Genomic DNA, 461,373 nt, shown 5'->3' on the forward strand with positions numbered 1-461,373 from the left:
CCCCCAGGGCTGGCTTGCCCGATGAGTAAGCCGCCTTCACCATCCCCGGGCCACCAGTGGCGAGAATCAAGCTAATATCTTTGTGCGTCATCAAGGCATTCGACAATTCGAGCGATGGTTGGTCTACCCAGCCAATAATCCCCTCAGGTGCTCCCGCCGCTACCGCTGCTTCGAGCACCACGCGCGCCGCACGATTGGTCGACTCTTTTGCTCTTGGGTGGGGTGAAAAGATGATGCCATTACGCGTTTTTAGAGAAATGAGTGACTTAAAGATGGCGGTTGAGGTTGGGTTGGTGGTTGGGATCACGCCACAAATCACCCCGACAGGATCGGCAATAGTCATCGAGTTGTGAAGCTTGTTCTCTTCGATGATGTCACAGGTTTTTTCATTCTTGTACTGATCGTACACGTACTCAGATGCAAACTGATTCTTAATGATCTTGTCATGGACGATGCCCATTCCAGACTCTTCAACTGCTTGCTCGGCCAAATGTGCACTGGCTTGATACGCTGCTAGCGCCGCAGCGCGAAAAATTTCGTCAACTTGCTGTTGTGTATAGGTAGCGAATTGCTCTTGTGCATGTTTGACCTGTGATACTAGAGCATCGAGCTCTGGAAACTGTGACTGTTGCATAATGACACCTTAAATATACAAAATACCAAACGGTAATACTGATACATTACCAAAATGTAAGGCTATGAAATTAAAGCGAATTTATTGCAAATAAAAGATCTAGATCTCATTTTTTATCGACCATTCACTACACTGAGATGTTGATTCCAAGTTTACGTGATAGATCAAAATATTTTTAATTTTTTAGTAATTACTTAATACTAAAAACATCATCAAAACAAAGATTTATGCTGAGCCTTCAAATTAAATTGCCTTTATCAATCTCGCAAACGCAACGTGTTCATTGGCATGCTGATCAGCTCAAGATTTTAGCATTGGGCGTAACTTGTGCGCCTTCGTTAACCACTTAAAGAGTATAAAATTCATTTACGCCAGAAGCTTACATAGTGGTACTCTAGCCTTGTGATCAATGATACGGGGTACGGGTACGATGTGGATAACGGTGTTTTCAACCACGTTGGGGGCGTTAATCGGCAAAGTGAGCGGCCTTCCTATGGGAAGCTTGTTTGGCTCTATTCTCTTCGTTGGCTTGGTCGCTCAACTGATAAACACCCTAAATAGTAAACGGTTAGAACAAGGCAGACCTAAACTAGTCCAACCAATGACATTGCCAAAGGGCTCGATTATCGTTATCCAATTGATTCTCGGACTTGGTGTCGGCTCAATTGCTAGCCTCTCTACCATAGTCGACACCATCAGTGTTCCCGTCTTCCTTGGATTGCTAGTGTGCCTATCGATACAAATTAGCCTAGGATTCTTTTGGCTGTATCGCGCTGAAAAATGGTCTCTCGGTGACAGCTTGATGGGCGCTATTCCCGGCGCACTGTCGGCGCTACTCTCCCTATCTGGGCGCTACCACACCCCCTCACCGAAAGTCATCTTTGCGCATTCTGTCCGTTTAGTGCTTTTGGTTTGCCTTGCGGCGGTGATTTCACTCAATGTCGTGCCGCAAGGGGTTGCCACTGAACCACAGTTAGCCACTGAGTTGCCTGTCGATTGGGCTTGGCTTTGCCTAGTCACTGTCGTTGCCTTGCTCTGTGGATGGGCCGCAGACAAGCTGAATATTCCAGCGCCATTCTTGGTTTGTTCACTCACCGTCGCAATCGGTTTTGGCTCGATGTTTGACCACGCTCAATTGGTCGTACCTGGCTTTTTGCTTGAGGTATCAACCGCCATTTTAGGTGCAGTGATCGGTATAAAACTAACCGCAGTAAAGATAGCTGAGGCATGGCGTTACGCCAGAGCAGGACTTATTGTCACGAGCTTAAGTGTCTCGGTAACGATTTTAACTGCCTTCGTCGCTAGCTATCTGTTGGGTATCGATTGGCCAGTACTTATTCTTGCCTGGGTGCCTGGAAACGTCGAGGCCATGACCACTATAGCCTTGACGTTTGCTATGTCACCGGCCTTTGTAATGATTAACCACGTTATTCGGCTTTTCATACTCAATCTCGCACCACTCGCAATCGGCTTTATCTTGCCTGCCAAGGGAGTCAGCCAAAACCACGAAGCCTAACGCCCTACCTTTGTCGATTGATTTCTAGTGATAATGAAAACAAAGCGATCTGTGCTGATTGTCGCTAGTGGCCGACTCCGTAGCAACGGGACAGGGTTTTTAAGTGATGCCAAATCCACTTCAGCTTTTCATTTCTCTTGAGATAGATCGCGTTTTTTAGCTGTTTATCTGATATAGAAAAAGGCTTTCACCCGACAAAACTGATCAGTTGCTCTTTTAAACCGACCAAAAGTCAGTTAACTTCTGGCTCATGTTCATACAGCACAAAGGTCTGACTTTGGAAAAACACGAAGAGGTCCTAGTCTCGGTGAGACAAATTATTCGAGCCATCGATCTGCACTCAAAAAAACTCAGTAAAGAAGCAGGATTGACAGGGCCACAACTGATCCTAATGCGCGCGATTAGAGAGTTAGGAGACGTCAATCTTCGTCAGTTGGCAGAGCACACCAACATGAGCTCTGCGACGACGACAATTATCTTAGACCGACTAGAGCGCAACCAATTAGTGGTCCGCATGCGCAGTACCACCGATAAACGTAAAGTCCACGCTAGCCTCACGGACAAAGGCCTACAACTGCTCGACTCAGCACCAATGCCGCTGCAAGATCACTTCATCAATGAATTCCAAAACCTCCAAGAATGGGAGCAAACTTTGCTGCTCTCGTCTGTACAACGCTTGGCCAGCATGATGAATGCAGAGCGTTACGATGCGGCGCCGGTGTTGGAGCTCGGTAACATCACCGATCCAAACCATACCTCACAGTAAAACCCTATCTCATAGTAAACCCTGCCTCTGAGTAAATTAGTGCTAGCTTAAGCTCTCTATCAAGAGGGCTTACAACTCAAATATACACTTTAGTCACAACCCTAGCTCGGCAACCACTCGCCTCTGGCAAATTTAACACTCAGCTTTTTTTGCTGTGTATACAAACCACTCTCGGTCGATGGTTTTGTAGCCCATACAAAGTGCGCAAAACTATGCCAAACAATTAATTTAGAGTTAAAACGAATTTCATGCCTTTGATTGGAGTTTACTTCGCTTATAACACGCCCTTTCCAACTAACTTAGTTCATTATTATCAGTAACTTAAGTCAGCACTCGCTAATTAAAAGTGTGATATAACTCAAGACTGATTTCAAATACTATCGAAGGCGTGGTTAATAACTAGTTTGAGGTCTAAGTAAATATTTTGTATGCTTTAGTTAGCAATCAATTATTAATCTTAGGAAGAAATGTAATATGAAATGGAATTTGGCACTTCTCGCTCTTGCAGCGACCACCACGGCGCACGCCAATGAATGTGGCTCTGTGACCATCGCCGATATGAACTGGAACTCAGCCAGCGTTATCGCCAACCTTGACCGATTTATCCTTGAACACGGCTATGGCTGTGACTCTGAATTAGTCCCTGGTGATACCATGCCAACAGCAACCTCAATGGTTGAAAAAGGACAACCTGATATTGCTCCGGAAATGTGGACCAATGCGGTGCCAGACCTAATTGAAGCCGGCGTTGAAGAAGGACGAATTGCCTATGTCGGTGAGTCGCTCTCTGATGGGGGGGAAGAGGCATTCTGGGTTCCGGCCTACATGGTCGAGCAATACCCTGAGCTGAGCACAATTGAAGGGGTGAAAAAACACGCCAAACTGTTCCGTCACCCCGAAAATCCCTCTCTCTCTGCATTCTACGGTTGTCCTGCAGGCTGGGGATGCCAGATCTCATCAAGCAATCTCTTTGAAGCGCTTGAGCTTGAGCAAGCTGGCTTTGAGCTGATTGACCCAGGCTCAGCAGCGGGACAATCGGGTATCATTGCCAAGGCCTATGAGCGCGAAGAGGGCTGGTTTGGTTATTACTGGGCACCAACCGCCATCTTGGGAAAATATGAGATGGTCAAAGTGGACTTCGGCACGGGAGTGGACGAGCAAGCGTTCCTGGATTGTATCAGCAACGAAGATTGTGCTGAGCCTACCGTAAGCATGTACCCAGCCTCCCCAGTGAAAACCTATGTCGTCACTGACTTCTCAACTCAAAACCCGATGGTCATGGAGTACCTAGCCAAGCGTAGCTTCACTAATGCGCAGATGAATAGCCTGTTGGCTTGGATGGAAGACGAGCAAGCTGATTCTGAAGATGCGATGTACCATGTGCTTGAAAACTATCCGTCAATCTGGAAAGCCTGGCTGCCAGAAGCGGTTGCACAAAAAGTAGCTGATCAGCTTTAACCTACCCTTTTAAATTATTTTCCCAAGCCTCACCTAGCTGTGGCTTGGGATTACCATAGGATTTTATAATGGCCAGTAGTAGTTGGTTAACGAGTTTTCCCGAGATGGAACGCTCGACGTTGCGTGGGATACGCAAGACCTTAGATGGTGCCTATAAAGAATTTTCTCGTGAGTATGGCGACTTTATCGAGTCCCTATTCGACCCGCTTCTTACCTTTTTGGTTTGGTTTGAAAAAACGCTCCTCAGTACACCTTGGTGGCTTGTCTTGATTGCCTGTACTGGCCTTGTTTACGTCGCTAGTCGCTCTATCAAGCTCTCGATAGCCTGCGTGGTATCACTGCTGCTCATTGGATACTTCGGCATGTGGGATGACACGATGCGTACCCTGAGCATCATTACTGTCTGTACCTTACTTGCGATTGTCATCGGTATTCCGATCGGTGTTGCGATGGCGCGTTCAGATCGTGTCCAAGCTTTCGTCACCCCAATCCTAGATATTATGCAAACCATGCCTGCGTTCGTCTACCTGATCCCAGTGGTGATGCTGTTGGGGATTGGTAAGATCCCCGGTCTTATCGCCGTTATCATCTACGCGATTCCACCCGTAATTCGTCTCACTAATCTTGGGATCAGACTGGTTGATAAAGAAGTTATGGAGGCGGCAACCGCCTTTGGTGCGAGTAAGTGGCAGCGACTGACGGGGGTTCAGTTACCCTTGGCGATGCCTACCATCATGGCAGGTATTAACCAGACCATTATGATGTCGCTATCCATGGTGGTTATTGCCTCCATGATTGGCGTCAAGGGACTGGGGCAGCCAGTACTGCGTTCAATTACCAACCAATACTTTACTCTTGGGCTGCTCAATGGCTTTGCTATTGTTGCACTGGCAATACTCTTTGATCGCGCCTCTCAGGCGTATGCGAAACGAACTCAAGCGTATTTAGGGAATCAGCACCATGACTAAGCCACTGATCAAGATTACCGGGTTGTACAAGATCTTTGGCCCAACGCCACAAAAGATCTTGCCGCTAGTCAAAACAGGCAAAACCAAAGACCAAGTCCTAGAGGAAACCGCTCATACGGTAGGCTTGAAGGACATTAACTTGGAGATTTTCAAAGGGGAGATCTTCGTGATTATGGGGCTATCTGGCTCTGGAAAGTCGACCCTAATTCGCCATTTTAACCGCTTGATTGACCCGACAGCCGGTCAAATTGATGTTGAAGGCAATGATATCATGCACCTCTCGGCAAAAGAGCTAGAGAAGTTTCGCCAACAAAAAATGTCGATGGTTTTTCAACGCTTTGGCCTACTGCCGCATCGTAAAGTTCTCGATAATGTCGCCTACGGGTTAGAGATCCAAAAGGTCGACAAAACTAAACGCTTAGGTATCGCTCAAGAGTGGATGGACACGGTAGGACTCAAAGGCTATGAGCAACAATACCCCTCGCAGCTGTCGGGCGGACAACAACAGCGTGTCGGATTGGCGCGCGCTTTATGCACTAACGCAGAAATCTTGCTGATGGATGAGGCCTTCTCGGCCCTCGACCCTCTTATCCGCAGTGAAATGCAAGATCAGCTGATTGAGCTGCAAGAAAAGCTGCACAAAACCATTATTTTTATTACCCATGACCTTGATGAAGCACTGCGCCTTGGCGATCGAATCGCTATCCTCAAAGATGGAGAAATGGTGCAGCAGGGCACGCCAGACAGCATCCTACTCAATCCAGCCACCGAGTATGTTGAAGCATTCATTAAGGACGTCAACCGGGCCCGTGCGCTGACGGTGGAAAATGTGATGAAAAAGCCTTCTATGCGTATCACGACCACCAGCATCGCCGAAGCTCAAGCACAAATGAAGCGCACTAAGCACGATTATGCTTATCACGTGACTGAAGAGGGCTATCAAGGCGTGATCACTGAAGAGAGCCTCAATGAAGCGGCCGAGAACACCGCTATTGAGACGATTGAGCCGAGCTTATATGAAGAGGTGCCAACCATTTCGCCAGACTCTGTTATCGAAGAGGTGCTGACCGATACGATTTCTTCTGATTACTCGCTACCTGTCGTCGACGAAGAAGGCAACTTAAAAGGTGCACTAGAAAAAGAGTGTGTCGCCGATCTTTTTACCGAAAAAAATTACCATTAATCCTATCTATAAAAGGGAAGTTTGCTACTTCCCTTTTTTCTTACCGAATGCCAAATCAAATTCCCATGACTGATATTTCCTTGTCTTGAGTTCACGGATTGAAGTCATACCGAGCATCGAATTTGCTCAATGAGCTCTATCCTAACACGTTAATTTTACTAAGTATTGTCACCCACATCGTGACGTAAATTGTTAGTCACACCTGATCAAGATCAAACTTCACTTAAGTCGATTTAATTGACATCAATTTGAAATAAAGCGCAATTACCATTTCTATTTGTTACATTTACTTACATAATATGGACATTAGAAATGAAAAAATATCTTCTAGGCGCAGCGCTGATTATTGCAACACAAACGGGTACATCGATGGCTCAGGAAACTCTATCGGTTGTTGGCTCAAGCTCAGTATCACCACTGATGGAAGTATTTGGTGAAACCTATCAAAAAGCGCACCCAGAACTGTTTATCGAAGTACAAGGCCCTGGCTCATCGGCTGGCGTGCGCGCGGCGAAAAGCCAAACTGCAGACCTTGGTATGGCCTCACGTGAACTCAAGTCTTCAGAACAAGAAGCTGACTTGCATACAGAAGTGATTGCACGCGATGGTATTGCGATTGTTGTTAACCCAGCAAACAACGTTCAGTCTCTAACGGCAAAACAAATCCACGACATCTACGCCGGCGAGATCAAAAACTGGAAAGAAGTCGGTGGCGCAGACAAACCTATCGTCGCCGTAACCCGCGATACCGCATCCGGCACACGAGGCGCGTTTGAGGAGATCATGAGCCTGACGAAGAAAATCAATGGTCAGAAAGTCTCTGCCATTTCGCAGCACGCTCAAGTAACCAATGGTAATGGCCATTCAAAAACCATGGCAGCACAAAACCCTTATGCGATCAGCTACATCTCACTTGGTAGCGTCGACTCGTCCGTGCATGCAGTCAGCGTAGACGGCGCGACTGCGACCGTTGAAAACGTAAAAAATGGCACCTACAAAGTTGCTCGCCCGTTCCAAGTTCTGTACAAGGGTAAGCCTGCAGCGAACACCCAGCAGTTTCTCGACTGGATGCTGTCTGACGAGGCTCAAGCAATCGTTGAACAGCAAGGCTACATCGCGGTTAACTAATTTCACTACACTAGTATTTGTCTAGAATGAAATTGAGAGGAAGCCTTGGCTTCCTCTCTGCCTTTTTGTAACCCTTCACCTTCTCCACCGTACTATCACCTTTATCACTGCTGTAAAACAACGCCTCTCCCCCTCCTCCATCAAGCATCAAAATCACTGCTGATATTGTTATCAAGATTCCTGTCTATACTTGAATTTAGTCGCTAAGGGGGGCCTATGAGCACCAAACCAGTTTTTCAGCTAGTACTCGCATCGTTGATATTCCTCTTTGGATGCGATGGTCATCAATCCCAATCCCCTGCCGCCGCTCCCCCAGCTCCCGCTATTGGTTACACCGTCGTCAACGCACAGCCGCTTGAGTTAACCAACAATATGCCGGGGCGAACCTTGGCTTCATTTAAAGCCGAAGTCCGCCCCCAAGTTGGAGGGATCCTGGTCAGTCAATTGTTTCAAGAAGGGGCGTTTATCGACAAAGGTCAGCCGCTTTACCAGATTGACTCCGACTCTTTCCAAGTCACGCTAAACAGTGCCAAGGCAGACCTAAAGCGCGCCAGAGCAAATCTCGCCACCGCCAGTAACCGCGCCAAACGTTATGAAAGGTTAGTACGTGAAAATGCGGTATCTCGCCAGGACTACGACGATGCAGTTGCCAGCCTGCAGCAAGCGCAATCGGATGTGGCCACAGCTCAAGCCTCTATCGATGCAGCGCAGATCAATCTTGATTACACCAAGGTTATCTCCCCTATTTCTGGGCGCATTGGTCGCTCAAGTGTAACGGAAGGAGCTTTGGTCACCGCCAACCAAGCTGAGCCGCTTGCCACGGTTCAAACCTATGATCCGATGTACGTGGATCTCACCGCATCAAGCAACGAGCTGTTGGCCTTTCGACGCGCGCTACAAGCAGGTGACTTTTCTCGCTCAGAGCAAGATTTAACCAATATTCAACTAACCCTTGAAGATGGCTCTTACTATGAACACAAAGGCACCATCTTGTTCTCTGACGTCAATATCAGTGAATCAACTGGGGCTTTTGTTCTGCGCGTTTCCTTCCCCAATCCAGACAACATTCTGCTGCCGGGTATGTTTGTCCGTGCGACCCTGCCCAAAGGTGTCACCAATGATGCGATCTTGGTACCAGCGAAAGCCGTGTCACGCACGCCGCAAGGCAGTGCACAGGTGTGGGTCATTGACGACAATGATGTGGTCAATATTCGCACCGTTTCAGCCGACAAGCTTATCAACAATCAATGGCTGATCACCGAAGGGTTGAACTCCGGTGATAAAGTCGTCGCAGTCGGTCTACAGTTTATACGGCCAGACATGACCCTGACCAACACCTATGACATCTCCCAACAAGACCAATAACAGGTAACTCACTATGGCGCTCTTTTTTATTAATCGCCCAGTTTTCGCTTGGGTGTTGGCGATCATGGTTATGCTGGCAGGACTGCTGGCGTTGCTCAATCTGCCGGTAGCGCAATACCCAACCATTGCCCCGCCTTCGATTCAGATAACCGCTTTCTACCCTGGCGCGTCAGCCAAAACCGCTGAGGACTCAGTCACCCAAGTCATTGAACAACAAATGACTGGCTTGGATAATTTGCTGTATTTTAAATCCACTTCTGACTCGTTTGGTAACATCTCAATTACCCTCACCTTTTCTGCAGAGACTGACCCAGATATCGCCCAAGTACAGGTGCAAAACAAGCTCCAGGCGGCCACTCCGCTGCTACCTACGGAAGTTCAAGCACAAGGCGTCAATGTCGAGAAAGCCAGTAGCTCATTTTTGATGGTACTGGCGTTTGTTTCCGAGGATGGCAGCATGACAGATATCGATCTCGGAGATTATATCTCAAGCAACATTCTTGACCCACTGAGCCGGGTCGACGGTGTCGGTCAGACCCAACTGTTCGGCGCAGAGTATGCGATGCGTATCTGGCTCGATCCTTACAAGCTTGAGAGTTACAAACTTATGCCGGCAGATGTGATTGCCGCTGTGCAAGAGCAAAATGCGCAGGTTTCCGCCGGTCAAATGGGCGCTGCGCCAGCGACTTTGGGCGCTCAACTCACCGCAACCATCACAGCGCAGTCGCGCTTACAAACCGTGACCGAATTTCGACAAATCCTGCTCAAAGTCGACAGTGATGGCTCGCAAGTTCTTCTGGAGGATGTAGCGAATGTGGAGCTTGGCGCATCCAGCTATAGCTCCGTGTCGGCGTATAATCAACTCGCCGCCGCCGGGATGTCTGTCAGCCTTGCTACCGGGAAAAACGCCCTCGATACTGCCGAGGCGGTGCGAGCAAAAATCAATGAACTTGAGCCCTTTTTCCCCCCTGGTCTCAAGGTCGCTTATCCCTATGACACCACGCCATTTATCGAGATCTCAATCGAGGGTGTGGTACATACGCTGATCGAAGCAGTAGTGTTGGTTTTCTTGGTCATGCTGCTGTTTTTGCAAAACCTGCGCGCCACCTTTATTCCCACAATCGCAGTGCCTATCGTGATCTTGGGCACCTTTGCGGTGCTGCTCTCGCTTGGCTATTCGATTAATACCTTAACGATGTTTGCCATGGTGCTGGCCATCGGCCTATTGGTGGATGATGCCATTGTAGTAGTCGAGAATGTTGAGCGGATCATGGCAGAGGAGCACCTTGATGCTAGGGCCGCCACCATCAAGTCCATGGAGGAGATCACACCAGTGCTTTGATTGGTATCGGTATGGTGTTGTGCGCAGTATTTATCCCAATGGCGTTCTTTGCCGGGTCAGTCGGTGCCATCTATCGTCAGTTCTCGATCACCATAGTAACCGCAGTTGCACTGTCGGTATTGGTGGCTATTATTCTCACCCCAACACTATGTATCAGTCTGCTTACTCATAATGAAGAGGCGAAAAACAGAGGCTTCGCCGGTTGGTTTAACCGCCATTTTCACCGCTTAACCGACCGTTATGTGGCAATGGTGGATTTTATTTCCCACCGCGCGGTGCGCTTTATGCTGATCTATGTTGCCATCATTGCCATTGTCGGCATTCTGTTTGTCCGCCTGCCGACCGGCTTTTTACCCGATGAAGATCAGGGTTCGATGATGACCATGGTCCAGTTGCCGAGTGGGGCTACCCAAGAGCAGACCTTGGCGGTGCTCGAGAAAGTCGAGAGCTTCTATCTGAATCAAGAGCAAGACAATATCGAATCCGTCTTTTCGGTCGCTGGTTTTAGCTTTGCTGGCTCTGGCGCCAATACCGGGATGATGTTTATCAACCTAAAGGACTGGGACGACCGACAAACCCCACAGTCGCATGTCACAGCGATCATCGGCCGTGCGATGGGCTATTTTCAGCAGATCACCGAGGCGGCGGTGTTTGCCTTCGCACCACCTGCGATCATGGAGCTGGGTAATGCCACCGGTTTCAACTTCTTTATGCAAGACCGCGCGGGTGTGGGGCATGAGCAGTTGATGGCGATCCAAGGTCAGTTGCTCGGCACAGCGAATCAAAGCCCACTACTCACCGCGGTGCGGCCTAATGGTCTTAGCGATACGCCGCTCTATCACTTAGAAATCGATCAGCTCAAAGCGCGGGCTTTAGGCGTAGCGATTGGTGATATCAACGCCACCATAGGCACGGCATTTGGTAGTAGTTATATCAATGATTTTGTCGATCGTGGCCGGATCAAAAAAGTCTATGCTCAAGCACTGACACCGTATCGGATGACACCTGAGAACATTATGGAGTGGAAAGTGCGTAATGACGCTGGTGAGATGGTCGCAATGCGGGTCTTTGCTGAGGGCGAGTGGCAATACGGCTCACCACGTCTTGAGCGTTACAACGGGGTATCGGCGGTCGAAATCGTCGGTGAGCCAGTCGCTGGTGTGAGTACCGGGGATGCAATGGCCGAGGTGGAGCGCATTATTGGCGAGCTGCCACCGGGGGTCGGCATAGAGTGGACTGGGATGTCTTATCAAGAGCGGGTTTCCGGCGGACAAGCGCCCCTCCTCTATGCCCTCTCTATTTTGATTGTTTTTCTTTGTCTCGCTGCTCTCTACGAAGACTGGGCAGTGCCCTTCTCGGTGATCCTGATCATTCCACTCGGAATCTTAGGCGCAGTGAGTGCCACTGAGCTATTTGGCTTAGAAAACGACGTCTACTTTCAAGTTGGCTTGCTTACCACCATTGGACTTGGCTCTAAGAACGCCATTATGATTGTCGAGTTTGCTAAGAGCTACTATGAAGCAGGAGAAGATCTCATCCAAGCGGCGCTCAAGGCTGCGCGTATCCGCTTGCGGCCAATTTTAATGACCTCACTCGCCTTTGGTATGGGAGTTGTCCCTTTAGCCATTAGCTCGGGTGCTGGCTCCGGCGCACAAAATGCGGTCGGTACCGGTGTCGTTGGTGGGGTGATCACCGCAACCTTGCTCGGGGTGTTATTTGTGCCTTTATTTTTTGTTGTGGTCGAGCGCTTATTTGCAGGCAAGACCAAGCATCAAGTGGAGAGCGCTCGGCAAGAGGAGTCAGTCTAATGAAGACATCGGTTAAAGTTGTTTCCCTGACACTCGCGCTCTCTGGATGCACCAATTTTATCCCTGAGTATTCCCAGCCTGAGTTTCCGGTAAGTAATAACTGGCCAGTTAACGAGCTCGGCTACGAAGAAGCTCAGCCCTTAAACTGGCGTGCGTTTGTGAATAATACCGATCTGCAAACGCTGGTTGAGATGTCGCTCGAAAACAATAAAGACCTCAACGAAGCACTGCTTAATATCGTCCGTGCAGAGGCTCAACTTGGTTTAAGCCGAGCCACGCGCTATCCATCGATTGGGCTAGACGCATCAAGCGCCAACCAGCGGCTATCGGAAAACTTTACTGGCGGTGATTCTTCCATCTCACGCACGCAAAATCTTAATATTGGCCTCAGTAGTTATGAGCTGGATTTTTGGGGACGAGTTTACAGCCTTGAGCAACAAGCACTCGAAGATTACCTGGCCACTATCGAAGGACGTAGGAACACCCAAATAACCTTAATTAGCAATGTTATCCAAGCCTATTTAACGCTTGAATCTGACCGGCGGTTACTTGCACTCGCCAAAGAGACCCTGATCTCACAGCAAAATTCGCTCAAACTAACCCAAACCAGTTTCGAAAACGGCGTGGCCTCGGGCCTTGATGTGGCACAGGCCAAGACCACTGTCGCCACCTCTAGAGTCGATGTGGCGAGATTTACCAGTCAGGTGAATGTTGATATAAACGCACTAAATCTCTTGGTCGGCGCACCTATCCCCGATGAGCTGCTGCCAAACAGTGAGCAAGGCACAGAGTTTCGCAGCTTATCGGTTGGTTTGCCCTCACAAATCTTACTTAACCGACCTGACGTGCTGCAGGCAGAACATCAGCTCAAGGCAGCCAATGCAAATATTGGCGCGGCAAGAGCGGCGTATTTTCCAACTATTTCTTTGACTACCAGCGGCGGATTACTCAGCGCTGACCTCGACGATCTTTTCTCTGGGGATAGCCGCTCATGGATCTTTACCCCAAGCATTTCCTTGCCCATTTTTGATTGGGACGCTCGAGCGAGAAACTCTGATATCGCTGCGACCGATCAGAAAATCGCGGTTAACAACTACCAAAGGGCCATCCAAACCGCCTTCCAAGAGGTCGCCGATGCACTCAGCAACCAAGCCACTTTTGATGATCAGATTGAGGGGCAGCAAATGTTGGTCGATGCCTACGAAGAAAGTTTTCGCCTGTCTGAGCTAAGATTTAACGAAGGGGTGGATGACTATTTTAACGTGCTCGACTCTCAGCGCTCGTATTACAGCGCACAGCAAACCTTGATCACGACCGAGCTCAGCGCCCAACTTAACACCGTCAGCCTCTACAAGGCACTGGGGGCCGGCTGGGATCCCGAGGATGTTCCCGTCCCTTTAACGGAGGATATGTATCAAGGTCTAGATAACTAAATTGACCCAATCTGTTCTCATATTATCCTGAGTACTTAATCCGAAAAGTGACGATTGCTCAGCCCCAGAAAGCGACTTAGGCCATATCTGCCACTGGCTGCTGCGATTGTGCCCATTGCTTCGGTGATTGACCATATAGACGCTTAAACTCACGGCTAAATTGAGAAGAGCTGACATAACCGACGCTCAGAGCGGCTGCACTCACTGTCATGCCACCCACAATCTTGATGGCAGCATGGTTAAGGCGCATTGATTTTATAAATTGGATCGGCGACATCATGGTTGCCTGTTTAAATTTACGGTGGAACACCGCTCGACTCATACTCACTTGTGATGCCAATTGCTCTATTGTGACATTGTCACCAATGTGGGATGAGAGATACTCAATCGAGCGGGCGATTTCATTACCGATCCCAAATGCTCGCCTAAACGTTGCCCCACCCTCGCCTTTAAGGATTGCATAATACAACTCTCGTAAACGACTCTGTGCCAAAATGGCACTGTCGAGTGGAGCGTCAACCAGCTCTAATACACGCAACAGCGCATCAGTAAAACAAGTATCCCAGCTCGCTAAAGCGAGCCCTTCGGGGAGTTCACCCTTTGTGTCTGATTTTGTAACTCCAGCATGGCGCTCGAACTCGACGACCAGCTCCCTCATCACATTAGTCTCTATCGCGATTGACACACCAAGCAAAGGCGATTCAGGGCATGCCTGTGGCGTTCCTGCCTCGACCGGCATCGATACCGAGCAGGACAAATACTGTCGGCGATCATAGAAGTGCCGTTTACCATCGACGATGGCCTCTTTGCTTCCATTGACTATCGCAATTACCATCGGCTCATAAACCGCAGGAACACAAGGAATGGGCTGCGTCACACGAAATAGCCGCACCCCGTGAATGCCAGTCTCTACCCACCCATCCTGTTCCATTTTGCTTTCAATCAACTGCTTTATCATCGGTTGTGCCATTGTCATATCTTGGTTCAAATTCTAGTATTGATACAAATAGGCAAAAATTAGCGACAAATACGCCTACTTTCCACCCACCCCGAGCGTTATAGTACATCCCGTCAACGATACTCCCCCTGAGAGTGGCTGGCAAGTGAACGTGCGCCAGCCTTAGCAGTAGCATGATGAAAGAGGTTTAAACTATGACAACTAAGCAAGTCGCCATCACAGGTTGGACACCAGAACGCATCGATTCCCTTGAGGGTAAGACCTACCTTATCACGGGAGCAAATAGTGGTGCGGGCTTTGAGGCCTCACGTATCCTGCTATCAAAAGGCGCTAAAGTGGTTATGCTTAACCGCAACCCAAGCAAATCAGCCGCCGCTATCGATAGTCTAAGAGAGCAATTGGGTGACGCCATCGATGTGAGTTTTATCGCAATCGACTTGGCTGATTTAGACTCTGTGCGCAGCGCAGCGAAGCAAATCCTAGCTCACGTATCGCACATCGATGCCCTGCTATGTAATGGTGCCATCGCCCAAGTTGCCAAACAGGAACTGACCAAAGACGGTTTTGAAAGCCAGTTAGGGGTTAATCATCTCGGCCATTTTCTGCTCTGTGGCCTCTTGTTTGAACGCATAGAGGCATCGCAGGGTCGTATCGTTGTCGTGGGCAGTAATGCCTACAAGATGGGACTGAAAAAGATTCAGTTTAATGACCTAAACTTTGACCATCATTACACCGCTTGGAACGCGTATGCCCAAAGCAAACTTGCACAAATGATGTTTGCTTATGAGTTGCAGCGCCGAATCCAAGCGGCGGGAAAACCGGTTCAGGTGCACGTCTGTCACCCTGGCGCCTCAAGAACCAATCTGTTGAAGGATACGGCCAGTCGCTTTAATAAAGCGCTCTGGTTAGTGCTTTCACGCGTTATCGCGCAATCAGCAGAAAAAGGCGCATGGCCAGAGATCATGTGTGCAACCGAGCAAGGCTTGAGCTTGAACACCCTTTATGGTCCAACTAAGCGCGCCGATACGGTAGGTCCGGTAGGAGAATGTAAACTTGATAGGATCGCATTAGACCAAAGCATGGCGCGCGAACTTTGGACACTATCTGAGCAAAAAACGTCTCTAAACTGGTCGTTTTGAGGAGCCAAACGGATGATAGAATCAAGCCTACTACTCAAGTTGACCGGGATATTGCTATTGATTGTCGGCGTGGTACTAGTCGTCAATCCAGAACTAATTAGCAGCAAACCGATTCCCGATAACACCTTTGCAGCCATCGAGCGTCGGATATGGTGGGGCCTGATCATTGGCTTAGGTACACTGCTGTTGTTTCACCATGAGCTGACACCATGGTTACCAACGCTCGCCGCTACAGGAGCCTCAATGATGTTTGGCCTATTAGTCGCTCGGCTTATCGGTATCATGCTGGACGGCTCTCTAATCAAGCAATGGCTTTATGTCGGCATCGAACTGGCCCTGCTCGCCCCTTTGTTATGGTGGTATCTGAGCCTACGTAACTAAACACGTTGACAATATCTGCCTGAACTACTCGCCAATATCCATATCGGTTGCTGGCGAATAAAACCCCGTCGCCGATTAGGCGTTTCGAGTCGTCATCTGTTAAGCAATAACTTGCTCAATTATCTCGCTGATTACAGGGACGATAGACAACACCAACAAGCTCGCCATACAAAGATTAAAGAGCAAACGGCGTCGTGGTGTATTAAGTACATTCTTAAGCAGCGAGCCAAAGCCAAGCCATATCGCCACACAAGGAAACGAAACCAGCAAAAAAGTCGCCGCAATCATCATATTCTGCATCAGCAAATCGGTGCCTGTAGTGGTGAAAGCCGCTATCGCTCCCATCGCCACGACCCAAGCCTTGCCGTTTACCCACTGAAACAACGCACCATTCATAAAGGTCAATGGCTTGCTCTGGCTGTCAGATTGAATTGCACCACTTGAGGTAGCGATTAAGTAGGCAAGGTAGAGTAAGTAAAGGACGCCAAAACACTTGATCACAAAATGGAGGTTAGGGAACAACTCAAACACCGTGGAAAAGCCCGCTCCCAAAATTAACAGCATGATGGTAAAACCCATGCAGATCCCTGCCAGTAGTGGTAAGGTCTTCTTTACACCAAAATTGACCCCAGAAGTCATGACCATAATATTATTCGGTCCGGGGGTAATCGAAGACGAAACAGCGAACAGAATCACTGCTGACAAGTAATCCATTGAATCTTCCTCCATGGCGCAAATACAAAGTATTTAAAATAAAACTTGTTGCATAAACAAGCAATAGGTTACGAGTCAATCGGTATATTATCGCGCATAGTTGTCCAGAAGGGCTTAGACACCCAGCCATCAGGGTCTCCCATAAGCATTCTGTCACGTTCAAGATGAGGTAGTGACACGCCAATAACCTCATCAATCATAGTCACCAGTGCCTATTCCACCCTAAAGGGTGATCTTCTTAGGTTCAAAATCGAATAAAAAGGCATCAAACTCTGGATTTTCGACATCAGAGTGGTTAAATAGCGTCTGTTTCACCTCTTGAATGTGATCAAACATCGCTTGGTAGGCCCGATCAGCATCTTTCATGATCAGAGCCTGAAGTATCACCTCATGATGCTGCAACCATTTTTGCCGATACTGGTAATTTGATATGTATTTTTCTAGCTGTCTCCACATTTGGCTCTTTGAACGCTGCTCCCACATCATTTCCATCATGTTCACCAAGACACTATTTTTGGTTGCTTGGGCAAGCATATAATGAAACTGCTTATCTGAAGAGACCGACGTTCCAGCTAGGTTGGCAGGCTGACTTAACTCGCGTTTTTCCTGTTCAATAATTTTTTTTAAACTTACGACGTCTTGTTTGGTGATCGACGCTGCTGCTGCACGCGCTATGGTACTTTCAACCAACTGTCTTGCATGCAAAAGCTCAAAAGGTCCTACATCGCTATTATCATCGATAGACCCGCAGCCCTGAATTGCCTTTACATACACACCAGAACCTTTACGAACGTCCACAAAACCAAAAAGTTCCAACATAATCACGGCTTCGCGAACTACTGCCCGACTAACACCCATGCTGGCTGCAATATCTCGCTCTCCTGGGAGCTTATCTCCAGCCAAGTACTCTCTTGCATTGATTTTGTCGATAAGCAGATTGCCGATTCTCTGATAAGGTCGAATTGTCATGTCAGTCTTATCTCAATAATCGTTTTTGTATGCTAAACACGGCGGTTTGGGAGCCGTCAAGGCTCCCAAACAAGCCTTAGCCTTGTGATAGATTAATCGCATCCACGCGTTTGAAAAACTCTTCAGCCCACGGATTTCTCTCGATGTATGACTGTTTCATTTTCTTCACAGAGTCAAGGTTATACTGCGTCATCTCCTCAGAAGGAACGATAATTTGAGTTCCTGCTGCGCGGATTTTTTCTTTCGTCACTTCAACCGCGTCCGTGGTCATTTGCCAACTGATCTTAGAGTAGTTGTCTGCCGCTTTTTGAATCAAATCTTGATGTTGTTGAGATAAGTTGTCCCATTTCTTACCCGCATATATCAAGTTGAGATTTGTAAACATATGGCCTGTCTCTACGATGTAGTCTTGAACTTCATAGAACCCTTGGGCTTCAATCAGGGCATAGGGGTTCTCCTGCCCATCAACGACGCCCTGCTCTAGCGCGGTATACACCTCTGGAAGCGGCAATGCCTGTACGTTCCATCCCAACGCATCTGCCATATCAATAAACATTGAATTGTTCGGGACTCTAACACGAAGTCCGCTGTAATCTTTCGGTGAAGTTACCGGTTTATTCGATGTTAAATGTCGAAAGCCCGAAATAGAATAGGCTAAGTGCTTGACCCCAAACTCATCGTACTTATTTTTCACTTCCATGCCTGGATCACCACTTAAAACCGCTAAAGCACTGTCAGCATCTTTCATTAAGAACGGAAATTCGAATACTCCTAACATTGGGTGGTTTTGCTGCATCAATGACCCTATCAGCGCCATCTCGATCGTACCGTTACGCACACCATTGATTGCCTGCTCTTCACCTCCTAAAGTCGCATTGGGAAAGATTTTTACCTCTAACTCTCCACCTGACGCCTCTTCTATCTCTTCGGCCATCTTGGTCAGCGCAATATGATGCGGATTTGACTCTGAAAAGTAATGCGACACCTTAATTGTCGTGGCACGTTTTCCAAAAAAAGCGTGCGCATTAGCTGACAACAAGATTGATGCAGCAAAAATAGCAATATATTTACTTGTTTTCATATAGCCTTCCTTATGCAAATAACATCTTTGGCTTATCAACCAAGCCATTTCACTGGTATCGTGACGATCTCTGGGAACAACACGAGTAGAAACAGTACGATAACGTGGGTTAAGAAAAAGGGGGATATACCTCGAGCTAATTCAGATATGTTCATTTGATTCGATTTTGCTACTCCCCGATTCACGACACTGAGACCCACATAAAGTACCGTACCAATCGGGGGAGTAATTAGACCAATACTGAGATTGATCACCATTAGCACACCGAAATAGATCGGATCGATGTTGTAATTGGCGACCACCGGCATAAGGACTGGAGTAAAAATCAAGATAGCCGGTATCAAGTCCATTACACAGCCAACTAATAGCAAAAACAACATGATGTACAATAGGATCATGGTTGGACTCTCCGTGACCCCACTTAGGACAGCAACTATTTCATTAGGTATTTGTGCTACGGTGATCGCATACGCTGAGACCATGGCAGCAGCAGCAACAAACATAACAATACCTGTTGTCTTGATAGTACTAACAAACACCTGACTTAAATTGTCAAAACTCAGTTCTCTGTAGACTAAACTGATGATCGATGCATACATGGCCGCGACAACACCCGCCTCGGTTGGCGTAAAAATCCCACCTCTTAACCCAACAATTATGATCACAGGTAACATCAACGCCCAAAACGCATCTTTAAATGCTATCCAGCGCTGTTTAGCCGATTGCTTAATATATGTTTCAATTTGGGTATGTCTAAAGCGAAATTTCCAAGCTAGCCACAACCCAGTTGACATCAAGATTCCCGGTAAGGCCCCGCCAATAAATAACTTGGTAATTGAAGAGCCACTAATTACACCAAAAACAATCATCGGAATGCTTGGCGGGATGACCAGAGCGACAATACCCACCGCACAAATGATGCCGACCGTATCTTTGCGATCGTAATTTTTACCCAACATCATAGGTATCAAGATCGCACCTAACGCCGCGGTATCGGCGATAGCACTACCGGATAGACCTGCAAAGATAAGGCCAGAGATAATGACGACATAACCCAACCCACCTTTTATATGTCCAACAAGCGACATGGCGAAGGTGACGATGCGATTCGAAATCCCCCCTTTTTCCATAATTGCGCCAGTGAGCATAAAAAAGGGAATAGCCATCAAAGGAAAGTTATTCGCGCCATTAATAAAGTATTCGGCAATAATCTGGTGATCGTAAATACCCATAACAAAGATCATTATCGCAGCGCTACCGAGCATCGCAATAGCGACAGGCAGACCGATAAATAACATACTAAACAGGCTAATTAAGAATAACCAAAGCATACACTCTCCTCACCTATTAGACATAGGCAAATTACATAGTGTCATAATCAATAGACACCCAGCACCGAATACACCAGCGAAATATATAAGTGCAGCGGGTAGTCCTGTCGCAGGCAAGGGTTGCTCCAAGGTCATTAGCATTATTTTTACGCCACCAATAACAACTGCATACATCACAAATAGCGTGATAATGCTAACTAAAACATCTAGTAACTTTGCTATTTTTGGCGTTGCCTTTGCACTTAAAACATCAACAATTAAGTGTTCATTGTCACGTGCTGCCAAGATAACACCGAGAAAGACAACCCACACAAAGCAGATCCTTGCCCCTTCTTCTGACCAGGCTATCCCAGAACTAAAAATATAACGAAGTAAAACATTACCTAACACTAAAAAAATCATTATTGATAAGCAGGTCATGGCTAACCAACGGATCACCGTATCAAAGTAAAATAATATTTTTTTCACTTGTTCGCCCCCTAAGTGTTTATAATGATATTTAGATAACTAGCTGACGAGATACGAATACACCTCTTGCGCTACTGGTATCTGATCTAGCTGTTCACATTTGCGGCGGAATTTGTGCTGTGGCTCACCTGGATACATCACTGAATCAAACCCTTTCGCCGGGGGTTGATCATGAATATCACTTACCATCTGTGCCATTACATCAGAAAAATCAAGATTGCCAAACGCCTTAGGGTCAATGGCCAATACCATAGAGCCCAACTTACGCATTTTTTCATAGTCACTATACATACCATTGACATTCGGCCCGTAGTTACCACCAGCCAGTACACCGGTCAGCGCGTCAATCGCAAGTCCTATCGCATAACCTTTGGCGCCAGCAAAGGGTAAAAGAGTGCATGCTGCATTGGCGTCAGATGTTGGTGCGCCAGTCTTATCTAACGCCCAGTTAGTTGGTATATCATCTCCGGTTTCTCTGGCGTGAAGTATTTTTCCTAGCGCAACCTCACTGGTTGCCATATCAATAATCACGTTATCTTTGCCTTTCACTGGAAAGCCAAAAGCGAGTGGGTTGGTACCAAAGAACGGCATAGTCCCGCCATAGGGAGCGACGCATTTGTCCGTTTGTGTCATCACAATAGAGCACATCCCGGCATTAGCAGCCTGATTGACATAATAGGATAATGCACCACAGTGTGAGGCATTTTTCACCAATACAAAGCCGATACCGTTCTGTTTTGCCATTGTGATCGCTTCATCCGTCGCTTCAATCATCGCAGCATGCCCCATACCATCATCAGCATTAAAAAGTGCAGCTGAAGGCGAAATGGATTCACAACTAAAATTAGCATCCGGGTTCATCCCACCTGACAATATCCGTTTACAGTAGTGCTCTACCCTAAGCACGCCATGAGAATTAACACCCGTTTTATCGGCAAAAACTAATACCTCAGCAACAAGTTGTGCCGTGTCTTTTCGCACCCCTACCGAACACAATTTTTTAATCGCGAGGTCTTTAAGTTCTTGTTCTGGGACTAAGTTATTCGTCATGTAATTCTCCTTATCTTTAAGTTCAACGACACAAAATCATTATAAAAAGAGACAGTTGGATTATCAGACTTCGTATAGCTTGGGATCAAAAACCTTTGCATTTTATATACAGCAGCTTCAAAACAAATAATGCTTACTCCTCACTAATTAAAGAGGAGTACACCACATAAACATTGATATTATCAAGATAATCTGAACTAAAATCCTCACACGCAATAAGTTCACTAATAAATTTATTACGTGCGATAACTCACATCAGCATACAGATATATTTATGGAAGAAATAATAATGTTCAACTAGATTACGCGTATCTATAAAGCAGCAAAACTTTGCGTCAACACCGAATGGAAAATGCGTCATAATCCTTCACCCTTTGGCAGTCTTATTATTCATTTGCTTTTAATCATAACCTTTGGGCGCCCAAAAACCGATTGCGGACGCCCAAAATGCAACATTTCAGGAAATTACCTGAATATTTGCGAAGACTATCACTCGAATTGCTATTGGAAAATGCTAAAGCAGCATAAATAAAATAGTGAACATCGTATGAAGTAGGAGTGTAGAAGGTTGAAACACCTTGGAGGGCTAATATCTATCACCAGTTAACCCAAGATGCAGGCTTGAGAGCCTGCATCTTGGGTTACTAAAGTGTTCGGGGGTTTAATAATGGCGAATCGCTCGCCAAAGAAGGTTCATCCACTACTGCTGTGTCTTGTAACCCAGCATATAGGTAACTTTACCCTTGTCACGGAACAATTTGTCGAGGCCTTTTTGATTAAACTCGTCAAATTGCCCCATCTCTTTTACTGATTTGCCCGAACCACCAACATTATCGGTCTCCATCGCCAGCAAATACTCACTCACTCGCGTGATCGCCTCACGGTAGCCGTCAGCCGTCACTAGATCAAATTCTGCGACATCAATATCTTGACGCACTTCTTTAGACCAGTAGAACTCAAGAAATGGCACTGGTGATTTCGGCTTGTTCCATCCTACATCGCGAGAAAAATACATCATTGAACGGTATTGGTCGTTTTGGAAGTTCTCAATACCCAGTGACGATGGTAAGTCTTGGTGAGTAATCGCGTCACCCTGACTGTCGTACAGCCAAGTATTGCCATCGGCGATCATCGCATCCCAAAACTGCTCCATGTTATCAAGATGACGGTAGTCTTTATCGACAACGACGTTAACACTAAAGTCCTCACCACCACGAGCCATGTGCCAGAAAACATTAAACGTGTGGTGACCATCGGTGAGATAGTATTGACCGTTTGGCGCAATCACGATCGTCTTCATGTCTTTGTGACGCGAACCAATCTCTTCTTTACACTCAAAGCTAGTCAGATCTTTTGGGTTAGACTGCTCGTCAAAGCTAACCAGACCTTTTTGGCCATTAGCTTCACATACTTCGTCAAACATCTTCTTGGTGTCTTTCTCAAAGCGACCAAGTTTGTAAAATACCTGATCGTAACCCACTGAAGGTTGCGTGGGGTGCACTTCATTAAGCGCTACCGCTGTTACCTCGCCTTCCACCAGTTGTGCCGCACTAAGCGACCAAGAGCAGCACGTAAGTGCCAGAGCCATCATCGTCTTATTCATAACTTATCCAAGATATCGAAATATTTTCGGCGTACATTAATTGGATACTATTTCAAATTGATTAAGGCTTGTTTACAGTAATGTTGCTCTTGGTAATCCAGCGCCCTACGCACGAATGTTGAATATTGCCTCTTTGGTTACACTTCGACGCTGGAGACTTTAAATTGCTTAATGTAACTGTTCAGCCTGACACTCGACTCCCTTAGTGCTTCACTTGTGATGGCTGTTGTGTCCGTTGATTGATACATTTGCTTAGTTTCGTCCTTGATCTCATGTATCTGACGACGTATCTCCTTAGAGGACAATGTTTGCTCCTCAGCTGCGGCTGCAATTTGCTGTGACATTACCGCCACACTATCAAGCTCTTTGCGAAAATAGACAAAAGTATCTACGTTACTCAGGACCACATTCGCGACGCTGGTACCACTTTTCTGCAGCTCTGATAAGTGTCGAACCGCATGCTTGGCCGTCGACTGCAGCATACTGATCTGTTTTTCGATCTTCTCAGTTGCATCACGAGTCATCCCTGCAAGATTTCGTACTTCATCAGCAACAACTGAGAAACTGCGACCATGCTCACCTGCACGGGCGGCCTCAATAGCGGCATTCAGCGCCAGAAGGTTGGTCTGCTCTGCGATACCGTGAATGACTTTGAGAATATCAACAATTTCATCACTATCTGTATCAAGCCGGCTTACCTGCAACTGTGTTTCTTTCATTGTACCGACCAAGCTGTCCATTAGCTCTTGACTGTTTAACACTACCTGCTCACTCTCGAGTGATTTTTGATAAACAGACTGAATCGATACGGCAGTCTCATTAATAATGCTAGCCACCTCACCGCTTGCTGTGGCCATTTCATCGATAGATAGCGACAGTACACTGGTCGAGCTATCTTGCCGACTCGCACTTGCAAGGTTGTCTTTCATTGATACACCCACCGAATCAATGCAATGGTTGTTACTTTCCAGCTCACTGAATATTCGGATCAAGGTATCATTAAAGCTTGTCTGTATCTGATTGAATGCCTTTACTAGCTGCGTCAGCTCATCGGAGCCTTGCAATTGAACCTGTTTATCTACTCGCTTGTTCACTGCGATATCCGATAATTCTTTCACTAGGTGGGTCAATGGCTGGGTAATAGATTTTATGATCAGCAGCGAAATAGTCAAAATTACGATCAAGCTGACAATGCCAAATAAAATGCTTATTGCTAAGGTTCGATTTGCACTCGCAATATCATCACTCGACCGCTGAGCCAGCTTTTGAACCACATAGTCAGAAACATCTCGTAAGTTGCTAATGTTCTTCGTCGCATCTTCAAACCAAACATGAGGAGAGTGACTGATTGTCTCGCCACCCATTTGCAATAACTCAAATCTTAGCTTGTGGATAGACTTATTGGTCTCGGAATTTTCATGATGCTGCTCGAAATAGCGAATAATATCATTTGGCGCATAAGATCGTAGCCTGGGCACAAGATCCTGCAATAATCGCCAGTCGGTCTTATTATTACTGTGTGAGGTGTAGTCTACCTTATTGAAACGAAACATCCGTAACTTCATTGAACGCTCAAAAGAATAGACACGCTCAATCTGCATTAGCGTGGCGTAGCTGGCCGCCAGCATAAATAGCTCTGGCTCATGGGAGGCAACTTTGACCAGGCTGTTCATCGTATCGATGGCGAGTAGGTTGGTATCTGCATATTTGTTGGTGATCCAGTCCCCTTGTTCATCTTGCAGTTTTCCTTGATCTATACCCTGCCTAGACGATGGCAGAAAGCTTAATGCGGAGAGAAACTCCTCGGCACTCGCATAGACATCTTTCAGCTCATCAGTCACTTTATCCACACTACGTATATAATCTCGATAACGGTTTATCTCTAAATCCACCGCGTTTCTTTGAGCAGCCAACTTTTGTTTATAGGTTGTACCATCTGCAGTTTTATGTTCGGGGAAGGCGATAACAGTGAACGTATAGTCCCTTTCATCTTGGAGCGATTTGAGTAACTCCCCGGTTCTTTCAGTCAACTCCATGACTGAATGCAGCTTGTCAGCGCGTTGTTGTTTTTCTAGTGACTCAGATAGTGTTAGGAAGATAAATACACACACCAATACGGTAGGGATGAAAGTAAGTAGAAAAATCCTTGTTCTTATCTTTATTTTATTTAAAAACATACAACCACCAATGCTTTGCCCATTTAATAACGATGCTTAAATCAAGTTGACCTTAAACCCACCCTTGATTTCAGGCGAACTCCATTAACAAATAAAGGTCGAATAGGAATAAACCAACCCCCTTGCAGACACAATAACTCAAGGCTATTTCAGCAAGAAAAATAGCGATCTAAATATGTTAATTTGTGCCTTGACCATTAATATTTAAAGTAACGATTATTAAATGACATTAATGTGATAAGTAGCGCCTTATTAAATCTAGTATTTAGAATCCCATTGTGTGGAATATATTCCCCAAATATGCTCAAGACCAATGCTGATAGCCAAAACGCGCGAGATAATGCCATACCTTTTTCACGTCCTGCGCCTCATACGCATCATTTTGCAGCGCAAACCCAAGCAAGTCTGGCGTGAGGATCTGGTTTTGTGCAATTTCCTTTGCCAAGTCAACGTATTTTTCACCACGATAATCAGTCCGTTCGCTAAGCTCAGCAACAGAGAGTTTAAACCCAGAATGCCACTCAAGCTTAACCGGCAAGCGACGCGCTAATACCTCCACTTGCGTATCTCGAAAAACGGGATCGAGCACTAGGGCTTCCACATCAATGGCTAAATCAATATCACCATGAAAATGCGCCTCAATATAGGCATCCAGTGCATCGTGTTGGTCCTGTTGCGCGCGATCGATCAGAGGCTGAATATACTCACTAGAAGCAAAATGCTCTGGCTCAAAATAACTATCCGGATAGCAAAACGTCGCTCGCTGATGCATATGCGACCTCAAGCGAAAATGTGCTGAGCCAAATCGTGGGGATGCCCCTACATCCAAACATTGATAATTCAGTGCGCCATATTTCGGCCGCTGAGTGTTGAGGGCATGATCGTAAACCCCACCGAACACGCGTTTCTCCCAACGCCACCTTGCCCCACCGTTTGCGCTTAAACCCCCATTACTGGTCCCAGTTTCAAATTGGGATTTTATTCTGAGATCCTCTGCCATTGCCGCAAGAAGAGGGGTAGAGTGAGCGGTCAAGCGGTCGGGATGAAAATTGATGGTGAGGTCGTAAAGAGGCTGTGATGCCAGCCCCTGCGAGCGCGAACGAATATTCTCAATTGCCTCTTGATAAAGGCTGGCGTTATTATGCACTTCTCTAAATGCTCCTATCTATCGTCTTTCGCATCGATTAAACCACAGATTAGAGTCAATTTCGGCTAGCAACACAAAAAACTAGGCAGAACGCTTAGCTTAGGGGGACAAGCTGCTAGACAAACGACTGTCTAGAAGAGTAAGGACAATTGAGGAAAGACTTCCCCCTACCACGGAACTCGATAAGCGCCTGATCCAGATCAAGCGGCATTGCCTGTGATTAATCAACGCCGTTAGCGTCGACCAGTGGCCCGATTTTGACCTCTGAACACTCAGAGCGCTGCTCTAGCCAGTCTGTGATCGCCTGGCGATCGTCTTCGGTGACAGAGTCATAGCGTCCATCGGCCAAGACAAAACAGTCAAAGCTGTGTTGATTCGCACCCCCGCCCATGATTAAGTCTCGGCTTTCAATAAAATCTATGAAATCATCGATTAAAGTCGAATAGTCCATCACATCATTAACTGCAACTTGGCATGAGAACTCGAACCCATGTACGGCAAACTCATCCACATACAATTTTTTGCGTAGACGTTTACTTCTATTCTTGGCCATGATCGCTCCACTGTTTGATAACTGCATCTAGTGTAGCCTACTATCCTGTTGAAAAACCAAACCTGCTTAAAATCTGCAGGCTTTGCAATAAATTCATCGTACGCATTATACGTCAGTAAAGACCATTGCTTGTTGGGTGAGAATACGACGGGACTTATCAGCAAATCGGTAGCCCAGATGAGTTTTCACTAATATCTCTTCATCGATTAACGCAGTGCAAATCTTACCCACAGAGTTACGTGAAATCTTGAGTAAAGCAGCCAACGCACCAATATTGAGAGCAATGGTGCCTGTTGCACTCGCGTCCGCGATAGCTTTTAGTGCCTGTAGCAGTTTCTCACGCTGATCGGACTCCATTCGAATATCAAATAGAGTTTGGAAAAAGCGCTGCTTTATCGCCAAAGAGCGATTGAGCATCAAACTAAAATCGAATTGGTTCAAAAGTTGCTCCGCTTCCTTAAATGGCAACATGATCAAGCGGCACTCAGTTGCTGCCTTGACATCCAGATAGTTGTCAGTAGACAGGACAAAATTGTCATCATTAATGATCACGCCCGGCGTGATCAAGTTATAAAATGGTCCGGTGTAGCTACTGGCGGGTGGATGAAAGCCGAGAATGCCACTGAGTATAAATGTAATATACTCTTTGTTCTCATTTTGGTAATGCAAGAACTCACCTTTTTTCAGGCGTTTGACTTTACCCACACTCACCAGCTCCTCAGCAAGTAAGTCTGACATCTCGTAGCTACGCTTGAGTAATTGCAAAACGCCATTGTCGCATTCGCCACGAAGCGTACGTGTTGTCATTAGTGTCATTATGTTGCTCTTTGTTTGTCTAATTGCATACCTATGGCAAAGCGGCAGGAAATAATGCCATTCATGCACAGCGATAGCGCTTAGCTTTGTTTCCTGTGCCCTGAGCCGTGTATTAAGGTTGTTCAATCAGAGGCTCACCAACGCAGTAAGACAGGGGTATCTCGCACTAGACTTCTTGTTTGGCAATTGCGAATATAGCTCTGATTAAACTCAACCGTCACTGGAGCTCCACGTCACGCAATGGTTTCGTGGCACATCCAGCCATAGGGCAAATTTACCAAATTGAGCAATCGACAAAGTTGCAAAATACAACTTTGCCAAATGGCCCGAGGTAAAACAGGCGACGTGTACACATCATGCATGGGATGAAAAAAGAGTAACCAGATAAATCTGAAAAGCAGGACAAAGCGTCAATACTAAGCAAAAGATGTAAGGAGTTTGAAAACTAAAGGCAGTTCATGGTTTGAATACCTTTACCGTACCATAAGCATTTTCTATCCGCCCCTCTCTCTAACTCCTTGAGTGCTCGATGCACTTTGTGCTTGCTCACAACAAGGTGAGTGGCAAGCTTCTCGGCCGTGATAGCCACCGAGTCATTGTCGTCTTGTAAGCGAATCAGCCATTGAATGACCTGCTCTTTTAACGATAAAAGCAATGCACTAGTCAATAGGCGTTCACAAAGGCGATATAAGTTGACCGCACACATACCCGCTAATCGGGTTGCTTCCCTATCTAGTTGGGGATCGGCCTTGAGTTTTTTGTACGACACAAACAAAACTTCGCAACGCTGCTTAGCCACCAACGTAACTGGCGAGCGCTGACCATCAAGGTAAGCCGGTGCATTGAGCATGCAGCCTTGTGAGATGATCCCTGCCGCAAGTAACCCTCCATCAGCAGAAACCACCTCGACTTCGGCTTCTCCCCTAACCAAATACCCCATACGCGTCAGGGGCTCTTGCTGATAGATCAATTGCTCGCCAGGTTCAAAGACCTTGCGTGTCACTTCAGTCTCAAACTGACGATGCAGTAATGGGTATTCATCCGCGGAGAATAACTGACTAAACTCGTCGAAGTAAGCATCACTGGTTTTAGACATAAATATAAAGACCTTGTGGGAAGCGAGCGCGGCGCTCTGTTGGCCGTGAAATCCAATCGGGTATTTGAAGAAAACCTATCGATTACACAAATACTTGCATTAATTGACCATCATATCAATTAAGCATGCCTTTTCAATATTTTCGCTCTGTTGATGTATGCAGCTAGATCAACATTTAACAGCAAGATCGCACATCCGCTACCTTATCAACCAAGATTTTACCACTGCTCTCATATCGAGCAGGCTTTTGTGATATTTATCACACTGGAAACACTAACCAATATCTGGTAAATTCCTCCTTTTTTTGCACCAAGCCAATCCATCTGAGGGCACTCTTCACCATGATTACAACGGCAAATATTACACAGCAGTTTGGCGCTAAGCCTCTGTTTGAAAACATCTCAGTTAAGTTTGGTGGCGGTAATCGCTACGGCTTAATTGGCGCAAACGGCTGTGGTAAGTCGACGTTCATGAAAATTCTATCCGGTGAACTAGAGCCGACATCAGGTAACGTTTCTTACGACCCGAACGAGCGCATTGCCAAACTGAACCAGGATCAGTTTGCCTATGAGGAATACACGGTTATCGATACTGTGATCATGGGATACAAAGAGCTGTGGGAAGTAAAACAAGAGCGTGACCGCATCTACTCTCTCGCGGAAATGTCTGAAGAAGACGGCATGAAAGTGGCCGACCTTGAAGTTCAGTTCGCTGAAATGGACGGTTACATGGCTGATGCGAAGGCGGGTGAACTTCTTTTAGCGGTAGGTATCCCGGAAGAGCAACACTACGGTTTGATGAGTGAGGTTGCGCCTGGTTGGAAGCTACGTGTGCTACTGGCTCAGGTTCTGTTTGCTGACCCGCACGTCATGCTGCTCGATGAACCAACCAACAACTTGGATATGGATACCATTCGCTGGCTAGAGGAAACACTGAACCAGCGCAACTGTACCATGATCATCATCTCGCACGACCGCCACTTCCTAAACTCTGTGTGTACCCACATGGCGGATCTGGATTACGGTGAGCTACGCCTATTTACTGGTAACTACGATGAATACATGGTTGCCGCTACCCAAGCGCGCGAGCGTCTACTTGCTGATAACGCGAAGAAAAAGGCACAAATTGCTGAGCTGAATACCTTCGTTGCACGCTTCTCTGCCAATGCTTCCAAAGCAAAACAAGCCACGTCTCGTGCTAAGCAGATTGACAAAATTCAGCTTGAAGAGGTTAAGCCCTCTAGTCGTCAGAACCCGTTTATCCGTTTTGATCAGGAGAAAGAGCTGTTCCGTAATGCGCTTATCGTAGAGAACCTCAGCCAAGGTTTCGAGGATGACTTGTACTCTGACTTCAACGCTATCTTTGAAGTGGGCGAGCGCGTTGCCATCATTGGTGAAAATGGCGTGGGTAAAACCACCCTACTGAACACCCTAGCTGGTGTGCTTGAACCTCGCACTGGTGACTATAAGTGGTCTGAAAACTCCAACATTGGCTACTACGCTCAGGATCACGCGCACGACTTCGCTGAAGATATGAACCTAATGGATTGGATGGGTCAGTGGCGTCAAGAAGGTGATGACGAACAGGTAGTGCGCAGCTTCTTGGGTCGCATGCTGTTTGGCCAAGACGACATTAAGAAATCCGTTCAGGTGCTCTCTGGTGGTGAACAAGGTCGTATGCTTCTGGGTAAAATCATGATGCATAAGCCAAACATGCTGCTGATGGATGAACCAACCAACCACATGGATATGGAATCGATCGAGTCACTTAACAACGCGCTTGAGCAGTACAAAGGTACTTTGTTCTTCGTTTCACACGACCGTGTGTTTGTTGACTCCCTAGCAACCCGTATCCTTGAGATTAAAGACGGTAAGATCAATGATTTCCGTGGCACCTATGCCGAGTACCTTAAATCAAAGGGCATCGACGGCTAATCAAAGCTAGATGTAAAAAAGAAGTGGCTTTCGGGCCACTTCTTTTTTTTGTCACTTGGTTAGACTAACTGGCTGGCTGAGATGCCCGCTGTTGGCGCAGATTCCAAGCCATCAGCCCCAACAGAACAAGCATACCCAACAGTTCCACCGTTACAGACCCAAACACCATACACAGCGCGGTGAGCAGCCAAAACAGACGCTCAATATGTGATAGCCTGCCAAACATATAGCCCTCAATACTGCCAGCAAAAGCAATAATCAGCGCAACAGTACTCAATGTCGCAATGGCAAAACTAGCCAGTTGACCATCTACCCAAATTAGCCCTGAAAATGCCATCATCATCGGAATAAGGAAAAAGCCCTGAGCCAACTTAAAAGCTTGGACGGCCGAGCGCATTGGCGATGACTTGGCGATACCAGCCCCTGCAAAAGCGGCAAGCGCTATAGGTGGAGTCACGTTCGAGGTTTGAGACAGCCAAAAGACAATCATATGTGCAGCCAGTAAGCTAACACCAAAGTCCAATAAGGTTGGTACCGCCATAATCGACAATACGATATAAGCCGCCGTCACGGGTAAACCCATGCCTAAAATTACGGCTGCCACAGCGATAAGCGCGAGTGCGCTAAACAGATAGCCTCCAGATAATGCGATCAAGAACTGAGTGAATTGCAATCCAATTCCAGTTTGACCAACCACACCGACGACAATCCCTGCAGTTGCACACGCTACAGAAATCGGCAATGCCAGCAGTGCCCCTTGCTTCATTCCCTCTAAGAACAACCCCAAGCTTATTCGGCTGTGCTTGCGCAGCATTGCAGCGACTAAGATAGCCGCACAACCACTAATCCCAACCAATACCGGTGAATAACTCATCATCAACAGTGCCGTAATGAGCACGAGCGGCACCAAAAAATGCCAACCACGCTGCATCACTAACGCGAGTTTTTCGTAGCTATCCATCCCGCGTAATCCAAGCTTGCAGGCCATAATGTGGACATACAGCAAGGTACAAGCAAAGTACAATATCGCGGGCATAATCGACACCACAAGGATCTCACTGTAGGGAATACCGGTAAACTGAGCCATAACAAATGCCCCTGCTCCCATGACCGGCGGCATAATTTGCCCGCCAGTTGACGCTGCTGCCTCAATACCGGCGGCCTGCTCCGGCTTGTAACCGAGTTTTTTCATCATGGGTATGGTCAAAGAACCGGTTGTCACGGTATTGGCTATCGCGGAGCCTGAGATAGAGCCGAGTGCAGCCGACGAGATAACGCTTGCCTTAGCCGGACCACCACGATATTTGCCCGCAATAGCAAATGCCGCATCGATAAAGAAATTCCCCGCACCAGTGACCTGCAAAAAAGCGCCAAACAGTACAAAGATAAACACCACGCCAGCAGCAATAGCGAGTGGCGCGCCGTATACGCCGTTGGTGGAGAAGATATGGAAACGAATGATATCCTCAAGTGGGAATCCACTGCTGGCAATTTGGGTCGGTAAGTAATTGCCAAACATCGCGTAGGCGAGGAATAAGGCCGCGATAGCCACCATCACCATGCCAACCGTACGCCTGGTTGCTTCAAGCAACAAAACTATCGTTATGCAACCCGCAAGTTTGTCCAGATCACCAATCCCCTCGAGCAAAAAGGTAATATCATCGTAGTCAAACCTTGCGATGCGCCACGTGGCCCAAATGACTGCTACGGCAAAAAAACTATCAAATAACCGTCCTAACTTAAAACCCCAACTCTCTGGCTTAGCTGCGAAGAGTGGCTGGGTTAAAAACACCAACACGATGACCCAACTTAGGTGAATAGGACGAAAAACCGGTGCCGATATCTCAGCGGTAACCCCTTGCCAAATTTGGAACACTGACAAAGCAATAGCCGCAACAGCGGCTATTTTGAGTGGTATATCGACCAGAATAGACGACTTAGTATCTGGCATGCATCACTCCCCTACTTCATTTCATCGAGATATTTTTGTGCACCAGGATGAAGTGGGACGCCTGAGAGCCTTTGCATATTGTCTAACGTGGTATAGCTTGTCACCGTAATGCTTTGACGAACTTGGTCAATGTTCTCGAACATCGACTTGGTCATGGCGTAAATTAGCTCAGGGTCCGCGTTCTTGTTCACCACCAACACATTCCACACCGCTGGTGTGTTGAATGCGGGAACGCCTCGATAACTCTCTGCTGGTACCTCTAAAGGCTGAAATGAAGGCATCGCCTCGCTTACTTTGGCCAGCTCATCGGCAGTGAATGATAAAATGCGAATATCACGGGTTAACGCCAGCTCAGTCACCGCCCCCACGCCAAGGCTACCTACAATCACCCCGGCATCAATCTGACCATTGGCCAGGGCTGAAGTCGTAGCGGTATAGTTGAGGCTTTGTGACTTCAAATCACTCTCCTCAATCCCGAGTGATGCCAGAATACTCAAGGCACTGGTACGCGTGCCAGAGCCCGGAGCGCCAAGCGACACGCGCTTGCCTTTTAAGTCCTCAATAGATTGAATCTTTGAGTTTGCAGGCACCATAAAGTGGACAACATTAGGGTAAAGAGCGGAGATCACCGCAACATCCATTTTGTTCGGAAATGGCTTTTCACCGTTATAGGCTTTTAACACCACGCTGCCCATTGCCACACCGGCTAATTGCTTGTTCGTGGCCACCTTAATACTATTCTCAACCGAGCCCGCCGTGACCTCAGCGCGCATCGAAAAGTCGTCAATCGTCTCACCCCAAATCTTGGCCAGTGTCCCGCCCAATGGATAGTAGGTCCCGCTCTGACTCCCCGTACCTATCGTATAGTTCTGCGCTGCCGCAGAGAGCGAAAGTGTCGCCGTGGCTAACGCTGTGACTAGTCCCTTTACACCAATATTCATAATCATCCGTCCTTATGATGCGGTTTACAATCCGATAATCGGTCTACAATTCACTTAGTTAGCCTAGCGACGGGCGAGATTGGCGGGCATTAGACTTTAGTCGAATAGCCACTCAGGTCACATGATTGGATTAATTATGATGTATTTTGATGCAGTGGGAGTTTACTTATCAAAGTCGTCTTTCTAACTAAGGTACGTCACCTAAATACTAAATCAGCTTAAATAGCGCGCAATCCATTACGTTATCTATCCTCAAAAGACTGTGCTTTGTGTTGACTAAGCCAACCACCTTTTGCAAGAGAATGTTAGAGTGTGAACCTTTTCCAAAAATTGATTTTTAATTGTCATCTTATTTCGCAAGTTATTGCGACATTCATCCTGTATCTGACTTGATACTTTGTAGCGATTAGTGAACCCCGTCCAACAAATTATTCTTGCTGATATTCCAAGGTTATTTTTAGTCACACGTTTTCACCCCAGCGTTAATGACGTGTCACTGAATCATTAAATCCATGAATATCAAGTATATTTTCAGACTTTCCGTCCCATCTAACAACCGGCCAATAAATGTCGTTAACATTAGATAGCTCAATTATAGAGTGATAATAAATCGAATCGCTGCCGTTTATGGGTAGTTAAATTAAGTGGAGATGTTTCAATGTGGAAGTTAAATAGCCTGGTTGCCGTGAGTCTGGCATCAGCGTTCAGTGTATCTGCCGTGGCAGAGGAGAGGGAAGTATTAGAAGTTTTTGTCACTCCGTATAATGTCACCATCGACTCTGGTGTTTCTAAGCCTATGTCAGCTCGCGTGCTATATAGCGATGGTTATGAGCTTCATCCAGAGGGTGTCGAGTGGAAAAGCAGCAACCCTGAGGTAGCGCCAATTTCAGATAACGGCGTTGTCTTTGGCGTAAAAACTGGCCTGAGCCTGGTAACTGCAACTTATAAGGGCGTTAACTCTTCGGATCATGCGACAGTTAAAGTTGGCGAAGCAGCGATTGATGAACTCACTGTCGAGTTCCCGATTCGTAACATGGTTGCCGGTGAGTCTCTGCAAGCAGAAGCTTATGCGACCTATTCAGATGGTACCCAAGGAGAAGTCACCAACTCTGTTCAATGGCATGTGGTCACCTCTTCCAAAGAACTGACCGTTGATGATGCTGGCCTTGTGACAGCTCACCATGAGGGCTATGGCCTTTTAATCGCACGCGCCGATGGCGTGCGCTCTCAAGAAATCCGCATCGACGTCTCAGAAGAACAATCAGATTTTCAATGGGTAATGCCATTCCCAAGCAGCACAACGATGGCGGTAGGCTCTCAGTTCACACCTTCAATCCGCGGATTGCATAACAATGGCAGTATTGTCGATGTTGATACGATTGACGGTTGGGTCATCGAGAATCAAAGCATTGCTCGTCCAACCCCAGATAACCAGGCAATCGTGGCTATTAGCACAGGTACAGTCAATGTGTACCCAATCGCAGCCGGTTTGCAATCTATCGAACCTGTAGTCGTGACGGTTGAATAACGAGTTACGATTTTACGCTAAGAAGCCTCGCGGTAGGCTTCTTTTTGACTAGCTAACCTTTTCCGACCAACAAATCACTACAACACGATACCGACGTGACCAACTTATGCTCGCGGCTACTCATTAGTTTCCGTTTTGGCTATGAATCATCGATAGCCCTTAGTACTAACAACAGTGGCACTTCAATTAGTCTCAGATACTAACAAACAAGCCTTATTGGTCACTAAGTTACAGCAACTATTAATCGCTTTTTCTGAACTTACGCATCAATTTGCTAAGCCCTTGGGGTAACGCAGACTTTACGACTGCGGGAGCGAGCTTTTTACTACTTTTGCTTAACCGAGAAAATTGCTTACCCAACCCAACACCACGTGATTTAGCTTCGTGGCGTTGCCGATTACGCTGAACGTTTAGTGCCTGGTTTATGTGGCTGTAAATCAGCCCCTTAAGCTCTTCAACACCCAGATGGGCACTATTCGGGCCTATCGACAGAGGCATCATTGTCTCGATGGCCAGTAGCTTTTGATTATAAGCAATCGCCTGAGCCATCGTCTTGGCCTTACCATCAATAGCCTCAGTTAGATCATAAGGCGGCATCCAGTCATCAATCGGTGATAACTGATCCACTTGATTTAGCACACCAATCACCACTGGCTTTTGCCGAGAAATATTGGAGGAGTCTGCATAGAAGCGTTCGATATGTTGCTTGAGCTGATTGTCTGGCTCACGCGCCGACTGATTGGCTCTAAGGACCCACAATACGATATCAGCTTGCACTACTTGCTCTAAACACGCTTGGCTTCGTTTTTCACTGCCATCGAGCCCTGGCAAATCAATAATTCGTAGCTCCTGCCCTTGTAACAGTGCACGATAAACATTCGCATCGCTGGCACTTGGCAACACATCGACCTCGGCTTGAAGGTGCTCAGAGAACTGATTAACCAGTGAAGAGCGCCCAGCTCCTGCCTGCCCAACTATAACGATCCTCACTGGTTCGAGAGGTACAGCCTGGCGAGATAAATCATCAACCGCGGCTTGTGAGGGCACCACTTGCTCCTGCTCAAATAGAAATCGTCCACTATACAGCTCGATCGCAACGTAACTTACTTCATCCAATAGGGCCTGTTTCGCGCTAAGCTGCAGATCATCTACCAAGCCACGTGTCATGTTGGCACTGAACTGCTGAGTACCTATATCCGAGATAGCCTTTACCGGATTAATATAGAGATTCTTCGCATGATTAAGCCAAATAGCAGCTTTGACACCGTATCTACCAGCCTCTCCATATTGCTCATAAAAGTCATAGCCCGACTTTAAATGTGACACCTTAATTGCTTCAAGAGCAAAGCCATACTCATCGAGCAATTTACGGTAGCGACGGCTGACCTCTTCGGCAAGCTTAAGCCCCTCTGGTAGAGTGAAATCCAGTGCTTTCTTGTCATAGGCCTCGGCAATAAAGCTTAGCAACTCGAGTGCCGCCGCGTCTAAATCCGACCAAAGCGTTTCTCCGCTGATCAGAGAGCGCGAAAAGGCTTGGCTGCGTTGCCAAATTGCCAGCTCTGCCTGTGACCAATCCTCATTAGGCTCGACGAGACTCTCTTCTTGCCCTTGAGTGAGCGGTATTGAGCCAGAGTTGTCACTTGGAGGCACAGGTTTCGCTCTCTGGCGCATCAAATACAGAGGGAGACTCACAACTAAGGTCGAGATGGCAATAGACAGAGACAAAGGCAACAGATAGCCATGTTTAAACGCCAGAGTCACACCAAATCCCGCCATAATCACCATGGGTAACACAGCTGACGCTACTGCGATCCCCCAACGACCACCACTCAGTTGATAGAGTAAGATAAACAGTTGCTTAATTTTTCTCATGACCTGCCGCCGATTGCCCCCGTTTTAATGCACGCTGATACACCTCGCGCAGTGTTGTTTCAGAAACCGGCTTGCCTTCGCGCAGATGGTAGAAGTAGTAACACGCTGCCCTGCCTAAGCCGTAGGTTGTGGCAAAACTCATCACTGCAGCACTGACGGCGCCAACCGTTTGACCGTAACCTGGGATCAATTTGATCACCTGACGGCTGGCCAATTTGATTGAGTACTGCAGTGCGACGCTAGTTCCAAGCGCAGCGATGAACTCACTAAACATTCGTTTGCTCCACTCGAGCCCATATTGACTGGCCAAGCTGTGCAGCATCTTTGCTTGAATAGCAGGTACTGAGACAAGACCAATTGCAGGAACAAGATCAGAGCCTGATGCCCCGCCAGCGTACCAAAGAACCTCTTTTTCTAGATGGGCAAAGTTTTGCTCTTCTAGGTTGCGGTGGTTTTGCTCACTGGCTAGCAGCGCCACCATAGGCAATACCTCACTCAACTTATCAATCAAAGGCTCGAGATTATAAGGACCTTGATGATCACCGACAAAATCGACAGTCTGTGAGACGATTGGCTCACCCCATGCCATCTCAACCTGTGCGTGTTGGAACTGATTTAGCCGCTCACGTTGCTTATCACCGACTAACAGGCAATGGCTGGTCACCAATATTAAGTGACGTATTTTACCCTGGCGTTTGGCAATCTTAAGGGCATTGAGCAGCGCCCCCTGCTCAGTCTCATCAAGCCGGACCAAGGCGATAATCGCGTGACACGACTCTCTCAATATCGCGAGATCATCCTTCGCATCGTAGTCAACCTCCCCCAACCCACGTGAGTCGTAAAAACGCAATAGTGGCTTTTGCAGCGGAAACTGGTACTCCTGAGCATGTTGGGTGCAGGGAGCGAAACCATTACCGACCTCTACCGACGACTGCCGTGTCATCGCTTGAATAAATGATGATTTCCCTGCCCCGGTTTTCCCCAGTAGCCATAATGTCGGTAAGGGTTGTTCAGCAAGCGCTTCGCCGATAACAAGCTCTGGGTTTTCACTCGGGTTAATGTACGCTTTAATCTTGTCAAACATATCGATGATAACTTTCTCGGGGGTTACTTGCGCTAGTCCTAATTTAGATTCTAGCTGACCCTGCCTATCCACTAACAAACCAAAAGGCGGTTTCGCGTCTAACTAGACTTTGGTTACCTTTGCATCTTACACAAGCGCTTAGAATAAAGGTAAAATATCTGTCTCCCTCGACTCTAAATCACCGTGATAACATGCTAAACTCTACATCACTTGGGTATATCGCCCTACTTTATTCAATAGAGAACCACCATGCCTTTCGCACAACTTGGCCTAAGCCAACCACTGAACTCTGCTCTTGAGCAACTTGGCTACCGCAAGCCCACCACTATCCAAAACCAGGCGATCCCTGTCATTCTTCGAGGCGATGACTTGATTGCTGCGGCGCAAACCGGCACGGGTAAAACCGCTAGCTTTGTCCTCCCTATGCTTGAAAAGCTCAGCCAAGGTCAAACACAACGCAAAAAGCGAATTCGTGGTCTTATTCTTGCCCCCACTCGCGAGTTAGCTATCCAAGTTGAAAGTAAGATCCGAGACTATGGTCAGCAGCTATCCCTGACATCACTGGCGATGTACGGTGGTGTTGATGAGCAGCAACAAAAGCAGGCACTGATTTCGGGCGTGGATATTTTGGTTGCAACACCTGGTCGTCTTTTGGATATGTATGGCAAGCGTGCGGTGTATTTTGAAGAAGTTGAAATGCTAGTTCTTGACGAAGCGGATCGTATGCTCGACATGGGCTTTATTGAAGACATCAATAAAATCCTCGACCGCCTGCCGGTTGACATTCAGCACCTACTCTTCTCAGCGACTCTATCCAATAAGGTACGCGATCTAGCAAAAACGGCGGTTCATGACCCTTATGAGATAAGTATTGCTGCTAATCAAGCCTCGAAAGCGAATATTGAGCAGTGGCTGATCACGGTCGACAAAGACAAGAAATCAGCACTGTTAAGCCACTTAATTCAAGAAAATAAATGGGATCAAGCGCTTATCTTCATTGAGACCAAACACGGCGCAGCCAAGCTAGCTACCCAGTTAGAGAAGCGTGGTATTCACGCCGAGGCTTTTCACAGTGGTCGCAGCCAAGCTGTTCGCACTCAGCTCCTGGCAGATTTCAAAGCGGGCAAGATCCAATATATGATTGCCACTGGAGTCGGCGCGCGTGGTATCGATATCGAAGGGCTCACCCGAGTAATCAACTACGATCTGCCTTTCCCTGCCGATGAGTATGTCCACCGCATTGGCCGTACTGGCCGCGCTGACGCGCAAGGTGAAGCCATCTCGTTCGTATCAAAGGACAACTTCAAGAACTTGTGTATGATAGAAAGTCGCTTGGGCCACCTTATTGAGCGACGCGAGGTCGAAGGCTTTGCCCCACGCAAACCAGTGCCGATTTCGATTCTAAACTACGTACCTAAACACAAGCGCGAAGCAAAAGAATCCTAATCGCATCAGCGGCAACCTAAATTGTGCCTCACTCTTTTTGCCCCGTTGGTTACAGCGGGGTGAAAGAAAACTAGATTTTAGTCTCACTATCCGGCTAGTTGAATGTTATTTGCTTGCGCAACACACCTAAATTTCGCCTCGATTTCAAAACCTTGTTGGACTTCATTCTCCACCTGTGACTCAGTAAATATCCATATTTCCTTAGTGGTCTTCTTGGTTTCAAAAACCGTGACTTCCCCTGTTTGAGTTTGCTTAATCTCAATCACCTCAAAGTTGGGCCGCTGCTCAACCTCACACCTTGATTTCATAATCCCTAGCAACATGTTGAATGTTTTGGTCTTAGTTGATCCCTCAACAATAGTCAGAAACTCATTTTCTCCTATCGGGATCGCCCTGTCAGACATATAAATATTGGTGCAGCCTGCCAATGATAACATTAACACCACAAGTAGTACCTTCACTGTTAGTCCCTTATTCGAACGTACATCAACACATCGGTTATATACCCATTCGACACAATCTACTTGCTGTAAGATCAACAAAAGCTCGGAAAACAAGATTTGCCGAGCTTTATTGCTGACTAATTATTGAACACTATTAGTAACCCACCTGTTCGCTATGACAGGGTTACCAGTTAGAGCATTCACAACTTTCGAATTGCATCAACATAGTCTTTACTCCAAGCGTATTTCTCAAATACGTCTTCATAGATTGGCGCTACAGCTGACACATTCCAATTGTAAAACTCATCACTCGGTTGAATGATCTCTAATCCTTGTGCCTCAAAGTATGCCAGTGTTGAATCATTCTCTTCGATGGTCATTTTCGATGCGAGCTGACCAAATTGCTTAGACTCCTCATCTATGATTGTTTTGTGATCCTCACTGAGCGACTGGTAAAAATCTTTGTTCATTCCCAGATTTAGAGACGTAAACATGTGATTGGTGACAACGATATATTTTTGTACTTCATGAAAGCCTTGCGATTTGATCGAACTTAGCGGGTTTTCTTGCGCATCAACCACCCCTTGCTCAAGGGCAGTAAACACTTCTGTGTAGGCCATAGTCTGCGCGTTTACACCTAAATTGTTTGACATAGCGACAAAGGTTGAGGCATTAGGAATTCTTAAACGAACCCCTTTGTAGTCATCAGGTGAAGCGATAGGCTTGTTGGAACTTATGACGCGAAAACCAAGAATAATGTTGGCTAGATGCTTAACGTTGTACTCTTCAAATGTATTTTCGATATCGTGAGAGATGTCTGAGTCATAAAACTTTTGTACATGCTCGTAATCTCGAAACAAGAACGGCATTTCAACAAAACCAAGCTTGTAGTCAAGATCTTGCATCAAAGAGCCAAAGATAGCCGCTTGGATCGTTCCGTTTCGGATACTATTGATCATCTGCTTCTCGTTGCCAAGAGTAGCATTGGGGAAGATGGATACAGTAAGCTCGCCGTCTGTCCGCTCCTCAACATTCGCCTTAAATTTCTCTAAAGCAATATGATGGGGATGAGTCTCCGGCCAATAATGGGCAATTTTTATCTCTTTGCTATCACTGCCAAACAAACCGAGAAACGCATGGCTTTGGAATGCTAACAAAGCGGTGACGCACAGTAGTATTATCCGTTTAAAACCTAACATACAAACTCCTCGCTATCCTAATAGCTGTATTGGGTACAGAATGATTTGGGGGAAGGCCACAACGAGCATGAGTATCGCGATGTGGACGATTAAGAACGGTAAGACGCCACGGGCAACGGCGCCAATACCGATTTTCGAAATACTCGAGCCAACGTACAATACCGTGCCGATTGGCGGTGTGATTAACCCAATGCTGAGGTTGATCACCATTAAGACACCAAAGTACACCGGGTCGATACCGTAACCAGTCACCACTGGTAGCAGCACAGGGGCAAAAATCAGAATCGCAGGCACCAAGTCCATCACACAACCGATAAATAACAAAAACACCATTATGATCAATAGTATAATCGTTGGGTCAGATGAGATTGAGTTGAGTAAACTCGCGAGCTCATTCGGAATACGAGCCACAGTAATCGCATAGGCAGAGACCATAGCAGAGGCCGCGATAAACATTACAATCCCTGTGGTTTTGATGCTCGATAGAAAAATCTCATACATATCGTTCAGTTTGAGCTCACGATAAGCCACCGAGATAATGGTGACATAAGCGGCAGCAATTACCCCAGCCTCTGTGGGAGTGAACACCCCACCACGCAAACCTACAATAATGATGATCGGCAGCATCAATGCCCAGATGGCATCCTTGAACAGCGTCCACACCTCTGCTCTGGTGCGTTTTGGATAGGTAGGCGTCTCACTGTTTCGATAAATAAACTTCCAGCACAGCCATAAGCCGACACACATTAATAGTGCGACGGGTGCTCCGCCGATAAAGAGCTTAGTAATACTCACTCCACCTATAACACCAAAGACAATCATAGGGATGGACGGAGGCATAACCAGAGCAATAATGCCGACTGCACAGATTATCCCGGTGGAGGATTTTTTCGAGTAGCCTTTCGACAGCATCATTGGGATTAAGATCGCTCCAAGAGCAGCAGTATCGGCGACCGCTGAGCCAGATAAACCTGCAAATATTAACCCAGAGATAATCGCCACATAGCCAAGTCCACCGCGAATATGTCCCACCAGCGACATGGCAAACTCCACTATCCGCGTCGATACGCCGCCACGCTTCATTATTTCACCGGTCAAGATAAAAAACGGGATAGCCATCAATGAGAAGTTATTCGCCCCATTGATAAAATACTCCGCCATGATTTGATGATCATAAATACCCAACACTGCGAGCATCATGGCACCGGATGCCAACATGGCAAAGCCCACAGGAACGCCGATAAAGAGCATGATGAACAAAGAGATCAAGAAAAAGTAAATCATGCCTTGCCCCCACGCTTGAACAGAAGTGAGTAAAGATTACCGGTAGTAATGACAATGATCAGAATCGATGCAAATACCCCCGCGAGATAAATGACAGAACTCGGTAAACCCGTCGAAGGAAGGCCTTGATTATGTGTTAGGGCAGCGAGTTTACTCCCACCGATAAGCACACTCATACTGACCAAAATGACAACGACTAAGGAGAGGGTTTGTAGACCCTTTTTCAGTTTTGGCCTACAGCGCTCTACAATCACATCCACCATCAAATGCGAGCCTTCTTTACAGCCAACTATAATGCCAAGAAAGACAACCCAGACAAAAAATACGCGAGATAACTCTTCAGACCAAGGAATGCCTGAGTTAAACAAATAACGCAACAGTACATTGGCTAGAACAAAGCACACCATACAAAGTAAAGAAGCAATCGCAAGATAATTGATTAACTTATATAAATACTGGCTAAAACGATTCCCCATCTGACCTCCTATTCAACCAAACCAACAGCCAACTCGACCTAATTGGTAGTACCAATATAATTTCATCCCTCACTAAAAAACTGTGACTAGCGCCAGTTTATGTCTTGTGGATAACAACCCAGACCAGCATTTGTGACTTATCACCAGTTTTCTACATCGGAGCAAGTTTTATTCGTTAATTATCAAAAATTGGTAATACCAATTTACTCAAATAGTTTAAATCTGGTAGTCTTGTTTGCGACTGTTCAAGGACAGCAATGGGAAAGGTGCTTCAAACTTAGGAGTATTGAGAAAGGGATAGCTTTGACAATCTTATGAAAAATAACAACAATGCTTGAAACAGGTGTAAGTTAACCGGAAAATTTCTGTTCACCATGACAATCACAGAAGATATTATTGATACTCTAGGTCAGCAAATCGTTGATGGAAAATATGTGCCGAATGAAAAACTACCCAACGAGCGAGATTTGGCGATGCAGTTTGGTGTGGCTCGGGGACGTATTCGTGAAGCACTGCGTGGCCTCTCCATGGCAGGCTTAGTCGAGATAAAAAGAGGTAATGGTACCTTTGTCAAACACCCGGATTTATGGGTCAATTCTTCCTCTGTTCGTTGGGCATTCTGTGAGACCAGTGCCTCAGTCGAAGAGCTATTAGTGGTTCGTGATGTGCTAGAAAAAGGCATTTATGAGCAGGCGTATAATCACTGCAACAATTTAGATTTAGACACCATCCACCACCGTCTTACCCAACTTAAACACACCCTGTCACGAGATATCAAGGAGTTCGCCGACGCGCTCGACGCTTTTGATTTGGAGATGGCAAGAATATCGCGCAACATCCTTTTTCTTAGACTCTTCCAAGCGTTATTAATCTTGCGAAGAGACAAGGTTGAGTTGATCCTTTCAATTGAGGGTAGCCGTGCACAAAGCTTACTCTTGAGGGAGCGCATCTACACCAGCTTTAAAGAGCGAGATAAACAGCAAGCGTTGGAGGCGATTGATGACTTTTTTATCAAAACTCGCCATTTTCTAAAGGACATGCCCCATCGTTAGAGTCAATACGCCATGAGTCTTTTCATAGCGTATTGACTGTCATTCTAGCTGTTCGCCGGATATCGTATCCAAGTATTCACTAAGTCAACCTCTGTCTGACCCTTGGTTTGATCGCCCGCCTAAGTTACCTGTTAACTTTATTTTGGGTAATTGGATGGGAAGAGTGCACGCTTGGCTTGCTCGTCAAGATCGGACTTAAAGGCAATACCCTCGCCAGTTTGCCTCGCCCTAGCAACAGCAGGACGTTGATTGACTGAATTAAACCAGCGCTCGATATTGGGATACTGCATCAACGCCCCCTCGCCTAATACACGCTCGACGCGATCGATCCAGCCCCAGGCGGCCATATCCACAATACTGTAGTCATCACCAACAATATACTGTCGCCCGTTTAACTGTTGATCAAGTACCTCATAATGACGCTGCGCTTCTCTGAAATAGCGGTTTGCCGCATAATCGAGTCCCTCTGGCGCAGCGGAACGAAAATGCACCGACTGACCAGAGAAAGGACCAAGACCCGAGGCGATGAACATCAGCCAAGACAGGATTTCTCCGCGATCACTCGGCCGTCCACCGAACCGTCCGGTTTTATCTGCAAGGTAGAGTAGAATCGCGTTTGAATCGAACACGCACTGATCACCGTCGATGATAGCGGGTGTCTTGCCGTTAGGGTTGATAGCTCGGTATTCTGGAGTGTGCTGTTCCCCTTTCCTAGTATCGACTGGGATCAGCTCAAACTCCAGATCAGCTTCATTAAGAAACAAAGCCACCTTCATCGGGTTGGGTGTTGGATGAAAATAGAACTTAATCATGACGCCACTCTCCTTTATTTGAACAGTCATTCAATTATTGTAAAAACGATCGCCTAGATATCAATATAATGCAAGTAAAAGACTTATAAATCACTATCCTGTCCACAATGTTCAACTACACTTTGATCAAAAACAGGGTTAAGAACATATGACGATACCAACGCTTCATCAAACCATCATCGATGACGCCTTCAAGGCGTTTCTTCTTGCGCTAGACGAGGGTGCTGACTGTAACCAGCTCGATCCGTTAATGGGTAATGCACCACTGCATATTGCAGCACAGCAATCCTCGGCCAAATGGGTACGACGACTGCTCGAGGCTGGTGCTTTGGTCAATCTTCAAACCCCCAAACACGGTGTCACGCCTCTGATGATTGCCGTTTGGCATCGGAACCCCGAAGTGGTCAAAATACTGCTTCAAGAACCGGACATTAATATCGAGATCATCTCAACCTTTGGCCTTAGAGCCGAGCAGTTAATTGATTTTGGCGCGAGTGAAGCAGATGCCTTTGGCGCACAACAAAGCACAGAAATGGCGGGCTACTTTGCCCGCTATAAACAGAAATTGAGTGCGCTGAACCAACAGCTCTCTGCCTATGCTATCGTGACCGACACCGAGTTAAGCGATAATGAAAAGGCACAGAAGCTGCGCAGTCTCTCTGACCTGTCGACACTCAACACCACCACTGCCGTCACCTGCTCCGGGAACGATGAACATACCGCGGTAATGGTGGCCGCAAGGGATGGCCTAGCCGAGACTTTAAAAGCGCTAATGGATTTAGGCGGTGATCAGACCATTCCTGATCACTATATGAAAGCCATCCCTCTGCACAAGGCAGCCTACAATGGCCATGCCGAGTGCATCCGGGTTCTATCTCACTATCCCGGGTTTGCTGAAACAATTAACTCCCAAGGACCGAACAATGGCTATACACCTTTGCACGATGCCATCTGGCATGGTCACCTTGAGGCTGCATCACTGCTCATTAGAGCGGGTGCAAATACCGAATTGAAAGGGTTTGATAGCAAAACGCCGATTGAGTTAGCAAAAGAGTTTCACTATCAAGCCATCGTCGATTTGCTTGTATAGACACGCGTGGCAGGCACTACTGTCGCGTAGCGCCTGCCTGTTTTTTTGCCATACCAATTAGCGGCCAAGCACCCGCTCTATTTCACCAAGGCTCGTAGGATCATCAATGGTTGACGGCACGGTATAATGCTCGCCATCGGCGATTTGTCGAATGGTGCGACGCAGGATTTTACCCGAGCGCGTCTTAGGCAAACGATCGACAACTAAAGCATGTTTAAAGCACGCTACCGCACCAATCTGGTCTCTTACTTGATTTACCAACTCATCCTCAAGCTCAGTCACATCGACATTAATACCATCCTTTAGCACCACCAGCCCAAGCGGCAACTGACCTTTGAGATCATCATGCACACCAACCACAGCGCACTCTGCAATGGCCGGATGTCCGCCGACAATCTCCTCCATTTCCCCTGTCGACAAGCGATGCCCAGCCACGTTAATCACATCATCAATGCGCCCCATGATAAACAAATACCCATCTTGATCGAGATATCCGCCATCCCCCGACACATAGTAACCAGGGAACTGGCTCAGATAACCACTGGCAAAACGATCATGATTGCGCCAAACAGTTGGTAGGCAACCCGGTGGCAGCGGACGCTTTAATGCCACAAAGCCCTGCTTATTAGCCTCTTGAGGCTGGCCGCTTTCATCCAAGATCACCACATCGTAGCCAGGGGTCGGCTTGGTAGAAGAACCCGCTTTGACTAACATGGGTTCAATCCCCATCGGGTTGGCGGCAATCGCCCAGCCCGTCTCAGTCTGCCACCAATGGTCAATCACAGGCTTGGTGGTTTTGCTCTCTACCCACTCCAAAGTCGGCGGGTCAAGACGCTCCCCGGCCATAAAGATACTTTTGAGCCCACTGAGATCGTATCGACCAATCAACTGCCCATCGGGATCTTCTTTTTTAATCGCGCGAAACGCCGTTGGAGCTGAGAACAGCACATCCACTTGATACTGCTCACACACGCGCCAAAACGCCCCGGGATCCGGAGTTCTCACCGGCTTACCCTCATAAAGAATCGTGCTACAACCATGGATAAGTGGGCCGTAAACAATATAAGAGTGCCCCACCACCCAGCCTACGTCTGACGCAGCCCAGTAAACACCATCTTGCGGCATAGCATAAATGGCACTCATTGAATACTTCATCGCAACCGCATGCCCTCCATTGTCACGCACGACCCCCTTCGGCTTACCGGTTGTTCCCGAGGTGTAGAGAATGTACAGCGGGTCAGTTGAGCGCAGCGGCACACATGGGTGCGCTTTGGCGTGCTCAACCTGTGCCTGCCAATCAAGATCACGCGGCGCAATCAATGGTGCTTGGCACTGGGGCCTTTGATAAACAATAACTTTTTCCGGCTTCCAACGACTCTCCATCAAGGCACGGTCAATCAGTGGCTTGTACTCAATGACCTTATTTATCTCGATACCACATGAAGCAGTGAGCACCAGCTTGGGCTCAGCATCTTCAATTCTCACCGCTAACTCACTGGCCGCAAAACCACCGAACACCACCGAATGAATGGCACCAATGCGCGCACAAGCTAGCATCGCCATTGCCGCCTCAGGGATCATTGGCATATAGATCACCACGCGATCTCCGCGTGTTACCCCTTGATCCGCCAACATGCCTGCAACTTTGGCCACCTTGTCGCGCAACTGTTGATAGGTGTAGGTTTGTTGACTCCCTGTCACTGGGGAGTCATAGATCAACGCTACCTTGTCGCCGCGCCCCTGCTGACAATGCACATCCAACGCCAACCAAGCGGTATTGAGCTCGCCATCTGGAAACCAGCGCTCGATGCCATTGTCATCGGCTTCAAAGGCAACCGATGGCGGTGTGAACCAGTCGAGGTGCTTGGCTTGCTCGAGCCAAAATTGCTTAGGGTGCGATTGAGCTAACTGATATTGCTTGTGATATTCAGACATAACATTCCCTCCAGCGCGATTGGCGCTGTCTAATGCTTTCACGCAAGCCGAGAAAGCAAAAATTCCACTTTCGATTAAAACGCTATTTGGTAAGGTGTTGCGGCACTCGCACCGCCCCCTCCATCAACACCCTAGCGCTGCGGCTCATTGTCACTGCCTTGATCTGCCAAGTGCCATTTTCTTGACTACTTTGTGCTCCCACCGCTAACGTTCCCGATGGGTGGCCAAACACAATCCGCTGTCGCGACTCACCACCAGCAGCGCGGTTGACCACAGTACCCGGAATCGCCGCTGCACTCGCGATGGCCACAGCAGCGGTGCCCATCATTGCATGGTGCAGCTTACCCATCGACAGCGCTCTTACCGACAGTTGATAGTCTTGCTTCATTACCGTTTTGCCACTCGACGAGACATAGTCCTGCGCCGGACTGACAAAGGCGACTTTCGGAGTGTGTTGACGCTGTTTCGCCTCCTCAAGATCTGTGATCAGCCCCATTTGGCATGCCCCATAGGCGCGGATGCGCTCAAACCTGTCGAGCAGCTCCGTATCAGAATTAACCTGTGCCTGACTCTCTATGCCCGAAAGTCCCATTGACTCAGCATCTATAAATATCGTCGGGATCCCTGCGCTAATTAGCGTTGCGTTAAAAGTCCCTACACCCGGTACTTCGAGCTCATCGATAAGCTGGCCAGTGGGAAACAGCTTTTCATCATCATCGTTTGGCGCGACAAAACTAACCTTAAGCTCTGCAGCTGCAAAGGTGACACCATCGAGGAAAAAATCACCCAACTCCTTGACTTGACTATCACAAACCGGAACATCGACTAAGATTGTTTTGCCTATATTTGCCTGCCAAATTCGCACCTGCACATGGCCGTCATCAGGCACAAGCTGGGGATCAATCAAACCAGCATGCAAGGCAAAAGGCCCTACTGCAGCGGACAAATTACCACAGTTACCACTCCAATCGATCATGGGTTGGTCAATGGACACCTGACCAAATAGGTAGTCTACATCGTGACCCTCACGCTCGCTCCGGCTGACAATCACCACTTTACTGGTGCTCGAGGTAGCGCCTCCCATACCATCAATTTGGGCCTTATAGGGATCAGGGCCGCCAATCACGCGCTGGAGCAACTGATCCCGTACAATGCCGGGCTCACGCGCTGCAGCCGGCAGGTCATCCAAACTAAAGAAGACGCCTTTGCTGGTTCCCCCACGCATATAAGTCGCCGGTATCGCAATCTGCTTGTTCATAACACTGTCCTTAGCTGAGAAACTCTTGGGCAAAGCGTTGCAATACCCCTCCGGCTTGATAAACCCGCACCTCATCCTCGGTATCAAGGCGGCAAGTCACTGCGACATCAAGCTTTTCGCCATTTGCCCTGGTAATGACGAGGGCCAATTGCGCACCCGGTGTGATATCGCCGGTGACATCGAAGGTTTCCGTGCCATCAAGCTCTAAGGTATGGCGATTCATTGGCGACTGAAACTCAAGCGGTAACACGCCCATCCCGACTAGGTTAGTGCGATGAATACGCTCAAACCCTTGCGCGACTATCGCTTCGACACCCGCAAGACGTACCCCTTTTGCTGCCCAGTCGCGCGAAGAGCCTTGACCATAATCAGTACCTGCGACCACAATCAATGGCTGTCGGCGCGCCATATAGGTTTCAATCGCTTCCCACATCCGAGTCACTTTGCCTTCCGGCTCTACTCGCGCCAGCGAGCCTTGGACAACACTTCCCTGCTCGGTGATCATCTCGTTAAGCAGTTTGGGATTGGCAAAAGTGGCGCGCTGCGCGGTTAAGTGATCACCTCGATGCGTGGCATAGGAATTAAAATCCTCCGGTGCGAGCCCCATCTTAGCTAGGTACTCGCCAGCAGCACTCGTGGGCAAGATAGCGTTGGAAGGTGACAAGTGGTCGGTGGTAATATTGTCCCCTAATATCGCCAACGGTCTCATCCCACTGAGCGTGCGCGGCACAGCAAGCGCCCCTTGCCAGTATGGGGGACGGCGGATATAGGTGCTTTGCTCACGCCATGCGTACAGGGGAGCAATAAGCTTGGCTTGAGACTCGGGTTTGAACATCTGGATATAGACTTGTTGAAACTGCTCGGGTCTCACGCACTCACTGACGACCGCATCAATTTCTGCATCCGAAGGCCATAAATCTTTGAGATAAATCGGCTCTCCATTGGAGTGATAGCCGAGCGGGTCTCGCTCGATATCAAAGCGAATGCTACCCGCAATCGCATAAGCCACCACGAGTGGAGGCGAAGCAAGGAAAGCTTGTTTGGCGTGGGGATGAATACGACCATCAAAGTTGCGATTACCCGATAACACCGCGGTGGTATACAGGTCACGCTCAAGGATCTGCTGCTCAATTTTTGCGTCGAGCGCACCACTCATGCCATTGCAAGTGGTACACGCATAGGCCACGATACCAAAGCCCAACTTTTCCATCTCAGCGAGCAAACCTGCCTGCTGCAAATAGAGCTTGGCGACTTTTGAGCCAGGCGCAAACGATGACTTAACCCAAGGTTTGCGTATTAAGCCTAGCTGGTTGGCTTTTTTCGCGACCAAGCCCGCGGCAACCACATTGCGCGGATTACTGGTATTAGTGCAAGAGGTAATCGCCGCAATGATCACTGCGCCATCTGGCAGATTGTCACTGTCTGCAGCCTTAGCTGCTTCAAGTGAGTGAGCCGTAGCAATACCCCGTTCTGATAACTGGGTGGTTGCCACGCGTCGGTGCGGATTTGAAGGGCCGGCCATATTGCGCGTAACCTTGCTAAGGTCAAAGGTCAGCACCCGCTCATACTGCGCATCTTGTAACTCATCGGCCCACAAACCCGCTTGTTTTGCATAGGTCTCGACTAAGGCTACTTGCTGCGGATCACGTCCGGTAAGTTTGAGGTAATCGATGGTTTGCTCATCGATATAGAACATACCCGCCGTAGCGCCATATTCTGGGGTCATATTGGAGAGGGTGGCTCTATCACCAATCGTTAAAGACCGGGCTCCCTCACCAAAGAACTCGAGATAACTCGACACCACGCGCTGCTCGCGCAAAAACTCAGTGAGAGCTAGGACAATGTCTGTTGCAGTGATCCCCTCTTGGCGAGTACCCACAAGTTCGACACCAACAATATCGGGCAAACGCATCATAGAGGGTTGGCCGAGCATCACTGTTTCCGCCTCGAGTCCCCCAACACCGATGGCAAGCACCCCCAAACAGTCGACATGTGGCGTGTGACTGTCGGTGCCAACACAGGTATCAGGAAAAGCGATGCCATTTTTTGCTTGTATGACTGGTGACATCTTCTCGAGATTGATCTGATGCATGATGCCATTACCGGCTGGCACGACACTGACATTGTCAAATGCATGCTTGCACCAATCAATAAAGTGGAATCTATCCGCGTTGCGTCGATCTTCAATCGCTCGGTTTTGCTCAAACGCGTCAGGCTCAAAGCCTGCATGCTCAACCGCAAGCGAATGGTCGACAATCAGCTGCGTTTCCACCACTGGGTTGACCTTGGCTGGATCGCCGCCCTGCTCTGCGATGGCATCGCGCAGCCCTGCCAAGTCCACCAGCGCAGTCTGACCTAAGATGTCGTGACACACCACTCGTGCTGGGTACCATGGAAAATCGATTTCACGCTTGCGCTCAATCAGTTGCAGCAAGCTGGCACTCAAGTGTTCAGGTGAGCAGCGCCGCACCAACTGCTCAGCCAGCACACGACTGGTATAGGGTAGTGTTTGATAGCTGTTGGGTTTGAGTGCCTCGACTGCCTCCCTAGCATCAAAATAATCTAGGTTCGAATTGAGTAACCGCCGACGATAACGACTATTAACCTCTTGATTCATATTAGCCTCCTTTATCCTCGATCAGCGATCGTCAATTGCAACCCAAGTTTGATGCTCAGGCCCTGTATAGTCGGCGCTCGGGCGAATAATTCGATTATTCTCACGCTGCTCGAAGACATGCGCTGCCCAGCCGGTTAATCGACTCATAACAAAGATTGGCGTGAACAATTTGGTCGGGATATCCATAAAGTGGTACGCCGATGCATGAAAGAAGTCAGCGTTGCAGAACAAGTCTTTTTCTCGCTTCATTACCGCTTCCACTCGCTCAGAGACCGCGTACAAGTGGGTATCCCCCACATCTGCAGAGAGTTGCTTCGACCAATGTTTGATCAATGCATTGCGTGGATCACTCTCGCGATAAACGGCATGACCAAAGCCCATGATCTTATCTTTGTTAGCCAGCATCTGCATGATTTTGGCCTCGGCCTCATCGGGCGTTTGCCAGTGCTCAATCATCGCCATCGCTGCCTCGTTGGCACCGCCGTGTAGCGGCCCGCGCAGAGTACCAATCGCTGCAGTCACACAAGAGTGGATATCCGATAGCGTCGACGCGCACACACGAGCGGCAAAGGTCGAGGCGTTGAACTCATGCTCTGCGTATAAAATCAATGAACAGTGCATCACTTGGCAATGAAGCGCTGAGGGCTCTTTATCTGTCAACATGGATAGAAAGTCACCGCCAATACTATCTTGACCACTACCTTTGGTATCAATACGCACGCCATCATGGCTAAAACGGTACCAATAGCAAATGATTGCTGGAAACAGAGCCAGCATTCGCTCGGTCGCTAGCAGCTGGTCATCAAAGCTCTGCTCTTGTTCGAGATTACCGAGAACAGAGCACCCAGTGCGCATCACATCCATTGGATGCGCATCGGCTGGGATAAGCTCTAACGCCTGTTTAAGCTCTTGAGGAAGACCGCGTAAACTGATCAAATGCGTCTTGTAAGCATCTAACTCAGCGCGATTGGGTAAGCGGCCGCGCAGCAGCAAGTGTGCGACTTCTTCAAACTCTGCGTGGTTAGCAAGGTCAGTGATATCATAACCACGATAGGTCAGGCCGGTGCCGGTTTGACCGACTGTACATAGTGCCGTGCTGCCTGCGCTTTGGCCGCGCAGACCCGCACCACCGATTTGAGAGTGTGGCATAGTCAACTCCTTTTGTACCCGAACCGTTACTCTAGTGGCATGCTTGTATTCGGGCTGTTCACGTTATTGGATTAAACTGAAGTGGGTTATCTAACGGATGCTGAGCTACTGCTTTTCAGCAAATAGTTTGTCTAACTTGTCCTCATAAGCATGATAATCAAGGTGCTGATAGAGCTCGCTGCGAGTCTGCATCGACTCAATCAATGCCTCTTGGTTACCAGCGGATAATAGATGCTGATAAACCTGCTCTGCTGCGCGATTCATCGCCCTAAAGGCGCTCAGTGGATACAACACCATGTCCACATTTGCTTGTGCGAGTTGATTGCAGCTGTAGAGGGGGGTTTGACCAAACTCGGTGATGTTCGCCAGTATCGACACTGATCTGCCTGTCGCCTGTGATAAACGCTCTGAGAAGGTTTTATACTGATCAAGCTCAGTCATTGCCTCAGGAAAAATCATATCGGCACCGGCCTCAACGCACGCCACCGCGCGCTCGATGGCCCGGTCCATACCCTCGACCGCCAATGCATCGGTACGCGCCATAATCACAAACTGTTCATCCTGACGCGCATCAACGGCTGCTTTAACTCTATCGATCATCTCTGGCTGCGATACAATCGCTTTATTAGGCCGGTGTCCACAACGCTTTTGCGCCACTTGATCTTCGATATGCACGGCAGCGGCACCCGCTTTTTCCATCGAGCGTATAGTGCGAGCGATATTGAAGGCACCACCAAACCCTGTATCAATGTCAACTAGCAAGGGCAGATCGCAGGCGTTGGTCACACGTTCGACATCCACCAGGACATCATTCAGGCTGGTGATACCTAAATCAGGTAGCCCGTAGGAAGCATTGGCAATACCGCCGCCAGACAAATAGATAGCTTGGTGGCCAACATTCTTTGCCATCATCGCGCAGTAGGGATTAATGGTGCCTACAATTTGCAGTGGTTTGCTTTGCTCAACGGCAAGACGGAACTTGGCTCCGGGTGATTTTGTCATGTCTCAATTCCTTTTCGCATTTGTTGCTCTATCAAGTGTCTACTGCCAGAGATATGCCTTCTCATTAGCATCTCTGCCAACTCTTCATCGTGATTCTTGATCGCCTCGAGAATAATCCTGTGCTCACTCAAGGCCTTTTTTGGCCGGCGCTCAACGCGTGGTGCTTGATAGCGGTACATACGCAGCAAGTGATACAACTCATCGCACAAGGTGCTGATGAGTTTGCTGTTTCCGCTCGCTTGGATAATTCGGTAGTGAAAATCAAAATCACCGGTTTGATGAAAATAGGCCGTGCCATCCACTCGCTCGATATAATTTGAATGTGTCGACAATAGTTGCTCAAGTGCGTCGATTTGCTCGTCGGTAATATGTCTTGCAGCTAAACGCGCCGCCATCCCCTCAAGAGCCTCACGCACACAATACAACTCAAGGAGGTTAGCAATCGACAGACTGATCACACGGGCACCAATATGTGGAATGCGTTCAACTAACCCAAGCCCCTCCAGGCGCATGATGGCCTCACGCAGTGGACCGCGACTGACTTGATAGAGCCTCGCCAGCTCAGGCTCGGAAATTTTGCTTCCGGAAGGAATTTCCCCATTAACGATCGCCTCTACCAAACACTCGGTCAGTGACCCAGATTTGGTGTTGTCCTTGTTAATCAAAGTCGGTTGTTCAAAGTCATGGGTGGTACGCACGCGATTACATCCAAAGTGTCTACAGTTTTAACAATTGAGTTAAAAATAGACCACCAAATTGGATATCATCAAGCTAATTGTCGACAATTTAGACCAAGGTATAATGTCACACGACAAACTGGCAATGGCTTGTAGCTTGAGTTCAGGTTGCACTTTTGTACTCGCCAAGCATCGGAAATACAGGCTTAGAGATGAATAACAAAGGAATAAAACGACATGAAAGCGCACGGTGACACGTGAGCACGCATACGACCGGTATTATCGGTACGGGTGTTAGGTACACCCGTATATAACCGACTGTGGATTATTGAAAGCTCTACTTATCAAGGTGTTGGATATCAGTAATGATTTCACCAATAGAATAGAGAACTAACTCTTTTGGGGTCGAGGGATCGGCTAGTGAGTGAATATCTTCACCCTCACTGCGCAGTTGCTCGATGATCTTTAGGCTTAATTGCTGGTCAACACCGATTATCATCGGCATCTCGGCAGCAGATACTCCGAATTTGGTCGCGAGCAGAAGCTCACGAACTTTCTCTTTCTCATTATGCATCATGACATCCTCTCTACCATGACCTAAAAGCGAATCAGTATCTATAGTAATTGCGCTTTATTTAACAATAATAGCTACCAGAGCAACCTCAAGGTGCGGAATTGGTCAGGTTAGAACCAATAATGCTTCAATTTATCCAAGCCGGAGGAGTAATTTTGGCTGCTACAAGCGACAAATCTGCCACTCGTTCAGTATCAACAACCACGTACTGAGTATCTTTGCGCTCACCGACTTGCACTCGAACCTCAAGATCTCCCTTAAAGCCAAGTCGCATCAGCCGAGCACACAGCTCATTGGGTGCTTGTTCAAAAACACAGTCTAGAAAGGGGAAATGATCACTGGTTACCACACCATATTGGTTACAGCGCTGCATTGCCGTTTCCAGCAGATCACTATCAGTGAACTCAATTATTTCTAATACTTGTTCCAGTTGCATTAATTGCATAATTCCGTTTGTTTCTATGAGTAACGTCGATCCTATCTTATTCCACCAGGAAACGAAATGTTCAACCTCGAATATCGCCTAGGATTAGTAGTAAATCTCGGCCTTCACCTCAGGTTGTTGTTCTTAATCATCTTTCACAAGCAAGTTAGTTACATCGACTATACTGTTGCGTGATGAGTTACTAAAAAATCGCACATTCAACCAACATCGATTCCAGCAAGTTCACGAACAGATTTCACGGACGATAGGGAAATAACTAAGCATGAGATTACGTAATAGAGTTGCCTTTTTAGGCGTTGGTTTGTTTATCGCTGCAATTGTTTATCGAGCGTATGACGCCCATGGGGGCGATGCTCTGACCGGACAGCAGAAGTATGTGGCAAATTGTCAAAGCTGTCATGGTGTCAAAGGGTTAGGTGATGGTGAGCAGGCCAGCGATCTAGCCAACATACCTCGTGATCTAGAGAAAGAGATCAATCGCTTGCTTGCCTACGACTCAATCGTTATTCCCCGCTTGGTGCTCGATGGCAATACCGCCAAAGGAATGCCTGCCTTTAGAGGTCAACTCAGCGAACAAGATGTTAAAGATATTTTTGCCTATATTCGACAAGTGAACAAAAGCTACTAGCCTTAAGCTTTGATGCTATCCCGCACCACATTTGCATAACGCAGTTGCATTTTGCAAATAAACACCATCAAGCGTGGCCAAAATGCAATAGCATGCAGTAAAACTTGGCTCAAAGTCCCATTTATTGGTAAATCAATTATTGGCACACTGTTTGCTTATATATCAGTGACCCTTATTAAGCCGAGGGTCACCTAGCCAACTGACGTTGTTAGTGAACCTATTTTGTTCACATACTTTTCAGCCAGATGCCTCGCATCTGGCTTTTTTTATTGCCGAATAATCTCCACACTTGTTCAACTCTGTATCATTATTACTCTACAAGCTTGACCTTAGACTTTTGTGATTCTTTGCTACAAATGGTGTTATCTATGGCTAATCCCTCTTCTCACCGTAAGTCCACTCAGCTCGCGTTGGTGTGTCTGCTAGCAGGATGCTCGACGGCTAATCACTACGATAATTTGCAACCCGTTGAGGTCATCACTCCAAGCACTACTGATCCACTTACTCACAGTCAAACGCATAGTCAGGCTGCTATCTCTAACGAGCAATTAACAGAACCAGCTCTTTACAGTGTCAAGCCCTCCGGCAAGCCTAAACTGGCCATCGCTTTTGGTGGTGGAGCGTCGAGGGGCGTGATGCACTTGGGGGTAATTAAAGCGCTTGAGGAGGCAGGCATTGAAGCTGACATCGTCACTGGCACGTCAGTTGGCTCAATTGCTGCGGCGTTGTATAGCAGCCATGACTATCAAAAGGTCGAGCAGATCATCCTCGAATTTGCCGAGCATGAGATCGTAGATTTCAGTCTGCCAACTAAGGGCGTGATAAGAGGCAAGGCGCTGGCGAATTGGATCAATTCACATGTCGACTTCGACACCATTGAGGCGCTGCCAAAAACCACTGGTATAGTGGCAACCAATCTTACTCAGAAAAAAACCGTAGTGTTTACCTCTGGTGATATCGGTCAAGCTGTCCAGGCTTCTTCCAGCGTCCCTGGCGTGTTCATGCCGGTCTATTACCAAGATGACATCATCGTTGACGGTGGGGTGACCTCACTGGTACCCGTCTACGCAGCCCGTCAGCTTGGCGCTGATATCGTCTTAGGTATCGACGTCTTTTGTGGTGCCCCGCCTCCACTCAAATACTCGGCCGTGCATACCCTTGCCAATGCCTTCTGGCTCCAAAGCTGTCTTGTCACCGAAACAGAAACCCACAGTGCCGATGTGGTCCTAACACCCAAACCCTATCACCCTAGCCTGAAACATTTTGGTGATCTTTATGAGCGCGAGCAAGCGATGCAAGTCGGCTATCAGGCAATGCAAGCTGCTCTGCCTGAGTTGCTCGAACTATTGGGCGAGAGAGACGAATAAATCATCTTTCATCACTGGATACAAGCAACACCTCAAACCTCTCTCTTAACCACTGGATTTTCGGATTGTAGGCATTGCGTTTGTGCCACATCAGTGTAAAGGGAACCATGAGTTTTTCTGCTTCCCCTTTGGGCAGTGGGATTGGCATACTCACCAGATCGAGACTCAGCCGCTCAAGGTAGCGACTGCAATATCCCGGCGCAGTGGTCAACATCTCGTGCCCTGGCTCGGCGGCCATAAACAACGCTTGCTCAAAATTAGACACAGTCAGGGCGATATTTCGTTGGCGACCAAGGTCCCGTAAAATTTCATCCAAAGCCCAAGTGTCGCTTTTTTCCCAACGTACATTGATGTGTGCGTAGCGCAAAAACGCTTCGATATCCCACTGCTTCGATTGCAGTGCCGGATGATCCCGGCGCATAAACACCCTCGGCATATCTGAGAACAGCACCTGATAGTCGATATAATACGGCAGTTGCTGCAGGGACTCTCGCGAACGAGGATGACTCTCACGACCAGAAAAGCCCACATCGACCTCCCCTTTGATGATCGCATCAATAGAATCGTAGTCCCACTGGGTGGTAATCACTCGAGCACTCGGGTAGCGCTGACGAATCTGGATGTTAAGTTGATTGAGTATGGTCAATACCAAGGGGGATTCTATTGCAAGATGAAACTCGATCTCCTGCCCCGACTCATCGCTATTACTCTCTGCTATTCGACTACCAAGCAATAGCCATTGCTGCAGATCCTCACTGAGTGCTTCAACCAAAGGGGTCGCTACCAAGCCAGTTGGCGTGCGAATAAATAGGGGGTCATCAAACCAATCACGCAACTTAGCAAGAGACTTACTGACACTCGAGGGCGTCAGGTTAAGTTGCTTGGCGACTTTCGACACGCTGCGCTCTTGGCAAAGCAGCTGCAGCGTTAAAAGTAAATTAAGATCAAGGCGTAACAGCGACTTCTTCATCAAGTACCCTTTCTTTAGTCGACCATTTGATTAACCCTAGACTTAATAGCCCGGTAACAGCAAGAATCGTAACGAGCATAGATAAAGCGCTCATACCCAACCGCCCCATTAACCAAATGTACACAGCACCACAGCAAACCTGCGCCAGTCCAAGCATCGAACTTGCCACACCCGCTCGCACTTTAAATGGACTCAGCGCTCGACTCATCGCAACACCAAAGCCCAATGAAAAACCGCAACACACTAAGGCAAAACCCAATAAATATCCCAACTCATTGAGCGCAAAATAGTGAGTAATAAACAGCACCGCCGCCGCGAAAATAAACACACATTGGGCGCTAATCATGAGTTTAATAGTACCAACCCGATTGAGCAGTAGCGGCGCGGTAAACGACACCATCATGCTGAACAGTGCCGTCATTGCCATAACACTCGAGTACCCTCCTCGCTCAAAGCCAAGGACACCCATGATCAACATTGGCGACACATTGACATAAGTCAGGATGACGGCGACACCCAGTGAGGTGATCAGCAAAGGAGCAATAAAGTTTCGCTGCAATAGTGACTCATTTTCACCGTGCGCTTCTTCACTGGTGCTACTCCCTGAACTGACGCTTCTGACAACGGATTCTTGCATCACTAATAACATCAATACGGCAACCAACCCACCCATTGCTGCCATCACAGTAAATAGGCTTTGCCACGGAAATCTTAGCATGATCAGATGACCGACTACCGGCGCCAACACAGGGACGATACAGGTGACACCATTAACCATCGAAAGCACCTTGGCACGCATAGTGTCATCAAGTCGGTCACGTAATGCTGCAAACGCCACCACATAGCAAGCGCCTGCACCGATACCCTGCATAAAGCGAGCCCCGATAAACATCGCGCTGTTCTCAGCGTACCCTCCAAGCAGCGATGCGATGGTGAATACAATCGCACCGATGATGGCAACGGGTCTACGACCTATCGAGTCCGACAGCTTACCTGCCACCACCATGGTTGCTGCCATTCCTGCAAGGTAACCAGAAAAGGCCATATGTAATTGGCCCTCATTCACCCCAAGATCTACTGCAATTTAAGGTAAACCGACCAGATATAGGTCAATCGCTGTTGGATACAACAACACCAACGAAAAACAACATAGAATAAATCGATACATAACTATCTCCACTATTGACGGAGACATATTAGGTTTCGAGACAGTCCATTACCTAGTGAGTTTAGTGACAAGTCACCTTTCCCCTCGCGACATTCGTACAAAATATCAACAGCTCACTCCGTAAGTGAAAGAGACTTGTAAAAATTAACCGCCCACCCAGTGTGACATTGATCACATTTTATTGAATATCCTAAATTTAATTCTCAAACTCATATGTGATAACGATCACAGCAAACGTTACACTTTACTTATACATGTGAATCAATTGTGCAAATGAAAAGGATTACAACCAGCGTTATTACCGATACACAACATTCTCATGTCGACTTGTTGCAAACCTATATTTTTTCCGACTTTTTACTGAAATTTGGATGTCATATATCATTTTTAGCATTGCAGCGTTTGCAATTACATAACTAAATGAGAAGTCAGATGAAAATTTGCTCAAAAAAAGCACTGCTTGCAGCAAGTGTTACAGTGGCACTTGCTGGTTGTAACAGCAGCAGTGATGATAGTGCTAAACAGATATCAATGGATCTACGCTTGTTGGAAACTACCGATATCCATGCCAACGTTATGCCATACAACTATCTTGAAGGTACGGGTCAAAAACTACCGCAGTGGGGCCTAGCACGTACATCTGTAGTGATCGAGCAGGCTCGCTCAGAAGTCGATAACCACCTTCTAATTGATAACGGTGACCTTATCCAGGGTAGCCCTATGGGTGATTACATCGCTAGTCTTGATGAATCCTATCTTGAAGAAGCTCGTCACCCTGTCTTTAAGGCAATGAACTACCTTAACTTTGATGCTGGTAACGTTGGTAACCATGAATTTAACTATGGTCTTAAGTTTCTTGACGACGCCATCAAAGGTGCTGACTTCCCTTACGTCGGCTCTAATGTATGGAAAATGGCTAAGGATCCACACCTTGCTCAACTAACTGATGACAGTTGCCAAATCTACCTTGCTCGCGACGAAAACGATGAGCCTATTTTCGATTACATTGACACGCTATATGACCCATATGTGATCTTAGAGCGTGATTTCCTAGCTGATGATGGTAAATACTACCCTCTTAACGTTGGCGTCATTGGTTTTACACCACCTGATATCATGGCATGGGATGCAAAACACCTTGAGTGCTCAGTTGTCGTGTCAGACATAATTGAAACTGCCGAGCACTTTGTTCCTCAAATGAAGGCAGAAGGTGCTGACATCATCATTGCTGTACCGCACTCTGGCTTAGATAAAGAAAGCTCTCTACACGCTGAAAATGCTACTTATCAACTTGCACTAGTTGAAGGTATTGATGCGATTATGTTCGGTCATGATCACAAACGATTCCCTAACTTTGAAGGCCACTATGATGACTTTGAAGGTATCGATGCTGAAGCTGGTCTGATTCATGGAGTTCCTGCAGTCATGCCTGGTGCGTGGGGTGAAGCTATTGGTGTTATTGACCTAGGCTTAACCTCTCAAGATGGTGGTAAGTCGTGGCAGATCGTTAATAAAGAAGTAGAGCTTCGTGACTTGATTCAATACGAATCAGACCCAATTATCGAGGCCTTGGTTGCAGAAGAGCACCGTGGCACGATGGAATACATGAATACCGAGATTGCCTCAACTGATCAATACATTAACAGCTTCTTCACTCAAGTAGTGCCGGACCTATCTGTACAGATCGTGAACCAAGCTCAGCTTCATACTTTGATGGAGTGGGTAGAAACTGAGGATGAGTTCGAAGGTATTGAAGAAGACGCTATCTTCCTATCGCTTTCTGCACCTTTCAAAAATGGTCGCAACGGGAACAATGACTACACCAATATCTATACTGGTAAGCTAACCAATGGTGCGGTTGCTGACCTATATGTGTTTGACAACAATACTCCTGCCGCAATTAAAATGACTGGTGCAGCTGTTAAAGAGTGGATTGAATGGGATGCTTCTCAGCAATACAATCAGCTGACACAAGGTGATAACAATCAAGAACTACTGACCAGCTATGTTGGCTATGCTTTTGATATTTTCTTTGGTGGATTTACAGAGTCTGGTGAGAGCCGTTTGACCTATGTGGTCGATGTGACCAAAGCACCTCGCTATGCTGAAGACTCTTATGAGCCGACTGAAGAAAACCATCGTCTGGTTGAGATTCTTTTTGATGGAGAAGAGCTAAAAGACGATGCGGTCGTTTATGCAATGACTAACGACTACCGTGCTTCAGAAGGTCAACGTGAACAGAACCCTCTACCAGGAGTTCGTGACTCAGAGATCGTTCGTGCTGACGCAGCATACACCAACCGTGAACTAGTTCAGCAATACTTTGAGTACATGCTTGAGCAAAATGACAGTGGTGACTTCATCGAGTTCAAGAACGCTGAAAACTTCCGCCTGCAAGCAGACGGTGACTATAAGGCACGCTTTAAGTCTTCGAGCGATAGTCAGTCAACTGAGTGTGCCAACCAAATCGATGGTTTGAGCGACACTGGTGAAACTGATGATGATGGCTTTAAGATTTTTGAAGTCGATTTCGCTGAATATCAATACGCTAGCTTTGAATGTAAGTTAGCTGACTAAAATACAAGTCACAAAACTAAAATTGAGCCAGCTCCTAGAGCTGGCTTTGTTGTATCTATAATAGACAAGAAGTTCTAGTATTGTTTACCTGTATTTGACGCAATTTGGGACAGAAATATTTGAGGATAATTACATTCCCAAGTTACCTTAAGAGGCAGGGTTTACAGTCAAGGTACAGGCTCAAATCAAAGTGACTGGCGGTAGAAATGGTCATCCCTTTCAAAGTCACTCGATGCGGAGATGAGCCTGTATTTTGACACCCTTCAGGTGGCTTGGCTTCATAGAATAAATCAAGAGTAGAGGTTTGATACTACAATTAACCTGTGGTTGAATTTTCAGAGCAGAAATTCCGGGGGTAATATGAAACTACTACATTTCTTGCTTGTTTTCTTCGCGGCCTTAGCTCTTGCGAGCTGTACTGGCAACCCATATGGTGATGCGTACAATACGTCTTCAACAAGAACCATTCAGCAGGTGAGAACGGGTGTTATTCAACAAACTGAACCCGTCACAATTGATGGCGATAGCAATGTCATTGGCACCGTTGCCGGTGCCGCAATTGGAGGTATCTTAGGCTCAAGCATTGGAGGCGGGAAAGGCTCAGATATTGCTGCTGTGGGGGGCGGTGTTGTCGGTGCTGCCGCCGGTAATAAGGCATCACAAGCTATCAGTCGTAAAAATGGTGTAAACCTCACCATCAAAATGGATGATACGGGTGAGGTGATTGCGATAGTCCAAGAAGCCAACCCGAACATGATATTCTCAGTGGGCCAAAGGGTTCGGGTAAATATTGATGGAAGGACTGCAAGAGTCGTTCCTGAGTAAAAGTTAAGCAAGGTAATTAAACACAGAAAGCGGCAAAGTACGGGTTAGATAATTTACAGGTGAACCCATTGTGCCCATAAGACCCCAGTCAAACTCAACCCTAGGTCCGCTTATCTGTGCGCCTTCCACGTTTTACGCTGCTCTTCATTCATAAATGTCCAAGCCATAAAACGACTCTTTTTCTGCCCCTGCGACATCTCGACCACACGAGCCTCTACTGCTCCGGCTTTTTCAGCGCATTTACGCAGCCAACGAACGTTATCTTTCTTGGAAATCAGGCTGGAAAACCACAGCACTTGCTCAGCATAAAAGCGGCTCTCGATAGCCATGGTTTTCAAAAATGCTGCTTCACCTCCAGGGCACCACAGCTCCGCTTTTTGCCCGCCAAAATTCAATGCCGAACTGGGCTTTGCCTTGGACGGAGCGCTTGCGCCTTGACGCTTGGCCTTGTTGGCATTGAGATTAGCGATTTTTCGCTCGGTTCCCTTACTTGCCTCAGCCAACGATTTATGAAACGGTGGATTACACATGGTTACGTGGTAGAGCTCGCCCTCGGCAATAATATGTTTGAAGATATGCTTGGATTCTTTCTGCAAGCGCAGTTTAATCTTATCGTGCAATGAATCATTGCTCGCGACGATCCCGTTTGCGCACTCTATCGACTTGGGGTCGATATCTGAAGCGACAAATTGCCAGCCATACTCAACCGTGCCGACGATCGGATAAACCATATTGGCCCCTGTGCCAATATCGAGTGCCGTTACTTGACTACTCTTATCAAACCCATCTTTAGCCAGTAACTCTGCCAAGCGATGAACATAGTCCGCTCGACCAGGAAGAGGTGGGCACAAGTACCCCTCCGGGATATCCCACTCGGTTACCCTATAGTGATGGGCTAATAGAGCTTTATTCAATAACTTAACCGCCTTATCCGAAGAAAAGTCAATCGACTGTGTCCCCCTCGGGGTCTTGATCATATGCGCTTTAAGCGCAGGGACGACTTGGCAAAGCTTCACCAGATCATAGTTACCCTGATGCTGGTTGTTGACGTGTAAGCCCGGCTTGGGAGTGATCTTGATAAATTTCATTGGTTGGCTCACTGTGCCCTCTTTAATTCTTCACAGATCAAAAACAATCGTGCATCAAACTCTAACTGATGATAGTCCGGCACCATGTGGCAGCACAGTTGGTAAAACGCTTTGTTGTGTTGCTTCTCTTTAAAATGAGCCAGCTCATGTACCACCAGCATACGCAGGAGAGGCTCGGGTGCCTGTTTGAATAAACTGGCGATACGAATCTCGTTCTTAGAGACGACTCGATTACCATGAACCTTTGCCACATAGGTATGTAAACCTAAGGCATTGTTGACCAAGTGGATCTTGGGGTCATACACCGTTTTACTCAGTGGTGCAGCTTTTTTCATGTAACGCTGTTTGATCTCGTTTACATACTGAAAAAGCGCTTTTTCACTCTGGATAGAGTGAGCTTTTGGATAGCGGAGCTCAAAGCTTGTGATCAGCGTATTATCATCAATCAACTGCTGTATTTGAGCAACGATATGCTGGGGATACCCCTGAATGTAACGAATTGGCGAAGTCATAGTGATATGTGTTCAGTACTTTCGCGCGAGTTTAACCTATTCATGGCTAGTTTTCAGCTTTGATTCCGATTACACTGCGTCGGCAAAAATCTTAGGCTCGTTTAAGCGCCCTGATAAAAGCTGAATTGGGTTGCAAAGAGTAAGGCCTGCTCGAGTGGATTTGACTTGAAACTCATCTGGCCCCGCCTTGAGCCCCACGACATCATCGGAGAAGTTGAATGAAAAGACTCGTCTTGTACGTCAAAGATAAGTGTCCTCATTGTAAAGATGCTCAGCGCTACCTTGACTCTAAAGGTTACAAATACCGACTGACCAACGCTAAAATGCAACGTGGAAGAAAGGAGCTCGACGCCCTTGGCGCTCGCTCTCTGCCCGTTCTCAAAATTGGTGACCGCATTATGATCGGTTGGAATCCACAGAACTTTGAGCGGATGTATAAGGGAGGCTAATCGCCTCTCATAATCATCATTTAATGTTTGTAAAATCTCAAAGCCAGTGGGCCAACATACTCACCAGTTTGTCAGAATTGGCCGGTTTAACGATAACGTCAGACATCCCTGAATAGTCTATTCGTCTGCGTGTTGATGAGGAGCTGTCTCCGGTGTGAGCAATAATAGGTATATTGGCAAACGCCGCTCCTGAGTGGCGGATGGTATAGGCAGCCTCAATGCCATCCATGACTGGCATTTCAATATCCATCAGCACGAGATCAACAGGCTTTTCAGCAAGTATATCTATCGCATGCTGACCGTTGTCACTCTCAACCACATCAAAGCCCTGTTTCTTCAACAGCATCGACGTCAAAGTGCGCAGCGATGCGTTATCATCCACCACCATAATCGTGCGCTGCCTTGGCTCGATCGCCACTGATTGAAGCTCTCTTATCGGCTGATAACCAGGCTCAAATAACAGCCTTTTCAGCACCTGTACTCCGTCTTTAAACCAATGCTTAGCAAGCAAGTGAGTCGCGCCAGAAAGCAATGCCTTACTCTGACCAAGGGCAAGGTCGTCGGTTAAGCACACCAGCTGAGCTTGCGTAAAATCAAACCTCCACTGAAGTTCTTCTTGCAGGTGTCCATCACCAATAAAACCCCGAGTATCAAGTAGAATCAGGTCATACTCAAACTCATGCGGTTGTCTTTTCAGCGCAGCGCGCATATCAATGATGTCACCCTGATAACCCATTTCGCGCGCGAGCCGTGCCGCCTTATCGAAGGTATCTTTACAATCTGTAATAGTTAATACCCGTTTGAGCTGAGTCAGCTTTGCCATAAGTTTTGCTGTCTCGGGTGAAGATAGCGAAGGAAACGTGAGCGTAAACTCGCTTCCCTTACCCTCTATCGATTGACACTTGATCCCTCCGCCAAATGAGCGCATCACGCGCTGACAAAATGGCAACCCCAAACCATAACTACTCGATTTCCCCGTGGTATAAAAATCCTGATAAATGTTCTCCAGGACTCCAGACGCAATACCTCTGCCATTATCACTCACCGCAACATGTTGACCTTGATCATCGCAATAGAGTGTCACCTCAATCTTAAAATGATTATCACTACGATGGTAGAAGGCATTTTTTAACAGGTTAAACATCACGTATTTAAGCAGTGTGTTGCTACCAAGGAAGTAAAAATCATCCGCAACGATTAACTCAATCACTTGCCTATTTGCAACGCTACTATAGCCAAAGCTATGAATCGCGTTTTCACTTACCTGCTTGGCCGAATAGACTTGAAAACTCGAGCGACTGACTCGATTCTCATCGATCGAGGTCAAAAGCAGATCGATGGTCTCATTTCCCGAGAGGATGGTATTGTGCGCCTCTTCAGTTAAGTTGTGCAGTGTATTGAGTTGCTCTTTGGTTAGGACAAATTGGTCTACGCCCGATTGCACCCGAGGCAGGGTTGCCTGAGCCAGCTCGATAGAGGCAGATAGACAACTCAGTGGATTACGCATCTCGTGCGCGATCCCTGCGCCAAAGGTTTTGGCCAATGAAATCCGCGACTCGTGCTCGAACTGGTTACGCGAATAACACCAGTTGCCGAACAAATAAACAAAAAGAAACACAGGTATATGTGCCCAGTTGATATCACATTCCAGTCTAAATCCTTGTGCGATCCAGGCAATGAAGATGGCAAGACTCACTGCGACTATTGCTTGGACTAACACCACTCGGGTGATGTGTACCAGAAGGATGTGCAAGAAGCTGGCCGACAGAAAGGACAGTACCCATACTTGCGACCAATCATTCATCAGCATCATGAAGAAGAAGAAAAACGGCAGCCCAAGCGTAATCGCCAACTGATAAAAATGAGGCCCATACTTTTGCACCTCTTGAGGCAGATGATTACGCAGTAAAACGGGTAAGAAGGCAAGTGAACACGCGAGGCGCAGAGCTAAGTTCTCATAAGCTTGGGAGAATAAGAACTCCCAAATGACGTAGTAAAGGGGGTAACCAAGGACGCCCATCAAACCTATCGCATCAAGGTTTGGTTCGGCGTATTGATAAACTTTGCGGATATGATTCATGTTGACTACTGTGCGAGGTTGGACTTTGTTAGCGTCCTTTAGGCGCGCTTTATATCAACAAATAGGTCATTTATCAATTTGCTAGAACGACGTACTGAAAATTTGATGTGCGTTTTCCCTAAATTGCTTTTCTTTACACTGATAATTAACACAGCGAGAGTATCCGTCACACTTCATTAATCTTGCTATTAGCCCCATAACAACCACCTATTTAACTGTATAGTGCACGTCGGCCATGAGAGCATATACTTATTGAAACATATTCAATCCGGTTATCGTATGAGGGTTTGATGGATACAGAGGTGGAAGAGCAAATTTGGGCTTGGGTGGACAATGTTGTGATTGGGTTGAACCTTTGCCCCTTCGCGATAAAACCACGTAAATACCGTCAGATTGGGCTGAAAATCAGTGATGCCTCAGAACCTGAACAGCTCCTTGAAGATATCTTGATGGAGTTTTTCAAGCTTGAGCAGAGTGACCCTACACAATTGGACACCACCTTGGTTGTTGTATCAAACATGCTACACGACTTTGCCCACTACAATAACTTCATCGATTGGCTTGACCAGATGATAGAGCAACAAGGTTGGCAAGGTGTTTTTCAAGTTGCCACCTTCCATCCAAACTATCGTTTTGCTGGTACCACAGCAGATGATCCACAAAATCTGACCAATTGTGCGCCCTATCCCATCTTTCATTTGCTGCGTGAAGCCAGTATCGAGCGAGTACTTGCCAGCACACCCAAACCCGAGAACATCCCGGTTAACAATATTGCTCAGGTTCGCTCTCTCTCCTACGCGCAAAAACAGGAATTATTTCCCTACCTTTTCAAGTTGTGAACACCTAACCTAGGACTCAGAGCTGACACATGACTTGCAAAGCAGACCCTGAGTCATCTTTCGGTCAAAACACGATCTGCCCTATCGACACCGACCATAAAGTTGCTAGACTGCTCCCATGGCAGTGAGTTGGTAGGGAACTATTTACCGGTAAGAGACTCTATTGAGTGTACCTAAAGTTCTCGGCATTATGGTGGTGTGACCCAGTGCACACGTCGAAACAAAACTACCATCGAGGGATTGGTTTTTAGCGCGGCTCCCCCATTTACTAATTAGCGCTCGCAGTTAAGCGGCTATTTTGTTGAACTCGACCCTTTTATTGGCACCGTTTTTTGAGTCATCACAAAATAGGAGAGCGAATGAGCTTATTCTTACGTGCTGCTGCACTGACACTATTAGTGCTAACCCGCACCCCGGCGTTTGCCGCGTTGCCTACTGCTCCAAGTAATGACACCTCGAAAGCCAACAACAGCCAAGGCGAGGTATGTTCTAAAAAGTTCAAACACAGCTTAAGTGGTTTGTATGGTATCCCTAACCACGACGTTACTGCGCTGCAACCTTACGCCGATTTTGCTGTGCTTTACACCAAGGCGCACCAAGCACAAGCCGAACTTGAAACCCTGTGCCAAAGCACAGCGCTATTAACCAACTCAGAAGCCTACTTTGCAGGCGTTAAATCACAACACCGTGCTCAAGAAAAAATCGAACACGAACTAGGCGGTAAAGTCGAACGTATCACTGACCTGGCACGCGCCACTATCGTTGCGAATGACATTGCCAGTCTTATGGACGTCTATGAAGTGCTAGAGCGTGAAGCAACCGTAGTGAAGGTCAAAAACCGCTTTAAGAAACCGACAGCCTCAGGCTATCGTGACCTTAACATTTTGGTGCAACTCCCAAAAACCAATATCATCGCAGAAGTACAGCTGCACCTAAAAGCCATTGCCGATGTGAAAAATGGCCCAGAGCATGACATTTATGAGAACGTACAAAAGATTGAGCGTTTGGCCGCAAGTGAACACCGTGCATTCAATGATATCGAGGCCGAACAGATCAAACGCTACCGCAACCTATCAAAGGATCTATATCAGAACGCATGGCAACCCTATGTCACAACCAACATAGAGGCCGCTTGAAAACCGCGACAGCAATGGGGCGATGTCGTCGTCAATACGCTTAACGTAACAACGCGCACGCCCTCGCACCTTGGAGCGAAGCGAAACCCACTCTTCACCCCTAAAAAAAGCTCACCAAAATTGATGAGCTTTTTCTGTTTTTTTGCTTGGGGGACAAGCCATTAACCTTAAGCACTAATCGGGTAAGCCTGATCAAAGTTCTTGCGAATGAACAGTGCATGGCAGTAACTTTGAAAACCAAAGCTACAGTAAATCGGTAGTTGAAACTCTTCACACCAACGGATCCAGACGTTTGTCTCTGAGCCATCTTTACCCACAACACCATCCCAAAGTAGGGCTACGCCCTTATCTTGATCGGCGGTGCATGCCATGCCCAACTGCTCTAATGCTGTAAAAAATTTTTCCACCAATTCACCCTTTCTGTTTCTTAGATTTCACCTAGCAAACGATTGCTTTTTAAAAGTGTATGCACTTTGGTTGTCTAACAAGACCAATCAACGTTAAAACCGATGATTGCCTATGATAGGACTGGATATTTTAACGTGACGTTGCCACCGGGTCTGCCCAGTTGCACATATATTTTTGTATTATTTAATGACAAAAGCAACAACTATTTTGGTTTTGTTGTTGAAAAGGGCAATGGTCAATCTGATTTGCGCATCACAAAGTTTGTCAGAGAGTGCCCTCTAACATGAATCAGCTGTTGAGTTTCAACCTCAAACCCCATGTGCTGATAAAATGGGCGAGCAGTTAGACTCACTTCAGAATAAAAGCTCTTGATACCGCGTGTTCGACCTACCTCCAACACATGCTCCATAAGCGCGCGCCCTACCCCTTGCCCTTGATAACGACAATGGCAGAAAAAATGGTCTACAAGCCCATCAGGCTGTAGGTCTGCGTAACCAACAATCACATTGTCGATTTCAGCGATATAGGGCGACAGACTGCTCATTTTATTCCGCCATATTTGTGGGTCTAGATTATCGGGCGCCCAAGCTTCAACCTGCTCTTGACTATAATCACGGCGATTGACAAAGCGTATTGTGTGATAAAACAGGTCCCATAACACGCTAGCGTCATGCTCTTCAAATGGTCTTATTTTAATCATTTTTGTCTCTATTTTTTGTATGCTAAAGCAATCAGTTAGTCTCTGTGGGAAGCGTCTTTTGATGCTATGAATGTTAACGGCATCATGACTAGAAGTCACCTTTCCAATATCTAGTTGCCATCGGATACACATCTAGATTTGAATAGACAACATGTGACAATGTCACCACTACTGTCACAGTGTTGTAATTCAGTTAATTGATTCAAATACCGCCAATGCACTACGAGTAAGCTAAAGTAGCGTTGGGCAACTGGGTAAAAGATAAAGCACGGGGATGCAAACAAAAGCCCATAAGCAGGACTTATATTCGCTAAAAAAGGAGTAATAAAATTTATCTGTCGACTGTGACCAAGTCCTGCTTCAAGTGATTGTGCTGCTGGGAAAAGTAACCTTCATCAAGGAGCAACTTGTTCACTGATTGATGAACTTTTCTTGCTTTACTACTCGCAATCATTAACTGGAAACCTATGACAACAGTCACTAATACAAACATCAACAAATAGAAATGAGACAGATTAGGTAGAAGGACATAGAACAGCCCAGCCGCAATTACTACACTGATATAGGCGAACGTTGACCAGATTCCTAAACGTCGAGAGGCTCGCTTATCATAGTCATTGAAGCACAGCAGCGTTTGCTCTTGTTTGGCATTGCGAACGCCCACAACCATAGTCAAATCATCGATGGTTATAAACATCAACTCAAGGTTGACACCTACCTCTATAAGACGCAATTGATTCTCGGTTACAATAACATCTAAGAAGATGCATTTTTTTTCACCCTGCTCAATAACAAGTTGCGATAGATGATAGTAAGGCGTGTTTGCCAGCCCAGCAAACGCCTGAGGACTTGAACTGAAAGGTTCAATAGAAGCTACTTTTCCCTGAATTTTACATGATATAAACATCGCTTACTCCGCCTCTAATCCATTAAGGCTTTTTGTATCACGAAAAAAATGTTATCGAAACTGGTGCTAAATGTCACGAGCGTTCAGACTAATATGCAGCTTATTCCTTTCAAAATGTGACTTTTTGCCAATCATTTAGTGTAAGCTGAGTGTTAAATGTTAAATCAGTCCGTGATTTGAAATTGGTCATTTCGAAAACAAGGTGAGCAGACGCTTAGCACCCTAAGATCATTAATTTGACAAATAATCCACTACCAAACTATCAAATAGCCTAACTTTCTATAGCTAACCTATTGCACACGCGTAACAATTTTTGCTATAAACGTAAGCGATGTCACACATCGCTAGTCTATTTTGGGGATTTTTCAATAGCTAGCTCAAATAAAATTACAACAGTGAAAGGATTCATTTATGAAAAGCATCTTCCGCAATGTCGCGGCGATCATACTTGCCTCAACCGCAGCCATTGGTAGTGCGTCAGCATCATCTCCGACTCTGCTGCAAGAAATTGCTAAAGATGGCGAGCTGCGTGTCTGTTTTGACGCGGGTTACATGCCATTCGAGATGACAGCGAAAAACGGTCAATACATCGGTTTCGATATCGACCTAGGCAGACAAATGGCGCGCGCTATGGGCGTGAAATATACCCCAGTGAACACCGCTTGGGATGGTATCATTCCAACGCTATTGACAGGTAAATGTCACATGATCATGGGTGGCATGACCATCACACCACAGCGTAATATGCAAGTTAACTTCGCTGACCCATACGTCATTATCGGCCAATCAATCCTAGTTAGCCCTAAGCATGAAGGCAAGATCAATAGCTACCGCGACCTAAACGATGAGAAGTTTACTGTTGTTACTAAGCTTGGTACGACAGGCGAAGGCGCAATCAAGCGTTACCTACCTAAAGCCAAGCTAAACCTTTACGAAACACAGTCTGAAGCGGTACTGGAAGTGGTCAACGGCAAAGCTGATGCCTTTATCTACGACCTTCCATACAACGCCATCTACAGTGCAGAAAACAAGGGGCAGCTGGTTCACCTAGACGACCCATTCACTTTCGAGCCTCTTGGTTGGGCAGTTCGTCAAGGCGATCCTGATTTCATTAACTTCCTCAACGGCTACCTACGTCAAATCAAAGGCGATGGCACTTACGATCGCATCTACGACAAGTGGTTCAAGAGCGATGCTTGGTTAAGCCAGGTTCAATAAGCACTGCTTATCTAACCTTACTTATCTAAACGCTTGCCTATTTAACCATTTTTAATAGGCCAAGCCTGCTGAGTGGGATTTTGCTCACTCTCGATTGATAGCCCAAATGCTGAGCTTTTGGGCTATTTTCCATCTCCTAGCTGTACATGAGAGAATCCATGCAAAAACGTGAGAGACCCATTCTGTGGAATGGTGTTTTCCTGCTCGTGATCGCCTGCCTATGTGGCATGATCTACCTATCAGGGAAACGCATCGACTATAACTGGAACTGGGAACGTGTCATTCCCTACATCGTAGATAACTCAGCCTCCGCGGTCACCGCACCTGAAGATGGCAATATCGGCCGCAACGCCGAAGGTGAGCTTGTTCTCGAATCCCTTTCGGGCGAAGAGTTGGTCAATCTTGGCGAATTTGAAAACCTGAGTGTCTATGAAGGCGATCTGATCTTTGAAGGTGACAGGCTCGCTGAAGCCACGGAATGGCGCATTGGCCCGCTTACTGAAGGCTTGATTGTCACCATTAAGATCTCACTGTGGTCGCTACTGTTTGCCATTGTAATTGGTCTGTTTATTGGCCTGATGCGCATATCATCCAATATTGCGCTGAAAAAACTCGCCATCACTTACGTTGAATTAATTCGCGGTACACCACTCTTAGTTCAGATTTTTATCGTCTATTTCTTCATCGGTACAGTGCTTGATCTCGACCGCTTTACCTCTGGCGTTATTGCACTCTCTGTCTTTACCGCTGCGTATGTCGCCGAAATTATTCGCGCCGGTATTCAGGCGATCCCGAAAGGGCAGATGGAAGCGGCGCGCTCACTCGGTATGAATTATGTACAAGCGATGGTGTATGTCATCTTGCCACAGGCATTCAAACGTACGCTGCCACCACTGGCTGGTCAGTTTATCAACCTAATTAAAGACTCTTCACTGGTATCGGTTATCTCCATCACCGACTTGACCAAAGCTGGACGTGAAGTGGTTAGCGGTAGTTTTGCCCCATTCGAAGTGTGGTTCACTGTTGCCGCCTTGTACTTAATCCTTACAAGTTCCCTTTCTTGGGCGATTCAAACGTTGGAAAAGAGGTTATCTGCCAGTGACTAAAAATTATCAAGGCGAAGAGATGATCATCGCCGACAACATCAATAAGATCTATCCCAATGGCTGCCACGCTCTTAAAAACGTGAGTGCCACCATCAAGCGCGGCGAAGTGGTCGTTGTCGTGGGTCCCTCTGGCTCAGGGAAGTCTACCTTCCTACGTGCGTTAAACCAGCTTGAAACCATCAGTAGTGGCTCTATCGTGGTTGATGGTACGAACATGTACGATAAACACACCAACATCAACTCGCTGCGAGAAGAGGTTGGTATGGTATTTCAGAGCTTCAACCTATTTCCACACAAAACTGCGCTCGGTAATGTGATGCTAGCACCGCTTAAAGTTTCTAAGCGCGATAGGGCAGAAGTGGAGCAGGATGCCAAAGAACTGCTGCAAAAAGTTGGCCTAGCTGATCGGATGGAAAGCTACCCTAACCACCTCTCTGGAGGACAGCAGCAACGGGTTGCTATTGCACGTGCACTGGCGATGAAGCCCAATATCATGCTGTTTGACGAACCTACATCGGCCCTCGACCCAGAGATGGTAGGCGAAGTTCTCGATGTCATGAAAAGCTTGGCCGCCGATGGCATGACCATGGTTGTCGTCACCCACGAGATGGGGTTTGCCAAAGAAGTCGCTGACCGCGTTCTATTTATGGAAGATGGGGAACTGCTTGTTTCTGATACTCCTGAGGCCTTTTTCGAACGCCCAAGCAATGAGCGCCTGCAAAAGTTCCTCTCCAAAGTGCTTTGATTACCCTATCTTCGCGTTTGTAGAAGGTCAGATTCACTAAATATCTGACCTTCGCCACTCTCCCAACGTCTCCTCTTGAGCTTTAGTGATTGCCTTAGCATAATCAAATCTGTTATGTTGCGTCGTTTACACCTAATAAGCCTTTGGTTAATCTTATTTTTTTAATCCTTTTCGTAAAAGCAACTGAATAATTGAAATTTTCTCAATTCAAAAGCCGTTCTTGTTTTAAACTCCCTCTAAACCCAGATACCTTTAATCAGGCAAAGCACCTCATGAGCAACGCACTACTCCACCGCGGACGTCATATTCTCTACTTTATGTGGCATCGCCTACAAAGCAGTGGTTTACAAATGATCACTAGCTTTCTACTGGTGCGCAGTTTTTTACTGACTCTGTTTGTGCCCTTGGATATCTGGATCAGTTCAAAGCTCATGAGTCTGCATGGCGTAACGGCCATCGCTAATCAAGAGCTGCTCGGGTTTTTCCTATCACCGGCTGGCTTGCTGCTGAGCCTGTGGTTTATCACCCAACTCAGTTTCGCCTTTTTTGTCGAGCAATCGACCATCAGCATTTTGCTCGCTCAGCATGACCTCGGTAAGCGCTCCATTCTCGATACCGTTGGACTCATCTTGCAGCGCAGCTGGCGGGTGGTAAAAGTCCTCTTAGCCCAATCGATTGGCGTCAGCCTTTTACTCGCTAGCCTGCTTTGGTGTGGTCGGTGGGTTTATGGTCTGATGCTCAATGACTGGGATATCAACTATTACCTCAGCAATCAAGTGAGTTCCTTGTGGCTTGCGGTCGGGCTACTGATCGTCATCACACTCCCTATTGGCATCTTGATCGTACGTTATTGGGCCAGTTGGTGGCTGGCACTGCCGCTGAGCCTATTTCAAAACTGCTCGCAGTGGCAGCTGTTTAAACAAGCACGAAAACTGAGTAAAGATATCTATTTGCATATCTTGCTTGGCCACATCGGCTGGCTATTGAGCCGCACCGTCATCGCCGCCTTTTTTGCCACCAGCTTGTTATTCATGCTAGACCCGATTCTACAGTGGGCGACCTCAGACCCAGAGCGATATCCTTGGCTGATGGCGTCGGCGATCCTTCTGATCGGTGTCGCACTAATGCTCAGCTTTATCGACCGATTTATTTATGCCAGCTGTCAGTATTATGTACTGCGCCTACAAACCAAACGCCTGAAACTCGTCAATGATACTGAGCGCTATATTGGCCTAAAACAGAACACTGAGCGACGCAAACTACTGGCAGGCACGTTACTCGCGGTGATCGCGATTGCGTCATTTAATGGTTACAGTGACATCCGACAGTTCGTTGAGCACCTACAAGCCGATACCACTGGCCAGATCACGGCGCACCGTGGTGGTGGTTTTAAGTACGAAGAAAACAGTGAAGCCGGGGTGCAATATGCGATTGAGCTGGGCTTGCAGAGCAGTGAGATTGATGTCCAAATCACGCTAGATGGGCAGATCGTGGTCTTTCATGACCGAGACTTGGGCCGCATGTTGGGTAAACCGTTAGTCGTTGAACAATCCACTTATGCTGAAATCGTCGAGGCCTATCAGCAAAATGCTCGCACCCCTCCACCACTTCTCAAATCACTGCTTGATCAATACGCAGATCAGATTGAGTTTAATATTGAGCTCAAACGTTATAACCGCAGTTTGGCGCTTGCCCACGCAATTGCTGAGCTCCTGCCCAGCTACTCACAAGCGATGATCGTCTCAAGTCTTGATGTTGAACTTTTACAGACCACCATGACAACAATGGCCGCTCAAAGGCCTACCGAACTGCGCTATGCGTTGATCTATGCGGCAAGTGTCGGTCAGTCTGCGTTAGAAAAAGAAGTTGATATGCTGATGGTGAGTGCACAATGGCTTAATGCATGGCGAATTATTGATATTCAGCAGCGACAGCAAGAGGTGTTAGTCTGGACGATCAATGATGTCCCCTCCATGCAGCGCCTGTTTTTACTTGGCGTCAATGGGATCATCACAGACGAGCCTGAGCTCGCACAAGAGGCTAAGGCGACGATTAAGGAGATGGATTTTTCTGAGCGAGCCCTGTTGACCTTGCGCCACTGGCTATCAATCTAGGATTATCAGCCTCCTTGATTGATAGCCTGATAGCCTTGGTTTTCTTGTTTGGAATTAACCAATTTCAAACGAAGCGACACCATAAACTTTATCTAGTCTGATATCGGGGAAATCTCCGCTGTACATCCTCGCCGTCTCAAACGCCGCTTTCATCTGGTAGCGCTGAGCGAGCATTAAGGCATCTTGGTTGACCTCCGGCACGTCCAAAAACACCGACACATCACCGACGGTTGCGATTAGGGCTTGATATATGCTGTCAGCGAAACCTGGGGTATCTGCATAGAGAGGACCAATCTTATAACCATCGCGGCACTGTCGGATCACCCCATAGCCACGTAAATGACCGTCTTCAATAACCCCTCGTGTTGTAGCATTGCTTTGCTCAAGCCAAACGAGGTCAAACGCCGCTCGGGGGGCGGGGAAAAGGGGTTGATTGTATTGCTCTATCATTGAAAACGCTATCGAGTCTAGATCAACTACGGAATTGTTGGTAACCGGCTGAGCCCCCCCTCTGCCCTCGAAACGAATATTGCGATACGCCAGCCTAAACCCCGATTTGGTGTAGTTATCCTGCTGATCAATGACCCCGTCCAAACCAATATTACACCCCTTGAGCTTTGCAAGACCGGCCTGCCATATTTGCAGGCCATAACCTCGTCCACGGTATTCAGGCTTGACGATATAAAAACCGATAAAACCAAAATTCGCGTTGTATTTAACCACCGATATGGTGGCGACAGGCTCGCCATCAACCAGCCCAATGAGAAATCCATCTGGATCTGCCACATAGTAACTTTGGTTATCGCATAACCCTGGGTTCCATCCTTCTTGTGCTGCCCAATCTATAGCCAGGCTAAACTCGGTTTTGTCCATGCTTCGTATGATCAAGGGCTTGTTATCCATTTTACTCTCCTGAGTCTTTGTTTAGCATCGAAGACAACTTTTGAAAGCGTAGTGTTGGATATCGCTCTTGCCTAGATAGACTTTATTTTCCTTTACGCCGATCGCTGTTGTGATCACATCGATTGACTGGTAATTGGGTTCACTCCTTCCTAGTTTGCCATCCTCAATCCTGGTGAGCCTTTGCCTATATACAAAGTCACTTTAGCTATTAGGGAGCATACAACCTTAGACAGCTCTGCTAAGAGTTCGTACATAAGGTGTTACAAAAAGCAAACCCTCAACCTCTTGACCCACTTCGTCAACAAGCAATCATTGATGCTGATAAAGTGATTTTGCAGAAGTGCGCGGCGATCCCACTGTTGCAAGAGCAGGTAATTCAAGATGAAAGCCTCCGTGTCAAAGACACAAGACACAAGACACAAGACACAAGACACAAGACACGACCATGCTGAGCGATATCTGATTGATCAACTAACTGAGGTAAACTAAACATTACCGCGCATAGCGCAGGGTCAATACCTGCGCTATCTTCGACCCGCAACCCCATGCCGAACGATTTGCATTGCACCGAGATATTCCTTGGCCCCATCTAAAGCGGGTTTTGGTTACTTAAAAAGGTTCGCTAATTTGTTCCTGTCACATTCCCTTGGTAGCTACGATACGACAAAATCCCCCACTTTTTGTTAGCTAGCTGAGCTTTCCTTGAACTCTACTCTTTTCTGCACTAGCCAAGAAATTATGATTCCGTTGAAATAGGCAAATATCAATAGACCAATTTTATTGAGTAGAAGTGTCATTATCTGACCAGCATTAGTCAGCGCGAGAGTTACACTAACTTTTGCGTTCATGATGTTAAGGAACGCCCACCATAGCGCATCAGATGCAGTATTTAGATCGGTGTTAACCTCTCGCTCAAAATGCAATATTAAACTAGAACAAACTGTAAACGAAAGAAATGAGATTAGAAATACAAATACTGTAATGCTTTGCATACGACTAACCTTAACCGCTTGATATATCTCTTTTACTGATTTCAAAGAGCGCAAGAAGCGAATAATCCTAACTACCTTTGCTAAACGACCCCACCTCAGTGTATCCAAAGTTGGGATAGAGGCTACCAAGTCTATCCAGCCCCACTTCAGGTATTTTCTCTTACTCTCAGCCAAAAAGAGATTGACAAAGAAATCTAAAAGGAAGAAAAAACAAACCATTAAGTCTATGCGACTCAATACCGACTTAATTTCGTCGTCTTCGACAATAAAAATTTCTAATGTGAGCGCACACAAAATATAGACTGACATTGTCAACATAAAGATTTGGTAAATCGTATTTCCTCTTTCAGCCATCCTTACTTCCTTGTTATATATTGACTCTAGCTAGTGGTTATCATACGACAACCTGCCGCATAATCCCTTTTGGCATCGCCACCTAACCCAACACCAAAAACAAACCTACATCAACATAATCCCTACATCTCAGCAGATTATCAAGCGACTAAATCAAACATGCGTCTCAATATCAAGTGTTTATATACCGACATCCACAATTAGACTAAAGAAGATTACCGACCTACTGAATCAACAACGGTATGGGATACCGAACAGAAAAGGAGTCAAATATCAGACAAAATCTATCATCAGAACCATATTTCTAGTTATTGGGCAGTATCGTGCAAAAAGTTCTTCACCACTGCACTAATCAGCGGAAATCGAGCTTGAATAATGGAAAGTTAAGCCGCTTTAAAGCATCGCCTGGCGACTCTAACGCCTTTCATCCGCTGCAAGCCGTGATGTCGCTGATATTGACGTAGAGACTTTTCACCGCCGATAGGTCCGGTGAACTCTTTTTCAAGCGAAACTATCAGTGTTTCCCAAACCGCTTCATCGATTCCTAGTCTGGACAAAATCGGCGGGTGGTACTCGGCTATGGCCCCACGCTTGTCTTCACGTATGGCACGACCACTGAAATCCACCAGTGATAGGTAATCTTCAAGTCGGAACGGCAGCCCCTCTGGCATCTTCTGCCTAGGGTCACCAACAAAAGGAAACAAGGCTTCAGGTTGGCGCGGGTTGCAGCCGTCAGAATCCTCGAGAGTATCCACCCTAGCCTTGATACTGGTATATTCAGACTCTTCAGGAGTTGGCGCTACCTGGGCACGGACCGGGTTTAAGTCGACATAAGCCATACAGGCAACTAAGGCAGCTTCGTCAAGTAGCGCTTGCGACTTAAAGCGCCCTTCCCAAAATCGTCCGGTACACCCCTCTTCTCTATTGGCTTTACGGGCTATGGTCTCATTAAGATTACGCATAAACCAGCTGATGTCATACAGACGCTGGCGATACACCTCAACAATATCCATAACCGCTTTCAAGGACGTTTCATCGAGCTGCTCCCCGCTAAGATAGCGAGCTGTTAACAGTGTTCCTTTGTGCAATTGATGCCAACGCTCCAAGACCTCACGCGCACTCCAGCCCCGAGCCGTCATCTGATTAACATGCAGCACCACGTGGGTATGATTACTCATCACCGCATACGAGCAAACATCAATGGCGAACACACGCGCCAACTTAAGCAGACGCTCTTCAACCCAACCCTGCCGATGTTCATAACTTTTGCCAGTAATCTCATCAACGCCACACAAATAGGCCCTGCGCACACAGCGCGAAACACAGTGGTAGTAGGCCGTATCATCCAGACTAACTTGTTCAGAGCGAGCTTTGGGCATCGTGATTCTCTTAAGAGTTGAGCACTATTTCAATGTAGGAGAGAGTCGATAACTTCACCATTAATATGGGTGTCTAGTTATTTCTTTCTTAGTTATTCCCGATTTCAGATAATAAGTGCGACATTCATGGGAAGGTGTAGAAGAGGAAGCCAACTGCTGAAAGTGGTACGCTCTTCTCGCCAAAGAAACAAGCAGTACTACCATGAATTATCAGCAGTTGACCGAGGGCAGAAGATACCAGATTTCTGCTCTTTTGGAACGGGGAATTTCAGTTTCTGAAATCGCTAAAACAGTTCAATGCCATCGCTCGACGGTTTATCGAGAGCTAAAAAGAGGCCGTAAGAGCAATCATTACTGTCCAAGCACGGCACAGATGGTGTCCATCACCAGACGGAGAGCTGCACTAAAATACCGAATTCCAAAGGAACGTGTTGACTTTATTCGTCTTCTTCTAGAGGCGGATTGGAGTCCAGAGCAGATATCCAACGTCTTAACGAAAGCCGGCGCAGCAGTCAGCCATGAGTGGATTTATCGTTTTGTTGCTAGCGACAAGCGCTCAGGCGGTAAATTATATCGCCACTTGAGGCAAGGCCATAAGCGGTATCGTCGCGGTAAAAAAGAGAAAGCTCCTGCGATTAAGAATGCCGTTTCAATTGATGACAGACCAAGCATTGTCGACAGCAGAGAGCGGTTTGGTGACTGGGAAATTGACACTGTTCTAGGTAAGCATGGTACAGGCGCAATGGTAACTATTTTAGAGCGTAAGACCCGGTTTTACTTGGTAAAGAAAGTACCATCTAAGTCAGCCGATGACGTTACCCAGGCGACAATAGAGCTACTCATGCCTTACAAGGAGCATGTGCATACCATCACCGCGGACAACGGGCGAGAGTTTGCAGGTCATGAAACTATCGCAAAAGAGTTGGAGGCAGATGTGTACTTTGCTCATCCCTATAGCTCTTGGGAGCGAGGTGCTAATGAGAATGCGAACGGCCTTTTGAGGCAATATGTGAAGAAAGGAACCGATCTATCGACGGTGACGGACATTGATATAGAGTTTGCTTTATCGCGGATAAATTATCGACCAAGAAAGTGTTTAGGCTTCAAACAGCCAGCCATTGTATTTACCAAAATGGCTTTAGCTGCTTGATATTGGAGAGTGTCGCACTTCGCAGTTGAATTCGGGTTCAACCCAAACAGGATATCTACAATCAAATGCACATTACTCTGTTTCGATCACATTATGAAGATCTATAGAATCATTTAGTGCATTGGTAAACATTGGTTTTATGAATAAACCACGCCCACTATCTGATGCTACTATTAGTAAGCAGAAATTCGTCTAGTTAATACTATAAACTTATTTTTATTGATCTTTATCAATGTCATGTTATTCCTTATGACACCGATACACTCGATAAATTTTAAATCTATCTAATAATCAAACAAGCTTTGCTAGGACCACATCTACTCTATATATTAAGTATTTTGTTACTCAGGAATAAACGTGAAACTGTTCTTTACCACCTTATTTGCCTTGTTAGCATTCGCTGCTAACTCCCTCTTGGCGCGTATGGCATTAGCTGAACAAGCTATTGACCCATCGAGCTTTACCACATTGAGAGTCGCCTTTGGTGCATTGTTCCTCGTTGTGTTCTGCCTGCTTCAACAGAAAGCCAAACCTTTCAGACGTTTAACTCGGTACTCTGTGATCGCGGGTGTTAGTCTACTCGCGTATGCGTTACTGTTTTCCTTTGCTTATCTTGAACTATCAACAGGGACAGGCGCGCTTTTACTCTTCGGTTCAGTACAAATCAGTTTAGTTCTAGCCCATTGCCTTGGTGGTAATATGCTTTTGAGAGGCCAGTCTATTGGGATCATAATCGCGACATTAGGTTTCGTCGTATTAATGCTGCCCAGCGCAAAGCAACCAGATGTGACAGCAGCGATTTACATGTTGTTATCTGGAGTAGCGTGGGCAATCTTTACTCTGATAGGGAAAAAATTGGCAGGCCAAGGAATTAGTGCGACCCAGTCGGTGACACAAGGGTTTACTGTCGCGACGGGTTTGTGTTTATTCCTCATGCCTCTTATGCTAGGAAACCTTCACGTGACGACTAACGGTGTGCTTTACGCATTCCTATCTGGGTCTCTCGCGTCAGGTGCAGGGTACGTACTCTGGTATCAAGCATTAAGCAAATTATCACTTCTCCACGCCTCTGTAAGTCAGTTGGCGGTGCCCGTGATCGCACTTGGACTGGGGATACTCTTTCTTGGTGAGTCTTTGTCGCTTGATGCACTGCTTGCGTCGTCACTCATCTTAATCGGTATAGGACTTGTGGTGACCGCTCAGTCTAATCAATCCAATTAGCTGTAAATTAATCGTTAGATTATCAAGGTGCGCAGTTTCTCGTGCGTACTGATTCATAGTTGCTAGCAAAAACAAGAGACCGACAAACACTATGTCTAAATTTGAAAATCTTATTAAATTATTGTTTTTATTGAGATATATCCACTTGCACTCCACAGCAGCAAACTATCCGTTTCAATTGTTTCTCTGTGCGCGTCTATGTGGCCGTGATTCAAGTCACATTTCAAACTCATTTGCGTAGTAACCACCACCATGCAAACCTCATCTTTGTAATTTATGCGCGACAAAAATATCACTTAAAATCTCAGCGTTTTCAAAAACGTCGAGGTTAAAAATTTATGAAATTGCACAAGTTTTCTCTGCTGAGTCTTTCTATTGCATTAGCAACTAACGTTACCCATGCGGACGAGTTACAAGGTGTCACCGTCTTTAAGGCAAAAGAAATTATTACTATGGATGATAGTAAGCCTTTGGCAGAAGCGGTTGCGGTTCATCAAGGAAAGATAATTCAAGTCGGAAGTGAGAAGGAACTTATCGACCAGTACAGCGACCAGCCGGGCTTCTCCGTCAACATCGACTACGCAGACAAGGTAATGACACCGGGTTTTCTTGACCCGCACCTGCACGCTTGGCTGCTCGCTATGCTAACACCAATGGAGTTTGTTACTCCGGCAGATTGGAATCTGCCGTGGGGTGATGTTACAGGGGTACAGAGCGAAGAGGACTTTATCGCGCGCGTCAAGGAACTCGACAAAACCAAGCAAAAAGGTGAGCCGCTGTGGGTATGGGGCTACCACCAGTACTTTCACGGCAGCAATATGAGCCGCGCGCTACTTAATGAAATATCACAAGATCGACCAATCGTGATCTGGCAGCGCTCTTTCCACGAGATTTTCTTTAATGATGCCGGCCTGGCTATGATGGGCTGGACAGAACAAGACTGGCAGGGTGAAGCCTACGGCTACAATCACATGGACTGGGAAACAGGACATGTTTGGGAGCAAGGCGGTACGATTGTATTTCCAACGCTAATTGGTCAAATGGCCAAGCAAGGTATGTTTGTCACCGGCTTTGAGCGCACCAAAGAGTACATGCAGGCATCTGGGATCACCACCGCTATTGACCCTGGCGTCAGTGTCGATGACGCGACGATAAAGACCATGATTGATGTGTTCGAGCAATCGGACCTAGCCATGGATTACTGGATGATGCCATCAGCATTCTTCCTTAATGCCCATGCGCAAGGGGATGTTGATGCGATGATAGCAGCTGCGAAAGCGCAAACTAGCAACCCCGACACCCAAAGTGAGCAAGTTCGCTGGATGCCAAAGCATATCAAATTGTTTACTGACGGCGCGATGTACTCACAGTTGATGCAAATGAAAGACGGTTACACCGACGGCCACGACGGTGAATGGATGATCTATCCTGACCAACTTGAACCCATTTGGCGCGGTTTCTGGAAAGAAGACTACACCGCCGTCATCCACTCAAACGGCGACCTTGGCTTTGATGTCGGCGTTGGCATCCTCGAGAAGCTACAAAAAGAACACCCACGTGAAGATCACCGCAGTGACTTCCACCATCTCGCCTTTACGGATAAAGATGATATCCCCCGTGCTGTGGCCGCTGGCGCAAGCTTTAGCGTTAACCCGTTCTACACCCACGTACTTGGCGAAAACTATAGCCAACATGGTATCGGCGCGGAGCGTGCATCAGAAATGTCACGTGGTCGCTCATTCCTTGATGCCGGTGGTATCCTGTCACTACACTCTGACTCGCCAATGGCACCAGCAAGCCCATTAGCGATGATGTGGGCAGCGGTAAATCGTACCGGGCTAAGCGGCAGCTTGCTTGGTCCACAAGAGCGAATCTCGCCTCAAGAAGCACTGCGTGCAGTGACACTGGATGCAGCATACTCGGCGCGCCTTGAGCAACAAGTCGGCAGTATCGAAGTCGGAAAATATGCCAACTTCACGGTTCTCGATCAAAGCCCATACGCAGTGGCACCTGAGACCATCAAGGACATTAATGTGGCTGCAACCATCTATCGTGGTCATGCCAATAATACTGCAACCGGCCGCAGTGCAGGTATCTCTCAAGAGGGCGACAACCGTCAAATCGCACAAATCTTAACCCGTATTGATAGTGCTCGTGGGGGGGATTCTTGTGAAACCTCAATGAATATCCAACGCGCTCTAGGTCAAGTTGACTTGAACTAACCTGACTGAGTCGACGCATAAGGCAGGGGCCCGACTAAGGGCCCTTTTTACTAGTTTAATAGGCCAGAGCTATTATCGATTAGCCAACGCTTCACTTGACCAATTTCGTTAGTCATTTCCCATGTCATCACACGTTGGATTGGCAGACCCTGAGTAATATCAAGGTTGATCTGTACCAACTTATCCGATGCGATGTCTTCTCTAACCGCCGACTCCGGCACCAGAGCCCAACTTGGCTTGACTTGCAGCAACCGGACCGCCTGATCCAATGTCCCTACTCTCTGCACTGTCGGTACACGATCCAGACGAATTGCATTCTCTAACTCATTGTAAGCAATTAGGGTCTTATTTCTTAGTGAACTGAAGTTGGTCATCTCTTCCGTGCTAAGCGTTTGTCTTGCAGAAGCAACCGCAATCAGTTTTGTCGGCTTAAGGTGGGCGACTTGCACTACCTCAGGCACATCTTGATTTTTAAATAACAGATAGCAGATATCCAAATTATCCTGGATGAGCTGCTCAAAATTGTTCTTGTCAGAAATATAGTGCCAATGGAGTTGGGCGTTAGGAAAGCGTGAATAGGTTGCTTGAACAATTTTCGCGATGTCTTCGCTCGACACGAAGTTATCGTAACCAATATTGAGCTGGCTCTCGATATTCGCTTGAAGTGACAGGCTATGATTATAAAAACTCTGATGCTGTAAGATCAAATTTCGCGCGTGACGGTAAAGATCCTCACCCACAGGGGTTAATTTTAATGACCTTCCCTGACGGATAAATAGGCTTAAGTTTAAGTCTGCTTCAAGATTAGAAATCGCATTGCTAATGGTGGTCCGATCGCGCTGAAGTTGCCGAGCAGCCTTGGTAATGGAATTGGTTTCTACGGTAGTAACAAAATAGTAGATGTGCTCAATATTCATGGTTTGCAGCAAGAGATTATCCTATTAAAGCAGCCTGCTAATTACCGCCAATCATACCCTAGCAGTGTGCCACATCCAACTCAAAGTCATTGTAAAAAAGGAGGCCTGAGCCTCCTTTTTACTGCGTAAATAACGCTTAAACTAAACTGTCGATACCGTATTGCTTGCCGTATTGTTCAACCACAAAGTCGATATCTTTATCACCACGCCCCGACAAGTTAAGTAAAATCGTGCCCTTTTCACCACTCTTGGCCAGCTCAATTGCCTGAGCAACCGCGTGAGACGATTCAATTGCGGGAATAATCCCCTCCAGTCGCGATAATTCAAAAAAGGCATCAATAGCTTGTTGGTCGTTGATGGCGCGATATTCCACGCGACCAATGTCTTTCAAGTATGCATGCTGAGGCCCTACCGATGGGTAATCTAGGCCACTTGCTACCGAGTACACCGGCTCTGGCTCTCCCTGCTCATCCATCAGCATATAAGACTTAAATCCATGCATCACACCCGGCTTACCTAAGGTCAGCGTAGCTGCGTGTTCGCCTGGCTCTTCAAGACAGCGACCGGCAGGCTCTACCCCATAAAGCGTCACATCACTGTCTTCTAAAAATGCGCTGAACAAGCCAACCGCATTCGAGCCACCACCGACACAGGCCACAAGATTATCTGGCAACGCACCAGTCATCTCCTTAAATTGCACTCGAGCTTCGTTACCAACGATCGATTGGAAGTCTCTGACCATTTTAGGGAACGGATGTGGCCCAACGACAGAGCCAATTGCATAGAGTTGAGTGACCGGATCTTTTAGGTAAGCCTTAAACGCTGCATCTACCGCTTCTTTCAGGGTTTTACGACCATGCGTGGCAGGGATGACATTTGCCCCTAAAATACGCATCCGAACCACATTCGGGTGCTCTTTAGCGATATCAACTTCACCCATATAGATATCACATTCCAATCCAACTAATGCCGCCGCCGTGGCCAATGCCACGCCGTGTTGCCCTGCTCCGGTCTCAGCGATGAGTTTTTTCTTGCCCATCTTTTTCGCCAGCAGCGCCTCTCCCAAGCAGTGGTTTATCTTATGTGCACCGGTATGGTTGAGGTCTTCGCGTTTTAGATAGATATCGGCGCCGTATTTTTTTGATAGATTTTGCGCATGAAAAATCGGGCTCGGGCGACCAACGAAGTGCTTATACAATCGAGCAAGCTCAGTTAAGAATTCTGGGTCTTGACGACAAATATCATAGGCCGCATTGATCTCTTTCATGATCCCTTCGAGCTCTGGTGGGATAAAACTTCCACCATACTCACCAAAAAAGCCATTCTCATCGGGTAGCGAATGTGAAAACGTGTTTTCCATAACAAAATCCTTTAGCTAAACAAGTCGTTTGATTCAAAATGTTTAAATGTTATAACTCAAGCTAAAGCGTTGTACTACCCAACTAGTTTAGTGATTTTTCATTCTGTGATTAATCACCCTTTTCTATATTGAATAAAACCTCGAAACGAAATTAAAGCGCACATAATATATGAGCCACTAGCTCAATCCATGCGAATTAAACTCGCTTTTTCTGCTTTATTTTCGCTGAGGTGTATTTTCAACTCAATTAAGTTCGTACTCATTTCTTTTGATTATTTTATACCGAGCTGAACTTGGTGATTAATTGAATGAACCCGTTTGTGCAGCACATCCATAATGCGCTTGTCGCTCATTGCTCATGTAGGCCCAGTACTGATCGCCAAAGGAGAAGTGCCACCATTCACGTGAGTAATTCACAAAGCCCGCCTCTTCCATCACTGAGATCAACAAGGCACGATTTTGCATGGCTTCTGTCGATAGCCCAGGAGCATCAGTGGCGCATAAAGCTGCGGGAACCTCAGCCCAATCCTTGATTTCCATACCAAAATCGATAACCTTGCCACTAGAGTCTACGATTTCAATGTCGACCGCACCGCCCGAGCTGTGGGGCGGTGTAAGGCCCTCACCAGTCAGCGTTTCTACTGGTGCAACGAGCTGCGCTGCCTTTTGATAACGCTCCGAGAATGAAAGCTGGGGATGAGTAATTTTAACTTGTGCTAACTGCTGAGCAAACAGGGTGCGTTGAAACTCGGGCGAACGATAACCCTCGTAGAGTCTCAAGCGCAATCCTTTCGGTAAGCTTTGCTGGGCAAGGGTAAGCCTAGCCAGCACACCTTGGCGCACAAAGTGATAGTTGTCCCGAGTGGCAGGACACTCAGGTGGCGGACCAAGTTCGATGTGATTGGCAACCGAGACCAACGGCTCTGCGCTGTCCACGATCGGCACCTTAACCACCGGTGGATCGGATATGTCGATATGATACGTCATACTGGGCTTGTGCCTATCATGCGGATTCAATATCACCTAGGCAAACTTCTCTAGGTCAATATTGTATTTCTCCAGCACTTCCTGAAACTGCAGCTTCTTTTGCCCTGCGGCCACTGCCATCACTTTTGCTGTGACGTCTGAGATCTCTCCCTTGGTGATACCCGCTCGTTTGGCCTGTTTTAGATAATAGTTGGTACAAGGTAGGCAATTCATCGCCATGGCGGCTGACAATCCGACGAGTAGCTCTGTCTTGGTATCCAAATGCTCATTGTCGTGTGTTGAGCGATAAAAGTCTCCATACGGCTCTTGATGCTTTCCTAGCATATTTCTTCCCTTAGATAATAAATAACTTAAAACAAGATAAACGAGACAATAAACAGAGACAAGAATAACGTGTTGTTTTTATTGGAAGTAAGTGAACGTGAATCTCATTATTTAATCACCAGCCAACACGCTTTGGCTGGTGATAATCGATGCTAGTTATTCAGAGTTACTCAAGCTCAACCGGCGGTCTAAACGTCATCTCATGCATGACCAAATCAGCGGGTAGGGTCAGGATCTGCGCAATCGCGCTAGCCACGCTCTCAGGCTGCATGTATTGCGGGCGCTCGGCCTCTCTAAAGTTGGTATCGGTGCCACCAGGGAATAAGGAGGTCACCTTGATGCCATGAGGCTGCGCCTCTTTCATCAGTATCGCGCTAAACCCGGCTAAGCCCTGCTTCATCGCGGTATAGATGCTCATGGTCTCATTTGCGCGCTTGGCGACCGTGCTGACCACATTGATAATTTGCCCTTGTTTGCGCGGCTTCATCCGCTTAAGTGCTTCACGGCTGAGCAAAGCTGGCGCACGTAGGTTAATAGCATACTGGTGATCAAACTCCTCAAGCGTAAACTCCTCGATCGCACACTTACGCGAGTTCATGCCCGCATTATTGATCAATACATCAAGCTCACCCACACACTCAATGGCACGGTCAAACAGAGTGATGACTTGCTCGGCATCAGCCAGGTCCGCAACCAAGGTGTGACAGCCCGTTAGCTGTTTTAGCTCATCCAATTTATCTTGATTGCGACCTGTCGCCACCACAGTGTAACCTTGCTCACTCAATAGCTTGGTGAGTGCATAACCAATACCGCTGGTTGCTCCAGTGACTAGTACAGACTTCATAAACTTCCTCAAATAATCATTTTGTTCAGCGTGAGTGACGCTACAGGATTATTAATAACAAAGAAAGGGAAAAGCATCTTAGTGCACCTTTCCTGTGAATTGTGTTGATTTGCATAAGTTAATCACGTCCAGCAAACACCTCGCGCCTCGAAGGACTATGCCCGCGCCTCCCCCTCCCATCCTTGGAACGTCTCTCGTGAGTTTCGGTACGTGGCAGGAAGTGTTAATATTGTCACATTAACCGCTGTATGGACGTGTGAAATCAGTCCGGTCAACTGCGTAGTCGTACGTTTTTGACTCTCGCTGCGATCCCTATCCATGTCCCACCAGCCTAACCATAAAAACAATAGGTAAAATTTTCATATGGTTAATAACACAATCCAATGGTTTCCTGGCCACATGCACAAAGCGCGCAAAGAGATCGAGGAAGCCATCCCACAGGTGGATGTGATCATTGAAGTCCTTGATGCGCGTATTCCATTCAGCAGCGAAAACCCAATGATATCGCAGATCCGTGGCGACAAGCCGGTAGTTAAGGTGCTGAACAAGCGTGACTTGGCTGATCCCGAGTTGACTGACCTTTGGATTGCACATTTTGAGAAAGAGCAAGGAGTGAAAGCGATGGCAATCACCACCTCTAATACTCAAGAAGTACACAAAATCATGGATTTGTGTCGCAAGCTTGCACCGCACCGTGAAGAGATTGGTAAAAACATCCGCACTATGATCATGGGCATTCCCAATGTGGGCAAATCAACCATCATCAATACGCTTGCTGGACGTACTATCGCAGTCACAGGCAACCAACCCGCGGTAACTCGTCGTCAGCAACGTATTAATCTACAAAACGGCATTGTGTTGTCTGATACTCCAGGGATTCTGTGGCCAAAAGTTGAAAACCCGCACAGTGGCTTCCGTCTTGCGGCTACTGGAGCGGTTAAAGATACGGCGATGGAATATGAAGACGTGGCATTTTACACCGTCGAGTACTTGGCGCAGGCCTATCCAGAACGTCTGAAACAGCGATATGAAATCGAAGAGATGCCAGAATCTGATCTCGAGATCATGGAAGAGATCGGACGCCGCCGCGGTGCACTGCAATCTGGTGGTCGCGTTAATCTGCACAAAGCCTCTGAAATCTTACTGCACGAACTGCGCAATGGCACCTTAGGTCAGTTAACCCTTGAGCTTCCAGAAATGATCACCCAAGAGTTGATTGAGGTTGAGATTGAAGCGGCTCGTAAGGCTGAAGAAAAAGCTAAGAAGAAAGAAGAGCGCCGCAAGCGCTACTTGAAAAACAAGCGCTAAGCCTGATAACTTCGGCAGTGTCATTTTTCTCCGACACTGCCTATTCCTTAACTTCCATTCATCTGTTCGCCAACAAGCTTCACTACACTTTACTTGCCAAAGGCCACGACACACATCGTGTATCACCATCCCAACAAGACTGATAACTACCACACCCCTGATACCACTGCTATGCTGATTGCAACGAGATAAATCATAAAGTAAGCAGAATAGATGAAGAAAAAGCCGACCCTTAAACGAGCCAGTGTTGTCTCTACACAAACCATCACACCCAACATGCAACGCGTTGTCCTACAAAGCGACGATTTCGCAAAATTTCCCCATGACTGTGGGGGTGACTATGTCAAGCTAGTGTTTACTCCTGATGGGGGTACTGATCTTACCGACCTTGCTGATGCCTCTCGTCCAGTCATGCGCACCTATACTATCCGGCAATTTGATCCACAAGCTAACACGATAGAGATTGATTTTGTCCGTCATATTACCCAAGACCCAAGCTGTGGCTTTGCTGCCCGCTGGGCCATGCAGGTCTCGGTCAATGACACTATCTCCATCGCCGGGCCAGGATCTATCGCGCCCATGAACCTCACCGCAAGTTGGTATTTTATGGTGGCAGACATGACCTCTTTACCCGCCTTGACTGCCAAGACCAAGAGCCTTCCTCAACATGCCCAAGGTTATGCAGTGATAAAAGTCACAAGCAAAGAAGACGTCCAAGCACTGGAACTACCCAAATCAATGCAAGTCATTTGGGTAGTTGGTGATGACTCGATTGAGGAACAGGTACGTAAACTGGAATGGCTATCAGGCGATGTGTTTGTTTGGTGCGCGTCTGAGTTTGATACCATGAGGGCAATGCGTCAGTATTTTAGAAACGAAAAAAACGTTGATCGTGAATCGATTTATATCAGCAGTTATTGGAAACATGGCGTGACGGAAGATGGGCATAAGGTCTTGAAAAAACAAGATGCTGAGCAAGAATCTGATTGAATTAGATAAACGAGCGCATCAGCGGTGAAGTGATTGTACGCTGATACGCTCAGAGAAGATGGAGGCTACTTAGTCTGGCCTGCAATGGTGAGCAAAACCGACTCCAGTTGATCCCATGGCATCAATTGACTATCGATCACCTCAATGCGCGACTCGAAGCCTTCAAGTGAGAGATCGTTTACCGACAACACACCGTTGGCCTTATTAAAGGCATAACATCCTTGCTCGGTATTCATTACGCCTTTAACTCGCTCAGCTTGCAGGTCACTGAGCATCGAGAAAAGATCATCAAAGCCAAACACAACCTCAGCGCCAAATAACCAACCACAAGAAAAGTAGCCTTGCCCTTTGTTCTCTTTACGGGTGTGAGTCTTATCCGGCGGCAACTGAAATTGGGGTTCATCCATGGCATGGTGATGATGGTGGGTTTCGATACTCAGTGACTCAACTGGCTTGATAAAAGTATCCAACCACGTTGGGTCTATTTCGCCTTGCGAGGTATGAATAATAGGCGTTTCGATACCCTCTCTAGCTAGCCATACTTCCATCGCGTCAATATCAAGCTCACTCGCCAGTTCGCTTTTATTTGCGACAACCACATCGGCAACCGCTAGCTGCTGCTGAAAGTTCTGATTTCCAGTATATTTATTGTCGATAAAATAACGAGCATCGGTCAGTGTCATGGTCGAGCGCAATTCAATATACGCTTGATATTGCTCAGATGTCAGGGTTGCCATGACCTCTTTTGGGTGACCAAGGCCGGTGGGTTCGATGATCAGTCGATCCGGATTTTGACGCAGAAGCGCGGTAATCGCGACACTCAGCGGCACTCCTGCGGTGCAGCACATACAGCCACCAGGCACCTCTTTTATTAGAGCACCAGAATCTGACAGGATCGCGCCATCAATGCCGATCTCACCAAACTCATTAACGAGCACGGCCCAATTTTCTTCTGCTGGTTTATTTTTTAGGAGGCTAAGGATGGTGGTGGTTTTTCCTGTCCCTAAAAAGCCGGTGATAATGTTGGTTGGTACTCTTGAAGACATAATCTCGAACTCCCTCTTTGTCATGTCCGTCATCTTATACTTGAGGGGGAGTAAATAACAGATAAGCAGAAACAAAAAAAGCGAACCCAGTTGAGCACTAAGTTCGCCTTTTCGCTCACGAGATGTGATGATTCAACTAAGCCTGTTGACTCATCATGATCAGTGATTTACCCATTAGCCATTCAATCCTTTCAGCGCTTTCTGAGCCAAACTCCGTCTCTGCCAAACGATACACTCGCTCCACACCATTGTTAGCAAAATCAGACGCGCTGTCTGTTGCCACAATATGATGAAAAAGTAGACGCAAAATAGCGACAAACTCTTCACTATTTTCTAGTGCAGCAATCCAACTTGCCGTGAAGCCTTCAATCCCTTTTTCGGTATCGAGATGCGAAACAAACATTTTGAAGATACGCCCATCCATAGCGGCGGCGAAGTCGGTCTTTTTCGGGAAATGATGAGATATGCCCGTACGTGAAATACCAGTCTGCTGACTCAAGGTTGTGTATGACATTTTGTCATAGCCCAGCGTCAGTAGTTGATCGACTACCGCATCCATTATTGTTTGAATCGTTATTTCAGTGTCTTCTTTAGTCCGTTTTGGCATTGGTTCGCCTCATTGTTTGTAAGCCCCTAACACCCTCTCAACCTATCCATCTTTGTGGATTCTTTGGTTCATTAATGAGAAATCCAAGAAAATAATTTCGAAATTACATAAATTAATTTCTACCAACTGCGTAATGGGCGTGAATGATGAAACATCTGAAGTTGTAACACAATGAAAATTCGGACCTTTTAACGTTTTACCATCCGCCAAACTGTATATTTTTGAATACAGATCACGCTTTTGAGCCATTTCCTTTGCTTAACGGCAGATTTTTATGTCCGAGTTATTACTCTGAATCGCTTCAAATATTTTGATAATTTTTATAACTTGAGTTCAATTTTGTAGCCTTCGCTGTCTTGAATGAGTAAGATAGGACCAAACAATAAATTCACCTTTAGGAGAAGTAATCATGAACAATAATGAAGTCGAAGCTCAAGTATGTGAAGCGTGTGGTTGTGCAGGCGAAATGGGTTTCATCATCAAGGAAGGTGATGATGTTGCTGAGGTATCGATCTTCGCACCAAGTGAAGCAGCCCTTGAAACAGAGCTTGCGAAGTACGTGGCGCTGGCAAAGCAAGTTAACGAAAACGTCAAATACGAAAGCGCCCTAGCGGAAGGCTCAAGTACTGAGCTATCTGCTCGTTTCCAGTTTGAAGTCAGCGCAGAAAAGCTGATCTTTGAACTTAAGACGCGCGCACTAAGCCGCTAATCCGATTCGGGCTTAAGCGTTTCGGCTTAAGCCCACTCTTCGCATGCAGCCTGTCCCTATGAAACGATTTTTATCGTTCGTTTGCCTGACGACCAGCCTAAGTCTCAGTGCAGAGCCACTCGGCTATTACCAAATGCTCAACCACCTTGACAGTTACGGCAACCTTGATCTTAGAAACAAACCCTACACTCGATTGCAAGACGGTCTGGAGGTAAAACGAAACCTACTGATTGCTCGTTCACCCATTAAGGCACTACCAAGAGGGCTGCGCGTCGAAGGCAGCCTTGATGCGTCAAACAGTCAGCTACGTAACGTTCCTGCTGGGATCTATATTCGCGGCTTCGCTAATCTAATGGGCGCGCCAATTGAGTATTGGCCAGCCGGAGTCAACTTGGGTGGTTATCTAAACCTGACTGACACTGCGGTAAGAGTTCTTCCCGAGGCCTTGCATGTTCGTGGCGATCTGAGTGTCATTCGCGCGCCAATCAGCCAACTGCCTGAGGGTTTGCTTATCGAAGGAAACTTGTATATCGGTGGTTCAAACATTACCAGCTTACCGAGTCGGATACACATCGACGGTAATCTATTTTTGGGCGGAAATACCATCAGCCAGTGGCCTGAGGAATTCGAGTTAGGTGGGGTCGTTGTACGTTAACACTGAAGCTAAACTAGATACGTTAACACGCGTAAATTAACCCATAGTGATGCGAGTGAAATAGCACACCGCGATAGCAATATCACTGCGATGCGCCTTCGCTAACAAAACCCACCAGGCTATCAAGCGGGTTTATTATTCACTGGGTTTGCGTAGCTTGCCACCAAATAAGGCTGTGCCTCATGAGGCAGTTGCTTGAGCTTGTCGCGCATAGTTTGCTTAACGCAGAATTCCACCGATTCATCACCGGCAGCCAGTTGATTAATTGGAAATAGCTTATAGTGGTCATGGATCTGGCGATCTATCTCATTCGCTAGTTGCTCAGGCGTTTCAAAGCCCTCCTTAATCACATCACCAAAGGCGACATGTACACGACCTTTGCTGCCAATAATTCCCTGAATGATACTCTCGATATCCTCAAACTCGCCCTTCTCGTACTCGCCATGTGTCGCCTTAGCATGTAATTCTAGTGCCTTAGCCACATCACAAGGGTCATTCTCGTAAGAGATAGACACAGGCACAATCTTGAGCGATTGAATGTAGTCACCAAAGGCGATTTTTTGTTTACGCCCTTCGACGTGAAACATTTTTAGGATCGCAGGATCGGTATAATCATTACCATCTTTTGCTCGGCCTTCACGCTGCGCAATCCAGATAGAATTACCCGTATCGAGCGAGTGCTTAATGTACGCCGATAAGGTGCCGAGTGCCTTCATCATTTCCCGTGGCGCCTTGATCGAACGTTTAACGATAAAGCTTTTATTAAGGCGCATGAGCTCGGTCGCACAAGGCTTCTTCAACAAGTTATCCCCTATCGCGATTCGCATCGTACGATGTCCCTGCTGATGAAGGCCATAGTTCACCAAGGCAGGATCCATCGCAATATCGCGATGATTAGAGACAAACAAGTAAGACGTGTTCGAATCAAGCTTATCAAGACCGCTGTAAGTCACGCCATTTGTGGTCTGCTCTAAAGCACGGTCGAGGTACTTTTTCACCTCTTGCTGGATGGCCTCAACGCTAGTTAGCTTTGCCCACTTTAGCTTTAGATACGCTTTAACCACGGGCATGAGCAAGGCTCGTAACCAAACGGGTTTCTCTGCAAATCGATGGTCAACGATCGCATGAATAAACTCTTCATCATCGATTAGCCGCTGGATAGCAGCAGGGATTTCATCATCGTTATAAGGGCGAATATCAAAATAAGGGTCTGTCTTGTCAGTCATAATCTGTAATACGTCACTGTAAATTCACGATTATTCTACGCTGCCTATCGCCTGAGCACAGCACCTGATAGGGCATAATCACCATGGTCAGACCACAAACCAGTAATCAATTTGAGCTGATTTACTGTGCTTTTTTCGTAATTAACGCAAAACGTCGGCGCGGTCGTACCCTTGGGTATACAAAATTTCGAATTGGTTTAAACTACCCGTCCAACTAAGTTACACGGTTTTTTCTATGAACTTCGCAATCGAACACAAACGGCTCAATTCTCCTTTTCTCCAGGTTACTGGCCGACGCAACAGCCTGAAACACAAATTGATCTTTGTCGAGGCAGGGTTGATGTTGGTGCGTCTAGGTAAACTTGAGTACGCGATCGAGCCGGGTCAATTGTTTTGGTTGCCGTTCGATTGCCTGTGTGCCACAACCCAACTTCCAAATAGTGTGGTTCATGAGATCAGTATTTCGGTGCGAATTAACGCCAAGTTCACCAAACAAGCGGGCTATATCGCAGATGTGCCACTTTTGCTCAGTTTGATAGACAAGCTCTCTTCGGCCTCAGCCAACCAAGAACATACCGATGCACTGCTTAAGGTTGTGAAGTTTGAGTGCATGACACTTAAACCGGAACTGACCCTCTCCCCCCTATCAGAGACTATCTCACAATGGGCACCGAATAAGCCATTGACTGAGAAAGAGATCCATCTTGGTTTATTGGTACGAGAAGCGCGGAAAATGAAGCTCTCTGGACGCAAAGATGACGATATTGCGAACCAGCTATTTGCTGGTCAAGTCGAGCAATTCCACGCGCTTTATCATACTCTTGTCGCACAAGACTAATTTTTATTTAGGGGAGAAAGCCCTCTTCCTTAAAACAGTCAACCAAATCCAACAATACTAGGTCAGCCAGCTTTTCAGGCTGGCTGCGCTGGGCCGGTGCAATACCCAAGTTTTGTGCAGCGTAATTTTCAAACATCTTCCAATGTGCTAGTAGCCTCTCATTGATATCAAGCTTGTCTGGCCAGATCTCTGCCATAAACGGACGTAATGACGCGGCACCATGTGCGTAAAGCAACATCTGCCACTTAAACTCATGAATATTGATTGGACGCTGAGGAAATTCACGATTGTGCTTCTCGGCTAACTCAATAAAAAACACCTGCATCTGGTCCGAAGTGCTAATAAAATAATCCACCAGTTCATCGGTTTGCTGGCGAACGGCATCAGCGATTAACTGAATTGGGGCTGGTTGAACCAGCATCAGAGCAACCATACGAATCGAAAATTGATACATAAATTCATTGAGTGCCAATTTATCGCCAAGTTGCTCGATCAGTGCATCGCGATAACGCTCCATATACTCGTGAAAATAGTCGCTTATGCTCTGCCATATTTTCTCTTTGCTACCGAAATGATGACGGATCAAGCTGTGTGAAACCCCCGCTTTCTCACTGATATTACGCAACGAAACCTTGTCATACCCATGCTCACAGAACAACAACGCCGCGACATACATAATGCGGCGCTTGGTGTTCTCCGCATCCTGCGCACTTCTACGACCCTGTTTTCTCTCAGCTATTTCACTCATTTGTGTCACTCAATCTGTTGTTACACGTCAATTGTAATCATAAACCACAACAAAATTCATCATTTTTATTATCCAGGTGGAAAATAAGCGTTGATCAATCACAGTATTTGAATATACTGCCCACATGTATAGCAATTAATTATCCACTTGTGCAATAAGAGATAGAGAATGAGCCAATCCAACGCCCTTTCCACTAGGTCGAACAATAAATGGTGGAAGAACAAGCCAGTCGCTGCAGCACTCAGCGCAGCCCTATTGACTGCGCTTTTGTCCGGCTGTGATAACGCAGTCTCCAGCGAAGTACACAACCCGATCACCCCGGTTAAGCTGATCGAGGTGCCGGATCTTTCCGCTACACCCGAGGATCGTTTTGTTGCCAAGATAGAAGCCACCGATCGCGCACTGCTGTCGTTTCAAGTAGGCGGCCAAATTGAGGCTATTCATGTCAATATGGGTGACTATGTCGTTAGGGGACAGGAGATTGCTCGCTTGGAAAGCAGCGACTACCAATTTGCCCATGACGCTCGTGCGGCCGAATATCAACTGGCAAAAACTCAATATGAGCGCTCTAAAACCTTAGTTGAGCGTAAGTTAGTCAGTGCCGATGCCTTTGAACAGGCCGAGACTGCTTATAAAGCGGCGCGTATTGCCTTAAATAAAGCCTCAATTGACCTTGAGCAGACGCGAATCGTTGCACCTTTCACTGGGTTGATCTCCATGTCACATGTTAAGCCGCATCAAATTGTTGGGGCTAACCAAGCGATTCTGACCTTGCTTGATACCAACAAGATGGACGTTAAATTTTCACTGCCGGTAAGCTATGTCGAGCGACACGGATTCGCACACCTGCCACAAGCTGAGCTTTCAGTAACCATGGATACGCACCGAGATACGCGCATCGTAGCCAGCTTTAAAGAGATTTCGACCCGCCCAGATGTCGACACTAATAGCTATACCGCGCGTGTAACGATCAAAACGCCGCCCTCGATGAATTTGCTTACCGATATGACCGGTGAGGTTAATGTGCCAAGCCCAGAGCCTGTCCGACACTACCAAATCGCTGAAACGGCTTGGATTTCAAAAGATGCACATGCAGGTTTAGTCTGGCGTTTTGATCCACATACTCAGACCATTCAACAGGTTGAAGTCACTATGGATGCCGCTGGCAATGTTGTATCGGGCCTGTCACAGGGGGACCTTATCGTCCAAGCGGGAACTCACAAGCTGGTTGAAGGACAGACCGTTCGACCATGGACTCAAGAAGGTGGGATCTAATGCACCTATTTAAACTTACTGCCCTATCTGCGGCACTGGCAAGTATCGCTTTATCTGGCTGCTCTCCTGTGGTTGAGCATCGCGAAAAACCAACTCAGAGCATCGAAACCATCAGCATGGACGCCACAATCGAAGGTCAGGAGCGGATTTTTACCGGCCAAGTGGTGCCGGCAGAGCTTACACCGCTTGCTTTCTTACGCCATGGTGAAATCAAAAAAATTGCCGTGTCTGAAGGACAATTAGTTAAGCAGGGGCAAGTTATCGCGACTCTTGATGATGATACGGCGCAAGAGCAACTGGCTGATGCGAATGCACGCATGCAACTTGCCGCACGTCAGCTTAGCCGTGGGCGTGAGCTCAAGCAAAGCAACATGGTCTCTGAGGCCGAGTTCGATGAGTTGTCGGCGAACTACAAGCTCGCACTTGCCAACCTCAATCTCGCCAAAAATCAGGTTAATTATACCAAGCTGCGTGCTCCATTCGATGGCATGGTCTCTGAAGTGTTCAAGCAAGATTTTGAACAGGTCAATATCGGCGAGCCGGTCATTAGCCTCTATGATCCGACTTTGGTGTATGTCGAAATTACGATTCCAGATGCGATCCTAGCGCGCACGCAAACCGGCACTGCCAAGAGCAGCACCTATCGACCTGATGCACAATTTGCTGGCGATTCGGCAACTTATCAGCTGAGCTACCTTGAGCATACCAGTGAACTGCACAGCTCGAGCCAGAGCTATCAGATGTGGCTAACCATGCCGCAGCCAGAGAAAACCATTGTACCGGGCACCAGCGTGTCAATTGCAGTCGATTTGAACCAAGCAGGTTTGGATTACTCGAGCGGATTTTCGGTACCTATGACGGCCATCGATGCTGACCAACATAGTTTCTATGTCTGGCGTGTTGAGGATAGTGCAGTTTTCCGCACACCAGTCCAAGTTGATCGCATCGATCACAAAGGGGCGATTATTACCCAAGGCCTCAACCTGGGCGATACCATCGCCAACTCAAATCTACGCAAATTGCGTGAAGGTATGATCATTATAGGAGCACAGCAGTGAACATCGCTGAGTATTCAATCAAAAACCGCGTGATCAGCTGGGTGTTCTTAGTCATCCTCGCTATTGGTGGCGTCAGTTCGTTTAGCCAACTGGGTCGCTTGGAAGACCCAGCGTTCACCCTAAAAGATGCGATGGTGATCGCAAGCTATCCTGGCGCGACTGCACAAGAAGTTGAGGAAGAGCTTACCTACCCGCTGGAAAAAGAGATCCGTCGCCTGCCCTATGTCGATAAGATCAGTTCAACCTCCTCGAACGGCATGACTCAGATCATGGTCAGCATGGGCATGGAGTATGGCCCAGATGAACTTCCACAAATCTGGGATGAAATGCGACGTAAAATCAATGATATTCAACCTACCCTGCCAAGTGGCGTCGCGGGCGTAAATATCATTGATGACTTTGGTGATGTATTCGGCATCATGCTGATGGTCACAGGAGATGGCTATGATTATGTGGAACTTAAACGCTACGTTGATTACCTTCGCCGCGAAATTGAACTTGTCGATGGTATTGGCAAAGTATCGATTGCTGGCGATCAGCAGGAGCAGCTATTTGTGGAGATCTCACTCGAGCGTCTCGCTGCGGTGAACCTCGATATGAACACAGTTGTAGGTCTTTTGAACCAACAAAGTGGCGTTAATTCTGCGGGTAAGGTGATGATCAATGGTCAGTCTCTCACTATTCGCCCAAGTGGCAACCTCAGCTCAGTTGAGGAGCTTGAGAATCTGATTATTCATGGCCGTGATACCGGGCAACTGATCCGCCTTAAGGATGTGGCCGATGTCAGTCGTGGCGTACAAGAGATCCCGACTAACGTTATCGCATTCAATGGCAAGCCTGCTATCAACGTTGGTATTTCGTTTAGTGACGGTGTCAACGTGGTTAAGGTCGGCCAAGCGCTTGAGCAAGAGCTGAACATGCTCGAGAATATCAAGCCAGCTGGTATTGAACTGCACTATCTGTACAACCAGTCTGCTGAGGTTGATGAGTCAGTCAAATCCTTTATTGTCAGCTTGGCACAGGCCGTTGGTATCGTGATTATCGTCCTACTGTTTGCCATGGGGCTGCGCAGTGGTCTTATCATTGGTGCGGTCCTTCTGCTCACCGTGTTCGGCACCTTTATCTTGATGAATTATAACGACATCGAGCTACACCGTATTTCTCTTGGTGCCTTGATCATTGCGCTGGGGATGCTGGTCGATAATGCGATCGTTGTCGTTGAAGGCATCTTGGTCGGGATGAAGAAAGGTCGAACCAAGCTTCAAGCCGCAACCGATATTGTCAAACAAACCCAATGGCCACTGCTTGGTGCCACCATTATCGCTATCACGGCATTTGCGCCGATAGGTCTATCAGAAGACGCCACCGGTGAGTTTATGGGCTCACTGTTCTGGGTGCTGTGCTACTCGCTATTCTTGAGCTGGGTCACCGCCCTGACTTTGACGCCTTTCCTTGCTGATTTGCTGCTCAAAGAAGAAGATAAGATCGTCGACTCTGAGGAAGATCCTTATAAAGGCATGCTCTTTGTCATCTTTGGTGGATTACTCAAGTTTGCGCTTAAATTCCGCTGGTTAACCATGACATCCATGGTAGTGATGCTTGCGCTGGCTATCGTTGGCTTTGGTAACGTTAAGCAGTCTTTCTTCCCTGCATCAAACACACCGATGTTCTACTTGGACATGTGGATGCCTGAGGGCACCGACATTCGCGAGACACAAAAGCAAGCAAAACAAGTTGAGAGCTTTATTCTCGAGCAAGATAGCGTTGAGTTTGTCACCACCACAGTAGGTCAAGGCTTGCAGCGCTTTATGCTGACCTATCAGCCAGAGAAAAGCTACCAAGCCTATGCGCAGTTTGCGATTCGCAGTGAAACCCGAGAGCAGATGTTTGAGATGCTGGAAAACTTTGACCAACAGTTGGCATCCGAGTTTTCAACACCGACCTTTATCTACAAGCTGATGGAGTTTGGCCCTGCCCCTGCATCGAAGATTGAGGCACGTATCACCGGGCCAAATCCAGAAGTGCTGCGTGATATCGCGCGTCGTGTTGAGGATATCTTTAATCAAGACCCTGGTTCACGCAATGTTCGCCATGACTGGCGCGAGCGCACCAAAGAGTTGGTGCCACTGTTTAATGAATCAAAGGCTCGCCGCCTTGGTATTTCTAAACAGGATCTGTCGGGCACACTGCAAATGGCCTTTGGCGGTAATACCATCGGTGTTGTCCGTGATGGCACGCACTCGCTTCCGGTGATTGTTCGTCTACCAGAAGAAGAGCGGATTGACTTTAGTTCGTTGAATAACCTCAATATCTGGAGTCCATCATTACAAACCTACATCCCGATTGAACAGGTGATTGATGGCGTTACTCTTGATTGGCAAGACCCGCTTATCCAGCGTCGCGACCGTAAACGAACCCTAACCGTTCTCGCTGACCATGACTTTTTAGGCAATGAAACCGCAGCCAGCTTGTTTGATCGCCTGCGTCCTGCAGTCGAGGCACTTGAACTCCCGGAAGGCTACAGCCTTGAATGGGGCGGCGAGTATGAGTCAACGGTTGAAGCACAAGAGGCGATGTTTAAATCACTGCCAATGGGCTATCTGTTTATGTTTATCATCACCATCTTCTTGTTCAACTCGATCAAAAAGCCATTGGTGATCTGGGCCACGGTTCCCCTGTCGATTATCGGTGTGGCGATTGGCCTGCTGGCGACCAACATGCCATTCAGCTTCACGGCGCTGCTCGGCCTACTGAGTCTAAGCGGCATGATCTTGAAAAACGGCATCGTGCTCCTTGACCAAATCAACATCGAAATTGATAGCGGCAAGGACTCTTACACCGCCATCTACGACAGTGCTATAAGCCGCGTGCGACCAGTAAGCATGGCCGCCCTAACCACGATCCTCGGCCTGATCCCACTGGTATTCGATGCCTTCTTCGGCTCAATGGCGATCACCATCATGGCAGGTCTGGGCTTTGCAACTGTACTGACCCTGATTGTGGTACCTGTGCTGTTCGCGATCTTTCATCGTGTTAAGCCTATAGATGCTTAATCAAAATACCCGGAGCTTTAATAGCCCGGGTACTTTTCCTATCGCGAAGAGGCGAGAAGCGAGACCGCTTCGCTCCGAGAATCGAGGATCGACGCTGAAAGCCATCGGTTTTCACCGACCAAATCACGAGCGCCTATCTCGTTTGGCTATCGCCGATCAAACCAGGCGCGTTTTCTCACTCGCTTCTCGCCTCTCGATTCTCGCCTCTGCTAAAGCCGTACCAATAGCAGACTAGTTTTTGCACCAATAGTGATCACAAGCTCCTCATCCGTCGCAGTGTAATACTCACCGGTCAGCAAGTCTTTCCAACTGCCCTCAAGAGTTAAGCTCAGCTCTTGTGCACGCTTGGATTTATTCAGTGCGACTATACCCTTGGCGAGATCGACCACCTCTCCTCGGTAGAAGACCAGTAGGTCGTCACTAGCCTCGATCAGATCCATCTTTTCGCCGTGCATTCGATTGTGGAAATCGATTCGCTTGATCATTTTGTCGTCTTGCCAAGCATTGAGCCAGCGCGGCTCTCCATTGCTTGCTTTGATGCCACTGGTGTCTAAATCGGTGTAGATCAATGGCACCCCGCCATCACGACCTAGGATATAGCTGTAGGCGAGCCACTCATCCTGCTCCTCCATCACTAGCGCTGAGAACACGTCATTATTTGGAATGTCGTGAGTCACGGCAAAGGTGATGGCGCGGCGACTTGAGAGCGCTTGGCCAAAACTGTAGGGGTCAATCAACGACTTGAGTGAGCCACCAGCGCCTAGCGCATCGAAGACAGTTTGAAATAGCGGGAAGTCATAGGCCGAGAGGCGTGTATGTTCAAGATACGGCTGAAGGAAAAGTTGATACTCTTCTTCAGTAGCACCGCCATCGGTGATGATCTCACCGAAAATGTGCACATCGTGAACAATCTCCTCGGTCCATACCTTTGCCAGGTGCTCGAGACTTAAGTGTTTAGCGGCATCAATTCTAAAGCCTTTGACACCCAGCTCTTTCAGTGCCTTAAGATAAGCTTGCTGCTGCCCGACGACATGATCATTGTCTGAAAGGCTCGGCAAGCCCGGGTCTTGAGGACCACCACTAATTCGCCCAGTCTGGACCTGCCAGCGGTCTTTCCAATCCTCAATGCGAAAAGCGGTCAAAAAATCGTCTTGAGTAAAAAGTGGCTGTGATAGATCGCCAAACAGTTTTTGGCGCTGATAGTAGTCCGCCTGCGCTTGATAGTCATCGAGCTCTTGCTGACTTGGGTAGTTCAAGTCATCGCGTATCGATGACTCATTGGCCATATGGTTGAACACCACATCAACGTAAACCCAAACGCCTTGCTCATTAAGGGCCTGGATCATCGCCTTAAAATCTTCACTGTTACCGAGCTGATTATCAATCACGCGGTAGTCTTGAGGTTGGTATCGCTGCCACCATTCTGTGCCGTTGTCGGACTTGCTCGATTTCATCGGCGGCGAAACGAGAACGGTTTGGTATCCTGCTGCGCGGATCTGCGATGCGCGCTTGGCAACAAGTGAATACGGCCAATCAAATGCGTGCAGAATTACATTACTGTGCTTGGGGTAATTGCTGTTCATTGTCTTAGGTATCCCTTTCTGCGGGTAAAAGTAATCGTATCTGGGGACGATTATAACCTAGGCCAGCAGGTGCACTTTCCCCCCTAACAGTGAAAAGCAGGGGGGATAGCAAAGGCGTAGCAGGCCCTTATTAACATAAAAAGATGCAAAAACAGCGCCCAAATGATCACTCAGTGCACGGCTGTGTGAAGAGAATATCGAGTATTTGTTCAAGTTGAGTTACGTGGTGGATAGAGGCAGGCGTGTTGACTTGAGCATTAGGATGAAGCCAGATCCCTTGTGCGCCTGAGGCAATGGCTGGACGGATGTCTTTTTCGAGATTGTCGCCAATCATTATCAGCTGCTGCGTATCCACCTCAAGCTTGTCTGCTATCGCGCTAAAGTACTCACTACTCCCCTTGACTACGCCTAGATTGGAGCGACAAAAATAGCCGTCAATAAATTCGTCTAACTGCCCTCTTTCAAAAGCTCGAGCAATCTCACGTTCGGTAGAGTCCTTGGCATCCGTTGCGACATAGACTGGATAGTGCTGACTCACTTGTTCAAGGACTTGGCGAGCACCAGCGACCAAATGAATATAGGGCCAATCACACATGGGGCCGCGCTGACTTGGGTCATCATGCATCAAGGTATCTCCCCAATCAAACAACACAACTTGGTTTATTTTGCTTCCCTTTTGCATACGCTCTCCCTGCAACGACTGCTAAACAATAGGTTAATCATTAACCTAACACGCTGTTCATCATTGAACAAATGATCATCGACTAAGCTAAATGGCGTTTTCAGTTTTCACATCAAGGGGTAAACTGTTCGTATACTTAAAAACAAAAACGACGATTTCTAAAGGAAGCCAATGTCCACTATTGCTACCGGCACATTAAAAAAAATGCAAGCCAAGCTTGATTCTACCCTCCATTACCGTCTGCCGGTTGGAGACGAACTGGTTGAGCTTAACCCCCTAATCGGTCAGACCCTCACCCTGACGCATACTGGCAATATCTTCTGTTGCAACTGCGGTAAAAAGACCAAGAAAAGCTACTCGCAAGGCCACTGTTTTGTCTGTATGAAGAAGCTTGCCAGTTGCGATATGTGTATTATGAAGCCGGAAACCTGTCATTACGATCAGGGCACCTGTCGTGAGCCACAATGGGGTGAAGATAACTGCATGGTCGATCACTTTGTGTATCTGTCCAACACCTCAAGCCTCAAAGTTGGCATCACCCGCCATACTCAGATCCCGACCCGCTGGATTGACCAAGGTGCGACCCAAGGCTTGCCGATCTTGAGGGTCAAAACTCGTCAGCTATCTGGCTTGATTGAGGTTGAGATCGCCAAGCATATAGCCGATAAGACTAACTGGCGAGCACTACTAAAGGGCGACGGAGAGCCGCTTGAACTTGAGCAGCAAGCCAAGCATATCCTCGAGCTAGTCGCGCCAAAGATTGCTGAGCTTAAGCAGCAGTTTGGCGATGATGCGATTACCACCCTAGATGAGGCGATCACACCACTGCACTACCCGGTGACGCAGCATCCGACTAAGATCGTCTCACACAACTTCGACAAAAACCCACAAGTGACTGGCGTTTTGCAGGGCATTAAGGGTCAGTACCTGATTTTTGATACCGGAGTGATTAATATCCGTAAATTCACCTCGTATGAGGTTGAGGTCAGTATCTAACCCCTACAACCAGTTATGGGCTGCTAGTGCGCAGCCCATTGTTCTATTCCAGTAGTGATTATTCCAGCAGGGACTATTCCAGCAAAGATACAAGCGCTTGTTCTAGTCGGTCTATCTCAGCGAGGGTGTTGTAATGCATCATCCCTACCCTAACCACACCACCTTTTTGTTCACAGCCGAGCTGCTCGATTAAGTCTGGCGCGTAGAAGTGACCACTCCATACACACAGATTATGCTCGCCAAGCACTTTTGCGACTTGATGCGGTGAAAGATCGGCAATATCGAGGGCAAAGGTTGGGGTTCTCAGCTCATAGTTGGGCAAAGTATGACCAAAGACCTTAATGCCTGGCAGCCTGGTCAGCATCTTGAGAAAGTGCTTGCTGAGCCGCGACTCGTGCCTTGCTATTAGTGAAAATGAACGCTCAAGTCTCACCCGCAGCGTCCCTTGCATGCCAGAGCCTTCACTAACATAAGCTTCAGTGCCGGAGATAGCAGCTAGGTAGTCCACTGCCGCGCAAAACCCTGCCAGCGATTCAAAATTCAGCGTACCAGTTTCAAATCGCCCTGGCCCTTGAGATGGCGCAGGCGCCACTTTATAGGGATGCAAACGCTCTAAGTGCTGCTGCGCTATGTAGGCAATGCCCAGATGAGGACCAAAGAACTTGTAAGCTGAGCAAACTAAAAAATCACACCCTAGCGCTTGCACATCAACCAAGCGATGCGGAACATAATGTACAGCATCAAGATAGACCAGAGCACCAACTTGCTTGGCTGCCTCAATCACCCTTTGCACCTCCACCAGGGTGCCTGTCACATTGGAGGCCATCGTCAGTGCCACCAGCTTGGTACTAGGCGTTATCAAACTGATCAGGTGATCAATATCTACCCCACCCGTTTCGACATCAACACGGGCTTGGCGCACATCGGCACTGCGATCGCTGGCTATCGCTTGCCAACTCGACACATTGGCAAAGTGATCAAGGCAGCTGATCACAACCTCATCGCCTGCTTGCCAGTCTCGCCCAATACACCGACTGAGCGCGAACGTTAACGTGGTCATGTTAGCGCCAAACACAATCTGCGAGCCTGCCTGTGCGTTCAACAACTGCGCTGCATAATCACGCGCTTTCGTCACTAAATCTTGAGTGATATTACTGGTGAAATAGTGGCCACCTAAATTAGCGTTCGAATAACCCAGATAGCCGACTATGGCGTCCAGTACCGTCCGCGGCACTTGGGTACCACCCGGTCCGTCAAAGAACACCACCGGGCGATCATTGTGCGATTGATAGAGCGCAGGAAACTGCGAGCGTAATAACTCCACATCAATCTCTTCGACTCTCTCAATCATTATTGCTCCTTACTCGCGGTCAACACAAACACGTCCATATGGCCCTCTTGGCTATGGTCAATACTGCGAATAGGCATTGCGTTGTGCCATAGGCGATGGTCATCTAGCATCGCCACTTCACCATTTTCGAGTACCTTACGGTAAAAAGGCGCAGTGTGATTATCGCTGTAAAGCAACACCTCACCACCCACGATATTGTGACGATCAATGCCGATCAGCGCGATGTAATCAAAACCATCTTGGTGTACCCCTTCCGGCGCGACCTGAGTTTCATCGTAAATCGCCGCAATGCGCATCTGATGGATTTCAATCTTCTGTCCATCAGGCAACAGGTTGGTTTCGACAAACAGCTCACAAAGCTCTCTTAGCCCTTCGCTGGCTAACGTTTGTGGCAATAAAGGCTCAAAATGACGCACCACATCACCTTGAAAGTGATTAAACTCCTCGGTTTGCATAAAATCATGCTGATTGGTTTCTATCACTTTCCCCTGAGTGACACGCACAACTGAATAGCGGCGTAAACGGTATTGGCCGTCGGCATGGTCTGTGTGCGGCAATGCCGCAAACGAGGGTGACAATTGCTTGACTGCAGTTTGACTAAGCGAAGTCAGGTGCAGGGTATTTTCATGCGTAGTAAACATCCTGTCCTCCTAGCGAAATGTAACGTTTTGCTAACAATCTAAGTATTGCCTAATTATTCTGCTCTACCAACTTTACGCAGTGGTAAGCATTGCAATACACAGTAATTAAGCAGATTCATCTACATATGGACTTATCTACGCACTATACAACTATTTTGATCAGCAGAGTTTTTCACTGGCAGAATTATCAATAACGTTTTTGCCCTACTGCTTATCAGGCTTATAAAAAAACGATTGATTAGATGAGATTAAGTCATAAAAACACAGGCAAAAACGCAGTAAAGAGGCTTTCAAAGATCGCCGTTCTCCCATACAATCGGGGGCGTAAATCAGTCTATTTTTGTCCTAATGGAGTCCGAATGAGTGACGTAAAGCATTGTAAACTATTGATTCTTGGTTCAGGTCCTGCAGGTTACACCGCTGCGATTTATGCCGCACGTGCCAACCTTAATCCCGTGGTTGTGAGCGGTATGCAACAAGGTGGTCAGCTAACAACAACAACCGAAGTGGAAAACTGGCCAGGCGATGCTGCTGATCTTACCGGTCCGGGTCTGATGGAGCGTATGCAGGCGCACGCCGAACGCTTTGAAACTGAAATTGTTTTCGACCATATCAATGAAGTCGACCTTAGCGAGCGCCCATTTAAACTCAAGGGCGACACAGGTCAATACACCTGTGATGCACTGATCATCTCGACTGGCGCGTCTGCCAAGTATCTTGGTCTCGAGTCTGAAGAGGCGTTCAAAGGACGCGGCGTTTCTGCTTGTGCGACCTGTGACGGCTTCTTCTACCGCAACCAAAAAGTGGCGGTAGTCGGTGGTGGTAACACGGCCGTGGAAGAGGCACTGTATTTATCAAATATCGCTTCTGAGGTGCACCTGATCCACCGCCGCGACACCTTCCGCGCTGAGAAAATCTTGATTAAGCGTCTGATGGATAAGGTCGAAGCGGGCAATATTATCCTGCACACCGATCGCGTACTGGATGAAGTGCTTGGTGACGATATGGGTGTGACTGGTGTGCGTATTAAAGATACGAACAGCGACAACAGCGAAGATCTTGAGGTAATGGGCGCGTTTATCGCGATTGGTCACCAACCAAATACGTCAATCTTCAAGGGCCAGTTGGACATGAACGGTGATTACATCACGGTTAACTCCGGCCTTGAAGGCAACGCGACCCAAACCAGCGTTGAGGGCGTGTTTGCCGCTGGTGATGTCATGGACCACAACTATCGCCAAGCCATCACCTCAGCAGGCACCGGCTGTATGGCCGCGCTGGATGCTGAACGTTTCCTTGACAGTCAAAACGACTAACCCCGCATAAAAGCCCCACAGCCCAACGGTATTCTCGTTGGGCTTTGTTTTGTATACTACTCTTCTACCCATTCTAATAATCAATAACAAGCCTTCTAAATAATGGATACAACCAAACAAAGGAACTTGAGTAAATGGCTCAAACAGCAAAGCAGACTTGCTAACCGCTGGCTGCTCACCGCCATCGGTTTAGGTCTCCTCTCTAGCCTGATCCTGCTCGCTCAAGCAGGATTAATTGCTCACATTCTCCACCAACTTATTATCGAACAAGTGGACAAATCCACGCTTATCCCTGCTTTTGCCACCCTAGTGCTCACCTCCGTTCTTCGCGCCCTGTGTGCATGGGGACGTGAAATTGCCGGTTTTCGCTGTGGTATGCAGGTTCGCCAGATTATTCGCCAGCAGATCTTAGATAAACTCGAGTCACTAGGCCCGGCATACATCAAAGGCAAACCGGCAGGCACATGGGCTACCCTGTTGCTTGAGCAGGTGGATGAAATGCATGACTTCTTCGCCCGCTATCTACCGCAGATGTCTTTATCGGTATTTATCCCGCTGATCATTCTTGTTGTCGTCTTCCCAATCAACTGGGCAGCCGGGGCGATTTTCTTGATCACCGCACCACTAGTACCTATTTTTATGTCGCTGGTTGGGCGTAAAGCTGCTGATGCGAACCGCCGCAATTTTAAAGCACTGCAACGCCTTTCTGGGCATTTTTACGACCGCTTGCAAGCCATGAGCACCATCCGCCTGTTTAACCGTGGTAAGTATGAACATGAAGTGATGCGCGGCGCATCCGAAGTCTTTCGTCAACGTACCATGGACGTGCTGCGAGTCGCCTTCTTATCGTCAGCAGTGCTTGAGTTCTTTACCTCTATCTCGATCGCCATTACCGCGGTTTACTTCGGTTTCAGCTTTATTGGTGAGCTTAATTTCGGTCACTATGGCGTAGGGGTTTCCCTCTTTGCGGGTCTATTTATCTTGATCTTGGCACCTGAGTTTTACCAACCACTGCGCGATCTCGGCACCTTCTACCACGCTAAACAACAAGCGGTTGGCTCAGCAGAGAGCATCGTTGAATTTCTCAACACCAAAGCAAGCGCCCTGCCTCAAGGCACCCAAGCATTATGCGCCGACACCATTACTATCAAAGCGCAAGATTTGTGCGTAATGAGCCCTGAGGGAGAGCAGCTGGTTGGGCCTGTCAGCTTTGAGCTAGACGCCAATGCACAAACCGCGATAGTTGGCCCAAGTGGAGCGGGAAAGACCAGCCTAATTAACGCCATTTTGGGCTTTTTGCCTTACCAAGGCTCATTAATGGTCAACGGTATCGAGCTAAAGTCACTCTCAATCGCCGATTGGCGAAAAACCATCAGTTGGGTTGGGCAAAACCCGCTCTTGCTTCACGGCAGCATTCGCGACAACTTGATGCTGGGCAAATCGGCGATCAGCGACGAGCAATTGGACGCTGCTGTCACTGCCTCTCATGCCGATGAGTTTGTTGCTAAGTTGGGCCTTGACCATGCTGTATCAGACCGCTCGTCTGGGCTTTCTGTCGGCCAGGCGCAGCGCATTGCAGTGGCAAGAGCCATTCTTCAACAAGGGCAGTTTTGGTTGCTTGATGAACCGACAGCAAGCCTTGATGCACGCAGTGAACAGCTCGTTTGGCAAGGGCTTGCCAAAGCGACTCAAAATCGGACTACCCTGCTTATTACCCACCAACTATCACAACTAACCCACGCCGATCAGATCTTAGTCATGGACAATGGGCAGCTAGTGCAAACGGGTACTTTTGATGAGTTAAACAATACACAGGGACTTTTCAAACAGTTACTCGAATCAAATCAAGCGCTAACCAAGTCGAACAAGGAGAACCTCGATGCATGAGTTAAAACCGTATCTTAATCTCTACCGCAAGCATTGGTTTGGTTTATCGCTTGGAATGATCCTCGCGCTGGCGACGACAGCGGCCTCAATAGGCTTGTTAACCTTATCTGGCTGGTTCTTATCTGCGGCAGCGGTTGCTGGTCTCACCATTGCACGTGAGACCTTCAACTATATGCTCCCTGGTGCCTTTGTGCGCGGTTTTGCGATGGGCCGCACGGCGGGTCGCTGGGGCGAGCGTGTGGTCAGTCACAACGCCACCTTAAAACTGCTCACCGACTTAAGACTGTTTTTCTTTAAAAAGCTCGCCGCGCTCTACCCCGGCAAATCATCCAACATGCGCGATGCCGATGCTCTTAATCGCCTCGTGGCGGATGTCGATGCTATGGATCACGTTTATCTTCGCCTAGTGAGTCCTGTCGTGGTGGGTGCTTGTGGTATTACTCTACTCACGGTCTTTTTGTCCTGGTTTGATGTCCGTGTCGGCCTCACACTCGGTGCGATACTAATGGCCCTGCTACTCACCTGGCCAGTTCTGTTCTATCGACTTGGCAAACACAATGGTGCCGCCCTAACGCAAGAAAAAGCCAACATGCGCATTGCTAGCCTTGACTGGCTACAAGGCTATAGCGAGCTGACCCTGTTTGGTGCTGCCCAGCGTTATCGCAGTGCTATTGAAAATGCAGAGCAGCGCTTTTTCGGTAATCAGTACGTTAACGCTCACATTACAGGGCTAGCACAGGCCTTAATGCTTGCCTGCAATGGTCTCACTCTGGTTTTGATCTTGTGGTTGTCAGCCGATGGTATTGGCGGACGGGCACCTGATCCCATGATTGCCATGGTTGCCTTTGCAACGCTTGCCAGCTTCGAACTGCTGATGCCGATCGCAGGTGCCTTCCAGTACCTTGGTCAAACCCTGACCTCTGCCAAGCGCCTGAATGAGGTGATCCTATCCCCTGCTTCGATGACGTTTGCTCCTCAACCCCACACCTTACCTGCACAACTGCAAATCGACCTAAATCAAGTTAGCTTCAGCTATGACGATAAGGTTAACGCACTACGCAACATCAATGTGCAAATCAACCATGGGGATAAAGTAGCTATCGTCGGCAAAACCGGCTCGGGCAAGTCCACTCTAGCTCAGCTACTGACTCGCACTTTTGATCCGACTCAAGGTCAAATTTTGATCGGCGAGCGCTCGTTGACGGAGTGGCATGAGCCTCAATTGCGTGACAGCGTCACTGTCGTTAGCCAAAGGGTAGATATTCTAAACGGTACTTTAAGAGACAACTTGTTGCTTGCTGCGCCAGACGCAAATGACACACAACTCTGCCACGCTTTGGCTCAAGTTGGTCTAAACAAGCTGATAGACAAGCAAGGATTAGACGCTTGGCTTGGTGAGGGTGGACGCCAGCTTTCTGGCGGTGAAAAACGCCGTATTGGAATCGCACGAGCCGCACTACGCCAAGCACCTATTGTCATCCTCGATGAACCAACTGAAGGACTAGACAAACAAACCGAGCTACAAATCATGGAGTTAGTTGAAGCTCAGTTTAATCAGCAGACGGTTATCTTCATTACTCACCGCTTAAGCTATCTTGCCAAGATGGATCAAGTTTTGTTGATGGAGCAAGGTGAGGTCATAGAGAGTGGCACGCATAGTGAGCTAATTAGCGCCCAAGGACGCTATTACCAGCTAAACCAGGCGATAGCGTAAGTAAGATTGCCCTTGTCATCAATTTGGGAGCGATCCCCATACTTGTCTCGACGAAGTAATTTTTAATTGGCACCACATTTTATGGCGTACAAGCTATCTCAATCAGTTTGTACGCCTTTTTTGTACGGGTACTTTCCCAACAAACCTGCTATTTACTTAGTCGTTTGGTAATTACAGTACGACAGAATTCCTTGGTGATCACAGTCCGCATTTTGTTGTACAAACTCAGAGTTGGACAAAAACGCTTTATAGATTTTATTAAATTAGCAAATTACCGAATAGCTTTAGTATCCAAAACTTGTAATAGGCTGTTCAGATTATATTCGCCACCACAACTAAAAGCATAGTTTTGTTATGTATGCTCTCGCTTCTTTTGGACTAGTGATCCGAATAAAATTTATGTGGCTGTAATCAGGGTCTACTAGAAGCCTTTGATATCGGGCTCGATGGGTTTTGTATGTTTTCAGTGTCCAGAGAATTATAGAATCTTTACTGAAAAATGATTTCTTGAAGGATTCTACATTCCCAGTGTTCTGCCATAGTTCTTGTTTGCTAATGGAGCGAACAAAAGCTCTTTTTACCGCTTGGTATATCGTTCTAGTGAATGAATAATCAATCCATATCACGGTGTCAACTCTTGCCCACTTTATTGAACCTGTACGACTATAGTTTCCATCAAGAACCCAAGTATCGCTCGCGAGCTGACTTTCCAGCGCCGCGAAAAACTCTTCATCTATCGACTCTTGCCAATCAGGTTTCCAGAAAATTGCATCCATTTCAATGTACTTATAGTCAAGGGCCCCAGCTAATAGGCGACTAAATGTACTTTTGCCACTGCCGCTTGTACCTACTACATTAATTCTATACATAACAACCCCCTAGCATTTTAATCAATAGTAACACTTAAAGCCGAGGATTGGGGCAAAAGCTAGCCTTAGTGTTGAAACAGGTATATCATCCCAGGGTGAGATCGTGAACGTTTTGTAATTGCGTATTCCGCTGATTCCGGACACCCATTCCGCGTTTAACCGGACACCCTTTTCCCCAAGCTTTTCTCTACCACTATTTTTACTCTACCTGTCCGTTTTGCGCTAGTTTTCTCATGGATTCACCTTTCAGTTCTATGCGGTGGCTATTGTGGATCAACCTATCTAATAGAGCGTCAGCAACAGTGGCATTGCCGATCATGTTGTACCACTCCTTAACCGGTAATTGACTGACCATGATCGTGCTGCTTGTTTGGTATCTATCCTCAAGAAGCTCTAGCAGATGGCCAGCGTGATCTTGGCTCAGTTTCTCCATTCCCCAGTCATCTAAGATCAGGAGATCTTTTCGGGCTAGCGCTTGTAGCTGCTTTTGGTATGTGCCATCAAGGCGGCCTGAGCTAAGGTCGTCGAGCAGTCGGCTGAGGCGGTAATATCGAGCACTGTGTAGTTGCTCGCACGCATGTCCCGCCAAGGCGCAAGCCAGGTAAGTTTTCCCTGCTCCTGTTGGGCCTGTGATCAGAACGTTTTGTTTCTTCTGAAGATACTTACCTGTGAGCAGTTCACTTATCTGTACTCGCCTTAACCCTCGACCTTCTTCATAGATGATCTGGCTAGCAAGCCCATCTAACCTGAGCTTTGCCTGCCGTTTCAGTCTGAGGATCTTAGCTTGATCCCTACCGAGTATTTCACTTTCCAACAGCAAGGTGAGCCTCTCCTCGAAGCTCAGTTCAGCGTAAGTGGAGGCTTGCTCTCGCTGCTGCTCCAACGCTGTTGCGGCATGGCCAAGGCGCAGGACTTTGAGTTGTTCATTGATAGAGTTCATGGTGTGCTCCTAGTGATAACTATTCGGGCCGCGAACATTGCTGTGCTGGATGTCCGGTGTAATTTCTGGTGAGGTGGACAACCGACCCTCCCGATGATTTTGCAGTAAGTTTTTGACGAACTGCAGGTACGGCTTGTGGACGATGAGGGCATCTTTGCAGGCTTGTTCGAGACGCTGCTCACTATGTTTAGTTGATAGGTTCAGCAGCCCTAGACAGCTGCGGGTGGCTTGAGCGGGATGATCTTTAGACTGGAGCAGGTAGCTAATGACTTCTCTCGTTGCGGGACCGATCCTCTCTGCCCAACTCTGTAGCCTCTCCGGTGACCATTTCTGATACTGGTGATTACTTGGCATATGTTCTGTGTAGGTACTTTGGCCACGTGCCCTTGTGCTTGTTGGGTGTTGAGCCACGCATTGACCTTGATGGTAGATCCGAACAAGCTTACGACTGGCCTCTAGTTGAACATGCTGCCCAACCAACTGGTGTGGGACGGAGTAGTAATGCTGCTTATATTCGATATGGTAGTCCGGTCCCACCTTGGCTTGCTTGAACTCTGTATAGAGGAAGCGACCTGCCGGTAGAGGCCGCAGGGCGGGTTTATCAAGCGTGTTGAACAGCTCAGTCCGACTTGCATCTAGCTCTTTCATTCGACGTTGATTCAGTGACTGCATAAGCTCCTTGATAGCCAGATTCAGCTCTTTGAAGGTATAGAAGCGCTCATTGCGCAGCCGCATCATGATCCAGCGCTCAACAACAAGAACCGCATTTTCAGCCTTGGCCTTATCTTTGGGTTTGTATGGTCGTGCAGGCATGACTGCAGTTTGATAGTGGTAGGCAAGCTGGCGATAACTGTCATTAAGCTTCGGCTCATAACGATCTGTTTTAGTGACGGCAGCCTTGAGGTTATCTGGCACCAGCAATGCAGGTACACCACCGAAGTGCTCGAAGGCATTAGCATGAGCCTCTAACCAGTGCTCCAGCCTTTGGCTTTCACAGGCCTCAACGTACGTGTAATTTGAAGCGCCCAGTGTGGCTACGAAGATTTGAGCGTTGCGAACTTCTCCAGTCTCGGGGTTGATGATTGGGATGGTGGGACCACAGTAATCGATAAAAAGCTTATCTCCGGCCAGGTGGCTCTGACGCATACTGCGCTTTTGTTTTTTAAGCCAACGGCGATAGTGCTCACAGTACTGGCTGTATCGATAGGCTCGCTCTTGATGCTCAGCGACATACTCTTCCCATAACAACTGCTTAGTCATTGGAGAACGGCGTAGTTCTTTGTGGATATAGCTACAGTTGGGCATCACCTTACTGGCGCATGTGGTTTTGTCGCGATACAGCACTTGAGCAAGTTGAGCTTCTGAGTGGTTGTCTGGCAACGGCCAACCAACACCATAGTGCTCAAAGCGAGTAAGGATCTCGGAGATCGTTGATCGGCTTACTTTAGTACAGGAAGCGATTTTTCTAAGTGATAAGTGACACTCGTATCTGAGGCGCAATACCTCTTTGATCTTGTCCATAGACGTTCTCTTTTTCGGCATTCTCACTTCCTTGCTGCATTAAAATCGACAACAAAGATTGTGAGGCATTGATTTAAAAGAGAAAAGGTAGGGATTCCGGAGTATCCGGACAGGGTTTCCGCTAAACCGGACAGTGATTCCGGAGTTAGGCCAAAATCGTCCGGATTAAACCAGAACGGGTGTCCGGATTAAAACGGAATTGCTGTCCGGATAATGCCGGAATAGGTGTCCGGTTTGCTCCGGCGCATGCACATCCATATTTTAGCTAAAGAAGATTACCGTACTATTGAATCAACAACGATGTGGGATACAGAATAGAAAAAGAGTCAAATATCAGACAAAATCTATCATCAGAACCGCATTTCTGGTTATTGGGCTGTATCGTACAAAAAGCTCTTCACCACTGCACCCATCAGCGGAAAATCGACCTTGACAAATAGAAAGTTAAGCCGCTTTAAAGCAACGCCTGGCGACTCTAACCCCTTTCATCCGCTGCAAGCCGTGATGTCGCTGATATTGACGTAGAGACTTTTCACCGCCGATAGGTCCGGTGAACTCTTTTTCAAGTGAAACAATCAGTGTTTCCCAGACCGCTTCATCGATTCCTAGTCTGGACAAAATCGGCGGATGGTACTCGGCTATGGCCCGACGCTTGTCTTCACGTATAACACGACCACTGAAATCCACCAGTGACAGGTAGTCTTCAAGTCGGAACGGCAGCCCCTCTGGCATCTCCTGCCTAGGGTCACCAACAAAGGGAAATAAGGTTTCAGGTTGGCGCGGGTTGCAGCCGTCAGAATCCTGGAGAGTATCCACCCTAGCCTTGATACTGGTATATTCAGACTCTTCAGGAGTTGGCGCTACCTGGGCACGGACCGGGTTTAAGTCGACATAAGCCATACAGGCAACTAAGGCAGCTTCGTCAAGTAGCGCTTGCGACTTAAAGCGCCCTTCCCAAAATCGTCCAGTACACCCCTCTTCTCTATTAGCTCGACGGGCTATGGTCTCATTGAGATTACGCATAAACCAGCTGATGTCATACAGACGCTGGCGATACACCTCAACTATATCCATAACGGCTTTCAATGACGCGTCATCGAGCTGCTCCCCACTAAGATAGCGAGTTGTTAACAGCGTTCCTTTGTGCAATTGATGCCAACGCTCCAAGACCTCACGCGCACTCCAGCCCTGAGCCGTCACCTGATTAACATGCAGCACCACGTGGGTATGATTACTCATCACCGCATACGAGCAAACATCAATAGCGAACACACGCGTCAAGTTGAGCAGACGCTCTTCAACCCAACCCCGCCGATGTTCATAACTCTTGCCAGTAATCTCATCAACACCACACAAGTAGGCCCTGCGCACACAGCGTGAAACACAGTGGTAGTAGGCCGTATCATCCAGACTAACTTGTTCAGAGCGAGCTTTGGGCATCATGATTATCCTGAGAGTTGAGCACTTTTTCAGTATAGGAGAGAGTCGATGACTTCATCATTATTATGGGTGTCTAGATATACCCGTCATTCCGCACCTAATTTTAGAATTAAAACAGTGTGATCCAGTGAACATTTAGCAGTGAAAAGGATGATAACATCTTGACCGCGATCTGCAGGTTTGATCTATTACTGTTATTTGACGGTTTTAAACTATGCCTACTCAGCAACCTGTTATTAAGCGTTTGGATCACCTCGGGCTCATTGCTGCATTTTGTCACGAGATTGGCCTATCAAAAATGATAGATTCAGTCATTCCCAAGTACTCTAATCACAACGTTTCCCATGGTGATGCAGTCTTAGCCATGATTCTCAATGGGTTAGGCTTTCACAGTAGAACATTGCATATGTTCTCTGACTTCTTTGAAACCAAACCCATCTCTAAGTTGCTTGCTAAGGATATTGAAGCGCACCATCTCACCGATGATGTACTCGGCCGAACCTTGGATGCGCTGTATGAGGCCGATGTCTCAGCGCTTTATCAGGTCATCGCCGAACGTGTGGTCGATAAACTTGGCCTCGCTAGCGACTCTGTACACCTTGATATCACGAGCTTTCACGTTGATGGTGAGTATGCGCACGAGGAAGATACCAAGGCAATCAAGTTAGTGAAGGGCTATAGCCGAGATCATCGTCCTGAGCTCAATCAGGTGGTTCTTGAGCTCATTTGTGAAAACCAAGCTGGCCTTCCTGTTTATATGCAGGCGCTTAGTGGCAACACCAATGATGCCAAGGCATTCGCTGAAGTCACTAGTAATCATATCCATTGCTTAAAAGCGGCACAGAATAGTCGATACTTTATCGCTGATGCAGCCCTATACACTGAAGAAAGTATCTGCTCACTTGATGAGCAAAAACAAAAGTTCATTACCCGTGTTCCAATGACTATCAAGCAAGCAAAACAAGCACTACTTAGCCTAGAGCCAGAGCAGTTAAGTAAGATTGTAGATGGCTATTCAGGATGTTGGGTAGACTCAAACTATGGCAAGGTTGCTCAGCGGTGGTTGTTGGTTCACAGTGAGCAAGCAACTAAACGAGAAGAAATTACCTTCTACAAGAACTTAGAGAAAAACATCGCCAAAGAAATCAGAGCGTTGAACAAGCTCAGTAAAAAGCCATTTGCATGCGATACTGATGCTGAGCATGCGCTTAAGGAGTTCAAGGCGCAGTGCCTGTTACTAGGCTTTGAACACTCCGCTATCGTCAAAGCTGCTATTTATGCCAATCCAGGTCGTCCGAAGAAAGGCGATGAACCCTCAGGATATCAGTATTTTATAGAGGCCGTGCCGTACACCGACCTAGAAAAAGTGAAGCTAGCAAAGCTCAAAGTAGGCATGTTCATTCTAGCCACTAATGACATCGGCAACGAAAGTCTGACAATGGCAGCACTTCTAGATCACTACAAGTCTCAACAAAAGGTTGAGCGTGGCTTCCGTTTTCTAAAAAGTCCCGAGTTTTTGACCTCTTCAATATTTTTGAAAAAGCCCCAACGCATTGAAGCGTTACTCATGATAATGACATTGAGTCTGCTAGTTTATGCCAGCTTAGAGCACAAGATCAGAGAGCAACTGGGACAAACCGAGGAGTTTTTCCCGAGTATGGTTAAGAACAAGCAAACATCGAAACCGACTGCACGCTGGGTCTTCTTGAAGTTCGAGGGAATAGATACCTTAGATATTAACGACCAACGATTCATTACAGGGCTTCAAGAGCACCAAACTCGGCTGCTTAGTTTACTGGGTAAGTTCTATGAAGCGGTTTATTCCTGAATAAGGTGCGGAATCTCGGATATACCTTTGCTAGAAAGTCATTAAATAGACTTCCCTACCATCATTGTGGGTGTCTTGATATACACCTTGATATACACGAGCTAGTATACGGGGCCGTTAAACTCAATAATATCATCTGAGTTCAGTATGCTGGCTTGATGATATTTTTTAACCATCCCTCCTCTGTATACATATGTGTTCCATCGATCCTGTAAACGGTCAAAATAGTGAATAGGTGCATCAAGAACTGTGTAGCCGCATGTCACGTATATTAATGGCTCATATGCAAACAAAAAACTCTGCTCCACTCCAGCTAGTTCTATACTCTGGTCAATATTCCTGAGAGTTTTTTTGCATAACCCTTGTTTGCGATAGTCTGGGTGTACAGCTATCCCGCCAACAATTCCTGCTTTGAATACTTTCCCGCATTGTGACATTTCTCGTCTATAAGCGAATCCAGACGCAACGATGAGCTCGTCATCTATAATAAGGACCCCACACAATAGTTCTTCATTAAGTTCAACTTCTATATCTGAGTTGAAAACTAGTTGCAGGTGTTGGTTTAGCTTGCTTCTCCAGCGCGGCAACTGATCTGCGCTTAATGTCAATATTTTCATCTGCACCTCGCAAATACTGTGTTTAAAAACATATTCAAGGGTGAGAAAAGCTTGGTCAAGTAAGGCGCCAGAAAACGTGAAGTCAACAAACCATAACAGAGCACAGGGCAAAGGCGTATCAGTCAGGACAAGGTAATGTAAAACGCGTCAACGAGCTTGCTAAGAGTAGCGACCAGTACGTAAACAGTTCATCCAATCATTTCGACGCCTTTCCGAGGCTCGTTTGATAGCTTGGTCGTAGTCATAACCCACTCTGTGCAAAGAAATATCCCATTCTCCACCTTGCTCCCCTTTTAGAATGGCATAGGACGCTTCAGGGATATCATTCTCGATTGTGTGCGGAACAGGCTCCTCGTCAGCATATGCTTGTAGTCCAACACTGCCAGGATTAACAATAACCTGCCCCGAAGATAAACTCAGTATTCGTGGTGTATGACTGTGCCCACATAGGATTATTTTCGAAGATACTGTACCTAATAGTTCAAGTATCTTAGCTTCACTTTTTAATTGAGGAACACCTGATGAGATGTCTTCCATCAAGTAGGTTAAATCGTCACTAGGCGTACCATGACAAGCATAAATGTCATCATTGACCTCTAAGTCGAACGGCAGGCTTTTCATCCACTCGATAGGCTTTTCACCGAGATCATCCAAAACAAACTTCATCGTAGGATTGGATGTAATTTCGACCTCAGTTGACTGATAAATTTGCCTATCTTGATTACCGGATACCGTCACAACATCTAAAATGCGTAAATAGTTATATGTTGCTCTGGGCTCTATTGGGCCGTAAAAAATATCTCCTAAGTTAATAAAGGTGGTTACTCCCTTTGCTCTAGCGTCGTTCACAACCGCTCGCAACGCGTAAATATTGCTGTGGATATCAGAAATAACAGCATAGCTTTCCATTTATAACTCCCTAAGCGATCTTATTAAAAGTCAACAGCACACCAAAGATGAATACATATACAACAAAGTCTACGAAATTTCTCTGAAACCCTTCATAAGAGAGGCTCAATCAAAGCCATTCGTTTCGCACGAGCAGGCTCGAAGAAGTCAACAAGCATTGAGTAATCACAGGCCACCACCAAACCGTCAACGTGTGCTTAGGGCAATTTTACCAGCCAAGCCGATAAGCAGTCCTCCAGATACTCCCTCAAGCACTCGAGTGTAACGAGCAGAGCTCGGCTTGTTAAATATGAGAGAACCGATTGATGCGTACATAGCGTTACAGATCGTTGCTAACAAGCTGAATAGTATTCCCAACATGAGTAAGTCCCCTGTTGCGGAAGGCGACGTTATATCGATAAACTGAGGTAGGAAAGACAGAAAGAACAACGCAACCTTGGGGTTTAAAATGCTAATGATAACTCCCTGAACAAGTATACTTTTCGAAGTCTTACCCCCAGGCTTGCTAATTTCTATTTTACTCTTACCATTCCACATTGAGAGAAGCGATTGTATACCCAGGTAAATAAGGTAAGCTGCACCTAGCCACTTTATAATGCTAAATGCTAACGCTGAGCTGAGAATGATAGCTGATAACCCTAAACAAGCGGCCACCGTATGAACTAAGTACCCAACACCAAGTCCAACGGCAGCCTTGATACCGTTGTTCACTTTACCGCCCATGGTAGTTGAAATAATGTAAACCACATCAGGGCCTGGGATTAGGTTTATAGACAGACTTGCCATTGCAAACAGCACTATCGAATGTGTGTCCATCGTATTTGTCCTCTACTCAGTGAGTTATTCACCATAAACTAGCTGCATTAACGGCTTGAATCGTTACACCGAAGCTTTTGATATTAGGTAAAGTAGCATTGTGGTGAGAGCGAATCTGAGCCCCAGTAGCATGCTCTTTGTCATGCGTCGTATGAGCATCAGAAACAAGTGTAATCGAGTACCCTAAACTGGCCGCTTTTCGAACAGTTGTATCCACGCAAAATTCTGAAGCATAGCCACAAACAATTAAGTTATCGACCTGTAGGTCTGTAAGCAGTGTTTGTAGGTTGGTTTTTAGAAATGAGTCTGGTGTCGATTTGCTAATAACATGGTCACCAGTAGCAACCGTCAGTTTTGATTGCAACTGCCATCCTGTGCTCCCATGCTGGAGCAGAGAGTTAGGTTGCTCATGTTGAATAAAGACTACTGGCACGTTTCGTTGTCGAGCGGACTCAGTAATTCTATTAATCTCCCCAACTACAATATCAGATTCATATGGACGTGGTTCAGGATCAAACAAACCTGACTGGACGTCGATTACTAAAACGGCTGATTTCATGACCCTTCCTTGGATACAAACAATTTTAAAAGACCATCATCACGATTTATGTCAATATAGTCAATAAATTTCAACAACTTACAAATTTACCAGTAACTAAGTTGTCGAAGATGTTTGACTTTAGGTAATTAGACAAATAGCCCTCTCTCACTAGCGATAGATTTGACGAGAAGATAGAGGGTCATATTAGAGGCATCAAACAATGGAAATAGCTATGTCGTCTAGACCACCACGCGGCGCTGCCCGACATGCTTTGCCATTCCCCCTACTGCAATCTTGGTAACACTATCCTGATTGCGCGTAATGTACGCTTGAATATGAGAAGTGCACTTCATCGCTCTACCTTGCTCAAATAGAAACTCATCGCTTGGGGCTACATGCTTGGTGAGATAATATGCCAAGGCACCAGACGAACTGCCAGTAGCGGATTCTTCAGCTATACCCACCAGAGGTGCAAAGTTCCTACACCTCGCAGAAAAAGTATCCTCATCAGCGCAAAGCTCAAAGACATGAAGTCCAATCAGGCTATGCTGTCTACAAAACTCAATAATTGCGGATTGGTTGGGCTTTATCGAATCAAGATGACCATCTGGCACTGCTACAATTAGGTCGGCAAGTCCTGTAGAGATGGCCTCAATTGGCAAGCGTGTTTGTTCTAGTAATTGTTTACTCAAGCCAATCAAGTCACAAACATCCTCGCTTTTGTATTTACCCAGCGCCTCTGGCAAGTTTTGAGTAAGGATAACCATGCCATCTGACTTCACCTCAACTTCTAACAACCCTGCCTTGGTGTTTTGCTTGTAAGTACCTGCAGGCAATATGCCCTTTTGATGCATGACTGAAAAGGCTGCTAAGGTTGCGTGTCCACAAAAATCGATCTCTTCCGTTATCGTAAAGAACGAGACGTTGAAGTCTGCTTCAGTATCTCGTGACACGAAAGCCGTTTCTGAAAAACCAATAGTTTTAGCGACTGTCAGCCGCTGACTGTAGGTTAGTTTGTCGGCACCGAGAACAACACCTGCTGGATTTCCTCCTTCCCCGTTTGCTACAAACGCGTTTACCAGCTCTACTGTCAATTCCATTTGTCGGCCCTTTAAAATCCAACTTCGTCACACGTTACTAGCATTAAGAAAAATAGGTCAGCTTTGTTACTCACAACCTTTTTCAATCGGTTCTACGCGAAACTGAAGAAATTATGCGCTACAAACATTAACGGCATGGGCACCTTTAAAGTTTAACATTCTGCACTTATTCTCTTTGGGTTCAATGCCATTTTGATCTCTTTTCCACTAGTATCAACACGATTAAAGCCAAATTTCTCATAAACCCGTAATGCAGCTTTATTAGCTTCATAAGTGGTCAAAATTATTTTCCGCTCTGGTCTAGATTCAAAAATTTCCTTAGCCTTCTGCAACATTTTAGTCCCAACAGCTTGCCCCCTACATAAGGGAGATACATACATCTGAACGACTTCTAACTCGTGCTTCTCTGTTGGAATTAATCCACATAGTCCAATTAATGAATCATTATCAAAGGCACCTATCATGATGCTATTTTGAAGGTCACTTTCAATCACCTGCTCAAAATACAGCTTTGGCATTTTATGCTGAGCTTGGTATTCAGCCCCAAAACACTCAGGATGAGTTCTCAAGCTTTCAAGCCTTAACCTCCGATACTGTTGGCTATCTTTCCCTTCTAGTATTTTACAACGAACTTTCATCTTCCCTCAGTAAGTGGATTTATATCAGCCCTATTGATTAGGGTATACCTTTACAAAACGCTCGAGAACTAACTCGGAGTCACCAGAGAATCTAACACCAATTTCTTTGGCATATTGTTCGAAGAAGTTGATATGTGCAGATCGCCACCACTCATAACTGCCGTCTCCTTCTCCCTCTAAAGCAGCAAACTCGCTAGTAACCTCATCGAATCGACAAACCGACACATCGATTAGTTTTACAATACAAACAGGGTTTTGTGACCAATCCAGAATTACAGTTAGTTGGCCAACTTCAGGTAGGGGTTCATTCTCAATATCGTAGCCTGCTTTGAGAGAGCAAGTCGCCTGCTTTTTTCCCTCATTAATTAAACGAGCACACTCGTTAGCATTGTATTCATCTGCGCAAAAGTGCTCCGACAAAACCTGTGGCATCTGCGCGCGTTCTTCTTCACTTAACGTGTCAAGATAACGGTCCAAAAATCTTTTTTGTTCGATATTCATTTGCTTCCCTACAACTTGGCCTATTTTTACTTACAACCAAATGAGTGAACCCAACTCAGAAGTAAGTTGCTCAAAGAAGTGATGAGATTAAAGTCATAACAATACCCATGTCAATCGCAGGCGAGGAGATGCGAGTTGTCAGGGCTACCTTTGCTTCATAAACGCTACAGCGAGCCCCGAGGATACAAATGTCACCCCTGCGCCAATATTCAGGCCAGACACAAGGCGGGGTTTACGCTGAAACCAGTCCGACAGCTGTGATGCGAAGATGCCCATAAGACTAAAGCCAATCGCCGTGAGGATTGCAAACCAAACACCATATCCAATCATCTGCACCGTTACGGAACCTAGGCTTGGCTGAACGAACTGAGGGACAAATGCGAGTACAAACATCCCTGGTTTAGGGTTTAGGGCTGCAGATAGAAAGCCTGTCGAGAAAATGGCTTTCTTTGATTGTTTTTTCGCAGGTTCTAGAGAGAATAGATTTCGCGAGCGTAGCACCTTAACACCGAGCCAAATAAGATAGGCTGCGCCAACAAGCTTGACCACATAGAAAGCCAGCTCTGAGGTCTGGATTAAAATAGTCAAACCAAACGTTGCAGCGATAACGTGAAACAATATCCCTGCTCCCGATGATACGCCCGAAAGGACTGCCGCGAGTTTGCCTTGGCTTAAGCCTCTGCCAATCGCGAGTAAGTTGTCGGGTCCTGGCGATAACACTAACAATACACACGCCAGCGTATACGTGGTAAACACTTCAATTGGGAACATAAAGTAGCCTCCTTGCACTTAGCTCCATTCTCGGACGAGTCAATCCTATTAGTCCTAATAACATTACAGGCATCAGGAAAACCAAGTCAAGTCAGCTACAGAAGATAAATCTACTACTTAATCACACTAACTCCCACACTGTATATACCCCCCGACTAAGCATATCGACGCGGCTGAGCGAGCCATTTTTCTAGCGTCGCCAATAAGATCTTTGAATTAATCGGTTTAGTCACATAATCATTCATTCCTGCTTCTAGGCAGCGCTCACGGTCTCCTTGCATCGCGTTGGCAGTCATGGCAATGATAATGGCATTGGGGTCAATCACGTTAGTTTCAGCTTGCCGGATACGCTGCGTTGCCTCGAATCCATCCATGATCGGCATAAGGCAATCCATAAACACAATGTCGTAGGTGCGTTCTCGCAGCCGCTCAATAGCTTGTTGTCCATTCTCTGCTATGTCGGCTTTCACCTTGAACTTGGATAATAAAGACTTGACCACTAACTGGTTAGTCTTCATATCATCAACCACCAGTACGTGGGCCTGAAACTCAGGGGCTTTAACCGGTGAATGCTTGGTGATGAACAGCATACTTTGGTCTTCGCTATCACTTAGCGCTGCAACGCGCGATAAAACGTCGAACAGCTCAGCTTGTTGTGTTGGTTTGGTCAGGTAGGCACTGAAACCATAATCCTTAACCAATTTGACGTCACCACGTTGAACCACAGAAGAGAGCATCACCAGACGTGTGGAACGAAGCTGTTCGTCGGCTTTGATCTGTTGAGCAAGCTGAACTCCGTTCATTTTCGGCATCTCGTAATCGAGAATCGCGATAGAGAATGGGCGGTCGGTGTTAACGGCATCACGAAGTCTCTCCAAAGCGACAGACGCAGACTGTGCGCTATCAAATTCTATCGACCAGTTGCTGAGAAGCTGACTCAGCAGATCGCGGTTTACCGGGTTATCATCGACAATGAGTACCCGCTGTTGCTGTAAGTCACCTCGCGGGGCAAACTGGACGTCTTTCTCGGCAAGGTGAGTCAAAGGGATCTCAAACCAAAAGGTTGCTCCCTGACCTGGAGAGCTATCAATGCCTATCTTGCCACCCATTAAGTCCACCAGCTTTTTACAAATAGACAGGCCCAAACCCGTGCCGCCATATTTTCGCGTCGTTGAGCTGTCTGCTTGGGTAAACTTATCAAACAGCTTCTCTTGTTGCTCTTTGGCAATCCCGATCCCTGTATCTACGACCGCAAACTTGATAGCGTCTGTTTGATCGTTCATTGGACTTGCGTGAATGTATACCGCAACTTGCCCTGTCTCGGTAAATTTAATCGCATTCCCGATCAAATTGATCAGGATTTGCCGAGTACGACCCGGGTCACCAATGTACCATTGTGACAAAATTGGATTTGCTGGGCATACCAGTTCCAGCTCTTTTTGACAGGCACTGAGATAGAGGTTGGTGCCGATATCTTCAATCAAATCAACTAGATTAAACTCCAGTTGCTCAATATCAATCTTCCCTGCTTCAAACTTCGAGAAATCGAGAATGTCATTAATGATCCCCAGCAGCGACTCGGCACTGTCCTTCGCTGTTCTGGTGAGTCTGAACTGTTTCTCAGTGAGATCGGTGTCAAGCAGCAAGTCCGTCATACCGATCACGCCATTCATTGGGGTTCGGATTTCATGGCTCATGGTGGACAAGAACTCGCTCTTCGCACGGGCTGCCGATTTGGCCTCTTCTGTCGCCCGTTGGAGTTGCTCGTTGTGCTGCTGCATTTGTCGTTCTTTCTGGGCAAGGGAGTGAGCCATGGTGACAAAACCATCGCTCAATCGACCAATTTCATCGCGCTGTTTAATCGCGTTTTCGCTAAGTGAAATGTTGTAGTCGCCATGCTCGACATTTTTGGTCGCTTGAAACAATAGCTCTAAGCGCTGCACCAGTTGTTGAGACATGATAAGCAGTATCAGTAAAAACGCTATCGCTAATGAAAGTCCAACGACTCCAATCATCAGATCTCTCTTGGTCTTAGTGACCGTCTGGTTGGCTTGGTCAAGTATTGCTTGATTTTGCGCTTCTAAGATTGACCGGATACGGACGATTCGTTTAGTGGCTAGAGCAAACCAATATTCTGCGTCAATAGTGAATAACTCATCCGTCACACGACCTTCAGCGACAAATGTCGACTCAATATGCGTTATCTCATCATTGACTTGCCAATGAGTGATCGGATGATACAAAGCCTCTGGCGCACGTTGTTTGAGTAACCGAAGGTGCCAATCGAAACTTCGGATATAAAAACCAATGTTGATCATTTGCTCATTCGAAACTTGCTGCCCCGAGGCGAGCACGCCATTCAGTGCTCCTCTTGACTGCCCCGCTCGCTCTTTAAGCCAGAGTAAATTCATGTGATTGGATAGGTTGTCTGTAAGCTCCTGTGAGTCGATGGTTCGAACAATACCGTCATAGAGCGTTAATGCCTGCTCAATGAGGCCAGAATAATGATCGAAGGAGTATTCACCGGTACCATGATCGACAAACTCTCGGATCATTCCAGTGTGTTCAATCGCAGTGGTAAGCATCAAGATTTGCTCACCAAACACCGCATTCATTTCTGGATGGTCTAAAGCTAACTTTCGCCACTCTTCACTTGCTCTATCCGCTTGATGGCGCGCACCGGTTAGCGTCTGTTTTGCTGTATCACCCAGAGAGGCTTTATAGCCCTCAGAAAGACCTCGCTCAACGGCAAACTGATGGGCAATATTGTCAAGTGACTGGGCAACGAGGAGGAAATCGATAGCTCGAACTGCCTGGGAGTTTCGCGCGGTGAGATCGCTTATGACCCGAAATCCCATGATTACGACGACAAAAAGTAGTCCCGCGACGATGAGTGATGTTTTCGTTCTGAGTGTTAAACTGCGAAGTGTTTGCCAAGTCAAGCAGTTGCCCTCTGTCCAATCTCTACCACAAAAGTATAGGCAATTTATTGAATACTTCTGTCTTCACGTTTTGAACAGCCTTTGTATGGATTTGACAACAGCTCCCTTGGTATAAGGGAAGTAACCTCAAGCCCCCGAGGCCTAATTCATCAAGCACATACCAGCATCAAGCGAATGTCGCATACGGAAACGCCCAAAGTTATTAGCTTTGGGCGTTTCTTCTAACAAACTGGGTGACGACAAAACCCGAGCTTTATAGGGTCATATGCAGAATCGGAAAAGGCTTGCCCATATCATCAAGTGGTGAGCGTGAAACGACTTTAAAACCCATGTGCTCATAAAAACCAATGGCTTGTGGATTTTGCTCGTTGACATCGACTTTGCGTGCGCCAAGTTGCTCTATAGCATATTGCAATAACACTTTGCCGACGCCCTGTCCCCTTGCTTCACTTAAGATGAACAGCATTTCAACTTTTGCATCGTGGATGCCGACGAAACCTAAAATTGAACCACTTTCATTTTTCACACATCTTAACGTGACAGCAGGAAAAGCCTGCTCAATGATGATCGGTTTAAAGAACGCAATATCCTCTTCTGTAATGAAGTCATGAGTCGCTCGGACTGAGCTTTCCCAAACATCGAGCATTTCTGCGTAGTGTTCAGGCAGCACATTTTCTACAATCATAGTAATTTCTCTGAAGTTAACTGACATTCATGTGCAGCCGCGAGATGCGATCATAACCTTAGGCAAAATCTTGCTCAAGCAATACCTAATGCTGAACTCGTTTTATATGAACGCTGATTGCCTCAATCGCTTGGGTCAAGGGTAATACCTGCTCACCAGGTAATGGGATCGGGGTTCGAATGGGAGGAATCACTAAATAAGCCATACCACCGCCATAAGGGGTCACGGTGCACTCAACCATACCGTGTTTGACATCGATATATACGCTCGTTAGATCAATTGCATAGAGTGTTTTCTTTAGTGCCTCATCTGTATTCAGGGCAGTTAAGAGCCGAGAAGAAAAATCTCCGCGTGTTTTGCCAGTAAACGTTCCACCATGAGCACCTTTAAATGCGATTTTACCGCTGTCTGAATGGACTGTATTGCAGGAAAAGATAATATTCATTGCACAAGTTCCACCCATCCAACGCTTGTTAAAGCCTAGCTGAATTTTTAAGGTTTCAAGGCCTTTAGGCAGGCGACGAAAAGAGATAGTTCCCTCGTCTAACTGTTCGGCATCGCCCCAATAGGGTGAAAATGCCAACGCATGATGGTAAACAGCAGATTGCGCCATACTCAATGTGTTGGGTTTTGTACTCATTCGATGCTATCTGCCTTTCAAGCTATTCGTCATCTTGGTTCCCTGTGCGAATGTTGTAAGATTCGGCGACGGGAATGACAAAAACACGACCATCTCCTCTATTGCCCTCCCCAGTTCGGGCCGACCTGATAATCGTCTGAACGGCATCATCTTTCATGTAGTCTTCGACAACTGTCATCAACATCTCTTTTGGCAGATCTTTATAACATATATTCCCGACTTTCAGTCCACTCTGGCGACCTCGACCAATTACCGGCACCTTCGTCAGTGCCTGAATATCGGTGGCGGCTAGCGCATCTGTCACTTCAGCCATCTTTTCTGGGCGGATAATAGCCTGTATTAAAAACATAGTGTCTTTCCCTCTATATATTCATAACTGTAATTATGCCGTTTTGGTGTGTGTTTCCGGTTCAATGACAAATGTGGCTTGGATACCTTGAGGTAACAGGTCATCGTTAACTCTTCTCCATTCGACTTGGGCGTCTTTAATTGCCAATGGCTGAAACAGGGGTTGCTTGACGACAAACTTCAGCCAAACAACGGCGTAGACCAAAGCCAAAGCCACCATAACGCCGACTAGCTTGTAGATTGCGGTCGCCATCTCTGGCACTGGCGCTATATTTAAGATGGCATAGCCAATACCTAACGAGCCAATAATCTGTGGAAAGGGGTAAAAACGCGCTTTATAAGGGCGACGAGCACTTGGATAACGAAGCCTTAAGATAATGACGTTGATATGAGCAATGATGTAACAGAATAACCAGGCGCAGCAAGCGGCTAAAATATACACAATCAAGTTGGGCGAGTTCACAATACCACCAAAAAAGAATGCCGCGATGCCACCGGACATTAATAGCACGCCGACCCAAGGGGTTCTAAACCGTGGGTGAATCTTACGAAAAACTTTCGGTAACTCGTGATTTAGCGCCATGCCATACAGCATTCGTGGTACGACTCCAATCACGGTGTTAATAGTGCTAGCGCTGGCAAAGATTGAGACAATAGAAATCCATATCATACCTGGCTTACCCAGCACGGCGAGTGCCATGTCAACGTGGGGGTGATTTGACGAAGCTAGCTGCTCTGCGGGTACGTATTTCAGTGAGGCAAACCCATACACCAAGTTAACGGCAAAGATAACGACAAGACCTGCAATCATAGCGCGTGGGATATTTTTCTCAGCCTTTTTGGTTTCTTGGGCTAATGGCGTGACAAATTCAATACCAATATATAACCAAATCGCTAGCGCGGTTAGACTGAACACGCCAGTTCCCAAGGCATTAAACGGTATCTCAGCAATTTCTGGAGCTGGTAGCGCGCCGAATCCGGTCAGCCCGATTAGACCCAACAATGCTATCGACACAATCATTGTTAACGTGAATACAATTTGCAGACGCGCAAAAAGATCAACCCCCATGATGTTCATCACCATCAGAAAGCCTAGGATCAATCCGCCTAATAACACCGGTGATAAGTTAGGAAAAAAGGTCTCACTTAACACTGCCCCAGCAACGGTCAGTTCCGCTGGCGCAGCCAGTAAGTTTGGTACTAAGTAACCGAGTAGCGTTGCCATAACGGCGGGTAGTGCGCCCAATGCAACGCGGGTGTAGGTACGAATACCTCCTGATGCCGGCATCATACACGCCAACTCTGCATAGCTTTGAGCTGAAAAGTGTTGCAACAGCCAGGCTGCAATCATTGCAATAACAAAGCCACCACCCGCAATACCCATACCTTGTCCCAGTGAGACCAAGGTGCTCGAAGCAACTACACAGCCCACAGCGACTGCGAAACACGACCAAAATCCGAGGGTCTTTTTAAGATGTGTCCCCATCGTTGTATCTCCCTTATATTTTGAATGTTCTCCAAAACACTCGTATTACCAGCTGCAAGATCAAGCACTTTAAGCAGCTTGTCGCCCCTACCCTTGGGCCTCAACGTTTAAAATTTCTTTGCGCTTTGGTGTTGATTCATCGCTAAGCTCAATGCTATTGGTTGCGCTAGGTAATGTATTGAATTTTTGCGACATACCAACTCGAAGCCTGGCCTAATACGTTGGGTTGGCAAAACGCTCGTATCCCAGCCCGCTGATATCAATAGACGGGATCTCATCACATGCTAGCTCAGCTAAAACCGTCCCAACGGAAGGCGCGATCCCAAACCCATGGCCGGAGAGACCACAACCAAGAATTAAACCAGGCACGTCCTGCACCTTGCTCAGAACAGGCACCTTATCCTCGCACCAATCAATGACACCGACCCAGCTGCGTACGACCTTGGCGTGTTTTAGCGCTGGGAGGTAACTTAAGATCCCTCGACAGGTCGCGGCCGTGGCTTCAAATGGTGTATCGTCTTTGGTGCTTCTGATTTTATTGGAATCTAATGGTGTTCCACCGCCGAAAACAAACGAGCCGTGAGCGGTCTGATGACCATAAAAGTCCGCCATCGCTGTGCCAAGCATCTGATAAAACAATGGTGGCTGAGCATCCGTAACTAATGTATCCAATGCAATAGGCTTCATTGGGACATCAACACCAACACTCTGAGATATCCTTCGACTCTCTAAGCCAGCAGCCAATACAACTCTTTCAGCTTCGTAAACACCTGCGGCTGTCACGACCTTTCTTACCTCACCTGCCGCCATCTCTAACGACAACACATGCTGCTCGGTGAGAAATTGTACGCCTAGCCGCCGCGCCGCATTATGAAAAGCCAAAGTTGTCTGTAGGGGGTTAGCATGGCCATCAGTGGGACACCAACTAGCGCCAATGACTTCGTTGGAGAGATGTGGACAGATCTCCTGCACTTGCTCTGCGCTGATCATCTTGACATCGAGTCCCTGCCCGACAGCGGTAGCTGTCAAATCCTTGAGAATGTCAAGGTGCTCATCAGTTTTACCTAATCGCAGATTACCGTGCTGGTAGTATTCAACATCGACTCCCAGCTCCTCAGAAAGGTTTGGCCAAAGATGCTCGACTCCGTACATGGCAAGGGCAAGCTCACGCTCGTCACGCCCCGACTGACGTACGCCCCCACCGTTGCGCCCTGATCCCCCGTATCCAAACAATTTTCCCTTTTCAAGCACGATGACCGACTTGCCTTTTTTCGCCAAGTAATAGGCAGTAGAACATCCGATAATGCCTCCGCCTACAATGATGACATCAGCTGTTGTCCTCATGTTCTACTCCTTATCAGTAATGGCTAAATTGGCGTATTGCTCAATACTAAGCGGCTTAAGCGGTGTCCGAATTCGCATCGCCTCAACCTCAGCGATATTGAGTGAACAACGTTCAGCAATGATCTCAGCTATCGTTGAAGCGCACATCCGTCCCTGACAAGGGCCCATCCCAGCTCTAGTTTTACCTTTTATTTGTGCAGGGTGCCGAGCACCTTGAGAAATGGCCTCATGAATTTGACCCACTGTAATTTCTTCACACCGACATACGATCGTTTGTTGTTTGGCAGGGTTGAGCGTCTGGTGGTTGGGGGGAAATATGTGATCGATAAAAGGGCGAATTAGTGCCTCATTGCTAAGACTTTTTTTATACTTCACTGCTCGCTCGCCTCGTTCACTCCTGCTGATTCGCTTCAGTTTGTATGCGCAATCGAGAGCCGCTAAGTGACCCTTCGCAGCAGCCATTGCACCGCCACCAATACCGCTGCAATCGCCCGCGATAGAGATATTTTTTTCGCTGGTTTGTCCCCATTCATCCAACACGGGCTTCCAGTAGCGCTGAGGCTCATACCATTCGTGCTCACAGTTCAGAGCTTGACTCAGTCTCAGGTTGGGAGTCACTCCCTCATGTAATAAAACTGATTTGGCTGCGAAGTCGATCGGCTTGCCATTGTGAGTAAAGCGCAGCCCTTCGGCTCGTTCATGACCAATAACTTCGAGGTCTCGACAGCCCATATAAAGAGGAATACCAGCGCGTTTGAGCTTGAGTCGCATCTGCAAGCCTTTAAATAGGTAGCCAGGCCTAAGGAGTGCTCTAGGCAAAAAGGCTACTGCGTTAAGGTCTTCCTTTATGCCCGCAGTTTCGACCATCGCCGCTACTCTGACGCCATTGTCCACTAGGTGGCAGGCGACGAGCAATAACAGTGGTCCGCTTCCTGCGAGAACGACGGGTTGATCAGGCACCATGTTTGCCGACTTAAAAACTATATCAGCCGCTGCTGCCCCCATTACGCCCGGAAGAGTCCAGTTTTTCATTGGCACAGGTCGCTCGACAGCGCCGATAGCGAGTAATATACGACGGCCACATACTTGCTTTATCACTCCGTCGGATAAAAGGTCGACATGCAAGTCATCAGTGATATTGAGTACCGTCGTGCTTGGCATATAGGCGACACCCGAGGCACGAAACGCCTCGATAAGTGGCTTTCCTGCAAAATAGTCCTTACCCAACACGTGACTGTTTTCCGGGCGACTGCGTTCTATGGCGCGATATATCTGCCCCCCTGGCTCCGATTGCTCATCGACGACGAGTGTGTTCACTCCTAGACTGCTAGCCGTCACGGCAGCCGCCACCCCTGCTGGGCCAGAGCCAATGATGATTAGGTCGTAGACTTTATCCATTGACCCGCTCCTGTTGGCTGCTCTGACGATTGACAACCATACCCTCGCGAACATGGATAGCGCAGGCTTGTTGATTTGGGATACCATCGATTTCCATCAGGCACTCAAAACAGACTCCCATCTGACAGTACCCCGCACGGCGTACGCCACTAATGGGAGAAGTACGGTTATAACCCGAACCTGCCGCCATCACAGAGGCTAAAACCGTTTCACCGATTGGAACCAGCAATTGCTCCCCTTCAAAGGTGATGGTGACAAGCGCATTAGCCTGGCTGATTTCAGGTAACCTTTTCAACATGCGTAACTCCTAGCCGTTATCTGTAGATGGGTTGCATAGCTCATTACTTATTTCAGCACCGGCTCATGCCAAAGGTTCAGCGAAACTCCGATCCCTTTTTCGAGCGCGTTTCGGTAGATCTTGGTTGCCCATGCCACATCTTCTACAGGCATCCCTCCAACGGACATCACGATAATTTCATCTTCATTTTGACGACCAGGAGTGACACCTGCGACGACCTCACCCAGATCTTCTAGCTCATCCTTAGTTAGTCCCCCCTCCTCTATCATGTCCATGTAACGTACGCCTACTAACGGGATAATGTTATGGGCTGGTTTTGGTACCTCTTCAAACCAGGCTTCATATAAGCCAGTGTTATCCAGAACTTTACGTACATCAGAACTTTCCATGCCTTGATCAAGTCGGCAACTCGCGGGCATTGCCAAAAATGCGCCAGGTTTAACCCATTCACGTTTTACTTCTGGGTACGTCATGGGGTCTCCAGTTTCTCCAGAGCTACAGTAGGTCACCAAATCTGAGTCACGCACGACAGCCTCTACGCTATCAACAAACTGCACATTCTTTATTTGCGGATACTCGATGGCTAACCAACTAGCGAAGCTATCCAAACTGGACTTACCTCGACCTTTAATTTTGATCGTATCGATATTTGGACAGGCAGCCATGAACGCCGCGACGGTTGTTTTACCCATAACACCGGGTCCAAGTAAACCGATAACCTTAGAGTCTTTACGGGCTAGATGGCGTGCCCCCACGCCAGATATTGCGCCTGTGCGGTATGCGGACAAAAGGTTTGCGGACATATAAGCGAGTGGCGCGCTCGTCTCGATATCATTAAGAATAAACATTAGAATAGAGCGAGGAAGACCCTTCTCACGATTAGCGATGTTGGATCCATACCATTTGACACCACAAGTTTGAAAGTCACCACCCAGGTACGCGGGCATCGCCATCAGGCGACGATCTGCAGTTGGCTTTGGCATATTTGGAAATGGTGACTCGTCTGGAAATGTCACCATTGCGCCGTGAGAATCACTATTTGGCCCTGCCATGCGGTAATCCCCCTGCTGCAGCAGGACAAACATCTCCTCCATTGTATCGACACAACCAACCATATCCGTTACGCCTGCCTTAATCATGTCCGGCTCAGAAAGGTATATAAAATCTATTTTTGTGCTATCCGACATATCGCCACCCATATCCGTATTATTTGACTGTATTACTCATATACCCATGCCATTAATTTATGCGGGTATGCCATGAGTCATTACTTGCGATATTACTGACGAGCCAAGAGGGTGTATTGTAATTTTACGACATAGTAAGAACTAGATATTAATAGATACCTTGGCATTAACCTCGCTTTGACTTTGCTTGGCATCGACCTTGCTTATAGTTTGTCAGGCTAAAGTAATAGAGGATTGGATATGTCAGCTTCATCATTGTTATCGCATGTTGCAGCGATTCATTCGAAGCAACCCTTTTTTGTCTTGAATTCAGAGAAATTTCTCACACACCTAGCCCCAGAAATCCCAGAAGTTTCTCACTTCTACAGTTTTACAGCCAATCATTCACAAGCACCTACTTTCGCTATACCTGATGGCTGTATCGATATCTTGTTTGACTGTGATGCGGTATCACCTTTAGCGCAGGTTTGTGGAACAAAAATAGAGGCAGGCGCTGTTTCTTTTGATCCCGGCCACCAGTACTTTGGCGTTCGGTTTGTTCCCGGAATATTCCCCGACTTTGTCGCTGTCTCAGCGCACGAGCTTATTGAACATGAGCTTGATCTACATGATGTAACCTCGAGCTCCGAACGCTTACTTGAACAAGTCATCAACAGCAAAAATTTTTCACAGAAAGTCGATGTTGTGAGCCAATTTTTAAAAAAACAAAAACGACGGAAAATATCTGGATTAACCAATCAGGTGATTGCAAAAATCCGTCAACATAAAGGAAATATCCAAATTAATGAGCTTGAGCGTTTTTCAGGTTATACCACCCGTACTTTACAGCGCTTGTTCAAGAATGATATTGGTTTGACACCAAAAGGCTTTAGCCGTGTCATTCGCTGCCAATCCGCAGTTTACGATATCAATCACAGTGATGATCTCGCTTTTTCAGATCTTGCTTTTGATCTTGGATTTAGTGACCAATCACACTTTCTCAGAGAGTTTAAAAGATTGGTTAATATTACCCCATTAGAATATCGAAATAGGGTGAAAGAAAAGACTTACCTAGAGCGCATCCAATGCTGCTGATCGCTCGAAAATGGTGCAAGCTGCACCAATAAAGTGTTAACTCACTGAGAAATTTGGCCTGCCGATAAACTACCCTTTTAGATGGGAAGCGGTGGCTCAATTATTTATTGTTATCAGACATCCGCAGCCTGTATTACGTTTTATCAAGGCTTATCACAGCCTGCAACAACTAATCAGCTCTGAACGGGTAAATAGCTCAAGGTTACCGAAAGCATCTTAGAGAGACATGTGCACAAGCGCCACAGTTTCGCCAGATGGCTTACATCTAGGCTCAACTTGATACGGCATAAACCCAAGTTTGGTGTAAAGCAGTAAAGCGCGTGTGTTGAAATTAAATACCGATAGCCTCGGCGTCGCTTGGTAATCATTAATACAGATGTCAGATAGATATTTTACCAACGCACTGCCTATTCCTCTTCCTGCGTGCTCACCACTTACGATAATATTACCAATAAACGCGCTTTCGCATCGGCGAATATTGTATAAGTTACCAAACCCAACCACCGCGTCATCAATCGTACAAACGCTCAAGTTTGAACGCACCTTGGCAATTTGCCTAATTTGCTCCTCGTCCCATGGGAAAGTGGCCGATGGGCTTATCGTGTAGAGCTCTTCGGCAGTCGCAACCAACTTAGCGACCTGCTCAAAGTGACATTCACTCGCAGCTAGAATCTTCACTCTCTACCTCATGAGCTAGGTTCAACCAGTCATATTTTCTTCCTTGATAAAGTGATAATTTCGGCTCTGGGAAAGTCTTGTCGGCAAATAATCCTACCGGAATCGTGATAACGTTTGGCAATCCAGTAAGCTCTAGGCTGACTACACTGCCACATTGGATGCAAAAGCTTTGGGTAACAGTGCCACCGCTATCGCCCCTGCGAGTGTATGATTTAACATCACCCACTATCTCAACGTCAGTCTTATCAAAACGAGCTTGCACACCAAACGCACTGCCAGTTCTTCTCTGGCACTCTTGACAATGACAAACACTAACCCGGATGGGCTCGGCTTTGGTGACCACCTTAAGCTGACCACATGTGCATTTTGCGCTGCGATATAACATTCCAATTTTCCATCCAATCCATTGGGTGTATTCAAGCCAACTTTAAACATGTGTCGGCGATTAGATTTAGATTAAAAAAATACTCACTCACTGTCATCAAAAATATTTAATAAGGGTTTAATACGCATAGCCCCGAGGTTGAATTTGAGCTGCATGTCTATGACAGCTCCACGCCATCTAATATAGACCGAGGAGAAATAGACGCTGCGATTCACTTTTTTCCGCTCGATATCTCCAAGACATTTCGACAAGTGATCACCGGTGAGGTGTCCTTTGGCTGTCTGTGCAGAGCCGGGCATCGTTATGCCGGGCAATCTGTCCCAGTGCAAGCCTTATTGGAGGAGGATGTTGGTGGTTTGCTTGTTGAGAACATCAATACTCACAGGATGACTGTTTCTGATTTTGTTGAGCCGGAGCAAGGCTTCAAGCCAAAGATGCGCAGCCGCCATCTTCATCCCTTGCTCAAAATGGCGCTCGAGTCTGATCTAATTATCGTCGCACCGCTGTGTGTCTATGATGAACTTGACCCAACACAGTTCGCCACCATCACCGTCGAAGAAATTCCCGCCGATTTTCTTCATTTAACTCGGCAGTTGGCGTTTATTCATAGTAATGCAGTGAGTCACTCGCAAAAATTCAACTGGCTAACTCATATCATGGACGACATATTCCCACCTAAGTTGGTTCGCAGTAACCGAGGTAGGAGATAATCCACTCGATTCTAGTAACATTAGGGAACTGACAGCATCAGTTCCCGTGTTAATTTGTGAGGCATACAGCGAGCTACCTTATTGCTGATATCAGCCATGGTTATATATACAGCATTCATTCTCGCTTTAGTGTTTATACCCAAGTTACCTCAAGATGCAGTTTCAGCGAGATTTGCTTGGTTTGCAGCCAAGGCGGTCACTTGAAGATTTAGTGGATCTAAATCGAAAGTGACCAACGCCGGTTGCGAGCCAAGCAAACTCGCCCAAAGGGAGCCAATATCTTGAGGTCACTTGGGTATATAATTCTTAAAATAATTTGAATACAGGAAAGCGAAATACATTTTAGAGATTCTAATCATTGCCGATGCACTCGCGGTGCATTAATCAAAGTTGAATCAATTTAATTTCAGGCATTTGAATTGAAGCACATCCCCGCTGCGATAGTGTGGAAATACACTCTATCTATGATGACAAAGAGTAATTCAACGTCTCTTGTCATAGGATAGACAAATGAGCTGACATCTAAGCTGTGATCCCCTGTGATTAATTTGCGCCAACTCACATTTGTCACTGATATACCCACTATAAAATCAATAGTTTGCTTAGATCAAATCCCAGAGCAATATTCTCATGCTAGGCTTTCGCCGTTTATTTGAACTTATAGGGATATTAATCATGTTGAATGCTCTGCAAGGCGCGCAGATGTTGTTTGTCGCCTTTGGTGCGCTGGTGCTAGTGCCTCTGTTAACCGGGCTCGATCCAAGTGTGGCACTGTTCGGTGCCGGTGTCGGTACGCTACTGTTTCAAGCGATTACTCGTCGTAGTGTACCTATTTTCCTTGCTTCCTCTTTTGCCTTTATTGCCCCAATCATGTTCGGTGTGCAAACCTGGGGTATCCCTGCCACTATGGGGGGGCTAATGGCAGCGGGTTTAGTTTACGTTGCCTTGGGCGGCCTAATTAAACTTCGGGGCGTTGCAATCGTGCACCGGATCCTTCCTCCTGTCGTAGTTGGACCTGTGATCATGGTGATTGGTCTTGGGTTGGCACCAGTAGCCGTTAATATGGCGCTCGGTAAAACCGGGGATGGAGCGGTACAATTGGTTGACGCTAACGCCGCCCTATGGATCTCTGCCTTATCACTGATCACCACCATTGCTATCAGTGTATTTGCTAAGGGTCTACTTAAGCTTTTGCCTATCTTTGGTGGTATTGCAGTGGGCTATGCACTTAGCCTCGGTTTTGGGATTGTCGACTTTACCCCAGTGGCACAAGCCTCTTGGCTGGCACTGCCTAACTTCACCACGCCCGAGTTTAATATCAACGCAATTCTGTTCATGATCCCCGTTGCGATAGCGCCTGCGGTCGAGCACGTGGGTGATATGTTGGCTATCTCGAACGTCACTGGAAAAGACTACCTCAAAAAGCCGGGCTTACACCGCACCATCACCGGCGATGGCGTCGCAACTATTGCCGCTTCTATGGTGGGTGCGCCACCAAATACCACCTACAGTGAAGTAACCGGTGCGGTAATGCTCACCAAAGCCTTCAACCCAGTGGTTATGACCTGGGCGGCGGTTACGGCCATTATCCTTGCGTTGGTTGGCAAGCTGGGTGCCCTGCTACAAACCATTCCGGTCCCGGTAATGGGCGGAATCATGATCCTACTGTTTGGCTCTATCGCTACAGTCGGTCTTAACACACTAATCAAAAACCGCGTTGATCTGCATGACTCGCGCAACCTGGTTATTGTCGCTGTGACGCTCGTCTTTGGTATTGGGGGCATGGCGTTTGGTATCGGTGACTTCAGCCTTCAGGGTGTCAGTCTGTGCGGTATCGTCGCTATCACACTCAACTTGGTACTACCGAGAAAACTTGGCGATAACCACGTGGTTGACAATGCGCAAATGGGCGATGAAAAAGCCTAATTTTACTTAACCTTTTTTTAACCAGGCACCCTTTCTAAAAGTGGTGCCTGTTATTTTCCATCAATACTCCGCCTCGCGTGCTATAACTTTATATGAATCAGTAAAATAGTGTGAGGTCGATATGCGACGGTATGCTCTAACTCTATTACTCAGCACCTTGGCAGCCACCAGTTCTGCACAAGACTATCACGCTGAAAAAGTCATTGAAGGGCTTTCTATCCCTTGGGCTATTGAGTTTGTGTCTGCAACTGAAATGGTGATCAACGAGAAAAATGGCACCATCTCGCTGCTTAATATCGAGACCAACCAACGCCAACTCCTCTATTCTATTGACGACGTCTATCAGTCTGGTCAAGGCGGGCTGCTCGATATTGCTCACCTTTCTAATCCTGATGGCTCACACACCCTTTACTTTTCCTACAGTAAATCAACGCCAGATGGCGTGACACTCGCTGTCGCCCAAGCTGAGTTGCGAGGCAATCGGTTAGACGAATTCAACGACATCTTTGTTGCCAATGCTTACTCCAACACTTCACGTCATTTTGGCAGTCGAATTGAGGTCGCCAAGCAATACCTCTATATCACCATTGGAGACCGTGGAGAGCGGGAAAACGGTCAAGACCTGCAAACCCATGCAGGAACCATCGTCCGCCTTAACCTCGACGGCACTATTCCAGATGGTAACCCATTTGTTGCCAAGCCAGGGCTGGATGAAATTTGGAGCTATGGTCACCGTAACCCGCAGGGCTTGTTTTATGATCATAAAGAGCAACAACTGTGGTCTATCGAGCATGGTCCTCGCGGCGGTGATGAGATTAACCTTATCGAACGCGGCTACAACTATGGCTGGCCAAAAGCCTCTCATGGCAAAGAGTATTGGGGACCACTTGATGTCGGTGATGCCGAGTCACTACCTGGCATGGAAGACCCTTTGTTAGTCTATGTTCCCTCCATTGCACCAAGCAATATGATTTTGTACCGTGGCGAAGTCTATCCTGAACTAGAAGGGAAGCTACTCGCAGGAGCGCTTAAACTCGCGCATATCAATGTCGTCTCAATTACTGACACAGGTTTGGTTGAATCACAGCGCCTGCTTGAAGATCTTGGAGAGCGCATTCGCGACATAGCGCAAAGCCCCGACGGTGAGATCTATTTTTCTGCCGACAGTGGCACTATCTACCGCCTAAAGATTGATTAATTTTGAAACAATCCCGGTGCTCCTAAAAACAAAAAGCTCGCGATGAGAGCGAGCTTTTTGATATTTGATCAATAAATCAGTGTTAACCGCGACGATTATTGCGGTTCGGGCGACCCTGATCTTGACGAGTACCTTGAGCGTTACCAGTGCTAGAACGACCTGGTTTGCGCGTCGGTTTACCGCGACCACGACCTGGACTGCTCACGCGCTCCTCATGACGCTTAACCGCGCGGCGGATCTTCTGACTCTTAGCGCGCTCACGCTTACGCGAGGTGTTGTCTTTGTTCAGATCGAGCATGGTCTCTTTTTCAGCGCGAAGCTCAACCATATCACGTAGGTAGTTTACATCTTTTAGCGACAGTTCCATCCAACCGCCGCGAGGCAATTTTTTATCAAGGAAGATATCACCGTAGCGAACACGCTTCAGGCGAGACACGGTACAGTCTTGCGATTCCCACAAGCGACGAACCTCACGGTTACGGCCTTCGTTGATCACAACATAGAAGGTGTGGTTCATGCCTTCGCCACCCGCGTAAACCACGTCTTCGAAGCGCGCTAGGCCATCTTCAAGCTCAACACCACGAACCAGGCTCTTGATCTTCTGCTCATTCACATCGCCGAACACTCGCACAAGGTATTCACGCTCAACCTGACGGCTTGGGTGCATTAGACGGTTAGCAAGCTCACCATCGGTAGTAAACAGCAAGAGACCTGACGTGTTAGCATCCAGACGACCAACCGAAATCCAACGCGAGCCACGAATCTTAGGTAGACGGTCAAATACGGTGCGACGGCCCTCAGGGTCGTGACGAGTACACAGTTCACCTTCTGGCTTGTAGTAAGCAAGAACGCGACAAATGACCTCTTCTTGAGCCTTGCCTGAAACGGTATGTCCGTCGATACGGATAACAGCGTTTTCATCCTCAAGACGCTCACCCAGTTTCGCCACGATGCCATTCACGCTCACGCGACCCGCCTTGATCAGCGCTTCAAGTTCACGACGTGAACCGTGACCTGCTCGAGCTAAAACCTTCTGTAACTTTTCGTTCATTTATCTACCTAATGTTGTCGTCTTCACAGACGTCATAAAAACTTTTTGTAAAACAAGAACTTAACCAATTTAAGGTCTCGTTTAGGACGCACATTATACACTGTCACACATGGGTTGTCACACAATGTCACATACAAAAACTATAAGTACTGGTCAATACAAAGTCGAGCATACAATTCTAAGAGGTGGGATCTATCATATAAATCTTAGACTCGGGGCGTGTAATACTGTCTTCAGAAAGAGTCTAAGAACTGACTCACCTAGAACAGCTAAGAAATTAGTCAATCAGATCAAGGAGAAAGCAAGGGAAATGGACAAGAATGTAATCACCAAGGAAGTCTTGGCTGAGATCGTAGACATCACCCTCCAAATGCAGGTATCAAGAAACCTCTACCTATACGAGTCTGTGCTGAAAGTGGGAAGTAAACCCAACAAATCAATGATGGAGCTGTACAAAAAACAATTCCAAGACCTACCCCGTCAAGAGGTACCGCCTTTCAATGAGTGGGTTGTTAGAGAGCGGTTTCATCTGCAGGTTGCATCGAAAGAGTCTGAGGTAGTGAAGCAAAACCTTGAGCTATCCCATCACCTTGAGCAATTGGCAGAGTTAACAAAGGCTCTTGGTGAGCTGATTGTTAGCAAGGATTTTCCGAGGGCGGTACAACAGGCAGAGACCATCAACTCAATGTATTCTGAAGTGCTTCCGAAAGAACAACGCCCTGCCTATTTGTCTGGTGCTAGTTCCGAACCTGTACCTATAGCCGTAGAGTCAACGCCAGTCGAGCCTGACCAACCTTCCTTGAATGATCTCTGGGATGATTACGTCAAAAGCTGGACATTGAATCAGCGGGGTCAGAATGAGCGTAAACGTTGGTTTGCGAGGTTTAAATACTTCCTTGGTAACACCCCTGTTAATAGAATTGATAAAAAGGTTTTGGCGGGAATGTTCGCTACCCTCTCTCGTTTCCCAAAGACTACCCGAGGCACCATTTACCACAAGATGACAGTTGAGCAATTAGTTGAAGTTGCAGAAGAGGGTGAACTAGACGAGACCCAAACACAGGGCGCGAATCTCAATCATGCATGGAAGCACCTGAATACCTTTTTTGGTTGGTGTGTTGATAATGAATACCTTGAGGAACGTCCTCAGAAAACTTTTGATTTGCCGAAGAATACCCGTAGAGGTGCCTTCAGTTATACACAGATGGGTAAATTGGTGCGTTACGCTCAGGATAAGAAGTATTGGATGGGACTAGTCCAATTTTACTCCGGTGCTAGGAATGGAGAGATCGAGCAGCTACGTAAGAAGGATATCATGAGGGATGAAGACACAGGGATATTGTACATCCGGATCACCGAGGAAGCGGGTTCACTAAAGACAAAAGACAGCAATCGCCGTATCCCTGTGCATCGTGAGTTATTAGAGATGGGGTTTGAGGAATGGGTTAACGTGCGCCGTGATGGGAGGTTATTCGATGGACAACCCAAACTCACGGACTGGTACAAGAATCGCGCTAAACCAGACCTAGAGTTACCTGATACAACTCCAGAAGGGCTACCTTTGAGCATATACTCAGCGCGGCACAGAATGAACACATCCCTGTTAGAGAACGGTCTTCATGACCTGATCATCAAACAACTAATGGGGCATTCAGCTGTAAATAACAAAATGACAGCCCACTATGCCCACTCGATGGACATGACACTTCTCAAGGGGTATATCGACAGGGTGAGTTATATCTAAACCAGCTCGTGGTTAAACCAATTCATCTGCAGCAATAGCCGTATCCCAAGCGCCAGCTAGAAGTTACCTTTGGAGTGATTATTGAGTGTCCTCTCTATCGCACCTTCTGCTGTCTGGGTATTCATGACACTGGTAGCGACTGTCTCAGAATCGATGTCTAGCTGTGCCTGTACCTGCACTTGGATCGGTCTCTGAGTACCGTATCCGCTGTAGGTGTTAGAAGCCTTGGGAATGTAACTCGCTCTAGGTACTGGCACTGGTTTAGAGCTGACTGGCGCAGGTGTTGAGCTTGTAGATGTAGTGCCATTAGTTGCTGAGGTAGTGGTTTCCTCATCACCTGAGAATGGATTCAATGCTGAGAGGAGTTTCTTGATCCCGCCTAGGATCTCCCCGAACATTTGCCCTATTACGTCAGTGATTTTCGTAAACTGCTCAGTGATAGGTTTGAGTTTTTCGGTTAGCGCTGAGAAGACTGTCACTACCTCATTCAACATCGGACTAACAAGGTTTAAAACGGCGGCGAATCCATCCCCGAGTAGACCTACCAAATTGCCAATGAGTGTGCCTAGGTTCTCTAGTAATTTCAGAGAGCTAGGACTGAGAGAGTTGGTAAACTCTTTAAATAAACCCAATGGAATCTGCTGAACCATAGCCCCGAAACTGCGCATACCCTCGGAAAAGGCTTTGATAGCTTCAGTATCCGCCACGTTGAATGTAAGCGCATCACGGCCACCCTGATCAAAGGCTGCTCTGTTCTCGGTGTACCCTGCAGCGGCTCGGTTTAAGTTGGAGGTGAACGCCTCAAGTATAAATGCTCTTTGTTGAGTGGTCATATCCCGAGAAGCTTCTGAGATTGCCTTGAATAGCATGTCCGGTGTTTGGCTGAAGAATTGCTTCATAGAGGCTTCAAGTTCATCTTGGGTGTTACCTTGGATGATGCCTTGCTCTTTGAGGTAGTTGGCTAGGATAGACCCCTCGCCTGTGACAAACTCCCCTGTTTTAGAATCGTAGGTAGTTTCTTCGATAGTTTCCCCTGCACGGTCAAGTAGGTCTTGGATCAGATCAACGCTTCCCTGACGACTGACATCTGAACTAGCAGCAATCGAAGAAGCTAGTTTATTGAAGCTATTAACGTCCATCCCGACTGTATTAGCGCCCTGCTGAAGTTCTTTGTACTCACTTGAGCCAGCACCTAAGACCATAACCCCGCCAGTAGCTGCAGCAATCCCCATACCCAAAGGGTTAGCCATTAAAGGCATAGCACCTAAAGCCCCACCCTTCTGTGCTGCAACTTTTTTACGCTTGGCCTCACGTACCTTTTGAGCATTGGCATTACGTTTGATGGCGTTTAGCTCTGTTTTGTAATTCTCCATAACCTCTTGGTGAGATTTTTCAGCCCATAAGATCCGCTTGAGGTTGTACTGTTTCTCAGCATCTAACCTAGCGAATTGCATTGTACTAAGTTGGCGATCTCGGAATTGGTGAAATCTTTTGAGGTCAGCTTTTTCCTTGGCTAGAGCCTTCTGTTTCTGTAGGGCTGCTCTCTGCTCGGCTGTACGTTGGCGGCGTAGATGTCCGTTTTTCTGTGCGTTGGTTTGCTGTTGAGCCTGCTGTACAGACCGTTCATTGCGTAGGGATTGCTGAGTAGAGGATTTATTTTGTTGATTAATTTGTTTCTGAAGTTTTTGGATCTTTCTGACCTGAGCAAGTGCATTTTTTGCGTTCACCACCAGATCATAGGAATGGATTGTTTCTGCCACTGGTTATTCTCCTTATTCTTATATTTATATTCTGTCTATTCTTCTATCAGAAGGTGGGTGTACTTGGGGAAATCTTCGAGAAAACTCACTATCAAATCCTGATAACCAAGCTCATCTCGATTCAAGATCAGTTCATCTAGGACTTTTTCTAGGTCTTCACCTGCTGCAACCACAACCCCATTACATAGAGCCGGATCTTCAAGTAGCATATGCGTTTGGATTAGTTCTGAAAGCTCTTGAGAACGCGTTTGTGAAGGTTTTGGTACTTTCCAATGCAACACCCCCTGTGAGTCCTGCTCTAGTCCCTGACATACCGCCCTGACCTTTTCTAGGCGTGACTGGCGTTGGTGTAGAGCTAGGGATTGTTTGTAAAATTCACTACTCATCGTATCCCCCTCGGTGGTGCTGATTTCTGGTTTTCCTGCTTCTGGCGTTCCTGCTCACGTTGGTACTCCTCCACAGCCTGAAGCGATTGAATAGTCACGGCCCTGTTATTGATCTCAATGAAGGTTTTCCAATCCAGATTGAGGAGTTCATCAACGGATAGTTTTGTAACAGAGGAGTTAGCTAACGATGTAGCCCACAATAATAGATCGAATTCTTGTTCATTCTCGAAGTGACCCCTTAAACGTTTCATCTCACCAGTGCGGTGACGGTTTGATTGGCGATTTTCTCGATCTTGGTTGGAGAGTTCTTGAGGTGATTTACGTGAGTCTATTTGCTGTTGACGCTGTTCATCAAATGACAAAATCCGAGGGCTATCATTCACCAAATCCATATGATAGGAGAGAAATTTCCCTGTCACTGATAGCAGTTCAAGTGGGTTATCATCTAGTGAGTCAGGATCTTTGAGGTGGTCTTGGGTGAGCTGTAGCAGTGCTTGAAGGGCTTCATCAGGTAGGTCTTCTAGGGTCATTTCCTCACCCAACAATGACCATAAACGAGGGTAGTTCTTCACCCTCAATTCTCTGAAATCAAAACTGATAACTCGCTCTGAAACCTCACTGGCGCTAAGTTTGTGGCTCATCTACTGGTACCTCACCCTCTTCAGAATCACCCTCTTGAGTAGTCTCATCCTCTACACTAGCTGTCATCGATTTAAGTACCTCACCAAAACTGATAATTTTTGATTTATGGGCGTGGAATAATTGACTCCTTTCGATAGCTGTCCAGAAGTGGATTTCGAAGAGCTTAATCAGGAGGTCATACACATTCAAATCTGAGTTCTCTAGGTAGGCGTTGATCTTGGCTGGAGTTGCTAGTGGCTCACCTTCTGAATCTAAAACACTACCAAGCAACAATTCCTGAATCTCGTTGAAATGGGATTCTGTGGCGTTACTCGATAGCAAATTAAATGCAGTCACCATCACCAACGATCTATCCTGAGACCATAGCGAGTCAGTGATCGCCCCGAATGATGGAAGTAGTAATTTGGTTAATTTGAATGTCTCTAGTGAAGTCGTCAGAGGAGTTAATTTTGCAACTTTCACCACCTGATCCTCAAGCTCTAATCGAACGAATTTATCGCTGTATTTATTCATTACATCTCTCCCACTTCGATCATACCTCGAAGAAAATTCAATTCTTCCTCAACTCGCTTCATCTCAGCCCTGCGCCCCAAGACTGTGTAATGTTGAAGCTGTTGCTGTTTAAACGTGATTAATTTTTGGATCTTCTCGCGCATAGTTACAGCCCTTTTAATTGCTCGTTAATTTTGGTGAGTTCAGCCTTCAGGTAAGCCACATCTATCTGACGATCTTCCTCTAGATCCTCGATTTTAAAGTTATGTTTTCTGTCCATCGTCAAACGGTACATTCTCAAACGGTACTCCTCTGAGTGAAGCCATTCGAGTTGCTCAATGAGTTCTAGTCTCAGGGTATTGAGTGATTCAGGTGATAATTGGTATGTCATAAATTTGGTCTCATCATTATTTGTCCCCAACCAACACAGCCATTAACCACGCCATCAACAGGAGAGGTTTTCCGGTAATCTCAAACAGGAGGATCACCAATAACAGGAATATCAGGAGGTGTTGTCTGGTCATGGGGATGTATAGGTTTTAAAATAGAATTCGGGCAGAAGGGGTTACTACGTCAGTGCTAGTGCCAACAGTCTTTGTTAACGGCTGCAGTCTCAGAGGTGACCCCTCGTAAAACAATCTGAATCGGAAATAACCATCCCTAGGCAGATCAAACACGAAATGTGCATTGTGGTAGCTGTTATCGTGCGCTGAGATATCTAGTTGAACGAGGCTATTAGGAAGTGCTTCCCAGACGCTGTTATCTGTTGATCGCTCAACATATACGTTAAGTTTACTGGTTGAGGTGGTGGTGTATACATTCAGACCTAGCTCAAGTTTCAGCAACTCAATTGCAGATCCTGTGTTGCGGATGGTACCTACCGAGGGATCGACTACTTCTAAACCTGTGCCCTCAACCAGCTTCAAACCCTGAATCGCGCTAGGGTTAACCAGATCGTTATTGATAGCCTGATCGGTGTGGGTGTTGATAATGCCCTCTGCAGAATCGGTACTCTCTGGGCGGTATGGGTTGATAGAATTTCCGACATCAATAGTCATCAGTTAGCCTCCTTATAACATTCTGGTAACGTGGCGTAGCATCCGTAGATGATGTCTCTGGCCTGTTCAGGGTTCCGGTAGAGCTTCTGTAGAAAATTCCAAACCACAGGGGTCAACGTTTCACGGTCATGCTTCTGAAGTAGTTGTCACGCACAAAATCTAGGGTATAAATAATTGGATTATCTAGATACGACATCCGAGTTTTATTTGACATAAAATCCTCATTTATTTTCTCGCATCTCAGCGATCACCTGACTAAGAGATTTAATTTCACGCTGATCCTGTTTGGTCTGCTGATATTTACCTTGAATGTAATCGGCTAGTGCATCACTCTGTTGAAGTTTCTCATCCTCTTGAATATCTTCTTTAGGGTCATCACCTAGCTCTGAAGCTTTATTTAGAATTGCCTGCTGGAAGGGCGTAGGGTTAGTCTCAATACGTTTATTCAGCTCGTTATAGAGGAGATATGCAGAAGGCTCAGGGTCTTGATTTCGACCTTTTAGAATAACACTCACGTCATTGGTAATATCTACATCTGGGTGAAGTTCCAAAGCTTTACTGAGAGCTTTCATTTTCAATCGTGACTCTTCAGATTTATCTACACCAAATTGACATAGCGCATCACAAGCCCATTTAATCAGCCAATCTGCATCGTGGTGGAGAAAGGTTTTAACGAGTTTATCTAGTTCAGTCATTATTTTTCTTCCTGCTGTGCTTTCTGTTGGTTTTCTCGGGTTAGACGTGTTGCAAGTTGGATCGCTTGAGAAATCTTCTCACCCTGAGCACGGTCATATTCTGCCAATTGACGATTATGCTCGGCTAATGCATATTCTTGAGCATTTTCAATATTCATAATCTGATTATTTTTTGCCTCAAGAAGTTGTGTGTATAACTCTGTTACACTCTTTGTGATTACCTGTTTATCAGCGTCTTGTTCAGTCTGAGGGCGTTCCAACACCCACTTTGTAATTCCCTTTTGCGCTGAGTAATGCTTGTAGTTGCGGTTATCTTGTGTATCGAGTAGTGAATACCCATTGGCTAGGTGGTCTTGCATTTCGTGTAGGGCAAAAAGCAGGGGTTTCGAGGAGTAGAACGACTGTTTTGCGCCTAGGCGGTGACTTGTATTGAAGTGTCGTAACTGGAGTTGTAAGCGTTTGACGGTATCTTGCTCTTCCTTTATCTGGGCATTGATTTTAGTACTATCCCCGCTACCTGCAATTCTCTTCTCATAGTCCATGTGAGCATTCGAGATGAGTTGCTCTAACTCAACCTGACATGGTTGCTCAAGGGGCAAGCTATCCATGTACTGCATTACCAGTTCTTCGACTGACTGAGGTGTAGGCACTGCGTCGACAAGAGGGTTAGCGCGGAGGTATTCTAGAGTTTCGCTATTTGACGTTTTAATATTCGACACCCTTTGCTCAGATACGCCATAAGCAGTAGCGATTTCTCTATTAGTTTTAGAAGCGGCTGCCAGCTCATTTAAAATAAGCACTGTCTGTAATGATAGTTTTGTGTAATTCATAGATATAATCCGGTAGGTAGATAAAAAATTAGCCCCACCAAATTAATGATGAGGCTACAATAAATAAGAGGAGAAAAGGTATAGGCGAGCGGTGGAATGTTGGTGAGAAGTCAACATTAAGTTATATTACACTTGAAGGAGATTAAAAGCGTTCGGGGTGATGAGTCCCAATAACCTCACCGCTATAAAAAATAGCCTCACCCTGATAAAAGAAGTAAAATCGAGGTGGTGTAACTACACGAGAGAATACTCTCAATCGTGTCTATGAAGAGTTACTTTAGCTATTTAATTGCCTATAGGTTATTATACCATCAAACCACACTCAGATCAACAGAAATATATCAAAATGTTAAACAAAAGGTGTATTTTCTGGTGAAAATGTGCTGGGTTAACTGGTTATTTCATACCCAAAAGTTTGGCAATGTCATTATTGCGCTTTCTGCCGTTAGGTAGGGGCTGCTCTTCCTCTAGATTATAAGTAAGATTATTATTTCCAGATAGCCACATCAAAAAGAAACCTTCCATTCCATCATATAAATCACCATTTTCATCACACAACGATTTATAACGCTTGATTTCATATTTATCGAGAACATACGTTTTACCTGCCAATTTTACTTTCATCTCCTACCCCTCTGATTGCGTTTTGATAATAATGACCATACAGATCGCCGTCGGTGCCTTCTCACAACACACCCTCTTCTCGAAACATCTTCAAATAAGCCCTCGCCACCTTCTCAATAGCTCTTCGGTTGTAATTCTGTAAATTGTATTCACGTGATCGACAAGCGATCTCTGCAGGTGTCATCCCACTCAAGATCAAGTCACGAATTCGTTTGGTATGGTCAAATCTCGGTTTCATAATAATTTGTTCCTCTTTGTTATGGATGTAGTTCTCCCCACAGCGTTCACTAGGGATCTAGGAGCCATGTCAGGGTTATTGGTTTGTGTAGGGTCACCCTCTGGAATGAGGAGTCAGATTAAAAGTGGCAAGGCGGACACTTCTAAAGTCACTGGATTGTGACTTCTGATTTTAAAATGGTGGTTCGTTAAAATCGTCTAGTGTTCTGAAATCATCATCACCAAACGTCAGGGTCGGTTCAGTGAATCGTGTATCAATTTGGTTAGTCCAGCCCAAAAGTGGTTCTTCTTCTGTGACATCGTAACTGTTGAAATCCTCGGGTGCTTCAGGGATAGCGTGAGATATATCACACTCACCAAAGATCTCCTCTAGAGTTTCCTCCATTGGCTCTTGATCTTCTATATCTGGGTTGAACGTCCAACCTGCTTTGGCACTGAATGATTCGTATACCTCTACTGGTGCCGCTTGTGAGGTTGCTTCCTCTAGAGTAATGCTTTCGAATGGTTGATACTCGTAGCGATCTACTGGCTCATGAAACGCTGGCTGTGCCACTTCTGTCTCTCCGGTGAACAGGTCAACTTTAATCTGGGCTACCTTCTTCTCTGTTACCCTGAAGACCTTGCACCATGCCTTCTTCATCACATCAATAAGCTCATCCTTGTAAACAGCCTCTACAACAAAAGAGTCGTGGTAAGGTAGGCAAACGATGGATTTCTTTACAAAGTGGTCAACAACTCTCACCGCGATCATGCTGTCGTATGCTTGGAGTTTGACACCAGTATCAGAGCAAAACATATCTGCAATTGGGCTGTGCATTTCGATGATCTCATTCATCATCTCTGTAGTGTCAAAACTAGTAATCTTGTTGAACCTACTACGCTTTTTGGTGTTGTATTCGCGAGTAATCGAGTCTTCTGCAGCTTTGAAATCACGGGCATTGAACATAACGTTAACGGAGTATTTGACCAAAGCTCTTGCTTGATCCTGTGCACCTTCTGGTTGCTGGCTATAGAAGTTTGGTAGGTGGTAAGGATCAAGTTCTGGGTTTAGGTATTGCTTTTTTACTAGGTAACACATGGTAATGTGCATTGCGCTGTAATCACCCTCTACCACGTCGTTATAGTTTATCCGCAGTGTTTGCCGCCCTAATCCCCTATCTCTCTGCTCTTGGTACTTACCAGACTCCAGACATTGGAACCCACCACCATATAGACGCATTCCCATATCACGATCCCACTCACTCAAATCACTAGAAGCAGCTAAACCAACCGATTGATACTGTGGTTGCCATTGATAACCGTTCTGAGTGATCACGTTTTTTCGGGTGAGCTTATTAAGACCAGTCAGAGCACGTTTATAGATCTTGTTGTTGCTGAAGGCGATCTCATCATTTACAGCCAAGGTCTTGCCTTTACGGTTGTTACTATCCTTGGTATCACGCTGTCGAAGCTCAAACCAATTCTCTTGAGGATTAACAGTTTTGAGGTAGATCCCATCGAATAGCTTGAGCATATTGTTAGTGATAGCAAGGACAGTTTTGCACGAGTTTCTGTCGCTTTCGGAATAGTTTGTGCGGTGATCCTTGCCGCCTTTGAATTTGACTAGGTAACCTTTATCTACGAGTGTATTAACAACATACTGAAGAGAGTTATAATTGATCAGCTCCTGCTTTTCAGACTTAGATGTACTCTTTACATGCAGGTTAAGTCCAGTATAAAAAGCTATATCAAAGGACATCTTGAAAGAGCTGTAACCGTTCTTTAGTGTCTGTGCTATTGCGTAGGTGATTACCTCAATTTCTTTGTTACTCTCGTCACTGTCATCACCAAAAATTACACTCTTGAGGTATTCGTTAATAGGGACTAGGACGTTGTTTTTGTATGGTTGGGTAGAAGGTTCGTAAGATTGGGATTTCAAAAATTGTCTGTCCTTTCTATCCATATAATTGATGCGGAAAGAGGCGGGATATTTAGCCCTGATCTCCATGAGCCTTTGGTCGTACATTCGTTTGTTCCTCCATTTGATCGGATACATATTCTCTGAAACTTTTCTTGATAAGTGATTTAACACTTGTGCCCTGCTCATTCGCCATATCTATAAGAAATTGGAATTGCTCGGACGTGAACTCATGCTTTACAAACATTTGATTTCTCCTGTGACTTTCATAAATAATTGCATAATATCAACAAGATAGATAATTAAAGTCTTGCTGTTTTTCGACAAATTTTAGTATCCCTGTTCCATCATCCGCTTATGTTCAAGCCACACCTTTGTGCAGTGGATGTAGTAATCAGTGAAGTCTTGGCGGAGAGGTTTGGGAAGGAATTTATTAACCTGCCTTGGTTTGCCGCCTACTGTCATAAGCTGGAGCAGGAACTTGCGTTTGGTGATTTCGTTGTTTTCAAATCTACTGGTGATTGTTTTGATCTCTTCTGCAAATGTCATATCTATAGTTCACCTTTTGTGTTTAGGATTGCTTGGGCTGTGACAAGTGCTATATAGCATTCGAGATTGCCTTTGGAGCGGTGGTAGTACTTCTTGGCTCTGAACCAATTTGATTTATCTGCTGTGGTGTTGCGGTATTCATTGATGTATTTTGCGACTAGATGATGATTGATCGCGTCTAGTACTTGGACAGGCGTCATATAGCCTCCTCAGTTAATAGGTGTATGTTTGGATTGGTGGAACGACAAGAACCCCGTAATGATGCGTACAGGGCGGTTAAAGCGGTTACTTGCTTTATATAAGGAAAAATTTACTTGTGTGAGAGTGATTACGGTAGACGTTGTAATCGTTTCGAAGAGAGGTCAGCTCAAGATTTATTAGTGCCGATAGGTTATTATAACAGAATTTATATACGAGTGCCAACTTTAATGTTGGTAAATGTCAACATTAGAAGAAAACTCTTTAGGTGATTAAATATTCTAACCTGATTCTGGTGTGTAATGTGAATAATTTAGTCTCATATTTAAGATAGGTATAGTTAAGCATTATTATTGAGTGGTCTATTAATATATAAGATGATCAAAGTCAGTATGTTGAGAATAGCAAGTCCTAAATATCAGCTTCTAATCCTTCTCTTCTCTCCTGTTCTTCTAACTCTATCTTATTCTAAGAAATTACTTACCCCCCTATAATACATAACTAATACTACCCACCAGCCCCCGTCCTATAAGGGATTGACGGCCTCAAAGTACCTCCGTTTTTTTACAACTTTTTTAAATACACTTATTAATCAATAACTTAAAACACCCAAAATCACCACCACCCTAGCCCTGTTATTGATGATCGCCACAGCCCCTGCCCTAGCCGCAGAGAAACAGCAATATCGATTTAGCCATTCCATCGAACAGGGAACTCGTAAAGTCTGCGTTTATACGAACAAATCAGGCGAGGTCTATCACAGGGAACAGAGTCGTGGTCAGTATTGCAGAACAATTCTTATACGGTAGCTAAAGTCTCACAGTCACGCTTTTGTTCGTGTGCTTCATGGTAAACTTGACGACCTGTTTCGGTTCATCATAGGTAAATGACGTGGTGTCTTCCTGTCTCCATCTCCCCCACTTCTGCGTATCGCTATGCCAACCTGCCCAAGTAATTTTTGAGCGACTAATATCACACACATACTGCCAAGTGGTTTTGTCATCGGGTCTGACGTATTTTACATAGACGTTGCCATTGTCATCGGTCTTGTAATGGTTAATGATCGAGCTAGGTTTTGAGAAAAGGTGACCTATGTAAACCTTGCATACCTTAGCCTTATCCTTTTCACTTAGACTAGCTATATTGCTGCCAGCATCGGTATCCTCATAGTTCGCTGCAATGAGTATCAAGAATAAAAATACACAACCCATCACGTAAAAAGACACCCTACTTGAAGAGCCTTCGCCGCTATCTTTACGCAACCAAACACTATCTACTTGTGATGAGCTTTCTTCAGGCTCAGACAAATCTAACGGCAACACATCTACAGTGATCTTGTCATCGCAAGTGATAAAATCCTCGTAAATCACCTGGTAATCATTTTCACTCATCACTGCAATGAACGTCTGACCATTGGACAAGTTAAATCTGATATAGAGATTGTCCTTGATCGTTTCCTCGCGCTTGACGCTCTTCACGCAATAAATAGGTATGACTTCTGACTTGTCAGGTTTTAGCTCAAACATCTTATCTGCATAGAGCCATTCTCCCTTGTCAAAGTCACCAGCCTTCACATCAACAGTAATCATCAACTGCCTTCCCTGTCATTAGATTCCGTTTCAATAACCAATATTATGCACACAAGCTAAAGTCTGCACAAAATAATCCACACCTCACCAAATTAATACAATATGGCTTAGACTTATATCAAGCAGTAAACACCCAATCTACGAATAATCCTAGATTAAGCAGCAATGGAATGAATACATCGAAGCCTTTGGGTTTAAAGCACACATATCTAATTGACAACCACACTGTCAATTGAAGTAACATCAACCTCAACAATCTTGATTCAATCTTGTATATCGTTCGTATCTCAGGGTATTGCTCGTCATGACGACAGGTAGAGCAGCCCCAGAGCTTAATAAGCTTATCATCAGTCAAACACTTCTGAGGCATACCGTCAGGCCCAACGGAGCTACTTGCACTTTGAGGGTGTGATGCTTCTTTAAACTCTAGGTAGAAGCTTTCTGTCGGAACTTCCTCGTTAAAAGATTGGATTCGCGTAGACCATTGTTTGGTGTGTTCGTTTTGGCAAGCACTACTTATGAATTTTGCCTCCTTATCAAGAATATACTTACGTACAAACCGTTTCCCTATCTTAGTGCAATCAAGGTAACACCCCAAAGCTTTAGCACCAACTTCACTGAAAGTCGGTTTGCTATATATCCAATATCGATAACACGTATAAGCTACCAATCCCCAATAAAGGTAAACAATATTCTCAATACTCTTGATCTCGACTTTCGGTAGCCAAGGGATTTCAATCGTGTTCGTGGTGAACTCTATACCTAACTTGAACTTTACGACACCGATAATGAACAGCACCAGAAGCCCCTTACCTGAAATACCCTCATCCTCTTTAACATGCTTCGCTAGTAAATCGACTAGTTTCTCAATAGAAGTGCTCATCTCTATCCCTGAAATAATCATCCATTAATACAGTAACAATCACAGATTAATTATGGCAGATCAACACCTTTCGTATGGGCGTGAGACTTCCTGTATGCGTTATCTAAGCGTTTGTTAGGGGTTACTGGTGCAATGGGAGCTTTGAGGTTGAAGGCTTGCGAGATAGGGCTTTGAGAAGGGATTCTGGCTGGAGTTATCAGTTTTGGGGAGGTGGTTTGCTGGTGAGAGGTGGTTAAACACCTCGCTTGAACGATCGCTCAAAACTTTTTAGATCTTTTGTAACACACCTGTCATACATCCTATTATTTCCAAGTTTATCGAAATATAGAGGAATCTGCTGAGGAGGTGCAGAGGACACGATCCGATAATCATTTTGGGAATTGGGATTGCTTGGGAGGATGATCATTTGGTGCAGAGTGCACCGAGTAGTTTACTTTTTAGGACAGTTCTAGTTGTCAAAATGGCATTCTGACAATCAACAACCCCTTTAAAAATGTACCTGTTTGAGAAGATAGTTCTTGCTAGTTGTCAAAATAAAAGTTAGAGTTATTTATGACAATCAATTAGGAGGCACAAAATGAATGAAGTAAAGGCACTGAAAGACCTACATGATGTAGAGAATGTTAGAAGGGAGTTCTTGGGGTTGTATGGTGAAAAGGTAGAAAGTGTTTGGGTATTAGGTTTACAACTGGCTTTGCGTATCTCAGACCTGCTAGACCTGAAGTACACCGATATCAAGGATGGTAGGATTTACGTCAAAGAGAGTAAGACCAAGAAGCCAGCAGAGATCAAACTCAATCAGAAGGCTCTTGAAGTAGTAGCAAAGTTAAGAAATGCTAACCCCTCAGATGAGTACCTATTCCAAGCCACAGGAAACCGTGTGAAGGGGGTTAAGCCTTTTAGTCGTCAGTACATTACCAAATGCTTTAAGACGGTCTCTGATAGCCTAGGGTTGGAAATTGGCACCCACTCGATGCGTAAGACTAGAGGCTATATGTTATACACACAAACCAATAACCTTTCTAAAGTAATGAAGATGCTAAGACACTCATCTCAAGAGGTTACCCTCAGATACATTGGGATTGAGCAAGAGGATATTGACAACGACTTTGACAACTTGGTGATCTAGTAACACCCTTACCCAACCAGACCTGTTTGAGAGCTATCAACGGCTCTCAGAGGGTACCCTTCCCAAAGTAAACCCATTGCAGATATTTTAAATCTTCACAGCATATTATGTTGCCTCTCCGCGCCAACGTTAAGAAGGCCAAGCGATATTTCCAATAAATTCAAAGGGTTAACCAAAAACTCATCACTGAGTTGTTAATTTAAAATTTCAATCAATTCTAGCTGTGATTACAAATACGTAACAGAAAACTCGCTTTTATTGTTCATTTATGGTATAATACTTGCATGAGGGTATTTTCTTCCCTTGTTCCCTTCTCCTCCTCTTATTTCCCTTATAGCTTATTTACAGGATCAATGTATGAGCAACCTAGATGATATTTTCCGAAAGGAACTTGAGTTACGTGCTGAGTTGAGTGATCTGTTAGCAGTAGAATTTTATAACAACCACTTTCAACAGGATACTCGCGATGTACTGGTGTATTTGGTGCAAGGTAAAACTAATGCAGAGGTTAGTCGATTGACGGGCGTCAAGGCCAATACTGTCGCACAACTCAAATACAGACATAGTCAGTTAATTGAAACAATCAAATCAAAATTAAAAGGTGATTGATATGGCAAGACCTAAGAAATCAGAAAACGATAAAGTTAAAGTAGGCCGTCCAAAAATGGCTAACCCGAAAGATCTTGTTACTGTACATGACACAGATCTCAGAAATCAAAAGCAGGCTGTAGCTGATATTGTTAATTTTCAACCCGAGATGATAACTTTTTTGATAGGTGTTGTTGCGGATGAGGATCAACCAGCCAATGCCAGAATGAACGCGATTAAACTATTACGTCAGATTAAAGATGATGCTATGGATCTTCTTCAGGAAGAAGTTGCTTTGGCTATGGCCCAACTCGCCCACCAACAAGAGGTAGAGGCTGAGAAGGTAGCTGTACCAGTCAGAGAAGTACCTACCGAGGAAGAGAGAAAAGCCGCCCTTGTAAAACTATTCGGTACATCTGATATAGATGAAATCGTTAATAGCTAATCACCAACTACCTAAGAGGTACAATATATGAAACAGAAAACCCAAACCGTTGCCCCCCTAGAATATCACTGCCACATGAAACCCCTTGTACGGATCGTACTTTTGGAATGTTTCGGGCTTGAAACGGCGTTCCCTGACCTGATCATGTTGTGTACTGTTGAATGCAGGGATAAATTCGAGCAACTGATCAGAGACAACCTCTCAGCCTTCGGTACCGTAGCTACGACACTGAATAACGACACTCAAAACCTGTTAACGTTCTCGATAGAGTTTGTTGATCGTTTTCATCATTCACTACCAAGAAAATTAATGACTGAGGATCACCTAGACGCTGCTGATATTCCGGCTGTGATAGTAGAAGCTCTAAAAATCACCCTACAGAAAATTGATCTTTGAAGTCACTCGAAAAACCCTCCTCCACCAGCCTACCCCACTTTCCCTTAGACCATTTTTAGAAAATCACCATCACCATATCTAAAACGTAAGGTTCGAGAATTACACATATGCACATAGTTGCTTATTAGGTAAAATTACCTTGAGCAATAGGTATCGAATCTGGTTGTTGCTCAATCTTCATCCTAGCAGTAGCGGTAGATCTGACGTTAAACCTAGACATCCTTTTGTAGTATCTGGTTATACCAACCTTCTGAAAATGGGGGTTGGCTCTTTTTACGTCTGGAGTTATGCAAAACCCTGCAAAATACAATTACTCTCTGAGATATGACTCGCAGCACAGATATTTCCCTCTCAAAACTGTACTTTCTAAGGAAATAACAAAAATCACCCAGAATTAAATCTGAAATAGCCTCAAATCCTTTCTATACCCCATCAAATTAAAGCGTTAGCGCAAGAACTTAGGCTACCCTACCACTTAAACAGTAAAACGCTTAGAATAGGCTTATAGAAAGGATTTAGGAAGAGGCAATTATATTGATAGGGTTGTTATTAAAGGGCTAATATTTATATTTCTGGAATGGGTGGTCTATAGTGCGAATAGGCATCGGGAAGGGATAACTCAGAAATATAACCTCCTCGGTAAGATTGCCTGTGCTAATAGTACTTTCGCTTGCTGCCTAAGCCGATCATCTTTCTACAGGTGGTCGGCTTTTTTCAGATATAGCTAAGTCAACAAGTTAGATTTTATTATCAAGATTTTGTTTCTGATGTAACATCTACTGAACGCCCAGATGATATTTTAGTCGCCTTCGCTGGAGCTTTTTTAGGTGCGAGTATGTCTTTCCACATCCTGTTGAGCACCATTTTCTCCGTTGACGACAAGCTATGAGTTAGATCCATGAGCCCCTTAGCTGTCCTAACAGTTTTAAGTAAAATTTGTAACTCATTAGCACTCTCACCTGCCCTTTGAATATTATTGGCAAGTTTTTCCTCAAGTTCACTCTTTACCTTTTCATGATCTGAATGAATCAAATTAATCTCAGCATTATGCTTGTCAATAGTACTTTGAAGAGCTTGATCGTGACTTTCAGTTAGACTTGCCACATGGTCAGTGTGTTGCTGCTTTTCGTCTGCCAAGTCTTTTTTAAGTGCGTCTATTTCATCATTTAGGTTGTCTCTCTCCGTCGCCCAGTCTTGAAGGTTACGGTTAAGTTTATCTTGCTGGTAACTCAAACTAGCTTCAGCCTGAACTTGAGCGGCATCACGTTGCTGTTCGTATTGAAACTTTCGAAGACTTTGCTTGGCTTCTATCCTACGCTCATCGATTAGTTTTCGTTTTGCCAAGTCAACCACGTACTGCACAACGGGTAACCCAAACGTATAGAGCACAGCCAAACCAAGCGGAAAGAATATGTCAGTCCAACAATCAAACACACTACCTTGAACAAGAGTAATCTTCTCTGGGGATGTGCTGAAAATAAACTCAACAATGAACTTATGATTTACTGCAATCCAACACAGTACAAAGCTACCTAAAAATGGTGCCTTCAAACGGTTCGCCATTGCCTGTGTAAATGCATTTACGAAATCTTTCAAAACTAACTATCCCCGTAAAAACAACTATTAACTAGGTTATTGAGTTGCCGCTTGTTAGTCAATATACGCCATTCGATAAGTGTGAATATGTAAAGAGTTTGCTTGGCGACATTACTGTACTAGATTGCCTATAGTCATTACACAATCAAGAGATCACCACTATGAAACTACATTTAAATGAACCAGAGGTCAGAGAAGCTATAGCTGCTGTACTTGGAGAGTTTTTTGATATGGAGTTTGAGGTACAAGAGTTACCGACTGATATACGACACGTAGATTTTGTTAGTGGTGATGACTACAGGTTTGTTTTTCCTTGTAGCTTTGGAGAAGGGACGATTGCAAGTCTTGAAAAGGATCTGCGAAGTAAGCTTAAACAGCAAACGAACATGTTTCAGTTGCATAAAATACACAATTTAACATCGAGGTTTGTGATTCAGGATAGCTCTCAATGGATGTCGGAGTATCATAGCAAGTAGTTAGATACGTAAACCTTAAAACAGAAATTTGTGTGTGACACATTCGATGTCTATACTGTCACACAAGTCGAAGCCGCCAGAAGTTAAGTTATTGTTTTGTCAGTGTTAACGCGCGACTTCACAGACGTCATAATGAATGCTTTTAAAAACAATAACTTAGAAATACAAGTCACTGTTTGGGTGGGTATTATACACTGTCCACCCTGTTTTGTACTAAAAATGTCACACTAAATAGTAAAGCACAAAAACCACTCAATACGGCTAATAATCTCGCCCAACCTAACAAAGAAAAATTAAACCTCATATCATCCTTTGAACTTTGTAAACCATGACTTAGTCATGCAGCATTTCATATGCAAAACATAATGTTACCAATATCGTCATGCGCAATTGGGTTTACATTGTTCTATGCTTTAGTTGAAAGGACGCAGAGCACTTGGTGACATACTTCCTCCGGTCTAGCAACACCAAGTAACGATCCTTAGACATCCTACTTTTCCATATATTGCCAACCACAAGGAGTGTGTTGGCTTTTTTTCCCCTGGGGAAGAGGCGAGAGGCGGGATCGCTTCGCTGCGAGAGGCGAGATGTTTGAGCGCGCGTGTCTAGTTTGTCGAAAGTTGAGAAGTTTATGGGTCACAGAAAATAAGATTTCATATAACTATATATGCAACAGAGCACCCATGAGTTACTGTAGTTGTGTGTTAGGGCTACAACTCTCCTAGCGCACGTATGACAAGTATTGGAATTATCCTTTTGCATTCGTTTAGCCAACCCTTACGGTTGGCTATTTTTTTCCCTATCGGGAAAGAGACGAGAAGCGAGATCGCTTTGCTGCGAGATTCGAGGATGGTTCGTGTTTCCCCCTCGATTCTCGCCTCTCGACTCTCGCTTCTTATTCAAACGGAGCTGGATCGCCCGAACCAACCCGAACCACAACCGGGTCTTCGTCACTAAAGTCGATCACCGTGGTTGGCTGTTCACCAAGGTAACCGCCATTTAGGATTACATCTACGGCATGTTCGAGCTTATCGCGGATCTCTTCCGGATCGGACTCTGCAATATCACTGCCTGGCAGCATTAACGAGGTCGACATTAATGGCTCGCCCATCGCCTCGAGTAAGTCCAGGGCAATACGATTGTCTGGAACACGAATGCCGATGGTTTTACGCTTGGAGTTCATCAGTCGACGTGGCACTTCCTTGGTACCCTTAAAGATAAAGGTGTAAGGACCAGGGGTATTGTTCTTGAGCAAGCGAAACGCGGTGTTATCGACGCGCGCATACAGGGAAATCTCAGAAAGATCGCGGCACAACAAAGTAAAATTGTGCTTGTCATCGATGCGGCGGATCTGACAGATCCGATCTAATGCTTGCTTATTTTCGAGTTGGCAACCGAGCGCATACCCAGAGTCGGTTGGGTAGACAATCACACCACCGCCGCGCACAATCGCGACTGCTTGACTGATCAAGCGCGCTTGCGGGTTCTCTGGATGGACATAAAAAAACTGGCTCATTCTTGTTCCTCTTCGTTGTTATCGTTTCCCAACGCCAAATTTTGCCAATCCTTCCACACGGGTTCGACACCTGCGGGAAGCCATAGGTTTCTCCCCAACTCCATCCATGGAGAGGGGTAATGAAAATCACTGCCTTGTGAGGCTAATAGTTTGTATTGTATAGCATAATCAGCCAAGTTGCGCCTTTCTTGTTGCGCTTGTTGTGGCTGAGCGACCTCCATTGCATCACCGCCTGCTTCCACAAACGCTGCCAGCAGTCGCTTGACCCACTTTGCTGTTAACTGATAGCGCCCGGGATGGGCAAGCACCGCTTGTCCTCCCGCTTGGTGAATCGCCTCAACAGCGTCACTCATTGAGCACCATGCCGGCGGGACATAGCCGGGGTTATTACGGGTAAGAAATTTCTTAAATACTTGCTGAGGGTTTTTCGCAAACCCTTCTTCAACCAGCCATTTAGCAAAATGCGCCCTGGTCACTGGTGCGTCACCAGCAATCTGTTTGACCTCTTCCAGTACACCTTCGCGAGTCGCTTTTGATAGTCGATGAGCAATCAGCTCTGCGCGCGACTCACGATGGCGTTTTTGCTGCTCGATGAGCGCTTGTAGGGCACTGGAATCTGGGTCAACGTTAAGCCCAACGATATGAATATCTTTGTTCTGCCATACGGTTGAAATCTCGATGCCGTTAATCAATTGGATGGGCAACTGGTTGTCTTGAATATATTGATGGGCCGGAGCAAGCCCCTCCAACGTATCGTGATCCGTGATAGCCAAGACATCTAAATCAAAGCTCATCGCCCTATCAATCAAGGCTTGAGGGGTAAGGCGACCATCAGAGGCGGTTGTGTGACTGTGTAGATCTATTCGCATAATTATATAAAAAAGTAATTGACTTTTTGCCCTTGCACTAGTTAACTAGTACGCAATTACATAGTCACTGAACCAAAGGCTACTCATGTTACAAGAATTTAACCAAAAGCAAAGCAGCAAACGCGCAATTACCCAAGGTAATTGTGTCTCTGTTGTATGTTCTTGGTGGCGTTCTTGGACTCTCAATGAGTGGGCCTAGACGTGCGATAAAGTAAACACAAATTCATCGTCAAGCCCGCTCACTGTAGCGGGCTTTTTGTTTTGCCGTCTATCTCACATTTAATTGCTTAAACATTCAGCAAATCGACAAAATACAGGATTGGGTCAGTTTGCGCTTTGTGCGAGTATGTACGGCAGGAAGAGATACAACCATTAGAGGGATGTCTTGTGAACAAGACCATTGAAATAAATCACTTGGGTGAACTAGAGGTACTTAATGCAACCGTACCCTACTTTCAGGACCCAACCCGCCTGTTCCACACCCTGTGTGAAAACAAGACCGATAGCTTATTGCTCGAATCTGCGGAGATTGAATCAAAGCAAGACCTAAAGAGCCTACTAATCGTTGACTCTGCCGTGCGCATCGTCTGCTACGGCCATAAGGTGCAAATGACCGCACTGACGGCTAATGGCCGCCACCTGCTGACTCACCTAGAGCAAAATATTCGCCACAACATCACCAGTGAGTTTTGTGGTGAAGTGCTTACAATGCACTTCGCCACGCCATGCGATACGCTCGATGAAGACTCTCGCCTGCGTGAAGCGTCCTCCTTTGATGCGTTGCGCCTAATCCAGCATAGCTTTGATATCTGCGAGCAAGATAAACACGCCATCTTTATTGGCGGTCTATTTGCCTACGATCTTGTGGCCAACTTCGAGCCACTTGGAGACGCTAAGGCGACCAACCAGTGCCCAGACTATGTGTTCTACGTAGCGGAAACCTTGCTGGTCGTTGACCATCAAGCCGAATCTTGTCAGCTGCAAGCAACCCTGTTTGCCAATCGCGAGCAAAAAGGAACCCTAACTGCGCGTATTGACGAGATCGCTCAACTTTGTGCTGAGCCAAAACCGCTGCCTGCGGCGGTGAAAGTCTCCGACATGAAAACCGAAGTTAGCGTCTCTGACGAAGACTTCTGCCAAACCGTACGCGATCTGAAAGAATACGTCGTCAAGGGTGATATCTTCCAGGTAGTGCCATCCCGTCGCTTCACGCTGCCTTGCCCATCACCGCTGGCTGCCTATAAACAACTTAAGCAAAGTAACCCGAGTCCTTACATGTTTTACATGCAAGATGAACTGTTTACTTTGTTCGGTGCATCGCCAGAAAGTGCTCTGAAGTACGATACAGACACCAATCAAATCGAGATCTACCCTATTGCCGGCACACGCCGTCGTGGCAAGCACGCCAACGGTCAAATCGACTTTGATCTCGATAGCCGTATCGAGCTTGAGCTACGCACTGATATCAAAGAGAACGCTGAGCACATGATGCTAGTCGACTTGGCACGTAACGACGTGGCGCGCATTTCTCAAGCGGGTACTCGCCACGTGGCGGATCTGCTTAAAGTGGATCGCTACAGCCACGTTATGCACTTAGTGTCTCGCGTTGTGGGTCAACTGCGTGGCGATTTAGATGCCCTGCACGCCTATCAAGCTTGTATGAACATGGGCACCCTGACTGGCGCACCAAAAATCCGTGCAATGCAGCTTATCCGTGACGTTGAGGGGACTCGACGTGGCAGCTATGGCGGCGCTGTTGGTTACCTGACTGGTGAAGGGACACTGGATACCTGTATCGTGATCCGTTCAGCCTATGTTGAGAGCGGTATTGCACAAGTTCAAGCCGGCGCCGGTGTCGTGTTTGATTCCGACCCACAAGCTGAAGCCGACGAAACACGCGGTAAAGCGCAAGCAGTGATCTCTGCTATCCAAGTTGCCCATCAGGAGTGATCATCATGGCGAATATTGTCTTTATCGATAACTTTGACTCATTTACCTACAACCTTGTCGATCAGTTCCGCTCTCTCGGTCATCAGGTGACTATCTACCGCAACAGCATTGCTGCTGATGCGATTGAGCAAGCGGTCAGTGAACTGGATAACCCAGTAATCCTATTATCACCTGGACCTGGTGCACCGGCGGACGCGGGCTCGATGCCTGAGATTATTCAACGCTTTAAAGGTAAGGTCCCTATGATCGGTATCTGCCTTGGTCATCAAGCTATCGTAGAGGCCTACGGTGGCACGGTCGCCGGTGCTGGCGAAATTATTCACGGTAAGGTGTCGATGATGGCGCATGACGCGCATGCCACCTACGCAAGTCTGCCTTCACCACTTGCCATTGCCCGCTATCATTCTTTGGTAGCGACATCGGTGCCAGATAGCCTTACTATTACCGCAGAGGTAGACGGGCTGGTAATGTCAGTGGTACAAGAGCAAGACAAGGTGTGTGGCTTTCAGTTCCACCCTGAATCCATTATGACAACTCAAGGTGCAACGTTGCTGGCAAATGCCATCGACTGGGCGCTGGCAAAATAACTGCGCAAGGATAGGAAACAAGACCATGGAAACGATTTACAACAAACTGTATGACCAACAATCACTTACGCAGGAAGAGAGCCAAACGCTATTTGATGCCATTATACGCGGTGAAGTCAGTGATATCTTATTGGCATCGGCACTGACGGCGCTCAAGATTAAAGGCGAAACACCAGAAGAGATTGCTGGCGCGGCCAAAGCACTATTGGCGAATGCGAAAGCATTCCCGACGCCTGATTACGATTTTGCCGATATTGTTGGTACGGGCGGAGATGGTCATAACACCATCAATATCTCCACTACCGCGGCGTTTGTTGCTGCAGCATGTGGCCTAAAAGTGGCTAAGCATGGCAACCGCAGCGTATCGAGCAAGTCAGGCTCTTCGGATCTCCTTGACTCGTTTGGTATCGATTTGGCGATGAGCCCGGAGACGACTCGCGAGGCGGTCGACGCCCTGGGCGTTGCCTTCTTGTTTGCGCCCCAGTATCACGGCGGTATCAAGCACGCGATGCCAGTGCGTACCACAATGAAAACGCGCACCATCTTCAATATTCTGGGGCCTCTAATCAACCCGGCTCGACCAAATATCGAATTGATGGGTGTCTACAGTGAGGCATTGGTACGACCAATCGCTGAGACTATGCTTGAGATGAACATGAAGCGCGCTGCCGTCGTTCATGGCTCTGGTCTTGATGAAGTAGCTATTCATGGCGAAACCAAGGTGGCTGAAATTAAAGACGGCACCATAACTGAGTATGTACTGACCCCAGCGGACTTCGGCCTAGAAAGCTACCCGCTTGAGGCAATTAAAGGTGGCGAGCCTGAGGAAAACCGTGCGATTATCACCAATATCCTGACCGGCAAAGGTACACCTGCTCAAGTCGGTGCGGTCGCAGTGAACGTTGCACTATTGATGCGCCTATTTGGCCACGAAGACTTGAAAGCCAACACCCAGCAGGCGATCAAGGCAATGAACTCTGGTAAAGCGTTTGATCTGGTTCAGCGCCTGGCTACGCAGCAATTTGGAAATGACTAAGCCAATGACAAATTCAACTAATCAACTGTCTGATCATGTATCAGTCGCCGAAGCCGAGATGGCTGAAGTGCTCGCCAAAATTGTGCGTGATAAGTATCAATGGGTAGCGGAGCGCAAACAAACTCAACCGCTTGAGGGCTTTAAGGCCGAACTTACCCCCTCAGATCGTAGCTTCTACAACGCGCTAAGCGGCGAGCAATCTGCGTTTATCATGGAGTGTAAGAAAGCCTCACCATCTAAGGGCTTGATCCGTGACGACTTTGACCTTGATTACATTGCATCGGTGTACAACAACCACGCCAATGCGATCTCGGTTCTGACTGACGAGAAGTACTTCCAAGGCGACTTTGAGTTTCTCCCTCGGGTGCGCAAACAGGCCAAACAGCCGATTTTGTGTAAAGACTTTATGGTCGATAGCTATCAAGTCTATCTCGCGCGTTACTACAGCGCGGATGCGATCCTGTTGATGCTGTCGGTGCTTGGTGATGAAGAGTACCAACAGCTAGCTGATATTGCGCACAGCCTGAATATGGGCGTGCTGACCGAGGTCAGTAACGAAGAAGAGCTACATCGCGCGGTGAAGCTCAACGCCAAGGTAATTGGCATCAATAACCGTAACCTGCGTGATCTGTCGACTGACCTTAATCGCACCAAAGAGCTTGCACCGCTGGTCCGCAAACTTGCGCCTGAGGCAACCGTGATCTCTGAATCGGGTATTTATACCCACCAGCAAGTCCGCGATCTGGCCGAGCATGCTGATGGCTTCCTGATTGGCAGCTCACTGATGGCAGAAGACGACCTTGAGCTTGCGGTGCGCAAGGTCACACTAGGCGAAAATAAGGTGTGCGGTCTTACCCATCCAGACGATGCAGCCAAAGCGTTTCAATCCGGCGCAATCTTTGGCGGTCTGATTTTCGTCAGTCAATCCAAGCGTGCAGTCGACCTTGAGAGTGCCCGGTTGACCATGAGTGGTGCCCCACTGCGTTATGTGGGTGTATTCCAAAATCACGACTCAGGCTTTGTTGCAGAAACAGCCAGCAGTTTGGGCCTTTGCGCAGTGCAACTGCACGGTGATGAAGACCAAGACTACATCAAGCACCTGCGTGTACAACTCGATGACAAGGTAGAGATCTGGAAAGCTTATGGCGTGTCTGACTGCGCGCCTACACTTATTGATAAGTTTGTCGATCGCCACCTGTTCGATGCCCAAGTGGGCAATCAACGCGGCGGCACTGGTCACACCTTCGATTGGTCACTGATCGCAGAGCCGTGCCAAGTGATGCTCGCCGGTGGCCTGGGTCCCGACAATGCTAAACAAGCGGTGCAGCTTGGCTGCCTTGGGTTGGACCTCAACTCTGGAGTGGAATCAGCTCCAGGTAAAAAAGATCTGGTTAAGTTGCAGCAAGCGTTCGCGGCAATCCGCGATTACTGATGCAGCTTACAACTAACGAATTATTTTAAGGAATGAGAATCATGGCGAAACTCGATGCCTACTTTGGTGAATACGGCGGTCAGTATGTACCGCAGATCTTGGTCCCTGCTCTAGAGCAGTTGGAGCAAGCATTTATTGACGCGCAGCAAGACCCAGAATTTCAAAGCGAATTTATGGCGCTGCTGCAAGAATATGCTGGTCGTCCTACCGCACTGACCCTGACTCGTAACCTGACCAAGGGCACTAAAACCAAGCTATACCTTAAGCGTGAAGACCTGCTGCACGGCGGCGCGCACAAGACTAACCAGGTACTTGGTCAAGCGCTTCTGGCCAAGCGGATGGGCAAAAATGAGATCATCGCAGAAACAGGCGCAGGTCAGCACGGCGTGGCAACGGCACTTGCTTGTGCACTACTGGGGCTTAAGTGTCGTGTCTACATGGGCGCTAAAGATGTTGAGCGTCAAAGTCCAAACGTTTTCCGCATGAAGCTGATGGGCGCCGAAGTGATCCCTGTCCACTCTGGCTCTGCAACGCTTAAGGACGCGTGTAATGAAGCGCTGCGCGACTGGTCAGCAAGCTATGAAGAGGCCCACTACCTACTCGGCACTGCCGCTGGCCCACACCCATTCCCAACCATAGTGCGCGAATTCCAACACATGATTGGTGAAGAAACTAAGAACCAGATCCTAGCTCGCGAAGGTCGTCTTCCTGACGCTGTGATTGCGTGTGTTGGCGGTGGCTCAAACGCGATTGGTATGTTTGCTGACTTTATCGAAGAGCAGAGTGTGCGCCTTATTGGCGTTGAGCCTGCAGGTAAAGGTATCGATACTGACCAACACGGCGCGCCGCTCAAGCATGGCACTACTGGTATCTTCTTCGGTATGAAAGCGCCACTGATGCAAGATGAGCACGGCCAAATCGAAGAGTCGTACTCAGTTTCTGCGGGTCTCGACTTCCCATCAGTCGGCCCACAACACGCCCACCTCAATGCGATTGGCCGCGCTGAATACGACAACGTCACCGATGACGAAGCACTGGAAGCCTTCCAAGAGTTGGCGCGCAGCGAAGGCATCATCCCTGCCCTAGAATCCGCTCATGCCCTGGCTCAAGCACTGAAAATGGCACGTGAGAACCCGGAGAAAGAGCAATTACTGGTGGTGAATCTATCTGGCCGTGGTGACAAAGACATCTTCACCGTACACGCCATTCTAGAAGAAAAAGGAGTGATCTAATGGATCGTTATAATGCGATGTTTGCGCGCCTCAAGGACAATAACCAAGGCGCTTTTGTACCTTTTGTAACGGTCTGCGACCCAAACCCTGAGCTGTCTTACCAGATCATGGAGACCCTCGTTGAATCGGGTGCTGATGCTCTTGAGCTCGGTATTCCATTCTCAGACCCGCTAGCCGACGGCCCAACGATTCAGGGTGCGAACATCCGTGCGTTGGAATCGGGTGCAACCCCAGATATCTGTTTTGAGCAGATTGGCAAGATCCGCACAAAATACCCAGAGCTGCCAATTGGCTTGTTGATGTACGCTAACCTAGTGTACTCGCGCGGGATTGACAACTTCTACCAGCGTTGCGCTGAGGCAGGTATCGATTCTGTTTTGGTAGCCGATGTGCCAACCAACGAGGCGGACGAGTTTATTCAAGCGGCGCGCAAGCATGGCGTGCACCCAATCTTCATTGCACCACCAACAGCCACGGACGAGACACTAAAGCAAGTTTCGGAACTAGGCGGCGGTTACACCTACCTACTCTCACGTGCAGGCGTAACAGGCGCAGAGACCAAGGCGAACATGCCCGTTGGCGATATGCTAGGTCGTCTGAACCAATTTGATGCGCCACCAGCACTACTTGGCTTCGGTATCTCTGAGCCAGCACAGGTGAAGCAAGCCCTAGAAGCTGGCGCAGCAGGCGCGATCTCTGGCTCTGCCGTAGTGAAGATTATTGAAGCTAATGTAGAGCAGCCAGAAACCATGCTTAGCGAGCTGAGTGCGTTTGTTAGCTCGATGAAAGCCGCTACTGCTTGATTCCCTAGCGGGAAGAGGCGAGAGGCGGTAGCGCTTCGCTGCGATAAAATAGGGGTGCTCGCTTCTCGTCTGTGGAACAATGACGCGTCATACGTGGGTTGAAGAATCTTGGCTCTCGCCTCTCGACTCTCGATTCTCGCCTCTCAAAGGGAGACGAAGGTGAAACTCACTGCCGACGCCTAACGTACTTGAGGCTGTGATCTCTCCGCCCATGTTTATTACTAGCTGATGGCATATGCTAAGCCCCAGCCCGGTACCACCGTATTGGCGGGTTGCGCTGTTATCGGCTTGATTAAAGGGTTCGAAAATCGTTTCTAGTTGCGCGTCACTCATCCCGATCCCGGTGTCGGTGATGGTGACCAGTAACTGGCCACCTTGATAAGCGCCAATTAGCTCTACCCTACCCTGGTGTGTAAATTTAACCGCATTACTCATAAGATGATGCAGCACTTGTCGGATACGTACCACATCACCGTTTACCTGCTGACCTTTTACAAATGTGACAGAACACTGAAAATCAATCTTCTCAGCTTGGCAAGCTGCGCGATAGTAATGCTCGATAGGGCTGAATAACTCATCGAGTACGAAGGGCTGGGCGTTGAACTCCATGTTGTCGCTCTCAAGGATAGAGAAATCGAGAATGTCATTCACGATAGTGAGTAAATGCTCGCTTGAGCCCTCTATCACATCCAGTCCTTCATTCCACTCTTGTTGGTCATACTCTGATGCTCTGAGTGCATTCGCCATCCCCAAAATGCCATTTAATGGTGTTCTTAGCTCGTGCGTCATGGTGGCTAAAAACTGACTTTTTGCTTCATTGGCTCGTTTAGCAGCCTTGGTTGACGCCCTTAGGGCCTGCTCTTTCTGTTTGCGACCAGAGATATCTCGCTCAATTGCAATCAAGTGTGACACCCGCTTGGCTGTATCTAAAACGGGCAATAGGTTGATATCCACCCAGTAGGACTCACCCGACTTGCGATAATTAACTAACTCGAGCTGGCAAGGTTGCTGTTGTTCAATCGCGTATTCAATCTTAGCCCTGACCTCTTGATCATCATCAACGCTAAGCAAATGGCCGATGTAGTCTTTTCCCAACAGATCATCGAGTTGGTAACCGGTGGTTGCCTGGCTGGCCCTATTGACCCAAATCACTTTTCCCTCGGCATCACAGATAATAATTCCATCAATAGAACTGGTCGCGACTTTGGCCAAAATCTCATTTTGCGTTTCGAGTTTATTCAGCGATTGCACCCAAGTATTCGCACCACCTTCACTCTCAAGCAGAGGATTGCTTATAGGGCGTGAGGCGAACTTAGAGACCACCACCGCAAACGCTGAAACCACCAAGACTAGCGCAATTGAACTTTGTAAGATGCGATCTTCAACCACAATCAGGTCTGCATGTGCCTCTGCAAGGGAGATCTCAGAAAATACGTACCAGATGTTGTTAATCACTTGGATCTGATTCGCCAGCACCAATACCTGCTCACCTTCAACATCGGTTGATACCGACAGCCTTTCTCCCTGTGAGATAAAAGCCGTCACATGAGGAGTGCGTTGATGCAGTAGCCCTATGGTTGAGCCAGAAGCGTTAATCATGCCACTTAGCTCACTATCCTCCAGCACAGAGCTGTTAAGCAGAAAGCCAAACGGGTCTTGAATATAGGCACGCCTGTCACTGCGTAAGGTAAGGTCACTGGCAACGAGGTAGCTATCCCCCGTTTGACCCAACCCAACCGATGGCCAAGAAAAATCGTAGGTCATGATGCGATTGATCGTGTAACGCTGGATTTGAAACACCAAAGCGCCAACGAAAGCTTCACCTTGATAGATTGGGTGAGAGACAAATGCTGCTGGTTCGTTAAATGAGGGTGGATAGGCGCTAAAATCCTCAAAGTGGGTAAACCTCATGTTTGGATCGATAACGGCTTTGAAAGCTCTTCCCAGACCGGTATCACTGTACAAGTCAGTGACCAGATTGGTGGCAAAATCAACCTCTTTAAATACCGAGTAAACTAAATTGGCTTCGGCATCAACCAAAAATACATCGTAATAGCCGAAATCCTGTTGAATGGCATGCATAAAAGAGTGGACTTCACGATGGGCTCTATCGTACTCGTCATTGACGCGTGACGAGACGAGCTGATCTTTGTCACCGATGATATAGGGATTATTGGCAATATAACGATATTGGAGGGCCAGTGTGGCGGGCGAAATTTCCACTCGAGGATCATCGTCTTCAGATGCACCTAAATTGACTTCAAGATGATAGACCTCACTGTAGAATTGATTGAGTGTGTCCAACTCTGCTTGCTTATCACCAGGCTGAACAAGGTTGAAGGCTTTTGACAATGACTGGACGGCGCTAACAATTGTTGGGGAGTTAGAATACAACTCGATTTGATGTTCTATTTGTTGAAAGTAACGTTCTATCTCAAACTTTTTGCTCTCATTAATCGCACTCAACTGATCAACAGCGCGTGACTTTATCGCCTCTTGTGAGGCGCTAATAGCCTGCCATGCCACCAGCCCAGCCGTTATAGTGATACACAATATACAAACCACCGAAACCGAAATAACGACTTTATTGACCAGTTTCATCGCACCCCCTTGTTTGATAGCCATACACCTTCAATCAAGTTAATACCTAAAAATGTAATAAGGGTTTGATATTACTCACACAAATAAGTATGTAATTGTAAAGAAAGTTATGTTACATCCAAAAGGTCAACAAGGTTGTCAATATGTACAACGTCTATATTGGTATTAATCGTTGATCTGCTGCTTAGCCTGCTCCTGATCAAAACTGGCTAGAGTACGCTTTGACAAGTTTCGTAATAAAAAGATACCAAATATTACATCCATGTCAGCTAGCTTAAATATACAGTATATATGGCATAACAACTCAAAATGATAAGCACGTATATACCCAAGTGACCTGTCCTACTTAGACTACTCCCTATGTCGATAGCGCAGTGAATACACAACTAATTAAAACCACCATACAGGCAATCAAAATGAACGCTCAACCTTACGTCGATAGTGGCGTTTACTATCAACCACACCAGTTTCAGCTACCTCTAAACCACGCACAGCCAAATGGTGACCTGATCGAGGTGTTTGCTCGTGAGGCGCGCCTCATCGACAAGCACAGTGTCAATAAACCTTGGCTAGTGTTCTTTCAAGGCGGACCCGGTTTTGCCGCGCCACGCCCAATGGGTAATCAAGGCTGGCTCAAGCGCGCGCTGCAGGAATATCGGGTCTTGCTCCTAGACGGGCGTGGCACAGGAAACAGTACTCCAATCACCCATCAAACACTAGAGCATCTTTCTGCAGCGCAACAAGCCCAATATCTCAGTCATTTTCGTGCCGATAATATTGTGCGCGACGCAGAGGCAATCCGAAAGCAGCTTGGTGTGACATGCTGGGCAACGCTTGGTCAGAGCTTTGGTGGCTTTTGCAGTCTTACTTATCTGTCAATGTTTCCAGACAGCCTTTTGCACAGCTATATCACTGGGGGCATCCCTCCTCTGCAAGGCCATTGTGACCAAGTCTATCAAGCAACATTCGAACGTACTCTAGACAAAAATAAGGCGTTCTTTCGTCAGTTCCCCAATGCGCAAGAGCGCTGCCAAGCGATTGCTGACCATCTGCTCATTCAAGATGAACGACTGCCCAACGGGCAGCGTCTAACCGTCGAGCAGTTTCAACAAATTGGTATCTGTTTTGGTGTCAGCGATAGCTTCTTACCCACCTACCATCTCCTTGAAGAAGCGTTTGTTGAGGTAAATGGGACCCAACGTCTCAGTTATCACTTCCTTAACCAGGTCCTCGAGCAGCAAAGCTGTCAAACAAATCCAATTTATGCCCTACTGCATGAGGCCTGTTATTGTCAGGGATTCGCTTCAAACTGGAGCGCGCAAAGGATACGTGATCAGAGACAAGACTTTAACTACCAACCGGGTAAGCCATTCCTGTTTACTGGAGAGATGATTTTCCCATGGATGTTTGAGCAATATCACAACCTAAAGCCATTCAAAGAGGCGGCAGACATCATTGCCGCTAAGTCAGATTGGCCTGATCTTTATGATACCTCTGTACTTAAGTACAACTCGGTCCCGATCAGTTGCGCAGTCTACGCGGAGGACATGTTTGTTGAATTTGACCTCAGCCGTGCAACTCTGGGTCAAATTCCAAATGCTAACGCTTGGATCACCAATGAGTATGAACATAATGGGCTTCGCGCTGATGGGGAGCGTATTCTGGAGCGCTTGATCTCCATGAGCCAGTAAATCTCACCCGGCTCGCCTACTACAACTTGGGGCGCTGTAGGCAGCAATAACAGTTCCGAAAGTGGCTAGTAACATGAAGGGAAAGCGATACACTTGTATTAGTCGCTCTATGCAAGGATTTTGATGTGTCCAATGTAGCCAAGCTCGCCCCAAACCAAAAGCTCTACCAACAAGCGCGCCTGTCTCGCGATAGGCGCTTTGATGGGCGTTTTTTTGTTGCGGTAAAAACCACGGGCATTTTTTGTCGCCCGATCTGCCCGGCTAATTTGCCCAAAGAGCATAACGTCGAGTATTTCGAGCACGCGACAATGGCGCTCAAAGCCGGCTATCGACCCTGCAAGCGCTGCCACCCAGACAGTGCACCAACCTCTTGGCGCTGGCTCGGTACAGAAACCACATTGCAACGCGCCATCCAATTGATCGAACAAGGCTATTTGCAGCACAACCGCCTCTCTGTACTGGCAGACAAACTTGGCATCAGCGATCGCTACCTACGAGCCTTGTTCACTCGCTATATGGGCCTGTCACCAAAACAATATGCACTGTATCAACAGCTCTTGTTCGCCAAGAATTTACTGCATAACAGCTCACTTAGCGTTACAGATATTGGCTTGGCCTCAGGGTTCAATAGTATTCGCCGTTTTAATGATGCTTTTAAAAAAGTCTTGCAAATTACCCCAACTAATCTGCGCCGACAAAGCTCCTCTGTGGCGGGCAGTAATAAAGTCACGTTAGCGATTAGAACCCCCTACGATTGGCGATCACTACTGGCATTCTATCAAGCACGGTCTATTCAAGGTGTAGAAAGGGTATCGGCATGCAGTTATCGTCGCTCATTAGTCCACCAAGGTAAACTTTGCTGGTTTGAGGTCGACTTCAGCCCGTTGGAAAACGGCCTGCATGCTGTCGAGGTTAGATTTGATCTCGCCGAAATTGCTCAGTTACGTGCGCTATTAACTAAGGTACGCCGGATGCTGGATTTCGACACTGATACCGAGCTCATAGAGCATCATCTATCGGGCATCGAGCCACAACTGATCCGTAATCCAGGCTTACGCATTCCGGGTGTCTGGGATACGTGGGAGGCTGGCGCACGTGCAGTACTCGGTCAGCAAGTATCGATTAAGGCCGCGATCGGGCAGCTCAATCTATTAGTCCAGACGCTTTGCCGGCCTGATAATCTGCACTTTCCGACACCAATTGAAGTCGCTCAAGCTGACCTGAGTTTCCTTCGCATGCCTCAAGCACGCAAAGACACCTTGCGCAGGTTGGCAGAGTTTATGATTCAAAACCCGAACAGTCACCCGGAGCAATGGCTTGAGTTAAAGGGAATTGGGCCTTGGACAGTCAATTACGCCAAGATACGCGGCCTGTCCGAGCCCAACTGCTTTTTAACGACCGATCTGGTGGTCAGAAAAGCACTCGGTCATTTTCCGAATCTCGACCCCAAAACGGCTTCTCCTTGGGGAAGTTATGCCACCTTTCATTGTTGGAGTCATTACTCATGAATTACTTTACTATTTTTACCAGCCCGCTCGGCAAGATCACCATACAAGCCAATCAGACCCAGTTGCTTGGTCTGTGGTTTGAGACCCATACGACTATGCCTGATGCGTTGGGTGAGCGGTATGACGATCATCCGGTGCTATTCGCTGCGAAAGAGCAATTAGCGGAGTTCTTCACCGGTCAACGGACTCAGTTTGAGTTACCACTGAAAACCCAAGGGACTGATTTCCAGCAGCGCGTTTGGCGTGCACTGCAAGATATTCCCTTCGGCGAAACATGGAGCTACAAACAGCTTGCTGAGCATATTGGCAAGCCAAAAGCGGTGCGTGCGGTGGGCGCCGCCAATGGTAAGAACCCCATCTCTGTGATCATCCCCTGCCATCGAGTGGTAGCCAATGACGGTCGCTTGTCCGGTTATGCCGGAGGGGTTGAACGCAAACGTGCACTGCTGGATTTAGAAAAATCGACACAAACCACAAACTAACAACATTCACACAAACCCTAAGCAACAATTATGCGCACCATGTTAGTGCACTGGCGCACCAAGTTAGCGCAACAACGCAAACGTTTGCGTCAAGAGGTGATGCACACCTTTTTTATGCCTATTTCCAAACCACTTCGATCAATAAGCACTTGATCTTCCCACTACTTACCTGTAAAACAGCAACATAATCATCTGCACTTGCAGTCGTTCGTAGGTGCAATGACTATAAACATACAATATGACAGACAGGAGTTGCTAAAATGTTAAGTAAAGACGGACTACTTGGGAATCTAGGCGTGCAAGTCGTGCTCGCCATGATCGTTGGTACAGTAGTCGGGGCGTTGATGGGTGACAGCGCAGTTATGTTTGCGCCATTGGGTGCCATCTTCATCAATCTAATCAAAATGCTGGTGATCCCTTTGGTAGCTGTGGCGCTGATCTCCGGCGCTGCAGGACTGGGCAATAGTTCTAATGCCGGCAAAGTGGGTCTAGTTACCCTTGGCTACTTCGGGATCACTTCTGCACTTGCAGTCGCACTGGCGCTGGTTATGGGCGCGATATTCCAACCGGGTATCGGCATTGATGTCACAGGTGTTGAGGGGATGTTCTCAACTGAATACGCATCAAAAGGCGAACTGCCAACCTTCTGGGCAACCATCACGGGTATGATCCCAGAGAACGTATTCCAATCACTTAACGAAGCAAACATCCTGCAAATCTTGGTTTTCTGCCTGTTCTTCGGTATCGCTCTATCTAAGCAACCAAAAGAGCGTCGCGAGCCTATGGTGAATGGCGTAAACACTATCGTTGATTCTATGGTTTGGATGATCAACAAAGTGATGATCATCGCACCAATCGGTGTGTTCGGTTTGATGGCTGAAGCAGTAGGTTCATTTGGCTTCTCCGCGCTGATGGTCGTGTTTAAACTGTTTGTGGTTTACGTGGCAGCAATCTTGGTGTTCGGCTTTATTGCCTACCCGCTAATGATTCAAGTCTTCACCAAAACCTCGGCTAAGAGGTTCCTATCTGTGATGAAGAAACCACAGGCGGTTGCACTATCAACCTCTTCATCAATGGCAACCTTGCCAGTGACCATGAACACAGTTGAAAACGAGCTAGGTGTGAAAAACTCAACGGCGTCTTTCGTTCTGCCGCTGGGCGCAACCATCAATATGTCTGGTAACGCGATCTACTACGGTTTGGTAGCGATTTTCTTTGCCCAACTTTTCAACATTGACCTGTCTATGGGTGCGTACATTGCTATCATCCTGACTTCAACTCTTGGTGCGGTTGGTCAAGCGGGTGTACCAGGTCCTTCATTCCTCGTGGTTGCGGTACTGCTGGCTGCGGGTATCCCAATCGAAGGGCTGCCGCTTCTATTCGCTCTTGACCGTATCTTCGATATGATTCGCACCGCGCTTAACATCACTGGTGATGCAGCGTGTGCCCTTATAGTGGACTCTCTTGTCGATGAGGCGGACCTAGAGCAAGCTGAGCTAGAGCAGCAACAAGCATAATTTGCCCTCTTTGGTTTGAGCCCGGCCTTGGCCGGGCTTTTTTGGTCCTATATCAAAGTAAAACCAAACTAAATCTTCGCTCCGCCATACAAAACGGCATCCGCCAGTAACACCGTAGGCAAGCCAAACATGGAGACAATTAACCTAATGTGGTTCAAGCGCGACCTGCGCTTGGAAGATCACGCCCCACTCAAACTCGCAGAGCAGAGTGGGCTCCCTTGCTTGCTAGTGTATATCTTCGAGCCTATGTTGCTCGACAACCCTCACTATTCCGAGCGGCATTGGCGCTTCGTCTGGCAATCCTTACAAGATATCAATCTCCAGCTTGGAGGCCATCAGGCCAAGGTGTTGGTCATGCACGGCGACGCGCTCACCTGCCTCAAGTTTCTCTGTTCAAGCTACCGGATTATAAGCGTCTTTTCTCATCAGGAGATCGGCCTGAGTTGCACATTTGAGCGAGATAAATCCATCGGCCAATGGCTCGCGGCACAAAGCATCGAATGGCATCAACTGCCAGCCGGTGCTGTCATTCGCGGAGCGAAAACCAGAAACAACTGGGATAAACATTGGCAAACGGTAATGCGCGCACCTTTGGAGTCGCCAAACCTTGAGCAGTTACATCTAGTCACGCCCCCATTGTTGCCTGGTGAGTTGTCGATAACAATTCCTGACTCGTGGCAACACAAGCACCCGGGTATGCAAACAGGAGGGCCGACGTTAGCTCTGCAAACGCTGGGGGACTTTTTTGCCCGTCGGGGGGCTAAGTATTATTGCTCGATCTCCAGCCCCAGCAAGTCAAGGAACGCCTGCAGTCGATTATCGCCCTACCTCGCTTGGGGTAACCTTTCCTTGCGTCAGGTTTATCAAGCCTTGCTGGCACACTGGCAGCAGCCAGGGTTTCGACGTAGCCTGATAGCACTCTCGTCTCGGTTACACTGGCATTGCCATTTTATCCAAAAGTTTGAGTCTGAAATCGAGATGGAACACCGCTGTGTTAATCGCGCTTACGATGCCTTACTCGCTGAGCAGAACCAGCCCAACGCCAGACTACTTCGCGCTTGGAAAACCGGAAACACAGGTCTGCCACTCGTCGATGCCTGTATGCGATGCCTAATCGACACTGGCTATATTAATTTTCGTATGCGGGCTATGCTTGTTAGCGTGCTGACTCATCATATGAACCTCGACTGGCGCTTAGGTGTTGCTCACCTAGCCTCCCTGTTCTTAGATTTTGACCCAGGTATCCACTACCCTCAGTTCCAAATGCAAGCGGGGGGGACTGGCATAAACACGCTACGAATCTACAACCCGGTCAAGCAAGCCAAAGAGCACGATGCAGAGGGCATATTTATCAAACGCTGGATACCAGAACTGGCAGACCTACCCCCACCATTACTGTTCGCCCCTTGGACCATGACAGTGATGGAGGCGCAAATGTATTCATTACCAACCGATAGCCGCTACCTCAATCCCGTGATCGATATCGAAACCGCCGCCAAGCTGGCGCGAGAGCGCCTGTGGGGCTGGCGCAAACTCCCCGGCGTCCAGCAAGAGGCTAAACGCATCCTTGCCACCCATGTTCGCCAGAATAATTCTCGCAACCACTAGCCTTATTGGCCACAAGACGTTGAATCAATAACATTACTCCTCGTCCCCCGAAACAAAGTGTCCTCGCTGCTCGCTACTGCCTTGATCGCATTTAATTGTCATTTCCACTAGGTTTCTGCCCGCTTTGTTGGGTACACTGTCTATTCGACGGTGACTTGTAGTATTAATTATGAAACAACTGATTGATTTTATCCCTCTGATCATCTTCTTTGTCCTGTACAAGATGTCTGACATCTACACAGCGACCGGTGCGCTGATCATTGCAACGGCGATTCAGATCGGCTTAACCTATGCCATCTACAAAAAAGTTGAAAAGATGCAGTTTATCACCTTTGTGATGGTGGCGATTTTTGGTGGCATGACTATCTTGCTTCAAGACGATAATTTTATTAAATGGAAGGTGACCATAGTCTACGCTGTTATGGCATCGGGACTGGCTATCAGCCATCTGATGGGGAAATCGGCAATCAAAGCTATGCTGGGCAAGGAGCTCACTCTGCCCGAGCATGTATGGACCAGTATCAACTGGGCCTGGGTCGGTTTTTTCAGCTTCTGTGCTGGATTAAACCTCTACGTCGCCTACCAAATGCCCCTCGATGTATGGGTCAACTTTAAGGTCTTTGGTCTTCTGATCGCGACCTTTGGCTTCACTATTGCAACTGGCTTGTACCTGTATAAGCACCTACCTAAAGAAAATAACAAAGAACAGGAATAGTAAACTATGTCCCACTCTACCCCCAACCCCGCGGGCGATTTACTGTTGAGAACGTTGGCAATGCCTGCAGATACTAACGCCAATGGTGATATCTTTGGTGGCTGGATCATGTCTCAACTTGACCTTGCTGGCGGAATTTTAGCCAAAGAAATTTCGAGTGGCCGCATCGCGACGGTATCAGTATCAAGTATTGAATTCAAAAAACCGGTTAAAGTTGGTGATGTGGTGTGCTGTTATGGTGAATGTACTCGGGTTGGACGCACCTCGATGTCGATACATCTTGAAGTTTGGGTAAAACCCGTAAAAGAGGACGGTGTGAAAGATCGCTACATGGTATGTAAAGCAACCTTCAATTATGTTGCTATCGATTCCAATGGTCGCCCGCGCCCTATAAAGGCTGACCCAGTCAAAGTACAATAGTTTAAACTCATAAAACGTAAAACAGTGAAAGGAACTCTGAATGTGGTACGTAATTTTTGCTCAAGATACTCCCGACTCTCTCGATAAGCGTTTGGCTGCTCGTCCCGAGCACCTCGCTCGTTTGCAAACGCTTCGTGACGAGGGTCGGCTACTCACCGCAGGACCTATGCCTGCGATAGACAGCGATAACCCAGGTCAAGCTGGCTTCACTGGCTCAACCGTTATTGCTGACTTCGATTCATTGATCGCCGCTAAAACCTGGGCGAATGATGACCCTTATGTTCATGCTGGTGTCTATCAGCATGTCACTGTTAAACCTTATAAAAAAGTATTCTAAATCATGCGAAAGACTCTTCTCATCGCCCTTATTACGGCCCTTGCTGGCTGTGCCTCTAGCAACGACCAACAGCAACAACTGGAACTGCTCGCCTCTAATCGCGCCAGCCTCCTCGCGGCTGAACTGCCGATTGAACAAGGACCACTGTCCATCATGCGTGCATCCTCGCGCGGCAGTACGATCGAAATTATGATGATTTACAACGACGATGCACCGGGTACCGTGACAACCCAACAATTGCTCAAGAAAACTATGCTGCAATACTGTTTCAATGAAAATGTGCGTCGAAACCTCGATGTGGGCTTGAGTTATCGGCTTAAAATTCGCAATAGTCGAGGTCAATTGATCGTTGATCAAATGGTCGATGCCAGCCAGTGTAAATAGCTAAAATAACGTCAGTTAGCTCATAATCGGTCAATGTGGTGAGAAGGTGGCCGCACAATTGGTACTAACAAGGCGGCGTGTGCGCCGCATAATTCGCTCTAATGAATAAAATAAATGGAGAGGCTCATGAACAAAATATTCACCAGTCTTATCACGACAACCCTGTTGACATCGACCAGTGCGATAGCCGCTGCCCCAGTGATGTTTTCCACCTTAGACAACTACAATGCCCCCAAAGACAACTCCGTCACCGGCGTTCGTCTCGCGGTCCTTCACGGTCATGTTGACGAGTTGAAAGGTCTCGACCTTGCGCTCTTGGGCATGTCAGAGACCAATTCAACTGTTGGTGTCAACCTCAACCTGGTTTTTGGTGCGAACAAGGTCAATCAAAGCATGAAGGGAGCGTCATTTGGTCTGTTTAACTGGAACACAGGCGAAACCGTCGGCCTTAACTTTGGTGGTATTAACGTAACCAATGATGTGAAAGGTGTTAATGCCAGCTTTGTCAATTACTCGACTGGCGACTCTATGGTCGATCTCGGTTTGGTCAGCCTCTCAGAGGCGTCAACCGTGCAAGTCGGTATTTTCAACAATACAGAGAAGATCAAAGGGGTTCAGCTGGGTTTGATTAACTGTGCCAGCAATGGCTTCGTACGCTGCTTCCCATTGTTCAACTTTAGCGTCAATTAAGCTCACCCGTGAACCACTTTTTTGCGCGGTTCACGGATACTGCTTACCTGCTTAGCCCAGTTTCTGTGGCTGTGAGATAGATGCGATTCTTTAGGCGTCTGCGAGTAATTGAGGCGCTTTGAGTTTGGCCAGCCCATAGGCGGAGCACGTCACATTATCCCGGATCGTACCGTCGATCAGCATTTGTTCAAAGGTCTTGAGTGGAAATGCACAACTCACTAGGTCTTCTTCCTCCTTATCAAGCTGGGCACCAACAAAACTCAACTGAGTCGCCAGATAGATATGACAAGTTTGATTCAAAAATCCATAGGCGATGAATTGACTGCCTAAATAGTGCATCTCTGAGGCTAACAAACCGGTCTCTTCACGTAACTCCCCCTTAGCTAATTCAAGGTGATCCGCACTTGGATTGCTATCCCACGCGCCCTGCGGCAGCTCCCAGCAGCGCTTTGCCACTGTATAGCGATACTGCTCAACTAAATGGATCTTCCCCTCATCGACAGCAATGATCACCGCGCAGTCAGGCTTTTCGACCACGCCATAGATTCCTTCGCTGCCACTAGAGCGCACAATCCTATCCTCCCGAACCGTCATCCATTTATTTTGATAAACGACTTGGCTGTCTAATGTCTTGATGTCAGTCATCGTCCTGATCCTGTCTCTTGATAGTTTGCTATTGACCATACCCAAGTTGCTTTCACAGCTCAAGATTTCATCACAATGAGCGGAACTTGCTCTCATTACGTACTACAGTGTGATTTATACCCCTGTAAGCTATCAATAGAAGGAATCAAAAATGCATCACAAGGCTATTGTTGCGATTGCGCTTTGCTCGTCGTTCGTGTGGGCAGGTGACAATACAACCTACACGGTTGATCAAATGGAGTACGAGGGATACTGGGCGCCAGTTGAAGGAGATGCCCCTTTGGTCCTGTTAGTCCACGATTGGGACGGATTGACCGACTACGAGAAACAACGCGCCAAAATGCTTAACGACCTAGGCTACAGTGTGTTCGCAGCTGATTTATTCGGTAAAGGGGTACGCCCAACCGCAGTAGAGGACAAAAGACAGCACACTGGAGAGCTGTATAAGGATCGCGAAAAACTTCGTGCCTTGATGCAAGGGAGCCTAGACTTTGCCGTGAGCTTAGGGGGTGACAAAGACAATGTAGTAGTGATGGGGTATTGCTTCGGGGGCGCAGCAGTTTTGGAGTCGGCACGAGCGGGCATGAAGGCTAATGGTTTTGCCACCTTCCACGGTGGGCTGGGTACTCCGGATGGACAAACCTATCAGCAGGTTACTGCCCCCATCTTGGTATTACACGGCACTGCAGACAGTGCGATACCCATGACTCAATTCGCTGATCTGGCCGAACGCTTAGAAACTGCCGGGGTAGATCATGAAATGATCACCTACAGCGGTGCGCCGCACGCGTTTACTGTCTTTGGCAGTGACCGTTATCGTGAGGTTGCAGACAACAAATCATGGAGTGCCTTTAACCAGTTTCTAGAGCAGACCTTATCACGTTAGTCGCTCTTCAACCGGCTGCGCAGTGTTCCTGGCTCAGTTCATCGTTCGCGCGTAGCCTGCTTGCCCCTTCAGTGAACCTATAACCTTCCCCGAGAACGCAAGGCTTCGCGCAGAGTAGGTTATATTCGACGGTATTTTCTAGTAACCTGATGTTCCACGACAAAACTCAGCAAGGAGCAGAGAGCATGAAAACAATTGGTTTACTGGGTGGAATGAGTTGGGAATCGACGAGCCACTATTACCGCGCGATCAACCAGGGTGTCAAATGTCAACTCGGCGGCTTACACTCGGCAAAACTGATACTCTACAGTGTGGATTTCCAACAAATTGAGCAACTGCAGCACCAAGGTGATTGGCAACAGTGTGCGCTACTGCTCAGTGATGCCGCGCTCGCTTTGCAAGCGGCAGGAGCCGAATGCTTGGTAATTGCGACCAACACCATGCACAAAGTAGCGCCACAGATTGAAGCGCAGCTTGAGATCCCGCTACTGCACATCGCCGATGCCACCACCTTGCAGTTACAGCGCGATGGTATTCGCAAGGTCGCCCTACTCGGGACTCGTTTTACGATGGAGCAAGACTTCTATAAAGCTCGAGTGGAAGAACAGTCAACCATCAAGGTCATTGTGCCCAATCGAGACGAACAGACCCTGATCCACGACATAATCTACCAAGAGCTGTGTAAAGGAGTTGTCAGTGATGCATCCAGACAAATTTATCTGCGTATCATTGAGGGCTTAGCCGACCTAGGCGCCGAAGCAGTGATCCTCGGCTGTACTGAGATTACAATGCTGGTTAAGCAGCACGATACCGAGGTCCCCCTTTACGACACAACACAAATTCACGCTCAGGCGGCAGTAGACTTTTCTCTTGAGTAGCGGCCTCAGGAGGCGAGGAAAGATTGGTAGCTCCCTCTTCTCTTACAGCACAGCAACCTCACTATTTGCTTTCCTCTAATGGCGTGTAAAAGGGAACTGAATCAATCACAGGCTACCAAAGGCATGCTTGTCGGTAGCTAATATGTACTAGTCCTGAAAGCAGTAGCGAGACTCAAGGGATGAGAAATACTCACCACACCTCCTCGCCTCTCGCAGCGCAGCGCTCTCGCTTCTCGCCTCTCTCCAAAGGGCATAAAAAAGCCCAGCATTCGCCAGGCTTTAAAAAACTATGAAAACTTATAGCAAATTAAGCAAGCTCACCTTGGAGCCAAGGCCAGCCTTGCTTCTTACGGCTTAATGTATTTTCCATCATTAGCATGCCGTCTTTTTCGTGCTTAACTAGCTTCTCTGCCCACTCGCCTTTGTACAGTAGACGAGTTTGTGCAGTGGTGATGTCAGTTAGCATCACAGCGGCAAACGCCAGACCTTCTTCAGCACAGCGACGCTCAAGGTCCGCTTCCAGTGCTTCAATCATACCATCAACCTGCTCAAGGGTTGCTAGCTCAACCTGACCAACCACAACGTTGCGCTCGTTGAATGGGTATGCTTTTAGGTCTTTCTCGACCAGCTCAGCCGCTGATAGGCCTTCGATGTTAGTCTTGGCGATCAAAAGATCTTTGATAAACACATCTAGGTTTTCAACGCCAGCAATAGCTGCAAGCTCTTGAACTGCGTCTTTGTCTTTTTGCGTACATGTTGGTGATGCGAAACCAACAGTGTCAGATAGGATAGCTGACATCATCATGATCGCTAGTGGACGCGTGATCTCTGCTTGTTCCATCTTGAATAGGTTAAATAGGATGGTACAAGTACAACCGACAGGCCAGATCCACGCCTCAAGTGGGTTAATCGTCATCACATCACCTAGACGGTGGTGGTCAACAATGCCAAGAATTTCTGCCTGAGCAATATCGTCCGGTGCCTGAGCGACGTCTGTGTAGTCAACAAGCCAGATTTTTTCGCCCGCGACTGAGGTACACATCTCTGGTTGATCGACACCAGCAGTTTCTAGAATGTGCTGCGTTTCACGGTTGATGTCACCTTGACGAACCGCTTTCGCTTCAAGACCACGTGCTTTTAGAAGTTCAGCAGCAACCAATGCGCCACAAATGCTATCACTATCTGGATTTTTATGACCAACAACTAGAATCATCTTGCTTCCTATATCATCACTTTGTTACAAGCCAACCGCGTTAAAGCGTCAGCTCGCCAAGATTGTTCAAATTTCCCGTGCGCTAATAAAATCAGCCACTAGTAAAGTGGGCTACTCTACCTGATTTTTCCCCCGGTATCCATCTTTCTGACGAGCCGTTTATCGCTCTATTAACACTCATATGAACGTAGAGTGAACTTGAACACTTCAGCACAATCAAAAGTGACCGCAAATCGCGGCCACAAAACTGTTCATCACCGACTTGGGGAGCGAATGGACTTAAGGATTATAACGCCCTGCGCGGTATAACTAACATGCCCAGCCCTTCCTCATACCTTATAGCCAATTATCACTACATCCCTAAAATCAAAATACTATCCGGTCAGCAAGATGACTAACGGCTAAAGCAAAATAGTATGACCGATTCCATTTCATTAGCACGTTGTAGTTGTTATACACCAAGTAGGTTCGTCCCTGATGATCATCAGGCATGATCAGCCAAGCTTGGATATCATTATCAAGCTTTGGCAGCGGTGACCCATCAAAGCGGGTGATCCCAAGCTCGCCCCATTGCTGTAAGTACTTGGCTTTTTCGGCAGAGCGCCCCTGTAACTCTTTATCTAGGGTTTCAGGCACGAGGACTTGCCTACCCCAGGTGTACTCATCGTCCCACCCTGAGCGGCTTAAATAATTGGCCGTAGAAGCAAACACGTCCTCAACATTATTCCAGATGTCTTTTTTACCATCACCACTGCCATCTGCGGCATAGGCGATGAATGAACTTGGCATAAACTGACTCTGCCCCATCGCGCCAGCCCAAGAGCCCTTCATATCCTCCAGCTCTATGTGGCCCTGTTCGAGGATTTCCAGCGCCGCCATTAGCTCGCTTTTGAAGAAGGCTTCACGTCGGCCATCAAATGCCATTGTGGTCAATGCATCGACGACCTTATAGTTTCCAGTAAAGTGACCGAAATTGCTCTCTACTCCCCACAGGGCTACGATAAAGCGTGGTTGAACGCCATAGGCATCGCCAATACGTTTGAGCTCTGGATAATGCTTTTGATACAGATCTTTGGCTTGGTCTACTTTCCACTGCGGCACTGCGCGCGGAATGTACTCATCCAAGGTTAATCGACGCTCAGGCTGATTACGATCCGCCGCCACGGCGCGCGGCCTATGCTCAACATTTGCAAAGGCGCGCTCAACCAATTCAGCGTCTACCCCTTGCTCTACGGCCTCACGTTTGAGCTGCTCAACATACTGCCCAAAACTTTTTTCACTTGCCAGTGTGCTCACAGATAGCGCAGCTGACAATGCTCCAATAACCCAACGTTTCACACTACACTCCTTGTTTTCGATTTTGCGATCAATTTACTCTGAATTTGGTTTACTCAGCGTCTTTATTGAGCGCTTTAAACTCTTCCAGAACGTTTTCTTTTTGCGGGGGTAACTGCAAGAAAAATCCTTGCTCAACCAGATCATTTTTGACCTTTGCTACATCAACCTGCGCAAGCTCTCGGCTAGTGATATTGAGTGTCATCACCAAGATTGGCTTGCCAAACATTTGCATTAACTGCTCCGGTACTTGGGAGAAGTCATCTTTTTTCGCCACGTACAGATACGTGCCTTCTTTTTTTGCGCTTTTATAGATCGTACAAAGCATAGCCATCCTACTGGGTTTCGCGCCACAAAGTGCCGCAAACCCCTTATTAACACACATAAATAGACAAATTCATACCAACAACACTTGCTGATAGATTAGGGGAAATATAACATGATAGGTCCACGTAAAGGCAACGTCCTTTGTAAAAGCAACGTCATTTATTCGCATATATCTAGGCTGGAATAGAATGTCTCAAACTCCCGATTTAAAAGGCAGCAGTTTCACGCTGTCAGTGCTCCATCTTGCCGATATCGATGTGGAAGGCAACCTGACCTTTCTGAGGGAGAAAACCGAGCAGGCACCGGCTTTTTTTGCTCATGCCCCGGTGGTTATTAACGTCTCTCGCTTGTCGGGCGATATCGACTATAAGAGCTTAAAATCTGGGGTATTGGAGACTGGTATGTTTCCGGTCGGTGTGACTGGCTGCAAGACCAAACGACAGCAAACACTGGCTATTGAGGCGGGCCTCGCGGTAATGACGGCGAGCAGCAGCTCAAAAACCTCAGCCCCACTACTCGCTCCACTAAAAGTGATCCGCACACCTGTACGCTCAGGACAACAGGTCTATGCTAAAGATGGCGATCTGCTCCTGATGAGTCATATTAGTGCCGGAGCAGAAGTGATCGCAGACGGCTCAATTCATGTTCTCGGCACCTTGCGTGGCCGCGCCATTGCCGGAGCGAGCGGTCAATTAGGGGCAAAAATTATTTGTAACGATCTACAAGCTGAGCTGGTGTCTGTCGCAGGTAACTACTGGCTCAGCGATCAAATTAGTAGTGATTATTGGAAACAGAAGGTGATGGTCAGTCTTGAGAACCAACTTCTGCACATTGAATCACTCAACGTATAAAAACTAAAAGGATAAAATATGGCACGCGTAATTGTAGTGACCTCAGGAAAGGGCGGCGTGGGTAAGACGACCTCAAGCGCAGCGATCGCCTCTGGCTTGGCACTCAAAGGCAAAAAAACGGCAGTTATCGATTTTGATATTGGCTTGCGTAACTTGGACCTCATCATGGGGTGTGAGCGTCGCGTAGTCTATGATTTCGTCAACGTAATTAATGGTGAAGCCACCCTGAACCAAGCGCTGATCAAAGACAAGCGCAACGACAATCTATTTATTCTTCCCGCCTCACAAACACGTGATAAAGATGCATTGACGCGCGAAGGGGTTGAGCGAGTATTGCAAGAGTTAGATGATGCTGGCTTTGAATTTGTGATTTGTGATTCACCTGCTGGTATTGAGCAAGGTGCACTGATGGCACTCTATTTTGCTGACGAAGCGATTGTGACCACCAACCCAGAAGTGTCTTCAGTACGTGACTCAGACCGCATTCTTGGTATTCTGGACTCAAAATCACGCCGCGCTGAAGAGAGCTTGCCGCCGGTCAAGCAACACCTGTTGTTGACTCGCTACAGTCCTGCGCGCGTTGAGCAAGGCGAGATGCTGAGCGTCGAAGACGTGGAAGAGATCCTCCACATTCCGCTTATGGGGGTGATCCCTGAGAGCCAAGCCGTTCTCAATGCCTCGAACAAAGGTGTTCCTGTGATCTTCGATGAAGAATCTGATGCAGGTATGGCCTATGCTGATACCGTAGAACGTCTGCTTGGTGAAGAGGTGACTTTCCGTTTCCTAACTGAACAGAAGAAAGGTATTTTCCAACGACTGTTTGGAGGCTAAACCGTCTATGTCACTACTTGAATTTTTCAAACCGGCAAAGAAAAACTCTGCAAGCCTGGCCAAAGAGCGTCTGCAGATCATCGTCGCTGAACGTCGCAGCCATGACGACCCAGCGCCAGACTATTTACCACAACTGAAAGAAGATATTCTTAAGGTGATTGGTAAGTATGTTGCCATCGACCCGAGCATGGTCGATTTGACGTTCGAGCACAAAGATGACGATATCTCAGTGCTAGAACTTAATGTCAAGCTACCTGACGATCATTAGTAAACAAAGAGCCAGCATTTGCTGGCTCTTTGATTTGCATAGATTAGCCTGAGTTAGGCGTACTGCGCCTCAAACTCACGCATAAATGCGACTAGCGCTTTGACGCCCTCAAGCGGCATCGCGTTGTAGATGGATGCACGCATACCACCGACGGCGCGGTGCCCTTTCAGCGCAGCAAGCCCTCGCTCGGCGGCAAGCTCAAGGAACTTGGCATCCAACTCTGGTTTCGCTAACTGGAAAGGGACGTTCATCAATGAACGGTTATTCTCATGGATGTTATTGCGGTAGAAAGGCGACTGATCGATATAGTCGTATAACATCGCCGCTTTCTCACGATTGACCTTCTCTATCGCTTCCACGCCACCCTGCTGTTTGAGCCACTTAAATACCAAACCCGACAGGTACCAAGCGAATGTCGGTGGGGTGTTAAACATCGACTCTTTCTCAGCCAGCACTTTGTAGCTAAGAATACTTGGCAAGGCCTCTTGGGCAAGCTCCAATAAATCATCACGAACAATCGCAATCGCAATACCTGCAGGGCCGATGTTTTTCTGTGCTCCGGCATAAATCACGCCGTACTTTGATACATCAATCTTACGTGACAAAATCGTCGAAGACATATCGGCCACAATCGGCTTATCCGTTGCCGGTAAATCATTAATTTCAATGCCATCAATGGTTTCGTTCGGACAGAAGTGTACGTAAGCAGCGTCTGGGGCTATTGTCCACTCTGATGCGGGTATAACGGCGACTTTGCCATCAATATCGGTCTTAGCATCAAACACATCGACTTGACAGTATTTTTTGGCTTCCGCTACCGCGCTGATCGCCCAATAGCCGCCATCGATATAAGTCGCTTTATTGTTGTCACCAAGAAGGTTCAAAGGGACTGCCGCAAACTGGGCACGGGCACCACCTTGGCAAAACAGCACCTTGTAGTTATCGGGAATATTGAGCAAGTCGCGTAAGTCTTGCTCCGCTTCCGCTGCAACCTGAATAAACTCTTTACTGCGGTGACTGATCTCCATTACAGATGTTCCCATCTGATTCCAGTCAACAAGCTCTTGTTGGGCTTTGAGCATAACAGCCTTGGGTAAGGCTGCTGGACCCGCACTAAAATTAAAAACTTGGTCGTTCACAGACTCCATGATTTCGGTTGCTCCTGCATAAATATTTATTAGTTGTTGGTTTAATACCATTTTTTCGGCAAATAAAAAAGCCCTTCAGCGTATCCAAGTCAACTCGACAACTTGAGTACGCCAAAGGGCTAGCTCGTCTTTTGCTGAAATTAACGCATCATCAAAGGCATAATCAGTGCAAATAACGGGATTTTCTGCCCACTTGCAAAGACAAGACTGCCTTGCTCAAGCGAGGCTTTAATAATAAAACCTGTCTCTGTCGTCTCAACTATTTCCATGATAATCGCTTCATCGATGGCTTGTTGGATAAATGGATACTCATCGACAAGCTCGTGAGTAAACACGGTTTCCAGTTGTCCGGTTACTGCACTGGTCACTGACATAGGATCTGACAGCAGTCCCTGTGTTCCCTCTGGTACCTCAAGTTTCCAGTGTGACTGAAAATCGCCATCGCCAAGCTTGAGCGCCATATTGTTCATCTGCAGATGAAAACCACGTTCAATCAAGGCCTCAATGTGAGGCAAACTGCTGATAACATCCTGCTCGGTTAGTACCGCTGCCTCTTGGTAAATATCCATGATTGCCGCGAAAGACGATTGGTCAAGATCACCTATCGTGAAATCGATATCCAGATCTCTGACCACACCATCTTGGGTAGTTATCCGGCCAATTGCGACCTTATGGGTACTACTTAAACGCCCCGTTTCCATATCTTCAAATGCCGAAAAAGTGTATTTCGCATTCTCAAGTCCGCTACTCTCGCCGACTTCGACCAAGCGAATTTGCTCGACTTCGACGCTTTGCTCTCCCAGCCAGATATATTTGGCCTTTTTCCCTTCACCCTGAGCCTTGAGTCCATCAATACGCACCCCTTCCCCGGTTGAACTGAAGTCTAGTGAAATCGATGGGATGTCGAGCAAGAAATCAATCTCACCCAAAACCGTCATAGTGCCTGTGGCAGACGAAGGCGAAATAGTCAGTACTAGCTCTGGATTGTCTTGTGGCTGGAAGTGCCAACTCGATACATCAAGTTGATAGTCGGTGTTGCCATTAAGCTGCGTCACCGTATTCAGCTCAGCTGGAATGGGAAAGTTGGCAATGGTTGAACGGGCAGAAATACTGGCTAAACCATGAGATAACTCGCTGTTTACGCTCACTTCTGTTGGCATCCCCGCTTGCTCTAGCTCAGCTCTAAGCTCCGCATCGATGATGGTGTATCGAGTTTGAACATCAGCAGATAGGTAACCGCGGTCATAATGGATGATCTCAGCACTGATTAGGTCACTGTTCGCATCAGCAATGCCATCTTCAATCACTCTCTCGCCAATCTGCCCGACGGCCAAAGGCCAGCACAGTACCAAGGCTACCACACCACCCGCGGCTGCCATTTTTTTCAGTTGTGTCATAAATTGCTCATTTAAACTACATCAAAAACCTTGAGATAAATCAGAGTATTGCTTTTATTTAGTGGAAGAGCAAATTTCTCATACCAAGCTCTCATACTCTGTATGTTTTCGCTGTTAAAATTAGTCGTATTACTGCTCGGTGTGTCAACAGCCGGCGATTAGTTTGCAAAATGGAGTTTCGGTGAAGCGATTCGCAATTTTAAGTGTTTTTGAAGATCAACACGCTCAAACACAACTCAAGCCACTATTTGAACAACTTGAGCCCTTGTTTGATATCCGTCATGTCAGCTCACTCGACTGTGCTCGTGATATTATCAATTCAACCGCCAACCAGCAGCCACTCGCTATGGTTATCGCGCAGCACTACGACTTGCTCGAAGGTTCACAATTGCTAATTGAACTCGAACACAGCACCCTGCACACACCCGCGAGGCGCATCCTCGTCGCCAGTGAAGCGGAGATAGGTGCAATCATCAACGCAGTCAACCTCGGCCGGCTAGATCACTGTCAAACTACGCCTTTTGATTCCGATGAGCTGCGTCCAGTTATCATCAAAGAGCTCACAACTTTTATTATTGAGCAGGAGAAAGAACACCAGCTCAATTACACCTCAGTACTCGACCAAAAACGGATTCTGAGAAGCCATATTGATGCTAAGGTCAAGCATTACCAACGTGGCTTCATTGATTACCATCTTGTTTCTGATCAAGAGCTTACGGATAAAGTAATCCAAGCATTACGCGAATTCTTTGCCAAGGGTGATGAGTCCAACGCTTGCCGAACATACTCTGCCGACCACCTCCTGACCAAGGAGGGAGAAGAGAATCATTTCTTGTGGTTTATCACCAAGGGAGAGGTGGCGCTGTATAAGAAAGATGATTTTGGCATTCAGCGTGAGGTAGTGCGTCACGGCAAAGGCAATATCGTGGGTGGCATGTCATTTGTCACTGGCGAACTGTCCTTTTCAACCGGTTTAACCCTATGTCAAACCGAAGTAATTAAGCTTGATCGTGACATCTTTACCCTGGTTATGAATTCCAACACCGATTTGTTACCGCTGTTTACCAACCTGCTGCTTAGACACTTTAACCGTCGCCTGCAACGCAGTATCTTCACCAAGCTTGAGTTACAAAAGACCATTGAATCGCTTGAAGTCGCGCATCAGCAATTAATCGAGCGCGAGAAGCTGGCCGTTCTTGGCCAACTCGTCGCCGGCGTTGCGCATGAAATCAATAATCCTATCGCCGCTATCATGCGTGGCACTGAACTGGTGACCAATAATGTTCAGAAATTGGTAGAGATGGACCACCAGCCAATCGACACCCAGCTCAGCCGTCAACTGTTTGAGCACGCCTTAAGCTCCAATCCCCTCTCCACCGCCGAGCTGCGTAAAAGAGCGCGTGCGCTCGAACAACACACCGGTGATCGCCTTCTTGCCAAAAAACTGGTCAACCTTGGGATGGAAAGTAATCAGACGCTGCTGGCTAAAATCAAGGCCGACCCCAACAGGGCTATCGACCTCATCAAACACTACGAGTCGTTCCACCAAACAGGCAGTACCTTACGCAGTATGGAGCATTGCGCTAAGCGTATAGGAGAGATGGTGCGTAGCTTAAAAGGCTATGCCAAACCGGGAGAAGAGCATTTTCAGTTTGCGGATGTGATTGAGGGTATCGACGATACCCTGGTTATGTTCGAAAACAGGCTGAAGTTCCACAAAGTGGATAAGGTTTACAACCCTACTCCCCCACTTTATTGTCAACCTAATGCGCTACAACAAGTTTGGACAAACTTGATTGCTAATGCTATCGATGCCTTTCCCGAGCAACACGGCCATTTAACGGTGACAACCGGGATTGAAACGGATAACGAGCATCGTTGGATAACTGTCAGTGTGCAGGACAATGGTCATGGTATTCCACCAGAGCTGATTGATAAGGTGTTTACCCTAAACTTTACCACCAAGAGCGAGGGGCACTTTGGCCTTGGAATAGGTCTCTCTGTCTGTCAACAGGTGGTAGCGCTTCATCAAGGGAAAATTGAGCTGCAATCGACGCCAAATGAAGGCACCTGCTTCACCGTTTGGTTACCGATACTCCAACAACAAATTAAGGAGAATTTATGAACAAGTACCTCATATTGTGCGTCGACGACGAAAGACATGTTTTAGACAGTGTCCAGCAAGATCTCGAGTCATTCGAGGCGAACTTTATCATCGAAGCGGCGGAGTCGGTTGCAGAAGCCAAGCAGGTGCTTGAGTCCTTCACCAATCAAGATGACGTCGCTTTAGCCCTGATCCTATGCGATCATATTATGCCTGTTCAAACGGGGATATCTTTCCTTGTCGAGCTCGACAATCAAGCCCAAACCCAGAGGGCCAAGAAGGTGTTGTTGACCGGACAAGCTGATCTCGAGGATACCATCCTCGCTGTAAATCAGGCTCACCTTGATTATTACATCGCCAAGCCCTGGGATGGTGCCACCTTGCGTGACAGCGTCACCAAGTTACTGACTGATTATGTGATAGAGCACGACCCTGATCTGATGCACTGGACGTCAATCCTAGATACGGAGCGAATTCTCAATGCATTAAGTGAACAAAGAGCTCAGTTTGGCGAGTAAAACGTCCACGGACCGGGTGACTTGGGAAAGCTGATGGATTATGATGGTCGGTATTAAGGGATAAGAGTCGGTATTGTCTCCAATATCGCTCATTAACAGGTCAATGTTGTTGATACACAACACATGGAGTATGTCCACGACCTGGAAAATAATCAGTCAAATAAGGTGTTATTTACGTATGCGTAAAACTGTAGTCGCAGTTGCTATTGCTGTGCTTTCAACTCAGGCAATGGCTAACTCAGATCGTGAGCGCGAACGCGCTGTCATGAGCAACTTTGGTTACGATTATCTTGAAACTCGCGTTGGTATTAGCCCTGTCACGGTTGGCGCTCAATTTAGTAAGGCCATTCACCCTAATGCACACTTCGTTGCACGTATCGATACAGAGATGGAAGGCGACTATGATGCAGCTGCGGGTCTTGGTTTCCACGCCCCAGCGACTAACTGGGCAGATGTGACTGGTGAGATGCTGTTTCGCGCCCAGTACTTTGATGCCACCGAAACAGGCGTCGAGGTAAACCTGGGCGTGCGTCAATGGCTTGGGCCACAGCTCGAGGTCGGTGCAAAGATTGGTTATGTTTCGATTAACAGTGAGGAAGACGTCATTGGTTCGCTCCATGCACGCTTCCACTCAACTGAGCTTTTCTCACTGGGTGCAGAGTTCCGCATTAATGATACATACAACGAGCAGCTTATGCTGACCACTCGATTTATGTTCTAACCAGTTAAAAACCCAAGGCCAAGCCTTGGGTTTTTTGTTTTCTGTTTGAACTTTTGATGACTGACCGCATCCGGGCCCGCTCTCAAGTGCTATTTCGCTCATTAAACGCTTGTAGCACCTTCCAATGCACCCCCTCAATAGCTCCTATCAATTTCCAAAGCAGCTTATTATCTAAATCATTTCCGTAGGTTAATTTTACGCGTTCAAAAACCTTTAACGGCCCAAGTTCAACCAAGGTTTCAACGTCTTCAACACCGGATTTCTTCAACATCCGCTCGAGCGTCAATTGCATGTTAGGCAAATCTCTCAACCGCTTACTGCGCAATGTGCTTTTCCTCGTCCGCTGTGATACCGCGACCTCTATCGACTCTCTGACCAAACCGTCTAGCAGGACTCTATCATCCTGATACAATTGGGTCACATCATAGTAATTGACCATTGCACAGGTTTGCTTTTTTATCTGGCAATAACGCTCACACCCTTGCTCGAGTAACTTGTCAGTGAGACCTCCACCGCCTCGAAGATAAAACCGTCCACCTCTAAACTGGCAGAACATAGCGCCTTGTTCGAATAGTCCGGTCGCGCCAAACATCGCGCGCTTATGAAATTGACCTAGCTTGTCGGTGTAATCTAAAAATTGTTGTTCTGTCATACCCTTTGACCCATTAACCCAAACCCCGATTAACTTTGATCTCCAGATAACAGCAGCGAAAATAATCTAGCCTGTATTTTTATTATGCAATCCAGCGCATTTTAATATGCAACTAGTTTTTTTTAAATCTTAGCTGACACCACGATGTGTGTCACATCAAGGCCTGGTAAAACACCAAAAACTGCGCTTTGTATCGCATTAGCCCCAGTGCACAAAGCGATCAACGCGTGATATTCGCTTAGCTACAGTTAGCATAAGACTAATAATTTGTACGATTAATGTAATATCAGTCGTAAATGATGTGATGTTCCACCGACAAATCCCATGATAATAATCCTGTGCTAGATAAAGTATTGCTTTTGGGGAACATAAGTCGGTAAAATTTCCGGATTGAAATTTTGGTACCGTCTAATGCAACATCTGTCATTTTTTTGGCTCTCCCCCGAGCGAGACACTATTCTAAAGGGCCTTGAAAGTGAGTTCTCACAACGAGTGACCCGGTCCATTTCCGCTGGAAAAGTATCTCTTCCACCCATTCCTATTGCTGTCACTAATATTCAGCGGCTTGCGACGGAAGAAAACACCACGGTCTCTGATATCGCCGACTGCCTGCTAGAAGACCCTAGCCTGGCTGCGACTGTCATCAAAGTAGCAAACTCGGTTATTTTTAACCGACGGAACATTACTTGTACTGATTTGGTCACCGCGGTGTCACGCCTGGGTATTATTCGCGTACGCGATATCGTCACCGCGCAAGCCATTCAACAGCTTAAAATGTCGATCTCATTCAACCCTGTGTGTGAAAAGATACTGGCTCAAAGCGCGGTGTCCTCGCGCGAGCTAGGAGCGACGATGGTGGTTGCTCTTCGCGAACTCAAGGCCCTTGAGCCCGCCAATTTCCGCCTTGTCGGATTAGACAAAGCGTTGCTAGTTGGCCTACTCGCCGATATTGGCCTGTATAGCTTGGTTAACGAATACCACTTCTATCTTGAGGAAGGAAATTATCTTGACCCTGCACTGGCCTTACCGGTGTTTGAGTCGCTATGCATCACTGCCAGTAAACTGGTGTTAGAGCATTGGGGCTTTGATGCCGACTTTATCAACGTAGCCACTAACCGAGCAAGTGATAAGACAGAAGAAACCTTTGGCTATCTTGATCTAGCCCGTATTGCCAATCACATCCTACTGTATCGTCGTCAAGATGAAGCACTTGATTCGCACTTCGTTGAAATTGATGCAAATGGTGCCGAGGTACTGTATAACCTGTCGAACTTAAGTGAGTCGGATTTCCGTGAAAAGTTGGTTGATGTACTTCAGGCTAGCGGACTGTAACTGACTCGAAGCACCAATTTAGTCCAGTGGAAGTTACAAACTATGTTTTCAGGGATGATTTTTATCTTTGCCCCTTTATGTTTGGGGTACCTGTTTGTCGTGCGCAACGAGCAACGGTTAGCGCTCGTCAATCAAGCCACATCCTCCCTTATTTATGTGATTCTCACGTTGATGGGGCTCAGTTTAGCAGCGCTTGATGACCTGGGTTCCAACCTACAGTTGATCTTGACCTACACCGTCACCTTCCTTGGATTTATCAGCCTTGCCAACCTCTGCACCTTGCCCTGGGTAGATAAGTGGATGCCAATCGAAACAGGGACCAGCCAAAACCGCTTACGCTTATCACAAATGGCGCTGGAATCGCTGAAGCTCATTTTTGTTGTTGGTGGCGGGCTTGTCGCGGGCCTAGTGTTGCCTGTAAGCCTTGGTTGGGTCGATAAGGCCAGCGAGTCTATTTTGATTTTATTGCTATTTTTCATAGGCATACAGCTAAGAAACAGTGGTTTAACCCTCAAACAGATCCTGATCAACAAACATGGGATGATGCTGGCTTTATTGATTGTGCTGAGTTCGTGGCTTGGCGGGATCATCGCAGCGTTAGTCCTCGATATTCCGATTTTTCAAGCATTGGCTCTCTCATCTGGCTTTGGCTGGTATTCGTTAGCCGGAATTCTGATGGGGGACGCATTCGGTCCTGTTTTTGGGGGCGCTTCTTTCCTTATCGAACTTGGGCGAGAACTCATCGCCTTAGTGTTTATCCCACTTTTGATCCGCAATTGGCCATGCACCGCTATCGGATACGCTGGCGCGACGGCGATGGACTTTACTTTGCCTGTCATCCAGACAACTGGTGGTGTCCGCTGCGTGCCCGTCGCCATCGTCAGTGGGTTTATTCTAAGCTTACTGGTACCTGTTCTTATGTTATTCTTTGTGTCTCTCGTTGCATAATAAGGAAATTTAATGAAACGCTATGCTGTTGCAACTTTGACTGCCCTACTCTCGCTCAATGCACTGGCTGACAACAAGAGTGATTGTTACGCGGCAATTTATGACGGATATATCGACGCCTCTATGCAGTGGTATCAAGACCTGACGGATCTCACTGTCGAGCAATACCCTCAACTTGAAGAGGTCAGCGCTTGGTTTCTCCAAGGCCGAAGAAACCATTTTGAGTTAAATCGCATTGCGGTTCATTATTACCTTGTCAATGAGCCGCAGAAAGTCGCCACCGAGCAGCCGGTTGAGTCCTGGCTCAACCTCGAGCAAACCGAAGTGAAAGCCTTAAGTGAGCGGGATGACGCCTTGGGCAAAGCTGCCCTCACTACCTACCAAGATCGCCAAGCGAAGCCTCATGAGCAAAACTATGAACTCCGCTCTGCGTTTGCTGATTTGCTCAGCCACCCAGTACAGATCCAACCTCTACTAAACAAATACAACCAATCCATTGATCAGTTACAACGCCAAGTCTGTAACAAATAGTAGACAGTCAAGATATGGCAGCACTTTCAGCTAAATTATTACAAGACATTACCGTCAAATTGGTTTAGATTGTGCTGCTCGCTTGGATTAGGTATCAGATAAACACGCGAAAGAGTTATGGATCAAAAAACAGCAGACGTCAGCTTCGACAGCTTGTTACGTATATTTACTGTGCCCGAAGGGCCAGATTCCACGTTAACCCAGATAGAAGCCAAAATTTCACAAAACCTCAATCACTTTCTGCGCGAACACATCGTCGCGGAAGAGAAACCGCTGCGCGAAATTGAGAAAGACTTCTGCAACCCGGCAATACCGGAACAACCTCAGTTTGTTTCCGACCATACCCAGCACCTACTCGACACCCTGGTATCACATTCTGTACATACCTCGTCACCAAGTTTTATTGGCCATATGACCTCGGCTTTGCCGTATTTTTTGATGCCGCTATCTAAAATTATGATTGCGCTGAATCAGAACTTGGTCAAAATCGAAACCTCAAAGGCATTTACACCCCTTGAGCGCCAAGTGCTTGGGATGCTGCACCGACTTATTTATCGTGCTGATGATGACTTTTATCAGCAGTGGATGCACAGTGCGAGGCACTCTCTCGGAGCATTTTGTTCGGGTGGCACCATCGCCAACATTACCGCACTTTGGGTCGCTCGCAACAACGCACTCAAAGCTCAGGGCGAGTTCCAAGGCGTAGAAAAAGAGGGCCTGTTTTCGGCGATGATGCACTATGGCTACAAGGGACTGGCAATTCTAGTCTCGGAGCGTGGACATTACTCACTGAAAAAAGCCGCTGATGTGCTTGGTATTGGCCAACAGGGCTTGGTTGCAGTCAAAACCGATAGCAATAACCGTATCATTCCGTCAGCACTCAAAGCCAAGATCGCGGAGCTCAAGCAGCATGGCATCAAGCCGTTTGCTGTGGTTGGTGTCGCGGGTACCACCGAGACCGGAAGTATTGATCCTCTCCAAGATATCGCGACAATTTGTCAGCAGGAAGCGTGTCATTTCCATGTGGATGCGGCATGGGGCGGCGCGACCTTGATGTCCAATCATCATCGTCATCTACTCGATGGTATCGAGTTGGCCGACTCAGTCACTATCGATGCGCACAAACAGTTGTATATTCCTATGGGTGCGGGCATGGTGTTGTTCCGTTCCCCCGAGGCGATGAAGTCGATTGAGCACCATGCACAATACATTCTGCGCAAAGGCTCTAAAGATCTTGGCAGTCACTCTTTAGAGGGCTCGCGCTCTGGTATGGCGATGCTGGTCTATGCGGCAATGCATATTATCAGCCGACCAGGCTATGAGATGCTCATTGACCAGGGCATTCAAAAAGCGCGTTATTTTGCGGATTTGATCAAGCAGCAGGAAGATTTTGAACTGGTGTCTGAGCCCGAGCTATGCCTGTTGACCTATCGCTACATGCCGGCTCATGTTAAACAAGTGCTCGAGTATGCTGAGCCTGGGCAGAGCGAACTCATCCATGAGCTGCTCAATGACCTCACCAAATTTATTCAAAAACGCCAGCGTGAAACCGGCAAATCGTTCGTTTCGCGCACGCAGCTGAACCCGATTAAGTGGCAAGGTCGAAACACTATCGTCTTTCGAGTGGTGTTGGCCAACCCATTGTCAACCCAGTCTGTTTTAGCTAGCGTCCTCAAGGAACAAAGAGAGATTGCCCAGCAGGCACCTAGGTTGCTCGCCAAACTAGACGAGGCGTGTGCATTAGCCTTGCAAAGTGAGGCGTAACCCCAGTATTAGAAAACTCCAGAGGCGAATGGTGACACATTCGCTAAACTGAAAATTTATTTCTATAATCTTGTAACTGAACCGACAAAACTCACACAAAAACACGCTTGATAGTGCGTAGGAGCGCTGGATCTCGTAGTTTTATTAAATTAAGTTTGAGGCGGGTCATATTATCAATAATAAGATAAAGGATTTATTTTTTAACGGTTTATACTGATTTTGTGGTGCTGGTTGTCTTCTTTATCTACATTTTAAGTGAATTGGGCATAGACACTAACCAGCGAGTTGTTCTCTCTTCCCCGTCGTGAACATTATGAATACATTAGAGAAAATTCAAAATAACATCGAAAACTTTAGTAAGTCTGAACGTAAAGTTGCCGAAGTCATAATGGCATCACCACAGACAGCTATCCACTCTAGTATCGCAACACTGGCCAAGATGGCGGATGTTAGTGAGCCTACCGTCAACCGTTTTTGTCGTCGTTTAGATACCAAGGGTTTTCCTGACTTTAAACTGCATTTGGCGCAGAGCCTTGCGAACGGCACGCCTTACGTTAACCGCAACGTAGAGGAAAGTGACGGACCAGAGGCGTATACTCATAAGATTTTTGAATCGACTATGGCTTGTCTTGATGTGGCCAAAAATAGCCTCGATTCTATCCAAGTCAATCGCGCCGTCGATTTGCTTACTCAGGCCAAGCGTATCTCGTTCTTCGGTTTGGGCGCGTCATCATCGGTTGCACGCGATGCGCAAAACAAGTTTATTCGCTTTAATATCCCAATCAGTTGCTTTGAAGACATTGTCATGCAGCGAATGCAGTGTATTAACTGCTCGGATAACGATGTGTTTGTCTTGATTTCTCATACCGGTCGTACCAAAAGCCTGGTTGAGATAGCGCATCTTGCGCGCGAGAACGGCTCAACCGTGATCGCCATTACCGCCAAGGACTCTCCGCTTGATAAGGCGGCCTCGCTGTCTATTTGTCTCGATGTACCCGAGGACACCGATGTTTACATGCCAATGGCGAGTCGCGTGGTGCAAATGACCGTCATTGACGTTCTAGCAACCGGGTTCACCTTGCGCCGTGGCACTGGATTTAGAGAAAACCTCCGCCGCGTCAAAGACGCACTGAAAGACTCTCGTTATGAGAAGCTTAATCAAGCCTAGATAGAAATCACCTCAATATGCCCTCTTGCGAGGGCATATTTTATACTTCTGTGCAGATTAGCGGGGCGCCTCACTCATGGCCGCCATTGAATCTGCGACTAGCTCTCGCAAGTAGTAACCATTGACTGGCTCAAGCTGCGTCGTCTGGCACCCTTCAAAAGCACACGCGGACTCTAAAATAGTGATCATTCTTTGTTTGTCAATTTGACCATTATTACCACCGATATCCTCGGACTTTAGGGCGTTATCCGCAACTTCATCAAAGCGTGTATGGCACATCCCAAATTCCGTTAGGGACGGTATACCTAACGTCGCTAGCACGCTTTCGACCCACTGTACGCCATCATAAACATTCGCGTTACTCTTCATCGTCAGCATTTGTGCCATCTTTTGGTAACGCTCTAGCACCACTTTTTGATTATTCGCCTCTGCGTTGAGAATGTTTTCGCGCATCACAAGGGGCGCTAGGCGCGCTGTGATAACGCCGTGTGGTGCATTGAGCTCACCACCTAACGCTGACGCGAGCCCATGCACCGCGCCAAGCTTGGCGTTGGCTAAGGCCATACCTCCAAGCATTGCGGCAAATGATAAGTCCTGACGCGCTTTGTGACTATCGTATAGGCATGCCTCTACCAAAGAACGACTGATGCGACGAAACCCCTCTTCACACAACATGTCGCTAAAGGGGTTGGGTTGATTACAAACATACGCTTCCATAAGATGGGTAAAACTATCCATCGCCCCACGCGCCGACACATCCCTGCTGGTGCCATAGGTCAATGTCGGGTCAATAATCGCAAGCCTAGGCAACATGTCAGGGTCCCGTAGGCTGACCTTAAGTTTGTCTTGCCCAGAGCGCAACACCGCATTTTGGGTGACCTCACTGCCAGTACCAGCCGTTGTTGGGATAGCGACAATAGGCAGTGGCCTGGTTTTCAGAGGGACTGCACGTCCGAGTGTCTCAACATAGTCATAGACATTGCCCTGATTCGGGATCACAGCGGCCAGTGCCTTGCCCATATCGATGACACTTCCGCCACCGAAGGCAACCACCACCTCTGGGCGAAATTTTCGCCCCATTGTAGCGGCCTCTTCCACCATAGTGATATTCGGCTCATTACCGATAACGATATGTTGATAACGTAATTTTTGCTGATCGAGATAGTCAAGGATCACCGAGGAGCGTTGGGTTCCCTTCCCTGTCACCAACAGTACGCTGTAGCCGTACTGCCGAATCAAAGAAAGCGAATTAACTAAGGCACCGGCTCCAAACACCACACGACCACTGGTCATAAAATTGAACATAGACACTCTACCTCTCGTTAGAATCTTGTTCGATCATTTCTCAACTCGACTTTGCATGGCTTGACCTAGTGCAATGCTTTCACCATCGCTTTGATTCGATTAGGAGATCTTTGAAAACAATCACGTTGTGCTCATGTTCGCTGCCCCTCTCGAACCGCCATGCATCTATTGTCTAATCGCTGACAACTAACTTATTGCACTCTTAAGTCTAGTGTCTTCATCTATACTCGTCGTCAAGCGCCAAACTTGATAAGCCATAAACCTAAAGACATAAAACTGGGATTACGCCACCCCTAATCCAATTGATAGATTTTATCTATCGCAGTAACAGGTAAGCACCACTTTATTTATCAACGGCTTTCAGGCATAGTTACTGCCATAAAACAAAGGAGAATAATTATGTTTGTCGTTATTTTTGGTCGCCCAGGTTGCCCTTACTGTGTTCGTGCAAAAGAGTATGCAGAAACTCTTAAAGAGAAGCGCGATGATTTCAACTTCCGCTACGTTGACATCCACGCAGAAGGCATCTCAAAAGCTGACCTTGAGAAAACCGTTGGCAAGCCAGTTGAGACTGTACCTCAGATCTTTATCGATCAAGAGCACATTGGCGGCTGTGACGACTTCGAAGCGTACGCAAAAGAGCACCTAGGTCTGTTCGCTTAAGAATAAGCCATGATTTTAAGAAAACCGCTGAAATTTCAGCGGTTTTTTATTTTTCCCGTCGCACAAGTGAGATCCTTGTTCCTATCAAGTCAACACTGTGAAAATAATTGTATGATTTTTCATTTTAAGGCTTATCTTTTACTGATAATCCGCTACAATTCGCCCACTCTTTATACCCAAGTAACCTCAAGATACAGGCTCTGAACTCTGCATCTTAAGGTCACTTGGGAATATCCACCCCTGATTCTGGTTTAAAGCCGTGAACATTGATGTTGTTAGCCTCTTAGAGCACAACCCTATACTGTTAATTTTTGTCGTTCTCGCGATTGGTTTGGCGATTGGTAAAATTCGCCTTGGTAATTTTCAACTCGGTAATTCAATCGGTGTGTTAATCACCTCCTTGGTGATGGGACACTTAGGTTTTACTTTCAACCCTGAAGCCATTGCCATTGGCTTTATGCTGTTTATCTACTGTGTCGGTATCGAGGCAGGCCCGAACTTCTTTGGTATCTTCTTTCGCGACGGTAAACACTACTTTATCCTCAGTATGGTAGTGTTGGTTAGCGCGATTTCAATTACTTATATTTCTACGCAATTCCTTCAGCTCGATTTAGGCCTCGCTACGGGTATGATGGCTGGTGCGTTAACCTCAACGCCAGTTCTGGTTGGCGCTCAGGATGCACTTAACTCTGGCCTCGCTGAAATCCCACGTAACATGGAATTTGCGGCTGTGGTTGAGAACCTCTCTGTCGGCTATGCAATGGCCTACCTGGTCGGTCTTATCAGCATGATTGTGTTTGCAAAGCTATTACCAAAACTGCAAAAGCAAAACCTATCAGACTCCGCGCAACAGATCGCCAAAGAGCGTGGCCTGGGAAGTTCGGGGCAACGCAAAGTTTACCTACCAATCATCCGCGCTTACCGTGTCGGACCTGAGCTCATTGATTGGACCGATGGTAAAAACCTGCGTGAACTCGGCATCTATCGCCAAACGGGTTGTTATATCGAGCGTATTCGCCGCAATGGTATTCTAGCGCACCCTGATGGCGATGCGATTTTGCAAGAAGGGGATGAGATTGCACTGGTTGGCTTCCCTGACAGCCATGCTCGTCTGGACCCAAGCTTTCGTAACGGTAAAGAGGTTTTTGACCGCAACCTGCTCGATTTGCGTATCGTCGAAGAAGAGATCGTGGTGAAAAATGATTCCATCGCTGGTAAACGATTGTCAGATCTTAACCTCTCTGAATACGGCTGTTTTCTTAACCGCGTTGTACGTGCCCAAATTGAGATGCCAATGGATCACGATATCGTCCTGGCAAAAGGTGACGTGATTCAGGTCAGTGGTGAAAAAAGCCGAGTCCATGGCCTAGCAGAGCGCATCGGTTTCATCTCGATCCACTCACAAATGGCGGACCTATTAGCATTCTGCAGTTTCTTCATCATGGGAATCATGTTCGGTCTGGTCACCATGACCTTTGGCCAAGTTTCGTTTGGACTTGGTAATGCAGTGGGCTTGTTACTCTCCGGGATTACACTGGGGTTTTTGCGTGCCAACCACCCGACCTTTGGCTATGTGCCTCAAGGGGGACTGAATATGGTCAAGGACCTAGGCCTGGCGTTCTTTATGGTCGGCATCGGCCTAAGCGCCGGCGGTAAGATGTTCGACCACCTTGCTGATGTTGGCTTTCAGGTGATCACCCTGTCATTTGTGATCAGCGTCGTGCCCGTCGTGCTTGCCTATCTAGTTGGCGCCTACGTACTCAAAATGAACAGCGCCTTGTTATTCGGCGCTATCATCGGCGCCCGCACCTGTGCACCGGCCATGGACATTGTTAACGATCACGCCAAATCAACCATCCCAGCCCTAGGCTACGCCGGTACTTATGCCATCGCCAATATTCTGATGACACTGGCGGGGACGATTCTTATTATTATCTACTAATGCCCTTTGGGCAGAGGCGAGAAGCGAGAGACGAGAAGCGAGGAAAGGACGCACTGGGGTTAAAGTGCGCCGAAAAGTCAACTGCGATATTCAAAATGTGAGTTAGAGAAGGGAGAGTCGAGGAGTTTCCACATTCACCCCTCGTCTCTCGCAGCGTAGCGATCTCGCCTCTCGACTCTTATTTATGTCTTTCCTTAAGCTTGTTGATCACATCATCCATCGACAAGCCCTGGTCTTGGAGTAGCACTAATAAGTGGTACATCAGGTCGGCAGACTCGCACACTAGCTCCGCCTTATCACCCGACGTCGCTGCAAGCGCGACTTCAACGCCTTCTTCGCCCACTTTTTGCGATATACGCTTGGTGCCGCGGGCGTACAGGCTTGCGGTGTATGACGAATCCGGATCGGCACTCTTGCGGGCAGCCAGTAGCTGCTCAAGTTGATGAAGCCAAACCATTTGAGACTCTTCTTGCTTGTCAGCGTCCCAACAGGTGGTGGTGCCTGTGTGGCACGTTGGGCCAATGGGATCGACTTTAACCAGCAGGGTGTCATTATCACAATCAAGGGCGATGTTTTTCAGTTGAAGTACATTGCCAGAAGTTTCACCTTTAGTCCAAAGACGCTCTTTGGTGCGGGAGAAAAATGTTACTTGGCCAGTATCACCGGTTTTTGCCAGCGCAGCACGGTTCATGTAACCCATCATCAAAACTTGGCTCGACTGAAAGTCTTGAACGATGGCTGGCACCAAACCATCCACCTTTTCCCAATCAATGCGCTCAGCTAGTGCGCTAATTTCTGCGGTTGCAAAACTCATAGTCGCACCTCGATATCCTGCTTGTTTAAATACTGTTTTAACTCACCAATGTTGATCACCTGTTTGTGGAACACTGAGGCCGCCAGCGCCCCATCAACATTCGCTTTAATATAGGCCTCAGCAAAGTGCTCCATCGCACCCGCACCACCCGAGGCAATCAAAGGCACATGACACACTTCGCGCACCATGTTCAGCTGCTCAATATCATAGCCATTGCGCACGCCGTCTTGGTTCATCATATTCAGGACGATTTCACCAGCGCCGCGTTTTTGCACCTCTTTAACCCAGTCGCGAGTCTGCCACTGGGTCGCCTTGGTGCGCGCCTCATCACCGGTAAATTGATAGACCTGATACTTCCCCGTCTCTTTGTCATAGTAAGAGTCGATACCAACCACGATGCACTGCACGCCGAACTTATCTGCTAGTTTGGTAATGAGCTCAGGATTAGCCAATGCAGGTGAGTTAATTGAGACCTTGTCAGCGCCAAATTCGAGGATGCGCGCTGCGTCATCAGCCGATTTGATACCACCTGCCACACAGAACGGGATATCAATGACCTCTGCAACACGTGCGACCCAACTTTTGTCGACAACACGACCATCACTCGAGGCGGTAATGTCATAGAAAACCAGCTCATCAGCGCCCTCTTCAGCATAACGCTGAGCGAGCGGCACGATATCACCAATAATTTCATGATTGCGGAACTGTACGCCTTTAACAACCTGTCCATCGCGGACATCAAGGCAAGGAATGATTCTCTTGGCAAGCATTATGACAACACCTCCCAACTGCGCTTCTGATTCAAACTAAACTCCATTTCAAGGTGTTGTTTTCTACCGGTTCATCGAGCGTCAATACTCTGTAGTAGAACTTCACTTACGTTCAATTTACACATTTTCACTGACCAGTAAAGCGCTATTGTCTATTCTCGTTTGATTTAATCTAGCAACCTGACACTCGCAGCTATTTTTGTCGCCCTAATGAGCGTATTTATCTCAGCTTATCACCTGATACCTCGCCACTTTTTTGATGGCGGCAAAAGGTAGCCAACCCTAGAGTAAATAAAACAAATCACCTTAAAGCACTCGGTTTCAAGTCAAATATACTTTTACCCTGCTGTTAGCTGCTCCAACCCATCAATGCCGCAATACGTAATGTAAGTGCATTGTAAACAACCAACACCCTGTACAAGTATTATCAAAAACCTCTTAAAAAATTGGTTATTCGACACTTAAAACTCACTTACTTTGTTCTTGTATCTTTGGTTGATGATTGACACGGCTGCTCTGACCCACAGCATTCGCTTTTTATCGGCTTACGCGAAAAAAGAACGCCAATGGCTAGGAGTAACATACAACTTAGAAAAACAATAACGGTTAATACTAAAACCATAAAAACGCCTCCTATGTGCTGTCATTGAGCGAAACCTCACAGCCAACAGCTTGCTGAATGAGCGGCAAAGACTGTCGAAGTTAAACCTTTATAGAGTCACACTACGCGCCAGATCACTTTCCTCGGCAGTAGCAAGCTTGTATGGCATTGGTGCTGAACCTTCCCATCACTGACAATCATTACAGCATTGTTAGCTCGCCTGTAAATCACCATACAAGGCTTGGTACAAACCTGGCTGCGTAACTAAATCGCTGTGTCGCCCAGACTGTTTAACCTGACCATCTTCGAGCACATAAATCAGATCAGCTTGCTTCACTGCAGACAAGCGATGGGCAACGATTAAGGTGGTACGATTGGCAAGGAATCGCTGCAGCGCATCATGCAGCGCCGCTTCGGTTGCCGTATCTAAAGCTGAGGTTGCCTCATCAAGGATCACAAACTGAGGATCAGTGAGTACCATCCGGGCTATCGCCAAGCGCTGGCGCTGACCACCAGAGAGGCGGATACCATTTCGCCCAAGCTCCGATTCCAAACCCGCATTGAGCTGCTCAACCACATCCTTAAGCTGCGCAACTTCGAGGGCGTGCCAGAGCTGCTCGTCGCTATAACGCTCATCCCCGAGCGTCAAATTAGCCCTTAACGTGTCATTAAATATCGCTGGCTGCTGCAATACCACTGCCATGTGTTCACGTAGCGCCTCATAGCTGACCTGCTCCACCTCATGGCCATTGACCAGTATATGACCCTGATCCTTGCGATAAATCCCCATCAAAAGCTGGATTAGGGTCGACTTACCGCCTCCCGAAGCTCCGACCAACGCCACTCGTTTGCCACGCGGGATACTCAGGCTTAAGTTATCGAGTACCAATCTTTCATCATCATACTGAAAGCTCACGTTACGCACTTCAATCTCCAGTGGTTCGTCTTGGTTAAACGGATTCACTTTTGAGGCTGGCCGCGCCTCCTCTTCGAGGCTAAGAAGTGTATTCAGTCGCTTGATTGCAGCCGAGGCACTGAACCACGCATATTGCACGCCAAGCAACTCTTGAACCGGCCCTAACATATACCAGAGATAACCGAAAATGGCGAAGATCTGACCGATGGTCAGGTCACTGAACAGTACCATTATCATCGCCGCAGCACGAAAGACCTCAAAGCCAATCAGGAACATCAGAAATGAAAGTCGATTTGCCGCGTCAGACTGCCAAGCATAACGGTCGGCATCATGGCGGATACTCTCTGCATCTTGCTTGAGCGAATCGAGAAAAGCCGTTTCTCTGTTGGCTGCCCGCAATTGGTAGATCCCTTCTAAGGTCTCGACCAAGCGCTGCTGAAAGCGCTCAAACGATTGATTTTCATGCTTCTTGAGCTGTTTGACACGTTGGCCAAGTTTTCGTGACGCAAAAATGATTATTGGGTTGATGGCGAGGATAAACAGCCCTAATCGCCACTCCATCCACAAAAGAATCACTGCGGTGCCGATGATGGTGAGCACGCCTACAATCAAGCGACTAAGAGTGTCACCAACAAATTTGTCAATCGTTTCTATATCAGTCACTAAGTGGGAATTTATCCCCCCGCTGCCCTGCAACTCATACTGACGCATGCTCACCCTTCCTAATTTATCAATCAGTCCTTGGCGAATCTTGCAGGTCAGTGTTTTGGCCACTAACGTAAATTGACGGTTTTGAATAATATTGAGGATCTGGCTTACGCCGCGCATAACGACAATCAGCAGCAGACACATCACTATATATGCGGTCGGTGTTTGCCACCCTGTTGGTAGGGCTTTATCCATCAAGCCTACCCCAACACCAGGCTGATCGAGCAATACCTCATCAACCATCAGGGGCAGCAAAAGGGGAATAGGCACGCTGATCAGCGTCGCGACAATCGCTAACAGATTGGCAGCAACTAAGCGCGGCTTATGTTTTAAGGCTTGTCGATACAGCCATTTAGTTGAAAGGCTCGTTAGGCGATCACTGCTCACCGCACTCTCCATCTGTTGAGATCTTATCTTATGTTTGATAGTCAAAGGTTAGCTGATTATTGTTCACACTAGTATGTTACGTCGCCGTAGATAAAAGGGATGAACGCTAATTCCAGCATCACAGTGAGCGAAATGAGTTGTCAAACCGGTGATAGGGTAACATCAAACAGCCTGCTCTCTGTGGCTAGGCAACCGCCTTAGCTTAACTCGATACATTTAGCCTCAGGGGGTATCACATTGGTCTGTTTTTCCCTCACACTTAGTCTGACGACAAACTTAGAACCATGCCCCACTTCACTCTCCACCTCAACAGTGCCATTCATCGACTCTGCGAGAGTTTTGACTATCGTTAACCCAAGTCCAGCGCCATCATGCGAGCGCGTAAAGCCCTTGTCTGATTGCTCAAATGCTTGAAATATATTGTTAAGGGCGCTCTGTTCCATCCCGATTCCGGTGTCACTAACAACAACAACTAGTTCGCCTGAAGAGCAGAGATAGTCAATAGACACCGAAACCATTCCTTGGTGGGTAAACTTAAACGCATTACTCACCAACTTAATCACGATTTGTCGAATTCTGGCGATATCACCGACAAACACACGACTTGCGTCAATTGAATTTAACAACTCGAAACCCACGCCCTGTTCGTCACTTTGTTGCTGAAAGGTTGATTCGATTGGTGCAATCAAAGCGCTAAAGGAAAACTCTCCCTGCTTTAATTTAAGCTTGTTTTGCTCCATCTTGGAGTAATCGAGAATATCACCCAACAAGGTTAAAAGATGATTGGCTGACTGGATCAATATGTCCATACTAGCTCGCTGCGTATCCCCTAAGGTATCATCATCTTTGAGCACCTCAGCAATACCAAGCACGCCATTCATTGGGGTCTTCAATTCATGGGACATAGACGATAAAAATAGGGATTTAGCGTGACTGGCTTGCTCTGCTTGTATCAGTGATTGTTTAAGTCGTTGTTGTGTCAATTTCAATGCGCTAATGTGAGTGTACAGGTGAACAAATGCAATCAGCACAACCATCAGACTCCCAAACGCAAATGCATTGACCATCTTGCGGTTTGCCGAAAAAAGTAACCCCATAAGGTGCTCGTGAATCACAACGCCGGTATGGTGGACATCTGGGTCGATAATCGACTGAATGACAGAAAGTTGCTGCTGGGATTGACCATCAAAGTTGTTCACCCCTGAGGGCACTGTAAAAGAGTGACTATATTGGGCAAGGTCGCTCAGATATCGACTGACGCTCGCATTAAAATCATCCACTTCATCAATGATCGTCCCTCCTGGCCACAACCAGTTAGGGAAATCACGTTCAATCTCCATAGTCGCTTGATACGATAGGGCTAACTCTTGCTCCGCTTTACCTATTTGTATACGTAGCTCCTCAGCATAAGCCTGGTCAACATAGGGCAGTTGCAGGGCACAATTCTTGATCACCACCAAATTTTCTGACTGGTTAACAAAGGCATGCTCCAGCTCACCTAACAGCGTGTACTGACTCTTAAAAGCAAAAAATGCACTGACTGAAAGAGCGGTAAGCGTAATCAATGCTGCTTCTAGAAAGTTCTTGATGCTCATTGAGCGACCTCTTGATTCACCCTATTGATAAAAGCCTAGGTGTCATTGTAAAAATTGTTATGTTTAATGCTGATGATGAACGGCGTGAGCGGACAACTGCTCAATCTTTGGGATGGTGTGTGTGGATGCAAAATTCTCAAAGTATAGGTAGGAACTCAGAGCACAGCACACGGCCATGACCCAGAGAAACACTCTTAGCTTTGCCATACCTCTCCTTGTAACTCGCGCAGTTTACAGCGATTTTTATTTATTCCCTATTAGTAACAAGTTAGGACAAATATCTCTGTTCCCAAGACTAATAATGGAACAAGTGAGCCAATCAACCTAAGACTGATGTCACTTTAGTGAATCAGTCGGTATTAGTATGGAATAGCACGTCGAGTATTGAGTTTGGAAGAATATGTATGTTAACCAACAAGGGGGACACTGAGGACTTGGTAAGAGTCTGGTTTGAATCTAAGTTAGCCCTACATAAACGCAGGGCTAATGGCTGTGTTAGTCCAGCATTGCTTCAATCATAAAGTAAACATTAGTTTGCCCAGGTCGCAAATGCTTGTTCAGCGGTGAACTTGCCATCAAGCAACGCTCGCCCGACGATAACGCCAGCGACACCAGTGCCCTTCAAAGCCTCGATATCCGCCAGAGAGCCAATACCACCCGATGACTGGAACTGCACTTGTGGGTATTGCTCGCATAGGTCGACATATAGCTCGACGTTAGAGCCTGCGAGCGTACCGTCACGGGAAATGTCGGTGCATAGCACGTGTTTTAGGCCAACGGTGAGGTAGTCATCAATCAAGGCTTCAATCGTGACGCCAGAGTCTTCCTGCCAGCCAGAGATAGCCACCTTGCGCGTGCCGCTTTCATCAATGTTGATATCCAGCGCTAGAACAATTTTCTCTGCGCCGTATTTCTCCATCCAGCCTTTGACCAACTCTGGCCGCTTAACGGCAGTCGAACCTACCACTACACGCTGTGCGCCGGCCTCGAGCAAGTCGACAACATCTTGTTCAGTGCGCACACCACCGCCAATCTGGATCTTGGCCGGGGTGCTGGCCAGCAGCTTAGCAATCAAGTCAAGCTGGCGTGCAGTCGTGTCTTTCGCCCCAGTTAAGTCCACGAGGTGCAGCCAGTTGGCACCGGCTTGATGGTAAAGATTGAATTGCTCTGATGGGTCAACTTTGTATTCGGTCACCTGACCATAATCGCCTTGATAAAGGCGTACCACTTGTCCTTCAATGAGGTCGAGTGCGGGAATAATCACGTCTGCTATATCCTTATAGTTCGAGGAAGTTTTTGATCAAGGTTGCACCCGCTTTGGATGAACGCTCTGGGTGGAACTGCACCCCGTAGTAGTTGCCACTTTGCACTGCAGCAGTAAACGGCTTGCCGTAGTCACAGCTGGCGATGGTGTAATCCCCTACTGGCATTGCAAAGCTGTGCACGAAATAGAAATACTCACCCTCTTCAATGCCTTTAAATAGCGGATGCTCAGGCTTGGCCGTGACGGTATTCCAACCCATATGTGGCAGTGGTAGATCGCCAGTTTCAAGCAGGCGTACCTCGCCATCGCACAAGCCAAGGCACTCCACCAGCTCATCGGCTTTCTGCCCTTTCTCTTGCGATAGCTTGCCAAGCAGCTGCATACCTAGGCAGATACCCAGTAGCGGTTTTTCTACGCGCTTAACCAAGTCTATCAGGTCACGCTCGGCAAGGTTTTTCATTGCCTCGCTAGCGGTGCCAACCCCTGGCAGGAATAGCTTATCTGCCGCTAGGACCACCTCAGGCTCTTTCGAGATTGTTACCTCGTAGCCTAGGCGCTGAATGGCAAATTTCACCGATGATACGTTGGCACAGCCGGTGTCGATAATGACGACTTTTTGTTCTGTCATGGATCCAATCCCTTACAATACGCCCTTGCTGCTAGGCAGCTCATTGCCTTCTACTTTCACGGCCTGACGCAAAGTGCGACCAAAGGCCTTAAACAGGCTTTCAATAATGTGGTGGTCATTGCTACCAGTCGACGATAGGTGCAAGGTACACGCCAGCGTGTCCGTCAGTGAGCGGAAGAAGTGCACGACCATCTCGGTAGACAGGTCACCCACCATCTCGCGGCTAAACTGGGCATCGAACTTAAGATATGGACGGCCAGAGAGATCCAGGCCACATTGCGCCAGACACTCATCCATTGGCAGGCTAAAGCCAAAGCGACCTATACCACGCTTATCACCTAGTGCATCTTTCAGCGCCTGACCAAGTGCCAGTGCGGTGTCTTCGACGGTGTGGTGATCATCAATGTGCAGATCGCCCTCTACTTGACACTTCATCTGGAAACCACCGTGGGTCGCAATCTGATCCAGCATGTGGTCAAAGAAACCAAGGCCAGTGACAATCTCATTGCCACCCTGCTCGTCGAGGTTAACAAACACCTTGATATCGGTCTCTTTAGTGGTGCGAGTCACCTCTGCGGTGCGCGCTTTCACGGTCAGATCTCTAAGGATTTGTGCCCAACCCATGGTTTGTGGGTTGTACTGGATGCCGCGGATAGCCATATTCTCAGCCAACTGCAGATCCGTCTCGCGATCACCGATCACTGCCGATTGTTGAAAATCCACCTTGCCGGCTTGCAGATACTCTTTGACCAAGCCAAGCTTTGGCTTACGGCATGAGCAGTTTTCGTGTTCAAAGTGCGGGCAGATCAGCACATCATCAAATTTAATGCCCTGCGACTCAAAGATCGCCATCATCATATTGTGCGGCGCGTCAAAGTCTGGCTGTGGGTAGCTGTCGGTGCCCAAGCCGTCTTGATTGGTGACCATCACCAGGCGGTAGCCTGCGTCTTGCAGGGCAAGTAGGCTTGGGATGACCAAGGGCTCTAACTTTAATTTGTCCAATCGGTCGACTTGAAAATCCACCGGTGGCTCTCCAATCAAGGTGCCATCTCGATCGATAAACAGAATTTTTTGTTGCTTGCTCACTCAAACTTCCTTATTTCAATTTTTCGGCTTGGCCTATGTACTCGCCAAGCCGCTGTATTCTTTGGCTGTTATTTAGCTGTAGTAGTTGCGGATAAAGCTGAGTGTCTTGTCACACTCTTCGCGACTACCAATGCTGATGCGGACACAGTCCTCAATCGGCGAGTTACGTAAGATAATACCGTTATCCCACGCTGCCTTAAATAGCGCATCACCTTGATTAAATTTCACCAGTAGATAGTTCCCCCAGCCCGCAAACACCTGCAAATCGCTCAGCTCACTCAATGCTGCCTGCAGATAGTCGCGGTTGGCATTGAGCTCAGTGACCTGACTGCGGGCACGCTCAAGCCCCCGCTCAGACAAGGCTTGGGTCGCAATATCAGTCACTGGAATCGGCACTGGATACGGCGCAATAACCTTAAGCAGCACATTAATCAGCGCCTCATTGGCGAGGGTAAAGCCACAGCGCAAGCCGGCAAGCGCGAACGCCTTAGACAGGGTGCGCAGGATGGCTAGGTTCGGATACTCCGCGAGTAAATCGACCGTCGACGCCTCAGGGCAGAAATCAATGTACGCCTCGTCCATCACCACGATTGCGCGATCTTTGGTCATCTCCAGCAGAGTAATGATATCGTCACGCTTAACTAGATTCCCAGTTGGGTTATTAGGGCTGCAGACAAACACCAACTTTACGTTATCTAAGTTTTGCGCGATCCCATCTAAGTCTAACTGCCAGTCTGCGGTGAGCGGCACGGTTTTACGCTCAACACCGATGGTTTCAGCGCTAATGGCATACATGCCATAGGTCGGTGGACAGAACAGGATCGCGTCCTCTCCCGGCTCGCAAAATGCGCGGATCAAAAGCTCAATCCCTTCATCCGCACCCCGAGAAGTAAGTGTTTGCTCTGGCTTAACGCCTACATAAGAAGCATAGGCTTCGATAAGTTCTTTCGGCTGACACTCACTGTAACGATTAAGGCGAGCAAAATCGGTGCGGTACTGGTTATCAAACGGAGACTCATTGGCATTAAGCCATACATCTCCCGAGCCACCAATGCGGCGCGCAGAGAGATAAGGCGTCAATGCCTGTACCTGCTTTCTGGCTAGTTGTTCCATTACGCCTCTCCTTGATTGAGCTTCTCAACTCGAATCGTAACCGCGCGCTTGTGCGCATCCAAGCCTTCTGCCTCGGCCATGGTCACCACCGTTGGCGCAAGCTCCAATAGACCTTGCTTGGACAACTCTTGCACTGTCATACGCTTGCTAAAGTCTGCCAAACCTAGGCTCGAGTAAGTACGTGTGTACCCATAAGTTGGCAACACGTGGTTAGTCCCTGAGGCATAATCACCGGCTGACTCTGGCGACCAATCACCAAGGAAGATCGAGCCAGCATTATCCAGCAGCGGCAATAGCTCGCGTGGATTTTTGGTCTGGACAATCAGGTGCTCAGGGCCGTAGTAGTTCGAGATAGAGACCGCTTGAGTTAGAGACTCAGAGATAATGATCAGGCTTGATGCCAAGGCCTTCTCGGCGATATCAGCGCGCGATAGCTCGGCCAATTGGCGCTGCACTGCATCGGTGACCTGGTCAGCGATGATTGGCGATGGCGTGACGAGAACCACTTGAGAGTCTGGGCCGTGCTCAGCTTGAGAGAGTAGATCCGCAGCAATAAAGTCCGGGTCAGCGCTTTCATCGGCCAACACCAACACCTCAGAAGGGCCAGCCGGCATATCGATGGCTGCACCGCGAAAATCGTTGCTGACCTGACGCTTAGCCTCGGTCACATAAGCGTTGCCTGGGCCAAAGATCTTATCCACTTTGCTGACCGTTTCGGTGCCATAGGCCATCGCCGCCACCGCTTGTCCGCCACCAACATTATAAACCTCATCGATATTACACAGCTTGGCAACATACAAGATCTCATCAGCAATTGGCGGTGGTGAGCACAATACCACTTTGCGACAACCAGCGATCTGCGCCGGCACACCCAACATCAGTACCGTCGATGGCAGCGGCGCGCTGCCACCTGGAATATACAAACCGACCTTGTTAATCGGACGCGTGACCTGCTCACACACCACACCTGGTTGAGTTTCTACTCGCAGTGGCTGTGGCTTTTGCGCTTGGTGAAACTTGGCGATATTGGCATACGCTTGCTCAAGCGCCTGCTTCATCTTGTCTGAAAGACGTGCCGATGCCTGCTCTATTTCTTCATCGCTAACACGAATCGACTCAGGCTTAACACGATCGAATTTCTCGGTCAGCTCGAGCAGCGCCGCATCCCCTTCACTTCGCACCTTGGCAATCACCTCAGTGACGGCAGCGGTAATGTTCGCCCCTTCAGTGATCGCTGGACGTTCTAAGATCGCATCTTGCTGCTGCTCACTCAGTGATGGCCATACAACTGTTCTCATCGTCTTACCCCATCATCTTTTCAATTGGTAGTACTAGGATTGAGCTTGCGCCTAGCTCTTTGAGCTGCTCCATGGTTTCCCAGAACAGGTTCTCGGTGCTCACTAGGTGTACGGCAACCTTATCCTTATCGCTTGAAAGTGGCAGCACGGTTGGATCTTCGGCACCAGGCAGCAATGCTTTGACTTGGTCAAGACGATCAACTGGCGCGTGCAGCATAATGTACTTCGACTCTTTGGCCTGTTGCACGCCCTGCATGCGAGTCAGTAATTTTTCGATCAGTGCTTGACGGTCAGCGTCAAACTCGCCCGTGCGTTGAATCAGCGTTGCTTTAGATTGGAAGATAACTTCCACTTCTTTAAGACCATTGGCCTCAAGGGTCGCACCCGTTGATACCAAGTCCGCAATCGCATCAGAAAGACCAGCGCGCGGCGCAACTTCCACAGAGCCGGTTAGCATACACGTTGAGAAAGGCACCCCTTGCTCATCCATGTAAGCCTTAAGCAGTTGTGGGTACGTGGTGGCGATACGTTTATCCGCTAGGTCTTGCGGGCCGTTATATTCAGCGTCTTTGTCAATCGCGATAGACAAGCGACAGCCACCAAAGTCCATGCGGCGCAGCGTAACAAACTCGCACGGCTCACCCAGGGCTTTGCGGTCTAGGCGCACCTCTTCGAGCTCGTTTTCACCGATAAAACCAAGGTCAACCACGCCGTCCATGACCAGACCTGGAATATCATCGTCACGCACGAGCAGCAAATCGATTGGCATATTCAATGAGTGAACCACTAAACGCTCACCCATCACGTTAAATTTCACACCACACTTTTTGAGCAGCTCTTGGCTCTCTTTGCTTAGGCGGCCTTTCTTTTGAATCGCAATTCTTAAACGCTGTGCTGTCATGACTATTCCCTGTTTCTATATCTTTAAAATTTTTAAACCTGATAAAAAGCAAAAAACCCTCGAGAGATGTTGGTCTCCCGAGGGTTGGTATCTTGTTAGTATGAGATTCAAACCACCGGGAGCTACCTGTCTCCCGGATACGCGTACATCGCCCGAAAGACTAAATTGGGTGATGGTGATGATGGATGTTCATTCCGTATGTACGCATAACTATGAGTTCTTTTCCTTAACACTATGCTGTTCACACTAACTAAGCTGAAACTAATTTTCAACCGTTAATTACAACTTTTCCCAATTTCCTTTTTGTCTACTCTCTCGCCACATCGCACCAATTTGCTAGCAGAGCACTTGCAGTCTTAACTTAAGCGAATATACTGTACAAATATACAGGTAATTTATTATGCATGAACTCATCTCTAACCTAAAAGACAAACAGTGGCTGTGGCAAGGCAGTCAGCAACCAGCCGAGATTGACCGAACCAGTTCAGGGTTTGAATCACTCGACTGCGAGTTGGCCGGCGGCTATCCCAATAATGGTGTGGTTGAGCTCGTTTCACCGCTCGGTATTGGCGAGCTCAGATTGCTCCAACCTCACCTCGCAGCAGCCTCGCAGCAGCGCTTGATTGCGCTAGTTGGGCTACCTGATCAACTGTGCCTAGAATCTTTTAGCGCAATGGGGATTGAGCCCTCACAGCTGCTAGTGATCAATCATGATGAGCCAAATTCGCTACTTTGGGCCAGTGAGCAGTGCCTGAAAAGTGGTGCCTGCAGTCATGTGATCACTTGGCTTGAGCAGATGGAGGTCCATCAAGCACGCAGATTACAAGTGGCCGCTGAGCAAGGCAATGCCATTCAATTTTTATTCACTCAAGATGTGCAGCGCAGTTTCTCACTGCCGGTCAATCTCAGTATGACATTAAGCCCAGCGCCGCAAGGCCTATCTATTACCATTACCAAGCAAAAAGGCGGTTGGTCGAGAAAGCCCGTTGTGGTTGATTTTCGCTCCCACTGGCCGCACCTGGCCAGCAAAGTGCGCCCAGCCCACGTGCTGCCTTTCCCGCTTCGCAAACAGGGGTAAACCATGTCAGCTTGGATTTATCTGCATTTTCCGTGCTTGCAGCTTGATAGCCTGTTCACCGAGTTACACCAGAGTGAATTTAGTGAAGAGCAGCCACAGGGTAGTTCCGATGAATTGGCCACGATCGTGGTAGATACGCGTCACCACCATATCGTGCAAATGGATGATAAGGCGGCCGACTATGGTATTCGTCTGGGTATGGGGCTCGGCAGCGCCTCGGCACTTTGCTCGGCGCTTAATGTTCACCCTTATGATCAGACGATAGAGCGACAACAGCTAGATAATATTGCTCAGTGGCTGTATCTGGTCGCCTCCGATATGGTGCTCTACCCACCCAATGGACTGCTACTCAAAGCCAGTCACATGCTGGCGCTTTATAGCGACCTTAATGGCTTTTGGCAGGCCATCCAGCACCAGCTTGAGCGTCATGCTATCCGTTATCAATTTGCCAGTGGCTTTTCCCCATATTGTGCCATGCTGCTCGCCAAACAAGGGACAAACGTGATCACCGACTGCCGAGAAGCCCTTCTCAATCGTCTATCATCACAACCTTTGCCTGCGAGCGAGCTTGAGAGTAAGCAGGTTGAACAGCTCCAGCGCGTTGGCATCCGAGATTTTAGTAGCCTGCTCAAATTACCCCTTAAAGAAGTGGCGCGGCGATTTAACATCGACCTTGTCAACTATCTTGGCCGACTACTTGGCGAGCTGTCGCATCCGCTGGACTACTTCCAGCCCCCCGAGCGGTTCGTACACAGCCTCGAGCTGCTCTACGATATCGAGAATACTCAGTGGTTATTGCGCCCTCTTACGCGCCTGCTTAAGCAGCTCGATGCCTTTTTAACCCTGCGTAACCAGGTCGCCTACGAGCTTTGCCTGACCCTGCATCAGCGCGACCATAAACCTGAGAGCATCACCTTTACCTCTGGAGGAGGAGATTCTCGCTATGAAAAATGGCTTAAGCTGTGTGAGTTATCGCTTGAATCGCTATCGCTCAGCGCACCTGTCTACCAGTTAACCCTAGAAGCCGTGCGTACTGGACAAGCTAATCAACACTACATTGATATCTTTGAAGGGGATAAGGGGCAAGCCAATCGACACGATCTGATTGCTCTGCTGCAGGCAAAGCTTGGCACTGAGAGTGTCCTAAGCCCGGTGGCAAGTGCCGATCATCGTCCAGAAAAAGCCACTCAGTTTGTGCCGGCAAACCAACAAGATAAGCTGCTAGCTAAGGCAAGCAATGACAGCAAAATCAGCTCGCGTCTGAGGCCTACGCGCTTGGTCTCCCCACCCACGCCTTTGCAAGATAAAGTCGAGCTGATCCACGGCCCAGAGCGGATTGTCAGCGGTTGGTGGGACGGCGATGAGGTGACTCGTGACTACTTTATTGCTCAATCTTCACAAGGCCAATGGCTCTGGGTGTATCGCACCGAGCAGAAGCTGTGGTTTTTGCACGGCTATTTTAGTTGAGCGTTATTTGGGTTATTAGTTTTAGGTCCTATTTGTTTTGAATACGATGTCTTATTCTGAGCTGTTCTGTCAGAGCAACTTTTCGTTTCTTACTGGCGCATCACACCCCGAGGAGCTAGTCCTCCAAGCGGCAAAGCTCGGCTACGAGGCGATCGCCATCACTGATGAGTGTTCTGTGGCGGGCGTGGTGCGCGCTCACAGCGCCATCAAGCAGTATCAGCTGCCAATTAAACAAATCGTTGGCAGCATGTTTTGGCTTAATCAAGAGTGCCAAGTGGTGCTGCTGTGCCCTAATCGTCAGGCCTATGCGGAACTCTGTCGGATCATCACCAATGCGCGCCGCCGCGCCGAAAAAGGCGAGTATCAACTCTCGGAGTGGGATCTGATGAGTCTCAAGTACTGCCTGATCATCTGGCTGCCTCGTCATCACTCTCGCGATCAACACTGGGCAAAATGGCTCCACCAGCGCCACGCTCAGCGTCTCTGGCTCGGTGTGATCCGCCACCTTAAGCACGATGAGACCCAATATATCGAACACTGTGAACAGCTTGCCGCCGAGTGGCAACTGCCCATCACCGCCTGTGGTGGCGTGCTCTATCATGAGGCTAGTCGTCAGCCACTGCAGCACACCCTTACTGCCATCAAGCATGGCTGCGCGGTGGATCAGCTTGGGCACAACTTGACTCCCAATAGCGAGCAAGCCCTGCGCAGCTACGATAAGCTCACCCGCCTTTACCGCAATGAGTGGCTCCAGCAAGCTCAGCATATTGCTCAGCGCTGCGACTTTCGCTTAGACAGACTCAAATACGAATATCCTAGTGAGTTGGTTCCGGATGGTTTGACGGCAATGACTCACCTAAGACAACTGGTTGAGTACGGCAAGCAATTACGCTTCCCTGAAGGCATACCTGCAACGATTAATGCCACGATTGATAAAGAGCTCGAGCTTATTGAGGAGCTCGACTACCCCTATTACTTTCTCACCATTCATGACTTAGTGATGTTTGCCAAGCAGCAAGGTATCCTTTATCAAGGGCGCGGCTCAGCCGCCAATTCGGTAGTGTGCTATTGTCTTGAAATCACCTCGGTCGACCCACGTCAGATCTCGGTGCTGTTCGAGCGCTTTATCAGTAAAGAGCGTAATGAGCCGCCCGATATTGATGTCGACTTTGAGCATCAACGCCGCGAAGAAGTGATCCAGTACATCTATCAAAAATACGGTCGCGCGCGTGCGGCGCTGGCGGCCACAGTGATCTCCTATCGATTTAAAAGCGCAGTGCGAGATGTTGGTAAAGCACTTGGGATCAACGAAACCCAGCTAGACTACTTTATCAAGAACGTGGATCGCCGCGATCGCAAATCAGGCTGGCAAGCACAAATTATCCAGCTTGGCCTTGACCCTAAAAGCCTCAAGGGTGAGCAGTTTATTCGTTTGGTTAACGAGATATTGGGCTTTCCTCGTCACCTTTCTCAACACGTGGGAGGCTTTGTGATCTCGTCAGGTCCACTGTACGAGTTGGTTGCGGTCGAAAATGCTGCCATGCACGAGCGCACCGTGATCCAGTGGGATAAGGATGATCTGGAAAGCTTGGGGCTGCTCAAGGTCGACGTGCTCGCGTTAGGCATGCTCACCGCCATCCGCAAATGCTTTACGCTAGTCGAAAAGCACTATGGCACCACACTCAGTATTGCCGATATTACCCGTCGGCATGACGACCCTGGCGTGTATTCCATGATCCAGAAAGCCGATACCGTGGGCGTATTCCAGATCGAATCGCGCGCGCAAATGAGCATGCTACCCAGACTCAAGCCCCGTTGTTATTACGATCTGGTGATCCAGATCGCCATCGTCCGCCCAGGTCCTATTCAGGGCGACATGGTTCACCCTTTTCTTAAAAGACGCAATGGGCTCGAGCCTGTCACCTACCCTTCAGAGGAGGTCAAATCGGTGCTGTCTCGAACCATGGGCGTGCCTATCTTTCAAGAGCAGGTGATCAAGCTGGCGATGGTGGCGGCTGGGTTTAGTGGCGGTGAGGCGGACCAACTGCGCCGGGCGATGGCGGCTTGGAAGAAAAATGGCGATCTGGCAAAGTTTGAGCAAAAGCTGATTGATGGCATGAAGGCGCGCGGCTATCAGGAAACCTTTGCCCGTCAACTGTTTCAGCAAATCTGCGGCTTTGGTGAATACGGCTTCCCGGAAAGCCACTCGGCCTCATTTGCCGTGCTCGCCTACTGCTCTGCATGGCTAAAATTTCACTACCCGAGTGCGTTTTACACCTCGCTACTCAATAGCCTACCCATGGGGTTTTACAGTGCCTCTCAATTGCTACAAGATGCTAAGCGTCACGGTATTAAGGTACTTCCCGCTTGCGTCAATCAATCCACTTATGACCATCGCCTCGATAACCAACACCTTGAAAATACAGGCCCTACTGGCGCGATTCGCCTTGGTCTAAGGATCATCAAAGGGCTCAGCGCGGAAGGGGCTGAGCTCGTGGTTTCACAGCGTCCCAGTAAAGGGTATCAGCATACCCGTCAACTCAAGCATATTGGCCTCAGCCAAAAGGATCTCAATGCCCTCGCCTCGGCCAACGCCATGCAAAGCTTTGCTCAGCATCGCTACGCTACCCGCTGGCAGATGATGGATAACCTCTCTGATCTGCCTTTGTTTGCTAACCTAGATGAGCATGATGAGCTATTGCCATCCTCCCCATCTGAGATGGAAGATGTGATTGAAGATTACAGCGTGACCGGGCTTTCGCTTGGCAAACACCCCATCACCCTGCTGGATGAAGCGCGCCTACTGCCAAGGTTCACCCGTATGACGGAGCTTATCCAGCGCGAACACAAGTCTTTAGTCAGCGTGGTCGGTATCGTCACTGGTAAGCAATCGCCAGGTACCGCTGGAGGCGTGACGTTTTTCACCCTAGAGGACGATACCGGCAATATCAATGTCGTGGTGTGGAAAGCCACCGCACAAGCACAGAAGCAAGCCTATCTCACGGCGAAAGTGCTGATGGTCAAAGGTATCTTGGAGCGTGAGGGCGAAGTCACCCACATCATTGCCGGGCGTTTGATTGACCTAAGCGACCGATTAGGCAAACTCGATAGTCCATCACGTGAGTTCCATTAAGTCCTGCTATTATCGCCTTAACCTGTCAGGCAACGGCTACACAGACGTAGATATATCCATCCTTCGATAGACAGCGCCTAGCAAATCGTTATATAAAGGCTGACTTTTCTAATTTGTGGTTATTTATGAATAAAGCCTTTGTTGTTCGCGCTCGCGCCGCTTCGACTGACCCAAAAACCTTTGTTGCGGGCGTTGGTGCTGATGCGCATTCTGAAATCCTTGCTCATGTATTGATGAATGCGATTTTCACCGCTCAGTCTCATCGTGACGATGTTACCGTCTATCTTGTGATTGAGAGTACCTCGGATTTCTCGCGTACTATTCATTTTGAATCCTCAGAGCTGCGCGATATTGGTGGCTTTCATGAATCGGCATTGATTGCTCTAATTACCAAAGCGTTGGAGCACTCTGTCGGAATGAAGAAAGAGGAATCCCGCAATGTCAGTGGCGGCTTGAGTGTTGAAACCATCAGTTTTGAAAGATTAGTCCAGCGCCTAGCAGAAGACTACACGCTCTATTTACTGGATAAAAAAGGGACTGACATTCGTGACGAACCCTTTGAAGGTAACGCCTGCTTTATCTTGACTGACCATATCCCAATGCCAAAAAAGAGCTGGAATAGCTTAAAGCGTTTAGGCACGCAGAAGATCAGCCTCGGACCACAAATGCTGTTTGCATCTCAGTGTGTCGTGCTGATTCATAATGAGTTTGATCGTCGAGGGTAGCTCTATACCCAAGCGACCTCAAAATGCAGACTTCAGAGCCTGTATATTGGCTCCCTTCGGGCGAGTTTACTTGGCTGGCCGCCCGCGACTCGCAGCCGGCGTTGGTCACTCTCGATTTAGAACCAGTAGGTAAGCTGAATTTATTCTCCTGTCGTAAATCTATTGCCGTTATTAATGAGCACTTCATCACTCAAAAGTACCCTATTATGAATTGGAAGACATTTTGGTGACGAACAAGGGAAAGTGACGGGTACAGATTAGCGTGTCTTCTTTACAGTAATCAAACCAGCTTTAAGCCCTCACTTCCACCCACACTGGCCAAATTCTAATAGTGACAACTATCCTGCCAGAGGGGGTCTGGGCTATACCATTATTGAAGTAGCCTAGACGATGGACGTAGTTAGTCGGTTAATGAAGGTAGGAAACTTGAGGGCAGCTGATTAATTCAGATGCCCGTTTTATAGCTACAACACGAAGCTATATTTGAGTATTATCTTGGGAGGCTTCCTACTGTGCTGGAGCGTGCAGCTCACCTTTGCGCTCAATTAAGCCTTCTTCAATTTGTAACATCATTGTGTCCCTTAGTGGATAGAACAGCATGATAATTACCTTCAAAAACGCAAGAAAAGCAGGTATTAAACTGAAACATAGTAATATACCCATTTTAGACTGCTCATCTTGTATCGTATTTGCCTCAAAACCGTAGGCTGCAAGAATCCAACCTGCAAATGCACCACCTAAAGCTAGACCAAGTTTCAAACCAAACAGCGCTGCAGAGAAAATTACGCCAGTATTTCTATGATGGTTTTTATACTCCCCATAGTCAGCTGTATCTGCGTACATCGACCACTGTAACACCGGAATAAAACCTACAGCAATACCATTAATTGCCTGCAAAACAAATAGTAACATGAGGCTCTCATCTTTGATAAAATAGAAGCTTGTCATGATTGCACAATTGACAAGAGCAGCGAGTATGCACAGCGTACGCTTATCAATGTGGCCACTAAGAAACTTAGGTAGAGCAGCACCCAAAATACTGAATAATAAACCTGTGGTTAAAAATAGTGTTGATATATCAAATGGCCCTAAGACTGCGCTTCCATCATCCCCTATCCAATATTTAAAGAAATGAAGGGTAACAGCCCCATTTATTGTAAAGTAGACGCCGTGCACTATATATGAAACAGTAAGGAGCTGCCAAGGTTTGTTTTTTATCAAGCTAGTAAAGTCTTTTTTCAAAGTAGGTGTCTGTTGTAATGAAGGTTTTACTCGCTCTTTACAGAAAAGAAATGTACACCAAAAAAGTATGACGGATATTATAGCAAATAGTGCCATTGTCAGTCTGAAACCCTCAGCTTCATTTTCAGCGCCTAAGAAAGAAACAAGGGGACGAATAAGAATAGTTAACAGTAGCCCTCCGGAGAAAGCTCCCACAAAACGATAGCCTGATAATGAAGTTCGCTCGTAAGTGGAAGGTGTCATGACTCCAGATAAAGATGCATATGGTATGTTTATTGCCGTAAAGGCTAACATCATTAGTGAATAAGTTACGAATACATAAACTGTTTTACCTTGCTCACTGAAATCCGGATTCAGAAACATTATGTAGCCACATATACCATATGGTATAGCCATGAATAACATATATGGTCTATAACTTCCCCATTTACTTTTAGTCCTGTCAGCTATTGCACCCATTGCGGGATCAGTAATCATATCGAGTAGTCTAGATACTAAAAACACAGTACCTACGACTCCAGCAGATAAACCTACCGAATCGGTATAATAGTAGAACAGGAAAAATTGAAAAAACTTGAAGAAAAAGTTTGTGGCTACGTCACCTGCAGCATACGCTATTTTCTCACCTGTAGATAAATAAGTCTTACTTTTAGCATTCATATTATTACGAACCTCTATTCGCTCATTATAAAGAACTAAAACTCAATTAGATATTGAAATTCATACACCCCTGGTAGAACGTTATACTGCTCTAGAACATCAGGACCACAGGCTGCATTTCCAAGCCCTCGTTGCTTGTGGTCTATATTAACAATAATTTGATCTCGTGGTTTCAGATCTATCGTATGTTTAGCGAGCTCTAAATCACTTTCGGTATAATTGCTAACAGACATATTTAACGGTGTTGGGAATGAGAACTTAATTAAATTTTCACTAGAATCAGACAGCGAGAACCAACGAACATCAGTATGATTACCGTGTGATTGCGGAAGGATATATGGTACATATTGCTCTGATACTAAGCTTCTAAATCGACTTATCCAGTTACCGGACTTTCGATCTGGATATGATTCATGCGGACCATTCCCATACCACTCAAGATTTTTCAACTCACCATCAAACATCATACTTATGCCAACTCTTGGGAGGTCAACAATCGATTCATCGATCTTAATTAAATTATTAACTAAAATTGTCTGGTCTTTTAGGAAGGTCCATGTAGTCGTTTGCTGTATAGTGCTTTCTGTGTTTAGACTTACATTATGATCCACAAGTATTTTGTGTATCCCATCCTCAAACGTTTGGTTAATATTAATCAAGCGTGGTTCAATATTATTTAACCCTAGCTGTCTCCATCTAGCTAGTGGCTTTGGCCGAGTTTCTTTCTTGAGCCTCAATCCATCATTATCAACAGGACATCGCCAAAGATTTAAGGTGGGTGGCTCAACTAATAACTCTGATTGACCTTTTAGCCACGACTTCCACAAGCCTGTCTCTAAATCCATGGTTAAACATAGATCTCCTGATTGAAACTCTCCTGCCCGTTCAGAAAAGAAGTTATTATTACTTTTTGAAGAAGAAATTTGTTTGATAGACCCACTTGTAAGTTGATGTTGCTCCCAACCTATCTCATGATTCACTTCACACCATGTGCGAGATGCATCTGTTAAGACACTAAAACGAATATGTGCTTCTTTATCAGTCGAAAGGACTTTTTCATACAATGATCTTGGGATAGAGTAAGATATTGATTGCCTTGGCTCTATTTCTATTTTTATATCTTGACTGCGTGCGATCTCTATCCCATCTGACTCAATAACCCAGTTAAACTTCAACCAACTTGTGGTAGTAAAATACTGTTTATTTTTTATTGTGAACTTACAGACATCACTAGGTGATTGGTTTATTGATAAAGGTTGAGCCAACTTCTTAAACTCCAATAAACCAGAATGTGGCGTCCTATCGGGCCATACTAACCCATCGATTACGAAGTTAATGTCATTTGGGTAATCATCAAAATCTCCCCCATACCCCCAATATTCTCTGCCATCCTCACCTGATTTCAAAATACCATGGTCAATCCATTCCCATATGAATCCTCCCTGTAATCCTGGTAAAGTTTCAAATAGCTCAAAGTACTCCCTCAAGTTCCCATTTGCATTTCCCATCGCATGGCAGTATTCACAGGGTATACAAGGTCTGTGATCACTATGTTCTTCAGAGAATTTTCTTAATTTGTCAAGTGTAGGGTACATTGGACCAATTATATCTGTTGCCAAAAAATGATCTGGCCTATGGGATCTTGATTCATTATATTGTGTATCAAAGTTATCATCCCAATGCATATCTCTAGTTGCACCCTCGTAATGCAAAACACGAGAGTTATCATACTTACGAATCCATGCAGCTAGGGCATCATGATTTGTTCCATAACCCGCTTCATTTCCAAGAGACCATGAGATAATAGAAGGATGATTTTTATCTCTTTGAACCATTCTCATACCGCGGTCCAGCCAAGCCATTGCATATCTCGGTTCATCACAAAGGTTCATTCGGAACGCATGAGTTTCAAGATCAGTTTCATCAATGACATACAGACCATGCTTATCGCATAGCTCATAAAAGTAGCTATCATTTGGATAATGAGCGCACCTTACTGCGTTGACGTTATGACGTTTCATAGTCAACACATCTAACTCCATAGTTTCTCGTGGCAGCGCTTTACCCTCAGTATCATGATGATCATGACGATTAACACCGTTAATAATAACCCTCTGATTATTTATGAGCAGCGAACGATCTTTAACTTCAACCTTTCTAAAGCCAATCTTTTGACCTACCGTTTCAACTACATCGCCGTTATGATCTAAAAGCTCTACAATCAAAGAGTATAAGTTAGGGGTTTCATGACTCCACAAGTTTGGGTTCTCTAACTCCCTATTAGTATCAATTTGCCACCAACCTTCTCTCTCTATGTATGTTTTTGATTTGAAGTCTGTTATCCAGTCATCTGAGAAAACACTTTTGCATTTATTATCAAATAGTGACGCTCTTATTTTCCATTCTCCATACGGAATTTCTGGGAAACTTAGCCTGACTTTCAATGATATATCAGCCCTACTCATTTCTTCATTTAATACAGGCTGTACAAACAAGTCTTCGATATTCACTCTGGGTGTCGTTCTAATAAATACCTCTCTAAATATCCCAGCCATCCACCAATGGTCTTGATCTTCTATAAATGAAGCATCAGACCATTGTACAACCATTACCGCTAGAGTATTCCTTCCTTTTTTTATTGCACTATCAATATTAAACTCAGCCGGAAGTCGAGAGCATTTGCTTAATCCAATAAACGAACCATTAAGCCATAGAGCTAGCACACTTTCACAGCCACCTAAATGTAACATGAATTTTTTGTCATCTAGTATTTCATTGATCTCAAATGTCGTATAGTAAAGTCCTGTTGGATTAGTATCGGGGACATTTGGAGGGAAGTGTGGAAAAGGCATTTGTACATTTGTATAGTGAGGTTTCCCATATCCTTTCATAGTCCAATTTGATGGTACATCAATTTGTGCCCACCCTGAGAATTCAAAGTCTTCATTACCAAAACCGTCTGGTGCTTCGTTTGGGCTATCAATATAATGAAAGAACCATTTTCCATTGAGCGACATAAAATTTTGTGAGTAATTTTGATCATTGTCTAATGCAGAACTAATCGAATCATAAGAGATAATTCTGGGTCGGGACGCTAATCGATGGATATTAACCAATTCTGGAGCTTTCCAAAAATTGTCAGGTAGATTATTAGGTAGTGGCATTTCCCTTCCTCTTCTTTTTTGATAAAAAACTGTAACTATAAAAGACGAAATTACTTTGAAGTCATATACGTGTCTCTGATATCACCTTACGTCGAGCAGCAGATTGGTATTTCTCCAACAATAATAAATTTATTATCCATACTGTTTTTATTTGATCTCAGGCATCCAAAAATGCACATCAATATTGATATGACTTATGAAAATTTCACACTGGGAAATTTAGCACCTAGCACCACGTATAGTTCTGGCTTTGTTCAGCTAGCAAATCACCATACCCCAAAATAAGAACGTTACCGTGCCTCTTAACCCACTCAGTAGCTCACTTTGTAACCATGTTATGAGTAAAGTTCCGCTTATGCAAGCGCTTGCAACATCTTTAGCTCTATTTAGCTTAATACTTGTGATCTAGTGTCGATTTCTCTGTTGCAAGCGCTTGCAATTGATTCATTGAACTTCACTTGGAGCTGGGTTGAAGTCGTTAGCTGACCACTCCTACCCTTTATATTTAGCTTTCGAACAATTTGGAATGCTAAATTAATCTGCCTTTTTCTGTACCTAGAGTAGTTTTCTTTGCAGTATTAATAGATAATTGACCTTATCGGTTCATCAAAGGCGAGAGTCATAATTGGTAACTTTAAAAGATGTAGCTAAAATAGCTGGTGTTTCTACATCAACTGTTTCCAGAGTCATGAGTGGCAAAAACGTCGTGTCCAACTCCGCGAAGGAGCGTGTAGAAAAAGCAGTAGTGCAGACTGGCTACATTCCTAACCAAAACGCTCAAGCATTGGCAAAGAAAGATGCCAGATGTGTTGGTGTAGTTACACCTGACCTTTCTATAGCATTTTTTGGAACTTTGGCGGCCGGTGTAATTGATGCTGCTGTCAGCTTGGGAGTTACCGTCGACATTTGCAGTGCAAATAGTGATAATCTAAGCAACTTGAAAGCTGTAGACACATTGCGAAGACGGGGGTTTAAAAACATCATTCTTGACGATGTCCATAGCAAAGAGAGCGAAATAGTCGAACTTGCTAAACATATTCCCGGCCTAGTCATAATTAATCGTTTCATACCACAAATTGCTGAGCGCTGTATTTGTGTTGATAATGTAACAGGAGGCTATATCGCCGCCAGTCATTTGCTGAGCAAAGGACATCGAAGAATAGCGTTTCTTACTAGCTCTTCTAAGATTACTGACCCCATTGATAGAATTCATGGTGCAAAGACTGCAATGAGCAAGTATGGGCTGGACATAGATGATGGTTTAATTTTCGAGAACGAGCCGACAATTGCAGGCGGTCGATATTGTGTTTCGGAGCTCCTATCAGAAGACAAGGCTATTACAGCAATTATTGCATACAACGATGAAATGGCCGTTGGTGCTATGAATGAACTACAAGATCGAGGGATATCCATACCGCGGGAATTCTCAATCGTAGGCTTTGATAACCTTGCTTTCTCAAATATCTGCAGACCTAGTTTGACGACGATGCACTACCCTATCCGAGAAATGGCAGGTTATGCTTTAAACCTCTCTTTAGAGTTAACGGATGGGGAATCAGATCTGATGAGTAAATCCCACAAGTTTGTTCCCAAGATAATTGAGCGTAATTCTGTCATTGAAATTTAGCCTTGGCTGCATATCAACCAAAGATCTGATTAACACTATCAATGCATCAACTACCCAGATAACCACAAGGTTGTTAGATTGATATTCTGCCCAGAGTTGCCCTGCGTGGTGTGTAACACGTGTGATCACCAGGCGGTTTTATCCTACCTTGGTCACCACACAACTTTCCATTTGCTCAACTTTCCATTTGCCCAACTATCCATAGAAAGTGTTGCGACTGAATTAGCATACCTGTTTGAGTAACCTATGTAGCTTTAACAAAAGTAAAGCATGTTCTTTGAGGGTTCAAAATCTCAGTTTACAGCCGATATTGTCAGCTAAGACATTGATAGCAGGACCACAGTAGCACAAGCAAGTACAATAAATATGGATCTATAATTCACCTTTTAGCGCTCTATCAGTTCAGCCAACTGTCCTAAACAACCCTTATCCAACACCGGATGAGGATCAACACTGGTAATTAGCACAATATCCACCGCCGGTAGCGGTGGCATATTATCGAGAATAGTCAGGTCCTCACTGACACTCACCTGCCCCATGGCACCTATGGCCATTTTTGAGCGCACAATAGCCCGTTGTGCTGATGCAGTGTTACAGCAGGCAACGAGTTGATACGGCACTCCCCGTTTGGCCAGGCCATCAATGGCCGCAGCATGGTATTTACAATCCGTTTGAAACAGTGCCAGTGGCAACGGTTTGTCTGTATTGGGCAGGAAATCTGGGTGACTGATCCAAACCCCTCTATCACGTGAAATCCAGTAGCCCTCCTCACTATCGGGCGCGCGAGTGACAATCGCAGCATCCAACTGACCTTCGTCCAGTTTTGCTCTTAGAACCACACTCGGCTCACTGTACACTTGAATCGAACACATTGGCTCGGCTTGTCGCACAAGCTCGATAAACCTTGGCAAGATGGTGTCGTTATAATCCTCTGGGCAACCTATGCGCAACGGGCGTTTATTCTCATAGCGCTTCACATTCTTAAGTGCTTGGTTGTGCAAACTCACCAACTGCTCGGCGTGCGAATGCAGAGCCAATCCCGCCTCGCTTAGAGTCAGGTTGCGGCCACGTTTCTCAAACAAACTCACCCCCAGCTCATCTTCAAGCTTGCGCATCTGAGCACTAAACGCTGATTGGGTGCGATTGATTTGTTTAGCGGCACGGGTAAAACTGCCGGTTTCAATAAACGCTAAAAAGCTGCGCAATGCATCAATGTCCATCCTGAGTGGTATCCATCGCTTTTATTAATGTGTGCCATCAAAACTATCCGTTAGTCGCGATAAACACAATAGGCTAACTTGTTTGGCAGATAAACAATCAAATTCAAAGAGATGGAGATTCACATGCAACTGTTTATTGGCAATCAAAATTACTCTAGCTGGTCACTTAGAGCGTGGCTAATTTTTTCCCACTATCAACTCGATGTTCAGGTCACCAAACTCAAACTGTTTACGCCCGAGTTCTATACTGCCCTCAAAGACGTTACACCCAGCGCTAAAGTGCCGACGCTTGTCGACAACACTGTCACAGTATGGGACTCGCTGGCGATTTTAGAGTACGTGAACGAGCAATATTTGCAGGGCAAAGCCTGGCCAAGTGACCCTGGTGAGCGAGCTAAAGCTCGCGCTGTTGCCGCCGAAATGCACTCGAGCTTTTTTGCGCTGCGAGACGAGCTGCCAATGAACATCCGTGCCCATAGACAGGTTAAACTGAGTGAAGATGCGCAAAAAGATATCGCTCGTATAGATGCACTGTGGTCGGAGCAAGCCAAATCTCACCCAAATGGTTGGTTATTTGGTGAATGGTCAATCGCAGATGCTATGTATGCACCAGTTGCGCTGCGCTTTGAAACCTACGGCATAGCGCTTTCACCAGATGCAAAAGCCTATCAAAGCCGTGTTCTAGCCAGTAAGGCGCTGCAGCCGTGGCTAGCCCAAGCTAAGGAAGAGCATGACGTGGTCATCGAAGATGAAGCTGGTGAATCGGTCTGATCTCAAACTACGACATAATTTCGTCCACTCAGTTAATTACCGAATGTCGTTTCATTCACTGTTGATAGGCGACAAGTCAGCAACGCTGCCAGCCCCACTCCTGCTGTGGGGCTAAGAAATGCACAAGGCTAATTTTAGCGTTGGCACTCAGCCGGTGAAATTACGGTTAGTTTGCGAGCTCTGGTTGCAAAGTAATCGCTCATGTAACGTGACAAACCTTCATCAAGCTTATCCTCAACAAAACGATCAATCACAAAACCGGCGTTTACCTGACCGCCGATGATTTGCTCCATCGTATGGCTAAACTCGATCGCTTTTTTATCCGCGATAAACTGGCGTTGTTCATCCTCATTAAGCTCATCCATTGAATTAAATGGTAGGCGATTTGCGACCTGGAAGATTCCCTGATCCCACAGGTCGGCATCAAACAGATAAATTGAAGGGTGAGGCGCGGCAAGCATAAAGCATCCCTCAGGTTTAAGTACACGAAAACACTCTTGATATAGAGTCATCAACTCAGGGATATAAGTAATCGACACTGGGCATAAAACAATATCAAAAAGCTCCGATGAAAATCGCGACAAGTCCCGCATATCCCCTTGCTCAGTTTGGATAGATAGTCCATAGAGTTCTGCACTTTTAATATCCGCTGCCAGTTGGCCTGCAGAGAGGTCCATAACCGTAACATTGGCTCCCATTGCCGCAAGTAAAGGGCCTTGCTGACCGCCGCCCCCTGCCAGACAAAGGACATTCAATCCCCTCATATCACTCGGGAACCACTCTCGCTCAATCGGGCGTTTTAGGCCAAGATGAAGCTCGAAATTACCCTCTTTCGCACGTTCAATCGCATCAGCGTCCACCGCAAGTGTCCAACTTACCCCTTGCTCAACATAGTGATCCCATGCTCTCTCGTTATGTTCGACACTGTAAGGTGCCTTACTACGAGTAATTTTACTTTTGTCGTTCATATATAAATTTGTTATTACTGACTTCCTCGCGAGGCGTTATAACACGGCTGTCGACAAAAAAAAGTTCATATTTGCTAAAAATACCCAACCGTCACACAACATAATCAACATGACGTACTATTTACCCTATATCTTCTCGATTGTATTAACCTGGGTTATTGGTCAAATAAGCACCTTTTATGAGGCTTTGGCCAAAAAAAGTCGTTATTTGATACGCTTGGTTGGTGCGAGGCTATCGACTAACAGGACACCGATTTGGAAAAAGTCGTCCTTAGAGCAGGTATCTGCGGCGAAATTGGTAGTACCGGTTGAGAAAGAGTAAGCACCATTCAAATCACCCGTTATCACAACCTATACCTGGCTGCATGTTAAATTAAAATAGTGGTTAATAGACAAATATTGACGGAGTCTTTCTATCTAAGACTTTAATAATCAAGTAGTGGCGTCATAGGATCTGATTAATAGGCACGGCAATTATCACCCACATTATACGTGGCACAAAAAAATATAGCCTGTATAAATACAGGCTATAAAGCGATTCCTAGTGATTGACTAAACCAACACTACAGTGCAGCGTTATCAAACTGCATAATCGCTTGTGCTACCGCTTGTGTCTGCTCTGGGGTATAAGTCAAACCCAGTTTTGTTCTTCTCATTAGGACATCCTCGGCTTGATAAGCAAACTCGTTATCGATCAAGTATCCTAACTCAAGTTCATAAAACCCAGGTGCAATTTGGCTGCCCATATCCTCAAGGCTATTGACGCTGCTGAGTAAAACATGCACCTCACTGCCATATTGTGCAGCGAATCGGCTTCTTAGTTCAGGGGCTAACCATGGGAAACCCACTGCCAACTCTCGCTCTAGATCATCGATAGAGTCTATTTCCCCGCCGGGCAATACACTTTGTCGTGTCCATTTCGGTCCCATTGAAGGAAAGCACGGGCTGAGCTTGTCTAGGGCCGCTTCGGCTAACTTTCTGTAGGTGGTCAGCTTGCCACCAAAGACGGACAACAGCGTAGGTTGTCCCTGTTGCTGCTCAAGCTCGAGTGTATAGTCACGAGTAATCGCCTGAGGAGAAGATGACTCATCCTCACATAACGGTCTGACACCACTGTAGCTGCTAATGATATCTTGCTTGCTAATACCGTTAACAAAATGCTGATTGACAACATCAATCAGGTAATCCGTTTCTTGCTCACTGATCGCACAATCACGGGGGTCACCACTGTACTCTACATCCGTGGTCCCTATGATAGAGTAGCGATCGAGGTAAGGGATCACAAACACGATCCGTTGGTCTTGGTTTTGCAGAATGTACGCCTGCTCTTGGGCGTGGATCTTCGGCACTATGATGTGTGAGCCCTTGACCAGTCGTATGCGACGTGGTGATTGTCGCTGCATTGTACCTTTAATGAACGACTCTACCCATGGCCCTGCAGCATTGACTAACGCTCGTGAGGTATAAACATGAGTCTCTCCACTGCGCTTATCCAGCACCGACACCTGCCATAATTCACCCGTTTGCTCAACACTAATGACTTCATGGTAGTTAAACACACTGGCACCCCTTCGCTGCGCATCAAGCACATTGGCTAAAACCAGTCGTGCATCGTCTACCCAGCAATCAGAGTATTCAAACCCTTTTTTTATCCCGCTCACAAACAAACCGCTTTCGGTCAGATCTACAGCTCGTGTAGCGGGTAGTGTATTTCTGGCAGCCAGCATGTCGTACAAAAATAGCCCGGCACGGATCATCCAGGCTGGACGCAAAAATGGTCTATGGGGTAAGCGAAAACGCATCGGTTTAGTAATATGTCGCGCCTTATTCAGCACGACTTCTCGCTCAGCAAGTGCCTCTGAAACTAAACGAAACTCGTAGTGTTCAAGGTATCTTAATCCACCGTGGATGAGCTTAGAGCTGGTGCTGGAGGTCGCGCTGGCAAAATCCTGCGCCTCGAAAAGCGCAACATCCAACCCACGGCCAGCTGCATCAGCAGCAATCCCAGCGCCATTAATTCCACCACCGACGATAATCAGGTCCAATATCTTATCTTGTTGTGCCATAAATCTAACTTTTTTTATCTGTATTAAGACAACGATCTTTACTAAGACAAACAGAGCGAAGCGCCTAGTCTATCAAATTGCCATCTTGGTCAAAGAAAGGAAAAGGGCCTTCACTATCGTTGATATAACTGATGTGTGAGACGACAGATTCAGCCTCGAGTGTCAGCAGTTGAATAGCGCATGGCTCCAATGAAAACGACGAAGGAGCGCTCGGGTCAAGGTCAAGCGTGACCGAGTGACTATGAGATGGCCCAACCCAAACCGGGATCCCATGCCAAAGTGCACTAACCGGACGGTGAAGGTGCCCAGCACAAATACCGCTGATATTGTTGTGCTGAGACAGCACTTGGTAAAGTTCATCGGCATTGGTGAGGTTTTGCACATCCATATGATTCAGCCCCACTTGCATTGGAGGGTGATGAAGAAACAGCATCACTGGTTGTGCTTGATGTTCAGTCAAGGTGTCATCTAACCAAGTCAGCGTCTGCTCTGACAGATGGCCATAAGGTTGACCGATAACCGATGAATCCAAGCCAACAAGCACATGATCGTCATGTTGAACAACAAAGTTACAAAAATCCGGGTGGTCAAATTCAGCCAGACCCTCAAGGCCTTGACGTAAGTTGTCTCTATGATCGTGGTTACCCGGCACAATGAGCAGCGGCATATGAAACTTAAGCAGTTCCTGCTTGATCACCTGATACTCTTCTGGGCTACCAAAATCACCAAGATCGCCAGTGATCACCGCATAATCCGGCTGCGGTTTGAGATTATTGATATGGCGAATCGCTTTGCGCAGACAAGCCAGTGTGTCCACTTTTTGGTAAGCAGGTCTTCCACCCTGCTTGATATGTAAGTCGGTTAACTGAGCAATGAGCATAATTTTATTTCTTTAATGGGATCAGTCTAGAGGGTTCAAAGGTCAGGCTCACAACCTGCCCTGGTCGATACTCCATTCGCTCAAAACAGTCCACCATCACATGGCTCGCATTCTGTACGCCGGATAACATCACACGCGTTCTATCGCCAAGGAAAACGCTACTCACCACCGTCGCAGTGAGCGCTTTTGGGTCATTGGTAATGTCTGTCAGTTGAATATCTTCTGGCCTTAGCATTACGTTAAGCGCTCGATTATCTGCAATCAGGTTAGCAGGCAGTGATAAGAATTTACCCGTGTCAAGTTGCAGCGAATCACCAACAACCTCTCCCTCAAAGCGATTCATTTGACCGATGAAATCCGCCACAAAGCGACTACTCGGCTGCAGATAAATCTCGCGCGCACTGCCAATCTGAGCGATCTCACCATGGTCGAGCACCGCAATGCGATCGCCCATCGCCATCGCCTCCTCCTGATCGTGTGTCACATACACAGCCGTGATACCCAGATTTTTCAATAGAGAACGAATATCCCCACGTAGGCGCTGTTTGAGAAGCGCATCCAAAGCAGATAACGGCTCGTCTAGCAGCAAAACATCTGGTTCGGTAATGATTGCACGCGCAAGTGCAACACGCTGACGCTGACCACCAGAGAGTTGGTGGACCCCTCGTTTGGCGTATTTCTCTAGATCAAACATCTTAAGCATCTGCTGCAACTTTTGCTCGCGCACCGAGGCATCAACACCACGCACCTTAAGGCCATAGGTGATATTGTCACTCACGTTCATGTTGGGGAACAAGGCGTAAGACTGAAAGACCATCCCCACTTTGCGCTGCTCGATCGGCAGGCTCGTCACGCTACGTCCACCGAATGCAATCTCACCGCCGTTTTCATCGGCAAACTCAAGTCCGGCAATCAGGCGCAAAGTGGTGGTTTTCCCACAACCCGAGGGACCCAGCAGGACTAAGATTTCCCCGGCTTCAATGGTTAAATCGGTTGGCTTGAGTGCCAATGTGCCATCAGAGAAGGTTTTGGTAATATTGTTGAGCGTAATTTCTACGCCATTATGTTGTTCTAACATTCTATATATCTTAGCTATTTGTAACTGGCTTGCGGTTAAGTAACTGCGCTAACACCAGCAGCGGTAAAATGAGACAAAGGAAAATCAGCGTATAAGCTGAGCTTATTTCTAGGCGCATCGAGGCATAAGAATCTGCCAGTCCAACCGGCAAGGTTTTGGTTAGTGGGGTATGCAGCATCCAAGTGAGATTAAATTCTCCAATGGATAGCGTCAGCGTCATCAACATCCCAGCAACTATGCCTGCTTTGCAGTTGGGCACAATCACGTCGAAGAAACGTTGCCAAAAACTGGCACCCAAACTGGCTGCGCCCTCTTCAAGAACGCGAAAATTAATGCTCTGTAATACTGCTAATACCGACTTGACCATAAATGGTAGGGTAAAGATCACGTGACCCACGAGGATAAACAACCAACTAGCACGAAAGTCACTGTAGCCGCCATACGCTAAGATCAGGCCCAACGAGATCGCCATACCGGGAATCGCAATTGGCAGGGTTAAGATCTCATCAAACAGCTGTGCCCAGTGACTCTTGCTCTGCGCAAGTACGTAAGCACAAGGCACACCGACAATCACGTTAATCACGGTAGTCGCAAGGGCAATTTGTAACGTCAGCCAAATGGTCTCAGAATACAGCGACCAAACTTGCTCTACCCAGAGTAAGGTGAAGCCACTCTTCATACCAACGAAGTAGTTGTTCGTTAAACCAGCCAGAACCGACATGATCACTGGCACAATCAAGAAAGCGCACACCAATAAGGTAAACAGCAGTTGAATATAGAAATACTGGTCTTTTTTCATCATTATCCCCCCATTGCCATGGTTGACTCGCCCTGACGCTTGGCCAGCGCCAAACACAGCCAGGTCACGAACCCGAGGATCAGACTTAACGCTGCTGCCATGGCGAAATTGGCGTTGAGTGTAAACTCGGTATAAATGGTCATGGGTAATACATTAATATTGGTCGCTAGGGTAAATGCGGTGCCAAATGCCCCCATCGAGGTCGCAAAACAGATCGAGCCAGATGAGATTAAACCAGGCTTGAGTGCAGGGAGCGTGACATCCTTAAAGATTTGCCATCGGTTTGCCCCCAGAGAACGTCCAGCCTCGAGCAGGTTATGGTCTAACTTTTCAGCTGCACCCATTACGGTCAGCACCACGCGTGGAATCGAAAAATACAGATAGCCCAAGAACAGCCCCGCCATTGAGTAGGCAAACATCCAACGTTCCCCCGCCAACAACAAGCCAGCTTGTGCAAACAGTCCCTGTCGCCCGGCTAACATGATGACGAAAAAGCCAATGACCACACCAGGAAACGCCAATGGAAAGCTCAGCATGGCAACTAATAAGGCTTTACCCTTGAACTCATACCGCGTTAAAAATAGCCCCGAAACTGTTGCAATAGCTAAACTGGCTAGGGTGACTAAGATTGATAACATGACGGTTGAGAATAGGCTCTTGAGGTACATTGGGCGAGTGACAATATGCCAATAACTCACTGCCCCGCCATCGACAAGTGACACTTGTACCAATTGCACGACTGGAAGCAGAAAAAACGCACAACTGATGATCAGTGCTGGCAACACAAGCCAAAGTGATAGTTTATTTTTTTTCATAATGCTTATGGTGGGCACACGTCCCACCACCTAAAAGAGACGATACGAACTAGTTCACTTCACGCAGATAACGCTCAGCAAAAGCTGCTTGGTTTTCAGACATCTTGGCAAAGTCCACCGAGCCTGCTCGCTGATACTCTGATTCCGGCAAGAACTTGGCCTTAGCCTCTTCGTCCATCACACCATCAATCACAGGACGAAGGTAAGCATTCGCCCATACTTGCTGACCTTTTTCCGACAATACAAAGTCTAAGATCTTGTTGGCGTTGTCAGGGTTGGGAGAGTTTTTCACCTTGCTCATTACATACGGCACCGCAATCGTGCCCTCTTGAGGAATGACAAATTCAACATTAGAAAAATCGTCATACTTGGCTCGGTAGGCGTTAAAATCGTAATCAAGCAAGATTGGGATCTCACCCGAAATCACTCTTGCGTAGCTGGTCTGCTTTGGCACAATCGGGCGGTTTTTACTCAGTTTGTTGAAGTACTCAATCGCAGGCGTGAAGTCGTCAATATTTCCACCCATCGCTTGGTTAATCGCAACAGCACTGGCATAACCAACAAAAGCGCTGGTTGGATCAAGATAGCCGATCATCCCGCGGTACTCAGGCTTAAGCAAATCATCCCAGCTTTGCGGCACATCCGCACCATCTAGCGCATCGACATTAACGAAAAAACCGATCGTACCAGAGTGAATCGCAAACCAATTGCCTTGTGGGTCTTTCATTCCCTCAGGAATTAACTCCCAGTTAGCTGGTTTGTAAGCCTCTACCACATCCTGGTCGGTGGCGTTGATACCAAAAGAGACGCCGTAGTACACCACATCCGCTACCGGGTTATTCTTTTCTGCCACTAACTGCGACAAAGATTGTCCCGAGTTTTTGTTGTCCATCGGGACACGAATACCCAGCTCTTTATTGATCAATTGCAGCTGACCGCCCCAGTTTGCCCACTCTGGAGGACAGTTGTAGCAAATCGCATCCGAAGCTTGAGCTTGAAAGGATGCACAAGCGAGACCCAATAGTGTCGCGGCAGTTTTCTTGAATTTTGAACGTGCTTTAACAGCCATTTTTACTCTCCAATAATAAACGCTTCGTTCATGTTTTGTTTGGGGGCTACACCGAGTGAGCCATTCATTTGTATTTTGTATTCCAAAGCAATACTGGTGGTTAACCTTGCTCCCGCTTTGGAATTGAATAAGATATCCACCGCCACTTGGCCCATTTTCAAATGGGGTATAGCCACAGTGGCTAAGCTTGGCGTTACCAGTTGACCTAAGCTCATGCCATCAAAGCCGATGATAGACACATCACCCGGGACAGATAAACCTAGGTCTTGCAGCGCATTCAGGGCTTTCAATGCCAGCAAGTCGTTGCTGCAAAACCACACTGTCGGGGCGTTCTCACTACCAAGGGTGCGCCGCTGATTCTCACCAAAGCTATCGAGTTTATTTTGCTCGACTTCCAGCAAGCACCCTAGGGTGATGCCATGTTCACTCAAACCATCAACAAAGCCCTGATAGCGGCGTTTGGCCCGATCAGAGGTCCGAAACCGTCCGGTGATCATCCCCACGTGACGATGGCCCAGTTCAACAACCTGATTAGCAACATCTTTACCCGCCTGATAGTTATCAACATACACACAAGGCTCGCCTTCCAAGGCTTGGTTGTGCAGTAAGCAATAAGGAAACCTAAAGTCGCGCACTACCTCGAGCGCTCGGTTTTCTGATGCATCTGCAATGGTCAAAACCACGCCTGCGACGCGTTGCCGAACTAAATCAGCTACCGCCTGCTGCTCTTGATCGCAGGCATATTGGGTATCTATTACCAGGGTTGAATAACCAAAATGTCTGGCTCGTTGTTGTATTCCAGCCACGATTTCCGAAAACACCGGATTCAACAAGCTTGGGATGATGACACCAATGGTCGGATTTTTGTTTAGTTCTACCCTTTCTGAGTAACGGGCCGGGCTGTATCCGGTGAGTGAAATCACTCGCTCAATCTTTCTGCCGGTATCAGTAGCAACAGCATCTGAACGGTTGAGATATCTCGATACGGTTGCTGCTGACACACCCGCCAGTTCCGCGACATCTTTAATGTTCATCCGCTCTCCTTCAGTGGTCGAGGGTAAGACTAGGTGAGGTCGATGACACTTTTATTAAGCAAATCTGTCACTTTTGCGACTTTTGCCTACACATACAAACACGTTAATGACATTTAACAACAAAGAAGCTCATGAAACGCAATCGTTTCATTGTTAATTACTCATTTTAAGTTCTGCAAAATTTATCGGTAAAAAAGAAGAAAACACATTATCTCCAGGCTCTCTAGCATTAGCTTAGATACCGAGCGGTCAATTTGAGGGAATGGTTCACACCTATATATAGGCAAACGGCAAGAAGGAGCCCTAACTCAGGAGCTGAATACCTTTCAGTACTCGACACGCTAAGAAACCGTCACAACAATGTAATTAAATTACAATTGATGATTTTGACATCAAAAAAGTGTATTTTTTTGTGATCTAGGTCTTGCTTTGGCGTATTTTTGGAGTATTATATAACCATACTGAAAGTTAATTACAAAACGGGAAGATTATTATGATTAATGAATATGCAGGTCTATATTACGTAGCACTAACAGCAAAAGAACAACTAAACCAAGAACTTGCAGAGACTAGCTTAAATAAGCCAGCGAAGAATCAGCGCCGCAAGCCAAGCCGCTTTGCAAGCCTTCTGAAGCGCAAAGCCAAGTAATGGCATAAACCACCGCAAGAATTGAAAGTAAATTACCAAAAGGACAAAGTTATGATTAACGAATACGCAGGTCTATATTACATCGCATTCAGTGCAAAACAGCAGCTAAACCAAGAGCTTACTGAGTCAAACTTCAATAAGCCGTACAAAAGCCAACGCCGTAAACCAAGCCGTTTCGCAAGCCTTCTGAAGCGCAAAGCCAAGTAACTAACACTAACCTACCGCCACTCTGAAAATTGATATAAGGAAACAAACTATGATTATTAACGAATACTCAGGCCTATATTACCTCGCATTCAGTTCACGCGAACAGCTTAGCCAAGATATCGCGGAAGCCAACATGGATAAGCCAAGTAAGCGTCAACGCCGCAAGCCAAGTCGTTTTGCAAGCCTTGTAAAGCGCAAAGCAAAGTAATTAATAAACATTTGTCATTACCACTAACCTTAACGTAAGGAAGATAATTATGGTAGTTAACGAGCACGTCGGTCTTTACTTCATCAGCCTCATTGCCAAAGAGCAACTAAGTCAGGATATTGCTGAGACTAATGTCAATAAGCCGAGTAAAAGTCAGCGTCGTAAACCAAGCCGCTTTGCAAGCCTAGTTAAACGCAAAGCGAAATAATTGGACCTAATTTGTCAAACCCATTCAACAAAACGCGAGGAAGATAATTATGGTAGTTAACGAACACATCGGTCTTTACTTCGTCAGCCTCATTGCCAAGGAACAGCTAAACCGAGATATTCCTGAAGTCGACATCAATAAGCCGAGCAAGAGTCAGCGCCGCAAACCAAGCCGTTTTGCAAGCTTGGTAAAACGTAAAGCCAAATAATCAACTGCTGCAACGCATTACCGCTCTAATACTTGTCACACCGTAAACCTATATGACACTGTGTAAGTTATTTTCACAGAAGTCATGTATGTTTATAGGTTGTTCTCCGTGAGTATTTAAGCCCCACTCAGTACCAACTTCAATTCAAGTTCATCTACTTTCGAGCGCCTCTTCTCACCAAAGTGCTCTCAACACCAACTCTATTTGATATTTCATACAATTGCTTGTCTGTTAATTTCAGCCCATTTGGGCACCTCTCTCAAGGCTCTTAATTTGCAGAATATCGCCTACCAAGGTACTTCCCCCTTTGCTATAACGTTCCCTGCTAACTCTACCTCCAAACGCAAATCATATCGTACTGGCTTGCATGAGTAATAATTAACCACTATTATGACCCATAACATCAAATGAACCATTTCATCAGTGGGTTTAGACTATGGCTAATCACCTTGGATACATCCGTCTATCACCTAAAATTGAAGATATCGATCAACGCCTTGATGCTTTCCGACAGGCGTCATCATCGGTTGAGCTATTCATCGAGAGAGGCATTCGCGGTAACGTACCACTCGGCGAAAGGCCGCAGTACTGCGCCATGCGTAGCCATCTTCAATCAGGCGACCACCTGTTTATTTGGTGGATAGATGAGCTTGGCTGTGAATTTGATACATGCCTGATGCACCTTAAATCACTATTGGTAGCCGGTGTCACGGTGCGAACCTTGTCACGCTCACTGACATTCAAACAAAACGATCCCGTGACTGATGCTCTATTGACTCTAATCGAGGGTTACGCGCACTCTCACCATCACCGACGTATGGTTGCCGCTGAAATGGGGCGCAGAGCCCTCAAAGAGACCCCAGAGATCTGGAAGTCAAAGTTTCGTGGGCGTAAGAGAGACGATGAAAAGCATCAACAGGTCGCCAAGGCGCTCTTCGAGGGCAAGACACTACAAGCCGTTGCCGATGAAACGGGTGTAAGCATCTCGACGGTCAAGAGAATTAAAGCCAAGATCAAGCAAAATGATGAGCTTGGTCAACTTCGCTGCCGGGCTCACCGGCAAGGTACACAATCGACAGGTTGATGCTCACAACTTATGGGTATCGCATCAAGCGTTCACTACCACTTGATATCGTCTCAACGGTGTTTTTCTCACCAACTTTGACCAAGATAAATTTATGACCAAAAAACAACTGATCATCCACTATCTGCACTTGAATCGTAAATCCTATCTATTAGCGATCGTATTTATTTTCTTGGTCAACTGGCTACAAGTAGAGATCCCGCGTTATATCCAGTTAGCGATTGACCTCATCGATAGTGCCGATATCGGCGATCATCAGCAACTAACAACCTACGTTGGCCTTGTGGTACTCATGTCTGTTTCGATGGTGTTAGTGCGAATTCTATCGCGGATCTATGCCCTAAACCCGGGGCGCATTACAGAAGCGGATCTCAAAAACACTCTGCTGAACAAGCTCAATCGGCTTCCGAGTAGCTTTCATGACAAATTTGCTTCCGGCAAGCTTATCTCTATCATCAATAATGACTTAGGTGGCGTGCGTTTGCTGTTTGGCACAGGATTCCTCCAATTTTTTAACGCCCTACTCGCCTTATCACTCACCCCCTTGTGGATGTGGCGAATTTCACCACAGCTAACCCTCTATTCGGTGGTGCCAATTTCGATTGCTTTTGTGATTTTTCGGATTGGTTTTAAGCGGATGAAAAAGCTACATATGGAATACCAAAGTCGCCTGCAAACCTTATCTGCGCAGCTAATGAGTTACCTGTCTGGCATTGATTTGATCAAAAGTCAGCAGATGTCACCTTGGGTCCAATCTGAGATTGAGAAGCTCAACCAGCTATTACTCGAGTGCCGCAGACAGATAACTCGCATCCAAGTTTACTATATGCCCGTCTTGGATTATGCCAATGACTTCATGAAGATCCTTATTCTTGGTCTGGGCGGTCACATGCTGATGAGCCAACAGCTGACGCTCGGTGAGATCACCGCATTTTTGACTTACTCCGTCCTGCTAGCCATGCCCCTGGTACAATTAGGGCGCATTGCCAATATTTATCAGCGCGGTATGGTTGGGATTGATAGCGTACAATCGATTCTCAATGGTAAAGTGCCAACCCCTGATCAAACCCAACTCGCCCAGCACGATCTCAAGGCGTTTTCAGGTAAGACGGTATCGGTGAGAAATCTGAGTTTTCGCTATCCAGGCGGTGAACGACTGATTTTAGATAACATCAGCTTTGATATTCCACCGGGCAAGAAAGTCGGCATTCTTGGTGGCATCGGCGCGGGTAAGACAACGTTAGTGAACTGCCTTAACCACTACCTCAACGTACCTGAGGGACATATCTTTCTTGATAATCATGACATCACGACGTTCTCACGCTCAGATTTACGCCGCTATATCAAGACCATTACCCAAGAGCCCTATCTGTTTTCTGCCACCGTTGAGGAAAATATCCGCTTTGGTACTGATGGCGATGATATCGGAATGGCTCAAGTGAACGAGGTGATGGAGCTTAGCCAACTGGCTAAGGACATCAATGGCTTTGAAAATGGATTACAAACCGTGGTCGGTGAGAAAGGCATTATGTTGTCCGGGGGACAAAAACAGCGCGTGAGTATTGCCAGGGCCCTGCTCAAGCCCTGCGATTTAATTATTCTCGATAACGTGCTATCTGCCGTCGATTATGAGACCGAGCGCCGTATCCTTGAGGGGCTATTTGAGCACCTCGAGGACCACTCGATGTTGGTGGTCTCCCATCGAGTCAATGCGCTTGAATACATGGACGAGATCATTGTGCTTCACCAAGGCAAGGTGATCGCTCGTGGCGATCATGACACTCTACTTCGCACCTGTCCTTACTACCTTGAGACATGGCAACTTCAGCAAAACAACTCAGGGGCTCAAGCATGTTAAAAGGTATCGACTTTCAGTATATGAAGCACTTCTTGGGCTTCGCTAAAAAATATCAACGCTCGGCGTTTATTGGCATCAGTATGCTGCCGCTATCCATTGCAACCAGCTTGCTGTTTCCTTGGCTTATCATTCAAATCATCGATGTCCATTTAACCCAAGGTGATATGAGTGGTCTTTTGCTCTATGCCTTTTATCTTGTGTTGGTTTTGGTGGTGAACTACCTAGTTGATACCACTTACTCCTACAACTTACGTATGACAGGGCAAAACACCATTACCGACATGCGCTCGGTATTGTTTGCGCGGGTCCTCAAGCTGCCCCGCAGCTACTACGATAACACCCCAACTGGAGTGACCCTGTCACGACTGACCAGCGATCTGGAAACCATTGGCGAGACCTTTATCCAATCGGTGGTGGGGCTCGTTAAAGACAGCCTGAACACCATAGCGCTGATCATCATGATGCTTGTGATTGACTGGCAACTGACTCTGATCCTGCTTGTTGTCATGCCGCCTGTTGCTTGGTTAACCGTGCACATCCGCAATCGCTTAAGAGGCATGTATCAGGTCACGCGTAAATCGCTCGCTCAAGGGATTGGCTATCTCCAAGAAGCCATCCTTGGCGTGAAAACTGTTCAGTTCTATCGTGCCGAGCAAGAGGTTGAAGGTAAGTACAAACGCTTCACCGATGAGTTTCTCAAGGCACAGAAAAAGGTCAACAAGTACGATGCTATCTTGTTTGCGTTTATCTCCGGAGTCACGTCAATCACGATTGCATTGATGATCTGGATTGGCTCAGGTTTGGTCCTTCAAGGTACCCTTACCCTAGGTGTACTGATCGCTTTTATCAACACTCTCGAGAAGGTGTTCATCCCAATTCGCGACTTTTCCTCACAGATCGCTTCTATTCAAAGCTCATTTGCCGCATTTGATCATGTCGAGGAGCTGTTTGTTGAGCCACTAGAGGAAGAGGGTCGTGCGCTGCTTCCTAGTGCTGAGGTAAAAGCCAGGCTCAATCGCTTCGAGCGCCTCGAGTTTTGTGACGTGAGCTTTCGCTATAAACCCGACTCGCCGTATGTGTTAAAAAACATCTCATTCGTATTGGATAAAGGACATCAAATCGCCTTGGTCGGCTCAACCGGCTCTGGTAAGTCAACCATCATGCGCTTGATTTCGAAAACCTACCAAGATTACGAGGGCAGTATTTTGCTCAACGGTATTGAGCTGCGCCAGATCGCGATCGCCGACTGCGCGCATATCTTCTCTTTGATGATGCAGGACGTGCACCTGTTTGAAGAGAGCATCAACTTCAACATCGCATTGGGCAAGGCTGACATCACCCCTGAAACAGTCAAGCAGGCTGCTCGCTATGTTTATGCCGATACCTTTATCCAGGATTTGCCACAAGGCTATGATTTGCGCTTGGATAAAAACGGAGCCAACCTGTCTGCCGGCCAGAAGCAACTGATCTCTTTTGCGCGTGCAGTCGCTCAAGGCGGTCAAGTCATGATGCTTGATGAAGCCACCAGCTCGGTAGATTCGATAACTGAAAACCTGATCCAAAAAGCCATGCAGCGCCTGTACACAGATAAAACCGTGATTGCGATTGCTCATAGACTCAGTACTATCAGACATTCGGACACGATACTCGTACTGGAGCATGGGCAGATCATTGAGCGTGGTAGTCACGAACAGCTTATCGTGGCTCAAGGTGTATACGCTAACTTGCTAAGCGACGCCTTCGTCACGGCAGAAGCAACCAATAATATCGCGGCTACCGGGAGCTAATCTGTACAGACTCTTACACCACCTGACAGCTAGGGTGACTCATTGGGACTTAACCATACAATCAATATGCCGCAGCGCTGTCAGTACTTAGCGATTGACACACGCTTGGGGAAAAAACGAGCGAGATTTTTGCTCTAACTCACCACGCTGTGATGACCAAAACTCAACAAAACAGTAAGGCAAGTATTGAAGCGGCCAAAGGTAAAATAGCTCGTATATTCTCTTTGACCACGTCAATTGCGCGAAATTTAAGCTTCGAGCATCAGATGTTGTTTATGTATTGCTGTTTCGTCATTCCATAGAGCAACTTTGAGTCAAAACCTTGTTCCGTTTTGTAGTAATCAGCGAGCTCGCCCTCTCTGACGTAGCCACACTTTTCTAACGTTTTATATGAGCCTACATTTGAGCCATAGCAATCGGCACACACTTTATGGCTGTCTAGTTCATCGAACGCTAATTCAGTCATAAGTTGGCAGGCTCGGGTAGCAATACCTTGTCTCCAGGCGTGCCTTGGTAGCTGGTAACCTACCTCGTGATTACCTTCTAAGAACATGACTTGGGTAATGGCTGTCATCCCCATGTACTGCCCTTGATTATCTCGAATCACAAAAGTTGGGTTGTCTGGCCACCGCTGCTCTGCGAGCGCTTTTTCAGTATCTTCAACGATAGGACCAAAAAACCCCTGATATAACGCCTCGTCTGCCGGAGCAAAAAATAGGTATTGATTCACTTTGTCATCCCCCAACATGCTGAAGATATCAACAAGGTCTTTTTGTTGGATCAATTGGATAGATAGCGTTTCATTAAATGACATTGAGTCGCCGAGTTTTAATTTCGAATACGACATGGGTTACCTCATTATTTGCAGGCCATGTTAATGAACTATTCTTTGGATGAATTGTACTTTTGCGACAAATTACGTCTCAAAGTCCCCATAAATGTCTATGGTGAGGTCACGCTGACTCAGATAGCGATTCGGTGTTCGCTTAATCTGCCGTTTGAGTTGTTTTATTAGGTGTGATTGATCACTAAAACCAAACCGTTGAGAAAATGCTGCCCAATCTACCGGCCCAGTTTGTTGGTATAGCGCCAGGACCATCTGCTCTAGTTTCAACATCGACTGATATTTCTTTATGCCCAGTCCCATAACTTGCCGAAAGTGACGTTCAAGTGTGCGCCGAGTGCTATGGCAATCTTGCGCCAGTTGATCGACATCTACCTCATTAGCGTCATCGCTAGTTAGTCGCTCGCCGATAAGGGTTTGCGCTCTAGAAACCAAGCCGTATGATTTATCTTTTTGATAGTTAATGCCCAAATACTTGAGCTGTCCTTCAATACAACTGACAACCTCTTGCTGAGACACGCAGTTGAGTAACGAGTCCTGAAACGATCTAACGAAGCGTAACGCTAACCAATCATACCAACCGCATTGATTCGTTAATGCTGATAATTGTGGGTTCAGTAGATAAAGTGCGCCTGGTTGGAAAGTGATACCAATGCGCTTTAACGGAGCGACATCGTTCATGGTCAACAAGTGCTCTGAGGGCGAAAGCAAATGGCTACCTTTCCCGCGCATTACATGCTCACCATTGTCATAATGATAGCCCTGCTCCGGCGGTGTAAAGAGCAAATGCGCTCTTGGGTTAGGAATCAATTGTGGTGGCGAACTAATAACCTCGTTTGGTTTGACTTCTAGATACCAAACTTGATGGATTAACCATTCATACCCTTCAAGGGACTGCTTCCAAGTGATCATAGATAGCGTGTTATTAATTAGGAACTTTAGTTTCCATTGTAATTTAATTCGGCACGAGTCGGTATGAGTATCCGATGTTGCGCTACTTGGGGGCTCGCTTGGTCGGCACCACAGAATTACTTGGCGAACAAAAACTGTTATACCAGAAGCTGCAACACCACCAAACCGCTTTCTGGGATAAATGACTCTTCGATACGATCGACCATCAACGACCTTTCGCTCTATCCTAATAACTACAGATCAACGCATTAGTGACTCTAAAAGTTAGCTAAGTTTGACTATCGAGCAAACCTCCCCAAGATCGTTAACGTGAAATCCACTTTTCTCAAGATCTTAAATCAAAAACCACAAATACTTTGGTTCTGCGAAGTCCACCCAATATCACGCCCATGATTACCACAAAGACTTCATGATAAATTCATGAATAACTTAATATTTGCACCCGCCACACAAGGAATTGACACAGTACTCTCACCCACCAAAATATGAAATCAAAAATCGAAATTACCAACATTGCTCTGCCTATTGTCATACTGCTTGGCGCTGTTGCAGCGCTTTACAATTACCCCAAAACGAGTGTTACCACACAGGATTTACTCACCTGGTTACCTTATGGTTTAGGCGCTACTGCGCTAACGTTTGCTTGGATGTTTAATCGTCGACAGCTGATCATGTCGGTGCTGGTTTGTTGTTACTCGTATTGGTTAATCCAGCATTTTTTGCAACAACCACTCAGTCGTCACGATGCGATAATCTGCTTTAGCCTTTTGTGCGGGTTTATACCGATCAATCTGCTGATTAACCAGATCCCTGAAAATGGTGCAGCGACGCGGCGAGCACAGATTTTCTATGCCGCTTTTGCTACTCAAGCAATCATTATCTACGTATTGGCTCGAATTCAACCCGCACTGCTCGTTGAATGGGCGTTTGAGTTTTTTCCTACCCGTCCAATGGGCTTACCGATAATGACCTCGACTTACGGCCTAGTGGTGACGGGCTTTTGCTTATCGGTCAGCTTGTTGTTGTTTATCTATCGGCCAAACACCCTCTCGATGGGGTTGCTGTTTAGTTTGATGGCGGCAGTATTGCCCTTGACCTTTCTTCAGCAAGAGGGAATTTCCTCGATTTTCTTTAGCGCATCGATGCTCATCGTGCTCATCAGTGGTATGCGCACCTCTCACGAGTTGGCCTATCGGGACGAACTCACCGGTTTACTTGGCCGTCGCATGCTGTTTGAGCGCTTGTCGGGGGTGGGTCGTCATTACACCATCGCCATGGTCGATATTGATCACTTTAAGCGTTTCAATGACACATACGGTCACGACGTGGGTGACGACGTATTGGCAATGGTTGCCTCATGTTTGGCTACAACTGGCGGTGGTGCCCAAGTATTTCGCTACGGTGGTGAAGAGTTTACTGTCCTGTTTAAGTCAAGTGACCGAGCACATGCCATTGAGCATCTTGATGCGATCCGCCAAGAAATAGCCAATCGCCCCTTTGCTATTCGTGATAAGGCAAAGCGTAAAAAAAGCAGCAAGGAAAACCGCAAAAAAGGCACTAAACCACAAAAGACGGTTAAGATCACAGTCAGTATTGGCGTCGCGGTGAAGAAGGACAAACACAACAATCCTCAAGAGGTGATCAAAGATGCCGATAAGGCTCTTTATCGCGCCAAACGTGCTGGACGCAACAAGGTGGCGGCAGTTAGATAACAGTCACTTCAGCAGGGAAAGGCAGATAGAAAGCGAATCTTTTATCCGCTCTTCATCCGCCAATCTTGGCTTGGCTAGGCGACTTAACGATTCCACCTACGCCCAACTAAGCAGTTTGAGCAACTTGGTACTCTCGTTAGTGGCTGCGTTTATCCATTAATAAACCGCAAAGACTGCTAGCTCAACTGAGTCCACTTTTTCAATCAAGTGTCACTTTTTGTTCAGCGAAGAGCACTGATCACTACTAACCTAACACTTTTAGCTAACGTTGGTTGCTCGATGATCCAATCGAGCATAATTTGAGAAGGTAAACAGCGAAAGGATAGAACTATGAAATACACACCTGAACTTCTGGCTGAGCTCAACCTACTTCTTCAATTTGATTTAAGCAGTGCCGCGACCGGCATTAAGGTGCATTCAGAAGCCTCACCAGAAATGCAGCAAGCCGTAGCGCGCCTGTACGATAAGAAACTCTGTACGCTTCCTGATGGCGGCTATCTCACTGACGAGGGCATTGAGGTTGCTGAGCATGCTGACCGTGTTCTTCGTGTGCTGAGTGCATAACCTCACTCAAAACTGAACGTAAACGCATAAAGCGCCGACTAGAGTCGGCGCTTTAATATCAAGAAGTCAGCACATAGACATCAAAACGCCTAGCGCTCACAAGACTTAAACTGATTGGTCAGCGGATCGTATTGATAGCCCAAGCCATCGAGCTTACCAACCAAATTATCCACATCTACCTCATACGTCGAGGCAAACTCTTCAAAGCTATCACACTCTAAGCGCAGTTTTTCATTGACGATACCGAGTAAAATCGCGCTATCTAGATTGGTTACATTTGATAAATCCATACACCACTCCTGCATTCCAGCACCTGCGACACACCTTTTCTAAGCATAGAAGCAAAAGTACTGAAATACCGAGAAGGATAATAGTGGCGTGCGATTACTGTGCGCTTAGTCCCACCAAACTGTTCAGCAGCAGATAGCTACTGCTTGAGCCAAGCAGTACGATCAAACCAAAACCGATCACAAATTGATTCGGTTCAACCTGACGGATCAAGTGCCAACACCAGGCAATAATACCCACTATCAGCATCGCCACCAAACTCACAATTGGCATCAGCAGTTGAGGGTGCGCATCGATATCTAGGCTAAACGTTAGCCACAACAAGCTCAGTGCAAACACCATCGCAGCGAGTATACCTGCAAACGGTAATAGACGATGAAAGGCTTGCAGTCGTGTGCGAGCAACCACCAGTAATACGTGTGCAAGCCCCCCGCCGAGCATCACCAACCAACTCAGCATGCCAAGAGAAATAGCCGCCGATGGTGCTTGCAGAGCCAACATCAAAGTAAAGGTGCCCGCTAGACCAGCTGCAAGATACAAAAGCCACAGTGGCCCCTTTTCGCGTGTTTTATTGGTTTGAACATGGGTATAAAAGTAGAAAATGGCAAACAGCACCATAAAGGCTTCCACGCGCAACGCGCATACCGCTAGCCACAGAATCGCCAATACAGGCATCGTTCGATGAATCCGTCCTCGTTGACCCGGACAGATATCTCCTTTAACTAGAATTAGAGTCAGGATCAGTTGTGCCCCAAACAGCATTGGGGGAAAGGTCATCAATAGAGTAGCAATCATAGTCTTATCGACTTCATTCTTGTCGGCAGAAAAGGTGACCCGAGTTTAGCGAAAAGCACCATACGGAGCAATTTGCATCACGAATGACAGTGCGAAACGAGCAAAGTTAATCCTAAGCTAAATCTTGAGTAGCAGTGGTAAGGCCGGAAACAGTTTGCGAAGCCTGAGCAGGATATCGACGCGCGGCTTGCTTGGCAACTAGATTATCAAAGCGTACCACGTGGGCTTGTGGGATGCTTACTCGATCCCCCATTTTAATGTGCTAAACAAAACCTTCTAAAGTGTAAGACTGAGCAGTACCTCACATTCTGTGTTTGCGTATACTTTGTAACCATTTATTGGAACCAAGGTCATATGCGCTCGATTTACTATTGATACCTAAACCGATAGCCTTTGTTGTACATTTTTTACCCTTTCACTTAATTTTAGGGACATCTGGAACAGAGGTTATGATGAGTAAATTGTTTAGGCGTATTTTTACGATCGTTTTTTTGCCACTAGTAGTACTGTTAGTCGGTTGTAATTCCGGCTCTGGAGGGAGTGATGGGAACACTGGTGATGCAGCTCAATTGGAACGTATCGATATCACCGCATCGATGCCAACAACGAGAGGAACCAGTGATTTAACGCTAGTGAGAGGCAGCAAGCAACCCTTTGAAGCTGTTGGGCACTACTCTGATGGCTCATCAGAAACATTGACAGATTTAGGTATCGATGACTGGCATACCTCCGATCAAGATATTGGCTATTTTGACGAGCCCGGAGTGTTAGTGGGCGGTGATACGCTGGGCGTTGTCACTGTCTATGCCACAAAAGACGGTATTACCAGTAACGAGGTGAATGTCACGGTCACGGATCCCGTGATGACCGGGCTCCAAGTCACCCCTGCTACGGTCAATGTCGCAAGAGGTCAAAAAGAGTCATTGACTGCAACGGCGACCTACGATGATGGCACGTCTGCTGACGTCACAAAGATAGTGTCTTGGGATTCAAGCGATACGGCGACCGCAATGGTCACAGCAGACGGGACTCTATCTGGTGTTGAAGTGGGAACAACGACGGTGACCGCTACGAAAGATAGCGTGACCAGCAATACGGTGAATGTGACCGTTTCGCCGGCGGTGATGACAGAGATTCAAGTGACCCCAGCTACCGTTGATGTCGCGAAAGGTCAAACCGAGCCACTCACAGCCACAGCGATATACAGTGATGGTACTTCCTCTGATATCACAAACTCAGTGGAGTGGACTTCAGACGATACTGATACCGCTACCGTCTCATCAGCGGGTTTGCTGTCTGGTGTTGACGTAGGTAGCACGACACTAATGGCGGCTGAAGGCGGCATTACCAGCAATACGGTCAATGTCACCGTCTCGGCAGCTGTGGTGACAGCCATTCAAGTCACACCTTCGTCAGTCGATATAGTGGAAGGCCAAACTGAGCAGTTAACGGCCACGGCGACCTACAGTGATGGCACCTCCTCTACCGTCACCGACACAGTGGTATGGATATCAGACGATACCAGTGTCGCTACGGTCACATCAGCGGGTTTGCTGACTGGTGTTGGGCCAAGCGATACCACAGTCACCGCGTCAAAAGATGGCGTGACCAGCGCGCCTGTGACGGTGACTGTCTCGGCAGCGGTCCTTACCGCGATTCAAGTGAGCCCAGTGACGGTCTATGTTGAGAAAGGTCTAACCGAGCAGCTAACCGCTACAGCGACGTACAATAATGGTACTTCCTCTGAGGTGACAGACTCAGTAACGTGGGCGTCAAGCGATACCAGTATCGCCACAGTGACATCAGCAGGTGTATTGTCTGGTGTCGAGGAGGGTTCCACCACGATAACAGCTACTTATGATGGTCTTACCAGCAACACTGTGGGTGTTGATGTATGTGCTTCACTCGCTAGAGAGTGCCTTGATATCTTGGATGTAGGCGGCGGTAAGTTATTTACCAGCTCCCCCTCAGAGGCTTACTTGAGCAGCATAGGTGGTAGTCCACATAATGGCATCATGCCTGAAGATGGAACTAACGGTCCAGCAGGTAGATTCCAATATTTCAACTGGTCGCGAGCTAGTGAACTGTGCGAAACTTACAACACCAATAGTATCGGCGGGCGCACTAACTGGCGCTTGCCGGCAGCGGGCGAGCTAACTTCGGAGCTCTTCGATGTGTACGGCCCTATGTTTGCCGCACGTGGTTGGCCGACCTCTAGGGCTTACTGGCGTGATTATACTGGTAATTTATACTTATACGTGAGCCTCATAAACGGTTCCACCTATAGCGCCTCAGGCCACTTCGTGGCATACGCTTCTTGTGTCTCAGAGCCTTAAGCTGAACATTTAGAGTGTACAGGTACGTAGTAGACACCCTAGGGCAATAGGGTGTCTATCGCCGGCATAAACAAAGACATGCAATCAAATGTAGGGTCTGCATACATTAGCGTTAGCAAGGTGAAAGCCTAAAATAGGCGATGCTGAGTAATTACAGCGTGTTGGTATTGGTGCTTTTACCGCCTTGATATCCAGCAAACATCGTTGCCAATGTTTATACGCTGCTTCATCTTGCTCAGCGATGTCCGCAATGTGATCAGTATGTGAATCAATACTTTTGTGACAACGGCTTCGATCACCAAATAATGTCCCACTCTCTTTCTGGCTACTGGTTCTAGGCCGATTGCTTTTCCTTTTTCAAAGCGGTTAATATCAATTTTTCCAACTATCAAAGCGTACCACATCGGCTCGTGGGGCGCTTACTCAATATCCTCATGTCAATGAGCTAAATAAGACCTTCTTAAGTGCAAGACTGAGCGGCACTTCACATTCTGTAGTTCCGTATATTTTATAACCATTTATTGGAACCAAGGTCATATGCGCTCGATTTACTATTGATACGTAAACCGATAGCCTTTGTTGTACATTTTTTACCCTTTCACTTAATTTTAGGGACATCTGGAACAGAGGTTATGATGAGTAGATTGTTTAGGCGTATTTTTACGATCGTTTTTTTGCCACTAGTAGTACTGTTAGTCGGTTGTAATTCCGGCTCTGGAGGGAGTGATGGGAACACTGGTGATGTAGCTCAATTGGAACGTATCGATATCACCGTACCGATGCCAACAACGAGAGGAACCAGTGATTTAACGCTAGTGAGAGGCAGCAAGCAACCTTTTGAGGCTGTTGGTCACTACTCTGATGGTTCATCAGAAACATTGACGGATTTAGGTATCGATGACTGGCATACCTCCGATCAAGATATTGGCTATTTTGACGAGCCCGGAGTGCTAGTGGGTGGCGATACGCTGGGCGTTGTCACTGTCTATGCCACAAAAGACGGTATTACCAGTAACGAGGTGAATGTCACGGTCACGGATCCCGTGATGTCCGGGCTTCAAGTTACTCCTGCTACGGTCAATGTCGTGAAAGGTCAATCAGAACCATTGACTGCAACGGCGACCTACGATGATGGCACCTCAGCTGACGTCACAACGATAGTGTCTTGGGACTCAAGCGATACGGCGACCGCAATGGTCACAGCAGACGGGACTCTATCTGGTGTCGAAGTGGGAACAACGACGGTCACCGCTACGAAAGATGGCGTGGCCAGCAATACGGTGAATGTGACCGTTTCGCCGGCGGTGATGACAGAGATTCAAGTGACCCCAGCTACCGTTGATGTCGCGAAAGGTCAAACCGAGCCACTCACAGCCACAGCGATATACAGTGATGGTACTTCCTCTAATATCACAAACTCAGTGGAGTGGACTTCAAACGATACTGATACCGCTACAGTCTCATCAGCAGGTTTGGTGTCTGGTGTTGACGTAGGTAGCACGACACTAATGGCGGCTAAAGGCGGCATTACCAGCAATACGGTCAATGTCACCGTCTCGGCAGCTGTAGTGACAGCCATTCAAGTCACACCTTCGTCAGTCGATATAGTGGAAGGCCAAACTGAGCAGTTAACGGCCACGGCGACCTACAGTGATGGCACCTCCTCTACCGTCACCGACACAGTGGTATGGATATCAGACGATACCAGTGTCGCCACGGTCACATCAGCGGGTTTGCTGACTGGTGTTAATCCAAACAGCACCACAGTAACCGCGTCAAAAGATGGCGTGACCAGCGTGCCTGTGACGGTGACTGTCTCGGCAGCAGTCCTTACCGAGATTCAAGTGAGCCCAGTGGCGGTCTATGTTGAGAAAGGTCTAACCGAGCAGCTAACCGCTACAGCGACGTACAATAATGGCACTTCCTCTGTGGTGACAGACTCAGTGGCGTGGGCGTCAAGCGATACTAGTATCGCCACAGTGACATCAGCAGGTTTGTTGTCTGGTGTCGAGGAGGGTTCCACCACGGTAACAGCTACTTATGATGGTCTTACCAGCAACACTGTGGATGTCGATGTATGTGCTTCACTCGCTGGTGAATGCCTTGATATCTTCGATGTAGGCGGCGGGAAAGTATTTACCAGCTCCCCGTCAGTTACATACTTAGTTAGTATTGGTGGTAGTCAGAATAGTGGTACCCATTATTCAAATGGCAGTTTCGGCCCAACGGGTTCTTTCTACGTATTCAGCTGGGCTGATGCTCCTGAACTATGCGCTACGTATAACACTAATAGAATCAGCGGACGAACTAACTGGCGCGTGGCAACAAGAGACGAGTTAGAAACGGAAATCTACGGTGTATATGGCAACATGGTTACCGCGCGCGGTTGGCCAGCCAAGCTTTACTACTGGATGGCGGCCAGTTGGCAAATAAGTTTATATAATGGTACTAGTTATTGGGTTTCAGGCCCGAAGGGCTACGTTTCTTGTGTCTCAGAGCCATAAATAGAAAGTCTAGCTAAACAGTAGACACCCTGTAGCATTAAGGTGTCTACTGCATACACAAACAGAGACGGAATATACGACTCTCGTATTAGGCCCCTTATCTGAGTCGAACATAACACCATCAATTCGCCCTCGCAGCTCTCAAACTGTATCTGAAGCTTTAGCTGCTAGAGTTGCATCCAATTTACTGGATAAAGCCCAACCATCGTTTGGCCAATGGGATAATGCCACCTCACTCAACCTTAAGCTGGTCGACCCAGCGCCGCAAAACCGTTTCACCAACATCCACTGAACGTGCCGCTTTAGGAACAGAGTAACCTTGATCAAGTATCAAGCACGCTGCATCCGTTTTGAACTCAGCAGAAAATGTACGTCGATGTCGTTTTGTCATTAAACACCTCATTAATGGTGGTGACTTTACCACCTTATTGGGTGTCCAGAATCTTTAAACCACTGCACTTGGCATCTAGATTATCAAAGCGTACCAAGTAGGATTGTGGGGCACTTACTCAATATCCCCATTTTAATGCGCTAAATAAGACCTTCTAAAGTGCAAGACTGAGCGGCACTTCACATTCTGTAGTTCCGTATATTTTATAACCATTTATTGGAACCAAGATCATATGCACTCGATTTACTATTGATGCCTAAACCTATAGCCTTTGTTGTACATTTTTTACCCTTTCACTTAATTTTAGGGACATCTGGAACAGAGGTTATGATGAGTAGATTGTTTAGGCGTATTTTTACGATCGTTTTTTTGCCACTAGTAGTACTGTTAGTCGGTTGTAATTCCGGCTCTGGAGGGAGTGATGGGAACACTGGTGATGTAGCTCAATTGGAACGTATCGATATCACCGCACCGATGCCAACAACGAGAGGAACCAGTGATTTAACGCTAGTGAGAGGTAGCAAGCAACCTTTTGAGGCTGTTGGTCACTACTCTGATGGCTCATCAGAAACATTGACGGATTTAGGTATCGATAACTGGCATACCTCCGATCAAGATATTGGCTATTTTGACGAGCCCGGAGTGCTAGTGGGTGGCGATACGCTGGGTGTTGTCACTGTCTATGCCACAAAAGACGGTATTACCAGTAACGAGGTGAATGTCACGGTCACGGATCCCGTGATGACCGGGCTCCAAGTTACCCCTGCTACGGTCAATGTCGCAAAAGGTCAAAAAGAGTCATTGACTGCAACGGCGACCTACGATGATGGCACGTCTGCTGACGTTACAAATTTAGTTGCTTGGGATTCAAGCGATACGGCGACCGCAATGGTCACAGCAGAAGGGACTCTATCTGGTGTCGAAGTGGGAACAACGACGGTGACCGCTACGAAAGATGGCGTGGCCAGCAATACGGTGAATGTGACCGTTTCGCCGGCGGTGATGACAGAGATTCAAGTGACCCCAGCTACCGTTGATGTCGCGAAAGGTCAAACCGAGCCACTCACAGCCACAGCGATATACAGTGATGGTACTTCCTCTGATATCACAAACTCAGTGGAGTGGACTTCAGACGATACTGATACCGCTACCGTCTCACCATCGGGTTTGCTGTCTGGTGTTGACGTAGGTAGCACGACACTAATGGCGGCTAAAGGCGGCATTACCAGCAATACGATCAATGTCACCGTCTCGGCAGCTGTAGTGACAGACATTCAAGTCACACCTTCGTCAGTCGATATGGTGGAAGGCCAAACTGAGCAGTTAACGGCCACGGCGACCTACAGTGATGGCACCTCCTCTACCGTCACCAACACAGTGGTATGGATATCAGACGATACCAGTGTCGCTACGGTCACATCAGCGGGTTTTCTGACTGGTGTTGGGCCAAGCGATACCACAGTCACCGCGTCAAAAGATGGCGTGACCAGCGTGCCTGTGACGGTGACTGTCTCGGCAGCGGTCCTTACCGCGATTCAAGTGAGCCCAGTGACGGTCTATGTTGAGAAAGGTCTAACCGAACAGCTAACCGCTACAGCGACGTACAACAATGGTACTTCCTCTGAGGTGACAGACTCAGTAACGTGGGCGTCAAGCGATACCAGTATTGCCACAGTGACGTCAGCAGGTTTGTTGTCTGGGGTTGACTTGGGAGCTACCACAGTAACGGCCACTAAAGATGGCATTAGCAGTAACACTGTAGATGTAGAGGTAGTAATATGCATTTCACTCGCTGGTGCATGTATTGATATCTTAGATGTAGGTGAAGGTATGTTATTTACCAACTCACCTTCAGAGTCATACTTAGACAGCATCGGGGGTAGCGCCAATACAGGTACCTATACTGAAGATGGAACCAGTGGTCCAGCTGGTAATTTTTACCAGTTCGACTGGTTTGAAGCAAATGAACTGTGCACTACTTATAACCACAATAGTATCGGCGGGCGAACTAACTGGCGCTTGCCGACATCGGTTGAACTGCGAGTAGAGCTCTTCGATGCATACGGCGACATGTTTGACGCACGTAATTGGCCGACCAATAACCAGTACTGGGGAGCGGATTCCGATAATCAAGGGAATACCTATAACCAGCTGCGCCTTGACGATGGTAGGTACTTTCACGCCACCCCGGGATACTACCGGTCTTACGTATCCTGCGTCTCAGAGCCATAAATAGAAAGTCTAGCTAAACAGTAGACACCCTGTAGCATTAAGGTGTCTACTGCATACACAAACAGAGACGGAATATACGACTCTCGTATTAGGCCCCTTATCTGAGTCGAACATAACACCATCAGGTCGCCCTCGCAGCTCTCAAACTGTATCTGAAGCTTTAGCTGCTAGAGTTGCATCCAATTTACTGGATAAAGCCCAACCATCGTTTGGCCAATGGGATAATGCCACCTCACTCAACCTTAAGCTGGTCGACCAAGCGCCGCAAAACCGTTTCACCAACATCCACTGAACGTGCCGCTTCAGGAACAGAGTAACCTTGATCAAGTACCAAGCATGCTGCATCCGTTTTGAACTCAGCAGAGAATGTACGTCGTCGTTTTGTCATTAAACACCTCATTAATGGTGGTGACTTTACCACCTAATTTGGCGTTCGGGATCATTAAACCACTACTCCTGGCACTTAGATTATCAAAGCGTACCAAGTGGGATCTTGGGGCGCTTACTCAATCCCCCTATTTTAATGCGCTAAATAAGACCTTCTACAGTGTAAGACTGAGCGGCACCTCACACTCCGTAGTTCCGTATATTTTTTAACCATTTATTGGAACCAAGGTCATATGCGCTCGATTTACTATTGATACGTAAACCGATAGCCTTTGTTGTACATTTTTTACCCTTTCACTTAGTTATAGGGACATCTGGAACAGAGGTTATGATGAGTAGATTGTTTAGGCGTATTTTTACGATCGTTTTTTTGCCACTAGTAGTACTGTTAGTCGGTTGTAATTCCGGCTCTGGAGGGAGTGATGGGAACACTGGTGATGCAGCTCAATTGGAACGTATCGATATCACCGCATCGATGCCAACAACGAGAGGAACCAGTGATTTAACGCTAGTGAGAGGCAGCAAGCAACTCTTTGAAGCTGTTGGACACTACTCTGATGGTTCATCAAAAACATTGACGGATTTAGGTATCGATAACTGGCATACCTCCGATCAAGATATTGGCTATTTTGACGAGCCCGGAGAGCTAGTGGGCGGCGATACGCTGGGCGTTGTCACCATATATGCCACAAAAGACGGTATTACCAGTAACGAGGTGAATGTCACGGTCACGGATCCCGTGATGACCGGGCTCCAAGTTACCCCTGCTACGGTCAATGTCGTGAAAGGTCAAACAGAATCATTGACTGCAACCGCGACCTACGATGATGGCACGTCTGCTGACGTTACAAACTTAGTTGCTTGGGATTCAAGCGATACGGCTACCGTAATGGTCACAGCAGACGGGACTCTATCTGGTGTTGAAGTGGGAACGACGACGGTGACCGCCACGAAAGATGGCGTGGCCAGCAATACGGTGAATGTGACGGTTTCGCCGGCGGTGATGACAGAGATTCAAGTGACCCCAGCTACCGTTGATGTCGCGAAAGGTCAAACCGAGCCACTCACAGCCACAGCGATATACAGTGATGGTACTTCCTCTGATATCACAAACTCAGTAGAGTGGACTTCAGACGATACTGATACCGCTACAGTCTCATCAGCGGGTTTGGTGTCTGGTGTTGAAGTAGGTAGCACGACACTAACAGCGACTAAAGACGGCATTATCAGCAATACGGTCGGTGTCACTGTCTCTGCAGCAATACTGACAGCAATTGAAGTAACACCTTCACCGATTAGTCTAGCAAAAGGCCAAACTGAGCAGTTAGCGGCTATGGCGACATACAGTGATGGTACATCTTCTACCATCACAGACTCCGTAACATGGATGTCAGGCGACACTAGTATCGCTACGGTCACATCAGACGGTTTGTTGACGGGTGCTGACGAAAGTAGCACCACAGTCACCGCGTCAAAAGATGGCGTGAGCAGTGAGCCTGTGACGGTGACTGTCTCAGCTGCGGTCATTACTGCGATCGAAGTGAGCCCTGAGACAGTCAATGTAGAGAAGAGTATGACTGAGCAGTTAAAGGCTACGGCGACTTACAGTGACGGGTCTTCTTCAGAGGTGACAGACTCTGTGACATGGAGGTCAAGCGATACCAATATCGCGACGGTGACATCTGCAGGTTTGCTGTCTGGTGTTGAGTTAGGGGAAACCACAGTAACGGCCACTAAAGATGCTATTAGCAGTAACACTGTAGATGTAGAGGTCGGTGTATTATGTGCTTCACTCGCTGGTACATGCATTGATATCTTGGATATAGGCGGCGGGAGATTATTTACCAGCTCGCCATCAGTACGTTACCTAAACAGTATTGGTGGGCGTGGAACTACTATTTGGACTCTTACTGATGGATCCCACGGTCCAGCTGGCGAATTCTATGGATTCAATTGGGACGACGCTTATACACTGTGCGCTACATATAACACCAATAATGTCGGCGGGCGAACTAACTGGCGCTTACCACCAAGAGGCGAGTTAAGATCGCTCTACCATATATACGGCAATATGTTTTCCGCTCACGGCTGGCCGGCCTCTAATCGCTCTTGGTCATCGACACAACACTCGGGAGCAGCATATCACGCCGTGAGCTTAGTCGATGGTCGCTACAGTGCATACTATACATCTGTGTCGTTCCACGCATCCTGTCTCTCAGAACCATAGAATCTTGTTAAGCAGTAAGCACCCTTAATTAGAACAGGGTGCTTAATCTGTCTTCAAACAAAGGCGGGCTATAGTAATGCTAGTGTACGCATACACTAGCATTAACAAGGCGAAGGCCAATAACTCAATGTTATCAACGCTGACCAACCACCGCCTTTTGGTATTGATGTTTAAACGCTTCAACATCCAACAAACATCGTTGCCAATGTTGATGCACTGCTTTTTCATATTGTTCTGCTATTTCAGCAATGCTGATCATATCGGGTTGTTAAATCAAATTAGGTATTGATGGTAACTTACCATGGAATTCTCCTTGTGCTCCCATGAAGCCAAATGTATAAGGTTTAACTTTATTTTTGCTTCGATCACCAAATCCTTGCCTTTCTCGTAGCTTACTAAACAACCAGTTATCTAACATGGCATTGATCTCTACAAACTCATCTTTCGTCAGCTCAACTTTGAAGCTGGTGAGGAATGCTTCATCATCATTGGCTGTTAAGTTAATGACTCGCTCTTGAAGGCCCTGTAACACTTGCGTTGTAAAATAGACAGGGAAACTAGCCCCCTTAACAAATGAGGTTTGCTTGGGCAACAACAGATGACACGCATTGTTTGAGCCTATCTCGATGAGACGGATTTTTTCCAATTGTCGAAGGTAAAGATGTGTTGAAGCATCGTTTAGCCTGTACTTTTCTTTGATTTGTTGAATGGTAAGGTCTTCTGCTAATTCGGACCAGAATGAAAAAAGCGATGGATTATTGAAAAAAGCATCATCTTGTTCTTGTGAGAAAACAGGAATTGAAGAAATGTTCTCTTCAGCCTCAGAAAGAAGCTTCGATACAGGTGTCTCCGTAAGATTGACAATAGCTATCAACCTCTGCATGGAAAGTGGTTGTAAATTGTTTAGCAACCTTTTGACACTGACTTCTGATATTTTCAGCTCAGTAGCGAGTGTACGATAAGAAATATTGCACCTCTTAAGCTCTCTTTTGAGTAACTTACACACTTCTAGAGATAGTTGTTCGTTCATTTTGTCTAAATCATCCCTATATAGATACTAAAAGTATCTATATACTATCCTTTTTAACTTGATATTGCACAAATGTATCAAAATGAGATCATACAACTCGTGTAAAAGAGGAGGACACTGATGAAACGACGCGAGTTGGTTATACGATTTGGCATTCAACAAGGCCTACACTGGATGGTGGTAGGGTTACTTATCCCTGTAATTACTCTTATTTTTCAATCTAGAGGACTAAACCTATCAGAAATTGGGCTTGTCATGGCAGTTTGGGTCGGGAGCACTGCAATATTAGAAATACCTCTCGGTAGTGTGGCTGACACCTTTGGCCGCAAAAATACCTATTTGTTTTCTCTAGCGCTTAATTTGTTGGGGTGCCTTGCACTTTTTTATGCAAATAGTTTAGAGGAAATCTTGCTGAGCGCTATGTTTTTGGGAGCTTCTAGGGCTGTTTATTCCGGAAGCCTAGATGCTTGGTTCTACGATTCTTTTGCTAACGCTATGGGAGACGATTCGTACCATACAGCAATCGCGAAAATAAACGTACTGGTTACTGCTGGACTGGCTACCGGGTCTTTAATTGGTGGGGTTCTACCTAATAGCATTGTTAGCTCATATATCGAGACATTTAGCGTGTATGACATCAATATTTTCGTCGCTAGCATATCATGTGTTGCCTTGTTTTTACTGACATGGATATTGCTTCCTGAGCAGAAAGGTATCAATGACAATTCCCAAAACACCTTAGCTATCGCGATGCACACTAGTATCAAGGCGCTTACATTTTCTTTAAATCAGTGGACTTTGAGGTTGGTTCTTCAGGCAACGCTTATTTTTGGAGCAGTGATGAGCGCTGTTGAAAACTTCTGGCAACCTTATCTGGCAGATTTGATAGGAATGGCCCCTGACAACTTGACTCTTTTTGGCATCATATCAGCGTTGTATTTCTTAATGTCGGCTCTATCATCAATACTATCCATACCGTTATTAAGGGTATTTTTCGGTTCACATAAGGCTTTAATATTTACAACTCGATCACTTGCTGCTTTTTCACTGCTCTTGCTTGCGAACACTACTAGCACCACAAGTTTTGCTTTTTTCTACTTGATGTTTTTCTTTCTCTTTACAATGGGGAATAACTCCGAGCAAGTATTACTTAACGAGAACTCCCACGAAGAAATTCGCTCAACCATTTTGTCCATTAGCTCCTTCGCTGTTACATGCGGAGGGATGATTGCCTCGTTGGCTATGGGAGTCATTTCTGAATACTTCGGCATATCGTTCAGTTGGATATTATGTGGTTCGATACTGTTAACTTCCTCGTTGTATTTCCTAGTTATCCGTGAAGTCCGTCAAGCAGAATCTACGTAAGATGCTTTCAAGCTAAGCAACTCATAATCGTTTTGAAAACCAATTTTTGTACGCGCAGTCCGTAAATGGTGGATTGCGTATTTTTTCATTATATTCGTATAAGGTAGATCTACAAAAATAACGCGTGAGTGACAGGGTTTGTCGATTTCCTTTCACATCAGTTACCGCAGAATCATGTGGCTGACTTCATTTTAGATACCAAAAGTTATCTGATAGGTCGATATCGCCTCACTCTGCTAAGAAGGTTCTGTCCAAAGGTTTTTTGTAGCAAGAGAGCCAGCCGATACGACTAGGTCATGCTTCACCACCATAAGTGTCAGCTCATGTATAAGTCAGTACAAATAAGTGTACTTATCACTGCAATTGTGTAGTTTCTTCATTCAAGCTAAGCATGCCCGGCGCTGGAATATGAGAAAACAAACGCTTCATGACATCCTCAGGATCGCCGACTAACGATAGCGCGACTGTAAAGCGCGCTATCTCTGGCGGCTCTCTGAGAAGAAGCCTGTTAGTAAATTCCGTGTAATCCTGCAAACTTTTAATCGAAACTGGCAAATACAAAAAACGCGCTGTTGCTGGATGCAGATCATCAGCTGACCAGCCGGCTCGCATTTTATCAGTGAATGCGACAGTCTTTTCAACCATATCTCTTAGTTCTCGATACACTAACCTACAGCAATCATCTGTCGCACCCAACTTAAGGAGCTGAGTTATTTTTTCATGACTCCTTGTCAGGTCTTCATCGAGGCGCCCTAGTGACTCTTTTTCTTCCAATGTTAGTCTTTCTTGCTCGACATAAGCCACATATGCGACATAGTGAAACCTGAATAGTAAGCTTTCCGCCAATATCGCCATTGCTTTGTTTGCGCTAGCGTTCATGGAGCCATCCCCTTTATCGAATTAGAATTAGAGGGTTGCGAGTAGATTTCCCTTGCCAAAAACGCGATGGACTTTATTTACTTAAGCGGAAATAATGGTGTATAGACAAGCATAACCAATTTCCACATCGATGTAATTAGTATCATCATGAGGTCTATTTAAGGCTACTCTTCCCAGCAATAATGTATAAAAAATATTATTTATTAACTTTGATGCAATACAAACCCTACTCTAAGCTCTAATAGTATTCAATAAGCAAAAAAAAAGAGGGCAACTCGGGCCCTCTGCTGTAAAAATGGGCTTATATGAAACATACAGGCTTATAAACTATGCTTGTAACGCCTAGAACAACATATCGCATCCCTTCCGGAAACTATAGTAGTTTAGATAAATCGATTGAACTTAATTTAAAGTTTTGCTGAAGCCCGAATTCAACTGCGAAGTGCGACACTCTCCAATATCAAGCAGCTAAAGCCATTTTGGTAAATACAATGGCTGGCTGTTTGAAGCCTAAACACTTTCTTGGTCGATAATTTATCCGCGATAAAGCAAACTCTATATCAATGTCCGTCACCGTCGATAGATCGGTTCCTTTCTTCACATATTGCCTCAAAAGGCCGTTCGCATTCTCATTAGCACCTCGCTCCCAAGAGCTATAGGGATGAGCAAAGTACACATCTGCCTCCAACTCTTTTGCGATAGTTTCATGACCTGCAAACTCTCGCCCGTTGTCCGCGGTGATGGTATGCACATGCTCCTTGTAAGGCATGAGTAGCTCTATTGTCGCCTGGGTAACGTCATCGGCTGACTTAGATGGTACTTTCTTTACCAAGTAAAACCGGGTCTTACGCTCTAAAATAGTTACCATTGCGCCTGTACCATGCTTACCTAGAACAGTGTCAATTTCCCAGTCACCAAACCGCTCTCTGCTGTCAACAATGCTTGGTCTGTCATCAATTGAAACGGCATTCTTAATCGCAGGAGCTTTCTCTTTTTTACCGCGACGATACCGCTTATGGCCTTGCCTCAAGTGGCGATATAATTTACCGCCTGAGCGCTTGTCGCTAGCAACAAAACGATAAATCCACTCATGGCTGACTGCTGCGCCGGCTTTCGTTAAGACGTTGGATATCTGCTCTGGACTCCAATCCGCCTCTAGAAGAAGACGAATAAAGTCAACACGTTCCTTTGGAATTCGGTATTTTAGTGCAGCTCTCCGTCTGGTGATGGACACCATCTGTGCCGTGCTTGGACAGTAATGATTGCTCTTACGGCCTCTTTTTAGCTCTCGATAAACCGTCGAGCGATGGCATTGAACTGTTTTAGCGATTTCAGAAACTGAAATTCCCCGTTCCAAAAGAGCAGAAATCTGGTATCTTCTGCCCTCGGTCAACTGCTGATAATTCATGGTAGTACTGCTTGTTTCTTTGGCGAGAAGAGCGTACCACTTTCAGCAGTTGGCTTCCTCTTCTACACCTTCCCATGAATGTCGCACTTATTATCTGAAATCGGGAGGAAGCTTAGTTTCGAAAAATAAAGACAATATAAGCAAATTATTCAAACTTGCTGGCCATATTCGCAGCCTTCCTTCCCACGTCTTCAAATTTTTTAGCCCTCATTCCATAATGATTTTTCGACTGTTCAATTAATTCAAAGAATTTTGGGTCTCCTGTTTCAGCATACTTTGCCATCGCAATAACTACCAACAGCGATTGAGCTAGGCGCCAAGACACACAAGGACGACTCAAGCTACCTAATACAGTGTCAAGAGAGAACCTTTAACCTCTTGGATCTGGCATACGACGCTGTAGTAAGCCATCGCGATTACACGGGACAGCTCGATCCGATCGAAGTGAGTGTGTTACAGCGAGAATATGGTAAACTCTCGCCATCTCAGATTCGCCCAGTTTTTTCCCCTACGGTTACCGCGAGGGCAAAAACCACCAATCGCTACTATTCGCACGTTTCGGTTTGGGAAAAATGGGCAATGCTATGCAAGAGAGCAGACGTTGATTATCGCAGGCCGTACCAAACTAGGCATACCTATGCATGTTGGTTGTTTTCAGCCAGTACCAACGCTACTTTTATTGCCAGACAGATGGGACACTCTAGCGCAAGGGAGGTTTACAACACCTATGGTGATTGGGTAGATGACTACACAAAAGATCAGCTAGACTTGCTTAATAGCAGGAATGGGAGGAATGACCCATAAATGTCCCTAAGTGCTTTATTAACACTGTAATAATATGATTAGTCAAAAGATTTTTGAAACAAAGAAATATTGGGCAGAATGCTTCGGTACCGCGCCATTTTTGCCAACCAGCAAAAAAGAGATGGACGCACTCGGCTGGGACAGCTGTGACATTGTCATCGTAACGGGTGATGCTTACGTCGATCACCCTAGCTTTGGTATGGCGATCATCGGCCGTCTTCTCGAGGCGCAGGGCTTTCGGGTCGGCATTATTGCTCAGCCTAAGTGGGGGGATAAAACCGACTTTATGAAGCTGGGTCAGCCGAATCTGTTCTTCGGTATCACCGCCGGTAACATGGACTCGATGATCAACCGCTATACCGCGGATCGTAAACTGCGTCACGACGACGCCTACACGCCAAACAACGAGGGTGGCAAGCGTCCAGATCGCGCAACGCTGGTCTATTCTCAGCGCTGTCGTGAGGCTTATAAAGACACACCAATCGTGCTGGGTGGCATCGAAGCCAGCTTGCGCCGACTAGCTCACTATGATTATTGGTCAGACAAAGTGCGTCGCTCAGTGCTGTTTGATGCCAAGGCCGATATCTTACTGTTTGGTAACGCTGAGCGTGCGCTGATTGAGGTTGCTCATCGCCTTGCTGATGGCGAAGATATTGCTAATCTGACTAATATTCGTGGTACTGCCGTTAACCTAGCGCAAGAGCCTGAGAGCTTCAGGATCATCGATTCATCTCGCATTGAGAAACCACGTAAAGAGGCGTTTATTCCGCCTAATCCCTACGAGGTTGAGACTCAATGTGAGACCAAACCTGAGCTAGAAACCGAGGCAGTGGCCAAACCGATCACAATCCGACCGTCACGTCACGATGCCGAAACCACAGCCGTGCGCCTGCCGCCATTTGAGAAACTCAACAACGATCGCATCTTGTACGCCCACGCCGCGCGCATTATGCACCTTGAGACCAACCCATATTCTGGTCGCGCCTTGATTCAACGCCACGGCAACCGTGAGCTGTGGATCAACCAGCCGCCTATCCCACTCTCAACCGAAGAGATGGATTATGTGTTTGGCCTGCCGTTTGCCCGAGTGCCTCACCCTATGTATGGCAAGGCCAAGATCCCGGCGTACGATATGATCAAGACTTCGGTCAACATCATGCGCGGCTGCTTTGGCGGGTGTTCATTCTGCTCTATCACCGAGCATGAAGGGCGCATTATTCAAAACCGCTCACAAGAGTCTATCTTGAACGAGCTGGAAGAGATCCGCGATAAAGTACCGGGCTTCACCGGCACGATCTCCGATCTGGGCGGCCCAACGGCGAATATGTATCGCCTTGGCTGTAGTGACCCTAAAGCCGAAGCGAATTGCCGTCGTCCATCGTGCGTGTTCCCAGGGATCTGTAATAAGCTCAACACCGACCATAAGCACACTATCGATCTTTACCGCGCAGCGCGCAAAGTGCCGGGTGTCAAGAAGGTGATGATTGCTTCGGGCGTGCGCTACGACCTAGCGATTGAGTCACCTGAGTACGTACGTGAGTTGGTGACGCACCACGTTGGTGGCTATCTGAAGATTGCCCCTGAGCATACCGAAAAAAATCCGCTTGATCTGATGATGAAACCGGGCATGGGCACTTACGATCGCTTCAAAGAGATGTTCGAGAAGTACAGTAAAGAAGCAGGCAAGAAGCAGTATTTGATCCCCTACTTTATCTCTGCCCACCCAGGTACTGAAGAAGAGGACATGCTTAATCTTGCACTGTGGCTAAAGCACAACAACTTTGAGTGTGATCAGGTACAGAACTTCTACCCATCGCCAATGTGTAATGCCACTGCAATGTACTACTCAGAGACCAACCCGCTCAAACGCGTGAAATACAAGAAACGCGAAGAGGTGCCAGTGGCCAAAGGTGAGCGTCAGCGTCGCTTACACAAAGCGCTGCTGCGCTACCACGACCCTGATAACTGGCCGCTGATCCGTGAAGCTCTGGTCAATATGGGCAAGAAGCACCTGATTGGCGATAAGCCAAGCTGTTTGGTACCGGCAGAAGATCTTGACACCCAAACTCCAGCGCAGCGTCGCCGCTCAGGCCGACATGGCGCAAATCGTTTTGCCACCAAGCATACTAAGAACCAACCTGGGTTCGGTGGCGAGGGGCGTCAAGGCGGTAAGAGTAACGAGCGATCTAGTGGTAACCGTAACAGCAGCAAAGCGTCTCGTGGCAAGTCAGGTCAAGGTACGTCACAACCAGCGCGCAGTGGTGATGGACAGCAGCGCCGTAGCCGGGGCAATAGTAGTAATGGGCATCAAGGCGGCCAGAGCCAACCGCAGCGTCGTAATAAGCGCCGCTAACCCGTTACAGAACTTATAAAACACAATTGGTAAAGGGCGCTGATCTACAGCGCCCTTTTTTATCTTATATATTTTTTATCACTACTTTGCCAAGTAACCATTTTCAACCAGCCATTTGCGCGTCACTGCATCCTGCTCGCCATCCTCGCGGCAGACTCGATAGTCTAGTTCAGCAATGATTTCATTTGAAAAGCGTAATGTATCCAATCGAAGCAACTGCTCTGGGGTAAACAGGGATTTTTTGTCCTCTCGCAGCAGCAGTACTGCTCGGTCGACAATCCCTAATAGCCCTTTCGGCTCTTCTAGCTCACGGATCTTATAACCATGGTGGAGAAACTGCGGCTTCCACAGTGGGACTACGACCCACTCACCCTTGGCCACCGCGTTTTCAAACGCGCCAAAGCAGTCGTTCTCTGTACCAGTAAAGAAGGAATAGCCAGCGTCAGATAAACCATACTCATCCATCATCTGGATTGAATAACGGGAGATCCCAGCGCCAGGATTAATGCCCTGGATTTTGCTGTTCATCTTGGCAACCACGTCCGGTTTGACCAAGTCCGATACCTGCGCCACACTGTCCACCGGCACGTAATCAGGTACTCCCCACAACGCATAGGGCTGGTAGTGCAAGCCCAACTCAATCAGTGGCACCGCCTTCTCAACATCCGCTTTATAGATACCATGGCTCGACGGCAGCCATGCTGAAGAAAGTAAGTCAACTTGACCCGACTTGAGCTTGGTAAAGTTTTCCTGGTGAGGTGAAAACACGCGCTCGACCTTAAAACCCATGTCAGTTAATACATTGGTAACCAGCGATGCGGTAGTGCGGTGAAATGACAGGTCGGTGACACCGAGCTTGATTGTTTGTACCATGGTTCGCTTCCTCATAGTGAGCTCAGGACTAAAGTTCCGATAAGCGTAGCGCAGCCATAGTTGATTAAATACGTTGATTGAATTGATTTATTATCAATTCAATTTTGACAGTTATGCCATGCTCCTCCACTAATTGGTAATATGAATCAACAAAAGAGGCAAAGCAGGTTTTCGCGTTGCCTCAGCAGAGAAATACCCTTACCACCAAATTTAGTCTGAACAAGCCCGTGAATAAACCTCAACCACCTCCTGAATCTTGTCAATCACCAACGCTTTAGGCTCAAGTTCAATCAGCCCCTCACTCACCTTGTGATACTGATTGGGCATAAACTGGCTGAGCATTGATAATGGAATCGGATGCTTTTTAAGGTTGCTGAGCATCACGTCCAGTACCTGCTGAATACGCGGCTCCGTCCAGTAGTAACGAATCCTGTCTGAGAAACTGTAATGCAGGTTGCTCACTATCGATGAGTGCTTGTCGCCATAATATGACTTCCAATATTTTGGCTCATCCAACAAGACTTGGTCGACCACCTTCTTAAACTGACTGGCCTCCTCAGCGGGCACGATTTCCTCTTCCATCTCTGCCAGCGCGAACAGCGCTTCACGATGGGCAAAGGTTAATGCCGGGCCTACCTTGAGAATGGCAAAGTGGCTCTCTACCAGCTCAGTGAGATGTACTTGTGTTTGGTAGTCAGTCGAGTGTGCCTCATACACCCAAGGGGTTTGCTCAATAAATGTTGAAATTTCCTGCGCTTTTGCCTTATCAAACCGGATCACTTGGCTGTGGTCAAACTCGACCCCTGGTTGCACTACTATCGCAATCACTTTATCCAGCGCATCACCTACCCCCATCGCCTCGAAAGCAGTGGTGTGGGTATCGATGGTGATCTTAATGTCTTCAAGCTTACTGACGTGCACCGAGTTTATCTCGCTACTCTCCCCGCCCGGCACGGGAACCTCAGTGCCAATCACGTAAGTAATCTGCGCTTTCACCTCATCCGCTGCATACTGCTCGGCAACCTGACACATTGCCGCTGACCGCTTGGCAATGGTCATCGGTGGCAGCGGGCTGACATCATCTGCACAAGACATGGAGGCATCCAAATGGATTTTAGTGAACCCAGCCTCTACGTAGGCACGGATAAGCTCTAGTGATTTGTTCATCGCCTGCTCGGCTGGCTCATCTTGCCAGCAGTTGGGACCTAAATGATCGCCACCAAATATCAAGCGTTGCAAAGGAAAACCAATATTCTCAGCAATCGTCTTTACATAACGGACAAAGTCAGCGGGCTTCATCCCAGTGTAGCCACCAAACTGATTGACTTGATTGGAAGTCGCCTCAATCAACACCTGCTTATCGGTGTCTAGTTCATACCTCATTACCGCTTCAATCACTAAGGGGTGGGCAGAGCATACCGAGTAAACCCCCACCTTCTGATTCGCCCACTTGTGCTGTTCAACAAACTGTTTCATTCTTTTGCCTCCAGTGTGAGTCCCTACCACACGAGGTAAAGACTTTGCGATCTAATACAAAAACCATACATCAAAAACCACCGAAAGTCTTCGAATAACTACGATTAAGCAAGATAAAGAAAACATACGTAACAATTCGAACTATCATGGAGACTAAAAATTGGGGAGTGTGCTATCTCGCAAGACGCTATCTCGCAAAAGTAGTTACCGACCCTCATCAGACGTAGAGCAGCCAGTGTTACATGCTGTCAGATAAACATTAGGCGCTAGTCAGAAGGGCTAAGGAGAATAAAATTTATAACGGATTCAACGAGTAAAAAGCACCCTCTAGGGCTAAAGGGCGCAAAGCTCAAGACAGGTCACCGAAAGACGCGAACTAGGGGAAAGAGACTGTGTAGTTTACTCGCCGTGAGTACTAAGCTACGACAATGACCTCAAGTCCTTTGTCTTCAAACTGTCGCTTGGTTTCTTTGGGAATGTCTTTATCAATGACTAGGGTATCAATCTGACCAATATCGAGGACTTTGTTAAAACCAATCCGCCCGAGCTTAGACGAATCCACCACGGCGATCACGCGCTGCACACAAGCCGCCATGATGCCGGTAATGGCATAGCCTTCATTAAAGGTGGTGATGCCCTTGTCCGCATCAATGCCATCAGCACCGACAAACAGTACGTCAGCTTGGACGCCTTTAAGACACTGCTCAGCCTGGTAACCATGCAAAGACTTGGTTTTCGCCCGGTACGTCCCACCTACGATCACCAGCGTGGTATCTTGCGCTTCGGCTAATTCAGTCGTTGCGACCAAGTTATTGGTGATCACCGTATACCCGCCCTCTTTGGCAAGGGCTTTTGCAACCAAATGCGTGGTACTGCCGCTATCAATGATAATCGAGTCACCCTTTCTCACGAGGCTCGCGGCAACGCTCGCAATCCGCTCTTTTGAGTCTGGATTGACCTTGTAGCGATTGTCAATTTGCACCTCAGCATCACTCTCGCTCAGTGGCAATGACTCAATGGACTGAGCACCACCAAAGAAACGCTTCAGCTTACCCTGCTGTTCAAGGGCCTTTAAATCTCCCCGAAGCGTAACTTCGGAAGTTTCGAACATGATTGAAAGGTCTTTTACCGCGACTTGCCCCTCAGCTTGCAATAACTCTAGGATTTTTTCTCGACGCTTAAGCGGATTCATAGCTCCCTCTCATCCCAACTTCGAAATATAATTCTCAACAACATTGCGAAATCTATCACAGTTTCAAAAGCTTCCGCAATGTGTTGTTTTATTTCTCAGTGGTTATTTGGTGATCTCTCCATCTAGATCCCACAGGTCCTGCCAGCCGCTTGAGCCCTCCCATAAGAAAACTTGGCCTTTGATCAGACGATTATTGGCATCAATCGCTGCAATCGCGCTCATCTCTTCTGCGGTCAAAGGGCTTTCAGTTGCACTTTGCAAATTGGAGATATATTGCTCTTCGTGAACTGAAAAAGGAATCGGGATATGGCCACGCTGCACCGCCCACTTGATGCATACGATGGCCGGATGAACACCGAGGCGCTCTGCCGCTGCAACAATCACAGGGTTTTCGATATCCACTAAATCATCGGCCGTCATGTCACGTTCAGGCCGAGTCGGTGAGCCAATAGGACAAAAACCAACCGGAACAATATTATTGCTCACCATGTAGTCATAAAGGTCTTGTTGCTGAAATAGTGGATGACACTCCATCTCATTGACTGCCGGTTTTATTTTAGCGTCACCCAATAGCAGCTCCATTTTCGCGATAGTCATGTTGGACGTACCTATCGCCTTGACCAGCCCCATTTCAACCAGTTGCTCCATTTGGCGCCAAGTTTCCATAAACTTCTCGTGAACATAAGGCGTAGCATCTGGACTGCGTGAATCTACATCACAACCAATCGGGTGAAAATTTGGGAACGGCCAATGGATCAGATACAAATCAAGGTAATCGAGCTGCAGATCTTGCAGTGTCTTTTTACAGGCGTTAATCACATCATCATGCTGATCATTCCACAGCTTGGAATTAACAAATAACTCTTCTCTCTCAATACCAAAATCCGCCATCGCTCGCGTGATCACCTCACCAATCTGATCCTCATTGCCATAGATAGAGGCGCAATCAATAAAGCGATAGCCAGCCTTAATGCCACCATACACAGCGCTCGAAACCTGCTCTGGGCCAAAACGGTCAGAGCCAAAAGTACCCAGACCTACGGCTGGCATCACCTGTCCGGTATAGAGCGTTTTAGTGGGTACTTTGCTTATATCAACAGTTGGCTGATAGGAATATGCTATGGTCATTTTCTCTTCTCCAGGCTCAATAAAACGGCTAATCAAATAACGTCACTTTTGTCCTTTCTTGACATCAAGCAACGCCTATAACGATTCAAACTAATGGCGTGACACCCTTCTTCAAAATGATGTTGCCATACTTTCGAGTGGTTCCGGTTACAACTATACACTTGGCGCTTTTGGCTCTTTCATAGAAAGCAAATCGGTCGACGAATGAGATCTCAGTACCTGGTGGCAACTTAGCGCTGTACTCATCAATCAGACCCGCAGGATGCACATCGTCCCCCACGGTTTGCATCATTACGACGTTATCCACCACATACTGGTCTAACTCAATCAGCTGCACCACGGCCTCAACTAAGGCAGATACCTCACATCCCCTTGCTTGCAATACATAGTCACCACACGAGTAGGCTGGAAAGTGGATATCTGAAAATACGATTTCATCGCCATGGCCCATCTTGGCTAGCGTGTATAAAAGCTCCGGCTCAACAATCGGATCAATGTTCTTAAGCATGCTTTCCTCCTTAAACTCGCCCTGCGCTTGCGCATAACTCGATCTTGTTGCGGATCACTTGCGCCATCGCATTCTTAGCCTCAATGTTGTAAATCCGCGGATCATTGACACTTGGGTCCTCGGCAAACACTTGCTTTAAGGTGTCGGCGTAAGCAATCTTGAGTTCGGTTGCCACGTTGACCTTACAAATACCAAGCGAAACGCAGCGCACCACATCCTCACCAGGCACACCAGAAGCACCATGCAATACCAGTGGCACTGAGACCCGGCGCGCAATATCACCCAAGCGTCCGAAGTCCAATTTGGGCGTGCTTTTATACAGACCATGCGCCGTCCCTATTGCGATGGCGAGCGAGTCTACTCCAGTGCGTTCAACAAACTCAGCAGCTTGACTGGGATTGGTATAAGGCTCTTCAACCGATTCAACCACCAGATCATCCTCTTGCCCCACAAGCTGTCCTAACTCAGCCTCGACACTGGCGCCATAGCGATGACAAAACTCAACCACACGCCGAGTTAAGGCAATATTGTCGTCAAAGGGCGAGTGCGAACCGTCAATCATCGCAGAGCGGATCCCAGCTTTAACCTTGTATTGGATATCTTCAAGAGTGGTGTGGTGATCCAGATGAAGGGCTACCTGCATACCTCTGTCTAATGCTGCCGCCTCGACCAGTGCCACCAGCTCCGGTGTTCCTGCGTATTGATAAGTAGAGGGAGTCCCGGCAAGGATCACTGGAGAGCCCATCTCCTTTGCGGTATCAAGCACACAGTGGACGGATTCTAAGTTGTGAATATTAAACGCAGGCACTGCGTATCCATGCTTTTGCGCATGCTCAAGTAAGTATTTGGTATGGATAAGAGTCATTTTTTTAGCTCCATTTAAGCAGGATCTTGCCTTCGGGGCTTGTGCCATCCAGTGCGGTGACACGCTCAACGAACGCCTGGGGTGGGTAAACACCATCAAGTAATGATTCGGTATCAATCTGGTTGTTAGCGAAAAGCTGTTTGGCGATCTGCCACTCCTCGCCGGGGTATGGCGCTGAATAGTTCATCCAACTACCAAACAGGTTTATTTCTTTACGTAATATCTGCCCAAACTCTTGATAGGAAAGGGTGAGATCTTGATGAAGCGTGCCAATTAGAGCAATCGAGGCACGGGGTGCGGCGATGTTAAGGCACTGCCGAACTGAGGCTGGGCTACCGGCTGTCTCAAGGATCAGCTGCGATTTGGTTTGATCAGTGTATCGGCTTATCGTTTGGGCAAGGTCTTTTTCGCTAGCATTGAATCCAGCATCAGCTCCGAGGCTAACCGCCTTATCCAGCTTTTGCTGGTTAATATCAATCGCGGTCACCGATGACGCCCCCAGCGCTTTAGCGGCTTGTATTGCAAGTAAGCCAATGGTGCCAACCCCGACCACGATCACCTCTTTTCCCGCTACACCACCGGCCATCAATATTGGGTGGAGACTGACAGTCAAGGGCTCAAAGAATGCCCCTTCAATAAGCGACACCTCTTCGTCCAACACAAAACAACATTGTTGAGGCAATTTCACCAATTCGGCATTGCCCCCCGCTTGGCGAGAGCCAATAAAACTGTAGTCCTGGCATAGGCTGTAAAGATCGTTCTGACAGTGGTCGCACTCACCACAAGGCACTAAAGGCGCGCAGGCGACCCGGTCGCCAACCTTGACCTCAGTCACTCGCTCTCCAACATCCACCACCTCACCGGCAAACTCGTGCCCAAGCACGATGGGATAAAAATGGGCGCCATAATGAAAAATTCTGGGCAGATCAGAGCCACAAAGTCCCGAGACGTGCACCTTCACAATTACCGAGTCTGCATCGACTGCAGGTGCTGAACTTTGCTCAACCTCTAGTTTCCTATTCGATTTAACCATAATACTGAGCATAACATTACCTTTTCTAACCAAATTTATTTTCAAAATCTTATTATTAACTTTCGTTTGCTTATTACTTTACGTAGAATGCTATTGAAACATCAATCGAAACTTTCGCATTGCGTTTGTTATTGGCTATAAATTTGCTTCAGATCACAATTCGTAAACAATTGAAGGAATTAGGCATGTATATTGGTATTGATTGCGGAACACAGGGCACCAAGGCTATCGTTTGGGATGAAGGAAGAGTGATCGGACAAGGGTTTACCCCACATAAAACCCAAGCAGCTCAAATCGGTCAGCGTGAGCAAAGCCCTCACAACTGGTTAGATGCGCTGGCTACATCGGTTAACTTAGCATTCAGCGGCCAAGAGCGACTGAAAGGCGCCGTCAAAGGCATAGGAATATCCGGTCAACAACATGGTCTGGTTCTTATCGATCACCAACACCAGGTGATTAGGGATGCAATGCTATGGTGTGATACCCGGGCACATCAAATTCTCAAGGAGTTTGTAGAGTCTCGTGCAAGTCACTTCGTAAGCGATATTGGCATTCAGGTACCTGTCGCATTTACAATCGCCAAGCTATTGTGGATAAAACGCTATGAGCCCAAGACCTTCGCCAGGATCCACCGCATCATGCTGCCTCATGAGTTCTTAAATTGGTCACTCACTGGTCGTTATGCTATCGAGCCCGGGGATGCCTCTGGAACCGGGTGGTTTGATACGCGCTCGAAGTCGTTGAGCGAAGCTATGTTTGCTGAGCTGGGCATTGCCCACACCTTCGAGCGCCCGGATGTGCTCGCCTCAGAAGACGTTGTGGGAACACTAACGCCACAGGTTGCCGAGCGACTTGGCCTTAAGCAACATGTTATCGTCTCAAGCGGTGGTGGCGATAACATGATGGCCGCAATTGGCACAGGTAACGTTGATCAAGGGCAGCTGACCATCAGCCTTGGCACATCTGGCACCTTATTTTCCCACTGCTATCAACAAGTGGACAGTTATCACCACCCTGACCTTAATGCGTTTTGCTCGTCATCCAATGGCTACCTTCCCCTAGCCAGCACCATGAATGTCACCACAGCCAATAACCAGATCTTGAGTTTAACCAACTCAAGCCTGGATGAGTTCGATACCCTGTTAAGCTCAAGCCCAATCGGTGCGAATGGTCTAAGTGCACTGCCTTTCTTCGATGGCGCGCGCCTGCCCAATGTCCCAAATGCAACTGGCGCCGTGCTGGGGATCACCAGCAGCAATCTCTCACCCGCTAATCTACTCAGAGCCACCGTTGAGGGCGTCACCTTTAACCTGCAACGCGGCGCAAAAACCCTTAAAGACGCCGGGGTCAACTTCGAACGCGCCTGCGTCATTGGCGGCGGCGCCAACAGCAGGGCCTGGCGACAGTTAATCTCTGACGTTCTCAACATCCCACTCTGGACCCCCACCTGCACCGAAGCCGCCGCCATAGGCGGCGCCATTCAAGCCCTGTGGGCCTACGAAAACCAGTTCTCCCCTTGCGAGCTCACCACCCTATGCCAAGAGTACATCAAATGTAAGCAATCTAACTCCACCAACCCGATCTCAACCAACGTTCAACAATACACATCAATCGCAACCAACTATCACCAAACCGTAAACAACCACATGGCCCAATTCCAATAAACCACCATTATGTGCGCGCTAAAAAACACGCTTCCCACTTCTCAAACGTCGCCTCTCATATCAGCGCGCGCTATGCCCCTCGCTCCCCGCAAGACAAACCTGTCTCCGCATCTCGCCCCTTCTTCTCCCCTTTCAGCATAACTTCACAAGCAGAACAAAAAACAGGCAATTATGTGATCGACAGCTTAAAAACGAAAGGTTTCGTTATATTTCGAATGTTTTCAAGTGTAACATTTATTTACTGAGTTTCATCGCCAAAAACGATTAGCAAGGGACGGTTATGACGAATCCAATTCTGACTATGAGTGGAATATCAAAAGCTTTTACCGGCGTACAGGCCCTGCAAGATGTTCAGTTTCAGCTTAGAAAAGGTGAAGTTCATGCCTTGATGGGTGAAAACGGTGCGGGCAAATCAACCCTGATGAAGGTGTTGATTGGTGTCTACCTGGCAGATGAAGGATATATCCAATACAAAGGTAGCGGCATAGCGTTTAACTCGGTGCTTGAGGCTCAAGAAGCCGGGATCTCGATGATCTTCCAAGAATTAAACCTAATCCCCCACCTCTCTGTAGCGGAAAATATCTTCTTTGCCCGTGAGCCACTGAAACACGGCCTGATCGACTACCGAACCATGCGACGTGAGGCGAAAAAACTGCTTGAGATGTTCGATATTGATGTCGAGCCCACCGATATCGTCAACACCCTCTCTGTTGCTAAACAGCAAATGGTGGAAATTGCCAAATCTCTGAGCTTTGATGTCGAAATCCTCATTATGGATGAGCCAACATCCGCACTGACCGATAAAGAGATCGAAGCCCTGTTTAAGCTGGTCAATAAATTGAAAGCGAAAGGTGTGGCGATCGTCTACATTTCTCACCGCATGGATGAGCTAAGACGCATCTGTGATCACATCACGATCTTTCGTGATGGCCAATACGTGTCTAACCATAAGTTTGCCGATATCTCCATGGACGACATCATCGCGCGCATGGTGGGCAGAACACTAGACAATCACTTCCCTGAGAAAAAGGCCACCATTCAAGATGAGCTGATCTTTTCAGTGATGAATGTGGCACGCGAGGGAGTGTTTCAGCCGCTTAACTTTGACTTGAGGAAGGGCGAAATTCTCGCCATCACCGGGCTGGTTGGGGCCAAACGTACCGAGCTGGCAAGGGCGCTGTTTGGCGCGGACAAGTTAACCCAGGGCGAGCTGTTTATCCACGGTGAGCGCCAAGTGATCCGCAGCCCATCGGATGCGATCAAAGCCGGGGTCGCCTATTTATCTGAGGATCGCAAGCTCAATGGCGTTGCCGTCAAGATGTCGATCCGCGAAAACACCACCATGGCATCGATGGACAAGGTCAGCTCCAAACTTGGCGTTATCTCCACCCCGTCTGAGCAACAAGCGGCAGAAACTTATGTGCGTAAGATGGAAATAAAAACCCCAACTATCGAGCAGCTGGTAAGTAACCTCTCTGGCGGTAATCAGCAGAAGGTGGTGATCGGCAAATGGTTATTCCGTGATGCCAAGGTGATGATTTTTGACGAACCAACGCGGGGCATTGATGTGGGGGCAAAGTATGCCATCTATGAGCTATTGGATGAGCTTGCCGCGCAAGGAATTGGCGTGATTATGATTTCTTCTGAGCTTCCAGAGGTACTGGGCATGTCAGATCGCGTCATTGTCATGCAGGAGGGTGTGATGACCGCAGAGCTCATCACCACCCAGACCAACCAAGAAGAAATTATGCAATACGCGACTGGAGTGAAAACTATGTACCCACAGTACGAGGAGGCAATGTCATGAATGACAAGCACAAGGAAGTCCTGCAAAAACTGGCGTCATTAGGCGGATTGTTCGCGCTAATCATCGCCTTCTCAGTCACCAGTCCGTACTTCTTCAGCGTCGACAACATGATGACAGTCGGGCTACAGACATCCACCATCACCATTATCGGTATAGGTGTGATGCTGACCATCTTAACCGGGGGGATTGACTTGTCGTTAGGATCGGTGATGGCGCTTGCTGGTGTCACTGCCGCAATGTCTGTCAACGCGGGCGTACCCGTCCCGTTTGGCATGTTGATTGGCGTCTTGACGGGGGCAGCGTGCGGACTGTTTAACGGTCTATGTGTGTCTAAGCTTCGCCTACCGCCCTTTATTGCCACTTTGGGCATGATGATGATTGCGCGCGGTATTGCGCTGTATATCACCAATGCCGCCCCGGTCTCCGGAATGCCTGAGTCTTTCTCCTACCTGGGTAACGGTGCATTATTTCGCGTAATAGAGATTGGCGAAAACGGCTTCCCAATCATTAAATTTGCTGGTATCCCTTACCCTGTGATCGTCATGCTACTGGTTGTTGCGGCGTTTTCCTTTCTGTTGACCAAAATGCGCCTAGGGCGATATCTATATGCAATTGGCTCGAATGAAGAAGCGGCGCGTCTATCAGGCATCAACACCGAAAAAGTCAAAACCGCAGCGTATGTAGCGTCAGGTTTTCTTGCTGGCCTTGCCGGCGTAATCATCGCCAGCCGCCTAGTCACCGCTCAGCCTAACGGCTCTGTGGCTGCCGAGCTCGATGCCATCGCCTCAGCCGTGGTCGGTGGCACCTCGCTAATGGGAGGTGTTGGTACCGTCACTGGTGCGGTCATCGGCTCTTTCATTATCGGTGTGCTGCGCAACGGGCTGAATATGAATGGCGTCAGCTTCTTTGTGCAACAAATTGTGATCGGCGGCGTGATCATCGCGACCGTTGCTTACGATCAATACCGAATGCACAAAACCAAGAAAGTCAAAAAAACAACTCGTACCCCGAATACCAAAAAGGATGTGAACGATATGAAAGTGAATAAGATTGCTTCTGTTGCCGTGATGGGTCTTGTCTTTGCGTTTTCAAGCGCGGCTTTTGATGCACAAGCAGCACAAAAGGAGATTGCTGTGGTGGTTAAAACAGAAAACTCCAACTTCTGGCAGAACGTGAAAGGCGGTGCGGTCGATGCATCTAAAACTCTGCCAGACTACAAGATCACCTTTCAAGGTCCCGCTGCTGAAACAGCGGTGGATGAGCAAGTGAACATGATCCAAAACGCGCTCAACCGCGGTGTTGCTGGCCTGGTTGTGGCCCCAACCGACCCCAACGCCTTGGTGCCTGCACTGAAAAAAGCGTGGGAAAAAGGCGTCCCAGTTGCGCTGATTGACTCTTCACTCAATGATGATGATAAATACCATCAAGCATTCTTATCTACAGATAATCGTGCGGCGGGCAAACTCGCCGCTGAGCAGATGATCAAGACACTCAACGGGAAAAAAGGCAAAGTGGCAATGATGAGCTTTACCGCAGGTTCGGGCAGTGCCATGGAGCGTGACGGTGGTTTTAAAGAGGCTATTGAAGCGGCGGGTTACGAGGTTATCGGCCCCTACTACTCGAACGCTGATATGGTCACCGCACTCAACCAAACCGTGGATGTGCTCGCATCGAACAGCGATCTAGTGGGTATCTTTGGCTCTAATGAACCCACTGCAGTTGGTATGGCACGCGCAATCAAGCAACGTGGCTACACGGGTAAACTGGTTGCGGTGGCCTTCGATGGTAACCAAGATATTCAGCAGTTCATTCGCGATGGTGTCCTTGATGGTGCGGTAGTTCAATCTTCTTATGGCATGGGCAACATGGGCGTAGAAGCGGTGTCAGAGATCCTCAAAGGGAATAAAGTGGCGTCTTATATCGATACGGGCGTTGTCTATGTGACCAGCGACAATATTGATTCAGACAAGGCCCAAGCGGTTCTTTACTAAGCAATTAGTGCTGCTAAGAAAGAGACAGCCACCAACATTCGTTGGTGGCTTTTTTTGACTAAGACAACGCATGCCTTTTAATATACAGCTAAATTATAAAATCTAGGCAAAGACGATGGATAACAACAACTGGACGTTACCAAATACCTTTCACTTTCAAGGTCGAAAAGTAAAATACGGAGTCAAAGGACATGGAGAACCACTGGTCTTGGTTCACGGTACGCCTTGGTCATCATTCAATATGAGACATCTCATTGAGCAACTCTCACAAGAATTCAAAATCTACTACTACGACATGCTTGGCTATGGCCAATCCGATAAAAGTAATAGTGACGTTTCTTTAGGTATTCAAAATCATCTGTTGTGTAGCTTGCTCGAGTACTGGAACCTTGAATCGCCCTATATTGTGGGACATGACTTCGGAGGAACGACGGTTCTACGTAGCCATCTACTGAATAAACAAAGCTATAAAAAGTTAGTCGTTATCGACCCTGTAGCGCTTTCACCATGGGGCTCTGCATTCTTTAAACACGTAGAGATGCATGAAGAGGCATTCTCTGGAGTACCGGACTATATCCATGACGCGATCGTCGAGGCATACGTAAAGACGGCTGCACACCAAAGTCTACCCCAAGAGACCATTGAGGGCATATTATCTCCTTGGCAGGGCGTGCAAGGTAAGCCGGCTTTTTATCGTCAGATTGCGCAAGCTGACTCGATTTTTACCGATGAGTTTCAAGACAAGTTTGATAAAGTGACATGCCCGGTGCTGATTTTGTGGGGTGAAGAGGATACATGGATACCCTGTGAACAGGCTTACTCTCTTCAACAAAAGCTCGCCGGCTCATCTTTGGCTACCATTCCAAACTCAGGGCACCTTGTAATAGAGGAAGAACCGGCCGCATTGAGCGAGTTGATTACCCACTTTATCTATCAATAGTTTAGTTATGACCATTAGTTTAGTTATGAGACTATTGCAAATGCTGTTTAGCATGCGATCGATCAGTTTCAATCTACTTGTACTTCAAAATCTTTGTTATAGAAAGTGTCAAAAATCATCTCAATGTCTTTCGGCAGAACTCTACTTACCGAAAGTGGTTTACCTTGCTATCGCTCTCACCACTATTATTGAGTCATAGAGTTGTAAGATTGTCATAGCCTTCATGGTATATTGTGCAGCATACCAACCGTTGCGACAGCGAGACCTGTTCTGATTGCAACTTTATTTATCGCCATGCTGCTAGTGAAATTCCGCCCGAGAACCCGACAAGATGTGTGAATTGGCTCACTAGAACCACTAAGCATCACTGAAAAAGGCACTGAGATGAGGAACGATGGTCAAGTGGGTAACCATCAGTACGTGTGAATGAAAAAATACTTAATTGGTTTAATGCTTGTGTTGTCTGCCGCTCTCCCTGTAACCGCGAGAGAAGTGATAACTATCGAGGCTTCTCAAAACCCTACTTATATGGTTACCTTTGAGATTAACAGAGTAAAAAACGACCAACAGTCAACGAGGGCATATGAGATATATATGGATGAATCCGCCACGTTTAAGCTAGGTAACCACGTAGAAAATAGCCAAATCGATATCATCCGCAGTTCTTCAGATAGCAACCGTTACATGGTTGAGTTTACTTTATCGTATTACCTTGGTGACCGCTTTATTCGTCGGGGTGCGAAGAAAATGTCACTGATGGAAGGTGTTAGGAACAAAATGGGAGAAGATCATCAAGTCAGAGAACGAGATGGGCTGATAACAGAAGAAACCCGTGAAGAATGGTTCACTTTCAAGAGATATTGAATCAATAAAAACCGCTAACCTCATCAGCGAAGGATATACAAATAAGCCGTAGCTCAAAGTTTTTGTACTCAATCTCTGCAGTTGGTACTTCGTAATTTAGAAGAGGTGAAACTTTGCCGAACAAGGCCTGAGCCAGGCATAAGGCCCTTATCAAAATTATTTATCACTCTATGAGTGATATGTAGGCTGTGTCCTTCAAAGTAAAAACCAACTCAATCGTGCATCAAGCCAGTCCGCAATTTAACGATTCCAAGCAATAAGACAAAAATTTCAATTGACCTTCGCTATAGTCTCCTTCGGCGCTCGAAGGACTCGAGCAATGGGCCACGATTCACATCGTGAGCGTTTACATGACAAGCTTGGAAGGTCACAAACATGAGTGTTCGACTCTCTCTTTTGACGGGGTTACTAGGGCTAACCGTCATCTCTTCGCATTCGTTAGCAGCAACATCCTCTGAGCGACTTACAGCGTCAAGTAGTCTTTCACCATTTACACCACCGGAAATCCTTTACTACGGCGCCAACATCGGCCAGTTTCCGCCACAGGTTCGTCATTGGATTATAACCGAAGGCTTTCCAGTAGAAAAAATGGAGAGGCCGTGGGCGCGCGAACCAAACCTCAAGGCGTGGTGGAGTGGTGATGGTAACCAGGTTCTGTTTCAAGCAAGCTATACCATTGCGCCAGGCTATGTCAATGAGGGACAGCACGTAACTTGGGGAGAAGACGCCCACTACAGCGGGGGAAGCACTCCAAGCAGTATTACCAACGCCAAATTTCGTTCGTTAAAAGCACGTTATCACATCAAACTGCATTCAGAGTATCTACAACTTACCGACCCGGCCTTTGCCGAAGTGGTCAATTTGGCCAAACAGCTTAGCGAGCAGATCGAGTTCGACTGGGCGAGCTTTGATCAATATCAGGGTGCACAACCGATAAAAACACCAGGTAAACACCACACCGTTTGCTCAGGTTACTCGGATATCGTGATGGATAGAGTGGTCACCCTCGAGTCTGTTGCATCAGTTGAAGAGTGGGCTGGAGGTAACCATCGCTGGAATGTCGTCAACCTGAAGGATGGGCGCAAGCTCTATCTAGACCTCACTTGGTTTGATAATGAGTATATCGACCATGATAGCGGCTTAATTGTGCAAAAAGCAGACTACCAGTGGGGCAACATCACCTTCGACCAAGCAGTGTTCAATTACGCTAACCTCGGTTATGGCTCGGCAGGACTCGTGCATACACAAGGTAGATTGATAAGCAAAGTCACCAAGCGTGCATTAGACTGAACAAGGTTATGCTGGCGTGCGCCCAGCAAAGGTGGGCTGAGTTCGAATCATGCCGAGCGACTTAGGTCTCACTTGCTAGAGTAAGGCCGTCATTAATTTGGCTTGGGGTGCGTTGGTAGCGCATCTCAATCAATCGATGGCCTGCCACTACCTCAACGTTTTTGATAAACGAAAATCCGTGTTTTTGGTAGTACTCGCGTAAGTAGTGATGGGCATGGATATCTATAGTGTCGACACCGTGTTGCCGTGCGTAGCGCATTAGCGCATCAACTACGCGACCTGCCAACCCTTGCTTGCGATAATGTTTTAATACCGCAACTCTGGCTAACACCCCATGGGTACTATCGATGAGGCAGAGCCTTGCGGTTGCCACCGCTATTTTGCCATCAAAGACTAAGGCATGTATTGCCTGCTCATCCAGGCCATCTTTATCTAGACCTTCTCCAATCCCTTGCTCTTGAGTAAAGACTTGGAAACGAATCGTCTGCGCTTGCGCGATGATTGCTGCACTAGCTCCTATTTTTACATTCATATACTGATATTCGCTTACAATGAAATCCGCAAACAGATTACACCAAACAATGTACTAAGTAACTTGCAAGGTTGGGTTTATTGCAACCAACCTCAAACTCTATCTGCGCCTAACGCACCCTTAGTTATATTCTCATGATCGGTCATGATAAAGACCGCTTATCAATTGTGCAGTTGAGATTAATGTCGCTCATAGTACGCTTCCACTTGAGTACTGCAACTCGTCATCACTCGCTCTAGGATATCGGCTTAAACTCAGTCTGATGCGACGGCAGTTTTGTCAAATTTCTGAAATGAGACTTTCGTTACATTTTGTATGTTTTCAATTACTTTTACAACTATTCCTTTCGGTTCATGTGACCTTCGTATATTTACGATTTTCATTTTTAACTTATAGTTTATTCACTACATTGCCAAATATTTTTTGTATGAAAGATAATCAACTAACGGAAAATAAGTATGGAAAATTTAAGTGCAGCATCAAAAAGGGCTCAGAATTACAGCAGGTCTAGTGAGTGGTATTGCGGTTTTGCTTACACTCCGATCAAGGGACTTGGTCTGGAAGTTGGTGTGCATAGACGAGATCCAAGTAGTGTCTTGCTTCATGATGGAGTGTTTTATGTCTACTACACAAAGTCAGTAGGACCCTACTTTGGCATGTCTTCTATTGGTGTTAGTAATAAAGAAATAAAGTTATATCCTTGGGATCAAGCAGACATCTATTATGCAACTAGTAGTAATGGGATTAACTGGTCTGAGCAAGGGCCGGCAGTAACTCGTGGTGAACCAGGCGACATTGATGACAGAACGATTTGCACTCCTGACATCCTTGAACATGAAGGGCACTTCTATTTGGTTTATCAAGCTCAATCAAATGATGTCGTTTACTCCGCTGAAACCGAATCCGTGGGCATGGCAGTCTCGACTTCCCCTAGCGGTCCGTTTGAGAAGGTCAAAGGCTCAATTTTCGAAAGGAAAGAGCAAGGTAACTGGTTTACCGAGCAGGAGCCTGACAACTATAACTATGGGACATTTGTCGGACTTGTACACGATCCCAGTCTGTATTTTTATAATGACCAGTTTTGGCTTTATTACAAATGTGGTTATGGCCGAGCCGACAAAGTACTCAATGACATTGGACATAAAAACGGCGGACCAGACACTCGTTGGGGTGTTGCTGTCTCTGATGCGCCTACTGGACCATTTAAACCCCATGCAGCTAACCCTGTTACTAACTCAGGACATGAAACCATGCTTTGGAACTATAAAGATGGTATTTGTGCACTGCTTAATCGAGATGGTCCTGAGCAAGATACCATCCAATATGCAAAGGATGGTGTCAATTTTGAAATCATGGCCCGTATTAATAACACCCCCCAAGCCGGAGGTGCATTCCGAAGCAAAAACAATGATGTGCATCCTTTAGAGGGGATTCGTTGGGGGCTATGTCATGTCGATGAGCGAGGAAGCCAATGGAACCATATTGTCCGTTTCGACTGTGACCCTAGGTTTAGTTACAAGATAAATCACAACTATTCAAACATAAATAATACCACCATTTTCTGAGTTAAACACTATGACGGTTATTCGCCATACAAAGTTAGGAGTATTATCATGGCTACAGGAACATATTATTCGAAACATAGCGGGATAAGTTATGATTGGCTCAAAAGAAACAAACCTTCGTTGATACTTCTCTTAGGCGGATTTGTTTTTGGTATAGATGCTGGGATAATTTCAGGCACTGTAAAATTTATTCAATCTACCTTTGCACTTTCCGATATTCAGTTGGGCCTTATCGTTAGCTCACCGTCACTGGGGGCAATACTAGCACTGATTTTTGCAGGCAAATTCGCCGATAAGTTTGGACGTAAGACAACCTTCATAACCATTGCGTCCCTGTATGTTGTATCAGCTGTAATGTCTGTAATTGCGTATGATTTTTACTCTCTATTCTTTGCTAGAGCTTTAGGAGGTGCGGCGTTCTGTTCACTCGGAATGACTTCAATGTATATTGGGGAGATATCTCTCCCTGAGGAAAGAGGAAAGCTAGTCACTGGTAACACCATCACGCTAGGATTAGGTTTTTGCTTCGCCTATCTCGCAAACTACCTGTTAGTTATAAATCTCAGTAACTCGTCATTATTGTTTTCACCTGAACATATTTGGCGATTGATGTTTGCCGTTGAACTAATACCAGCCGTCATTTGGCTAGTATTAATTTTCTCGATACCAGAATCTCCTAGATGGCTAGCGATCAAAGGTGCGTTTGATGAAGGTAAAGAAATATTAGTCCGATACTACGGTGAATCGTTAGCTCATCAGAGAATGACTGAAATTCGACAAAACCTCGCTAAGTACAATAGTTTAACGTTCAGTGAACAACTAAAAGTACTATTTTCGAAAAGAATGTCTAAGGTGCTTATAATTGGTGTGATGCTTGGGGTCTTTCAGTCCACGTCAGGGATGAGTGCGATTGCCTACTACACACCAATGATGCTTGAGCAAGTTGGGGTGGGAAGTGAATCAGCCTTCCTACAAGCCGCTCTCATTGGCGTATTTAATGTGATTGCGACGATATTTGCTATCTATTGGGTAGATCGTTTAGGAAGAAGACCTCTATTAATTGTCGGAATGATTGTGTTACTCGCTTGTAACTTGGTGGCATTCAAGGCGTTTGATAGTGCGGAGTACGTCATTAATAGTGAAGGGCTAAGCAAAGTAGAGCACATTTTAGACACGCAACCATTGTTAACACATGAAGGTGCAACATTTAGCAATGACACTGAATTTAAGGACTTTATCTTTGCAACATCTAGCCTGGATAGGTCACAATTACTGTTGGTGATGGATCAGATCATCGAGGCATTTGTCAGCATTAACCCGTATGTCATCATAGGCGCGCTGGTGATATTTAATGCTACATTTAGTATCTCATTAGGTCCAATCATGTGGGTGCTGTTTTCTGAGATCTCACCTAACGCTGTTAGGACGGTATCAATTCCGATTTTTGCCTGTATGACTAGTGTCTCGGCGTATGTGGTATCAACAGCCTTCCCTTGGCAACTAAACAACTGGGGTGCTTCATACACCTTCTTATCCTATGGCTGCTCATGTTTGCTGGGGCTTGTATTTATATACTTCACGATACCAGAGACGAAGAACAAGACTCTAGAGCAAATAGAAGAAGAGCTGATTTAATCGACCCTACGAGTGAACTGGTGTATTTGGGCCTACCAATAACCAACACATAGATTACCTTCCCTCTAGAGTCAGTAAAATTAGACTTGCGACAGGCTTGAAAGCCTATCGCAAGTCTATACTTAGCAAACCTAACGGCTAACTAAGCCTCAAACTCAGCCTTGATCTGCTCTACCCAGTGCGTGACTCGCTCTTCAGATAATGAGGCCTGGTTATCCTTGTCAATCACTAGGCCAACAAATTGGTCATCTTCCAGTGCCGTAGACTCATTAAACTCATAGCCTTCATTAGGCCAAAAGCCAATCACGTTAGCTTGCGCCTCGGTCACAAAGTCGTATAGCTCCCCCAGCCCATCAACAAACTCATCGGGATAACCCACTTGGTCTCCAAGGCCAAACAAGGCCACGGTCTTACCACTTAGATCAATCTCTTCATTATTGTCTAGAAACTCCGCCCAGCTTTCGGCTTCACATTCCGTGGCAAGACCTGGCAGCTCACCCTCGCCCAGCGTTGGCGTGCCAAAGATCAACTTGTCGTAGCCAAGTAATGTCGCCTCATCAACACGGTTGATGTTAAGCGGCTTGTCTGCAATATCACCCAACTGCTTGTGAATCAGCTTGGCAATTTTGCGTGTACTGCCCGTATCTGTTCCAAAGAAAATTCCAATTTTCGACATCTTGCTCTCCCTAAAATACCTAAAAAATCAATCTGCTTTTACACTCAATTGCCTTTTGCAATGTCGCTTTATCTATTGAATTGCAAACACCGTACCTAAAATAAGTGTCTCTATTTACAGGCTTTGCGACGCCTTTTGTCTACAGTTGTTCGCTTTCGGACAACGCATTGTCGGTAAATGTAATTGGCCGGTAAATCTCTACCCGATCACCCTCAGAGAGCGGCGTATCAAGCGGTTTTATCTTGCCAAACACCCCCACTTTTTGCAGGTTTAAGTCAATCTCAGGAAACAAATTGACCATCCCAGATTGGGTAATTGCACAGAGAATTGTTGCGTCTGACGCAAGATCCACGTCCAGCCACATCTGGTCACTCTCATTGGCGTAAATCACACTGGCTTTCATAACCGTTTCTCCTTGCTTTATGTTGCTGATAACGCGTGATCAAACTCTCTGAATGCTGTTTCACCATCAGTATCAGGCTAAGTACTAGGAAGCCACCCGGCGGCAGAATTGCAATCAGCAGCCCTCGATAGCCCTCAATAATGGTCATTTCTAAAAAAGCGAACTGACCGCCAAGCAATAGCTCGGCATTGGCAAATAGGTAACCAGTGCCGAGGATCTCACGGATCCCGCCAAGCAACACGAGGACCCAAGTAAAGCCCACCCCCATCGCGAGCCCATCAATCACGGCAATGCCAGCCCCATTGCGACTGGCAAAAGACTCGACTCGTCCCAATATGGCGCAGTTGGTGACAATCAGCGGGATGAATAACCCCAATACTTGATGCAACGATGGCAACAGTGCATTGAGCAGCAAGTCGGTAATGGTTACTAGCAAGGCAATCACCAAGATGTTCATTGGGATACGTATCGCGTGACTAACAACGCTCTTCATTAGCGAGGTAATCAGGTTCGCCAGCACCATCACCGCTGTGGTGGCTAGCCCAAGGCCTAAGCCATTGGTTGCGCCATTGGTAACAGCGAGCAAAGGACAAAGCGCAAGCAACTGGCTCAGAACGATATTGTTGTTCCACAAGCCATCGGCGATAACCTGCTTAAAACTCGACGGTTTACTCATCGATAGCCTCCTTGGTTTGCATCGGCTGAATAAGGGCATGGGCGAGAAGCGCCTGGTGGACACCGCGTACCAGTGCGCGCGGGGTTATGGTCGCGCCACTGAACTGCTCGAACACCCCCCCATCTTTCTCCACCTGCCACAGTGTGGTATTGCTTAGCGAGCGGTGATTGAAGCTTAATATCCAATCACTCTTGGCCAGCTCGATTTTGTCGCCTAGTCCCGGGGTTTCACTGTGGCTAAGCACGCGCACGTTTTGGATCACCCCTTGAAAGTCCACCGCGACCATAAAGCGAATATCACCGCTATAGCCAGGCTCCGCACCCGACAAAACCTGATAGGTCGGCTGACCACTTTGATCGTTTAACGTGACGACCTGATAGGCGCGCTCCTCGATTTCAAACACCTGCGCAGTCTCAAATAGGCTAGGACTGAACTCGGCATCCGGCACTAGCTCTCGCAGCATCGCTAGGCTTTGCTCAATTCTGTTAGCTTCAATCATTGGCGCAACATAACGATAGAGGCTGCTTAAACACCCCGCTGCTAACGCACAGCTTAACGCTAACATCAGGGTTTGACTTGCCAACGCCTCTTTGATGTCACCGCCTTGGGTGATCTTTTGCCGTAGTAATTCAAGTTGAGGGGATAGTGGTTTGATCATATTAAGAATGACTCCCTGTGCCAGCTTGGGCACCAAATCGCTTGGGTTGCATATAATGATCAATCAAAGGGCTTGCCGCATTAATGATAAGCACAGCAAAGGCCACCCCCTCAGGGTAACTGCCGAACTCCCTGATCAACCAAACCAATAACCCACCAAGCAATGCATAGACCATTTGGCCGCGAAAGCTTGATGGGGATGTGACCAGGTCGGTCACAATAAAAAAGGCCCCCAACGTCACAGCGCCACTAAACAGATGCTGGCCGGGACTGAGATATTCCTGCGATGAGGCTAAATAGGCCAAAGTCGCTGGGGTCAGGATGCCAAGTAAGAAAAACAGCGGGATCACCCAGGTGATCACCCTGCGATAGATAAGATAAACACCGCCGAGCAGCAACCATATGGCGTGCACCTCACCTAGACTGCCGGCTTGATGACCCAAGATTAGCTCTCTGGTTGCGGGCATTACGACCTCACCACTCAGCACTGTCGCCGCAGACACACCATCAAAATCAAGCCACTCCGAGACGGTCGCGACTGTCTCTGGTGCCGGTGTGGTCCACTGCGTCATCTCGAGTGGAAAACACACCAGCAGAAACACTCGTGCCAGCATCGCCGGGTTAAACAAATTGTGCCCAAGACCACCATACGCCTGCTTACCCACCACGATGGCAAACGCAGCGCCTAGCCCACACAGCAAAGGAGGAAAACTGGCCGGTAAACTCATAGCCAGCAGCAAGCCCGTCAGCGCTGCTGAGCCATCAAGGCAAGGCAAAAGCGTCTTTCCTCGTACCCATAGGCACAAACCCTCACTGATCACTGCCGCAGCGATACATACTAAGGTCACCACAAATACCGAAGGGCCAAAAACATAACCTGCAAACAGCAGCGCTGGGGTAAGCGCGAGCACCACTTGGTACATCATCCGTGTAGTTGAGTTACTTGAATGCGCATATGGGCCTGCACTTGGCTTAAAATTAATCATGATTGCGCCTCCTCAACTTTGGTACTTTTGCGTGCCCCCGCACGCTTGCGTTTGTTCTTTTTAGCTTCTTTTGCCGCGCGCTTAAGTTCAGCTTCCTTGGCAAGCCGCACTGTACGAGCCTCTGAAAGCTGTTTGGCTCTTTGTTGTCGACTTTTGGATTGTTTTTGGTGTGATAAGACACTTTTGGCGTGGAAAAAATACTGGGCTAAAGGCACTCGCGATGGGCAGATGTAGCTGCACGCACCACATGACATACACTGGTCAATCCCGAGCTCTTTCGCCAAGGCATAGTCGGAGCTGCGGCTGGCGGCCTGCATACGAAATGGCATTAGCCCCATTGGACAGGCGCGCACGCACTGGCCGCAGCGAATACACTCTTGGGGCTTTTCATGGCCAATCTCTTCATACGTCAACGCCAAAAGTCCAGAGGTGATCTTGGTAATAGGAATATCTAGGTGAGTGATCACCTGCCCCATCATTGGACCGCCAAAGATCAACCGCTCACACTCCATGGTGGTTCCGCCGCAAAAGGCGATAATGTCTTTGACTCTTGTGCCGAGCGGTACCTCAATGTTGGCGGGCTTTTCGATCCCCAGCCCCGATACAGTGATAACTCGCGAAATCAATGGACGACCAAATCTCACTGCGTGATAGACCGCCCTGGCCGTCGCGATATTGTTGACCACCACACCGATGTCGGTTGAGCGCTGTCCATGCTGAACGGTTTTTCCGGTCAAGGTTTTGGTCAAATGATGCGCCGAGCCCATCGGATACAGGGTTGGCACCATTTCTACGTGGATGTTGTCATCATCAGAAGCGGCTGAGGTCATCGCCTCAACGCTGTGCGGCTTATTGCTCTCGATACCAATCAAGGCCTGCTTAGCACCAGTCGCAAGCAGTAACAGGCGCACGCCCTCAATCACTTCGTTGCTGTGTTGACGCATTACTCTGTCATCACAAGTTAGGTAGGGCTCACACTCACCACCGTTGATGATCAATTGTTTAACTCCCGCCTTACGGGCAAAGCGTGCTTTGGCGGCCGTTGAAAACCCCGCGCCGCCTAAGCCAACGATCCCTGCCTGCTCAATACGCTTGAGTACCTCTTCCGGGCTAAGATTTGCAATCGAACGAGAGCTAAATTCCGCTCCCCAGCTTTGATCTTTGAAGCACTCAATCTCAATTGTGGCGACTTTAACTTGACCGGGATGATCAACGACATGTGGTGCAATCGCGACTACGCGCCCATTGGCCGGTGAATGAAGCGGTGGCAGTGAGCGCTGTGCACCGATGGCGATGATCTGTCCCTTTTTCACCTCCTCACCTGGCATAACCAGCGGTCTGAGCATGCTGCCGTTAGGCAATAACAGCGATAGAAATAGCTGTTTGGAACTAAAATAAGGCACCGCGCCCTCATCTTGCGCGGTGAGGGATTTGTATCCTGGCGGATGCACGCCACCATTGAATGGCTTGCCAAGTAAGCTGGTATATCGATCAATCTTAAGCATTGCAGCTTACCTCCGTACTAAACGGTTTTGGCCACACCCATGTCTGAACGCTGCCTTGTAGCGGCTCAATAATAATGCACTCTTGCGGACAAACATCCACGCACAGGCGACACCCAGTACACACATCCGCAATCACAGTATGGATCTGCTTGGTCGCACCAAAAATACAGTCAAATGGGCATGCCTTGCTGCAGCGTGTACACCCAGAGCACTGCGCTTCGTCCACCCTAGCAATATATTGGATCGCCAGTTTGTCAGAGTTCTCCTGTACCCCAAGCAATTGGGCAATATCCCCCACCAGCGATGCACCACCAGGTGGGCATTGGTCATAGCCCAGCTCCCCATCGACCATCGCCTGCGCCGCTTGGCGACAGCCTGCTTTGCCACATTGACCACACTGGCCTCCGGGCATTAGTGCAACAATCTTGTCGACCAACGGGTCACTCTCGACAACAAATACTCTTGAGGCAACACCAAGCATCAAGCCCAGCAGCGCGCCAAGTAACATAAATATCAATACAGTCATATCCCCTCCTTAGTGTCGATTCGGCTTGATATCTCTATGCCATCCCGGCAAAACCCATAAAGGCCATCGATAGCAGCCCAGCGGTAAGAAAAGCGATAGGGTTACCCTGCATCGCTGCTGGCACCTTGCTCAGACTCAACTGAGTACGCATACCAGCAAATAGGACAATCACGATGATAAAGCCGAAAGAAGACCCCAAACTGAATAGGACAGTGGTTAAAAACGAATACTGCTCCTGAACGGTCAGGAGCGTTACCCCAAGCACGGCACAGTTGGTGGTGATCAAGGGTAAAAACACCCCAAGAGCCTTATAAAGCGCTGGGCTATTTTTCTGGACATACAGCTCGGTGAGCTGGACGACGGAAGCAATCAGGACAATAAAGGCAATCGTACGCAGATATTCGATTTGCCATACTTGCAAAACAAAGCGATCAAACATCCAAGCAGCAATGGCCGCTACTGTGATCACAAAGGTGGTTGCGAGCCCCATCCCGAGCGCGCTAGAGATGCTTTTGGATACACCCATAAATGGGCACAGTCCGAGAAATTTCGCTAGAACGACATTATTAACAAATGCCGCGCTTAAAAATATTAACCATTCATCCATGTTAGATTCCTTACCCGAAAATATGCACCGCTTGATTGAGTCGCTACTAATGCATATTAAAAACACACATAAAATACGTGCTAAAATTCAGTATTAATCAGTAATACCACTCAACCCTTTGCACGAAAGGTGCCAAACATACAGCGGTAAAACTGCATCAAAATAAAGCAATCATGACCCTTACAGTGCGATTAGACCTTGTAGAACAGAAAATACCGACAAATCGTTTGTCGCTTAGATGACAAAATGTCGTGTTCTATTGCGTTAGATCAATTTGTAAACCAGTTAAATTACAAATCTGTATTGATGATATTAATATTGGAATGGAATATGCTTCGATTTCGTCAGGTAATACTCTTGGAGTTCTATTTTGAATGGATTTATAAATAATTATATCAATCAATTTAAGAGAGTCGAACATATTGACCTCGAGTCAACAGGTGAAGCAATCACCATCACTGACTCTGCTGGTAATATTGTCAATATCAGCCATGCAGTATCTGCAATCACGGGTTACAGCCGTGAAGAACTGCTTGGTCAGAACTGCTCAATACTGTCCAACTCTAACACCCCAAAGGAGTTGTACGCTAACCTATGGAAAACGATTTCAAGCAATCAAATCTGGCGAGGAAACTTAATTAACCGTCGTAGAAATGGCAAAGCTTACATTGCTGATTTAACTATATTCCCTGTCAGCTTTGATGACTTTACTGGATATTATTCCGTACAGCGAGACATCACTGAACAGTTTAGTCACCACCAATTATCCCACAATCATAGGTCTATATTTTCGGCTATTTTAAATGCCAGCTCGCTGTCCATTGCCATGTTTGACCATAACTTTAATATTTCCTTTACCAACCGTGGACTGGAAGAAACCTATGATGAAGCGTTTTTCTATAACATATTATTCCCGGAAATCGTTGAAAAACTAAAAACGAATAATGTTCAATTCCATCAGCAAAGCCAAGATATTGAATTGGATATTGTTTATCGTAATCAACTGCGCAGTTTTCACTGTACTATAGACCCACTTCTTCTCCAGGAAACACGCACCGAATGCTACTTCGAGCCTAAAGAAGAAACCCACGCTATTTTGGTGATCAATGAGCGCACCCAGAAAAGAAAACTGCTCGAGGAGCAGAGGATCAGTGGCCTCAAACTGTTGATTGCTGATCGCAAGCATGTCCACTCAATGCAAGAGGTGTTGATGGCAACGATTCATCAGTTGCAAGGTCCATTGAATGTGATTGAGTCTGCGGTCAAGATCCTCAATGGGCGTAATCATCAGTGCCAAGGGCTCGAGATGATGGGACAGGCCGTTGGTGAGGGCTTCAGTGCCCTACGCTACATTCAGGAGCATATCCCAGAGCGGCCGAAAGAAGTGTTGCAAGCCACTAATATCAATGAAGTGATCCGCGATGCCTGTAGCGTTTCGTCTGAAAAGTTAGTCAATCACTATATCCAGTTGGATTTAGACTTATGTCGTGACCTACCGTCAATTAATGCGATGCCCTCACGCTTGATCCTCGCCTTAGTTCAACTGATCGACAATGCGATTGAACAGATTGATGCCTGCCGCGCTAGTGAGCGACTGATCACCATCCGGTCTCACCGCGATAAAGAGAGCGTATTGATCGCGATTGAAGACTCCGGCGGAGGGATTGAGCCCAACATGGCGAACAAGATCTTTGAGCCGCTATACAGCTCAAAAGCGATCAATACATCTGGTTGCCGTGGCCTTGGTCTTTCGATTGTTCAGCAGGTGATGAACGATCACGCGAGTATGATCACGGTTGAGAGCAGTGAGCATCTTAGCGGAGCGAAATTCGTCATTGCTCTACCCCTCTCTCGTCAGGAGGAAGGGCTATGATCAATTCAATATCGAGCAAGCAACTGCTGTCAACCCTGTATCACATCTGTACTCAACTCAACCAGAGCTTGGATTATCGTCAAACCCTGCCCTCTGTAATGAAGATCCTCAACGATGAGTGTCATTTGTCAGGTGGCCTGCTGGCAATTCGCGATAAAGAGCGCAATGTGATGCTGGTTGAGTCGGTCCATGCCCCTGAGCTTGGCGGTGAATACACCCGAGGTTCCACTAACTACAAACAGGGGGAAGGCCTGATCGGCTCCATGCTCAATGAGGGTGGCTCAATCGTGCTTAAAACACTCGGCAATGACCCAAGGTTTGCTGACAAGCTCTCTATCTATGACTACGCCAAGCCCTTTATTGGTGTACCGTTAAAGAGCATCAACAAAGAGGTTATTGGCGTTATTTGTGCCCAGCCTAACTCTCCTATCGATGATGATCTGCGTAACCTGCATGATTTCCTTGAGATGATTGCCAACCTCTTGACCGTTAACATCCAGCTGGCACATAACGTTGCGAACAAGCAAGCCCGCATCACCCACGAACGCGATGGCCTCCGCCGCAAGGTGCGCAAAGAGCATGGCGTATCGTCACTGGTTGGGCATACTAAGGTGATGAGAGAAGTGTTTGATCAGGTGCGCTTGGTGTCACGCTGGGACTCGACCATTTTGATCCGTGGCGAGTCGGGCACAGGTAAAGAGCTGATCGCTAATGCGATTCACTATAACTCGCCGCGCGCTAACCAACCCTTTGTCAAACTCAACTGTGCTGCGCTGCCTGACAACTTGCTGGAATCGGAACTGTTCGGCCACGAAAAAGGGGCCTTTACCGGGGCAGTAAAAACACGTAAAGGACGCTTCGAGATGGCCAATGGTGGCACGCTGTTTCTCGATGAGATTGGTGAGACCTCGCCCTCCTTTCAAGCTAAATTACTGCGGGTATTACAAGAAAAGACCTTTGACCGTGTCGGCGGCACTGAGCCTATTTCTGTCGATGTGCGGATCATCGCTGCGACCAACCGAGCGCTCGAGCAAGAGGTTATCCAGGGCAACTTTCGTGAAGATATCTATTATCGCCTCAATGTGATGCCGATATTTTTGCCGCCACTGCGTGACCGATTGGATGACATTCCAGACCTTGCGCAATCGATCCTTGATAAGCTCTCTGGTATCCAGAATCGCAAACTGCGCATTGATGAGCAGGCACTGGGCTATCTGATGAACTACTGCTGGCCTGGCAATGTACGAGAGCTTGAAAACACTATCGAACGCGCTGCGGTGTTAAGTACCGACGGCTTGATAGATATGTCGCTGATCCAAATGCATAACACGCAGCAATTCTCTACCGCGATCCAAAACCCAACTCCGCTTGGAGGCTCGCCGATCACTCCCCATTCGGAGCGACCAACAATGCCTCACCCACCAGCATCCATGCCTCATCCACAAGGCGCGATGACTCAGCCTCAAGGGAGTATGCTCCACGCCCAGAGCGGCTGTAATAATGGCTATGGCGGTATGAACCTTGAGTTTGATGAGCAAGAAAAGCAACGTGTTATCCACGCCTTAGAGCAAACAGGATGGGTCAAGGCTAAGGCTGCTCGCCTGCTCAATATGACCCCACGCCAGATTGCCTATCGGATCAAGACGATGAACATCGATGTTAAGCAGCTTTGATTAAGCCCAACTCATCTCAAGGTCCAGTATCAGCGAGATGGGTTGGGTTTATGAGGGGTAACATTCACTTACCCCTTTTGTTGGTTTCCGGACAAAGTGAGTATCCCAAAGATAACACTTGTTTTAAGTTGCTGTTTTTATTGATTTTTATGTAGAGTTACATTGGGCATACCACTTGCAAGTCAATAGAGATAATTCGGTGACCAAGCAATATAGGATTGTATATGGACTTAACTAACCGGCTCACAGATGAGCTCATCACCCATTTTATTGGTAAAGAGACGCAGAAGCGCATTGAAGATCACCCCTGCTATTCAAAAAACGCCGCGCAGTACGCGCGCATTCATTTGCCGGTTGCGCCAGCGTGTAATATTCAATGTAACTACTGTAATCGTAAGTATGACTGCAGTAACGAGTCTCGCCCAGGGGTCGTCTCGCACGTCTTGCAGCCCCTAGATGCACTTGCGCGCTTTCATGCCATCAAGCAACGTATGCCCAATCTCACTGTCGTCGGCATCGCAGGCCCTGGCGATGCGCTGGCCAACCCCAAGATGACAATGCAAACCTTGTCACTTATTCGCCAGTCGGACCCCAATGTGAAGCTGTGCATTTCAACTAATGGCTTAGAGTTGGCCCACTACGCAGAGGAGCTGGCCGAGCTGGGAGTGGATCACTTGACCATCACCATTAATACGCTTGACCCGCAGATTGCCGCCAAAATCTACCCGTGGATCTTCTTCAATCATCGACGATATAAGGGAGAGGCAGCGGGTCGGATACTGATTGAGCAACAACTTAAAGGACTAGAGGCGGCGCAGCGCGCGGGCATGTTAGTCAAAATCAATACCGTCTTGATCCCAGGGGTGAACACCCAAGGTATCGAAGCGCTGTCACAAGCGTTAAAACAAAAAGGCGCGTTTCTGCATAATATTATGCCACTGATTTCTCAGCCAGAGCACGGCACGTATTTTGGGCTAAACCATACGCCCGAGCCAACAGCACAACAGATTGAGGACGCGCGCAGCGCCTCGGTTTTACACATGCCGCAAATGACTCATTGTCAGCAATGTCGTGCTGATGCCGTCGGCCAGCTTGCCAGCCCTTGCAGTAGCCAAGAAAAGGACGATGTCTATCGCGTTGCTGTCGCCAGCAAAGGCAGTGAGATCATCGATTGCCATTTTGGTCATGCCACACAGATGAATATCTACGACATCACCCCCAATCAAGTCAGTTTTATCGAGTCTCGTCCAGTGCAGCAGTATTGCACCGGCAAAGAGGATTGCGATACCCCGCTGCCGATTGATGCTCTTAAGGACTGTCAGCAGGTCCTGAGTGTGCGCATCGGACTGGGCCCTTGGCAAGAGCTTGAGAGTCATGGCGTTATGCCCAATACAGATTTCGCTTACCTAACTGAACAGCAAGCCCTTTCTGCGCTGGCTCAATCACTGCACAAGACCGAAAAGGTCACTCCACTTACAACATCGAATCATGAGGTAGTCAATCAATGACCATGACCATCAGTGCCAAATGTGTAGGCTGTCATGCCTGTTATAACGTTTGTCCGAACAAAGCGGTCTACCGCAACCCGGATGGAAAACCGGAGTTTGCCATCCGCCAACAAAGATGCAATGGCTGCGAGGGACAATTTGAACAGCGTCAATGCGCTGAGATCTGTCCGATAGAGGAAGCCATCTGTTACTACGGTGAGCCCCTGAACCCGCGCTATTCCCTCACCCCGGCATAATGCATCACGGAGAACGCCTATGATCACACAACAGGAGTATCATATTTGGTCCAACCTACTCTCGCGCTTTCAGCAAGGCTTGAGCCGTTTGCCGAATGACCTAGGTCTGAAGGCAGCGCGCTGTCAACAGATACGAGTTGACCTTACCGCTATCGCGAGCAAACAAGGACAATCACACAACTTCTCACTGCGTGCCAGTGAGAAGGCTCAAACGATGACCAATGGCAAACACCACGATATCTATCTGGCACTGACCGATGTCCGACATCAAGAAGAGCAAGACATTTCCCAACTGCTCAGTGAGCATTTAAATCATAGACGCAAGTACGGACGTGACATGGTCACGCTACTCGCTAAAGCCTCATTACTGCCCTCTCACCTGTGGCAGATCCTCGGGCTCGAAAGCCGTAATCAATTAGGCGAGCTGATCCAGTTCTATTTTCCAACCCTGTTTGCCAAAAACACCCTCAACATGCGCTGGAAACGATTTTTCTATAAGCAGCTGTGTGACCAAGACGGAGACTACGTTTGTCGCGCGCCTAATTGCCTGCATTGCAGTAGTTTTAAGGAGTGTTTTGTTACTTAAAGTATCTCATCCCTAAAACATCTGAGCTTCAAACCATCCCGATCAGCCCTGATATACAGCCTCTTGAGTCTGTGATTGATTCACCGGGGCCATTACGTTCAACGATGAAAAAAGCGTACAGATGTACGCTTTGAGTTTAAATTAGGAGTAACAGACTCTGTTTATCAACCGTTGTCGCAACTGCGGAAAATAGGTAGTGACTTCTCATTGAACTCTTCCAGCGAAGGGAATAGCGTTGTAGCGCCCTCCTCTCCTACCCCAAGCCACTTAAGTAAAGATGCATGGAACAGATCAACACTCATTGAAGGTACAACCCGACCACGACTTAATAAATCTTTACTATCATCACCGAGATCCGGCCATTCACCGAGTACTCGACTGCCTAGTACGTCTCCACCAAGTACTAATTGACAGTTGCCCCAGCCATGGTCCGTACCAGACCCGTTTGGCACTAGGGTGCGCCCAAACTCTGAGAAAGTAAAACTGGTCACAGAATCCAACAAGCCTAACTCTTCCACACGTTTATGGAATACTGACAACTGGGCAGCAAGGGTTCTCAACAAGTCGCCCTGCTGACTTTTCTGTGAAGAGTGAGTATCAAAGCCGCCCAAGGTTACCGAGAAAAAGTGTACGGGGTGGGCGAATTCTTCACGCGCCTTAAGAAGAAGTAACACCACGCGCAACTGTTTTCCGAGTGAGGTGCCTAAGTCAAAACCATAATCATTCTCATCATCAAAAATCTTCTCAAATTCCGTATGTTTTACTTGGGCATCATTACAAAGCTCGGCATAGTATTGCTCGAACAGTGAACCTTGTGTCATGCCTGGATCACGAAATGACTTATACAAGAAACGCCCCTCCTCCTCAAAATCCATCTTGCTTGGCAGTGACGTACCAATTCTGTTGGCAGATTTTGGGATACTGTTGGTCCATACGGTTTGAGACCCGACTTCAAATAATGGCGGTAGTTTTTCTAAACTGAACAACCGCTCCAGCAACTCGGCAGACAAACCGCCCCAGCCTTGATTACTGATCGTCGTGCCTGTGTGGGTCTGAGTCACCGCACTCTGATGATTGTGTGAGAAAACATGAATTGGTTTGAGCTGATTAACATCATCAACCGTGCCCGGTTCATGCATTAAGGGTCCAACGTTAATCACGGGTAGTCCTTTACCCTCATCAAACATCCATTTGAGTTCTGCTAATTCAGGCGAGAGTCCAAGCTCAAGGCCTTGATCATTCAGATTTAAATCCAACAGCTCACTTTTATCAAACGCCAAGCTGCCACGTATAGTTTGATAATCCTCATAATACCCTGCACCTTGCGGCACAAAGCAGTTAAAGCCGTCATTGCCCCCACCCAAATTAATACCAACCAGGGCTTTATAAGGAGCGTTTCCTGAGCACGTTTTGTCAAATGCTTGAGCAAATGGAGAAGACAAATTGAGCGCAGTAACACCAACACCTGACACACTGCTTTTAAGGAAATTACGTCTTGATATTTTCACAGTGCTTTACCCCTGAGTCGTGAATTGTGGTGACATTAGTAACTGAATGATCAACGCTCGCAAATGCGCGTTATTGCGTTTTGCATAACCTAGGTATTGGTGAATCACCTGCTTCATTGCATCAGTCATGGTGTATGCAAAGATGACCCTGTCGAGCTCATCTATCAGCTTTTCATCATTTTCAGTTTCAAAGAAGTGTTTAATGATCCCGTCTCTGTCCATGTAATATTCGCTGTTTTGGCTTTCTAGCACTACTCCCAGCAAGGTGATTTGTCGGTAATAGAGATGGATATCATCCCAGTTGTAAAGCTTAAAGGCAGGCGCTGTGATGCCATCAAAGCGTCCATCATTAGGCGCCTCATCAGGCTGATAATGGTAAAACACTGAGGGTGCTTCAAAAATAAATCGACGATCGTACCAAGTGAAACTGTTTGGCAATATCTCTTGTCCGGGCTTAAGTTTAATTCTCAGCGCGCGAAAAACATGGCTGAGCAAGATTATCGGGTCGCGCATTAACCCATCGTGCTCTTCATTGCGTGAGTAATCTGCCTCAGGGTCAGTCAAAATAGCGTTGATCATGCTGACCATATCTAGATCACTATCGCGAAATGCAGTCGCCACACGATAAACGTAATCAGGGGATGGGTTCGAACTAACCATCTTTTGGATAAAGAACTTGGCAATGAAAGGAGCAATATTTTCATGCTGACACAACACATCAAGGAACTGGTCAAGATCTTGTTCAGCAACCGCTCCAGCAGGGAAGTCATGGCCTAGTATGGTTTTTGCTTTTAGGTCATGAGCGCCGTCTTTTTCGCGCATCGGCACATCCCAGCGATCATCGTGTAGGCCCCAACCGGTCATCACGCGCGCGCCCTCTTCGATATCCTCTTGCGTGTAAGAAAGCACCGGGCGGCCATCTTCTGTGACGATAGTGCCGTCCATACGCATAAGGGCTGGGCCAATTGAGAACAGTTGCATCAATTCACGAGCGAAGTTTTCATCCGGTGCCACACCTGCCACTGCATCGTTGTTAAGGTAGGTGAGATAATGTCCCATCACGGGAGAGGTCGCCATCACCTTAAGCAACTCTCGAAAGCTACCAAAACAGGCTCTGGCCAAGTTATCGTAATATTTAGCAAACGCTATTCGTCGGCTATTTGAAGATAGCCCCGGTGCCTTTACGCTAACAACAAATAATTGCGTTAAAATATAGGTGATTCTGTGACGCAATATGTCATTACGATTCATCAGCATATCGGTGTAACCTAGTTTAAAGTGCATCGAACCGCGATCAGGCTGACTGTGAGCTGCCTGTATCTTCTCTTGAAATGAGACCAGTGATGAGCGCCCAGTCGAAATCTGATTCTGGATCCAAGTTTCAATGCTGCCAGAGTCGAGTGCTCTGTTTACGTCATTTGTATTAAACCCCATTGTTGCTTGCAATAAGAGTTGACGTACACGTTTATTATCTAATGTCTGCATAGGACTTCCTTGCTAACGTTTAACTTTCGCAAGGAATATACCCAATATGTTTAAGTTGCTTACAATTAACCGCTCGTTATTATATCTCGAGCCAATTCTTCATATAATTTACGTTTCCTTGATAAAAATGACTTAATAGTTACAGACAAACCATCAACTCCATGAGCTTGCACCCACAACTGCGTAATCACGGGGGCAACTGCGTTTATCTCGTTCGAAACAACTGATATTGAAACATCTTTAAGTAATATTTTGTTACCACTATCTATCGGTTAAGAGTCAGTCATACCGTAACATTCACCCTTTCCTCCCCAAGTGACCTCAAGATGCAGAGTTCAGAGCCATTGTATTGCTCCCCTTCAGGCGAGCTTGCATGGGTATAAGCTACTTTAGGTCTTGATAAGAGGCAGCGCTCACGACCAATCATTAGCATGTGAAGGAAAACCCGCCATAATGTATCAATAAACTCACGGTTATCTATGTTAGAGTGCTATCCACTGACTCGATAGGCAACGACTTAAGCCCCTATTTAGAAACAACTAAAGACAAAGATATAAACTATGCCGTTTGATAAGCTATCCCTAAATAAAGAATTGGTTGCAGCACTGCCTGATACATTTCGTGCACCGACAGAAATTCAGACACTCGCCATTCCGGCTATTTTGCAACACAAGGATGTACTAGCAATCGCCCAGACAGGAAGCGGCAAAACGTTGGCTTATGGCTTACCTCTGCTAGAACAAATTCTAGCGAGGCCATCTCAGAGCCAAGTTCTAATCCTGGTTCCTACTCGCGAACTCGCCTCGCAAGTACATGACACCTTGCGCTCGGTAACCCGCAATAGCACTATAAAGCCAACGTGTGTCTGTGGTGGTGTAGATAAAGAACTACAAAAAGCTGAGCTTACCGAGGGCCGCGAAGTAATCGTCGCGACACCAGGTCGACTTCTTGACCTTTTAAAGGAAGACGCGTTTGATGCATGTAATATTAATAAACTGGTTCTCGATGAAGCCGACCGCATGTTAGAAATGGGCTTTTGGCCCGATGTTCAGCGCATAATTGCGAGGCTACCGGCAAAGCGTCAAACCCTGATGTTCTCCGCTACCTTTGCTGAGCCACTCGAACAAAAAGCCAAAACTATCCTCCATTCCCCTGCGTTGGTTGAGGTGGCAAAAACGCCTGAACACAAAGAAGCGATCAAAGAGACCCTGTACCTGGTCAATAAGGGCAGCAAAACCAAAGCGCTGATTGATCAAATAACTCGCAACAACTGGCATCAGGTTTTGGTCTTTATTGGAGCTAAAGATAATGCCGATGCGTTATGTAAGAAGCTGACCAAGGCCGGACTGTCTGCAGCGGCATTACATGGCAACAAAGATCAGGCAGAGAGAGAGTCGATTCTCGAGCTATTCAAACAGCAGAAGGTAAACATCCTTATCGCAACCGATTTGCTCGCTCGCGGTATCCACGTCGAACGTTTACCAGTCGTGATCAACTTTGAACTGCCATCTCACCCAGAGACCTATGTCCATCGAATCGGTCGTACCGCAAGGGCTGGTCAGACAGGTATCGCCGTTTCTCTGGTTTGCCATGGCGAGGCAGAATATTTAGCAGCTATAAGAAAGACTACCCAACGTGAGCTTGCGTTGCAGGAGCTTGAAGGCTTTCCTGTCACCGATAAGCCCTCGAGTGGCGAGGGTAAGCGACCACCAAGAGATAAACAAGCCAATCGTAGAACGAACAAAAAGAAGAGCATTAAGCAATTTCAGGGTAAAAATACAAGGGCTAAATAAATCATTATGTTGGCCAAACTAGATTGTGGGGACACTTTCTTTTTAATCCCCAGTCAGTACTGCTGTTGGTAAACCCTATTCTTTCCAACAGGATAGAGATAAAAGCTTACAGTGCTAAAGAAATGTAAGCTTTTATAAGTCCAAATTTACAGGCGCTTGGGATCAAGTGCGCCATTCAGCATCCGTGTCATCATTGACGCCATAATCTTACGCGGGCTCAAGTCGCCCATTACCACCATGATATTGTTACGAATACCTGGCACTGTCACGACACGTTTTCCTATTCCATCGAGCGCCACTTTGGCGACTTTTTCTGGTGCTTTTGCCGCCATTGGAACCTTGTTCCAATTCACGCCTGTCTTGGTCGCCATAGGTGTTTTGGTCAGCCCTGGCGACAGAATGCTGACATCTACGCCTTTCGGTTTTAGCTCGCCGTATAATGACTGACCAAAGCCAATCACAAAGGCTTTTGAACCCGCATAAGTTGAAAAATAAGGGGAAGCCATTTGACCAAACATACTCGCCACCAGCAAGATCGCTCCCTTCCCGCGCGAGACCATGGTCTTACTAAAGTGGTGACTCAGTTCCATCGTCGCCGTTGCATTAACTTGCAGCATGCGACGCTCGCCCTCAAGATCGAGTTTCTCAAATGCACCATTGGTTTCAAGCCCAGCAGAAAGTGCAATCAAGCCAATATCACGTTGCGCTGCTTTTACTTTATCAACGCCTTCTTGGGTGGCAAGGTCCGCCACAATGATCTCCGTTTCAACCGAATGCTGAGCAGCCAGTGTTTGAGCATAGTCCTTTAACTCTTTCTCGCGTCGTGCAACCAACACAAGGTTCATGCCGTCTTCGGCCAATTGTTTGGCTATTTGCTCACCAATACCTGAAGTGGCGCCAGTCACGAGTGCCCAACCGCCGTATTTTTGTTTAAAGTTAAAAGACTTCATTTTTACTCCCACTGGACAACCCAGTTTTGATCATTAGGTTAATCTAGCTGACTCATTACGCTTTTTTTGACCAAGCAAACTTCTCAAACACAGTATCTACCGGAGTGTCAGCAAGGTGATTGACATAATTGCTAATCACTTTTTGTGACAGACCGAGGATAACCTCGAGCACTTGTTGATGGCCGTACCCTGCCGCAAAGAATGCTTCCAACTGCGCATTTGATACATTGCCACGCTCACGAACCACAGCGAGGGTAAACTCTTTCAGTGCTTGTAGTTTTGCTGTGGGCATCGCCTCATCGTTACGCAATGCTTCAGTCAACGCAGGATCTACTTTCATCGAATGTGCGATACCGGTGTGCGCTGGTACACAGTAGTGACACTCATGTTCAACATTGATGGTTTGCCATACCACCGTTAGCTCTTGCGCATCAAACGATGTCGCCGTAAACAACTGATGAAGCTGTGTGTATGCCTTTAGGGTTTCTGGCGACTCAGCCATCACGGCGTAAAGGCCCGGAACTATACCCATTTGCTTTTGCGCGCCCTCAAGGATAGCTTTGCTTTTCTCAGGGGCCGACTCAACCGTATGTAGTTTAAATTCGCTCATTGTTTTTTCCTCTATTGTTACTGACTATGACTTATTTAGCTTCTGGCTCTAGCAGCACCTTGGTGACAAATAAGCGCACCGTTGGGGCAACAACAGCCAAAAGCAGCAGTGCCGAGGGCACCATTTGTGAAACTGCGTTTAACCATGCATCCAAAAACACACCGTCTTCGGGTAGCGTTTTGGCCACCATGATGGCAGGCATGCTCAAAAGCATAGTTGGCAGAACCATCGATGCCATTAGTGGGTACTGGAACTTACGTGGAAACTTTTTCATGACTGACTCCGATTGGCTAACTGATGCGGCCATATTACTCTCGGGATTTGCCATCAAAAATAGACAACTGTGAACTTGATCCTTTCATATTTGAATGCTTAACTTTGGCAGGCATTAATTCCAAGGCAACCCCATGAAAGCCAAAGACATCTCAAACCTTTACCTCTTCTGTCAGTCTGTTGAATGTGGTGGTTTTGCTGCTGCAAGCCTCAAAACCCACATCTCTGCGCCTACCCTATCCAGAGCAGTCGCCAGTCTGGAAGATAAGCTAGGGGAGAAATTAGTCCATCGTCATGCCAAGCAGTTTCAACTGACGACCGCAGGCGATGAGTACTACCAAAGATTCGCTGCGCTGTTTAAGCAGCTCAATGATGAGTGGACACACCTATCCAATAGTCAGCCGGTATTAACCGGCGAGATCCGTGTCTCTTGTCCAGAGCCCTTTGCGGATCATTTTCTGCAAAAAATGGCGATTGAGTTCATGGAGTTGCACCCTGAGGTTTCGGTGACGATTCAATTTAGCGCCGCGACAGAGCGCTTTTTCGATGAGCAAATCGACCTAGCGATTGTCACCAGCCCTCCTCATGCTAACCATCTTGTTCAACGCAAGCTGTTTGAATCCCCATTGACGCTGGCGGCATCGCCAAGTTATATCGAAAAACGTGGCGAACCTAAACAAGCGCAAGAGCTGATCCACCATCAATTACTATCGGGGAACAACCTACCGTTTTGGGAGCTCAAAGAAAAAGGAACACCGATCCGCATTCCATATCAGCCGCGCTATTCAATAAGTAGTTTGCGCTTGAATATTGATGCCACTTTGGCTGGGGCTGGCATATGCCTGATGCCAAGAGCGGCATTTGAGAAACGAGCACAACGTGGGGAACTTGTCGAGGTATTAAAGGGGGTGGAGTGCCCAACAGGGGCAGCTTATTTAGTTTGGGCAGATAGGAAGTTAATTGCCACTCGGGTGGTCGCCTTTAGAGATATGATTTTCGATAAATTTGGTCAAAGCGGTGACTTTTTAGCCTCGATAGACTCAGAAAAAGACTAACCATGTCCAAACGTCAAACAGAAAAACGCCAGCTTAGTTAACCTAAACTGGCGTTGTTTGCATTATTTTTTGCGGAAGTATAGCCAAGCATTTAACCAAGCTAAGCCGAGAATGATCAGGGTCATCACTGGTGGTTTAGATTGCAGTGGTAACACCTCTGCCGGCACACTTGGAAGCAGGTGAACATAGACAGCAACAATCATAATTGCTGTGGTTAGCAAAGTGGATAACCCGATCGCTTTGTCTTTTATCGACGGCGCAAGAGCCTTGTTCCCTATCATCACCACCAACAACAAAAGCCCTGCGAAGATTTCCCCAAGTTGACCAGACCAACGAGAAAGCGTTGGGAATGGCAGTTCACTCAAGGCAATCTGGGTGGTAAACATGGTTGTGAACGGGTCAAAGAACTTTACACTCCCTGCCATGACCATAAACGCACCCAATAGCCCGGTCAGGATCTTTTGTACCTTAGTGCCAATGCTATCGGTTTTCTCATACCCACGAACCAGGAAAATGCCGGTGATAAGTAGCATTGCGCCGATAAGTGACAGCTCAAGAATTAGTTGTGATGTGCTCATAGTAGACCTTCATGTGTGTTGCCGAGTTGATGAAGGTATCCTAACGAGCGATTCGCATTTCAAAAACAGACGATAATAACTTTAAAACTTTCATAAATGAATGATTAGTAATTATCGAGGTCAGGCGATATAGGGTTTCCGTTGCTGAGAGAGATCGCTAGACTATTTCACGCGAGCATACCAGTCGCTTAGTCCTTCACCCAGGTATGAGATCGGTTCTTGAACTCCAGTACCTTGACCAAGCACACTGCATATAACGCTAGCCAACAAGACTAGCTATACCTAGCCACTGAAGCACGGCGCACTAAAATAGGCATAAATAGTTTGTGTGGCCCAGGAACAAAGCTTGGATCATCAGCAAGCTTAAGTGACAGGTTCACCGCTTCATTGGCCATGATCTGGATCGGGTAGCGGATGGTGGTCAAGCGAGGATAGATAAAGCGGGCAATATGGCCATCATCAAAGCCAATTACCGACATATCATCGGGCACCTGATAGCCATTTTCTTGCAACAGTGCCAAACACCCGGCCGCCATGTAGTCATTGTAAGCAGCGATTGCAGAAATCGGAATGTTCTTGGCTAGTAGGTTTACCGCACACTGCTCGCCGCCCATTTCATCAGGGTCACCATACTCGATATACTCTTCACGCACTTCGATACCGTTATTCTTCAGCGCATCGATATAGCCTCTTTTTCTGTCATGAGCATCTTCGATATCGTGACCAGAGCATAAATAGCCAATATGACGGTGACCATGCTGGATCAGGTGCTCGGTGGCCATATAGGCCCCCTTGTAGTTGTCCAGCGCGATACAGCGGTCAGCAATGGCTGGCACGACTCGGTTGATCAATACCAGACCTGGGGTCTCGGCAGCAAAAGAGACCAGCTCCTGATCATCTAATCCTTTACTGTGAATAACCAATGAGTTACAGCGACTGTTGATCAGCAAGTTAATCGCATTTCTCTCTTTGTCGGGGTCGTGATAACCACTGCCGATCAAGAGCTGCTTCTCTTGCTCACTAGCAACGGTATCAATCGCTTTGATCATGGTGCCAAAAAAGGGGGCACTGGCATCGTTAACCAGAACGCCGATGGCATTGGTGGACTTACTAACCAGTGCTCGCGCATTTTGGTTGGGGCGATAACCTAGCTTGGCCATTGCCTTTTGAACGGCATCTATCGCTGATTGACTGGTGTTGGGTGAGTTATTGATCGCTCGCGAAGCGGTTGCGATTGACACGCCTGCTTCTTTAGCGACATCTTTTATCGTTGCCATGAAAGTCCCTATGTTTGCCCTGAGGTATTTAACAATGCCCAATGCTGGAACACAAGTCGCAGCGGTCAAACAACCAAGAAAAATCCCCAAGCATTGGCTTGGGGATGGTACTTTTATCTCAATCTAACGGAACCTAACGGTATAGCGATAGTGATTGTCAGTGAGCTGGTAAGCTGCATGGACACTTGGACTCCATGAGTCATCGCCACCTACTCCCATCTGTTGATGATCAATTCGTAGATACAAGGCTGACTCTTTCTCCAACTCATTGGTGTGCTTGGCGGCTGCAAGCTGAGCCAAAGAGTATTGACTGGTGCTGAAGTGGAACTCTCCCATTACCTCAAGACCGGCAACCTTGAGCCATTGAGTGTCGCAGCGCAAGCCATTTTCTGATGGGAACACATACGGTGTATGCATTGCGTCGATTGGCGCAACATGGTGACCAAAGCGGGCTGCGGCCAGTCGGTCTGGATAGTTTTCATGCGGCCCCAGTCCCTTCCACTCGACCACATCAGTACCACTCACCTGACACTCCATGCCAATCCGCGGCATCGGCGGAAGGTGGTCAGCGAGCTCGACGTCGACGCTGACCTGCATCTCACCGCTGCCAAGGATGGTATAGGTCCATAGCGTCATCGCTTGAATTTGACCTGCGTAGCGATAGACAAAACGCGACTGAATTAGCGCGCTCTGACCAACGGCTTGTGCTTTACATTCAATACACTCTCGCTGCCACTGACCAATACCCGCCAAGTCCCAGCGACAGACCCAGGCATTAGGATCAATCATGTCGACTTCACTCACGCCAATATCATTGTCCAGCGGAGCTCGATAGAAATTATCGGTCAGAGGCGCCACCAGCTTATCCTGACCGTGCTGTTGCCACAGTGTCAGCAAGCCGGTTTTTGTATCCCATTGCCACTGTGATTCACTGGCCGAAACCGTGATGCTGTCATCGTGAACGGCGAGTTCAGATATCGAGGTAGCCTCTTGCTGAAGCAAGGATAATCCACTGAAATTGGTCAGCGCAAACTGCTCAGAAGCGAGTACATGGCCCGCTTCAGACCAAGCGGTTTGGCGCATAAGCGTAATATCGGTATTTAAGTGATAACGAGCACCTGACTTTGGTTTAAAGTCGATATCCAAACTCATGGTTTGCTCACTGTCAGCGTCTATGTCTAGCGCTAGGGTTCCACTTTGGATCTCGAGCCCGTCCTCAAGGAGCGACCAACTCAGCTGTTCATTGTCGGTGGCGCGGAAAAGGTTCTCATTGTGTACAGTGAGGGAATAACGCCCATGAGCCTGCTCGATGAGCTTAACCGTGATCATACGCTGACAAAACTTGGCCTCTTCAAGTGTTGGGTGAGGCGTTCTGTCAGGGAAGATGAGACCATTGATGCAGAATTGGCGATCGTTGACATCATCGCCAAAGTCACCGCCATAGGCCCAATATTGGTTCCCTTGATCGTCCGTTTTGGTAATGCCCTGATCAACCCAATCCCAAATGAACCCGCCTTGCAAGCGTGGGTACTCACGAAAGGCATGCCAGTACTCTTCGAAGCTGCCAAGACTGTTACCCATCGCGTGCGCATACTCACATAAGATCAATGGGCGCTGCTCATTCGGTAGTGAGACCCACTTTTTGATTGGCCACTTCGGCACCGCTTCATCTTCGATGACTGTGTTCACCCGAGCATACATAGGGGCGATAATATCCGTTGCCGTGGTATTTGAACCCCCACCCTCGTACTGTACAGGACGCGATGGATCAAACTGCTTTGACCATCCATACATAGCGTTATGGTTGGCACCGTGACCAGACTCATTACCCAAAGACCATAAGATGATTGAGGCGTGGTTTTTATCACGCATCACCATCTGTGTGTAGCGTTCCATAAACGCATTAGCCCACTGGGGATCACTCGACAAGCGATTCATCGGTTGCATCCCATGGGTTTCAATATTCGCCTCATCACACACATACAATCCGTACTCATCACACAACTCATACCAACGAGGGTGGTTAGGATAATGCGCCGTGCGCACAGCGTTGAAGTTATTCTGTTTAAGCAGACGAATATCCTCAATCATATCCGCGTCAGTCATCACATGGCCAAGCTCAGGGTGATGCTCATGACGATTAACCCCACGGATCAACAGCGGTTTTCCATTCAGTTTTAGTTGGCCTGCGTTAATTTCGATTTTACGAAAGCCAACCTGATAGGCTTCACTCTCGATATGAACACCTTGGGTATCGAGCAGCGTTACCACTAATCGATAAAGGTTTGGTACTTCTGCAGACCAGAGCTTCGGCTCACGAACAGCAAGGGTTTGGAACACGACATCGTTGAAGGAACCGCGCTCATCAATGCGACGATTATTTGGACCTGCAGTGATAGGCTCGCTTGCCGCTTGCTGGCCATCAAACAGTTGCAACTGGATCTGGTGATCCTCTGGGGCAGAGATCCTGGTTTCAACTTGCAGCCAACCATCACGGTAGCACGCGTCGAGATCGGGGGTGATAAACACATCTTCGATGCAGCACTTAGGCTTAGCCAGTAGAGTGACATCGCGGAATATACCACTTAGCCACCACATGTCCTGATCTTCAAGGTAACTGCCATCACTCCAACGCATCACCATTACCGCCAAGGTATTGCGCCCAGATACCACATACTCAGACAAATCAAACTCAGCAGGCAAGCGACTATCTTGACTGTAACCGACCCATTGGCCATTACACCAAAGGTGAAACGCCGAGTTTACCCCATCAAAAATTACCCGTTGAGTTTGTTCAAGATCGGTACTAGTTAAGCTGAACTCGGTACGATAGCACCCTGTCGGGTTATCGGCAGGGACATACGGTGGGTTGACCTCAAATGGGTATTTGATGTTGGCGTAGATAGGCTTATCGTAACCTTGCAGTTGCCAGTTTGATGGCACAGGGATCTTGTCCCACTGCTCATCATCAAATGACGGCTCAATAAATTGACTCTCCACGGCTTGTGGCGCGTTAAACAGTTTGAATTTCCAATCGCCGTTCAATGAGCGGCGATGTGCGTTTTCACCACGCAGAGCATCATCGATACTGCGAAAACTCGCGAGTGGGCTGTGGGCTTTTAGGCAATGTAGATTGACTGTCTGCGGGTTTTCCCAGTCACGTCTTTGGATAATGTCAGAAAATGCCATGCGATATGATCCTAGTCTATCATCTATGCAAGTCGTGCTTACTTGACCTCTACAAAGGCCAGCAGATACTGCACAAATGTTTGTAATAATGTGTCTTTTGCTTGAATTAAACCTTTCAAGCTAATTTGGATTAGGTAACGCCGTTTGTCGCATTGCAGCAGCTTCAAGGCACTGCGTCTGCTCATTCAGCTTAAATGTGGACAACGGCTATGTTTGTGAGTCCAGTATCAATTTTAAGGAAGAGGAGCCGACAATTCGGTCAGCGGTATTGAATTCAAATCGACACAGTACGCCACACCGAACTCTTGGATTTCTTGTCCTGTTTGCATAGAAACCCAAGTAGTTGTTGCAATGGGAAGAGCAAATATCGGTGCGATAACGAGATTCATTGTCGGCTCCTTTTATTCATGATGGGGCGATCCCCAACTGGTTAACTCAATCGTGTTGACTAACCTTGACTACCACCATGTCTCCATGTTGAAGCCAAATGTCACTTCATCAACCGTCTCGCCACCGGTGCGCATCGCCTTGCCGTAAGCATCGTCACCACGGCTCCATTCATCGGTTGTCTCTGAGTAAGTCACGAACAAACGCAGAGTTGGGCGAGCCCAAACACCTTTGCCTGCTTGGAACATCTGAGCCAGTGTGACCTTGTACATTTCGTTCGTACCTGCGCCATTCTGCGCTTCAACACTCTCATAGCCTGCTTCAAAAGCGGTTGCCATGTAATTGTTCCAGCTGTACTGAGGACGCGCACCGACACTGAACCACTTCTCACCATCGTTGTTATCTAGATTTTTGTCTTGGTAGGCAATTGAGTACATCACCTGGAAGTCTTCATTAATATTCAGATCACCATGATTAAACACTCGCCAGCTATGACCATCATGATCGACACCGGTACTGTATTTGCGGTTTGAACCACCCTCTGCACTCATCAAACCACCCGCCAGAGCATCCGTACCATACTGGAAGGCAAAGGTGTTCGAGCCGTAATGCCAACCTTGGTTGTATAAGGCCGAAAGCATCGCACCAGAGGTGGTGATATCATCCTCATCGTAACTGGAGTTGTGCGCCATCACATAGTTGAGGCCAAGGGTTAAGTCACTACGCGCACCTAGTGCGATATCACTGATACGAGCATCAATGTTATGTAGGCTTCGGCTATCACTACTTGAATCCGGCGCCATCCAGGCGATGTGTGCATTGGCAAAACCGAGATCCCAATCCTCTAGACCAATACCCGTATTCGAGGTATCCCAGTACTTAATATCAATCATATGCACTTCATGACGGCGATAAAAACGCTCACCAGCCCAAATCTTGGCATTAGGTTGACCGTCAATCAGGCCATGTCCCGCAGACCACATCTGAATAATGCTGACATCGCCCCAATCTTGGCCACTGCCCAAGTAGAGTGTGGTATCAAAGTGAGCATCACCATCGCGCCACACATCAGCCTTAAGGCCGGCTTCCCACCAGTTCATTTCGTTACCCAAGCGGTAGTTACCGTAACCGCCGCTTGCGCGGATCACGTCGTTACGTTCACCCTTTCCAGCATTATGCTCTTCATTGTCAGTGTAAATGTTGCCCCATTTTGCATAGCCAAAATAGGTGACATTTTCCACTGCCGCTAGACTAACAACGGGCGCTAAAGCGAGGGTAAGACCAAGCGCGCGTACAAACGCATTATGTTTCATGAATCGTCTCCATATGACGGATATTGGATTGTTATATTTTGTGTTGAGCCCTAACTCGAGACTGAGTGTAATGACTTGCTGGAAACGTTTTCATGACGAAGTTGGCATTTTGATGTAACTGAAGACTAATTTGCTTTAGAGTGTGATCAATGTCAGATAATAATCGCTTTGACAGTTATGTATCACTGAAAAACATCTATTGAGAGTTGGAAACGTATTCAAAAGTGAATCAAATTAGACAAGATAAAGGGGGAAAGAAAAAACCCAGTGCTAATAAACACTGGGTATATGAGACAATAGAAGGCAATACACAAGCTTTTGGCTCGGTAATGTCTCGTCGGAAGTTAAAGTTAGGGCCCAACGGAAACGCTTCAGTCTGCTTATTGGCCGATTCCAACCAATAAACACAATCTCGAAGGCTTTACAGTACGAGTGTATCCACCAACAAGCAAGAACCAACTGACATTTCGTGAGTTAATAGTCCAAAAAGGCGGCAAACTCATTAGAGGCCCGCACTTTCTGTGCCTTTCTCAGCTAACTTTTGCTAATTTGACCCTACATATCGAGGATGATTGGTAGGTAATAATAAAGCAATAGCAGCGGATTCTATCACTCGTTGTCTGCTTCACTTTACGGCTGGAAACGTTTCCATAAGTGCGTGTTAGCTCACAGACAATCGGCTCGAAAAGTATATTATCAGCGCAAAACGAATCATATTTAGGTGTGCGGTTATGACTGAAAAAGTTCTATATACACTGACAGGGACACGTTCTCAACTGATTGTCGAGGTGGGTGAGTATGCAGAAATACTCCATTGGGGTAAGCCTTATATTGGTGATCTAACCCAAGCTCGCACTGCGCTGCATCGCCCTGTACCTTATGGGCGGTTGGATACTGATATTCCAGTGACACTAGCCCCTGAACTCGGTCGCGGCTCATTCGGCAGCTCAGCACTTGAAGGCCACAGGCATGGGCACGACTGGGCTCCGGTCATGAAAGTATTCAAAGTCGAGCAAGATGATCATGGGCTCAAACTCTACAGCGAAGACACCCTTGCCGGGCTTGAGTTAGTCAGTGAGCTTTACCTAGATCAGCATGATGTGATTAAAACTCGCCATACTCTGCGCAATATCGGCCAAGGTAGCTATCAAGTGTCTCGATTGGCCAATACCTTGCCCCTACCTAGCCGAGTAAAAGAACTGATGACTTACCATGGCCGATGGGTCTATGAGTTTCAAACCAGCCGCCAAAAACTCACCCAGGGCGGCTATCAACAAGAGAACCGTCGTGGCCGAACCTCACACGAACACTACCCGGCCCTCGTCGCCGGTACGGAGCACTTTACTGAACTCTCTGGTGATGTCTTTGGCTTCCACTTGGCTTGGAGTGGCAATCACCGAATGCGCGTAGATGTCAAGGCGGATGGCCGCAGGGTCATGCAAGGTGAAGCCATCTATCTACCGGGTGAGATTGACCTGAGTGAGGGTCAGTCTCTATCCTCACCTTGGCTCTACGCCACCTATAGCGGCGATGGTTTGAATCAAATGAGTCACCACTTTCACAACCATGTGCGCGAGTCGATTCTTCCAGCCGAGTTCCGCGCCAAGCCGCGCCCAATACACTTAAACACTTGGGAAGGTATCTATTTTGAGCACGATCCAAACTACATCATGCAGATGGCGGCCCAATCGGCACAAATGGGCGTTGAGCGCTTTATCATTGATGATGGTTGGTTCGATGGACGCAATGGCGATGCGGCCGGATTGGGTGACTGGTTCTTGGATGAAGCTAAGTACCCTGATGGCCTTGAGCCCATCATAGATCATGTCAATCAACTTGGCATGGAGTTTGGCTTGTGGTTCGAACCTGAGATGGTCAACAAAAACTCAGATTTATATCGCAACCACCCAGATTGGTTATTGGAAGTCAAAGGCTACGACCAACCCACCGGCCGCAATCAATACGTGATTGACTTGAGTAATCAAGACGCGTTCGATTTCTTATTTCAGCGACTGGATTTCTTTCTGACCAAGTACAACATTGCGTATATCAAGTGGGATATGAATCGCGAGGTGGTTCAGCCAGGTCACCGAGGCAAAGCCGCTGGTAATGCTCAGGTTGAACGCTACTATGCATTAGTCGATAAGGTTCGCGCTCACCACCCTGATGTCGAGATAGAGTCCTGCTCGGCGGGCGGCGGTCGTATCGACTATGAGGTACTCAAACGCACTCACCGCTTCTGGGCATCCGACAATAATGATGCCCTAGAGCGCCAAACGATACAGCGCGGAATGAGCTACTTTTTCCCACCTGAAGTGATGGGTAGTCACATTGGCGCAAGCCACTGTCATAGTACGCGCCGCCGACACAGTATTGAGTTTAGGGGACTGACTGCGCTGTTTGGCCATATGGGCATTGAGCTTGACCCGGTTAAAGAGTCTGAACAAGAGAAACAGGGCTTCGAGCGCTATGTTAAGCTGCACAAATCACTGAGAGACCTGCTTCACAGTGGTGACACTTGGCGAATCCCGACCGATGATGATGCCCATCAAGTGCAAGCGGTCATCGCTCAAGATCAATCTCAGGCTGTTGTCATCGTTGCACAACTGGCCATGCCAACCAATGCATTGAGTGGCCATCTCAGGATCCCAGGACTTGATCCCGAGGTGCTCTATCAAGTGTCGTTAATCGACCAGCCTGAAAATTACCAAGACATTGTCAACTACCAACCCCCATGGACCGTGGATGGCTGCCAACTCACCGGCGCGTGGTGCGCTGATATCGGCCTCACCATGCCAATACTGGATGCAGAAACCGCTGTATTGATAAAGTTGGATAAGATTAACTAATCCAATCTTGAGCTAAATTAATGCCACCTTGACCTAACCGGCCGTAGTGTTTTTATCACTACGGCGTTTGCTGTGTAAAATCAGTCAATTAACACCATCATCAATATATCTTACTGTTTTGTAATGCATTACATCAAACTATATTGAATGAAGCACAAAATACCCGCTCAAGATCTCACTTTCGATCTTTCGCTGGAAACGTTTCCATAAGAGCGTTTGCGATCACAGTAAATCACCACTCCACTCATTAGTATCTGTATCGAAACTTATAAATAAAAGGCCAATGTTGCATGCTCTAGTTAGGAGAGCAGTGATAAGCCTAAGGAAACAAAATGTCTCAAAATATTAGCTTAAAAACCAAAGCCTCATACGGCTTAGGTGCATTGGGTAAAGACTTTGCTTGCGCACCGATTTACATCTTCCTTATGTTCTATTTCACCGACGTCGCCGGGCTATCAGCCGCCTTTGTCGGCACCATTTTTTTAGCCGCTCGTATCATTGACGCCATCACCGATCCTATGATGGGCGTCATCGTTGACAATACTCGCTCACGTTTTGGTAAATTCCGCCCCTGGATTGTGATCGGTACGCTGCTCAATGCGGTTGTTCTTGTCGGTCTTTTCAGTACTCATATGTTTGATGGTAAGGCACTTTACATCTATGCGGCTGCCGCTTATATCTTGTGGGGCCTGACCTACACCATTATGGATATCCCATACTGGTCACTGATCCCTGCCCTATCAAGCTCGCGTAAAGAGCGTGAGAAACTGGTTGTTTGGCCACGTTTATTTGCCAGCCTTGCATGGTTTGTTACCGGTACGTACGGCCTACATATCGTTGGTGAGCTTGGTAACGGTGACCAGGGTCAAGGCTTCTTTAACATGGCGATGCTGATTGCAGTACTGTTTGTCATGAGTGCCTTCCTAATTGCCCGCAACGTAAAAGAAAAGACTGCAGCCGTCACCAATACGCCAGTTGAAAAATTCACTTTTAAAGACGTTCTGACCATTATCGGTAAAAACGATCAATTGAAGGCGCTGATTGGTACGGTTCTCTCTTTCCAAATTGCCAACCTTCTGGTCGGTGGCTTTGCTATCTACTACTTCTCTTACGCACTGGGCAACCCTGAGCTGTTCCCTATCTATATGATGGTGGCGGGCGCAGCTGAAGTGGCAGGTGTATTCTTGTTCCCTCGTATTGCCGCTGCCCTACCGCGCAAAAACCTGTGGCTAATCGCGTGTGGCTTCCCAATTCTGTCATGCCTAGTGCTACTGATCATGGGTGTCATGGTACCGGGTAACGCAATGATGATTGGTGTTGCTGGCGCGGCGATCAAGTTCGGTGTCGGCATTGCTAACGCACTGCAAACCGTTATGCTAGCGGACGTGGTTGACTACGGTGAGCACAAAACTGGCCATCGCAGTGAGAGCGTTATCTTCTCAGTGCAAACTATGCTGGTTAAATTTGCCGGCGCTGCGGGTGGCTTTATTGTTGGTGTAGGTCTGTCAGTTGTGGGCTACGTACCAAACGTTGAGCAAGCAGAGAGCACCATTGCTGGTCTGCATTTTATGATGGTAGGCCTACCTGCAATCCTAATGCTGATCAGTGGCCTAATTTACAAACGCTTCTACCACTTACATGAGGGCTTTGACAAGCAAGCTTACCAAGCCAAGCAAAAAGTGGTAAACGCTCAACCTGTAGAGGCCTAAATCGCAGATTTAATTTAAGTCTTTCACGATATTTTAGCCATCTCTACGAGATGGCTTTTTTGCGTTTATCGAGACAAATATTTTCGTCGAAGCGGATAGTTACTCTTTTGTAGCCAGCAACATACTAGAGTATCGCCACCGCTTTGACCTGAGCCCACACATATGAGCCAACCTTAAGTTCCAGCATCCGGACAGAGTGCTGCGTGATCAAAGCCAGTAAACTTTGGCCACTTTCCAACTCTAGTGACAGCAAGGCCTCACCAATAGCCACGTCCGGTACGATAGACAACACCTTGGCCGCAAGTATGTTCATTATTGATGAGTCGACCGCCCTAGAGGTTGTGACACTGACATCACTGGCAAGCACCTCGCAACGTACTTCTCGACCGATGGCAAGTGGCAGACTTGCGACCCACAAGGCTGTATGACCATTAGTGAGTAGAGTGAGACCGTCTTGACTGTGCTGCGCGACGAGCATCTTGAGTAATGAGCGCTGCGCTGTAGCATCGTGGGTATCCAGCATCATAGGTAAGCAGGCACTTACTTCACCTTGCTGCTTAACCTTTCCCTGTGCCATCACCACCACATGATCGGCAAGCTTGATGACCTCTGACACACTGTGAGTGACATAAATGATCGGTACCTGACTCTCTCGAGTCAGGGTTTCTAGATACGGCAGCACCTCGCTTTTTCTTGAGCTGTCCAAGGCCGCGAGTGGCTCATCCATTAATAGTAACTTTGGAGTCATCAACAGTGAGCGGGCGATCGCTACCCGCTGTTTTTCCCCACCAGACAGTCCACTCAGTGAGCGCTTAAGAAGATCAGACAAGCCAAGCAGGCTGACTAATTGTTCGAAGGTTTGCGCCTGCTTTGGCGTCATTTTCCGCCCTTGAAGGGCAAAACAGATATTCTGTCGGACGTTTAGGTGGGCAAACAGCGCAGATTGCTGAAACACATAGCCAATATTACGCTGATAAGTGGGCAAAAACGCTTTGCCGCACTTTGACTGCCACACCTCGCCATTGACCATCACTTGGCTGTTATTCAACCTCGACAACCCCGCCAGCGCGCGCAAGGTGGTGGTTTTACCACACCCAGACTCACCGAAGAGGACCGAGACCCCTTGCATCGGTAGTTTCAGGTCTTGTTTAAGCTCAAACGTGTCATAGCGAGCATTCAATTGCATCTCTATCATTAAATGCCCTCTTTTTGAGTGGCATAGCGATTGAGTTTGTTAGCGCTTAACAGGGCAATAAACGAGAATACCAACAAGGCCATGGATAGGTAGTGCGCCTCGGCAAACTGCATCGATTCCACCAAGTTATAAATCTCAACCGACATCACCCGAGTTTCTCCAGGAATATTGCCACCAATCATCAACACAATGCCAAACTCACCCAGCGCGTGACAAAAACCAATAATCATCGCCGAAAAGACAAATGGCCATGACAAAGGCAGCGCTACTTTAAAAAACACCCTCAGCGGTGAGCAGCCTAAGGTGGCTGCCGCCTCAAATGGTTCCTTACCCAAGCCTTCAAAACCATTACGCAGTGGCAGCACCACGAAGGGCATGGTGTGGATCACACACGCCAAGACGATACCACTAAAACTAAACGGCAAGGCACCAATCCCTAAATAAACTAGTGCTTGACCAAGTAGACCGTTGGGGCTAAACGCCACTAGCAGATAAAACCCCAGCACGGTTGCTGGCAATACCATTGGCAGAGTAACCAGACTTGCCACCAACTCACGATAGCCAGACTGAGTTTGGGATAACCACCAAGCAATGGGTACACACACCAGCAGCAATACTAAGGTAACAACAAGGGCGAGCTTGAGCGTCAAAAAGATAATTGACCATTCGAGCATAATGCCCCCTTAAGCGCCACCAGGAATGCTGTAGCCAAAATCGGTGATGATCGATTGCGCTTGGGGAGAATGGATAAAGTCGATAAAGTCTTGCGCGCTATCACGGTTACGTGTTGATTTGATCAACACCGCGTCTTGTAAGATATTTGGGTATGAATCGCTTGGCACAACCCAGTAACGACCATCTAATGTACTCTCTGGGTTTAGCACTTGAGATAGGGCTAAAAAGGCAAACTGGCTATTGCCTGTCGCAGCAAATTGATAGGTGGCATTGAGACCTTTACCATAGATAAAGCGCTTCTCATTGGCTTGATAGATACCAATATTTTGCATAAAGGCTTTTGCTGCGGCTCCGTACGGCGCCACTGCAGGCTCTGGCATTGCGACACGCCCACTAAGTTTTAGCGGCTCATTGGGACTAGGCTCCGCCCAGTCAGCGCTTTGTGACCAAAGCACGAGCGTGCCCATGGCATAGCTAAATCGCTTCTCTGCCTTGCCTTGCTCTTCAAGATAAGTGGGTCTTGCTTGATCCGCAGAGAAAAACAGATCAAAGGGCGCGCCGTGGTCAATCTGTGTGGCCAGTTGACCACTACTGCCCGTCGAAAGAGTGACCTTAATATTGTGCTGCGCCTCATAGTCTGCCGCCAGCTTTTGCATTGGCACATAAAAGTTATTGGCCACGGCGATCTTGAGTTCGCTCGCCGCTTGGGCGTTGAATGTCAGCACAAAAGCACTGATAAATACCAACCAAGTAAGAAAAAAACGTAATAATTTGCTCTTGCTTCCTTGCATAGTGACTCTCCTATAGTCCTTTAATCCATTCGCGCTGCAGGTACTGCTTAGCACGCTTATTGTGCAATGCTCTGATTGAGGGCAACGCCTCATCGAAACTGGCGGATTGCGGCGGTTTTTCGTCGTGACGGATCAAGATATGAAAACCTAACTCAGTTTGGATCGGGGCGCTGATAACGCGATTCGGTAACCACTGCAACGCCGACTCTAGCTGTGGGTAAAGTTTCCCCTCTTCACACCACCCAAGATGACCGCCCTCTACCGCACTCGGACACTCGGAATGACGCAGCGCCATATTGGAGAAATTGTCCAGCGTCAGCTCAGTATACAGCTGATTGATCCTCTCCTTGGCTGCTGCCAAGGTATTCTCGGCAAAATCCTCATTGATAGTCAGCAGGATCTGACTCACATCCCAACAGCGCTTACGCGAAAATTTGTCTTGATGGCGGAAGTAATACTCATACGCATCTTGCTGCGCCAACTCAGGTACGTTTGTGCTCACCATCTCCAACACGGCATTGCACAATAGCTCTTGTCTGAGAATATCGCGCAGTGAAGCCTCATCAATATGGTGCTTTTCTAGCATCATGTGGTACTGATAAATATCACCACACTGCTCGACAATCTCCGTCATGGCCTGCTTTATTTGTTCATCAGCAATGTGCACCACTCGCGCCTCGCCAGAGCTGCAGATTTTTCGTTGTAGGTTGAGCGTTTGCTCGGCCAAGTTATTGATGTATTGCTGTTCATTGCTTTCTAACTCACTAAGGTTTAGCGCAAACTTTTCTTGCGCTAACTTCAAACACTGGTAGTGATGAGCGACCTTACTGAGGTCTTGATTGGTATTCATAGCTGTCCCTCGCTTAGCTCGCAATTGATGCTGAGGCCCCGTGGCTAGTTGCTTGTAATTGGCTAGGTGCTTGCAGCGCGCCTTGAGCAAGCCAGATCCAATGCCCTTTGGCTAGGACTAGATAGTTGATCAACCCCGTCTCCAGATCGCGTTTGATCTGACGGATCTCTACCCACTCACCCTTCTCGGAGAAAATTTGACCGTTGTGGGCTAGGCTCGCCGCTAATCTCACCTTTTGTTTACGGTGAAATGGGTTTTCATGCCAAGGCAGCGTGCTGCAAATCAGCTCCTCATTGCGCACGCCAATCTCGCGATCCTCACTGGGAAAGTAGACGCGATAAATGACCTGATCCTGGAGGAAGAAGCCCATGCTGCGCACATAACCTACCTCTCCGGCATTAACCAATCGCTTACCTTTTCCCAGCTCTTCGCCCAGCGTGCCATCACTGCGAATGGTTCGCACTACTCTCACTTCATCGCCGATCTCAAAACGTATCTTGGTTTCCATACACTTCCCTCTTCATCATGCCTAGCCGGTTAAACTCTCACTGCAATCATTGCTTTCTTCGCTTTCATTACAGTCGTTGCAAGAACCACACCGACTTGGTGCTAACGGTGCGCGCTCGCCCGACCAAACGCGATAATAGGCTTTGACAAAGGCACGTTGATACTGGCTAAAGGTTGGCTCTTGGCCGTTTCCTAATTGATAGCCCTCTAGTTGAGTGGCGAACTCGCGCAGCAGTGAAACCCGCTTACCGGCCAGCTCACTAGGGTCATAGTCAACGCCAAAGGTGGTAAAGTAGCTCTCTAGCGTGTCTAACTGCTCGATCGTGTCTCTCGTGGTTCGGCTCATCCCCACCCTCCTGCTACGACTTGTTGATACAAACCCTCGATATCGTGTTGAGAGGGAATCCGTTTGTGCTGCTCGCTCCAACTAGAGAGCGCTTTGGCAAACTGACGTTGCTGCCCTGCATCGGCTTGAATGCCAATCTGATTGAGCAAAGTTGATAGCGCTCGCCCACCGGAATGCTTACCAAGCACAAGGCGATGCTCTCGACCGACAATCTGTGGATCAAACGCCTGATAGTTAGTTGGATGCTTGAGTATGCCATCGACATGAATGCCCGACTCGTGAGTAAACACCTTGTCCCCGACAATCGATTTGTGCGGTGCATAGCCTTGCCCCGAGCAGCGTTTGGCCAGCTTACACAATGCCGGCAACTGCGCCAAATCGATGCCAGTCCTGCGCTGCTTTAACACTTCTAAGGCAACACTCACTTCTTCTAGCGGTGCATTGCCCGCCCGTTCGCCCAAGCCCATTAAGGTGGTATTGACTGACTGAGCTCCCGCTGACACCGCCGCCAACGCATTGGCTGTTGCCAAGCCCAAATCGTTATGTGGGTGCGCTTCAACCGGCACCTTACTCGCATTGACCAAGCGTGACATGCGCTCAAAAGTGGAAAACGGGTCTAAGATCCCTAACGTATCAGCAAAGCGCAGTCGATGAATCTCGGCGGCCTCTGCAGTCTGAGCGATCAGCGTTAAATCTTCATCCTTAGCCCTAGACGCGTCCTCAAGCCCAACACTGACCTTAAAGCCTGCGTTAATCGCCTGACGGCTTAAGCTGCATAACTTATCTAACATGGCATCAAGGCTAAGTCCCAACTTGTATTTAAGCTGCTGCTCAGACGCTGGCAGGGAGATATTAATCCAATCGACCTGGGTCGCCATACAGGCATCAAGGTCTGACTGAGTCATTCGTGACCACACCATCAACTCAGCATCCGGAAGGGCTTGTCTGATCAGGTTAATCCCGTGACGCTCCGCTGCGCCCATCGTCGGAATACCTACCTCGAGACTCGTCACCCCCGCCTGATTAAGCGCTTTAGCTAAGGTGAGCTTTTCACCAGTGGTGAAGGCCACCCCTGGGCTCTGCTCCCCATCGCGCAGGGTGGTGTCGTTAATGACAACTGGCAAGCTTTGCTCCATCAACACTCCCTAGCCATACACTGGCGCAAAGTCTTCATCACGACGCTGGTTCTTATCACTGTCCCAATATGGGGAAAGATCACGCAGCTGAGCGACAATCTCAGGCAAGTGCTTAAGCACCTGATCGACCTCTTCCTCTGTGGTGAACTTAGACAGCGAGAATCGCAATGTGCCATGGGCTGCAGTCAGCGGCACCTGCATCGCCTTCATCACATGTGATGGCTCTAAAGAGCCGGATGTACACGCCGAACCTGACGAAGTCGCAATCCCTACTTGGTTGAGGAGCAGCAACAGTGCCTCGCCTTCAATATACTCAAAGGCAATATTACTGGTGTTGGGCACTCGGTGATGGATATCTCCAGTGACAAAGCAGTGTGAAATGGTGTCAAGCAGGCCGAGCTCGAGCTTATCGCGCAGCGCCTCAATTTTAGCGCTGCAGTTAGCCATCGATTCCAGTGCGAGTTCAGCCGCTTGGCCCATACCGATAATAGAGGCCGCGTTCTCTGTGCCGGCGCGGCGGCCACGCTCTTGATGGCCACCACGCAGTAATGGGCGGAATTTGGTGCCGCGTTTTAGATACAAGGCGCCGACCCCTTTCGGTCCATGAAACTTATGCGCCGAGATAGACAACATATCAATGTGCGTATCGGCAACAGTGTATTTGATCTTACCTGTAACCTGCACCGCATCAACGTGGACCTGGATTTGATACTGCTTGGCTAGGCGGGCAATGCGTTCGACCGGGAACAGAGTACCGGTTTCATTATTCGCCCACATCACCGACACAATCGCGACATTTTCACTTAACGCATCGATAAGCTTTGGCATATCCAATCGGCCCTGCGCATCGACGCCAATCCAGTGCACCTTGTAGCCTTTGCGCTCAAGGTATTGGCAAAGCGATAATGTCGCAGGGTGCTCAACGACGCTAGTGACGATCTCCTTTCGCTCTGGAAACGCTTCCAAAGCTGATAGAATCGCGGTCGCCGTTGCCTCAGTGGCAGAGCCGGTAAATACCACCTCACTGTCGAGCTCAGCACCGAGCAAGTCCGCCACCTGCTTGCGGGCTTTCGCCACGGCTTTGCCTACCTTAGCGCCCACTTGGTGAATCGACGACGGGTTGCCGTACAACTCGCTCAGATAAGGCAGCATCGCCTCTAGCACGCTGGGGTCAATTTTGGTGGTGGCATTGTTATCAAAGTAACAAAACGGTTGAGTTGTATTAGCCATGGTAAGTGCCCTCTTTTTGTGCTTCCTGCGCGACTGGAAAAACGGTGATGCTGCGTCCCAAGCGTTTGGAGACCTTGTCTTCAATATTTTGCGCCGTCATGCCGGCCATGCCACAGCCCGAGCACGCTCCCTCGAGAGAGATAAACAACAGATCGTTATCAAACTCCACCAGGCTAACTTGGCCACCGTCGGCCTCGATGGACGGACGTACCTCGGCTAGTACCTGCTCAACCAGCTCTAGATCACTCATCTCACCATCTGGTTGTCCGATCTGCGTCAAACAGTCCTCGAGCACCAGCTCAATCTTTTCATGACACGATGAGCAGCCGCCTCCGGCTTTGGTGTAGTTAATCACCTCATCAAGCGTCGTCAGCTTGTTTTCACTCACAACCTTACGAATTAGCACATCATCGATGGCAAAACATTTACAGATCAACTCACCCTCTTCATGGTGATCGCTGATCTCTTCGCCCCGATAATTGGCAATCGCCGCTTCCAGCGCTTCCATCCCCATGACCGAGCAATGCATTTTCTCTGGTGGTAGACCGTCCAAATAGTCGGCAATGTCCTGATTGGTCAACTGACTGGCCTCATCAAGGGTTTTGCCAATGATCATGGTGGTCAACGCCGATGAAGATGCGATGGCACTGCCGCAACCAAAGGTTTGAAAACCCGCGTCTTGAATCACCTCGGTGTCCGGTTCAACTTTAAGGGTCAGGCTCAACGCATCGCCGCAGCTTAACGAGCCCACCTCACCGACGGCGTTCGCTTCCTTAACCACCTTGGCGTTATTTGGGGAAAAAAAGTGCTGCTTCACTTTGTCTGAATAGTCCCACATAACCACTCCTTAGATTTAAAATTTGCTAATGAATTCCCTTTTCGTTTCAGTTGCAAAGAACGATCCAGTGCACAATTTTTAATGTAGTTGGCTGGGAACTCGTGAGTGATTCGAGGTTTTTAACCCTATATTGCTTGTAATAGGCGGCTATATGCGCGCTTTAACGGGTCTTTTGAACTCTTCAGCGCAAAAATATGTCAGGGGGGGTTGGAGAAAAGTTGTCGAGTTTGTCATTGATTTGTCCTAAAACCGACAAGGACACTTGTCGGTTTTAGGACAGGGCCTCAATTACCTAAGTAACAAGCTACTTAGGTAACAAGCAACCCGGGGAAACCAGCGAGTTAGGCCGCAAACGTAAAGCAGTTTTTGCTGCAGACCTTTTCGCAAGATTGGCAGCCAATGCAGTCAGAGTCGTCTTTGACTGTCATGACCATGACCAACTGATCATCGCCATAATCGTCCTCAATCTCCGATTCAATCAAATCAAACACACTGCGAGAGCAAACGTTATAGCAGCGCCCACAGCCGATACAGCGCGATTCGTCGAGTGCACTGATGTATTGAGGCGTCCATTCCTGGCCTCCTTTCGTTTTTCCTAGAGTGATGTCCATATTATCTCCTACTTTTACCAAGGCTCATCGAGAAGCGAATCAAGGTACGCCTCTCGGTCAAATTTTTGCGCTTTTGCTTCCGCAACCGCTCGCTGCAGCCACCCCTCACTGGGGTTGTCGATCTCAAATTGGATTTTTACCAAACACTGCTTAATCGCGAGCCCAGCATCGACCCTGACCGGATAGGTCTTGTTGGCGAGTAACTGTTTTAATGCTGATGCCCCACAGGCATTACAAAATACCGCGTGGCAGTCAGATAAGGCTGATACGCGTTCGGTTAAGTGCTGGTGAGCAGTCTCATTGAGCGAGAACTCGAGTGCATTGACCAGCCTGGATTCATTTTGATTGATCTCGTAGATCAAAAAGGTTCGTGCCTGACCAAAGTGTTGGTCAACGCTCTGGCGATCATGGGTCGCAAACGCCACTTTCAGTAGAGGCTCAAAGTGGTCATCGTCCACCGCTATCTCTAGTTTACGCTTCCACATGACTCACCTCGCTCGGTGTAAAGTGATAGGCGCTGACATGAGGGCTAACTTCTTGCTTATGATGGCTCATCAGGGTATTGGCTAAGCGAAACGCTTGCGTCCGAACCCCCTCGTAGCCCAGCTGCAATATGTCGGTATTACCAAACTGATTAAAACAGGGATAGCCAATCTTAACCAACGGCGTGTGAACTTGCACAAAGGGCTCTAAGTGTGAGTTGCCTAGCACTAGGTCGAGCTGATCAAGGCAAGTATCGAGCTGAGACATATCGCCCACTACCACCGGCAGTGCTGGCTGCTCACACCACTTGGCCGCATAGGTGGTGACTATCATGCGTCGATTAACCCCAAGCTCACCGAGCAATTGACTGTAGCCATAGGCAAGGTCCGGCTCAGCGACGATGGCCATCGGTGTATCCGAGAGCACAAAATGGGTATCGAGCATCGCATCCTGGGCACGCTGCCTGGCTCGCTCGATCCAGGCTGGGACCGACTTTTTGGTATACTCAGCAAGCTGCGTGACCCATTCATCCGTGCCGACAAAACCCATATCTATGCTTAGATAAGGGATAGCAAAACGGGCCTCGAGCCACCTTGCGGTAGCAAGACACGACTCCCCGAGCACGAGTGTTAAACCACTTGACGAAACCTGCTCGACTTGGCTTAACTTAGTGCCACCCGTTGAAGTGGGCGAGTAATCCTCACTCTCAAGGTGGCCATCGAGTGACAGCGAGAGATCGGGAAGGAAAATCGGCGTGAGTTCAAACGCCTCAAGGTAACGCGCGAGCAAATCAATATCAGCGGTAGTGGTAGAGACGGAGCACAACACATTGACTTGGCTCGAGTCACTGTAGGTTGGCGTTGGGTTAGCGTACAGTTTAACCACGGATTCCACCAGCTTAGCAAATCCCGTCTCCATGGTGCCCTTAAAATCGGGGGTCGAGACCGGGACGATTTTGATCTCTGACCATTCGGGATGAGCAACTTTAAAGTCTTTGATCGCGAGCCAGATATCACAGCCTTGCATCTCAACCAGGCCTGAGGTTAATACCGTAATGCACTCAACGTCTTTGTGTCGGCACAGGTTTTCAAGGGCAATCTGCAGGTTATCTTCGGTACCCATCACCGCAGCGACCTGATCAACCGCGGTATTTTGAATTGGAAACGGTTCGCGAAAATGCGAAATCAAATACACCTTGCTAAACGCACTGCAGCCTTGAGAGCCATGGATCAATGGAATGGTGTGATTAAATCCCATCGAGGCTAAGGCGGCGCCAGTAGCGGCGCTGGTTTTAAGTGGTTTGGTCGAGAGCGCGCTATTTTGGGTTCGGATGATCGTCATGGCTAAGCCTCCTTGCTAGAAAACGTTTGAGCGAGTTTGAGTGGCGTCACCTTGCTTTCGGCTTGCCATGGCGGCGCCTTACGCGCATGCTGCCAAACTGGACTTTCCAGTGTCCGCACCAGCTCCTTCGCTAGAGTCAGCATACCCCGGTAACCGGCATAGGCGTGTTCACGTTCTTGGTTGATGTCCAGGAATGGGATCTTAGCCTTGATTGCGGTGTACATATTGCGTCCGCCGGCAATCATAATGTCAGCATCATGCTCATAGCAGGTGTTAAGCAAATTGGTCGCGCCGCCTTCATCGAGCATTAAGGCTTGCTCACCCATGATCTCCTCGATGCGCTGTTTGTCTGCCGCGGTCGACTTCTTGGTGCCCGTGGCAATAACTTTGATGCCAAGCTCCTGCAACGCCGCCACCACAGACCAGGACTTCACCCCGCCGGTATAAAGTAGTGCACGCTTGCCACTCAGACGCTGCTTATACGGCGCTAGTTGCTCGCGAATCGCCTGCTCTTCACGCTCAATCACCTGCTCAACATGATCGGTAAGTTTCGGATCATTGAGTAACGCTGCAAATTGACGCAACGCTGAAGAGGTATCTTCAATGCCATAAAAGCTGCCCTCAAACCAAGGGATATCCCACCGCTCCTCAAGCTTACGCGCCACATTGATTTGTGCGCGTGAGCACACCACCATCGCCGCGTCAGCGCGATGCATGGTTTGGATTTGATGGAACTGGGTATCGCCCGCCATGCAGCACAATACACGTAAACCAAGCTCTTCAAATAGTGGTGAGACATGCCAGAACTCGCCCGCGATATTGTACTCACCAATCAACACGATATCGTGAACGGGGCGGCTTTGATCATGACGCATCAACGGTTTTGTCGGCGGCTCGGCGGTGCCGACCACCTTATCGACCATCACCTCTCCAGCGATTCGGTTACCAAAGTTCTTACTGCCATAAAAACCTGCCGCATCCACTGTGATACACGGCGTTTGCCAGCGTTTTTCTGCCAAGCGACAGATCGCCTCAACATCATTCCCCTCGAGTGCAGGTACGCAGGTAACATAGACAAACACCGCCGGTGGTTGATGGCGTTCAATCAGCTCTTTGATCGCATGCAGCAGACGTTTTTCCGCCCGTCCCATGATCACATCTTGCTCGTTAAGGTCGGTGGTAAAACCAAAACGAAACAGATCTGAGGCACTAGAGCGAGTGCCGCGGTTATCCCAGCTATTTCCGGCACAAGCAATCGGCCCATGGACCAGATGACCCACATCGGCAATCGGCAACAAACTGATTTGAGCACCATCAAAACAGCACCCTCCTGCCGTTGCGCCAGGGACGGGGCGCGAGCAACCGGTTTTTCCCCCTTTATTGTGCTCGCACGCGGGCTCATCTTGTAACTCTGAGCGCTGTTTTTTATCCATTGTGACCTCCCAATACAAAGTCGTTTACTACGCGTTTTCTCGCTATACATTTAGTAGGCGCTGCAAGAGTCAGACCACGCATGACATAGGTCACACTATGCTTGGAGCCCTTTAAATTCGGCGTTTCTAGGTTTTGTTTGGTCGACACAAGAGACAATTTGTCGGTTTTACGACAATCCCAGAAGGGGTAACAAAGTAAGGTCAGCTTCTAGCTGACCTTACAATACGAGTGTTGTGTACTGATACGGCTTACACCGTTTTAATCCAACGGGGAAAGCCAACTTTAAGCTTATCACTCAGCTGAGTGAGTTTGTCATCAGCCGGGATAGGCTGCTTGACTTTGATAGGGTGCACGCCGGCGCGGGTAACTTTGGCCGCGGCGGGTCCACCAATAGAAAGAGTGAATAGTAGGTCACAGTCTGCGATTTTTGACACCAAATATTGTGCGCGCTCCTCTCCTTTGGCGTCACTTTCAATCTCGCGCACTTCGATCAATTGATAATCTTTAGCGGTCACTTGGTAAACCAACACCCGAAGACACGAGCCAAAATGACCATCAAGCTCCTGACCATTGTTCGATGTTACCGCCACGATAACACTAGGCGTATCTTGACGTGTGCCTGTCGCAACGGGAGCAGGCGCTGCATCGCCACAGCGTGTTAGCTCACTATAGGCCGAATCAATTTGCTTGCGGGTAAACGAGCCGCTAAGCTTGGCCGTCATCGCTCGCCAGCGCTTAGGGGCTAATTGGCTGAGCGATTGCTGTGAAATATTGTCGCCTAGGTTGGCCTGAAGCAGTGCGATCAGGTCTGTTGGCGAGTCGTAATCTAACGCCTTAAGGGCCAACGCTAATTTCTGTGCTAACTCCGGCGCTAGGGCATGTTCAAGGCTTGGGTTTTGTTCAATACTTGTAGACATAATGCCTCCCTAAGCCGCTTGAAGACGTCGAGCTCGCACGCTGATCGGCAACTTAGGCTTGCTGGGATAGGGTTCAACAAAGTAGACGGCGCCGTTAGCGAGCACCAGTTCCCCACCCCATTTGTCTTCCTGATCAAATTCAATCGCGGTGACGATCTCCTCGAGATCTTTCTTGGCTAAATAGAGCGAAAGCTCGCCCTGCTCGGTGTACTGGATCATGACATTTGCCATAGTAACTCCTTATGATTGATAGGAAAAAGGGCTTTCTCCCCCTATGATGACCAAGAAGAGAAAGCCAAAAACCGACGAACAGCTTAACGGACTAAATCGAAGCCGTAGTCAGTAACACCAAGTTTGTTAGTTTGTCTATCGAGCTTGGTTAGGATCTCGTTGACAAGCGTTTTGAGGATGTACATACCGCCCTCATAGCCCATGGTGGTTTCTCTATGCAAGTGGTGACGGTCAAAGATTGGGAAGCCAATTCGCACTAGCGGCACTTCAAACTCTTCACCTTTCGCCAGCGTATCGCGCTCGATAAACTTGCCGTAAGAGTTACCGATCATCAGATCCGGTTTTTCAGTAAACATCAGTGAACGGAAATGCCACAAGTCTTTACCGACAAACACCTGTGCAGCGGATGAGTAAGGTGACTCAGCACACAGCGCCTCCATCTTCTTACGCCAGCGCTTGGTCGCGTTGTGACACAAGACGTGTTTCACGTCACAGCCTAGCTCAGTTAGGAACTTGACCATACCCATGAGGTAATCAGGATCGCCATAGAGAGAAACGGAAACGCCGTGTAGCCAGGTGTGTGAGTCGGTCATCATATCGACCAAACGACCTCGCTCTTTGGCAAGCTCATCAGGAATTGGCATACCCGTGATTTCCGACACCTTCATCAAGAACTCATCGGTTGAATCCAAACCGATTGGGATTGGCAAATCAGGTGTGTCTTGCTCCCACACAGTTTTAACAAACTTGCGACTCTTGACCGCATGATCAGGCTGAAGGAACAAGGTAGCTTTCGCATTTGGCGCAGACTTAACTTCACTGATTGGTGTACCACCCGCGTACATACGGTACTCACCATCGGCTGGGGTATCTAACACCTCTGATGGGTCACACAGCATCGAGTAGCTCACGCCCATCTGCTCAAGCATGCGCTTGATAACGCGATAGTTACCAAGATAGGTCTCAAAGCCAGGGACGATATTAATCTTATTCTCGCTTGCCACTTTGTAATTGCCTTTATCTTCTAGCGTGAAGTGGCGCAGCATGCCCTCAAACATCGCATCCCAGCCATTTAGATGGCTGCCGACAAAGCTCGGCGTGTGGGCAAACGGTGTCGGTACCTCTGCTGGAATAAAGCCTTTCTCTTTCGCGTTACCAATAAAGGCATTCAGGTCATCACCGATAACCTCAGCCATACAGGTGGTGGAAACCGCGATCACCTCTGGCTTGTACAGCGCGTAAGCATTTTGCAGGCCATAAAAGATATTGTCTTGGCCACCAAATACCGCGGCATCCTCGGTCATTGAGTCAGAGACACAGGCGACCGGCTCTTTGAAGTGGCGGTTAAAATAGGTTCTGAAGTACGCGACACAGCCTTGAGAGCCGTGGACATAAGGCAGCGTGTTTTCAAAGCCTAATGCACACAACACACTGCCAAGCGGCTGACACGCTTTAGCGGGGTCGATGGTAATGTGTTTGCGTTCGAAATTCAGTTTTGCGTATTCGGCTGACGTGGTCCAGTCAAAGACCTCCTTGACCTTGTCAGCATCGGCTAGCTGCTCAAAGCTTTGGCGCTTTTCAGCCAGCATGGTTTGGTAATCTTCATCATTAAACAGCGGAAAACCCGGTTTAATATCATCTACATTTTGTGTCATAGCTTATCTCCTACCACGTCACTCATCCGTGAACGGTGGCTCGGTTATTCGCATTGTTCAGCATGGTGCCCAAAGGGTTACGCTGATTCCGCCAGTGGTGTTTCTTGTTGCTCAACGAGCCATGGTGCTTTCATTTTGCCCCAACATGGGTTGTTGAGGGTCAGGTCCATATCGCGAGCAAAAATCGCGAAACCATCAACGCCATGGTAAGGACCGGAATAGTCCCAGCTGTGCATTTGACGGAATGGGAAGCCCATTTTTTGGAACACGTATTTCTCTTTCACACCCGAACCAATCAGGTCTGGATTGAGCTTTTTAACAAACTCTTCCAACTCGTAGCTCGACGCATCATCAAACAGTAAGGTGGCTTCTTTCATCTCTGGGACAGTTTTGACGTAGTCATCATTGTGGGCAAACTCATAACCTGCACCGACGATGTCCATACCCAAATCTTCATAAGCACCGATGATGTGACGCGGACGCAGACCACCCACATACAGCATGACCTTCTTACCCTCAAGGCGTGGACGATACTTATCCACCACCGCTTGCCACTGCTCTTGATAACGGGCAATCACCTCTTCAGTGCGTGCCTGGATTTTTTCATCGAACATAGCGGCGATCTTACGCATTGACTCAACGATTTTAGTTGGACCAAACAGGTTGTATTCCAACCAAGGCACACCGTGTTTTTCTTCCATGTAACGCACGATGTAGTTCATTGAGCGGTAACAGTGAACCAGATTGAGTTTCACCTTAGGCGTATTCTCCATCTCGGTTAACGTACCGTCACCCGACCATTGAGCGACCACGCGCAGCCCCATGTCTTCGAGAATGATACGCGATGACCAAGCATCACCACCGATGTTGTAGTCACCAATGATGGCCACATCGTAATCGGTTGACTCAAACTCAATTTGGTCTGCTTTGTTTAATACATGGTCACGAATTGTATCGTTGGCGATGTGGTGACCAAGCGATTGTGATACGCCGCGGAAACCCTCACAGCGCACTGGTACAACCGTTTTACCCAGTTGCTCAGTTTTGCTCTTCGCCACCGCCTCAATATCATCACCAATCAGACCGACCGGACATTCAGACTGAATCGAGTAGCCTTTGACCAGTGGGAACAGCGCATCGATTTCATCAATCGCGGCTTCCAATTTCTTATCTCCACCGAACACGATATCGCGCTCTTGGAAATCAGTGGTGAAGTTCATTGTGCCAAAGGTATCGACACCGGTTGTACCTGTGTAGTAGTTACGACGTCCAGCACGCGAGTACTGACCGCAACCCACGGGGCCGTGAGAAATATGCACCATATCTTTCACCGGTCCCCAGACCACCCCTTTTGAACCCGCATAAGAACAGCCACGTACTGTCATCACACCTGGCAATGACTTACGGTTGGACGTAATACACTTGGTGCTGGTTTCACTTGGGTCATTGACCGTCATGTGTTTCTTACGGTCTTCACGCGCGACCTCGGGGTAAACCTCCAAGATCTCATCAATCATGGCTTGCGTGTCTTGTTTATTCATCGACATCCTTGCCTCCCAATCAAATTGTTGGATTTCCTAATTTACGCGACTAAATTAAGCCGCGACTTCTGAAGTTGCTGCTTTACCAATGATGCTCTCATCTTCTTCATCGATGATGCCGAACTCCATAAGCAGTTCTTCAAGCTCATCCATAGACGCTGGGTTCGGGATAACAAACAGCTCGTTAGCGATGATTTTTTGTGCCAGTGCACGGTACTCATCCGCTTGATTACAGGTTGGGTCATACTCGATAACCGTCATACGACGAATTTCGGCACGTTGTACGATGTTGTCACGCGGAACAAAGTGGATCATCTGAGTACCAATCTTGGCGGCTAGCGCTTCGATAAGCTCATCTTCACGGTCAGTGTTACGTGAGTTACAGATCAGACCTGCAAGGCGCACACTGCCTGAGGTGGCGTATTTACAGATACCTTTCGAGATGTTGTTCGCGGCGTACATTGCCATCATCTCACCTGAACAAACGATGTAGATCTCTTGCGCTTTGTTCTCACGAATTGGCATCGCGAAACCACCACATACCACGTCACCCAGTACGTCGTAGAACACGAAATCGAGTTCTTCTTCGTACGCGCCTTCCTCTTCAAGGAAGTTGATGGCGGTGATTACACCACGACCTGCACAGCCCACACCTGGCTCAGGACCGCCTGATTCCACACAGCGCACGTCGCCATAGCCAACTTTCAATACATCTTCTAGTTCGATATCCTCAACAGAACCTTGCTCTGCCGCCGCTTCCATGATGGTGCTTTGCGCTTTGGAGTGCAGGATCAAGCGAGTTGAGTCGGCCTTAGGGTCACAGCCGATGATCATTACTTTCTTACCCGCTTCAGCCAAAGCCGCCACAAGGTTTTGCGTAGTAGTTGATTTACCGATACCGCCTTTACCGTATATTGCACATTGACGAATTGCCATGGTCTATCTCCTCATTTAATTAGACTCACGGACTATAGTGCGAGAAGCGTACCAAACTAACAAATCATTAAAATTCAATAACTTAAAAAAACAAGACAACGCTAATCACGACAATGAGTGTGAGGTTTGTCACCTTTCAAACAAGCCAATGTAAGAAAACCACAGGTTCGAGTACGGGCTCTGCCCTTCGGGGAGCGAGGAGTTCAACGCACGTAAGAAACTCCTTACACCTCGAAACGAAGTGAAACCCGAACCTCGAAACGAAGTGATACTCGCTTAAACATTGGGACGAGGTTCGAGTACGGGCTCTGCCCTTCGGGGAGCGAGGAGTTCAAAGCGCGTAACAAACTCCTCGCTACTCGGAACGAAGTGAAACCCGAACCTCGGAACGCAGTGAACCTGCTTTTAACTTATGGCGCAACGGTGCGAGAGTAAGTAGTCGATAAGGATTTTGATTCGGCTTGGTTGGTTGTTGTCGGCGTAGACTAGATAGATTGGGGTGGCGGGTGGTTGGAATGAATCTAGGATGACTTGCAGGCGGCCGGCGGATATGGAGCGGCCGAGCATGTTTTGTGGCAGTTGGACGATACCCATGCCTTTGTCAGCGCCGCGCACTAGCGCCATGCCCTCATTGATGATAAAGCGGCTATTTAGGTTGAGCGATTGAGTTTTGCCAGCTTGTTGAAACTGCCATCGCTCTGGCATACCGGTGATTTGTGAGCGCAGGATCAGGCACTGGTGCTGCTCTAGTTGTGCTGGGCTATCTGGTGTCCCGTGAGTCTCAAGATACTCAGGGGACGCGCAGGTGGTCAGTTGCTGTTCATCAAGTTTGCGGGCGATCAAGTTACTATCGGAAAGCTCACCTATCTGGATGGCTAAATCAAACTTATCCTCTATCAGGTTTGCTGGGCGATCATCGAGAATAATATCAAACGTCAGCTCAGGGTGATCTTCAGCAAAGCGGTGCAGTAAAGGCACGATATAACGACCGCCATAGACTCTCGGCAGTTTAATGCTGATATTACCACGTGGCGTACTCACCGAGTCCTGAATGCTGTTCTCAACGCTCTCCAAGTCCATCAAGATCGCCTCAAGCTTTTGAAACACCTGCACGCCCAAGTCGGTTGGCACTAGGGTTCGGGTTGTGCGGCGGATAAGGCGCACCCCATACGACTGCTCGAGACGCGAGACATTCTTGCTTACCGCTGAGGCGGATATGCCTATCTGGCGGGCGGCCTCGGAAAAACTGCCGTGCTTTACCGAATAGACAAAAGACAGCATATGGGAAAAGGAAGTGCTATTCACAGCGATGGCCAACGAGAAAAGAGGCGGCTATTTTGCCGCGCTTTCATGACGAAATGATGAAATCATTTGCAACTGATAGTCGTTTTAGTTGTGACCAAAAGTATCATTGTTTTGTCGTAATCTGCTCATAGAATGCGTACCCAGAAACCTTAACCGACACCCATTTTGTCCACTCAAACTCGACAAGGCTGTTATAAAATGAACAAATTGAACCTTCTTTCGCTTACCCTTGCGGCTGCACTTGGCGGTCAAGCTATTGCGGCACCAGTACTTTATACCAACGATTTCGAAGAGATCATTGGCGAGCAGTTCACCAAAGACACTGGCTTTGAGCTTGATGTGGTTAAGATGTCTGGTGGTAATCTGATTGCACGTATTGCCGCTGAGCGCAGCAACCCTCAGTGGGATCTTATCTTGTTTAATGGTGACAACACACTGCACTCACTCAGTCAGTCGGGTGACCTGAAACCCGGCCTTAACCCTGAGAACGCTGCTCATCTGACCGACGAGGCGCAAGCACTCGTGCCAGCCAATCAGTCGTTTTACCCTGTTGGCATCTCATCGGCTTGTGTGATTGTAAAACGCAAGGACAACCAGGTTGAGATCAACAATTATCAAGACATCACCAAGCCTGAGCTAAAAGGCTTGGTAGGCATGGCTGACCCATCCATCGCCGCGCCCGCTTATCCATGTGTTGCCGGTCTTTTCCACCAGCTTGGTGAAGCCCAGGCGAAAACACTGTTCTCTGATGCGTTTGATAATGGCCTGCGAATCTTTCGTACCAATGGCCCAACGGGTCGCGCCCTTCAGTCTGGTGAGATTGAGGTGGCTCTGTTGACCTCTCAGCAAGCGTACACTTTTGTTGAGCAAGGCGCCGACTTCGAGATCATCTGGCCAGAAACTGGCTCACCTGCGACTGTGCGTGCGTTTGGCGTTCAAACCAATACCAAGCACAGCGAAGCAACACAGGCCTTTGCCGAGTGGATGCTAAGTGCAAAAGGTCAGCAGTTCCTGGCAGATAATGGCGGTAGCGATGGCGTGTTCCGCCCAACTATCGAGCAGGCGAGTGAGGTCTCGTTTGGCCCTGGCGCTGACGTGCAGTACAACTTTACCCCAGTTCAGTTTGCTTACGACAACGACGAGGCAATCAAGAGCTGGTTTGCCGACAACGCGATCAACTAATCATGCTCAGTCAATCACCCTCTCAGGTGGAGCCGATGGCTCCATCTTGTCAAACTAGACCTAAGAAACTTGCCCAATGGCTATCACCGGATCAAGTCTTGGGGCTGTCCATTCTGTTTATTCTCGCGCTGTTAGTCTTGCTGCCAATGCTGATGGTGGTGATGCAGCCGGTGCTGCAGTGGCTTGAAGGCGGCTCGGACGCAGTCGGTCTGGGCGAGATTTTCCAGCGCCGTCTGTGGATGGCCTCGCTTAAAAACAGTCTCTATCTTTCTATCGGAGCTGGATTGCTCGGCGGAGTCATGGGGGCGATGCTGGCTATCGCGCGCCACTCATACCGCTTCCCAGGCAGTCGTTATGTTGACCTGGTGGTATGGTGTATCCTGATCATTCCATCGTTTGTCATCGCCCAAGGCTGGGTACTGTTTGCCAGCCGCTCTGGCATTGCTACTCAGCTCACTGGCTCGCACTTTATCTCAGAGCTGGTGTTCAACCCCAACGGCCTGGTGTTCATTATGGCGGTGAAAAACTTCCCGCTGGCCTACTTGGCGATGTCTGCAGCACTGCAGTGGAGTATGCGCAACCTAAGCCTAGCCGGACGCCTATGTGGCCGCCCTGCATGGCAGGTGTTTTTCACCGTGCGTCTGCCCCTGCTTCTGCCGGCTTTGTTATCTGGGATTGTGTTGGTGTTTATCGATACCATTGGCGATTTCGGCCTTCCGGCCGCGCTGGCCACCAGCTATCGCTACCCGACCCTGCCCTACACCATCTATGCGGCCATCAATCACTCACCAATTCGCTTTGATTTGGCGGGGATCCTGGCAACTTACCTGGCGATGATCATGTTTGTTGCGCTGTTCGTCTACTTTTGGATTCTGCGTGCGAGACCATATCAGTTTCTGAGCAGTCAGACTGGAATGCAAGAGACGCCAACCGCGCCCTATCCAAAACTGCTGGCAAGTGCAGTGTGGCTATTTCTGTTTGTCGCGGTCGGTATACCGATCGGTACCAGCTTAATGGTGTCGTTTATGGGCCAACTATGGAATGGATTCTTCATTGATAACTTTAGCTTCGACAATTACATCAGCCTGTTCCACAGCCGCTCACAGTTTGCCGAAGGCCTTAAGAACGCAATTACCATTGCCGGCCAATCCTCCATCTTGAGCGCGATCTTAGCCTTTTTGGCCGCGTACTTATTGACCTTCACCAGTAATGGTATGAATAAGGTCATTGACACCGCGTGTACCCTATCGATGGCGATCCCTGGAGTTATTCTTGGCGTGGGCTTTATCTTTGTTTGGAACTCGCCCTGGCTGTCTGCCGTTGGTCTAAATCTTTATGGCAAGTCCGAGCTACTGGTATTGGCCTCAACGGCGACCTCGGTCCCAGTTGCCGTGCGTATATTGATGGGCGCAATGGCACAAATCCCGGTCAGCCAATTAAACGCGGCGCGCCTCCAAGGGGCGGGATTAACGCGTCGCTTGTACACCATAGTGATGCCACTGGTGCTTACGGCGCTAATCTCAGCCACCCTATCTGGCTTTGGCTCAAGCATTTTCGAGTTGGCGATCAACTCAATGCTGCGTCCACCTCGCTTTGAGATGCTGGCCCCGTTTGTTAGCGCCCAGTTCGATTCCGGTGAGTACGGCATCTCAACCGCAGCCGTGTTCGTTGCAGGTGCGATTGCCGCCTCGATTATTGCGCTGTGCAATGCCCTATTACGCCGCCACTTTGGCCATTTGATTAAAGAGTAGTTTCAATATGTCGCATTTAACCCAGGCTCCAAAGGGTGCCTTTTTAAGCTGCGCGGACATCACGCGCTCAATTGGCCAACAGACCATCCTCAAGGATGTCTCATTCACCCTCGAAGAGGGACAGGTGTATTGCATTGTCGGCCCATCCGGCTCAGGTAAATCATCACTGCTAAAAATCGTCGCCGGTATCGATGCGCCGAACCAAGGTACGGTCACGCTGCAAGACGATGTGATCACCGATGGCATCAAGATGCTCCCTCCAGAGCAGCGCCGCATGAACATGGTGTTTCAAGACTATGCCCTGTGGCCACACATGAAGGTCAAAGACATTATTGGCTATGGTCTTAACCGCATGAGTAAACCAGAGCGTGAACGTCGCGTAGCAGGGATGCTTGCCTTACTGCAGATCTCACAGTATGCCGAGCGTTACCCGCGTGAGCTGTCCGGTGGACAGGCGCAGCGTGTATCGATTGCCCGTGCGATTGCCACCAATCCTGATGTGTTGCTGTTTGACGAGCCTCTGTCTAACTTGGATATTCAGCTGCGCGCGGAAATGCGCAGTGAGTTTTCTAAACTGTTCAAGAAACTCAACAAAACCGTGCTGTACGTCACCCACGACCCACTTGAAGCCTGCGCCTTCGCCGACAAAATCATCGTGATGAAAGATGGCGAGATTGAGCAAATAGACTCGCCGCAAGCCCTGTTCTCTGCGCCTAACTCACCTTGGATTGCGTCGCTAGCTGGGTTTGACTGCAAACTGCCGGTCGAGAACATTCAAATCGATCACTCTGAGAATCGGGCCAACGCCTATTTCCGTGGGCAGTACCTAAATGCCAAGCCGTCAACCAATGCCACTGTCGATAGCCGTCACCTATGGCTACGCAGCTCTGGCCTGAGCTTTAGTGACAAGCACGATCTTTCAACCAATTTACTGTCGGGTCGAGTGATAAAGTCCAGCTTTGAGGGCAGTCACTGGCGCATCGACATTGATGTCGGTAGCGAGGTAGCCATCCCTATCCAACATCCTCATAGCCTCGAGGCTAATCAATCAGTCACTCTGTTTCTACCTCAAGAGCACTGCTTGCTGATCAACGAATAAGGTTTACCATGAAATACACAATGAAAGTCGAGATCCCAGCAGGGAGCATCACGCGCTACGCCTTTGACGAAAAGGGCCGCATGAAGGTCAAACACTTCCAATCGATGCCAGTGAGTTACCCAGCTAACTACGGCTATATTGACGAAACGTTGGCGGATGATGGCGCTGCATCAGACGTGCTGGTCATTACCCGTGAGCCACTGCTACCCGCGACTTATATCGACATTAAAGTGATTGGTTATATTGATATGACCGACGGCGGTGAGAAAGATGAGAAATTTATCGCCGTTCCTGTGGAAGAGGTCGACCCGACTTACGCTGAGATTCACTCAGTGTATGACTTACCGAAAGCGGAGCTGGATCGAATCTATGCATTTTACAGCGTATACAAACAGCTACCACGAGGGCGCAAAACCGTTGTTCTAGATGGCTATAAAGATCAACACGCAGCACGTGAATTGTTGGAGCAAGCACAGATTCGGTACGCTAAGTCCGCCGCTTAAATGAAATTTGCTTAGGTATATTTATGAAAAAAGCACTCGAAAGTGCTTTTTTCATTTGTGCCTTGTTTCATCTAAATACAATAAAGCATAAGGCTAGCTCGCTTCAATGAGTGGATGATATGTTATTTAACTTTATATCTAAGTAGAACTTGATTGTCCAATACAACGTTTGATGACCAGATGAAACTGGCTCCGGCACCACTAAACTTCTCAATGAAGTTCATGTAAGAGTTTTTATTGTTCACGCCAATTTCATCCTCTGAATATTCAGTCGCTTTAGGCCATGAAGTTGCGTCAAACTCCTTTTCCATCCAGTTATCTGGTGTTTCCCAATAAGCTGCATAAGCATTCTCACCGCTATCCGTACCTTCTGTTGTGCAGTTATCCGACAGGCGTTTGTCACCTACCTCACTCAAGCAATTCAAATCATAGATAGGTGCAGTGTAAAATGTTTGCGCGCGCCAGTCGGGCCCCGTCACGGCCCCATCGCTAAAACTTGCGATAAAACCGCCATCACCTGGATGGTAGGCCTTACCACGGTTATCCTCTGTCCCTAGACCTAAGTTTTCTTCCCAGTCAATCACCTTGACCGCAATCGTATATGGCTTGTTAACTCTGAACTTGACGATACTAGAGTTAAATGGCGTGAAGGGTACACTGTCTATAGCAACAAGCTGACCATTAATATAAAGCTCGAAGTAGTTGTCAGCAAAAATATAGCCGGTGATCTCTTCACCATCGGCATCAATAACGGCTACGGGTACTGAGTCTTCATCGACATCGGCAATACTATCAGGAGTGATGTTGGCGCACTCTTCATAAAGATCGACCGCTTTGGGTGCGCTAGTGAATTGGTTTTTAGCAGGAACCGTCCATATCTTTCCATCCGCATCAACAATCTCACCAACGCCAGCCACTCGGCTGCGGCCATTTTCACACTCAAAAAGATTCGCCTCTACTGTTTTTGCAAGGCCTTGGGTTATGCTCGCTGAGCCTTGGTAATCATTGATTCTTGCGCTAGCACTTGGCTCGGACGGTGGAGTACATCCAGCTAGCAACAAGGCGATAGTCGACAGAGCGCATGCTTGATTGTTTGTAGTCATTATCAACGGGCTTCCAATGATAGGTCAGAAGCTTAAGGGTAGTATTTAATCTCAACAAATCTATGTGTTGAGATTGCTAAATAGCGAGGGGGCACATTAGCCCAGTTAATGTAAATCGGCTAACATGAATTACAGTTTTCCGTGAACGTACTACTACCCTTTCTTTACTATCTTCGCTCAACGTCTTAAACCACATTGATGTGATTTCCCTTACTTTCTATCACACCCTGATAGGGCCTACACCCATTACCTATCTATAACTGTGCACTTCTTGGCATTCATAAGAGCCCATCTCAAACTCTCGACATATCCAAGGTCTGTTCTCATAGATACTGCACTTGAAGGTTTCTCTATCTAGTGCTGAGCACCAACCATCTTCAAGTCTAAGCATGGTCTCTCCCCCCCAAGCATCCCTACTTATATGCTCCTCAGGAACTAAAGTGTCTGAAATAATCATAACTTCAAGGCGGCAACAGCAAGCCTTACAGTTTGAACAATTAATTTTTGACTTAATTTCATTTTTGACGGGTATGTTCATAAGCATTTACAGTTCAAATAATTCGTTAAATTTGTGTTCATCCAACATATCTTCGATTTTTCTTCTTGTTGATTTTGTGTTGTTACCATCACCTTAACTAGGTTTATTTTATTTTTTAGGTGATTTTTGATTACTGTTTTTAATTTATGCTTTCCTTAGCATGATTGAGAGCTACTCTTGAACGTGCCTATCTTAAATCCAGTGGCAGATAATGGACATCCCTCCATTTCTAACTCGGAAAAGATAAACTCTAGATTATACTGTTTGAAACAACTTTTGGGGATATATGACAATGTAGAGTGTCACTATTGGATTGGGGTATGCTGGTTAGCCAGTTTAGTAGTTCATTGTATAGGCTAAATTCAATTTAGAACATATGTTAAGCTCAGATTTACTTGACTGTCTATTTTTTCCACATGATTTTTTATACCAGTATCGCTGGCGACTAGTCCTTCGAGACAATAAAACTCCTGAATGTTATAAGTAATAGTATATGGAAAGAATATAGGTGCAATGCAATTGCATTACACCCCATGCTTTTATAGCGCGATAACATTCGACGCTTGTGGGCCTTTTTGACCTTGCTCGACGTCAAAGCTAACTTTTTGGCCTTCAGCTAGCGTTTTAAAGCCATCAGATGCAATAGCTCGGAAATGTACAAATACATCCGCGCCGCCGTTATCTTGTGAAATAAAGCCAAAGCCTTTAGATTCGTTAAACCATTTTACTGAACCGGTAGTTTTAGTAGACATAGATACCTCTAATAAATTAATAATTGTGAGACTTCGAGCAACTGCTATTTAAAAAACTATGACGAGAAGCAATCGCAGGAGCTAAACGAAGATATCGAAAGGAAACTGGGAAAGGGCTTGTACTAAATTTTCACTAATAGCTCGTTTGCAAGAGCTGCGGGCACTATACAGGTTGCTTTCAAAATGAACAGCTTTATTTTTTTTTTTTGAATTAGTTGAATCTGAGATGATTTGACTCATAGCAACAACCACTATTTATGCAAAAAGTTCACATAGATACGCAACATTCATACTAAGACCCTAAGTATGAAGGCTCTGTGTCATATTTTATCCAACATCAGGCTAACCTGACTAGCTTACTGAGGTGGTTTGCCCCAAGCAAATTTTAAGACACCCATAATATGGTCATTGGCTCAAAGTTCTCCGGCGTAAGAAGATCAAGAAGCTGACTGCCACTACGACGTGTTTTTAATACCACGTGCTCTTCCGCAAAAAAGTCCTGCTTGGAGATGTGCTCTTGTGTAAGCCGTGGGTGCTCTTTACGGCAAACCACCACACTCGGTTGCTCGGCGAGCTTCTCTACCACAAAGGCCGGGTCATTGGTTGTTGCATTGTCGATCATAAGTTCCACCTTGTTGGTGCGCAGATCTTCAAACGCTTGAGCTTGATTACTCGGCGGCAAAACAAATTTGACCCCGTCGAGCGTCCCAATGGCGTGCAATATCGCCTCGACACCATACCCAATTATCCGTCGCTCGGATGAAAATGCCCCATTGATCAAATTCATTGCCGTCTCCAACGGCTCAGCCATTGCCACAGCTTTTGCTGTTGGTACAATCCCCCCGCCCTTCTCGAACAAACAATGGCATTCCGGTACTCTCTTCCAAGCGCTTGACCGCCTGGCTAACCGCTGACTGGGTCATATTCAGGGCTTTGGCTGCTTGCGTGTAAGAGCCGTTGCTGTATACCGCAACGAACACTCTAACTAGATTAAGATCCAATTGCCGACTCCTAGGTGCTTTGTTTGATGATGCTCACGGGTGCTTTGCGAGTAAGAGGAGCTGCGTTATCACTTTGCAGCATCGTGTCAATGTAAACATCCCTTTTGGCGATAACAAGCGCACGTAGCGCAAAATCGGCTTTTCCTTTCGGCTATAGAACTGAAAATCAAGATACTCTTGAGCATATTCACTTGGTCATACCGCGTTTTTTCCCCTAGTAGGTTTCACCTGGACTCGGCGGGTGTAACATCATCCCAAGTTTGCACAAGTTTGTATCATCTGAATCTCGCCATAGCTGGCGGTCCTTATCAGTCAATAGTCATATAATAAATGATGCACAGAGATCGCAGGAGAAAAAGGCGCAAGCAAGCCTTTATTGTGGTCAGTCATGGGTTTAATAATATTGTCTATGCTCTGTGGTCGCAAAACAAGTCTACATACTAGTAAAATGCTATGTGTAAGGAGGCACAATGAATATAGGTATCTATATCTACGATAAAGCAGAAGTGCTAGATTTTTCAGGTCCATTTGAAGTTTTCAGCACTGCAAAACGGCTGGGAGCGGATTATAAAAACGTGTTCCTCATATCGGAAACTAACAAGCCCGTTTTGGCTCGTGGTGGGTTTAAAGTATTACCTGACTATACGATACAGAACCACCCTAATATCGATCTATTGGTTGTCGTTGGTGGGGTTCATACCGATGAAATGGGTAAATCAAACATCTTGAACTGGTTAGCGCGTATTGCCCCTCAAACTAATGAAATTGCTTCTGTTTGCACAGGGGTGTTCCTTCTAGCAAAATCGAACTTACTTGATGGCCACATAGTTACTACTCACTGGGAAGATATTCCAGACTTAACTGCCCAATTTCCTAACCTGCAAGTTATTGATAATCGACGTTGGGTAACATCAGGGAAATACACAACATCAGGAGGGATATCAGCGGGCATTGATATGAGTTTGCATCTTGTTTCTAAGCACCACAGCCTTGAGTTTGCCAAGACAGTGGCAAGGCAAATGGAGTATAACTGGCAAAATTGTGAATAGCACATATTGAGCGCCTGTTTAAGCATCGAAAAGTTTCGAACTTTATTGTCTAGTTTCAAATTTTATTGTCCAGCAACACTGGTAACGATGCTTGCTGAATGTAGAAGTGGCTAAGCATCGACAGCAAAAGGCAGTGGTTGGTCAGCTTTGATTACACTGTGTTGGGCCTTCGCCTTGACAGTACTATGCCTATGTACATTAGAGCCTTTGATTTCATGTCTTTGAATGTACGGGCAGTAGACACCCTTTTGTAATAGGGTGCCTGCTGCTTAACTAGACTTTCAACTTATAACTCTGAGATACAGGAAATATAGCCGGTGCCGGAGGGGGATGAGGTGGAACCATCCCTAAGGCTCATTTGTAGACTACCCACTCCACGAATCACCCAGTAACGCTTAGCGGTCGGCCAATTACGTGCATCAAACATATTGCCGTATGCATCAAAGAGATCCATTTTTAGCTCATTCTCTGCCGGCAAGCGCCAGTTTGTTCGTCCGCCGATACCTTTGGTGTTGTAAGTCGTGCACAGTCTATTAGCGTTGCTTAAGTTGAAATGCTGAAATGTTCCTGCCTGTTCAGTGACCGTGCCATTATTTGGACTACCACCGATACTGCTTAAGTAATACGCTGAAGGTGAGTTGGTAAATAATTTACCGTCGCCTACATCCAAGATATCAAGGCATGCACCAGCGATTGAAATACATACATCTACCTTCACTACATTACTGGTCTGACTATCATAAGTAGCCGTTACCGTGGTGTTACCCTCTTCAATACCAGACAACAAACCTGAAGCTGTCACCGTAGCGATATTGGTATCAACTACCGTCCATGTCACTAAGCCTGTTATCTCTGAGACAGTGCCGTCACTGTACGTCGCGGTGGCCATTAACTGCTCAGTCATACCCTGCTCTACATTGACTTTCTCCGGGGTCACTTGAATCACGGTAATGACCGCTGCCGAGACACTCACCGTCACAGGCGCACTGGTCACGCCATCTTTCGACGCTGTGACTGTAGTACTGCCCACGTCAACCCCCGTCAGCAAACCCTCTGATGTGACCGTAGCGATATTCGTATCGCCTGACATCCATGTTACGAAGTTTGTGATGTTAGAAGTTGTGCCATCACTGTATGTCGCCGTGGCGACTAAAGGCTCAATTTGCCCTTTTGCTAGACTAATTGGTGAGGTTGTTACTCTCATCGGTCTAATTGTTACTTCTATTGATGTCAGTATTGCTGCCGAGACAGTGACATCGACCGTATTGCTGGTAATGGCGCCTTTAGTCGCTGTTAGTGTCGTGCTACCTATGTCAACACCAGACACCAAACCCGCTGATGATACTGTAGCGGTATCCGTATCGTCTGAAGTCCACTCCACTGAGTTTGTGATATCAGAGGAGGTGCCGTCATCGTATATCGCTGTAGCCGTTAATGGCTCACTTTGACCTTTCGCGACATTGACTGTCGCAGGCGTCACTTGAATCTCTGTCATCACCGCTGCTGGCGAAACCGTCACATTCACCCTATTGCTGGTCACGCCATCTTTCGTGGCGGTCACCGTCGTCGTTCCCACTTCAACACCAGATAGAGTCCCGTCTGCTGTGACCACTGCGGTCGCCGTGTCGCTTGAATCCCAAGACGCTATCGTCGTGACGTCAGCAGACGTGCCATCATCGTAGGTCGCGGTTGCAGTCAATGATTCTGTTTGACCTTTTGCGACATTGACCCTAGCAGGGGTAACTTGGAGCCCGGTCATCATGGGATCCGTGACCGTGACATTCACCTCGTTACTGGTAATACCGTCTTTTGTGGCATATATGGTGACAACGCCCAGCGTATCACCACCCACTAGCACTCCGGGCTCGTCAAAATAGCCAATATCTTGATCGGAGGTATGCCAGTCATCGATAGCTAAATCCGTCAATGTTTCTGATGAACCATCAGAGTAGTGACCAACAGCCTCAAAGGGTTGCTTGCTGCCTCTCACCAGCGTTAAATCACTGGTTCCTCTTGTTGTTGGCATCGGTGCGGTGATATCGATACGCTCCAATTGAGCTGCATCACCAGTGTCCCCATCACTTCCTCCAGAGCCGGAGTTACAACCGACTAACAGTACTACTAGTGGTAAACAAACGATCGTAAAAATACGCCTAAATAATTTACTCATCATAACCTCTGTTCCAAATGTCCCTAAAATCAAGTAAAAGGGCAAAAAATGTACAACAAAGGCTATCGGTTTACGTATCTATAGTAAATCGAGCGCATATGATCTTAGTTCCAACAAATGATTAAAAAACATGCAACTACAGAATGTGAGGTGCTGCTCAGTCTTGCACTTTAGAAGGTCTTGTTTAGCTCGTTAAACTGGGGGGATTGAGTAAGCGCCCCACGATCCCCCATAGTACGCTTTGATAATCTAAGTACCAAGGGAGTCACCGTATTCTATTTTTGGTCATAAAACACCTACCCGGGTTCGAGAACAGATATAGGGTGGCAAGGACAAGACGTGCTCACAGACATTAGAAATTCCACGGCATAAGAAGTGTGGCTCAAGCTAGACGTGCAAGATTAAAAGTTGCTTACAATCGTACCTAAAGTTTCTTAGAGAATAGATTGCATATAGTGTTAATATTTCGCCCAATTTTTCTAATTAAAACAAGGTACTAATGTGAAAAAATATGTTTACTCACTGCTATGTTGTTAGCTAGTGGGTGCCATTCAGACAGTTCAAGCACGGAGCAAGACACATCTCGCTATGTAAAAATAGGATTCGATTGGGGTGTAATCACAAGCCCAATGAGTCGCTCGAGTAACAACGATGACTTTGAATCGCACATTGATATCGAGAACTACGTTATCTACGTAGACGGTGAGAGAGACGATTTCGTCGGAACCTTCAACTTAAATGAATCAATTACTGTCGCTGTTAGCAGTGGCTCAGTGATTGAGGTCGTATCAGAAAATGAGGCTGAGCTACTTGAACTACCTGTAAGTGACTCCTACGTCGTAAGAGGTGAATACACTGTAACGCTTGCAGACGAAGGCAAGGTTACAATACCGCTGAAAAACGAGCATTTTACTTTCGTAACCGCAGAAGACACACCAAGCTTACTTGGTCTTACGATTAATGACACCATCATCGAAGCGACAGAGAACTGGTACCGTCATGGGTTTGTCAATGGTGAATCTTATGACATCGTTTTCCAGATGACTAATTTTGACTTCGAGAATAGCTCTGAAGCGAAGCCTGGTTACCATCATCATTACTACTCTGTAGAAACGGATATAGACTTCGATTGGGATGAAAGTTGGGAGCAAGAAAATACTCCAATCATACCTTGGTGTGCCTACGACAATCTCGTCAATCTAGAATGTAACGGTTACAAACTCATTACAAAAGATCATGCCATGCCAGCTAGTTTTACTTTGAATATGAGTGAAGATCTGTACAGTGCACAAAGCCTCGCCAACTCCATTTTTGACGCACCCTATTCTGGTCGTCGTGTAAGAGCGACTTTTTATACTCACCATCCAATATCTGGCATCATTAGAGAACATGAGTGGTTAGTAGGTACGTCGTTTATATCTTTCTTAGGCAGTCGATATTACGACGTTTTTGGTAAATCACCTGACAATGAAGAAGTAATGGTTACTTTCAAAAGCGAGCCACTCGATAATAGGCCTCTTGAGATAGGCAAAATTAAACTTGAAAGCAATGATTGCTTAGTTGGTTTTTATCGCAAGTTCGGAAACCGTGTGGAGCAGTGTGAAGGCCACGATTTTGAGTTGACTACAGGGGAAGCAAGTAGTTACGAGAACCTTTCATTTTACAACGTTCTTGAACCGGGCAAAGAGCTTTACCTCCATGATATGGCGGAGCCAAACATTATTTTTGGTGTGAAAGATCAAGGTCAACATACTTTAAGGCAAGTAGAAATTCATACCTTGGGTGGAACAGTGCTTTGGAGGCCTGCCAACCAATCGTGGGAAGATTTTATCAGCATTATAGATAATTTTCAGTTATCAACAGGCCAGAGTGTCACTATTAACCTTGGATTTATTTTTGACAGCAATGCAGAAGAGGACAGTGTAATCCACATTGAAGCAGTCGAGTTTAAATCTAAAAATGAGATTAACTAAATAGTATTTACCAAAGAACGCTCATTCTCATTTTTGCTAAATTAAACAAGCCATTAAAAACTAAGAGATGACGTTATAATCCGCCTTGCCCTCTGTGCAAACTAAGCAAAAACCGCCCTCTCTGCTGAGGGCGGCTTGATTAATGATGAGCCGTTAATTGCTTACAGCTTGTACTGACCCATCACACCTTCTGATACTTCCATTTCACTGGTCACATCACCGAAGAGGTCTGGACGGTAAGCTTGAACACTGTAGTTCTTGCCATCGTTCAGCTCATTAAAGTCAACGAAGAAGTGCGTATAGGCATCACCAAACTGGTAACGTACCTGCATAACTTGCTGATCAAGGTTGTAGCCCACCGAGTAGATGGTTGCGTAGCCACGCATCTCGCCAGCAGCGTTAGGGCGGTTTGCCGCATCAAGTGGCACTTTGTAAGTCACACTGTCAAGCTTAGCTAGGCCATTGGTGTAGCTGGTCGGCTCTTCCAATTGCATCTTCATAAACTTGTTCCAAACAAAACGCTGTGAAGACAGGATATTGCCTGGCACGGTTAGGTCACCATGGATCACTTCGCCCTCTTTTGGCTTCGTCTCTTCCCAGTTTGCTAGGTGCTCTGGGAAAGTCGGGCTGTTTACCATCACGTCATATTCTTTGCCGTGGTAAATATTCCAACTGCCATCAACGAACTCAAGGATCGCTGAGTCGCCGCTAGCGTCTTGAATCGAATAGTGACCACTCATTTTGGTGCCATTGGCTTCAAATTGTTGGATCTCAATTTGATCTAGATTTTTTAGTGCTTGTTCAACGGTCGCGTAGCTATCCAACAAGTAAGCGACAAACGTTGCGTTAAGCACTTGGTCTTTGTCGCCAGTTAGGTCACCCGCCGATTCCTCATCGAGGTATAGGGCATTAGCCGAAAAACCTGCCTCATTAAAGCCATCGACGATACCGATACCATACAGTGTCATACCGATCGAGGCGTACTTAGAGGTCCACACTCGGCCGTTCTCCGACTCATGACCTTTGTAGCTCTGTCCCGATGCGCGTACTTCTACCGTTGGGAAGTTTTCTTCCATCCAGTCCATGGTGCGACTTACGAACACTCCGTGTTCTTCTGTTTCCCAAAGAATTCGGGAACAGGCATTCGCTGCGGTTGAGAAAGAGGATACTGTAACTGCTGCCATCAATGCGATCAGCGGCTTCTTAGTAAACTTCATCATTGTTATACCTTTTTGACTGTTTGTTTCGTGGAACAATGTACGCCAAACTTTCCTGCAGAAAAAATCAGGTTTGTTGTATAATCTGCAACATTCAGTCAAATTGGAGGTAAGCAACTATGCCTAACGCCACCTTTGAACAATTAAATGCCTTTGTCGCCGTGGCTGAACACGGCTCGTACAGCCAAGCGGCGCGCAAAATTGGTAAAGACCGCTCTACTTTGCATAGACAAGTCGCAGAGCTTGAGATTGATTGGGGGGTTACTCTCTTTGAACGCAGTGGTCGCTCTCCGGTTTTAACTGACGATGGTCAGTCACTGCTACGCCCATCACGCTTTATTGTTTATCAAATGAATGCACTCCAAGTGGCGACGGATAGCCTCTGTGCTGGGCAAAAAACCGAGCTGACCATATGCTATGATCCCTCGATTCCTGTCGAAGTGATCGCAAGGTTTGATGAGCAGTTCAGGCTGGCATTTCCGCAAACCATAGTCAATTGGCTCCAGCGCACATTAGACGATGCATTGGGTATGCTCGAGCAAAGTGAATGCGACTTTGCCATCACGCTCAATAAAGGTGCGATTCATCCCGATAAGGGCATTAACTTCCTCAACTTAGGGTATCCAAAGTTTGACTTCTTCGTCCATCAAGATTCAGATTTGTTAGACATGGGAAGAGTGTCAATGGTCGAACTTCAGCTACAAAGGCAGTTCGTGCTAGAAGGCTTTACTTTTGGTCCTCTCGGGAATCAAACCAAAATCTCGTCTAAGGTCAGCTTACTCAGCGACCCTAGATTGTTGGTCAACCTACTATGTCGAGAAGGATATGCGCTACTTCCTACCTTCCTTATCAACCAGTTTGGGCCGCAGCTCAAAAAGCTTGAAGTGGATTTCGCCGTTCAGTCCGGCCACTATGGCTACGTGCTTCTATCACCTTCAACATCTGTTAGCCAGCCCCTAGAGCAAGAGATCACTCAATTGATCAGCCAGTGGTTTATGCAAGCAAGCGGTTGATAGTAAATTCCATACCTCTGATGGTTTGGTAGTTATCCCACAACCGAGTTCCAGCCAATAAGAGACAACTGTAACTTGTCTAGCTGACCAAAGAAATTGCAATCGTCAACATGATCACCCCAACCAAAAGCTCTAACACTTGCCAAGCTCGAGGTTTTTCAAATATCGGAGCTAATAAACGCGCACCAAATCCAAGCGTAAAAAAGAACACCAATGAGGCGGTGACCGCCCCTGCTCCAAACCAAACGTGATCGGGTTGGTACTGAGTAGAGATGGAGCCGAGTAAGACAACGGTATCGAGATACACATGTGGGTTGAGCCAGGTGAACGCCAAACAGATGCCGACTGACCGCCACAGCGATGCCGAACTCTCACCCGATGGATTAATCGCGTGACGAGCTCGTAGTGCTGAACGAAAGCTGAAGATGGCATAGGTGGTCAGAAACAGTGCCCCTGTGTAGCGAGCAACGACTTCTATTTGAGGAAACTTTTCCACCATAGCACCAAAACCAGCCACACCAGCGCTGATCAAAAGTGCATCTGATATCGCACACACCGAACAAACGGCAAAGACATGCTGCTTTTTTAGGCCTTGTTTCAACACGAACGCGTTTTGCGACCCAATCGCTAGGATTAACGACAGCCCCAAAGAAAAGCCTGCTATGAAGGTAGTCAATCTCGTCTCTCTCTATTCATCTAACTTATTTAATCGGATACCAACTTGTCTGAAATACACACTCTGTTAGGGGGAAGCGCCTAAACTGATGCATCTTGTTTGAGGCACCCAGATATAGCCCTGTTCAACATCACCATATAAGGTGCCAGAGCAACCAGTTTGATACAACCCAGCGATGTACAAGCAGATTATCGCATCTAATACGTCCTCGTTAGTTTTGACTGCTCGTCCTTTGAGGCTATTGATATAATCCGGCTGCAGATAGATGCCTAGACTGGAGTCAATCAACAATGGCATTACTGGAGAACTGTGTAGCTGGGTTATCAATTGAGCAAGACGGATCTGCCCAGCTTTCTTCTCTGCAACCCGCCCTTTTTTATACAGCAGGCGCTCAGACAGCGCAAAGCACTCAATCATCGCAGGGTGAGGATAGCACTCGATTTGCCATTGCTTTCCCTGTGCATGCTGATAGCCCTGCGTCTCTAGCTGTTGAGCAAGCGCAACGCTAGAGGCGTCTGGATATAGGGTTTGGTTCGTCGGATGGCAAGCTGCCTTGCGCGAGGCATAGTCGCGCCCCAACTGCCTCTCGCCATCACGCTGCCCGGTGGCATTATTGATGATTAGTGGGGCATCAATCGCAATACCCTTTACCCTATCGCACGTCCGTATTCGATTTACAATACTCTCCGCCCCATAAAGTGCCGAATCAATCGACTCTAGGGTCAACTTACCATCGACTAAATGCCCAATCGCCAAGGCGCTGGGGTTGGTTTCGGTCTGCCATGCGAGATCTATTCCAATCAATCTCATCCCTTTGATTAACCTCTTCTATGAGCTAAGCCACATTAACGGTAGCCAAGGCTAAGCACGTATGCGCGAAAATAGATCACCGATACCAGCAATAAAACACTCGACCAAATGATATTGATTAACGCGCCGCCAACAATGCGCAATACCCAATCTAGGTCACTTAAGTTCGTGATTGGCGAGCTAAAGACCAATGCAGCAAGCGCTGCGATGCCAGCGACAAACATCAGTGTAAGGGCGTACTCCTGGGTTTGCTGCCAACTTGAATTAAGTGCTTCAAACGGCTTTTTGTTATCCAGTACGGTCTCAAACTCGGCAAATCCCAGCCGCGCTGAGAGGTAAAGGCCTGGAATAATTAAGGCAACCATGCCGATCATGACGGAAACACCATACAGTATATGTACAATCAATAACCTAACCCATTCAGCCATCGAGACAGACGGGTCAAAACAGCCACCCGTTGCGACAGATGCCATATACTTGATCAGTCGGCACATGTAGTACGACTGACCAGAGAGCGACAGTGCGACATACACCCATGACATCATCGGATGTTCAGTGACCTCAACGAAGGCTCCCAATAATGCGATTGTGCACAAAAATGGCCCAATAATAGCGGCCATCGGCCAAAAGTTGGCTCGGATGAAGTAAACACTCTCGGTGATTATTTTACTCATGTGGGTCCACATTCAGCAAAGATGACTTACGCCAGTATATCAACTAACTAAGCACTATACTCAAGTAACCTTAATATGCAGTTTCAACATCGATATAACAGGGAGTAACTCATGATAATACGTGCTAGCCTGATTGCGATCGCTCTACTGAGCAGCGTTTCCGTCACGGCGTCAAACGGATTGATAACGCTAAAAAGTGCGTCAGATGTGACAACCACTGCCGATAAGCTGGAACAAGCACTGCTTGCAAAAGGGATGACCGTATTTGCCCGCCTCGACCACGGACAGGCAGCGCAGCAAGTTGACGTCGATTTAAGGCCAACCCAGCTCGTTATCTTCGGTAATCCAAAGGTTGGTTCACCACTCATGGCGTGCCGTCAAACCGTTGGCATCGATCTGCCGCAAAAAGCGCTCATCTACCAGGACCAACAAGGACAAGTCTGGCTCTCCTACAACGACCCAACCTATCTCGCAACGCGCCATGATATTAACGGATGTGATGCAGTACTGGCCAAGATAGAGGCCGCACTGGCGGGATTTGCTAAGGTGGCTACCTCTGAATAGGGCGAGAGGCGAGAGGCGAGAGGCGAGAGGCGAGAGGCGAAAGGCGAGAGGCGAGAGGCGAGAGGCGAGAGGCGAGAGGCGAGAGGCGAGAGGCGAGAGGCGAGAGGCGAAAGGCGAAAGGCGAAAGGCGAAAAATCTTCCAACCTCTACCAGTGCTGTCAAGTGTAACGCCACCTCGAGCGCAGCGTACTCGCAGGGCAAAGCCCGATCTCGACTCTCGCCTCTGCTCTTAGATCACTTCCAACGGCCCACCAAACGACGTAACTGGTGGCAGTTCCCCGGTGAACTTCTCGAAGTCTACCAAGCAGGTGTTAGCACTGGTGGCCTGGGCGAGCTCTGAGGAAGGGATATCCTGCGTTAAAGTATTGGGGTCACCGTAGGTATCGAGGGCGCCGACTTGCTCGTTGAGCGGACCATACCACGCCCCTTCCTCGATGCGCACTACGCCAGATGGATAGGAATCCATCAATACCGCACCGGCTAACAGTTGGCCGCGGTCATTGAATACTCGAACCACATCCCCATCCTTGATGCCTTTTTTCTTCGCATCATCGGGATTCATATACACAGGCTCTCGCCCTTGCACGGCATAGGTCGCCCGTAGCTCTTCTGATTCACACATCTGTGAGTGTAGGCGGTGGTCTGGGTGACACGACTGAAGCCAGAATGGATGCTTTTCTGACCCTGGTCCGCCGTGTGAGCGCTCCGATTTCTCAAACCACATCGGATGTTCTTGGCAGTGCTCGTAGCCCATATTGCCAATCGTACGGCTGGAGATTTCGATAAAGCCTGACGGTGTTCCGAGTGCGTTGATCTCAGGATCATCACGAAACGATGCATGTCTGGTCCATGTGCCACCAACACCGAAATCTAATACACCTTGCTGCCAGAACTCATCAAACTCCGGCATATCGAAATTACCTTCGTTAGCGGCTTTGCAGCTATCATAAAGTGATTTAACCCACTCCATCTCTGACATGCCACGGGTATAGTCTTTATCCCTGCCCCAGCGCGCCGTCAGCTCGGTCATGATATCGAAATCAGTCTTAGACTGGAAAAGCGGGTCCACCAGCTTGTGCATCGCAATCAAACCACGACCCGAGTAGGCGCCATAGCCATCGATATCATTACGCTCAAACTGGGTACACGCCGGTAGAACAATATCGGAGAAGCGACAGGTCGCAGTCCAGGCAAAATCAATCGTAACCACGGTTTGCAGTGCCTTGAACGCCTTTTTCATGTTGTTGCGGTCTTGGTGGTGGTGCCAAGGATTATTGCCACTGATCACCATCATTTTTACGTCAGGCAGCGTCACCACCGAGCCATTAGCATTGATTTTTTTGCCTGGTTCAAGCAAGCAGTCAACCCAGCGTGCTACGGGTATGACTCGGCTGTAGCCATTGAAATCTTGATTGGTATATTTTGGCGTTTGCCCTTGGTCAATGTTGAGTGGGAAGGAGCCCGGTGCGGCAAACCCAGTTGATGAGACCCCAATACCCGAATAGTGGTGCCCATAAGAGATACCACCGCCTGGAAGGCCAATCTGGCCAATCATAGAGGCAAGCACTGCCGCCATCCAGTAAGGCTGTTCACCATGTTGTTGGCGCTGGATACTCCAGCCAACCAAGATTTGCGTACGGCCAGTGACCAGCATTTTGGCAAAATCACGGATCTCCTGTGGTGATACACCACAGATCTCCGATGCCCATTCGGGGGTTTTCTCTACCTTGTCCTTGGTCTCACCCTGCACATACTTAATAAAGTCCTCAAAACCTAGACAATAAGTTTCAATAAACTCTTTATCATACATGTCTTTATTGTACAGCTCATGAGTAATACCAAGCATAAACGCCACATCGGTTTGAGGGTTGATATAGCGCCATTCATTCTCGAGGAATCGCGTGGTTTTGCTACGCACAGGGTCAACGGAGACCACATTGACCTCTTTGTTGGAGACTTTCTGTTTCAGCTGTTCAATAAACTCAAACGAATCATGGGTTTCACAGGTCCAACCCACTTGAAGGTTTTTGACTAGATCATTGCCCCAAATAATGATGTTGTCACTGTTTTCGAGGATCAGCTCCCAAGATGTACCCTGCGCATAAACTTCGGTCGAGCCAAGCACATAAGGCATTATGGTTTGCCCCGCCCCAGTTGAATAGTCGCCGACTTTTTTCACTGAATAGCCGTGCAGACCCATGGCTCGCTGCATATGATTGTTACAACTGTGCATTTGCCCAGTTTGACGCCAGCCAGTTTGCCCGGTGTGAAGCGCCCATGGGCCATAATCGGTTTGGACCCGCTCAAGTTCACGATAGAACAGATCCAAAGCCTCATCCCAAGTCACGCGAACAAAGCGATTGTTTCCGCGCGTGTCAGCTGCATACTTGTGCTTTTTCAGCCAGTCTAGGCGCACCATGGGATAGCGCACTCGAGAGGGGCTATAGATAATGCCCTTGATACCATTCAACATATTAGTTGGATGCTTATCCAGCTCAAGGGGCACAATCTCTTGCACTTTACCGCCCCAGACCCGCGCGCGAAACGCGCCCCAGTGAGAACCTGAAACCTTCCATGTGCCCTCTGTTTCTGCTGCGCTTGCCGATACTGACGTCAACAAGCTTGGTCCTATCACTGAGGCTGCACTGGTACCGGCGACCCCTTTAAGAAAGCTTCTTCGTGTAATTGCCATGTTATCGCTCCAGTAGACGCAGTATTAGTGATGACCTTCAGCAAAGTCTGAAGAGTGTTTTTGCAGGTACTTAAGGACTAAGGCTTCGGTATCTTTATCAAAGTTCACAAACGCGATCATCCCGTCAAGCATTCCGACCCAACCATTGGCACTAAAGTGCGCCTCTTCTGGTTGTGTGTGGCAGGTTGAACAGTTAGTGACGTAAGACTCACCGGCTGCGTTCCAAATCGGATCAAACTCAGGCACCATCGAGCCTTTCTTCATCCACAACTTGACCGAAACTTCTTCCCAAGGCAGACCCGTTAGCTCATCTTCTTTGGAAGCCCCAACTGTGATCAAGTCACTCTGTGACACCTCACGGGTTAGAATTGCTGTGGAGATATTCATACCGAAGTCTTCTTGCAACACGCGGCCAAACCCTTTTGATTTACGCCAAGCATCAATTTGCACCTCGATCATGTCACCTTGCTCGTTAACAATCGCAACTTCACTTGCAGGGCTTAATAAGCCAGCTTCGGTGGCGCCACTGGCATCGGTGTAGAGAGGAAGATGGCGAATCGAGATGACCTCATTGCCTTTCGAGTAACGAGTGCTGTTAGCCACCTGCTCGAGATCACCGACAATACCGCTCGCCTGATCCATATCTTTAGGCAGTGCATGAGCGATCCCTTTGTGACAATCGACACAGCTTTGATCGCGCTCCGCGGCTGACTGCATCTGAATCCGCGCGGTTGGAGACATTTGCTCGAAGTCCATCGATTGGTAATTGTGGCAGTTTTTACATTCAAGCGAGCCGTTGGCTGAGAAGCGGTCCCATTCATGACGCGCAAGCTCAAAACGACGCTCTTCAAATTTTGCCGGGGTATCTAAACCACCGAAAATCTGCGCATACACCTCTTTGGAGGCTTGGATTTTACGCGCAATTTTATCTGTCCAATTGTGGGGGACATGACAGTCCGGGCACGTTGCTCGAACACCAGAGTGATTTTTCCAGTGAACCGTATCTTGTAGCTCTACGTACACATTGTCACGCATGGTATGGCAGCTGATACAAAACTCTTCGGTGTTGGTTGCCTCGAGGGCTGTATTGAAGCCGCCCCAAAAAATAACGCCGGCGAGAAAGCCGCCTAGGGTGAGAACCCCTAAGCTGATGTGAACAGCCGGGCGTGTCATAACACGCCAAAGTTTGCGAAGTAAAGACATAAACTTTTTCTCTGAAATACGTTACCTGTGACATGCACAGGGAATAAGAAAAGGATGTTAGCCGTGAGTACCTGGAGGACCAAACACAAACACCTGCAGCATCCACACAATAAAGCCGTAGCCGCCGACCAGTACAACGCTAAGAACCGGAAACAAAAGTACCGAGATGACTAAAAAGGCTTTCCACTCCAACGAGCGCTGCTCATCAGCTTCTGCTTTGTTAACTTCATTCATACAAAACGCCTATCGATTTTGGTTAAGACACAAACTCATCTTCGCTGAGCGCGAACACTTTTGAGTGAGTTGTTAAAAGCGTAGACCATACCCACTAAGATACCCAAGCCCGCACGCCAACATCTAGCACAAGAAATGCCCTCTATTTTCGCGCTTTTTGCATCACCAATTGCACTTGATTTAAAGCCTTTGAAATCCACCAATGTGTTTTATCAAAACTAGTTTGAAAAAGCGGTTGACTCGCTGCTAGCCCCTATCAATTGGGCGTCTATCAGTTTTATCCACAGAAAATGTGGATAACATGTGCCTACCTCGCCCTATTCAGGTTATGATTTAACCACTGGGAATTTTGCTAGGGATATAAAGATGAAAGTAGTCGTGATCGGGGGTGGTTGGCTAGGCGTGCCACTCGCCATTGAACTGGAGAAATCTGGCCACACAGTCGTGATCAGTAAGACTTCGCCTGAAGGAGCTGAGGCGCTAAATAACCTTGGCTTTAGTACCGAAGTAGTTAATCTAGGCGGTGATTCAACCCAAGCTATCATTGAGCGCCTAAAGTCGTATTCTCCCGAAGTGATCATTGGCTGTTTCCCTCCAGGCTTTCGTGCTGCACAAGCCGATGTCCACTCAGCGAGTTATCAACAAAAATGGCACCAACTGACCGAGGTCGCTGAGCATCTTGAGGTTAATAAGCTGGTGATGATCAGCACTACGGGGGTTTATCCTTCAGTGGATAAAACGATGACCGAAGAGAGTGTTACGCTTAACGATAGCCATCTGAGTGATAAGTCTCGCAAGCTACTCATGGCGGAGCATTGCGTATTGGAGTGCGCAGTGCCTGCCACTGTCCTGCGGTGCTCAGGCCTGTTTGGTCCCAAACGCCACCCGGCACGTTTTGTGCGTCATATGAAAAGTGTGAGTGATAATGCGCCAGCGAACATGGTGCACTTAGTCGATGTCATTGGAGCCGTTGATTTCCTCTTAACTCGCGGCGAGCAACAGATATTCAATGTCACAACGCCCAATACAGTCAGTAAAGCCACGTTCTATCAGCATGCGATAGGAACGCTTGGTCATGCGTCGCAGGCACCTTTAGCTCTGCCTAGCATCAACCATCACCCAGATAAGTTGATCGTCTCTGACAAGCTAGTCCAGCATGGCTACCGCTTTTATTATCAACACGTCTATGAGGCGCTGGATAGCTTAGCCGAGCAGAAAGAGTAACCATTCAATTAGGCAAAATGTAAAAAACCCGAAGCATAAACTTCGGGTCTTATGTATTGCTTGCCTACTAGTGGAGAGTACTTAGTGCAGCGCCTCTTCTTTTGAGCCAATGTAAGCAAATTCAAGTTCATCGTCTTTGAAGGAAACTTTCACCGTACCACCGTCAACCAAGCACCCAAACAACAACTCATTCGCCAGTGGTTTCTTCAGTTGCTCTTGGATAACACGTCCCATCGGTCGTGCGCCCATCGCCTTGTCGTAGCCTTTGTTCGCCAACCAGTGACGCGCCTCTTCATCGACCTCCAGAGATACGCCGCGCGCATCCAGTTGTACTTGAAGCTCGACGATAAACTTGTCAACGACTTGGTGGATAACCTGCTCATCGAGACTATTGAACCAAATAATACCATCCAGACGGTTACGAAACTCTGGCGTAAACACCTTTTTGATTTCCGACATCGCATCTGGAGCGTGGTCTTGTTGGATCAGGCCGATCGATTTCTTCTCCGTTTCCTGAACACCCGCGTTGGTGGTCATCACCAAGATAACATTACGGAAATCTGCTTTACGACCGTTGTTATCAGTCAAGGTACCATTATCCATCACCTGCAGCAGCAGGTTAAAGATGTCCGGGTGGGCTTTTTCTATCTCATCGAGCAATACCACGGAGTGAGGATGCTTGATTACCGCGTCGGTTAACAGACCGCCCTGATCATAGCCAACGTAGCCTGGAGGCGCACCTATCAAACGGCTGACCGAGTGACGCTCACCGTACTCAGACATATCAAAGCGCAATAGTTCGATACCAAGCATCTTGGCAAGTTGAACCGTGACTTCCGTTTTACCCACACCAGTAGGGCCCGCAAACAAGAAGGAGCCAACCGGTTTGTGGTCGACACTCAATCCTGCTCGAGAAAGCTTAATCGCCTCACTCAGTGCATCAATGGCAGGGTCTTGACCAAACACCAACATCTTCATCTTTCTATCCAGCGATTGGAGGATATCTTTATCCGATGACGAGACCGATTTCTCTGGAATCCGCGCCATTTTTGCCACCATCGACTCAATATCTGCCACACTGACCGTTTTCTTACGACGGCTCGCTGGCGCCAAGCGGCTGCGTGCACCGGCTTCATCAATGACGTCAATAGCTTTGTCCGGCAAGTGGCGCTCGTTGATATACTTAGCAGAAAGCTCGACGGCGGCTCTCAATGCCTTGTTGGTATAGCGCACCTCGTGGTGGGCCTCATACTTGGTCTTAAGTCCCATTAAGATCTTAGTGGTGTCATCCAATGATGGCTCAACCACATCGATTTTTTGGAAACGACGTGACAACGCGCGCTCTTTCTCAAAGATGTTGCTGTACTCTTGGTAGGTCGTCGAGCCAATGCAGCGCAGTTTACCGCTGCTAAGAAGAGGCTTGATCAAGTTAGCTGCATCGACTTGACCACCTGAAGCGGCACCAGCGCCGATAATAGTGTGGATCTCATCAATGAACAGAATCGCGTCTTCTTCTTTCTCAAGCTGTTTAAGGATCGCCTTAAAGCGTTTCTCAAAATCACCGCGATATTTCGTCCCGGCCAAAAGCGAGCCGATATCGAGCGAATAGATCACACTGTTTTGGATTACCTCTGGCACCTGCCCCTCGACAATGCGCCATGCAAGTCCTTCTGCGATTGCGGTTTTACCAACCCCAGCTTCGCCTACCAATAGTGGGTTGTTCTTACGGCGGCGGCACAAGACCTGAATCGTGCGCTCCAACTCCTTATCACGACCAATCAGCGGGTCAATATTACCGTTGCGAGCCACTTGGTTTAGGTTAGTGGCAAAGTTCTCTAAACGGTCCTCTGAGTTTGCTTCCTCGACGGGTTCACCGCCAACATGACCAGAGCTTTGATCATTGCTCGCACTGCCTGTGTCTTTGGAGATGCCATGTGAAATGTAGTTGACAATATCAAGACGACTGACATCATTCTTTTTCAATAGGTAAGCCGCTTGTGACTCTTGTTCACTGAAAATGGCCACTAGCACGTTGGCGCCTGAAACCTCATTACGACCAGAGGACTGGACATGGAAAACGGCACGCTGTAAAACACGCTGAAAACTCAAGGTAGGCTGAGTCTCACGAGAATCGTCATTTTCAGGGATTAAAGGTGTGGTTTGGTCAATGAAGATATCAAGCTCTTGGCGCAGGGCCTCAATGTCGGCTTGACATGCCGTCAGTGCCTCTCGCGCCGCATTGTTGTCTAACAACGCCAGCAGGAGGTGCTCTACGGTCATGAATTCATGTCGCTTGTCTCGCGCACGACCAAATGCGCCATTTAGACTCGACTCTAGTTCTTTATTAAGCATAAGTACCCCCATTACGGAACGTATCCGAACAAAAACTCAGCCAAAGGATTGCTGTGAAACTTGCCTAAAGAAGTACTTATTGTATACGTTAGGCTCGCTCCATAGTGCACAGCAGAGGATGCTCATTCTCTCTGGCATACATCGTCACTTGAGCAACTTTGGTTTCAGCAACTTCAGATGTGAACGTGCCACATATAGCTTTGCCTTGGTAGTGAACTTGCAGCATTGTTTGGGTCGCTTTATCCTCGTCCATTGAGAAAAAACGCGTCAAGATTTCGATGACGAAGTCCATCGGAGTGTAGTCGTCATTGTTCAAAATCACATTGTACATTGCCGGTGGTTTAACCTTCGTCTCTTCTCGCTCTAGAAGATCAAAATCCGGTGAAACCCAATCAAATTTTCCGCTCATGTTCCTAGTTACATTGTTATTGGCCACTAGCCTTGAGTCTAACACCTTAGCGCTTAAAACTCATCGACATTTTTGTTAGCTCAGTAATTCCCAGCGGCATCAATTTAAGACTAATCCAGCCTAAGTGACGCTGCAAATAAAAACACGACTGTTTTTTAGATAGGTGAGGCGAGTGATGAAAAACACGTCATTCTGCGCAGATATTCTGCAGCGTGTTACTGAGTAACTCATTCATAATGAGAGAACTTTTTTGAAATTGACACTAGCGATTTATGCGGGTTTTGGCCGCTTTTTGACCATGGAAATCTCAAAAATGATGACATTCGGAAATTAGTAATCATTTATAGCGACTAGATATTGACTTGGCTATTTCTTGGTCTAGATTGGACAAATGTAAGCAACATTTTAGCAGCAGCTAAATAAATTTAATGTAACAACATCAGTCAAAATGCATGAGGGACGTAAAGCATGGCAACAGGTACAGTAAAGTGGTTCAATAACGCCAAAGGATTTGGCTTCATTTGTCCGGAATCTGGTGAAGGCGATATCTTTGCCCACTACTCAACCATCCAGATGGATGGATATCGCACGCTCAAAGCCGGGCAGACGGTGTCTTACGAAGTTGAGAAAGGGCCAAAAGGGTCGCACGCGAGTTCTGTCACACCAGTGGAATTTTCGCAAGCAGCGAAATAACATGCACGCATGTTCACCAAAAAGCGCTCAACTAGAAAGCCTACACCTAGAAAAGCGAGACTGTATACCTGAGAATGCGCGTTGCCTTAAACCTGCACTCAGACCAAAAAGACCCTGCCAGGATGCAGGGTCTTTTAATTTAGGGGCACTGAACATATTACGCTTCGCGGTGAGGAACGAATAGTAGACTTAGCTTCTAAAACGCTCCTCTTATAAAGTTCTCGTTCAACCGTTTATAGCCAACTGTAAGTCAACTATCAGCGTTAACCAATGATGGCATTCAGCGTCGCGCTCGGGCGCATTAAGTTCGACGCCAATGCATCACTTGGCGCATAGTAACCACCGATCTCTCCAGCGACACCTTGCGCATCATTTAGCTCAGCCACAATGGCCTGTTCGCCTTCTGCAAACGCCTTGGCTATCGGGGCAAACTCACTGGCTAAATCAGCATCAACTTCTTGACTAGCGAGCGCCTCGGCCCAGTAACGAGCCAAGAAATAGTGACTGCCTCGGTTGTCGAGCTCACCCACTTTGCGAGACGGTGACTTATTGTTGTCAAGGAACTCCCCTGTCGCTGCGTCAAGCGCATCCGCCAACACTTGAGCCTTGGCATTGCCTGCCACGGTCGCAAGATGTTCCAAAGAGGCTGCAAGCGCAAGGAATTCACCCAACGAGTCCCAACGAAGGTGGTTCTCTTTAAGCACCTGCTGCACGTGTTTTGGCGCAGAGCCGCCTGCACCTGTCTCAAACAGACCGCCACCGTTCATCAGCGGAACAATTGAGAGCATTTTTGCCGACGTGCCAAGCTCTAGGATCGGGAATAGATCAGTTAAGTAGTCACGTAGAACGTTACCTGTGACTGAGATGGTATCCAGCCCCTCTTTGATTCGCTCAAGCGAGAACTGACATGCCTCGACAGGCGCAAGGATACGAATATCCAATCCATCCGTGTCGTGATTTGGCAAGTAAGCTTCGACTTTCTTGATCAATTGTGCATCGTGGGCTCGAGCCTTATCGAGCCAGAACACGGCTGGAACACCGGTTGCTCGCGCACGTGTTACCGCCAGTTTGACCCAATCTTGAATCGGCGCATCTTTAACCTGACACATACGGAAGATGTCACCCGCTTCAACCGACTGTGAAAGCAAAACCTCGCCATTTGCCGTGGTCACTTGAACTTCACCATCCGCTTCAATGACAAACGTCTTGTCGTGAGAACCATACTCTTCCGCTTTTTGCGCCATGAGTCCCACGTTTGGCACGCTACCCATGGTGGTGGGATCAAACGCACCGTACTGCTTACAAAAATCAATCACAGCCTGATAGATGCCCGCATAGCTGCGATCTGGGATCATCGCCTTGGTGTCTTTTTGCTTGCCGTCTGGGCCCCACATCTGGCCAGAGGCGCGCAGCATGGCTGGCATCGATGCATCGACGATAATATCACTCGGCACATGTAGGTTGGTGATGCCACGGTCTGAGTCGACCATCGCCAGTGGTGGCTGTGTCTCGTACACGGCCTCAATAGCTTGAGTGATTGCTTGCTGCTGCTCTTGTGGCAACGCGGTAATTTTGGCGTACACATCACCAATACCATTGTTGACGTCAACACCAAGCTGCTCAAACACATCACCAAACTGCTCAAATACTGGCTTGTAGTACGCCTTCACTGCATGACCGAAGATCACCGGATCAGACACCTTCATCATGGTCGCTTTCATGTGCAGCGATAGTAATACGTCCTGCTGCTTCGCTGCTTCGATCTGCTGTTCAAAAAAGCTCACCAGTGCATTTTTATTCAGTACTGAACAGTCAATGACCTCTTTATCCTGCAATGCGAAGGCTGACTTGAGCGTCTTGTTGTCGCCCGATTTAGCCACGAACTCGATCGAAACATCAGTTACACTTGATACGGTCAGTGATTTTTCACTGCCAAAAAAGTCATTGTCGCTCATGCTGGCCACGTGCGATTTAGAATTGGCCGACCATGCCCCCATCGAATGCGGATTCTTTTTCGCGTAATTTTTGACCGATAGTGGCGCACGGCGATCCGAGTTGCCCTCACGCAGCACTGGGTTTACCGCACTGCCCTTGATTTTATCGTAACTCGCCTTAATGGCTTCCTCTTCGTAAGTCGCAGGCTCTGCTGGATAATCCGGCAAGGCGTAGCCTTTTTGTTGCAACTCTTTGATTGCGGCTTGTAACTGGGGAATAGAGGCGGAGATATTAGGCAGCTTGATGATGTTAGCCTCAGGTGTCTTTGCCAACTCACCCAGTTCAGCCAATGCGTCACCAATACGTTGCTCTTCAGTCAAATGCTGTGGAAAATTGGCCAAGATACGACCAGCCAAAGAGATGTCACGTGTTTCTACATTAATACCCGATGAAGCGGTGAACGATTGGATGATTGGCAGCAGTGAGTAAGTCGCCAATGCTGGAGCTTCATCTGTGATGGTATATATAATTGTAGGCTTTTCTGAAGACATGAAATTTCCCTATAATTTTTGCCACTGTCAGTGGATCTTGACAGCTAGATGGTTGAAGCAACAAGACTCATATTATCCACACACTTGCTGCTCAATTTTTCGTTGTTGCTGATGCAAATGACGTTCTTGTCTGATACTTAACCCCTTGATTAAGTACTCTGCATCGCTGTTGTTGTAAATTCGAGACTACATAATTAAACAAATTTGATGAAATAGTCTATCATCTTGAGCTCGAATGCTGATTTTGGGCGTGCAAATCATACCGCACTTTTGCTCAAGGTAGAAATTCCGCATACAATTCCGTTACATTTTTGCAAGGTAGTTAACATGCCCACCAGAGAGAGCCGCCCTTCTCGTCGCCCTTCAAACAATCGCAATAACCCGCGTTTTAAACGGCATCAAGGTAAAACCAGCCAACCGGCCAGGGCTATCAGCGCGGCAGAACGTAAGGTGGTTATCTTTAATAAGCCGTTTGACACTCTGAGCCAGTTTACCGATGGCGAGGGACGCAAAACTCTGGCCGACTATATCCCAATCAAAGATGTCTACGCAGCTGGTCGCCTTGATCGCGATAGTGAGGGTTTGCTGGTGCTCACCAACGATGGCATTTTGCAGGCGAGACTCACTCAACCTAAATCAAAATCGAAGAAAACCTATTGGGTGCAAGTCGATGGTGCGCCAAGTGAAGAAGATTTAGATAAGCTGCGCAAAGGCGTCGAGCTTAAGGATGGCATGACCCTACCAGCAGAGGTACGTGTGATGTCAGAGCCAAATGTTTGGCCCAGAAATCCACCCGTGCGCTTTCGCGCCAATATTCCCACCACATGGCTTGAGATCAGTATAATCGAAGGACGCAACCGCCAAGTACGCCGCATGACCGCCAACATTGGCTTCCCCACCTTGCGCTTGATCCGCGCCTCGATGGGAGATATTAAGCTCGGTGACTTACAGCCGGGGGAGTGGCGGGAAATATCTTTATAAAGCAGAGGCGAGAGGCGAGAGGCGAGAGGCGAGAGGCGAGAGGCGAGAGAATTTTCCAACCTTAGTCTCTGCTGTAAAGTCTCACTCCACCTCGAGCGGAGCGTACTCGCAGGGCAAAGCCCGATCTCGCCTCTCGCCTCTTCTCGAAGAGAAAATTAAATAGCGATAAAGTCAGTCTCAACCGCTGGATTGACATCCGCTTCGTAGTCAACGCCTTCAACACCGAAACCGAACAGTTTTAGGAACTCTTCCTTGTATTGGACGTAGTCGGTGAGTTGAGCAAGGTTTTCTGTGGTGACTTGTGGCCATAGATCACGGCAGTGCTGTTGGATGTCTTCGCGTAGCTCCCAGTCATCTAGGCGTAGGCGATTCTTGTCATCAACCTCTGGCGCTGAGCCATCGTCTTTGTATAGGCGCTGGCTAAACATACGGTAGATCTGCTCCATACAGCCTTCATGCACGCCTTCTTCACGCATCTTCTTGAACACCATGGCGATGTACAATGGCATAACAGGGATTGCAGAGCTCGCCTGGGTAACCACTGACTTAAGTACCGCAACATTGGCGCTACCGCCAGTTGCAGAAAGTTTGTCTGTCAGGGCAGAGGCTGCGCGGTCAAGGTCCATTTTCGCCTTACCCAGTGCACCATCCCAATAGATAGGCCAAGTAAGCTCCGTGCCGATGTAGCTGTAAGCGACGGTCTTACAACCTTCGGCCAGCACACCTGCGTCTGCCAGTGCATTGATCCACAGCTCCCAGTCTTGACCGCCCATTACCGTCACAGTATCAGCAATCTCTTGCTCTGTTGCTGGCTCAACGCTCGCTTCAATAATGGTATCTTTGTTGGTATCAACCGCGGTTGCCGTGTAAGTGTCACCAATCGGCTTAAGCGCAGAGCGGATAAGTTCACCCGTCTCTGGTAGTTTGCGCACTGGAGACGCTAGCGAGTAAACCACCATATCAATCTGACCAAGATCCTGTTTGATAAGATCAATCGTTTTCTGTTTGGCTTCATTCGAGAACGCATCACCGTTTAGGCTTTTCGCGTACAGACCGGCCTCATTGGCTAACTTGTCAAACGCAGCCGCATTATAAAAACCTGCAGTGCCTGGTTTGCGCTCGGTGCCTTCTTTTTCGAAGAACACACCAATCGTTGATGCATCGCCACCAAAAGCCGCAGCGATACGAGAAGATAGGCCATAACCACTTGAAGAGCCGATAACCAAAACACGCTTTGGCGCGTTAGCAATCTTACCCTGTGCCTGGGTGTAAGCAATTTGTTGTTTGACGTTCGCTTCACAGCCGACTGGGTGCGTTGTTGTACAGATAAATCCACGAATTCTAGGTTTGATGATCATATTCAACTTCCTTTATCAATTGGCAGTAGAATAAAAGGTTCGCCGTAAAATCTCATCTAGTTTATCGCATTTTCGCTGATTTTTGTCAGTGGTTGGATGACTTTAACTACCAAGTTTATGTCAGAGGACCACTCAAGTTGGCTCAATATCACGCTTTTCAAGTCAAATGAGAATAAAAAATGGCCAATCAAGGTTACCTTGATATGACCATTTTCAAAACTTAAAGTTAGCAGTCATTTAGCAGCACATAACCTCATTTTCCCCGAAGTTAAGCAGCACTATTAAGATCAGAGCTACTTTTTCCACCAGAGACATCACCACTGCTAGATTGTGTGCGTACCTCACTCATATCATGGCTGAAATGATCGACCTGAATAGCTCTTTGACGAAGCGCGTCTGCCGAAAGGATCTGCTCCACCTCCTGCTCGGTTAATACCCCTTGCTCGAGCGCCTGCTGCAATCGCTGCTTCAACGCCCCTTTCTTGGCCACTTTGCCCTCTTTTACCGCGCTAAATAACTTACGCTCTAGTCCTTTGATCTCATACATAGCGTTAAAGGCACGCTCCATAATACCCACACTGTCATCGTCACTTGCACCAATGTAACACAATTGAGTTAAACGCTCTCGTTGTGCCCCTGGCGTCATTAAGCTTTTGGCGAGATCCAGAGTCAAATCATCACTGGGTTTGTTGAAGCGGTTGCCTAAAGGGAAAATAACGACCTTAAGGATTTGGCCAACTCCGGTAACTGGATAGTTATCAAATGCCTCTTTGAGCGCTTTGGCAGCGTGATATAAGCAGTGTTGCAGCGCGTAGTGAACAAAGTTTAGATCTTGCTGCTGACGCCCCTCGTCTTCAAATTTTTTCAAGGCTGCTGAGCCTAAGTACAGATAGCTCAACACATCACCTAAGCGAGCTGAGATCATCTCTTTGCGTTTTAGGTCTCCGCCGAGGGTGAGCATGGCAACATCAGCGCTCACCGCGAGCGCTCGGCTGAGCCGAGTCATCTCTTGATAGTAACGTTTTATCGGTCCAGTGCGCTCAGCTTTAATTAAGCGCGATCCAGTCAATGCTGCGCCAAACGCGCCAAAGGTGTTTCGGCATGCATGGCGAATATGTTTGAACAACAGCGAATCAAACTGCTTTGCGCCCTCGTTAGTATCGCTCAGCGCTGCCGCTTCCATTTCCTTGAGTACATAAGGGTGACACCGCGTCGCACCTTGACCAAAAATCATTAAGTTACGCGTAAGTATGTTTGCGCCCTCTACCGTGATCGCGACAGGAATACCGAGATAATGAGAGGCAAGGTAGTTCATTGGGCCATCCTGGATCGCCCTTCCTGAATGGATATCCATTGAGTCATTCAGTATCGTACGCGCCATCTCTGTCATATGATATTTGGCAATCGCGGTGATAATGCCTGGCTTTTCACCACTATCGAGCGCAGTGGTGGTCAGGGTTCTAGACGCCTCGAGCAGATAAGTCAGTCCACCGATTCGTCCCAAAGCTTCACCTACGCCTTCAAACTTACCAATCGACATACCAAACTGCTTGCGCACATAAGCATAAGCTCCTGTCGTTCGAGTGGTCAGGTGACCAATTGCCGCGCCTAATGCAGGAAGGGAAATACCTCGCCCAGCCGAGAGACACTCCACCAGCATACGCCAGCCCTTACCGGCATACTCCTGTCCGCCTATGAGCCAATCGATTGGGATGAAGACATCTTTTCCTCGCGTCGGGCCATTCATAAAGGCCAGCCCGAGGGGATCGTGACGCTCACCGATCTCCACGCCTTGATGATTCGCCGGGATCAATGCGCAGGTAATCCCAAGCTCTTTTTGCTCGCCTAAAAGACCATCCGGATCGTACATCTTGAATGCCAAGCCCAGCACGCTTGCAACGGGCGCGAGCGTGATGTAGCGTTTGTTCCAGTTGAGGCGTAGGCCTAATACCTCCTGACCGTCGTATTCGCCCATACACACCACGCCGGAATCGGGAATACCACCAGCGTCTGAGCCAGCTTCAGGCCCTGTTAATGCAAAACATGGAATCTCTGTTCCATCAGCAAGCCTTGGCAGCCAGTAGTCTTTTTGTGCCTGTGTACCATAATGGGTTAAAAGCTCACCGGGACCCAGTGAATTAGGCACCATCACTGTCACCGCAGCACTAATGCTCCGCGTTGCTAAACGACTGACTATGGTCGAGTTGGCGAGCGCTGAGAAGTCACGTCCGCCGTACTCTTTGGCAATAATCAAAGAGAAGAATCGTTCATCTCGTAAGTATTGCCAAACCTCAGGGGGAAGGTCGCGGTCATGTTTGACAATTTGGAAGTTATCGAGCATCCCGAGCAAGGTCTCAAGTTGATTGTCAATAAACGCTTGCTCTTCAGCCGTCAGCGCGGGGGCCGGATATTGGTGTAACTGTGTAAAATCCGGCGCACCTGAGAACAGTTCACCATCCCACCAAACACTACCCGCTTCCATCGCCTCTTTTTCCGTGTCAGACAGAGGCGGCAATACTTGCTTAAACAATTTGAAGGCTGGATCACTGACCCATTTTTTTCTTAGAGAGCTCATGATGTATTCCTTTTGTTCAATGACTATTCGACTTTATTATTATTTTGAGGATAAAGATCTGCTGACATGCCAGCAGCAAGAAACGTAATCAGTTGATCAATGACAGACTTGGCATCGGCTTCTTGCCCATAATCGTTATACGCAATTTCACTTAAAGCCTGGCTTGATGCCATGGTAAATACACAGGTGCCTAACGTGAAATGTAAGCGCCAAAACAGCACATCCGGCGTTAAATTTGGGTTAGCTCGTGTCACGGATTGAGTAAACAACGACAAGGTTTTTTGATAGCGAGTAGTGATAAACCAGCGCAGATGCCCCTGTACATCGCTATACCCGCGCCCTATCAAAGACATAAAGCGGATGCTTCCATTGGGGCGAATGTCTTCGACAGCTTGGAGCGGCACCCTCAAAGTCTCAAATACTTCCGCCATCTGGTAATCAGAGCTGAGGTTAAGAGTGATCAGCGCATCCTCCACTGCTGGCATAAAGATCTCAAGGTAGCGATCTAATACCGCTCGGATCAGGGTTTTCTTGTCGCCAAAGTGGTAGTTGACGGACGCCAGGTTAACGCCTGCTTCACTGGTGATGGTGCGCAGTGAGGTGCCATTGAAGCCACGTTCAGCAAACAGCCCCTCCGCGACATCAAGAATCTTGTCCTTGGTAGCAACCTTTTCGACCATTTCAATCACCTGTATTAAACGCCTGTTTGAAATATACGCCGACAACATAAAATTAACAAGCAAATAACATTTGATCGCTTGTTGATTTGAATACAGCTTAAAACTAAGTTACTGAATGGAAATGAAAAAAACTTGAATGATGAAAAAAGTGGGAAAAATCGATTTTAGAAGGGAACTCTTTCGGACCAGACCAGTCATAAAGATATACCGAGCAGAAGGTATCCCGTTCCACTGGCTGTCATTGCGACAGTTTTTAAACGACATGGCCTCTGTCTCGTGGTAGAAGCTGCTTTTTCTTATTAACTCCTGTTTAATTGTATCTACCCAGGTCGGATTGACCTGGGTGTTTTTTTGCCCGTTTTACGGGCAAGATCGCTTCGCTGCGAGAATCGAGAGGCGAGAAGCGAGATGTTTTGCTATCGCTTTGGTGGTCGAACTCCCCTTGCTTCTGCGCCCGCTTTCAGTCCTTGTTATACCCTAAACTGCCTTGTGATGGATTGTTGTTGTTGGGATAGGGTGTCGATGTTTTGTCCTATGGCTTGTGAGTCTTTTGCTTGGTTGAGCAGTCCTTCACTGAGCTCACGGATGGCGGCAACGCTGAGGTTAACGCTGCCGGATACCTGTTGTTGCTCTTGGGCAGCTTTAACGATCTGAGTATTCATCTCGTTGATAGCCACGACAGAGTCACTGATTTGCACTAACTCTTCTACCGCTTGCTGCACTTCACTTGCGGTTTGCTTGGCAAGAGTGTTGCCGCGCTCAATCGCTTGTACCACGTCTTGAGTGCCAGATTGTACTTTGGTGATCACCTGGCGAATTTCATCGATGGAGTCTTGAGTGCGTGTTGCTAGGCTGCGCACTTCATCAGCGACCACGGCAAAGCCACGTCCCTGCTCTCCGGCTCGCGCGGCCTCAATCGCTGCATTTAACGCCAGCAAATTGGTTTGCTCGGAAATGCCCTCAATCACGGCCAAAACATCAATAATGTGGTTATTGTTGTCAGCCAATGCTGTGACAACGGGCACTGTTGCGCTCATATTCTCGACCAAATCGCTCATTTGCAGCTCCGTCGACTGGACTACTTCGCGCCCGGCCAAGGCAGACACGCTGGCTTGCTCAGCAGCGACCACTGCCGACTCAGCATTTTGTACTACCATAGCCGAGGTCATGGTCATCTCCTCACACGCTGTTGCGACCATGTCGACTTCTTTAAACTGAGCAGTGCTATTTTCACGGATTTCAATCGCGCTATTTTTTGCTTGCTCCGAGGTCGTCGCAATGCCATTGGTGGTGCTTACCAGCTCTGAGACAGTGCTTTGTAAACGAGAGAGGAAAGTATTAAACCCTGTTGCCAAAGCGCCCAACTCATCATTTGATTGTACTGAGATGCGCTGGGTCAGATCCCCCTCGCCAGAAGAGATCTGTTTAAGGCGATTCGCCACTGATTCAATTGGGCTAGCAATACTATGCGCCATAATAAAGATCACAATAAGAGCGACCACAACGACCGCGACCGCTACCCCGACTTGCGTTGAAATGGATGAGTTGACCTGCTGATCGATGACGATATCAAGCAATTGTGCATCAGCAAAAACCGCATCGCGTGGGATCTCTATAATCGTAGTCCAGGTTTGCGTACCAATTCGCTCAGGCAGGTACAGAGTCAACAACTCACCGCTACTATTCCATTGGATTAGGCTGCTGTTTTGGCTGGTCGCCTGGTGCAAATCATCGCTGCGGTACCCCTCACTTTCATACCCAAGTAACAGCGCCGTATTGCGGTCAGTACTGGCTAAAACTCGCCCGATATGATCGACGATCGTAACTGTCCCCGCCCCTTGATAAATTTGCTTGTCGGTGGCAGCAACAATGTGATTTAAGGTACTTAAGTCAACCACGATACCGAACATACCAAGGACCTGAGTGCCGTCGGTTACAGGTACTGCCATAGTTAATGACAGGCGCTGAGATCCTTTTATCTGGTCTAGCTCTGGTTGAGAAAAGCAAACTGCATTAGCCGTGTCTGCACAGCTCAAAAGCCGTACAAAATTGCCCTGCTTGAGCTCTGACTCACTGACTACCTGATGGTTGAGTTCATCGCCTTGTGCACCAAAACGCCAAAAGGAGGCAAAGCGACCGCTGTCATTTGAACCGACATAATCAGCGTCCACGTAGTTTGCATCTTCCAAATCAAGCTGATCGGGAGTAAAAACCAAAAAGGCACCATGAATATTGGCATAACCTGCTGCCGTTTCGCGCACGATGCCATCGATGGTCGTACGTAAATCGTAGCTCGAACCAAAACTCTCTTCGCTGTTGGTTTTACTAAGGACAACTGAATTGGCTATCATTTCAGCGCGAAGCTGCTCAGTGGCTAGATACTGATTTAGCTCCTGTGCTGCAAGCTGGGCTTGAGAAAGCAATAGCTGTTGGGACTTTTCTTGTACCGACTGAGTTGAATGGTGCTGTACCACCGATTGATTTTGCAGTGCATAGTAGAGCGACAGCCCCACCAGTAACAAAGAAGTCGTAACCAAGCAACACCCCACGAGTAGGGTGATTTTCCACTGTATGGAAAGCTTTTTTCCCATCGTTCGCATAACACATCCTTAATTTAAGCAAACATCCCTATATCAATGGGCTAACGCAACATACGAGCTAACACATTTTTTCAATTTCTTATGCGACTTTCGTCAAGGCATTCAAAATACACTACATTCGCTCAATATTCCAACAACAATTTGGCTTATTTATCAGTAATTAAGACTAAAAATGTTGTCTATCGTGCTAAAATCTTGCTTAACGAGCGCATGTTCTACCTAAGCACACTCATCGCAAGTGATACTGAGCGTACCTAGTCAAAACACGGTCTTGAATCAAAACAATAGATGGATAAATCAATGAAAATAGTCAGCTTCAACATCAATGGCCTGCGTGCACGTCTGCATCAGCTTCAAGCTCTGATTGAAAAGCACCAACCTGACGTGATTGGTCTGCAAGAGATCAAAGTTCACGATGAGGCCTTCCCAGTCGCAGACGTCGAGGCGATGGGTTACAAGGTCTTTTTCCATGGACAAAAAGCCCACTATGGCGTAGCGATGCTGTGCAAAAACACCCCGATCAAAGTACAAAAAGGCTTTCCTACCGATACTGACGATCATCAAAAGCGCATGATCATGTGTACCGTCGAGGACGAAAACGGCGATCATGTCACGGTACTTAACGGCTACTTCCCACAAGGGGATAATGTTGCCCATGAGACCAAGTTCCCGTACAAACGTGCCTTCTATCAAGATCTGATGACTTACCTCAACCAGCACCACTCAGCTGATGAAAAACTGGTGGTAATGGGTGATATTAATATCAGTCCACTAGACTCAGATATCGGCATTGGTGAGCCAAACCGCAAGCGCTGGCTGAAAACCGGTAAGTGTTCGTTCCAGCCTGAGGAGCGTGAGTGGCTGCAAACTCTGCTTGATTGGGGATTAGTGGATACATTCCGTACTCAGCATCCAGACGTCACTGACCGCTTCTCATGGTTTGATTACCGTTCCAAAGGCTTTGTCGATAACCGCGGTCTACGTATCGACGTGATCCTGGCCACGCCGTCACTGGCTGGCAACTGCGTTGAGTCCGATATTGACTATGAACTGCGCGGAATCGAAAAGCCTTCAGACCACGCTCCAATCTGGTCCACGTTTAAATAGCGCTTATTATGAATGCTAAGCATCAAGAGCTACATAGCCTTCATTACCTACCCTTTTAAAGCGCACATTGCAGTCGCAGTGACTAAGCCTTTAAAAAACAAAGCGCGCCGTTGGCGCGCTTTGTTTTTTAAGTCCTCAACTCAATGGTCTAAGGTAGGCTAAGAAACGCTTCTCTGCCTGCTTGAAACACCACAAGATGATAAACGTCAGCCCCATATAGAACAGGCCAGCGGTTAGGAACGACTCGAAAGGCGCGTAATAGCGCGAGTTGACCAAGCGTGCGGCCCCGGTCAAATCCATGATGGTGATGATCCCGGCCACCGCAGAGCCATGCAGCATAAAGATCACCTCATTACTGTAGGCGGGTAAGGCGCGGCGCAGTGCACTCGGCAAGATAATGCGACGATAGGTCATCAGAGTGCTCATCCCATAAGCTTTTGCCGCTTCCACCTCACCTTTGGGCAAGCCATTAATCGCGCCGCGAATGATCTCAGCGGTGTAGGCAGAGGTGTTGAGGACAAACGCGACTAAGGCACAAAACCAAGCGTGCTGCCACAGCGTATCCTGAACAGGGAAGAACTGATCCATGCCGTAGTAAATCAGGTAAAGCTGGACCAGAAGCGGCGTACCGCGAAAGAAATAGATGTATGCCCAGCTTGGCAGCCACAGCAAAGGCATACGGCTATTACGCGCAATCGCCAGCGGGATAGCGACGCCCAAACCGATAACAAGCGACACCCCGACTAACCAGAACGTCGTCCAAAGGCCCTCAAGGTAAATTGGAAAGCTCTCAATAACTAACGAAAAATCCATGATCTACCTCGCGTGAATACTAAACTTGCGCTCAACCAACTTGAGCAAACCTGTCGATATGGAGGTAAAGAGCAGGAAGATCAGTGCCACCGCCATGTAGAAGGTAAAGGGCATGCGTGTAGAACCGGCAGCCAAGGCGCTGATGCGCACCATATCATCAAGACCAATGATCGAGACCAGTGCGGTGGTCTTTAGCAAGACAAGCCAATTATTGCCAAACCCAGGTAGCGCATGACGGATCATCTGCGGCAGCAGTATACGCTGAAAGGCTTTTATCGAGCTCATGCCATAAGCCTTAGCGGCTTCCATCTGACCCTTATCCACCGCCATGATGGCGCCACGAAAGGTCTCTGCCATATAAGCACCAAAGATAAACCCAATCGTGAGTATGCCAGCAATAAATGGACTGACATCAATATAATCGGGCACGTAAGAGACCCAGCTGTGGTCTGGATTACGTGCACTAAAAAATTCATTCAACCATTCATTGGTGCCATAAAGGGTATTGTTCAATAAGATTTGACCACCAAAGAAGATCAGCATCATTAACACCAGATCGGGGATGCCGCGAATAATGGTTGTGTAAAGTGTGGCGATAGCGCGCGGTAAGCGATAAGACGACAGTTTCGCCAACGCGCCCAGCATGCCAAGAATAACGGCAAGCAAAAGTGATAGAAGTGCCACTTCTATCGTGAGTATGGCCCCTTTAAAAATTGAGGCTTCATATCCTTGTAAGTCGATCATAAAGGATTCCTATCCTGACCATTCAAACTACCTTGGCAGGGAGAAAGGAAGGTTGGCTCGCTTGGCAAGCCAACCTTTTTGGAGATTATTCGCCGTAAACGTCGTAGTTAAAGTATTTCGCAGCGATTTCTTGATAGATGCCTTGCTCACGCAAAGACTTAATAGCACCTGATAGGGCCTCTGTAAGCTGCTTGTCTTGCTTACGGACCGCGATACCAAAGCCTTCACCGAACCATTGTGGATCAGTCAACGATGGGCCAACGAACTCGTACGCATCGCCACCGTCAGTATTTAGCATGCCCTCTTCCAATGCTGATGCATCGCCAAGTACCGCGGCAATACGGCCATTTTCAAGGTCTAAGTAAGCTTCATCAAATGAGCCGTAGCGAACGATGTTAACGTTTTTGTAGTTGTCCGTTAGGTACTTGTCGTGCGTGGTTGCACGTTGAACACCAATACGTACACCAGCCAAGTCATCAAAATCTAGGTCAGCGCCTTTCTTAGCGATAAATTTGTTCGGGATAAGTGCGTATTTTTCTGTGAAATCAACACGCTTCTTACGCTCTTCAGTAATAGACATCGCCGCAATGATCGCATCGTACTTACGTGCTAGCAATGATGGAATGATGCCATCCCAGTCTTGTGGTACAAGCACACATTCCGCTTTAAGCTCTTCACACAAGGCGTTAGCCATATCCACGTCAAAGCCTTTCAGCGAGCCATCATTTTCCGTCCAGCTAAATGGAGGATAAGCACCCTCGATACCAAAACGGATCGTCTTCCACTCCTTAGCTTGAGCGACGCCTGATACTGCTGTTGCTGCGAGAGTCGCGGCCAATAACCACTTCTTCATTTCCTTACTCCTGTGATTGTCTATGTTGTGGGTTGCTCTTTTTTGGTTTAATTCGCTCAGACAAAGCCTGAACGGCTACCCACGTTGCGTTAATAAATAGATGAAATAAACTGCTTGAGTCTGTCTGACTCTGGATTGGTGAACAGCTTGGCCGGATTGCCCTGCTCTTCTACCTTACCTTGGTGTAAAAACATTACATGGTTGGATACATCACGCGCGAACGCCATTTCATGGGTCACCACCAGCATGGTGCGTCCTTCTTCAGCCAGGTCACGCATCACACCCAACACCTCGCCCACCAGTTCCGGGTCGAGGGCAGAGGTCGGCTCATCGAACAACATCACCTCAGGGTCAACCGCCAGAGCGCGTGCGATCGCTGCGCGCTGTTGCTGCCCGCCTGATAAATGCCCTGGGTAGTAGTCTTTGCGCTCCCAAAGGCCGACTTTTTTGAGCAGTAATTCTGCATTTTCAATCGCCTGTGCTTTTGGGACACCCAAGACATGTACAGGTGCTTCAATCACATTCTGCAGCACCGTCATGTGCGACCAAAGATTAAAGCTTTGAAACACCATGGCTAAACGCGAGCGGATACGTTGAACTTGCTTTTCGTTGGCAGGTAGCGACTCACCAGCGCGGTTGTTTTTCATCTCGATCAATTCACCATTGACCCAAATCTCACCCGCGGTGGGTGTTTCTAATAAGTTGATACAACGAAGGAAGGTACTTTTACCAGAACCAGAGGAGCCGATGATAGAGATCACATCACCTTTGTGTGCCTCGAGGGAAATCCCTTTTAATACTTCATTTTGGCCAAAGGTTTTATGTAGATCCTTGATATCTAGCGCGGCGACATCATTCATGCGCTTAAACTCCCTGTTTTAACAATTATTCTCTCGAAGAGAAATCCTGCGTATCAAACTAGCATCGCGCTAATTCGAATGCAACATAGCCTTAACTGCAAACGATTACTTTTTCAGCTAAAAGCGTTGTAAAAAGCAGCAGGCACGAATAATTAGTCTGTAATAATTTGTGAATACGGGGAAGTATGCCGATTTTTGAATATTTACTCAATAGCCCCTCACACGTAGCACCTAACACACTGCTAACAAACTAGGAAGGGAATATCTAAGGCACTTTTGATTTCGATTAGGTACAAAAAAAGCTCTCCGAAAGGAGAGCTTTTTTACAAAGAACTCAGCTAATTACTGATTTGAGTTAGCTACGTATTCCACATCGACTTCCATAGCGCGCAAATGAATATTGTTGGCCTCGGTCGGCAAGAAGACTGCGCCATTAAAATCAGTAAAGGCAGCATCTCCCATATCAACATGATTCTTTAAATCGAAAGAGCGATTAGTTAAATTTTTGAAAGAGTCACTTAAGGTGAGCTCCGCACTTGAGACCAAAGCGACTTCAATGCGGTCATCACCGCTAGGATATAGCGTTTCTGTATAACTATTTAAAATGACTTGTTCATTCGTCGGGTAACTGTAAATCGTTTGATAAAAGTCATCACCATTATTGTTCGTCGATCGAACTGCGGTGCGTTGAATGCCAAAATCACGAGGAGCAAAAGTCCCGCTTGTATCTACACAATATTTTGTGCCGCATGGACTTAAATCAGCTGAAGAAAAGTCCTCCACATGCGGAGAGGTGATTGTTGTTGCCCCCGGCTCCAAACGCTTATCGGCCACATATAGCCAAGAGCCTTTGCTTTCCTCAGTTCGTCCAATCAGGTTAATGTTCCAGCGACTAAGAAGCCTATCAGCTTCTGCGAAAGTAATACTGCCCGTAGACTCGATCACTGGTTGCCAACTGTATACCTTGTTTCCCAGCGCAACTTGAACTGAACTTTGGTTATCAACATTTATATCAACCATATTCAAGTAACTTGGAGTGAGATTCTCATCATCCGCTCGTATGATTTCACCTTGAGCTACTGATGAATCATATATCATGTCATTGGAAAAGACACTGTATCCAATGACCTCTTGCGGCTGGCCTTCGACAATTTCACTAAACGCAGTCACTAGCTTGCTCTCTCGATAAGCTGGGTCTGCGATGATCGGAATATCAAAAGGACCAACTGCCCCTGCAATTCGCTCTCCAGAAGAACTGGTTTGGTAATATTTTGGTGTACCATTAGCGACAGCAGAAATAGCTGCGTGCGGATTAATGTCCTCGGCTGAAACTTGCTCACCCTTCAAACAATCATTGCGCGAGGATTGCAGGTTCCTCACTGCAAGGGTCATATCCGACATAAAGTCTTTGTGAACAGAATAAGAGTACGTACTAAGCTTTCCTGCAACGAAACCAAGATACTCTTCTAATGTAACATAACCATCATCCGGAATATTGTCTTTTAAGATCGACACTCGGCCATTAGCAGGTATCTGGTCTATGACTTGCGCTTGCTCTACGGAGCCATCAGCGCGATGGAATAATATTCTAAAGCCTCGATCGGCTACTCGTGCAGCGTATGCTCGACTTGAGTCCTTTTCGTCCAAGGCGAGTACCGCACAACCAGGACTAACCTGTGATCTTTCTGTTTTGTATAGCTCAACCATTTGCCAAGTGTAACTTGTCGGCTTGGGAGAACTACTACCACTACCACTGCTACTGCTACCACAACCAACAAGTGCCCCCGCGATTGCCGCTACCAACGGCAATACCACTGCCTTTTTCATTATCATTTCCTCAAAATTTGTTAGAGACGGCAAGCGAGTGCCGGAATTCTGACTGTGTTGCTACTATAACCCGAATCAAGCACACTTCATGCCACTTATGTAAGCAAACATTTCTAATTGACTAATTTAGCGACAGTCACGCTCTATAAGTGCATAAACTGACGAAGCTTTTTGCTCATAGAATCTATTTTTCCAATAATTAACAGTTATTTAGTCAAAAATGTGTCATTTATAAATAAAACTAACATTAATTTTGTAAAGTGATCTAAATCAAATTACTAATCGGTTAAGCACGCTAAACTCCCCGCCGCCCAAGGCACATTCCAAATTGTTGGCACGATTTGGTTTGGTTGGTGACGGTCTGGCAACGGTCCCAACTATAGGCACTAAAAATGTGTGCTAGGCTTTTTAAAAATCATTCACCGCAAGGATTGCGGATTGTTCTCAGAACAATAATTAACATTTCTAACATCATGAGGAATCTATGTCAGACGCAATGAATAAGGCTCATTCAGCTGAAGATATTGAGACTAAAAGCTACAGTGAGCTGCATCGTCCCGCATCAGAGTTCGCTTCCCGCTCAGACTATCTAGACCACGAACTGCAGATTATGAAGCCACGCCGCTTCGGTCTTAACCTGCCGGGTCGCGATTTCCGTTTCGAACTTGAAGACCTAGTACCTGCGCTCGCTGGTACTATCGGCATTATTGCAATGTATTCTGCGGTAATGATGTCTTGGGCTGAGGGCTTAACGGCCGCTTGGGATCACGTAGAATTAGGTAAAGACTTCGCTATCGAAGTAGCGCGCGTTGAGATGCTAATCCCAGCGTTGCTTTTCTGTATTATGGCTTCTGGCTTTTTTAACCCAAGAGCAAACCTAGCCGGTAACCACGGCCCGATGATCCCACTTATCGGTGCGATTGCACTTGCAGGTGCACACCCACTGGCTTTGGCTATTTTGCTTGGTATTTTTGGTCTACTGCTGAGTTACTTTAAAGGCGGCTCCAAGCTTGTCAACCTCACCTCCCAAGGTACGGCAGGTGGCTTGCTGATATTCCTTGGTCTGACAGGCACCATCAGCCAGATCGGCTCTATCCAAGACTGGGCGGTTGGCCTGCAATCTTCAACGGTTGAAGCGGGTAGCATGGGTTACGTTGGTCTGATTGTATTAGGCATTACGATTGGCGTATACGCTTACCTTGCAAAAGTGAACAAGCGTTGGTTGGCTATCCCAGTGTGTGCTTTCTTGGGTCTGGCGATTGCTCTTGCTCTCGGCGCTGGTTTTGACATCAAGTTCGAAACTGAAATGGGTATTCCTAACCTTAACCCTGTTTACTGGTGGGGCAGCACTGAGCAGGGCTGGATGCTGGGTCTGCCAAATGTTGAGCACTTCATTGCCTCTCTACCGTTTGCAATTCTAGCGGTAGCAATGTGGTCACCTGACTTCCTTGGCCACCGTATCTTCCAAGAGCTCAACTACCCGCGTAGAACTGAGAAAGTTCTCATGGACGTTGATGACACTATGACCATGTGTTCATTCCGTCAGATGGTTGGTACCGCTGTCGGTGGTGGTAACATTACCTCTTCTTGGGGTACTTACATGATCCCTGCCGCGATCGCGAAGCGCCCTATTCCAGCGGGTGCTATCTTGCTTGGCTCACTGTGTATCATCGTTGCGATCCTTGGTTTCCCAATGGATGTTGCGGTATGGCCACCAGTAATGCGTGTGGCGCTGCTTGTGGGCGTATCACTGCCGCTTCTTGAAGCGGGTATGCAGATGGTCAAAGAGACCAAAGACTCGCAAGCTGCAGGTATCTGTATCTTTGCTGCTATCGTGACTAACCCTGTTTTGGCGTGGGCTCTGACCATGTTCCTAGACAACAATGGTCTCATTGGTGACAAAGAGCGCGCTGCGAAACTATCGAAGATGGATAAGATCTTCATCCCTGTTGGCGTATTCGTTATCTGCTTGGTAGCGATGTTGGCAGTGGGCATGCTAGAAGGCCAATACGGTCTAAAAGCTTGGCTATAATTTAGTCAATAACACTAAGGGGTGGTCTTGGTCACCCCTTTGTAAAGAAATTTTAACAATCTCAATTGAATTTACGATTTATTGATTTAGTTTAAGGTTTCAAATTTTTTTTTGTTTTCCCCTTGAATTAAATCTCGTAAATCTCCACACTATGGTCAGTGGCAATATTCATGGATGCAATTTTGTTCGTGTGTCTATCAATATTGTTACTTAGAGTGTACTGAGACGCCCACAACTGGGGTCTGTAGTACGTGTTTTTTCTACTAAAAAGGTAGGTATGTCATGGCTGAGCAATTTGCTAAAGCTTGGGAAGGTTTTGCTGAAGGTGATTGGCAAAACGAAGTAAACGTACGTGACTTCATTCAGAAGAACTACACCCCGTACGAAGGCGATGAGTCTTTCCTAGTATCTGAAGGTACTGAAGCGACTAACACGCTTTGGGCTAAAGTAATGGAAGGTATCAAGCAGGAAAACAGCACTCACGCTCCTGTTGATTTCGATACTTCTGTAATCTCTACCATCACATCTCACGATGCTGGTTACATCAACAAAGATCTTGAAACTATCGTAGGTCTACAAACTGAAGCTCCGCTTAAGCGTGCAATCATGCCTAACGGCGGCGTACGTATGATCGAAGGTTCTTGTAAAGCTTACGGTCGTACTCTTGACCCACAAGTTTCTAAGATTTACTCAGAGTACCGCAAAACACACAACCAAGGTGTTTTCGATGTTTACTCTCCAGACATCCTAAAATGTCGTAAATCAGGTGTTCTAACTGGTCTTCCAGATGCTTACGGCCGTGGCCGTATCATCGGTGACTACCGCCGTGTAGCTCTATACGGTGTAGACTTCCTAATGAAAGATAAAGTTGCACAGTTCCACTCTACTCAAGAGCAACTAGAATCTGGCGACGATCTACAAATGACTATGCAGCTGCGTGAAGAGCTTCAAGAGCAACACCGCGCGCTAGGTCAACTAAAAGAGATGGCTGCTTCTTACGGCTTCGATATCTCTGGCCCTGCAACAACTGCACAAGAAGCTATTCAGTGGACTTACTTCGGCTACCTAGCTGCTGTTAAATCTCAGAACGGCGCAGCAATGTCTCTAGGTCGTACTTCTACGTTCCTTGACGTTTACGTTGAGCGTGATATCGCAGCTGGCATCATCACTGAAGATCAAGCTCAGGAAATGATCGACCACTTCGTAATGAAGCTACGTATGGTTCGCTTCCTACGTACTCCTGAGTACGATGAGCTATTCTCTGGCGACCCAATCTGGGCAACAGAATCTATGGGTGGTATGGGTGTTGACGGTCGTACGCTAGTTACACGTACTAACTTCCGTTTCCTAAACACGCTATACACTATGGGTCCTTCTCCAGAGCCGAACATCACTGTTCTATGGTCTGAGCAGCTACCTGAAGGCTTCAAGCGTTTCTGTGCTAAAGTATCTATCGATACTTCTTCTATCCAGTACGAAAACGACGACCTAATGCGTCCAGACTTCGACAACGATGACTACGCTATCGCTTGTTGTGTATCGCCAATGGTTATCGGTAAGCACATGCAGTTCTTCGGCGCTCGCGCAAACCTAGCTAAGACTCTACTTTACGTTATCAACGGCGGTGTAGATGAGAAGCTTAAGATGCAAGTTGGTCCTAAGACTGAGCCAATGCTTGACGAAGTTCTAGACTTCGACAAAGTTTGGGCTGGCCTAGACAGCTTCATGGACTGGCTAGCTAAACAGTACGTGACTGCACTAAACGCTATCCACTACTCACACGACAAGTACAGCTACGAAGCAGCGCTTATGGCTCTTCACGATCGTGACGTACGTCGTACTATGGCATGTGGTATCGCAGGTCTTTCTGTTGCAGCAGACTCTCTATCTGCAATCAAATACGGCACAGTTAAGCCAATCCGTGACGAAGACGGCATCGCGATCGACTTCGACATCTCTGGCGACTACCCTAAATTTGGTAACAACGACGCACGTGTTGATGACATGGCGTGTGAAATGGTTACTATCTTTATGGAGAAAATCCGTAAGCTTAAGACTTACCGCAACGCAGTACCAACTCAGTCTATCCTAACTATCACTTCAAACGTGGTATACGGTAAGAAGACGGGTACTACGCCAGACGGTCGTAAAGCAGGTGCTCCATTCGCTCCAGGTGCTAACCCAATGCACGGTCGCGATGAGAAAGGTGCTGTAGCTTCTCTTACTTCTGTAGGTAAACTACCGTTTGCTGACGCTAAAGATGGTATCTCGTACACCTTCTCTATCGTTCCAAACGCACTGGGTAAAGATCACGACGCACAACGTTCTAACCTTGCGGGCCTAATGGATGGTTACTTCCACCACGAAGCTGGCATCGAAGGTGGTCAACACCTAAACGTGAACGTTCTTAACCGTGACACGCTACTAGATGCAGTTAAGCACCCTGAGAACTACCCTCAGCTAACAATCCGTGTATCTGGTTACGCTGTACGCTTCAACTCTCTGACTCCAGAGCAGCAAGCTGACGTAATCGCACGTACTTTCACTGAGTCTCTATAATTAGACCTCACTGATTGAATGATTAAAACCCCGCTTCTGCGGGGTTTTTTATTCCCTGCGGGAAGAGGCGAGAGTCGAGATCGCTATGCTGCGAGAGGCGAGAGGCGCTTGTGGTGATCTCCCGCCCCCCAATTAGTAGCGCTACCCTAGAAATAAAAGTGTAGACTCACTCATCGCTCACACAGAACTCCTCGCACCTCGAAGGGCTTTGCCCGTCCCCGTACCCCGCCCCTTTTTTTAAGTTGTTCGCTAAAAGCAGACTAATTTCTTCCTAACCGCGGTTTTTTAGGTACTATTACTAGCAATAGTAAAAGGAAGTTATAGATAATAATGAAACCGCTAGCAGTACTCGCACTTGGGCTCTCCGCCGTCACCTGTCAGAGTTTCGCCTCTGATCGTAATACCTTTGTGTTTAATATCGACAACGATGGTATCGTCCGGACTGACCATGACTATTCCAATGGCCTGTTCCTCTCTTACACAACCGGTGCGATCAACACCCCAAGTTTTTTACGCCCCTTGAGCTTATCTGCATGGGGGGTGCCTTCCTTAGATAAGTTCGAGTTCGTCATTGGCCACAAGATGTGGACGCCGGAAGATATTGAGGATGAGAACCCCATTGCCGGTGACCGCCCTTACGCCGGTTATTTTCATGGTGAACTGAACTTTATCAGTTTGCATCCGCAGCAAGCCCACCGTTTCAATCTGACTATTGGTGTAACAGGTGACAACTCGATGGCTTCTCAAGCACAGAGCATCGTGCATGACATTGTCGGCTCTGATATTCCGATGGGGTGGGATTACCAAGTTGATGAAGGCTGGGTGGGTAGCATCGGCTACCTCAGTCACTATAGCCTGATGCGCGCTCAGGCTTTTGGTAACTCACAAGTCGAGATCAGCAGTGTCAGCGAATTTAATGCCGGTAACTTTCGCAGTGATGCGTCAACCGGATTGATGTTTCGTTGGGGAACCGATCTGCACAGCAATATGGGGGCGGCTAACATCGATCATGAAAACCCATTCAGGCCGGGTATGATTGGCGCTTCTCATCACGGACTGTTTGGTTTCTTTGGTTTTGAGGGACGACTGCGCTTTAACGATGTCACCATTGAGGGGGATCGCCCAAATATTGATGACGACAGCGGGCAATTCGACATGCAGATACAGCCATTCCAAGCGACCGCCGTTGCAGGTATCGCTTGGTACAATCGTAGTCTAGGCGCCGCATTGGCTCTGTCTGGGCACACGCCAGAGTACCAACACTCTAACGACTCGCTTTATGGTACTGGCAGCCTAACACTATATGGATTTTTCTAGTTGTGCTGATTGCTTGGAGGTAAGGCATGCTGTGCCTAGTTGTTACCTCCTGTAACTAGCTTATGCTCAACAAAACTATTTAATCCTCAACTTTTGTTATAAAATATCCAAACTATTTGAAGAACAGAGATTAACTCATGTCTACTACTGGTCGTATTCACTCTTTTGAGTCATGTGGTACTGTTGATGGCCCCGGTATCCGCTTTATCGTTTTCTTGCAAGGCTGTCTTATGCGTTGTAAGTACTGTCACAACCGTGACACGTGGGATCCGAAAGACGGTAAAGAAGTCACTGTGGATGAAATCATCCAAGAAGCAAAAACTTACCGTCACTTTATGAACGCCTCTGGCGGCGGTGTCACCTGTTCAGGTGGCGAAGCTATGATGCAACCTGAGTTTGTGCGTGACTTCTTTAGGGCGGCCCAGGCAGAAGGCATCCATACCTGCCTTGATACTAATGGCTACATCCGTAAGCATACCGATGTCATTGATGAAGTTCTTGAAGCAGCTGATCTGGTTATGCTCGACCTCAAGCAGATGAAAGACGAAATCCACAAAGACTTTATCGGCGTGTCGAATACTCGCGTGCTTGATTTCGCTCGCTACCTACACAAAATTGGTCAGAAAACTTGGATCCGCTACGTAGTCGTTCCAGGCTACACCGACGACCTTGAGTCTGCGCAACTACTTGGTGAGTTCATTAAAGACATGGATAACATCGAGAAGATTGAGCTGCTGCCATACCACAAGCTTGGTGCTCACAAATGGGAAGCACTGGGTGTTGAGTATGAACTAGAAGGCATCGATCCCCCTTCGAAAGAGACAATGGATAGCATTGTCGAGGTACTAAGCCAATACCACACTAACATTCAATACTAATTAAACGTCCACCGCTCGACTGGTAGACAAAATGGAAAGTAAAGAGGCTTTAATACAATGGAAATGACGAACGCTCAACGTTTAATCCTATCTAATCAGTATCGATTGATGATGAAGTTAGATCCTGACAATTCCGGCCGCTACCAGCGCCTACAGACAATTGTAGAGCGTGGCTACGGCTTGCAAATGCGCGAATTGGACAAAGATTTTGGTCGCTTACAAGAAGACGCTTGTCGCGAAATCATCGACATAATGGAGATGTATCACGCAATGCAAGAGTCGAATAAAATGCTCGATGAAAGTGAGCGTGCCGAGGTTGACCAACGCCGCCTGCAGTTCTTGGGCTTTGATGCGGCTACCGAGGCACAATATGTACACTACGTGCGCTTCCTAGTTGACTCTGAGGGGCTTTACCCGCAGTTTGACAAGGCTGACCATCACTTCAACTCTCAAATGCCGATGCTGGACAAATATCGTCGTATGCTGGCGACTTGGCGCCACTGCCCACGTCAGTACCACTTATCGGCGGCAGAATTTAGACAGATCTTTACTGCCTAAGGTACAAGCCGTTTACCAAAAAGCCTCCGCACTGCGGAGGCTTTTTTTGCCCTGACTTTCACTACAGTGAGTAGGTGATCCCCAGCATCACGCTGGTACCGACCGTTGCATCGAGGATTGGACTCTCCTCAAGGTCGCCTTCCAAGTTTGTGTAGCGCACACTACCCATAATGCTAATGCGGCGAGTGATGCCAAAGAACCCGCTCATACCAATGAAAAAGTTACCATCCCAATCAGGCTCAAATGGATCAAAATCGGTGCGTGCGGCTTCTGAGTCACTGACCCCATACAAGTGTCTATTGAGCTTTTCGTTGTTGTACGCGTAACCGATGTTCGGTACTAATCCCCATCCGCGCCCAATAAACGGATAAGAGTATGACGCTTGTGCGTACAGTCCATTATGGGTTGACCCGATATCCGTGCCTGCTGCGAGTTCAAACACACCGACCGGGCTGCGATACTCATAGCTTGCCCCGCCCAGTACGGTCGAGCGACGCTTATCGAGTTTGCGTATGTTGGGATCGCTAGACTCACCAGGGTCAAGCGTTCGAGGATCATACTGTAAACGTGCGACTACATTGTGGGTACTGCCACGTGGAAAAAGTCGATAACCAGCAGAAAACCCACGGAAGAAAACATGCTCACCCTCATAGCCTATGATAGGAATCACGGTTCGGCTTGAAGACGTTTCTTTATAGACCTCTGGGGAATAGGCTGCGCCCACGCCCAATGACCATTTCCCGGGCTGTGCATAGGCACTAGAACTAGTGACTATTAGAGCAAACAGCAACCCCGTTTTTGTCGAGTTCTTCACCCATCTCTCTCCTTGATCGACGTCCATCCTGAGCGACAAAATTTTTATCTGTGATACGCTGACATGTTGCTCAACTCTGACCAATCACCCTGTTAGCGTCCCTTATGTTGCCCTTTTCAATGCAAAAAAAGCAACATTTTTTCATCATTTCATAAACATAAATGATCTGCGTTTATTTCGAGACCCACGTGGTCACAAAAGCGAGAGTGCAGAGGCTATTTTTTCAATAAATCTATAATTGTTAAGCAAAATTGACAAAACTTACTAGGCTATAGTTATACGTACAAATCATTACAAACGAGTAACATGATGCCTTGTTCGCCTGTCGAGCTTGCATCAAAAGAGGAATTTTTGACCCTAAATTGCGGTCAAATAGAGAAAGTGATGTAGCCACCACCATTGTCATGTTTAGGCAATTTGTCACGTACAAAACAGTTATCACGTACAAAACAGTTGTCATGTACAAACAAAAGAACGCGAGTGAATCGCCTTGGTGATCTCAAATCACATAGGCAAGGGAACAAAGGGGAATTGCGATGAGTATTTTCGATCATTATCAATCTAGATATGAAGCGGCGAAGGATGAAGAGTTGTCGATTCAGGAGTTTTTGTCCCTGTGTAAGGACGACAAGAGCGCATACGCCAACGCAGCAGAACGTTTACTGCTCGCCATTGGAGAGCCGGAAATCATCGATACCGCTCAAGACCCGAGACTGAGCCGTATTTTTTCCAACCGCGTTATTTCACGCTACAAAGAGTTCGAGGATTTCTATGGAATGGAAGACTCGATCGAACAGATAGTCTCCTACTTAAAACATGCGGCGCAGGGTCTCGAGGAACGCAAGCAGATCCTCTACTTGCTGGGTCCTGTAGGTGGTGGTAAGTCTTCTCTGGCGGAGAAACTCAAAGCCTTGATGCAGAAAATGCCTATCTACGTGTTGTCTGCAAATGGCGAGCGCAGCCCAGTTAACGACCACCCATTCTGCCTGTTTGACGTCAGCGAAGACGGTGAACTGCTCAAGAAAGAGTACGGCATCGAGAAGCGTTATCTTCGCTCGATCATGTCACCTTGGGCCGCCAAGCGCCTGCATGAGTTTGGTGGAGATATCACCAAGTTTACGGTGGTTAAAGTCCGTCCATCGATCCTTGATCAAATCGCGATTGCCAAAACTGAGCCCGGTGATGAAAACAACCAAGACATCTCGTCACTGGTAGGTAAAGTCGATATTCGTCAACTTGAACACTTTGCTCAAGATGACCCAGATGCATATAGCTACTCTGGCGCCCTCTGTAAAGCCAACCAGGGTATGATGGAATTCGTCGAGATGTTTAAAGCACCGATCAAAGTGCTTCACCCCCTACTTACTGCAACTCAAGAGGGCAACTTTAACGGCACAGAGGGGCTCTCTGCCCTACCCTTTGACGGTATGATACTCGCGCACTCAAATGAGTCCGAATGGCAAACCTTCCGCAACAACAAGAACAATGAGGCCTTCCTTGACCGTGTCTATATTGTCAAAGTGCCATACTGTCTACGCGTTTCAGAAGAGGTCAAAATTTACCAGAAATTGCTCGATCACTCAGAGCTGTCCAAAGCGCCATGTTCACCGAGCACACTTGATCTGTTAGCACAATTTAGCATCCTGTCGCGTCTGAAAGATCCTGACAATTCATCACTCTTCTCGAAGATGCGTGTATACGATGGTGAAACGCTCAAAGACACCGATCCTAAGGCGAAGAGCTATCAAGAGTATCGCGACTATGCGGGCGTCGATGAGGGTATGAATGGCCTTTCGACGCGCTTTGCGTTTAAGATTTTGTCACGCGTATTTAATTTCGACCAAACCGAGGTCGCGGCCAACCCAGTGCACCTGTTCTACGTTATTGAGCAGCAGATTGAACGCGAACAGTTCCCGCAAGAGACCGCTGAGAAATATCTCGAATTCTTGAAAGGGTACTTGGTGCCTCGCTACGTCGAGTTTATTGGTAAAGAGATTCAAACCGCATACCTCGAGTCCTATTCCGAGTACGGCCAGAACATCTTTGATCGCTACGTCACCTATGCTGACTTCTGGATCCAAGATCAAGAGTACCGCGATCCTGAAACTGGTCAGTTGTTCGACCGCGCTTCTCTCAACAATGAGCTTGAGAAAATCGAGAAAACAGCTGGTATCAGCAATCCGAAAGACTTCCGTAATGAAATCGTTAACTTCGTTCTGCGCGCACGAGCGGGCAACAGTGGTAAGAATCCGGTTTGGACCAGCTACGAGAAACTGCGCACCGTTATTGAGAAGAAAATGTTCTCGAATACCGAAGAGCTGCTACCGGTTATTTCGTTCAACGCCAAGACCTCTTCTGAGGATCAGAAGAAACACGACGACTTCGTTGCTCGTATGATGGAAAAAGGCTACACCGAGAAACAGGTACGCCTATTGTCTGAATGGTACTTGCGTGTTCGTAAGTCATCATAATCGTAGATAGGGCTCCCCTTTCTACATGGGGAGCCGATTGAGGGAGATGATTATGGCGCAATTTATCGATCGACGATTAAACGGCAAGAACAAGAGTGCCGTCAATCGTCAGCGCTTCCTTAAGCGGCACAAGGCACAAATCAAAGAATCTGTGACCGATGCCGTGAGCCGCCGTTCGATCACCGACACGGAGACAGGCGAAGACGTTGCTATTCCGAGCAAAGACATCCGTGAGCCTTCCTTTCATCAAGGACAAGGGGGCGTCAAAGAGCGCGTTCACCCCGGTAACGATCAATTTACTCGAGGCGACCAAATCGAGCGTCCGAAAGGCGGCCAAGGTGCTGGTGGCTCTGGTGAGGGTGACGCAAGCCAAGATGGTGAGGGCCAAGATGAGTTCGTATTCCAGATCTCCAAAGATGAATACCTTGATATTCTGTTTGAAGATCTCGAGCTACCTAACCTGCAAAAAAACCAAGTCAATAAGGTCACCGAGTGGAAGACACACCGTGCGGGGTACCAAACCGCCGGGATCCCGTCCAACATTGCTATCGTGCGTTCATTACAGCAATCTCTCGCGCGTCGTACTGCAATGACTGCGGGCAAAAAACGCCTGCTGCATGAACTGGAAGACGAGCTGGAGTCGGTCATCAATCGCGAACCTGCCCAGTTGATGGAAGAGCGCCGTCTAAAAGCCGAGATAGCCGAATTGCGGGCCAAAATCGATAAGGTGCCGTTTATCGATACCTTTGATTTGCGCTTTAAGAACTACGAGCGACGCCCTATCCCATCAAGCCAGGCAGTCATGTTCTGTTTGATGGATGTGTCGGGTTCGATGGACCAAGCGACTAAAGACATCGCTAAGCGCTTTTATGTATTGCTTTATCTGTTCCTCAACCGCCGCTACGAAAATGTCGATGTTGTGTTCATTCGCCACCATACCCAAGCGAAAGAAGTCGATGAGCATGAGTTTTTCTACTCTCAGGAAACCGGTGGCACCATCGTATCAAGCGCACTGAAACTGATGAAAGAGATCGTCGAGGATCGCTACCCAACCTCTGAATGGAATGTGTATGCCGCGCAAGCCTCTGATGGTGACAATTGGGCTGACGATTCGCCACGCTGTAAAGAGCTGTTAGTCAACAAGCTTTTACCAGCTTGCCAATACTACTCCTATATCGAGATTACGCGCCGCTCACACCAAACTCTCTGGCACGAGTACGAGAAAATCCAAAACGAGTTCAACAACTTCGCAATGAAGAACATTCGCTCCACCGACGATATTTTTCCGGTATTTAGGGAGCTATTCGCCAAGGAAGACGTGTAGGAGGTTGGCATGATTGACGACAAAGTCGAACAAACGACACACATGCTCCCTGATGGACCAGACTGGACCTTCGAGCTATTAGACAGATACCACACTGAGATCAAGCGTGTCGCTGAGCACTATCGATTGGATACCTATCCGAACCAAATCGAGGTGATCACCTCAGAGCAGATGATGGATGCCTACTCAAGCATCGGTATGCCCATCAACTACAATCACTGGTCTTTTGGTAAGAAATTTATCCAGACCGAACAAGGCTATAAACACGGGCAGATGGGTCTCGCTTACGAGATAGTGATCAATTCCAATCCGTGTATCGCGTATCTGATGGAAGAAAATACCGTGACCATGCAGGCATTGGTCATGGCACACGCTTGTTATGGACACAACTCCTTCTTCAAGGGAAATTACCTGTTCCAGACTTGGACAGATGCGAGCTCGATCATCGATTACTTGTTGTTTGCCAAGAAGTACATTGCCGAGTGTGAAGAGAAGCATGGCGTTAATGAAGTCGAGCTATTAATTGACTCGTGCCATGCCCTGATGAATTACGGCGTGGATCGCTATAAGCGTCCAGAAAAAATTTCTATTGCCGAAGAGAAATCTCGCCAAGAAGAGCGCGAGGCGTACTTACAGTCCCAGGTCAATGACCTGTGGCGCACCGTACCGCAAAACAAGCAGAAAGACGAGGAGGAGACCCAGGTCCGCTTCCCAAGTGAGCCACAGGAAAACCTGCTGTACTTTATCGAAAAAAATGCTCCACTGCTTGAGCCTTGGCAACGTGAGATTGTGCGTATCGTGCGTAAGGTCAGCCAATATTTCTATCCACAAAAGCAAACCCAAGTGATGAATGAGGGTTGGGCAACCTTCTGGCACTACACGATACTCAATCACCTCTATGATGAGGGTAAGGTCAGCGATCGCTTTATTCTTGAGTTCTTGCACAGCCACACCAGCGTGGTCGCTCAGCCAGCCTACAATAGCCAGTATTACAGCGGTATTAACCCTTATGCACTTGGCTTTGCGATGTTTAGGGATATCAAACGAATCTGTGAAGAGCCAACCGATGAAGATAGAGAGTGGTTCCCTGACTTAGCAGATACTGACTGGCTTGAAGCAGTGCATTTTGCGATGCACAACTTCAAGGATGAGAGTTTTATCAGTCAGTACCTATCACCGCATTTGATCCGCGAGTTTAAGCTCTTCTCGGTGCTCGATGATGACCGCCGTAACTTTATTGAAGTCAGTGCAATACATGATGAAATGGGTTATCGAGAGATCCGTGAAAAACTCGCGAGTCAGTATAACCTCAGTAACCTCGAGCCGAACATTCAAGTCTATAACGTTGACGTTCGCGGAGATCGCTCACTGACCTTACAGCATGTCCCGCATAATCGCGTTCCGCTGGATAAAAGCTATGACGAAGTAATGAAGCATCTTTATCGTTTATGGGGCTTTGATGTCATTCTAGAGGAAGTACGTGACTCTGGCCGTCGGGAAATCCTTGCGACCTGTCCTCAGCGACACGATTATGGAGGGAAAATCTAAAATCAGTTTCGAGGTACGGGGACGCTTCGCTTCGAGGAGCGAGGCGTTAAGCATGCATGGTTAGTCTGCAATCCCTTTTGAGCTACTTTGCTTATAAAAAATAGACCTGAGGGTCTATTTTTTTATTGATACAGTCGAAAATTATTGCGCTAAGATTGCTCTGACCTTTTCTAGGTCTTCTGGTGTGTCTACACCCGCTGCTGGCGCTTGTTTAGCAAGCTCGACGTGGATGCGCTCGCCATACCAAAGTACTCGTAGCTGCTCCAAACTCTCTATCTGCTCTAGCTGCGATGGCTGCCAATGCACATAGGTGTTAATAAAGCCAGCACGATAGGCATAAATACCAATATGGCGCATTAGAGGCTGCTTTAAGCCGGGTTGTTGGCTGGCAAAATGGTCACGATCCCAAGGGATGGTTGCGCGACTGAAGTACAATGCATAACCATCTTTGTCTGTCACCACCTTAACCGCATTTGGGTTAAAGGCCTCTTGCTCATCGCTAATGGCGACACCCAGCGTCGCCATCGGTGCTTGGCTGGTTGAGATATTCTCTGCGACTTGACGGATGATCTCAGCGGGGATCAGCGGCTCGTCACCCTGAACATTAACGACAATTTCTTGTTCATCAATATTGAGCTTTTCGACCACTTCCGCCAGACGCTCAGTACCCGATTGATGTTCAGGTGAGGTCATGCACACCACACCACCAAACTCCTCGACAGCCTTTGCTATGCGCTCATCATCGGTGGCCACCACCACTCGGCTGGCACCTGAGGCAACGGCTTTTTCATAGACCCACTGGACCATAGGCTTTCCGGCAATGTCGGCCAACGGCTTGCCGGGTAGACGACTCGACTGATAACGAGCCGGAATAATGACGCTGAAGTTCATCTTAGCGTCCCTCATCCATTGAAATAGTACGCGCTTCAGCCTCGAGTAGCACTGGGATGCCCTCTTTGATGGCATAGGCAAGACGGTCGAATTTACAAATCAACTCCTGCTTATCTTTATCGTAAGTCAATTTTCCCTTGCATACAGGACATGCAATAATCTCAAGCAAACGGTGATCCATCATACTCTTGTTTTACCTCTTTAATTCGTCGCAGAATGCACTCAGCACTCTGTGCTGGAAGTTTGGCAGATACCGGTAGATACCACCAGTTATCTTGCGCAAATTGGCCACATTTGACGGCATCTTTTTCCGTCATAATCACGTTTTGCCCTTGCTGAGCAAACGTCTCTAATTGACTTTTGTCATAGGCTTGATGATCAGCAAAGCCCTGGCTTGCGACCAGCTCGGCACCAAGCTGCTCCAGCGTGTGGAAAAAACGGGGTGGATGACCGATACCGGCAAATGCGGCTAGTTTACCAAGTTGACGCACATCACGCTGCTCACCAGTCACCAGATTGACCGCTAAGCTTGGCTCGAGTGACATACTAATCTCACTGCCTTGAGCTGCCCCACCATTGTTTATGATGAAATCAACCTCTTCAAGGCGTGAGATAGGTTCACGCAGTGGACCAAGTGGCAGTAGGTATTGATTGCCAAAGCGTCGCTTACCATCAACCACAACCAATTCAATATCACGCTGCAATGCGTAGTGTTGCAAGCCATCATCGGTGATCACCACATCTACCCTGTGTTCTAGTAGAGCCTTAACGGCTTGGCTTCTTACCGGAGCTACCGCTACAGGCGCCCCCGTTCGCTGAGCTATCAGCTTAGGCTCATCACCACACTGCTCGGCAGTCACATCATTGGTGACGAGCAAAGGGTAGTGCTTGGCGTTACCACCATAACCTCGCGACACCACCCCAGGTCGAAAGCCTAGCGCTTGTAACTGCTCCACCAGCCAAATCACAACCGGCGTTTTACCATTACCACCCACGGTAATATTGCCAACCACCACCACTGGAACCGGTGCTCTATAGCTCGACTTTCGCCCCGACAGGTAAGCCTCTCTACGAGATTGACTCACGCTATAAAATACTCGACTCAGTGGCCACAAAAGTGGCGCCAGGCATTTTGCGGCTTTGTTGGGTTGATACCAGAGCTTATCAATCACTGATTACTCACCAAACTGAATGGCATGGAGCTGTGCGTAGGCACCTTGTGCAGCCAACAACTCGCTGTGATTGCCGCGCTCAATAACATTGCCCTCATCAACCACCAAGATCTCATCGGCATTCTCAATCGTTGACAGTCGGTGAGCAATTACTAATACAGTTTTGTCTTTTTGTAGTTCATCGAGAGCAAGTTGGATCGCACGCTCAGATTCTGTGTCAAGCGCTGACGTCGCCTCATCCAAGATCAGCACAGGTGCGTCACGAAGTAGTGCCCTTGCAATCGCAATACGCTGGCGCTGACCGCCCGATAAACTCGCACCATTTTCACCGATCATGGTGTCTAGGCCATCTTCCATCTGATCGATAAAGTCCATGGCATAAGCAAGACGCGCCGCATGCTCAATCTGTTCACGGCTATACTGACCCTCAGCCGCATAAGCAATGTTATTCGCCACAGTATCATTGAATAGATGGACGTTTTGTGAAACTAGGGCGAACTGTTCACGCAGATTCTTCAACTCGTAATCACGGACATCGTATCCATCGAGTTTAATTGAGCCAGAGTCGACATCATAAAAGCGGGTAAACAGATTAGCGATGGTGCTTTTACCCGAGCCTGAGCGGCCGACTAATGCCAACGTTTTGCCCTTTGGAATGGTAAAAGAAACATTTTTCAGCGCTGGATTCTCTCGACCTTTATAAGTAAAGGTCACCTCTTCGACGCTGACCTCTCCAGCAGCACGCTCAGTCACGTACTTACCGGTGTTCTTCTCTGTCTCAAGATCCATAAGACCAAACAGAGTCTGACACGCCGCCATACCACGCTGAAACTGACCAGCGACACTGGTCAAGCCTTTGAGCGGACGCATCATGGCAAACATTGCAGAGAAAACGACGGTAAAGGTGCCTGGCGTCAGTTCATTACGAATATCATCAAAGCTTGCCAGAAACAGTACGGTTACAATTGCAGTAGAAGCGACCAATTGAATAATAGGGTTAGCCATCCCCTGTACGACCACCAGCTTCATTTTCTGCTGGCGCATTCGGTTACTCACGTTATCAAAACGCTCAGACTCGATATCCTGACCACCGTAGCTGATCACAACACGATGGCCTTTGAGCATCTGCTCAGCAGAAGAAGTGACTCGGCCCATTGCGGTCTGCATATTCTTTGAGATTTTGCGGAAACGACGCGAGATGAACCCAATACCCCATGCCACGACGGGCGCAACCAACAATAGCACCAGAGATAGCTTCCAACTGCTCCAAAACATCAGCACCATCAAACCAATTATGCTGGCACCCTCGCGAACAATATTGACCAAGGCACTACTTGTCGCACTCGCAACCTGCTCAGAGTCATAGGTAATTCGAGACAGCAGTCCACCAGTGGATTCGTTATCAAAGAAGGTGACTGGCATATGCATAAATTGACGAAAAATGCCTCGGCGCATCATCATCACCACATTGCCCGATACCCAGCTCAAGCAGTAGGTAGAAATAAAACCACTGATACCGCGCAGGAAAATCATACCAAAGACGATAAGAGGCATGGTGCGCAAAAATTGTGAGTCTGCTTCGCCAAAGCCCTCATCCAAAAGAGGCTTAAGCAAGGAGATCATATAAGTATCTGCAGCCGCATTCAGTACAAGAGCAATGGCAGCAACAATCAAGCCGTTCTTGTATAGGCGAATATAGGTCCACAACCGTTTAAAGGTGTGCCAAGTGTTTTCATCTTTATCGATTAATTTCTCTGTCGATTTAACTGCAGACATAGGGGTTTTCTTACTGTTTTACGATAGTTAGGGGCATTATTCTACTCCGTTACGCAGCATCTGCCTATACCAAGAATGATTAACGCCTTGTCGAGTATCACGTACGTCCCAATGTTCACGATAGACATCGATGATGAGCATGCCATCTTGTCCAGTGTCGTACCAAATGGCCCCTTGCTCAAGGTAGCGCTCCACGACCTGCGGATTCGGTAGATTCCAACGGCCTTTGTAGGCGTTTGAGGAGATGGCAATGCGTGGCTTAACTCGCTTAATCAGTGCCTTAGTCGATGAGGAACGACTGCCATGATGGGGAACAAGCATGATGTCACTTCGCAGGCCCTCACCCATTCGAGCGAGCAAGTATTCACTCACACTCTCGATATCACCGGTAAGAAGGATACTCAAACCGGAAAGTTCGTCAGTCACTTGGATGACACAAGAGTGAGGATTAAACGCCCTTTTTACTGCTTTGGTCGGCCAGAGCACGCGAAAATTAAGGCTAGCTAAGGTCCTATTTTGCCCTGCTACGCAGGGGATTGCATTTGCCTGTGTTGAGCTTGTATACAAGCGATTAATCGAATATTTTCCCTGAATATCGTTAAACCCTCCCCGATGGTCGTTGTCATCGTGGCTGATGAAAATCGCTTCAATGGATTTTATGCCATGCCAATCCAGCCAGGGTTCAATGGTCGATTTCGCCACACTCCCCTGCTCCCAGCTCGCGCCCAGATCATAGAGTATAACCTGATGTTGGATGTGGAACGCTATGGCTAAGCCATGCCCAACGTCAAAGACCCGCATCTGCCAACGCGGCGCTGTCTGATCAATGCCAGCCCAAAAAGTCACAGCAACAGTGACGAGGAACAGACACGCTCTTAGGGTGATGATGGGTATTAAAATCACTATGAGCGACAGTAAGAGGCTGGTCTTCCAGCCAATTTGTGATGTACTGTGCCAGAAGTTAACTTCAAACCCTAACACCTGCTCTAGAGGCCAAAACACCCATGTGAGCCAACCCCACCCACTAGCCCACTCGAGTCCACCGATCATGGTTAGTAACTCATAGGCCAGCACTAAGAGTACGCTCGGCATGACAACCACGCTAAACCAAGGCACAACAATTAAGTTTACCGCCCAGCCAATCGCACTCATCCCGCCGAACAGGTATATGCTCAAGGGCGATAGCAACAGGCTAAAATAGGCCTGCAACCACAATAGCTGAGCCAACCAGCCGCAGTGCGCATGTCGGGTGAGGGTATAATAAATAACGGCCACTGCAGCAAAAGACATCCAAAAACTGCTGGCTAACGCCCACATGGGAGACACCAGTAACATCACTACCATGACCAATAGCCACTGCTGCTTAAACGCGAGGCGCAAGTTTGCCACAGACAGTGCAGTGACTAAGGCACAAGAAATCAGCGCTCGCAAAGTGGGGATCGCGAAACTCGATAGCCATGCATAGCCAAGCGCCAACAGTAATCCGCCGACATAAGGCAGCCATCGTACGGCAAAGGCTCTGCTGGTAAGAGGGCGTATCAGTACAATCGCTATCGCGAACACCAGCTGAATGTGTAGTCCCGATATCGCGATAAGGTGCATTAAACCGGTACTTTTCATTCCCTGCCAATAATCGCTTGAAATCGCTTGGCGCTCGCCAAAAATCAACGCCAGCACTAGGCCATAGTAAGAGGCCTGATTCAACTGCTTATCGATCGCTTGCTCTATTTGCTGTTGGTAACTGCCGCGGCTCACCACTCGCCAAGGCGCCTTTTGATCAATCGATGCACGTGCACTCAGGCCCTCGACCATCGCATACGCCTCGCGATCGTAGCCATGCTGATTGAGGCGGCCGATAATTGGCTTCAGGCGAACCTGAGCCACTAGTTGATCGTTAATTTGTAAAGGAATTGGACTTAGGAGCTGTATCTTGGTGGAGCCTATTTGGGGCAAGTTCTGGCCATTAATCGAGCGAATCACGACCTTTCCCTCATAACCGTGACTCTTTTGTTTAAAAAAGCTGTCAACTTGCCCATTTATGGTAATATTCAGCCCGTTCGCAAACAGTCTTTGTGTTTGTCGCTCTGTTTGATGGCCATGGCAACTGGCGATTAACACGGCAAACAAACATAACGACAGGTTTCTCATCCATCTATACTTCAGGGAAAACAGGGTTAGAGTCAGAATTACGCTTATCCATGGAAGGTCAGGTAACTGAGGCCAATATGGCAGGGTAAGAAGAACTAAACAAAATACGAGCAACGACCAAGAGTGATTTAAGAGAGTCATATTGCCCTATGCCTAGAAAGTTCATTAGAAATTTAATGCCCGATCCCGATGTGATTCGGCGTCAAAAGGCGTTAAAGATATTTGGAAATGTACTTTACAATCCCAACTTATGGAGCCTAAACCGACGATCCGCCTCTGGCGCCTTTGCGGTTGGTTTATTTATGGCCTTTATGCCACTGCCTAGTCAGATGATCATGGCGGCAGGAGCCGCGATCGCCTGCAGCGTCAATCTGCCGCTGTCGGTCGCCTTAGTCTGGATCAGTAATCCCGTGACCATGCCACTGATGTTTTACCTTGCTTATAAGGTCGGCACTTGGCTGTTGAATACACCGCCTCAACCTTTTCATTTCGAACTCTCGTGGCAGTATGTACTCAACCAAATGAACACCATGGGACCACCGTTTTTAGTTGGCTGTTTTGTCTGTGCGATCGTCGCCGCAGCGCTGGGTTACTTTGGTATCCGTGGTCTTTGGCGCTACTCGGTGGTTCGTAGTTGGCAGCAAAGTCGCTCCCGCTGGCGTCGCAAGCCGCAAAATTAATTAAAAAAAAGCGAGCCTTGATTAAGAGGCTCGCTTTTTTATTGGCAATGTTCTGCTGTGGCTGTTAAAGGTTTGGAGTCATTCGCTTCAAATCGATGTAATCAATGTCAACCCTGACGGTAATTTATCTACTTCGCACTCAATACCGTCGCAGGATTGAGCTGATTGGCACGCTTAGCCGGGTACCAAGTCGCCAGCAAGCTGAGTACTGTGGCAGTTATTGAAACCAACAACACATCCCCCAGCTGCACCTGTGAGGGCAGAAAGTCGACAAAATAGATATCACCCGACAAGAACTGATAGTCTAGGACGCGCTCAAGCAGACCAATAATAGCGGTCAGGTTCATTGCAACCAACACCCCCACAATACTGCCTATCAAGCTTCCTATCACGCCTGAGAAGACGCCTTGCCAAACGAAGATCTTTTTGATCAAGCCGTCACTCGCGCCCATCGTGCGTAAAATTGCAATCTCACCTGCGCGATCTTTAACGGCCATCATCAAGGTAGAGACAATATTGAAACACGCGACACCAATCACCAGCACCATCACCAAGTACATAATGGTTCTCACCAGCTGAATGTCGCGATAAAGGAAACCATATTTCTTTTTCCAACTATTGAGGTAAACATACACGTCAAGCGTGTTGCCCACCTCTCTGACAATGCGCGTGGCATCAAGAACATCATTGACCTTCAGCGAAATCCCCGTCACACCCTGACCGAAATTGGCATAGACTTGCGCATCTTGTAGAGGCACGATGGCTAGATTGTGGTCAATCTGGCCTTGAAGCTCAATCAGGCCGATCACCGCCAGTCTAATGCGTTTTGGCGCCTGAACCTTATTAACATCACTTGATGGCAGCATCAGGGAAAGAGATTCACCCACGCTGACTCCCAGTTGACGCGCGACACCACTGCCGAGGATGATGCGCTGCTCTCCTGGTACGAACGCTTGCCAAGCCGCAGGATCAATAAAGCTAGTCAAGCGAGAGACTCTCGCCTCTAGGTCACTGTCCAAGCCTTTCAGCTCAATGGCTTTGATCTCTTGCCCTTTCTCGGCTAGTGCGGTCAAAGAAATATAAGGCGCTGCAGCAATCACATCTGAGTGCAGCTCCGCACGCGAAATCACCGTTTTCCAGCGCTCAATCGGCCCGCGAACCCCTTCTAACTCGGCATGAGCAACGACAGAAAGGACACGGTCACGTAACTCACGCTCAAATCCATTCATCGCCGACAGACCAATAATGATCACCGCAACACCAACGGCAATACCAATCATCGATGACATCGAAATAAACGACACCATTTTGTTGCGTTTTTTGGCGCGGCTAAAGCGAGCGCCAATCAATAATGAAAGTGACACACTCTACTCCTTGATCAACATGCCATCTTGCATTCTAAGCTGGCGATCCATTTTGGCGGCGAGCTCATTATCATGCGTGACCACCAAAAAGGCGGTGCCAGATTCTCGATTGAGTGTGCGCATCAAATCGTAAATCGCCAATGCTGTGGCATGATCTAGGTTCCCCGTCGGCTCATCCGCGAGAACCAGCGCAGGCTTATTCACCAGAGCGCGAGCAATCGCCACGCGCTGGCGCTCACCACCGGAAAGTTCTGATGGACGATGCTCAACGCGATGGCTAAGGCCAACTCTATCTAGCCATTCAAGCGCCTCTTGCTTGGCTTTAGATGGGCTCATGCCGCCAATCATCAGCGGCATGGCAACATTCTCCACCGCGGAAAAGTCAGCCAGTAGGTGGTGAAATTGATAGACAAAGCCCAAGCTTTGATTACGGATCTTGGCCTGCTGATTGGAGGACAAGTCCAATAGAGACTGCTGCTGGAACACCACCTCACCCTCGTTAGCCTCATCTAGCGCGCCCAAGATATGCAACAGCGTACTCTTACCTGAGCCGGAGGTGCCGATAATCGCGGCCAACTCGCCTTGCTCAAGATTAAAGCTCACGCCACGCAACACTGGGGTCGCTACACTGCCCTCTTGATAGGTTTTACTTACATTATTACAGCTCAATAGACTACTCATAGCGAAGGGCCTCTGCGGGTTTTTCTGATGATGCACGATAAGATGGATAAAGTGTCGCGAGTAAGCTAAGAAGAATAGCTAAGCCGATCACGCTAGCGATTTGGACAGGTTGAATCAACACCGGCAATGAACCACCCAACGTGATCAATTCGACACCGATAACTTGTAGCAGGGTATTGAGGTGGCTTGAGAGCAGAACCCCCAACCCGCCGCCCACCAGAGCGCCGACAATACCTGAGCTTGCGCCTTGAACCATAAAAATGGCCATGATCCGCGCCGAAGTCATGCCTTGGGTTTTCAAGATGGCCACTTCAGATTGCTTCTCCATCACAACCATAATCAGTGCCGAGATAATATTGAAAGCGGCTACGCCAACAATCAAGCCGAGCATCAAGCCCATCATATTTTTCTCCATCTTGACCGCCTGGAATAGCTCTCCGCGCTGCTCACGCCAGTCACTCCAGTGCCAGCCTTCAGGGAGAGACTGTTGACTAAGGTTAGACACCACAAATGGGTCGTCAAAATACAAACGCCAACCACTCACGGTATGCTTGGGTAAGCGCATCAATCGCGCAGCATCATCGATATGCGTGATCACCAGCTGGGCGTCGATATCTGAGCCGGTATTGAAGATCCCGGCCAGGGTAAAATTACGCTGGCTGGGTATCCGGCCAAGTGGCGTGAACTGGCTAGCACTGGTTACCATCAAGCGCACCTTGTCACCGACAGACACGTTAAGGCTACGTGCCATCGCATGGCCCAAAAATAGTTGATAATTACCGCTTTGCAGCTGCGATAACTGACCTGCCATCAGATGATCAGAGATTGGGTTATGACTGTCCTGCTCTACGCCAATCATCATCGCCACGCCAAGACCGGCTGCAGTCTGAACCACCGCCTCGCTGCGGACTATCGGTTCGATGGGATGTTGAGAGAACTGCTGAAGAAAACTCGGCACCTCGTCAGCTGGGGTTCTTTGCCCCTCTTGACTGACCACCGCTTGGGGAAGGACGCCTAGCATGCGACCTTTAAGCTGGTTTTCAAACCCGTTCATCACTGACAGCACAGTAACAAGTGACATCACCCCGATAGTGATGCCTGCTGTGGACATAAACGAAACAAATCGGCCAAAGCGATCGCCACTGCGTCCACGCAGATAGCGCAAACCAATAAAAAGAGAGACTGGATGAAACATAGGCGTCCAAGACTTTTAGTTAAGGACTCTACTCTAAACCCTATTTTCGGGTCGGTGTAGTCCCGTTTCGTCAAAAAGTGTCAATAAGTCACGACAAAAGACCTCAAAACGTGTTCAAGTGACTAAAATTCATTCTACTGGATAATTTATTCACCAAAAACGAAGGCTTAGCCTGTCAACTAGGAACTGTTTTGTCGCACATGCTCACAACACCATCAATTGTCTACCTCAGGCGCCGTTTGATGATTGCAACCCTATTCGAGCCCCGCTACCATGGCGCACTATCAAATCGCTATCGAGAGGTATGACTATGTCAGAGCAGGAGTTTTTTACAGTCCAACATGCCATGAAGGCCAATATCGAGCCTCTGGCTAAGGACTACACCTTGCCAAGCTTAGACAACCTTGAGGCTGAGACACCCACGCCGTTTATAGTCGCCAGCGAGTTCTCTCGATTAGACCCACTGCAAGAAAGCGCTCGCGCAGAGCTTAACAGTTCTGAATTACGACATGTTATCGAGCTGCTTGATACCCAAAATGCCAAGCTCAACCTATTATTGGGCTATATGCTCTCTCAGCAAGATGACTCGCGTTACGCGGTCACAACTGAATCCTTCGGTGCCAGTCGCTTTACCTATCGCACCGATAAAGCGCTGGCTATAGACACCCCAGTGCGGGCTAAGTTGTTCTTGGAACATCCCGCCGCCGCCATCTATTGCTACGGTCAAATTACCCAGTGCGAGGCGCGCTCAAGTGACTTTTTGATCGAAGTTAAGTTCACTCGTATCAAAGACACCGATCAAGATATCTTGATCCGCGCGGCCCTTCACCAACAACAAAAACTCCTTCGCCAACGCTCACTAGAACGAGGAAATTCGTAATACTATGACAACCCAAACGCTGTTAACTCTAAATGTTCCTACTGGCGCTGGTGACAATAAATACTTCGGTAACCTGTTAGGGGCCGGCCTTGCATTAACCAGTGCCGAGCTGGCAAGCACCAGCGGGCGACATAACCTTATCGTCGCACCAGATCCGCAGACCGCGCTTAAGCTGCAACACGAGATAGAGCAGTTCTATCCTCACGCTGTGACGATTTTTCCTGACTGGGAAACGCTTCCTTACGATAACTTTTCACCTCATCAGGAGATCATCTCGGACCGGATCTCATGCCTCTACCAGTTGCCTACCCAGCAATCGGGCATCACTATCGTGCCTGTCAGTACCTTACTGCAGCGCCAATCACCGCGTGAGTTCTTGCTTCAACACACCTTGATGGTAAAGCAAGGAGACAACTTTTCACTCGAAAAGCTGCGTATACAACTTGAGAAGTCGGGCTATCGCCACAGTGATCAAGTCTTTAGCCCCGGTGAATATGCCAGCCGTGGTTCCATTATTGATCTGTTCCCTATGGGCAGTCAGGCCCCGTATAGAATTGACTTCTTTGATGATGAGATCGATACAATTCGTACCTTTGATCCAGAGAATCAACGCTCAATAGAGGACGTAAAAGAGATCCGCCTCCTGCCTGCGCACGAGTTCCCGACCACGGAAGAGGCGATCGAAGACTTCCGTATTCGCTGGCGCCAGCAGTTTGATGCCCGCCGCGAGCCTGAATCCATTTATATGCAGGTTTCAAAAGGTACCTGGCCTGCAGGTATCGAGTACTGGCAGCCGCTGTTCTTTGAGCAAACCGAAACCTTATTCGATTACCTTCCTGATGATACCCAGGTGATCACCGTTGGTGATATCGAAGCATCCATTGATCACTTCCTTAACGATGTTGAGCACCGCTATGATCAACGCAACATCGACCCGCTTCGCCCGTTACTCAAGCCCCAAGACCTGTGGCTTAAGAAAGACGAGTTGTTCAGCGAGCTAAAACAGCTGCCTGTTGCACGACTCAACATCGAGCCTATTGAGGAAAAACAAGGACGAACTAACCCTAAGTTCACCACGCTGCCGGACCTAGCTGCCAAGCCACAAAATAAAGAGCCATTGGCTACCCTACGCCAGTTTATTGAGGGCTTTGCTGGCAAAGTGATCTTCTCAGTAGAGTCTGAAGGCCGCCGCGAGGCACTGCTTGAGCTATTGCAGCCGATCAAGCTTAAACCCATAGAACAAGCAGACTTCCACCAAGCCCTGACCAGCTCGGACAAAATCAGTCTCGTCATGGGCGCCTCTGAAAGAGGCTTTATCTTCGATGACTCTCAGCTCGCGTTCATCTGTGAGAGCGATCTGCTTGGTGATCGCGTTATCCAAAGGCGCAAAAAAGACCGCCGTCACACCAACAGCGACGCGGTGATCCGCAACCTTGCCGAACTCAAACCCGGTCAGCCTGTGGTGCACATTGACCACGGGATCGGGCGCTACCTAGGTTTGCAAACCCTTGAAGCTGGAGGCATGACCACCGAATACGTTACCTTGGAGTATCAAAACGAAGCCAAGCTGTATGTACCGGTTGCCTCACTGAACCTGATCAGTCGCTACTCCGGCGGAGCAGAAGAGTCGGCGCCGCTGCACAAACTCGGCGGCGATGCTTGGACCAAAGCGCGGCGCAAAGCGGCGGAGAAGGTTCGCGATGTCGCAGCAGAGCTGCTGGATGTATACGCTAAACGTGAGCTTAAACCAGGCCACAAGTTCGAGCTTGATCGCGGCCAGTACGCCACATTTAAAGCCGGTTTTCCGTTTGAAGAGACGGATGACCAAGCCACGGCAATCAATGCCGTGCTATCGGATATGTGTCAGCCCAAGGCCATGGATCGTTTGGTATGTGGTGATGTCGGCTTTGGTAAAACTGAGGTGGCGATGCGCGCTGCGTTTGTTTCCACCGACAATGACAAGCAAGTTGCCGTGCTGGTCCCTACCACGCTGCTCGCACAACAGCATTTTGAGAACTTCCGTGACCGCTTTGCCAACTTACCGATCCGAGTAGAAGTGCTCTCACGCTTCAAATCTGCCAAAGAACAAAAGCAAATTTTAGCCGATGTGGCGGAGGGTAAAGTCGACATTGTGGTGGGTACCCATAAGCTGATCACCAGCGATATCCAGTTTAAAGATCTTGGCCTTTTGATCGTGGATGAGGAACATCGCTTTGGTGTGCGTCAAAAAGAGAAGGTCAAGGCGATGCGTGCCGACGTCGATATTTTGACGCTTACCGCTACGCCTATTCCGCGAACCCTAAATATGGCCATGAGTGGCATGCGTGATCTATCGATCATTGCAACACCTCCGGCGCGACGACTGTCGATCAAAACCTTTGTCCGAGAGAAAGACAGCGGCGTGATCCGTGAGGCGGTACTGCGTGAGATCATGCGTGGTGGTCAGGTGTACTTCCTGCATAACCAAGTTGAAACGATCGATAAGATCGCTCGCGATCTCGCCGAGCTGATCCCCGAGGCTCGTGTTACCACAGCACATGGCCAAATGCGTGAGCGTGAGTTGGAAAAGGTCATGAATGATTTCTACCACCAGCGCTTTAACCTCTTGGTGTGTACCACGATCATCGAAACGGGTATCGATGTGCCAACGGCGAACACCATCATCATCGACCGTGCTGATCACCTCGGTTTGGCTCAGTTGCACCAGTTGCGAGGACGTGTTGGCCGCTCGCACCACCAGGCTTACGCCTACTTGCTAACGCCGCACCCTAAGGCGCTGACCAAAGACGCCGTCAAACGCCTTGATGCGATTGCCTCATTGGAAGACCTTGGCGCAGGCTTTACTCTGGCAACGCACGACCTTGAGATCCGTGGAGCCGGCGAGCTACTTGGCGATGAGCAGAGTGGTCAGATCCAGTCGGTTGGCTTTACCTTGTACATGGAGATGCTAGAGCAAGCCGTCGAGGCGCTCAAAGAAGGCAAGGAGCCGTCACTGGACGAGCTACTGCGCGAGCAAACCGAGGTTGAGATGCGTCTTCCGGCGCTGCTTCCTGATGATTACATCCCAGATGTGAATACTCGCCTGTCGATGTACAAACAGATCGCGAGTGTGCAAGCCAAAGAGGAGCTGGCAGAGTTGAAAGTTGAGCTGATCGATCGCTTTGGGCTTTTGCCCGATGCCACCAAGAACCTCCTTACCGTGTCAGAACTCAAGCTGGATGCAGGTAAGCTCAAGGTGAAAAAAATGGAGGCGCATGAGAAAGGAGGTTACATTGAATTCTATCCTGATGCTGACATTAACCCAACATTCTTGGTTAAACTACTTCAGGCGCAACCGAATAAGTTCGCAATGGAAGGGCCAACCAAGTTTAGGTTCAACGTTCCCTTGGTCGATCGCCGTGAGCGCCTCAAGTTTGTTAACAACATGCTTGATGAGTTCGCTCAAAACCGCCTGCCAGCGTAACTCACTTGGCTAAGGCGGTAAACACTGCTTGCAAGTCACTGACATTATTCACAGACTTGGGTATAGTTTAAAGTAATACCAAAGAGGAGGCGCAGGCTTCCTCGATGTTCACCGATTAACGGAGTTATGATGAACAAATTGATCCCGCTTCTAATGCTTCTCGTGTCCATGCCGAGCTTGGCACAAAGAGAGTTTGATATCGAAGTGATCATTTTCAAACGCTCAGTGAACCCAGAGCAAACCTCTGAGGCATGGCCAAACACACTGCCTGAGATCGACCTATCGCGTGCTGGCAGTCTCGGTGACGCCGACTTTCGAGAGCAACAACAGGTTGAACTACTACCAGATTCCGCACTAGAGCTGACCAGTCAAGCGGCCGATTTACGTCGTCACGCCGGTTTTTCAGTGCTTCTGCACACCGCTTGGCGACAAGATGATCGCGGCCGGACCTCTGCGCCTACATTTCGCCTGAGGGCTGGTGAGGACTATTCAGATAACTTTTTGCCCGATGGCTCTGTGTACTCTGACGAACTGGTGAGTGAGCCAGTGGATGACTTTGTTGAAGAAAACGCCGCTGATCCGCTGTATGAATTAGACGGCACGCTGCAAATCTACGTGCAACACTACCTCTTTGCCGATGCCGTATTTGACCTAAAGCGCCCGAGCGTACGTGAAGTCGTTATCGAGAACACCCAGTTTGAAGAGCCTATTGAGGATGAAGAGTCTGCGGCCGTCGTTGCAGGTCATATGCAGCAAATCGAGTACACCACTGAGGTAGAAAAATTCCTCAAATCTTACCGTCTTGATCAAAAACGCCGCATGCGCAGTGGTGAGATCCACTACTTCGATCACCCACTGATGGGCATGATCATTCAAGTCCGCCGCGCGCCGCAAGATGATGATTCCTAGCTTCTCGATTATCACTGATTCCATCGAACTCAAGCTGCTCAGCGACCACGATGCTGAGCAGCTGCAACTCTTAATTCAAACCTCCCCCACCCTGCACCGCTGGATTGATTGGTGCCACCCAGATTTCTCGCTCCAAGAAGCTCAGCAATTTATCGCTCTGACTCGCAGCAACTGGGCCAAAAGCACTGGCTTTGGCTTTGGTATTTACTGCCGTGCCAGTGGCACTCTGTATGGTATGGTTGCGATCAATGAGCTCTATCAAACCTTCAATATGGTCTCGATCGGCTACTGGATCGCCGATCGTTATCAGCGCCGGGGGTTAGGTCGCAACAGTATCCAGGCATTGGTTAATTTTTGCTTTGAGATGCTCAAAGTCACTCGAGTTGAAATTGTCTGTGACCCAAGTAATCATGCCAGTCGTCGAGCCATTGAGTTATGCGGCGCACAATTTGAAACCATTGCCGAAAACCGTTTTATTTACGCTAAGCAACCCAAAGACGGCGCGGTGTATGCCATCGTGCCATAGGCTATCTGCCACCAACTATTTACCATAAGGAAGTCACTATGCATGTTGTTATCACTGGGGCTAATCGAGGGATCGGGTTCGAGCTTACCAAACAGTGGCTTGCCAAAGGCGTGCAGGTTACTGCCACGTTTCGTCAATCCTCGACTGCTGAGGGCCTGCTTGCCTTGGCAGACCAAGAGCCAAATCTAACCTGCCTTGAGCTCGACGTAACTGACTACCCAGCCGTTGCTGCGCTGCCTCAGTCCCTTGCACCAATCGATATTCTGATCAACAACGCCGGATACTACGGCCCTAAAGGCTACGGTTTTGGTCACACCGATCTTAACCAATGGCGCCAGGTATTCGAGGTAAACACCATCGCTCCACTTAAGTTAGTCGAGAGCCTCTTCCCGCTGCTCGAGCAAGGCACCTTGAAAAAGATCATGTGTTTGTCATCTAAAGTAGGCAGCATGACCGAAAACACCTCTGGTGGCGGCTACATCTACCGCTCGTCAAAAGCGGCGCTGAACTCAGTCGTCAAGAGCTTGAGCAATGACCTAAGCCCACAAGGTTTTACCGTCTTAGCCCTTCACCCCGGGTGGGTTCAGACCGAGATGGGCGGGCCGAACGCAATTTTGCCAACAGCAGAAAGTGCAAAAGGCTTAATTGAGGTGATAGACAATGCCAAAATCACAGATAGCGGCTGCTTTTTAGATTATCAAGGTATTCAACTTCCTTGGTAGAACCAAAAGAGCAACAACAAGCATGGGTTCAAAAGTTTTGAATCCATGTAGAACATCCTTAGCACCCTTTAAAGCTGGTTTTGATTACTTTAACAGGTACGCTAATCTGTTCCGTCACTTTCCCTTGGTAGTTAGCTTAACGACAAAGTTGCTTGGTAATTAACATACGACAGAATTGCTTGGTGATCACAGTTCGCATTCTGTTGTGCTAACTCAGAATTGGACAAAAAAGAGCTATAGTTCTCGTTCAGCTAGCCGTTGACGGATTATTTGAGGTATTGCAAAACCTTTATAGGGTGGCTAGAGCTAAAGTCATTCAGGCACCACACCAATCTTTATCACACTTTATAGGCGGTGATAGAGAGAGTTTGGCAAAAATTGTAAAATCCAACCTATCATTCGCCAGCGGCGCGTCACATAAACACATGCCTTTTTTGCTACTATTGCCGAATAAATTTGATCTACAGCTTTTTCAACTGTAGAGACCCAAAATAACCCATCTCCTTTAGCCATCGCAGTATCAACAAATCCAGGCCGTATTTCAGTTACACTTATAGCTCCATTTGATGACATTAGCTTGTTTCTCAGGCCTTCTAGGTAATTAGATACATAGGCCTTTGATGCATTATAAGCAGGAGCGTGCTTCCCTCCTCGTAATGCGGCAACAGATGAAATACCAACTAGATGACCTGTTCCTTGCGATACAAAATGTTTGACCGCAACATTTGCGATTGCCGAGAAACCACAAACATTCGTTTGTATCGACTGATGTTCTACTTCCCAATCTAGTGACTCATTTATGTTCCCTATACCACTAGAAATAACTATTAAATCGACACTACCCATTTCTTCCAAGAGTTTAACTAACGTAGCCATGGATCCTTCAATATCGGAAATATCCATTTGCCTCACAAAAACCTCTCCTGCCAATGTGCTTTCCAGTTCACGAAGTAGATTCAGTCGTCTTGAAGCTAATCCTAATGAGTACCCCTCTCGTGAGAGTCGCCTAGCTAATTCTTTGCCAATACCAGAGCTTGCACCAATTACCACTGCTTTTTTCATTGAAAATTTCTCCATAGATATCTAAATCAAAATGGCTTCATCTACGAAAACATTAACATGAAGAACAATGGAGCGAATTGAGTTGAAACAGATGAAATACTAATCTGAACATGCATTTCAGTCTTCAGGTCAGATAAAGTAAGGACTAAATCGTTTCACCCACTTTAATGATAGATTTAACTAAAACAGAAATGGGCATATTCGTGTAACGAGCAAAGCACCCTAACAATGCGAGCTTGCAGAAGAGTGCTTTTCTCATGAGCTAGGTACTTGAACGGCATAAGCTAAAAGACTAGCTATACATTTCGAGCATTTCACTTTCAGTAATTATCGGAGCATCCGATTTTAGTGAATAATATGATGGCTTTTGGTCGATACAGAACTGAGTCACTAACTCAAACTGCTCATCCTTGCTTACTTCGAGTGCTCAGAGGAGTATGTTGTACTCGCCTGAATGCTTGAACTTGAAGTACAGGTGCGTACCGCAGCTTGGACAAAATCCACGAGTCACCCATTCCGAAGAAGAGTACTAGGAAACCACGCCATCAACGAGTTTATATCCAGACATCCATAATAGCGAGTTTATATCCAGACATCCATAATAGAGCTAAAGAAGATTACCGCCCTATTGAATCAACAACGATACGGGGTACAGAACAGAAAAAGAGTCAAATATCAGACAAAATCTATCATTAGAACCGTATTTCTGGTTATTGGGCAGTCTCGTGCAAAAAGCTCTTCACCACTGCACTCGTCAGCGGAAATCGAGCTTGATAAATGAAAAGTTACGCCGCTTTAAAGCATCGCCTGGCGACTCTAACGCCTTTCATCCGCTGTAAGCCGTGATGTCGCTGATATTCACGTAGAGACTTTTCACCGCCGATAGGTCCGGTGAACTCTTTTTCAAGCGAAAAAATCAGAGACTCCCACACCGCTTCATCGATTCCTAGTCTGGACAAAATCGGTGGATGGTACTCAGCTATGGCCCCACGCTTGTCTTCACGTATGGCGCGACCACTGAAATCCACCAGTAATAGGTAATCTTCAAGTCGGAACGGCAGCCCCTCTGGCATCTCCTGCCTAGGGTCACCAACAAAAGGAAATAAGGCTTCAGGTTGGCGCGGGTTACAGCCGTCAGAATCCTGAAGAGTATCCACCCTAGTCTTGATACTGGTATATTCAGACTCTTCAGGAGTTGGCGCTACCTGGGCACGGACCGGGTTTAAGTCGACATAAGCCATACAGGCAACTAAGGCAGCTTCGTCAAGTAGCGCTTGCGACTTAAAGCGCCCTTCCCAAAATCGTCCAGTACACCCCTCTTCTCTGTTCGCTTGACGGGCTATGGTCTCATTGAGGTTACGCATAAACCAGCTAATGTCATACAGACGCTGGCGATACACCTCTACAATATCCATAACCGCTTTCAATGACGCGTCATCAAGCTGCTCCCCACTAAGATAGCGAGTTGCTAGCAGTGTTCCTTTGTGCAATTGATGCCAACGCTCCAAGACCTCATTCTCACTCCAGCCCAGAGCCGTTGCCTGATTAACATGCAGCACCACGTGGGTATGATTACTCATCACCGCATACGAGCAAACATCAATGGCGAACACACGCGCCAACTTGAGCAGACGCTTTTCAACCCAACCCCGCCGATGTTCATAACTCTTGCCAGTAATCTCATCAACACCACACAAGTAGGCCCTGCGCACACAGCGTGAAACACAGTGGTAGTAGGCCGTATCATCCAAACTAACTTGTTCAGAGCGAGCTTTGGGCATCGTGATTCTCCTGAGAGTTGAGCACTACTTCAGTGTAGGAGAAGGTCGATAACTCCACCAGTGGTATGGGTGTCTTGATTAAATATCTACGCCTCTATATTGATAGTAAGTAAATCACAACAGACCGTCTAGACTGCTTAAATTTGCATCTCGTTTTGATGGTACAGAACAGGCGCGCCTTACTCTCAGGTTTTTACACTTATTAGGGCTTATATGAGCACCTTGGGGTGGTACTATTCGGTGACAACTCCTATACTCTGCCCCTCATCTATAACAAGGTAATAAAATGAAAATTTGTGGTGTTGAACTCAGTGGTAATGATGCGATTATCAGTCTATTGACCCTATCTGATGGCGTATTTAATATCCCAGACTGCCGTGTGGCAAAAATTTCCATTGGCGATGCTAATGACACCGACAAGATGAAGCACTTTCAGTTCTCATTTGCCAAACTGATGCAAGATTATCAGGTTGAGCGAGTTGTGATTCGTCAGCGCCAAACCAAAGGTAAGTTTGCTGGTGGTGCAGTGGGTTTCAAGTTGGAAGCGGCTATTCAGCTTATTGATGGACTTCAGGTAGATGTTGTCTCTCCGGCAGAGATCAAAGAGGGTCTGAAGCGCACCCCACCTCCAGTGCCTTTTAAAGAAACAGGACTAAAGCAATATCAAGAGGCCGCGTTTATGGTGGCCTACGCCTGTATAACGAAGTAGCACAGCGCTCCAATATGAGCGTGTCTAAAAAACCGATAGAGCGTCTATCGGTTTTTTTGTGCGCGCTGTTTACTGACTTTTAGAGCACTACTGCTTGGGAACGTAAAACACCAGCAGAGCCAAAGTAATAGGTGTCTTATTATATTTTCTGAGCTCAGACGTCAAGAGCTTGAGTAATGACCTAAGCCCACAAGATTTTACTGTCTTAGCCCTTCACCCTGAGTAGGTTCAGACCGAGATGAGCATCTAATCAGCGCACACCAATCTGCTATGGGCATTATCAGTGTTATAAATGAGTCTAGCCGTGACTCATCAGGTCCGTTGTTAAATTACTTGGGAGAGCCGTTAACTTGGTAATTTGAGACAATCCAATTGTACTAATATTGACACTCACCGTACTCTAGGTGGCAATTCCCTTTCTCCGTTCCATTATTACTGTCACTGCCCCGTCATACCAAAGGAGAGAAGCGATGGCTGCCGACAAAGATTTAGTCAATTTTAGTGAGGATCATGAGCTCAACAGTTGTCTGCGTAGTACAGGCAAGCGTCAAACTAAGGCCAACCGAGATGCGTTAATCACGCTTGGCCGTCAGGTCAAACAGGATTTAGGCAAACGTGTGCTATCACATACTGATGTTAGCTCTGCAATCAAGGGCAATGAAGACCTATTTGAATAATGTCTTGTCCTACCCCTTAAGCACAGCTCAGGGCTTAATCCTGCGCTGTGCTCTTTAATCCATGTGTAAGCTAAATTAAAACCAAGACTCGATTGACATCTTGTTGAATTTGCCGAGGTATAGAGCCAATTAGAACTGCCAGCCTAAGCCAACAAACGTCGAGGTAATATCAAAATCCACGCTACCAAAATCGGTGCCTTCAATATTGATATCAAAGCTAGGGGACATCTTACGCACACCACCTTTTAATATCAGCCCATTATTAAAGAAGTAGCCTACTTCAATACCATAGTTAATAGCCATATCGCTATCATCTGAAATCGTTAAGGGTTTGTATCCTGATTTCGTTGCTTCAAGATCATAACTTATCGAACCAAAACCTAAAATGGCACCAACATAAAGATTTTCGTACACAAAGTACTTAGGTCTAAGATTCACATTGATAGCCGATAAGTTTTCCTCGATATCCGCGACCACATAACCACCACCACTGGAACCAAAAACGCCGTCACCAACCTGCTCACTACCCAGCATAGCAAACTCAAACTCTAACCCTGTTGTAAAGCGCGGAGAAACAACAAATTCATAACCAAAATTAAAACCAAAACCAACGTCCAAATCCGGTTCACCCCATTCGGAATCATAATCGCTAAACATGGCATCTATTCCCAAATACCACCCTGGTTGAATATTATGTGTGGCCGATGCAAACACCGATGAACTCATACACAACAGCGTTGTCGTAAGGAGTGTACCTACTAGTTTTTTCATTGAAATCCATTAAAATAACATCCATTAGAAACATCCACTTTATTTAAACTCTAATAGTGGCAGTAACATACTCTATCAATACCAATCACTACGCCAATTGATGCATAACAAATAATGAGTCTATATTTCAATATACTATCGATAATTAGCAATCTGATTCGATAATTAAATTGCCACACCTTATCCGTGCTTCATTAATTTAAAATTAAAACAGATTACTTGGGTATATATCCACGACGGCAGAGGGTGATCCAATAGTACTTTCGTATTCTATTTGAGGTTGAGAATACGAAAGCAGAGTAGCGAAGTCGTGCAATATCTGATTATTACCGTCGCGAACCTTGTCAATCACTATTTTTTGGCTTTACTTGAGCCTTTTTTACGGCTATATCTGTGCTTCTTAAAGGCCGGACGCTCCACCGGAGGAAGCTGAGTGAGAGACTCTGGCACTGGAGAAGTTTTGATCACATTCATCAACTGATCTAAGCGCGTCGTCAAGTCTACCATAAACGGCTGATAAGCCTGACCCTTTTCCGCAATACTTTGCAGTTGATGCTCCCAGATGGCCGTCATATCTGGATAGGTAGACTCATCGGGTAAAGCATGCACTAATCCTCGCCCAGCGGAAGTACTAAGCACCTGCTTGCCTTGGCGCGTGAGTAATTGACGCTTAAACAAGGTATCTAAGATACCTGCTCGGGTCGCTTCGGTGCCAATGCCATCCGTCTCACGCAGAATTTTCTTGAGATCTTTATTTTCGACATAACGCGCGATCCCCGTCATTGCTTGCAGCAGGGTTGCTTCAGTGAAGTGGCGTGGAGGCTCAGTCTTGCGCTCTTTGATCTCACCCTCTCGGCATACCAAGCTGGTCCCCTCTTTGAGCGGCGGGACTTGATCCACACCGGCATCAGACTCTTCGACTTTGCCCATCAAGGTCTTCCAACCCAGCTCAACCAGCTGGCGTCCTTTGGCAACAAAGCTGCCCCCAGCGATATCAAACACTAGTTTCGCCTCGGCGTACACCGCAGGTGGGTAGAACTGGATCAGGTACTGACGGGCAATAAGGTTATACACTTTTAGCTCATCACCAGACATACCATTGGAGGCCGCTTTCTTAGGCGTCGGAATAATCGCATGGTGCGCATCCACCTTGCTGTCATTCCAAGCTTTAGATTTGATGCTCAAGTCTGCACCCTCAACGCCTGCTTGCATCTCACGGCTGTTGTTGGCAATCGCATCACACACACTGCGTGCTTGTTTGAAGTGATCGCGTGGTAGGTGTCGGCTGTCAGAGCGTGGATAGGTGATCAGCTTATGCTTTTCATACAGCGACTGACAGGTATCCAGTACCCGCTGAGCACTCATGCCAAAGCGTTTGGCGGCATCAATTTGTAGTGCAGACAATGAGTAAGGTAGTGGCGCGTATTGCTTGGTCTGTTTTTGCTCCGACTCACTCACTAATGCAGGCTGATTCGCGATCCGCCCGGCGACATTCTCAACCAGTTTTTTATTCAGTACTCGCCCTTCTTCGTCCATCCAAGGCTGGCACGCCTCACTGGGCTTCCAGCGCGCACGGATATCAAATAGACCAGACTCACCCTGATAGGGAATCAAGGCGTGTAAAGTGTAATAATCACGAGGAACAAAGTTCTCAATCTCTTCATCGCGGCGAACCACCAGCCCAAGCACTGGAGTTTGTACTCTGCCAACCGAGAGCACACCTTGATACCCGGCTTTTTTACCAAGCAAAGTATAAGCGCGCGACATATTCATGCCATACAGCCAGTCCGCACGCGAGCGGGCCAAAGCGGAAACCGACAAGGGAATAAAATCACGATTGCTACGCATTGAAGATAGCGCACGTTTAACCGCAGGTAGGTTTAGATCGCTGATCAAAAGTCGCAGAGCGGCCGCTTTTTTGCTTTTTGACACCTTACAGTAGTCAAGCACTTCATCGACCAACAGCTGCCCTTCCCTATCGGGGTCTCCTGCATGAACGATTTCATCCGCGCTGCGCAGTAACTTTTTAACCACATTTAACTGCTTACTAGCGGTCTTTCTCGGCCGAAGCTGCCACTCTTGCGGCACTATCGGTAAGTCAGCAAGATCCCACTTTTTGTAGCGCTCATCATAGGCATCTGGCTCCACTTGCTCAAGCAGGTGACCAATGCACCAAGTCACGATGTCATTACCACACTGGATATACCCCTCGCCCTTCTTTTGTCCACCCGGCAACGCAGCAGCGATGGCGCGGCCTAAACTTGGTTTTTCGGCGATATAAAGACGGGTCATAATGGGCTTCCAGCAGAAATAAATAAGGCCACATTATCCAATGTGGCCTTATAAAATCAACAAATAACTGTATCTATATACAGTTTGGCGCGCAATTTTTACGCGTCTTCGCTTGGAGCACGTTCCGCAGCTTCTTTGATTAGCGTTTGAAGCTCACCTTTTTGGAACATCTCAACGATGATGTCACAGCCACCAATTAGCTCACCCTCAACCCAAAGCTGTGGGAAGGTTGGCCATTGTGCATAAGCCGGTAGCTCCGCGCGAATGTCTGGGTTTTGCAGAATATCAACGTAAGCAAACTTCTCACCACAGTTCATCAAAGCTTGTGCAGCCTGAGAAGAGAAACCGCAGCTAGGCAGTTTTGGAGAGCCCTTCATGTAAAGTAGGATGGTGTTTTCAGCGATCTGCTGCTTGATTTTGTCGATAGTTTCCATGGCTTCCTCTTGCTGGAATGACGGCTTTTAATCCGACTATTCTAAACCATTAGTCAAGAATAAAAAGCCCAATAATTTTGGGGTTAATAAAATCATGTGCTTGAGCGCTAAATTTAGGTTTTTTTTACTAAAAAAGTTGATAGACTAACGCGAAGTCAGTCATAAGACGTATAAAATAAAACTTGGAAGCTCACGAAAGAGACCCCTCTCTTTCAACAAAACAATGGAGAAACAGTAATGGCATTTGAACTACCAGCTCTTCCTTACGCAAAAGATGCGCTAGAACCACACATCTCAGCAGAAACACTGGATTTCCACCACGGTAAGCACCACAATACTTACGTCGTTAAGCTAAACGGTCTGGTCCCTGGCACTGAGTTTGAAGGTAAAACTCTTGAAGAGATCATCAAGACATCGACTGGTGGCGTATTTAACAATGCAGCACAGATCTGGAACCACACCTTCTACTGGCACTGTCTAGCGCCAAACGCAGGCGGTGAGCCAACAGGCGCGGTAGCTGACGCTATCAACGCAGCATTTGGCTCGTTTGAAGAGTTCAAAGCAAAATTCACTGACTCTGCAATCAACAACTTCGGTTCATCTTGGACTTGGCTTGTTAAGAAGGCAGACGGCTCACTAGACATCGTTAACACGTCTAATGCAGCGACACCACTAACAGAAGACGGCGTAACACCACTTCTTACTGTAGATCTATGGGAACATGCATACTACATCGACTACCGCAACGTGCGTCCAGACTACATGAATGGTTTCTGGGCACTGGTTAACTGGGACTTCGTAGCAGAGAACCTAGCTAAGTAATCGAACGACTTTAAGTCTGTGAATTCAAACCCGCGCCGTTGGTGCGGGTTTTTTATTTTCTTCAGTAAATCACTAAAGAAATCGCAAGCTGGGTCGATAGTATAGGGGTATCACGGAGAACCCTATGCAAGTAACCACGCTCGACAACAGCACTATCATCAACGAACTTCAGACAGGCGGTAACATCAACCGCGCTGTTCACGAAGGTCGTCGGGCTGATTTTGCGCTATTTTTGTCGATGTTCTCTGATGATATCCGCGAAGTCACCCCGGTTGATAGCATTGAAGAGACCATCACTAGCGATGACCTATTACGCCAAGAGCTACAACTGCCCACGCCTCAGACTTTGCGCTCTGATAATGCCAGCTACACCAATGGCGCAGAAAATGCCCGTCAATTCCAGCAAGGTGGCATGGCGAGTGCGAAGCTCAACCACTATCTCACGCCAGAAGCACTGGCCTACCTGCCTGAGCATACCCATGATCTGCCTGAAGAGGTCTACCATAATCTCTCTCATCACCAGCAGCGTCGCCTCAATACGCCTGACCAAGCTTCTAAACTTCCGCATCATTTCTATCACCAAATGAACGAAGCGCACCGTCGCGACCAGCTCAGCCTGCACGCCTAATGTGACACGCGATCGAAAACACACAGTTTTCTTGACAACAAAATATGTTTTTTGAACCGTTTCACAGCGATTTTTCTACCGTTAAACCATTCTGAGAGAAAATAAACGAGTGTCATCATACACTAACGGTGGTAACGACTATGAATATCACACAAGCTGTGGTCTTGATTACTGCAGCAGGAAAGCCGATTGGCAGCGCTTTAGCCCAACACTTTGCTCGCCAAGGTGCATCGGTCGTGATCACCGACACCAATCAACACGCGCTTGAGCAAACCCATCGGTTGTGTTCGGTTGACAGCGAGAAGATCTACCCCCATGTGATGCCTGGTCACTCGCTAGAGGCGAATATTGCTCTGTTTGACTTTATCGAGCAGAGCAACCATCAAGCACCGACTATCGTGCTTAACCTCTGCACTGGATTTCCAAGCACTGATCGCCTTGAGGCCACCAGCTCAGATGAATTTGTTCATCAACTGGCCAGGGCAACAGGACGCTTATTGAATCTGGGCAAAGAAGCGGCGAAACGAATGAAAACGCTCAAGCAAAAAGGCGTGATCATCAATATTATTTCAGACGGTCATATGGTGGAATTGGTTAGTAGTGACTCGGCGTGCTCGATTGTGCGAGGCTTTACCAAAAGTTGGGCCGACGAATTACTGCCATTCAACATCCGCGTTGGTGGGATCTTACCCGCGCCGAGCATCCACTTTTGTGACAACGTTGCCGCCTCACAAGATGAGCTTATCCGCCATACCGAGTATATCGTCGCCAATGACCACTTCAATGGTCGCGTGATGGCAGCGCAGGTCTAGCGCGATTTTCTGGCGTGCGGTATGAATTATCCGAAACCGCACACCTGTTTGTTTCATACTTGCTCCAGTATCGCCTCACTCGCTTGCTCAATCAGATCAAGTACCAGTTCAAACCCTTGGTCCCCTCCGTAATAGGGATCTGGTATCTCTTGGTAATCGGAACATCCAAAGCTTAAAAACAGACTCAGTTTATATTGATGCTCTACCGGGCAGCGATGGATAAGATCGCGTAAGTTGTCTTTATCTGCAGCAAGGATCAGATCAAAATACTCAAAATCACTCTCTATCACCGGGCGTGACCGAATACCCTTAAATGAGTAACCACGCTGCTCCCCCGCAAATTTCGCTCTGCGATCAGGCCCACTGCCCTGATGGTAATCTATAGTCCCTGCCGAATCGACCACGATATCAATACCATGCTGCTTGGCCTTGGCTCGCAGTACCGCTTCGCCTGTGGGTGATCGACAGATATTGCCCATGCACACCACCAGAATGTTGTTTATTCTTCTGCTTTTCATTCCATACCTGTTTCAATGTAACCTAATCACCTGCGTATATAGCCTAGCAGCCAAATCACGATATATTGCGTTTCCTTTTGTCCCATAAGCTAAAGCGCTACGAGATAAGGCACCTATAAAACCAAGATTATATAGATTAAGACCTTAATAAACCGAGGTTTTTGTTTATCCGCATCTAGGCTATGATGACCCCAGGAACACTTTAAGGACAGCATAATGAGCGACAGCACGACCAACTCAACCAAAGACCAACGCCATCAGCAGCGCCAGCAAAAAGTCAAACAACAAGTTGATATGAAAATTGCGGCGGCGCAAGAAGAGAAAGGCCTACTCTTGGTGATCACAGGCAATGGTAAGGGCAAGTCCACCTCAGGTTTTGGCACCATCGCAAGAGCCGTTGGTCATGGTCAACGCTGTGCGGTGGCACAGTTTATTAAAGGGACATGGGAAAATGGTGAGCGTAACTTATTAGAGAGGCTTGGCGTCGAGTTCCAAGTGATGGCCACTGGCTTCACTTGGGAAACCCAAAACCGCAGCGCAGATACCCAAGCCGCACAAATCGTCTGGCAAGAGTGCAAACGCATGCTCGCCGATGACTCACTCGATGTTGTTCTCTTTGACGAGTTAACCTACATGATCACCTACGGCTATATCGACCTCGATGAAGTAATCGAAGCCCTCACCAGCCGACCCAAAATGCAATCGGTCGTCATCACCGGCCGCGCCGCTCACCGCAGCCTAATCGAACTCGCCGACACCGTATCGGAAGTAAGAAACGTCAAACACGCCTTCGAATCCGGCATCAAAGCCCTCAAAGGCGTTGATTGGTAAGTGATTTAAGGTGCGAGGAGCGGGTTTCACTTCGTTCCGAGGTGCGAGGATTGCAGCGTGCGCGTCAGTAGCCTCGCACTTCTTAAGCACAGGCTTTACCCTGCTCTTTATGTAATTTACGAGAGTCGGGGAAATCGAGGAAATGAAACACGCGCGTCAGTCCCCTCGCTCCCCGTAGGGCAAAGCCCGCCCTCGAACCCCGCCCCTGTTTTTAAGGTTTGAGCGCAAGCACGGAGTCAATATCCTCAGCACTGTGGCGCTCAGGAACCTGTTCCCACTCTTCACCCCAAGCTCGATTGACAATACGGCCACGCTGCACCGCAGGGCGCGCCTCAATCTCTTTCGCCCAGCGGCGCAAGTGTGGGTAGCTCTCGACATCTAAGAACTCACCCGCATTGTATTGATTACCAAGCGCCAAATTACCATACCATGGCCAGATAGCGATATCGGCAATGGTGTACTCATCACCTGCTATGTATTTGTTATTTGCCAATTGCTTATCCAGCACGTCCATCTGGCGTTTGGCTTCCATTGTAAAGCGATTGATTGGGTACTCGAATTTTTCTGGCGCGTAGGCATAGAAATGGCCAAACCCACCACCCAGATAAGGGGCTGAGCCTTGCAGCCAGAATAGCCAGTTCATGGTCTCGGTCTTGGCGGCGAGTTCACTTGGCAAAAACTGATCAAACTTTTGCGCTAGATGAAGCAAGATATTGCCCGACTCAAACACTCGAATCGGCGTATCACCGGAGAGGTCGAGCAGCGCCGGGATCTTAGAGTTCGGGTTGAGCTCAACGAAACCAGAGGAGAATTGGTCACTGTCACCAATCTTGATGATATACGCGTCGTACTCCGCCTCTTTTACCCCGGCTGCGAGCAACTCTTCAAATAGGATAGTGACCTTCTGGCCATTTGGAGTAGCCAGCGAATGTAACTGAAATGGGTGATTGCCAACGGGCAAATCACGCTCAAAACGCGCGCCAGAATCTGGGCGATTGATCCCCGCCCATTCGCCGCCATTCTCAGCATCATTGGTCCAAACTTTTGGTGGGATGTACTCTGTAGCCATACTTGATTATTCCTTATTTTGGTATTGTGCCAATTTCCTACCCTGAAACCCTCGGTATTGAGCAGCAGAGGGCTTCACTTACAATTCTTCTCCATCCTACAGAGAATAGTACAGGGGAAAAAGCGAGAACGTCGCGTTTAGGGGCAATTCAAGTCATGATTGACCCAGCTTAGGTAATGGTAGTACTGCGACGATGGTATTCCTAATCAGCTTCCCATCTCTGTTGCAATACCAACCTCTGATAGCTCCTAGTCCGCAAATTACGATATTGATTTTCATTTGGTATGACTAATCAATTTGCTCGGCTTTAACTCCATTCGCAAAAATAGTTAGTTTATGTGATCCACCTCACTTATATCTGCTTCACAGGACGATTTTGTACAAAATGACCGCAGATTTATTTATCGATTGAGACCAAAGTGTTAGTGAAGTTAATCACCATGATGGATTTATGGTATGACAAATAGTCGACTTAGCCAGCACTTTTCCAACTTGTCGATAGTTTCATCACAATCTACGATTGCTTAAACAGCGACATCGGTATATCCTATGCCGCGTAAATCATATAATCATACAATAATGCTTTTAGGAGTTTGATATGACTAAACCAGTAATTGGTTTCATCGGTCTAGGCCTGATGGGCGGCAACATGGTTGAGAACCTACAAAACCGTGGCTACGAAGTAAACGTAATGGACCTTAACAAAGATGCAGTAGCAACTGTTCTAGCTCGCGGCAACGCATCTGAAGCTGCTTCTGGTAAAGAACTAGCTGAGAAAAGTGACATCGTAATGCTATGTCTAACAACTTCTGAAGTTGTTGAGAAAGTAGTATACGGCGAAACTGGTATCTTAGCTGGTATGTCTGAAGGCAAAACTCTAATCGACTTCGGTACTTCTATCCCAGCTTCTACTAAGAAGATCGGTGCTGACCTTGCTGCTATCGGCGCAGGCATGATCGACGCTCCTCTAGGTCGTACTCCAGCTCACGCTAAAGATGGTCTACTAAACATCATGGCTGCTGGTGACATGGAAACTTTCAACAAAGTTAAGCCAGTACTTGAAGAGCAAGGCGAAAACGTATTCCACCTAGGTGCACTAGGTTCAGGTCACGTGACCAAGCTTGTAAATAACTTCATGGGTATGACGACTGTTGCAACTATGTCTCAAGCATTCGCTGTAGCTAAGCTTGCTGGCGTTGACGGTCAACAGCTATTCGACATCATGTCAGCTGGTCCATCTAACTCTCCATTCATGCAGTTCTGTAAGTTCTACGCTGTAGATGGCGAAGAAAAACTAGGTTTCTCTGTAGCGAACGCTAACAAAGACCTAGGCTACTTCCTTGCTCTATGTGAAGAGCTAGGTACTGAGTCTCTGATCGCTCAAGGTACTTCTACTAGCCTACAAGCTGCTGTTGACGCAGGCATGGGTAACAACGACGTACCAGTAATCTTCGACTACTTCACTAACCTAAAGAAGTAATTCGTAAGATCTGAACTTAGCCAGATTAGTTGACTAATCACTAAGTAAAGAGAGGACAGAATCTTTGATTCTGTCCTTTTTGCTTTAATAGGACTGCTTTCTATTAATATTTGGCTTTATTCACTTCGTTCCTCGTAGCGACCTGCAAACCGCGTGTAGAAAACACCTCTCACCTCGAAGGGCAAAGCCCGTCCCCGCGCCTCGCCGACTGTCTTTTCATAGTAGCCATTTGAAAATAAAGAACCCAACAAGACTCACTAGCGTAGTTAGCAGAATACTGCGTGAGAGACGTGCCAGTACCACCGCAAAAATGGCACCAAGTAAATAGGGTAAGTTATCGCTCAAACTCAACTCACCGTTTGGCATAAACACAATCGGCCCCCAAATGGCGGTTAATACCGCAGGGCTAGCATAACTCAGAAAGCGTTGCGCCCCGCTGCTAAGCCTCAGTGGCACTTTGGGCTCTAGGAAAAAGTAACGACTGGTAAAGACAATCAAGGTCAGCACGAGGATTGATATAAAGATCATTGCGTTATTTCTCTCCACTCACATAACCAACCGTCATTCCGATCAGGCTGGAAAACACCAAGCTGCTCTCGACCTGACAGTAGGCGAAAAATACCGCAGAGATCAGTGCAGACACCGCAGCCAGTAAACTCGCCATGGTTTTTATGTTGGGCACGACAATCGCTATAAATGTCGCGGCAACGGCAAATTCTAAACCGTACTGCTGCAAATTCGGAACTTGACCGCCAACAACGATACCCACGAGTGTCGCGATATTCCATATCAAGTAAAAAGATGCTCCCGCCCCGAGTGCATACCAAGGTTTGAACCGCTCTGGCTTTTGATGGCCACACAGTGCGAACAACTCGTCAGTTAGGAGAAACCCGAGCGTGATCCGCCAGGGTAAAGACAGCGGGGCAATGTGTCGTCTCATAGTCAGGCTATACAAAAGGTGTCGTGAGGTAATAAAAAAGATGGTAACCATCATAGTGGCAAGGCTTGCACCGGCTTTGATCATCCCCATGGCAACCAGTTGAGCGGAACCTGCGAATAAGATCGCACTCATCGCTTGCCCTTCAAGAGGCATTAAACCTGAGTCAACAGCAAAGGAGCCAGCTAAAAAACCCCATGGCACTACCGCAAAGCTCAGAGGCAGCATTGCTACTACTCCAGCCCATATATCCCTAAATCGACTCTCAACATCCATGTACAAGTCCAGCTATCTAACGAATATTCTACATAAATATTCATTATCCTAACACTGCGTGGGAGCCATTCAAAGTTTGGCCGCATTCTTAGTCAAGGCAACATTGAATCGGCCGACACTGACTCAAACGCGCGGTAGCAACTTAATACCCCTTTAGTTATACGCATATAACACAGTTGCTTGCTATTCTTGAACATATAGATCTCAACACTATAAGGCTCACTCTCAAAAGCAAGGAATCGATAGAAAACGCCATAAGCATTTAGCACTAAGAGCTTGCTAAATTCGTCGTAGTTGAGGACCGACAATTGCTCAATTGTCGCAAGATAGTGGTGAGATGACTTTTCGTCCAGCGATACTTGGTACTTTAAAATTGCTACCCTCTCACCCGATTGCCCTTCCTTAAACAATTTTACTGAGTAAACCTCTTGCTCAGGTTCATAGTACAACTCTTCATAATAGGTATACTCACTGCCTGAGTTAAGAACATCTGAATACCTGAAATAAGCTAAGGCGCCATCACCGCCCTGCGGCTCGGAATAGCAGCCCAGAATGCTCAATTGGAATAAAACGACGATCGCGACTCTTAGGAAGTACAAAGTGGCATCTCCAATATGTCATCTAATGACTTATCTTGCTTTATCACCTGATGGATACCTTTATTTTCAGACAAACAAGTGATGTACCAAGAAAAATTGCGATAACTCAATGCCATATGGTATCGCTGCAGCGTCACAGCGTCATCTAAACCCTTGATAAACCTGTCTTGGTAAACAAACTGTCTAGTTGAGCTACTCAGTACCGCCCTATCTTTCACCAAGATCAGCACCATGCGCTCATTGACGCTCAGCGTGTACAGATGAAACTGATTCCTCTCAACAGTACTGCTATACCACCACAGCCCAGAGACGATTAGAGTGGCCAGAAATAGCATTGCGACCATCAATGTCTTTCTAGATTGGTAAATACTAAACTCTCTCTTGTTTACTTGCTGTCTATTCAACTCCTCTTTGATTACGAAATGTTGTGCATTTATTTTATAACCAGCTTTTCTTACTGTTTGCAGTTCATTTTTTAACCCATGAGCATCTAACAGCTTTCGTATTGAGCTTATAGCAACCGAGAGAGAGGCAGACGTTACTGTACTCTCTGGCCAACCTATTTGATAAAGCCTCTCTTTGGTAACGACATGTGGAGAGCACTTTACTAACTCCATAAGAATAGAAAACTCTGATTGGGGTAGCTCATATTTATTTTGATCAATATTCAAAATCCTTTTGGACGGCTCTACTATGACTTCAGCCACGCTATTAATTCCCATTTATTCTGCGTTAATCTCCATATTACAGCAATATAGAGTAATTATGGTATGACCACAAAACTGTGCCAGTCAAGTAAAAATGCTTTAAAATCACACCAATGCTTTATTGATTAATTATTATACTCTCAAATCACAAATACCGGACAGCTTTCTGTTTATGGAATTTGTTACCATGAAGCATACTGTATTTGGCCGCATACAAGCTCGAATGAGACACTATTACCACATGACATATTATAAATAGCATTAAAGATACAAAACATGTAAAAACTAAACACCAAACAACTTTAAATATATAAAATAATATCTATTTTCCATTCAAAAAAGCTTAACAATTTAAAATACACCTCTCAAACATTAAAGATAACATTTGGCTAATTTATATTTAGCAAAATCAAAACAAATACTTGCATAAGAATAACCACTTCGCTTTAATTACAAAAAAACATCAACACCACCTGTCAACCATTGAAATATTCATAATCCATCGAAGGTCATATTTCTTATAAAAACAGTAAGCTATAAAGAATGAAATTAATAACAGAATCCATAAAAATCACTTTAAGCCGGATAATGCTCTTATCTATGCCTCTTGTAGATTTAGCTTTCATCGGCCACTTGAGCCCAGCAAGCACGGCGAATTTTGTCTTATCAACTCAGTTCATGCAGATTGGTGTCATTGCACTTGTTTCCCTAACAATTGGGATCAACGCTATACTGCACAAAATTGGTGTTAATAAGTCTTACAGTGTGATGTACTTCGCAGTGGTAAACTCGTTATTAATCAACCTTATTCTTCTAATTGTGTCTTACTTCTCTTTTGGCAATGATGTTCATTTATTGAATATTATACTAGCTACGTCGATGCCATTCTGTGCGATAGCTATTTCTGTCTCTGCAATTATCGAAACGATCGGCAACTCTTCCTATTCAGCGTGGATATCCACCCTAGCTGCGATTTGCAATGTCGTAGTAAATACACTATTTATTCACCTATTTGACTTCAATACTGGGATTTCCATCTCGTTATCTACTGGTTTAATAAGAGTTTTGCAGTCCTTCAGTCTTCTCCTCATTCTATATCGAGTATTAGGATTTCATATTAATTGGCAATTAGATCTTGGTACCTTCAAAACTTTGTACTCTTACACCAGCATTGAGAAAGCATGTTCAATAATGACCTACATTATTTTCAGTCTTATTTTGACCCTATGTAGTGTATATTTTAATGATAGCTCATTAAAATATCTGGGACTTTCTCTCAACTTTATCAATGTAATATCAATTTTGTCTGCGAGTTACTGCATAGCTTTCACGATAAGTTACTCGAAATGCTCAAAAAACCAACTTATTTCTGGATTTTGTTCAAACATCAAAAGAAAGCTCTATTACATCGCACCTATTTTTGTTAGTTTATATATATGCAGAGAATTCATTATGCGTGCCTACACACCAGATGTCAGTACGTTATGGTCAGAGTTGATTACGCTATCAATCTTATTTGGTTTTTTTGATGGCATTCTAAATTTCACCACTTCTAATTACCGCCTTCTCGGTCTCAAAAGGCTTGCGCCAATCATTAAACTGATCGCAATAAGCACTGGGTTTATTGTCGGCTTCTCTATTTCAGTATCACTCGACGATATTAGCTGGATCTTACGTTCTGCCGTTCTATCACTGTGTATCAGCTCGATGGCTTGCATACTTATAATGATGCGCTATCACCTATTTTCACGATATACGAGAAGCTCGTTAGCCCATTTGACTGGTCATCTACATAACTTATTGGTGTTTATTTTCAGGTGTACTCACCGCTTTATCGAGCGAATGCTACCAAGCAAACACCACGATTATCATTATGATGCAATACTCAGGCAATTTGTTAAGGAAGGGTTTGGTCCTCAACATATCAAGACCTACCTGTCACACAAAATGAATAAAGAAGATTTAGAGGAAAAATTAAACCAAATTGATTGGTCAACAACATGTTCACAAGAACTGAATCGGAAGTTCGGGCTGGAAACAAGCTTTACTCGAGAACTCAAGGGGCGAGCTATGCGTCACTTACTGTTTAAAGGTTTTAGCATTGGTATCATTATGGACACATTGGATCGTCTTTAGTCAAAGCAAATACGAAATTGAGTTAAGCACCAACGGGTTTGCCGTCGGTGCTCTTTGACCCAGACCTATTTCAGCGTTGCAGTGAAAGCGAGTAGAGCTCGTTTAACTGGTTGGGTTTTGGCTCACGTCGACCAAGTACTGACACTCGAGCCAATCACGACCAATCAGCAGCTTGTCAGTCATGCTACTACGATCACGCAAGTTCACCTGTAAAGTTCGTTCAAAGCCTTCTCTTTCGATAGTCAGGTCAACACTATAGCGAATATCCGAGCCAAGTGAGTTCTTAATGCTTCTTACCGATACAATCGGCGCCTCGTATTGGTGGTACTCGCCCAGTTCGTTTTCGGTGACAAAACGCACCTGTTTGCCAACATTTGCCTTAAGGTCATCATAACCATCGATCACTTCGATATTTGTCGCATGCAGTGAAGAGCGTGTTGCACCGGTATCAATTCGTGCGCGGTATACTGAATCTATCTCTTTAACCGTGATGAACTCTTTTTCACCAATGATTGCCATGCTCTCTACCGAACAAGTATCGGCAAAGACCACAGGACTTAGTGTAAACACAGCACCAAACAGACAGGCTAACTTATTATTTTTCATTATTTTCTTCCTTGAGGATGTCTCTGTGGACACCTTACGCAATTCCAAGTGAAGGTCAAATGACAAATAAACAAACTGGGAGTAATCAAGAAAAAAGGGTATTGAACTATTGTAAGCGGATATTACTTAATTGAAGAGCATTCAAAACTACCAGCGCATCAAGGCACATAACTACAAAGTCATGCGCATTACGACAAGTAATACTGGGCAACGGGAGCGCAATTAAGTATTCGTTTAGAGTCAGGCGATAAATTAGCAGATGGTGCTACTTTTTCATTCTAACTCATGTATGATGTGCCGCTATTTTACTGTTCAATCACGTTTTCGACATCACTACCCCATGAATAAAGCCACCAATCACGCTATCTTGCTCTTGGTTTTTGCCAACCTGCTCGCTTCTTTCTCCGATGTTTCTCTGAAGGTATTAAATGGCGAAGTGCCCACCTTCCAATATGTATTCATTCGTCAGCTACTGAGCGTGCTGCTGCTATTGCCGTTTTGGCTCAAACTTCCACGAGACACACGCATGCAAGGTGGCTGCCGGATCAACTTCCTGCGTGCCCAGTTTATTTTGGTTGGTAGCGGCTGTGCGATGATTGCTATCACCCACCTGACGTTAGCGACTGCTAATGCGATGTTCTATGTTGGTCCGATTTTAATGCTGCCACTGTCAATTGTGCTGCTAAAAGAGCGTCCGAATGCGGGTAAAGTGATTGCTACATTGATTGGCTTTGTGGGTGTGCTCATCGTTCTGCGTCCAGAACACTTCCATTGGGCGGCTATTGCAGGCCTGGGTAGTGCACTGGCGATGGGAGTGGGTAATATCCTGATCAAGCGCCTGCCAGGTGAGCAACATATTATCTCAACCTTGTTCTGGACCAGTTTAATGACGCTGCCACTTGCCCTAGCCTTCGCCGTGCCACAGTGGGTAGCGATTGAATGGCGCCACGTTGGCTGGATTATGGCAATCAATTTATTTGTACTTGGCTATCACGCCCTCGTTGTGATCGCCTACAAAAAAGCCCCCGCTAACCAAATCGCATTAGCAGAGTACTCAGGCTTAGTGTTCGTCACCCTATTCGGCGTAATGTGGTTCGATGAGATCCCAGATCTGCTCACCTTGGTTGGAATCGGATTAATCGTCATCCCAATGATGCCAATCCAATGGCGCAAGCTCCTGCCAAACACCCAACCAAAACAATTAGAAAACTAAAAAGCAGTAGCGAGGGGCGAAGACACTTCGTTTCGAGGAGCGAGGAGTCCCAACATACCTGAAACCCCTCGCACCTCGCCCCTTTTTTAAATTTCTGTCATTTCGTTCAGAGTGAACTGCTCAACTGCACCCTCGGTCGCCGCCATGTACTCAGCAAGATGCGTGTTACCCATATGAGTTTGCCATCGCTCACGAGACTCCCAGTTTTCAAAGAATAGGAAGTGCGCTGGGTTTTCATTGTCTTGATGCAGGTCGTAGTTGATGCAACCTTCTTCCGCACGTGTGATATCAATCAGCTTAAGCAGCTCCGCTTTAACCAGTTCAATTTTGTCTTGTTTCGCAATGATGTTTGCAACGATAGTGAGTTTAGCCATGGTCTCTTCCTCAGGTTAGTAATTCGCTTAACTTGGATACAGAATAGCGGGCAATTGCTACGGGATATATGCGATAAAACAAAACATATTCTCAAACTAAAATTGAAAATAATAAAAGAGCAGAGGCGAGAGACGAGAAGCGAGATTGGGAACCACTCGCCTCCCGCAGCAACACGATCTCGCCTCTCGACTCTTCGCGAAGCGAAAAAAAACCGCATCCCTAAAGATGCGGTTTTTTTATTTAAGCTGGTGTCGCCCAAGTATCGAGTGCGAGAGCGTGGTGCCGTCGACAAGGTCGAGCTCACCGCCAACGGGCACGCCATGAGCGATTCGACTGGCGGCTACCTGATGCTCTTTACACAGCTCAGCAATGTAATGAGCTGTGGCTTCACCTTCCACTGTTGGGTTCGTCGCAAGAATGACTTCTTTGATGTCACCGCGTCGCAGGCGAAAATCAAGGATATCCAAACCGATATCACTTGGCCCAATACCATCGAGTGGAGACAGGTGCCCCATCAACACGAAATAGCGCCCAGAGTACTGACCGGTCGCTTCTACCGCAGCGATATCGGCTGGGCTTTCAACGACACAGAGAAGTCCGTTTTCTTGACGTTTAGGGTTGGTGCAAAGGTGGCAGGTTTCTTGTTCTGTGAAGGTACGACACTCTTGGCAGTGTCCGATCTCGGTCATGGCTTGGGAGAGCGCATCCGCGAGCTGCAAACCGCCTTGGCGGTCGCGCTGTAGCAAATGAAAGGCCATGCGCTGAGCCGACTTGGGACCCACCCCAGGTAAGCAACGCAAGGCCTCCATCAAATGCTCCAGCATAGAACTGGTTCGCATTATGTAACCTGATTAGAATGGCATCTTCATGCCTGGTGGTAGTTGCATACCCCCAGTAACTGCTGCCATTTTCTCTTTTTGAGTCTCTTCAACGCGACGAGCTGCATCGTTGAACGCCGCTGCGATCAAGTCTTCTAGCATCTCTTTGTCATCTTCCATTAGGCTCTCATCGATTTCTACGCGACGAGTACTGTGGCTACCTGTGATAGTCACTTTAACAAGGCCAGCACCCGCTTCACCGGTGACTTCCATGTTTGCGATTTCTTCTTGAAGCTTTTGCATGCGATCTTGCATTTGCTGGGCTTGCTTCATTAGGTTGCCCATACCGCCTTTACCAAACATTGTATACTCTCTGGTTGGATTAGTTTCTGATGACATGGGGGTAACGGCTCTCGTTTTCAACCCCCATGAGTTAAATTGGTCGCACGCTCTCACTGTCGAGGGCGGCGTCAAATCGGTTCAGCATGAACTGGACATGTTGGTCCTGATCCAAGCTGGTAAATGCTTGCTGCAGTCGCACTTGATAAAGCTGCTCTCTCAACTCTAGCGGGGTTTGTCCCTCTTCACCAATCACAATCGATAATTGATGCGTTTCACCGAGCGTCTTGTCGATCGCGTCCTTGAGCTCTGCTAGGGCACGCTCTTTATTAAGATGTGCTTGGTCGCTGCGCAAGGTCAAGGTGATGTGCTTATCCTGCTGGCTGAAATAGGAGTTAAGTGCGAGCTGCTCCACCAGCTTGGGGATCTCTAAGCGACTGATGAGTTCAGCCCAACTGTTTTGTACAATCGACTCATTGAGCAGTTTCTCCACCATCTCGGGTGTTTTTTCATGCTCAAGTGATTGCTTGATCTGGGTTGGTGTCAGCTCTTTGTCCACCACCTCGACGATGGGTTTGCTCGGTGTCCACTGGTAAGGCTGCTGCTCTTGCGTTACCGCCGGCGCGTTATCGAAATGAGAAGGCGACACCGTTGGCGCTTCAAGCTGCTTTTTAGCAACGCGATCCAATACGGATTCGCGCTCAGCAGGGCGCTTTACTGATGCCGCACTAGGCTTTTTTCCGGGCGTGCCCTTGTCTTGCTGGCCACCACGACGAGAGCGCAATTGATGACGTAAGCCACCAATCGAGGTACTGGTGCTAGGCGGAGCAGATGCAGGTGCAGCGGGCTCTGGCATAGATGCCGGCACAGATGACATTGGCTGAGCACTATCCATATCCGGATAGCCCATTGGAGGTGCATCCATTGGTGGTGGTACATCCATAGGCGGCTCACTAGCTGGCTGGTGAGCAGGCTGTGAGTGATTCGGCACGGGGGCGCTCTGTATTGGAGCGCTAGGCATCGGCGCATTTTGTGCCGTCGGCTCTGTAGCATTACTCACCACGGGTTGACTCGCTTGAGATACCACTAGTGCGGTGACCGGGCGTTGTACCGGCGCTTGACTCACATTGGCTTGCGACTCAGTCGAAATGACATTGGTAATGACGCCTTGAGTAGGACGAAACGCCAACATGCGCAGTAAGGTCATTTCCAGCCCTACTCGCTCATTAGGAGCAAACTGCAACGCCTCGCGACCTTTGATCGCAATATCATAGAACAACTGTACATCAGCTGGACTAAGCTGCTGAGCCAGTAAAGTCAACTTCTCGGCATCCGGCTGCGCCTTATCCAAAGTCGCAGGCAGAGCATGATACATTGCAATGCGGTGCAACTGATTGGCAAGCTCTTGCAGCAAATTGTCCCACTCAACCCCATTGCTGGCGAGTGTCTGCACACTGGTCATGATCGACTCAGCCTGCTTGCTTGCGATAGCTTGCAAGATGTGCAGAGCATGATCGGTATCGAGCGTGCCCAGCATATGTGACACGGTCTCGACATCAACCTGACCGTTACCCAGTGCAATCGCCTGATCCGTCAAACTCAGCGCATCACGCATACTGCCATCAGCGGCATGCGCAATCATGCCCAGCGCACGCGCTTCAGCCGTCACCGACTCCTTTTCCAGCACGCTATCAAGCTGTTCATGGATAGCATCGACTGAGATTGGCTTGAGGTGGAACTGCAAACAGCGCGACAAAATTGTCACTGGCAGCTTCTGCGGGTCGGTAGTGGCGAGTAAGAACTTAACGTACTCCGGCGGCTCTTCCAGTGTCTTCAACAAGGCGTTGAAACTGTGGCGTGAGAGCATGTGGACTTCATCGATCAGGTAGATCTTAAAACGACCACGCGCAGGCTTGTACTGAACGTTATCGAGCAGCTCACGAGTGTCTTCCACTTTGGTACGCGACGCCGCATCGATTTCGAGTAGGTCAACGTGACGGCCCTGGTCAATCTCGATGCAGCTCTCACACTGCCCACACGGCTTGCTAGTAATACCCGTTTCACAATTTAGCCCCTTGGCAAACAATCGGCCAATGGTGGTTTTACCCACACCGCGCGTACCCGAAAACAGATAAGCGTGATGAAGGCGATTTTGATCAAGGGCATTCTCAAGCGCCGTCAAGACATGAGCTTGACCGACAACCTGATTAAACGCTTTTGGACGCCACTTACGGGCCAGTGCCAGATAACTCATCGATTAGTGACCGTCAAACTCACAAATGCTGTAAACATTAAGGCCCATGGCCTCAAGGCGCTTGTCGCCCCCGATTTCAGGCAAGTTGATAACAAATGCAGCATGCTCTACCTCACCACCAAGCTGACGGATCAGTTTGGTCGTCGCCTCAATCGTACCACCAGTTGCCAATAGATCATCAACCACTAACACCTTATCACCCTCAGAGATAGCATCGACATGGATTTCTAATGTGTCGGTGCCGTACTCAAGCTCATAAGATTGACCAATCGTTTTGCGTGGCAACTTACCCGGTTTACGTACAGGAACAAAACCGATACCCAGCTCGAGAGCCAAAGGCGCACCAAATAGGAAACCACGTGCTTCAGTGCCCACCACTTTGGTAAATCCCATGTCTTTATATATTTTGACCAAAAGGCCGATAGTCGCTTGATAAGCAGCGGCGTCCTCAAGCAGGCTGGTTACATCACGAAATAGGATGCCTGGCTTTGGGTAATCAGGGATGCTTTTGATGCTAGATTGGATAAGTGCAATGGTATCAGTGGTCATAATGAAGCTTTCTTTGTCCGACTTACGGTTGGGTTTGCAACCGAGTTAAGTGATCGGCCTTTAATAAAACGCATCACTTAACTCGATTGGTAATAAGCATAGCAAGCACACTTGCTGGTGTTTTGTTCAATTGTAAGGCACGTCCCTCACAACACGGCAGCCATCTTAGTTATTTTCTTGGTTATCGGCAACCGACTCGACCACCGGAAGACGCAGAAACCAACTAAGTAGGATACTCATCATGGCTATTAGCATAACCTTTAGCCAAAGTTTGGGAACCACAATGATTGAAAAGCAGAAGCTAATCACAATCAAAATTGCCCCGCGCTGTTTCACACGGCGCGACACGCCTCGATGAGTATGCCAGTTACGAATAATCGGCCCAAAAGTCGGATGCTGATGCATCCAATCATGCACCCTTTGACTGCCACGCATAAAACAAGCACTAGCGAGCAAAATAAACGGCGTTGTCGGCAGAAGCGGCAAAAACACCCCAAGCGCGCCTAAAACCAGACAGAGACTGCCTGCAAAGTTCCACAGCCATTGTTTTAGCTTATTGATAGTTTTTACCTCAAGCGCGCAGGTGCGAGGAGTGGGCTTCGGGCTAAAGCCCTCCCAGTTGCGAGGAGGGGATGCGAAACACTCAACGCCTGTATACCCCTCAAAAACAGAGGCAAAGCGTAACCTCTTCCCACTACTGAAATCAAGCCGCGAAATCAAGGCACGAGGTGCGGGTTTCGGGCTAACGCCCTCCGAGGTACGAGGGGAGGACGCGGCAATTACATCGCCCACTAAACTCCTCGTCCCCCGTAACAAAGCGTACTCGCGCCTCGGACTTGAACATTAAGTTGCGAGACGCGGGTATCAGGCTAAAGCCTTCCGAGGTGCGAGGAGTGGTCGCGGTAGTTACACCGCCCACTGGACTCCTCAAACCCCGGAGCGAAGCGTACTCGCTCCCCGCCCCTGAAAATTAAGTTGCGAGGTGCGGGTTTCAGGCTAAAGCCCTCCGAGGTGCTAGGGATGAGCACGGCAACTACATCACCCACTAAACTCCTCGAACCCCGGAGCGAAGCGTACTCGCACCTCGCCCCTGAAAAGCGCTAGCTTTTCGTCTGCTGGATGTCGAAACTAAAGCTAGTGCTGCCGGTAATAGATAGGGTGAGTCGGCCGCTGTTTTTGATGGGGAGTTCGCGGGTGATGAAGTTCTTTAGTGAGTGCTCACCTAGGTTTTCACCATGGTTAATTGATTGGTGGAAATCTCCGCTTGTCCATTGGCAATCTAAACCTGCGGGCAAGATGTCTATGGTACCGCTAGGCAGATCGGCAAGGCCAAATAGTGCTGGCACGGGACCGCCTTCGGAGCAGTCAATGCCGCGCTCAATTACGCCGAGCAGATCTTTCATATCGGCGCTGAAGTTCTTTAGGTGGCGCAGATAATCGTGGAACAAGGCACGTACTAGCATAGTCGTCGCGACACTGCTGCCTGCCTCAGGGTGAACCTCATCGCTGTACTCACTGTTGCCCGAGTCAATGATGTAAAACACAAACTGGCCATTCATCAACCAAGCGTAATCAAACACCAATGGCATGGCTTCGGTGGATTGCAACAGTCGATAGCTGCAGTGCCAACTCCCTTGGCTGGTGTCTTTATCAGGTAAAAGTGCATGCAGAAGGTCACGAGCAGCCGCCGGATTTTGCTGCAAATACTCTAAATGCCAATGCAGCTCTTGCTCTTCTGGTAGCTCTCCACCTCCATCAACTCGAAACCATTGGCTCGAGAAGTCTTTGCCATCTGCGATACTTGAATCACTCTCCTTAAGCACAGTCTCAACAGCATCACTCAGGTGCTTGTAGTTACCAATCGGCTTGGGTAAGAAGTCTTTGATACCAAATCGCAACGCCTTGGCCACATCGGACATTTCATCGGTGGCAGAAACAACGATAACTGGCATGGACGGGTACTGTTGACTGACCTCTTCAACAAACTCAATACCATCGAGAATGGGCATAGCAATATCGCATAGCACCAAATCGGGCTCGGAACTCTCTAATAGTTGCAGCCCCTCAAGGCCATTTTCGGCCTCAACCACCTGATACCCTATTGCATGCAAGAATTGACGCGTGACCTGACGAAAAATCACATCGTCATCAATCACCATTATTTTCTTGGGAACAGGTTCATTGGCAGGCTGTGGGGCCACTCTTTGACGAGTGTCTAACATTTGAACCTCACTACTGACGTGTATATCTAAAACACTGACAACTCACCCTGCTTGTAATTGTGGAACTCAATTTATACTTGGGGAGCACTACCTAGCTGACTAAATATTAGCCAATACCTATAAAATAGTCAGAAAACTGGTTAACGGCAAGTCTGCAAGTGGTTGCCAGTACACGATATTGTGCCGTGCATACGTCACATTTTGCGCATTTAGTTGATGCACCTCAAATCATTACAGGGTCGTTACTTATACATTTAACGTCATTGATTACTCTTTGCGTCGCTTTTATATGAAACTAGATGACCTTAACCTTTTCCGTCTTGTGGTGGAAAATGGGAGCTACACCGCAACATCACGTAAGACTATGATACCTGTTGCGACGATTACGCGACGTATCCAAGCCCTTGAGGATTCGCTCAATCTACGCTTGCTCAATCGTCACGCGCGTAAATTGTCGCTGACTGAAGCCGGGGCCCGTTTTTATGACGAGTGCTCGCCACTATTGAAATCGCTGTCCGATACGGCTGAGTCTTTGTCTGATTCTTGCCGTGGCGCTGCCGGTCGGATTAAAATTGTCGCACCGTCTAACCTGACTCAACGCATGATCATGCCGCTATTTAATGCGTTTATGACTGCATTTCCTGATATCAATATCGATCTGACGGCGACCAATCAGTTTGATCAGCTTGATCCCACTGAATGGGATGTGATCTTTCGCGTCGGTAGCCTGCGTGATTCAAGCTTGATTGCGCGTAAAATTGGTTCCGTTGAGGATATTCTAGTTGCTAGCCCGCATTACCTTGCATCGAATCAAGCACCGAACCATGCAGAAGAGCTGAGTGATCACTCGATTCTTAAAGGGCACCCACTGATAAAATGGCAACTAAGCAACAGCAGTGGTGAGAATGTCGTCAACCTCGATAAAGGTCGCTTTGAAGCCGATTCATTGACCACAGTTTGTACCGCTTGTCTTTCTGGCTTGGGTATAACGCTCGTGCCCGATGTGATGATCAAAGAGTACTTGGAATCTGGTCAGTTGGTGCGCGTACTGACTGACTGGAACTCGAACCAGCGTGATGTGTACATGCTCTACAACCACAAAGACCACCTACCGGATAAAGTACGTCTGTTTATCGACTTTGTTATCCAGCATATGGAAATCCACGCGCGATAGGGCAGCTGTTTAGGTCACCTCAAAAAGCCCTGCGTCTCTAACCGCAGGGCATATAACCTTTAGAGAAATTCAACATAGTTGGCCAGCGTGCGCCGCGGGGCTTTAACGGGCTCACACTCGGGCGTCCCAAGATAAAGAAAGCCAACAATCTGATCCTCGCTTTCTAGCTCAAAGGCCTGATGCACTAGCGGGTGATACATCCACTTGCCTGAACGCCACATCCCCTGAAAGCCTTGCGCAACGGCCGCCATCTGCATCGCTTGCACGGCGCACCCGGCGGAAAGGTATTGCTCAAATGCCTGCACTTTTTCATGCGCTCTCACCTTAGCAATTACAGTGATCACCATCGGGGCACGAAATGGCGCGTTTTTGACTTTGTCTAACACCGCTTGCTCACTATTTTCAACCTCTGCGGCCGCGAGTAGGATGTTGGATAGCTTAGTCAGTCCCGCGCCTTGCGCGATAACAAATCGCCATGGCTGGATATTGCCATGATCTGGCGCGCGCAACCCGGCCTGAATGATATTCTCTAGGGCGATACCCTCCGGTGCGGGTGCGGAGAGTTTTGCAACTGAACGTCGATTAAGAAGTAACTCGAGAGCTTCCATATTAGATTCCTTTCAACAGCTTGGGCAACCTGTCCGTTAACATGTTCAACTTGATGATAACCTTCTTAAAAACAAACGGCGAGCCTGTGCCCGCCTAGAGAATTTTTCAAACGAGCAGGGCTAGGTCCGACAAGATTTAGTACGAAAAGCCTAGTAAAACGACTGCTCGTCGCCAGCGCGGCTAACCAAACTATCGCACGGCGCGTAACGGTCGCCAAATTTTTCTGCAAACTCATTCATTAGTGCGACCAGCTCCACCACTCCTACCTGATCCATATAACGAAACGGCCCACCGAAAAACGGGGGAAAACCAATGCCAAATATAGCGCCAATGTCACCATCACGCGCGCTGCGAATAATCCCCTCATCAAGGCAGCGCACTGCTTCATTAAGCATTGGTAACACACACCGCAGCGCCATTTCGTTGTCGGTAAGCTTCGTCTCAGGTTTGATACCGAGTAACTTGTACACCGAGCTATCAACGCCTTTCTTATCGCCGTTTTTATAGATATAAAAACCCTTGCCCGTTTTGCGCCCCAAGCGTTCATCACCGAGCAAGGTCTCAAACAAATCAGGACCTTGAAACCTCGGCCCAAGCTCCTTCACCATCACCGGCATGATCTTCGCCCCGATATCGACGCCAACCTCATCAAGTAGCGTGATGGGACCCACCGGAAAACCAAAGTTGACCAGCGCCTCATCCAGCTGCTCTATCGGCTCTCCTGCTAGAAGCAAGTTCGCCGCCTCATTCATATAAGGCGCGAGGATTCGATTGACAAAAAAGCCTGCTCGGTCTTTAACAACTATTGGTGTTTTGCCCTGCTTTTTAGCGAAGTTTACCACCGTTGCTACCGTCTTATCAGACGTTCCATCATGAGGGATCACCTCAACCAATGGCATTTTCTCAACCGGACTGAAGTAATGCAGTCCGACGATGTTTTCCGGACGTGCCGCTTGGGCGGCAATCTGTTTGATGGGTAGCGAAGAGGTGTTGGTGGCAAACACGGTCTCAGGGCGTGCGTGCTGCTCGATATCGGCGACCATGGCTTGCTTGAGCTCCACATCCTCAAACACCGCCTCAATCACCATATCGACATGCTTAAAGCGAGTAAAATCGATTCCACCCGAGAGTTGCGCCATCTTGGCCTGCACTTGCGCCATGGATAGAATGCGTCGCTCACGCTGCTTGTTAAATAAGTCAAAGTTATAGCGCAGCGCATTAAGGACACCGTCGTTAGAGACATCCTTTACCCGCACTGGCACTCTGGCCTTGCTTATCGAGACATGGGCGATACCCGCCCCCATAAGGCCGCCGCCTAACACGCCAACTTGCTTGACTGGCATTGGCATCTCATCGCTGCCGAGATCTTTTTTCATCTCGGTTGTGGCAAAAAAGATTGATCGCAGCGCTTTTGACTCCGGCGTCATAACCAATTCACCAAAGCGCTTGGCTTCATACTCCAATCCCTTGGTGATGCCATTCTCATAACCATAGCGAACCACATCAAGTATCGCGCTGGTCGCCGGATAATTACCACGAGTTTTACTTTCGGTCTTCTTCGCTGCCTGCTCAAACACCATTTTGCGCCCAAACCCTGTGCCCGATATGAGTTTCTCTTTATTGCTTGTCTTTGGCACCTTGCGTTTGCCTTTATCGACCATCTCCAGCGCAACTTGTTCGAGAATACTCTGTGGTACACACGCATCCACCACCCCAAGCTGAGCCGCTTTCTTTGCTCTGAGTTGTTTACCGGTCAAGATCATGTCTAGGCTTGCCAGCAAACCAATCAGCTTGGGCAAACGTTGTGTTCCCCCTGAACCTGGCAATAAACCAAGTTGGACTTCAGGCAGACCAATCCGAGTCACACCTGCATCACTGCACACACGATAATCACACGCCAGCGCCAGTTCAAGACCGCCGCCAAGGCAAGGGCCGTGAATCATAGCTACCACGGGATAAGTAAGCTCAGCAAGCCGGTTGAATATCACCTGCCCGGTAGTGGCTAGCGTTGCCGCCGCCTCTGCGCTTGTACACGCATCAAGCATACGCACGTCGGCACCAGCAATAAAGTTATCTGGTTTGCCCGATTGAATGATCAACCCTTTGAGATCGCCGTGCTCGCCAAGCTCAGCAAATACCTCTTCCATCTCGCGGGCAAACGCCGCTTGCAATGTGTTCTTTTTTTCATTGGCGACATTGATGGTCAGCCGAGCAAGCTGTTGCTCGTCAATCGTGAGTGAAAAAGCCTTATCTGTCTTCATTATTCGACCTCCAAAACCATCGCCGCACCTAAACCTCCTGCCGCACAGGCGGTATTCAATGCTAAGCCCCCCCCGCGCCGCTTGAGCTCATGCAGCGTCTGGGTGATCATTCGCGCACCCGTTGCCGCAAATGGGTGACCATACGCAATCGAACCACCCAGTACATTGAAATTGTCCATATCGATGTCTCCAATGGCTGTAGATCGGCCGAGGTTCTGTTTAGCAAATTTCTCGCTAGCAAACATTTTGATGTTAGACAATGCCTGGGCAGCAAAGGCTTCATGCATATCTATTAGGGTTAAATCAGACAGGGTGACGCCAGCTCGGTCTAGTGCGATAGGCGTGGCATAGGATGGCCCCATCAACATATCCTGCTCAACCCCAATGGCCGCAAAACCGTACGAGCGGATAAAGCCCAGAATATCCAGCCCAAGCTCTTTAGCTCGCCCCTCTCGCATTAGGAGCAGCGCAGCTGCGCCATCAGTCAACGGGGTACTGTTCGCTGCGGTCACACTGCCGTGGCGGCGGTCAAACGCAGGTCGTAGCTTGGCATAGCCCTCTAAGCTTGAATCAAAGCGAATGTTATTGTCCTGATCGATCCACTGTTTGTAGGGCTCTGGGAAAGCAGTCATGACCTCTGCTTGAATTTTGCCCTCTTGCCAGGCTTGCGCGGCAAGGGTGTGTGAGCGGTGGGCAAAAGCATCCTGATCTGCACGCGTGATGGCATGCGATTTTGCCATCTGCTCTGCAGTTTGTCCCATTGATAAGCCTGTAGAGTATTCCGCCACTGCGGGGGGGACTGGCACCAGATCTTTTAGAGAGAGCTTTTGCAGTAGTTTTAATTTTTGTGGCAACGTTTTGGCTTTGCTAAGCGCGAGAAGATGGGTGGCCAGTTTTTTCGATACACCGATAGGTAAAACTGAAGAAGAGTCTGCACCACCCGCTATGCCCACCTCAATCGAGCCCGCCATAATGCTTTCAGCGATATTGGCTGCAGCTTGAAAGCTAGTCGCACACGCGCGAGTCACGCTATACGCATCAGTGTGAATGCTCATCCCTGTACCTAATACGATTTCACGAGCAATATTTGGCGCAGCTGGCATCTGCACCACTTGTCCAAACACTACCTGATCAATCAAGGCCGGATCGAGATCAACCCGAGCGAGCATCTCACCAACCACCATTTTGCCCAAATCAACCGCAGGCACATCGGTAAAAGCAGTACTCTGACGGGCAAAAAGGGGTACGAAGTCCAGAAACAACGGCGATCCGCTCTCCAGAATGGGTTTGCAGCTTGAGCGGCTGCGAGGCGTGCGACTTGCCCATTAACATCTCCTTGCTGAGTAAAGGTCTGACCTCTACAGTGTAAGCAGAATGTTAATGAAATAAAAACAAGCATTGGACAAACGTGATATTCACAACAAAATCAAAGTAGATAGCAGCGTCTATACTAAGCTATGAAGTGCAGCAATTTGGCGGTGCAGTTAAGCGCTAAATGTCAGGCAAAAAAAAACCACACAATAACTGTGTGGTCGGAATCTATAAAACAATTAACTAACGCCAATTGTAAAATAATCAGTTTCCTGATTAGGAGAAAGTAAAGTCAGCCTTCAAAAGGAAGTGTCATCTTGCTCAACATGTCAGTTCAGAGAACAAATTCAGCTCAAAGAACTAACTAGATGACAGGATGTACTATAAAACGAATCAGGTATATTTTTTTGATGTAGATCAAGTTTTGGTTTAACTACCCCTTCAAATACAACTTTTAGGTAATGCTTGTGGCGATTATTGAATTTTTCGGAAAGAAAAAGTCCAGTGCCTCGGTCAATAGGGATATGGACAAGCAAAGAAAGTACGAAGCCCTTGTGAGGGCCTATCACAAGGATCTCTATCGTTACGCGTACTGGTTGTGTAAAGACCCGACCATCGCTGAGGATGTGGTCCAGGAAGCCTTCATGCGTGCATGGAAGTCGCTCGATAGTTTGCAAGACGACAAGGCTGCTAAATCATGGCTGATCACTATATTGCGCCGTGAGAACGCCCGTCGTTTCGAACGCAAGCAACTGGACTTAGTAGATATTGATGATTACGGTCAAGAGGCGAAAACCTCGGACGATGGTCATCACCAAACCCAGTGGCTACACGAGCAGATCATGCAGCTTGACGAGGAGTATCGCGAACCGCTTTATTTGCAGGTCGTGGGGGGATTTAGTGGTGAAGAGATTGGCGACATTTTAGGATTAAACACCAATACGGTGATGACGCGCCTATTCCGAGCCCGAAATCAGTTGAAAGATAAAGTGGATGAATCCACATCGAACCGAGGTATGAGCAATGGATGAGTTAGAGTTTCGTCGCAGAGTTTTGACTGAGCCTAGTATTCGTGACGGAGAGATCATAGAAGCCACTCGTACTAACGAGAACAACGCCAAGTTCTTGGACGATGTGCTGACGCTCGACAAAAAGATCGCCCAGGCGATGAGCGTCGATGTACCTGATGATCTCGCTGATCGAATCCTCCTCAATCAAGCTGTGACTGAGAATAATGTGGTGAAGCCGACCTTCACCCGCAGGATGATGTCGATGGCCGCCTCCGTGGCGTTTGTCGCAGGTCTACTTGCTGGCCAGGTCAATTGGGGCAACGTGGTTGTGCCCGAAGCCCAAGCGAGTTTGGCATCGATAGCCATGGACCATGTGTATGAGGAAAAGCCTTTTACCAGCCCATTGAACGAAAATGCCAGCATCGAGCAGCTTAATGTGAAGCTGATGCCATTCGATTTTCAGTTTGAGGGTGACTTCCCGTATCACGTGTATTACCTCAACCATTGCACGTTTGGCACCACCAATGCCTTACATGCCGTGTTTGAGGGTGAAAAAGGACGAGTAACCATGTTTGTCACCAACATGACATCACATGAGACCCCAAGCTTCAGTGACGACAAAATGGAAGGCATGATTGTGCCCGTCAAAGAAGCCACCATGATCATCGTGGGTAACAAGGGCGAAGATGTCGCCAAAATCGCCGAAAATATAGAGTATATACTCAAACCCATGTAATTCTGTTAACCAAACCATCAATACGCCTCAGCCTCACCTCTGAGGCGTTTTTTTCTCACTTTTATAGAGTTATAACTCTAATTACTGACTTTTAACGGCCATTTCCTGTCAGATAGGCATGATTTCTGTGATTTTATGCGAGTTTTATCCAATGGTCGGATTTCTATTTCCTATACTTGCGCTTAGGATTACGCCCCATATAGAGCACCCGCTCAATAAACTGCCCGATAGAGGCAATTTACAAGGATAAACAAATGAAAAACATGCGTCTGTTTAAAAAATCAGTGGTCGCCGTAACGGTCGCCCTAGCCTCTCAACAAGCCGTTGCTGCAGGTTTCCAACTTAACGCACAATCTGCGACCGGCATCGGCCGCGCATTCGCCGGTGACGCAGTAATCGCCGACAACGCATCAGTAATGGCTCGTAACCCAGCAGCCATGGCCCTTTTTGACGACGTTGCGCTGTCTTTGGGTTTTGAAACTTTGATCACGGATATTGAAGCAAGCAATGTAAACTACCAAGGACTTTTTGGTAACGGTAACGAAAGCTACAACGATATTGGTGGCACCTCAGTGGCGCCTAACATCCACTTAATTGTCCCAGTTAACGATACGTTTGCTTGGGGTGTTAACATTTACTCAAACTTCGGTACTAAAACCGAGTTCGATGATAATTTGTCTTGGTCCGAATACGGCGGCTTAACCGACCTAGCAAGTGTCAACTTTGGCATTTCTGGTTCTTACCGATTAAATAACCAGTGGAGTTTCGGTGCAGGATTAGATCTTATCTACGGTACAGGAAAACTGAGTAGGGTCGCAGGCAAAGGTATGGGTACAGTTATTAACCCAGGTACACCTGTTCTATGTCCAGGTGACGAGCCTTGTGTTATCGGCTTACCCAAAGGAACCAGCTTGCTTGATGTAGATGCCAAGGGCTTTGGTGTTGGCTTTAACATTGGTACAGTCTATGAGTTAGATGAAAACAACCGATTTGGCCTATCTTATCGTTACAGTCCTGAAATTGAAGCTGAAGGCGACGTCGAGTATCTGGGTAATTCTGACAGTAATGGGAAGCTCTATCTCCCTCTACCAGACATGGCAGAGTTTTCCGGTTACCATCGTATCCCTGATACCAAATTCGCAGCACACTACAGCGTACAGTGGATTGGTTGGCGTGCTTTTGACGAGTTAGAAGCTAAAATCAATGGCGAAAAAGAAATCCTAAATGAGTACAACTGGCAGAATGGTTGGCACTACGCCATCGGTGGTACTTATTACTTAAACCAAGACTGGACACTTCGTGCTGGTTACATGTACGACACAAGTGCACAGGGTGATACAAAGTCTGTATCCGTACCTGATTCTGATCGTCAATGGTTCTCTGCCGGCTTTACCTACAATATCGACAAACAATCTAATGTTGATTTCGGCTTCACTTACCTAGCTGGTAAAGATGTTAAAGTAGAGGAAAGTACTGAAAATCCTGCTATTCCAGGCACTGACATTTCTAGTATTTCAGCAACTACTCGCGCAAACGCAATCCTAGTCGGCCTACAATACAGCCGCACATTCTAATCACTCCTGATTTAGAATACACAACACTCCAAAGGGTCGGTTATCCGGCCCTTTTGCTTTTTCGCATTCCGCCAGGCAACACATCATTGGCTATTGAAGTCGTTCGATACCCCCAACAAAGTGTGCTTACGATTTAACTCGATTGAGTTTTAGTTACTTAGAACTATCACCACTTGATTAGCAACAACACTTTAATCGCTAATCACACTTGCACGGCACACCTGCAGCGTTACTTAGTTAGTTCCTGTTCCATATCCATAATCTCCACAAAATCCTCCGAAGAGATCCCTACTACCTTCAAGATGCAGTGAAGGAGTGAAGGAGTGAAGGAGTGAAGGAGTGAAGGAGTGAAGGAGTGAAGGAGTGAAGGAGTGTCAAAACTTTATACTGATTCAACAGAGAGTTTCAACCTCTCTATGTGCAATTCCCAAGTTTTACACTGGCCCTACAACAAGTACGCAACTCCTCGCTCCCCGAAGCGCAGCGTCCTCGCACCTCGAACCTAAAAAAAGAAAACCCCGGCGTTTCGGCCGGGGTTTTAAATTTATCGAATAAGCTTCGTGCTAGCGAAAACCTATCTCAGCACTTTATCCTACTAAGCGGATTAAGCTTCAGCTTTCTCTTTAGAAGCTTTAGTTGCTGGCGCTTTTGCTGCTTCTTGGTCTGCTTTCTTCTTGATTACAGTGGTACCTTCGAAAGTTTCACCTTCAACGAAAGCTTTACCGTAGTAAGAAGACAGTAGAACTTCTTTCAGCTCAGTGATAAGTGGGTAGCGTGGGTTCGCACCAGTACACTGGTCATCGAACGCGTCTACAGATAGCTCATCAACTTGTGCTAGGAAGTCAGCTTCAGCAACACCTGCCGCTTGGATAGACATTGGGATGTCTAGGTCACCTTTTAGCTCGTCCAACCATGCTAGAAGACGCTCAATCTTCTGCGCAGTACGGTCACCAGCTTGGCTTAGGCCAAGGTGGTCAGCAACCTCAGCGTAACGACGACGTGCTTGTGGACGGTCGTATTGAGAGAATGCAGTCTGCTTAGTTGGGTTGTCGTTCGCGTTGTAACGTACAACGTTCGAGATTAGTAGTGCGTTCGCCAAACCGTGTGGTAGGTGGAAGGCATTACCAATTTTGTGTGCCATTGAGTGACAAACACCTAGGAACGCGTTCGCGAACGCGATACCGGCGATAGTCGCTGCGTTGTGTACTTTCTCACGAGCGATTGGGTCGTTAGCACCGTTCGCGTAGCTTGATGGTAGGTACTCTTTTAGCATCTTAAGTGCTTGTAGAGCTTGACCATCTGAGTACTCGTTCGCAAGAACCGATACGTAAGCTTCTAGAGCGTGAGTTACGGCATCGTAACCACCGAACGCTGTTAGAGACTTAGGCATGTTCATTACAAGGTTCGCATCAACGATTGCCATTTGAGGAGTTAGCTCGTAGTCCGCTAGTGGGTACTTAGCGCCAGTCTCGTCGTCTGTAACAACCGCGAATGGAGTAACTTCTGAACCAGTACCTGAAGTAGTAGTGATACATACAAGCTCAGCTTTTTGACCCATTTTAGGGAACTTGTAGATACGCTTACGAATGTCCATAAAGCGCATTGCTAGTTCTTCAAATGCAGTCTCTGGGTGCTCGTACATAACCCACATGATCTTAGCCGCATCCATCGGTGAACCACCGCCTAGCGCTAGGATTACGTCTGGCTGGAAGCTTTCCATTGCTGCCGCACCTTTCTTAACTACAGATAGCGTTGGATCCGCTTCTACGTCGAAGAAAGTTTGAACTTCAATGCCTTGAGCTTTCAGTAGCTGTACAACTTCGTCTGCGTAACCGTTGTTGAATAGGAAACGGTCAGTTACTAGGAACGCACGCTTCTTACCTTCTAGATCGCTCATTGCGATTGGTAGGCTGCCACGACGGAAGTAGATAGACTTAGGTAGTTTGTGCCACAACATGTTTTCAGCTCGCTTCGCTACAGTTTTCTTGTTGATTAGGTGCTTAGGACCTACGTTCTCAGAGATAGAGTTACCACCCCATGAACCACAACCCAGTGTTAGAGACGGTGCAACGTTGAAGTTGTATAGGTCACCGATACCACCGTGAGTCGTTGGGATGTTTACAAGAATACGTGCAGTCTTCATCTTGTCACCGAAGTAACGGATGCGGTCTGCGTTAACGTCTTGGTTAGTGTATAGGCCAGATGTGTGACCGATACCGCCGATTTCAACCATAGTTACCGCTTGAGCAACTGCGTCTTCGAAGTTGTCAGCGCGGAATAGACCTAGAGTTGGAGATAGTTTCTCGTGAGCAAACTCGTCGTCGTAAGAAACTTTGCCTAGACCTTCACCAACTAGAACTTTAGTGTCAGCTGGAACTTTAACACCCGCCATTTCAGCGATAGCTGGAGCAGGCTGACCTACGATTTTCGCGTTTAGTGCGCCATCGATAAGTAGAACTTTACGTACTTTTTCAGCTTCTGCTTTGTTTAGAACGTAAGCTTTGTGAGAAGCAAAACGTGCTTTCACTTCGTCGTATACTTCGTCAACAACGATTGCAGCCTGCTCAGATGCACATACTACGCCGTTATCGAATGTCTTAGACATTAGGATAGAAGCTACTGCACGCTTGATGTCAGCCGTTTCGTCGATAACAACAGGAACGTTACCTGCACCTACACCGATTGCTGGCTTACCAGAAGAGTATGCCGCTTTAACCATGCCTGGACCACCAGTTGCAAGGATTAGAGCGATGCCATCGTGCTTCATAAGAGCGTTTGAAAGCTCAACAGATGGCTGGTCAATCCAACCGATGATGTCTTTTGGTGCGCCCGCTGCGATTGCTGCGTCTAGTACTAGCTTCGCTGCGTCGTTAGTTGAGTTCTTCGCACGTGGGTGTGGCGAGAAGATGATACCGTTACGAGTCTTCAAAGAGATTAGAGACTTGAAGATCGCAGTCGATGTTGGGTTAGTTGTTGGTACGATACCACAGATGATGCCTACAGGCTCTGCGATAGTCATAGTACCTAGGTTGTCGTCCTCTTCAAGGACGCCACAAGTTTGTTCGTCTTTGTACTTGTTGTAGATAAACTCAGAAGCGAAGTGGTTCTTGATTACTTTATCTTCAACAATACCCATACCTGACTCTTCTACCGCTTGTTGCGCTAGAGGAATACGTGCTTGGTTAGCTGCTAGAGAGGCTGCACGGAAAATTTTGTCTACTTGCTCTTGAGAGTAAGTAGCAAACTCCGCTTGCGCCGCTTTTACGCGGGCTACTAGAGCGTCTAGTTCAGCTAGGTTGGTAACAGGCATAGAAAAATCTCCTAAAAATAACAAAATGTAAAAGCTAATTTATTGAGCTCGCGATCAAACGCCGAATGCACCGCCCCCACGGAACATTCATCAGTAAGTCAGTAACTTACAAAATAGCAGGCTTAGTAAATTGCTTTCAGGACTGAGTATAATCTTTCACGATTTGAAAAAATATGACTCAGATCAGATTCCAAAAATTAATTAACCAATTAGTGGTAACCAGATCACCTAGATAGATGTAAGTTACTGAATTAAATACTATTAAAAACTGCACACTTAGTGAATAAAAAACAGCCAGATAAACTTTACTATCAAAAAAGACAATAAAAGTATGAAAAAAACTTACACTTTTGTTGAATTTACTGACTTTGGCACATCTTTTACGTGCACAGCAGTACAAAGTTTGTTCGGTTTCCGCCTCTGGTTCAAAAATAGCCTACACTAACCGAGCTGCACACTATCTGACCAGTTACATGCAAAAAAGTGGTTACCAATTTGGTTTGGCGCATAAACCACCAACATAAATTAGGTAGTTACAATTAATGTTGCTTTTTACTCGAAATTTCAGGCAAAAAGCCCTACATTAGCGGCGCTTTTAGGTCATCGCTTTACAAGGAACAGACAGCCATCATGCAAACTTTCGAAATCGCCATTTTTCTTCAATTCTTCTTGGGTCTCGTCGCCGCTGTGAACCCGGTGGGTATTATGCCGATCTTCGTTTCTCTGACCGGTCATATGACTTTGGAAGAAAAGCACAAAACAGCCAAGACCGCTAACATCGCGGTGGGTGTGATCCTGATCACTTCTTTACTTGCAGGTCAAGCATTGTTGGATATGTTCAGTATCTCGCTTGATTCGTTCCGCATTGCCGGTGGTCTGCTTCTATTGAGCATCGCCTTTACCATGATGAGTGGTAAACTCGGTGAAGATAAGCAAAACAAGCAAGAGAAGTCCGAGTACGTGAGCCGCGAGCAGATTGGCGTAGTGCCACTGGCGATGCCGTTGATGGCTGGCCCTGGTGCGATCAGTTCAACGATTGTTTATGGTGCGCGCTACCCAAGCATGTTCGAAACGGTGGGTATCTTGATCACAGTAGTGGTGTTCTGCTTCTGCTCCTGGCTGCTGTACCGTTCAGCCCCGCTAATCGTACGCTTCTTAGGTCAAACCGGAATCAACGTGATCACGCGTATCATGGGCTTGATCTTGGCAGCTCTTGGTATCGAGTTTATGGCTAATGGTTTGAGAAACCTTTTCCCTGGCTTAATGTAACCCGTAACCCCGCCTTTCCCTGCTCCAGTCTGTAGGTTTCCTTCACAGCCCAGCAGGGAAAACAAAAACTTGTTTTCATTCATACGCCTATCATAATAAGTAGAGACTAGTTACGCCACGCAAGGAAAGCGGCGAACTCAAGGCAGAATGGACTCGCTATGGAAACAAAGAAACACCCGCTCAAAAATCACCTCTATACGATTATCTTTGGCACTCACACGCCTGCAGGGCGTGCGTTCGATATAGGCTTGATTATTACTATCCTACTCTCGCTTGTCGTTGTGATTGCTGAGTCTATCCCGGAAGTACGAGACCGCTTTGGCCCACCGCTGCACCTCATTGAGATTGGATTTACCCTACTCTTCACCATTGAGTATCTCCTACGCCTATATTGCTCACCCCAGCGCTGGGCCTATGCACGCAGCTTCTATGGGCTGATTGATTTGCTGGCCATCGTACCCAGTTATCTCGCCCTATTGATCCCTGGCGCCTCTTATATGTTAGTGATCCGCCTGCTACGCATCATGCGTATTTTCCGTGTGCTACGCTTGGTGCCGTTTTTACAAGACTCAAATATTTTGCTTCGCAGCCTTTTGATGGCCAAGCGCAAGGTGATGATCTTCTTCACCACCGTGGCCATCTTAGTCACTATTTTCGGCTCGCTAATCTATGTAATAGAAGGCCCCGAGCACGGCTTTACCAGCATCCCTAAGAGCATCTACTGGGCAATCGTGACCATCACCACCGTCGGTTACGGCGATATTGTGCCGCAAACAGGCTTAGGTAAAACGATCGCTTCCCTCACCATGCTACTCGGTTACTCTATCCTAGCGGTTCCCACCGGTATCATCACCGCAGAGCTCAACAATGAAATGAAATCACACCGCCAACTAGTCAAATGCCCCAATTGCTCTAAGGCCGGGCACGAGTCTGAGGCGATGTATTGTAAGTATTGTGGGAGTGAATTGCCGTCACCCGATCAACGGGTCGTTGACCCTGAATGACAGAGGCGAGAATCGAGAGGCGAGGAAAAACAGCGATCGCGTCTCGCTTCTCGCAGCAACGCGATCTCGACTCTCGCCTCTTCCCGCTAGGGAATATTATTTTGTAGACAAAATAATACGTAACGTACGACGTAACGGCTCAGCAGCGCCCCATAGGAGTTGGTCACCCACTGTGAAAGCGTTGAGGAAGTCGTCGCCCATTGACATCTTGCGTAGGCGGCCTACTGGGATGTTTAGTGTGCCAGTGACTTTTGCTGGAGTGAGTTCTTGAGCGGTGATATCGCGCTCGTTTGGAATCACTTTAACCCAGTCGTTGTGGGTGCCGATCATCTCTTCGATCTCATCCATTGGGATGGCTTGCTTCAGCTTGATGGTCAGTGCCTGGGCGTGACAGCGCATCGCTCCGATACGCACACAAGTGCCATCGATTGGCACTGGAGAGTCTTGTAGGCCAAGAATCTTGTTCGCTTCAACACCCGCTTTCCACTCTTCCTTGCTTTGACCGTTGTCGCGTTTCACGTCAATCCATGGGATCAGTGAGCCCGCTAGAGGAACGCCGAACTGGTCCACGGGGAAGCTCTCACCGCGCATGGTCTCTGCCACTTTCTTGTCGATGTCCAGAATAGAAGAAGCTGGGTCAGCAAGCTCTGTCGCCACTGACTGATTAATGGTGCCCATTTGCGCAATCAGCTCACGCATGTTTTTCGCACCTGCGCCAGAAGCCGCTTGGTAGGTCATCGCGCTCATCCACTCAACATGGCCTTTCTCGTACAGACCACCCAAGGCCATTAGCATCAAGCTCACGGTACAGTTACCGCCAACGAAGGTGTTGGTGCCTGACTGAATACCTTGTTGGATTTGGTTTAGGTTGACAGGGTCAAGGGTAATGATTGAGTCACTCGCCATACGCAGTGTCGACGCGGCATCAATCCAGTAACCTTTCCAACCCGCTTGACGCAATGCTGGGTAAGCCTTCTCAGTGTAACCACCACCTTGACAGGTAATCACAGCATCCAGTTGCTTAAGCGCATTGATGTCAAACGCATCTTGTAGCATGCCCGCATCTTTACCAAAGTTTGGCGCTGGGATACCGACTTGTGAGGTACTAAAGAACACCGGCTCGATAACATCAAAATCGCGCTCTTCCACCATGCGTTGCATCAGGACAGAGCCCACCATACCACGCCAACCAACTAAACCTACTCTCATTCGCTTCCGCACTCCATGTCAAAAAGATCAAAAATAAAAAAGGAAACCTCATCTATAAAGATTTCCCTTATAAAGCGCAAGCATTATTTAAAAAAAGAGGCGGGAGGCGAGAATCGAGAGGCGAGACAGCGATCAAGTGAGATTCATCTCGAGCGAAGCGTACTCGCAGTGAAACGATCTCGACTCTCGATTCTGATTCACCGTCCTCGATAGTCCTCAGCACTCTGAACTGTCTGGCGCAAATACAACGCCAATAATTCCAGATCACTATCCGCGATTGGTTGGCCTTTTTTCAGGTTGCTCTCTAAGTCTGAGGCGATATCACGCAGTGGCGTCGCACCGACGCTGCCTGCGACGCCCTTTAGGCTGTGAACTAAGCGTAGGGCTGTGGGATCTTGCTGGCCGATGAGGGCTTGGATTCGTTCGGCGTCGTCTTGATGATCTTCGATAAACACATTAAGGAGCAGTTCAACGGCATTTTTGTCTCCGCTCACTGAATCGAGCATATAAGCGTAGTTTATCGCACTGGTGCGCTCGGGGTTAACCGTGACTGTTGGCTTTGACTTGGGCTCGGGTGGTGCATCGGGCGTGTCACTTTGGGTGACGTGTTGTGCGCCAAGGTCAATAGCAGGGTCTGTCACCAGCGCTGATGAGGGCGTGAAAGTCATGCTCGGCCGGCGATAAAGGGCAATCAATAAAGGCAGAAAACCCACCGCTGCGAACAAAATGCCTCCAACATAGATGTGGTGATACAGCTCTTGTCGCATCTCGCTGATGGTTTTAGTCACCTCAAATTCAGCTAATTGCTCGACCCAATGTGCCCCTTGAGCATACGCGCCAAGCGAGTTTGAACTGCGCGCAAGCAGGCTCTGCACCTTAGTACGTGCGTCGTCGGGCAGCTCTAGCGAGTCAACATACAGCGCATCCAGCTTGCGATAAACCAGAGAGTTACCATCAAAGTCACTGTATAGGGCAATAAAGGTTAGCGAGCCCAGTTCTGTCAGCACCTCAAACACCCTTGGTTCGCTGCGATACTCATCCATTGCCATTCCCAGCTCTTCCAGTAGGCGCACCTTCTGGAGCTTGTTGTCACTGAGCTGTTCGACAAGATGGGTAAACCTATCAAGCAACAAAATCAACTGATTGACATCATGGAAGACAAAATGATTGTCTTGACTGGCAAGGAGTTCGACTTGAGTTTCATTGATCACCCGAGTGGAGATCGCCAGGTTATCAAGGTGATTGGTTTGATAAGCCGGATTGACATTGAGCAAGCTACTGACCTGCTTGACCTCTGTATCGAGTCTTTCGAGTGTGGTGAGCACATTGTATTCACTGCGCAGCCAAGAGAGCGCTGTGAAGGTCGCCACCACCCATATGGTCAGTGCGACAGTCCCTTTGTTGAGCTTCATCCTTGTCCTTACACGATTGTGTGCACATAAGTTGACGTTAAACCAAAAAAAAAGAGAGAGCAAACTTGCTCTCTCTTTTCTCGATCCTTATCCATTCGACTGACGGGTTAATTGATCTTTCAAGTTTGGCGGGCAACCCTTAATAGTTAGGGTGTCGCTCTCTTGATCATAAAACACGCGCTCGCCTAAGAGTAGGCTATCGAAACTGATATTGAGGCCGCCACCGGCACCAACGTATTTGGTCAGTTTGCGCACTGTGGTGCGGTCAGCTGGAAAACTCTCCTCCAACTCGTAGCCTTGCGCGCTGGTAAAGTCTTGAAAAGAGCTGCCCGTATCCGTCGATGGCAATTCACCCGACAGCTCTTTGACTTGGATCTCTTCGCCAGCTTTGAGCTGATCGTTACAGTAACTTGCCACTTGCTTCTTGTACTCAGTGGTTTCTTGCTTATCAAGCTGAGCATCCGCACAGAAATCCTCAACCGCCTGCATCAATACCAGGTTCTGTTGCTTGCTGTCTAAGCCAACCTCTGCTTGCAAGAAATCAAGGAAGAAATCTGCCACTTTACGTCCGACACGGCCTTTGATGTAGCTTAGATAACGGTTCGACTCTTTATCTGTGTCGTAGGTCGATAAGTCAAGGCGTGCCGCGATATCCATCTTGTTGATATCTAGGTAGTCAGTCGCGCTGATATCCAAGCCCTCTGTTACCTTCAGGCTCTGATTGGACGGCAAGATACCGATAAACAGGTAATCGGTCGCCAGAGACTGATACTCGGCAATGACAAAAATACCCTCGTCAGCGAATGGGTACTTCGACAACTCCTGCTTTAGGGATTGACCACAACGCTGTGAAAACTCATAGAACGCCATCTCTCCTTTGCGGAAGGTATCCAGATTGAGCTGGAAATCACTATCACTTTTAAATAGCCCAAACCCCTTACCTGGCTTAGCATTAAACGTACGGTGCAACTGTGCGACTAGGCTCTCACTCGTTTGGTCAAGCTCGAGTGCCTGTGGACGGTAGTTAACCACCAGTTCATCCTGATCATTTTTGGTCAGTTGATGCAAAATAATGTTAGAAAGCTGCAGACTCATAGGAATTGAAGTAATCTTGGTTCAGTTAGCGGGTCTAGTAGGGTATCATAAGTCGTTTTTACTAGCACATATAGAGTTACCATGCCTATTACATCTAAATACAGCGACGACCAAGTCGAACAAATCCTAGCAGAGGTTGCTGCGGTTCTTGAGAAACACAATGCAACGCCAGAACTCTCTCTGATGATTGCAGGTAATATTGCAACCAATGTCTTAAATCAAAGCGTTGCCCCTTCACAGCGCAAGGCGATTGCTGATAAATTCGCCCAAGCTCTTGTTTCTTCTCTAGAAGATAAAGCTCACTAATAAGTTGGATATAAAAGAACAGCACTTATGGTAGATAGCGGAAACTCCTACTCGGAACGCGTGTCTCGTCTCGTAGGATGGGGGCACTGGTTTGCGTTTTTCAATATTATCGCAGCCATGCTTATCGGAACACGTTACATTGCCCAATCACCATGGCCAGAGAGTCTGCTAGGACAGCTGTATTTGGCTATATCATGGGTTGGGCATTTTGGCTTCTTGGTATTTGCCCTCTATCTGTTGGTGCTGTTTCCACTCACTTTCTTAGTGCCCTCAAAAAAACTGTTCAGGCTGCTCACGGTGTTGTTTTCGACCATCAGCTTGACAGTTTTGTTGATCGATACCCAAACCTATCAGTCGATCAGTTTGCACCTCAATCCTGTGGTGTGGGAGTTACTGTTTACGGATAACTCATCGCCCGTCAGTCGTGATTTCCAGCATCTATTTATCGTGCTGCCAATGATCTTCCTGCTTGAGCTTGGTCTCTCAGAGTGGGTGTGGCGTAAGCAACGCAAGCTGAGTCATCGCCATATTGGCCGCCCAATTGCCGCGGTGTTTTTTATCTGTTTCAGCTTAAGCCACGTGATTTACGTTTGGGCCGATATCTCGTTCTACGAACCCATTACCAAACAACGCGCTAATTTTCCGCTGTCTTATCCAATGACGGCGAAGTCGTTTATGGAAAAACACGGCATCCTTGATCGTGAAGAGTACCAAAAACGCCGCCAAGAGAGCGAAGCGCGCGCGGGCGAAATCAGCTATCCACTCGAGCCACTGGTGTTTGAGCGCCGTGCTAACCCACTCAATGTCTTGCTGATTAACGTCAACAACCTGCGTGCAGACGCGCTTAATCAAGAAGCAATGCCTTTTACCACGCAGTTTGCTGATAATGCGCTTAACTTTACCCGTCATTACAGTTCAAGCAACGATGTGCAAGGTATGTTTGGCCTATTTTATGGCCTGCCGACCAGTTACTTGGGCAGTGTTTCAAATCAAGGCGACGCATCTATTTTGCTGTCAACGCTGGGCACCAATGACTATCAATTTGGCTTGTTTAGTGACCATCGCTTCAACTTTGATTTATATACCAATTTAATCTTCCGCGATCTTCCAGTTGAGGAGAGCCTCAAAGGCGAGCGCCTACTTGATACCTGGAGCGAGTGGGTGAGCGAAAACAGTGGTGCCCCTTGGTTTAGCTTTATCGAGCTGACGACGGTCGAGCAGTTTAATGCCATGGAAGAGTACCAAGGCTCAACGCTCGATAAACTTAAACAAGGCTATGTACAGTCAGTTAAGCAGGCTGATAGACAGCTAGAGCAAATCCTCGCTGAGCTAGAGGTATTGGAAGTTCGTGATAAAACGGTCGTGATCATCACTTCTAATCATGGTATCGAGTTTAATGAGACCAAAACCAACAGTTGGGGCGCTGGCTCAAATTACAGTAATTATCAGCTGTCGGTGCCTTTGGTTATCAAATGGCCGGGTAAGCTCGCCGCTGAGTATACTCACTCCACCAGCCACTTAGATATCTCGGTAACCCTAATGGAAGAACTGCTTGGAGCCTCATCAAACCCAAGTGATTACAGTAGCGGTCGCAATCTATTTAATGAGCGTAAGCGCAAGTGGGTTATCGCTGGTAACAATAACGAGTTAGCTCTACTGACACCAAGCAAAACCACCGTGGTGGATCGCTATGGCAACTACAAGGTATACAATGAGAATTATCAGCGCCTCAAGGACGAGAGTCCAACGCTACCCGTGTTGATGCAGGCTCTAACTGAATTGCAGCGCTTCTATAACGACTAGATTGGTCAGAGTTTGTGCAAACGAGCCAGCAAATCGATAATAATGCGATTTTTATCAATCTCTTACCCATTGACGTTCGATGATGAGGTGGTAATATCAATCCCATCGGACTGTAGCGCAGCTTGGTAGCGCACCGTCATGGGGTGTCGGGGGTCGCAAGTTCAAATCTTGTCAGTCCGACCATATACCGCAAGGGGTTAGCTTAGGCTAACCCCTTCCTCGTTTTAGGCCAGACAAAAATATAGAAGTTAGTGGGTCACCACTTTCGAGAATACATTGACGATCACCGTGCCGAGCAGAATAAAGCTCATTCCGATGATCGCCGGCATATCCAACTTCTGACCAAAAACCATCCAGCCGATACCTGCGACCAACACGATGCCTGCACCACACCAAATTGCATAGGCGATCCCGACTGGCATGACTTTGACAACTTGCGCTAGGGCAGCAAAGGCGGCGGCATAACACGCCAGACAGATTAGAGTTGGGATTGGTTTGGTAAAACCTTCAGTCTTGGTCAAAAAGCTGGTTGCAATCACCTCAGCGGCAATGGCAAATGCGAGTAAAAAATAGTGCAAAATATTCCCCGTCTATTCGGTCGTTACTGTTTGTGTGTGGTGACGTGCTTACCGTGATTGCTTAAGCGCGCGAAAAAACGCCTCTTCTGGACATTGCTCTAGCATCTTTTGCTTAAACCATTGAGTAAACAAGGTCACCTTAGGCGGCGATAAATGGCGATTATACGTCAAGAAATGGCTATCGCTGGCGCTCATTACTTTATCACTGATCGCGACCACCTCACCACTCGAGAGTAACGGAATCGCATTCAGAGAGCGACACAACATCACCCCAGCACCCTTCGCGACGAGCTCTAACCCCATCATACTGCTGCCAACCTCATACTGCTTTTTCGGTGCGCCGCACGAGAGCGCATTGCTCGCTAACCAATCCGGCCAGCCCTCGGCATAACCTCGAACGTATATCCCCGGCAGCAGATCAAACTGACCCCGCTCCAATTCTTGATGGTAACGCTCTCGAAACCCCGGGCTACAGATAGCCAACCAGTACTCTTTACAAATTAACTCACCATAATCACTGCCATTGGGCTGACCATTGACAATCTCGATATCGACCCGTGATTGGTTGTCGTCCAATTGCGGCCAGTCGTCAGTATGCAGACGAACGTTGATATAGGGGTGCTGCTTATAAAAGTCGTCGAGCATGGGCACTAACCAAAAATAGGCAAACGAGGTGTTGACCTTGATCGTCAGTTGCTGCGGCTCACTCTGATAGGTCAGTGCTTGAGTCTGATTGCGGATCGCGAGCAGTGATTGATGAACCGTTGGGTAGTACTTGTGCCCTTGGGTTGATAGTTTAAGCCGGCGTTGCTCGCGATTAAACAGCGCGAAACCCAAGAACTGCT

408 protein-coding genes, 1 tRNA gene, 7 pseudogenes and 1 other annotated feature (2 of these 417 running past the window's edge) are annotated in these 461,373 nt (G+C 47.4%); of the genes and pseudogenes, 169 read left to right on the forward strand and 247 right to left on the reverse strand.

Annotated elements, in window-relative coordinates:
* A pseudogene (locus ACZ5R2_RS11135) lies at nucleotides 1-634 on the reverse strand (aldehyde dehydrogenase family protein); its annotated part reaches 725 nt to the left of the window's first position; the annotation flags it as partial.
* 430 nt (nucleotides 635-1,064) lie between these two features.
* Here ACZ5R2_RS11135 and ACZ5R2_RS11140 point away from each other — a divergent pair.
* From ACZ5R2_RS11140 to ACZ5R2_RS11180, 9 genes and pseudogenes are all read left to right on the forward strand, one after another.
* Nucleotides 1,065-2,150 (forward strand): AbrB family transcriptional regulator, encoded by a 1,086-nt coding sequence (locus ACZ5R2_RS11140; RefSeq protein WP_464919414.1) that lies wholly within the window; start codon nucleotides 1,065-1,067, stop codon nucleotides 2,148-2,150.
* A gap of 277 nt (nucleotides 2,151-2,427) precedes the next feature.
* Complete coding sequence (locus ACZ5R2_RS11145; protein ID WP_464902359.1) at nucleotides 2,428-2,916, forward strand: MarR family winged helix-turn-helix transcriptional regulator; 489 nt, start codon at nucleotides 2,428-2,430, stop codon at nucleotides 2,914-2,916.
* Nucleotides 2,917-3,390: 474 nt separating this feature from the next.
* Entirely contained in the window at nucleotides 3,391-4,374 is a 984-nt protein-coding gene (locus tag ACZ5R2_RS11150) for an ABC transporter substrate-binding protein (RefSeq protein ID WP_464899448.1), read from the forward strand.
* Between the two features lie 68 nt (nucleotides 4,375-4,442).
* Nucleotides 4,443-5,342, forward strand: a complete 900-nt coding sequence (locus tag ACZ5R2_RS11155) for an ABC transporter permease (RefSeq protein WP_464899449.1) — start codon at nucleotides 4,443-4,445, stop codon at nucleotides 5,340-5,342.
* Nucleotides 5,335-6,525, forward strand: coding sequence for a quaternary amine ABC transporter ATP-binding protein (locus ACZ5R2_RS11160; protein ID WP_464899450.1), 1,191 nt, complete (start codon nucleotides 5,335-5,337; stop codon nucleotides 6,523-6,525). The genes ACZ5R2_RS11155 and ACZ5R2_RS11160 overlap by 8 nt, the downstream gene beginning before the upstream one ends.
* A 312-nt stretch (nucleotides 6,526-6,837) precedes the next feature.
* Entirely contained in the window at nucleotides 6,838-7,653 is an 816-nt protein-coding gene (locus tag ACZ5R2_RS11165; RefSeq protein WP_464899451.1) for a phosphate ABC transporter substrate-binding protein, read from the forward strand.
* Between the two features lie 216 nt (nucleotides 7,654-7,869).
* Entirely contained in the window at nucleotides 7,870-9,018 is a 1,149-nt protein-coding gene (locus ACZ5R2_RS11170) for an efflux RND transporter periplasmic adaptor subunit (protein ID WP_464899452.1), read from the forward strand.
* Nucleotides 9,019-9,031: 13 nt separating this feature from the next.
* Nucleotides 9,032-12,168, forward strand: a pseudogene (locus tag ACZ5R2_RS11175) (efflux RND transporter permease subunit).
* Entirely contained in the window at nucleotides 12,168-13,601 is a 1,434-nt protein-coding gene (locus tag ACZ5R2_RS11180) for an efflux transporter outer membrane subunit (protein ID WP_464899453.1), read from the forward strand. Before ACZ5R2_RS11175 ends, ACZ5R2_RS11180 begins: the two are co-directional and overlap by 1 nt.
* Before the next feature lie 76 nt (nucleotides 13,602-13,677).
* Here ACZ5R2_RS11180 and ACZ5R2_RS11185 read toward each other — a convergent pair whose 3' ends face one another.
* The gene (locus ACZ5R2_RS11185) at nucleotides 13,678-14,577 is read right to left on the reverse strand and encodes an AraC family transcriptional regulator (protein WP_464899454.1); all 900 of its coding nucleotides are present in this window, start codon (nucleotides 14,575-14,577) and stop codon (nucleotides 13,678-13,680) included.
* A 176-nt stretch (nucleotides 14,578-14,753) separates the two neighbouring features.
* Between ACZ5R2_RS11185 and ACZ5R2_RS11190 the strand changes: the two genes are divergently transcribed.
* The gene (locus ACZ5R2_RS11190) at nucleotides 14,754-15,698 is read left to right on the forward strand and encodes an SDR family oxidoreductase (protein ID WP_464899455.1); all 945 of its coding nucleotides are present in this window, start codon (nucleotides 14,754-14,756) and stop codon (nucleotides 15,696-15,698) included.
* 12 nt (nucleotides 15,699-15,710) lie between these two features.
* A complete protein-coding gene (locus ACZ5R2_RS11195) occupies nucleotides 15,711-16,079 on the forward strand; it encodes a DUF4345 family protein (RefSeq protein ID WP_464899456.1) in 369 nt (122 codons plus the stop codon).
* 99 nt (nucleotides 16,080-16,178) lie between these two features.
* Here ACZ5R2_RS11195 and ACZ5R2_RS11200 read toward each other — a convergent pair whose 3' ends face one another.
* The 13 genes from ACZ5R2_RS11200 to ACZ5R2_RS11260 all read right to left on the reverse strand — a co-directional run bounded on the left by ACZ5R2_RS11200 (nucleotide 16,179) and on the right by ACZ5R2_RS11260 (nucleotide 29,084).
* A complete protein-coding gene (locus ACZ5R2_RS11200) occupies nucleotides 16,179-16,793 on the reverse strand; it encodes a LysE family translocator (protein ID WP_464899457.1) in 615 nt (204 codons plus the stop codon).
* A gap of 68 nt (nucleotides 16,794-16,861) precedes the next feature.
* Nucleotides 16,862-16,993: a hypothetical protein gene (locus ACZ5R2_RS11205; protein WP_464899458.1), complete on the reverse strand. Its 132-nt coding sequence runs from the start codon at nucleotides 16,991-16,993 to the stop codon at nucleotides 16,862-16,864.
* A gap of 22 nt (nucleotides 16,994-17,015) precedes the next feature.
* Nucleotides 17,016-17,762 (reverse strand): FCD domain-containing protein, encoded by a 747-nt coding sequence (locus ACZ5R2_RS11210; protein WP_464899459.1) that lies wholly within the window; start codon nucleotides 17,760-17,762, stop codon nucleotides 17,016-17,018.
* Nucleotides 17,763-17,838: 76 nt separating this feature from the next.
* Nucleotides 17,839-18,843: a TRAP transporter substrate-binding protein gene (locus tag ACZ5R2_RS11215; protein WP_464899460.1), complete on the reverse strand. Its 1,005-nt coding sequence runs from the start codon at nucleotides 18,841-18,843 to the stop codon at nucleotides 17,839-17,841.
* A 35-nt stretch (nucleotides 18,844-18,878) separates the two neighbouring features.
* Nucleotides 18,879-20,174 carry a TRAP transporter large permease gene (locus ACZ5R2_RS11220; RefSeq protein ID WP_464899461.1) on the reverse strand — a complete coding sequence of 432 codons (1,296 nt, stop codon included), beginning with the start codon at nucleotides 20,172-20,174 and terminating at the stop codon, nucleotides 18,879-18,881.
* A gap of 9 nt (nucleotides 20,175-20,183) precedes the next feature.
* On the reverse strand, nucleotides 20,184-20,642 hold the full coding sequence (locus ACZ5R2_RS11225; protein ID WP_464899462.1) for a TRAP transporter small permease: 459 nt from the start codon (nucleotides 20,640-20,642) through the stop codon (nucleotides 20,184-20,186).
* A 39-nt stretch (nucleotides 20,643-20,681) separates the two neighbouring features.
* Entirely contained in the window at nucleotides 20,682-21,692 is a 1,011-nt protein-coding gene (locus ACZ5R2_RS11230; RefSeq protein ID WP_464899463.1) for an Ldh family oxidoreductase, read from the reverse strand.
* Between the two features lie 700 nt (nucleotides 21,693-22,392).
* Nucleotides 22,393-23,295, reverse strand: coding sequence for a ParB/Srx family N-terminal domain-containing protein (locus ACZ5R2_RS11235; protein ID WP_464899464.1), 903 nt, complete (start codon nucleotides 23,293-23,295; stop codon nucleotides 22,393-22,395).
* Between the two features lie 137 nt (nucleotides 23,296-23,432).
* Nucleotides 23,433-25,472, reverse strand: coding sequence for a methyl-accepting chemotaxis protein (locus ACZ5R2_RS11240; RefSeq protein WP_464899465.1), 2,040 nt, complete (start codon nucleotides 25,470-25,472; stop codon nucleotides 23,433-23,435).
* Nucleotides 25,473-25,776: 304 nt separating this feature from the next.
* Nucleotides 25,777-26,619, reverse strand: coding sequence for a DUF3626 domain-containing protein (locus ACZ5R2_RS11245; protein WP_464899466.1), 843 nt, complete (start codon nucleotides 26,617-26,619; stop codon nucleotides 25,777-25,779).
* 220 nt (nucleotides 26,620-26,839) lie between these two features.
* Nucleotides 26,840-27,172, reverse strand: coding sequence for a YggL 50S ribosome-binding family protein (locus ACZ5R2_RS11250; RefSeq protein ID WP_464899467.1), 333 nt, complete (start codon nucleotides 27,170-27,172; stop codon nucleotides 26,840-26,842).
* Nucleotides 27,173-27,277: 105 nt separating this feature from the next.
* Complete coding sequence (locus ACZ5R2_RS11255) at nucleotides 27,278-27,988, reverse strand: Crp/Fnr family transcriptional regulator (RefSeq protein WP_464899468.1); 711 nt, start codon at nucleotides 27,986-27,988, stop codon at nucleotides 27,278-27,280.
* 445 nt (nucleotides 27,989-28,433) lie between these two features.
* Complete coding sequence (locus ACZ5R2_RS11260; RefSeq protein WP_464899469.1) at nucleotides 28,434-29,084, reverse strand: Crp/Fnr family transcriptional regulator; 651 nt, start codon at nucleotides 29,082-29,084, stop codon at nucleotides 28,434-28,436.
* 341 nt (nucleotides 29,085-29,425) lie between these two features.
* On the opposite strand from ACZ5R2_RS11260, the gene ACZ5R2_RS11265 reads away from it, so the two are divergent.
* Complete coding sequence (locus tag ACZ5R2_RS11265; protein WP_464899470.1) at nucleotides 29,426-31,018, forward strand: ABC-F family ATPase; 1,593 nt, start codon at nucleotides 29,426-29,428, stop codon at nucleotides 31,016-31,018.
* 64 nt (nucleotides 31,019-31,082) lie between these two features.
* On the opposite strand, the gene ACZ5R2_RS11270 is transcribed toward ACZ5R2_RS11265, so the two are convergent.
* Complete coding sequence (locus tag ACZ5R2_RS11270) at nucleotides 31,083-32,969, reverse strand: TRAP transporter permease (RefSeq protein WP_464899471.1); 1,887 nt, start codon at nucleotides 32,967-32,969, stop codon at nucleotides 31,083-31,085.
* 11 nt (nucleotides 32,970-32,980) lie between these two features.
* Nucleotides 32,981-33,910 (reverse strand): TAXI family TRAP transporter solute-binding subunit, encoded by a 930-nt coding sequence (locus ACZ5R2_RS11275; RefSeq protein ID WP_464899472.1) that lies wholly within the window; start codon nucleotides 33,908-33,910, stop codon nucleotides 32,981-32,983.
* Between the two features lie 658 nt (nucleotides 33,911-34,568).
* On the opposite strand from ACZ5R2_RS11275, the gene ACZ5R2_RS11280 reads away from it, so the two are divergent.
* Nucleotides 34,569-35,438 carry an Ig-like domain-containing protein gene (locus ACZ5R2_RS11280; protein ID WP_464899473.1) on the forward strand — a complete coding sequence of 290 codons (870 nt, stop codon included), beginning with the start codon at nucleotides 34,569-34,571 and terminating at the stop codon, nucleotides 35,436-35,438.
* 240 nt (nucleotides 35,439-35,678) lie between these two features.
* Here the strand turns inward: ACZ5R2_RS11280 and ACZ5R2_RS11285 are convergent, their stop codons facing one another.
* The gene (locus ACZ5R2_RS11285; RefSeq protein ID WP_464899474.1) at nucleotides 35,679-37,310 is read right to left on the reverse strand and encodes a GTPase family protein; all 1,632 of its coding nucleotides are present in this window, start codon (nucleotides 37,308-37,310) and stop codon (nucleotides 35,679-35,681) included.
* Nucleotides 37,297-38,394, reverse strand: coding sequence for a 50S ribosome-binding GTPase (locus ACZ5R2_RS11290; RefSeq protein WP_464899475.1), 1,098 nt, complete (start codon nucleotides 38,392-38,394; stop codon nucleotides 37,297-37,299). The genes ACZ5R2_RS11285 and ACZ5R2_RS11290 overlap by 14 nt, the downstream gene beginning before the upstream one ends.
* 249 nt (nucleotides 38,395-38,643) lie before the next feature.
* On the opposite strand from ACZ5R2_RS11290, the gene ACZ5R2_RS11295 reads away from it, so the two are divergent.
* Entirely contained in the window at nucleotides 38,644-39,840 is a 1,197-nt protein-coding gene (locus tag ACZ5R2_RS11295) for a DEAD/DEAH box helicase (RefSeq protein WP_464899476.1), read from the forward strand.
* An 86-nt stretch (nucleotides 39,841-39,926) separates the two neighbouring features.
* Here ACZ5R2_RS11295 and ACZ5R2_RS11300 read toward each other — a convergent pair whose 3' ends face one another.
* The 4 genes from ACZ5R2_RS11300 to ACZ5R2_RS11315 form a co-directional block, all read right to left on the reverse strand.
* The gene (locus ACZ5R2_RS11300; protein ID WP_464899477.1) at nucleotides 39,927-40,301 is read right to left on the reverse strand and encodes a hypothetical protein; all 375 of its coding nucleotides are present in this window, start codon (nucleotides 40,299-40,301) and stop codon (nucleotides 39,927-39,929) included.
* Nucleotides 40,302-40,483: 182 nt separating this feature from the next.
* On the reverse strand, nucleotides 40,484-41,482 hold the full coding sequence (locus ACZ5R2_RS11305) for a TRAP transporter substrate-binding protein (RefSeq protein WP_464899478.1): 999 nt from the start codon (nucleotides 41,480-41,482) through the stop codon (nucleotides 40,484-40,486).
* Between the two features lie 12 nt (nucleotides 41,483-41,494).
* On the reverse strand, nucleotides 41,495-42,766 hold the full coding sequence (locus ACZ5R2_RS11310) for a TRAP transporter large permease (protein WP_464899479.1): 1,272 nt from the start codon (nucleotides 42,764-42,766) through the stop codon (nucleotides 41,495-41,497).
* Nucleotides 42,763-43,242 carry a TRAP transporter small permease gene (locus ACZ5R2_RS11315; protein ID WP_464899480.1) on the reverse strand — a complete coding sequence of 160 codons (480 nt, stop codon included), beginning with the start codon at nucleotides 43,240-43,242 and terminating at the stop codon, nucleotides 42,763-42,765. Before ACZ5R2_RS11315 ends, ACZ5R2_RS11310 begins: the two co-directional genes overlap by 4 nt.
* A 374-nt stretch (nucleotides 43,243-43,616) precedes the next feature.
* Here ACZ5R2_RS11315 and ACZ5R2_RS11320 point away from each other — a divergent pair, with 374 nt between their 5' ends.
* Nucleotides 43,617-44,294 carry a FadR/GntR family transcriptional regulator gene (locus tag ACZ5R2_RS11320; protein ID WP_464899481.1) on the forward strand — a complete coding sequence of 226 codons (678 nt, stop codon included), beginning with the start codon at nucleotides 43,617-43,619 and terminating at the stop codon, nucleotides 44,292-44,294.
* 137 nt (nucleotides 44,295-44,431) lie between these two features.
* Here ACZ5R2_RS11320 and ACZ5R2_RS11325 read toward each other — a convergent pair whose 3' ends face one another.
* Complete coding sequence (locus ACZ5R2_RS11325) at nucleotides 44,432-45,106, reverse strand: glutathione S-transferase family protein (RefSeq protein ID WP_464899482.1); 675 nt, start codon at nucleotides 45,104-45,106, stop codon at nucleotides 44,432-44,434.
* Between the two features lie 148 nt (nucleotides 45,107-45,254).
* On the opposite strand from ACZ5R2_RS11325, the gene ACZ5R2_RS11330 reads away from it, so the two are divergent.
* The gene (locus ACZ5R2_RS11330) at nucleotides 45,255-46,196 is read left to right on the forward strand and encodes an ankyrin repeat domain-containing protein (RefSeq protein ID WP_464899483.1); all 942 of its coding nucleotides are present in this window, start codon (nucleotides 45,255-45,257) and stop codon (nucleotides 46,194-46,196) included.
* A gap of 57 nt (nucleotides 46,197-46,253) precedes the next feature.
* Here the strand turns inward: ACZ5R2_RS11330 and ACZ5R2_RS11335 are convergent, their stop codons facing one another.
* The 8 genes from ACZ5R2_RS11335 to ACZ5R2_RS11370 form a co-directional block, all read right to left on the reverse strand.
* A complete protein-coding gene (locus ACZ5R2_RS11335) occupies nucleotides 46,254-48,131 on the reverse strand; it encodes a propionyl-CoA synthetase (RefSeq protein ID WP_464899484.1) in 1,878 nt (625 codons plus the stop codon).
* An 82-nt stretch (nucleotides 48,132-48,213) separates the two neighbouring features.
* A complete protein-coding gene (prpF, locus tag ACZ5R2_RS11340) occupies nucleotides 48,214-49,389 on the reverse strand; it encodes a 2-methylaconitate cis-trans isomerase PrpF (RefSeq protein ID WP_464899485.1) in 1,176 nt (391 codons plus the stop codon).
* Nucleotides 49,390-49,399: 10 nt separating this feature from the next.
* Nucleotides 49,400-52,006: a Fe/S-dependent 2-methylisocitrate dehydratase AcnD gene (gene acnD / locus ACZ5R2_RS11345; RefSeq protein ID WP_464899486.1), complete on the reverse strand. Its 2,607-nt coding sequence runs from the start codon at nucleotides 52,004-52,006 to the stop codon at nucleotides 49,400-49,402.
* A gap of 21 nt (nucleotides 52,007-52,027) precedes the next feature.
* Nucleotides 52,028-53,155, reverse strand: a complete 1,128-nt coding sequence (gene prpC / locus ACZ5R2_RS11350; RefSeq protein ID WP_464899487.1) for a bifunctional 2-methylcitrate synthase/citrate synthase — start codon at nucleotides 53,153-53,155, stop codon at nucleotides 52,028-52,030.
* Between the two features lie 105 nt (nucleotides 53,156-53,260).
* Nucleotides 53,261-54,157, reverse strand: coding sequence for a methylisocitrate lyase (gene prpB / locus ACZ5R2_RS11355; RefSeq protein WP_464899488.1), 897 nt, complete (start codon nucleotides 54,155-54,157; stop codon nucleotides 53,261-53,263).
* A complete protein-coding gene (locus tag ACZ5R2_RS11360; protein WP_464899489.1) occupies nucleotides 54,154-54,855 on the reverse strand; it encodes a GntR family transcriptional regulator in 702 nt (233 codons plus the stop codon). The genes prpB and ACZ5R2_RS11360 overlap by 4 nt, the downstream gene beginning before the upstream one ends.
* A gap of 316 nt (nucleotides 54,856-55,171) precedes the next feature.
* Nucleotides 55,172-55,411: a hypothetical protein gene (locus tag ACZ5R2_RS11365; RefSeq protein WP_464899490.1), complete on the reverse strand. Its 240-nt coding sequence runs from the start codon at nucleotides 55,409-55,411 to the stop codon at nucleotides 55,172-55,174.
* Between the two features lie 124 nt (nucleotides 55,412-55,535).
* Nucleotides 55,536-55,844: a hypothetical protein gene (locus tag ACZ5R2_RS11370; RefSeq protein WP_464899491.1), complete on the reverse strand. Its 309-nt coding sequence runs from the start codon at nucleotides 55,842-55,844 to the stop codon at nucleotides 55,536-55,538.
* 271 nt (nucleotides 55,845-56,115) lie between these two features.
* Between ACZ5R2_RS11370 and ACZ5R2_RS11375 the strand changes: the two genes are divergently transcribed.
* Together ACZ5R2_RS11375 and ACZ5R2_RS11380 are read left to right on the forward strand one after the other, a co-directional pair.
* Entirely contained in the window at nucleotides 56,116-56,481 is a 366-nt protein-coding gene (locus tag ACZ5R2_RS11375) for a c-type cytochrome (protein ID WP_464899492.1), read from the forward strand.
* A 368-nt stretch (nucleotides 56,482-56,849) separates the two neighbouring features.
* Nucleotides 56,850-57,848, forward strand: a complete 999-nt coding sequence (locus tag ACZ5R2_RS11380; protein WP_464899493.1) for a patatin-like phospholipase family protein — start codon at nucleotides 56,850-56,852, stop codon at nucleotides 57,846-57,848.
* Between the two features lies 1 nt (nucleotide 57,849).
* Here the strand turns inward: ACZ5R2_RS11380 and yidZ are convergent, their stop codons facing one another.
* Both yidZ and ACZ5R2_RS11390 read right to left on the reverse strand, forming a co-directional pair.
* Nucleotides 57,850-58,818, reverse strand: a complete 969-nt coding sequence (yidZ, locus tag ACZ5R2_RS11385; protein WP_464899494.1) for an HTH-type transcriptional regulator YidZ — start codon at nucleotides 58,816-58,818, stop codon at nucleotides 57,850-57,852.
* Nucleotides 58,793-59,986 (reverse strand): annotated as a pseudogene (locus ACZ5R2_RS11390) (MdtL family multidrug efflux MFS transporter). The gene yidZ and the pseudogene ACZ5R2_RS11390 overlap by 26 nt, the downstream one beginning before the upstream one ends.
* Nucleotides 59,987-60,418: 432 nt before the next feature.
* Between ACZ5R2_RS11390 and ACZ5R2_RS11395 the strand changes: the two are divergent.
* Both ACZ5R2_RS11395 and ACZ5R2_RS11400 read left to right on the forward strand, forming a co-directional pair.
* On the forward strand, nucleotides 60,419-62,563 hold the full coding sequence (locus ACZ5R2_RS11395; protein WP_464899495.1) for a bifunctional 2',3'-cyclic-nucleotide 2'-phosphodiesterase/3'-nucleotidase: 2,145 nt from the start codon (nucleotides 60,419-60,421) through the stop codon (nucleotides 62,561-62,563).
* 360 nt (nucleotides 62,564-62,923) lie between these two features.
* The gene (locus tag ACZ5R2_RS11400; RefSeq protein ID WP_464899496.1) at nucleotides 62,924-63,388 is read left to right on the forward strand and encodes an outer membrane lipoprotein; all 465 of its coding nucleotides are present in this window, start codon (nucleotides 62,924-62,926) and stop codon (nucleotides 63,386-63,388) included.
* A gap of 110 nt (nucleotides 63,389-63,498) precedes the next feature.
* Here the strand turns inward: ACZ5R2_RS11400 and rlmF are convergent, their stop codons facing one another.
* Together rlmF and ACZ5R2_RS11410 are read right to left on the reverse strand one after the other, a co-directional pair.
* Nucleotides 63,499-64,476, reverse strand: a complete 978-nt coding sequence (rlmF, locus tag ACZ5R2_RS11405) for a 23S rRNA (adenine(1618)-N(6))-methyltransferase RlmF (protein ID WP_464899497.1) — start codon at nucleotides 64,474-64,476, stop codon at nucleotides 63,499-63,501.
* A gap of 8 nt (nucleotides 64,477-64,484) precedes the next feature.
* Nucleotides 64,485-64,988 (reverse strand): M48 metallopeptidase family protein, encoded by a 504-nt coding sequence (locus tag ACZ5R2_RS11410; RefSeq protein ID WP_464899498.1) that lies wholly within the window; start codon nucleotides 64,986-64,988, stop codon nucleotides 64,485-64,487.
* Nucleotides 64,989-65,206: 218 nt separating this feature from the next.
* On the opposite strand from ACZ5R2_RS11410, the gene ACZ5R2_RS11415 reads away from it, so the two are divergent.
* Nucleotides 65,207-65,437 carry a glutaredoxin family protein gene (locus ACZ5R2_RS11415; RefSeq protein WP_464899499.1) on the forward strand — a complete coding sequence of 77 codons (231 nt, stop codon included), beginning with the start codon at nucleotides 65,207-65,209 and terminating at the stop codon, nucleotides 65,435-65,437.
* Between the two features lie 37 nt (nucleotides 65,438-65,474).
* On the opposite strand, the gene ACZ5R2_RS11420 is transcribed toward ACZ5R2_RS11415, so the two are convergent.
* Complete coding sequence (locus tag ACZ5R2_RS11420; RefSeq protein WP_464899500.1) at nucleotides 65,475-67,517, reverse strand: hybrid sensor histidine kinase/response regulator; 2,043 nt, start codon at nucleotides 67,515-67,517, stop codon at nucleotides 65,475-65,477.
* 290 nt (nucleotides 67,518-67,807) lie between these two features.
* Here ACZ5R2_RS11420 and ACZ5R2_RS11425 point away from each other — a divergent pair, with 290 nt between their 5' ends.
* Both ACZ5R2_RS11425 and ACZ5R2_RS11430 read left to right on the forward strand, forming a co-directional pair.
* On the forward strand, nucleotides 67,808-68,356 hold the full coding sequence (locus ACZ5R2_RS11425) for a DUF1415 domain-containing protein (protein ID WP_464899501.1): 549 nt from the start codon (nucleotides 67,808-67,810) through the stop codon (nucleotides 68,354-68,356).
* A gap of 359 nt (nucleotides 68,357-68,715) precedes the next feature.
* Nucleotides 68,716-69,492: a RelA/SpoT domain-containing protein gene (locus ACZ5R2_RS11430; RefSeq protein WP_464899502.1), complete on the forward strand. Its 777-nt coding sequence runs from the start codon at nucleotides 68,716-68,718 to the stop codon at nucleotides 69,490-69,492.
* A 167-nt stretch (nucleotides 69,493-69,659) separates the two neighbouring features.
* On the opposite strand, the gene ACZ5R2_RS11435 is transcribed toward ACZ5R2_RS11430, so the two are convergent.
* The 3 genes from ACZ5R2_RS11435 to ACZ5R2_RS11445 all read right to left on the reverse strand — a co-directional run bounded on the left by ACZ5R2_RS11435 (nucleotide 69,660) and on the right by ACZ5R2_RS11445 (nucleotide 71,507).
* The gene (locus tag ACZ5R2_RS11435; RefSeq protein WP_464899503.1) at nucleotides 69,660-69,899 is read right to left on the reverse strand and encodes a hypothetical protein; all 240 of its coding nucleotides are present in this window, start codon (nucleotides 69,897-69,899) and stop codon (nucleotides 69,660-69,662) included.
* Between the two features lie 236 nt (nucleotides 69,900-70,135).
* Nucleotides 70,136-70,600 (reverse strand): N-acetyltransferase family protein, encoded by a 465-nt coding sequence (locus ACZ5R2_RS11440; RefSeq protein WP_464899504.1) that lies wholly within the window; start codon nucleotides 70,598-70,600, stop codon nucleotides 70,136-70,138.
* A 331-nt stretch (nucleotides 70,601-70,931) separates the two neighbouring features.
* On the reverse strand, nucleotides 70,932-71,507 hold the full coding sequence (locus tag ACZ5R2_RS11445) for a hypothetical protein (protein WP_464899505.1): 576 nt from the start codon (nucleotides 71,505-71,507) through the stop codon (nucleotides 70,932-70,934).
* A 411-nt stretch (nucleotides 71,508-71,918) separates the two neighbouring features.
* On the opposite strand from ACZ5R2_RS11445, the gene ACZ5R2_RS11450 reads away from it, so the two are divergent.
* The 4 genes from ACZ5R2_RS11450 to ACZ5R2_RS11465 all read left to right on the forward strand — a co-directional run bounded on the left by ACZ5R2_RS11450 (nucleotide 71,919) and on the right by ACZ5R2_RS11465 (nucleotide 76,690).
* Nucleotides 71,919-72,725 carry a transporter substrate-binding domain-containing protein gene (locus ACZ5R2_RS11450; protein ID WP_464899506.1) on the forward strand — a complete coding sequence of 269 codons (807 nt, stop codon included), beginning with the start codon at nucleotides 71,919-71,921 and terminating at the stop codon, nucleotides 72,723-72,725.
* A gap of 158 nt (nucleotides 72,726-72,883) precedes the next feature.
* Nucleotides 72,884-73,831, forward strand: a complete 948-nt coding sequence (locus ACZ5R2_RS11455; protein WP_464899507.1) for an amino acid ABC transporter permease — start codon at nucleotides 72,884-72,886, stop codon at nucleotides 73,829-73,831.
* Nucleotides 73,832-73,850: 19 nt separating this feature from the next.
* Nucleotides 73,851-74,576, forward strand: coding sequence for an amino acid ABC transporter ATP-binding protein (locus tag ACZ5R2_RS11460; RefSeq protein WP_464902360.1), 726 nt, complete (start codon nucleotides 73,851-73,853; stop codon nucleotides 74,574-74,576).
* Between the two features lie 272 nt (nucleotides 74,577-74,848).
* Nucleotides 74,849-76,690: a glycerophosphodiester phosphodiesterase gene (locus ACZ5R2_RS11465; RefSeq protein ID WP_464899508.1), complete on the forward strand. Its 1,842-nt coding sequence runs from the start codon at nucleotides 74,849-74,851 to the stop codon at nucleotides 76,688-76,690.
* A gap of 54 nt (nucleotides 76,691-76,744) precedes the next feature.
* Here ACZ5R2_RS11465 and ACZ5R2_RS11470 read toward each other — a convergent pair whose 3' ends face one another.
* The 3 genes from ACZ5R2_RS11470 to ACZ5R2_RS11480 form a co-directional block, all read right to left on the reverse strand.
* Nucleotides 76,745-77,593, reverse strand: a complete 849-nt coding sequence (locus tag ACZ5R2_RS11470) for a GNAT family N-acetyltransferase (protein ID WP_464899509.1) — start codon at nucleotides 77,591-77,593, stop codon at nucleotides 76,745-76,747.
* 683 nt (nucleotides 77,594-78,276) lie between these two features.
* Nucleotides 78,277-78,939, reverse strand: a complete 663-nt coding sequence (locus ACZ5R2_RS11475; protein ID WP_464899510.1) for an ion transporter — start codon at nucleotides 78,937-78,939, stop codon at nucleotides 78,277-78,279.
* Nucleotides 78,940-79,322: 383 nt separating this feature from the next.
* Nucleotides 79,323-80,318, reverse strand: coding sequence for a transposase (locus tag ACZ5R2_RS11480; RefSeq protein ID WP_464899511.1), 996 nt, complete (start codon nucleotides 80,316-80,318; stop codon nucleotides 79,323-79,325).
* A gap of 202 nt (nucleotides 80,319-80,520) precedes the next feature.
* Between ACZ5R2_RS11480 and ACZ5R2_RS11485 the strand changes: the two genes are divergently transcribed.
* The 3 genes from ACZ5R2_RS11485 to ACZ5R2_RS11495 all read left to right on the forward strand — a co-directional run bounded on the left by ACZ5R2_RS11485 (nucleotide 80,521) and on the right by ACZ5R2_RS11495 (nucleotide 84,911).
* Nucleotides 80,521-81,468: an IS30 family transposase gene (locus ACZ5R2_RS11485; protein ID WP_464899512.1), complete on the forward strand. Its 948-nt coding sequence runs from the start codon at nucleotides 80,521-80,523 to the stop codon at nucleotides 81,466-81,468.
* 357 nt (nucleotides 81,469-81,825) lie between these two features.
* Entirely contained in the window at nucleotides 81,826-82,689 is an 864-nt protein-coding gene (locus tag ACZ5R2_RS11490; protein ID WP_464899513.1) for a DMT family transporter, read from the forward strand.
* Nucleotides 82,690-83,027: 338 nt separating this feature from the next.
* On the forward strand, nucleotides 83,028-84,911 hold the full coding sequence (locus ACZ5R2_RS11495) for an amidohydrolase (RefSeq protein WP_464899514.1): 1,884 nt from the start codon (nucleotides 83,028-83,030) through the stop codon (nucleotides 84,909-84,911).
* A gap of 50 nt (nucleotides 84,912-84,961) precedes the next feature.
* On the opposite strand, the gene ACZ5R2_RS11500 is transcribed toward ACZ5R2_RS11495, so the two are convergent.
* The 5 genes from ACZ5R2_RS11500 to ACZ5R2_RS11520 all read right to left on the reverse strand — a co-directional run bounded on the left by ACZ5R2_RS11500 (nucleotide 84,962) and on the right by ACZ5R2_RS11520 (nucleotide 89,343).
* Nucleotides 84,962-85,840: a LysR family transcriptional regulator gene (locus tag ACZ5R2_RS11500; RefSeq protein ID WP_464919415.1), complete on the reverse strand. Its 879-nt coding sequence runs from the start codon at nucleotides 85,838-85,840 to the stop codon at nucleotides 84,962-84,964.
* A 124-nt stretch (nucleotides 85,841-85,964) separates the two neighbouring features.
* Nucleotides 85,965-87,188, reverse strand: a complete 1,224-nt coding sequence (trpB, locus tag ACZ5R2_RS11505; RefSeq protein WP_464899516.1) for a tryptophan synthase subunit beta — start codon at nucleotides 87,186-87,188, stop codon at nucleotides 85,965-85,967.
* 300 nt (nucleotides 87,189-87,488) lie between these two features.
* The gene (locus ACZ5R2_RS11510) at nucleotides 87,489-88,175 is read right to left on the reverse strand and encodes a M15 family metallopeptidase (protein WP_464899517.1); all 687 of its coding nucleotides are present in this window, start codon (nucleotides 88,173-88,175) and stop codon (nucleotides 87,489-87,491) included.
* 36 nt (nucleotides 88,176-88,211) lie between these two features.
* Nucleotides 88,212-88,499 carry a carboxymuconolactone decarboxylase family protein gene (locus tag ACZ5R2_RS11515; protein ID WP_464899518.1) on the reverse strand — a complete coding sequence of 96 codons (288 nt, stop codon included), beginning with the start codon at nucleotides 88,497-88,499 and terminating at the stop codon, nucleotides 88,212-88,214.
* Between the two features lie 166 nt (nucleotides 88,500-88,665).
* A complete protein-coding gene (locus ACZ5R2_RS11520) occupies nucleotides 88,666-89,343 on the reverse strand; it encodes an SDR family oxidoreductase (RefSeq protein ID WP_464899519.1) in 678 nt (225 codons plus the stop codon).
* 363 nt (nucleotides 89,344-89,706) lie between these two features.
* On the opposite strand from ACZ5R2_RS11520, the gene ylqF reads away from it, so the two are divergent.
* Complete coding sequence (gene ylqF / locus ACZ5R2_RS11525) at nucleotides 89,707-90,651, forward strand: ribosome biogenesis GTPase YlqF (protein WP_464899520.1); 945 nt, start codon at nucleotides 89,707-89,709, stop codon at nucleotides 90,649-90,651.
* A 213-nt stretch (nucleotides 90,652-90,864) separates the two neighbouring features.
* Nucleotides 90,865-91,641 (forward strand): siderophore-interacting protein, encoded by a 777-nt coding sequence (locus ACZ5R2_RS11530; protein WP_464899521.1) that lies wholly within the window; start codon nucleotides 90,865-90,867, stop codon nucleotides 91,639-91,641.
* A 65-nt stretch (nucleotides 91,642-91,706) separates the two neighbouring features.
* On the opposite strand, the gene ACZ5R2_RS11535 is transcribed toward ACZ5R2_RS11530, so the two are convergent.
* Entirely contained in the window at nucleotides 91,707-92,687 is a 981-nt protein-coding gene (locus ACZ5R2_RS11535) for a CobW family GTP-binding protein (protein WP_464899522.1), read from the reverse strand.
* Nucleotides 92,688-92,823: 136 nt separating this feature from the next.
* On the reverse strand, nucleotides 92,824-93,294 hold the full coding sequence (locus ACZ5R2_RS11540) for a TetR/AcrR family transcriptional regulator (protein ID WP_464899523.1): 471 nt from the start codon (nucleotides 93,292-93,294) through the stop codon (nucleotides 92,824-92,826).
* Nucleotides 93,295-93,703: 409 nt separating this feature from the next.
* On the opposite strand from ACZ5R2_RS11540, the gene ACZ5R2_RS11545 reads away from it, so the two are divergent.
* Both ACZ5R2_RS11545 and ACZ5R2_RS11550 read left to right on the forward strand, forming a co-directional pair.
* The gene (locus ACZ5R2_RS11545; RefSeq protein ID WP_464899524.1) at nucleotides 93,704-94,003 is read left to right on the forward strand and encodes a YfcZ/YiiS family protein; all 300 of its coding nucleotides are present in this window, start codon (nucleotides 93,704-93,706) and stop codon (nucleotides 94,001-94,003) included.
* 58 nt (nucleotides 94,004-94,061) lie between these two features.
* Nucleotides 94,062-94,658, forward strand: a complete 597-nt coding sequence (locus ACZ5R2_RS11550) for a hypothetical protein (protein ID WP_464899525.1) — start codon at nucleotides 94,062-94,064, stop codon at nucleotides 94,656-94,658.
* A 122-nt stretch (nucleotides 94,659-94,780) separates the two neighbouring features.
* Here the strand turns inward: ACZ5R2_RS11550 and ACZ5R2_RS11555 are convergent, their stop codons facing one another.
* Nucleotides 94,781-95,884, reverse strand: a complete 1,104-nt coding sequence (locus ACZ5R2_RS11555; protein ID WP_464899526.1) for a 1-acyl-sn-glycerol-3-phosphate acyltransferase — start codon at nucleotides 95,882-95,884, stop codon at nucleotides 94,781-94,783.
* 235 nt (nucleotides 95,885-96,119) lie between these two features.
* On the opposite strand from ACZ5R2_RS11555, the gene ACZ5R2_RS11560 reads away from it, so the two are divergent.
* Nucleotides 96,120-96,722 (forward strand): AraC family transcriptional regulator, encoded by a 603-nt coding sequence (locus ACZ5R2_RS11560; protein ID WP_464899527.1) that lies wholly within the window; start codon nucleotides 96,120-96,122, stop codon nucleotides 96,720-96,722.
* A 7-nt stretch (nucleotides 96,723-96,729) separates the two neighbouring features.
* Here the strand turns inward: ACZ5R2_RS11560 and ACZ5R2_RS11565 are convergent, their stop codons facing one another.
* Nucleotides 96,730-97,461 carry a TetR/AcrR family transcriptional regulator gene (locus ACZ5R2_RS11565; protein ID WP_464902361.1) on the reverse strand — a complete coding sequence of 244 codons (732 nt, stop codon included), beginning with the start codon at nucleotides 97,459-97,461 and terminating at the stop codon, nucleotides 96,730-96,732.
* Between the two features lie 177 nt (nucleotides 97,462-97,638).
* On the opposite strand from ACZ5R2_RS11565, the gene ACZ5R2_RS11570 reads away from it, so the two are divergent.
* From ACZ5R2_RS11570 to ACZ5R2_RS11580, 3 genes are read left to right on the forward strand one after another with little or no spacing between them, the layout of a single operon-like run.
* The gene (locus ACZ5R2_RS11570; RefSeq protein WP_464899528.1) at nucleotides 97,639-98,745 is read left to right on the forward strand and encodes an efflux RND transporter periplasmic adaptor subunit; all 1,107 of its coding nucleotides are present in this window, start codon (nucleotides 97,639-97,641) and stop codon (nucleotides 98,743-98,745) included.
* Nucleotides 98,745-99,803: an efflux RND transporter periplasmic adaptor subunit gene (locus ACZ5R2_RS11575; protein WP_464899529.1), complete on the forward strand. Its 1,059-nt coding sequence runs from the start codon at nucleotides 98,745-98,747 to the stop codon at nucleotides 99,801-99,803. The genes ACZ5R2_RS11570 and ACZ5R2_RS11575 overlap by 1 nt, the downstream gene beginning before the upstream one ends.
* Nucleotides 99,800-102,856, forward strand: coding sequence for an efflux RND transporter permease subunit (locus ACZ5R2_RS11580; RefSeq protein ID WP_464899530.1), 3,057 nt, complete (start codon nucleotides 99,800-99,802; stop codon nucleotides 102,854-102,856). The genes ACZ5R2_RS11575 and ACZ5R2_RS11580 overlap by 4 nt, the downstream gene beginning before the upstream one ends.
* A gap of 209 nt (nucleotides 102,857-103,065) precedes the next feature.
* Here ACZ5R2_RS11580 and ACZ5R2_RS11585 read toward each other — a convergent pair whose 3' ends face one another.
* Nucleotides 103,066-104,439 (reverse strand): alpha-amylase family protein, encoded by a 1,374-nt coding sequence (locus ACZ5R2_RS11585; RefSeq protein ID WP_464899531.1) that lies wholly within the window; start codon nucleotides 104,437-104,439, stop codon nucleotides 103,066-103,068.
* Nucleotides 104,440-104,605: 166 nt separating this feature from the next.
* Nucleotides 104,606-105,121 carry an HAD family hydrolase gene (locus tag ACZ5R2_RS11590; protein ID WP_464899532.1) on the reverse strand — a complete coding sequence of 172 codons (516 nt, stop codon included), beginning with the start codon at nucleotides 105,119-105,121 and terminating at the stop codon, nucleotides 104,606-104,608.
* A gap of 171 nt (nucleotides 105,122-105,292) precedes the next feature.
* Here ACZ5R2_RS11590 and ACZ5R2_RS11595 point away from each other — a divergent pair, with 171 nt between their 5' ends.
* Nucleotides 105,293-106,117, forward strand: coding sequence for a DUF2797 domain-containing protein (locus tag ACZ5R2_RS11595; RefSeq protein WP_464899533.1), 825 nt, complete (start codon nucleotides 105,293-105,295; stop codon nucleotides 106,115-106,117).
* A gap of 73 nt (nucleotides 106,118-106,190) precedes the next feature.
* Here ACZ5R2_RS11595 and ACZ5R2_RS11600 read toward each other — a convergent pair whose 3' ends face one another.
* Together ACZ5R2_RS11600 and ACZ5R2_RS11605 are read right to left on the reverse strand one after the other, a co-directional pair.
* On the reverse strand, nucleotides 106,191-107,468 hold the full coding sequence (locus ACZ5R2_RS11600) for a cysteine desulfurase-like protein (RefSeq protein ID WP_464899534.1): 1,278 nt from the start codon (nucleotides 107,466-107,468) through the stop codon (nucleotides 106,191-106,193).
* A complete protein-coding gene (locus tag ACZ5R2_RS11605; protein WP_464899535.1) occupies nucleotides 107,468-108,109 on the reverse strand; it encodes a 2OG-Fe dioxygenase family protein in 642 nt (213 codons plus the stop codon). The genes ACZ5R2_RS11600 and ACZ5R2_RS11605 overlap by 1 nt, the downstream gene beginning before the upstream one ends.
* A 359-nt stretch (nucleotides 108,110-108,468) precedes the next feature.
* On the opposite strand from ACZ5R2_RS11605, the gene trxB reads away from it, so the two are divergent.
* The 3 genes from trxB to cydC all read left to right on the forward strand — a co-directional run bounded on the left by trxB (nucleotide 108,469) and on the right by cydC (nucleotide 113,026).
* Entirely contained in the window at nucleotides 108,469-109,425 is a 957-nt protein-coding gene (gene trxB, locus ACZ5R2_RS11610) for a thioredoxin-disulfide reductase (protein ID WP_464899536.1), read from the forward strand.
* Nucleotides 109,426-109,527: 102 nt separating this feature from the next.
* A complete protein-coding gene (cydD, locus tag ACZ5R2_RS11615; protein WP_464899537.1) occupies nucleotides 109,528-111,312 on the forward strand; it encodes a heme ABC transporter permease/ATP-binding protein CydD in 1,785 nt (594 codons plus the stop codon).
* A complete protein-coding gene (gene cydC, locus ACZ5R2_RS11620; protein WP_464899538.1) occupies nucleotides 111,305-113,026 on the forward strand; it encodes a heme ABC transporter ATP-binding protein/permease CydC in 1,722 nt (573 codons plus the stop codon). Before cydD ends, cydC begins: the two co-directional genes overlap by 8 nt.
* A 335-nt stretch (nucleotides 113,027-113,361) precedes the next feature.
* Here the strand turns inward: cydC and ACZ5R2_RS11625 are convergent, their stop codons facing one another.
* The 4 genes from ACZ5R2_RS11625 to ACZ5R2_RS11640 form a co-directional block, all read right to left on the reverse strand.
* Nucleotides 113,362-113,895 (reverse strand): P-loop NTPase family protein, encoded by a 534-nt coding sequence (locus ACZ5R2_RS11625; protein ID WP_464899539.1) that lies wholly within the window; start codon nucleotides 113,893-113,895, stop codon nucleotides 113,362-113,364.
* A 199-nt stretch (nucleotides 113,896-114,094) separates the two neighbouring features.
* Entirely contained in the window at nucleotides 114,095-114,835 is a 741-nt protein-coding gene (gene istB, locus ACZ5R2_RS11630) for an IS21-like element helper ATPase IstB (protein WP_464899540.1), read from the reverse strand.
* Nucleotides 114,836-114,844: 9 nt separating this feature from the next.
* A complete protein-coding gene (gene istA / locus ACZ5R2_RS11635; RefSeq protein WP_464899541.1) occupies nucleotides 114,845-116,377 on the reverse strand; it encodes an IS21 family transposase in 1,533 nt (510 codons plus the stop codon).
* 423 nt (nucleotides 116,378-116,800) lie between these two features.
* Nucleotides 116,801-117,799: a transposase gene (locus tag ACZ5R2_RS11640; protein WP_464899542.1), complete on the reverse strand. Its 999-nt coding sequence runs from the start codon at nucleotides 117,797-117,799 to the stop codon at nucleotides 116,801-116,803.
* Between the two features lie 211 nt (nucleotides 117,800-118,010).
* Here ACZ5R2_RS11640 and ACZ5R2_RS11645 point away from each other — a divergent pair, with 211 nt between their 5' ends.
* Nucleotides 118,011-119,624, forward strand: a complete 1,614-nt coding sequence (locus ACZ5R2_RS11645; RefSeq protein ID WP_464899543.1) for an IS1634 family transposase — start codon at nucleotides 118,011-118,013, stop codon at nucleotides 119,622-119,624.
* A 101-nt stretch (nucleotides 119,625-119,725) separates the two neighbouring features.
* Here ACZ5R2_RS11645 and ACZ5R2_RS11650 read toward each other — a convergent pair whose 3' ends face one another.
* The 17 genes from ACZ5R2_RS11650 to ACZ5R2_RS11730 all read right to left on the reverse strand — a co-directional run bounded on the left by ACZ5R2_RS11650 (nucleotide 119,726) and on the right by ACZ5R2_RS11730 (nucleotide 135,845).
* Nucleotides 119,726-120,241 carry a GNAT family N-acetyltransferase gene (locus ACZ5R2_RS11650; protein WP_464899544.1) on the reverse strand — a complete coding sequence of 172 codons (516 nt, stop codon included), beginning with the start codon at nucleotides 120,239-120,241 and terminating at the stop codon, nucleotides 119,726-119,728.
* Between the two features lie 159 nt (nucleotides 120,242-120,400).
* Nucleotides 120,401-121,150: a metallophosphoesterase family protein gene (locus ACZ5R2_RS11655; RefSeq protein WP_464899545.1), complete on the reverse strand. Its 750-nt coding sequence runs from the start codon at nucleotides 121,148-121,150 to the stop codon at nucleotides 120,401-120,403.
* Between the two features lie 186 nt (nucleotides 121,151-121,336).
* Nucleotides 121,337-121,966 carry a LysE family translocator gene (locus ACZ5R2_RS11660; RefSeq protein WP_464899546.1) on the reverse strand — a complete coding sequence of 210 codons (630 nt, stop codon included), beginning with the start codon at nucleotides 121,964-121,966 and terminating at the stop codon, nucleotides 121,337-121,339.
* Nucleotides 121,967-121,994: 28 nt separating this feature from the next.
* Nucleotides 121,995-122,525: a cysteine hydrolase family protein gene (locus ACZ5R2_RS11665; RefSeq protein ID WP_464899547.1), complete on the reverse strand. Its 531-nt coding sequence runs from the start codon at nucleotides 122,523-122,525 to the stop codon at nucleotides 121,995-121,997.
* A gap of 221 nt (nucleotides 122,526-122,746) precedes the next feature.
* On the reverse strand, nucleotides 122,747-123,607 hold the full coding sequence (locus ACZ5R2_RS11670; protein ID WP_464899548.1) for a PhzF family phenazine biosynthesis protein: 861 nt from the start codon (nucleotides 123,605-123,607) through the stop codon (nucleotides 122,747-122,749).
* A gap of 152 nt (nucleotides 123,608-123,759) precedes the next feature.
* Nucleotides 123,760-124,245: a GNAT family N-acetyltransferase gene (locus ACZ5R2_RS11675; protein WP_464899549.1), complete on the reverse strand. Its 486-nt coding sequence runs from the start codon at nucleotides 124,243-124,245 to the stop codon at nucleotides 123,760-123,762.
* A gap of 30 nt (nucleotides 124,246-124,275) precedes the next feature.
* On the reverse strand, nucleotides 124,276-124,746 hold the full coding sequence (locus tag ACZ5R2_RS11680) for an ASCH domain-containing protein (RefSeq protein WP_464899550.1): 471 nt from the start codon (nucleotides 124,744-124,746) through the stop codon (nucleotides 124,276-124,278).
* A gap of 144 nt (nucleotides 124,747-124,890) precedes the next feature.
* Nucleotides 124,891-125,517 (reverse strand): LysE family translocator, encoded by a 627-nt coding sequence (locus tag ACZ5R2_RS11685; RefSeq protein ID WP_464899551.1) that lies wholly within the window; start codon nucleotides 125,515-125,517, stop codon nucleotides 124,891-124,893.
* Nucleotides 125,518-125,672: 155 nt separating this feature from the next.
* A complete protein-coding gene (locus ACZ5R2_RS11690; protein ID WP_464899552.1) occupies nucleotides 125,673-128,375 on the reverse strand; it encodes a response regulator in 2,703 nt (900 codons plus the stop codon).
* 337 nt (nucleotides 128,376-128,712) lie between these two features.
* Nucleotides 128,713-129,144 (reverse strand): GNAT family N-acetyltransferase, encoded by a 432-nt coding sequence (locus ACZ5R2_RS11695; protein WP_464899553.1) that lies wholly within the window; start codon nucleotides 129,142-129,144, stop codon nucleotides 128,713-128,715.
* Nucleotides 129,145-129,229: 85 nt separating this feature from the next.
* Nucleotides 129,230-129,784, reverse strand: coding sequence for a DUF3156 family protein (locus ACZ5R2_RS11700; RefSeq protein WP_464899554.1), 555 nt, complete (start codon nucleotides 129,782-129,784; stop codon nucleotides 129,230-129,232).
* Nucleotides 129,785-129,806: 22 nt separating this feature from the next.
* Entirely contained in the window at nucleotides 129,807-130,133 is a 327-nt protein-coding gene (locus ACZ5R2_RS11705) for a P-II family nitrogen regulator (protein ID WP_464899555.1), read from the reverse strand.
* Between the two features lie 33 nt (nucleotides 130,134-130,166).
* The gene (locus ACZ5R2_RS11710) at nucleotides 130,167-131,618 is read right to left on the reverse strand and encodes an APC family permease (protein ID WP_464899556.1); all 1,452 of its coding nucleotides are present in this window, start codon (nucleotides 131,616-131,618) and stop codon (nucleotides 130,167-130,169) included.
* A 213-nt stretch (nucleotides 131,619-131,831) separates the two neighbouring features.
* The gene (locus ACZ5R2_RS11715) at nucleotides 131,832-132,962 is read right to left on the reverse strand and encodes an NAD(P)/FAD-dependent oxidoreductase (protein ID WP_464899557.1); all 1,131 of its coding nucleotides are present in this window, start codon (nucleotides 132,960-132,962) and stop codon (nucleotides 131,832-131,834) included.
* 3 nt (nucleotides 132,963-132,965) lie between these two features.
* Nucleotides 132,966-134,360, reverse strand: a complete 1,395-nt coding sequence (locus tag ACZ5R2_RS11720) for an FAD-dependent oxidoreductase (protein ID WP_464899558.1) — start codon at nucleotides 134,358-134,360, stop codon at nucleotides 132,966-132,968.
* Nucleotides 134,353-134,658 carry a (2Fe-2S)-binding protein gene (locus ACZ5R2_RS11725; RefSeq protein WP_464899559.1) on the reverse strand — a complete coding sequence of 102 codons (306 nt, stop codon included), beginning with the start codon at nucleotides 134,656-134,658 and terminating at the stop codon, nucleotides 134,353-134,355. The genes ACZ5R2_RS11720 and ACZ5R2_RS11725 overlap by 8 nt, the downstream gene beginning before the upstream one ends.
* 47 nt (nucleotides 134,659-134,705) lie before the next feature.
* Complete coding sequence (locus ACZ5R2_RS11730; RefSeq protein ID WP_464899560.1) at nucleotides 134,706-135,845, reverse strand: tyramine oxidase subunit B; 1,140 nt, start codon at nucleotides 135,843-135,845, stop codon at nucleotides 134,706-134,708.
* A 240-nt stretch (nucleotides 135,846-136,085) separates the two neighbouring features.
* On the opposite strand from ACZ5R2_RS11730, the gene ACZ5R2_RS11735 reads away from it, so the two are divergent.
* Complete coding sequence (locus tag ACZ5R2_RS11735; RefSeq protein ID WP_464899561.1) at nucleotides 136,086-136,919, forward strand: AraC family transcriptional regulator; 834 nt, start codon at nucleotides 136,086-136,088, stop codon at nucleotides 136,917-136,919.
* Between the two features lie 216 nt (nucleotides 136,920-137,135).
* Here the strand turns inward: ACZ5R2_RS11735 and ACZ5R2_RS11740 are convergent, their stop codons facing one another.
* Nucleotides 137,136-137,597, reverse strand: a complete 462-nt coding sequence (locus ACZ5R2_RS11740) for an N-acetyltransferase family protein (RefSeq protein WP_464899562.1) — start codon at nucleotides 137,595-137,597, stop codon at nucleotides 137,136-137,138.
* Nucleotides 137,575-137,982 carry a GFA family protein gene (locus ACZ5R2_RS11745; protein ID WP_464899563.1) on the reverse strand — a complete coding sequence of 136 codons (408 nt, stop codon included), beginning with the start codon at nucleotides 137,980-137,982 and terminating at the stop codon, nucleotides 137,575-137,577. The genes ACZ5R2_RS11740 and ACZ5R2_RS11745 overlap by 23 nt, the downstream gene beginning before the upstream one ends.
* A 128-nt stretch (nucleotides 137,983-138,110) precedes the next feature.
* Between ACZ5R2_RS11745 and ACZ5R2_RS11750 the strand changes: the two are divergent.
* The 3 genes and pseudogenes from ACZ5R2_RS11750 to ACZ5R2_RS11760 all read left to right on the forward strand — a co-directional run.
* Nucleotides 138,111-138,692, forward strand: a pseudogene (locus tag ACZ5R2_RS11750) (LysR substrate-binding domain-containing protein); the annotation flags it as partial.
* 675 nt (nucleotides 138,693-139,367) lie between these two features.
* Nucleotides 139,368-140,618: a uracil-xanthine permease family protein gene (locus ACZ5R2_RS11755; protein WP_464899564.1), complete on the forward strand. Its 1,251-nt coding sequence runs from the start codon at nucleotides 139,368-139,370 to the stop codon at nucleotides 140,616-140,618.
* 121 nt (nucleotides 140,619-140,739) lie between these two features.
* Nucleotides 140,740-141,816, forward strand: a complete 1,077-nt coding sequence (locus ACZ5R2_RS11760) for a PQQ-dependent sugar dehydrogenase (RefSeq protein WP_464899565.1) — start codon at nucleotides 140,740-140,742, stop codon at nucleotides 141,814-141,816.
* 82 nt (nucleotides 141,817-141,898) lie between these two features.
* Here ACZ5R2_RS11760 and rluB read toward each other — a convergent pair whose 3' ends face one another.
* Complete coding sequence (rluB, locus tag ACZ5R2_RS11765) at nucleotides 141,899-142,867, reverse strand: 23S rRNA pseudouridine(2605) synthase RluB (RefSeq protein ID WP_464899566.1); 969 nt, start codon at nucleotides 142,865-142,867, stop codon at nucleotides 141,899-141,901.
* Between the two features lie 310 nt (nucleotides 142,868-143,177).
* Between rluB and ACZ5R2_RS11770 the strand changes: the two genes are divergently transcribed.
* On the forward strand, nucleotides 143,178-144,611 hold the full coding sequence (locus tag ACZ5R2_RS11770; RefSeq protein ID WP_464899567.1) for a tyrosine-type recombinase/integrase: 1,434 nt from the start codon (nucleotides 143,178-143,180) through the stop codon (nucleotides 144,609-144,611).
* 56 nt (nucleotides 144,612-144,667) lie between these two features.
* Here the strand turns inward: ACZ5R2_RS11770 and ACZ5R2_RS11775 are convergent, their stop codons facing one another.
* The 14 genes from ACZ5R2_RS11775 to ACZ5R2_RS11840 all read right to left on the reverse strand — a co-directional run bounded on the left by ACZ5R2_RS11775 (nucleotide 144,668) and on the right by ACZ5R2_RS11840 (nucleotide 156,451).
* The gene (locus ACZ5R2_RS11775; protein ID WP_464899568.1) at nucleotides 144,668-146,371 is read right to left on the reverse strand and encodes a hypothetical protein; all 1,704 of its coding nucleotides are present in this window, start codon (nucleotides 146,369-146,371) and stop codon (nucleotides 144,668-144,670) included.
* 35 nt (nucleotides 146,372-146,406) lie between these two features.
* Nucleotides 146,407-146,757 carry a hypothetical protein gene (locus ACZ5R2_RS11780; protein WP_464899569.1) on the reverse strand — a complete coding sequence of 117 codons (351 nt, stop codon included), beginning with the start codon at nucleotides 146,755-146,757 and terminating at the stop codon, nucleotides 146,407-146,409.
* Nucleotides 146,754-147,398: a hypothetical protein gene (locus ACZ5R2_RS11785; RefSeq protein ID WP_464899570.1), complete on the reverse strand. Its 645-nt coding sequence runs from the start codon at nucleotides 147,396-147,398 to the stop codon at nucleotides 146,754-146,756. The genes ACZ5R2_RS11780 and ACZ5R2_RS11785 overlap by 4 nt, the downstream gene beginning before the upstream one ends.
* Complete coding sequence (locus ACZ5R2_RS11790; RefSeq protein ID WP_464899571.1) at nucleotides 147,382-147,912, reverse strand: phage tail assembly chaperone; 531 nt, start codon at nucleotides 147,910-147,912, stop codon at nucleotides 147,382-147,384. Before ACZ5R2_RS11790 ends, ACZ5R2_RS11785 begins: the two co-directional genes overlap by 17 nt.
* Nucleotides 147,913-148,057: 145 nt before the next feature.
* Nucleotides 148,058-148,282, reverse strand: coding sequence for a hypothetical protein (locus ACZ5R2_RS11795; RefSeq protein ID WP_464899572.1), 225 nt, complete (start codon nucleotides 148,280-148,282; stop codon nucleotides 148,058-148,060).
* A 148-nt stretch (nucleotides 148,283-148,430) separates the two neighbouring features.
* Nucleotides 148,431-148,949: a hypothetical protein gene (locus tag ACZ5R2_RS11800; protein ID WP_464899573.1), complete on the reverse strand. Its 519-nt coding sequence runs from the start codon at nucleotides 148,947-148,949 to the stop codon at nucleotides 148,431-148,433.
* Nucleotides 148,950-149,170: 221 nt separating this feature from the next.
* Nucleotides 149,171-149,644 carry a hypothetical protein gene (locus ACZ5R2_RS11805; RefSeq protein WP_464899574.1) on the reverse strand — a complete coding sequence of 158 codons (474 nt, stop codon included), beginning with the start codon at nucleotides 149,642-149,644 and terminating at the stop codon, nucleotides 149,171-149,173.
* Nucleotides 149,644-150,474, reverse strand: coding sequence for a hypothetical protein (locus ACZ5R2_RS11810; protein WP_464899575.1), 831 nt, complete (start codon nucleotides 150,472-150,474; stop codon nucleotides 149,644-149,646). The genes ACZ5R2_RS11805 and ACZ5R2_RS11810 overlap by 1 nt, the downstream gene beginning before the upstream one ends.
* 396 nt (nucleotides 150,475-150,870) lie before the next feature.
* Nucleotides 150,871-151,098 carry a hypothetical protein gene (locus ACZ5R2_RS11815; RefSeq protein WP_464899576.1) on the reverse strand — a complete coding sequence of 76 codons (228 nt, stop codon included), beginning with the start codon at nucleotides 151,096-151,098 and terminating at the stop codon, nucleotides 150,871-150,873.
* Between the two features lie 409 nt (nucleotides 151,099-151,507).
* The gene (locus ACZ5R2_RS11820; protein WP_464899577.1) at nucleotides 151,508-153,253 is read right to left on the reverse strand and encodes a hypothetical protein; all 1,746 of its coding nucleotides are present in this window, start codon (nucleotides 153,251-153,253) and stop codon (nucleotides 151,508-151,510) included.
* Between the two features lie 309 nt (nucleotides 153,254-153,562).
* Entirely contained in the window at nucleotides 153,563-153,781 is a 219-nt protein-coding gene (locus ACZ5R2_RS11825; RefSeq protein WP_464899578.1) for a hypothetical protein, read from the reverse strand.
* A gap of 2 nt (nucleotides 153,782-153,783) precedes the next feature.
* Nucleotides 153,784-153,981 carry a hypothetical protein gene (locus tag ACZ5R2_RS11830; RefSeq protein ID WP_464899579.1) on the reverse strand — a complete coding sequence of 66 codons (198 nt, stop codon included), beginning with the start codon at nucleotides 153,979-153,981 and terminating at the stop codon, nucleotides 153,784-153,786.
* 807 nt (nucleotides 153,982-154,788) lie between these two features.
* Nucleotides 154,789-155,568, reverse strand: a complete 780-nt coding sequence (locus ACZ5R2_RS11835) for a hypothetical protein (protein WP_464899580.1) — start codon at nucleotides 155,566-155,568, stop codon at nucleotides 154,789-154,791.
* A 118-nt stretch (nucleotides 155,569-155,686) separates the two neighbouring features.
* Entirely contained in the window at nucleotides 155,687-156,451 is a 765-nt protein-coding gene (locus tag ACZ5R2_RS11840) for a hypothetical protein (protein ID WP_464899581.1), read from the reverse strand.
* A 577-nt stretch (nucleotides 156,452-157,028) separates the two neighbouring features.
* On the opposite strand from ACZ5R2_RS11840, the gene ACZ5R2_RS11845 reads away from it, so the two are divergent.
* The 4 genes from ACZ5R2_RS11845 (at nucleotide 157,029) to ACZ5R2_RS11860 (ending at nucleotide 159,009) form a co-directional block, all read left to right on the forward strand.
* Nucleotides 157,029-157,580 carry a tyrosine-type recombinase/integrase gene (locus tag ACZ5R2_RS11845; protein ID WP_464899582.1) on the forward strand — a complete coding sequence of 184 codons (552 nt, stop codon included), beginning with the start codon at nucleotides 157,029-157,031 and terminating at the stop codon, nucleotides 157,578-157,580.
* Nucleotides 157,581-157,937: 357 nt separating this feature from the next.
* Nucleotides 157,938-158,189, forward strand: coding sequence for a hypothetical protein (locus ACZ5R2_RS11850; protein WP_464899583.1), 252 nt, complete (start codon nucleotides 157,938-157,940; stop codon nucleotides 158,187-158,189).
* A gap of 1 nt (nucleotide 158,190) precedes the next feature.
* Nucleotides 158,191-158,613 (forward strand): hypothetical protein, encoded by a 423-nt coding sequence (locus tag ACZ5R2_RS11855; RefSeq protein ID WP_464899584.1) that lies wholly within the window; start codon nucleotides 158,191-158,193, stop codon nucleotides 158,611-158,613.
* Nucleotides 158,614-158,640: 27 nt separating this feature from the next.
* On the forward strand, nucleotides 158,641-159,009 hold the full coding sequence (locus ACZ5R2_RS11860) for a hypothetical protein (RefSeq protein ID WP_464899585.1): 369 nt from the start codon (nucleotides 158,641-158,643) through the stop codon (nucleotides 159,007-159,009).
* Between the two features lie 750 nt (nucleotides 159,010-159,759).
* Here the strand turns inward: ACZ5R2_RS11860 and ACZ5R2_RS11865 are convergent.
* Nucleotides 159,760-160,605: a hypothetical protein gene (locus ACZ5R2_RS11865; RefSeq protein WP_464899586.1), complete on the reverse strand. Its 846-nt coding sequence runs from the start codon at nucleotides 160,603-160,605 to the stop codon at nucleotides 159,760-159,762.
* A gap of 161 nt (nucleotides 160,606-160,766) precedes the next feature.
* On the opposite strand from ACZ5R2_RS11865, the gene ACZ5R2_RS11870 reads away from it, so the two are divergent.
* Complete coding sequence (locus ACZ5R2_RS11870; protein WP_464899587.1) at nucleotides 160,767-161,081, forward strand: hypothetical protein; 315 nt, start codon at nucleotides 160,767-160,769, stop codon at nucleotides 161,079-161,081.
* An 895-nt stretch (nucleotides 161,082-161,976) separates the two neighbouring features.
* Here the strand turns inward: ACZ5R2_RS11870 and ACZ5R2_RS11875 are convergent.
* Both ACZ5R2_RS11875 and rnm read right to left on the reverse strand, forming a co-directional pair.
* Entirely contained in the window at nucleotides 161,977-162,597 is a 621-nt protein-coding gene (locus ACZ5R2_RS11875; RefSeq protein ID WP_464899588.1) for an L-threonylcarbamoyladenylate synthase, read from the reverse strand.
* Complete coding sequence (gene rnm / locus ACZ5R2_RS11880; RefSeq protein ID WP_464899589.1) at nucleotides 162,594-163,466, reverse strand: RNase RNM; 873 nt, start codon at nucleotides 163,464-163,466, stop codon at nucleotides 162,594-162,596. Before rnm ends, ACZ5R2_RS11875 begins: the two co-directional genes overlap by 4 nt.
* An 85-nt stretch (nucleotides 163,467-163,551) precedes the next feature.
* Between rnm and trpL2 the strand changes: the two genes are divergently transcribed.
* The 7 genes from trpL2 to trpA all read left to right on the forward strand — a co-directional run bounded on the left by trpL2 (nucleotide 163,552) and on the right by trpA (nucleotide 170,506).
* On the forward strand, nucleotides 163,552-163,665 hold the full coding sequence (gene trpL2, locus ACZ5R2_RS11885) for a tryptophan operon leader peptide (RefSeq protein WP_464899590.1): 114 nt from the start codon (nucleotides 163,552-163,554) through the stop codon (nucleotides 163,663-163,665).
* 188 nt (nucleotides 163,666-163,853) lie between these two features.
* Nucleotides 163,854-165,416: an anthranilate synthase component 1 gene (locus ACZ5R2_RS11890; protein WP_464899591.1), complete on the forward strand. Its 1,563-nt coding sequence runs from the start codon at nucleotides 163,854-163,856 to the stop codon at nucleotides 165,414-165,416.
* 5 nt (nucleotides 165,417-165,421) lie between these two features.
* Complete coding sequence (locus tag ACZ5R2_RS11895) at nucleotides 165,422-166,003, forward strand: aminodeoxychorismate/anthranilate synthase component II (protein ID WP_464899592.1); 582 nt, start codon at nucleotides 165,422-165,424, stop codon at nucleotides 166,001-166,003.
* 25 nt (nucleotides 166,004-166,028) lie between these two features.
* Nucleotides 166,029-167,039 (forward strand): anthranilate phosphoribosyltransferase, encoded by a 1,011-nt coding sequence (trpD, locus tag ACZ5R2_RS11900; RefSeq protein WP_464899593.1) that lies wholly within the window; start codon nucleotides 166,029-166,031, stop codon nucleotides 167,037-167,039.
* A 4-nt stretch (nucleotides 167,040-167,043) separates the two neighbouring features.
* Nucleotides 167,044-168,471, forward strand: coding sequence for a bifunctional indole-3-glycerol-phosphate synthase TrpC/phosphoribosylanthranilate isomerase TrpF (gene trpCF, locus ACZ5R2_RS11905; RefSeq protein ID WP_464899594.1), 1,428 nt, complete (start codon nucleotides 167,044-167,046; stop codon nucleotides 168,469-168,471).
* 41 nt (nucleotides 168,472-168,512) lie between these two features.
* On the forward strand, nucleotides 168,513-169,703 hold the full coding sequence (trpB, locus tag ACZ5R2_RS11910; RefSeq protein ID WP_464899595.1) for a tryptophan synthase subunit beta: 1,191 nt from the start codon (nucleotides 168,513-168,515) through the stop codon (nucleotides 169,701-169,703).
* The gene (trpA, locus tag ACZ5R2_RS11915) at nucleotides 169,703-170,506 is read left to right on the forward strand and encodes a tryptophan synthase subunit alpha (protein WP_464899596.1); all 804 of its coding nucleotides are present in this window, start codon (nucleotides 169,703-169,705) and stop codon (nucleotides 170,504-170,506) included. Before trpB (ACZ5R2_RS11910) ends, trpA begins: the two co-directional genes overlap by 1 nt.
* A gap of 87 nt (nucleotides 170,507-170,593) precedes the next feature.
* Here trpA and ACZ5R2_RS11920 read toward each other — a convergent pair whose 3' ends face one another.
* Nucleotides 170,594-173,131, reverse strand: a complete 2,538-nt coding sequence (locus ACZ5R2_RS11920; protein ID WP_464899597.1) for a PAS domain-containing sensor histidine kinase — start codon at nucleotides 173,129-173,131, stop codon at nucleotides 170,594-170,596.
* A 392-nt stretch (nucleotides 173,132-173,523) separates the two neighbouring features.
* On the opposite strand from ACZ5R2_RS11920, the gene ACZ5R2_RS11925 reads away from it, so the two are divergent.
* The 10 genes from ACZ5R2_RS11925 (at nucleotide 173,524) to ACZ5R2_RS11970 (ending at nucleotide 182,459) form a co-directional block, all read left to right on the forward strand.
* Entirely contained in the window at nucleotides 173,524-174,798 is a 1,275-nt protein-coding gene (locus tag ACZ5R2_RS11925) for an alpha/beta fold hydrolase (RefSeq protein WP_464899598.1), read from the forward strand.
* A 125-nt stretch (nucleotides 174,799-174,923) separates the two neighbouring features.
* Nucleotides 174,924-176,306, forward strand: coding sequence for a DNA-3-methyladenine glycosylase 2 family protein (locus ACZ5R2_RS11930; protein WP_464899599.1), 1,383 nt, complete (start codon nucleotides 174,924-174,926; stop codon nucleotides 176,304-176,306).
* A complete protein-coding gene (locus tag ACZ5R2_RS11935; RefSeq protein WP_464899600.1) occupies nucleotides 176,303-176,788 on the forward strand; it encodes a methylated-DNA--[protein]-cysteine S-methyltransferase in 486 nt (161 codons plus the stop codon). Before ACZ5R2_RS11930 ends, ACZ5R2_RS11935 begins: the two co-directional genes overlap by 4 nt.
* Nucleotides 176,789-177,048: 260 nt before the next feature.
* Nucleotides 177,049-178,305, forward strand: coding sequence for a dicarboxylate/amino acid:cation symporter (locus ACZ5R2_RS11940; protein WP_464899601.1), 1,257 nt, complete (start codon nucleotides 177,049-177,051; stop codon nucleotides 178,303-178,305).
* A gap of 129 nt (nucleotides 178,306-178,434) precedes the next feature.
* Complete coding sequence (locus ACZ5R2_RS11945; RefSeq protein WP_464899602.1) at nucleotides 178,435-179,913, forward strand: FAD-binding domain-containing protein; 1,479 nt, start codon at nucleotides 178,435-178,437, stop codon at nucleotides 179,911-179,913.
* A 169-nt stretch (nucleotides 179,914-180,082) separates the two neighbouring features.
* Nucleotides 180,083-180,628 carry a septation protein A gene (locus tag ACZ5R2_RS11950; protein WP_464899603.1) on the forward strand — a complete coding sequence of 182 codons (546 nt, stop codon included), beginning with the start codon at nucleotides 180,083-180,085 and terminating at the stop codon, nucleotides 180,626-180,628.
* Between the two features lie 6 nt (nucleotides 180,629-180,634).
* Nucleotides 180,635-181,048, forward strand: coding sequence for an acyl-CoA thioester hydrolase YciA (gene yciA, locus ACZ5R2_RS11955; protein WP_464899604.1), 414 nt, complete (start codon nucleotides 180,635-180,637; stop codon nucleotides 181,046-181,048).
* 40 nt (nucleotides 181,049-181,088) lie between these two features.
* Complete coding sequence (locus tag ACZ5R2_RS11960; protein ID WP_464899605.1) at nucleotides 181,089-181,385, forward strand: YciI family protein; 297 nt, start codon at nucleotides 181,089-181,091, stop codon at nucleotides 181,383-181,385.
* Between the two features lie 3 nt (nucleotides 181,386-181,388).
* Nucleotides 181,389-181,769: a GspS/AspS pilotin family protein gene (locus tag ACZ5R2_RS11965; RefSeq protein ID WP_464899606.1), complete on the forward strand. Its 381-nt coding sequence runs from the start codon at nucleotides 181,389-181,391 to the stop codon at nucleotides 181,767-181,769.
* Between the two features lie 126 nt (nucleotides 181,770-181,895).
* The gene (locus ACZ5R2_RS11970; protein WP_464899607.1) at nucleotides 181,896-182,459 is read left to right on the forward strand and encodes a VC2662 family protein; all 564 of its coding nucleotides are present in this window, start codon (nucleotides 181,896-181,898) and stop codon (nucleotides 182,457-182,459) included.
* 90 nt (nucleotides 182,460-182,549) lie between these two features.
* Here the strand turns inward: ACZ5R2_RS11970 and ACZ5R2_RS11975 are convergent, their stop codons facing one another.
* A complete protein-coding gene (locus tag ACZ5R2_RS11975; protein WP_464899608.1) occupies nucleotides 182,550-183,104 on the reverse strand; it encodes an NUDIX domain-containing protein in 555 nt (184 codons plus the stop codon).
* 151 nt (nucleotides 183,105-183,255) lie between these two features.
* Here ACZ5R2_RS11975 and ACZ5R2_RS11980 point away from each other — a divergent pair, with 151 nt between their 5' ends.
* Together ACZ5R2_RS11980 and ACZ5R2_RS11985 are read left to right on the forward strand one after the other, a co-directional pair.
* Nucleotides 183,256-183,990 carry a dienelactone hydrolase family protein gene (locus tag ACZ5R2_RS11980; RefSeq protein ID WP_464899609.1) on the forward strand — a complete coding sequence of 245 codons (735 nt, stop codon included), beginning with the start codon at nucleotides 183,256-183,258 and terminating at the stop codon, nucleotides 183,988-183,990.
* A gap of 185 nt (nucleotides 183,991-184,175) precedes the next feature.
* Nucleotides 184,176-184,868 (forward strand): aspartate/glutamate racemase family protein, encoded by a 693-nt coding sequence (locus ACZ5R2_RS11985; RefSeq protein ID WP_464899610.1) that lies wholly within the window; start codon nucleotides 184,176-184,178, stop codon nucleotides 184,866-184,868.
* Between the two features lie 307 nt (nucleotides 184,869-185,175).
* Here ACZ5R2_RS11985 and ACZ5R2_RS11990 read toward each other — a convergent pair whose 3' ends face one another.
* The 3 genes from ACZ5R2_RS11990 to ACZ5R2_RS12000 all read right to left on the reverse strand — a co-directional run bounded on the left by ACZ5R2_RS11990 (nucleotide 185,176) and on the right by ACZ5R2_RS12000 (nucleotide 187,744).
* Nucleotides 185,176-186,081 carry a manganese-dependent inorganic pyrophosphatase gene (locus tag ACZ5R2_RS11990; RefSeq protein ID WP_464899611.1) on the reverse strand — a complete coding sequence of 302 codons (906 nt, stop codon included), beginning with the start codon at nucleotides 186,079-186,081 and terminating at the stop codon, nucleotides 185,176-185,178.
* A 366-nt stretch (nucleotides 186,082-186,447) separates the two neighbouring features.
* Nucleotides 186,448-187,419 (reverse strand): lytic murein transglycosylase, encoded by a 972-nt coding sequence (locus tag ACZ5R2_RS11995; protein WP_464899612.1) that lies wholly within the window; start codon nucleotides 187,417-187,419, stop codon nucleotides 186,448-186,450.
* A gap of 49 nt (nucleotides 187,420-187,468) precedes the next feature.
* On the reverse strand, nucleotides 187,469-187,744 hold the full coding sequence (locus ACZ5R2_RS12000) for a YcgL domain-containing protein (RefSeq protein WP_464899613.1): 276 nt from the start codon (nucleotides 187,742-187,744) through the stop codon (nucleotides 187,469-187,471).
* 187 nt (nucleotides 187,745-187,931) lie between these two features.
* Here ACZ5R2_RS12000 and minC point away from each other — a divergent pair, with 187 nt between their 5' ends.
* Genes minC through minE form a run of 3 tightly spaced genes read left to right on the forward strand, consistent with a single transcriptional unit; the run spans nucleotide 187,932 to nucleotide 189,693 of the window.
* Complete coding sequence (gene minC, locus ACZ5R2_RS12005) at nucleotides 187,932-188,594, forward strand: septum site-determining protein MinC (protein ID WP_464899614.1); 663 nt, start codon at nucleotides 187,932-187,934, stop codon at nucleotides 188,592-188,594.
* An 18-nt stretch (nucleotides 188,595-188,612) separates the two neighbouring features.
* Nucleotides 188,613-189,425, forward strand: a complete 813-nt coding sequence (gene minD / locus ACZ5R2_RS12010) for a septum site-determining protein MinD (RefSeq protein WP_464899615.1) — start codon at nucleotides 188,613-188,615, stop codon at nucleotides 189,423-189,425.
* Nucleotides 189,426-189,432: 7 nt separating this feature from the next.
* The gene (gene minE, locus ACZ5R2_RS12015; protein WP_464899616.1) at nucleotides 189,433-189,693 is read left to right on the forward strand and encodes a cell division topological specificity factor MinE; all 261 of its coding nucleotides are present in this window, start codon (nucleotides 189,433-189,435) and stop codon (nucleotides 189,691-189,693) included.
* 53 nt (nucleotides 189,694-189,746) lie between these two features.
* Here the strand turns inward: minE and serC are convergent, their stop codons facing one another.
* Together serC and ACZ5R2_RS12025 are read right to left on the reverse strand one after the other, a co-directional pair.
* On the reverse strand, nucleotides 189,747-190,841 hold the full coding sequence (serC, locus tag ACZ5R2_RS12020) for a 3-phosphoserine/phosphohydroxythreonine transaminase (protein ID WP_464899617.1): 1,095 nt from the start codon (nucleotides 190,839-190,841) through the stop codon (nucleotides 189,747-189,749).
* A gap of 140 nt (nucleotides 190,842-190,981) precedes the next feature.
* Nucleotides 190,982-192,238 carry a DUF945 family protein gene (locus ACZ5R2_RS12025; RefSeq protein WP_464899618.1) on the reverse strand — a complete coding sequence of 419 codons (1,257 nt, stop codon included), beginning with the start codon at nucleotides 192,236-192,238 and terminating at the stop codon, nucleotides 190,982-190,984.
* A gap of 181 nt (nucleotides 192,239-192,419) precedes the next feature.
* Here ACZ5R2_RS12025 and ACZ5R2_RS12030 point away from each other — a divergent pair, with 181 nt between their 5' ends.
* From ACZ5R2_RS12030 to ACZ5R2_RS12040, 3 genes are all read left to right on the forward strand, one after another.
* Nucleotides 192,420-194,363, forward strand: coding sequence for an ATP-binding protein (locus tag ACZ5R2_RS12030; protein WP_464899619.1), 1,944 nt, complete (start codon nucleotides 192,420-192,422; stop codon nucleotides 194,361-194,363).
* Nucleotides 194,360-194,860 (forward strand): response regulator, encoded by a 501-nt coding sequence (locus tag ACZ5R2_RS12035; RefSeq protein ID WP_464899620.1) that lies wholly within the window; start codon nucleotides 194,360-194,362, stop codon nucleotides 194,858-194,860. The genes ACZ5R2_RS12030 and ACZ5R2_RS12035 overlap by 4 nt, the downstream gene beginning before the upstream one ends.
* Before the next feature lie 178 nt (nucleotides 194,861-195,038).
* Nucleotides 195,039-195,581: a hypothetical protein gene (locus tag ACZ5R2_RS12040; RefSeq protein WP_464899621.1), complete on the forward strand. Its 543-nt coding sequence runs from the start codon at nucleotides 195,039-195,041 to the stop codon at nucleotides 195,579-195,581.
* 82 nt (nucleotides 195,582-195,663) lie between these two features.
* On the opposite strand, the gene ACZ5R2_RS12045 is transcribed toward ACZ5R2_RS12040, so the two are convergent.
* Nucleotides 195,664-196,233 (reverse strand): TfoX/Sxy family DNA transformation protein, encoded by a 570-nt coding sequence (locus ACZ5R2_RS12045; RefSeq protein ID WP_464899622.1) that lies wholly within the window; start codon nucleotides 196,231-196,233, stop codon nucleotides 195,664-195,666.
* Nucleotides 196,234-196,644: 411 nt separating this feature from the next.
* Between ACZ5R2_RS12045 and ACZ5R2_RS12050 the strand changes: the two genes are divergently transcribed.
* From ACZ5R2_RS12050 to ACZ5R2_RS12070, 5 genes are all read left to right on the forward strand, one after another.
* Complete coding sequence (locus tag ACZ5R2_RS12050) at nucleotides 196,645-197,565, forward strand: HDOD domain-containing protein (protein ID WP_464899623.1); 921 nt, start codon at nucleotides 196,645-196,647, stop codon at nucleotides 197,563-197,565.
* 42 nt (nucleotides 197,566-197,607) lie between these two features.
* A complete protein-coding gene (locus ACZ5R2_RS12055; RefSeq protein WP_464899624.1) occupies nucleotides 197,608-198,513 on the forward strand; it encodes a LysO family transporter in 906 nt (301 codons plus the stop codon).
* Nucleotides 198,514-198,525: 12 nt separating this feature from the next.
* Entirely contained in the window at nucleotides 198,526-199,044 is a 519-nt protein-coding gene (locus ACZ5R2_RS12060; RefSeq protein ID WP_464899625.1) for a hypothetical protein, read from the forward strand.
* 117 nt (nucleotides 199,045-199,161) lie between these two features.
* Nucleotides 199,162-200,808: a pyridoxal-dependent aspartate 1-decarboxylase PanP gene (gene panP, locus ACZ5R2_RS12065; protein WP_464899626.1), complete on the forward strand. Its 1,647-nt coding sequence runs from the start codon at nucleotides 199,162-199,164 to the stop codon at nucleotides 200,806-200,808.
* A 313-nt stretch (nucleotides 200,809-201,121) separates the two neighbouring features.
* The gene (locus ACZ5R2_RS12070; protein WP_438458115.1) at nucleotides 201,122-201,976 is read left to right on the forward strand and encodes a MurR/RpiR family transcriptional regulator; all 855 of its coding nucleotides are present in this window, start codon (nucleotides 201,122-201,124) and stop codon (nucleotides 201,974-201,976) included.
* A gap of 57 nt (nucleotides 201,977-202,033) precedes the next feature.
* On the opposite strand, the gene ACZ5R2_RS12075 is transcribed toward ACZ5R2_RS12070, so the two are convergent.
* Complete coding sequence (locus tag ACZ5R2_RS12075) at nucleotides 202,034-203,281, reverse strand: iron-containing alcohol dehydrogenase (RefSeq protein ID WP_464899627.1); 1,248 nt, start codon at nucleotides 203,279-203,281, stop codon at nucleotides 202,034-202,036.
* Nucleotides 203,282-203,680: 399 nt separating this feature from the next.
* Between ACZ5R2_RS12075 and ACZ5R2_RS12080 the strand changes: the two genes are divergently transcribed.
* Nucleotides 203,681-203,944, forward strand: coding sequence for a GrxA family glutaredoxin (locus ACZ5R2_RS12080; RefSeq protein WP_438458113.1), 264 nt, complete (start codon nucleotides 203,681-203,683; stop codon nucleotides 203,942-203,944).
* A gap of 259 nt (nucleotides 203,945-204,203) precedes the next feature.
* Nucleotides 204,204-205,886 carry an aspartate:alanine antiporter gene (locus tag ACZ5R2_RS12085; RefSeq protein WP_464899628.1) on the forward strand — a complete coding sequence of 561 codons (1,683 nt, stop codon included), beginning with the start codon at nucleotides 204,204-204,206 and terminating at the stop codon, nucleotides 205,884-205,886.
* 178 nt (nucleotides 205,887-206,064) lie between these two features.
* Here ACZ5R2_RS12085 and hisIE read toward each other — a convergent pair whose 3' ends face one another.
* The 11 genes from hisIE to hisG form a co-directional block, all read right to left on the reverse strand.
* Nucleotides 206,065-206,700: a bifunctional phosphoribosyl-AMP cyclohydrolase/phosphoribosyl-ATP diphosphatase HisIE gene (gene hisIE, locus ACZ5R2_RS12090; RefSeq protein ID WP_464899629.1), complete on the reverse strand. Its 636-nt coding sequence runs from the start codon at nucleotides 206,698-206,700 to the stop codon at nucleotides 206,065-206,067.
* The gene (gene hisF, locus ACZ5R2_RS12095) at nucleotides 206,697-207,470 is read right to left on the reverse strand and encodes an imidazole glycerol phosphate synthase subunit HisF (RefSeq protein ID WP_464899630.1); all 774 of its coding nucleotides are present in this window, start codon (nucleotides 207,468-207,470) and stop codon (nucleotides 206,697-206,699) included. Before hisF ends, hisIE begins: the two co-directional genes overlap by 4 nt.
* 812 nt (nucleotides 207,471-208,282) lie before the next feature.
* Nucleotides 208,283-210,082, reverse strand: a complete 1,800-nt coding sequence (locus tag ACZ5R2_RS12100; protein ID WP_464899631.1) for an ABC transporter ATP-binding protein — start codon at nucleotides 210,080-210,082, stop codon at nucleotides 208,283-208,285.
* Nucleotides 210,083-210,279: 197 nt separating this feature from the next.
* Nucleotides 210,280-211,677, reverse strand: coding sequence for a sensor histidine kinase (locus tag ACZ5R2_RS12105; protein ID WP_464899632.1), 1,398 nt, complete (start codon nucleotides 211,675-211,677; stop codon nucleotides 210,280-210,282).
* 63 nt (nucleotides 211,678-211,740) lie between these two features.
* The gene (locus tag ACZ5R2_RS12110) at nucleotides 211,741-211,884 is read right to left on the reverse strand and encodes a hypothetical protein (protein WP_464899633.1); all 144 of its coding nucleotides are present in this window, start codon (nucleotides 211,882-211,884) and stop codon (nucleotides 211,741-211,743) included.
* A 322-nt stretch (nucleotides 211,885-212,206) separates the two neighbouring features.
* The gene (gene hisA / locus ACZ5R2_RS12115; RefSeq protein WP_464899634.1) at nucleotides 212,207-212,941 is read right to left on the reverse strand and encodes a 1-(5-phosphoribosyl)-5-[(5-phosphoribosylamino)methylideneamino]imidazole-4-carboxamide isomerase; all 735 of its coding nucleotides are present in this window, start codon (nucleotides 212,939-212,941) and stop codon (nucleotides 212,207-212,209) included.
* A 13-nt stretch (nucleotides 212,942-212,954) separates the two neighbouring features.
* Complete coding sequence (hisH, locus tag ACZ5R2_RS12120; RefSeq protein WP_438458095.1) at nucleotides 212,955-213,569, reverse strand: imidazole glycerol phosphate synthase subunit HisH; 615 nt, start codon at nucleotides 213,567-213,569, stop codon at nucleotides 212,955-212,957.
* 12 nt (nucleotides 213,570-213,581) lie between these two features.
* A complete protein-coding gene (hisB, locus tag ACZ5R2_RS12125) occupies nucleotides 213,582-214,655 on the reverse strand; it encodes a bifunctional histidinol-phosphatase/imidazoleglycerol-phosphate dehydratase HisB (RefSeq protein WP_464899635.1) in 1,074 nt (357 codons plus the stop codon).
* 72 nt (nucleotides 214,656-214,727) lie between these two features.
* On the reverse strand, nucleotides 214,728-215,768 hold the full coding sequence (gene hisC / locus ACZ5R2_RS12130; RefSeq protein WP_464899636.1) for a histidinol-phosphate transaminase: 1,041 nt from the start codon (nucleotides 215,766-215,768) through the stop codon (nucleotides 214,728-214,730).
* Nucleotides 215,768-217,066 carry a histidinol dehydrogenase gene (hisD, locus tag ACZ5R2_RS12135; protein ID WP_464899637.1) on the reverse strand — a complete coding sequence of 433 codons (1,299 nt, stop codon included), beginning with the start codon at nucleotides 217,064-217,066 and terminating at the stop codon, nucleotides 215,768-215,770. The genes hisC and hisD overlap by 1 nt, the downstream gene beginning before the upstream one ends.
* Nucleotides 217,067-217,070: 4 nt before the next feature.
* A complete protein-coding gene (gene hisG / locus ACZ5R2_RS12140) occupies nucleotides 217,071-217,967 on the reverse strand; it encodes an ATP phosphoribosyltransferase (protein WP_464899638.1) in 897 nt (298 codons plus the stop codon).
* Nucleotides 217,968-218,018: 51 nt separating this feature from the next.
* Nucleotides 218,019-218,152: a sequence feature (His leader region), on the reverse strand.
* A 215-nt stretch (nucleotides 218,153-218,367) separates the two neighbouring features.
* Here hisG and imuA point away from each other — a divergent pair.
* The 4 genes from imuA (at nucleotide 218,368) to trmY (ending at nucleotide 224,370) form a co-directional block, all read left to right on the forward strand.
* Nucleotides 218,368-219,045: a translesion DNA synthesis-associated protein ImuA gene (gene imuA / locus ACZ5R2_RS12145; protein ID WP_464899639.1), complete on the forward strand. Its 678-nt coding sequence runs from the start codon at nucleotides 218,368-218,370 to the stop codon at nucleotides 219,043-219,045.
* A gap of 3 nt (nucleotides 219,046-219,048) precedes the next feature.
* Nucleotides 219,049-220,512, forward strand: coding sequence for a Y-family DNA polymerase (locus ACZ5R2_RS12150; RefSeq protein WP_464899640.1), 1,464 nt, complete (start codon nucleotides 219,049-219,051; stop codon nucleotides 220,510-220,512).
* 46 nt (nucleotides 220,513-220,558) lie between these two features.
* Entirely contained in the window at nucleotides 220,559-223,645 is a 3,087-nt protein-coding gene (locus ACZ5R2_RS12155; RefSeq protein ID WP_464899641.1) for an error-prone DNA polymerase, read from the forward strand.
* Nucleotides 223,646-223,770: 125 nt separating this feature from the next.
* On the forward strand, nucleotides 223,771-224,370 hold the full coding sequence (gene trmY / locus ACZ5R2_RS12160) for a tRNA (pseudouridine(54)-N(1))-methyltransferase TrmY (RefSeq protein WP_464899642.1): 600 nt from the start codon (nucleotides 223,771-223,773) through the stop codon (nucleotides 224,368-224,370).
* A 507-nt stretch (nucleotides 224,371-224,877) separates the two neighbouring features.
* Here trmY and ACZ5R2_RS12165 read toward each other — a convergent pair.
* Nucleotides 224,878-226,272 carry an MFS transporter gene (locus ACZ5R2_RS12165; RefSeq protein WP_464899643.1) on the reverse strand — a complete coding sequence of 465 codons (1,395 nt, stop codon included), beginning with the start codon at nucleotides 226,270-226,272 and terminating at the stop codon, nucleotides 224,878-224,880.
* Between the two features lie 35 nt (nucleotides 226,273-226,307).
* On the reverse strand, nucleotides 226,308-229,436 hold the full coding sequence (locus ACZ5R2_RS12170; RefSeq protein WP_464899644.1) for a glycoside hydrolase family 2 TIM barrel-domain containing protein: 3,129 nt from the start codon (nucleotides 229,434-229,436) through the stop codon (nucleotides 226,308-226,310).
* A 625-nt stretch (nucleotides 229,437-230,061) separates the two neighbouring features.
* Here ACZ5R2_RS12170 and ACZ5R2_RS12175 point away from each other — a divergent pair.
* Nucleotides 230,062-231,063, forward strand: coding sequence for a LacI family DNA-binding transcriptional regulator (locus ACZ5R2_RS12175; RefSeq protein WP_464899645.1), 1,002 nt, complete (start codon nucleotides 230,062-230,064; stop codon nucleotides 231,061-231,063).
* 386 nt (nucleotides 231,064-231,449) lie between these two features.
* Here ACZ5R2_RS12175 and ACZ5R2_RS12180 read toward each other — a convergent pair whose 3' ends face one another.
* Nucleotides 231,450-232,283 carry a LysR family transcriptional regulator gene (locus tag ACZ5R2_RS12180; RefSeq protein ID WP_464899646.1) on the reverse strand — a complete coding sequence of 278 codons (834 nt, stop codon included), beginning with the start codon at nucleotides 232,281-232,283 and terminating at the stop codon, nucleotides 231,450-231,452.
* Nucleotides 232,284-232,406: 123 nt separating this feature from the next.
* Here ACZ5R2_RS12180 and ACZ5R2_RS12185 point away from each other — a divergent pair, with 123 nt between their 5' ends.
* Nucleotides 232,407-233,054, forward strand: a complete 648-nt coding sequence (locus tag ACZ5R2_RS12185; RefSeq protein ID WP_464899647.1) for a glutathione S-transferase family protein — start codon at nucleotides 232,407-232,409, stop codon at nucleotides 233,052-233,054.
* 134 nt (nucleotides 233,055-233,188) lie between these two features.
* Here the strand turns inward: ACZ5R2_RS12185 and ACZ5R2_RS12190 are convergent, their stop codons facing one another.
* The 9 genes from ACZ5R2_RS12190 to ACZ5R2_RS12230 form a co-directional block, all read right to left on the reverse strand.
* On the reverse strand, nucleotides 233,189-234,022 hold the full coding sequence (locus ACZ5R2_RS12190) for a class I SAM-dependent methyltransferase (RefSeq protein ID WP_464899648.1): 834 nt from the start codon (nucleotides 234,020-234,022) through the stop codon (nucleotides 233,189-233,191).
* Nucleotides 234,023-234,226: 204 nt separating this feature from the next.
* Nucleotides 234,227-234,370 carry a hypothetical protein gene (locus ACZ5R2_RS12195; protein ID WP_464899649.1) on the reverse strand — a complete coding sequence of 48 codons (144 nt, stop codon included), beginning with the start codon at nucleotides 234,368-234,370 and terminating at the stop codon, nucleotides 234,227-234,229.
* A gap of 215 nt (nucleotides 234,371-234,585) precedes the next feature.
* Nucleotides 234,586-236,088, reverse strand: a complete 1,503-nt coding sequence (glpD, locus tag ACZ5R2_RS12200; protein WP_464899650.1) for a glycerol-3-phosphate dehydrogenase — start codon at nucleotides 236,086-236,088, stop codon at nucleotides 234,586-234,588.
* Nucleotides 236,089-236,152: 64 nt separating this feature from the next.
* Nucleotides 236,153-236,968 (reverse strand): phosphodiesterase, encoded by an 816-nt coding sequence (locus tag ACZ5R2_RS12205; protein WP_464899651.1) that lies wholly within the window; start codon nucleotides 236,966-236,968, stop codon nucleotides 236,153-236,155.
* A 4-nt stretch (nucleotides 236,969-236,972) separates the two neighbouring features.
* The gene (locus tag ACZ5R2_RS12210) at nucleotides 236,973-238,046 is read right to left on the reverse strand and encodes an ABC transporter ATP-binding protein (RefSeq protein ID WP_464899652.1); all 1,074 of its coding nucleotides are present in this window, start codon (nucleotides 238,044-238,046) and stop codon (nucleotides 236,973-236,975) included.
* A 10-nt stretch (nucleotides 238,047-238,056) separates the two neighbouring features.
* On the reverse strand, nucleotides 238,057-238,845 hold the full coding sequence (locus tag ACZ5R2_RS12215) for an ABC transporter permease (RefSeq protein WP_464902362.1): 789 nt from the start codon (nucleotides 238,843-238,845) through the stop codon (nucleotides 238,057-238,059).
* Between the two features lie 2 nt (nucleotides 238,846-238,847).
* Nucleotides 238,848-239,660: an ABC transporter permease gene (locus tag ACZ5R2_RS12220; RefSeq protein WP_464899653.1), complete on the reverse strand. Its 813-nt coding sequence runs from the start codon at nucleotides 239,658-239,660 to the stop codon at nucleotides 238,848-238,850.
* 49 nt (nucleotides 239,661-239,709) lie between these two features.
* A complete protein-coding gene (locus ACZ5R2_RS12225) occupies nucleotides 239,710-240,729 on the reverse strand; it encodes an ABC transporter substrate-binding protein (RefSeq protein ID WP_464899654.1) in 1,020 nt (339 codons plus the stop codon).
* A gap of 2 nt (nucleotides 240,730-240,731) precedes the next feature.
* Entirely contained in the window at nucleotides 240,732-241,763 is a 1,032-nt protein-coding gene (locus ACZ5R2_RS12230; protein WP_464899655.1) for a substrate-binding domain-containing protein, read from the reverse strand.
* Between the two features lie 493 nt (nucleotides 241,764-242,256).
* Between ACZ5R2_RS12230 and ACZ5R2_RS12235 the strand changes: the two genes are divergently transcribed.
* The 8 genes from ACZ5R2_RS12235 to ACZ5R2_RS12270 all read left to right on the forward strand — a co-directional run bounded on the left by ACZ5R2_RS12235 (nucleotide 242,257) and on the right by ACZ5R2_RS12270 (nucleotide 247,972).
* Nucleotides 242,257-242,412, forward strand: a complete 156-nt coding sequence (locus tag ACZ5R2_RS12235) for a hypothetical protein (RefSeq protein WP_464899656.1) — start codon at nucleotides 242,257-242,259, stop codon at nucleotides 242,410-242,412.
* Nucleotides 242,413-242,463: 51 nt separating this feature from the next.
* Nucleotides 242,464-242,619, forward strand: coding sequence for a hypothetical protein (locus tag ACZ5R2_RS12240; protein ID WP_464899657.1), 156 nt, complete (start codon nucleotides 242,464-242,466; stop codon nucleotides 242,617-242,619).
* Nucleotides 242,620-242,668: 49 nt separating this feature from the next.
* The gene (locus ACZ5R2_RS12245) at nucleotides 242,669-242,827 is read left to right on the forward strand and encodes a hypothetical protein (RefSeq protein ID WP_464899658.1); all 159 of its coding nucleotides are present in this window, start codon (nucleotides 242,669-242,671) and stop codon (nucleotides 242,825-242,827) included.
* A 49-nt stretch (nucleotides 242,828-242,876) separates the two neighbouring features.
* Nucleotides 242,877-243,035, forward strand: a complete 159-nt coding sequence (locus tag ACZ5R2_RS12250) for a hypothetical protein (protein ID WP_464899659.1) — start codon at nucleotides 242,877-242,879, stop codon at nucleotides 243,033-243,035.
* A gap of 49 nt (nucleotides 243,036-243,084) precedes the next feature.
* Nucleotides 243,085-243,243: a hypothetical protein gene (locus ACZ5R2_RS12255; RefSeq protein WP_464899660.1), complete on the forward strand. Its 159-nt coding sequence runs from the start codon at nucleotides 243,085-243,087 to the stop codon at nucleotides 243,241-243,243.
* Nucleotides 243,244-243,679: 436 nt separating this feature from the next.
* Nucleotides 243,680-244,327, forward strand: a complete 648-nt coding sequence (locus ACZ5R2_RS12260; RefSeq protein ID WP_464899661.1) for a recombinase family protein — start codon at nucleotides 243,680-243,682, stop codon at nucleotides 244,325-244,327.
* Nucleotides 244,328-244,421: 94 nt separating this feature from the next.
* The gene (locus tag ACZ5R2_RS12265) at nucleotides 244,422-246,185 is read left to right on the forward strand and encodes an ABC transporter ATP-binding protein (protein WP_464899662.1); all 1,764 of its coding nucleotides are present in this window, start codon (nucleotides 244,422-244,424) and stop codon (nucleotides 246,183-246,185) included.
* A complete protein-coding gene (locus ACZ5R2_RS12270) occupies nucleotides 246,179-247,972 on the forward strand; it encodes an ABC transporter ATP-binding protein (RefSeq protein WP_464899663.1) in 1,794 nt (597 codons plus the stop codon). Before ACZ5R2_RS12265 ends, ACZ5R2_RS12270 begins: the two co-directional genes overlap by 7 nt.
* 262 nt (nucleotides 247,973-248,234) lie before the next feature.
* On the opposite strand, the gene ACZ5R2_RS12275 is transcribed toward ACZ5R2_RS12270, so the two are convergent.
* Together ACZ5R2_RS12275 and ACZ5R2_RS12280 are read right to left on the reverse strand one after the other, a co-directional pair.
* Nucleotides 248,235-248,819: a GNAT family N-acetyltransferase gene (locus tag ACZ5R2_RS12275; RefSeq protein WP_464899664.1), complete on the reverse strand. Its 585-nt coding sequence runs from the start codon at nucleotides 248,817-248,819 to the stop codon at nucleotides 248,235-248,237.
* A 69-nt stretch (nucleotides 248,820-248,888) separates the two neighbouring features.
* Nucleotides 248,889-249,728 (reverse strand): helix-turn-helix domain-containing protein, encoded by an 840-nt coding sequence (locus ACZ5R2_RS12280; protein WP_464899665.1) that lies wholly within the window; start codon nucleotides 249,726-249,728, stop codon nucleotides 248,889-248,891.
* Nucleotides 249,729-250,213: 485 nt separating this feature from the next.
* On the opposite strand from ACZ5R2_RS12280, the gene ACZ5R2_RS12285 reads away from it, so the two are divergent.
* Both ACZ5R2_RS12285 and ACZ5R2_RS12290 read left to right on the forward strand, forming a co-directional pair.
* Complete coding sequence (locus tag ACZ5R2_RS12285; protein ID WP_464899666.1) at nucleotides 250,214-251,440, forward strand: GGDEF domain-containing protein; 1,227 nt, start codon at nucleotides 250,214-250,216, stop codon at nucleotides 251,438-251,440.
* A gap of 330 nt (nucleotides 251,441-251,770) precedes the next feature.
* A complete protein-coding gene (locus ACZ5R2_RS12290) occupies nucleotides 251,771-252,004 on the forward strand; it encodes a TIGR02647 family protein (protein WP_438458054.1) in 234 nt (77 codons plus the stop codon).
* 89 nt (nucleotides 252,005-252,093) lie between these two features.
* Here ACZ5R2_RS12290 and ACZ5R2_RS12295 read toward each other — a convergent pair whose 3' ends face one another.
* Both ACZ5R2_RS12295 and ACZ5R2_RS12300 read right to left on the reverse strand, forming a co-directional pair.
* Nucleotides 252,094-252,294 (reverse strand): DUF4250 domain-containing protein, encoded by a 201-nt coding sequence (locus ACZ5R2_RS12295; protein WP_464899667.1) that lies wholly within the window; start codon nucleotides 252,292-252,294, stop codon nucleotides 252,094-252,096.
* Nucleotides 252,295-252,388: 94 nt separating this feature from the next.
* Nucleotides 252,389-253,087, reverse strand: a complete 699-nt coding sequence (locus tag ACZ5R2_RS12300) for a hypothetical protein (RefSeq protein WP_464899668.1) — start codon at nucleotides 253,085-253,087, stop codon at nucleotides 252,389-252,391.
* Nucleotides 253,088-253,578: 491 nt separating this feature from the next.
* Between ACZ5R2_RS12300 and ACZ5R2_RS12305 the strand changes: the two genes are divergently transcribed.
* Together ACZ5R2_RS12305 and ACZ5R2_RS12310 are read left to right on the forward strand one after the other, a co-directional pair.
* The gene (locus ACZ5R2_RS12305) at nucleotides 253,579-255,423 is read left to right on the forward strand and encodes an Ig-like domain-containing protein (RefSeq protein WP_464899670.1); all 1,845 of its coding nucleotides are present in this window, start codon (nucleotides 253,579-253,581) and stop codon (nucleotides 255,421-255,423) included.
* Between the two features lie 674 nt (nucleotides 255,424-256,097).
* Entirely contained in the window at nucleotides 256,098-257,927 is a 1,830-nt protein-coding gene (locus tag ACZ5R2_RS12310; protein WP_464899671.1) for an Ig-like domain-containing protein, read from the forward strand.
* A 235-nt stretch (nucleotides 257,928-258,162) separates the two neighbouring features.
* Here ACZ5R2_RS12310 and ACZ5R2_RS12315 read toward each other — a convergent pair.
* Nucleotides 258,163-258,318: pseudogene (locus tag ACZ5R2_RS12315) on the reverse strand (transposase); the annotation flags it as partial.
* Between the two features lie 369 nt (nucleotides 258,319-258,687).
* Between ACZ5R2_RS12315 and ACZ5R2_RS12320 the strand changes: the two are divergent.
* Complete coding sequence (locus tag ACZ5R2_RS12320; protein ID WP_464899672.1) at nucleotides 258,688-260,550, forward strand: Ig-like domain-containing protein; 1,863 nt, start codon at nucleotides 258,688-258,690, stop codon at nucleotides 260,548-260,550.
* A gap of 235 nt (nucleotides 260,551-260,785) precedes the next feature.
* On the opposite strand, the pseudogene ACZ5R2_RS12325 reads toward ACZ5R2_RS12320, so the two are convergent.
* Nucleotides 260,786-260,938: pseudogene (locus ACZ5R2_RS12325) on the reverse strand (transposase); the annotation flags it as partial.
* 369 nt (nucleotides 260,939-261,307) lie between these two features.
* On the opposite strand from ACZ5R2_RS12325, the gene ACZ5R2_RS12330 reads away from it, so the two are divergent.
* On the forward strand, nucleotides 261,308-263,164 hold the full coding sequence (locus ACZ5R2_RS12330) for an Ig-like domain-containing protein (protein ID WP_464899673.1): 1,857 nt from the start codon (nucleotides 261,308-261,310) through the stop codon (nucleotides 263,162-263,164).
* A gap of 133 nt (nucleotides 263,165-263,297) precedes the next feature.
* On the opposite strand, the gene ACZ5R2_RS12335 is transcribed toward ACZ5R2_RS12330, so the two are convergent.
* Both ACZ5R2_RS12335 and ACZ5R2_RS12340 read right to left on the reverse strand, forming a co-directional pair.
* Nucleotides 263,298-263,423, reverse strand: coding sequence for a hypothetical protein (locus tag ACZ5R2_RS12335; RefSeq protein ID WP_464899674.1), 126 nt, complete (start codon nucleotides 263,421-263,423; stop codon nucleotides 263,298-263,300).
* Nucleotides 263,424-263,432: 9 nt separating this feature from the next.
* Nucleotides 263,433-264,194, reverse strand: coding sequence for a helix-turn-helix domain-containing protein (locus ACZ5R2_RS12340; protein ID WP_464899675.1), 762 nt, complete (start codon nucleotides 264,192-264,194; stop codon nucleotides 263,433-263,435).
* A 120-nt stretch (nucleotides 264,195-264,314) separates the two neighbouring features.
* Here ACZ5R2_RS12340 and ACZ5R2_RS12345 point away from each other — a divergent pair, with 120 nt between their 5' ends.
* Nucleotides 264,315-265,559 (forward strand): MFS transporter, encoded by a 1,245-nt coding sequence (locus ACZ5R2_RS12345; RefSeq protein ID WP_464899676.1) that lies wholly within the window; start codon nucleotides 264,315-264,317, stop codon nucleotides 265,557-265,559.
* A gap of 354 nt (nucleotides 265,560-265,913) precedes the next feature.
* Here the strand turns inward: ACZ5R2_RS12345 and ACZ5R2_RS12350 are convergent, their stop codons facing one another.
* From ACZ5R2_RS12350 to ACZ5R2_RS12360, 3 genes are all read right to left on the reverse strand, one after another.
* The gene (locus ACZ5R2_RS12350) at nucleotides 265,914-266,438 is read right to left on the reverse strand and encodes a hypothetical protein (protein WP_464899677.1); all 525 of its coding nucleotides are present in this window, start codon (nucleotides 266,436-266,438) and stop codon (nucleotides 265,914-265,916) included.
* Between the two features lie 460 nt (nucleotides 266,439-266,898).
* Nucleotides 266,899-267,846 (reverse strand): IS30 family transposase, encoded by a 948-nt coding sequence (locus ACZ5R2_RS12355; protein WP_464899512.1) that lies wholly within the window; start codon nucleotides 267,844-267,846, stop codon nucleotides 266,899-266,901.
* A 145-nt stretch (nucleotides 267,847-267,991) separates the two neighbouring features.
* Nucleotides 267,992-268,129, reverse strand: coding sequence for a hypothetical protein (locus ACZ5R2_RS12360; protein ID WP_464899678.1), 138 nt, complete (start codon nucleotides 268,127-268,129; stop codon nucleotides 267,992-267,994).
* 296 nt (nucleotides 268,130-268,425) lie between these two features.
* Here ACZ5R2_RS12360 and ACZ5R2_RS12365 point away from each other — a divergent pair, with 296 nt between their 5' ends.
* Together ACZ5R2_RS12365 and ACZ5R2_RS12370 are read left to right on the forward strand one after the other, a co-directional pair.
* The gene (locus ACZ5R2_RS12365) at nucleotides 268,426-268,650 is read left to right on the forward strand and encodes a hypothetical protein (protein WP_464899679.1); all 225 of its coding nucleotides are present in this window, start codon (nucleotides 268,426-268,428) and stop codon (nucleotides 268,648-268,650) included.
* 34 nt (nucleotides 268,651-268,684) lie between these two features.
* Complete coding sequence (locus ACZ5R2_RS12370) at nucleotides 268,685-271,003, forward strand: YgiQ family radical SAM protein (RefSeq protein ID WP_464899680.1); 2,319 nt, start codon at nucleotides 268,685-268,687, stop codon at nucleotides 271,001-271,003.
* An 81-nt stretch (nucleotides 271,004-271,084) separates the two neighbouring features.
* Here ACZ5R2_RS12370 and ACZ5R2_RS12375 read toward each other — a convergent pair whose 3' ends face one another.
* From ACZ5R2_RS12375 to ACZ5R2_RS12405, 7 genes are all read right to left on the reverse strand, one after another.
* Complete coding sequence (locus tag ACZ5R2_RS12375; protein WP_464899681.1) at nucleotides 271,085-271,876, reverse strand: glycine betaine ABC transporter substrate-binding protein; 792 nt, start codon at nucleotides 271,874-271,876, stop codon at nucleotides 271,085-271,087.
* Nucleotides 271,877-272,086: 210 nt separating this feature from the next.
* Nucleotides 272,087-273,352 carry a tagatose-bisphosphate aldolase subunit GatZ gene (gene gatZ / locus ACZ5R2_RS12380; protein ID WP_464899682.1) on the reverse strand — a complete coding sequence of 422 codons (1,266 nt, stop codon included), beginning with the start codon at nucleotides 273,350-273,352 and terminating at the stop codon, nucleotides 272,087-272,089.
* Between the two features lie 415 nt (nucleotides 273,353-273,767).
* Nucleotides 273,768-274,544 carry a DeoR/GlpR family DNA-binding transcription regulator gene (locus ACZ5R2_RS12385; RefSeq protein ID WP_438458015.1) on the reverse strand — a complete coding sequence of 259 codons (777 nt, stop codon included), beginning with the start codon at nucleotides 274,542-274,544 and terminating at the stop codon, nucleotides 273,768-273,770.
* A 102-nt stretch (nucleotides 274,545-274,646) separates the two neighbouring features.
* Complete coding sequence (locus ACZ5R2_RS12390; RefSeq protein WP_464899683.1) at nucleotides 274,647-275,672, reverse strand: aldo/keto reductase; 1,026 nt, start codon at nucleotides 275,670-275,672, stop codon at nucleotides 274,647-274,649.
* An 85-nt stretch (nucleotides 275,673-275,757) separates the two neighbouring features.
* Entirely contained in the window at nucleotides 275,758-276,180 is a 423-nt protein-coding gene (gene fucU, locus ACZ5R2_RS12395; RefSeq protein WP_464899684.1) for an L-fucose mutarotase, read from the reverse strand.
* Between the two features lie 10 nt (nucleotides 276,181-276,190).
* Entirely contained in the window at nucleotides 276,191-277,045 is an 855-nt protein-coding gene (gene gatY / locus ACZ5R2_RS12400; RefSeq protein ID WP_464899685.1) for a tagatose-bisphosphate aldolase subunit GatY, read from the reverse strand.
* A 4-nt stretch (nucleotides 277,046-277,049) separates the two neighbouring features.
* On the reverse strand, nucleotides 277,050-278,090 hold the full coding sequence (locus ACZ5R2_RS12405) for a zinc-binding dehydrogenase (protein WP_464899686.1): 1,041 nt from the start codon (nucleotides 278,088-278,090) through the stop codon (nucleotides 277,050-277,052).
* A 173-nt stretch (nucleotides 278,091-278,263) separates the two neighbouring features.
* On the opposite strand from ACZ5R2_RS12405, the gene xylB reads away from it, so the two are divergent.
* The 6 genes from xylB (at nucleotide 278,264) to ACZ5R2_RS12435 (ending at nucleotide 286,634) form a co-directional block, all read left to right on the forward strand.
* Nucleotides 278,264-279,742 carry a xylulokinase gene (xylB, locus tag ACZ5R2_RS12410; RefSeq protein WP_464899687.1) on the forward strand — a complete coding sequence of 493 codons (1,479 nt, stop codon included), beginning with the start codon at nucleotides 278,264-278,266 and terminating at the stop codon, nucleotides 279,740-279,742.
* Between the two features lie 280 nt (nucleotides 279,743-280,022).
* Nucleotides 280,023-281,549 carry a sugar ABC transporter ATP-binding protein gene (locus ACZ5R2_RS12415; protein WP_464899688.1) on the forward strand — a complete coding sequence of 509 codons (1,527 nt, stop codon included), beginning with the start codon at nucleotides 280,023-280,025 and terminating at the stop codon, nucleotides 281,547-281,549.
* Nucleotides 281,546-283,540, forward strand: coding sequence for a substrate-binding domain-containing protein (locus ACZ5R2_RS12420; RefSeq protein ID WP_464899689.1), 1,995 nt, complete (start codon nucleotides 281,546-281,548; stop codon nucleotides 283,538-283,540). Before ACZ5R2_RS12415 ends, ACZ5R2_RS12420 begins: the two co-directional genes overlap by 4 nt.
* Before the next feature lie 115 nt (nucleotides 283,541-283,655).
* On the forward strand, nucleotides 283,656-284,480 hold the full coding sequence (locus tag ACZ5R2_RS12425; protein ID WP_464899690.1) for an alpha/beta fold hydrolase: 825 nt from the start codon (nucleotides 283,656-283,658) through the stop codon (nucleotides 284,478-284,480).
* Between the two features lie 594 nt (nucleotides 284,481-285,074).
* The gene (locus ACZ5R2_RS12430) at nucleotides 285,075-285,344 is read left to right on the forward strand and encodes a hypothetical protein (protein WP_464919416.1); all 270 of its coding nucleotides are present in this window, start codon (nucleotides 285,075-285,077) and stop codon (nucleotides 285,342-285,344) included.
* Between the two features lie 375 nt (nucleotides 285,345-285,719).
* Complete coding sequence (locus tag ACZ5R2_RS12435; RefSeq protein WP_464899692.1) at nucleotides 285,720-286,634, forward strand: hypothetical protein; 915 nt, start codon at nucleotides 285,720-285,722, stop codon at nucleotides 286,632-286,634.
* A gap of 61 nt (nucleotides 286,635-286,695) precedes the next feature.
* Here ACZ5R2_RS12435 and ACZ5R2_RS12440 read toward each other — a convergent pair whose 3' ends face one another.
* Nucleotides 286,696-287,166: a GNAT family N-acetyltransferase gene (locus tag ACZ5R2_RS12440; RefSeq protein WP_464899693.1), complete on the reverse strand. Its 471-nt coding sequence runs from the start codon at nucleotides 287,164-287,166 to the stop codon at nucleotides 286,696-286,698.
* A gap of 458 nt (nucleotides 287,167-287,624) precedes the next feature.
* On the opposite strand from ACZ5R2_RS12440, the gene ACZ5R2_RS12445 reads away from it, so the two are divergent.
* On the forward strand, nucleotides 287,625-288,731 hold the full coding sequence (locus ACZ5R2_RS12445) for a glycoside hydrolase family 117 protein (protein ID WP_464899694.1): 1,107 nt from the start codon (nucleotides 287,625-287,627) through the stop codon (nucleotides 288,729-288,731).
* Nucleotides 288,732-288,779: 48 nt separating this feature from the next.
* Nucleotides 288,780-290,366 (forward strand): MFS transporter, encoded by a 1,587-nt coding sequence (locus ACZ5R2_RS12450; RefSeq protein WP_464899695.1) that lies wholly within the window; start codon nucleotides 288,780-288,782, stop codon nucleotides 290,364-290,366.
* Nucleotides 290,367-290,508: 142 nt separating this feature from the next.
* Here ACZ5R2_RS12450 and ACZ5R2_RS12455 read toward each other — a convergent pair whose 3' ends face one another.
* The 8 genes from ACZ5R2_RS12455 to rsxA form a co-directional block, all read right to left on the reverse strand.
* Nucleotides 290,509-291,042: a flavodoxin gene (locus ACZ5R2_RS12455; protein ID WP_464899696.1), complete on the reverse strand. Its 534-nt coding sequence runs from the start codon at nucleotides 291,040-291,042 to the stop codon at nucleotides 290,509-290,511.
* Between the two features lie 139 nt (nucleotides 291,043-291,181).
* Nucleotides 291,182-291,445 carry an RnfH family protein gene (locus ACZ5R2_RS12460; protein WP_464899697.1) on the reverse strand — a complete coding sequence of 88 codons (264 nt, stop codon included), beginning with the start codon at nucleotides 291,443-291,445 and terminating at the stop codon, nucleotides 291,182-291,184.
* A complete protein-coding gene (locus tag ACZ5R2_RS12465; RefSeq protein ID WP_464899698.1) occupies nucleotides 291,417-292,121 on the reverse strand; it encodes an electron transport complex subunit E in 705 nt (234 codons plus the stop codon). The genes ACZ5R2_RS12460 and ACZ5R2_RS12465 overlap by 29 nt, the downstream gene beginning before the upstream one ends.
* The gene (locus ACZ5R2_RS12470) at nucleotides 292,114-292,779 is read right to left on the reverse strand and encodes an RnfABCDGE type electron transport complex subunit G (protein ID WP_464899699.1); all 666 of its coding nucleotides are present in this window, start codon (nucleotides 292,777-292,779) and stop codon (nucleotides 292,114-292,116) included. Before ACZ5R2_RS12470 ends, ACZ5R2_RS12465 begins: the two co-directional genes overlap by 8 nt.
* Nucleotide 292,780: 1 nt before the next feature.
* A complete protein-coding gene (locus ACZ5R2_RS12475; RefSeq protein ID WP_464899700.1) occupies nucleotides 292,781-293,764 on the reverse strand; it encodes an RnfABCDGE type electron transport complex subunit D in 984 nt (327 codons plus the stop codon).
* The gene (gene rsxC / locus ACZ5R2_RS12480) at nucleotides 293,761-295,269 is read right to left on the reverse strand and encodes an electron transport complex subunit RsxC (RefSeq protein WP_464899701.1); all 1,509 of its coding nucleotides are present in this window, start codon (nucleotides 295,267-295,269) and stop codon (nucleotides 293,761-293,763) included. The genes ACZ5R2_RS12475 and rsxC overlap by 4 nt, the downstream gene beginning before the upstream one ends.
* Entirely contained in the window at nucleotides 295,262-295,795 is a 534-nt protein-coding gene (locus ACZ5R2_RS12485) for an RnfABCDGE type electron transport complex subunit B (protein WP_464899702.1), read from the reverse strand. The genes rsxC and ACZ5R2_RS12485 overlap by 8 nt, the downstream gene beginning before the upstream one ends.
* Nucleotides 295,796-295,829: 34 nt before the next feature.
* Entirely contained in the window at nucleotides 295,830-296,402 is a 573-nt protein-coding gene (gene rsxA, locus ACZ5R2_RS12490) for an electron transport complex subunit RsxA (RefSeq protein WP_464899703.1), read from the reverse strand.
* A gap of 370 nt (nucleotides 296,403-296,772) precedes the next feature.
* Here rsxA and nifL point away from each other — a divergent pair, with 370 nt between their 5' ends.
* From nifL to ACZ5R2_RS12515, 5 genes are all read left to right on the forward strand, one after another.
* On the forward strand, nucleotides 296,773-298,275 hold the full coding sequence (nifL, locus tag ACZ5R2_RS12495) for a nitrogen fixation negative regulator NifL (RefSeq protein WP_464899704.1): 1,503 nt from the start codon (nucleotides 296,773-296,775) through the stop codon (nucleotides 298,273-298,275).
* Complete coding sequence (gene nifA / locus ACZ5R2_RS12500; RefSeq protein ID WP_464899705.1) at nucleotides 298,272-299,948, forward strand: nif-specific transcriptional activator NifA; 1,677 nt, start codon at nucleotides 298,272-298,274, stop codon at nucleotides 299,946-299,948. Before nifL ends, nifA begins: the two co-directional genes overlap by 4 nt.
* A 224-nt stretch (nucleotides 299,949-300,172) precedes the next feature.
* Nucleotides 300,173-301,456 (forward strand): nitrogenase cofactor biosynthesis protein NifB, encoded by a 1,284-nt coding sequence (gene nifB, locus ACZ5R2_RS12505; RefSeq protein WP_464899706.1) that lies wholly within the window; start codon nucleotides 300,173-300,175, stop codon nucleotides 301,454-301,456.
* Entirely contained in the window at nucleotides 301,453-301,692 is a 240-nt protein-coding gene (locus ACZ5R2_RS12510) for a 4Fe-4S dicluster domain-containing protein (protein ID WP_464899707.1), read from the forward strand. Before nifB ends, ACZ5R2_RS12510 begins: the two co-directional genes overlap by 4 nt.
* Before the next feature lie 19 nt (nucleotides 301,693-301,711).
* A complete protein-coding gene (locus tag ACZ5R2_RS12515; RefSeq protein ID WP_464899708.1) occupies nucleotides 301,712-302,278 on the forward strand; it encodes a nitrogen fixation protein NifQ in 567 nt (188 codons plus the stop codon).
* Nucleotides 302,279-302,442: 164 nt separating this feature from the next.
* Here the strand turns inward: ACZ5R2_RS12515 and ACZ5R2_RS12520 are convergent, their stop codons facing one another.
* Nucleotides 302,443-303,786: a DUF1501 domain-containing protein gene (locus ACZ5R2_RS12520; RefSeq protein WP_464899709.1), complete on the reverse strand. Its 1,344-nt coding sequence runs from the start codon at nucleotides 303,784-303,786 to the stop codon at nucleotides 302,443-302,445.
* Between the two features lie 6 nt (nucleotides 303,787-303,792).
* Nucleotides 303,793-305,271 carry a DUF1800 family protein gene (locus ACZ5R2_RS12525; RefSeq protein ID WP_464899710.1) on the reverse strand — a complete coding sequence of 493 codons (1,479 nt, stop codon included), beginning with the start codon at nucleotides 305,269-305,271 and terminating at the stop codon, nucleotides 303,793-303,795.
* Nucleotides 305,272-305,831: 560 nt separating this feature from the next.
* On the opposite strand from ACZ5R2_RS12525, the gene ACZ5R2_RS12530 reads away from it, so the two are divergent.
* Nucleotides 305,832-307,064, forward strand: a complete 1,233-nt coding sequence (locus ACZ5R2_RS12530; protein WP_464899711.1) for a DEAD/DEAH box helicase — start codon at nucleotides 305,832-305,834, stop codon at nucleotides 307,062-307,064.
* A gap of 146 nt (nucleotides 307,065-307,210) precedes the next feature.
* On the opposite strand, the gene ACZ5R2_RS12535 is transcribed toward ACZ5R2_RS12530, so the two are convergent.
* The 3 genes from ACZ5R2_RS12535 to ACZ5R2_RS12545 are packed head-to-tail and all read right to left on the reverse strand — an operon-like array spanning nucleotide 307,211 to nucleotide 308,898.
* Entirely contained in the window at nucleotides 307,211-308,014 is an 804-nt protein-coding gene (locus ACZ5R2_RS12535) for an SDR family NAD(P)-dependent oxidoreductase (RefSeq protein WP_464899712.1), read from the reverse strand.
* Between the two features lie 55 nt (nucleotides 308,015-308,069).
* The gene (locus tag ACZ5R2_RS12540; RefSeq protein ID WP_464899713.1) at nucleotides 308,070-308,624 is read right to left on the reverse strand and encodes a carboxymuconolactone decarboxylase family protein; all 555 of its coding nucleotides are present in this window, start codon (nucleotides 308,622-308,624) and stop codon (nucleotides 308,070-308,072) included.
* Between the two features lie 31 nt (nucleotides 308,625-308,655).
* The gene (locus ACZ5R2_RS12545) at nucleotides 308,656-308,898 is read right to left on the reverse strand and encodes a DUF2798 domain-containing protein (protein WP_464899714.1); all 243 of its coding nucleotides are present in this window, start codon (nucleotides 308,896-308,898) and stop codon (nucleotides 308,656-308,658) included.
* Between the two features lie 133 nt (nucleotides 308,899-309,031).
* Here ACZ5R2_RS12545 and ACZ5R2_RS12550 point away from each other — a divergent pair, with 133 nt between their 5' ends.
* Nucleotides 309,032-309,952: a LysR family transcriptional regulator gene (locus tag ACZ5R2_RS12550; RefSeq protein ID WP_464899715.1), complete on the forward strand. Its 921-nt coding sequence runs from the start codon at nucleotides 309,032-309,034 to the stop codon at nucleotides 309,950-309,952.
* Between the two features lie 62 nt (nucleotides 309,953-310,014).
* On the opposite strand, the gene ACZ5R2_RS12555 is transcribed toward ACZ5R2_RS12550, so the two are convergent.
* The 5 genes from ACZ5R2_RS12555 to ACZ5R2_RS12575 form a co-directional block, all read right to left on the reverse strand.
* Complete coding sequence (locus tag ACZ5R2_RS12555; RefSeq protein ID WP_464899716.1) at nucleotides 310,015-310,530, reverse strand: hypothetical protein; 516 nt, start codon at nucleotides 310,528-310,530, stop codon at nucleotides 310,015-310,017.
* A gap of 272 nt (nucleotides 310,531-310,802) precedes the next feature.
* On the reverse strand, nucleotides 310,803-311,807 hold the full coding sequence (locus ACZ5R2_RS12560; RefSeq protein WP_464899717.1) for a substrate-binding domain-containing protein: 1,005 nt from the start codon (nucleotides 311,805-311,807) through the stop codon (nucleotides 310,803-310,805).
* Between the two features lie 123 nt (nucleotides 311,808-311,930).
* Nucleotides 311,931-314,996, reverse strand: coding sequence for a beta-galactosidase (locus ACZ5R2_RS12565; protein WP_464899718.1), 3,066 nt, complete (start codon nucleotides 314,994-314,996; stop codon nucleotides 311,931-311,933).
* A 233-nt stretch (nucleotides 314,997-315,229) separates the two neighbouring features.
* Nucleotides 315,230-315,385, reverse strand: a complete 156-nt coding sequence (locus ACZ5R2_RS12570; protein WP_464899719.1) for a hypothetical protein — start codon at nucleotides 315,383-315,385, stop codon at nucleotides 315,230-315,232.
* Nucleotides 315,386-315,454: 69 nt separating this feature from the next.
* The gene (locus ACZ5R2_RS12575) at nucleotides 315,455-316,696 is read right to left on the reverse strand and encodes a carbohydrate porin (RefSeq protein WP_464899720.1); all 1,242 of its coding nucleotides are present in this window, start codon (nucleotides 316,694-316,696) and stop codon (nucleotides 315,455-315,457) included.
* A 731-nt stretch (nucleotides 316,697-317,427) separates the two neighbouring features.
* Here ACZ5R2_RS12575 and ACZ5R2_RS12580 point away from each other — a divergent pair.
* Both ACZ5R2_RS12580 and melB read left to right on the forward strand, forming a co-directional pair.
* The gene (locus ACZ5R2_RS12580) at nucleotides 317,428-319,545 is read left to right on the forward strand and encodes an alpha-galactosidase (RefSeq protein WP_464899721.1); all 2,118 of its coding nucleotides are present in this window, start codon (nucleotides 317,428-317,430) and stop codon (nucleotides 319,543-319,545) included.
* 332 nt (nucleotides 319,546-319,877) lie between these two features.
* Nucleotides 319,878-321,254: a melibiose:sodium transporter MelB gene (melB, locus tag ACZ5R2_RS12585; RefSeq protein ID WP_464899722.1), complete on the forward strand. Its 1,377-nt coding sequence runs from the start codon at nucleotides 319,878-319,880 to the stop codon at nucleotides 321,252-321,254.
* Between the two features lie 124 nt (nucleotides 321,255-321,378).
* Here the strand turns inward: melB and modC are convergent, their stop codons facing one another.
* From modC to ACZ5R2_RS12680, 19 genes are all read right to left on the reverse strand, one after another.
* Nucleotides 321,379-322,449 carry a molybdenum ABC transporter ATP-binding protein gene (gene modC / locus ACZ5R2_RS12590; protein ID WP_464899723.1) on the reverse strand — a complete coding sequence of 357 codons (1,071 nt, stop codon included), beginning with the start codon at nucleotides 322,447-322,449 and terminating at the stop codon, nucleotides 321,379-321,381.
* Complete coding sequence (gene modB / locus ACZ5R2_RS12595; RefSeq protein ID WP_464899724.1) at nucleotides 322,449-323,123, reverse strand: molybdate ABC transporter permease subunit; 675 nt, start codon at nucleotides 323,121-323,123, stop codon at nucleotides 322,449-322,451. The genes modC and modB overlap by 1 nt, the downstream gene beginning before the upstream one ends.
* Nucleotides 323,124-323,132: 9 nt before the next feature.
* Nucleotides 323,133-323,915 (reverse strand): molybdate ABC transporter substrate-binding protein, encoded by a 783-nt coding sequence (gene modA, locus ACZ5R2_RS12600; RefSeq protein ID WP_464899725.1) that lies wholly within the window; start codon nucleotides 323,913-323,915, stop codon nucleotides 323,133-323,135.
* Nucleotides 323,916-323,925: 10 nt separating this feature from the next.
* Nucleotides 323,926-324,765, reverse strand: coding sequence for a peptidylprolyl isomerase (locus ACZ5R2_RS12605; RefSeq protein WP_464899726.1), 840 nt, complete (start codon nucleotides 324,763-324,765; stop codon nucleotides 323,926-323,928).
* A 13-nt stretch (nucleotides 324,766-324,778) separates the two neighbouring features.
* Nucleotides 324,779-325,273: a nitrogen fixation protein NifZ gene (locus ACZ5R2_RS12610; protein ID WP_464899727.1), complete on the reverse strand. Its 495-nt coding sequence runs from the start codon at nucleotides 325,271-325,273 to the stop codon at nucleotides 324,779-324,781.
* 21 nt (nucleotides 325,274-325,294) lie between these two features.
* Nucleotides 325,295-325,618, reverse strand: coding sequence for a nitrogenase-stabilizing/protective protein NifW (locus tag ACZ5R2_RS12615; RefSeq protein ID WP_464899728.1), 324 nt, complete (start codon nucleotides 325,616-325,618; stop codon nucleotides 325,295-325,297).
* Nucleotides 325,615-326,754 carry a homocitrate synthase gene (gene nifV / locus ACZ5R2_RS12620; RefSeq protein WP_464899729.1) on the reverse strand — a complete coding sequence of 380 codons (1,140 nt, stop codon included), beginning with the start codon at nucleotides 326,752-326,754 and terminating at the stop codon, nucleotides 325,615-325,617. The genes ACZ5R2_RS12615 and nifV overlap by 4 nt, the downstream gene beginning before the upstream one ends.
* A 9-nt stretch (nucleotides 326,755-326,763) precedes the next feature.
* The gene (gene nifS, locus ACZ5R2_RS12625; protein WP_464899730.1) at nucleotides 326,764-327,984 is read right to left on the reverse strand and encodes a cysteine desulfurase NifS; all 1,221 of its coding nucleotides are present in this window, start codon (nucleotides 327,982-327,984) and stop codon (nucleotides 326,764-326,766) included.
* A complete protein-coding gene (gene nifU, locus ACZ5R2_RS12630; RefSeq protein ID WP_464899731.1) occupies nucleotides 327,977-328,822 on the reverse strand; it encodes a Fe-S cluster assembly protein NifU in 846 nt (281 codons plus the stop codon). Before nifU ends, nifS begins: the two co-directional genes overlap by 8 nt.
* A 341-nt stretch (nucleotides 328,823-329,163) precedes the next feature.
* A complete protein-coding gene (gene fdxB, locus ACZ5R2_RS12635) occupies nucleotides 329,164-329,433 on the reverse strand; it encodes a ferredoxin III, nif-specific (protein ID WP_464899732.1) in 270 nt (89 codons plus the stop codon).
* 14 nt (nucleotides 329,434-329,447) lie between these two features.
* Nucleotides 329,448-329,918, reverse strand: coding sequence for a NifB/NifX family molybdenum-iron cluster-binding protein (locus ACZ5R2_RS12640; protein WP_464899733.1), 471 nt, complete (start codon nucleotides 329,916-329,918; stop codon nucleotides 329,448-329,450).
* On the reverse strand, nucleotides 329,905-331,257 hold the full coding sequence (gene nifN, locus ACZ5R2_RS12645; protein WP_464899734.1) for a nitrogenase iron-molybdenum cofactor biosynthesis protein NifN: 1,353 nt from the start codon (nucleotides 331,255-331,257) through the stop codon (nucleotides 329,905-329,907). Before nifN ends, ACZ5R2_RS12640 begins: the two co-directional genes overlap by 14 nt.
* A gap of 2 nt (nucleotides 331,258-331,259) precedes the next feature.
* The gene (gene nifE / locus ACZ5R2_RS12650) at nucleotides 331,260-332,690 is read right to left on the reverse strand and encodes a nitrogenase iron-molybdenum cofactor biosynthesis protein NifE (protein ID WP_464899735.1); all 1,431 of its coding nucleotides are present in this window, start codon (nucleotides 332,688-332,690) and stop codon (nucleotides 331,260-331,262) included.
* A gap of 249 nt (nucleotides 332,691-332,939) precedes the next feature.
* Nucleotides 332,940-333,608 carry a NifB/NifX family molybdenum-iron cluster-binding protein gene (locus ACZ5R2_RS12655; RefSeq protein ID WP_464899736.1) on the reverse strand — a complete coding sequence of 223 codons (669 nt, stop codon included), beginning with the start codon at nucleotides 333,606-333,608 and terminating at the stop codon, nucleotides 332,940-332,942.
* Between the two features lie 9 nt (nucleotides 333,609-333,617).
* Entirely contained in the window at nucleotides 333,618-333,839 is a 222-nt protein-coding gene (gene nifT / locus ACZ5R2_RS12660; RefSeq protein WP_464899737.1) for a putative nitrogen fixation protein NifT, read from the reverse strand.
* Nucleotides 333,840-333,922: 83 nt separating this feature from the next.
* Complete coding sequence (nifK, locus tag ACZ5R2_RS12665; RefSeq protein WP_464899738.1) at nucleotides 333,923-335,494, reverse strand: nitrogenase molybdenum-iron protein subunit beta; 1,572 nt, start codon at nucleotides 335,492-335,494, stop codon at nucleotides 333,923-333,925.
* A gap of 77 nt (nucleotides 335,495-335,571) precedes the next feature.
* Nucleotides 335,572-337,035 (reverse strand): nitrogenase molybdenum-iron protein alpha chain, encoded by a 1,464-nt coding sequence (nifD, locus tag ACZ5R2_RS12670; RefSeq protein WP_464899739.1) that lies wholly within the window; start codon nucleotides 337,033-337,035, stop codon nucleotides 335,572-335,574.
* Between the two features lie 54 nt (nucleotides 337,036-337,089).
* Nucleotides 337,090-337,971: a nitrogenase iron protein gene (nifH, locus tag ACZ5R2_RS12675; protein WP_464899740.1), complete on the reverse strand. Its 882-nt coding sequence runs from the start codon at nucleotides 337,969-337,971 to the stop codon at nucleotides 337,090-337,092.
* Between the two features lie 405 nt (nucleotides 337,972-338,376).
* Nucleotides 338,377-339,276, reverse strand: coding sequence for a LysR family transcriptional regulator (locus ACZ5R2_RS12680; RefSeq protein WP_464899741.1), 900 nt, complete (start codon nucleotides 339,274-339,276; stop codon nucleotides 338,377-338,379).
* Nucleotides 339,277-339,474: 198 nt separating this feature from the next.
* On the opposite strand from ACZ5R2_RS12680, the gene ACZ5R2_RS12685 reads away from it, so the two are divergent.
* Genes ACZ5R2_RS12685 through ACZ5R2_RS12700 form a run of 4 tightly spaced genes read left to right on the forward strand, consistent with a single transcriptional unit; the run spans nucleotide 339,475 to nucleotide 343,811 of the window.
* Complete coding sequence (locus ACZ5R2_RS12685) at nucleotides 339,475-340,458, forward strand: extracellular solute-binding protein (protein WP_464899742.1); 984 nt, start codon at nucleotides 339,475-339,477, stop codon at nucleotides 340,456-340,458.
* A 35-nt stretch (nucleotides 340,459-340,493) separates the two neighbouring features.
* The gene (locus ACZ5R2_RS12690; protein WP_464899743.1) at nucleotides 340,494-342,209 is read left to right on the forward strand and encodes an ABC transporter permease; all 1,716 of its coding nucleotides are present in this window, start codon (nucleotides 340,494-340,496) and stop codon (nucleotides 342,207-342,209) included.
* 7 nt (nucleotides 342,210-342,216) lie between these two features.
* A complete protein-coding gene (locus tag ACZ5R2_RS12695; protein ID WP_464899744.1) occupies nucleotides 342,217-343,308 on the forward strand; it encodes an ABC transporter ATP-binding protein in 1,092 nt (363 codons plus the stop codon).
* A gap of 8 nt (nucleotides 343,309-343,316) precedes the next feature.
* Nucleotides 343,317-343,811: an inorganic diphosphatase gene (locus ACZ5R2_RS12700; RefSeq protein WP_464899745.1), complete on the forward strand. Its 495-nt coding sequence runs from the start codon at nucleotides 343,317-343,319 to the stop codon at nucleotides 343,809-343,811.
* Nucleotides 343,812-343,933: 122 nt separating this feature from the next.
* Here the strand turns inward: ACZ5R2_RS12700 and ACZ5R2_RS12705 are convergent, their stop codons facing one another.
* The 5 genes from ACZ5R2_RS12705 to ACZ5R2_RS12725 form a co-directional block, all read right to left on the reverse strand.
* Entirely contained in the window at nucleotides 343,934-344,914 is a 981-nt protein-coding gene (locus ACZ5R2_RS12705) for a hypothetical protein (RefSeq protein ID WP_464899746.1), read from the reverse strand.
* A 250-nt stretch (nucleotides 344,915-345,164) separates the two neighbouring features.
* Nucleotides 345,165-345,452, reverse strand: a complete 288-nt coding sequence (locus tag ACZ5R2_RS12710) for a YkgJ family cysteine cluster protein (RefSeq protein WP_464899747.1) — start codon at nucleotides 345,450-345,452, stop codon at nucleotides 345,165-345,167.
* Between the two features lie 539 nt (nucleotides 345,453-345,991).
* The gene (gene cspE, locus ACZ5R2_RS12715) at nucleotides 345,992-346,204 is read right to left on the reverse strand and encodes a transcription antiterminator/RNA stability regulator CspE (protein WP_464899748.1); all 213 of its coding nucleotides are present in this window, start codon (nucleotides 346,202-346,204) and stop codon (nucleotides 345,992-345,994) included.
* A 385-nt stretch (nucleotides 346,205-346,589) separates the two neighbouring features.
* Nucleotides 346,590-346,991 carry a LysR substrate-binding domain-containing protein gene (locus ACZ5R2_RS12720; RefSeq protein WP_464899749.1) on the reverse strand — a complete coding sequence of 134 codons (402 nt, stop codon included), beginning with the start codon at nucleotides 346,989-346,991 and terminating at the stop codon, nucleotides 346,590-346,592.
* A gap of 16 nt (nucleotides 346,992-347,007) precedes the next feature.
* Nucleotides 347,008-347,205 (reverse strand): LysR family transcriptional regulator, encoded by a 198-nt coding sequence (locus ACZ5R2_RS12725; RefSeq protein ID WP_464899750.1) that lies wholly within the window; start codon nucleotides 347,203-347,205, stop codon nucleotides 347,008-347,010.
* A 470-nt stretch (nucleotides 347,206-347,675) separates the two neighbouring features.
* Here ACZ5R2_RS12725 and ACZ5R2_RS12730 point away from each other — a divergent pair, with 470 nt between their 5' ends.
* The gene (locus ACZ5R2_RS12730; protein WP_464899751.1) at nucleotides 347,676-348,254 is read left to right on the forward strand and encodes a DJ-1/PfpI family protein; all 579 of its coding nucleotides are present in this window, start codon (nucleotides 347,676-347,678) and stop codon (nucleotides 348,252-348,254) included.
* A gap of 286 nt (nucleotides 348,255-348,540) precedes the next feature.
* On the opposite strand, the gene ACZ5R2_RS12735 is transcribed toward ACZ5R2_RS12730, so the two are convergent.
* Nucleotides 348,541-350,427: an Ig-like domain-containing protein gene (locus tag ACZ5R2_RS12735; RefSeq protein ID WP_464899752.1), complete on the reverse strand. Its 1,887-nt coding sequence runs from the start codon at nucleotides 350,425-350,427 to the stop codon at nucleotides 348,541-348,543.
* Between the two features lie 770 nt (nucleotides 350,428-351,197).
* On the opposite strand from ACZ5R2_RS12735, the gene ACZ5R2_RS12740 reads away from it, so the two are divergent.
* A complete protein-coding gene (locus ACZ5R2_RS12740) occupies nucleotides 351,198-352,397 on the forward strand; it encodes a hypothetical protein (RefSeq protein WP_464919417.1) in 1,200 nt (399 codons plus the stop codon).
* A gap of 161 nt (nucleotides 352,398-352,558) precedes the next feature.
* On the opposite strand, the gene ACZ5R2_RS12745 is transcribed toward ACZ5R2_RS12740, so the two are convergent.
* Nucleotides 352,559-353,617 carry a linear amide C-N hydrolase gene (locus ACZ5R2_RS12745; protein WP_464899754.1) on the reverse strand — a complete coding sequence of 353 codons (1,059 nt, stop codon included), beginning with the start codon at nucleotides 353,615-353,617 and terminating at the stop codon, nucleotides 352,559-352,561.
* 116 nt (nucleotides 353,618-353,733) lie between these two features.
* Between ACZ5R2_RS12745 and ACZ5R2_RS12750 the strand changes: the two genes are divergently transcribed.
* Complete coding sequence (locus tag ACZ5R2_RS12750) at nucleotides 353,734-354,627, forward strand: LysR family transcriptional regulator (protein WP_464899755.1); 894 nt, start codon at nucleotides 353,734-353,736, stop codon at nucleotides 354,625-354,627.
* A 79-nt stretch (nucleotides 354,628-354,706) separates the two neighbouring features.
* Here the strand turns inward: ACZ5R2_RS12750 and ACZ5R2_RS12755 are convergent, their stop codons facing one another.
* The 3 genes from ACZ5R2_RS12755 to ACZ5R2_RS12765 all read right to left on the reverse strand — a co-directional run bounded on the left by ACZ5R2_RS12755 (nucleotide 354,707) and on the right by ACZ5R2_RS12765 (nucleotide 356,787).
* A complete protein-coding gene (locus ACZ5R2_RS12755; RefSeq protein ID WP_464899756.1) occupies nucleotides 354,707-355,303 on the reverse strand; it encodes a LysE/ArgO family amino acid transporter in 597 nt (198 codons plus the stop codon).
* A gap of 66 nt (nucleotides 355,304-355,369) precedes the next feature.
* A complete protein-coding gene (locus ACZ5R2_RS12760; RefSeq protein ID WP_464899757.1) occupies nucleotides 355,370-356,113 on the reverse strand; it encodes a DUF429 domain-containing protein in 744 nt (247 codons plus the stop codon).
* 35 nt (nucleotides 356,114-356,148) lie between these two features.
* Entirely contained in the window at nucleotides 356,149-356,787 is a 639-nt protein-coding gene (locus ACZ5R2_RS12765; RefSeq protein ID WP_464899758.1) for a hypothetical protein, read from the reverse strand.
* Nucleotides 356,788-356,898: 111 nt separating this feature from the next.
* Between ACZ5R2_RS12765 and ACZ5R2_RS12770 the strand changes: the two genes are divergently transcribed.
* Nucleotides 356,899-357,351 carry a DUF302 domain-containing protein gene (locus ACZ5R2_RS12770; RefSeq protein ID WP_464899759.1) on the forward strand — a complete coding sequence of 151 codons (453 nt, stop codon included), beginning with the start codon at nucleotides 356,899-356,901 and terminating at the stop codon, nucleotides 357,349-357,351.
* Nucleotides 357,352-357,580: 229 nt separating this feature from the next.
* On the opposite strand, the gene torA is transcribed toward ACZ5R2_RS12770, so the two are convergent.
* Genes torA through torE form a run of 3 tightly spaced genes read right to left on the reverse strand, consistent with a single transcriptional unit; the run spans nucleotide 357,581 to nucleotide 361,480 of the window.
* Nucleotides 357,581-360,043: a trimethylamine-N-oxide reductase TorA gene (gene torA / locus ACZ5R2_RS12775; protein WP_464899760.1), complete on the reverse strand. Its 2,463-nt coding sequence runs from the start codon at nucleotides 360,041-360,043 to the stop codon at nucleotides 357,581-357,583.
* A 24-nt stretch (nucleotides 360,044-360,067) separates the two neighbouring features.
* Nucleotides 360,068-361,246, reverse strand: a complete 1,179-nt coding sequence (gene torC / locus ACZ5R2_RS12780; protein WP_464899761.1) for a pentaheme c-type cytochrome TorC — start codon at nucleotides 361,244-361,246, stop codon at nucleotides 360,068-360,070.
* 57 nt (nucleotides 361,247-361,303) lie between these two features.
* Complete coding sequence (gene torE, locus ACZ5R2_RS12785; protein WP_438457879.1) at nucleotides 361,304-361,480, reverse strand: trimethylamine N-oxide reductase system protein TorE; 177 nt, start codon at nucleotides 361,478-361,480, stop codon at nucleotides 361,304-361,306.
* A 366-nt stretch (nucleotides 361,481-361,846) separates the two neighbouring features.
* Between torE and ACZ5R2_RS12790 the strand changes: the two genes are divergently transcribed.
* On the forward strand, nucleotides 361,847-362,704 hold the full coding sequence (locus ACZ5R2_RS12790) for an NAD-dependent epimerase/dehydratase family protein (RefSeq protein WP_464899762.1): 858 nt from the start codon (nucleotides 361,847-361,849) through the stop codon (nucleotides 362,702-362,704).
* Between the two features lie 81 nt (nucleotides 362,705-362,785).
* Here the strand turns inward: ACZ5R2_RS12790 and clpA are convergent, their stop codons facing one another.
* Both clpA and clpS read right to left on the reverse strand, forming a co-directional pair.
* The gene (gene clpA, locus ACZ5R2_RS12795; RefSeq protein WP_464899763.1) at nucleotides 362,786-365,056 is read right to left on the reverse strand and encodes an ATP-dependent Clp protease ATP-binding subunit ClpA; all 2,271 of its coding nucleotides are present in this window, start codon (nucleotides 365,054-365,056) and stop codon (nucleotides 362,786-362,788) included.
* Between the two features lie 88 nt (nucleotides 365,057-365,144).
* Complete coding sequence (gene clpS / locus ACZ5R2_RS12800) at nucleotides 365,145-365,465, reverse strand: ATP-dependent Clp protease adapter ClpS (protein ID WP_438457876.1); 321 nt, start codon at nucleotides 365,463-365,465, stop codon at nucleotides 365,145-365,147.
* 468 nt (nucleotides 365,466-365,933) lie between these two features.
* On the opposite strand from clpS, the gene cspD reads away from it, so the two are divergent.
* Nucleotides 365,934-366,158 (forward strand): cold shock domain-containing protein CspD, encoded by a 225-nt coding sequence (cspD, locus tag ACZ5R2_RS12805; protein ID WP_464899764.1) that lies wholly within the window; start codon nucleotides 365,934-365,936, stop codon nucleotides 366,156-366,158.
* A 263-nt stretch (nucleotides 366,159-366,421) separates the two neighbouring features.
* On the opposite strand, the gene ACZ5R2_RS12810 is transcribed toward cspD, so the two are convergent.
* On the reverse strand, nucleotides 366,422-368,644 hold the full coding sequence (locus ACZ5R2_RS12810) for an NADP-dependent isocitrate dehydrogenase (protein WP_464899765.1): 2,223 nt from the start codon (nucleotides 368,642-368,644) through the stop codon (nucleotides 366,422-366,424).
* A gap of 327 nt (nucleotides 368,645-368,971) precedes the next feature.
* Between ACZ5R2_RS12810 and ACZ5R2_RS12815 the strand changes: the two genes are divergently transcribed.
* Complete coding sequence (locus ACZ5R2_RS12815) at nucleotides 368,972-369,625, forward strand: pseudouridine synthase (RefSeq protein WP_464899766.1); 654 nt, start codon at nucleotides 368,972-368,974, stop codon at nucleotides 369,623-369,625.
* 155 nt (nucleotides 369,626-369,780) lie between these two features.
* Here ACZ5R2_RS12815 and fabV read toward each other — a convergent pair whose 3' ends face one another.
* The 4 genes from fabV to ACZ5R2_RS12835 all read right to left on the reverse strand — a co-directional run bounded on the left by fabV (nucleotide 369,781) and on the right by ACZ5R2_RS12835 (nucleotide 376,838).
* Complete coding sequence (gene fabV / locus ACZ5R2_RS12820; RefSeq protein ID WP_464899767.1) at nucleotides 369,781-370,983, reverse strand: enoyl-ACP reductase FabV; 1,203 nt, start codon at nucleotides 370,981-370,983, stop codon at nucleotides 369,781-369,783.
* A 268-nt stretch (nucleotides 370,984-371,251) separates the two neighbouring features.
* Nucleotides 371,252-373,558: an acyl-CoA dehydrogenase gene (locus tag ACZ5R2_RS12825; RefSeq protein ID WP_464899768.1), complete on the reverse strand. Its 2,307-nt coding sequence runs from the start codon at nucleotides 373,556-373,558 to the stop codon at nucleotides 371,252-371,254.
* A 23-nt stretch (nucleotides 373,559-373,581) separates the two neighbouring features.
* Entirely contained in the window at nucleotides 373,582-374,238 is a 657-nt protein-coding gene (psrA, locus tag ACZ5R2_RS12830) for a TetR family transcriptional repressor PsrA (protein ID WP_464899769.1), read from the reverse strand.
* A 470-nt stretch (nucleotides 374,239-374,708) separates the two neighbouring features.
* Nucleotides 374,709-376,838 (reverse strand): methyl-accepting chemotaxis protein, encoded by a 2,130-nt coding sequence (locus ACZ5R2_RS12835; RefSeq protein ID WP_464899770.1) that lies wholly within the window; start codon nucleotides 376,836-376,838, stop codon nucleotides 374,709-374,711.
* 300 nt (nucleotides 376,839-377,138) lie between these two features.
* On the opposite strand from ACZ5R2_RS12835, the gene xthA reads away from it, so the two are divergent.
* Nucleotides 377,139-377,945: an exodeoxyribonuclease III gene (gene xthA, locus ACZ5R2_RS12840; RefSeq protein ID WP_464899771.1), complete on the forward strand. Its 807-nt coding sequence runs from the start codon at nucleotides 377,139-377,141 to the stop codon at nucleotides 377,943-377,945.
* A 135-nt stretch (nucleotides 377,946-378,080) separates the two neighbouring features.
* On the opposite strand, the gene ACZ5R2_RS12845 is transcribed toward xthA, so the two are convergent.
* The 5 genes from ACZ5R2_RS12845 to ACZ5R2_RS12865 form a co-directional block, all read right to left on the reverse strand.
* Nucleotides 378,081-378,758, reverse strand: coding sequence for an ABC transporter permease (locus ACZ5R2_RS12845; protein WP_464899772.1), 678 nt, complete (start codon nucleotides 378,756-378,758; stop codon nucleotides 378,081-378,083).
* A 3-nt stretch (nucleotides 378,759-378,761) separates the two neighbouring features.
* Nucleotides 378,762-379,502, reverse strand: a complete 741-nt coding sequence (locus ACZ5R2_RS12850) for an ABC transporter permease (RefSeq protein WP_464899773.1) — start codon at nucleotides 379,500-379,502, stop codon at nucleotides 378,762-378,764.
* Between the two features lie 85 nt (nucleotides 379,503-379,587).
* On the reverse strand, nucleotides 379,588-380,355 hold the full coding sequence (locus tag ACZ5R2_RS12855; RefSeq protein ID WP_464899774.1) for an ABC transporter substrate-binding protein: 768 nt from the start codon (nucleotides 380,353-380,355) through the stop codon (nucleotides 379,588-379,590).
* A gap of 89 nt (nucleotides 380,356-380,444) precedes the next feature.
* The gene (locus ACZ5R2_RS12860) at nucleotides 380,445-381,215 is read right to left on the reverse strand and encodes an ABC transporter ATP-binding protein (protein ID WP_464899775.1); all 771 of its coding nucleotides are present in this window, start codon (nucleotides 381,213-381,215) and stop codon (nucleotides 380,445-380,447) included.
* Nucleotides 381,216-381,557: 342 nt separating this feature from the next.
* The gene (locus tag ACZ5R2_RS12865; protein ID WP_464899776.1) at nucleotides 381,558-383,042 is read right to left on the reverse strand and encodes a hypothetical protein; all 1,485 of its coding nucleotides are present in this window, start codon (nucleotides 383,040-383,042) and stop codon (nucleotides 381,558-381,560) included.
* A gap of 484 nt (nucleotides 383,043-383,526) precedes the next feature.
* On the opposite strand from ACZ5R2_RS12865, the gene ACZ5R2_RS12870 reads away from it, so the two are divergent.
* The 5 genes from ACZ5R2_RS12870 to ACZ5R2_RS12890 all read left to right on the forward strand — a co-directional run bounded on the left by ACZ5R2_RS12870 (nucleotide 383,527) and on the right by ACZ5R2_RS12890 (nucleotide 390,386).
* Nucleotides 383,527-385,074, forward strand: a complete 1,548-nt coding sequence (locus ACZ5R2_RS12870) for a DUF3360 family protein (RefSeq protein WP_438457862.1) — start codon at nucleotides 383,527-383,529, stop codon at nucleotides 385,072-385,074.
* Nucleotides 385,075-385,356: 282 nt separating this feature from the next.
* Nucleotides 385,357-387,633 carry a formate C-acetyltransferase gene (pflB, locus tag ACZ5R2_RS12875; protein WP_464899777.1) on the forward strand — a complete coding sequence of 759 codons (2,277 nt, stop codon included), beginning with the start codon at nucleotides 385,357-385,359 and terminating at the stop codon, nucleotides 387,631-387,633.
* A 330-nt stretch (nucleotides 387,634-387,963) separates the two neighbouring features.
* Entirely contained in the window at nucleotides 387,964-388,950 is a 987-nt protein-coding gene (locus ACZ5R2_RS12880) for a lipid A deacylase LpxR family protein (RefSeq protein ID WP_464899778.1), read from the forward strand.
* A 137-nt stretch (nucleotides 388,951-389,087) separates the two neighbouring features.
* Nucleotides 389,088-389,828: a pyruvate formate lyase 1-activating protein gene (gene pflA / locus ACZ5R2_RS12885; RefSeq protein WP_464899779.1), complete on the forward strand. Its 741-nt coding sequence runs from the start codon at nucleotides 389,088-389,090 to the stop codon at nucleotides 389,826-389,828.
* A gap of 57 nt (nucleotides 389,829-389,885) precedes the next feature.
* Nucleotides 389,886-390,386: a YfbU family protein gene (locus ACZ5R2_RS12890; protein ID WP_464899780.1), complete on the forward strand. Its 501-nt coding sequence runs from the start codon at nucleotides 389,886-389,888 to the stop codon at nucleotides 390,384-390,386.
* Between the two features lie 61 nt (nucleotides 390,387-390,447).
* Here ACZ5R2_RS12890 and ACZ5R2_RS12895 read toward each other — a convergent pair whose 3' ends face one another.
* Nucleotides 390,448-391,227: a MipA/OmpV family protein gene (locus ACZ5R2_RS12895; RefSeq protein ID WP_464899781.1), complete on the reverse strand. Its 780-nt coding sequence runs from the start codon at nucleotides 391,225-391,227 to the stop codon at nucleotides 390,448-390,450.
* Nucleotides 391,228-391,736: 509 nt separating this feature from the next.
* On the opposite strand from ACZ5R2_RS12895, the gene ACZ5R2_RS12900 reads away from it, so the two are divergent.
* From ACZ5R2_RS12900 to ACZ5R2_RS12910, 3 genes are read left to right on the forward strand one after another with little or no spacing between them, the layout of a single operon-like run.
* Nucleotides 391,737-393,671 carry a PrkA family serine protein kinase gene (locus ACZ5R2_RS12900; protein WP_464899782.1) on the forward strand — a complete coding sequence of 645 codons (1,935 nt, stop codon included), beginning with the start codon at nucleotides 391,737-391,739 and terminating at the stop codon, nucleotides 393,669-393,671.
* Nucleotides 393,672-393,723: 52 nt separating this feature from the next.
* Nucleotides 393,724-394,995 carry a YeaH/YhbH family protein gene (locus ACZ5R2_RS12905; protein ID WP_464899783.1) on the forward strand — a complete coding sequence of 424 codons (1,272 nt, stop codon included), beginning with the start codon at nucleotides 393,724-393,726 and terminating at the stop codon, nucleotides 394,993-394,995.
* A gap of 9 nt (nucleotides 394,996-395,004) precedes the next feature.
* A complete protein-coding gene (locus ACZ5R2_RS12910; protein WP_464899784.1) occupies nucleotides 395,005-396,543 on the forward strand; it encodes a SpoVR family protein in 1,539 nt (512 codons plus the stop codon).
* A 141-nt stretch (nucleotides 396,544-396,684) separates the two neighbouring features.
* On the opposite strand, the gene kdsB is transcribed toward ACZ5R2_RS12910, so the two are convergent.
* The 5 genes from kdsB to ACZ5R2_RS12935 are packed head-to-tail and all read right to left on the reverse strand — an operon-like array spanning nucleotide 396,685 to nucleotide 402,671.
* Nucleotides 396,685-397,434: a 3-deoxy-manno-octulosonate cytidylyltransferase gene (kdsB, locus tag ACZ5R2_RS12915; RefSeq protein WP_464899785.1), complete on the reverse strand. Its 750-nt coding sequence runs from the start codon at nucleotides 397,432-397,434 to the stop codon at nucleotides 396,685-396,687.
* Nucleotide 397,435: 1 nt separating this feature from the next.
* Nucleotides 397,436-397,615, reverse strand: coding sequence for a Trm112 family protein (locus tag ACZ5R2_RS12920; protein WP_464902363.1), 180 nt, complete (start codon nucleotides 397,613-397,615; stop codon nucleotides 397,436-397,438).
* Nucleotides 397,596-398,606, reverse strand: a complete 1,011-nt coding sequence (lpxK, locus tag ACZ5R2_RS12925) for a tetraacyldisaccharide 4'-kinase (RefSeq protein ID WP_464899786.1) — start codon at nucleotides 398,604-398,606, stop codon at nucleotides 397,596-397,598. The genes ACZ5R2_RS12920 and lpxK overlap by 20 nt, the downstream gene beginning before the upstream one ends.
* Before the next feature lie 3 nt (nucleotides 398,607-398,609).
* A complete protein-coding gene (msbA, locus tag ACZ5R2_RS12930) occupies nucleotides 398,610-400,382 on the reverse strand; it encodes a lipid A ABC transporter ATP-binding protein/permease MsbA (RefSeq protein WP_464899787.1) in 1,773 nt (590 codons plus the stop codon).
* A 36-nt stretch (nucleotides 400,383-400,418) separates the two neighbouring features.
* The gene (locus tag ACZ5R2_RS12935) at nucleotides 400,419-402,671 is read right to left on the reverse strand and encodes a DNA internalization-related competence protein ComEC/Rec2 (RefSeq protein WP_464899788.1); all 2,253 of its coding nucleotides are present in this window, start codon (nucleotides 402,669-402,671) and stop codon (nucleotides 400,419-400,421) included.
* An 8-nt stretch (nucleotides 402,672-402,679) separates the two neighbouring features.
* Here ACZ5R2_RS12935 and ACZ5R2_RS12940 point away from each other — a divergent pair, with 8 nt between their 5' ends.
* Nucleotides 402,680-403,210 (forward strand): DUF2062 domain-containing protein, encoded by a 531-nt coding sequence (locus ACZ5R2_RS12940; protein WP_464899789.1) that lies wholly within the window; start codon nucleotides 402,680-402,682, stop codon nucleotides 403,208-403,210.
* 128 nt (nucleotides 403,211-403,338) lie between these two features.
* Here the strand turns inward: ACZ5R2_RS12940 and lolE are convergent, their stop codons facing one another.
* The 3 genes from lolE to lolC are packed head-to-tail and all read right to left on the reverse strand — an operon-like array spanning nucleotide 403,339 to nucleotide 406,450.
* The gene (gene lolE / locus ACZ5R2_RS12945; protein WP_464899790.1) at nucleotides 403,339-404,574 is read right to left on the reverse strand and encodes a lipoprotein-releasing ABC transporter permease subunit LolE; all 1,236 of its coding nucleotides are present in this window, start codon (nucleotides 404,572-404,574) and stop codon (nucleotides 403,339-403,341) included.
* A gap of 3 nt (nucleotides 404,575-404,577) precedes the next feature.
* Entirely contained in the window at nucleotides 404,578-405,255 is a 678-nt protein-coding gene (lolD, locus tag ACZ5R2_RS12950) for a lipoprotein-releasing ABC transporter ATP-binding protein LolD (protein WP_464899791.1), read from the reverse strand.
* Nucleotides 405,248-406,450, reverse strand: coding sequence for a lipoprotein-releasing ABC transporter permease subunit LolC (gene lolC, locus ACZ5R2_RS12955; RefSeq protein ID WP_464899792.1), 1,203 nt, complete (start codon nucleotides 406,448-406,450; stop codon nucleotides 405,248-405,250). The genes lolD and lolC overlap by 8 nt, the downstream gene beginning before the upstream one ends.
* A 310-nt stretch (nucleotides 406,451-406,760) precedes the next feature.
* On the opposite strand from lolC, the gene ACZ5R2_RS12960 reads away from it, so the two are divergent.
* The 5 genes from ACZ5R2_RS12960 (at nucleotide 406,761) to ACZ5R2_RS12980 (ending at nucleotide 412,950) form a co-directional block, all read left to right on the forward strand.
* Nucleotides 406,761-407,330, forward strand: coding sequence for a PilZ domain-containing protein (locus ACZ5R2_RS12960; RefSeq protein ID WP_464902364.1), 570 nt, complete (start codon nucleotides 406,761-406,763; stop codon nucleotides 407,328-407,330).
* A 4-nt stretch (nucleotides 407,331-407,334) separates the two neighbouring features.
* Nucleotides 407,335-410,793, forward strand: a complete 3,459-nt coding sequence (gene mfd / locus ACZ5R2_RS12965; protein WP_464899793.1) for a transcription-repair coupling factor — start codon at nucleotides 407,335-407,337, stop codon at nucleotides 410,791-410,793.
* 129 nt (nucleotides 410,794-410,922) lie between these two features.
* On the forward strand, nucleotides 410,923-411,702 hold the full coding sequence (locus ACZ5R2_RS12970; RefSeq protein ID WP_464899794.1) for a peptidoglycan binding protein CsiV: 780 nt from the start codon (nucleotides 410,923-410,925) through the stop codon (nucleotides 411,700-411,702).
* Nucleotides 411,692-412,228 (forward strand): GNAT family N-acetyltransferase, encoded by a 537-nt coding sequence (locus ACZ5R2_RS12975; protein WP_464902365.1) that lies wholly within the window; start codon nucleotides 411,692-411,694, stop codon nucleotides 412,226-412,228. The genes ACZ5R2_RS12970 and ACZ5R2_RS12975 overlap by 11 nt, the downstream gene beginning before the upstream one ends.
* Nucleotides 412,229-412,266: 38 nt before the next feature.
* On the forward strand, nucleotides 412,267-412,950 hold the full coding sequence (locus tag ACZ5R2_RS12980; protein ID WP_464899795.1) for an SDR family oxidoreductase: 684 nt from the start codon (nucleotides 412,267-412,269) through the stop codon (nucleotides 412,948-412,950).
* A gap of 345 nt (nucleotides 412,951-413,295) precedes the next feature.
* On the opposite strand, the gene ACZ5R2_RS12985 is transcribed toward ACZ5R2_RS12980, so the two are convergent.
* The gene (locus tag ACZ5R2_RS12985; protein WP_464899796.1) at nucleotides 413,296-414,012 is read right to left on the reverse strand and encodes an SDR family NAD(P)-dependent oxidoreductase; all 717 of its coding nucleotides are present in this window, start codon (nucleotides 414,010-414,012) and stop codon (nucleotides 413,296-413,298) included.
* A gap of 785 nt (nucleotides 414,013-414,797) precedes the next feature.
* Nucleotides 414,798-415,793 carry a transposase gene (locus tag ACZ5R2_RS12990; protein ID WP_464899797.1) on the reverse strand — a complete coding sequence of 332 codons (996 nt, stop codon included), beginning with the start codon at nucleotides 415,791-415,793 and terminating at the stop codon, nucleotides 414,798-414,800.
* Between the two features lie 286 nt (nucleotides 415,794-416,079).
* Between ACZ5R2_RS12990 and ACZ5R2_RS12995 the strand changes: the two genes are divergently transcribed.
* Together ACZ5R2_RS12995 and ACZ5R2_RS13000 are read left to right on the forward strand one after the other, a co-directional pair.
* A complete protein-coding gene (locus tag ACZ5R2_RS12995; protein WP_464899798.1) occupies nucleotides 416,080-416,502 on the forward strand; it encodes a DUF3010 family protein in 423 nt (140 codons plus the stop codon).
* 470 nt (nucleotides 416,503-416,972) lie between these two features.
* Nucleotides 416,973-417,179 (forward strand): hypothetical protein, encoded by a 207-nt coding sequence (locus tag ACZ5R2_RS13000; protein WP_464899799.1) that lies wholly within the window; start codon nucleotides 416,973-416,975, stop codon nucleotides 417,177-417,179.
* 129 nt (nucleotides 417,180-417,308) lie between these two features.
* On the opposite strand, the gene ACZ5R2_RS13005 is transcribed toward ACZ5R2_RS13000, so the two are convergent.
* The 3 genes from ACZ5R2_RS13005 to ACZ5R2_RS13015 all read right to left on the reverse strand — a co-directional run bounded on the left by ACZ5R2_RS13005 (nucleotide 417,309) and on the right by ACZ5R2_RS13015 (nucleotide 420,676).
* Nucleotides 417,309-417,950 carry an outer membrane beta-barrel protein gene (locus ACZ5R2_RS13005; RefSeq protein ID WP_464899800.1) on the reverse strand — a complete coding sequence of 214 codons (642 nt, stop codon included), beginning with the start codon at nucleotides 417,948-417,950 and terminating at the stop codon, nucleotides 417,309-417,311.
* A 351-nt stretch (nucleotides 417,951-418,301) separates the two neighbouring features.
* A complete protein-coding gene (locus tag ACZ5R2_RS13010; RefSeq protein WP_464899801.1) occupies nucleotides 418,302-420,242 on the reverse strand; it encodes a DNA topoisomerase III in 1,941 nt (646 codons plus the stop codon).
* Nucleotides 420,243-420,340: 98 nt separating this feature from the next.
* The gene (locus tag ACZ5R2_RS13015; RefSeq protein WP_438457834.1) at nucleotides 420,341-420,676 is read right to left on the reverse strand and encodes a Grx4 family monothiol glutaredoxin; all 336 of its coding nucleotides are present in this window, start codon (nucleotides 420,674-420,676) and stop codon (nucleotides 420,341-420,343) included.
* Nucleotides 420,677-420,913: 237 nt separating this feature from the next.
* Here ACZ5R2_RS13015 and sodB point away from each other — a divergent pair, with 237 nt between their 5' ends.
* From sodB to ACZ5R2_RS13030, 3 genes are all read left to right on the forward strand, one after another.
* On the forward strand, nucleotides 420,914-421,498 hold the full coding sequence (gene sodB / locus ACZ5R2_RS13020; protein WP_464899802.1) for a superoxide dismutase [Fe]: 585 nt from the start codon (nucleotides 420,914-420,916) through the stop codon (nucleotides 421,496-421,498).
* Between the two features lie 124 nt (nucleotides 421,499-421,622).
* The gene (locus ACZ5R2_RS13025) at nucleotides 421,623-422,126 is read left to right on the forward strand and encodes a VC2046/SO_2500 family protein (protein ID WP_464899803.1); all 504 of its coding nucleotides are present in this window, start codon (nucleotides 421,623-421,625) and stop codon (nucleotides 422,124-422,126) included.
* A 140-nt stretch (nucleotides 422,127-422,266) separates the two neighbouring features.
* Complete coding sequence (locus tag ACZ5R2_RS13030; protein WP_464899804.1) at nucleotides 422,267-422,938, forward strand: SDR family NAD(P)-dependent oxidoreductase; 672 nt, start codon at nucleotides 422,267-422,269, stop codon at nucleotides 422,936-422,938.
* A 53-nt stretch (nucleotides 422,939-422,991) separates the two neighbouring features.
* Here ACZ5R2_RS13030 and ACZ5R2_RS13035 read toward each other — a convergent pair whose 3' ends face one another.
* Complete coding sequence (locus tag ACZ5R2_RS13035) at nucleotides 422,992-423,441, reverse strand: low molecular weight protein-tyrosine-phosphatase (RefSeq protein WP_464902366.1); 450 nt, start codon at nucleotides 423,439-423,441, stop codon at nucleotides 422,992-422,994.
* A 231-nt stretch (nucleotides 423,442-423,672) separates the two neighbouring features.
* Between ACZ5R2_RS13035 and cobO the strand changes: the two genes are divergently transcribed.
* Nucleotides 423,673-424,287 (forward strand): cob(I)yrinic acid a,c-diamide adenosyltransferase, encoded by a 615-nt coding sequence (gene cobO, locus ACZ5R2_RS13040; protein WP_464899805.1) that lies wholly within the window; start codon nucleotides 423,673-423,675, stop codon nucleotides 424,285-424,287.
* 211 nt (nucleotides 424,288-424,498) lie between these two features.
* Here the strand turns inward: cobO and yghU are convergent, their stop codons facing one another.
* A complete protein-coding gene (gene yghU / locus ACZ5R2_RS13045; RefSeq protein WP_464899806.1) occupies nucleotides 424,499-425,356 on the reverse strand; it encodes a glutathione-dependent disulfide-bond oxidoreductase in 858 nt (285 codons plus the stop codon).
* A gap of 598 nt (nucleotides 425,357-425,954) precedes the next feature.
* Between yghU and ACZ5R2_RS13050 the strand changes: the two genes are divergently transcribed.
* Nucleotides 425,955-426,836 carry an NAD(P)-dependent oxidoreductase gene (locus ACZ5R2_RS13050; RefSeq protein ID WP_464899807.1) on the forward strand — a complete coding sequence of 294 codons (882 nt, stop codon included), beginning with the start codon at nucleotides 425,955-425,957 and terminating at the stop codon, nucleotides 426,834-426,836.
* 216 nt (nucleotides 426,837-427,052) lie between these two features.
* Here ACZ5R2_RS13050 and ACZ5R2_RS13055 read toward each other — a convergent pair whose 3' ends face one another.
* The 4 genes from ACZ5R2_RS13055 to ACZ5R2_RS13070 form a co-directional block, all read right to left on the reverse strand.
* The gene (locus ACZ5R2_RS13055; RefSeq protein ID WP_464899808.1) at nucleotides 427,053-427,364 is read right to left on the reverse strand and encodes an AzlD domain-containing protein; all 312 of its coding nucleotides are present in this window, start codon (nucleotides 427,362-427,364) and stop codon (nucleotides 427,053-427,055) included.
* Nucleotides 427,365-427,368: 4 nt separating this feature from the next.
* Entirely contained in the window at nucleotides 427,369-428,001 is a 633-nt protein-coding gene (locus ACZ5R2_RS13060) for an AzlC family ABC transporter permease (protein ID WP_464899809.1), read from the reverse strand.
* Nucleotides 428,002-428,141: 140 nt separating this feature from the next.
* Nucleotides 428,142-428,648, reverse strand: a complete 507-nt coding sequence (locus ACZ5R2_RS13065; protein ID WP_464899810.1) for a hypothetical protein — start codon at nucleotides 428,646-428,648, stop codon at nucleotides 428,142-428,144.
* Nucleotides 428,636-429,355 (reverse strand): winged helix-turn-helix domain-containing protein, encoded by a 720-nt coding sequence (locus ACZ5R2_RS13070; RefSeq protein WP_464899811.1) that lies wholly within the window; start codon nucleotides 429,353-429,355, stop codon nucleotides 428,636-428,638. Before ACZ5R2_RS13070 ends, ACZ5R2_RS13065 begins: the two co-directional genes overlap by 13 nt.
* Before the next feature lie 543 nt (nucleotides 429,356-429,898).
* Here ACZ5R2_RS13070 and ACZ5R2_RS13075 point away from each other — a divergent pair.
* Nucleotides 429,899-431,491, forward strand: coding sequence for a hypothetical protein (locus ACZ5R2_RS13075; RefSeq protein ID WP_464899812.1), 1,593 nt, complete (start codon nucleotides 429,899-429,901; stop codon nucleotides 431,489-431,491).
* A 102-nt stretch (nucleotides 431,492-431,593) separates the two neighbouring features.
* Here the strand turns inward: ACZ5R2_RS13075 and ACZ5R2_RS13080 are convergent, their stop codons facing one another.
* Nucleotides 431,594-432,097 carry a putative ATP-dependent zinc protease gene (locus ACZ5R2_RS13080; protein WP_464899813.1) on the reverse strand — a complete coding sequence of 168 codons (504 nt, stop codon included), beginning with the start codon at nucleotides 432,095-432,097 and terminating at the stop codon, nucleotides 431,594-431,596.
* Between the two features lie 340 nt (nucleotides 432,098-432,437).
* Here ACZ5R2_RS13080 and ACZ5R2_RS13085 point away from each other — a divergent pair, with 340 nt between their 5' ends.
* Nucleotides 432,438-433,310 (forward strand): DMT family transporter, encoded by an 873-nt coding sequence (locus tag ACZ5R2_RS13085; RefSeq protein ID WP_464899814.1) that lies wholly within the window; start codon nucleotides 432,438-432,440, stop codon nucleotides 433,308-433,310.
* An 86-nt stretch (nucleotides 433,311-433,396) separates the two neighbouring features.
* On the opposite strand, the gene ACZ5R2_RS13090 is transcribed toward ACZ5R2_RS13085, so the two are convergent.
* From ACZ5R2_RS13090 to ACZ5R2_RS13120, 7 genes are all read right to left on the reverse strand, one after another.
* Entirely contained in the window at nucleotides 433,397-433,684 is a 288-nt protein-coding gene (locus ACZ5R2_RS13090; RefSeq protein ID WP_464899815.1) for a putative quinol monooxygenase, read from the reverse strand.
* 237 nt (nucleotides 433,685-433,921) lie between these two features.
* Complete coding sequence (recR, locus tag ACZ5R2_RS13095) at nucleotides 433,922-434,524, reverse strand: recombination mediator RecR (protein ID WP_438457813.1); 603 nt, start codon at nucleotides 434,522-434,524, stop codon at nucleotides 433,922-433,924.
* 12 nt (nucleotides 434,525-434,536) lie between these two features.
* A complete protein-coding gene (locus tag ACZ5R2_RS13100; RefSeq protein WP_438458386.1) occupies nucleotides 434,537-434,866 on the reverse strand; it encodes a YbaB/EbfC family nucleoid-associated protein in 330 nt (109 codons plus the stop codon).
* Nucleotides 434,867-434,936: 70 nt separating this feature from the next.
* Nucleotides 434,937-437,096, reverse strand: a complete 2,160-nt coding sequence (gene dnaX, locus ACZ5R2_RS13105) for a DNA polymerase III subunit gamma/tau (protein WP_464899816.1) — start codon at nucleotides 437,094-437,096, stop codon at nucleotides 434,937-434,939.
* Between the two features lie 3 nt (nucleotides 437,097-437,099).
* Nucleotides 437,100-437,645 carry an adenine phosphoribosyltransferase gene (gene apt / locus ACZ5R2_RS13110; RefSeq protein ID WP_464899817.1) on the reverse strand — a complete coding sequence of 182 codons (546 nt, stop codon included), beginning with the start codon at nucleotides 437,643-437,645 and terminating at the stop codon, nucleotides 437,100-437,102.
* Between the two features lie 165 nt (nucleotides 437,646-437,810).
* Nucleotides 437,811-438,206: a YbaN family protein gene (locus tag ACZ5R2_RS13115; protein WP_464902367.1), complete on the reverse strand. Its 396-nt coding sequence runs from the start codon at nucleotides 438,204-438,206 to the stop codon at nucleotides 437,811-437,813.
* 539 nt (nucleotides 438,207-438,745) lie between these two features.
* Nucleotides 438,746-439,867: a response regulator gene (locus ACZ5R2_RS13120; protein ID WP_464899818.1), complete on the reverse strand. Its 1,122-nt coding sequence runs from the start codon at nucleotides 439,865-439,867 to the stop codon at nucleotides 438,746-438,748.
* A 289-nt stretch (nucleotides 439,868-440,156) separates the two neighbouring features.
* Here ACZ5R2_RS13120 and ACZ5R2_RS13125 point away from each other — a divergent pair, with 289 nt between their 5' ends.
* A complete protein-coding gene (locus tag ACZ5R2_RS13125; protein WP_464899819.1) occupies nucleotides 440,157-441,041 on the forward strand; it encodes a LysR family transcriptional regulator in 885 nt (294 codons plus the stop codon).
* 59 nt (nucleotides 441,042-441,100) lie between these two features.
* Here ACZ5R2_RS13125 and ACZ5R2_RS13130 read toward each other — a convergent pair whose 3' ends face one another.
* From ACZ5R2_RS13130 to fadI, 3 genes and pseudogenes are all read right to left on the reverse strand, one after another.
* Nucleotides 441,101-441,649: an NAD(P)H nitroreductase gene (locus ACZ5R2_RS13130; protein ID WP_464899820.1), complete on the reverse strand. Its 549-nt coding sequence runs from the start codon at nucleotides 441,647-441,649 to the stop codon at nucleotides 441,101-441,103.
* 150 nt (nucleotides 441,650-441,799) lie between these two features.
* Nucleotides 441,800-443,911 carry a fatty acid oxidation complex subunit alpha FadJ gene (gene fadJ / locus ACZ5R2_RS13135; protein WP_464899821.1) on the reverse strand — a complete coding sequence of 704 codons (2,112 nt, stop codon included), beginning with the start codon at nucleotides 443,909-443,911 and terminating at the stop codon, nucleotides 441,800-441,802.
* Nucleotides 443,911-445,237: pseudogene (fadI, locus tag ACZ5R2_RS13140) on the reverse strand (acetyl-CoA C-acyltransferase FadI). The gene fadJ and the pseudogene fadI overlap by 1 nt, the downstream one beginning before the upstream one ends.
* Nucleotides 445,238-445,683: 446 nt before the next feature.
* Here fadI and ACZ5R2_RS13145 point away from each other — a divergent pair.
* From ACZ5R2_RS13145 to ACZ5R2_RS13155, 3 genes are all read left to right on the forward strand, one after another.
* Entirely contained in the window at nucleotides 445,684-446,253 is a 570-nt protein-coding gene (locus ACZ5R2_RS13145) for a sigma-70 family RNA polymerase sigma factor (protein WP_438457805.1), read from the forward strand.
* Entirely contained in the window at nucleotides 446,246-446,968 is a 723-nt protein-coding gene (locus ACZ5R2_RS13150) for a DUF3379 domain-containing protein (RefSeq protein ID WP_464899822.1), read from the forward strand. Before ACZ5R2_RS13145 ends, ACZ5R2_RS13150 begins: the two co-directional genes overlap by 8 nt.
* A gap of 254 nt (nucleotides 446,969-447,222) precedes the next feature.
* Nucleotides 447,223-448,542 (forward strand): outer membrane protein transport protein, encoded by a 1,320-nt coding sequence (locus ACZ5R2_RS13155; protein WP_464899823.1) that lies wholly within the window; start codon nucleotides 447,223-447,225, stop codon nucleotides 448,540-448,542.
* Between the two features lie 604 nt (nucleotides 448,543-449,146).
* On the opposite strand, the gene adhE is transcribed toward ACZ5R2_RS13155, so the two are convergent.
* Nucleotides 449,147-451,852: a bifunctional acetaldehyde-CoA/alcohol dehydrogenase gene (gene adhE, locus ACZ5R2_RS13160; protein WP_464899824.1), complete on the reverse strand. Its 2,706-nt coding sequence runs from the start codon at nucleotides 451,850-451,852 to the stop codon at nucleotides 449,147-449,149.
* A 630-nt stretch (nucleotides 451,853-452,482) separates the two neighbouring features.
* Here adhE and ACZ5R2_RS13165 point away from each other — a divergent pair.
* Together ACZ5R2_RS13165 and ACZ5R2_RS13170 are read left to right on the forward strand one after the other, a co-directional pair.
* Nucleotides 452,483-453,121 carry a YchE family NAAT transporter gene (locus ACZ5R2_RS13165; RefSeq protein WP_438457801.1) on the forward strand — a complete coding sequence of 213 codons (639 nt, stop codon included), beginning with the start codon at nucleotides 452,483-452,485 and terminating at the stop codon, nucleotides 453,119-453,121.
* Between the two features lie 158 nt (nucleotides 453,122-453,279).
* Nucleotides 453,280-454,125 (forward strand): ion transporter, encoded by an 846-nt coding sequence (locus ACZ5R2_RS13170; protein WP_464899825.1) that lies wholly within the window; start codon nucleotides 453,280-453,282, stop codon nucleotides 454,123-454,125.
* 96 nt (nucleotides 454,126-454,221) lie between these two features.
* On the opposite strand, the gene asd is transcribed toward ACZ5R2_RS13170, so the two are convergent.
* The 3 genes from asd to yejK all read right to left on the reverse strand — a co-directional run bounded on the left by asd (nucleotide 454,222) and on the right by yejK (nucleotide 457,841).
* Complete coding sequence (gene asd, locus ACZ5R2_RS13175) at nucleotides 454,222-455,334, reverse strand: aspartate-semialdehyde dehydrogenase (protein WP_464899826.1); 1,113 nt, start codon at nucleotides 455,332-455,334, stop codon at nucleotides 454,222-454,224.
* Between the two features lie 197 nt (nucleotides 455,335-455,531).
* A complete protein-coding gene (locus ACZ5R2_RS13180; RefSeq protein WP_464899827.1) occupies nucleotides 455,532-456,746 on the reverse strand; it encodes an Hpt domain-containing protein in 1,215 nt (404 codons plus the stop codon).
* Nucleotides 456,747-456,833: 87 nt separating this feature from the next.
* Nucleotides 456,834-457,841: a nucleoid-associated protein YejK gene (gene yejK, locus ACZ5R2_RS13185; RefSeq protein ID WP_464899828.1), complete on the reverse strand. Its 1,008-nt coding sequence runs from the start codon at nucleotides 457,839-457,841 to the stop codon at nucleotides 456,834-456,836.
* 81 nt (nucleotides 457,842-457,922) lie between these two features.
* Here yejK and ACZ5R2_RS13190 point away from each other — a divergent pair, with 81 nt between their 5' ends.
* The 3 genes from ACZ5R2_RS13190 (at nucleotide 457,923) to ACZ5R2_RS13200 (ending at nucleotide 460,133) form a co-directional block, all read left to right on the forward strand.
* Nucleotides 457,923-458,147 (forward strand): YejL family protein, encoded by a 225-nt coding sequence (locus ACZ5R2_RS13190; protein ID WP_438457796.1) that lies wholly within the window; start codon nucleotides 457,923-457,925, stop codon nucleotides 458,145-458,147.
* A 27-nt stretch (nucleotides 458,148-458,174) separates the two neighbouring features.
* The gene (locus tag ACZ5R2_RS13195; RefSeq protein ID WP_464899829.1) at nucleotides 458,175-459,950 is read left to right on the forward strand and encodes a DUF3413 domain-containing protein; all 1,776 of its coding nucleotides are present in this window, start codon (nucleotides 458,175-458,177) and stop codon (nucleotides 459,948-459,950) included.
* Nucleotides 459,951-460,056: 106 nt separating this feature from the next.
* Nucleotides 460,057-460,133 (forward strand) — tRNA-Pro (locus ACZ5R2_RS13200).
* Between the two features lie 65 nt (nucleotides 460,134-460,198).
* Here the strand turns inward: ACZ5R2_RS13200 and ACZ5R2_RS13205 are convergent.
* Complete coding sequence (locus tag ACZ5R2_RS13205) at nucleotides 460,199-460,528, reverse strand: SMR family transporter (protein WP_438457794.1); 330 nt, start codon at nucleotides 460,526-460,528, stop codon at nucleotides 460,199-460,201.
* Nucleotides 460,529-460,576: 48 nt separating this feature from the next.
* Nucleotides 460,577-461,373, reverse strand: partial view of a LysR substrate-binding domain-containing protein gene (locus tag ACZ5R2_RS13210; RefSeq protein WP_464899830.1) — the 3' portion only. 124 nt of this gene lie beyond the right edge of the window; the window shows 797 of its 921 coding nt (coding positions 125-921); its start codon lies beyond the right edge, outside the window; the stop codon is at nucleotides 460,577-460,579.

The sequence above is a fragment of the Vibrio sabulosilitoris genome (assembly GCF_055391395.1).

Coding starts and splice junctions, on each gene's coding strand:
- ACZ5R2_RS12835 (WP_464899770.1), bottom strand. CDS start 376,838: ATGCGAACGATGGGAAAAAAGCTTTCCATACAGTGGAAAATCACCCTA.
- ACZ5R2_RS12735 (WP_464899752.1), bottom strand. CDS start 350,427: ATGATGAGTAAATTATTTAGGCGTATTTTTACGATCGTTTGTTTACCA.
- ACZ5R2_RS12910 (WP_464899784.1), top strand. CDS start 395,005: ATGATTGACGACAAAGTCGAACAAACGACACACATGCTCCCTGATGGA.
- ACZ5R2_RS12610 (WP_464899727.1), bottom strand. CDS start 325,273: ATGGAAACCAAGATACGTTTTGAGATCGGCGATGAAGTGAGAGTAGTG.
- ACZ5R2_RS11455 (WP_464899507.1), top strand. CDS start 72,884: ATGCAAAAACGTGAGAGACCCATTCTGTGGAATGGTGTTTTCCTGCTC.
- ACZ5R2_RS12180 (WP_464899646.1), bottom strand. CDS start 232,283: ATGGACATTGATGCATTGCGCAGCTTTTTAGCGTTTATTGAAACCGGC.
- ACZ5R2_RS11925 (WP_464899598.1), top strand. CDS start 173,524: ATGAACGCTCAACCTTACGTCGATAGTGGCGTTTACTATCAACCACAC.
- ACZ5R2_RS12720 (WP_464899749.1), bottom strand. CDS start 346,991: ATGAATTTGATCAATGGGGCATTTTCATCCGAGCGACGGATAATTGGG.
- ACZ5R2_RS12710 (WP_464899747.1), bottom strand. CDS start 345,452: ATGAACATACCCGTCAAAAATGAAATTAAGTCAAAAATTAATTGTTCA.
- ACZ5R2_RS12510 (WP_464899707.1), top strand. CDS start 301,453: ATGACCATGACCATCAGTGCCAAATGTGTAGGCTGTCATGCCTGTTAT.
- hisIE (WP_464899629.1), bottom strand. CDS start 206,700: ATGAGTTTTGCAACCGCAGAAATTAGCGCACTAGCTGAGCGCATTGAT.
- ACZ5R2_RS12960 (WP_464902364.1), top strand. CDS start 406,761: ATGTCAGAGCAGGAGTTTTTTACAGTCCAACATGCCATGAAGGCCAAT.
- ACZ5R2_RS12170 (WP_464899644.1), bottom strand. CDS start 229,436: ATGCCACTACCTAATAATCTACCTGACAATTTTTGGAAAGCTCCAGAA.
- xthA (WP_464899771.1), top strand. CDS start 377,139: ATGAAAATAGTCAGCTTCAACATCAATGGCCTGCGTGCACGTCTGCAT.
- gatY (WP_464899685.1), bottom strand. CDS start 277,045: ATGACTCTTATCCATACCAAATACTTACTTGAGCATGCGCAAAAGCAT.
- ACZ5R2_RS13055 (WP_464899808.1), bottom strand. CDS start 427,364: ATGATCTTTATATCAATCCTCGTGCTGACCTTGATTGTCTTTACCAGT.
- kdsB (WP_464899785.1), bottom strand. CDS start 397,434: ATGAACTTCAGCGTCATTATTCCGGCTCGTTATCAGTCGAGTCGTCTA.
- ACZ5R2_RS12035 (WP_464899620.1), top strand. CDS start 194,360: ATGAACAAGTACCTCATATTGTGCGTCGACGACGAAAGACATGTTTTA.
- ACZ5R2_RS11430 (WP_464899502.1), top strand. CDS start 68,716: ATGAGCTTATTCTTACGTGCTGCTGCACTGACACTATTAGTGCTAACC.
- ACZ5R2_RS12265 (WP_464899662.1), top strand. CDS start 244,422: ATGACCAAAAAACAACTGATCATCCACTATCTGCACTTGAATCGTAAA.
- ACZ5R2_RS12390 (WP_464899683.1), bottom strand. CDS start 275,672: ATGACCATAGCATATTCCTATCAGCCAACTGTTGATATAAGCAAAGTA.
- ACZ5R2_RS13060 (WP_464899809.1), bottom strand. CDS start 428,001: ATGCTGCCTCTGAGCTTTGCGGTAGTGCCATGGGGTTTTTTAGCTGGC.
- ACZ5R2_RS11805 (WP_464899574.1), bottom strand. CDS start 149,644: ATGACTGAACTAGATAAACTCGTTAAAACCTTTCTCCACCACGATGCA.
- ACZ5R2_RS11590 (WP_464899532.1), bottom strand. CDS start 105,121: ATGCAAAAGGGAAGCAAAATAAACCAAGTTGTGTTGTTTGATTGGGGA.
- ACZ5R2_RS12300 (WP_464899668.1), bottom strand. CDS start 253,087: ATGATTGCTACTCTATTGATGACCTTTCCCCCAATGCTGTTTGGGGCA.
- ACZ5R2_RS11815 (WP_464899576.1), bottom strand. CDS start 151,098: ATGAAAGTAAAATTGGCAGGTAAAACGTATGTTCTCGATAAATATGAA.
- ACZ5R2_RS12235 (WP_464899656.1), top strand. CDS start 242,257: ATGATTAATGAATATGCAGGTCTATATTACGTAGCACTAACAGCAAAA.
- ACZ5R2_RS13100 (WP_438458386.1), bottom strand. CDS start 434,866: ATGTTTGGTAAAGGCGGTATGGGCAACCTAATGAAGCAAGCCCAGCAA.
- ACZ5R2_RS11770 (WP_464899567.1), top strand. CDS start 143,178: ATGGACAAGAATGTAATCACCAAGGAAGTCTTGGCTGAGATCGTAGAC.
- ACZ5R2_RS12990 (WP_464899797.1), bottom strand. CDS start 415,793: ATGCCCAAAGCTCGCTCTGAACAAGTTAGTTTGGATGATACGGCCTAC.
- panP (WP_464899626.1), top strand. CDS start 199,162: ATGGATCAAAAAACAGCAGACGTCAGCTTCGACAGCTTGTTACGTATA.
- ACZ5R2_RS12270 (WP_464899663.1), top strand. CDS start 246,179: ATGTTAAAAGGTATCGACTTTCAGTATATGAAGCACTTCTTGGGCTTC.
- ACZ5R2_RS12230 (WP_464899655.1), bottom strand. CDS start 241,763: ATGAACATTAAAGATGTCGCGGAACTGGCGGGTGTGTCAGCAGCAACC.
- ACZ5R2_RS11480 (WP_464899511.1), bottom strand. CDS start 80,318: ATGCCCAAAGCTCGCTCTGAACAAGTTAGTCTGGATGATACGGCCTAC.
- ACZ5R2_RS11485 (WP_464899512.1), top strand. CDS start 80,521: ATGAATTATCAGCAGTTGACCGAGGGCAGAAGATACCAGATTTCTGCT.
- ACZ5R2_RS12150 (WP_464899640.1), top strand. CDS start 219,049: ATGTCAGCTTGGATTTATCTGCATTTTCCGTGCTTGCAGCTTGATAGC.
- ACZ5R2_RS12640 (WP_464899733.1), bottom strand. CDS start 329,918: ATGTGGAAGCGTAAACTAGAGATAGCGGTGGACGATGACCACTTTGAG.
- ACZ5R2_RS12205 (WP_464899651.1), bottom strand. CDS start 236,968: ATGCTCATTGCTCAGTTAACCGACTTACATATCAAGCAGGGTGGAAGA.
- ACZ5R2_RS11670 (WP_464899548.1), bottom strand. CDS start 123,607: ATGGAATTGACAGTAGAGCTGGTAAACGCGTTTGTAGCAAACGGGGAA.
- ACZ5R2_RS12765 (WP_464899758.1), bottom strand. CDS start 356,787: ATGAGTAAAATAATCACCGAGAGTGTTTACTTCATCCGAGCCAACTTT.
- nifN (WP_464899734.1), bottom strand. CDS start 331,257: ATGACGATCATCCGAACCCAAAATAGCGCGCTCTCGACCAAACCACTT.
- torC (WP_464899761.1), bottom strand. CDS start 361,246: ATGTCTTTACTTCGCAAACTTTGGCGTGTTATGACACGCCCGGCTGTT.
- ACZ5R2_RS11335 (WP_464899484.1), bottom strand. CDS start 48,131: ATGTCTGAATATCACAAGCAATATCAGTTAGCTCAATCGCACCCTAAG.
- ACZ5R2_RS11330 (WP_464899483.1), top strand. CDS start 45,255: ATGACGATACCAACGCTTCATCAAACCATCATCGATGACGCCTTCAAG.
- ACZ5R2_RS11315 (WP_464899480.1), bottom strand. CDS start 43,242: ATGGGGAATCGTTTTAGCCAGTATTTATATAAGTTAATCAATTATCTT.
- ACZ5R2_RS12420 (WP_464899689.1), top strand. CDS start 281,546: ATGAATGACAAGCACAAGGAAGTCCTGCAAAAACTGGCGTCATTAGGC.
- acnD (WP_464899486.1), bottom strand. CDS start 52,006: ATGAATCAAGAGGTTAATAGTCGTTATCGTCGGCGGTTACTCAATTCG.
- xylB (WP_464899687.1), top strand. CDS start 278,264: ATGTATATTGGTATTGATTGCGGAACACAGGGCACCAAGGCTATCGTT.
- ACZ5R2_RS11165 (WP_464899451.1), top strand. CDS start 6,838: ATGAAAAAATATCTTCTAGGCGCAGCGCTGATTATTGCAACACAAACG.
- ACZ5R2_RS12345 (WP_464899676.1), top strand. CDS start 264,315: ATGAAACGACGCGAGTTGGTTATACGATTTGGCATTCAACAAGGCCTA.
- ACZ5R2_RS12940 (WP_464899789.1), top strand. CDS start 402,680: ATGCCTAGAAAGTTCATTAGAAATTTAATGCCCGATCCCGATGTGATT.
- ACZ5R2_RS11545 (WP_464899524.1), top strand. CDS start 93,704: ATGAACAATAATGAAGTCGAAGCTCAAGTATGTGAAGCGTGTGGTTGT.
- ACZ5R2_RS12225 (WP_464899654.1), bottom strand. CDS start 240,729: ATGGCTGTTAAAGCACGTTCAAAATTCAAGAAAACTGCCGCGACACTA.
- ACZ5R2_RS11760 (WP_464899565.1), top strand. CDS start 140,740: ATGCGACGGTATGCTCTAACTCTATTACTCAGCACCTTGGCAGCCACC.
- ACZ5R2_RS12560 (WP_464899717.1), bottom strand. CDS start 311,807: ATGGCAACGATAAAAGATGTCGCTAAAGAAGCAGGCGTGTCAATCGCA.
- ACZ5R2_RS12860 (WP_464899775.1), bottom strand. CDS start 381,215: ATGAATGATGTCGCCGCGCTAGATATCAAGGATCTACATAAAACCTTT.
- glpD (WP_464899650.1), bottom strand. CDS start 236,088: ATGGCACAACAAGATAAGATATTGGACCTGATTATCGTCGGTGGTGGA.
- ACZ5R2_RS11370 (WP_464899491.1), bottom strand. CDS start 55,844: ATGCAACTGGAACAAGTATTAGAAATAATTGAGTTCACTGATAGTGAT.
- ACZ5R2_RS11530 (WP_464899521.1), top strand. CDS start 90,865: ATGAAGAAAAAGCCGACCCTTAAACGAGCCAGTGTTGTCTCTACACAA.
- ACZ5R2_RS11600 (WP_464899534.1), bottom strand. CDS start 107,468: ATGATTGAGAGAGTCGAAGAGATTGATGTGGAGTTATTACGCTCGCAG.
- ACZ5R2_RS12060 (WP_464899625.1), top strand. CDS start 198,526: ATGAAACGCTATGCTGTTGCAACTTTGACTGCCCTACTCTCGCTCAAT.
- ACZ5R2_RS12190 (WP_464899648.1), bottom strand. CDS start 234,022: ATGAACGACAAAAGTAAAATTACTCGTAGTAAGGCACCTTACAGTGTC.
- ACZ5R2_RS11850 (WP_464899583.1), top strand. CDS start 157,938: ATGAGCAACCTAGATGATATTTTCCGAAAGGAACTTGAGTTACGTGCT.
- ACZ5R2_RS11255 (WP_464899468.1), bottom strand. CDS start 27,988: ATGACACTAATGACAACACGTACGCTTCGTGGCGAATGCGACAATGGC.
- ACZ5R2_RS12415 (WP_464899688.1), top strand. CDS start 280,023: ATGACGAATCCAATTCTGACTATGAGTGGAATATCAAAAGCTTTTACC.
- ACZ5R2_RS12580 (WP_464899721.1), top strand. CDS start 317,428: ATGACTGAAAAAGTTCTATATACACTGACAGGGACACGTTCTCAACTG.
- ACZ5R2_RS11155 (WP_464899449.1), top strand. CDS start 4,443: ATGGCCAGTAGTAGTTGGTTAACGAGTTTTCCCGAGATGGAACGCTCG.
- ACZ5R2_RS11410 (WP_464899498.1), bottom strand. CDS start 64,988: ATGACTTCGCCAATTCGTTACATTCAGGGGTATCCCCAGCATATCGTT.
- ACZ5R2_RS11170 (WP_464899452.1), top strand. CDS start 7,870: ATGAGCACCAAACCAGTTTTTCAGCTAGTACTCGCATCGTTGATATTC.
- ACZ5R2_RS12070 (WP_438458115.1), top strand. CDS start 201,122: ATGAATACATTAGAGAAAATTCAAAATAACATCGAAAACTTTAGTAAG.
- ACZ5R2_RS11450 (WP_464899506.1), top strand. CDS start 71,919: ATGAAAAGCATCTTCCGCAATGTCGCGGCGATCATACTTGCCTCAACC.
- ACZ5R2_RS11685 (WP_464899551.1), bottom strand. CDS start 125,517: ATGTTCCCAATTGAAGTGTTTACCACGTATACGCTGGCGTGTGTATTG.
- ACZ5R2_RS11950 (WP_464899603.1), top strand. CDS start 180,083: ATGAAACAACTGATTGATTTTATCCCTCTGATCATCTTCTTTGTCCTG.
- psrA (WP_464899769.1), bottom strand. CDS start 374,238: ATGGTCGAAAAGGTTGCTACCAAGGACAAGATTCTTGATGTCGCGGAG.
- cspE (WP_464899748.1), bottom strand. CDS start 346,204: ATGTCTACTAAAACTACCGGTTCAGTAAAATGGTTTAACGAATCTAAA.
- hisG (WP_464899638.1), bottom strand. CDS start 217,967: ATGACAGCACAGCGTTTAAGAATTGCGATTCAAAAGAAAGGCCGCCTA.
- ACZ5R2_RS12730 (WP_464899751.1), top strand. CDS start 347,676: ATGAATATAGGTATCTATATCTACGATAAAGCAGAAGTGCTAGATTTT.
- clpA (WP_464899763.1), bottom strand. CDS start 365,056: ATGCTTAATAAAGAACTAGAGTCGAGTCTAAATGGCGCATTTGGTCGT.
- ACZ5R2_RS12870 (WP_438457862.1), top strand. CDS start 383,527: ATGTCAGACGCAATGAATAAGGCTCATTCAGCTGAAGATATTGAGACT.
- ACZ5R2_RS11785 (WP_464899570.1), bottom strand. CDS start 147,398: ATGAGCCACAAACTTAGCGCCAGTGAGGTTTCAGAGCGAGTTATCAGT.
- ACZ5R2_RS13125 (WP_464899819.1), top strand. CDS start 440,157: ATGAAACTAGATGACCTTAACCTTTTCCGTCTTGTGGTGGAAAATGGG.
- ACZ5R2_RS11690 (WP_464899552.1), bottom strand. CDS start 128,375: ATGGGATTTCGGGTCATAAGCGATCTCACCGCGCGAAACTCCCAGGCA.
- ACZ5R2_RS11415 (WP_464899499.1), top strand. CDS start 65,207: ATGAAAAGACTCGTCTTGTACGTCAAAGATAAGTGTCCTCATTGTAAA.
- nifE (WP_464899735.1), bottom strand. CDS start 332,690: ATGGATAAAAAACAGCGCTCAGAGTTACAAGATGAGCCCGCGTGCGAG.
- ACZ5R2_RS11725 (WP_464899559.1), bottom strand. CDS start 134,658: ATGTTGAAAAGGTTACCTGAAATCAGCCAGGCTAATGCGCTTGTCACC.
- ACZ5R2_RS12465 (WP_464899698.1), bottom strand. CDS start 292,121: ATGAGTAAACCGTCGAGTTTTAAGCAGGTTATCGCCGATGGCTTGTGG.
- ACZ5R2_RS11375 (WP_464899492.1), top strand. CDS start 56,116: ATGAGATTACGTAATAGAGTTGCCTTTTTAGGCGTTGGTTTGTTTATC.
- adhE (WP_464899824.1), bottom strand. CDS start 451,852: ATGCCTGTTACCAACCTAGCTGAACTAGACGCTCTAGTAGCCCGCGTA.
- ACZ5R2_RS12890 (WP_464899780.1), top strand. CDS start 389,886: ATGGAAATGACGAACGCTCAACGTTTAATCCTATCTAATCAGTATCGA.
- ACZ5R2_RS11595 (WP_464899533.1), top strand. CDS start 105,293: ATGTCCACTATTGCTACCGGCACATTAAAAAAAATGCAAGCCAAGCTT.
- nifU (WP_464899731.1), bottom strand. CDS start 328,822: ATGTGGGACTATTCAGACAAAGTGAAGCAGCACTTTTTTTCCCCAAAT.
- ACZ5R2_RS11845 (WP_464899582.1), top strand. CDS start 157,029: ATGAATGAAGTAAAGGCACTGAAAGACCTACATGATGTAGAGAATGTT.
- ACZ5R2_RS11510 (WP_464899517.1), bottom strand. CDS start 88,175: ATGACGTATCATATCGACATATCCGATCCACCGGTGGTTAAGGTGCCG.
- istA (WP_464899541.1), bottom strand. CDS start 116,377: ATGCCGAAAAAGAGAACGTCTATGGACAAGATCAAAGAGGTATTGCGC.
- ACZ5R2_RS13180 (WP_464899827.1), bottom strand. CDS start 456,746: ATGAAGCTCAACAAAGGGACTGTCGCACTGACCATATGGGTGGTGGCG.
- ACZ5R2_RS12995 (WP_464899798.1), top strand. CDS start 416,080: ATGAAAATTTGTGGTGTTGAACTCAGTGGTAATGATGCGATTATCAGT.
- ACZ5R2_RS12605 (WP_464899726.1), bottom strand. CDS start 324,765: ATGAATACCAATCAAGACCTCAGTAAGGTCGCTCATCACTACCAGTGT.
- ACZ5R2_RS12460 (WP_464899697.1), bottom strand. CDS start 291,445: ATGAAAGCCAGTGTGATTTACGCCAATGAGAGTGACCAGATGTGGCTG.
- yejK (WP_464899828.1), bottom strand. CDS start 457,841: ATGAGTCTGCAGCTTTCTAACATTATTTTGCATCAACTGACCAAAAAT.
- ACZ5R2_RS11920 (WP_464899597.1), bottom strand. CDS start 173,131: ATGGCTATCAAACAAGGGGGTGCGATGAAACTGGTCAATAAAGTCGTT.
- ACZ5R2_RS11400 (WP_464899496.1), top strand. CDS start 62,924: ATGAAACTACTACATTTCTTGCTTGTTTTCTTCGCGGCCTTAGCTCTT.
- ACZ5R2_RS12220 (WP_464899653.1), bottom strand. CDS start 239,660: ATGAAAAAAAATAAACTATCACTTTGGCTTGTGTTGCCAGCACTGATC.
- ACZ5R2_RS11990 (WP_464899611.1), bottom strand. CDS start 186,081: ATGATTCTAGTTGTTGGTCATAAAAATCCAGATAGTGATAGCATTTGT.
- ACZ5R2_RS11695 (WP_464899553.1), bottom strand. CDS start 129,144: ATGATTGTAGAAAATGTGCTGCCTGAACACTACGCAGAAATGCTCGAT.
- ACZ5R2_RS12815 (WP_464899766.1), top strand. CDS start 368,972: ATGCCCACCAGAGAGAGCCGCCCTTCTCGTCGCCCTTCAAACAATCGC.
- ACZ5R2_RS12165 (WP_464899643.1), bottom strand. CDS start 226,272: ATGAATGCTAAAAGTAAGACTTATTTATCTACAGGTGAGAAAATAGCG.
- ACZ5R2_RS12450 (WP_464899695.1), top strand. CDS start 288,780: ATGGCTACAGGAACATATTATTCGAAACATAGCGGGATAAGTTATGAT.
- ACZ5R2_RS12900 (WP_464899782.1), top strand. CDS start 391,737: ATGAGTATTTTCGATCATTATCAATCTAGATATGAAGCGGCGAAGGAT.
- ACZ5R2_RS11275 (WP_464899472.1), bottom strand. CDS start 33,910: ATGAATATTGGTGTAAAGGGACTAGTCACAGCGTTAGCCACGGCGACA.
- minC (WP_464899614.1), top strand. CDS start 187,932: ATGTCTCAAACTCCCGATTTAAAAGGCAGCAGTTTCACGCTGTCAGTG.
- ACZ5R2_RS13015 (WP_438457834.1), bottom strand. CDS start 420,676: ATGGAAACTATCGACAAAATCAAGCAGCAGATCGCTGAAAACACCATC.
- ACZ5R2_RS11895 (WP_464899592.1), top strand. CDS start 165,422: ATGGCGAATATTGTCTTTATCGATAACTTTGACTCATTTACCTACAAC.
- ACZ5R2_RS11220 (WP_464899461.1), bottom strand. CDS start 20,174: ATGCTTTGGTTATTCTTAATTAGCCTGTTTAGTATGTTATTTATCGGT.
- modB (WP_464899724.1), bottom strand. CDS start 323,123: ATGCTCGAATGGTCAATTATCTTTTTGACGCTCAAGCTCGCCCTTGTT.
- ACZ5R2_RS11640 (WP_464899542.1), bottom strand. CDS start 117,799: ATGATGCCCAAAGCTCGCTCTGAACAAGTTAGTCTGGATGATACGGCC.
- ACZ5R2_RS12760 (WP_464899757.1), bottom strand. CDS start 356,113: ATGAGATTGATTGGAATAGATCTCGCATGGCAGACCGAAACCAACCCC.
- ACZ5R2_RS12355 (WP_464899512.1), bottom strand. CDS start 267,846: ATGAATTATCAGCAGTTGACCGAGGGCAGAAGATACCAGATTTCTGCT.
- ACZ5R2_RS11975 (WP_464899608.1), bottom strand. CDS start 183,104: ATGACTGACATCAAGACATTAGACAGCCAAGTCGTTTATCAAAATAAA.
- ACZ5R2_RS12240 (WP_464899657.1), top strand. CDS start 242,464: ATGATTAACGAATACGCAGGTCTATATTACATCGCATTCAGTGCAAAA.
- ACZ5R2_RS11425 (WP_464899501.1), top strand. CDS start 67,808: ATGGATACAGAGGTGGAAGAGCAAATTTGGGCTTGGGTGGACAATGTT.
- serC (WP_464899617.1), bottom strand. CDS start 190,841: ATGGAGTCTGTGAACGACCAAGTTTTTAATTTTAGTGCGGGTCCAGCA.
- ACZ5R2_RS11440 (WP_464899504.1), bottom strand. CDS start 70,600: ATGATTAAAATAAGACCATTTGAAGAGCATGACGCTAGCGTGTTATGG.
- ACZ5R2_RS12050 (WP_464899623.1), top strand. CDS start 196,645: ATGCAACATCTGTCATTTTTTTGGCTCTCCCCCGAGCGAGACACTATT.
- rnm (WP_464899589.1), bottom strand. CDS start 163,466: ATGCGAATAGATCTACACAGTCACACAACCGCCTCTGATGGTCGCCTT.
- ACZ5R2_RS11800 (WP_464899573.1), bottom strand. CDS start 148,949: ATGACTATTGATGTCGGAAATTCTATCAACCCATACCGCCCAGAGAGT.
- ACZ5R2_RS11365 (WP_464899490.1), bottom strand. CDS start 55,411: ATGATGCATAATGAGAAAGAGAAAGTTCGTGAGCTTCTGCTCGCGACC.
- ACZ5R2_RS12340 (WP_464899675.1), bottom strand. CDS start 264,194: ATGAACGAACAACTATCTCTAGAAGTGTGTAAGTTACTCAAAAGAGAG.
- ACZ5R2_RS11935 (WP_464899600.1), top strand. CDS start 176,303: ATGAATTACTTTACTATTTTTACCAGCCCGCTCGGCAAGATCACCATA.
- hisH (WP_438458095.1), bottom strand. CDS start 213,569: ATGACAGAACAAAAAGTCGTCATTATCGACACCGGCTGTGCCAACGTA.
- ACZ5R2_RS11970 (WP_464899607.1), top strand. CDS start 181,896: ATGAACAAAATATTCACCAGTCTTATCACGACAACCCTGTTGACATCG.
- apt (WP_464899817.1), bottom strand. CDS start 437,645: ATGACCACTGATACCATTGCACTTATCCAATCTAGCATCAAAAGCATC.
- ACZ5R2_RS11495 (WP_464899514.1), top strand. CDS start 83,028: ATGAAATTGCACAAGTTTTCTCTGCTGAGTCTTTCTATTGCATTAGCA.
- recR (WP_438457813.1), bottom strand. CDS start 434,524: ATGCGAACCAGTTCTATGCTGGAGCATTTGATGGAGGCCTTGCGTTGC.
- trxB (WP_464899536.1), top strand. CDS start 108,469: ATGAGTGACGTAAAGCATTGTAAACTATTGATTCTTGGTTCAGGTCCT.
- ACZ5R2_RS11250 (WP_464899467.1), bottom strand. CDS start 27,172: ATGGCCAAGAATAGAAGTAAACGTCTACGCAAAAAATTGTATGTGGAT.
- ACZ5R2_RS12935 (WP_464899788.1), bottom strand. CDS start 402,671: ATGACTCTCTTAAATCACTCTTGGTCGTTGCTCGTATTTTGTTTAGTT.
- ACZ5R2_RS11780 (WP_464899569.1), bottom strand. CDS start 146,757: ATGAGTAGTGAATTTTACAAACAATCCCTAGCTCTACACCAACGCCAG.
- ACZ5R2_RS11210 (WP_464899459.1), bottom strand. CDS start 17,762: ATGACAATTCGACCTTATCAGAGAATCGGCAATCTGCTTATCGACAAA.
- minE (WP_464899616.1), top strand. CDS start 189,433: ATGTCACTACTTGAATTTTTCAAACCGGCAAAGAAAAACTCTGCAAGC.
- hisD (WP_464899637.1), bottom strand. CDS start 217,066: ATGAGAACAGTTGTATGGCCATCACTGAGTGAGCAGCAGCAAGATGCG.
- ACZ5R2_RS12475 (WP_464899700.1), bottom strand. CDS start 293,764: ATGATTAATTTTAAGCCAAGTGCAGGCCCATATGCGCATTCAAGTAAC.
- ACZ5R2_RS11195 (WP_464899456.1), top strand. CDS start 15,711: ATGATAGAATCAAGCCTACTACTCAAGTTGACCGGGATATTGCTATTG.
- ACZ5R2_RS11395 (WP_464899495.1), top strand. CDS start 60,419: ATGAAAATTTGCTCAAAAAAAGCACTGCTTGCAGCAAGTGTTACAGTG.
- ACZ5R2_RS12290 (WP_438458054.1), top strand. CDS start 251,771: ATGAAATACACACCTGAACTTCTGGCTGAGCTCAACCTACTTCTTCAA.
- ACZ5R2_RS12255 (WP_464899660.1), top strand. CDS start 243,085: ATGGTAGTTAACGAACACATCGGTCTTTACTTCGTCAGCCTCATTGCC.
- ACZ5R2_RS11680 (WP_464899550.1), bottom strand. CDS start 124,746: ATGAATATCGAACAAAAAAGATTTTTGGACCGTTATCTTGACACGTTA.
- ACZ5R2_RS12360 (WP_464899678.1), bottom strand. CDS start 268,129: ATGGCAAAGTATGCTGAAACAGGAGACCCAAAATTCTTTGAATTAATT.
- ACZ5R2_RS12295 (WP_464899667.1), bottom strand. CDS start 252,294: ATGGATTTATCAAATGTAACCAATCTAGATAGCGCGATTTTACTCGGT.
- ACZ5R2_RS12105 (WP_464899632.1), bottom strand. CDS start 211,677: ATGAGCATCAAGAACTTTCTAGAAGCAGCATTGATTACGCTTACCGCT.
- ACZ5R2_RS12275 (WP_464899664.1), bottom strand. CDS start 248,819: ATGTCGTATTCGAAATTAAAACTCGGCGACTCAATGTCATTTAATGAA.
- ACZ5R2_RS11985 (WP_464899610.1), top strand. CDS start 184,176: ATGAAAACAATTGGTTTACTGGGTGGAATGAGTTGGGAATCGACGAGC.
- trpCF (WP_464899594.1), top strand. CDS start 167,044: ATGACAAATTCAACTAATCAACTGTCTGATCATGTATCAGTCGCCGAA.
- ACZ5R2_RS11445 (WP_464899505.1), bottom strand. CDS start 71,507: ATGTTTATATCATGTAAAATTCAGGGAAAAGTAGCTTCTATTGAACCT.
- ACZ5R2_RS11605 (WP_464899535.1), bottom strand. CDS start 108,109: ATGTTTACTACGCATGAAAATACCCTGCACCTGACTTCGCTTAGTCAA.
- ACZ5R2_RS12485 (WP_464899702.1), bottom strand. CDS start 295,795: ATGACTGTATTGATATTTATGTTACTTGGCGCGCTGCTGGGCTTGATG.
- ACZ5R2_RS12375 (WP_464899681.1), bottom strand. CDS start 271,876: ATGGTACAAACAATCAAGCTCGGTGTCACCGACCTGTCATTTCACCGC.
- ACZ5R2_RS11460 (WP_464902360.1), top strand. CDS start 73,851: ATGATCATCGCCGACAACATCAATAAGATCTATCCCAATGGCTGCCAC.
- ACZ5R2_RS12865 (WP_464899776.1), bottom strand. CDS start 383,042: ATGAAAAAGGCAGTGGTATTGCCGTTGGTAGCGGCAATCGCGGGGGCA.
- ACZ5R2_RS11200 (WP_464899457.1), bottom strand. CDS start 16,793: ATGGATTACTTGTCAGCAGTGATTCTGTTCGCTGTTTCGTCTTCGATT.
- ACZ5R2_RS11715 (WP_464899557.1), bottom strand. CDS start 132,962: ATGAGGACAACAGCTGATGTCATCATTGTAGGCGGAGGCATTATCGGA.
- ACZ5R2_RS11380 (WP_464899493.1), top strand. CDS start 56,850: ATGGCTAATCCCTCTTCTCACCGTAAGTCCACTCAGCTCGCGTTGGTG.
- ACZ5R2_RS11960 (WP_464899605.1), top strand. CDS start 181,089: ATGTGGTACGTAATTTTTGCTCAAGATACTCCCGACTCTCTCGATAAG.
- ACZ5R2_RS13050 (WP_464899807.1), top strand. CDS start 425,955: ATGACTAAACCAGTAATTGGTTTCATCGGTCTAGGCCTGATGGGCGGC.
- ACZ5R2_RS12685 (WP_464899742.1), top strand. CDS start 339,475: ATGAACAAATTGAACCTTCTTTCGCTTACCCTTGCGGCTGCACTTGGC.
- ACZ5R2_RS12655 (WP_464899736.1), bottom strand. CDS start 333,608: ATGTCTACAAGTATTGAACAAAACCCAAGCCTTGAACATGCCCTAGCG.
- ACZ5R2_RS11305 (WP_464899478.1), bottom strand. CDS start 41,482: ATGTTAGGTTTTAAACGGATAATACTACTGTGCGTCACCGCTTTGTTA.
- ACZ5R2_RS11875 (WP_464899588.1), bottom strand. CDS start 162,597: ATGAGCCAGTTTTTTTATGTCCATCCAGAGAACCCGCAAGCGCGCTTG.
- cspD (WP_464899764.1), top strand. CDS start 365,934: ATGGCAACAGGTACAGTAAAGTGGTTCAATAACGCCAAAGGATTTGGC.
- ACZ5R2_RS12525 (WP_464899710.1), bottom strand. CDS start 305,271: ATGCAGACATTAGATAATAAACGTGTACGTCAACTCTTATTGCAAGCA.
- sodB (WP_464899802.1), top strand. CDS start 420,914: ATGGCATTTGAACTACCAGCTCTTCCTTACGCAAAAGATGCGCTAGAA.
- ACZ5R2_RS11665 (WP_464899547.1), bottom strand. CDS start 122,525: ATGAAATCAGCCGTTTTAGTAATCGACGTCCAGTCAGGTTTGTTTGAT.
- ACZ5R2_RS12040 (WP_464899621.1), top strand. CDS start 195,039: ATGCGTAAAACTGTAGTCGCAGTTGCTATTGCTGTGCTTTCAACTCAG.
- ACZ5R2_RS11270 (WP_464899471.1), bottom strand. CDS start 32,969: ATGCCAGATACTAAGTCGTCTATTCTGGTCGATATACCACTCAAAATA.
- ACZ5R2_RS11265 (WP_464899470.1), top strand. CDS start 29,426: ATGATTACAACGGCAAATATTACACAGCAGTTTGGCGCTAAGCCTCTG.
- ACZ5R2_RS11795 (WP_464899572.1), bottom strand. CDS start 148,282: ATGACATACCAATTATCACCTGAATCACTCAATACCCTGAGACTAGAA.
- ACZ5R2_RS12280 (WP_464899665.1), bottom strand. CDS start 249,728: ATGATCACTTGGAAGCAGTCCCTTGAAGGGTATGAATGGTTAATCCAT.
- ACZ5R2_RS13025 (WP_464899803.1), top strand. CDS start 421,623: ATGCAAGTAACCACGCTCGACAACAGCACTATCATCAACGAACTTCAG.
- trpD (WP_464899593.1), top strand. CDS start 166,029: ATGGAAACGATTTACAACAAACTGTATGACCAACAATCACTTACGCAG.
- ACZ5R2_RS11625 (WP_464899539.1), bottom strand. CDS start 113,895: ATGTATAGAATTAATGTAGTAGGTACAAGCGGCAGTGGCAAAAGTACA.
- ACZ5R2_RS11550 (WP_464899525.1), top strand. CDS start 94,062: ATGAAACGATTTTTATCGTTCGTTTGCCTGACGACCAGCCTAAGTCTC.
- trmY (WP_464899642.1), top strand. CDS start 223,771: ATGAATAAAGCCTTTGTTGTTCGCGCTCGCGCCGCTTCGACTGACCCA.
- ACZ5R2_RS11235 (WP_464899464.1), bottom strand. CDS start 23,295: ATGAATAAGACGATGATGGCTCTGGCACTTACGTGCTGCTCTTGGTCG.
- ACZ5R2_RS12185 (WP_464899647.1), top strand. CDS start 232,407: ATGCAACTGTTTATTGGCAATCAAAATTACTCTAGCTGGTCACTTAGA.
- ACZ5R2_RS11310 (WP_464899479.1), bottom strand. CDS start 42,766: ATGATTTACTTTTTCTTGATCTCTTTGTTCATCATGCTCTTTATCGGC.
- ACZ5R2_RS11735 (WP_464899561.1), top strand. CDS start 136,086: ATGTCAGCTTCATCATTGTTATCGCATGTTGCAGCGATTCATTCGAAG.
- ACZ5R2_RS11965 (WP_464899606.1), top strand. CDS start 181,389: ATGCGAAAGACTCTTCTCATCGCCCTTATTACGGCCCTTGCTGGCTGT.
- ACZ5R2_RS12770 (WP_464899759.1), top strand. CDS start 356,899: ATGATAATACGTGCTAGCCTGATTGCGATCGCTCTACTGAGCAGCGTT.
- pflB (WP_464899777.1), top strand. CDS start 385,357: ATGGCTGAGCAATTTGCTAAAGCTTGGGAAGGTTTTGCTGAAGGTGAT.
- ACZ5R2_RS12430 (WP_464919416.1), top strand. CDS start 285,075: ATGGATGAATCCGCCACGTTTAAGCTAGGTAACCACGTAGAAAATAGC.
- ACZ5R2_RS11260 (WP_464899469.1), bottom strand. CDS start 29,084: ATGTCTAAAACCAGTGATGCTTACTTCGACGAGTTTAGTCAGTTATTC.
- mfd (WP_464899793.1), top strand. CDS start 407,335: ATGACAACCCAAACGCTGTTAACTCTAAATGTTCCTACTGGCGCTGGT.
- ACZ5R2_RS12545 (WP_464899714.1), bottom strand. CDS start 308,898: ATGAAAAAGTTTCCACGTAAGTTCCAGTACCCACTAATGGCATCGATG.
- ACZ5R2_RS12690 (WP_464899743.1), top strand. CDS start 340,494: ATGGCTCCATCTTGTCAAACTAGACCTAAGAAACTTGCCCAATGGCTA.
- ACZ5R2_RS12385 (WP_438458015.1), bottom strand. CDS start 274,544: ATGAATCCGCTTAAGCGTCGAGAAAAAATCCTAGAGTTATTGCAAGCT.
- ACZ5R2_RS11650 (WP_464899544.1), bottom strand. CDS start 120,241: ATGAAAATATTGACATTAAGCGCAGATCAGTTGCCGCGCTGGAGAAGC.
- minD (WP_464899615.1), top strand. CDS start 188,613: ATGGCACGCGTAATTGTAGTGACCTCAGGAAAGGGCGGCGTGGGTAAG.
- cobO (WP_464899805.1), top strand. CDS start 423,673: ATGAGCGACAGCACGACCAACTCAACCAAAGACCAACGCCATCAGCAG.
- ACZ5R2_RS11730 (WP_464899560.1), bottom strand. CDS start 135,845: ATGTCGGATAGCACAAAAATAGATTTTATATACCTTTCTGAGCCGGAC.
- ACZ5R2_RS11870 (WP_464899587.1), top strand. CDS start 160,767: ATGAAACTACATTTAAATGAACCAGAGGTCAGAGAAGCTATAGCTGCT.
- lolD (WP_464899791.1), bottom strand. CDS start 405,255: ATGAGTAGTCTATTGAGCTGTAATAATGTAAGTAAAACCTATCAAGAG.
- ACZ5R2_RS11285 (WP_464899474.1), bottom strand. CDS start 37,310: ATGAGAAAAATTAAGCAACTGTTTATCTTACTCTATCAACTGAGTGGT.
- ACZ5R2_RS12335 (WP_464899674.1), bottom strand. CDS start 263,423: ATGATCAGCATTGCTGAAATAGCAGAACAATATGAAAAAGCAGTGCAT.
- ACZ5R2_RS12365 (WP_464899679.1), top strand. CDS start 268,426: ATGCTATGCAAGAGAGCAGACGTTGATTATCGCAGGCCGTACCAAACT.
- ACZ5R2_RS12210 (WP_464899652.1), bottom strand. CDS start 238,046: ATGTTAGAACAACATAATGGCGTAGAAATTACGCTCAACAATATTACC.
- modA (WP_464899725.1), bottom strand. CDS start 323,915: ATGCAAGGAAGCAAGAGCAAATTATTACGTTTTTTTCTTACTTGGTTG.
- ACZ5R2_RS12445 (WP_464899694.1), top strand. CDS start 287,625: ATGGAAAATTTAAGTGCAGCATCAAAAAGGGCTCAGAATTACAGCAGG.
- ACZ5R2_RS11280 (WP_464899473.1), top strand. CDS start 34,569: ATGTGGAAGTTAAATAGCCTGGTTGCCGTGAGTCTGGCATCAGCGTTC.
- ACZ5R2_RS13150 (WP_464899822.1), top strand. CDS start 446,246: ATGGATGAGTTAGAGTTTCGTCGCAGAGTTTTGACTGAGCCTAGTATT.
- ACZ5R2_RS12535 (WP_464899712.1), bottom strand. CDS start 308,014: ATGAAGTCTTTTAACTTTAAACAAAAATACGGCGGTTGGGCACTCGTG.
- fdxB (WP_464899732.1), bottom strand. CDS start 329,433: ATGGACATCACTCTAGGAAAAACGAAAGGAGGCCAGGAATGGACGCCT.
- ACZ5R2_RS11290 (WP_464899475.1), bottom strand. CDS start 38,394: ATGTTTGACAAGATTAAAGCGTACATTAACCCGAGTGAAAACCCAGAG.
- yciA (WP_464899604.1), top strand. CDS start 180,635: ATGTCCCACTCTACCCCCAACCCCGCGGGCGATTTACTGTTGAGAACG.
- gatZ (WP_464899682.1), bottom strand. CDS start 273,352: ATGAAACAGTTTGTTGAACAGCACAAGTGGGCGAATCAGAAGGTGGGG.
- ACZ5R2_RS11585 (WP_464899531.1), bottom strand. CDS start 104,439: ATGAACAGCAATTACCCCAAGCACAGTAATGTAATTCTGCACGCATTT.
- ACZ5R2_RS12540 (WP_464899713.1), bottom strand. CDS start 308,624: ATGAGCGAATTTAAACTACATACGGTTGAGTCGGCCCCTGAGAAAAGC.
- prpB (WP_464899488.1), bottom strand. CDS start 54,157: ATGACAAAATCACCCGGAGCCAAGTTCCGTCTTGCCGTTGAGCAAAGC.
- ACZ5R2_RS11940 (WP_464899601.1), top strand. CDS start 177,049: ATGTTAAGTAAAGACGGACTACTTGGGAATCTAGGCGTGCAAGTCGTG.
- ACZ5R2_RS12435 (WP_464899692.1), top strand. CDS start 285,720: ATGAGTGTTCGACTCTCTCTTTTGACGGGGTTACTAGGGCTAACCGTC.
- ACZ5R2_RS11160 (WP_464899450.1), top strand. CDS start 5,335: ATGACTAAGCCACTGATCAAGATTACCGGGTTGTACAAGATCTTTGGC.
- ACZ5R2_RS12550 (WP_464899715.1), top strand. CDS start 309,032: ATGAAAGCCAAAGACATCTCAAACCTTTACCTCTTCTGTCAGTCTGTT.
- fadJ (WP_464899821.1), bottom strand. CDS start 443,911: ATGAAGACAGATAAGGCTTTTTCACTCACGATTGACGAGCAACAGCTT.
- ACZ5R2_RS12250 (WP_464899659.1), top strand. CDS start 242,877: ATGGTAGTTAACGAGCACGTCGGTCTTTACTTCATCAGCCTCATTGCC.
- ACZ5R2_RS11840 (WP_464899581.1), bottom strand. CDS start 156,451: ATGAGCACTTCTATTGAGAAACTAGTCGATTTACTAGCGAAGCATGTT.
- ACZ5R2_RS11980 (WP_464899609.1), top strand. CDS start 183,256: ATGCATCACAAGGCTATTGTTGCGATTGCGCTTTGCTCGTCGTTCGTG.
- ACZ5R2_RS13130 (WP_464899820.1), bottom strand. CDS start 441,649: ATGGAAGCTCTCGAGTTACTTCTTAATCGACGTTCAGTTGCAAAACTC.
- ylqF (WP_464899520.1), top strand. CDS start 89,707: ATGGTTAATAACACAATCCAATGGTTTCCTGGCCACATGCACAAAGCG.
- ACZ5R2_RS12565 (WP_464899718.1), bottom strand. CDS start 314,996: ATGGCATTTTCTGACATTATCCAAAGACGTGACTGGGAAAACCCGCAG.
- ACZ5R2_RS12980 (WP_464899795.1), top strand. CDS start 412,267: ATGCATGTTGTTATCACTGGGGCTAATCGAGGGATCGGGTTCGAGCTT.
- ACZ5R2_RS11705 (WP_464899555.1), bottom strand. CDS start 130,133: ATGTTTTTAATACAGGCTATTATCCGCCCAGAAAAGATGGCTGAAGTG.
- ACZ5R2_RS11535 (WP_464899522.1), bottom strand. CDS start 92,687: ATGTCTTCAAGAGTACCAACCAACATTATCACCGGCTTTTTAGGGACA.
- ACZ5R2_RS13030 (WP_464899804.1), top strand. CDS start 422,267: ATGAATATCACACAAGCTGTGGTCTTGATTACTGCAGCAGGAAAGCCG.
- ACZ5R2_RS11465 (WP_464899508.1), top strand. CDS start 74,849: ATGAGCAACGCACTACTCCACCGCGGACGTCATATTCTCTACTTTATG.
- hisF (WP_464899630.1), bottom strand. CDS start 207,470: ATGCTTGCCAAGAGAATCATTCCTTGCCTTGATGTCCGCGATGGACAG.
- ACZ5R2_RS12080 (WP_438458113.1), top strand. CDS start 203,681: ATGTTTGTCGTTATTTTTGGTCGCCCAGGTTGCCCTTACTGTGTTCGT.
- dnaX (WP_464899816.1), bottom strand. CDS start 437,096: ATGAGTTATCTGGCACTGGCCCGTAAGTGGCGTCCAAAAGCGTTTAAT.
- ACZ5R2_RS13010 (WP_464899801.1), bottom strand. CDS start 420,242: ATGACCCGTCTTTATATCGCCGAAAAACCAAGTTTAGGCCGCGCCATC.
- ACZ5R2_RS11555 (WP_464899526.1), bottom strand. CDS start 95,884: ATGACTGACAAGACAGACCCTTATTTTGATATTCGCCCTTATAACGAT.
- ACZ5R2_RS11700 (WP_464899554.1), bottom strand. CDS start 129,784: ATGAGTACAAAACCCAACACATTGAGTATGGCGCAATCTGCTGTTTAC.
- ACZ5R2_RS11185 (WP_464899454.1), bottom strand. CDS start 14,577: ATGACAATGGCACAACCGATGATAAAGCAGTTGATTGAAAGCAAAATG.
- ACZ5R2_RS12350 (WP_464899677.1), bottom strand. CDS start 266,438: ATGAACGCTAGCGCAAACAAAGCAATGGCGATATTGGCGGAAAGCTTA.
- ACZ5R2_RS12425 (WP_464899690.1), top strand. CDS start 283,656: ATGGATAACAACAACTGGACGTTACCAAATACCTTTCACTTTCAAGGT.
- ACZ5R2_RS13000 (WP_464899799.1), top strand. CDS start 416,973: ATGGCTGCCGACAAAGATTTAGTCAATTTTAGTGAGGATCATGAGCTC.
- msbA (WP_464899787.1), bottom strand. CDS start 400,382: ATGTCTGCAGTTAAATCGACAGAGAAATTAATCGATAAAGATGAAAAC.
- ACZ5R2_RS11655 (WP_464899545.1), bottom strand. CDS start 121,150: ATGGAAAGCTATGCTGTTATTTCTGATATCCACAGCAATATTTACGCG.
- hisC (WP_464899636.1), bottom strand. CDS start 215,768: ATGGAACAACTAGCCAGAAAGCAGGTACAGGCATTGACGCCTTATCTC.
- ACZ5R2_RS13195 (WP_464899829.1), top strand. CDS start 458,175: ATGGTAGATAGCGGAAACTCCTACTCGGAACGCGTGTCTCGTCTCGTA.
- ACZ5R2_RS11420 (WP_464899500.1), bottom strand. CDS start 67,517: ATGAATCATATCCGCAAAGTTTATCAATACGCCGAACCAAACCTTGAT.
- ACZ5R2_RS12530 (WP_464899711.1), top strand. CDS start 305,832: ATGCCGTTTGATAAGCTATCCCTAAATAAAGAATTGGTTGCAGCACTG.
- ACZ5R2_RS11295 (WP_464899476.1), top strand. CDS start 38,644: ATGCCTTTCGCACAACTTGGCCTAAGCCAACCACTGAACTCTGCTCTT.
- ACZ5R2_RS12905 (WP_464899783.1), top strand. CDS start 393,724: ATGGCGCAATTTATCGATCGACGATTAAACGGCAAGAACAAGAGTGCC.
- ACZ5R2_RS13145 (WP_438457805.1), top strand. CDS start 445,684: ATGCTTGTGGCGATTATTGAATTTTTCGGAAAGAAAAAGTCCAGTGCC.
- ACZ5R2_RS12405 (WP_464899686.1), bottom strand. CDS start 278,090: ATGCTCAGTATTATGGTTAAATCGAATAGGAAACTAGAGGTTGAGCAA.
- nifV (WP_464899729.1), bottom strand. CDS start 326,754: ATGGAGCAAAGCTTGCCAGTTGTCATTAACGACACCACCCTGCGCGAT.
- ACZ5R2_RS11515 (WP_464899518.1), bottom strand. CDS start 88,499: ATGCTAGGAAAGCATCAAGAGCCGTATGGAGACTTTTATCGCTCAACA.
- prpF (WP_464899485.1), bottom strand. CDS start 49,389: ATGAACAAGCAGATTGCGATACCGGCGACTTATATGCGTGGGGGAACC.
- prpC (WP_464899487.1), bottom strand. CDS start 53,155: ATGCCACACTCTCAAATCGGTGGTGCGGGTCTGCGCGGCCAAAGCGCA.
- torA (WP_464899760.1), bottom strand. CDS start 360,043: ATGGCAATTACACGAAGAAGCTTTCTTAAAGGGGTCGCCGGTACCAGT.
- nifA (WP_464899705.1), top strand. CDS start 298,272: ATGATCAATTCAATATCGAGCAAGCAACTGCTGTCAACCCTGTATCAC.
- istB (WP_464899540.1), bottom strand. CDS start 114,835: ATGAACTCTATCAATGAACAACTCAAAGTCCTGCGCCTTGGCCATGCC.
- ACZ5R2_RS12810 (WP_464899765.1), bottom strand. CDS start 368,644: ATGTCTTCAGAAAAGCCTACAATTATATATACCATCACAGATGAAGCT.
- ACZ5R2_RS12700 (WP_464899745.1), top strand. CDS start 343,317: ATGAAATACACAATGAAAGTCGAGATCCCAGCAGGGAGCATCACGCGC.
- ACZ5R2_RS12920 (WP_464902363.1), bottom strand. CDS start 397,615: ATGGATCACCGTTTGCTTGAGATTATTGCATGTCCTGTATGCAAGGGA.
- ACZ5R2_RS11325 (WP_464899482.1), bottom strand. CDS start 45,106: ATGATTAAGTTCTATTTTCATCCAACACCCAACCCGATGAAGGTGGCT.
- ACZ5R2_RS11520 (WP_464899519.1), bottom strand. CDS start 89,343: ATGAAGTCTGTACTAGTCACTGGAGCAACCAGCGGTATTGGTTATGCA.
- modC (WP_464899723.1), bottom strand. CDS start 322,449: ATGATAGAGATGCAATTGAATGCTCGCTATGACACGTTTGAGCTTAAA.
- ACZ5R2_RS12370 (WP_464899680.1), top strand. CDS start 268,685: ATGATTAGTCAAAAGATTTTTGAAACAAAGAAATATTGGGCAGAATGC.
- ACZ5R2_RS12515 (WP_464899708.1), top strand. CDS start 301,712: ATGATCACACAACAGGAGTATCATATTTGGTCCAACCTACTCTCGCGC.
- nifK (WP_464899738.1), bottom strand. CDS start 335,494: ATGACACAAAATGTAGATGATATTAAACCGGGTTTTCCGCTGTTTAAT.
- ACZ5R2_RS12745 (WP_464899754.1), bottom strand. CDS start 353,617: ATGATGAAGTTTACTAAGAAGCCGCTGATCGCATTGATGGCAGCAGTT.
- ACZ5R2_RS13155 (WP_464899823.1), top strand. CDS start 447,223: ATGAAAAACATGCGTCTGTTTAAAAAATCAGTGGTCGCCGTAACGGTC.
- nifS (WP_464899730.1), bottom strand. CDS start 327,984: ATGGCTAATACAACTCAACCGTTTTGTTACTTTGATAACAATGCCACC.
- ACZ5R2_RS11790 (WP_464899571.1), bottom strand. CDS start 147,912: ATGAATAAATACAGCGATAAATTCGTTCGATTAGAGCTTGAGGATCAG.
- ACZ5R2_RS11540 (WP_464899523.1), bottom strand. CDS start 93,294: ATGCCAAAACGGACTAAAGAAGACACTGAAATAACGATTCAAACAATA.
- ACZ5R2_RS12750 (WP_464899755.1), top strand. CDS start 353,734: ATGCCTAACGCCACCTTTGAACAATTAAATGCCTTTGTCGCCGTGGCT.
- ACZ5R2_RS12790 (WP_464899762.1), top strand. CDS start 361,847: ATGAAAGTAGTCGTGATCGGGGGTGGTTGGCTAGGCGTGCCACTCGCC.
- ACZ5R2_RS11475 (WP_464899510.1), bottom strand. CDS start 78,939: ATGGCTGAAAGAGGAAATACGATTTACCAAATCTTTATGTTGACAATG.
- nifH (WP_464899740.1), bottom strand. CDS start 337,971: ATGGCAATTCGTCAATGTGCAATATACGGTAAAGGCGGTATCGGTAAA.
- ACZ5R2_RS11860 (WP_464899585.1), top strand. CDS start 158,641: ATGAAACAGAAAACCCAAACCGTTGCCCCCCTAGAATATCACTGCCAC.
- ACZ5R2_RS11150 (WP_464899448.1), top strand. CDS start 3,391: ATGAAATGGAATTTGGCACTTCTCGCTCTTGCAGCGACCACCACGGCG.
- ACZ5R2_RS11180 (WP_464899453.1), top strand. CDS start 12,168: ATGAAGACATCGGTTAAAGTTGTTTCCCTGACACTCGCGCTCTCTGGA.
- ACZ5R2_RS12155 (WP_464899641.1), top strand. CDS start 220,559: ATGTCTTATTCTGAGCTGTTCTGTCAGAGCAACTTTTCGTTTCTTACT.
- ACZ5R2_RS11675 (WP_464899549.1), bottom strand. CDS start 124,245: ATGAAAGTTCGTTGTAAAATACTAGAAGGGAAAGATAGCCAACAGTAT.
- ACZ5R2_RS12470 (WP_464899699.1), bottom strand. CDS start 292,779: ATGATCAAACCACTATCCCCTCAACTTGAATTACTACGGCAAAAGATC.
- ACZ5R2_RS12695 (WP_464899744.1), top strand. CDS start 342,217: ATGTCGCATTTAACCCAGGCTCCAAAGGGTGCCTTTTTAAGCTGCGCG.
- nifB (WP_464899706.1), top strand. CDS start 300,173: ATGGACTTAACTAACCGGCTCACAGATGAGCTCATCACCCATTTTATT.
- ACZ5R2_RS13085 (WP_464899814.1), top strand. CDS start 432,438: ATGAATAAAGCCACCAATCACGCTATCTTGCTCTTGGTTTTTGCCAAC.
- ACZ5R2_RS12845 (WP_464899772.1), bottom strand. CDS start 378,758: ATGGATTTTTCGTTAGTTATTGAGAGCTTTCCAATTTACCTTGAGGGC.
- rlmF (WP_464899497.1), bottom strand. CDS start 64,476: ATGAAATTTATCAAGATCACTCCCAAGCCGGGCTTACACGTCAACAAC.
- ACZ5R2_RS12000 (WP_464899613.1), bottom strand. CDS start 187,744: ATGCTTTGTACGATCTATAAAAGCGCAAAAAAAGAAGGCACGTATCTG.
- ACZ5R2_RS11140 (WP_464919414.1), top strand. CDS start 1,065: ATGTGGATAACGGTGTTTTCAACCACGTTGGGGGCGTTAATCGGCAAA.
- ACZ5R2_RS11720 (WP_464899558.1), bottom strand. CDS start 134,360: ATGGATAAAGTCTACGACCTAATCATCATTGGCTCTGGCCCAGCAGGG.
- ACZ5R2_RS11240 (WP_464899465.1), bottom strand. CDS start 25,472: ATGTTTTTAAATAAAATAAAGATAAGAACAAGGATTTTTCTACTTACT.
- trpL2 (WP_464899590.1), top strand. CDS start 163,552: ATGTTACAAGAATTTAACCAAAAGCAAAGCAGCAAACGCGCAATTACC.
- ACZ5R2_RS13190 (WP_438457796.1), top strand. CDS start 457,923: ATGCCTATTACATCTAAATACAGCGACGACCAAGTCGAACAAATCCTA.
- ACZ5R2_RS11755 (WP_464899564.1), top strand. CDS start 139,368: ATGTTGAATGCTCTGCAAGGCGCGCAGATGTTGTTTGTCGCCTTTGGT.
- ACZ5R2_RS12575 (WP_464899720.1), bottom strand. CDS start 316,696: ATGAAACATAATGCGTTTGTACGCGCGCTTGGTCTTACCCTCGCTTTA.
- trpB (WP_464899595.1), top strand. CDS start 168,513: ATGGCGAAACTCGATGCCTACTTTGGTGAATACGGCGGTCAGTATGTA.
- pflA (WP_464899779.1), top strand. CDS start 389,088: ATGTCTACTACTGGTCGTATTCACTCTTTTGAGTCATGTGGTACTGTT.
- ACZ5R2_RS11470 (WP_464899509.1), bottom strand. CDS start 77,593: ATGGATAACAAGCCCTTGATCATACGAAGCATGGACAAAACCGAGTTT.
- ACZ5R2_RS13075 (WP_464899812.1), top strand. CDS start 429,899: ATGAAATTAATAACAGAATCCATAAAAATCACTTTAAGCCGGATAATG.
- ACZ5R2_RS13080 (WP_464899813.1), bottom strand. CDS start 432,097: ATGAAAAATAATAAGTTAGCCTGTCTGTTTGGTGCTGTGTTTACACTA.
- ACZ5R2_RS11810 (WP_464899575.1), bottom strand. CDS start 150,474: ATGAATTACACAAAACTATCATTACAGACAGTGCTTATTTTAAATGAG.
- ACZ5R2_RS12555 (WP_464899716.1), bottom strand. CDS start 310,530: ATGAGCACATCACAACTAATTCTTGAGCTGTCACTTATCGGCGCAATG.
- ACZ5R2_RS11710 (WP_464899556.1), bottom strand. CDS start 131,618: ATGGGGACACATCTTAAAAAGACCCTCGGATTTTGGTCGTGTTTCGCA.
- ACZ5R2_RS11570 (WP_464899528.1), top strand. CDS start 97,639: ATGAGCCAATCCAACGCCCTTTCCACTAGGTCGAACAATAAATGGTGG.
- torE (WP_438457879.1), bottom strand. CDS start 361,480: ATGAATGAAGTTAACAAAGCAGAAGCTGATGAGCAGCGCTCGTTGGAG.
- ACZ5R2_RS11855 (WP_464899584.1), top strand. CDS start 158,191: ATGGCAAGACCTAAGAAATCAGAAAACGATAAAGTTAAAGTAGGCCGT.
- ACZ5R2_RS12055 (WP_464899624.1), top strand. CDS start 197,608: ATGTTTTCAGGGATGATTTTTATCTTTGCCCCTTTATGTTTGGGGTAC.
- fabV (WP_464899767.1), bottom strand. CDS start 370,983: ATGATCATCAAACCTAGAATTCGTGGATTTATCTGTACAACAACGCAC.
- lolC (WP_464899792.1), bottom strand. CDS start 406,450: ATGTTTCATCCAGTCTCTCTTTTTATTGGTTTGCGCTATCTGCGTGGA.
- ACZ5R2_RS13005 (WP_464899800.1), bottom strand. CDS start 417,950: ATGAAAAAACTAGTAGGTACACTCCTTACGACAACGCTGTTGTGTATG.
- ACZ5R2_RS11205 (WP_464899458.1), bottom strand. CDS start 16,993: ATGATTGATGAGGTTATTGGCGTGTCACTACCTCATCTTGAACGTGAC.
- ACZ5R2_RS12855 (WP_464899774.1), bottom strand. CDS start 380,355: ATGAAGAAGTGGTTATTGGCCGCGACTCTCGCAGCAACAGCAGTATCA.
- ACZ5R2_RS12975 (WP_464902365.1), top strand. CDS start 411,692: ATGATTCCTAGCTTCTCGATTATCACTGATTCCATCGAACTCAAGCTG.
- nifD (WP_464899739.1), bottom strand. CDS start 337,035: ATGAATAAACAAGACACGCAAGCCATGATTGATGAGATCTTGGAGGTT.
- ACZ5R2_RS13165 (WP_438457801.1), top strand. CDS start 452,483: ATGCAAACTTTCGAAATCGCCATTTTTCTTCAATTCTTCTTGGGTCTC.
- cydC (WP_464899538.1), top strand. CDS start 111,305: ATGCATGAGTTAAAACCGTATCTTAATCTCTACCGCAAGCATTGGTTT.
- ACZ5R2_RS13090 (WP_464899815.1), bottom strand. CDS start 433,684: ATGGCTAAACTCACTATCGTTGCAAACATCATTGCGAAACAAGACAAA.
- ACZ5R2_RS12215 (WP_464902362.1), bottom strand. CDS start 238,845: ATGAAAAAAGACCAGTATTTCTATATTCAACTGCTGTTTACCTTATTG.
- ACZ5R2_RS12440 (WP_464899693.1), bottom strand. CDS start 287,166: ATGAATGTAAAAATAGGAGCTAGTGCAGCAATCATCGCGCAAGCGCAG.
- ACZ5R2_RS12025 (WP_464899618.1), bottom strand. CDS start 192,238: ATGACACAACTGAAAAAAATGGCAGCCGCGGGTGGTGTGGTAGCCTTG.
- fucU (WP_464899684.1), bottom strand. CDS start 276,180: ATGCTTAAGAACATTGATCCGATTGTTGAGCCGGAGCTTTTATACACG.
- ACZ5R2_RS12260 (WP_464899661.1), top strand. CDS start 243,680: ATGGCTAATCACCTTGGATACATCCGTCTATCACCTAAAATTGAAGAT.
- cydD (WP_464899537.1), top strand. CDS start 109,528: ATGGATACAACCAAACAAAGGAACTTGAGTAAATGGCTCAAACAGCAA.
- ACZ5R2_RS12075 (WP_464899627.1), bottom strand. CDS start 203,281: ATGTTCAATTTTATGACCAGTGGTCGTGTGGTGTTTGGAGCCGGTGCC.
- ACZ5R2_RS11190 (WP_464899455.1), top strand. CDS start 14,754: ATGACAACTAAGCAAGTCGCCATCACAGGTTGGACACCAGAACGCATC.
- rluB (WP_464899566.1), bottom strand. CDS start 142,867: ATGAACGAAAAGTTACAGAAGGTTTTAGCTCGAGCAGGTCACGGTTCA.
- ACZ5R2_RS13120 (WP_464899818.1), bottom strand. CDS start 439,867: ATGTTAGACACTCGTCAAAGAGTGGCCCCACAGCCTGCCAATGAACCT.
- ACZ5R2_RS11560 (WP_464899527.1), top strand. CDS start 96,120: ATGAACTTCGCAATCGAACACAAACGGCTCAATTCTCCTTTTCTCCAG.
- ACZ5R2_RS11645 (WP_464899543.1), top strand. CDS start 118,011: ATGCCTACTCAGCAACCTGTTATTAAGCGTTTGGATCACCTCGGGCTC.
- trpB (WP_464899516.1), bottom strand. CDS start 87,188: ATGGAAAACACGTTTTCACATTCGCTACCCGATGAGAATGGCTTTTTT.
- ACZ5R2_RS12880 (WP_464899778.1), top strand. CDS start 387,964: ATGAAACCGCTAGCAGTACTCGCACTTGGGCTCTCCGCCGTCACCTGT.
- ACZ5R2_RS11825 (WP_464899578.1), bottom strand. CDS start 153,781: ATGACATTTGCAGAAGAGATCAAAACAATCACCAGTAGATTTGAAAAC.
- ACZ5R2_RS12825 (WP_464899768.1), bottom strand. CDS start 373,558: ATGAGCTCTCTAAGAAAAAAATGGGTCAGTGATCCAGCCTTCAAATTG.
- ACZ5R2_RS12970 (WP_464899794.1), top strand. CDS start 410,923: ATGAACAAATTGATCCCGCTTCTAATGCTTCTCGTGTCCATGCCGAGC.
- ACZ5R2_RS12245 (WP_464899658.1), top strand. CDS start 242,669: ATGATTATTAACGAATACTCAGGCCTATATTACCTCGCATTCAGTTCA.
- ACZ5R2_RS12705 (WP_464899746.1), bottom strand. CDS start 344,914: ATGACTACAAACAATCAAGCATGCGCTCTGTCGACTATCGCCTTGTTG.
- clpS (WP_438457876.1), bottom strand. CDS start 365,465: ATGAGCGGAAAATTTGATTGGGTTTCACCGGATTTTGATCTTCTAGAG.
- ACZ5R2_RS13170 (WP_464899825.1), top strand. CDS start 453,280: ATGGAAACAAAGAAACACCCGCTCAAAAATCACCTCTATACGATTATC.
- ACZ5R2_RS11575 (WP_464899529.1), top strand. CDS start 98,745: ATGCACCTATTTAAACTTACTGCCCTATCTGCGGCACTGGCAAGTATC.
- ACZ5R2_RS12045 (WP_464899622.1), bottom strand. CDS start 196,233: ATGACAGAACAACAATTTTTAGATTACACCGACAAGCTAGGTCAATTT.
- ACZ5R2_RS11320 (WP_464899481.1), top strand. CDS start 43,617: ATGACAATCACAGAAGATATTATTGATACTCTAGGTCAGCAAATCGTT.
- rsxC (WP_464899701.1), bottom strand. CDS start 295,269: ATGCTTAAGATTGATCGATATACCAGCTTACTTGGCAAGCCATTCAAT.
- ACZ5R2_RS11230 (WP_464899463.1), bottom strand. CDS start 21,692: ATGACGAATAACTTAGTCCCAGAACAAGAACTTAAAGACCTCGCGATT.
- ACZ5R2_RS11830 (WP_464899579.1), bottom strand. CDS start 153,981: ATGACGCCTGTCCAAGTACTAGACGCGATCAATCATCATCTAGTCGCA.
- ACZ5R2_RS12455 (WP_464899696.1), bottom strand. CDS start 291,042: ATGTCGAAAATTGGAATTTTCTTTGGAACAGATACGGGCAGTACACGC.
- rsxA (WP_464899703.1), bottom strand. CDS start 296,402: ATGGATGAATGGTTAATATTTTTAAGCGCGGCATTTGTTAATAATGTC.
- trpA (WP_464899596.1), top strand. CDS start 169,703: ATGGATCGTTATAATGCGATGTTTGCGCGCCTCAAGGACAATAACCAA.
- ACZ5R2_RS12850 (WP_464899773.1), bottom strand. CDS start 379,502: ATGATCGACTTACAAGGATATGAAGCCTCAATTTTTAAAGGGGCCATA.
- ACZ5R2_RS12895 (WP_464899781.1), bottom strand. CDS start 391,227: ATGGACGTCGATCAAGGAGAGAGATGGGTGAAGAACTCGACAAAAACG.
- asd (WP_464899826.1), bottom strand. CDS start 455,334: ATGAGAGTAGGTTTAGTTGGTTGGCGTGGTATGGTGGGCTCTGTCCTG.
- imuA (WP_464899639.1), top strand. CDS start 218,368: ATGCATGAACTCATCTCTAACCTAAAAGACAAACAGTGGCTGTGGCAA.
- ACZ5R2_RS12985 (WP_464899796.1), bottom strand. CDS start 414,012: ATGAAAAAAGCAGTGGTAATTGGTGCAAGCTCTGGTATTGGCAAAGAA.
- nifT (WP_464899737.1), bottom strand. CDS start 333,839: ATGGCAAATGTCATGATCCAGTACACCGAGCAGGGCGAGCTTTCGCTC.
- melB (WP_464899722.1), top strand. CDS start 319,878: ATGTCTCAAAATATTAGCTTAAAAACCAAAGCCTCATACGGCTTAGGT.
- yidZ (WP_464899494.1), bottom strand. CDS start 58,818: ATGAAGAAGTCGCTGTTACGCCTTGATCTTAATTTACTTTTAACGCTG.
- ACZ5R2_RS12570 (WP_464899719.1), bottom strand. CDS start 315,385: ATGAATCTCGTTATCGCACCGATATTTGCTCTTCCCATTGCAACAACT.
- ACZ5R2_RS11745 (WP_464899563.1), bottom strand. CDS start 137,982: ATGTTATATCGCAGCGCAAAATGCACATGTGGTCAGCTTAAGGTGGTC.
- ACZ5R2_RS12110 (WP_464899633.1), bottom strand. CDS start 211,884: ATGGCAAAGCTAAGAGTGTTTCTCTGGGTCATGGCCGTGTGCTGTGCT.
- ACZ5R2_RS11660 (WP_464899546.1), bottom strand. CDS start 121,966: ATGGACACACATTCGATAGTGCTGTTTGCAATGGCAAGTCTGTCTATA.
- ACZ5R2_RS12615 (WP_464899728.1), bottom strand. CDS start 325,618: ATGAGCCGAACCACGAGAGACACGATCGAGCAGTTAGACACGCTAGAG.
- ACZ5R2_RS11945 (WP_464899602.1), top strand. CDS start 178,435: ATGGAGACAATTAACCTAATGTGGTTCAAGCGCGACCTGCGCTTGGAA.
- yghU (WP_464899806.1), bottom strand. CDS start 425,356: ATGGCTACAGAGTACATCCCACCAAAAGTTTGGACCAATGATGCTGAG.
- ACZ5R2_RS11835 (WP_464899580.1), bottom strand. CDS start 155,568: ATGATTACTGTTGATGTGAAGGCTGGTGACTTTGACAAGGGAGAATGG.
- ACZ5R2_RS12285 (WP_464899666.1), top strand. CDS start 250,214: ATGAAATCAAAAATCGAAATTACCAACATTGCTCTGCCTATTGTCATA.
- ACZ5R2_RS11215 (WP_464899460.1), bottom strand. CDS start 18,843: ATGAAAACAAGTAAATATATTGCTATTTTTGCTGCATCAATCTTGTTG.